The organism is Pseudonocardia sp. TMWB2A (genome assembly GCF_017312135.1).
This window is the reverse complement of the sequence record NZ_QKQY01000001.1, coordinates 516,531-977,903: the sequence shown is the minus strand read 5'-3', so window position 1 is coordinate 977,903 and position 461,373 is coordinate 516,531. Positions and strand designations below refer to the sequence as shown.

General features: G+C 58.4%; 423 protein-coding genes, 11 tRNA genes, 2 other RNA genes, 1 pseudogene and 1 riboswitch (2 of these 438 running past the window's edge). Of the genes and pseudogenes, 239 read left to right on the top strand and 198 right to left on the bottom strand.

The features are described from left to right. Positions 1-500, top strand: the final stretch of a protein-coding gene (locus tag DMP17_RS04515; RefSeq protein ID WP_337827868.1) for a sensor histidine kinase. 1,033 nt of this gene lie to the left of the window's left edge; 500 of the gene's 1,533 nt are visible here — the last part of the coding sequence; its start codon lies off the left edge, out of view; it ends in the stop codon at positions 498-500. A gap of 67 nt (positions 501-567) precedes the next feature. Here DMP17_RS04515 and DMP17_RS04510 read toward each other — a convergent pair whose 3' ends face one another. Then, a complete protein-coding gene (locus DMP17_RS04510) occupies positions 568-1,857 on the bottom strand; it encodes a citrate synthase (protein ID WP_337827867.1) in 1,290 nt (429 codons plus the stop codon). A 49-nt stretch (positions 1,858-1,906) separates the two neighbouring features. Continuing rightward, a complete protein-coding gene (gene gltX, locus DMP17_RS04505; protein WP_337827866.1) occupies positions 1,907-3,328 on the bottom strand; it encodes a glutamate--tRNA ligase in 1,422 nt (473 codons plus the stop codon). Positions 3,329-3,386: 58 nt separating this feature from the next. Here gltX and DMP17_RS04500 point away from each other — a divergent pair, with 58 nt between their 5' ends. Next, positions 3,387-5,552, top strand: a complete 2,166-nt coding sequence (locus tag DMP17_RS04500) for a ComEC/Rec2 family competence protein (protein WP_337827865.1) — start codon at positions 3,387-3,389, stop codon at positions 5,550-5,552. Here DMP17_RS04500 and pip read toward each other — a convergent pair whose 3' ends face one another. The 5 genes from pip to DMP17_RS04475 form a co-directional block, all read right to left on the bottom strand. Beyond that, entirely contained in the window at positions 5,553-6,527 is a 975-nt protein-coding gene (gene pip / locus DMP17_RS04495) for a prolyl aminopeptidase (RefSeq protein WP_337827864.1), read from the bottom strand. It lies immediately after the preceding gene. A 61-nt stretch (positions 6,528-6,588) separates the two neighbouring features. Continuing rightward, positions 6,589-10,029, bottom strand: a complete 3,441-nt coding sequence (locus DMP17_RS04490) for an AAA family ATPase (protein ID WP_337827863.1) — start codon at positions 10,027-10,029, stop codon at positions 6,589-6,591. A gap of 61 nt (positions 10,030-10,090) precedes the next feature. Beyond that, positions 10,091-10,861, bottom strand: a complete 771-nt coding sequence (locus DMP17_RS04485) for a thioredoxin domain-containing protein (protein ID WP_337827862.1) — start codon at positions 10,859-10,861, stop codon at positions 10,091-10,093. A 41-nt stretch (positions 10,862-10,902) separates the two neighbouring features. Further along, positions 10,903-11,808: a DsbA family protein gene (locus tag DMP17_RS04480; RefSeq protein WP_337827861.1), complete on the bottom strand. Its 906-nt coding sequence runs from the start codon at positions 11,806-11,808 to the stop codon at positions 10,903-10,905. Next, positions 11,726-12,331: a DUF721 domain-containing protein gene (locus tag DMP17_RS04475; RefSeq protein WP_337827860.1), complete on the bottom strand. Its 606-nt coding sequence runs from the start codon at positions 12,329-12,331 to the stop codon at positions 11,726-11,728. Before DMP17_RS04475 ends, DMP17_RS04480 begins: the two co-directional genes overlap by 83 nt. Before the next feature lie 26 nt (positions 12,332-12,357). Here DMP17_RS04475 and DMP17_RS04470 point away from each other — a divergent pair, with 26 nt between their 5' ends. The 3 genes from DMP17_RS04470 to nudC are packed head-to-tail and all read left to right on the top strand — an operon-like array spanning position 12,358 to position 15,838. Beyond that, positions 12,358-13,530, top strand: coding sequence for an A/G-specific adenine glycosylase (locus DMP17_RS04470; protein ID WP_337827859.1), 1,173 nt, complete (start codon positions 12,358-12,360; stop codon positions 13,528-13,530). After that, positions 13,527-14,924 (top strand): serine hydrolase domain-containing protein, encoded by a 1,398-nt coding sequence (locus DMP17_RS04465; protein WP_337827858.1) that lies wholly within the window; start codon positions 13,527-13,529, stop codon positions 14,922-14,924. The genes DMP17_RS04470 and DMP17_RS04465 overlap by 4 nt, the downstream gene beginning before the upstream one ends. 47 nt (positions 14,925-14,971) lie before the next feature. Beyond that, positions 14,972-15,838 (top strand): NAD(+) diphosphatase, encoded by an 867-nt coding sequence (gene nudC / locus DMP17_RS04460; protein ID WP_337827857.1) that lies wholly within the window; start codon positions 14,972-14,974, stop codon positions 15,836-15,838. Between the two features lie 260 nt (positions 15,839-16,098). Here nudC and DMP17_RS04455 read toward each other — a convergent pair whose 3' ends face one another. Continuing rightward, positions 16,099-16,485, bottom strand: coding sequence for a DUF1489 family protein (locus tag DMP17_RS04455; protein WP_337827856.1), 387 nt, complete (start codon positions 16,483-16,485; stop codon positions 16,099-16,101). Between the two features lie 129 nt (positions 16,486-16,614). Between DMP17_RS04455 and DMP17_RS04450 the strand changes: the two genes are divergently transcribed. Together DMP17_RS04450 and DMP17_RS04445 are read left to right on the top strand one after the other, a co-directional pair. Then, the gene (locus DMP17_RS04450; protein WP_337827855.1) at positions 16,615-17,151 is read left to right on the top strand and encodes an AAA family ATPase; all 537 of its coding nucleotides are present in this window, start codon (positions 16,615-16,617) and stop codon (positions 17,149-17,151) included. A gap of 117 nt (positions 17,152-17,268) precedes the next feature. Next, a complete protein-coding gene (locus DMP17_RS04445; RefSeq protein ID WP_337827854.1) occupies positions 17,269-18,381 on the top strand; it encodes an ABC transporter substrate-binding protein in 1,113 nt (370 codons plus the stop codon). 18 nt (positions 18,382-18,399) lie between these two features. Here DMP17_RS04445 and DMP17_RS04440 read toward each other — a convergent pair whose 3' ends face one another. Next, positions 18,400-19,539, bottom strand: a complete 1,140-nt coding sequence (locus DMP17_RS04440; protein ID WP_337827853.1) for an SPOR domain-containing protein — start codon at positions 19,537-19,539, stop codon at positions 18,400-18,402. A gap of 324 nt (positions 19,540-19,863) precedes the next feature. Here DMP17_RS04440 and DMP17_RS04435 point away from each other — a divergent pair, with 324 nt between their 5' ends. The 3 genes from DMP17_RS04435 to DMP17_RS04425 all read left to right on the top strand — a co-directional run bounded on the left by DMP17_RS04435 (position 19,864) and on the right by DMP17_RS04425 (position 22,970). After that, complete coding sequence (locus DMP17_RS04435; protein WP_337827852.1) at positions 19,864-20,589, top strand: ParA family protein; 726 nt, start codon at positions 19,864-19,866, stop codon at positions 20,587-20,589. Between the two features lie 21 nt (positions 20,590-20,610). Then, a complete protein-coding gene (locus DMP17_RS04430) occupies positions 20,611-21,513 on the top strand; it encodes a hypothetical protein (RefSeq protein WP_337827851.1) in 903 nt (300 codons plus the stop codon). Positions 21,514-21,593: 80 nt separating this feature from the next. Then, positions 21,594-22,970 (top strand): SPOR domain-containing protein, encoded by a 1,377-nt coding sequence (locus tag DMP17_RS04425; protein ID WP_337829755.1) that lies wholly within the window; start codon positions 21,594-21,596, stop codon positions 22,968-22,970. 173 nt (positions 22,971-23,143) lie between these two features. On the opposite strand, the gene lexA is transcribed toward DMP17_RS04425, so the two are convergent. From lexA to DMP17_RS04410, 3 genes are all read right to left on the bottom strand, one after another. Beyond that, the gene (gene lexA / locus DMP17_RS04420; protein ID WP_337827850.1) at positions 23,144-23,851 is read right to left on the bottom strand and encodes a transcriptional repressor LexA; all 708 of its coding nucleotides are present in this window, start codon (positions 23,849-23,851) and stop codon (positions 23,144-23,146) included. A gap of 76 nt (positions 23,852-23,927) precedes the next feature. Continuing rightward, positions 23,928-24,476, bottom strand: a complete 549-nt coding sequence (gene rsmD / locus DMP17_RS04415) for a 16S rRNA (guanine(966)-N(2))-methyltransferase RsmD (protein WP_337827849.1) — start codon at positions 24,474-24,476, stop codon at positions 23,928-23,930. Next, positions 24,476-25,645 (bottom strand): pseudouridine synthase, encoded by a 1,170-nt coding sequence (locus tag DMP17_RS04410; RefSeq protein ID WP_337827848.1) that lies wholly within the window; start codon positions 25,643-25,645, stop codon positions 24,476-24,478. Before DMP17_RS04410 ends, rsmD begins: the two co-directional genes overlap by 1 nt. A 102-nt stretch (positions 25,646-25,747) precedes the next feature. Here DMP17_RS04410 and DMP17_RS04405 point away from each other — a divergent pair, with 102 nt between their 5' ends. Both DMP17_RS04405 and DMP17_RS04400 read left to right on the top strand, forming a co-directional pair. Further along, entirely contained in the window at positions 25,748-26,233 is a 486-nt protein-coding gene (locus DMP17_RS04405; protein WP_337827847.1) for a response regulator, read from the top strand. 147 nt (positions 26,234-26,380) lie between these two features. Then, positions 26,381-28,126 (top strand): AmpG family muropeptide MFS transporter, encoded by a 1,746-nt coding sequence (locus DMP17_RS04400; RefSeq protein ID WP_337827846.1) that lies wholly within the window; start codon positions 26,381-26,383, stop codon positions 28,124-28,126. A gap of 6 nt (positions 28,127-28,132) precedes the next feature. Here DMP17_RS04400 and DMP17_RS04395 read toward each other — a convergent pair whose 3' ends face one another. The 10 genes from DMP17_RS04395 to radC form a co-directional block, all read right to left on the bottom strand. Further along, the gene (locus DMP17_RS04395; protein ID WP_337827845.1) at positions 28,133-29,452 is read right to left on the bottom strand and encodes a bifunctional folylpolyglutamate synthase/dihydrofolate synthase; all 1,320 of its coding nucleotides are present in this window, start codon (positions 29,450-29,452) and stop codon (positions 28,133-28,135) included. Between the two features lie 113 nt (positions 29,453-29,565). Then, positions 29,566-30,420, bottom strand: a complete 855-nt coding sequence (gene accD / locus DMP17_RS04390; protein WP_337827844.1) for an acetyl-CoA carboxylase, carboxyltransferase subunit beta — start codon at positions 30,418-30,420, stop codon at positions 29,566-29,568. After that, positions 30,417-31,226 carry a tryptophan synthase subunit alpha gene (trpA, locus tag DMP17_RS04385; RefSeq protein ID WP_337827843.1) on the bottom strand — a complete coding sequence of 270 codons (810 nt, stop codon included), beginning with the start codon at positions 31,224-31,226 and terminating at the stop codon, positions 30,417-30,419. Before trpA ends, accD begins: the two co-directional genes overlap by 4 nt. Continuing rightward, complete coding sequence (locus DMP17_RS04380; RefSeq protein WP_337827842.1) at positions 31,223-31,438, bottom strand: hypothetical protein; 216 nt, start codon at positions 31,436-31,438, stop codon at positions 31,223-31,225. Before DMP17_RS04380 ends, trpA begins: the two co-directional genes overlap by 4 nt. Continuing rightward, the gene (gene trpB / locus DMP17_RS04375) at positions 31,435-32,664 is read right to left on the bottom strand and encodes a tryptophan synthase subunit beta (protein ID WP_337827841.1); all 1,230 of its coding nucleotides are present in this window, start codon (positions 32,662-32,664) and stop codon (positions 31,435-31,437) included. Before trpB ends, DMP17_RS04380 begins: the two co-directional genes overlap by 4 nt. After that, the gene (locus tag DMP17_RS04370; RefSeq protein WP_337827840.1) at positions 32,661-33,302 is read right to left on the bottom strand and encodes a phosphoribosylanthranilate isomerase; all 642 of its coding nucleotides are present in this window, start codon (positions 33,300-33,302) and stop codon (positions 32,661-32,663) included. Before DMP17_RS04370 ends, trpB begins: the two co-directional genes overlap by 4 nt. A gap of 4 nt (positions 33,303-33,306) precedes the next feature. Further along, positions 33,307-33,981 (bottom strand): orotidine-5'-phosphate decarboxylase, encoded by a 675-nt coding sequence (pyrF, locus tag DMP17_RS04365; protein ID WP_337827839.1) that lies wholly within the window; start codon positions 33,979-33,981, stop codon positions 33,307-33,309. Between the two features lie 48 nt (positions 33,982-34,029). Then, a complete protein-coding gene (locus tag DMP17_RS04360; protein ID WP_337827838.1) occupies positions 34,030-34,395 on the bottom strand; it encodes a LapA family protein in 366 nt (121 codons plus the stop codon). Between the two features lie 128 nt (positions 34,396-34,523). After that, on the bottom strand, positions 34,524-35,837 hold the full coding sequence (gene purB, locus DMP17_RS04355) for an adenylosuccinate lyase (RefSeq protein ID WP_337827837.1): 1,314 nt from the start codon (positions 35,835-35,837) through the stop codon (positions 34,524-34,526). 365 nt (positions 35,838-36,202) lie between these two features. Next, entirely contained in the window at positions 36,203-36,970 is a 768-nt protein-coding gene (gene radC / locus DMP17_RS04350; RefSeq protein WP_337827836.1) for a RadC family protein, read from the bottom strand. Between the two features lie 234 nt (positions 36,971-37,204). Between radC and DMP17_RS04345 the strand changes: the two genes are divergently transcribed. From DMP17_RS04345 to uvrC, 6 genes are all read left to right on the top strand, one after another. Continuing rightward, the gene (locus tag DMP17_RS04345; RefSeq protein WP_337827835.1) at positions 37,205-37,519 is read left to right on the top strand and encodes an AtpZ/AtpI family protein; all 315 of its coding nucleotides are present in this window, start codon (positions 37,205-37,207) and stop codon (positions 37,517-37,519) included. A gap of 117 nt (positions 37,520-37,636) precedes the next feature. Beyond that, the gene (locus tag DMP17_RS04340; protein WP_337827834.1) at positions 37,637-38,389 is read left to right on the top strand and encodes a F0F1 ATP synthase subunit A; all 753 of its coding nucleotides are present in this window, start codon (positions 37,637-37,639) and stop codon (positions 38,387-38,389) included. A gap of 55 nt (positions 38,390-38,444) precedes the next feature. Next, positions 38,445-38,672, top strand: a complete 228-nt coding sequence (locus DMP17_RS04335) for a F0F1 ATP synthase subunit C (RefSeq protein ID WP_337827833.1) — start codon at positions 38,445-38,447, stop codon at positions 38,670-38,672. Positions 38,673-38,743: 71 nt separating this feature from the next. Continuing rightward, on the top strand, positions 38,744-39,235 hold the full coding sequence (locus tag DMP17_RS04330; protein ID WP_337827832.1) for a F0F1 ATP synthase subunit B family protein: 492 nt from the start codon (positions 38,744-38,746) through the stop codon (positions 39,233-39,235). A gap of 103 nt (positions 39,236-39,338) precedes the next feature. Beyond that, positions 39,339-39,839, top strand: coding sequence for a F0F1 ATP synthase subunit B family protein (locus DMP17_RS04325; protein WP_337827831.1), 501 nt, complete (start codon positions 39,339-39,341; stop codon positions 39,837-39,839). A 124-nt stretch (positions 39,840-39,963) separates the two neighbouring features. Continuing rightward, entirely contained in the window at positions 39,964-41,895 is a 1,932-nt protein-coding gene (gene uvrC, locus DMP17_RS04320) for an excinuclease ABC subunit UvrC (RefSeq protein ID WP_337827830.1), read from the top strand. A 198-nt stretch (positions 41,896-42,093) separates the two neighbouring features. Here the strand turns inward: uvrC and DMP17_RS04315 are convergent, their stop codons facing one another. After that, positions 42,094-43,626: a catalase gene (locus DMP17_RS04315; protein WP_337827829.1), complete on the bottom strand. Its 1,533-nt coding sequence runs from the start codon at positions 43,624-43,626 to the stop codon at positions 42,094-42,096. Positions 43,627-43,799: 173 nt separating this feature from the next. Here DMP17_RS04315 and recO point away from each other — a divergent pair, with 173 nt between their 5' ends. The 5 genes from recO to DMP17_RS04290 all read left to right on the top strand — a co-directional run bounded on the left by recO (position 43,800) and on the right by DMP17_RS04290 (position 48,228). Then, positions 43,800-44,531 (top strand): DNA repair protein RecO, encoded by a 732-nt coding sequence (recO, locus tag DMP17_RS04310; protein WP_337827828.1) that lies wholly within the window; start codon positions 43,800-43,802, stop codon positions 44,529-44,531. 182 nt (positions 44,532-44,713) lie between these two features. Further along, a complete protein-coding gene (gene leuB / locus DMP17_RS04305; protein ID WP_337827827.1) occupies positions 44,714-45,778 on the top strand; it encodes a 3-isopropylmalate dehydrogenase in 1,065 nt (354 codons plus the stop codon). Between the two features lie 24 nt (positions 45,779-45,802). Next, complete coding sequence (locus DMP17_RS04300) at positions 45,803-47,011, top strand: trans-sulfuration enzyme family protein (protein ID WP_337827826.1); 1,209 nt, start codon at positions 45,803-45,805, stop codon at positions 47,009-47,011. Between the two features lie 17 nt (positions 47,012-47,028). Then, a complete protein-coding gene (apaG, locus tag DMP17_RS04295) occupies positions 47,029-47,427 on the top strand; it encodes a Co2+/Mg2+ efflux protein ApaG (RefSeq protein ID WP_337827825.1) in 399 nt (132 codons plus the stop codon). A 9-nt stretch (positions 47,428-47,436) separates the two neighbouring features. Beyond that, complete coding sequence (locus tag DMP17_RS04290) at positions 47,437-48,228, top strand: LysR family transcriptional regulator (protein ID WP_337827824.1); 792 nt, start codon at positions 47,437-47,439, stop codon at positions 48,226-48,228. Between the two features lie 18 nt (positions 48,229-48,246). Here the strand turns inward: DMP17_RS04290 and DMP17_RS04285 are convergent, their stop codons facing one another. The 3 genes from DMP17_RS04285 to DMP17_RS04275 form a co-directional block, all read right to left on the bottom strand. Then, entirely contained in the window at positions 48,247-49,572 is a 1,326-nt protein-coding gene (locus DMP17_RS04285; protein WP_337827823.1) for a serine hydrolase, read from the bottom strand. Then, on the bottom strand, positions 49,569-51,548 hold the full coding sequence (parE, locus tag DMP17_RS04280; protein WP_337827822.1) for a DNA topoisomerase IV subunit B: 1,980 nt from the start codon (positions 51,546-51,548) through the stop codon (positions 49,569-49,571). Before parE ends, DMP17_RS04285 begins: the two co-directional genes overlap by 4 nt. 112 nt (positions 51,549-51,660) lie before the next feature. Next, positions 51,661-52,347, bottom strand: a complete 687-nt coding sequence (locus tag DMP17_RS04275) for a GcrA family cell cycle regulator (protein WP_337827821.1) — start codon at positions 52,345-52,347, stop codon at positions 51,661-51,663. Positions 52,348-52,517: 170 nt separating this feature from the next. Here DMP17_RS04275 and DMP17_RS04270 point away from each other — a divergent pair, with 170 nt between their 5' ends. After that, positions 52,518-53,366 (top strand): ABC transporter permease, encoded by an 849-nt coding sequence (locus tag DMP17_RS04270; protein ID WP_337827820.1) that lies wholly within the window; start codon positions 52,518-52,520, stop codon positions 53,364-53,366. A 21-nt stretch (positions 53,367-53,387) separates the two neighbouring features. Here DMP17_RS04270 and hspQ read toward each other — a convergent pair whose 3' ends face one another. Further along, positions 53,388-53,771 (bottom strand): heat shock protein HspQ, encoded by a 384-nt coding sequence (hspQ, locus tag DMP17_RS04265; protein ID WP_337827819.1) that lies wholly within the window; start codon positions 53,769-53,771, stop codon positions 53,388-53,390. A gap of 169 nt (positions 53,772-53,940) precedes the next feature. Here hspQ and DMP17_RS04260 point away from each other — a divergent pair. The 4 genes from DMP17_RS04260 (at position 53,941) to DMP17_RS04245 (ending at position 58,424) form a co-directional block, all read left to right on the top strand. Continuing rightward, positions 53,941-54,030 (top strand) — tRNA-Ser (locus DMP17_RS04260). 122 nt (positions 54,031-54,152) lie between these two features. Then, entirely contained in the window at positions 54,153-56,042 is a 1,890-nt protein-coding gene (locus DMP17_RS04255; protein ID WP_337827818.1) for a type I secretion system permease/ATPase, read from the top strand. Continuing rightward, positions 56,032-57,393 carry an HlyD family type I secretion periplasmic adaptor subunit gene (locus tag DMP17_RS04250; protein ID WP_337827817.1) on the top strand — a complete coding sequence of 454 codons (1,362 nt, stop codon included), beginning with the start codon at positions 56,032-56,034 and terminating at the stop codon, positions 57,391-57,393. Before DMP17_RS04255 ends, DMP17_RS04250 begins: the two co-directional genes overlap by 11 nt. A gap of 200 nt (positions 57,394-57,593) precedes the next feature. After that, positions 57,594-58,424 (top strand): sensor domain-containing diguanylate cyclase, encoded by an 831-nt coding sequence (locus DMP17_RS04245; protein ID WP_337827816.1) that lies wholly within the window; start codon positions 57,594-57,596, stop codon positions 58,422-58,424. 25 nt (positions 58,425-58,449) lie between these two features. Here the strand turns inward: DMP17_RS04245 and DMP17_RS04240 are convergent. Together DMP17_RS04240 and DMP17_RS04235 are read right to left on the bottom strand one after the other, a co-directional pair. Then, a tRNA-Pro gene (locus DMP17_RS04240) sits at positions 58,450-58,526 on the bottom strand. 105 nt (positions 58,527-58,631) lie between these two features. Next, the gene (locus DMP17_RS04235) at positions 58,632-59,108 is read right to left on the bottom strand and encodes a JAB domain-containing protein (RefSeq protein WP_337827815.1); all 477 of its coding nucleotides are present in this window, start codon (positions 59,106-59,108) and stop codon (positions 58,632-58,634) included. 53 nt (positions 59,109-59,161) lie between these two features. Here DMP17_RS04235 and thyA point away from each other — a divergent pair, with 53 nt between their 5' ends. The 5 genes from thyA (at position 59,162) to DMP17_RS04210 (ending at position 65,118) form a co-directional block, all read left to right on the top strand. Next, the gene (gene thyA, locus DMP17_RS04230) at positions 59,162-60,106 is read left to right on the top strand and encodes a thymidylate synthase (protein ID WP_443217819.1); all 945 of its coding nucleotides are present in this window, start codon (positions 59,162-59,164) and stop codon (positions 60,104-60,106) included. Positions 60,107-60,268: 162 nt separating this feature from the next. Then, complete coding sequence (locus DMP17_RS04225; RefSeq protein ID WP_337827814.1) at positions 60,269-61,552, top strand: 3-methyl-2-oxobutanoate dehydrogenase (2-methylpropanoyl-transferring) subunit alpha; 1,284 nt, start codon at positions 60,269-60,271, stop codon at positions 61,550-61,552. Continuing rightward, positions 61,537-62,601 carry an alpha-ketoacid dehydrogenase subunit beta gene (locus DMP17_RS04220; RefSeq protein WP_337827813.1) on the top strand — a complete coding sequence of 355 codons (1,065 nt, stop codon included), beginning with the start codon at positions 61,537-61,539 and terminating at the stop codon, positions 62,599-62,601. The genes DMP17_RS04225 and DMP17_RS04220 overlap by 16 nt, the downstream gene beginning before the upstream one ends. 4 nt (positions 62,602-62,605) lie before the next feature. Continuing rightward, complete coding sequence (locus tag DMP17_RS04215) at positions 62,606-63,943, top strand: dihydrolipoamide acetyltransferase family protein (RefSeq protein ID WP_337827812.1); 1,338 nt, start codon at positions 62,606-62,608, stop codon at positions 63,941-63,943. A gap of 209 nt (positions 63,944-64,152) precedes the next feature. Next, positions 64,153-65,118 (top strand): IS5 family transposase, encoded by a 966-nt coding sequence (locus DMP17_RS04210; protein ID WP_337827811.1) that lies wholly within the window; start codon positions 64,153-64,155, stop codon positions 65,116-65,118. Between the two features lie 214 nt (positions 65,119-65,332). Here DMP17_RS04210 and DMP17_RS04205 read toward each other — a convergent pair whose 3' ends face one another. The 4 genes from DMP17_RS04205 to DMP17_RS04190 form a co-directional block, all read right to left on the bottom strand. Further along, positions 65,333-70,441: a hypothetical protein gene (locus DMP17_RS04205; protein ID WP_337827810.1), complete on the bottom strand. Its 5,109-nt coding sequence runs from the start codon at positions 70,439-70,441 to the stop codon at positions 65,333-65,335. A 64-nt stretch (positions 70,442-70,505) separates the two neighbouring features. Beyond that, positions 70,506-71,570, bottom strand: coding sequence for a hypothetical protein (locus DMP17_RS04200; protein WP_337827809.1), 1,065 nt, complete (start codon positions 71,568-71,570; stop codon positions 70,506-70,508). Positions 71,571-71,649: 79 nt separating this feature from the next. Next, positions 71,650-72,114: a hypothetical protein gene (locus DMP17_RS04195; RefSeq protein WP_337827808.1), complete on the bottom strand. Its 465-nt coding sequence runs from the start codon at positions 72,112-72,114 to the stop codon at positions 71,650-71,652. 26 nt (positions 72,115-72,140) lie between these two features. Further along, positions 72,141-73,229 (bottom strand): hypothetical protein, encoded by a 1,089-nt coding sequence (locus DMP17_RS04190; RefSeq protein ID WP_337827807.1) that lies wholly within the window; start codon positions 73,227-73,229, stop codon positions 72,141-72,143. 56 nt (positions 73,230-73,285) lie between these two features. On the opposite strand from DMP17_RS04190, the gene DMP17_RS04185 reads away from it, so the two are divergent. After that, positions 73,286-74,521 carry an AI-2E family transporter gene (locus tag DMP17_RS04185; protein ID WP_337827806.1) on the top strand — a complete coding sequence of 412 codons (1,236 nt, stop codon included), beginning with the start codon at positions 73,286-73,288 and terminating at the stop codon, positions 74,519-74,521. Positions 74,522-74,600: 79 nt separating this feature from the next. After that, positions 74,601-74,677 (top strand) — tRNA-Asp (locus tag DMP17_RS04180). Positions 74,678-74,768: 91 nt separating this feature from the next. Here DMP17_RS04180 and DMP17_RS04175 read toward each other — a convergent pair. The 5 genes from DMP17_RS04175 to DMP17_RS04160 all read right to left on the bottom strand — a co-directional run bounded on the left by DMP17_RS04175 (position 74,769) and on the right by DMP17_RS04160 (position 76,418). Continuing rightward, positions 74,769-74,990: a DUF2842 domain-containing protein gene (locus DMP17_RS04175; protein WP_337827805.1), complete on the bottom strand. Its 222-nt coding sequence runs from the start codon at positions 74,988-74,990 to the stop codon at positions 74,769-74,771. Then, on the bottom strand, positions 74,987-75,586 hold the full coding sequence (locus tag DMP17_RS04170) for a 5-formyltetrahydrofolate cyclo-ligase (protein WP_337827804.1): 600 nt from the start codon (positions 75,584-75,586) through the stop codon (positions 74,987-74,989). The genes DMP17_RS04175 and DMP17_RS04170 overlap by 4 nt, the downstream gene beginning before the upstream one ends. A gap of 101 nt (positions 75,587-75,687) precedes the next feature. Beyond that, positions 75,688-75,844, bottom strand: a non-coding RNA gene (gene ssrS, locus DMP17_RS46360) — 6S RNA. A gap of 78 nt (positions 75,845-75,922) precedes the next feature. After that, positions 75,923-76,228: a cell division protein ZapA gene (locus DMP17_RS04165; RefSeq protein ID WP_337827803.1), complete on the bottom strand. Its 306-nt coding sequence runs from the start codon at positions 76,226-76,228 to the stop codon at positions 75,923-75,925. Continuing rightward, positions 76,221-76,418 (bottom strand): hypothetical protein, encoded by a 198-nt coding sequence (locus tag DMP17_RS04160; RefSeq protein ID WP_337827802.1) that lies wholly within the window; start codon positions 76,416-76,418, stop codon positions 76,221-76,223. Before DMP17_RS04160 ends, DMP17_RS04165 begins: the two co-directional genes overlap by 8 nt. A gap of 64 nt (positions 76,419-76,482) precedes the next feature. Here DMP17_RS04160 and tkt point away from each other — a divergent pair, with 64 nt between their 5' ends. The 27 genes from tkt (at position 76,483) to DMP17_RS04025 (ending at position 104,473) form a co-directional block, all read left to right on the top strand. Continuing rightward, positions 76,483-78,612: a transketolase gene (gene tkt / locus DMP17_RS04155; protein ID WP_337827801.1), complete on the top strand. Its 2,130-nt coding sequence runs from the start codon at positions 76,483-76,485 to the stop codon at positions 78,610-78,612. Between the two features lie 31 nt (positions 78,613-78,643). Further along, positions 78,644-79,657: a type I glyceraldehyde-3-phosphate dehydrogenase gene (gap, locus tag DMP17_RS04150; RefSeq protein ID WP_337827800.1), complete on the top strand. Its 1,014-nt coding sequence runs from the start codon at positions 78,644-78,646 to the stop codon at positions 79,655-79,657. A gap of 12 nt (positions 79,658-79,669) precedes the next feature. Further along, positions 79,670-80,875: a phosphoglycerate kinase gene (locus DMP17_RS04145; protein WP_337827799.1), complete on the top strand. Its 1,206-nt coding sequence runs from the start codon at positions 79,670-79,672 to the stop codon at positions 80,873-80,875. A gap of 77 nt (positions 80,876-80,952) precedes the next feature. Then, complete coding sequence (locus DMP17_RS04140) at positions 80,953-81,846, top strand: fructose bisphosphate aldolase (RefSeq protein WP_337827798.1); 894 nt, start codon at positions 80,953-80,955, stop codon at positions 81,844-81,846. A 37-nt stretch (positions 81,847-81,883) separates the two neighbouring features. Next, positions 81,884-82,576, top strand: a complete 693-nt coding sequence (gene thiE, locus DMP17_RS04135; protein WP_337827797.1) for a thiamine phosphate synthase — start codon at positions 81,884-81,886, stop codon at positions 82,574-82,576. Between the two features lie 88 nt (positions 82,577-82,664). After that, positions 82,665-83,837, top strand: a complete 1,173-nt coding sequence (locus DMP17_RS04130; protein WP_337827796.1) for a L,D-transpeptidase family protein — start codon at positions 82,665-82,667, stop codon at positions 83,835-83,837. 52 nt (positions 83,838-83,889) lie between these two features. Further along, on the top strand, positions 83,890-84,573 hold the full coding sequence (locus DMP17_RS04125) for a M23 family metallopeptidase (RefSeq protein ID WP_337827795.1): 684 nt from the start codon (positions 83,890-83,892) through the stop codon (positions 84,571-84,573). Between the two features lie 95 nt (positions 84,574-84,668). Continuing rightward, positions 84,669-85,232 (top strand): elongation factor P, encoded by a 564-nt coding sequence (gene efp / locus DMP17_RS04120; protein WP_337827794.1) that lies wholly within the window; start codon positions 84,669-84,671, stop codon positions 85,230-85,232. A gap of 24 nt (positions 85,233-85,256) precedes the next feature. Next, positions 85,257-86,072, top strand: coding sequence for an inositol monophosphatase family protein (locus DMP17_RS04115; RefSeq protein WP_337827793.1), 816 nt, complete (start codon positions 85,257-85,259; stop codon positions 86,070-86,072). A gap of 120 nt (positions 86,073-86,192) precedes the next feature. Further along, complete coding sequence (locus DMP17_RS04110) at positions 86,193-86,591, top strand: NADH-quinone oxidoreductase subunit A (RefSeq protein ID WP_337827792.1); 399 nt, start codon at positions 86,193-86,195, stop codon at positions 86,589-86,591. After that, a complete protein-coding gene (locus DMP17_RS04105; RefSeq protein WP_337827791.1) occupies positions 86,561-87,139 on the top strand; it encodes a NuoB/complex I 20 kDa subunit family protein in 579 nt (192 codons plus the stop codon). The genes DMP17_RS04110 and DMP17_RS04105 overlap by 31 nt, the downstream gene beginning before the upstream one ends. Then, positions 87,136-88,101 (top strand): NADH-quinone oxidoreductase subunit C, encoded by a 966-nt coding sequence (locus DMP17_RS04100; protein ID WP_337827790.1) that lies wholly within the window; start codon positions 87,136-87,138, stop codon positions 88,099-88,101. The genes DMP17_RS04105 and DMP17_RS04100 overlap by 4 nt, the downstream gene beginning before the upstream one ends. Next, on the top strand, positions 88,101-89,336 hold the full coding sequence (locus tag DMP17_RS04095) for an NADH-quinone oxidoreductase subunit D (RefSeq protein ID WP_337827789.1): 1,236 nt from the start codon (positions 88,101-88,103) through the stop codon (positions 89,334-89,336). The genes DMP17_RS04100 and DMP17_RS04095 overlap by 1 nt, the downstream gene beginning before the upstream one ends. Positions 89,337-89,372: 36 nt before the next feature. Continuing rightward, positions 89,373-90,038, top strand: coding sequence for a complex I 24 kDa subunit family protein (locus DMP17_RS04090; RefSeq protein ID WP_337827788.1), 666 nt, complete (start codon positions 89,373-89,375; stop codon positions 90,036-90,038). Positions 90,039-90,191: 153 nt separating this feature from the next. Continuing rightward, positions 90,192-91,490 (top strand): NADH-quinone oxidoreductase subunit NuoF, encoded by a 1,299-nt coding sequence (nuoF, locus tag DMP17_RS04085; RefSeq protein WP_337827787.1) that lies wholly within the window; start codon positions 90,192-90,194, stop codon positions 91,488-91,490. Positions 91,491-91,493: 3 nt separating this feature from the next. After that, positions 91,494-93,506 carry an NADH-quinone oxidoreductase subunit NuoG gene (gene nuoG / locus DMP17_RS04080; RefSeq protein WP_337827786.1) on the top strand — a complete coding sequence of 671 codons (2,013 nt, stop codon included), beginning with the start codon at positions 91,494-91,496 and terminating at the stop codon, positions 93,504-93,506. Further along, entirely contained in the window at positions 93,503-94,555 is a 1,053-nt protein-coding gene (nuoH, locus tag DMP17_RS04075) for an NADH-quinone oxidoreductase subunit NuoH (RefSeq protein ID WP_337827785.1), read from the top strand. Before nuoG ends, nuoH begins: the two co-directional genes overlap by 4 nt. Next, the gene (gene nuoI, locus DMP17_RS04070; RefSeq protein ID WP_337827784.1) at positions 94,552-95,037 is read left to right on the top strand and encodes an NADH-quinone oxidoreductase subunit NuoI; all 486 of its coding nucleotides are present in this window, start codon (positions 94,552-94,554) and stop codon (positions 95,035-95,037) included. Before nuoH ends, nuoI begins: the two co-directional genes overlap by 4 nt. Positions 95,038-95,104: 67 nt before the next feature. Further along, positions 95,105-95,716, top strand: a complete 612-nt coding sequence (locus DMP17_RS04065; protein WP_337827783.1) for an NADH-quinone oxidoreductase subunit J — start codon at positions 95,105-95,107, stop codon at positions 95,714-95,716. Beyond that, entirely contained in the window at positions 95,713-96,018 is a 306-nt protein-coding gene (gene nuoK, locus DMP17_RS04060; RefSeq protein ID WP_337827782.1) for an NADH-quinone oxidoreductase subunit NuoK, read from the top strand. The genes DMP17_RS04065 and nuoK overlap by 4 nt, the downstream gene beginning before the upstream one ends. An 11-nt stretch (positions 96,019-96,029) precedes the next feature. Further along, the gene (nuoL, locus tag DMP17_RS04055; protein ID WP_337827781.1) at positions 96,030-98,072 is read left to right on the top strand and encodes an NADH-quinone oxidoreductase subunit L; all 2,043 of its coding nucleotides are present in this window, start codon (positions 96,030-96,032) and stop codon (positions 98,070-98,072) included. Further along, a complete protein-coding gene (locus tag DMP17_RS04050; RefSeq protein ID WP_337827780.1) occupies positions 98,069-99,604 on the top strand; it encodes an NADH-quinone oxidoreductase subunit M in 1,536 nt (511 codons plus the stop codon). The genes nuoL and DMP17_RS04050 overlap by 4 nt, the downstream gene beginning before the upstream one ends. After that, on the top strand, positions 99,604-101,037 hold the full coding sequence (gene nuoN / locus DMP17_RS04045; protein ID WP_337827779.1) for an NADH-quinone oxidoreductase subunit NuoN: 1,434 nt from the start codon (positions 99,604-99,606) through the stop codon (positions 101,035-101,037). The genes DMP17_RS04050 and nuoN overlap by 1 nt, the downstream gene beginning before the upstream one ends. Then, positions 101,038-101,784: a biotin--[acetyl-CoA-carboxylase] ligase gene (locus tag DMP17_RS04040; protein WP_337827778.1), complete on the top strand. Its 747-nt coding sequence runs from the start codon at positions 101,038-101,040 to the stop codon at positions 101,782-101,784. Continuing rightward, positions 101,768-102,550, top strand: coding sequence for a type III pantothenate kinase (locus DMP17_RS04035; protein ID WP_337827777.1), 783 nt, complete (start codon positions 101,768-101,770; stop codon positions 102,548-102,550). The genes DMP17_RS04040 and DMP17_RS04035 overlap by 17 nt, the downstream gene beginning before the upstream one ends. Next, on the top strand, positions 102,547-104,187 hold the full coding sequence (locus tag DMP17_RS04030) for a ribonuclease J (RefSeq protein ID WP_337827776.1): 1,641 nt from the start codon (positions 102,547-102,549) through the stop codon (positions 104,185-104,187). Before DMP17_RS04035 ends, DMP17_RS04030 begins: the two co-directional genes overlap by 4 nt. 10 nt (positions 104,188-104,197) lie before the next feature. Then, positions 104,198-104,473 carry a DUF1467 family protein gene (locus DMP17_RS04025; protein ID WP_337827775.1) on the top strand — a complete coding sequence of 92 codons (276 nt, stop codon included), beginning with the start codon at positions 104,198-104,200 and terminating at the stop codon, positions 104,471-104,473. Positions 104,474-104,493: 20 nt separating this feature from the next. Here DMP17_RS04025 and DMP17_RS04020 read toward each other — a convergent pair whose 3' ends face one another. Further along, a complete protein-coding gene (locus DMP17_RS04020) occupies positions 104,494-106,956 on the bottom strand; it encodes a hypothetical protein (RefSeq protein ID WP_337827774.1) in 2,463 nt (820 codons plus the stop codon). Positions 106,957-107,052: 96 nt separating this feature from the next. Between DMP17_RS04020 and DMP17_RS04015 the strand changes: the two genes are divergently transcribed. Both DMP17_RS04015 and DMP17_RS04010 read left to right on the top strand, forming a co-directional pair. Next, complete coding sequence (locus DMP17_RS04015) at positions 107,053-107,397, top strand: Hpt domain-containing protein (protein ID WP_337827773.1); 345 nt, start codon at positions 107,053-107,055, stop codon at positions 107,395-107,397. A 201-nt stretch (positions 107,398-107,598) separates the two neighbouring features. Further along, complete coding sequence (locus tag DMP17_RS04010; protein WP_337827772.1) at positions 107,599-108,945, top strand: hypothetical protein; 1,347 nt, start codon at positions 107,599-107,601, stop codon at positions 108,943-108,945. A gap of 126 nt (positions 108,946-109,071) precedes the next feature. Here DMP17_RS04010 and DMP17_RS04005 read toward each other — a convergent pair whose 3' ends face one another. Beyond that, complete coding sequence (locus DMP17_RS04005) at positions 109,072-109,542, bottom strand: Lrp/AsnC family transcriptional regulator (protein WP_337827771.1); 471 nt, start codon at positions 109,540-109,542, stop codon at positions 109,072-109,074. A 169-nt stretch (positions 109,543-109,711) separates the two neighbouring features. Between DMP17_RS04005 and DMP17_RS04000 the strand changes: the two genes are divergently transcribed. The 4 genes from DMP17_RS04000 to DMP17_RS03985 all read left to right on the top strand — a co-directional run bounded on the left by DMP17_RS04000 (position 109,712) and on the right by DMP17_RS03985 (position 113,282). After that, positions 109,712-111,388 carry a sensor histidine kinase gene (locus DMP17_RS04000; RefSeq protein ID WP_337827770.1) on the top strand — a complete coding sequence of 559 codons (1,677 nt, stop codon included), beginning with the start codon at positions 109,712-109,714 and terminating at the stop codon, positions 111,386-111,388. A 92-nt stretch (positions 111,389-111,480) separates the two neighbouring features. Beyond that, positions 111,481-111,557, top strand: a tRNA-Ile gene (locus tag DMP17_RS03995). A 102-nt stretch (positions 111,558-111,659) separates the two neighbouring features. Continuing rightward, positions 111,660-113,147, top strand: a complete 1,488-nt coding sequence (locus DMP17_RS03990) for a hypothetical protein (protein ID WP_337827769.1) — start codon at positions 111,660-111,662, stop codon at positions 113,145-113,147. Positions 113,148-113,205: 58 nt separating this feature from the next. Beyond that, positions 113,206-113,282, top strand: a tRNA-Pro gene (locus tag DMP17_RS03985). A gap of 378 nt (positions 113,283-113,660) precedes the next feature. On the opposite strand, the gene DMP17_RS03980 is transcribed toward DMP17_RS03985, so the two are convergent. Further along, a complete protein-coding gene (locus tag DMP17_RS03980; protein WP_337827768.1) occupies positions 113,661-114,275 on the bottom strand; it encodes a hypothetical protein in 615 nt (204 codons plus the stop codon). A gap of 471 nt (positions 114,276-114,746) precedes the next feature. Between DMP17_RS03980 and DMP17_RS03975 the strand changes: the two genes are divergently transcribed. Genes DMP17_RS03975 through DMP17_RS03965 form a run of 3 tightly spaced genes read left to right on the top strand, consistent with a single transcriptional unit; the run spans position 114,747 to position 116,687 of the window. Then, positions 114,747-115,052: a hypothetical protein gene (locus DMP17_RS03975; protein WP_337827767.1), complete on the top strand. Its 306-nt coding sequence runs from the start codon at positions 114,747-114,749 to the stop codon at positions 115,050-115,052. Continuing rightward, positions 115,052-116,179: a helix-turn-helix domain-containing protein gene (locus DMP17_RS03970; protein ID WP_279654539.1), complete on the top strand. Its 1,128-nt coding sequence runs from the start codon at positions 115,052-115,054 to the stop codon at positions 116,177-116,179. Before DMP17_RS03975 ends, DMP17_RS03970 begins: the two co-directional genes overlap by 1 nt. 19 nt (positions 116,180-116,198) lie before the next feature. After that, a complete protein-coding gene (locus tag DMP17_RS03965; protein ID WP_037131299.1) occupies positions 116,199-116,687 on the top strand; it encodes a hypothetical protein in 489 nt (162 codons plus the stop codon). A gap of 38 nt (positions 116,688-116,725) precedes the next feature. Here the strand turns inward: DMP17_RS03965 and DMP17_RS03960 are convergent, their stop codons facing one another. Genes DMP17_RS03960 through DMP17_RS03950 form a run of 3 tightly spaced genes read right to left on the bottom strand, consistent with a single transcriptional unit; the run spans position 116,726 to position 121,813 of the window. Next, complete coding sequence (locus DMP17_RS03960; RefSeq protein WP_279654540.1) at positions 116,726-118,630, bottom strand: ATP-dependent helicase; 1,905 nt, start codon at positions 118,628-118,630, stop codon at positions 116,726-116,728. Positions 118,631-118,632: 2 nt separating this feature from the next. Further along, complete coding sequence (locus tag DMP17_RS03955) at positions 118,633-120,618, bottom strand: ATP-dependent nuclease (RefSeq protein WP_279654541.1); 1,986 nt, start codon at positions 120,616-120,618, stop codon at positions 118,633-118,635. A 13-nt stretch (positions 120,619-120,631) separates the two neighbouring features. Beyond that, positions 120,632-121,813: a Fic family protein gene (locus tag DMP17_RS03950; RefSeq protein WP_279654542.1), complete on the bottom strand. Its 1,182-nt coding sequence runs from the start codon at positions 121,811-121,813 to the stop codon at positions 120,632-120,634. 99 nt (positions 121,814-121,912) lie between these two features. Between DMP17_RS03950 and DMP17_RS03945 the strand changes: the two genes are divergently transcribed. Continuing rightward, positions 121,913-122,539 carry a hypothetical protein gene (locus DMP17_RS03945; RefSeq protein WP_337827766.1) on the top strand — a complete coding sequence of 209 codons (627 nt, stop codon included), beginning with the start codon at positions 121,913-121,915 and terminating at the stop codon, positions 122,537-122,539. Here the strand turns inward: DMP17_RS03945 and DMP17_RS03940 are convergent. Continuing rightward, on the bottom strand, positions 122,536-122,718 hold the full coding sequence (locus DMP17_RS03940) for a hypothetical protein (RefSeq protein WP_337827765.1): 183 nt from the start codon (positions 122,716-122,718) through the stop codon (positions 122,536-122,538). The two genes, DMP17_RS03945 and DMP17_RS03940, sit on opposite strands and share 4 nt — an antisense overlap. Before the next feature lie 139 nt (positions 122,719-122,857). Here DMP17_RS03940 and DMP17_RS03935 point away from each other — a divergent pair, with 139 nt between their 5' ends. Further along, entirely contained in the window at positions 122,858-124,900 is a 2,043-nt protein-coding gene (locus tag DMP17_RS03935; RefSeq protein ID WP_337827764.1) for a ParB/RepB/Spo0J family partition protein, read from the top strand. 135 nt (positions 124,901-125,035) lie between these two features. Continuing rightward, entirely contained in the window at positions 125,036-125,449 is a 414-nt protein-coding gene (locus tag DMP17_RS03930; RefSeq protein WP_337827763.1) for a hypothetical protein, read from the top strand. A 30-nt stretch (positions 125,450-125,479) separates the two neighbouring features. On the opposite strand, the gene DMP17_RS03925 is transcribed toward DMP17_RS03930, so the two are convergent. After that, the gene (locus DMP17_RS03925) at positions 125,480-125,869 is read right to left on the bottom strand and encodes a hypothetical protein (RefSeq protein ID WP_337827762.1); all 390 of its coding nucleotides are present in this window, start codon (positions 125,867-125,869) and stop codon (positions 125,480-125,482) included. A gap of 96 nt (positions 125,870-125,965) precedes the next feature. Here DMP17_RS03925 and DMP17_RS03920 point away from each other — a divergent pair, with 96 nt between their 5' ends. The 15 genes and pseudogenes from DMP17_RS03920 (at position 125,966) to DMP17_RS46350 (ending at position 136,959) form a co-directional block, all read left to right on the top strand. Continuing rightward, positions 125,966-126,277, top strand: coding sequence for a hypothetical protein (locus DMP17_RS03920; RefSeq protein WP_337827761.1), 312 nt, complete (start codon positions 125,966-125,968; stop codon positions 126,275-126,277). Positions 126,278-127,209: 932 nt separating this feature from the next. Further along, positions 127,210-127,524: a DUF736 domain-containing protein gene (locus DMP17_RS03915; RefSeq protein WP_092715106.1), complete on the top strand. Its 315-nt coding sequence runs from the start codon at positions 127,210-127,212 to the stop codon at positions 127,522-127,524. Positions 127,525-127,907: 383 nt separating this feature from the next. Further along, entirely contained in the window at positions 127,908-128,750 is an 843-nt protein-coding gene (locus DMP17_RS03910; RefSeq protein WP_279654554.1) for a DUF932 domain-containing protein, read from the top strand. Between the two features lie 296 nt (positions 128,751-129,046). Beyond that, entirely contained in the window at positions 129,047-129,301 is a 255-nt protein-coding gene (locus DMP17_RS03905) for a transcriptional regulator domain-containing protein (RefSeq protein WP_279654555.1), read from the top strand. A 49-nt stretch (positions 129,302-129,350) separates the two neighbouring features. Further along, positions 129,351-129,839, top strand: a complete 489-nt coding sequence (locus tag DMP17_RS03900; RefSeq protein ID WP_279654556.1) for a DUF2285 domain-containing protein — start codon at positions 129,351-129,353, stop codon at positions 129,837-129,839. A gap of 150 nt (positions 129,840-129,989) precedes the next feature. Further along, positions 129,990-130,259, top strand: a complete 270-nt coding sequence (locus DMP17_RS03895; protein ID WP_279654557.1) for a helix-turn-helix transcriptional regulator — start codon at positions 129,990-129,992, stop codon at positions 130,257-130,259. After that, positions 130,260-131,339, top strand: a complete 1,080-nt coding sequence (locus DMP17_RS03890) for a replication initiator protein A (protein WP_337827760.1) — start codon at positions 130,260-130,262, stop codon at positions 131,337-131,339. It abuts the gene before it with no gap. Beyond that, positions 131,336-131,989: a ParA family partition ATPase gene (parA, locus tag DMP17_RS03885; protein ID WP_279654559.1), complete on the top strand. Its 654-nt coding sequence runs from the start codon at positions 131,336-131,338 to the stop codon at positions 131,987-131,989. The genes DMP17_RS03890 and parA overlap by 4 nt, the downstream gene beginning before the upstream one ends. Continuing rightward, on the top strand, positions 131,986-132,240 hold the full coding sequence (locus DMP17_RS03880) for a hypothetical protein (protein WP_279654560.1): 255 nt from the start codon (positions 131,986-131,988) through the stop codon (positions 132,238-132,240). Before parA ends, DMP17_RS03880 begins: the two co-directional genes overlap by 4 nt. Continuing rightward, the gene (locus DMP17_RS03875) at positions 132,237-132,758 is read left to right on the top strand and encodes a DUF2840 domain-containing protein (protein WP_279654561.1); all 522 of its coding nucleotides are present in this window, start codon (positions 132,237-132,239) and stop codon (positions 132,756-132,758) included. The genes DMP17_RS03880 and DMP17_RS03875 overlap by 4 nt, the downstream gene beginning before the upstream one ends. Further along, on the top strand, positions 132,755-133,300 hold the full coding sequence (locus DMP17_RS03870; protein ID WP_279654562.1) for a S26 family signal peptidase: 546 nt from the start codon (positions 132,755-132,757) through the stop codon (positions 133,298-133,300). Before DMP17_RS03875 ends, DMP17_RS03870 begins: the two co-directional genes overlap by 4 nt. 45 nt (positions 133,301-133,345) lie before the next feature. Then, a complete protein-coding gene (locus DMP17_RS03865; protein ID WP_279654563.1) occupies positions 133,346-133,681 on the top strand; it encodes a DUF736 domain-containing protein in 336 nt (111 codons plus the stop codon). 238 nt (positions 133,682-133,919) lie between these two features. After that, a complete protein-coding gene (locus DMP17_RS03860; RefSeq protein ID WP_337827759.1) occupies positions 133,920-134,615 on the top strand; it encodes a lytic transglycosylase domain-containing protein in 696 nt (231 codons plus the stop codon). A gap of 133 nt (positions 134,616-134,748) precedes the next feature. After that, a pseudogene (locus DMP17_RS46355) lies at positions 134,749-135,552 on the top strand (relaxase/mobilization nuclease domain-containing protein); the annotation flags it as partial. 129 nt (positions 135,553-135,681) lie between these two features. Then, positions 135,682-136,959, top strand: a complete 1,278-nt coding sequence (locus tag DMP17_RS46350; protein ID WP_443217871.1) for a DUF3363 domain-containing protein — start codon at positions 135,682-135,684, stop codon at positions 136,957-136,959. A 2-nt stretch (positions 136,960-136,961) separates the two neighbouring features. Here the strand turns inward: DMP17_RS46350 and DMP17_RS03850 are convergent, their stop codons facing one another. Further along, positions 136,962-137,867, bottom strand: coding sequence for an AraC family transcriptional regulator (locus DMP17_RS03850; RefSeq protein WP_337827757.1), 906 nt, complete (start codon positions 137,865-137,867; stop codon positions 136,962-136,964). Between the two features lie 137 nt (positions 137,868-138,004). On the opposite strand from DMP17_RS03850, the gene DMP17_RS03845 reads away from it, so the two are divergent. Further along, positions 138,005-138,961, top strand: a complete 957-nt coding sequence (locus tag DMP17_RS03845) for an SDR family NAD(P)-dependent oxidoreductase (protein WP_337827756.1) — start codon at positions 138,005-138,007, stop codon at positions 138,959-138,961. Positions 138,962-138,967: 6 nt separating this feature from the next. Beyond that, the gene (locus DMP17_RS03840) at positions 138,968-139,927 is read left to right on the top strand and encodes a LysR substrate-binding domain-containing protein (RefSeq protein ID WP_279654568.1); all 960 of its coding nucleotides are present in this window, start codon (positions 138,968-138,970) and stop codon (positions 139,925-139,927) included. 121 nt (positions 139,928-140,048) lie between these two features. On the opposite strand, the gene DMP17_RS03835 is transcribed toward DMP17_RS03840, so the two are convergent. Next, positions 140,049-140,312: a helix-turn-helix domain-containing protein gene (locus DMP17_RS03835; RefSeq protein WP_337827755.1), complete on the bottom strand. Its 264-nt coding sequence runs from the start codon at positions 140,310-140,312 to the stop codon at positions 140,049-140,051. Positions 140,313-140,419: 107 nt separating this feature from the next. Between DMP17_RS03835 and DMP17_RS03830 the strand changes: the two genes are divergently transcribed. From DMP17_RS03830 to DMP17_RS03750, 17 genes are all read left to right on the top strand, one after another. Then, a complete protein-coding gene (locus tag DMP17_RS03830; RefSeq protein ID WP_443217816.1) occupies positions 140,420-140,719 on the top strand; it encodes a hypothetical protein in 300 nt (99 codons plus the stop codon). Positions 140,720-140,835: 116 nt separating this feature from the next. Then, positions 140,836-142,827, top strand: coding sequence for a conjugal transfer protein TraG (locus tag DMP17_RS03825; protein ID WP_337827754.1), 1,992 nt, complete (start codon positions 140,836-140,838; stop codon positions 142,825-142,827). An 11-nt stretch (positions 142,828-142,838) separates the two neighbouring features. Next, a complete protein-coding gene (locus DMP17_RS03820) occupies positions 142,839-143,276 on the top strand; it encodes a CopG family transcriptional regulator (protein ID WP_279654572.1) in 438 nt (145 codons plus the stop codon). A gap of 217 nt (positions 143,277-143,493) precedes the next feature. Beyond that, positions 143,494-144,468, top strand: coding sequence for a P-type conjugative transfer ATPase TrbB (trbB, locus tag DMP17_RS03815; RefSeq protein WP_337827753.1), 975 nt, complete (start codon positions 143,494-143,496; stop codon positions 144,466-144,468). Further along, complete coding sequence (locus tag DMP17_RS03810; RefSeq protein WP_337827752.1) at positions 144,465-144,827, top strand: TrbC/VirB2 family protein; 363 nt, start codon at positions 144,465-144,467, stop codon at positions 144,825-144,827. The genes trbB and DMP17_RS03810 overlap by 4 nt, the downstream gene beginning before the upstream one ends. Next, positions 144,827-145,108, top strand: coding sequence for a VirB3 family type IV secretion system protein (locus tag DMP17_RS03805; RefSeq protein WP_337827751.1), 282 nt, complete (start codon positions 144,827-144,829; stop codon positions 145,106-145,108). The genes DMP17_RS03810 and DMP17_RS03805 overlap by 1 nt, the downstream gene beginning before the upstream one ends. Positions 145,109-145,122: 14 nt before the next feature. After that, a complete protein-coding gene (gene trbE, locus DMP17_RS03800) occupies positions 145,123-147,561 on the top strand; it encodes a conjugal transfer protein TrbE (RefSeq protein WP_337827750.1) in 2,439 nt (812 codons plus the stop codon). Beyond that, entirely contained in the window at positions 147,558-148,322 is a 765-nt protein-coding gene (trbJ, locus tag DMP17_RS03795; protein WP_279654575.1) for a P-type conjugative transfer protein TrbJ, read from the top strand. The genes trbE and trbJ overlap by 4 nt, the downstream gene beginning before the upstream one ends. Positions 148,323-148,336: 14 nt before the next feature. Beyond that, positions 148,337-148,729, top strand: coding sequence for a putative entry exclusion protein TrbK-alt (gene trbK-alt / locus DMP17_RS03790; protein WP_337827749.1), 393 nt, complete (start codon positions 148,337-148,339; stop codon positions 148,727-148,729). Position 148,730: 1 nt separating this feature from the next. Beyond that, positions 148,731-150,098: a P-type conjugative transfer protein TrbL gene (gene trbL, locus DMP17_RS03785; protein WP_337827748.1), complete on the top strand. Its 1,368-nt coding sequence runs from the start codon at positions 148,731-148,733 to the stop codon at positions 150,096-150,098. Next, positions 150,098-150,781 carry a conjugal transfer protein TrbF gene (gene trbF / locus DMP17_RS03780; protein WP_279654578.1) on the top strand — a complete coding sequence of 228 codons (684 nt, stop codon included), beginning with the start codon at positions 150,098-150,100 and terminating at the stop codon, positions 150,779-150,781. Before trbL ends, trbF begins: the two co-directional genes overlap by 1 nt. Beyond that, positions 150,778-151,830: a P-type conjugative transfer protein TrbG gene (gene trbG, locus DMP17_RS03775; protein ID WP_279654579.1), complete on the top strand. Its 1,053-nt coding sequence runs from the start codon at positions 150,778-150,780 to the stop codon at positions 151,828-151,830. The genes trbF and trbG overlap by 4 nt, the downstream gene beginning before the upstream one ends. Then, complete coding sequence (locus DMP17_RS03770) at positions 151,827-153,083, top strand: TrbI/VirB10 family protein (RefSeq protein WP_337827747.1); 1,257 nt, start codon at positions 151,827-151,829, stop codon at positions 153,081-153,083. Before trbG ends, DMP17_RS03770 begins: the two co-directional genes overlap by 4 nt. Next, on the top strand, positions 153,080-153,322 hold the full coding sequence (locus DMP17_RS03765) for a DUF2274 domain-containing protein (RefSeq protein ID WP_279654580.1): 243 nt from the start codon (positions 153,080-153,082) through the stop codon (positions 153,320-153,322). The genes DMP17_RS03770 and DMP17_RS03765 overlap by 4 nt, the downstream gene beginning before the upstream one ends. 128 nt (positions 153,323-153,450) lie before the next feature. Continuing rightward, the gene (locus tag DMP17_RS03760) at positions 153,451-153,720 is read left to right on the top strand and encodes a hypothetical protein (protein ID WP_279654582.1); all 270 of its coding nucleotides are present in this window, start codon (positions 153,451-153,453) and stop codon (positions 153,718-153,720) included. A 131-nt stretch (positions 153,721-153,851) separates the two neighbouring features. Then, positions 153,852-154,253 carry an HVO_A0114 family putative DNA-binding protein gene (locus tag DMP17_RS03755; RefSeq protein WP_279654583.1) on the top strand — a complete coding sequence of 134 codons (402 nt, stop codon included), beginning with the start codon at positions 153,852-153,854 and terminating at the stop codon, positions 154,251-154,253. Next, entirely contained in the window at positions 154,246-155,895 is a 1,650-nt protein-coding gene (locus tag DMP17_RS03750) for a recombinase family protein (protein WP_337827746.1), read from the top strand. The genes DMP17_RS03755 and DMP17_RS03750 overlap by 8 nt, the downstream gene beginning before the upstream one ends. Here the strand turns inward: DMP17_RS03750 and DMP17_RS03745 are convergent. Next, positions 155,863-155,952, bottom strand: a tRNA-Ser gene (locus tag DMP17_RS03745). The two genes, DMP17_RS03750 and DMP17_RS03745, sit on opposite strands and share 33 nt — an antisense overlap. A 165-nt stretch (positions 155,953-156,117) precedes the next feature. On the opposite strand from DMP17_RS03745, the gene DMP17_RS03740 reads away from it, so the two are divergent. From DMP17_RS03740 to DMP17_RS03705, 8 genes are all read left to right on the top strand, one after another. Next, on the top strand, positions 156,118-157,164 hold the full coding sequence (locus tag DMP17_RS03740) for a lytic murein transglycosylase (RefSeq protein WP_337827745.1): 1,047 nt from the start codon (positions 156,118-156,120) through the stop codon (positions 157,162-157,164). An 80-nt stretch (positions 157,165-157,244) separates the two neighbouring features. Continuing rightward, entirely contained in the window at positions 157,245-158,540 is a 1,296-nt protein-coding gene (locus tag DMP17_RS03735; RefSeq protein WP_337827744.1) for a D-alanyl-D-alanine carboxypeptidase family protein, read from the top strand. Next, positions 158,537-159,172 carry a dTMP kinase gene (tmk, locus tag DMP17_RS03730; protein WP_337827743.1) on the top strand — a complete coding sequence of 212 codons (636 nt, stop codon included), beginning with the start codon at positions 158,537-158,539 and terminating at the stop codon, positions 159,170-159,172. Before DMP17_RS03735 ends, tmk begins: the two co-directional genes overlap by 4 nt. Further along, the gene (locus DMP17_RS03725; RefSeq protein ID WP_337827742.1) at positions 159,169-160,206 is read left to right on the top strand and encodes a hypothetical protein; all 1,038 of its coding nucleotides are present in this window, start codon (positions 159,169-159,171) and stop codon (positions 160,204-160,206) included. The genes tmk and DMP17_RS03725 overlap by 4 nt, the downstream gene beginning before the upstream one ends. Positions 160,207-160,223: 17 nt before the next feature. Beyond that, complete coding sequence (metG, locus tag DMP17_RS03720) at positions 160,224-161,771, top strand: methionine--tRNA ligase (RefSeq protein WP_337827741.1); 1,548 nt, start codon at positions 160,224-160,226, stop codon at positions 161,769-161,771. Between the two features lie 4 nt (positions 161,772-161,775). Further along, a complete protein-coding gene (locus DMP17_RS03715; protein WP_337827740.1) occupies positions 161,776-162,552 on the top strand; it encodes a TatD family hydrolase in 777 nt (258 codons plus the stop codon). Continuing rightward, complete coding sequence (locus DMP17_RS03710) at positions 162,549-163,322, top strand: MBL fold metallo-hydrolase (RefSeq protein ID WP_337827739.1); 774 nt, start codon at positions 162,549-162,551, stop codon at positions 163,320-163,322. Before DMP17_RS03715 ends, DMP17_RS03710 begins: the two co-directional genes overlap by 4 nt. 221 nt (positions 163,323-163,543) lie before the next feature. Beyond that, positions 163,544-165,241, top strand: a complete 1,698-nt coding sequence (locus DMP17_RS03705; protein ID WP_337827738.1) for a hypothetical protein — start codon at positions 163,544-163,546, stop codon at positions 165,239-165,241. 101 nt (positions 165,242-165,342) lie between these two features. On the opposite strand, the gene DMP17_RS03700 is transcribed toward DMP17_RS03705, so the two are convergent. After that, entirely contained in the window at positions 165,343-165,621 is a 279-nt protein-coding gene (locus DMP17_RS03700) for a hypothetical protein (RefSeq protein WP_337827737.1), read from the bottom strand. Further along, a complete protein-coding gene (locus tag DMP17_RS03695; protein WP_337827736.1) occupies positions 165,618-167,051 on the bottom strand; it encodes a M28 family peptidase in 1,434 nt (477 codons plus the stop codon). Before DMP17_RS03695 ends, DMP17_RS03700 begins: the two co-directional genes overlap by 4 nt. A gap of 149 nt (positions 167,052-167,200) precedes the next feature. Here DMP17_RS03695 and ettA point away from each other — a divergent pair, with 149 nt between their 5' ends. Continuing rightward, positions 167,201-168,880, top strand: a complete 1,680-nt coding sequence (gene ettA / locus DMP17_RS03690) for an energy-dependent translational throttle protein EttA (protein WP_337827735.1) — start codon at positions 167,201-167,203, stop codon at positions 168,878-168,880. A gap of 75 nt (positions 168,881-168,955) precedes the next feature. Here ettA and putP read toward each other — a convergent pair whose 3' ends face one another. Continuing rightward, entirely contained in the window at positions 168,956-170,395 is a 1,440-nt protein-coding gene (gene putP, locus DMP17_RS03685) for a sodium/proline symporter PutP (protein ID WP_337827734.1), read from the bottom strand. Positions 170,396-170,468: 73 nt separating this feature from the next. Further along, positions 170,469-171,110, bottom strand: a complete 642-nt coding sequence (locus DMP17_RS03680) for a carbonic anhydrase (protein WP_337827733.1) — start codon at positions 171,108-171,110, stop codon at positions 170,469-170,471. An 83-nt stretch (positions 171,111-171,193) separates the two neighbouring features. Between DMP17_RS03680 and lipA the strand changes: the two genes are divergently transcribed. Together lipA and DMP17_RS03670 are read left to right on the top strand one after the other, a co-directional pair. After that, positions 171,194-172,135: a lipoyl synthase gene (lipA, locus tag DMP17_RS03675; RefSeq protein ID WP_337827732.1), complete on the top strand. Its 942-nt coding sequence runs from the start codon at positions 171,194-171,196 to the stop codon at positions 172,133-172,135. 12 nt (positions 172,136-172,147) lie between these two features. After that, on the top strand, positions 172,148-172,579 hold the full coding sequence (locus DMP17_RS03670; RefSeq protein ID WP_337827731.1) for a type II toxin-antitoxin system RatA family toxin: 432 nt from the start codon (positions 172,148-172,150) through the stop codon (positions 172,577-172,579). Here DMP17_RS03670 and DMP17_RS03665 read toward each other — a convergent pair. Beyond that, positions 172,576-173,076 (bottom strand): CinA family protein, encoded by a 501-nt coding sequence (locus tag DMP17_RS03665; protein ID WP_337827730.1) that lies wholly within the window; start codon positions 173,074-173,076, stop codon positions 172,576-172,578. The genes DMP17_RS03670 and DMP17_RS03665 overlap by 4 nt on opposite strands. Positions 173,077-173,132: 56 nt before the next feature. Then, positions 173,133-174,308, bottom strand: a complete 1,176-nt coding sequence (locus DMP17_RS03660; protein WP_337827729.1) for a bifunctional 2-C-methyl-D-erythritol 4-phosphate cytidylyltransferase/2-C-methyl-D-erythritol 2,4-cyclodiphosphate synthase — start codon at positions 174,306-174,308, stop codon at positions 173,133-173,135. Between the two features lie 80 nt (positions 174,309-174,388). On the opposite strand from DMP17_RS03660, the gene dusB reads away from it, so the two are divergent. From dusB to hflX, 7 genes are all read left to right on the top strand, one after another. Beyond that, positions 174,389-175,390 (top strand): tRNA dihydrouridine synthase DusB, encoded by a 1,002-nt coding sequence (gene dusB, locus DMP17_RS03655; RefSeq protein WP_337827728.1) that lies wholly within the window; start codon positions 174,389-174,391, stop codon positions 175,388-175,390. Beyond that, a complete protein-coding gene (locus DMP17_RS03650) occupies positions 175,366-176,499 on the top strand; it encodes a two-component system sensor histidine kinase NtrB (RefSeq protein ID WP_337827727.1) in 1,134 nt (377 codons plus the stop codon). Before dusB ends, DMP17_RS03650 begins: the two co-directional genes overlap by 25 nt. Continuing rightward, positions 176,496-177,935 (top strand): nitrogen regulation protein NR(I), encoded by a 1,440-nt coding sequence (gene ntrC / locus DMP17_RS03645; RefSeq protein ID WP_337827726.1) that lies wholly within the window; start codon positions 176,496-176,498, stop codon positions 177,933-177,935. The genes DMP17_RS03650 and ntrC overlap by 4 nt, the downstream gene beginning before the upstream one ends. 77 nt (positions 177,936-178,012) lie before the next feature. Next, positions 178,013-180,304, top strand: a complete 2,292-nt coding sequence (locus DMP17_RS03640) for a sensor histidine kinase (protein WP_337827725.1) — start codon at positions 178,013-178,015, stop codon at positions 180,302-180,304. Between the two features lies 1 nt (position 180,305). Beyond that, a complete protein-coding gene (ntrX, locus tag DMP17_RS03635) occupies positions 180,306-181,700 on the top strand; it encodes a nitrogen assimilation response regulator NtrX (RefSeq protein WP_337827724.1) in 1,395 nt (464 codons plus the stop codon). 164 nt (positions 181,701-181,864) lie between these two features. After that, positions 181,865-182,386, top strand: coding sequence for an RNA chaperone Hfq (hfq, locus tag DMP17_RS03630; protein ID WP_337827723.1), 522 nt, complete (start codon positions 181,865-181,867; stop codon positions 182,384-182,386). 29 nt (positions 182,387-182,415) lie between these two features. Then, complete coding sequence (gene hflX, locus DMP17_RS03625) at positions 182,416-183,753, top strand: GTPase HflX (RefSeq protein ID WP_337827722.1); 1,338 nt, start codon at positions 182,416-182,418, stop codon at positions 183,751-183,753. A gap of 36 nt (positions 183,754-183,789) precedes the next feature. Here hflX and mazG read toward each other — a convergent pair whose 3' ends face one another. Then, positions 183,790-184,548, bottom strand: a complete 759-nt coding sequence (mazG, locus tag DMP17_RS03620; RefSeq protein WP_337827721.1) for a nucleoside triphosphate pyrophosphohydrolase — start codon at positions 184,546-184,548, stop codon at positions 183,790-183,792. Between the two features lie 331 nt (positions 184,549-184,879). Continuing rightward, positions 184,880-185,069: riboswitch (cobalamin riboswitch) on the top strand. Between the two features lie 79 nt (positions 185,070-185,148). Between mazG and DMP17_RS03615 the strand changes: the two genes are divergently transcribed. Genes DMP17_RS03615 through DMP17_RS03600 form a run of 4 tightly spaced genes read left to right on the top strand, consistent with a single transcriptional unit; the run spans position 185,149 to position 189,689 of the window. Beyond that, positions 185,149-187,077 (top strand): TonB-dependent receptor plug domain-containing protein, encoded by a 1,929-nt coding sequence (locus DMP17_RS03615; protein WP_337827720.1) that lies wholly within the window; start codon positions 185,149-185,151, stop codon positions 187,075-187,077. Positions 187,078-187,082: 5 nt separating this feature from the next. Next, complete coding sequence (locus DMP17_RS03610) at positions 187,083-187,931, top strand: ABC transporter substrate-binding protein (protein WP_337827719.1); 849 nt, start codon at positions 187,083-187,085, stop codon at positions 187,929-187,931. Next, complete coding sequence (locus DMP17_RS03605; protein WP_337827718.1) at positions 187,928-188,929, top strand: FecCD family ABC transporter permease; 1,002 nt, start codon at positions 187,928-187,930, stop codon at positions 188,927-188,929. Before DMP17_RS03610 ends, DMP17_RS03605 begins: the two co-directional genes overlap by 4 nt. Beyond that, the gene (locus DMP17_RS03600; protein WP_337827717.1) at positions 188,922-189,689 is read left to right on the top strand and encodes an ABC transporter ATP-binding protein; all 768 of its coding nucleotides are present in this window, start codon (positions 188,922-188,924) and stop codon (positions 189,687-189,689) included. The genes DMP17_RS03605 and DMP17_RS03600 overlap by 8 nt, the downstream gene beginning before the upstream one ends. A 37-nt stretch (positions 189,690-189,726) precedes the next feature. On the opposite strand, the gene lpdA is transcribed toward DMP17_RS03600, so the two are convergent. The 3 genes from lpdA to DMP17_RS03585 form a co-directional block, all read right to left on the bottom strand. Further along, on the bottom strand, positions 189,727-191,139 hold the full coding sequence (gene lpdA, locus DMP17_RS03595; RefSeq protein ID WP_337827716.1) for a dihydrolipoyl dehydrogenase: 1,413 nt from the start codon (positions 191,137-191,139) through the stop codon (positions 189,727-189,729). Continuing rightward, the gene (locus DMP17_RS03590; protein ID WP_337827715.1) at positions 191,123-191,461 is read right to left on the bottom strand and encodes a hypothetical protein; all 339 of its coding nucleotides are present in this window, start codon (positions 191,459-191,461) and stop codon (positions 191,123-191,125) included. Before DMP17_RS03590 ends, lpdA begins: the two co-directional genes overlap by 17 nt. Before the next feature lie 251 nt (positions 191,462-191,712). Next, on the bottom strand, positions 191,713-193,053 hold the full coding sequence (locus DMP17_RS03585) for a pyruvate dehydrogenase complex dihydrolipoamide acetyltransferase (protein WP_337827714.1): 1,341 nt from the start codon (positions 193,051-193,053) through the stop codon (positions 191,713-191,715). A 157-nt stretch (positions 193,054-193,210) separates the two neighbouring features. On the opposite strand from DMP17_RS03585, the gene DMP17_RS03580 reads away from it, so the two are divergent. Further along, positions 193,211-193,666, top strand: a complete 456-nt coding sequence (locus DMP17_RS03580; protein WP_337827713.1) for a universal stress protein — start codon at positions 193,211-193,213, stop codon at positions 193,664-193,666. A gap of 16 nt (positions 193,667-193,682) precedes the next feature. On the opposite strand, the gene DMP17_RS03575 is transcribed toward DMP17_RS03580, so the two are convergent. The 3 genes from DMP17_RS03575 to phaR form a co-directional block, all read right to left on the bottom strand. Then, the gene (locus tag DMP17_RS03575; RefSeq protein ID WP_337827712.1) at positions 193,683-196,088 is read right to left on the bottom strand and encodes a ribonuclease R family protein; all 2,406 of its coding nucleotides are present in this window, start codon (positions 196,086-196,088) and stop codon (positions 193,683-193,685) included. 125 nt (positions 196,089-196,213) lie between these two features. Beyond that, positions 196,214-197,746, bottom strand: a complete 1,533-nt coding sequence (gene proS, locus DMP17_RS03570) for a proline--tRNA ligase (protein ID WP_337827711.1) — start codon at positions 197,744-197,746, stop codon at positions 196,214-196,216. Between the two features lie 69 nt (positions 197,747-197,815). Then, complete coding sequence (gene phaR, locus DMP17_RS03565) at positions 197,816-198,436, bottom strand: polyhydroxyalkanoate synthesis repressor PhaR (RefSeq protein WP_337827710.1); 621 nt, start codon at positions 198,434-198,436, stop codon at positions 197,816-197,818. A 141-nt stretch (positions 198,437-198,577) separates the two neighbouring features. Between phaR and DMP17_RS03560 the strand changes: the two genes are divergently transcribed. Together DMP17_RS03560 and DMP17_RS03555 are read left to right on the top strand one after the other, a co-directional pair. Continuing rightward, positions 198,578-199,627 carry an alpha/beta fold hydrolase gene (locus DMP17_RS03560; protein WP_337827709.1) on the top strand — a complete coding sequence of 350 codons (1,050 nt, stop codon included), beginning with the start codon at positions 198,578-198,580 and terminating at the stop codon, positions 199,625-199,627. 63 nt (positions 199,628-199,690) lie between these two features. Continuing rightward, positions 199,691-200,863 carry an acetyl-CoA C-acetyltransferase gene (locus DMP17_RS03555; protein ID WP_337827708.1) on the top strand — a complete coding sequence of 391 codons (1,173 nt, stop codon included), beginning with the start codon at positions 199,691-199,693 and terminating at the stop codon, positions 200,861-200,863. A gap of 227 nt (positions 200,864-201,090) precedes the next feature. Here DMP17_RS03555 and DMP17_RS03550 read toward each other — a convergent pair whose 3' ends face one another. From DMP17_RS03550 to DMP17_RS03500, 11 genes are all read right to left on the bottom strand, one after another. Further along, complete coding sequence (locus DMP17_RS03550; protein WP_337827707.1) at positions 201,091-202,143, bottom strand: alanine racemase; 1,053 nt, start codon at positions 202,141-202,143, stop codon at positions 201,091-201,093. 9 nt (positions 202,144-202,152) lie between these two features. Beyond that, the gene (locus tag DMP17_RS03545; protein ID WP_337827706.1) at positions 202,153-203,787 is read right to left on the bottom strand and encodes an MFS transporter; all 1,635 of its coding nucleotides are present in this window, start codon (positions 203,785-203,787) and stop codon (positions 202,153-202,155) included. Between the two features lie 112 nt (positions 203,788-203,899). Then, on the bottom strand, positions 203,900-204,271 hold the full coding sequence (locus DMP17_RS03540; RefSeq protein WP_337827705.1) for a tRNA-binding protein: 372 nt from the start codon (positions 204,269-204,271) through the stop codon (positions 203,900-203,902). After that, positions 204,271-206,292 (bottom strand): acetyl/propionyl/methylcrotonyl-CoA carboxylase subunit alpha, encoded by a 2,022-nt coding sequence (locus DMP17_RS03535; protein ID WP_337827704.1) that lies wholly within the window; start codon positions 206,290-206,292, stop codon positions 204,271-204,273. The genes DMP17_RS03540 and DMP17_RS03535 overlap by 1 nt, the downstream gene beginning before the upstream one ends. Before the next feature lie 3 nt (positions 206,293-206,295). Continuing rightward, positions 206,296-206,676 carry a lysozyme inhibitor LprI family protein gene (locus tag DMP17_RS03530; protein ID WP_337827703.1) on the bottom strand — a complete coding sequence of 127 codons (381 nt, stop codon included), beginning with the start codon at positions 206,674-206,676 and terminating at the stop codon, positions 206,296-206,298. 11 nt (positions 206,677-206,687) lie between these two features. After that, positions 206,688-207,704 carry a biotin synthase BioB gene (gene bioB / locus DMP17_RS03525; RefSeq protein WP_337827702.1) on the bottom strand — a complete coding sequence of 339 codons (1,017 nt, stop codon included), beginning with the start codon at positions 207,702-207,704 and terminating at the stop codon, positions 206,688-206,690. Further along, complete coding sequence (locus DMP17_RS03520; RefSeq protein ID WP_337827701.1) at positions 207,704-208,978, bottom strand: O-acetylhomoserine aminocarboxypropyltransferase; 1,275 nt, start codon at positions 208,976-208,978, stop codon at positions 207,704-207,706. The genes bioB and DMP17_RS03520 overlap by 1 nt, the downstream gene beginning before the upstream one ends. 38 nt (positions 208,979-209,016) lie before the next feature. Then, positions 209,017-211,143, bottom strand: a complete 2,127-nt coding sequence (scpA, locus tag DMP17_RS03515; protein ID WP_337827700.1) for a methylmalonyl-CoA mutase — start codon at positions 211,141-211,143, stop codon at positions 209,017-209,019. A 205-nt stretch (positions 211,144-211,348) separates the two neighbouring features. Beyond that, the gene (mce, locus tag DMP17_RS03510) at positions 211,349-211,783 is read right to left on the bottom strand and encodes a methylmalonyl-CoA epimerase (protein ID WP_337827699.1); all 435 of its coding nucleotides are present in this window, start codon (positions 211,781-211,783) and stop codon (positions 211,349-211,351) included. Then, positions 211,780-212,067 (bottom strand): hypothetical protein, encoded by a 288-nt coding sequence (locus tag DMP17_RS03505; protein ID WP_337827698.1) that lies wholly within the window; start codon positions 212,065-212,067, stop codon positions 211,780-211,782. Before DMP17_RS03505 ends, mce begins: the two co-directional genes overlap by 4 nt. Further along, positions 212,048-213,580 (bottom strand): acyl-CoA carboxylase subunit beta, encoded by a 1,533-nt coding sequence (locus DMP17_RS03500; protein ID WP_337827697.1) that lies wholly within the window; start codon positions 213,578-213,580, stop codon positions 212,048-212,050. The genes DMP17_RS03505 and DMP17_RS03500 overlap by 20 nt, the downstream gene beginning before the upstream one ends. Positions 213,581-213,695: 115 nt before the next feature. Between DMP17_RS03500 and DMP17_RS03495 the strand changes: the two genes are divergently transcribed. Further along, positions 213,696-215,102, top strand: coding sequence for a helix-turn-helix domain-containing protein (locus DMP17_RS03495; RefSeq protein ID WP_337827696.1), 1,407 nt, complete (start codon positions 213,696-213,698; stop codon positions 215,100-215,102). A 6-nt stretch (positions 215,103-215,108) separates the two neighbouring features. On the opposite strand, the gene gor is transcribed toward DMP17_RS03495, so the two are convergent. Further along, positions 215,109-216,455, bottom strand: a complete 1,347-nt coding sequence (gor, locus tag DMP17_RS03490) for a glutathione-disulfide reductase (RefSeq protein WP_337827695.1) — start codon at positions 216,453-216,455, stop codon at positions 215,109-215,111. 94 nt (positions 216,456-216,549) lie between these two features. Continuing rightward, positions 216,550-218,046 (bottom strand): glucose-6-phosphate isomerase, encoded by a 1,497-nt coding sequence (gene pgi, locus DMP17_RS03485; RefSeq protein WP_337827694.1) that lies wholly within the window; start codon positions 218,044-218,046, stop codon positions 216,550-216,552. A gap of 142 nt (positions 218,047-218,188) precedes the next feature. Between pgi and lepB the strand changes: the two genes are divergently transcribed. From lepB to era, 3 genes are read left to right on the top strand one after another with little or no spacing between them, the layout of a single operon-like run. After that, positions 218,189-219,043 (top strand): signal peptidase I, encoded by an 855-nt coding sequence (lepB, locus tag DMP17_RS03480; RefSeq protein ID WP_337827693.1) that lies wholly within the window; start codon positions 218,189-218,191, stop codon positions 219,041-219,043. A 2-nt stretch (positions 219,044-219,045) separates the two neighbouring features. After that, positions 219,046-219,747, top strand: coding sequence for a ribonuclease III (rnc, locus tag DMP17_RS03475; protein ID WP_337827692.1), 702 nt, complete (start codon positions 219,046-219,048; stop codon positions 219,745-219,747). A gap of 17 nt (positions 219,748-219,764) precedes the next feature. After that, complete coding sequence (gene era / locus DMP17_RS03470; RefSeq protein ID WP_337827691.1) at positions 219,765-220,637, top strand: GTPase Era; 873 nt, start codon at positions 219,765-219,767, stop codon at positions 220,635-220,637. Between the two features lie 18 nt (positions 220,638-220,655). On the opposite strand, the gene DMP17_RS03465 is transcribed toward era, so the two are convergent. The 5 genes from DMP17_RS03465 to plsY all read right to left on the bottom strand — a co-directional run bounded on the left by DMP17_RS03465 (position 220,656) and on the right by plsY (position 226,614). After that, complete coding sequence (locus DMP17_RS03465; protein WP_337827690.1) at positions 220,656-221,471, bottom strand: hypothetical protein; 816 nt, start codon at positions 221,469-221,471, stop codon at positions 220,656-220,658. Between the two features lie 30 nt (positions 221,472-221,501). Beyond that, positions 221,502-224,096 (bottom strand): type I DNA topoisomerase, encoded by a 2,595-nt coding sequence (gene topA, locus DMP17_RS03460; RefSeq protein ID WP_337827689.1) that lies wholly within the window; start codon positions 224,094-224,096, stop codon positions 221,502-221,504. Positions 224,097-224,196: 100 nt separating this feature from the next. Beyond that, entirely contained in the window at positions 224,197-224,856 is a 660-nt protein-coding gene (locus tag DMP17_RS03455) for a hypothetical protein (protein WP_337827688.1), read from the bottom strand. Positions 224,857-224,860: 4 nt separating this feature from the next. Further along, the gene (gene dprA / locus DMP17_RS03450) at positions 224,861-225,994 is read right to left on the bottom strand and encodes a DNA-processing protein DprA (protein WP_337827687.1); all 1,134 of its coding nucleotides are present in this window, start codon (positions 225,992-225,994) and stop codon (positions 224,861-224,863) included. Next, on the bottom strand, positions 225,991-226,614 hold the full coding sequence (gene plsY / locus DMP17_RS03445; protein WP_337827686.1) for a glycerol-3-phosphate 1-O-acyltransferase PlsY: 624 nt from the start codon (positions 226,612-226,614) through the stop codon (positions 225,991-225,993). The genes dprA and plsY overlap by 4 nt, the downstream gene beginning before the upstream one ends. A 93-nt stretch (positions 226,615-226,707) precedes the next feature. Between plsY and murI the strand changes: the two genes are divergently transcribed. Continuing rightward, a complete protein-coding gene (murI, locus tag DMP17_RS03440; protein WP_337827685.1) occupies positions 226,708-227,502 on the top strand; it encodes a glutamate racemase in 795 nt (264 codons plus the stop codon). 98 nt (positions 227,503-227,600) lie between these two features. Next, on the top strand, positions 227,601-228,815 hold the full coding sequence (gene hemA, locus DMP17_RS03435; RefSeq protein WP_337827684.1) for a 5-aminolevulinate synthase: 1,215 nt from the start codon (positions 227,601-227,603) through the stop codon (positions 228,813-228,815). A gap of 225 nt (positions 228,816-229,040) precedes the next feature. Here hemA and DMP17_RS03430 read toward each other — a convergent pair whose 3' ends face one another. Beyond that, entirely contained in the window at positions 229,041-230,036 is a 996-nt protein-coding gene (locus DMP17_RS03430) for a threonine ammonia-lyase (RefSeq protein ID WP_337827683.1), read from the bottom strand. 57 nt (positions 230,037-230,093) lie between these two features. Here DMP17_RS03430 and DMP17_RS03425 point away from each other — a divergent pair, with 57 nt between their 5' ends. After that, positions 230,094-231,302, top strand: coding sequence for a saccharopine dehydrogenase family protein (locus DMP17_RS03425; protein ID WP_337827682.1), 1,209 nt, complete (start codon positions 230,094-230,096; stop codon positions 231,300-231,302). Positions 231,303-231,421: 119 nt separating this feature from the next. Beyond that, on the top strand, positions 231,422-232,594 hold the full coding sequence (locus DMP17_RS03420; RefSeq protein WP_337827681.1) for a carboxynorspermidine decarboxylase: 1,173 nt from the start codon (positions 231,422-231,424) through the stop codon (positions 232,592-232,594). On the opposite strand, the gene DMP17_RS03415 is transcribed toward DMP17_RS03420, so the two are convergent. Continuing rightward, positions 232,591-233,334, bottom strand: coding sequence for a hypothetical protein (locus tag DMP17_RS03415; RefSeq protein ID WP_337827680.1), 744 nt, complete (start codon positions 233,332-233,334; stop codon positions 232,591-232,593). The genes DMP17_RS03420 and DMP17_RS03415 overlap by 4 nt on opposite strands. Before the next feature lie 346 nt (positions 233,335-233,680). Between DMP17_RS03415 and DMP17_RS03410 the strand changes: the two genes are divergently transcribed. The 3 genes from DMP17_RS03410 (at position 233,681) to DMP17_RS03400 (ending at position 235,839) form a co-directional block, all read left to right on the top strand. Beyond that, positions 233,681-234,778 carry a type III PLP-dependent enzyme gene (locus DMP17_RS03410; protein ID WP_337827679.1) on the top strand — a complete coding sequence of 366 codons (1,098 nt, stop codon included), beginning with the start codon at positions 233,681-233,683 and terminating at the stop codon, positions 234,776-234,778. Positions 234,779-234,848: 70 nt separating this feature from the next. Then, complete coding sequence (locus DMP17_RS03405; protein WP_337827678.1) at positions 234,849-235,271, top strand: MAPEG family protein; 423 nt, start codon at positions 234,849-234,851, stop codon at positions 235,269-235,271. 31 nt (positions 235,272-235,302) lie between these two features. After that, the gene (locus DMP17_RS03400) at positions 235,303-235,839 is read left to right on the top strand and encodes a DUF1993 domain-containing protein (protein WP_337827677.1); all 537 of its coding nucleotides are present in this window, start codon (positions 235,303-235,305) and stop codon (positions 235,837-235,839) included. 5 nt (positions 235,840-235,844) lie between these two features. Here DMP17_RS03400 and DMP17_RS03395 read toward each other — a convergent pair whose 3' ends face one another. From DMP17_RS03395 to DMP17_RS03365, 7 genes are read right to left on the bottom strand one after another with little or no spacing between them, the layout of a single operon-like run. Next, positions 235,845-237,056 (bottom strand): class I SAM-dependent RNA methyltransferase, encoded by a 1,212-nt coding sequence (locus tag DMP17_RS03395; RefSeq protein WP_337827676.1) that lies wholly within the window; start codon positions 237,054-237,056, stop codon positions 235,845-235,847. Continuing rightward, positions 237,053-238,420 (bottom strand): NAD(P)H-hydrate dehydratase, encoded by a 1,368-nt coding sequence (locus DMP17_RS03390; RefSeq protein WP_337827675.1) that lies wholly within the window; start codon positions 238,418-238,420, stop codon positions 237,053-237,055. Before DMP17_RS03390 ends, DMP17_RS03395 begins: the two co-directional genes overlap by 4 nt. 53 nt (positions 238,421-238,473) lie before the next feature. After that, positions 238,474-238,800 (bottom strand): hypothetical protein, encoded by a 327-nt coding sequence (locus DMP17_RS03385; protein WP_337827674.1) that lies wholly within the window; start codon positions 238,798-238,800, stop codon positions 238,474-238,476. 19 nt (positions 238,801-238,819) lie between these two features. Continuing rightward, entirely contained in the window at positions 238,820-240,544 is a 1,725-nt protein-coding gene (ilvD, locus tag DMP17_RS03380) for a dihydroxy-acid dehydratase (protein WP_337827673.1), read from the bottom strand. Positions 240,545-240,590: 46 nt separating this feature from the next. Next, a complete protein-coding gene (locus DMP17_RS03375; RefSeq protein WP_337827672.1) occupies positions 240,591-241,328 on the bottom strand; it encodes an N-formylglutamate amidohydrolase in 738 nt (245 codons plus the stop codon). After that, positions 241,318-242,166 (bottom strand): 4-(cytidine 5'-diphospho)-2-C-methyl-D-erythritol kinase, encoded by an 849-nt coding sequence (locus tag DMP17_RS03370; protein ID WP_337827671.1) that lies wholly within the window; start codon positions 242,164-242,166, stop codon positions 241,318-241,320. Before DMP17_RS03370 ends, DMP17_RS03375 begins: the two co-directional genes overlap by 11 nt. 27 nt (positions 242,167-242,193) lie before the next feature. Continuing rightward, positions 242,194-243,837: an electron transfer flavoprotein-ubiquinone oxidoreductase gene (locus tag DMP17_RS03365; RefSeq protein ID WP_337827670.1), complete on the bottom strand. Its 1,644-nt coding sequence runs from the start codon at positions 243,835-243,837 to the stop codon at positions 242,194-242,196. Between the two features lie 211 nt (positions 243,838-244,048). Here DMP17_RS03365 and DMP17_RS03360 point away from each other — a divergent pair, with 211 nt between their 5' ends. The 4 genes from DMP17_RS03360 (at position 244,049) to DMP17_RS03345 (ending at position 248,347) form a co-directional block, all read left to right on the top strand. Continuing rightward, the gene (locus DMP17_RS03360) at positions 244,049-244,768 is read left to right on the top strand and encodes a uracil-DNA glycosylase (RefSeq protein WP_337827669.1); all 720 of its coding nucleotides are present in this window, start codon (positions 244,049-244,051) and stop codon (positions 244,766-244,768) included. Continuing rightward, complete coding sequence (locus DMP17_RS03355; RefSeq protein WP_337827668.1) at positions 244,761-246,557, top strand: lytic transglycosylase domain-containing protein; 1,797 nt, start codon at positions 244,761-244,763, stop codon at positions 246,555-246,557. The genes DMP17_RS03360 and DMP17_RS03355 overlap by 8 nt, the downstream gene beginning before the upstream one ends. 84 nt (positions 246,558-246,641) lie before the next feature. Continuing rightward, positions 246,642-247,073, top strand: a complete 432-nt coding sequence (locus tag DMP17_RS03350; protein ID WP_337827667.1) for a CBS domain-containing protein — start codon at positions 246,642-246,644, stop codon at positions 247,071-247,073. 182 nt (positions 247,074-247,255) lie between these two features. Next, positions 247,256-248,347, top strand: coding sequence for a PA0069 family radical SAM protein (locus DMP17_RS03345; protein ID WP_337827666.1), 1,092 nt, complete (start codon positions 247,256-247,258; stop codon positions 248,345-248,347). A 1-nt stretch (position 248,348) separates the two neighbouring features. Here the strand turns inward: DMP17_RS03345 and DMP17_RS03340 are convergent, their stop codons facing one another. From DMP17_RS03340 to tpiA, 8 genes are all read right to left on the bottom strand, one after another. Then, positions 248,349-249,965: a long-chain fatty acid--CoA ligase gene (locus tag DMP17_RS03340; RefSeq protein WP_337827665.1), complete on the bottom strand. Its 1,617-nt coding sequence runs from the start codon at positions 249,963-249,965 to the stop codon at positions 248,349-248,351. Positions 249,966-250,072: 107 nt separating this feature from the next. After that, complete coding sequence (gene dnaE / locus DMP17_RS03335; RefSeq protein WP_337827664.1) at positions 250,073-253,543, bottom strand: DNA polymerase III subunit alpha; 3,471 nt, start codon at positions 253,541-253,543, stop codon at positions 250,073-250,075. A gap of 271 nt (positions 253,544-253,814) precedes the next feature. Beyond that, on the bottom strand, positions 253,815-254,300 hold the full coding sequence (locus DMP17_RS03330) for a glutathione peroxidase (RefSeq protein WP_337827663.1): 486 nt from the start codon (positions 254,298-254,300) through the stop codon (positions 253,815-253,817). Positions 254,301-254,448: 148 nt separating this feature from the next. Continuing rightward, the gene (locus DMP17_RS03325) at positions 254,449-255,216 is read right to left on the bottom strand and encodes an ABC transporter ATP-binding protein (RefSeq protein WP_337827662.1); all 768 of its coding nucleotides are present in this window, start codon (positions 255,214-255,216) and stop codon (positions 254,449-254,451) included. 13 nt (positions 255,217-255,229) lie between these two features. Then, on the bottom strand, positions 255,230-256,576 hold the full coding sequence (locus DMP17_RS03320; RefSeq protein WP_337827661.1) for a lipoprotein-releasing ABC transporter permease subunit: 1,347 nt from the start codon (positions 256,574-256,576) through the stop codon (positions 255,230-255,232). 491 nt (positions 256,577-257,067) lie between these two features. Beyond that, positions 257,068-258,699, bottom strand: a complete 1,632-nt coding sequence (locus DMP17_RS03315) for a CTP synthase (RefSeq protein WP_337827660.1) — start codon at positions 258,697-258,699, stop codon at positions 257,068-257,070. A gap of 85 nt (positions 258,700-258,784) precedes the next feature. After that, positions 258,785-259,291: a preprotein translocase subunit SecG gene (secG, locus tag DMP17_RS03310; RefSeq protein WP_337827659.1), complete on the bottom strand. Its 507-nt coding sequence runs from the start codon at positions 259,289-259,291 to the stop codon at positions 258,785-258,787. Positions 259,292-259,405: 114 nt separating this feature from the next. Then, positions 259,406-260,155 (bottom strand): triose-phosphate isomerase, encoded by a 750-nt coding sequence (gene tpiA, locus DMP17_RS03305; protein ID WP_337827658.1) that lies wholly within the window; start codon positions 260,153-260,155, stop codon positions 259,406-259,408. A 210-nt stretch (positions 260,156-260,365) separates the two neighbouring features. On the opposite strand from tpiA, the gene DMP17_RS03300 reads away from it, so the two are divergent. From DMP17_RS03300 to DMP17_RS03260, 9 genes are all read left to right on the top strand, one after another. Then, the gene (locus DMP17_RS03300; RefSeq protein ID WP_337827657.1) at positions 260,366-262,306 is read left to right on the top strand and encodes a SurA N-terminal domain-containing protein; all 1,941 of its coding nucleotides are present in this window, start codon (positions 260,366-260,368) and stop codon (positions 262,304-262,306) included. A 19-nt stretch (positions 262,307-262,325) separates the two neighbouring features. Further along, positions 262,326-263,867 carry an anthranilate synthase component I gene (trpE, locus tag DMP17_RS03295; RefSeq protein WP_337827656.1) on the top strand — a complete coding sequence of 514 codons (1,542 nt, stop codon included), beginning with the start codon at positions 262,326-262,328 and terminating at the stop codon, positions 263,865-263,867. Positions 263,868-263,877: 10 nt separating this feature from the next. Continuing rightward, positions 263,878-264,468 (top strand): anthranilate synthase component II, encoded by a 591-nt coding sequence (locus DMP17_RS03290; RefSeq protein WP_337827655.1) that lies wholly within the window; start codon positions 263,878-263,880, stop codon positions 264,466-264,468. After that, positions 264,465-265,460 carry an anthranilate phosphoribosyltransferase gene (gene trpD / locus DMP17_RS03285; protein WP_337827654.1) on the top strand — a complete coding sequence of 332 codons (996 nt, stop codon included), beginning with the start codon at positions 264,465-264,467 and terminating at the stop codon, positions 265,458-265,460. Before DMP17_RS03290 ends, trpD begins: the two co-directional genes overlap by 4 nt. Then, a complete protein-coding gene (gene trpC / locus DMP17_RS03280) occupies positions 265,457-266,251 on the top strand; it encodes an indole-3-glycerol phosphate synthase TrpC (RefSeq protein ID WP_337827653.1) in 795 nt (264 codons plus the stop codon). Before trpD ends, trpC begins: the two co-directional genes overlap by 4 nt. A 720-nt stretch (positions 266,252-266,971) precedes the next feature. Further along, positions 266,972-269,257 carry an ATP-dependent helicase gene (locus tag DMP17_RS03275; protein ID WP_337827652.1) on the top strand — a complete coding sequence of 762 codons (2,286 nt, stop codon included), beginning with the start codon at positions 266,972-266,974 and terminating at the stop codon, positions 269,255-269,257. A gap of 77 nt (positions 269,258-269,334) precedes the next feature. After that, positions 269,335-270,612 (top strand): MFS transporter, encoded by a 1,278-nt coding sequence (locus tag DMP17_RS03270; RefSeq protein ID WP_337827651.1) that lies wholly within the window; start codon positions 269,335-269,337, stop codon positions 270,610-270,612. After that, positions 270,612-271,535 (top strand): cysteine synthase A, encoded by a 924-nt coding sequence (gene cysK, locus DMP17_RS03265; protein ID WP_337827650.1) that lies wholly within the window; start codon positions 270,612-270,614, stop codon positions 271,533-271,535. Before DMP17_RS03270 ends, cysK begins: the two co-directional genes overlap by 1 nt. 30 nt (positions 271,536-271,565) lie before the next feature. Continuing rightward, positions 271,566-272,897, top strand: a complete 1,332-nt coding sequence (locus DMP17_RS03260) for a cell wall hydrolase (protein ID WP_337827649.1) — start codon at positions 271,566-271,568, stop codon at positions 272,895-272,897. Positions 272,898-272,918: 21 nt separating this feature from the next. On the opposite strand, the gene DMP17_RS03255 is transcribed toward DMP17_RS03260, so the two are convergent. From DMP17_RS03255 to hisI, 4 genes are all read right to left on the bottom strand, one after another. Then, entirely contained in the window at positions 272,919-274,514 is a 1,596-nt protein-coding gene (locus tag DMP17_RS03255) for a phospholipase D-like domain-containing protein (RefSeq protein WP_337827648.1), read from the bottom strand. A gap of 147 nt (positions 274,515-274,661) precedes the next feature. Then, positions 274,662-276,464 carry an acyl-CoA dehydrogenase C-terminal domain-containing protein gene (locus tag DMP17_RS03250; protein ID WP_337827647.1) on the bottom strand — a complete coding sequence of 601 codons (1,803 nt, stop codon included), beginning with the start codon at positions 276,462-276,464 and terminating at the stop codon, positions 274,662-274,664. A gap of 50 nt (positions 276,465-276,514) precedes the next feature. Then, positions 276,515-276,955: a MerR family transcriptional regulator gene (locus tag DMP17_RS03245; RefSeq protein WP_337827646.1), complete on the bottom strand. Its 441-nt coding sequence runs from the start codon at positions 276,953-276,955 to the stop codon at positions 276,515-276,517. Positions 276,956-277,081: 126 nt separating this feature from the next. Then, positions 277,082-277,459: a phosphoribosyl-AMP cyclohydrolase gene (gene hisI / locus DMP17_RS03240; RefSeq protein WP_337827645.1), complete on the bottom strand. Its 378-nt coding sequence runs from the start codon at positions 277,457-277,459 to the stop codon at positions 277,082-277,084. A 124-nt stretch (positions 277,460-277,583) separates the two neighbouring features. On the opposite strand from hisI, the gene purF reads away from it, so the two are divergent. Together purF and DMP17_RS03230 are read left to right on the top strand one after the other, a co-directional pair. Beyond that, positions 277,584-279,098, top strand: coding sequence for an amidophosphoribosyltransferase (gene purF, locus DMP17_RS03235; RefSeq protein ID WP_337827644.1), 1,515 nt, complete (start codon positions 277,584-277,586; stop codon positions 279,096-279,098). A 17-nt stretch (positions 279,099-279,115) separates the two neighbouring features. After that, entirely contained in the window at positions 279,116-279,829 is a 714-nt protein-coding gene (locus DMP17_RS03230; protein WP_337827643.1) for an SDR family NAD(P)-dependent oxidoreductase, read from the top strand. 5 nt (positions 279,830-279,834) lie between these two features. Here DMP17_RS03230 and DMP17_RS03225 read toward each other — a convergent pair whose 3' ends face one another. Genes DMP17_RS03225 through DMP17_RS03210 form a run of 4 tightly spaced genes read right to left on the bottom strand, consistent with a single transcriptional unit; the run spans position 279,835 to position 285,285 of the window. Next, positions 279,835-281,043 (bottom strand): serine hydrolase domain-containing protein, encoded by a 1,209-nt coding sequence (locus DMP17_RS03225; RefSeq protein WP_337827642.1) that lies wholly within the window; start codon positions 281,041-281,043, stop codon positions 279,835-279,837. A gap of 19 nt (positions 281,044-281,062) precedes the next feature. Continuing rightward, positions 281,063-282,364 (bottom strand): cyclopropane-fatty-acyl-phospholipid synthase family protein, encoded by a 1,302-nt coding sequence (locus tag DMP17_RS03220; RefSeq protein WP_337827641.1) that lies wholly within the window; start codon positions 282,362-282,364, stop codon positions 281,063-281,065. A 3-nt stretch (positions 282,365-282,367) separates the two neighbouring features. After that, positions 282,368-283,399, bottom strand: a complete 1,032-nt coding sequence (locus DMP17_RS03215) for a 2-oxoacid:ferredoxin oxidoreductase subunit beta (RefSeq protein ID WP_337827640.1) — start codon at positions 283,397-283,399, stop codon at positions 282,368-282,370. Next, complete coding sequence (locus DMP17_RS03210) at positions 283,396-285,285, bottom strand: 2-oxoacid:acceptor oxidoreductase subunit alpha (RefSeq protein ID WP_337827639.1); 1,890 nt, start codon at positions 285,283-285,285, stop codon at positions 283,396-283,398. Before DMP17_RS03210 ends, DMP17_RS03215 begins: the two co-directional genes overlap by 4 nt. A gap of 199 nt (positions 285,286-285,484) precedes the next feature. On the opposite strand from DMP17_RS03210, the gene DMP17_RS03205 reads away from it, so the two are divergent. The 11 genes from DMP17_RS03205 to DMP17_RS03155 all read left to right on the top strand — a co-directional run bounded on the left by DMP17_RS03205 (position 285,485) and on the right by DMP17_RS03155 (position 296,405). Further along, positions 285,485-286,441, top strand: coding sequence for an alpha/beta hydrolase (locus DMP17_RS03205; protein ID WP_337827638.1), 957 nt, complete (start codon positions 285,485-285,487; stop codon positions 286,439-286,441). Next, a complete protein-coding gene (locus DMP17_RS03200; protein WP_337827637.1) occupies positions 286,438-286,914 on the top strand; it encodes an RNA pyrophosphohydrolase in 477 nt (158 codons plus the stop codon). Before DMP17_RS03205 ends, DMP17_RS03200 begins: the two co-directional genes overlap by 4 nt. A 20-nt stretch (positions 286,915-286,934) precedes the next feature. Beyond that, the gene (folK, locus tag DMP17_RS03195) at positions 286,935-287,432 is read left to right on the top strand and encodes a 2-amino-4-hydroxy-6-hydroxymethyldihydropteridine diphosphokinase (RefSeq protein ID WP_337827636.1); all 498 of its coding nucleotides are present in this window, start codon (positions 286,935-286,937) and stop codon (positions 287,430-287,432) included. 54 nt (positions 287,433-287,486) lie between these two features. Continuing rightward, positions 287,487-287,562 (top strand) — tRNA-Lys (locus DMP17_RS03190). A 134-nt stretch (positions 287,563-287,696) separates the two neighbouring features. Next, complete coding sequence (locus tag DMP17_RS03185; RefSeq protein WP_337827635.1) at positions 287,697-288,659, top strand: glycosyltransferase family 4 protein; 963 nt, start codon at positions 287,697-287,699, stop codon at positions 288,657-288,659. Further along, on the top strand, positions 288,656-289,924 hold the full coding sequence (gene murJ, locus DMP17_RS03180; RefSeq protein ID WP_337827634.1) for a murein biosynthesis integral membrane protein MurJ: 1,269 nt from the start codon (positions 288,656-288,658) through the stop codon (positions 289,922-289,924). The genes DMP17_RS03185 and murJ overlap by 4 nt, the downstream gene beginning before the upstream one ends. Before the next feature lie 8 nt (positions 289,925-289,932). Beyond that, positions 289,933-290,904 (top strand): class I SAM-dependent methyltransferase, encoded by a 972-nt coding sequence (locus DMP17_RS03175; protein ID WP_337827633.1) that lies wholly within the window; start codon positions 289,933-289,935, stop codon positions 290,902-290,904. After that, a complete protein-coding gene (locus DMP17_RS03170; protein ID WP_337827632.1) occupies positions 290,904-291,950 on the top strand; it encodes a glycosyltransferase family 4 protein in 1,047 nt (348 codons plus the stop codon). Before DMP17_RS03175 ends, DMP17_RS03170 begins: the two co-directional genes overlap by 1 nt. Continuing rightward, positions 291,947-293,890: an acyltransferase family protein gene (locus DMP17_RS03165; protein ID WP_337827631.1), complete on the top strand. Its 1,944-nt coding sequence runs from the start codon at positions 291,947-291,949 to the stop codon at positions 293,888-293,890. Before DMP17_RS03170 ends, DMP17_RS03165 begins: the two co-directional genes overlap by 4 nt. Positions 293,891-293,924: 34 nt before the next feature. Continuing rightward, on the top strand, positions 293,925-295,181 hold the full coding sequence (locus tag DMP17_RS03160) for a nucleotide sugar dehydrogenase (protein ID WP_337827630.1): 1,257 nt from the start codon (positions 293,925-293,927) through the stop codon (positions 295,179-295,181). Between the two features lie 36 nt (positions 295,182-295,217). Beyond that, positions 295,218-296,405 (top strand): glycosyltransferase, encoded by a 1,188-nt coding sequence (locus DMP17_RS03155; RefSeq protein WP_337827629.1) that lies wholly within the window; start codon positions 295,218-295,220, stop codon positions 296,403-296,405. 44 nt (positions 296,406-296,449) lie between these two features. On the opposite strand, the gene asnB is transcribed toward DMP17_RS03155, so the two are convergent. From asnB to DMP17_RS03120, 7 genes are all read right to left on the bottom strand, one after another. Then, positions 296,450-298,390, bottom strand: a complete 1,941-nt coding sequence (asnB, locus tag DMP17_RS03150) for an asparagine synthase (glutamine-hydrolyzing) (protein ID WP_337827628.1) — start codon at positions 298,388-298,390, stop codon at positions 296,450-296,452. A 35-nt stretch (positions 298,391-298,425) separates the two neighbouring features. Beyond that, a complete protein-coding gene (locus DMP17_RS03145; RefSeq protein WP_337827627.1) occupies positions 298,426-299,541 on the bottom strand; it encodes a glycosyltransferase in 1,116 nt (371 codons plus the stop codon). Then, positions 299,538-300,659 carry a hypothetical protein gene (locus DMP17_RS03140; protein WP_337827626.1) on the bottom strand — a complete coding sequence of 374 codons (1,122 nt, stop codon included), beginning with the start codon at positions 300,657-300,659 and terminating at the stop codon, positions 299,538-299,540. Before DMP17_RS03140 ends, DMP17_RS03145 begins: the two co-directional genes overlap by 4 nt. Before the next feature lie 52 nt (positions 300,660-300,711). After that, complete coding sequence (locus tag DMP17_RS03135) at positions 300,712-301,947, bottom strand: hypothetical protein (RefSeq protein WP_337827625.1); 1,236 nt, start codon at positions 301,945-301,947, stop codon at positions 300,712-300,714. Further along, positions 301,898-304,093: a GumC family protein gene (locus tag DMP17_RS03130; protein ID WP_337827624.1), complete on the bottom strand. Its 2,196-nt coding sequence runs from the start codon at positions 304,091-304,093 to the stop codon at positions 301,898-301,900. Before DMP17_RS03130 ends, DMP17_RS03135 begins: the two co-directional genes overlap by 50 nt. A 23-nt stretch (positions 304,094-304,116) precedes the next feature. Continuing rightward, the gene (locus DMP17_RS03125; protein WP_337827623.1) at positions 304,117-304,845 is read right to left on the bottom strand and encodes a polysaccharide biosynthesis/export family protein; all 729 of its coding nucleotides are present in this window, start codon (positions 304,843-304,845) and stop codon (positions 304,117-304,119) included. 63 nt (positions 304,846-304,908) lie between these two features. After that, positions 304,909-306,282, bottom strand: a complete 1,374-nt coding sequence (locus DMP17_RS03120; RefSeq protein ID WP_337827622.1) for an O-antigen ligase family protein — start codon at positions 306,280-306,282, stop codon at positions 304,909-304,911. Between the two features lie 406 nt (positions 306,283-306,688). On the opposite strand from DMP17_RS03120, the gene rfbC reads away from it, so the two are divergent. From rfbC to DMP17_RS03075, 9 genes are all read left to right on the top strand, one after another. Next, positions 306,689-307,246 carry a dTDP-4-dehydrorhamnose 3,5-epimerase gene (gene rfbC / locus DMP17_RS03115; protein ID WP_337827621.1) on the top strand — a complete coding sequence of 186 codons (558 nt, stop codon included), beginning with the start codon at positions 306,689-306,691 and terminating at the stop codon, positions 307,244-307,246. A gap of 38 nt (positions 307,247-307,284) precedes the next feature. Then, on the top strand, positions 307,285-308,355 hold the full coding sequence (gene rfbB, locus DMP17_RS03110) for a dTDP-glucose 4,6-dehydratase (RefSeq protein WP_337827620.1): 1,071 nt from the start codon (positions 307,285-307,287) through the stop codon (positions 308,353-308,355). Continuing rightward, positions 308,352-309,233, top strand: a complete 882-nt coding sequence (gene rfbD, locus DMP17_RS03105; RefSeq protein ID WP_337827619.1) for a dTDP-4-dehydrorhamnose reductase — start codon at positions 308,352-308,354, stop codon at positions 309,231-309,233. The genes rfbB and rfbD overlap by 4 nt, the downstream gene beginning before the upstream one ends. Before the next feature lie 4 nt (positions 309,234-309,237). Continuing rightward, entirely contained in the window at positions 309,238-310,110 is an 873-nt protein-coding gene (gene rfbA, locus DMP17_RS03100; protein WP_337827618.1) for a glucose-1-phosphate thymidylyltransferase RfbA, read from the top strand. 41 nt (positions 310,111-310,151) lie between these two features. After that, on the top strand, positions 310,152-311,726 hold the full coding sequence (locus DMP17_RS03095) for a right-handed parallel beta-helix repeat-containing protein (RefSeq protein ID WP_337827617.1): 1,575 nt from the start codon (positions 310,152-310,154) through the stop codon (positions 311,724-311,726). An 83-nt stretch (positions 311,727-311,809) separates the two neighbouring features. After that, positions 311,810-312,376: an ATP-dependent protease subunit HslV gene (gene hslV / locus DMP17_RS03090; protein ID WP_337827616.1), complete on the top strand. Its 567-nt coding sequence runs from the start codon at positions 311,810-311,812 to the stop codon at positions 312,374-312,376. Positions 312,377-312,446: 70 nt separating this feature from the next. After that, entirely contained in the window at positions 312,447-313,748 is a 1,302-nt protein-coding gene (hslU, locus tag DMP17_RS03085) for an ATP-dependent protease ATPase subunit HslU (RefSeq protein WP_337827615.1), read from the top strand. Positions 313,749-313,861: 113 nt separating this feature from the next. Continuing rightward, positions 313,862-314,269: a GFA family protein gene (locus tag DMP17_RS03080; protein ID WP_337827614.1), complete on the top strand. Its 408-nt coding sequence runs from the start codon at positions 313,862-313,864 to the stop codon at positions 314,267-314,269. 146 nt (positions 314,270-314,415) lie between these two features. Then, complete coding sequence (locus tag DMP17_RS03075) at positions 314,416-315,411, top strand: GDP-mannose 4,6-dehydratase (protein ID WP_337827613.1); 996 nt, start codon at positions 314,416-314,418, stop codon at positions 315,409-315,411. A 15-nt stretch (positions 315,412-315,426) separates the two neighbouring features. On the opposite strand, the gene DMP17_RS03070 is transcribed toward DMP17_RS03075, so the two are convergent. The 15 genes from DMP17_RS03070 to wecB all read right to left on the bottom strand — a co-directional run bounded on the left by DMP17_RS03070 (position 315,427) and on the right by wecB (position 329,277). Continuing rightward, on the bottom strand, positions 315,427-316,743 hold the full coding sequence (locus DMP17_RS03070; protein WP_337827612.1) for a replication-associated recombination protein A: 1,317 nt from the start codon (positions 316,741-316,743) through the stop codon (positions 315,427-315,429). A 9-nt stretch (positions 316,744-316,752) separates the two neighbouring features. Continuing rightward, entirely contained in the window at positions 316,753-317,907 is a 1,155-nt protein-coding gene (locus DMP17_RS03065) for a glycosyltransferase family 4 protein (protein ID WP_337827611.1), read from the bottom strand. A gap of 27 nt (positions 317,908-317,934) precedes the next feature. After that, entirely contained in the window at positions 317,935-318,894 is a 960-nt protein-coding gene (locus DMP17_RS03060) for a hemolysin family protein (protein ID WP_337827610.1), read from the bottom strand. A 6-nt stretch (positions 318,895-318,900) separates the two neighbouring features. Further along, complete coding sequence (ybeY, locus tag DMP17_RS03055; protein WP_337827609.1) at positions 318,901-319,473, bottom strand: rRNA maturation RNase YbeY; 573 nt, start codon at positions 319,471-319,473, stop codon at positions 318,901-318,903. Further along, entirely contained in the window at positions 319,470-320,750 is a 1,281-nt protein-coding gene (locus tag DMP17_RS03050; protein ID WP_337827608.1) for a hypothetical protein, read from the bottom strand. Before DMP17_RS03050 ends, ybeY begins: the two co-directional genes overlap by 4 nt. A 55-nt stretch (positions 320,751-320,805) precedes the next feature. Then, entirely contained in the window at positions 320,806-321,798 is a 993-nt protein-coding gene (locus tag DMP17_RS03045; protein ID WP_337827607.1) for a PhoH family protein, read from the bottom strand. Next, positions 321,799-323,133: a tRNA (N6-isopentenyl adenosine(37)-C2)-methylthiotransferase MiaB gene (gene miaB / locus DMP17_RS03040; protein WP_337827606.1), complete on the bottom strand. Its 1,335-nt coding sequence runs from the start codon at positions 323,131-323,133 to the stop codon at positions 321,799-321,801. An 8-nt stretch (positions 323,134-323,141) separates the two neighbouring features. Then, positions 323,142-323,843: a lysophospholipid acyltransferase family protein gene (locus DMP17_RS03035; protein WP_337829752.1), complete on the bottom strand. Its 702-nt coding sequence runs from the start codon at positions 323,841-323,843 to the stop codon at positions 323,142-323,144. Between the two features lie 94 nt (positions 323,844-323,937). Next, positions 323,938-324,360, bottom strand: a complete 423-nt coding sequence (locus tag DMP17_RS03030; RefSeq protein WP_337827605.1) for a Fur family transcriptional regulator — start codon at positions 324,358-324,360, stop codon at positions 323,938-323,940. A 212-nt stretch (positions 324,361-324,572) separates the two neighbouring features. Further along, positions 324,573-324,995 carry a MucR family transcriptional regulator gene (locus tag DMP17_RS03025; protein WP_337827604.1) on the bottom strand — a complete coding sequence of 141 codons (423 nt, stop codon included), beginning with the start codon at positions 324,993-324,995 and terminating at the stop codon, positions 324,573-324,575. 113 nt (positions 324,996-325,108) lie between these two features. Beyond that, complete coding sequence (locus tag DMP17_RS03020) at positions 325,109-325,585, bottom strand: GNAT family N-acetyltransferase (RefSeq protein WP_337827603.1); 477 nt, start codon at positions 325,583-325,585, stop codon at positions 325,109-325,111. Between the two features lie 11 nt (positions 325,586-325,596). Beyond that, positions 325,597-326,229 (bottom strand): tRNA (adenosine(37)-N6)-threonylcarbamoyltransferase complex dimerization subunit type 1 TsaB, encoded by a 633-nt coding sequence (gene tsaB, locus DMP17_RS03015; protein ID WP_337827602.1) that lies wholly within the window; start codon positions 326,227-326,229, stop codon positions 325,597-325,599. A gap of 14 nt (positions 326,230-326,243) precedes the next feature. After that, entirely contained in the window at positions 326,244-326,828 is a 585-nt protein-coding gene (locus tag DMP17_RS03010; protein ID WP_337827601.1) for a NifU family protein, read from the bottom strand. Between the two features lie 52 nt (positions 326,829-326,880). After that, complete coding sequence (wecC, locus tag DMP17_RS03005; RefSeq protein WP_337827600.1) at positions 326,881-328,143, bottom strand: UDP-N-acetyl-D-mannosamine dehydrogenase; 1,263 nt, start codon at positions 328,141-328,143, stop codon at positions 326,881-326,883. Positions 328,144-328,158: 15 nt separating this feature from the next. After that, a complete protein-coding gene (gene wecB / locus DMP17_RS03000) occupies positions 328,159-329,277 on the bottom strand; it encodes a non-hydrolyzing UDP-N-acetylglucosamine 2-epimerase (protein WP_337827599.1) in 1,119 nt (372 codons plus the stop codon). A 262-nt stretch (positions 329,278-329,539) separates the two neighbouring features. On the opposite strand from wecB, the gene DMP17_RS02995 reads away from it, so the two are divergent. Beyond that, a tRNA-Thr gene (locus DMP17_RS02995) sits at positions 329,540-329,615 on the top strand. Positions 329,616-329,964: 349 nt separating this feature from the next. On the opposite strand, the gene DMP17_RS02990 is transcribed toward DMP17_RS02995, so the two are convergent. The 7 genes from DMP17_RS02990 to DMP17_RS02960 form a co-directional block, all read right to left on the bottom strand. Further along, positions 329,965-331,719, bottom strand: coding sequence for an ATP-binding protein (locus DMP17_RS02990; protein WP_337827598.1), 1,755 nt, complete (start codon positions 331,717-331,719; stop codon positions 329,965-329,967). Positions 331,720-331,721: 2 nt separating this feature from the next. Then, positions 331,722-333,014: an SIR2 family protein gene (locus tag DMP17_RS02985; protein WP_337827597.1), complete on the bottom strand. Its 1,293-nt coding sequence runs from the start codon at positions 333,012-333,014 to the stop codon at positions 331,722-331,724. Continuing rightward, complete coding sequence (locus DMP17_RS02980) at positions 333,011-334,216, bottom strand: GIY-YIG nuclease family protein (RefSeq protein ID WP_337827596.1); 1,206 nt, start codon at positions 334,214-334,216, stop codon at positions 333,011-333,013. The genes DMP17_RS02985 and DMP17_RS02980 overlap by 4 nt, the downstream gene beginning before the upstream one ends. Further along, positions 334,209-336,269, bottom strand: coding sequence for a DEAD/DEAH box helicase (locus DMP17_RS02975; RefSeq protein ID WP_337827595.1), 2,061 nt, complete (start codon positions 336,267-336,269; stop codon positions 334,209-334,211). Before DMP17_RS02975 ends, DMP17_RS02980 begins: the two co-directional genes overlap by 8 nt. Then, positions 336,266-337,972, bottom strand: coding sequence for a GmrSD restriction endonuclease domain-containing protein (locus DMP17_RS02970; RefSeq protein ID WP_337827594.1), 1,707 nt, complete (start codon positions 337,970-337,972; stop codon positions 336,266-336,268). Before DMP17_RS02970 ends, DMP17_RS02975 begins: the two co-directional genes overlap by 4 nt. Positions 337,973-337,983: 11 nt before the next feature. Next, positions 337,984-340,752 (bottom strand): class I SAM-dependent DNA methyltransferase, encoded by a 2,769-nt coding sequence (locus DMP17_RS02965; RefSeq protein WP_337827593.1) that lies wholly within the window; start codon positions 340,750-340,752, stop codon positions 337,984-337,986. Between the two features lie 124 nt (positions 340,753-340,876). After that, a complete protein-coding gene (locus tag DMP17_RS02960) occupies positions 340,877-341,104 on the bottom strand; it encodes a DUF5818 domain-containing protein (RefSeq protein ID WP_337827592.1) in 228 nt (75 codons plus the stop codon). Between the two features lie 173 nt (positions 341,105-341,277). Between DMP17_RS02960 and DMP17_RS02955 the strand changes: the two genes are divergently transcribed. From DMP17_RS02955 to DMP17_RS02940, 4 genes are all read left to right on the top strand, one after another. Then, positions 341,278-341,481, top strand: coding sequence for a helix-turn-helix domain-containing protein (locus DMP17_RS02955; protein ID WP_337827591.1), 204 nt, complete (start codon positions 341,278-341,280; stop codon positions 341,479-341,481). 104 nt (positions 341,482-341,585) lie between these two features. After that, positions 341,586-342,206, top strand: a complete 621-nt coding sequence (locus tag DMP17_RS02950; protein WP_337827590.1) for a hypothetical protein — start codon at positions 341,586-341,588, stop codon at positions 342,204-342,206. A gap of 193 nt (positions 342,207-342,399) precedes the next feature. Beyond that, positions 342,400-342,627: a hypothetical protein gene (locus DMP17_RS02945; RefSeq protein WP_337827589.1), complete on the top strand. Its 228-nt coding sequence runs from the start codon at positions 342,400-342,402 to the stop codon at positions 342,625-342,627. Positions 342,628-342,697: 70 nt separating this feature from the next. Then, entirely contained in the window at positions 342,698-342,970 is a 273-nt protein-coding gene (locus tag DMP17_RS02940) for a hypothetical protein (RefSeq protein WP_337827588.1), read from the top strand. Between the two features lie 23 nt (positions 342,971-342,993). Here DMP17_RS02940 and DMP17_RS02935 read toward each other — a convergent pair whose 3' ends face one another. The 6 genes from DMP17_RS02935 to DMP17_RS02910 form a co-directional block, all read right to left on the bottom strand. Next, positions 342,994-344,715, bottom strand: a complete 1,722-nt coding sequence (locus tag DMP17_RS02935) for an AAA family ATPase (protein WP_337827587.1) — start codon at positions 344,713-344,715, stop codon at positions 342,994-342,996. After that, entirely contained in the window at positions 344,712-344,906 is a 195-nt protein-coding gene (locus DMP17_RS02930) for an AlpA family phage regulatory protein (RefSeq protein WP_337827586.1), read from the bottom strand. Before DMP17_RS02930 ends, DMP17_RS02935 begins: the two co-directional genes overlap by 4 nt. Before the next feature lie 73 nt (positions 344,907-344,979). Then, positions 344,980-345,576 carry a hypothetical protein gene (locus tag DMP17_RS02925; RefSeq protein WP_337827585.1) on the bottom strand — a complete coding sequence of 199 codons (597 nt, stop codon included), beginning with the start codon at positions 345,574-345,576 and terminating at the stop codon, positions 344,980-344,982. Positions 345,577-345,644: 68 nt separating this feature from the next. Continuing rightward, positions 345,645-346,139 (bottom strand): GNAT family N-acetyltransferase, encoded by a 495-nt coding sequence (locus DMP17_RS02920; protein WP_337827584.1) that lies wholly within the window; start codon positions 346,137-346,139, stop codon positions 345,645-345,647. Then, positions 346,136-346,432, bottom strand: a complete 297-nt coding sequence (locus tag DMP17_RS02915; protein ID WP_337827583.1) for a type II toxin-antitoxin system TacA family antitoxin — start codon at positions 346,430-346,432, stop codon at positions 346,136-346,138. Before DMP17_RS02915 ends, DMP17_RS02920 begins: the two co-directional genes overlap by 4 nt. 50 nt (positions 346,433-346,482) lie before the next feature. After that, positions 346,483-347,637 (bottom strand): tyrosine-type recombinase/integrase, encoded by a 1,155-nt coding sequence (locus tag DMP17_RS02910; RefSeq protein WP_337827582.1) that lies wholly within the window; start codon positions 347,635-347,637, stop codon positions 346,483-346,485. A 749-nt stretch (positions 347,638-348,386) separates the two neighbouring features. On the opposite strand from DMP17_RS02910, the gene DMP17_RS02905 reads away from it, so the two are divergent. Continuing rightward, complete coding sequence (locus tag DMP17_RS02905; protein ID WP_337827581.1) at positions 348,387-349,316, top strand: LysR family transcriptional regulator; 930 nt, start codon at positions 348,387-348,389, stop codon at positions 349,314-349,316. Between the two features lie 24 nt (positions 349,317-349,340). Here DMP17_RS02905 and DMP17_RS02900 read toward each other — a convergent pair whose 3' ends face one another. From DMP17_RS02900 to DMP17_RS02885, 4 genes are all read right to left on the bottom strand, one after another. After that, positions 349,341-350,960 carry an MFS transporter gene (locus DMP17_RS02900; RefSeq protein WP_337827580.1) on the bottom strand — a complete coding sequence of 540 codons (1,620 nt, stop codon included), beginning with the start codon at positions 350,958-350,960 and terminating at the stop codon, positions 349,341-349,343. Then, a complete protein-coding gene (locus DMP17_RS02895; protein ID WP_337827579.1) occupies positions 350,960-351,364 on the bottom strand; it encodes a DoxX family protein in 405 nt (134 codons plus the stop codon). The genes DMP17_RS02900 and DMP17_RS02895 overlap by 1 nt, the downstream gene beginning before the upstream one ends. 3 nt (positions 351,365-351,367) lie before the next feature. Next, positions 351,368-353,332: an amidohydrolase gene (locus DMP17_RS02890; protein WP_337827578.1), complete on the bottom strand. Its 1,965-nt coding sequence runs from the start codon at positions 353,330-353,332 to the stop codon at positions 351,368-351,370. A gap of 95 nt (positions 353,333-353,427) precedes the next feature. Then, positions 353,428-354,087, bottom strand: coding sequence for a hydrolase (locus DMP17_RS02885; RefSeq protein WP_337827577.1), 660 nt, complete (start codon positions 354,085-354,087; stop codon positions 353,428-353,430). A gap of 550 nt (positions 354,088-354,637) precedes the next feature. Between DMP17_RS02885 and DMP17_RS02880 the strand changes: the two genes are divergently transcribed. Continuing rightward, positions 354,638-355,555, top strand: a complete 918-nt coding sequence (locus DMP17_RS02880; RefSeq protein WP_337827576.1) for an OmpA family protein — start codon at positions 354,638-354,640, stop codon at positions 355,553-355,555. 661 nt (positions 355,556-356,216) lie between these two features. Here the strand turns inward: DMP17_RS02880 and DMP17_RS02875 are convergent. Both DMP17_RS02875 and mscL read right to left on the bottom strand, forming a co-directional pair. Continuing rightward, complete coding sequence (locus DMP17_RS02875) at positions 356,217-356,540, bottom strand: hypothetical protein (protein WP_337827575.1); 324 nt, start codon at positions 356,538-356,540, stop codon at positions 356,217-356,219. Positions 356,541-356,768: 228 nt separating this feature from the next. Beyond that, positions 356,769-357,179 (bottom strand): large conductance mechanosensitive channel protein MscL, encoded by a 411-nt coding sequence (gene mscL / locus DMP17_RS02870; protein WP_337827574.1) that lies wholly within the window; start codon positions 357,177-357,179, stop codon positions 356,769-356,771. 165 nt (positions 357,180-357,344) lie between these two features. On the opposite strand from mscL, the gene DMP17_RS02865 reads away from it, so the two are divergent. The 4 genes from DMP17_RS02865 to DMP17_RS02850 all read left to right on the top strand — a co-directional run bounded on the left by DMP17_RS02865 (position 357,345) and on the right by DMP17_RS02850 (position 360,133). Further along, on the top strand, positions 357,345-357,965 hold the full coding sequence (locus DMP17_RS02865; RefSeq protein WP_337827573.1) for a LemA family protein: 621 nt from the start codon (positions 357,345-357,347) through the stop codon (positions 357,963-357,965). Positions 357,966-358,079: 114 nt separating this feature from the next. Next, positions 358,080-358,928 (top strand): TPM domain-containing protein, encoded by an 849-nt coding sequence (locus tag DMP17_RS02860; protein ID WP_337827572.1) that lies wholly within the window; start codon positions 358,080-358,082, stop codon positions 358,926-358,928. A 9-nt stretch (positions 358,929-358,937) separates the two neighbouring features. After that, positions 358,938-359,621, top strand: a complete 684-nt coding sequence (locus DMP17_RS02855) for a TPM domain-containing protein (RefSeq protein ID WP_337827571.1) — start codon at positions 358,938-358,940, stop codon at positions 359,619-359,621. Then, positions 359,618-360,133, top strand: a complete 516-nt coding sequence (locus DMP17_RS02850; RefSeq protein WP_337827570.1) for an NUDIX hydrolase — start codon at positions 359,618-359,620, stop codon at positions 360,131-360,133. The genes DMP17_RS02855 and DMP17_RS02850 overlap by 4 nt, the downstream gene beginning before the upstream one ends. 259 nt (positions 360,134-360,392) lie before the next feature. Here DMP17_RS02850 and DMP17_RS02845 read toward each other — a convergent pair whose 3' ends face one another. From DMP17_RS02845 to DMP17_RS02835, 3 genes are read right to left on the bottom strand one after another with little or no spacing between them, the layout of a single operon-like run. Beyond that, a complete protein-coding gene (locus DMP17_RS02845; protein WP_337827569.1) occupies positions 360,393-360,671 on the bottom strand; it encodes an ETC complex I subunit in 279 nt (92 codons plus the stop codon). A 42-nt stretch (positions 360,672-360,713) separates the two neighbouring features. Next, the gene (gene hrpB, locus DMP17_RS02840) at positions 360,714-363,203 is read right to left on the bottom strand and encodes an ATP-dependent helicase HrpB (protein WP_337827568.1); all 2,490 of its coding nucleotides are present in this window, start codon (positions 363,201-363,203) and stop codon (positions 360,714-360,716) included. A gap of 12 nt (positions 363,204-363,215) precedes the next feature. After that, positions 363,216-364,229 (bottom strand): polyprenyl synthetase family protein, encoded by a 1,014-nt coding sequence (locus DMP17_RS02835; protein WP_337827567.1) that lies wholly within the window; start codon positions 364,227-364,229, stop codon positions 363,216-363,218. A gap of 101 nt (positions 364,230-364,330) precedes the next feature. On the opposite strand from DMP17_RS02835, the gene DMP17_RS02830 reads away from it, so the two are divergent. Then, positions 364,331-364,609, top strand: coding sequence for a chorismate mutase (locus tag DMP17_RS02830; protein WP_337827566.1), 279 nt, complete (start codon positions 364,331-364,333; stop codon positions 364,607-364,609). Positions 364,610-364,633: 24 nt separating this feature from the next. On the opposite strand, the gene DMP17_RS02825 is transcribed toward DMP17_RS02830, so the two are convergent. From DMP17_RS02825 to DMP17_RS02785, 9 genes are all read right to left on the bottom strand, one after another. Next, on the bottom strand, positions 364,634-366,091 hold the full coding sequence (locus DMP17_RS02825; protein ID WP_337827565.1) for a sensor histidine kinase: 1,458 nt from the start codon (positions 366,089-366,091) through the stop codon (positions 364,634-364,636). A 14-nt stretch (positions 366,092-366,105) separates the two neighbouring features. Further along, positions 366,106-366,768 carry a response regulator transcription factor gene (locus DMP17_RS02820; protein WP_337827564.1) on the bottom strand — a complete coding sequence of 221 codons (663 nt, stop codon included), beginning with the start codon at positions 366,766-366,768 and terminating at the stop codon, positions 366,106-366,108. Between the two features lie 142 nt (positions 366,769-366,910). Continuing rightward, positions 366,911-367,198, bottom strand: coding sequence for a PepSY domain-containing protein (locus tag DMP17_RS02815; protein WP_337827563.1), 288 nt, complete (start codon positions 367,196-367,198; stop codon positions 366,911-366,913). A gap of 140 nt (positions 367,199-367,338) precedes the next feature. Beyond that, entirely contained in the window at positions 367,339-368,175 is an 837-nt protein-coding gene (gene fghA / locus DMP17_RS02810) for an S-formylglutathione hydrolase (protein ID WP_337827562.1), read from the bottom strand. Between the two features lie 23 nt (positions 368,176-368,198). Further along, positions 368,199-369,053 carry a formyltetrahydrofolate deformylase gene (gene purU / locus DMP17_RS02805; protein WP_337827561.1) on the bottom strand — a complete coding sequence of 285 codons (855 nt, stop codon included), beginning with the start codon at positions 369,051-369,053 and terminating at the stop codon, positions 368,199-368,201. Positions 369,054-369,059: 6 nt separating this feature from the next. Beyond that, positions 369,060-369,455, bottom strand: a complete 396-nt coding sequence (locus tag DMP17_RS02800; RefSeq protein ID WP_337827560.1) for a VOC family protein — start codon at positions 369,453-369,455, stop codon at positions 369,060-369,062. A 36-nt stretch (positions 369,456-369,491) separates the two neighbouring features. Next, positions 369,492-370,601, bottom strand: coding sequence for an S-(hydroxymethyl)glutathione dehydrogenase/class III alcohol dehydrogenase (locus DMP17_RS02795; protein ID WP_337827559.1), 1,110 nt, complete (start codon positions 370,599-370,601; stop codon positions 369,492-369,494). Between the two features lie 239 nt (positions 370,602-370,840). Then, positions 370,841-370,915 (bottom strand) — tRNA-Val (locus tag DMP17_RS02790). Between the two features lie 110 nt (positions 370,916-371,025). Next, positions 371,026-371,607, bottom strand: coding sequence for an outer membrane protein (locus tag DMP17_RS02785; RefSeq protein ID WP_337827558.1), 582 nt, complete (start codon positions 371,605-371,607; stop codon positions 371,026-371,028). Positions 371,608-371,705: 98 nt separating this feature from the next. Between DMP17_RS02785 and DMP17_RS02780 the strand changes: the two genes are divergently transcribed. Further along, positions 371,706-371,864, top strand: coding sequence for a hypothetical protein (locus DMP17_RS02780; protein ID WP_337827557.1), 159 nt, complete (start codon positions 371,706-371,708; stop codon positions 371,862-371,864). A 5-nt stretch (positions 371,865-371,869) separates the two neighbouring features. On the opposite strand, the gene DMP17_RS02775 is transcribed toward DMP17_RS02780, so the two are convergent. The 10 genes from DMP17_RS02775 to DMP17_RS02730 all read right to left on the bottom strand — a co-directional run bounded on the left by DMP17_RS02775 (position 371,870) and on the right by DMP17_RS02730 (position 381,617). Next, positions 371,870-372,142, bottom strand: a complete 273-nt coding sequence (locus DMP17_RS02775) for an HU family DNA-binding protein (protein WP_337827556.1) — start codon at positions 372,140-372,142, stop codon at positions 371,870-371,872. A 297-nt stretch (positions 372,143-372,439) separates the two neighbouring features. After that, positions 372,440-374,833 carry an endopeptidase La gene (gene lon, locus DMP17_RS02770; RefSeq protein ID WP_337827555.1) on the bottom strand — a complete coding sequence of 798 codons (2,394 nt, stop codon included), beginning with the start codon at positions 374,831-374,833 and terminating at the stop codon, positions 372,440-372,442. A 104-nt stretch (positions 374,834-374,937) separates the two neighbouring features. Beyond that, entirely contained in the window at positions 374,938-375,273 is a 336-nt protein-coding gene (locus DMP17_RS02765) for a YbaB/EbfC family nucleoid-associated protein (RefSeq protein WP_337827554.1), read from the bottom strand. Next, positions 375,273-377,075 carry a DNA polymerase III subunit gamma/tau gene (locus DMP17_RS02760; protein WP_337827553.1) on the bottom strand — a complete coding sequence of 601 codons (1,803 nt, stop codon included), beginning with the start codon at positions 377,073-377,075 and terminating at the stop codon, positions 375,273-375,275. The genes DMP17_RS02765 and DMP17_RS02760 overlap by 1 nt, the downstream gene beginning before the upstream one ends. Before the next feature lie 56 nt (positions 377,076-377,131). After that, positions 377,132-377,226: signal recognition particle sRNA small type (gene ffs, locus DMP17_RS02755), an RNA gene on the bottom strand. A gap of 75 nt (positions 377,227-377,301) precedes the next feature. Beyond that, positions 377,302-378,252 (bottom strand): class A beta-lactamase, encoded by a 951-nt coding sequence (gene bla, locus DMP17_RS02750; protein WP_337827552.1) that lies wholly within the window; start codon positions 378,250-378,252, stop codon positions 377,302-377,304. A 107-nt stretch (positions 378,253-378,359) separates the two neighbouring features. Continuing rightward, positions 378,360-378,920, bottom strand: a complete 561-nt coding sequence (locus DMP17_RS02745) for an NADPH-dependent FMN reductase (RefSeq protein ID WP_337827551.1) — start codon at positions 378,918-378,920, stop codon at positions 378,360-378,362. 100 nt (positions 378,921-379,020) lie between these two features. Next, a complete protein-coding gene (locus DMP17_RS02740) occupies positions 379,021-379,359 on the bottom strand; it encodes a 2Fe-2S iron-sulfur cluster-binding protein (RefSeq protein ID WP_337827550.1) in 339 nt (112 codons plus the stop codon). Positions 379,360-379,377: 18 nt separating this feature from the next. Then, positions 379,378-380,523 carry a cysteine desulfurase family protein gene (locus DMP17_RS02735; protein ID WP_337827549.1) on the bottom strand — a complete coding sequence of 382 codons (1,146 nt, stop codon included), beginning with the start codon at positions 380,521-380,523 and terminating at the stop codon, positions 379,378-379,380. Further along, positions 380,520-381,617, bottom strand: a complete 1,098-nt coding sequence (locus DMP17_RS02730) for a cysteine desulfurase family protein (RefSeq protein ID WP_337827548.1) — start codon at positions 381,615-381,617, stop codon at positions 380,520-380,522. Before DMP17_RS02730 ends, DMP17_RS02735 begins: the two co-directional genes overlap by 4 nt. 158 nt (positions 381,618-381,775) lie before the next feature. Between DMP17_RS02730 and DMP17_RS02725 the strand changes: the two genes are divergently transcribed. Then, on the top strand, positions 381,776-382,432 hold the full coding sequence (locus tag DMP17_RS02725; protein ID WP_337827547.1) for an alpha/beta hydrolase: 657 nt from the start codon (positions 381,776-381,778) through the stop codon (positions 382,430-382,432). A gap of 213 nt (positions 382,433-382,645) precedes the next feature. Here the strand turns inward: DMP17_RS02725 and DMP17_RS02720 are convergent, their stop codons facing one another. Further along, a complete protein-coding gene (locus DMP17_RS02720) occupies positions 382,646-382,858 on the bottom strand; it encodes a hypothetical protein (protein WP_337827546.1) in 213 nt (70 codons plus the stop codon). A gap of 408 nt (positions 382,859-383,266) precedes the next feature. Between DMP17_RS02720 and rpiB the strand changes: the two genes are divergently transcribed. The 5 genes from rpiB to DMP17_RS02695 all read left to right on the top strand — a co-directional run bounded on the left by rpiB (position 383,267) and on the right by DMP17_RS02695 (position 387,096). Further along, positions 383,267-383,704, top strand: coding sequence for a ribose 5-phosphate isomerase B (gene rpiB, locus DMP17_RS02715; RefSeq protein ID WP_337827545.1), 438 nt, complete (start codon positions 383,267-383,269; stop codon positions 383,702-383,704). Between the two features lie 24 nt (positions 383,705-383,728). Further along, positions 383,729-385,051, top strand: a complete 1,323-nt coding sequence (glyA, locus tag DMP17_RS02710; protein WP_337827544.1) for a serine hydroxymethyltransferase — start codon at positions 383,729-383,731, stop codon at positions 385,049-385,051. 5 nt (positions 385,052-385,056) lie between these two features. Further along, positions 385,057-385,269, top strand: a complete 213-nt coding sequence (locus DMP17_RS02705) for a hypothetical protein (RefSeq protein ID WP_337827543.1) — start codon at positions 385,057-385,059, stop codon at positions 385,267-385,269. Between the two features lie 3 nt (positions 385,270-385,272). After that, entirely contained in the window at positions 385,273-385,734 is a 462-nt protein-coding gene (gene nrdR / locus DMP17_RS02700) for a transcriptional regulator NrdR (protein WP_337827542.1), read from the top strand. A gap of 81 nt (positions 385,735-385,815) precedes the next feature. Further along, positions 385,816-387,096: a TrmJ/YjtD family RNA methyltransferase gene (locus DMP17_RS02695; protein ID WP_337827541.1), complete on the top strand. Its 1,281-nt coding sequence runs from the start codon at positions 385,816-385,818 to the stop codon at positions 387,094-387,096. Positions 387,097-387,251: 155 nt separating this feature from the next. Here DMP17_RS02695 and DMP17_RS02690 read toward each other — a convergent pair whose 3' ends face one another. Beyond that, the gene (locus DMP17_RS02690) at positions 387,252-387,563 is read right to left on the bottom strand and encodes a chorismate mutase (protein ID WP_337827540.1); all 312 of its coding nucleotides are present in this window, start codon (positions 387,561-387,563) and stop codon (positions 387,252-387,254) included. A gap of 239 nt (positions 387,564-387,802) precedes the next feature. Between DMP17_RS02690 and rpsD the strand changes: the two genes are divergently transcribed. From rpsD to aguB, 5 genes are all read left to right on the top strand, one after another. Next, entirely contained in the window at positions 387,803-388,417 is a 615-nt protein-coding gene (gene rpsD, locus DMP17_RS02685; RefSeq protein ID WP_337827539.1) for a 30S ribosomal protein S4, read from the top strand. Between the two features lie 215 nt (positions 388,418-388,632). Next, a complete protein-coding gene (locus tag DMP17_RS02680) occupies positions 388,633-389,073 on the top strand; it encodes an outer membrane beta-barrel protein (RefSeq protein ID WP_337827538.1) in 441 nt (146 codons plus the stop codon). A gap of 155 nt (positions 389,074-389,228) precedes the next feature. Next, positions 389,229-390,950, top strand: coding sequence for a M28 family peptidase (locus DMP17_RS02675; RefSeq protein ID WP_337827537.1), 1,722 nt, complete (start codon positions 389,229-389,231; stop codon positions 390,948-390,950). Positions 390,951-390,964: 14 nt separating this feature from the next. Beyond that, positions 390,965-391,933, top strand: coding sequence for an agmatine deiminase family protein (locus DMP17_RS02670; RefSeq protein ID WP_337827536.1), 969 nt, complete (start codon positions 390,965-390,967; stop codon positions 391,931-391,933). After that, positions 391,933-392,799 carry an N-carbamoylputrescine amidase gene (aguB, locus tag DMP17_RS02665; protein WP_337827535.1) on the top strand — a complete coding sequence of 289 codons (867 nt, stop codon included), beginning with the start codon at positions 391,933-391,935 and terminating at the stop codon, positions 392,797-392,799. Before DMP17_RS02670 ends, aguB begins: the two co-directional genes overlap by 1 nt. Before the next feature lie 100 nt (positions 392,800-392,899). On the opposite strand, the gene DMP17_RS02660 is transcribed toward aguB, so the two are convergent. Next, positions 392,900-394,999: a malate synthase G gene (locus DMP17_RS02660; protein ID WP_337827534.1), complete on the bottom strand. Its 2,100-nt coding sequence runs from the start codon at positions 394,997-394,999 to the stop codon at positions 392,900-392,902. A 180-nt stretch (positions 395,000-395,179) separates the two neighbouring features. Between DMP17_RS02660 and DMP17_RS02655 the strand changes: the two genes are divergently transcribed. The 6 genes from DMP17_RS02655 to DMP17_RS02630 all read left to right on the top strand — a co-directional run bounded on the left by DMP17_RS02655 (position 395,180) and on the right by DMP17_RS02630 (position 401,762). Further along, complete coding sequence (locus DMP17_RS02655) at positions 395,180-396,394, top strand: hydrolase (RefSeq protein ID WP_337827533.1); 1,215 nt, start codon at positions 395,180-395,182, stop codon at positions 396,392-396,394. Next, positions 396,391-397,422, top strand: a complete 1,032-nt coding sequence (locus tag DMP17_RS02650; RefSeq protein WP_337827532.1) for an arginine N-succinyltransferase — start codon at positions 396,391-396,393, stop codon at positions 397,420-397,422. Before DMP17_RS02655 ends, DMP17_RS02650 begins: the two co-directional genes overlap by 4 nt. Positions 397,423-397,427: 5 nt before the next feature. Then, entirely contained in the window at positions 397,428-398,675 is a 1,248-nt protein-coding gene (locus DMP17_RS02645) for an N-succinylarginine dihydrolase (protein WP_337827531.1), read from the top strand. 90 nt (positions 398,676-398,765) lie between these two features. Next, entirely contained in the window at positions 398,766-399,014 is a 249-nt protein-coding gene (locus tag DMP17_RS02640; protein WP_337827530.1) for a hypothetical protein, read from the top strand. An 89-nt stretch (positions 399,015-399,103) separates the two neighbouring features. Beyond that, positions 399,104-400,816 carry an alpha/beta fold hydrolase gene (locus tag DMP17_RS02635; RefSeq protein ID WP_337827529.1) on the top strand — a complete coding sequence of 571 codons (1,713 nt, stop codon included), beginning with the start codon at positions 399,104-399,106 and terminating at the stop codon, positions 400,814-400,816. 76 nt (positions 400,817-400,892) lie between these two features. Beyond that, entirely contained in the window at positions 400,893-401,762 is an 870-nt protein-coding gene (locus DMP17_RS02630) for an alpha/beta fold hydrolase (protein WP_337827528.1), read from the top strand. Here the strand turns inward: DMP17_RS02630 and DMP17_RS02625 are convergent. From DMP17_RS02625 to DMP17_RS02595, 7 genes are all read right to left on the bottom strand, one after another. Continuing rightward, positions 401,759-402,262: a prolyl-tRNA synthetase associated domain-containing protein gene (locus tag DMP17_RS02625; RefSeq protein ID WP_337827527.1), complete on the bottom strand. Its 504-nt coding sequence runs from the start codon at positions 402,260-402,262 to the stop codon at positions 401,759-401,761. The genes DMP17_RS02630 and DMP17_RS02625 overlap by 4 nt on opposite strands. Before the next feature lie 10 nt (positions 402,263-402,272). Next, positions 402,273-403,658: an L-serine ammonia-lyase gene (locus tag DMP17_RS02620; protein WP_337827526.1), complete on the bottom strand. Its 1,386-nt coding sequence runs from the start codon at positions 403,656-403,658 to the stop codon at positions 402,273-402,275. 182 nt (positions 403,659-403,840) lie between these two features. Continuing rightward, positions 403,841-403,917 (bottom strand) — tRNA-Arg (locus tag DMP17_RS02615). A gap of 60 nt (positions 403,918-403,977) precedes the next feature. Continuing rightward, positions 403,978-406,659: a pyruvate, phosphate dikinase gene (gene ppdK, locus DMP17_RS02610; RefSeq protein ID WP_337827525.1), complete on the bottom strand. Its 2,682-nt coding sequence runs from the start codon at positions 406,657-406,659 to the stop codon at positions 403,978-403,980. Between the two features lie 49 nt (positions 406,660-406,708). Further along, complete coding sequence (locus DMP17_RS02605) at positions 406,709-407,125, bottom strand: hypothetical protein (RefSeq protein WP_337827524.1); 417 nt, start codon at positions 407,123-407,125, stop codon at positions 406,709-406,711. Between the two features lie 106 nt (positions 407,126-407,231). Continuing rightward, on the bottom strand, positions 407,232-409,781 hold the full coding sequence (locus tag DMP17_RS02600; protein ID WP_337827523.1) for a glycine--tRNA ligase subunit beta: 2,550 nt from the start codon (positions 409,779-409,781) through the stop codon (positions 407,232-407,234). Between the two features lie 196 nt (positions 409,782-409,977). Continuing rightward, positions 409,978-410,877, bottom strand: coding sequence for a glycine--tRNA ligase subunit alpha (locus DMP17_RS02595; RefSeq protein ID WP_337827522.1), 900 nt, complete (start codon positions 410,875-410,877; stop codon positions 409,978-409,980). Between the two features lie 248 nt (positions 410,878-411,125). Between DMP17_RS02595 and DMP17_RS02590 the strand changes: the two genes are divergently transcribed. The 8 genes from DMP17_RS02590 to ychF all read left to right on the top strand — a co-directional run bounded on the left by DMP17_RS02590 (position 411,126) and on the right by ychF (position 417,761). After that, the gene (locus tag DMP17_RS02590) at positions 411,126-411,338 is read left to right on the top strand and encodes a helix-turn-helix transcriptional regulator (protein ID WP_337827521.1); all 213 of its coding nucleotides are present in this window, start codon (positions 411,126-411,128) and stop codon (positions 411,336-411,338) included. Then, the gene (locus tag DMP17_RS02585; protein ID WP_337827520.1) at positions 411,307-412,008 is read left to right on the top strand and encodes a hypothetical protein; all 702 of its coding nucleotides are present in this window, start codon (positions 411,307-411,309) and stop codon (positions 412,006-412,008) included. Before DMP17_RS02590 ends, DMP17_RS02585 begins: the two co-directional genes overlap by 32 nt. Positions 412,009-412,094: 86 nt before the next feature. Then, positions 412,095-413,057: a TraB/GumN family protein gene (locus tag DMP17_RS02580; protein ID WP_337827519.1), complete on the top strand. Its 963-nt coding sequence runs from the start codon at positions 412,095-412,097 to the stop codon at positions 413,055-413,057. 39 nt (positions 413,058-413,096) lie between these two features. Beyond that, positions 413,097-414,044: a TraB/GumN family protein gene (locus tag DMP17_RS02575; protein WP_337827518.1), complete on the top strand. Its 948-nt coding sequence runs from the start codon at positions 413,097-413,099 to the stop codon at positions 414,042-414,044. Between the two features lie 32 nt (positions 414,045-414,076). Further along, the gene (locus tag DMP17_RS02570) at positions 414,077-415,072 is read left to right on the top strand and encodes a TraB/GumN family protein (RefSeq protein WP_337827517.1); all 996 of its coding nucleotides are present in this window, start codon (positions 414,077-414,079) and stop codon (positions 415,070-415,072) included. 142 nt (positions 415,073-415,214) lie between these two features. Then, positions 415,215-415,847 carry a 50S ribosomal protein L25/general stress protein Ctc gene (locus tag DMP17_RS02565; RefSeq protein WP_337827516.1) on the top strand — a complete coding sequence of 211 codons (633 nt, stop codon included), beginning with the start codon at positions 415,215-415,217 and terminating at the stop codon, positions 415,845-415,847. 92 nt (positions 415,848-415,939) lie between these two features. Further along, positions 415,940-416,524, top strand: a complete 585-nt coding sequence (pth, locus tag DMP17_RS02560; protein ID WP_337827515.1) for an aminoacyl-tRNA hydrolase — start codon at positions 415,940-415,942, stop codon at positions 416,522-416,524. A gap of 136 nt (positions 416,525-416,660) precedes the next feature. Continuing rightward, complete coding sequence (gene ychF / locus DMP17_RS02555; protein ID WP_337827514.1) at positions 416,661-417,761, top strand: redox-regulated ATPase YchF; 1,101 nt, start codon at positions 416,661-416,663, stop codon at positions 417,759-417,761. Between the two features lie 217 nt (positions 417,762-417,978). Here ychF and DMP17_RS02550 read toward each other — a convergent pair whose 3' ends face one another. Next, on the bottom strand, positions 417,979-418,389 hold the full coding sequence (locus DMP17_RS02550) for a MerR family transcriptional regulator (RefSeq protein ID WP_337827513.1): 411 nt from the start codon (positions 418,387-418,389) through the stop codon (positions 417,979-417,981). Positions 418,390-418,423: 34 nt separating this feature from the next. Here DMP17_RS02550 and DMP17_RS02545 point away from each other — a divergent pair, with 34 nt between their 5' ends. The 6 genes from DMP17_RS02545 (at position 418,424) to DMP17_RS02520 (ending at position 424,137) form a co-directional block, all read left to right on the top strand. Continuing rightward, the gene (locus tag DMP17_RS02545) at positions 418,424-419,212 is read left to right on the top strand and encodes a glutaredoxin family protein (RefSeq protein ID WP_337827512.1); all 789 of its coding nucleotides are present in this window, start codon (positions 418,424-418,426) and stop codon (positions 419,210-419,212) included. Next, complete coding sequence (locus DMP17_RS02540; protein ID WP_337827511.1) at positions 419,209-419,529, top strand: hypothetical protein; 321 nt, start codon at positions 419,209-419,211, stop codon at positions 419,527-419,529. Before DMP17_RS02545 ends, DMP17_RS02540 begins: the two co-directional genes overlap by 4 nt. Beyond that, the gene (locus tag DMP17_RS02535) at positions 419,486-420,925 is read left to right on the top strand and encodes a hypothetical protein (RefSeq protein WP_337827510.1); all 1,440 of its coding nucleotides are present in this window, start codon (positions 419,486-419,488) and stop codon (positions 420,923-420,925) included. The genes DMP17_RS02540 and DMP17_RS02535 overlap by 44 nt, the downstream gene beginning before the upstream one ends. Positions 420,926-421,086: 161 nt before the next feature. Further along, positions 421,087-422,265 (top strand): alkaline phosphatase family protein, encoded by a 1,179-nt coding sequence (locus DMP17_RS02530; RefSeq protein WP_337827509.1) that lies wholly within the window; start codon positions 421,087-421,089, stop codon positions 422,263-422,265. Next, entirely contained in the window at positions 422,262-422,726 is a 465-nt protein-coding gene (locus DMP17_RS02525) for a MaoC family dehydratase (protein WP_337827508.1), read from the top strand. Before DMP17_RS02530 ends, DMP17_RS02525 begins: the two co-directional genes overlap by 4 nt. A 145-nt stretch (positions 422,727-422,871) precedes the next feature. Next, positions 422,872-424,137: a DUF2853 family protein gene (locus tag DMP17_RS02520; RefSeq protein ID WP_337827507.1), complete on the top strand. Its 1,266-nt coding sequence runs from the start codon at positions 422,872-422,874 to the stop codon at positions 424,135-424,137. A gap of 95 nt (positions 424,138-424,232) precedes the next feature. Here the strand turns inward: DMP17_RS02520 and mutL are convergent, their stop codons facing one another. Continuing rightward, positions 424,233-426,056: a DNA mismatch repair endonuclease MutL gene (gene mutL / locus DMP17_RS02515; RefSeq protein ID WP_337827506.1), complete on the bottom strand. Its 1,824-nt coding sequence runs from the start codon at positions 426,054-426,056 to the stop codon at positions 424,233-424,235. Positions 426,057-426,259: 203 nt separating this feature from the next. Between mutL and DMP17_RS02510 the strand changes: the two genes are divergently transcribed. The 6 genes from DMP17_RS02510 (at position 426,260) to DMP17_RS02485 (ending at position 432,279) form a co-directional block, all read left to right on the top strand. After that, positions 426,260-427,312, top strand: coding sequence for a rod shape-determining protein (locus DMP17_RS02510; RefSeq protein ID WP_337827505.1), 1,053 nt, complete (start codon positions 426,260-426,262; stop codon positions 427,310-427,312). Between the two features lie 13 nt (positions 427,313-427,325). After that, positions 427,326-428,267 (top strand): rod shape-determining protein MreC, encoded by a 942-nt coding sequence (gene mreC / locus DMP17_RS02505; protein WP_337827504.1) that lies wholly within the window; start codon positions 427,326-427,328, stop codon positions 428,265-428,267. A gap of 2 nt (positions 428,268-428,269) precedes the next feature. Next, on the top strand, positions 428,270-428,788 hold the full coding sequence (mreD, locus tag DMP17_RS02500) for a rod shape-determining protein MreD (protein ID WP_337827503.1): 519 nt from the start codon (positions 428,270-428,272) through the stop codon (positions 428,786-428,788). A 16-nt stretch (positions 428,789-428,804) separates the two neighbouring features. Further along, entirely contained in the window at positions 428,805-430,970 is a 2,166-nt protein-coding gene (gene mrdA, locus DMP17_RS02495) for a penicillin-binding protein 2 (RefSeq protein WP_337827502.1), read from the top strand. Continuing rightward, positions 430,970-432,088 (top strand): rod shape-determining protein RodA, encoded by a 1,119-nt coding sequence (rodA, locus tag DMP17_RS02490; protein ID WP_337827501.1) that lies wholly within the window; start codon positions 430,970-430,972, stop codon positions 432,086-432,088. The genes mrdA and rodA overlap by 1 nt, the downstream gene beginning before the upstream one ends. Before the next feature lie 115 nt (positions 432,089-432,203). Then, positions 432,204-432,279 (top strand) — tRNA-Lys (locus DMP17_RS02485). 108 nt (positions 432,280-432,387) lie between these two features. Here the strand turns inward: DMP17_RS02485 and DMP17_RS02480 are convergent. From DMP17_RS02480 to DMP17_RS02465, 4 genes are all read right to left on the bottom strand, one after another. Continuing rightward, complete coding sequence (locus tag DMP17_RS02480; protein WP_337829751.1) at positions 432,388-434,232, bottom strand: ATP-dependent helicase; 1,845 nt, start codon at positions 434,230-434,232, stop codon at positions 432,388-432,390. Further along, on the bottom strand, positions 434,192-436,069 hold the full coding sequence (locus tag DMP17_RS02475) for an ATP-dependent nuclease (protein WP_337827500.1): 1,878 nt from the start codon (positions 436,067-436,069) through the stop codon (positions 434,192-434,194). Before DMP17_RS02475 ends, DMP17_RS02480 begins: the two co-directional genes overlap by 41 nt. A 14-nt stretch (positions 436,070-436,083) precedes the next feature. Continuing rightward, positions 436,084-437,415: a competence protein CoiA family protein gene (locus DMP17_RS02470; protein WP_337827499.1), complete on the bottom strand. Its 1,332-nt coding sequence runs from the start codon at positions 437,413-437,415 to the stop codon at positions 436,084-436,086. Positions 437,416-437,505: 90 nt separating this feature from the next. Further along, positions 437,506-437,733: a DUF5818 domain-containing protein gene (locus DMP17_RS02465; protein WP_337827498.1), complete on the bottom strand. Its 228-nt coding sequence runs from the start codon at positions 437,731-437,733 to the stop codon at positions 437,506-437,508. A 164-nt stretch (positions 437,734-437,897) separates the two neighbouring features. Here DMP17_RS02465 and DMP17_RS02460 point away from each other — a divergent pair, with 164 nt between their 5' ends. Both DMP17_RS02460 and DMP17_RS02455 read left to right on the top strand, forming a co-directional pair. Beyond that, entirely contained in the window at positions 437,898-438,101 is a 204-nt protein-coding gene (locus DMP17_RS02460) for a helix-turn-helix domain-containing protein (RefSeq protein ID WP_337827497.1), read from the top strand. Between the two features lie 105 nt (positions 438,102-438,206). Beyond that, positions 438,207-438,809: a hypothetical protein gene (locus DMP17_RS02455; protein WP_337827496.1), complete on the top strand. Its 603-nt coding sequence runs from the start codon at positions 438,207-438,209 to the stop codon at positions 438,807-438,809. A gap of 113 nt (positions 438,810-438,922) precedes the next feature. Here the strand turns inward: DMP17_RS02455 and DMP17_RS02450 are convergent, their stop codons facing one another. After that, on the bottom strand, positions 438,923-439,390 hold the full coding sequence (locus DMP17_RS02450) for a hypothetical protein (RefSeq protein ID WP_337827495.1): 468 nt from the start codon (positions 439,388-439,390) through the stop codon (positions 438,923-438,925). A gap of 44 nt (positions 439,391-439,434) precedes the next feature. Between DMP17_RS02450 and DMP17_RS02445 the strand changes: the two genes are divergently transcribed. After that, positions 439,435-439,662 (top strand): hypothetical protein, encoded by a 228-nt coding sequence (locus DMP17_RS02445; protein WP_337827494.1) that lies wholly within the window; start codon positions 439,435-439,437, stop codon positions 439,660-439,662. 72 nt (positions 439,663-439,734) lie between these two features. Continuing rightward, positions 439,735-440,043, top strand: coding sequence for a hypothetical protein (locus tag DMP17_RS02440; protein ID WP_337827493.1), 309 nt, complete (start codon positions 439,735-439,737; stop codon positions 440,041-440,043). Between the two features lie 131 nt (positions 440,044-440,174). Here DMP17_RS02440 and DMP17_RS02435 read toward each other — a convergent pair whose 3' ends face one another. The 7 genes from DMP17_RS02435 to DMP17_RS02405 form a co-directional block, all read right to left on the bottom strand. Further along, positions 440,175-441,887, bottom strand: a complete 1,713-nt coding sequence (locus DMP17_RS02435) for an AAA family ATPase (RefSeq protein ID WP_337827492.1) — start codon at positions 441,885-441,887, stop codon at positions 440,175-440,177. A 53-nt stretch (positions 441,888-441,940) separates the two neighbouring features. Then, a complete protein-coding gene (locus DMP17_RS02430; protein WP_337827491.1) occupies positions 441,941-442,207 on the bottom strand; it encodes a hypothetical protein in 267 nt (88 codons plus the stop codon). Continuing rightward, entirely contained in the window at positions 442,204-442,416 is a 213-nt protein-coding gene (locus tag DMP17_RS02425; RefSeq protein ID WP_337827490.1) for a helix-turn-helix transcriptional regulator, read from the bottom strand. Before DMP17_RS02425 ends, DMP17_RS02430 begins: the two co-directional genes overlap by 4 nt. A gap of 117 nt (positions 442,417-442,533) precedes the next feature. Then, positions 442,534-443,193, bottom strand: a complete 660-nt coding sequence (locus DMP17_RS02420) for a hypothetical protein (RefSeq protein ID WP_337827489.1) — start codon at positions 443,191-443,193, stop codon at positions 442,534-442,536. After that, a complete protein-coding gene (locus DMP17_RS02415; protein WP_337827488.1) occupies positions 443,190-444,467 on the bottom strand; it encodes a type II toxin-antitoxin system HipA family toxin in 1,278 nt (425 codons plus the stop codon). Before DMP17_RS02415 ends, DMP17_RS02420 begins: the two co-directional genes overlap by 4 nt. Further along, the gene (locus DMP17_RS02410) at positions 444,464-444,769 is read right to left on the bottom strand and encodes a helix-turn-helix transcriptional regulator (protein WP_337827487.1); all 306 of its coding nucleotides are present in this window, start codon (positions 444,767-444,769) and stop codon (positions 444,464-444,466) included. The genes DMP17_RS02415 and DMP17_RS02410 overlap by 4 nt, the downstream gene beginning before the upstream one ends. 26 nt (positions 444,770-444,795) lie before the next feature. Then, the gene (locus DMP17_RS02405; RefSeq protein WP_337827486.1) at positions 444,796-445,956 is read right to left on the bottom strand and encodes a tyrosine-type recombinase/integrase; all 1,161 of its coding nucleotides are present in this window, start codon (positions 445,954-445,956) and stop codon (positions 444,796-444,798) included. Between the two features lie 319 nt (positions 445,957-446,275). Here DMP17_RS02405 and DMP17_RS02400 point away from each other — a divergent pair, with 319 nt between their 5' ends. From DMP17_RS02400 to DMP17_RS02385, 4 genes are all read left to right on the top strand, one after another. Continuing rightward, on the top strand, positions 446,276-446,527 hold the full coding sequence (locus DMP17_RS02400; RefSeq protein WP_337827485.1) for a helix-turn-helix transcriptional regulator: 252 nt from the start codon (positions 446,276-446,278) through the stop codon (positions 446,525-446,527). A 1,189-nt stretch (positions 446,528-447,716) separates the two neighbouring features. Beyond that, entirely contained in the window at positions 447,717-449,315 is a 1,599-nt protein-coding gene (locus DMP17_RS02395) for a hypothetical protein (RefSeq protein WP_337827484.1), read from the top strand. Beyond that, positions 449,288-452,659: an error-prone DNA polymerase gene (locus tag DMP17_RS02390; protein WP_337827483.1), complete on the top strand. Its 3,372-nt coding sequence runs from the start codon at positions 449,288-449,290 to the stop codon at positions 452,657-452,659. The genes DMP17_RS02395 and DMP17_RS02390 overlap by 28 nt, the downstream gene beginning before the upstream one ends. A gap of 190 nt (positions 452,660-452,849) precedes the next feature. Continuing rightward, a complete protein-coding gene (locus tag DMP17_RS02385) occupies positions 452,850-453,725 on the top strand; it encodes a BadF/BadG/BcrA/BcrD ATPase family protein (RefSeq protein WP_337827482.1) in 876 nt (291 codons plus the stop codon). 9 nt (positions 453,726-453,734) lie between these two features. Here the strand turns inward: DMP17_RS02385 and nagA are convergent, their stop codons facing one another. Continuing rightward, positions 453,735-454,871, bottom strand: a complete 1,137-nt coding sequence (gene nagA, locus DMP17_RS02380) for an N-acetylglucosamine-6-phosphate deacetylase (RefSeq protein WP_337827481.1) — start codon at positions 454,869-454,871, stop codon at positions 453,735-453,737. Continuing rightward, the gene (locus DMP17_RS02375) at positions 454,868-455,911 is read right to left on the bottom strand and encodes an SIS domain-containing protein (protein WP_337827480.1); all 1,044 of its coding nucleotides are present in this window, start codon (positions 455,909-455,911) and stop codon (positions 454,868-454,870) included. Before DMP17_RS02375 ends, nagA begins: the two co-directional genes overlap by 4 nt. Before the next feature lie 65 nt (positions 455,912-455,976). Here DMP17_RS02375 and DMP17_RS02370 point away from each other — a divergent pair, with 65 nt between their 5' ends. Next, the gene (locus DMP17_RS02370) at positions 455,977-457,377 is read left to right on the top strand and encodes an FAD-binding oxidoreductase (RefSeq protein ID WP_337827479.1); all 1,401 of its coding nucleotides are present in this window, start codon (positions 455,977-455,979) and stop codon (positions 457,375-457,377) included. Positions 457,378-457,608: 231 nt separating this feature from the next. Here DMP17_RS02370 and DMP17_RS02365 read toward each other — a convergent pair whose 3' ends face one another. Continuing rightward, entirely contained in the window at positions 457,609-458,157 is a 549-nt protein-coding gene (locus tag DMP17_RS02365; RefSeq protein WP_337829750.1) for a cytochrome b, read from the bottom strand. Between the two features lie 111 nt (positions 458,158-458,268). Between DMP17_RS02365 and DMP17_RS02360 the strand changes: the two genes are divergently transcribed. Next, positions 458,269-458,907, top strand: coding sequence for a dioxygenase family protein (locus DMP17_RS02360; protein ID WP_337827478.1), 639 nt, complete (start codon positions 458,269-458,271; stop codon positions 458,905-458,907). A 277-nt stretch (positions 458,908-459,184) separates the two neighbouring features. Here the strand turns inward: DMP17_RS02360 and DMP17_RS02355 are convergent, their stop codons facing one another. The 3 genes in view from DMP17_RS02355 to DMP17_RS02345 are tightly spaced (at most 19 nt apart) and all read right to left on the bottom strand, a layout consistent with a single transcriptional unit that may run on beyond the window. After that, on the bottom strand, positions 459,185-460,117 hold the full coding sequence (locus tag DMP17_RS02355) for an acyltransferase family protein (RefSeq protein WP_337827477.1): 933 nt from the start codon (positions 460,115-460,117) through the stop codon (positions 459,185-459,187). Between the two features lie 19 nt (positions 460,118-460,136). Beyond that, on the bottom strand, positions 460,137-460,880 hold the full coding sequence (locus tag DMP17_RS02350) for a GntR family transcriptional regulator (RefSeq protein ID WP_337827476.1): 744 nt from the start codon (positions 460,878-460,880) through the stop codon (positions 460,137-460,139). Then, positions 460,880-461,373 carry the 3' portion of an N-acetylmuramic acid 6-phosphate etherase gene (locus DMP17_RS02345; RefSeq protein ID WP_337827475.1) on the bottom strand. The gene runs 421 nt beyond the window's last position, so only the last 494 of its 915 coding nucleotides appear in the window; its start codon lies off the right edge, out of view; it ends in the stop codon at positions 460,880-460,882. The genes DMP17_RS02350 and DMP17_RS02345 overlap by 1 nt, the downstream gene beginning before the upstream one ends.

Here is a 461,373-nt window from a genome sequence, read left to right as displayed (position 1 = left end):
ATCTTGCCGATTTGCAGGCAATCGAGCGGCCCGATTTCTGTCCCGCGCGCGAAGATGTGGACTTGGCCGATATGGGGCGACGCACCGCCGGCCTGCTCGCAATGAAAGCGCGGGAAAAGGACATCCGCATCGACGCGCCTGATATGGACGAAAGCGTGATGGCCACGGGCGAATTCCGCCGCGTGTTGCAAATCCTCATCAATCTCGTCGGCAATGCGATCCGCTATTCACCCGAAGGCTCGCAAATCTGGATCCGCGCCGAACATAAGGATGGCCGCGCGATGATTACCGTCGCCGATCAGGGGCGCGGTATTTCTGCCGACGAGCAAGGCAAGATTTTTGAAAAATTTGAACGGTTAGGGCGCGACGACCATGGCGGGTCGGGGCTTGGCCTTTATATCGCCCGCCGCCTTGCGCGCGCGATGGATGGCGACATCATGATCGACAGCGCACCGGGGCAGGGCGCGCGCTTCTCGCTCACCCTTCCCGGCAAAGAATAAGCGTGCTTTTCAAAAAAGAACCCCCGCAAAAGCAGGGGTTCCTTGTCTGTATCGCTATCGCCTACGCTTATTTGCGATCAGCCATCGGCACATAGTTGCGCTCGGTGGGACCGGTGTAAAGCTGGCGAGGACGGCCGATTTTCTGCTCGGGGTCCGAAATCATTTCATTCCATTGCGCGACCCAGCCGACGGTGCGCGCGAGCGCGAACAGCACGGTGAACATGGTGGTCGGGAAGCCGATGGCGGACAAAATCACGCCTGAATAGAAATCGACGTTGGGGAACAGCTTCTTTTCGATGAAGTAAGGATCGTTGAGCGCCATTTCTTCAAGCTGCAGCGCGACTTCGAACACCGGATCATTGACCTTAAGCGCATCAAATACTTCGCGCACGGTTTCCTGCATCACGGTCGCACGCGGGTCGTAATTTTTATAGACGCGGTGGCCAAAGCCCATCAGGCGGAACGGATCATTCTTGTCCTTGGCGCGCTCGATATAATGCGGGATCTGGTCAGGTGTGCCGATTTCGCGCAGCATATTGAGCGCCGCTTCATTCGCGCCGCCATGCGCGGGGCCCCACAGGCAGGCAATGCCCGCTGCGATACACGCAAACGGATTGGCGCCCGACGAGCCAGCCAAACGCACGGTGGAGGTAGAGGCATTTTGTTCATGGTCGGCATGGAGGATGAAAATGCGGTCCATCGCTTTTTCAATCGCGGGATGCACTTCATATTGTTCCGCCGGAACGCCGAAGGTCATTTTGAGGAAATTGCCCGTGTAGCTCAGATTATTATCCGGATACATGAAGGGCTGACCGACCGTATATTTATACGCCATAGCCGCAATGGTGGGCATTTTGGCGATCAGGCGGTGCGAGGCAATCTTGCGCTGTTCGGGATCGGTAATGTCGGTCGAATCATGATAGAATGCCGACAAAGCGCCAACCACGCCGCACATCACCGCCATCGGGTGCGCGTCGCGACGGAAGCCGCGATAGAAGGTGGCAAGCTGTTCGTGCAACATGGTGTGGCGCGAAATGGTGTAGGTGAAGTCGTCAAGCTCGGTCTTGGACGGCAATTCGCCGTTGAGGAGCAGATAGCTCACTTCCATGAAGCTTGATTTTTCGGCGAGCTGGCCGATGGGATAACCGCGGTGGAGCAAAACGCCTTCTTCACCGTCAATATAGGTCAGCGCGGATTCGCAGGCTGCCGTTGATGTAAAACCGGGGTCATAAGTGAACCGGCCGGTCTGGCCATAGAGCTTGCGGATGTCGATTACATCCGGACCGAGCGTGCCTTCCAGCACAGGGAAGTCGAAATTTTTATCCGCGACTTCCAGCTTCGCGCTCTTGTTGGACATGTAAGTCTCCTTGATTCTATCGTCGTATCGGGTGTCCGCAGCGGGCGTTTCAGCTTGCTGTCTGCAGACGTTTTATGGCTTCTTCTTTCCCGAGGAGGAAGAGAACGTCGAAAATTCCGGGCGATGTCGTCGTTCCCGTAAGCGCGGCGCGCAACGGTTGGGCGACCTTGCCAAGACCCAGTCCGGCATCCTCTGCAACCTGTCTGACCGCTGTATCGAGCGATTCCAATGTCCAGTCTGAAAGACCCGACAGAAGCGCTTCGACCTGGCCGATCAGGCCGCGTGCATTATCGTCTAGCAGAGCCGAAGCCTTTTCGTCCATCTCCAGCGGCGCTTTTTTGAACAAAAAGAGGGCGCCGTCCGCAATTTCTATAAGGGTTTTGGCGCGGGGCTTGAGGGATTCCATCGCGGTGCCAAGCGTTGCTTGTTGCGCCTCATCCAGCGGATGCCCTAGCGTCGCTTCGATGCGCGGGCGCACAAGTTCGGCAAGCCGTGCATTATCGGCTTCGCGGATATAATGGCCGTTCAGATTTTCGAGCTTTTTGAAATCGAAGCGCGAGGGCGAGCGGCCGACATTGTCGAGGTCGAACCATTCAACGGCTTGTTCGCGGCTGATAATTTCATCGTCACCATGCCCCCAGCCCAAGCGCAACAGATAATTGTTGATCGCTTCGGGGAGATAGCCAAGCTCGTCGCGATAGGCATCAACGCCCAGCGCGCCGTGGCGCTTGGACAGTTTCGCGCCGTCGCTGCCGTGGATCAGCGGGACATGGGCATAGACCGGCTCGTCCCAGCCCATCGCGCGGATGAGCGCCAACTGGCGGAACGCATTGTTCAAATGGTCATCGCCGCGAATGATGTGGGTCACGCCCATATCATGATCGTCAACCACGACCGAGAGCATATAGGTCGGCGTGCCGTCCGAGCGCAGCAGCACGAAATCGTCGATTTCGGCATTCTGGACGGTGACTTCGCCCTGCACCTTGTCCTGGATGGTGGTCGCGCCATCGCGCGGGGCTTTGAGACGGACAACGCCTTTTTGGCCTGCGGGCGCTTCGGACGGATCGCGGTCACGCCAGGGGCTTTCGACGCGGAACGGACGGCGCTCTTCCTGCGCTTTGGCGCGCATCGCGGCGAGTTCGTCCTGCGTCAGATAGCAATGATAGGCATGGCCATTGGCGATGAGGCTGTTGGCGACTTCGGCATGGCGGTCGGCGCGCGCGAATTGATAGACCGCCTCTCCATCCCAATCGAGGTCGAGCCATTGCATCCCGTCCAGAATCGCATCAATCGCGGCATCGGTCGAGCGTTCGCGGTCGGTATCTTCGATACGCAGCAGGAATTTGCCGCCATGATGGCGCGCGTAAAGCCAGTTGAACAGCGCGGTGCGCGCGCCGCCAATATGAAGAAAGCCCGTCGGCGACGGGGCAAAACGGGTAACGACATTCTTGTTACGGGCGGTTGCGTCCACGCACCAATTCTCCCAAAAAGCAAGGCCATGAAAAGTAAAGAGTCGGCACGCCCCTAGCATGGCCTCGCAGCCGCTTCAAACGGGCATTTCACCCGTTGCTGCATTGCGGCATTTTTCTTTGGCGGCTTGGGTGGAAAGCTGGCTGGAGGCAGAGCGCGACCAGACCGGATTATGGGCTCCGGTAATGTTGGGCGGAGGGATTGCCGCATGGTTCCTGCTCCCCAACCCTGCAATGTGGGCGGGCTTTATGCTGGTCGCGTGCGGCCTCGCGGCCCTTGGCGCGCTGGCAGGGCAGGGTTCGCGCTGGGGCAGGGCTTTGCTGGTCGGCGGCCTGTTGCTGGCGGGCGGATGCGGCCTCATCTGGTTCAAAAGCGCGTGGGTGGCAGCGCCGGTGCTGGAACGCCCCGTTGTGACAAGCTTTTCCGCCAAGGTCGAGCGGGTCGATATATTGGCCGCGCGCGAACGGGTGCGGGTGGTGGTGACGCCGCTCGCCCGTCCCGACTTACCGCCACGCTTCCGCGTCAATATCCGCGAGAACGATGCGCCCTCCGGCTTGGGCGCGGGGGCTGTCATAAGGATGAAAGCGCGGCTTATGCCGCCGCAGCATCCGGCGCTTCCCGGCGGTTATGATTTTGCAAGGCGCGCTTGGTTTGACGGCATCGGCGCGACCGGCACGGCGCTTGGGCCTGTGCTTGTCGCAAAGCCCAGCAAAGGCGAAGCTGCGCTCCGGCAACGCCTGTCCGCGCATATCCACAGCCGTCTTGACGGCGGCGCGGGCGCGATTGCGGCGGCGCTCGCCACCGGCGACCAAGGCGCGATCAGTGAGGCGGATGCCGAGGCAATGCGCCGCAGCGGGTTGGCGCATTTATTGTCGATCAGCGGCCTCCATGTCACCGCAGTTGTCGGCGCGGCGATGCTGCTGTTGCTCAAACTATTGGCCTTAAGCCCGCGCATCGCATTGCGCTGGAATGTGCCGTTAATGGCGGCAGGCGGCGGGGCGCTTGCCGGTATCGGCTATACGCTGTTGACGGGCGCGGAGGTGCCGACCGTGCGTTCCTGCATCGCGGCATTACTGGTGTTGGGCGGCTTTGCGCTAGGGCGCGAGGCGATGACTTTGCGGTTGGTCGCGACCGGCGCGTTGGTTGTGCTGTTGTTCTGGCCCGAAGCCTTGGTCGGCCCGAGCTTCCAGTTAAGCTTTGCCGCCGTCACCGCGATTGTCGCCTTGCACCAGAGCCGTTTTGCCGAACGCTGGTTCGCGGGGCGCGAGGAGGGGTGGGGGCGGCGGATGCTGCGCGGATTTATGGCGCTTTTACTCACCGGATTGGTGGTCGAACTTGCGCTCATCCCGATTTCGCTCGTCCATTTCCACAAAGCGGGGCTTTATGGTGCCTTTGCCAATATGGTCGCGATCCCGCTCACCACCTTCGTTGTAATGCCGCTGGAGGCGCTCGCCTTATTGTGCGATGTGGCGGGATTGGGCGCGCCCTTCTGGTGGTTGGCGGGCAAAGCGTTGGAACTGTTGCTCGCGCTCGCCCATCATGTCGCCGGGATGCCGGGCGCGGTGTCGATGCTCCCCAACGTCCCGCCGCTCGCCTTTGGCCTTATAGTGGCGGGCGGATTATGGCTGCTCCTCTGGCAAAGCAAAGCGCGGCGCTGGGGCGTGGTGCCGCTGCTCGCCGGAATAGTCGGCCTTTGGCTTGCGCCGGTGCCGGACCTGCTGGTCAGCGGCGACGGGCGGCATATTGCGGCGCGCGGGAGCGATGGCACGGTTGCGATGCTGCGCGAGCGGGCGGGCGATTATAGCCGCGCGATGCTCGCCGAAAGTGCAGGACTTGATGGCGACCTTGCCGCGTTCAAGGATATGGATGGTGCGCGCTGCACTGCGGATTTCTGCGTGTGGCGCATGGCGGGGAGAAAGACGAGCGCGGCCACAGGCTGGACAATATTGGCGAGCCGCAGCGACCATCATGTCGATGTGCCGCTGTTGAACAATGCGTGCCGTGCGGTCGATATTGTCATCAGCGACCGCCGCCTGCCGCGAGGATGCACGCCGCGCTGGCTCAAGCTGGACCGGCCCCAATTGAACGAAAGCGGCGGCGTTGCCATCAGCCTGTCCGATCCGCCCGCGCTGCGCAGCGTGCGTGATGGCATGAGCAGACACCCTTGGCTCAATCCCCGCACAGTCTCGCCGCCGCGCCAATGGCGCACACCGGAACGCAGATAGTTAAACTGCGACCTTCCCCGCATAACCATCCGTGGTGCGGATGAGCCGGTCCAAAATGCCCGGCTCGTTATAGGCATGGCCCGCGCCTTCGATGATGTGGAAATCCGCTTCCGGCCAAGCTTGATGCAGCCCCCACGCATATTTGAGCGGGCAGGGCATATCGTAGCGTCCATGGACGATAGTGCCGGGAATATGGCGGATTTTGCCGACATCGCGCAGCAATTGCCCCGGCTGAAGCCAACATTGGTTGACGAAATAATGGGTTTCGAGCCGCGCAAAGGCGAGCGCGAATTCCGCATCATCATGCTGTTCCTGATTGGCGGGGCTGGGGAGGAGGGTGATGGTTTCGCCTTCCCACAGGCTCCAGCGCCGCGCGGCTTCCAGTTGCAACGCGCGGTCATCGCCGGTCAGGCGGCGGTGATAGGCGTGGAGGAGGTTGCTGCGTTCGTCGTCGGGAATGATCTCGACCAGTCGCGCCCATTTTTCGGGGTGCATTTCGGACACGCCAAAGCGGTAATACCAATCCAGTTCGGGCGGCGTGCAGGTATAAATACCGCGCAGCACCAGTTCGCTCACCTTGTCGGGATGCGTTTCGGCATAAGCAAGCGCGAGCGTCGAGCCCCAGCTTCCGCCGAAAACCAGCCATTGTTCGGCTTGGTGGAGCGCCCGTAAGCGTTCAATATCCTCGACCAGATGCCAAGTCGTATTGGCGTTGAGATCGGCATGGGGCGTCGAGCGCCCGCAGCCGCGCTGGTCGAACAAGAGGACATCATAAAGCGCGGGATCGAACAGGCGGCGATGGTCGGGACCTATCCCGCCACCGGGGCCGCCATGGAGGAAAACCGCTGGTTTCGCGCCCTTCGTCCCGCATCGCTCGTAATAAAGCTGATGCCCGTCGCCGACATCCAACATGCCGGTTTCATAGGGTTCGAGCGGGGGATAGAAAGTGCGGAGCGGGGAGGGGGAGTCGGTCATGCGGGTGAGCATAGGACGGATGGTGCGGGAGGACCAGAGGTCAGTCTTTGTATCTCGAACCCTACTCCGCCGCCAATAACTCCTCGGCCCCGCCCAAGTCGACCGAGACCAAGCGGCTCACGCCTTGTTCCACCATGGTCACGCCGAACAGGCGGTGCATCCGGCTCATGGTGACGGCATTATGGGTGACGATGAGGTAGCGGGTGCGGGTGTGGCGGACCATTTCGTCGAGCAGGTCGCAAAAACGCTCGATATTCGCGTCATCCAGCGGCGCGTCGACTTCGTCCAGCACGCAAATCGGCGCGGGATTGGTGAGGAACAGGCCGAAAATGAGCGCAACCGCGGTCAGCGCCTGTTCCCCGCCCGACAGCAAGGTGAGCGCGGCGAGTTTCTTGCCCGGCGGTTGGGCGTAAATTTCAAGGCCCGCTTCCAGCGGATCATCGCTGTCGATCAGCTCCAGATGTGCTGCGCCGCCATTGAATAAAGTTGTGAACAGACGTTTGAAATGGTCGTTAACCGCCTCAAAAGCTTCAAGAAGCCGGATGCGGCCTTCGCGATTAAGATTGCCGATAGAGCCGCGTAGCCGATTGACGGCTTGCTGCAATTCTTCGGCCTCTATCCGCGATTTTTCTTGCTCGGTTTCGAGTTCGGAAAGCTCGGTTGCGGCAACCAGATTGACCGGGCCGATGCGCTCGCGGTCCTGGCTGAGCCGTTCATGGCTGTGGCTTTCGGCCTGCGGATCGCCAACCTCGGCATCGTCAAAGCCGACCTGCGCGGGAAGCAGCGGGGGCGGGCACTGGAAGCGTTCGCCCGACACGCGGCCCATTTCGATGCGCCGTGCTTCCTGATTGTCCGCACGCGCGACGGCTCCGGCGCGTTCTTCGCGCGCGGCGGACAGGGTTTCGACGGCAAGGCCTAGCGATTTTTCACGCTGCCTGACCGCGCTGTCGGCTTCTTCTTCGGCTGCACTCGCTGCCACTATTTGCTCAGAAAAATTATCGCGTTCATGAGATAAGCTATTGATATTATCTCGTAATGCCTCCGGTTTCCCGGCGAGCTTTTCGGCTTCCTCTGCAAGTTGGCGCGCGCGTTTGGCCATATCTTCGATGCGGCGTGCGGCTTCCCCCGCACGGGCGCGCCAGCCTTTGATTTCGGCCACCACCGTGGCCTGCCGCTCGCGCTGGGCGCCAAGGTTGCGGGTAAGATCCGCCTCTTGCTGCCGCACCGCCTGCAAGCCCGCGCGCGCGGTCTCGGTGCTGCTTTCCAAGGCCGCCACCGCTGCTTGTGCCGTATCAAGAGGCGGGAGGGCCGCAAGGGCAGTCTCGGCATTTGTCAGCGCCGCGCCCGCCTCGGCTTGCTCCTTGGCGGTCTGCGCGCGGCGGCTGTCCAACTGTTCGGCCTCGGCCTGATGGCGGGCAAGAGCCGCCTCGGCGCTGTCCAGCTCGCGCTGGGCGATGCGGCGCGCATTGTCGGCGGCGGTAAGCGCCTGACGCGCCGTATCAATCGCTGCACCCGCTTCGGCAAGCGCAGCGGCGCTTTTCTCGCGCGCGGCTTCGGCGTCGCTGACGGCGGCCCGCAAGCCGGGCAATTCTGCCTCCAGCGCGGCCAGACGGTTCTGGCGGATCAGCCGCTCTGCCGCCGTCGCGCCATCGCCGCTTGTGACAAAACCGTCCCAACGCCGCAGGCTTCCCTCGCGCGTGACCAGCCTTTGCCCGACCTTGAGCGGCTGGCCGTCATCGCGGTCCGCAACGCCAATCTGCGCCAAGCGGCGCGCCAGTTCGGGCGGGGCGGTCACATATGCGGCGAGTGACGTCATGCCGTCGGGCAGGGCAGGGTCATCGGACGCAACGCTAGCCCCGCGCCAGCCGCGCGTGCCGTCGCTGCCAATGCCCGCCTCCAACTCATCGCCGAGCGCGGCGGCGAGCGCGCGTTCATAACCCGACGCGGCACGGAGTTGATCGAGTGCGCGGTTGCTACCGTCGCGCCCGGCGAGCGCGCGCACCAACGCCGCGCTTTCGCTTTCGACCGTCACAAGGGCGGCGCGCGCCTCGGCAAGGTCCGCATCCGCTTGCTCGACCGCCGCTTGCGCACCCTCACGCGTTGTCACCGCCTCGTTCAGATTTTTTTCTGCTGTAATAATAGCTTGAGAAGCAATTTGAAGATTATGTCGAGTATCTTCAACCGCTTGCTCCAGCGGCGCGCGCGCACCCAATGCGGCGAGAGCCTCGGCCAAGGCCGCTACGTCCCGCTCCGCCCGCCGCGCGCGTTCCTGTGCGCTCGCAATCGCGGCTTCGGCAATGCGGCGGTCGGCGGCTTCACTTGCCTGTGTCGCCCTTGCCTGCGCCAAGCCAATCTCCGCATCACGCACTTCGCTCGCGAGCGTCACCCCGCGCTCCATCAAAGCGGGGCGCTCGGCATCCAGCCGCATTATCTCTGCCGCCAGCGCCTTGCTCTCGCTATCGAGCGTGGCAATGCTGTCGGCGGCATCCTTGCCCAGTTGGTCCTCTTGCGCGCGGTCGCCGTCAATCTGCGCGCGTTGCCGCTCAATGTCGGCCATCCGCGCAACCAAGGCGCTATGTTCGCCGGTAAGCGTTGCGAGTTTTTGCGCAACCGCGCCCGCCGCATCGCGCAATTTCTGCGTTTCCGCGCGTTTGGTTGCGAGCGCCTGCACCGCTTCGGCCTGATAGGCCGCCGCCGCTTGCTGGCTCTCCTGCGCTTTTCGCACCGCCTCCTCGGCAGTTTGAGCTTCGGCCTTGGCCTTGTCCGCTGCCGCCGCCGCATCGCGCCAGCGTGCGAAAATCATCCGCCCTTCGGCGATGCGAATTTGTTCGGTGAGCCGGGTATAGCGTTCCGCCGCGCGCGCCTGTCTGCGCAACGCCCCGGCGCGATTGTCCATATCCTGCAAAATATCGGCGAGCCGCGCGAGATTGGTTTCGGTTGCGCGCAATTTCTGTTCGGCATCCTTGCGCCGCACATGAAGTCCCGCAATCCCCGCCGCTTCTTCGAGCATTTGCCGCCGTTCCTGCGGCTTGGCGGCGATGACGGCGGCGATTTTCCCTTGGCTCACCAGCGCGGGGCTGTGCGCGCCGGTCGCGGCATCGGCAAAGATGAGCGCGACATCCTTGGCCCGCACATCCTTGCCATTGGCGCGATAGGCCGAGCCTGCGCCGCGCTCGATGCGGCGGATGACTTCCAGTTCATCCTTGGCCGCAGGATCCAGCACGCCCGATGGCGCATGGCCTTCCATATCGGCGATGATCGTGACTTCGGCAAAATCGCGCGCGGGCCTTGTCGACGTGCCTGCGAAAATCACATCTTCCATACCGCCGCCGCGCATGGATTTGGGCGAGCTTTCGCCCATTACCCAGCGGATCGCTTCCAAAAGATTGGATTTGCCGCAGCCATTGGGGCCGACAATGCCGGTAAGGCCACGTTCGATGCGCAACTCGGTCGGCTCGACAAAGCTTTTGAAGCCCGACAGGCGCAGTTTTTTCAGCTGCACGGAGGTTGCCCCCCGTGCAGTTTAACGGCGTGAAAAAAGGTCCACCCCGTTTGCCCCATTCTTATCCCAGCTTTTCATTCAGCACGGTTTGCAGCGATTCCCACAAAGTCTTGTCCGCGCCGAATTCGGTCTTTTTGCCGTCGATGATGAAGGTCGGCGTGCCGGTAATCTGGAACTTGTCACTGCCGTCCTTCGAAATTTTTTCGAGCGCGCTGATATTATTGGTGTCGGCAAGGCAGGTGTTAAACTCTGCCTCGGTCACGCCGCGCGCTTTGAAAAACTGGTCAAGCTTGACCACCTTGGCGATCGCGCCGATGCGCTTGTCGGCGGGTAGGGATTCCGCCTGTTTGGCCGCTGCCTGATCCGCCGATTGCGCGCCTTGGAACAATTCTTCCTGGCTTGCGAACACATTTTCGGTGAGCGGATAATAGCGTTCCGCGCCGACGCAATGGGTGATGGCGGCGGCAGACGCGTCGATAATATCGCGCGCGAAATTGCGCATTTCAAAGCTGACCTGACCGGTGGAGATATATTTCGCCTTCATCGGCTCGAACGCTTCTTTGGAGAATTCGGCGCAGTGGCTGCAGGTCAGCGAGGCATATTCGATCACTTTGACCTTGGCGTCGGGATTGCCGATGCGGAAACCGCCATCAGCGGTTTTTTCGACCATATCTTCCCATTTTTTGCCAGCGGGCGGAGCGACCTGCGCGATTTTTACATCGGTGGGGGCGGCCTTGTCGGTGCCCTTATTGCTATCGCCCGAACCGCTACAGGCGGCGAGCGCCAGAGCGAGCGCGGAAACGGCAAGAAATTTGGTGGTAGTGCGGGTCATGGATGTGGTTCTCCGTATGAGGGATGCGGGTTTATAAGGGGTCAGGATGCGGCGTCGAGCGCGGCTTTGACCGATGCCCAATCATGGACATTGTCAAGCTTGCGCCCGTCGAGGAGGAAGGAGGGGGTGGAATCGACCCCGTGTGAAGCGGCGGCTTCGGTCACCGAAAGAAGCTGGCTCTGGCGGACTTCATCGGCGAGACAGGCGCGCGCTTTGGCGGGCGTCACGCCGCGCTTTTGCATCATGGTGATGAGGCCGATATCCTGCGCAATCGCGGTCAGGCGCTGGGTGTACGTGCCTTGCATCCAGCCATTTTGCTGTGCGGGCGTCGCTTTTTCGGCGTTGGTCATCCAGACTTTCTGGTTGGCGAGCAGGTAATTATGGTTGCCGACAAATTGCGCGGGCGTGCCGCAATGGGCGAGGAGCGCGGCGGCAAAGTCGAACGGGTCGCGCACGAGGCTGCGATATTCGACGCGGACCTTGCCTTTGGCGATATAGTCGGCCTTCAAAGGCGCGGCGGATTCTTGCGCGAAATGGGCGCAATGGGGGCAGGTATAGCTGATATATTCGGCCAGCATATGTTTGGCGTTCGCCCTGCCAACCTGCACCGTGCCTTCTTGCGTCACCGTAATCGGCACAGCGGGGGCGGGGGCAGGGGCTTGTTTTTTTACCGGGGCGGCAGGCTTGCGGGCTTGGGCGGGCGCTGCGGGCAGCGCGGCTACCGCCAATGTTGCAACCGCGAGCGCGGCGGTCAGGGAAGCGCCCGACAGGCGTTCCGGAAACAGCCCGGAAATGGGGAGGTTCATAATGTGAAAAGACCCTTCTTTCTGCCCCGACCGGATCGCGCGACGGGGCGGTATAATATCAGCCGATTTTAGGCGGTCCGCCGCTATTGGCAAGACCTTGCGCAAGGCTTTCGAGAACCGCGCGCAATTCAGGGTCGCCAATGTCGCGCAAGCTATCGCCCAGTTCCACCGGAATGGGTTTGAGATTGGGCGGCGGCGCGGATTTTTGCGCTGTTTGCGCACGTTGCGGCGTGATTTGCCCTTGCACCATCTTGATCTTGGCAACGGCGGCATAGCCGAAAAAGCGGTTGACCCGTTCGATCAGTTCGGGCGCGACATGCTGGAGCATCGGCGCGTGGGCGCTTGATACCGTAATGTTGAGCGTGCCGTTTTTGCGTTCGCCATGCGAAGGGAAACGGATTGATTCGGGTTGGGTTACCGCAGCATAGCGTGGGCCCACTATATCGGCCCAGCGGGTGACGACCGAGCTTTGCACAAAGCCGAATTTCTTGAAGGCGGCGCGGCCAATATCGGGCATCAGATCGGCAATCGAGCGCGCTGCGCCGCCGCGCGGGCGGTCGAACAGCTTGGCGCTGTCGGGCTTGGCGCCTTTGCCATTAGCGTCTTTAGAGGCGGCTCCTTTGGCAACGCTTTTACGCGGTTTGGAAGTTGGCGGTTTCTCCATCGCCCACTCCATGCCATAGAAGGGGGATGCCCGTCGAGAGTAAGCGCATCGCATCCGGTAAAAAATCGCGTAAATTGGCGGCTGCGCAAAGTGGTGGAGCGCCGGTATGCGCCCTCCTTGATGGGCAGGAGGCCGCGGCTGCGGCGCAGGCTTTGCTCGGCTGGTATGACCGCCATGCGCGGGTTTTGCCTTGGCGCATCGGGCCGGGGGAAAAGGGGGTGCCGGACCCTTATCATATCTGGCTGTCGGAAGTGATGTTGCAACAAACAACCGTTGCTGCAGTAAAGACTTATTTCACAAAGTTCACAACTTACTGGAAGTCGGTGGAAGCGCTGGCGTCCGCGTCTTCGGATGACGTCATGGCCGCTTGGGCGGGGCTTGGCTATTATGCCCGCGCGCGCAATCTTCATACCTGCGCGCAAAAGATACGCGACGAGCATGGCGGGCAGTTTCCGGACACGGAAAGCGGGTTGCGCGCGCTGCCGGGGGTGGGCGAATATACGGCGGCAGCGATTGCGGCCATCGCCTTTGGCCGCCATGCGGTCGTGGTCGATGCCAATGTCGAGCGGGTCGCCGCGCGGTTTGGCGCGATCCGCGAACCGCTCCCCGCCGCCAAAACACAAATCCGCGCGCAGGTCGCGGCCATGACGCCATCGGGGGCGAGCGGGCGCGCAGGCGATTTTGCCCAAGCGATGATGGACCTTGGCGCGACCATTTGCACGGTCAAAACACCCAAATGCCTACTTTGCCCGCTGGCCCCTTGGTGTCAGGGGGCAGCGCAGGGCATTGCCGAAAACCTCCCCGTCAAAGCGCCCAAAAAGGCAAGGCCCGCGCGGCGCGGCTGGGCGTGGTGGATCGAGCGCGACGGGCAAGTCCTGCTGATGCGCCGTCCGGCCAAGGGCTTGCTTGGCGGGATGCTCGCGCTGCCGGGGAGCGATTGGGTGCGCGTGGAAACGCACGCTTCACCGGCCCTGCCGCCCCTTCCGGCCGATGCACCGCCGGGAGCCGTCGCGACCGGCCTTACCGTTCAGCATATCTTCACCCATTTTGCGCTTAGCCTCGACTTGGCCCGCAGCGATACGCCGCCGCCCGCACTCGATTTGGCCAAAGACGGCCTGTGGGTTGCTATTGATAAACTGGATAGAATAGGCCTTCCAAGTCTTTATAAAAAAGCTGTTTTCGAGATGAGAAAAGCATGAAATTCCTGCCTCCTATCATGAACCTTCCCGATGCGCGTGACACGTATGAAGCACGGGCGATGGAGGCGCTGGGGATGGATGCACGGGCGATGGAGCAAACCGATCCTGCCGCGCGCGCATTGAACCGTCGCGACCTTATGCGGCTGATGGCCTTGGGCGGGGCCGGGATGCTGCTCCCGGAAGCTGCGGAAGCGGCCAGCGCAATCCCGCCCGCTTTACCTATATTGCAAAGCTTTGTGCGCGGTTTTGTGACTCGCGGCAATTTGCCCGGCGTGCTGGTGTCGGTCGGGCGCGGCTTTGCCGACCCCGCTTATGTCGGCGCAGGCACATTGGCGTTCGGCAGCCGCGTGCCGGTCAATAAAGACACGTTGTGGCGCATCTATTCGATGACCAAGCCGGTGACCGGGATCGCGACGATGATGCTGGTCGATGACGGCAAGCTGTCACTCGACCAACCGCTCGCGGAAATCCTCCCCAAATATGCGCGCATGACGGTGCAGTTACAGCCCGATGGCCCGCTCGCCGCGCGGCCTGCCAAGACCCAAATTACCATCCGCCATTTGCTCACCCACACATCGGGGTTGGGCTATTCGATTATGCAATCGGGGCCGATCAAGACGGCCTATCTCAAAGCCGGACTTGTCCCCGGCCAGTTCAGTCGCATCCCCAACCCGTTCGAGCCGCAATATCCGGTTGCGCCCAATCTGGAGGTTTTTGCCGACCGGCTGGCGGCGCTGCCATTGGTTTACGAGCCCGGTACGCGCTGGAGCTATGGCATGGGGCTGGACCTGCTCGGCCGCGTGATCGAGGTGGTTTCGGGGCAACGCTTTGACCATTTCCTCAAACAACGCATTTTCGACCCGCTCGGCATGACCAGCACCGGCTTTGTCGTGCCGCAGGATCAGATTGCGCGGCTCACCACCAATTATGGCATAGTCGCCGGCCTTGCCGTGCCGATTGACCCGGGGCAGGCTTCGGTCTTTGCCAAGCCTGCAGGGCTGCTCGCGGGCGGGGCGGGGCTGGTCTCTTCGGCGCGCGATTATGACCGTTTCCTCATGATGCTGCTCGGCGAAGGACGGTTTAACGGCAAACAATTAATGTCGGCCCAAGCCGCGCGGCTTGCCATGTCGAACCTGTTGCCGCCGGGCGCGAATATCCGCGGCACATGGATAGAAGGCTATGGCTTTGGCGCAGGCGGGCGGGTGACGTTGCCCACTTCGAAGGAAGGCGTGGGCGTGTTCGGCTGGAATGGCGCGGCGGGGACGATCGGATGGGTTGATCGCGGGCGCAAGATGCGCGTAACCGGCATGGTCCAGCAAATGCCGCTCGATGCTTATCCGTTCCAATCGGCGCTGCCCGGCATCATCCAGCGGCAATTTGCGGCAAAAGCCTGATCCATCGGGCCTGATAGACAAAAATAAAATAAGAAAGCGGGGAATTCATGAAAATTGCATTTACCGGTGCGCAGATGGACCGGGCCGACTTACTGCGGCAAGATCCGGCGGCTTTGGCAGCGGCGATGGCATCGCCCTTTTCCCGGGTGCTGCGCCTGCACGGGCTGGACCCCGAAGTCACGCCCGAAGGCACGCTGGGCTGGGGCAATATGGCCGAGGTTGATCCGCAAGCCGATCTGATTTTCATCGGGCTTCACGAGGGCAAACATCATTTCGTCGCGATGCCGCCCAAAGGCGTGCCGGTCGATGCACGCTCGCGCACCGTGTGGCGGATGCTGCCGATGTTGCGCCCTGAAGAAGCAGCGCTTTATGGCGGCGCGCGCAGTCTGGTGGATTGGCACGCGCGCCACGGTTTTTGCGCGGTGTGCGGCGGACCTACGCATATGTTCAAGGGTGGGTGGGGGCGCCAGTGCGGCGCTTGCCATGCCGAACATTTCCCGCGCGTCGACCCGGTGGTCATCATGCTCGCGGTGCATGACGACAAAGTCTTGCTCGCGCGGCAACCGGCTTACCCGCCGGGCCGCTATTCCGCGCTCGCCGGTTTTGTCGAACCGGGAGAATCGCTGGAAGAAGCGGTCGCGCGCGAATTTATGGAGGAGGCGGGCGTCGAGGCCTATGACATAGACTATGTTGCAAGCCAGCCCTGGCCGTTCCCTTCGTCGCTGATGTTCGGCTGTATGGCCAAAGTCCGCGAACCTGCGCTGACGGTCGATTATACCGAGCTTGAGGACGCAATGTGGGTGGACCGCAAGGGCGTCGAAGCGGCGATGCGCGGCGACGAAGATGCCCCCTTCGTTGCGCCGCCGCCGTTCGCGATTGCCTATAATTTGCTGGAATATTGGTTGGGGGCTTGAGGGAGCGTTGTAGAGCGCGCTTGTTTTTGGACAGCATGGCTTAAGTTCCTCCCCGAGCTTGCTTGGGCCGGAGATGCAAAAGTTCCTCCCCGAGCTTGTCTCGGGGAGGGGGACCGTTCGCCGTAGGCGAATGGTGGAGGGGTAAAAGCGATTGCTTAAGCAATCGCGCGCGCCCAAAGGCGCGCATAACCCCTCCGTCACGCGCTACGCGCGCGCCACCTCCCCGAGACAAGCTCGGGGAGGAGCTTTTTGGGCCCTCCTCAAACCAACCCCAATTTCGCCAATTCCCTTGCGATATGCGCTGGGAGCGTGTCGCCATTGTCCCAATCGGCTAAATCCGCAGGCGCGTTTTTGCCTTCCAGATAGCGCCAGCCTTGGTGCGCGCGTTTGGGGTGGGGTGTTACCGGGCGCAAATGCGGGTCGAGCATGATGTAGGTGCGGCCATCGGGCGCGTCTTCAAATCCCAAAATCGGGCTGCGCGCGGCGAGCATATGGTTGACGATCCAATAGAGCGACCCGCCCGCCATCTCGTCGGCGCGCTTGGGGCGGTAGCGTGTGGTGAGCGCGAACGGCCCGCCGGCTTCGCGCGCGCGGAACCGCTGGCGCAAATCGTCAAGGCCATCGCAGCCGAACGCAATTTTGGTCATATGAAGGGGCATAAGGTTCCAGATGGCGGTTGAGTTCGACAAATCAAGGAGGCGCACGGGAGTCGCTGTGCTTTTTGGCTTCACCCGCTTATAACCACTCCGAAATCTAGCGGGCTAGGAACTGCACTCATGGACCATGCAGGCGAAATATTGATCCTTACTGGACCGCCAGGTTCGGGCAAGACGACCGCGGCGACGTTGCTGGCGTTAATGGCTGGCACGCCCAAGGTTCATTTACATGCCGATGATTTCTGGCATGTGATCCGCAACGGAGCGATAGCCCCCTATCTGGACGAAGCGCATGTTCAAAATGGCATTGTCATGGAGATAATAGCTAAGGCGGCCGCAGGCTATGCGTCCGGCCGATATTTCGTGGTGGTGGACGGCATTATCGGCCCTTGGTTTTTGAAGCCGTTCAAAGGGCTTGGTTGCGCCGTGCATTATGTCATTCTAAGGCCTCCACTTGAGCAAGCCATTGTGCGATGTCGCGACAGAGGCGGTGAAGAATTGTCGGACCCTGTAGTTATCACCAACCTTTACCACCAATTATTCTCGCCCTCCACGCACGATGCGCATATATTGGAGTGCGGGGACGAGGCACCAGATATCGTAGTGCAGCATATTATTGCTGCGTTGGAAAGCGGCGCATATCTTTTACGACGGTAAACGTCGGGTTCAGCCGCTAGGCGCTTATTGGGACGCTTATTTTACTTGGGTGCAGGCGGGCTAGGGATTATGCGAGTCGCGCCTCCCACCCTTGAGCCAAAGAAGGACAGCCTGCCCATGGAACAGCGCCGATTGCCGTTAAAGGCTCTCAAGGCACTGGGGAGCGGGACGGACAGGCGCTCTTTGCTGAAAAGCTTGGGCACCGCGGCGGTCGGGATCAGCTTTGCGCCGGTGTTGCAAGCGTGCGGCGCGGAAAAGGGCGAGGCTAACAAGCTTAATCTCTATAGCTGGGACACCTATCTGGGCGAAACCACGCTCGCCGATTTCAAAAAGGCCGAAGATATTGATGTCGATTTGAGCATCTTTGCGACCAATGACGAAATGTATGCAAAAATGCGCGGCAGTTCGACCGTTTATGATGTGGTGGTGCCTTCGAATGATTCGGTGACGCGGCTGATCCGGACCGGCTTGCTGCACGAAATCGACCATGCACAAATCCCCAATTATAAAAATATCGGGGAAGGCTATCGCGATGTGCCGTTCGATCCGGGGCGGCGCTATTCCATGCCTTATACCTGGATGGTGATGGGCATCGGCTATCGCAAGAGCAAGGTGAAACAGGTGCCCGATAGCTGGGAATATCTGCTCGCTTCGGACCTTTACAAAGACAAGATAGCGCTGGTGTCGGAACCTGCCGACCTTATGCGTATCGCGGCCAAATATCGCGGCTATTCGGTGAATGATATTACGCCGGAAAGGATAGCGGCGCTCAAGGCGATGCTGCTCAAACAGCGGCCTTTTATCAAGACTTTCCACGAAGATAATGGGCAGGATTTGCTGCTGTCGGGCGATATTGATGTGGTGATGGAATATAATGGCGATGTTGCGCAGATCATGCAGAATGATAGCGACATCGACTTTGTGGTGCCCAAGGAAGGCAGCCTCCTCATTTCGGACAGCCTGTGCATACCGGTGAACGCGCCGCATAAGGGCAATGCGCACCGCTTCATCAACTATCTGCTCGACGCCGAGGTGGGCAAGAAAGTATCGGAGAAAATCCTGTTCCCGACGCCCAATGACGCCGCACGCGCGTTGATGCCCGCAAGCTATAAGGAAAATCCGGTGATTTTCCCGCCCGCCGAGCTTATCCGCAAAAGCGAATATGCGGTGTATAATGCGACGCTCCAGCCTTTATTCGACCGCGCGGTGGATGATATTATCGCAGCGTGAGCGTGAAGGCGCGCGCGATCAGCGTTTGACCGCGAGACAGGCTTGGCCTGCACGGCTGGCCGCCTGACAGAAGCGCGCGGCTTGGTCGTGCGAGGCAAAGCCGCCGACTTGCAACCGCACCACTGTGCCCGCTCTGACATAGCGCGGACTATTCCCCGCAAAAGGCGCGCGGCCCGACAGACGCGACCATAGGCTTGCGGCATTGGATTGCGCGGAGAAAGCCCCCAATTGTGCGGTCCACGGGCCATTGGTGGATGCGGGTGCGGGGGCGAGCTTAGCTGACGGTTTGGGAGTAGGCTTGGGCTTGGCTTCCGCGACAGGGGCTGCTGCCGGTTTAGGCTTGTCCTTGACGACAGGCGCGGGCGACGCGGCAGGTTTGGGTGCTGTCTTAACTGGGGCGGCCTTAACCGGCGCAGTGCCGGCGATAGGGGGCGGGGTGTAGGTGGTGCCGCTGCTTTGGGCAGATGGTGCGGGCTTGGGCAAGGGCTTCACCACAGGCTTCGCTCCCGGCTTCACCGCCGGCGAGCTTGTCCCCATCGCTACCACCGTCGCGCCAGGCCCCGGCAGCGCGGGCAGTTGCGCGCGGCGTTCGTCGCGTTCCATCTCGGCGGACAGCGCAAGGCCCTTTTGCCGCTGGTCAATCGGGATAAGCTTGTCGAGTTCGGCAAGCCGCGCCGATGCCGCCGCTAGCCCCTTGGCCGATGCGCGGTTCATCAACGCATAAGCGCGCGGCCAGTCCTTGGTCACAAGGTCGCCGTTAAAGCTGGCCGTCCCCACTATATATTGCGCGCGCGCTTCACCGCGTTCGGCGGATTTGAGGATATAGGGAAGCGCCTCGCTGCGCTGGTTCATGTTGAACAATAAGAGGCCGTAATTGTCGAACGCTTCGATATGGCCTTGGTCGGCGGCGCGTTTGAACCAGGCGAGGGCCTGGCTCATATCCTGCGGCACTCCGCGCCCCAGCTTATAGGCCTGCCCCAGATTGAACTGCGCCATGGCGTCACCGGCAATCGCGGCAGGACGCCATTCGCTCACCGCCGTCGTATAATCGCCGCGCTCCCATGCCTCATAGCCTGCCTTCACATCGGCAAGTGCGGGGCTTGCCGCCATCAAGGCCGCGCACAGCGCCCCTCCTGCAATCAGCCAGCGATGAGCCATGACGAAACTCCTGATTACTAACGCAATTCCTGTGAAGCAAAACGCTTCCGAACTTTACGTATAATTTATCCCTAATGCGTCATTAGCAAAAGAGTATGAACAGCAAGTATATAGGCCATGCCCCTTGCGGCGCATGTAAAATATGCAGGCGCCTTACCTGACGGCCCCCTTAACGCGGGGGCATCAGGCGCGATCATGCGGTCGAGGACGCCATGCCATCTCCCCGTCCATAAAGGCAAACAAGTTTGCGCAGCCGTTAACCAGATTTTAGCGGAATCTGTGCGACCTCGCTCCCACGATATTTCGTGAGCAAAGGGGAATGGTGTGCGGGTTCTCGCATTGGCATCGCAAAAAGGTGGTTCGGGCAAGACAACTTTGTCCGGGCATTTGGCTGTTCAGGCGCAATTGGCAGGGGCTGGTCCGGTTGTGCTTATCGACATTGACCCGCAAGGGTCGCTTGCCGATTGGTGGAACGAGCGCGAAGCGGAATTGCCCGCTTTTGCGCAAACAACCGTGGCACGACTCGCGTCCGACCTTGAAATCCTGCGCCAGCAAGGCTTCAAGCTGGCGGTCATCGACACGCCGCCTGCCATCACCATGGCGATCCAGAGCGTTATCAGCGTGGCCGAACTGATTGTCGTGCCGACCCGCCCCAGTCCGCATGATTTGCGCGCCGTGGGTGCGACGGTGGACCTGTGCGAACGGGCAGGCAAGCCGCTTATCTTCGTGGTCAATGCCGCCACCCCCAAAGCCAAGATCACCTCGGAAGCCGCCGTTGCCTTGTCGCAGCACGGCACGGTTGCCCCGATCACGCTCCACCACCGCACCGATTTTGCCGCTTCGATGATTGACGGGCGCACCGTGATGGAGGTCGACCCCAACGGCAAATCCTCGCACGAGGTTCAGGCGTTGTGGAATTATGTGTCCGACCGGCTTGAAAAGAATTTCCGCCGCACCGTCTTTTCCGCGCCCGCCATGGGTGCGCAGATGAGTGCGCCCGGCATGGTTCGTCCGGTCGGTGGTTTTGGTCGCCGCGTCGTCGGCCAGTAAGCATAAAGGGAGGATAAGATTATGGCTGAAGCCAAGCCTCTCGCTTCTCTGTCCGGAAGCTTGCTCGCCCGTAAAGGGGCCGCCAAACCGGCTATGCGCCGTCAGGGAATGGCCGGTTTCGGCCAGATGCTGACGCCGCAGGATGATCTGGGCTGGAATGATATGGGCTATGACGTCAATCCGACCCCGTCGGAAGAACGTGCCGCCCACCAGCGCATCGACCTCACGCCGATGATGAGCCCGATCCAGGCCGTGCGCGACTTGGGTCCGGTGGATGATGCCGATATGGACGGCGATGCGGGTGAAGCGGATGGGACACATGACGTGCCGACCGCCGCGCCGCTCCCCGAAGTGGTGCGCCAGCGCCAGTTGCTCGCCGAAAAAATGACGCCGCGTGTGCCGCTCAATCTGGGCGGAAACCAGCCGGGCCTGCGTGCCGCACCGCTTTCCGGGGGGGAAGGCGTGGAAGACGCCGCGCCCGCAGCGCCGGATATGCCCGATGCCGTGCCGCCTGTGGCCGCAACGCCGGTTGCAGCACCCGCGGACGCACCTGCCGCTATGCCGGAAACGCCCGCGCCGGTCATGCCTACACCTGTCATGCCTACACCAGTCACGCCTGCGCCTTTTGCCGGCCTCACACCTTCGCGGACCATCGCGGCACCTGCGATTGTCGCGGGACAGATGGCCTCGGCGGACAGCGCGCCGCAACGTATCCTTGCCCGCACACCGCGCCGTGACGCGGTGCCGGGAAGCAAGGCGGCCTTCACCTTGCGGATTGATCCCGAACGCCATTTGCGCCTGCGTCTCGCCAGTGCGGTGACGCGCCGCTCGGCTCAGGTCATCCTGATCGAAGCGCTCGATACATATTTGAAATCCCTGCCCGACATTGATGCGCTCGCGCATCAGGCCGCGCAGAAGAAGTGACGGAAACAAGGGGGTATTTTTCCATGTCTCGCTCGGCAATGTCTCGCACGAACACGTCTCGCCTATCCCGCACGGGTTTGATGCCGATTGTCATTTCGACATTGGCCATCGGCCTTGCGACCAGCGGTTGCAGCTCGCTCGGCTTTGCCAAGAATGAAGCGCCGGGGGATGCGGGCAAGCTCGCCGCGGCTGCGGAAAAACACGCCCAAAAGGGGGATTATGCCAAGGCGCTCGGCGCGGCAGAGGCGGCGGTTGCGGCCTCGCCCGACGATGCGGCATTGCGGGTTACGCTTGCGCAACATTATATGCAGCTTGGCCGTTTCGCATCGGCCGAGGCCAGCTTTGCCGAAGCTTTGGCGATTGAAGATTCGCCGCGCACCGCGCTCAATCTTGCGCTTGCGAAAATCGCCAATGGCCGCATTGGCGACGGGTTGCAGTTGATCGAAAAATATCGCGGACAGCTTCCCGCCGCCGATTACGGGCTGGCGCTGGCGCTTGCCGGGGAATCGGAACGTGCGGTGCTGGTCTTGGGCGATGCGGTGCGCGAATCCGATGCGACGCCCCGCACCCGCCAAAATCTCGCCTTCGCGCTCGCGATGGAAGGCCGCTGGATGGAAGCCAAGGTGGTTGCGGGGCAGGATATGCCCTTTGCCAATGTCGGCAACCGCATGGGCCAGTGGGCGACCTTCATGCAGGCCGGTTCGCCACGCCAGTTGATTGCGGGGATTATGAATACGCCGCTCGTCAATGACGATCCGGGGATGCCCGTGCGGCTTGCGCGCAGCACCAATCCGGCGGAATTCGGCACGCAAATGGCGTCTGCTTCGGGCCAATATGACCCCGCGCCGCTCGCCCAATATGCGCCGCAGCCGGTGGCGATGGCAGAGGTGGCCGCTGACGCTCAAGTTCAGCCGGAAGTAGCGCCGGAAGCCACTCTTGCAGACGCGGCACCCGTTGAAGCCGCGCCTGCACCTGCGCCGCTCCCGATTGCCGAAGCGATTGCCGCGCCGCGCACGCCTTATAAAGTTTCGGTCGCTATTCCGGCGGTGAAGCCGTCTGCGGTCAAAACCGCCGCGATCGGTGCGCCGCGCAAAGTGACGAGCCAGGCCGAAGCCGACCAGCTGGTCGCCAAGGCCCGCCAATCGTCGGGCCTCGCTGTGCAGCTTGGCGCATTCAGCAGCATGAGCGCGGCCAAATCGGCCTGGACCCGTCTGTCGGCCAAGCACCGCACCTTGCGCGGTTATACGCCCAGCTATGCAGCGGTGACGGTCAAAGGCCGCAACTATGTCCGCCTCGCCGCCAACGGCATTGCCGACAAGCGCGTTGGCTGGGCCTTGTGCCAGCGCGTCACCGGCAGCGCCTCGGTCTGCGCCCAGCGCCAGATCAGCAACACCCAACTGCAAATGGCAGGCCGCGCTGCTTCCAAGGCGCACGGCAAACAGGTAGCGGCGCGGTAAAGCCGACGATTTCATTCAAAAGCCAAGGTTAAAAGCCGATAGATGCCGACCTTGGCTTTAGAAAATCTAATAGATAGCCCGCCTTTTTACCAAACAGGCGGTGGATAAAAAATCGTCAACAGACTGCCACGTGTATAGGGCAAGGCGCTATTGGTCAAAGAATAAGAGCCGTCTCAATGATAGCGCCGCAACAAGCCCGCCAGACGGCCTTGGATGCGCACATGGTCGGCCGGATAGCGTTGCGGTTCATAGGCAGCATTGGCCGGATCGAGCCGCACCATCGCGCCTTCGCGGCGGAAATATTTGAGCGTGGCGTCCTGATCTTCGACCAAGGCGACCACAATATCGCCCTCGCGCGCGGTTTCGGCGCGCTGGATCAGCGCATAATCGCCATCCAAAATCCCGGCATCAATCATCGAATCGCCGGAGACTTCGAGCGCATAATGTTCGCCCGACCCCAACAAGGCGGCGGGCACCGAGAGCATCGAGGCTCCTTCCATCGCTTCAATCGGTACACCGGCGGCAATACGGCCATGCAGCGGAATTTCGATCACATCGTTGGCCGCAATCGGCAGCGGTTTGGACAAAGCGGGCTTGGCGTCGGCGCGCGGCGCAAATTGCGCGACATTAGACGGTTCTTCACTGGACGGTTTTCCCGAAACCACCCCTTCGGGCAGTTTCAATATTTCAAGCGCGCGCGCACGGTTGGGCAGGCGGCGTAAAAAGCCGCGCTCTTCCAACGCGCTGATAAGCCGGTGAATCCCCGATTTGGATTTAAGCTCCAAAGCTTCCTTCATCTCTTCGAACGAAGGCGAAATGCCGGTTGCTTCGAGCCGGTCATTGATAAAGCATAAAAGCTCGTGCTGCTTTTTGGTCAACATGGTCGCCTGCATCCTTGTCCTGTGGCTTGCGCTGTGGAACGAATACGGAACAAGTTAAGCGATCAAAAAGAGAACGTCAAGCGGCTTTTCGTTGAAAAAGGTGGAGTCGTGCCTTGCCGATGTCGCGCACCGTATCGGCTGCGAATCCGACGACGTCGATGGTCTCGTCGCGCGCGGTTTCGATGCTCACCCATGTCGCAGGGCCGATCCAGCCGAGCCGCGCCAGCTTATCGAGCGCCACCGCGCCCGCACCGATATGGTAAGGCGGGTCCATGAGGATGACATCGCAGGGGCTGGTCGCGGGGCCGAGCGACAGCACCGATTGTGCTGCGATTTTGCTGCGCGGACCGGCGCCCAGCTTGGCGATATTGGCCTTGAGCGCTTCCAATGCGGCCTTATCCTGTTCGGCAAACAGGCAATGCGCTGCGCCGCGCGACAAGGCTTCAAGGCCGAGCGCGCCGGATCCGGCAAACAGGTCCGCCACCATCATGCCTTCAAAACTACCGATGCGGCTTGTGAGCATGGAAAATAGCGCTTCGCGGGTGCGGTCGGCGGTGGGGCGGGTGGTGTCGCCTTTGGGTGCGACAATCGGGCGGCCGCGCCATTCGCCAGCAATGATGCGCATTAATCGCCGCCCCCGCCGCCGAGGCTCTTGCGGAACGCCACCAGATCATGCGCGCGTATTTGATCGACCCCGCCCATTGGCAAATCCGCAAGTTCGAAAGGTCCGTAAGATGTGCGGATAAGTCGCGAAACTTCCAAGCCAAAATGTTCGAGGACGCGGCGCACTTCGCGATTCTTGCCTTCGGTCAAGGTGAGTTCAATCCACTGGTTGCGCCCCGTGCGGCGCTCCAGATTGGCGTCGATCTTGCCATAGCGGATGCCATCAATTTCAATGCCTTCGACCAAATCTTCAAGCTGGGTCTGGCTGATTTCACCAAAAGCGCGCGCGCGGTAGGTGCGCTCGATCGAAGAGGAGGGCAGTTCCATCTGCCGCTTCAACTCGCCATCGGTGGTGAGCAGGAGCAGCCCTTCGGTATTATAATCGAGCCGTCCGATTGGCATCAAACGCGGCAAATCGGCAGGGAGCCGGTCGTAAATGGTCGGGCGTCCTTTGGGATCACGCGCGGCGGTGAGCGTTCCGGCGGGCTTGTGGAAGCGGAATAATTTGGCAGGCGCGGGCTCCTTGACCGGATTGCCGTCAACCGTGATGCCGTGGAGCGAGGTGAGCAAGGTGGCGGGCGTATCGATTAGCACACCGTCGCGGGCAATCCGCCCGTCCGCGATCATCCGCTCAACATCGCGGCGCGAGGCAATGCCTGCACGGGCCAGCAGCTTGGCGATGCGTTGCGGCTCGCCGGGCTTTTTCGGGGTAGCGACAGCACGGGGGAGGTTCGCGCCGTGGGAGATTTTTCGCGGTGGGCGGACAGGGCGGCGCTCTTGTGCGGCATTGGCGGCCGTCTTGGCGTCGCGCCTTTTGTCGGTAGGAGGCCTGCGCTTGTCGCCCGACGGACCGGATGCGCCGGATGTGCCGGATGCGCGGGGCGGGCGCCGCTCGCCTGCTCTGGCAGGCGCGCGTTCCCGGCGGGTGTCCTCACGCGCCTCTCTACCGGATTTAGCGGAACGGCGCGGGCCTTCGCCTGCAGGCCTTGCCAGACGGCGCGGGCCTTTGCCGGAAGCGCCGCGTGTCCCTGACGGACGCGACGGGGGGCGGGAAGAGGGAGGTTTGGCCACGAAAAATAATCCACTTTCATCCGGCTGCGGCGCGCTTACTGGCAGCATGGCCGACAGCATCGCCGCAGAAAAATATCGCTTCGGCCCAAAGTGCGGGAACGAAGCGCCCAATTCCCCGTATTGGCGTCATGGCGCGCATCATAAGATGCCATATCCGGGGTAGTGACGCTCTGGCGCAAGACAAGAGGGGTTTCAATGATTTTCGGGCGGAAGCAGCGCCATATCAACCGGATCATGATTGTCGAAGATGAACCGCTCATCGCTTTCGACAATGAAATTTTCCTGCAAAGCAGCGGCTATGATGTGATAGCGACTGTGAATAGCGCAGAAGAAGCCATTGAAATATTAGATAATCGTGCTGATGAGGTCGAGGCAATTATCCTCGATTATAATCTGGCAGGCCCTGCCAGCGGGATCGCGGTGGCGGAAGCTGCGCGCGCCAAGGCGATTGCGGTCTTATTTGTGACCGGAGAATGTCCTGAAAATCTGGGGCGTTGTGCGATTGGCTGCCTTGCCAAACCCTTCCCGCAAAAACATCTGCTCGCCGCACTGGATGTGATGGAGCAGATCAGGGCGGGAAAAGCGGTCAAGCGCGTGCCGTCCACCATGACCTTATTCCACCCCCATGTGGGACCGGATGCGGTTTGACCATAAGGCCCTTGACCCTCGCCTCCTGTCGCTAAAGACTTGCTTGGTGCGGTGCCCGTCCCTAGGGTCCGTTTTTCGATAAATATGTCCGTTTTTTGATAAACAGACCAATGACAAATAGAGCAATGATAAAGGGATAGGGCGGGGATGGCTGCAACAGCGACGGACGATCAGGCCGCAACCGGACAGGCGGTGGAAAAGCCCACCGGTTTGAAATTGCTGATGGCGGCGTTCCGCAATCGCAAGCTGGGCGTGCAACTGGCGTTCGGTTTTTCGTCCGGCCTTCCTTATGCGTTGCTGTTGGGGACGCTTTATGCGTGGTTGGGGGAGGCCAAGGTCGACCTTGAAACTATGGGCGTTTTCTCGCTCATCGGCCTCGCTTATTCGTTCAAATTCCTTTGGTCGCCCGCGGTGGACCGGGTGCAACTGCCCTTGCTCGGCAAGCTCGGACGGCGGCGGGGCTGGATTGCGCTCGCCCAGATTATGATCGGGGCGTTCCTCATCATCATGTCGATGATGAATCCGTCGCCGACGACCTTGGGCTGGTTTTCGCTCATGGCAGGGCTGGGGGCATTCGCCTCCGCCACGCAGGATATTGTGATTGACGCCTGGCGCGTCGATGTGGCGGACGAGACGGCAACGCTCGAAATATTGTCGGCTATGTACCAGCTTGGCTATCGCATTGCGGCGCTGATGGGCGGGGCATTGGCGCTGATTTTGGCGCAGCGTCTGGGCTGGCCTGCTGTCTATGGCGGGATGGGCGTGCTGATGCTGTTGCTGCTCGGCGTGACCTTGATGGCCCCCGACACGCCGCGTCCCGCCGCCGACCTCAATGTCGCCCATTTGCGCGAGGCAGGCGCGTTGCAGCCCAAGATACGCAGCTATGCGCTTATCATTGTGGGCCTGCTTTGGACTTGGGCGTTGGTGACGGTGCTGCATTTCATGATCGTGTCATTGAGCGCAACGCCAGAAAATCGTCCGGATTCCAAAGCATTTATCCAGCTTTACGGTCCGCTGATTGTGATTGCCACGGTCATCATTCCGGGCATTATTGCAGCTTTCCTTGAACATTGGCGGCGCACGGGGCGCTATGTGCTGGCCAGCGATGTGCCTGCACAAAGCGGTGGCCAGCGGAGCCTCGATTATATCTATAATGCGCTGATTACCCCGCTCGCAGAATTGGTCGGGCGGCTTAGATGGGCGGCCATCCTCGTTCTGGCGATCATTTTGACATATCGCCTGACCGACGCAATCTGGGGGCCGTTCGCTTTGCCCTTCTATATTCAGGAATTGGGCTACACCAATGACGATGTGGCGGTCGCGTCGAAGATATTCGGCGTGGTCATGCTGATGATCGGGATCAGCCTTGGCGCGGTGAGCTTTGCCACTTTGGGCCGGATGCCGACGCTGATTTTCGGCGCGATTACAGCCGCGCTCACCAATCTTCTTTATGCCGATCTGGCGGCAGGCGGCTATTATCTCGACCTGTTCGGGCAAAATACCGGCTTTTATGCGCTAATCAGTGGGATTGGCGGCATTTTCGGCTTTGACCATTCGGAAAAGCTCGCGCGGTTGATGCTCGCTATCGCAGGTGAAAACCTCGCCAGCGGCTTGGCGGGCGCGGCCTATGTCGCCTATCTGTCGAGCATTGTGTCGAAAAAATATAGCGCGGTGCAATATGCGCTGATGTCCTCGCTCACCTTCCTTGTCGGCACTTTGGGGCGCGGGGCATTGGGACAGACCATCGAAGAGCGCGGCTATGTCTATATTTTCTGGTTCGCCACCGGCCTTGGCATGATCGCGGTGGTGCTGTGCATCATCGAATGGATCCGCCAGTCCCGCCAACCGCAAACCGTCGCGCCCGATGTGGTGCAGGAAGCCCATGGCGGGTAAGAGCGCTTAAACCGGCCACTCTCCGTTAAGGCGCAACACTTCGCCAGCCAGATAGAGCGAGCCAGCGATGAGGATGACCGGCGCTTGCTGGGCCAGCCTTGCGGCGTCCTCGACATTGGCGGCACTTTGGGCCGTAAAGCCGAAATCCTGCGCGCTTTTGGCGATGCGGTCGGGATTATGGCTCATATGGTCGGGGACGGGGATGGCGATGATGTGGAGGGGCAGCCCGCGCAATTCGGCGAGATAACCGTCCAATTCCTTGTTCGACAGCAAGCCGAAAATCAATGTGACCGGGCCTTTATCCTCCAGAAATCGGCGGATTTCGCGCGCGGCATGGGGGTTGTGGCCGCCATCCAGCCAGACTTCGCTGGCGGGCATATGGGCGGTCAATGACCCTGCGCCGAGCCGCTGTAAACGGGCAGGCCAACGTGCGGATTTAATCCCCGACGCCATCGCATCGACGCTGACCGGCAGCCTGTCCTGAAACCGCAGCATCGCGACCGCCAGCGCCGCATTGTCGGCCTGATGCGCGCCGGGCAGCATCGGCAGCGGCAGGCTCAATGTGCAAGCGGCATCGCGATATTGGAGCGCGCCATCCGATGTTTCGGCAAACCAGTCGCGGTCCCGCGCGACGACCGGCGCCCCCGCTTTGGCGGCAGCGTCTGCGATGGCCTGCTCCATCGGCGCGCTATAGCTTTGCGTGACGAGCGGCGTCCCGGCTTTGGCAATCCCCGCTTTTTCAAAAGCGATGCGCGCGAATGGGTCGGAAGGCGTGTCGGGGTCGGGGGCGAGCAGAAACTCCTTATGGTCGATGGCAAGCCCTGCTATGCCGCACACCAACGGGCGCGCGAGAATATTGGTCGCATCCAACCGCCCGCCCAAACCGACCTCGAAGATGCAAGCATCGGCAGGGGTGCGCGCAAAGGCGAGCATTGCGACTGCGGTGGTGACTTCAAAGAAACTGGGTTGGATGTCACCGCTCGCATCCAGCACTTCGGTCAAAAGCGCGGACAGCGCCTCATCCTCGATCAAACTCCCTGCGACGCGGATGCGCTCATTATAGCGCACCAGATGCGGGCTGGTGAACAGGTGGACGCGATAGCCTTGCGCCTCCAGTATCGCGCGCAGGAAGGTACAGGTAGAGCCCTTGCCATTGGTCCCCGCCACATGGAATTGCGGCGGCAATTGGCGCTCCGGATTACCGAGCGCATCGAGCAGGGCCGATATGCGCGACAGGCCCAGCACATCGCGCCCCGGCGACAGCATGGCGAGCCGGTCAAGCTGGGCTTGCACGCCCGCATGGGTGGATGTGGCGCCGTCCGCCATAAGTCCCTCTCCTCAAACCTGTTTATCGGGCTTCATCCACCCCCTTGCCACAAGCGCGGAGTGGCGCGAGGGGGCGGGAGACGGATTGCCGCTTTCGCGAGATGACAGGAAAATCAGGCGGCTTTCTTGCCCGGCGCAAGATAGTCGATAAGCTTGCCCAAGGTTTCGCGCATATCCTTGCGCTCCACCACCATGTCGAGCATCCCGTGGTCGAGCAGATATTCGGCGCGCTGGAAGCCTTCGGGCAGCTTTTCGCGGATAGTATTTTCGATCACGCGCTGCCCCGCAAAACCGATCAGTGCGTTGGGCTCGGCAATCTGCACATCGCCCAGCATCGCATAGCTGGCGGTCACGCCGCCGGTGGTCGGATCGGTCATCACGACAATATAGGGCAGGCCCGCTGCATGAAGGCGCGAAATAGCCACGGTCGATTTGGGCATTTGCATGAGCGACAATATGCCCTCCTGCATCCGCGCACCGCCCGCTGCGGTGAAGATGATATAGGGCGCTTTGGCGGATATGGCGGCTTCGACGCCCTGCACAAAGGCCGCGCCCACCGCGATACCCATCGACCCGCCCATGAACGCGAAATCCTGGACGCCGACAACCGCTTTATGGCCTTCAATCTTGCCCTCGGCATTGATGAGCGCATCTTGCTCGTCGGTCGCTGTGCGCGCGGCCTTGATGCGGTCGGTATAGCGTTTGGTATCTTTGAATTTCAGCGGGTCTTCCGCCACTTTGGGCGTTGCAAGAACCGCATAATGGCCATCATCGAAAATCTGGGCGAAGCGGGTTTTGGGGCCGATGCGGTCATGATGGTCGCATTTGGGGCAGACGTTGAGATTATCTTCCCATTCTTTCATGAACACCATCTGGTGACAGCTTTTGCATTTGTGCCACAAATTGTCCGGCGTTTCGCGCTTGGCGATGAACGGGATAGAGTTTCTGACCTTATCAAGCCAACTCATGCTTTTTCCTCCTGCCGGGCGAGCGCGTCAGCGAGGCTCCGGACATAATTTTGAACGCGGGGGGCGGCATCGGCGCCATGCTCTGCGATAATATCGACGATGGCCGAACCGACGACGACGCCATCCGCAACCTTGCCGATGGCGGCGGCCTGTTCAGGCGTTCTTATACCAAAGCCGACCGCGACGGGAAGGTCGGTGGCGGCTTTGAGGCGGGTGACGGCTTCGTCAATGCTGGTTTGGGCGGCCTGTTGCAGGCCGGTAATGCCAGCGACCGACACATAATAAAGAAAACCGCCCGCGCCATGCAGGACCGCCGGAAGCCGCGCCTCATCGGTCGTCGGCGTTGCAAGACGGATAAGGTCGATGCCCGCCGTGCGCAGGGCAGGGCCAAGTGCCGCATCTTCTTCGGGCGGAATATCGACGCAGATGACCCCGTCTATCCCCGACGCTTTTGCGTTGGTGGCAAACCAGTCAGGACCGCGCCGCACCATTGGGTTCGCATAGCCCATAAGGACCAGCGGAACTTGCGGATGCCGCGCGCGAAAATCGCTGGCGATGGACAATATGTCGGCGGTGGTGGTGCCTGCGCCTAGGCTGCGCAAATTGGCCGCCTGAATGGCAGGGCCATCGGCCATCGGATCGGTGAACGGCATACCAAGCTCGATCACATCCGCGCCGCCCGCGACAAGCGCGTCAAGGATTGCGCCGGTATCCTGCGGCGTCGGATCGCCGCCGGTCACGAAAATCACCAGCGCCGCGCGGCCTTCATCGCGCGCTTTTTTAAAAGCAGTGCCAAGTCGGCTCATCGCATTGTCCTCAAATCGCGTGTCACCTGAAAGGCGGTCAATATTCCGGCAAAGACCAGCAGCACCGCTATCCGGTCGATAAAGGCGTCAAGCGTGATCGGCTCGCCGCGCACCCAGCGGATTGCCGCAATTCCGGCGATGCCCGCGAACAGATAAAGGTCAAACCAGATCAGCCAGCGGACGATCATCCGGGTGCCGGGGGCTGCGCTCAAAGCGTCTCTCCCATCGCGGCGGCGACGGTGCCGACATCCTTGTCGCCGCGGCCCGACAGGTTGACGATCAATATCTCGTCCTTGCCCATCGCAGGCGCATGTTTTTCCGCAGCGGCGAGCGCGTGTGCGGATTCGAGTGCAGGGATGATGCCTTCAAGCGCGCAACAGCGGTGAAACGCGGCGAGCGCCTCATCATCGCTAATCGGCTCATAGCTGACGCGGCCTGCTTCATGGAGCCAAGCATGTTCGGGGCCGATGCCGGGATAGTCGAGCCCCGCCGAAATGCTGTGCGCTTCGTCGATCTGGCCGTCTTCGTCCTGCAACAAATAGGTTTTGTTGCCGTGGAGGATACCGGGCGAACCGCCGGTGAGGCTCGCGGCGTGCTTGCCTTGCAGTCCTTCGCCTGCCGCTTCGATACCGATAATTTTAACGTCCGCATCGTCGAGAAACGCATGGAACAGGCCGATGGCGTTGGACCCGCCACCCACCGGCGCAATGATGCGGTCGGGAAGGCGGCCTTCAAGGTCGAGGATTTGCTGGCGCGCTTCGGTGCCGATGACCGATTGGAAATCGCGCACCAGTTCGGGATAGGGGTGTGGGCCAGCGGCGGTGCCGATTATATAGAAAGTGTCATGCACATTGGCGACCCAATGCCGCATTGCCTCGTTCATCGCGTCCTTGAGCGTTTGCGCGCCGCTGGTGACGGGATGGACTTCGGCCCCCAGTAATTTCATGCGGAACACATTGGGCGCTTGGCGCTCGACATCCTTCGCACCCATGAAGATGGTGCAGGGCAGGCCGAAGCGGGCGGCGACGGTGGCGGTTGCAACGCCATGCTGGCCCGCACCGGTTTCGGCGATGATACGCCCCTTGCCCATGCGACGGGCGAGCAAAATCTGGCCGATGCAATTATTGATCTTGTGCGCGCCGGTATGGTTCAGATCTTCGCGCTTCAGATAGATTTTCGCGCCGCCCAAGGCTTCGGTCATCCGCTCTGCAAAATAGAGCGGGGAGGGACGGCCGACATAATGATTGAGCAACCCTGTCATTTCTTTATGAAATTCAGGGTCTTGTTTTGCCTTCCTATATTCTTCCTCAAGGTCGAGGATGAGCGGCATCAAGGTTTCGGCGACATAGCGCCCGCCAAAATCGCCGAAATGCCCTTCGGCATCAGGCTGGTTGCGGAAGCTATTGGACGCGGGAGAAGGAGCGAGTGTGTCAGTCATGATGTGCGGACCGCATTAAGGAATGAAGCCATCTTGTCCACATTCTTTTGCCCCGGCGCATCTTCAATCCCCGAAGAAATATCGAGCAAAGGCGCGCGGGTGATGCGCAAAGCTTCGGCGACATTGGCCGGATCAAGCCCGCCGGACAGGCCCCACGCAAAGCCAAGCTTGGCATCGCGCAATAATTCCCAGTCAAAACGCACCCCGTTGCCGCCGGGGATTTGGGCACCGGGCGGCGGCTTGGCGTCGAAGATGATGCGCTCCACTAATCCCCGATAGGCATTGGCTGCGGCAAGATCAGCGCGCGTGCGCACGGGGAGGGCTTTCCATAATTTGACGTCATGACGGCGCGCAATTTCGCCAAGAAATAGCGGTGTTTCATCGCCATGGAGTTGCAATATAGCGGGCTGCACGGTCGCAAGTGCCTGATCGACCAACGCCATATCAGGATTGACGAGCAGAACCACGCTCTCCGCCCGCCCGCGATGAGCGGCAAGCGCTGCGGCTTGTTCCAGTGATATATGGCGCGGGCTCTTGGGAAAATGGACAAAGCCGACATAATCGGCCCCCAGCTTTGTAGCCGCGCCTACGCTGTCGGGCGTCGACAGCCCGCAAATTTTGGTAAGTGGCGGGGACACAAGCCTAAAGCGTCGCTTCGATAGCGCGCGCGGCTTGGTCCGGGTCTTCGGCCTTGCTGATCGGGCGCCCGACGACGATGATCGACGCGCCGCGCGCCATGGCTTCGGCGGGGGTCACGGTGCGCTTCTGGTCGCCCGATATGCCATCTGACGGACGGACGCCCGGGACGACAAAAAAGCCGTCCTTCCAATGCTGCTTTGCAACTTTAACTTCTTCGCCGGAGCAGACAATGCCGTCCAGCCCCGCCTCGCGTGCAAGGTCGGCGAGCCGCAACACCTGCGTTTCGGGCGCGTCATTAACGCCGATAGCGCCAAGATCATTGCGGTCGAGGCTGGTCAGCACCGTGACCGCAACCACCTTCGTATTTGCGCCTGCCGCCGCTTTGGCGTCCTCCATCATCGCGCGTCCGCCAGCGGCATGGACGGTGAGGATAGCAGGCTCGACCGGGCGCAGCGATTGCACCGCCTTGGCGACCGTGTTCGGAATATCATGGAGCTTCAGATCAAGGAAAAGCGGCAGGCCGTGCGCGGCCATGTCGTGGATGCCTTGCGGCCCGTTCGCGCAGAAAAATTCAAGGCCCAATTTAATCCCGCCAATATGGTTCTGCACCTTGCCGACCAAGGCCTTTGCGGCCTCGATATCGGGGGTGTCAACGGCGAGATAAATCGGGCAACTCATATATTTCTCTTACAGTTAGGGCATGGACTTCAAAGAAAGTCCCGATAATCAAAGCGATGGCGTATTGGGCGTCACAGTGGCGGGTAGCGGGTCGCTTGCCAGCCCATCATTGGATGCAGGCGTGGATGCTGTTTGTGTGGCAAGACTGTTTTGCTGGCGCAGGTCGGCAAGCTGGCGCTCGGCATTTTCGATGCGGCGCGTCATATTCCAACGGCTTGCGCGATAGACCAGCCATACCGGGATAGCCCCAAGTGCATAGACACCAAGAATTAAAGCAGATTTGGGGGCAGCCAAGACAGTCGCAGGCTGGCTTCCGTAGTCGGGAAAAATCCTGACAGTCATTATTTCCGGATTTAATATGACAAAAACAACGATAATCACCGCAGTGATGACCCAAAAAATCGTGCGAAGCATTTGCATATGCCTGTTTCCCCTCTGCACAAAGATGCGCACAAATCCCGCTTTGTGGCGCGGGAATGTCTTTTGTCCGTCAAACGGCGTTGCAAACTTCTAGGCGCGAACGGGCGCGTTGCCAAGTATGGTTAGCCGCCAAACACCCTGTCAAAAATCGTATCAACCTGTTTGAGATGATAGCCAAGGTCGAATTTTTCTTCGATTTCAGCGGGTGATAGCGCGGCGGTGACCTCTTCATCGCCCTTGAGCAATTCGAGTAGCGAAAGCTGGCCGTCCGATTCCCATACTTTCATCGCATTGCGCTGGACAAGGCGATAGGCGTCTTCCCGGCTGACCCCTGCTTGCGTGAGTGCGAGCAGCACGCGCTGCGAATGGACGAGGCCGCCCATCTTGTCCAAATTTTTCTGCATCCGGTCAGGATAGACCAGCAATTTGTCGATCACGCCGGTGAGACGCGCAAGCGCGAAATCGAGCGTGATGGTCGCATCGGGGCCGATGAAGCGTTCGACCGAGGAATGGCTGATGTCGCGCTCATGCCACAAAGCAACATTTTCCAGTGCGGGGGTCACATAGCCGCGCACCATGCGGGCCAAGCCAGTGAGATTTTCGGTCAGCACCGGATTGCGCTTGTGCGGCATGGCCGACGAGCCTTTTTGGCCCGGCGAGAAATATTCTTCCGCTTCCAGCACTTCGGTGCGCTGCAAATGGCGCACTTCGACCGCAAGCCGCTCAATCGACGAGGCGATAACGCCAAGCGTTGCGAAATACATGGCGTGGCGGTCGCGCGGGATGACTTGGGTGGACACGGGTTCGACAGCCAAACCCAGCTTTTCGGCGACATGGGCTTCGACCTTGGGGTCGATATTGGCGAAAGTGCCGACCGCACCCGAAATTGCGCAGGTCGCAATATCGTCGCGCGCCGCAATCAGGCGCGCCTTGTTGCGGCTGAATTCGGCATAGGCTTCGGCCATTTTGAGGCCGAAAGTGACCGGTTCGGCATGGATGCCATGACTGCGGCCGATCGTCGGCGTCATCTTATGTTCAAACGCGCGGCGCTTGATAGCCTCCAGCAATTTGTCGAGATCATCGATCAATATATCGGTCGCGCGGGCGAGTTGCACCGCAAGGCAGGTATCGAGCACATCCGACGAGGTCATGCCCTGATGCATGAAGCGCGCTTCATCGCCGACATTTTCCGCAACCCAGGTGAGGAAGGCGATCACGTCATGTTTGGTGACGGCCTCAATCGCGTCAATCTTGTCGACTTCTATGGCCGGGTTGGTTGCCCACCAGTCCCACAGCGCCTTGGCCGCACTTTCCGGCACCACGCCAAGCTTGGCGAGCGCGTCGGTCGCATAGGCTTCAATCTCGAACCAGATTTTGAACCGCGATTCGGGCTCCCAGATAGCGACCATATCGGGGCGGGAATAACGCGGGACCATAGGATGAGACTCCGGATGCAAAAGGATTAGGATTGCCGCGCCCCTAGCAAAGCGGGAACGAACGGGGAAGGGCGGGCGCGGTTTTTATGTAGGAACAGGGTTTAAGGGGGTAAGGGGTTGGGGTGGAGAAAGCTTTATCAGGATAACGGCCTATGCGGGGGCAATCCTCTGCGACCGTTCGCCTCGAGCGTAGTCGAGAGGCGGCGAGGCTTTACCTAAAAGCTATTTGCGCGCGCGTCTCGACTTCGCTCGACACGAACGGAGTGGGGGGAACGGAGCGGAGAGTGGTGAGAACGGAGTGGGAAGGCCTTTGTGTGTGCCGGGTCACCCAACCTTTCCTTCCATACCCATCCTTTCCATACCCGTCACAATAATCCCATCGCGCGCATTGAACTATGTCCTTTGGCCCCGATAATCACATGGTCGTGGACCGCAATATTCAGCCTTTTGCCTGCCTCCACTATGTCGCGCGTCACCGCTATGTCGGCGCGGGAGGGCTGGGTGTCGCCGCTCGGATGATTATGGACGAGGATGAGGCTGGCCGACCCCAGCTCAAGCGCGCGGCGGATGACCTCGCGGATATAGATGGCCGACTGGTCAATCGAACCCTCGCTCACCAACTCGTCACGAATCAGCATATTCTTGCTGTTAAGATGAAGGACGCGCACGCGCTCGACGTTGATATGCGCCAGATCCGCGCGCAGATAATCAAGCAGGGCTTGCCAACTGGCGATGATCGGCCGTGCGGTGACTTCCGCTTTCAACAGGCGCAGCGCGGTGGCCTGGACAATCTTGAGCGCGGCTATTGTGGTTTCACCCATGCCGGGAACCCGCATCAATGATTCCGGATCGGCACTGATAAGCGCAGACAAGCCACCAAATTCCGCCAATAATTGTTTAGCCAGTGGTTTGGTATCGCGACGCGGAATGACGAGTGCGAGCAGATATTCTACCAGTTCATGCTCAAGAAGGGCTTCCGGCCCGCCCTCCAATAGCCGCTGGCGCAGTCGCGCGCGATGGCCGCTGCCATGATGGCGTGTCTCGCCAGCGTCTTCGGCGGTGCGGGACGGCAATTCTTCAAACAGCGGCGCCGGGGCTGCTTCCAGCTTCAAAGAAGAGGGTGTCGAGGACATGAATGGACCCTATATGTTCTCATTGGCCTTGTCTCGCAAAATCGTACATGGAGTATAGAGTCGGGCGCGCTTATGACGCGATGCAGCAAAACTCGCTGTATCGCGGTTGACTTATACATCGCGCCTACCTAAACGGACCGCGCCTTGGCGGCTGCGGCACGTGTGGCGACATTTTCCGGTTGGGCTTAAATCCTGCTATAGCGCAGTTTTAAGCCATTATCATGGAGATTGGCGATGACGGGTGACGGAGACGAGTTCAAACCATTGCGCGAAGATTCGCGCCTGACGCAGCTTGAAGAAAGGCTGCAACGGGCCGAAGACGTCGAAATGGAGCGGACAAAGCGCGCAAAAGCACCGGAATCTGATGCTGGCTATCAGATGGGTAACAAGGTGCTGGCGGGTCTTTTGGGTGGCATCGCGGGTGGTTTGCTTATTGGCTGGACAGTTGACTGGCTTTTCGAAACGACACCGTGGGGGCTTTTGGGATTTCTGTTCCTCGGAATAGGGGTCGCGTTCAGGAATATTATCAAGCTGTCCTCCCGGCGCTGACAAGCGGCAGCCGGGCCGGACGGGTAAAAATGGTTTATTGTCAAAGGCTCCCCGTCGGGAGCAGGCATTAAGAAGGGTGTGACAATAGTGGCTTCGGAATCTGGCAAAATTGACCCGATGCACCAATTCCAGGTGCAGGAAATTTTCCCCGGATTCGAGCTGTTCGGGCACCATATCAATTTCACCAACAGCGCGCTGTGGATGGTGATTACGGCTGCCATTGTGGCGCTGTTTACGCTTGGCGGCATGAAGCGGCAGCTTGTGCCCGGACGCTGGCAGATGGCGGTGGAAAGCGTCACCGGCTTTATCGACAATCTTCTGGTGTCGAATGTCGGCGAAGAAGGGCGTAAATATGTGCCCTATATTTTCTCGCTGTTCATGTTCATCCTGTTTGCCAACCTGTTGGGCATGTTGCCGATCGGCGTTGCCGGTGGACATGCTTTCACCGTAACCAGTCATCCCACCGTGACCGGCGTTCTGGCGGTGCTGACCTTCTCGATCGTTCTGGTTGTCGGCTTCTGGAAGCACGGTCTCCATTTCTTCTCGCTGTTCGTGCCGCACGGTACGCCGCTGGTGATGATCCCGCTCATTTTTGTGGTCGAGCTTTTCTCGTTCCTCGTACGTCCTTTCAGCCTTGCATTGCGTCTGTTTGTCGCGATGACGGCGGGCCATATCCTGCTCAAGATTTTGGGTAGCTTTGTGGTTGGCGGTATCGGCGCAGGCGCAGGATATGGGGCGTTGGTCGGGATTCCGAGCTTCCTTCTGATGCTCGGCATTACCGCGCTGGAGCTTTTGGTTGCGGCCATTCAGGCTTATGTTTTCGCTTTGCTGGCGTCGATTTATATCAATGACGCTGTCAATCTTCACTGATCTCGATTTTCAAACCGATTTCTAATATCGTTATTTCTTTAAGGGAGTTATTCAAATGGACGCAGAAGCTGCAAAATTTATCGGCGCTGGCCTCGCTGCAATCGGTGCCGGTCTTTCGGCTCTCGGTGTGGGCAACGTGTTTGCTGCATTCCTTGAAGGCGCGCTGCGCAATCCGGCTGCTGCCGATGCCCAGCAGGGCCGCCTGTTCATCGGCTTCGCCGGTGCCGAGCTTTTGGGCCTCCTGGCCTTCTTGACGGCCGTTATCCTGTTGTTCGTCGTCTAAGACCAATCATCCATGTGCGCCGGGCGAGCGGGTTTAGCTTGCCGCCCGGTGCCTGATTTTCGAGGGTAGAAATGCCTCAAATATCCCAGGTTCTCGAAATCTATGCTTCGCAGATTTTCTGGCTGCTGCTGACGTTCGGCTTTGTCTTCATTGTCGTCGGGTTAGGCATGGTGCCGAAGATTTCGGCGACCGTGGACAGCCGCGATGCAAAAATCGCGGGCGATCTCGCGGCAGCCCGTGCGGCGCAGGACGAGGCCGACAAGATTGAGGAAGACTATCGGACCCGTCAGAATGACGTTCGGGCCGAAGTCCAGAAAATTACGCAAACCGCCAAGGACAAAGGCGCGAAGGATGCCGAAGGCAAGATTGCCGAAGCGGACAGCGTCATTGCCGATAAAATGGCGGCGGCAGAAGCGTCGATCCGCAGTGCTACCAGCAAGGCTCTGACCGAAATCGAGGACGTGGCGAGCGAAGCTGCCAGCGATCTCGTGGCCAAGCTTTCCGGTGCCAAGGTGACTGCGGCGGAAGCGGGTAAAGCGGTAAAGGCGGTGCTTCATGTCTAATCCTGCGACACAGGCACCTGCTCAGCCCGCTGATCAGGCTCAGGCTCCCATTCAGGCCCCCGTCCAGACAGTTGCAACCACCCAAGCGCATGAAGGCGCGGCGGTGGAGCATCATGTCGAACCCAGTGCTTTGGGGATGGATGCTGCGGGTTGGGTCTCGCTCGCGATGATCGTGCTGTTGGCGATCATGGTGTGGAAGAAGGTTCCGGCACTGATTGCGGGCGGTCTCGACAAGAAAATCGCCGACATTCGTGCGCAACTCGATGAGGCCGCAAGCCTGCGCGCCGAAGCGGAAAAGCTGCGCGGCGAATATCAGGCTAAGGTGAAGGCCGCTGAAGGCGAAGCCGCGGCTATGCGCGCGCGCGCTGAAGAAGAGGCCGAAGCGATCCTTGCTAAAGCCAAATCGGACACGAGCGACCTTATCGCCCGTCGCCAGAAAATGGCCGAAGATCGTATCGGCGCGGCCGAACGGGCGGCGCTGGCCGAAGTGCGCGAAAAGGCGGCAACGGCGGCAACGGCTGCGGCGGCATCGCTCATTGCGGACAAGCATGACCGTGCGACCGACAAGGCGTTGATCGACAAGACCATCTCGACCTTGGGCTAAACCGGCCCTTCCATTCGAATTTTTAAAAGGCCGGATATTTGTCCGGCCTTTTTTTATTGGGCGCTTGCCTTCCCATGTCCAACGCAGGCTTTTGTTTTGAAGCGGGGATGCCTAGATAGAGCCCATGCCCTTGCCGCCTTCCCGACCTGATGCGCCCGACCGGTTCAATGAGGATAAGGCGACTTATGCACTCAAAGGATCGGACAAGCCCGACCTTGAAACCGGCGTTGCGGCAATCCGCAATGTGCTGAAAACTTTGCCCGCAAAGCCCGGCGTCTACCGAATGCACGATATGCGCGGCGATGTTCTTTATGTCGGCAAGGCGCGCTCACTCAAAAACCGGGTGAGCAATTATGTGCAGGTGATGCGGCTGCCAAAGCGGTTGCAACGCATGGTCGCGCAAACGCGGTCGATGACCATCGTTACCACCAATAATGAAGCCGAGGCGTTGTTGCTCGAAGCGCAACTTATCAAGCGGTATCGCCCGGCATATAATGTGCTGCTGCGTGACGATAAGAGCTTTCCTTATATTTTGCTGCGGTCGGACCATGTTTTCCCGCGTATCCAAAAACACCGCGGTGCGCGGCGGGCGAAGGGCAAATATTATGGGCCGTTCGCCAGCGCGGGGTCGGTCAACCAGACGCTCAATGCGCTGCAAAAGCTATTCCTGCTGAGGAGTTGCACCGACAGCTTTTTTGCCAACCGCTCGCGGCCTTGTTTGCTCTATCAAATCAAGCGTTGCTCCGCGCCTTGTGTCGGGCGGATTGATGCGGCGGGCTATGCCGAACTGGTACGCGATGCACAGGATTTCCTCGACGGCAAATCGACGCGCGTGCAGGCCAAATTGGGCGCACAAATGCAAGAGGCAGCACAATCGCTCGATTTTGAACGGGCGGCCTTGCTGCGCGACCGGTTAAAGGCGCTGACCTTCATTCAAGGGTCGCAGGCGATTAACGCCGAAGGCTTGGGCGATGCGGATATATTCGCGCTCGCGGCCAAGGGCGGGCATATCTGCATCCAAGCCTTTTTCATTCGCGGCGGGCAGAATTGGGGGCATCGCAGCTTTTTCCCCGCGCACACCGCCGATGTGCCGGATGATGAGGTGCTGCGCGATTTCCTCATGCAATTTTATGAAAGCGCCCCGCCGCCGCGCACCATATTGGTCGACCGCAACCCCGCGGAAGCAGAGGTGATTGCCGAGGCGTTACAGGTTTTGTCGGGGCATAAGGTTGCCATTTCGGTGCCGCAACGCGGGGAACGGGCCAAGCTTATCAAACAGGCGAGCCGCAATGCGGAAGAAGCGCTCGACCGGCATCAGGCGGAATCGACGACGCAGGCCAAATTGTTGCGCGAAGTGGCGGATTTGTTCGATCTGGCCGAACCGCCGCAGCGCATCGAAGTCTATGATAACAGCCATATCCAAGGCACGAACGCCTTGGGCGCGATGATTGTCGCGGGGCCGGAAGGCTTTATGAAGGGCCAATATCGCAAGTTCAACATCAAGCGCGCGGAAACGCAGCCGGGCGATGATTTTGCGATGATGCGCGAGGTTTTCGCCCGCCGGTTTGCGCGCGCGCAAGTTGAAGACCCTGCGCGCGACAAAGGCGATTGGCCTAATCTGGTGCTGGTCGATGGCGGCAAGGGGCAGCTATCGGCTGCGCTTGAATCGCTGGAAGAATTGGGGATTGAAGATCTCGCCATTGTCGGCGTGGCCAAGGGACCGCATCATGGGCGCGAGGGCAGGGAGGTGTTCCACTTACCCGATGGCCGTGATTTTATGTTGCCGACCAATAGCCCGGTGCTTTTCTATCTCCAGCGCTTGCGTGACGAGGCGCACCGTTTTGCGATTGGCGCACATCGGCAAAAGCGCGCCAAGGCGATGACGACCAGCCCATTGGACGAGGTGCCCGGCATTGGTCCGGCGCGCAAAAAGGCGCTCCTTATGCATTTCGGCACCGCGCGGGCGGTGCGCGATGCGAGCCTTCAGGATTTACAGCGCGCGCCAGGGGTTTCGGCAGCGGTGGCGCAGACGGTTTATGATTTTTATCACGGATAGAAAATGCTTTTAGGCCGTTGAAAATAGCGCGGAATATTTTGGTGGAGCGCCGGGTGCTCCTTCCCGAAAAATCTATCGCCATTGCGAGCCGCGGAGCGGCGCGGCAGTCCAGAGTCTCGCAGAGTTGCGCTGGATTGCCGCGCGCCTACGGCGCTCGCAATGACGATATTATATTATAAATATCAAATAGTTAGCATATCAAAGATGCTCGACATGCCTCTCCGGGCCATCGCTGGGTGGTTCGGTGGGGTCGACCTTCGGCCCCATGCCGAGTGCGTAAGCGACGCCTGCGCCATAATCGGGATGGGCGCGCGTGCAATTGTCGATGTGGCGTTGCTTGATGAAATCGAGTGCATCGCCCATCGCAGCTGCGGTGTTCGCAAATAAAGCTTCGCGCTGTGTCGCGTTCATTTGCAGGAACAGCTTGCGGGGCTGGGTGAAATAATCGTCATCATCTTCGCGGAAGTTCCAGAAATCCGCGTCGCCATTAATCTTGAGCGGCGGCTCGCGAAATTCGGGTTGCTCCTGCCACTGGCCAAAGCTGTTCGGCTCATAATGCGGCAGGCCCGCATAATTGCCATCGACCCGGCCCTGACCGTCGCGATGGTTGGTAAAGACAGGGCAGCGCGCCGCATTGACCGGAATCTGGTGATGGTTGACGCCAAGACGGTAACGCTGGGCATCGGCATAAGCGAACAGCCGCGCTTGCAGCATCTTGTCGGGCGATACCGAAATACCGGGCACGAGGTTCGACGGCGCGAACGCGCTTTGCTCGACATCGGCGAAGAAATTTTCGGGGTTCCGGTTGAGTTCGAATTCACCGACTTCGATCAACGGATAATCTTCGGCATACCAGACTTTGGTGAGGTCGAACGGGTGGAATTTATATTGTTCCGCCTCGGCTTCCGGCATGATCTGCACCGACATTTTCCATTTGGGGAAATCGCCGCGTTCAATCGCGTCGAACAGGTCGCGCTGGTTGCTTTCGCGGTCCTTGGCGACCACGGCAGCGGCTTCGTCATCGGTCAGATTTTCTATGCCTTGCTGGGTATGGAAATGGAATTTGACCCAGAAACGCTCGCCCGCCTCATTATAGAAGCTATAGGTATGCGAGCCGAAACCGTGCATATTGCGGAAGCTTTTGGGGATGCCGCGCTCCGACATGACAATCGTCACCTGCATCAAAGCTTCGGGGAGTAGCGTCCAGAAATCCCAATTATTGGTCGCCGAACGCAAATTGGTCTTGGGGTCGCGCTTGACCGCTTTGTTGAGGTCAGGGAATTTGCGCGGGTCACGCAGGAAAAAGACCGGCGTATTATTGCCGACCAAATCCCAATTGCCTTCTTCGGTATAGAATTTGAGCGCAAAGCCGCGAATGTCGCGCTCGGCATCCGCCGCGCCGCGTTCGCCCGCAACCGTGGTGAAGCGTGCAAACATTTCGGTCTTCTTGCCGACTTCGGAGAAGATTTTCGCGCGCGTATATTTGCTGATGTCATTGGTGACGGTGAAGGTGCCGAACGCGCCCGACCCTTTGGCGTGCATACGCCGTTCGGGGATGATTTCGCGGTTGAGGTTGGCAAGCTTTTCGAGCAGCCACACATCCTGCATCAGCACCGGCCCGCGCGGGCCAGCGGTCATGCTGTTCTGGTTGTCGGGAACGGGCGCTCCGAACGCCGTAGTAAGATGCGTCACCGGGCATTTGCCCGCCGTCGGATGCGTGTTGTCAGCCATGCCTTTTCCTCCATTTTATTGCCATAGATTAAGCGAGAATGGAGCGGTTGTAACTGTTTTCCATTGCGTCAAAAAATTGATTAATATGCGCTGAGTGATTGCTAAATTCGATTGCGCGATGCGAGCATAAATCATGGCTGACGCAAGCGCGTATGTTCCGCTAAAGACAGGCTATGACCAGCCTCGTCACCCGCGCTATCATCTGTTCTGTTCGCGCGCATGGCGAGCATGGCGCGATTGTGCGCGCACTGACGCAAGAGGCCGGACTGGTCGCGGGCTATGTGCGCGGCGGCCGCTCGCGCACGCTGCGCCCGGTCCTCATCCCGTCCAACATTGTCCAGGCCGAATTTCGTGCGCGCACCGCAGAACAGCTTGCCGGATTGACCGTGGAACTGGTGCATAGCCGCGCGCCGATTTTAGGGGAGCCTCTGGCGGCGGACGCGATTGCGTGGATATGCGCGCTGACCGCGGCAAGCTTGCCGGAAGAACAGCCCTATCCCGACCTTTATTATGCGCTCGGCGGCTTGCTCGATGCAATCGAGGCGGCGCCGTCCGCGCGCAATTGGGGGGCGGCGCTGGTGCGTTATGAATATCTGTTGCTCGCGCGGTTAGGCTTTGCACCCGACATCAGCCAGTGCGTCGTGTCGGGGAGCGATGAGGACCTCGCTTTTGTCAGCCCCAAAAGCCATCAAGCGGTGTCGCGCGGCGCGGCGCACGGCTATGAAGCGAGGCTGCTCCCGCTGCCCGCTTTTCTGCTCGCAACCGTGCCTGCGCGGGTCGCCGATATTATCGACGGATTGCGGCTGACCGGCCATTTTCTGGAGACGAGCCTGTTCAACGACAGCAGGCGACATGAAATTTTTGATGCGCGTGAACGGTTGGTGGAGCGGTTCCGGCGGTTGTGAGGGGGTGGGGAAACGTCCCGCTATTGCAGATGGTTGCAGTTTTTTGACAGGCCCTCCCCCGACCCCTCCCGCAAGCGGGAGGGGAGAAGGCTATTGTGCGGTGCAAAATTTGGGGGTTGGGCTTTGGGCTTTGACGCGCTAACGCGCAGCCAAGTTTAACAGAAAATCAGGGATAGCGAGACATGAAGATTGCGCTGCTTGCGGGTGATGGCATTGGTCCGGAAATCATGGAGCAGGCGTTGCGCGTTCTGGATGCGCTGGCGCTTCCCGGTGTCACGACCGAAGCCGCGCCGGTGGGCGGGGCTGCATATAAAGCGCATGGCCATCCGCTTCCGCCTGAAACGCTGGCGCTCGCCAAGGCCAGCGATGCCATCTTGTTCGGCGCGGTCGGCGACCCTGATTGCGATGCGCTGGAGCGGGCGTTGCGCCCCGAACAGGCGATCCTTGGCTTGCGCAAGGAATTGGGACTGTTCGCCAATTTGCGTCCCGCCAAACTTTATCCTGATCTTGCCGATGCGTCGGCGCTGCGGCCCGAAATTGCGCGCGAGATTGACATGGTGATTGTGCGCGAGCTGAACGGCGATGTGTATTTCGGCGAAAAAGGGATGCGCAGCACCGCCAATGGCCGCCGCGAAGGCTATGACATTATGTCCTATAATGAGGATGAAGTCGCGGCCATCGCCAAGGTCGGTTATGAAACCGCCATTGCGCGCGCAGGCACCGACCGCCAGCCCAAGCTTTGCTCGGTCGACAAGGCGAATGTCCTCGAAACCTCGCAGCTTTGGCGCGATGTGGTGATCGAAACGGGCAAAGCCTATCCCGATGTGGCACTCAGCCATATGTATGTCGATAATGCCGCGATGCAGCTTGTGCGCAATCCGGGGCAGTTTGATACGATTGTGACCGGCAATTTGTTCGGTGATATTCTGTCCGATCAGGCGAGTATGTGTGCAGGCTCTATCGGCCTTTTGCCGAGTGCGTCGCTCAACGGTTCGGGGCAGGGGCTGTACGAGCCGATCCACGGCTCTGCGCCCGACATTGCCGGGCAGGGCAAGGCCAACCCGCTGGGGATGATCTTGTCGCTCGCCATGTTGCTGCGCTATTCGGGCAAAAATGCGCAGGCCGCAGACCGCGTTGAAGCGGCGGTCGGCCATGCGCTCGGTGCGGGCGCGCGCACCGGTGATCTTGGCGGCACACTCTCCACCGCCGCTATGGGCGATGCGGTCCTTGCCGGCCTCGCTTTATGATTGGGAAAATTTGAAGGACGTTTGATGAAACGCAAATCAGGGCAAGACCCCGCAATCACCCGGAACTGGAAACCGGCAACCCTCGCCATTCGCGGCGGGACCGCGCGCAGCGATTTTGGCGAAACGTCCGAAGCCATATTCATGACCTCGGGCTATAGCTATGAAAATGCGGAGGAAGCCGCCGCGCGCTTCCGGGGCGATACGCCGGGCATGACCTATTCGCGTCTGCAAAACCCTACGGTCGAAATGCTGGAAAAGCGCATTGCGCTGATGGAAGGGGCAGAAAGCTGCCGCGCGACTGCTTCGGGGATGGCGGCGATGTCGGTCGCCTTGCTTTCGATGCTCTCGGCGGGCGACCATATGGTGGCGGGCAAGATCATGTTCGGGTCGAACCGCTGGCTCACCGACACCTTATTCCCGCGCTATGGCATCGAGGTCACGCTGGTCGATTCGCACGAAACCGCACAATGGGAAGCGGCGGTGCGGCCCAATACCAAAGTGTTTTTCTTTGAAACCCCCGCCAATCCTTCGATGCAAATATCCGACATAAAAGGCATTTGCGACATAGCGCGCGCGCATGGCATTATTTCGATTGTCGATAATGCCTTTGCGACGAGCGCGCTCCAGCGGCCGATGGAAATGGGCGCGGATGTGGTCTGTTATAGCGCGACCAAGCTGATGGACGGGCAGGGGCGCGTGTTAGCGGGCGCTATCTGTTCGAGCGAGCAGATGATCACCGAAACCATCCTGCCGTTCCACCGCAATGTCGGCGCGACCTTGAGCCCGTTCAATGCGTGGGTCGTGTTGAAGGGGCTGGAAACGCTGGACCTGCGCGCCCATCGGCAGAGCGAAAATGCGATGAAGGTTGCACAATTTCTGGAAGGGCGGGTCAAATCGGTGCTGTATCCGGGGCTGGAAAGCCATCCGCATCATAAGCTTGCGATGCAGCAAATGGTCGCGGCAGGGCCGATTTTCTCGATCCTTTTGGGCGGCGGGCGCAAGGAAGCGCATGGCTTGCTCGACGGCCTTAACCTTATCGACATTTCCAATAATATCGGGGATTCCCGGAGCCTTATGACGCATCCCAGTTCGACCACCCATTTCGGGATGAGCGAAGAAGCGCGGCTTGCGGTCGGAATTACCGAAGATATGATCCGCGTCAATATCGGGCTGGAAGATGCCGATGATCTGATTGCCGATCTCGATCAGGCATTGACCGGGATCGGGCTTTAGGGTCATCATAGCGGGCAATGAAGGCGCTCTTTCCTTTCGTAGCCGAAACTGACGGCGTCACCGTGCGCGTGTCGGTCAGCTATTTGCCGGACCAGTCCGAACCCGACCGCGCGCGCTGGTTCTGGGCCTATCATATCCGTATCGAAAATGAGCGCGACGAGGTGGTGCAACTGCTCACCCGTAGCTGGCGGATAACGGACGGGCGCGGCGCGCTCCATCTGGTCGAAGGCGAAGGGGTGATCGGTGAACAGCCGGTCATCATGCCGGGCAAAAGCTATGATTATGTATCGGGCTGCCCGCTCGCGACGCCGACTGGCTCGATGGCCGGATTTTACGTGATGGCGGGCGAGGACGGGGAGCGGTTTGAGGCTATCATTCCGCAATTCCCGCTCGTTGCTCCTCTGGTTGCCCAATAGGTCAGACATATGAAGCGAACTATGCTCCCGCTCAATGCGTTGCGCGTGCTTGATGCCGCCGCGCGCCATTTGAGTTTCACCCGCGCCGCCGACGAACTGGCGGTAACGCCCGCCGCTGTCGGCCAGCAAATCCGCGCTTTGGAAGATATGTTGGGCGTTGTGTTGTTCCGGCGCACGACCAAGGGGCTGGAACTAACCCCCGAAGCCGATGCCGGGCTTGATGCGCTCCGGGCCGGGTTCCTGATGTTCGAAGAATCGGTGAGCGCGATGCAGGCGGGGCAATCCTCCCACTCGCTCACCATCGCTGCACCGCGCGATTTTACCGCCAAATGGCTGGCGCGGCGTTTGGGCGGCTTTGGCGCGGCGAACCCCGAAACCCGTTTCACGCTGGTGACCGCGGACGAGGAAATCGACTTTACCGAAGCCAATCTCGACCTTGCAATCCGCTTGGCAGACGGGCCGGGCGAGCATGAAGGGGTGCGCTTGGCCGAAGGGGCGTTTGTGACGGTTGCCGCGCCTGATGGCGGGGCGACCACACCGATTAGCTGGCCGCATTGTCCGGTTGCCGATGGCACGCCTGCGCTGCGCTTGGGTGATGCGGGGCTGGCGCTCGATGCCGCCGCGCTCGGCCTTGGCTATGCCAATGTGCCGCATCTCTTGGCGCAGGATGATATTGCCGAGGGCCGCGTCAAAATGATCGACAATGCGCGCGAAACCAAGCTTGCCTATTGGCTCGTCGCCCCGCTCCCGCAATGGCGGCAGAAAAAGGTCAAGGCGCTGGTTGAAGCGTTAACCGCCTAAGCCGGTAAAACGGCGCTTTTATTTAGGCGCGGCGAGTGTAATCATCCGGTTGACGAGCGCGAAAAAGCGGTCATTATCGACCGCCTTGCTGCGATCATTCCACGCCGCACTGACAATATAGCGCCGCCCGTCCTTGTCGATCAGCAGATAATTGGCCGCAATCACGCCGGTTTCGGACCCGCCCTTATAGCCGATATAAGACCAGCCGCGCCGCGCCGGATCGGGTAGGCCCGGATTGACCGCCAAAATAGCGCGCGCTTCGGGGCTGGCTTTATCCGCAAACCAGACGAGCGCATTGGCCATCTGGCGCGGGGTGGCAAACCATTCGACTGTGTCGATGGCTTGCGGGGTGCCGGTGAGCATCACGGCTTTGGCGTCCGCGACCGTCCAGCCCCGCGCTTCGCTGCGCAGCAAGGCGAGGCGTTCAGGGGGGCGCGCCTTGGCCCAACGCTCGCGCATCGCCTTATGTCCCGGCTCTTTCAGCACAAAGGCTTCGAGGGTGGACAGGACCGGCATCCCTTTGCTGTCGAGCATATCCTGTTTGAGCGCAAAATCGCTGACCCGTTCGCGGCCAAGCAGGTGGAGCAATGTGTCGGTCGCGCTATTGTCGCTGATCGAAATCATAAGCGTTGCAAGGCTTTGCAAGGTCATCGGCGCACGGTCGGGCCAATTTTGGATTTGTCCCGATGGCAGCGATTTATGGCTGAGCGGGACGACATCGCTCCACTTGAGCCGCCCGGCGCGAATATCCGCGTCGAGGGCGGCGAGCAGCACCAATTTGAAACTGGAACCGGTCGCGAGCGGTGCGCGCGTGCCGCCTTCTAGCAAGGGCCGCAACTCGGTTCCTTTGAGACTGTAAATGCCGAACGCGCTGTCGCCGTCCAAGGCTGCAAATCCGGACTGGATTGCTGCCAGACTATCGCCTTTTGGCGCAACTTGGGTAATCCAGAAGCCGGTCACTTTATGCCCGTCCTCCGGCCCTGCCAGCACGAGCGAGACCTGCGCGACGCCGCGTTCATAATCGAGTTCAAACGTCGCTTGCCGATCGTCAGCCGCGTTGATTTTCATCACCCTCAACGGCGCGCCATATTGGTCGCTTAACTGTTTGGCGATAGCGCGCAATTTTTCTTCGGAAATTTCCGCCAAGAAGGTCGGATGAAAGGTCGCGGCGACATCACCCTGAGCGCGCATAATCGCCAATATGTCGGAAGCACGCGCGCCGATGGCGGGCGGAATCGCACCGGCAACCGCAGCAGGCGGAGGCGGGGAGGGGCTTTGCGCAAAAGCGGGCGCGGCGAGCGAAAGGAGCGTAGCGAGCGCAACTGTCGTCCGTCCAAGCCTCATGCGTCAATCGCCTCTTCGTCCAAAGTCGCGGCATTGGCTTGGATGAACTGGAAGCGATGCTCCGGATTTTTACCCATCAGCCGGTCGACCAGATCCTTGACGCCCGCGCGTTCTTCATATTCCTGCGGCAAGGTGATCTTGATGAGCGAGCGCGTTTCGGGGTTCATCGTGGTTTCTTTAAGCTGTTGCGGCATCATTTCGCCCAGCCCCTTGAAACGGCCCACATCGACCTTCTTGCCTTTGAAGATTGTCTCTTCCAGCTCGGCGCGATGTTCGTCATCACGCGCATAAACGCTCTTGTTACCCGCAGTCAGGCGGTACAGCGGCGGCTGCGCGAGATAGAGATGCCCGCGCCGCACCAGTTCCGGCATTTCCTGAAAGAAAAAGGTCATGAGTAAGGTCGCGATATGCGCGCCATCGACGTCCGCGTCGGTCATGATGATGATGCGTTCATAGCGTAGATGGTCTGGATTGCAGTCCTTACGCGTCCCGCAACCGAGCGCCTGCGTCAAATCGGCAATTTCGCTATTGGCGCGGATTTTATCCGCTGTGGCCGATGCGACATTGAGGATTTTACCGCGAATGGGGAGAATGGCTTGCGTCTTGCGGTCGCGCGCCTGTTTGGCGCTGCCGCCCGCGCTATCGCCTTCGACGATGAAGATCTCGGTGCCTTCGGGATCGTCCGCCGAACAATCGGTAAGCTTGCCGGGGAGGCGTAGTTTGCGGCCCGATGTCGCGGTCTTGCGCTTGACCTCGCGCTCCTGTTTGCGTCGCAGGCGGTCATCCATGCGCTCCAGCACATAGCCGAGCAGCGCCTTGCCGCGCTCCATATTGTCCGACAGAAAATGGTCGAAATGGTCGCGGATCGCATTTTCGACCAAGCGCGCAGCTTCGGGCGATGTGAGGCGGTCCTTGGTCTGGCTCTGGAATTGCGGATCGCGGATGAATACGGACAGCATCAATTCGCTCCCTGTCATCACATCTTCGGTTGTAATATCCTTGGCTTTTTTCTGGCCGACCAATTCGCCAAAAGCGCGGATGCCTTTGGTGAGCGCGCCGCGCAGGCCTTGTTCATGGGTGCCGCCATCGGGCGTCGGGATGGTGTTGCAATACCAGCTATAGCTGCCGTCCGACCAGAGCGGCCAAGCAACCGCCCATTCGACGCGGCCCGCGCCATCGGGAAATTCCTGCGTTCCCGAAAAAGCGTCGGCGGTGACGCACTCGCGCCCCTTTAGCTGTTCGGCCAGATGGTCGGCCAAGCCGCCAGGGAATTGGAACACAGCCTCGCTCGGCGTATCATCGCCAATCAGTTCGGGCGCGCATTTCCAGCGGATTTCGACGCCGGCAAACAGATAGGCTTTGGAGCGGGCGAGGCGGTAAAGGCGCTGCGGTTTGAACCGCGCGGTTTCGCCGAAAATTTCGGGATCAGGCGTGAAGGCAACGCTGGTGCCACGCCGGTTGGGAGCGGCTCCCACTTTTTCGAGCGGGCCTTGCGCGGCACCCCGCGAAAAAATCTGGCGGAATAATTCCTTGTTGCGCGCCACTTCGATGACGGTTTCGGTCGATAGCGCATTGACCACGCTGATGCCGACGCCGTGCAGACCACCCGAAGTCGCATAGGCCTTGCCTTCAAACTTACCGCCCGAATGGAGCGTTGTCATAATGACTTCAAGTGCCGATTTGCCGGCAAATTTGGGGTGTGGATCGACCGGAATCCCGCGGCCATTATCGACCACAGTGAGCTTGTTACCGGCCTCCAGCGTGATTTCGATGCGGCTTGCATGGCCTGCCACCGCTTCGTCCATACTATTATCGATAACTTCGGCAGCAAGATGGTGGAGCGCGCGTTCGTCTATGCCGCCAATATACATGCCCGGACGCCGCCGGACCGGCTCAAGTCCTTCCAATACCTCGATAGCCGAAGCATCATAATCGGAACTTGTGGCGGGGGCGGCGGCAAACAGATCGTCGGACATGGGCTATGCTATAAGCCCGTGCTTGCCGCCCATGCAAGCGGCAAGAACGAAAGTGAAACCAAGCAGCCGCAAAGAACGGATTTCCGTGCTTTATGCGTTAGCGCATTTCCGCTTAACGGACGCGCGGCCCGCCAAAGGGCATGGGCGGCGGGGGACGGCGTGTGCCGCGCGGAAGCTGTGCCTGATAGGCGCGGCCGCAATGTTCGACGCAATAGGGAAAGCCCGGATTGACCGCTTCGCCACAGAAATGGAAGTCCGGCTCGCCCGGATGCCCCATCGGCCATTTGCAGATGCGGTCGGTCAGATCGAGCAGGCTCGTCTTGTCGGCGATTTCGGGCGAGGGCTTGGCGGGGACCAAGCGGCGCGGCGGCGCGGGCGGGATCGGCGCTTGCTGTTCGCCGGGGCCTTGGCGCAAAAAGCCGCCGGGGCCGACCGACACGATGCGCGGCATATCGCTGCGCCCCGTCGGGAAAGGCTGGACATTGTCGCCGGCAGGCGCGGTAGGAGCTGCGGCTTGCGGGGCAGGGCGCTCGACACGCTCGCGCGGTTCGGGGGCAGGGCGAGGCGCTGCGGGCTTGGCCGCCTTTGCAGGCGCGGGAGCCTTTGGCGCAGGCGCGGCTTTCTTCTTCGCTTCGGCGGCCTTGACCGGCGACGGGCGCGATTTGAGGCCAAGGCGGTGTGCCTTGCCGATCACCGCATTACGGCTCACGCCGCCAAGTTCTTCGGCAATCTGGCTGGCGGTCAGGCCTTTTTCCCACATCGTTTTCAACTGGTTGATGCGCTCGTCGGTCCAGGACATCGGCTATATGACTTTCATCTTTTGAAGTGAGGCGCACAGGCGTCCGTGAACGGATGCCGCAATGCACCATGAAATTTGATAGGGGCGATATAGGGACTAATGTTCGGGATTTCCACTATAGACTGTATAGTGGCTTGCGGTTCCTTATTCCAGCCGATAGGCACCCGTGCATGGACATGAAAATCACCCCGCCACCTGCCGAAAATATTTCAAGAATTCGCAGCGAACCCGGTGTACCGGTGATCCGTTCGGTCAACTGGGCGGGGATGATTGCGCTATATCGCAAAGAAGTGCGGCGCTTTTTCAAGGTGCAACTCCAGACAATCTGGGCGCCTGCGGTCACGACATTGCTTTATCTGGTGATTTTCACGGTGGCGATGGGGCATCGCGGCGGCGAGATATTGGGCGCGTCCTTTGCCGATTTTATCGCGCCGGGGCTGATCGTCATGGGCATGATGCAGAACAGCTTTGCCAATTCCAGCTTCGCGCTGCTTGTCGGCAAGATGCAGGGGACGATTGTTGACTATCTGATGCCGCCCATTTCGGTGATCGAATTGCTGGCGGCGCTGGTGGGAGCCGCAGTGACGCGCGCCATATTGGTCGGCTTTGCGGTGTGGATCGTGATGGCCGTGTGGCCCGGCGTGCATGTAACCCCCAAACATCTTTGGGCGGTTATCGTGTTCGGCCTGCTGGGGTCTGCGATGCTCGGTTTTCTGGGCGTGATGACCTCCATCTGGGCGGAAAAGTTCGACCATGCGGCGGCGGTCACCAATTTTGTGGTGGCCCCTTTGTCGCTTCTGTCCGGCACTTTCTATTCGGTCGACCGCCTTGCGCCGACCTTTGCCGCAATCAGCCATGCCAATCCCTTTTTCTATGTGATTTCAGGCTTTCGCTACGGTTTTATCGGTCAAGCGGATTCGCCCGTTCTGCTCGGCGCGGGCATATTGCTCGCGGTCAATATCGTGCTGGCACTGGCTTGCTATATGCTGCTCAAATCGGGCTGGAAGCTGAAAGCCTGACGCTTTCGCTCCTCACTGGCCCTAATGCTTATGGATGGATTTGAGCGGATAGCGTCCGTTGCGATAGGCGTCGAACAAATCCTTGAGTTCGGGATGATAGACCGGCCCTGATTCTGCGTCCGCGACCAGATTGCCCTGGCTGACATAGGCCGTATAGCTGCCCTCGTCGCCTTCCGCGAGCAGATGGTAATAAGGTTGGTTCTTGTCCGGCCTGATCTGTTCGGGGATGGATTGATACCATTCCTCGTCATTGGAAAAAATCGGGTCGACATCGAAAATCACGCCGCGAAAATCGAACATTTTATGGCGCACAATATCGCCGATCGCAAAGCGGGCGCTGGTCATCATCGGCACGGCTTCATGGCCAAGCCCTGTCATGTGCAAGTCTTTGTAACTGGAACTCATGCTCTCAATGTAAGCGGAAAGCGCGGTGCTGCAAGGGGTGTAATAGGAGGGGCCGCAGGAAATGGTGGTTATCGCACATCTAGGGCTTGGCAACATCAAAATCATGCGCTAATGGCCCCGCTTCCGACCCACGGGGGAGCGAAAAATATCGTTCTTGCCGGACCTCTGCGGAGAGGTGGCTGAGTGGTCGAAAGCACCGCACTCGAAATGCGGCGTGCCCGTGAGGGTACCCAGGGTTCGAATCCCTGCCTCTCCGCCACTTCGGTATAAAACCGGATTATATTTTACAGCGAAGATGAAGCAAACCGACGATAGAGTTGGTTGACCCCCGCAACTTACGCGCTATCCATTCGCTACGAAATTTCCGGGGCGGATGGATTCATGTATAAAAATAATGTCGGTTCGACCCTGACGCACCTCTACCGGACGCACCGGACAGTATTCCTGTCCATCTTTCTGTTTAGCGCCGTTCTCAACATATTGGCGTTGGCAGGATCCTTTTTCATGCTGCTCGTTTATGACGAGGTGTTGCCGGGACGAAGCGGGGCGACATTGTTCGGCCTCATTCTTTTGGTGTCGATAGCCTATTTGTTCCAAGGGTTTCTTGAGCTTTTTCGCTCCCGCGTGATGATCCAGGTGGGCGCGTTGCTCGACCGGAACCTATCGAATCATGTGTTCGACATTGTATCGCAAAGCCCATTACGCGGACTGGATGGGGCCGAAGGGATGCAACCCGTTCGGGATATAGATCAGGTGCGCAGCTATTTTTCCGGGATAGGTCCGCTGGCGCTGTTCGACCTGCCTTGGGTTATTCTTTATCTGGCGATATTGTTCGCCTTCCATTACCAGCTTGGCCTGCTGACAATGCTTGGCGCGATCATTTTGATTATGCTGACCCTTTTCGCAGACCGTGTTACGTCGGCGCGCAGTCGATCGCTGACACAAATGTCCCAATCCCGTTATGCTGTCGCCGAGGCGGGGCGGCGTAATGCCGAAGTACTGCGTGCGATGGGGATGGCGGACAGGGTCAAGGCCCAATGGCGACATGCAAGCGACAATTTCCTCGATGCGAACACCCAATTGTCGGATATGTCCGGTGGCCTTCAGATAATTTCACGGATATTCCGTCTTTTCCTGCAATCCATGGTGCTCGCGGTCGGTGCTTGGCTGGTGATTAACGATCAGGCATCTGGCGGGATCATTATCGCCAGTTCCATCATTAGTTCCCGTGCGCTTGCGCCGATCGAACAGACAATCGCACAGTGGCGTCCACTCGTCGCCGCGCGCCAGAGCCTTGCGCGTTTGGATGATCTCCAAACCGTTTTTCCCGAACCGATTGCACGCACCCGATTACCGGCACCCAGCCAATCCCTGACGCTGCAAAATGTAACCTCCGGGCCGCCGTCGGCGCGCAAGGTGACAGTCCAAGATATAAGTTTTTCGTTGAAAGCGGGACAGGTTCTGGGCGTAGTCGGGCCTAGCGCCTCCGGGAAAAGTTCGCTGATCCGCACCATTGTCGGCATTTGGCCACTGTTGCGCGGGGAAGTGCGGATTGACGGGGCGACTATAGACCAATGGACGCCGGAAATGTTGGGACCGCATATCGGTTTTCTGCCGCAAGATGTCGAGCTGTTCGACGGCACAGTTGCGCAGAATATAGCGCGGTTTTTACCCGATGCTACATCGGAAGAAATAATCGCAGCCGCTAAAAAGGCTGGGGTTCATGAACTTATTCTGAAATTGCCCGACGGCTATGACACGCCGCTTGGGGCGAATGGTAGTAATTTATCCGCCGGGCAGCGGCAACGCATGGCTTTGGCCCGCGCCCTGTTTCGAGCGCCATTTCTTGTCGTGTTGGACGAGCCTAATTCGAACCTTGATACGGAAGGCGAAGCGGCGCTCACCCGTGCGATTGCCACATTAAAAAGCGAAGGGGCCATTATAGTGGTGGTCGCGCACCGGCCCAGTGCGCTGGCCGAAGCAGATGTGCTGCTTTTGATGCAGGATGGCCGCGCGCTTGCTTATGGGCCGAAGAATGAAATTTTACCTAAATTGTTGCCGGGTGGAGGAAAGCGCACGCCAGCCGCACCGACGCAGGCGGGCGCACAGGCGCACGCACAAAGACAGGCTGAAGCACAAGCAGGCATGCCTCCCTCGGCCCCGGCTTCGTCCAGAACGGCCGATGGCCTCGTACGGGCCAAAATAGTCGGCACATCGAAGACGACAGCCGTTACGCCCAAGCCCTCGCGAAAGGAGGCGGATGATGAATGATATTATGAACATTCCGCCTAGCAACCATAATTTCCCGGCCTTGCAGCCCCACGACAGTCACAGCGGGGAAATCGCGATGCAACGCAATATGCGTTTGGGCCTTGTCGTCTTGGCAATTCTGGTCTTTGTTTTGGGTGCGCTCGCTATTTTTGTGCCGATGCAGGGCGCTGTTATCGCGCAAGGACAGTTTACGGTCGAAACCCGCGTCAAACATATCGGCCATCCGACAGGCGGCGTCATTGCCGACATCTTGGTGCGCGAGGGCGATCATGTGAAAGCAGGGCAGGAATTATTGCGCCTGGATGATACGGTCTCTGAAGCGACAGCGAACCTGACGGGTGAAAACTATGATCAGTTACTCGCGCGGGCGGCACGGTTGAAGGCAGAGCGGGAAGGACGAACGCGCATCATTTTTCCCCCCGAACTTTCTGCACGCGCCAATAATCCATCCGTGCGTCACCTCATGGCGGAAGAACAACGTTTGTTGGCTTTGCGCACCGGAACAACGGGTAGCCAGAAACAACAATTGGTCGAAAGGGTCCGGCAAGCAGAAGCGCAAATTTCCGGTTTGCAACAACAATTGGCGGCCAATCGCGAGCAAACCGCCCTTATAGATAAGGAATTGCGCGCCACGCGCGAGCTTTGGTCCAAAGGTTATACAACATTGGCGCGGCTCAATCAGGTGGAACGGACGGCAGTTGACCTCAAGTCGCAAGCCGGAGCGATGAACGCCAATATTGCATCAACCCGCGCGCAGATTGCCGAAATAAAGGGGCAAATCCTGACGGTTGAAAGCAATTTACGCAGCGGCTCGGGCACCGAATTGGCGGAAGTGGAAACCCAGCTAGCGGAAATGCAGCGCAATAAAATTGCAGCGCAGGACACCGTCAACAGGGTCAGTATTCGCGCGCCGCAATCGGGCACAGTAGATAAACTCGCCTTTGCAACAGTAGGGGGCGTGATTCCGCCGGGTGAAACCATATTGGATATTGTTCCCGATAGCGACGCTCTGGTTGTCGAGGCGCAAATTTCTCCGCGTGATGTTGACCAAGTCCATAAGAATCAAAATGTCCGCTTGCAAATGTCTGCTTTTAATACGCGGACAACGCCGGAGGTTGAAGCTGTTGTGGAAACCGTGTCGGCCAACCGCACAACCGATCCGCGCAACGGGGCATCTTATTATATTGTTCGCATCCGTCCCAATCCGGAAAGTTTGGCAAAAGCAGGGAAACTTGAATTACGCGCGGGAATGCCTGTCGAGGCCTTTATTCAGACCGGAGAGCGCAGTCTTTTGGCCTATATTACCAAGCCTTTGACCGACCAATTACGCCGCGCTTTCCGCGAGAACTGATTGTCCGGAAACGGAAAACCCTCCTCCGCTTCGGTTGGTCGAAATTGAGCCGTTTATAAGGGAAATCTTCACTCTCTCCGCATAAACAGGATTAACATCGTGTAAAATCTACCGCGCCCGGAGCGGTTCCTGACGCAGACAGGGCCGATATCATCGGTCATTGGGGAGAGGAAGTGATAAGCAATCATGACACTTTATTCATGGTGGTCGGTGTGTCTGCGGGGACATTGGCAACGATGATGGCGATTGCTTGGCTGTCGAACAGCGGGGCGAAAGCGCTGCTGGTGTGGGCGTTCAGCATGGCCTGCGCTTGTGGCGGCCTCTTGCTCTATGTATTTACGCCTTTCCACAATGATCCGGCGATGGCGCTGGCCTTCGGACTGGAGATGATGGCGCTCACAGGTTTGTTGCTGGTGACATTGGATCGCGCCCCGCTTCGGCAGAAATTAGCCATTGGCGCGGCGTCGCTCCTGTGTGCGTTGCTGTTTGTAATGGGGCCGATTGTGGCGGGCTATAATGGCGTTGGCCTCATCATCTATAATATCTTTGCCGCCGCGATTTTATTTATTGCCGCATGGCGGTTCCAAAAAGGCCCGGAAGAAACGCCCGTTTTGAACCGGCTTGCCGTGATTGTAGGCGCGATGGTGGCGCTGTCTTTCCTTGTCTGTGCGGTGATGCTTGTCGTGCAAGGCGAGCTAAAACTGACCAAGCGGCCTGATAGCTGGGCGGAGACCGTCAACGGTCTGTTGATTCTCCTCGGCCTTGGCGCGTTGACCGGCCATTGGCTGGCGCTCCACCAGAGGCGGCTTGTGCGCGAGCATGAGTTGAACGCGCGCACCGACGCACTTACCGGTCTTCTCAACCGGCGCGGGCTTGCCGATTATTTCGACAAAGCGGGGTTACAGTCGGATTGCGCGGTTATCCTGTTCGATCTCGACCATTTCAAAACGGCCAAGGATAGCCGGCGTAACCGCGTCATGCTGCAACCGACCGCGCTGGCTATATCAGCCAACGCCGCGCAGACCGCTTAATATTAAGGGCATAATGGAAAGAATTTGGTCGGGGAGAGAGGATTCGAACCTCCGGCCCCTGCCTCCCGAAGACAGTGCTCTACCAGGCTGAGCTACTCCCCGACCGATGGTTGGTTGCGAGGCAACCTACCGAGGCAAGGCGCGTCCTATAGAAGCGCCTTCCGGACCTTTCAAGCCCGAAATCCGAAAATTATGGTTCCGCCGCTTTTATCCGGAGTGCTGGCAGAAAACATGGTGATTTTCCGTGCTGCCGACGATGATATGTTCGACCAGCTTCACGCCTGTTTCATTGCATAAGTCCGCCAAATGCCGCGTCGTGCGCATATCGGCGCGGCTCGGATGCGGATTGCCGGACGGGTGATTATGCGCAATCGCCAGATAATGGCAGTCGGGATCGGCCAGCACCGCGCCGAGATAGTCTATATCGAACAGGATTTTGTCGGACGCGCCATCAAGCATGAACCAATGTTTCAACGTGCCGCTGGCGTTAAAGCCTGCAACAATCATCTGTTCCTTATCCTGTGCGCGCAAGGCTTCGGTCGCGAATATGTCGACGATGCCGATCATATGCCGTTCAGCGGGATCGGCGATAGTCGGGGGAAGGGGCGCAATGGCGGACATGGACACCACTAAAAGCCTTGGTTGCCGCAAATGCAAGCCAAGGCTGTGCGGCTTGTCGCGCAAGGCATTGATCTATAGCGTTGCACGCTGACCTCCAAGCCCCAAGGATTCGCCCGTTGCCGGACAATACGCCCCTGCCGCATTATGAAGATCAATATCTGGACCTGATGCGCCGCATCTGGACGCAAGGGGATGAACGGGTCGACCGCACAGGCGTCGGCACGCGTTCTGTTTTCGGCGCGACAATGCGCTTTTCTTTGGCCGATGACGCCATCCCTTTGCTCACCACCAAGCGGGTTTACTGGAAGGTCGCGGCGCGCGAGATGCTGTGGTTTTTGACCGGCAACACCAATATCAAGCCTTTGGTCGAACAAGGCGTCCATATCTGGACCGACTGGCCGCTCGACCGGTATCGGCGCGAAACCGGCGAAGAGATTAGCCGCGATGCGTTTGAAGCCAGAATATTGGCGGAGGAGGATTTTGCCAAAGCCTGGGGTGATTTGGGGCCGGTCTATGGCGCGCAATGGGTTAATTGGCCGCGCTATGTCGCGCTTGGCGATGAAGGCCATTATGTGCGCACCGAACATGGCATCAACCAGATTGCCGAGCTTGTGAAAAGCCTCACCACCAATCCGGGATCGCGGCGGCATATTTTTACCGGCTGGAATGTGGCCGAACTGGACGGGATGGCCTTGCCGCCATGCCATATGACTTATCAATTCCATGTCGCGGGCAATAAATTGTCGGGGCTTTTGTTCCAGCGCAGTTGTGACCTCGGCCTTGGGTTTGCGTTCAATATTTTCGGGCTCAGCCTCCTCACGCGGATGCTCGCGCAGCAATGCAATCTGGAAGCGCATGAGGTGGTTTGGAACGGGGGCGACGTTCATCTGTATCTTAATCATGAAAGCCTTGTCGAAGAGCAGTTGGCGCGCACGCCGCAAGGCGCGCCCAAGTTCAGGATAAAGCGCAAGCCGGACTCGATTTTCGACTATAAAATCGAGGATTTCGAAGTCGAGGATTACCAGCCGCAAGCGCCTATCAGTGCGCCGGTAGCGGTCTGAATTTGTTGCGGTTTATGGTGGTGGAGCGCCGGGTATCACCCGGCTTGTGTTTTGAAGTAGTTTGAAATAAAATAACATAATGTTGTAATAATCGAATGTGTGCGGTTCGAGCCGGAAAGGGCCTGGAACCGGTAAAAAGCCATTCGTTCGAGAGGATTGCCGATGCCTGATTCGCATACGCGCCCGCGGAGCAATTTGCCGCCTTTGTCGCTGCACGTTCCCGAACCCCGCTTCCGTCCCGGCGACGAGGCGGATTTCAGTGACATCGTCATCCCGCCCGCCGGATCGGTGCCGCGCCCGGCGGAAAATGTGAAGCCGAGCGACGTGCATGAGCTTGCCTATAGCCTCATCCGCGTGCTGGATGAGGGCGGCAAGCCGGTCGGCCCGTGGGATCCGCGTCTGTCAGCCGACGAAAAGCTTGCGATGCTGCGCTATATGGCGCTGGTCCGCGCGTTCGATGATCGTATGTATCGCGCGCAGCGTCAGGGCAAAACCAGCTTCTATATGAAATGCACCGGCGAAGAGGCGATTGCGGTAGCCGCGACGATGGCGATGGACCGCGACGATATGTTCTTTCCGAGCTATCGCCAGCAAGGCATTTTAATCGCGCGCGATTATCCGATTGTCGACATGATCAACCAGATTTATTCGAACAAGGGCGACGCGCTCAAAGGCCGCCAATTGCCGATCATGTATTCGGCCAAGGATTATGGCTTTTTCTCCATCTCCGGCAATCTTGCGACCCAATATCCGCAAGCGGTCGGCTATGCGATGGCGAGCGCGGCCAAGGGCGACAGCAAGATTGCATCGGTCTGGTGCGGCGAAGGGTCGACCGCAGAAGGCGATTTCCACAGCGCGCTTACCTTTGCGACCGTCTATAATGCGCCGGTCATCTTCAATGTCGTCAATAATCAATGGGCGATTTCCTCCTTCTCCGGATTTGCCGGGGCAGAGCGCACCACCTTTGCCGCGCGCGGCATCGGCTATGGCATTGTCGGCCTGCGCATCGACGGCAATGACGCGCTCGCGGTGTATGCCGCGACGCAATGGGCAGCAGAGCGCGCGCGCACCAATCAGGGCCCGACGCTTATCGAGCATTTCAGCTATCGCGCCGAAGGCCATTCGACCTCGGATGACCCCAGCGCCTATCGCAGCGCCGATGAAAGCAGCGCCTGGCCGCTCGGCGACCCGATTGCGCGGTTGAAGGCGCACTTGATCGGTGAAGGCTTGTGGGACGAAGAACGCCACGCCGCGATGGATTTAGAGCTTGCAGAACTTGTGAAGTCTGCAGGCAAAGAGGCTGAAAAGAACGGCATTTTGGGGCATGGTATGCACCAGCCGTTTGAAACCATGTTTGAAGATGTGTTCGAGGATATGCCTTGGCATCTCCAAGAACAATGCGCGCAAGCCATCAGCGAAAGGGATCGCAAATGGCAAAAGAAATGAGTGATCTGATGGTCGAAGAAACCGAAAGCGGCGCCATCAAGCGCATGAACATGATCGAGGCGATCAACAGCGCGATGGATGTCATGCTGGAGCGCGACCCCGATACGGTCGTATTGGGCGAAGATGTCGGCTATTTTGGCGGCGTGTTCCGTGCAACCGCAGGCTTGCAGAAAAAATATGGCAAGACCCGTGTGTTCGATACGCCGATTACCGAATGTGGTATTATCGGCGTCGGTGTCGGCATGTGCGCTTACGGCTTGCGGCCGATCCCCGAAATCCAGTTTGCCGACTATATCTATCCCGCGCTCGACCAATTGGTGAGCGAAGCGGCGCGCCTGCGCTACCGCTCGGCGGGCGATTTTATCTGCCCGATGACGGTGCGTTCGCCCTTTGGTGGCGGCATTTTCGGCGGACAGACGCACAGCCAGTCGCCCGAAGGAATTTTCACCCATGTCAGCGGGTTAAAGACCGTTATTCCCTCGACACCTTATGATGCCAAGGGGCTTTTGATTGCGTCGATCGAGGATAATGATCCGGTGATCTTCTTTGAACCCAAGCGCATCTATAACGGGCCCTTCTCCGGCTATTATGACCGTCCGGTCGAAGCCTGGGCCAAATTTGACGATGCCGATGTGCCGCAAGGCTATTATCGCATCGAGCTTGGCAAAGCGAATATTGTGCGCCCGGGCGATGGCCTCACCATCCTTTGCTATGGCACGATGGTCCATGTCGTCAAAACCGTGGTCGCGGAAATGGAAGTGGACGCGGAAATTATCGACCTGCGCACGCTGATGCCGCTCGACATCGACACAATCGAAGCCTCGGTCGAAAAGACCGGACGCTGCCTTGTCGTCCATGAAGCGACGCGCACCAGCGGCTTTGGCGCGGAACTCGCCGCGCTCGTGCAGGAACGCTGCTTCTATCATCTCGAAGCGCCGGTCGAGCGCGTCACCGGTTTTGACACCCCTTATCCCCATAGCCTTGAATGGGCATATTTCCCCGGGCCGATCCGCATCGGTCAGGCGATTGAAAAGATTATGAAGGATTGATCTGATGGCCCGTTTTACATTCAATCTGCCCGACATTGGCGAAGGTATTGCCGAAGCCGAAATCGTCGCTTGGCACGTCAAGGTTGGCGACCGTGTCGAAGAAGACCAGCAGATCGCCGATATGATGACCGACAAGGCCACCGTCGAAATGGAAGCGCCGGTATCCGGCACTGTGCTGGAAGTTGCGGGCGCGGAAGGCGATGTAATCGCGATTGGCTCGATGCTGGTTGTCATCGAAACCGATGCCGCCGAAGCCGAAGAACAAATGGAAACAACGCCCGCGCACGCCGATGAAGGCACGCCGGGGCCGATGGATGAAGCGACGCTGGAAGCTGAAAATCCCGGTGTCGAACTGATCGAGGAAGATAAGACCGCGCCCGACCAGACGGCGGCGCAAGTGGCGGCGGTTGCCCCGGCTCTGACAGAGACTCCTGCGGCTGAGGCTCCCAAGGCAGCGGCTCCGGCAGCAGCAGCAGCCCATGCGGCCAAGGTGCTGGCATCGCCTGCGGTGCGCCAACGTGCCAAGGAATTGCAGATTGATCTGGGTGCGGTCAAACCGGCCGCCGATGGTCGTGTGCGTCACAGCGATCTCGACGCGTTTCTCGCTTATGGCAGCGGGCAGGGCTATCGTCCGGCGTCCAAGCCGCGCGCGGACGAGCCGATCAAGGTTATCGGGATGCGCCGCCGCATTGCCGACAATATGGCCGCGTCCAAGCGCGCCATTCCGCACTTCACCTATGTCGATGAAGTCGATGTGACGGCATTGGAGGCGATGCGCGCTGATTTGAATGATAATCGCGGCGACCGTCCGAAGCTCACCATGCTGCCGTTGATGATTGTTGCAATCTGCAAAACCATCCCCGAATTTCCGATGATTAATGCGCGCTATGATGATGAAGCGGGGATTGTAACCCGTTATGGCGCGGTGCATCTGGGCATGGCGACGCAAACCGATGCGGGGCTGATGGTTCCGGTCATCCGCGATGCGCAGGCGAAAAATGTGTGGCAATTGGCGGCAGAAATCAGCCGCCTTGCCGAAGCCGCACGCACCGGCAAGGCCAAGAGCGAGGAGCTTTCGGGGTCGACGCTCACCATTACATCGCTTGGGCCGCTTGGCGGGATTGCGACCACGCCGGTCATCAACCGTCCCGAAGTTGCGATTATCGGCCCCAACAAGATTGTCGAACGACCGATCTTCCAGGGCGATGATATTGTCCGCGCCAAGCTTATGAACATCTCGATTAGCTGCGACCACCGCGTCGTCGATGGCTGGGATGCGGCGAGCTATATCCAGGCGTTGAAGAAGGTGCTGGAAACCCCGGTGCTGCTGTTCGCGGATTGAGGATAGGGTAGAAGATAAAGCATCACATCCGTCACCCTCCCTTTCAGGGAGGGTCGAATTTTACGAAGAAAAATTCGGGGTGGGTGTTGCGGCTTAAAGCCATGTACCCACCCCAAAAGGCGTGCCGCCTTTTGACCCTCCCTAGAAGGGATCGTTGCATAATTCCCCGAAGTTTGATTCACTCGTCCTGTTGGCAAGGGAGTGGATTGATGGGTGATCAGTTGGGGTTTGCGGATGGTTGGGCGTCGCCCAAGCTGGGGCGCAATGCGGGGTTGGAGCGGCTGTCGGAGGCGGTGGATTGGCAGGCGTTGGAGCGGCTTTTGGCGAAGCTGCGCCATGATGGTCCGGGGCGTCCGGCCTTTCCTGCGCTGATGATGCTGAAGGCTGTGCTGTTGCAACAATGGTATGGCCTGTCGGATGCCGAGGCCGAGGAGGCGATTAATGACCGTGTGTCGTTCCGCCGTTTTCTGGGCCTGTCGCTAGAGGCCGCTTCGCCCGATCATACGACCTTGTGCCGTTTTCGCGGGCGTTTGGCCGAAACGGGCCTTGGTGCCGTCTTATTTGCCGCGTTCGAGCGCCAGTTGGAGGCGCGCGGGCTGATTGTGAAGCAGGGCACGATGGTCGATGCGACGCTGATCGCCGCGCCCTTCCGCCCCGGCTCGCCCGGAGGCACGCGCCAGCCGGTCGATCCCGACGCTGCGGTAACGACCCGCAAAGGCACGGGCAGCGGCATCAACAAGCGCCGCCTCCATTATGGCTATAAGCTTCACATCGGCACAGACCAAGGCAGCCGGCTGATCCGCCGCCTTGTGCTGACCCCGGCAAACGTCAATGATACCGTCCCGGCCGACCGGCTTGTGTGCGGTGATGAAGCGGCGCTTTATGGTGACAAGGCTTATGCCAAGCGCGCGCGCCGACAGGCTTTGAGAGCAGCGGGCATCAAGCCGCGCATCATGCACAAAAGCTGGGGCGGCGGCCCGGCGCTTACCGCCTGGCAACAACGCCACAACCGCCTCATCGCGCCCATCCGCGCTGAAGTGGAGGGCGTGTTCGCAACGCTCAAACGATGGATGAACCTCACCCGGATGCGCTACCGTGGCCTTACCAAAAACAGCAACCACGCCTTCCTCGTCGCACTCGCCTATAATATGAAACGGGCGATGAAACTGGCGTAAGCCCGGCTTTGAAACAGGGCGCCCACGGGCATCCCCGCCCTCCATCATCCTCCCATTTGCTTCGCGATATAAGCGCAAATAACGCGCGCTCACCCGCCAACGGAGTGGATGGACGAATTATGCAACGATCCCTAGAAGGGAGGGTGACGGTAAAAAAAAAGCCCCGGTCGCCTATGTGCGCCGGGGCTTTTCTTTTGCCTGTGCTTCGCCTTGCTTATTGCAAGCCCAAACCCGCAAAGCTTTCCTGATCGAATTTCAGGCGGAAGGTCAGATACGGACCGCTGCGGGTGTAGCGCGCTGCTTCGAAATCGCGGTCGCGATATCCGGTGAAATTATAGCCAAGCGACAACCAGCCATTTTTGAACGGCGTCAATCCGATAGCGGGGCCGCCGGAAAAGGCGATCTGCTTGCCCCAGCCGGTCAGGCGCACCGTGCCTGCTGCGCCGATTTCCAGCATATCATTAATGTCGAACCCGAAATCGCCGCCGAAAATGTTGGAAAAGCCCTTAATATCGTCCGCGCCATAACGGTCGGACACATAGCGGCTGCCCCAGAAGAAGCCATATTCGCCGCGCTCGACAAATTCCTGTGCGCTGCTGCTGTCCATCGCGCTGCGTCCGTCAACCGGCGTCAGGTTAAGGCTGAAGCTGTTGATGATGCGGCGCGAATGATGGTCGCCATCAAGCGTCAGGTCGGGGCCGCCAATCGGGCCGGGCTGACCAGCGACCGCGTTGACAATCTTGTCGTCGCGCAGTTCCAGCTTGTCGAGCCATGACCAGCGGCTATCTGCCGGACGGTTGGCCCAGGACAGTTGCAAATTGGTCGCGCGGGTCGCCGGGCCGCCATTCTTGTCCTCGGCCTTGGCAAAGGTGAACAGCGCGCCGACATTGCGGCCTTCGCTGATGCGGCGAATAGCTCCGAAGGTCGCGCCATAACGATTCACTTCCTCGCCATTGCGATACTCGGCGCGGCCCGTCATCGTCCAAAGGTCGCTGCGATAGGTCGCGCCGAGCGTGGTCGCGATAAAATCTTCGGCGATAAGGCCGTGCGATCCCAAATGTCCGCCGGAGGCCACCGGATGATCGGGGTTCAACACCGCCTCCTTGTCGAAACCACTCAGCGTCTTGTTGGAATCGACGGTGAAATCGACCGTCCAGTTTTTCGATAGCGGCAAGGATTGCGCAAGGCCGAACGCGGCATAGGTGCGCGGGCCATATTCCTGAATGTCCTGCTGGTTGCCGCTCGCGGTGATGCGGGCGCCCGCCCAAGGCTGGATGTCGAAACCGGCACGGAAAGTGCGCGCCTTGACCGCATCGCCTTCGGCAATTTCATAGCTTGCGACAAGATTGATGTCTTTGGTCGCGGCAAAGCGTGCGCCGACGCGGTGACGGGCGGGGAAGTCCACGCTGTCATCCTTGCCGCCCAGCGCGAATTCGGATTGCGCGTCCAACTCAAGCCGGTTGTTCATCAGGCGATGCGTGCCGCCAATCTGCACCAGCGTCGATTCCTTCGCGGTGCCATCCATCATGCGGTCATTGGCGTAAAGAAGCCCTGCGCGCAGCGTGGTCGCGTTGGTGCGATATTCGAGCAAGGCGCGGCCTGCGCGGCGTTGCATATCGGTATCGAGAAAATCTTCCTGCCAAGCACTGGCGGTCAGCGACAGGTCGTTGGTGAGGCGCACACGGCCATCGAAGCCGAATTTGCGCGTCGCATCTTCCGAACGGTTGAGAAAGCCCGTGCCGAAACCGCCATCGCGCTGGCGCACATAGCCCAGCATATCGAATTTGCTGCTATGATGTTCGGCTTCGAGGAGCCATGCGCTCGCCTTATTGTCCTTGGCTGCATCGCCGGTTGTGCTTTTGGCATCGCTATGCGCGAATTCGGCGCGGATTTCGGTCGAAACATTGGGACGATAACGCACATCGACGCCGCCCAGATTGGTCTTGCTGAGGTCGGTTTCGTCATGGATGGCACTGGCACCTACGCGCAATTTTTCGTCATTGCTGGTCCAGCTCGCGCGGCCACCGGCGTTGAGGACACGCTTGCCGACGCCATCGACTTCATAGGACACCACAATGAATTGCGGGTTCATCTGGCTGTCGCGGCTCAAGACGGGCTCGCGGAAGCGCAGCGTGCCGTTGCGGTAATCGACGTCATAATCGACATGACGCATCAGCGTCACTTGCGACAGGATCCGTTCGCTGTGCAACCGGTCGCGCACTTCGATCATCACCTTTTCGGTGTTGGCCAAAATGTCGCGGCGACCAAGCTGGTAGGGACCGGTGAGGCCCGACCCTTGCAATTCTTCGCGGAACGAACGGTAGGGCGTATCGGCGGCAAAGGCACTCGCGGCGACATTTTTGCTGCGATATTCGGCCTTCACGCCGTTCAGCGTGCGTTGGTAATTGGCCAATTGGGTTTCGCCCATATTGGTGTCGTAATCGCCGAACAGCGCATAAAATTGCGGGCGTTCCAGCTTCAGATAAAGCTTGCGCACCGATGCCGCATCATAGCGCGTCTGCGATTTGTCGGCATAGATGGTGTAATAAGCGGTCGGATCAATCGTGCCGTGAAGGCGCGTATTATCCTTATCCTTATCGCTGTCATAAGCGAGCGTCATCAGCCATTTGCCCTGCACACGGCCCTTGGCATAAAGCGCAAGGCGGGCATCGGTGTTGACGTCATCGACCTTGTCCGACAACGGCTCCATGCGGTCATCAAGCGTATTATAGCCGACGGTCCCGGCGGCAAAGCCCACCACGGTCCACGGACGCTTGCCCGGATCAAGCCAGGTATCGACCGTTTGCTGACGCGAAATGTCACCATCACGGAAACTGAAAGATACGGGCAGCGAGCCGGATGCCGTGGTCGGCTCCAGTTCGATATAGGCCACGCCATTATCTCCCACGACACGCCACACAGCGGGTGCGCGCTCAAGACCGGAAAGCTGGCGGCTCTGCTGCGTATCGGCTTCGATCGCAGCGGCATAAGGCGAGGGGACCGAAAAGTCACCGACAAGGCCATGCTTAACCGGACGGCCTTCACGGTCGGTGAGGCGCACCGCAATCACCGGACGGGTAACGCCATCGGCGACGAGCAGCGACTTGTCGCGCAACAACTCGGCGCGCATCGGCGCAATCGCATAATGGACCTTGCGCGAAAGCTCTTGCACGACCGCGCCATTGGCGTCGATCACGCGCGCGGTGAGTTCGGTATTGGCATCGCCAATTTCAACGCCGCGCCACAGGCTCACTGAAAAACTATTGTCCGGCGATTTACGCGCGCCGTCAAAGGTCAGCGGTTCGACCGGCTTGCCATTGGCGAACAGCTCAACCTTTTGCGTGGGCAAATGTTTGATGGCGACCCGCACGGCTTTGGTGCGCGGATTATGGTCCGGTTCGGGGAACAGCCATTCTATGCCTGCGCTCTGGCCCGCCATCCAGTCGCGCGTCGCGCCAGCCGCTTCCGGGTCATCAAGAGCGATTTCGCGTGTCGGCGCCTTGGCTGCCTGCGATTGGCGCGGCGCAACGGCACGGGCGCGGAAGTCTGCGCGTTTCAAAGCGCCGCCCTGACCTTCGACAAAGCGCGAAATCGCATTGCCCGCCGAGCGTGTGTTCTGCGCGCAATCCACCGCTTCACGGTCGAGCGGGAGGGTGGACGGGTCAATCTGGACGACATGCAATCCGGTGCGCACGCCTTCAAAATGATAGCGGCCTTCATCGTCGGTGACGCTGTAGCTGCCGTCCTGCAACATCACGCGCACACCAGCAATGCCCTTGGACTTGGCCGGATCGACCAAGCAGCCGCCTTCGGTGATGCGGCCGATAATGGTCAGCTTGTCGCTGATTTCGTCGCGGTTGATACGGATGACCGCATCGCTCTTGTTCGATGTGCTGCCGCGCGAATCGCTGGCGGTCGCCATGTTAATGGCATCGCCGGGCTGCGCATCCTGCCGTACTTCGGCAAGATAGGTGAGGAGGCCCGACTGGCCGCCTGCCAACGCCGGAACCGTCACCGAAAAGCCGGTGCCGTCCGCTTTGGTGACAGCAGAAATTTTGACGCCATTATAACGCACCGTTTCGGGGCGTAGGCGCAGCGAGGTCGGCAGATCGTCGAAAATCGTAATCTGGCCGGTCGAGCGCACCGCATCGCTATTGGTGACGCTGATACGATATTGGACCGCATCGCCCGGCACTGCGGTGGTGGTCGAGGCGATCTTGCGCACCAGCAAAGGCGTTCCCGGACGGTCGAGCGGCACGTCGATCCGCACCGGTTCGGGCGATGAAAGCGTGAAGCTTTTGCTATAGGACGCATCCGTAATATGGAACGCATCGCCATCGGGGCGGCGCAGCGGCGCGAGATCCGCAGGGGTTGCCGACGACGGGGCCGAATAAGGCGAAGGCGGCGTGATAACCAGATGATATTTGCCCGGCGCAACGAACGGGAAACGATAATCGCCATTGCCGAACGCATAGGATGCGCCCGACGAATCGGTCACGGTCGTGCCGGTGATAACCGTGCTGGGAAAGCGCGATACGCCGTCATCACCATAAACGGTCGCGGGCTGGCCGGTTGCTTCGTCGATGATGGTAACGCTGGTTCCGGCGACCGGAGTGCCATCACCGCTGTCAAAGGTGATGCCATAAGGGTCCACCAGGAAAGAGATGAGCGCATCGGCGGTGATTGAACTATCCGCCACGCTGGTGACAATGACCGGAACCGTGCTGCCGGGTTCGACCGACAGGGTGCAATCGCCTTGCTTGAGGGCAGGGGGGATGCGGCTTGAATTGAGCATACCGAGGAAATGGCCGCTATCGGCGGATTTTTCGGTGAGGGTGATGGCCTCGCGGTCGCCATTGGCGGTGGTGACGATAACGTCGAGCGTTTCGCGCACATTGGCGTCGCGATTGGCTTTAAGCGCGGTCATGCCGATCACGACCGGCGTACCTGCGATGAAACTATGTTCGGCGACCAGCGCCGCCGGATCGGTGGCAAGGCCTGCAAAGACGCCTTTGGGTGTAATAAATTGGTCGCCGCCAGAAGCTGCGCATTTGGTCGGCGCGACCGGCGCAGAGATGCTGCCTGATCCGTTGCCGAAGCGATAGATAACGATTTCCGGCGGACTGGCCGGAAGCGCGGTGGTGAGAACCGTAACTTCGTTGGACGAAACCGTTTCAGGCTTGCCATCGACGGTCCAGCTTGCCGACGCAATATTGCGCACGATCCGCTGGGCGTGCGCAGGCGCTGCAGCAAACGCAGCGATATGCGTTGCCAACACCATAAGAGATGCCGCCGAAACAGTTTTTTTGGTTAATATATTCATGGGAAAAGGCGGGGCCGGTCAGGGCAGAATAATACTGCCCGGACGGCCCCTAATTCCTTATCTTTTACTTGATGGTCGCCCGGAAAACAAACGTGCTCGTCGTTCCCGCTGCCACTGTGGTAAGCGTACCGGATGCATCGGTGGCCGTAACCGTGCCGCCAGCCGGACCGTCATAAGCGCAAGTCGTGGCTGTACCGGCCCCGCCAAGCTTGCCGGAAGAGGGGACACCCGCAACGGTTGTCGGCAAGGGGTCAGCGATAGCCACATTGGTTGCGGTTGCACCACCGCTGTTGGTGACGGCGATACAATATTCAATCACCGCACCCGGAATCGCTTTCGGGTTGGTGGTGTTATTGAACGGATCGCTGATGATGCGGTTATATTTTGCAACGGCTAATGTCGCAGTAACGACCGTATAATCGTCGCGCGCGCTATGCTTACCGTCGCGTGCTGTATCGACGGCCCCTGCGGTGTCGGCAAATACCGTATCGACCCCGGCCGTATTGGCCCCTGTCGTTTCGGTAAGAGCCGCGCCCGCTGTGCCGCCTGTACCACCCAAAGCGGCGGTTGCGGTCAGCGTGATGCCCGAAACAGCGCCATTGGCAAGATTGTTCGGAATGTCCGCCACAATGAATACAGTTTTGGACGCATCGGCGGCCAGTTCATCAATATAATTATTGGTCGGCGTCATTTCCGCCGCATCCAGCGCACCATTATTGTTGGTATCGACATAGACACGCATATTGGTGGCATCGAATGTATCCGTGCCGCCATGCGCCGCCACGCCATGACCCGACGCCAACAGGAAATCGAGCGTGTCGTTCGATGTGTTGGTGACGGTAAAGCTGGTCACGTTGGTGGAGGCATTACCGGTCGAACCCGGTGTCACATTGGTCGTGACATTGCCAAGTTCGGCAACGGTCAGATTGACCTTGCGGTCAACCTTGAACGTGTTGGTGCCGGGGGTGACGGTCGCCGTCTGGGTAACGCCGCCCACTTCATAAGAAATGGTTGCGGTGTTGGTAATGTCGGTGCCAGCAGTCGTTCCTGCCGCGAATGCCGGGGTTGCCCCTGCCGCCGCGATTGCAACTAGACTGCAAGCACCAAGTTTCTTCAGCATACTGGTCATTGCTGTATTCCTTGGTTTATGTATAAATTGGACCACCGAAATAACGCCGCCGGTAGTCCTGTTGCGGCCCGCTTAAAAATTACCGGACGATGCCGCGGAACATCAGTTTACCGGCGGAACCGGCCGGAATGGGTTTGGCAAAAGCCCAACGGACATGGGTTACATCCGTAGGGTTTGCGGGGCGCAGCGCCCCTGAACGGTCACGCACCTTGAGCGCCGCAAGCGGCCCCCAGTTGCGGCCACCGTCGACCGAAACAAGCGCCGCACTATCGACCGATCCTTGAAAGACGACCGCGGCAGGCAGGGGGTTGGTGACGATGAAATTGGTGGCGGGACCCTGGCTCTTATTCTGGTAGTTCAGAACGAACACCAGCTTATCGCCCGGCACCACGGCTTTGGGTTGTTCGAGGACAAGCTTGGTCCGCCCGGTGGCGTCCTTGACCAGCTTTTCCACAAACACATCGCTGTCGAGCGCGACCTGGCTATGCGCCACAGCCACGCCCGGACAGGCCAGTGCGACTATCAATGCAAGTTTCTTGATCACGGAAAATCAGCCCCCCGTTGCCCCGGTTAATTCGCGTTGATCTTGACGTCGAAAGTGACGCTGCGCGATTGGCCCCCTGCCAATGCGCCGATATTCACACTCACAATATTGCTGGTGATGCTGCCCGCATCGCCGTCGACACCATCGGTCTGCGCAGTCCCGCCGAGGCGGATGGTGCCCGGCTGATAGGTTGTCCCGACCGGAACCGGATCGGTGATGACAAGCCCTGCGACCGCGCCGCTACCGGCTGCCGTTGCGACAATGGTGTAGGTGATGGTTGCGCCCGGAACCGGTTGGCTGCCGCCAAACTGGTCGCGCACAACCTGCGTTTTGACGAGCGTGACGGTGGCGGCGCTGACTTTGAAAAAGCCATTATCTTCGCCATCCGCGCCGGTTGCACCGACCACGGCATTGCTGCCGCCGGTGCCAAGGCCCGCCATCGAGAAGCCCGGCGTATTATTATTGCCATTATCGCGCACCGTTTTCGATTCGGCGGTCAGCACCACTTCGGCGCGGTTGCCATCGACAACGGTTCCCGGTGTGTCCACAAGCACAAAGACGGTGATCGACTGGTCAGGCTGGATCACCGGATCGCTGGTGCCGGGCGTATAGAGTGTGTCCTTGGTCGGATCGAGCTTACCGTCGCCATCGCTATCAATATAGATTTTGACGTTGGTGGGATCATAATTGTCGCCGCCATTGGTCGCGATGGTGCCCAGCACAAACGCTTCGTCGCCATTGCCGTTATTGGTGACAGTGAAGGTCAGATAATCTTTCTGCACGGCGCCCGGCGTCGTGGCGACATCACCGGGGTCGGTGCCAGCGACCGTCACATCGAGCAATTCGTCGACTTTAATGTCCACGGGGTTTGACGTGATCGTCGTCGTACCGCCGCCATTATCATAGCTCGCCGACGCAGTGTTCGAGATGGTTGAACCGGCAAGTGTGCCAGCAGCGTGCGACGCTGTCGGCAAAGCCATGACGGCAAATGCGATGCTGGCCGCGCCAGCGCGTAAAGTTATGCGGTTCTTTTGCTTAACAAAAGCCGTAATGGCGACCGTCATGTAAAATGCTCCAAGCGGAAATAGTGAATATTTGTCGCCGCTTAATTGCATAAAAAAGGAAAATAATTAGTTAAAATTTTGCACTGCACCACGTAAAATGTGTCGCGTTGCAGAATGACAAAAGCGCCACTAATGCTATGCTTAAGTCCTTCCGCCGGTCGTTAACGAAATGGCGGGTACAAGAGTTTACAAATGTCATGACGTCATCAGGACCGCCGGAGCAGAGTGAAAATGGCGCGCCGCGTGAAAATGGTGGGCGGGGACGCGACCGTTTGCTTGCCTCGATTGCGCTCACCTCGGCGGTTCTTGTTTTTCTGGCTTTGCCCTTTGCTTTGCGGGCGGGGGCGGAGTTTTTCCTGCCGCTGACGGCCGCGCTGGTTATAGCGATTGCGCTGGTGCCTGCGCTCGAATGGCTGGAGCGGCGCGGCTTTCCCTCGATGATTGCATCGGCGATTTGCGTTATCCTGTTTCTGATTCTGGTGAACGGGGCGCTTGCGGTCATCATCGTGCCGGCGACCGACTGGTTTATCGAGCTTCCCGACCGGCTGCCCAAAATTCAGGCAACCCTGTCGCCACTGATTGATTTTTATGCGAATCTACAGCGATTCGTTGACCGCATCCTGCAATCGGTCGCGAGCGGCACCAGTGCGCAGGCGCGTGCGGTCGCGATTGAAGCGCCGCGTTCGCTGCTGGATTTTATTGCAGGGAGCGCGCCTGCCGCCGCCATCCAGATATTTTTCGCAATTCTGGCGGTGTTTTTCTTCCTTGCGGGCTGGACGAGGCTGCGCAAGCGCACGATCAATAACCGCGAAAATTTCGACACCGCTCTCGAAACCGCGCGGGTGATCCAGAATGTCGTGAATTCGACCTCTTCCTATCTCACCACCATCACCATCATTAATGCGCTGTTGGGCGCGGCGGTCGCGCTCATCCTGTGGATGCTCGGTATGCCGTCGCCTTTAATGTGGGGCGGGATTGTCGCTTTGTTCAATTTCGTTCCCTATCTTGGCCCCATTCTTGGCATCATGCTGCTGGCCCTGGGCGGATTGATGAGTTTCGACCGTATCGAACTCGCCATCCTGCCTGCGCTCGTCTATTTCGCGCTGCATACGATCGAGGCGAATATTGTGACGCCGATGATCCTTGGACGACGCCTCACCATCAATCCTTTATTGATTCTGGTGTCGCTCAGTTTTTGGGGATGGGTGTGGGGAACGCCTGGCGCGCTGCTCGCGGTTCCGATTCTGATCATTCTCCAGACCGTGCTGAAAGCCACCGGAACGCCCGATTTGGCGGGCTTCCTGTTTGAATCGGGCACGCTTACCCATGATGACGAGGCGTAAAGGCGGAAATTTTTGCTAAATTGTGACTAGGCTGTTGACAGGGGAGCAATGCTTCCATATTTGCGCGGCTCCACACCACGCGGGTGTAGCTCAGTTGGTTAGAGTGTCGGCCTGTCACGCCGAAGGTCGCGGGTTCGAGCCCCGTCACTCGCGCCATTTCCTTCATGGAAATGGAAATGTAGAAAAAGGCACTATCGCATTAGCGACGGTGCCTTTTTTCTTATCCGTTATGCGTTATGCGCGACGCCTAACACCAGCGGCCTGTTTCCATCCAGCGCAACAACGGCTTCATCGGGGCAATCCAGATGATGCCCGCCACCGCATAAATGATAAGTTGCAGCGCAATATGAAGCTGGCCGATCTCGGCATTGAACGAGGCAATGATAAACGCCCACACACCGATTATCGCGAGCATTAACGCCATCCCTGCAGGTTTGCGCCAGCTTGGCTGATATTGTTCATTACTCATGCGGCACTTATCCATTCATTTTGCGTCAATATGGCGTTTAGCGGAACATCTGTAGCCTCTGTCGGCACAAGGTCAATTTCCTGCACATCCCAAGCGATACCGACGCGCACCGCTTGGGGGTGCGCGGCGCAATAGCGGTCATAATGGCCGCCGCCTTGACCGATGCGATTGAGCGCGCGGTCAAAACCGAGCAACGGCATCATGAGGAGATCGGGCGTGACAGGGGCGGCATCGGCGCGCGGTTGCGGCACTTTATAGGGCCCGGTTTCGAGCGCATCACCGGGCGACCATGAGCGGAACAGCATCGGCGTATCGCGCGCGGTGAAACAGGGGAGGGCGAGGCACTGCCCTGCGCCCAGTGACGCGGCGAGCATGGTAAGAATATCGGCTTCCGCTCCGACAGCGGCATAAGCCCCGATGATGCGATGCTCCGCGAGCAAGGCGCGCAAAGGGGAGGGGGCAACACCGAACATCAAGGCGCGGTGGCGCGGATTAATATGCGCGACAAATTGGTCACGCCGGTGCCGTAAACGCGCGCGTAATTCACGCTTGGCGGTATCAATCGGGGACGGTGTATCCGGCGGGAGGTCGGGCAAGGCGGGACGCTTTCGGCTCGTTCGGCTTTAAAGGGCGTGTGCGTTGTAGGCGTTCAAGGCCTTTATCATCGGCGCACTTGTCAGGGTGCTTATTATAAGGTGACGGGACCGCCATGGCCGTTTGCTGGAATATCCTCTGACGCCAAAACGTCAGGTGGGGACCATTTATTCCGGACCAGGATCCGGACAGGGACAGCCCCCTTGGATGTTATATCGCCTCAGGGATGTTCGCAAAAAGCGCGCACCGGGCAGTACCCGTCGCCCGATATATATGGGAGCCATAACCAAGGCACAAGAGCGCAGCGGCGTTTCGGGTATGTGCGGGATTTGAGCGGCTTAGTTTTTGGTCGCGATGCTGTCCGCCAGCTGATTAATGCGCGCGGCCATTTCCAAGAGACCCGGCGTAAGGTCGGGGCGCTCTTCGCTTTTTTCGACATTGGCGCGCGCATTTTGCAATTCGTCCGCCATGAAGATGGCCGCGAACAATAATATCCGCGTTTCATTGACATCGCCGACGACCAGTCGCGCTTGCTGTGCCTTTTCATCGACCAGCGCGGCGAGTTTCTGGAGGTGCGGCTCGTCGCCGTCGGCGCACGCTACATCATAAGGGCGGCCCGCGACCGTCAAACGCACATCACCCATGTTGCGCCTCCAATATTTTATCAAGGTCGCGCAAGGTTTGCGTCACTTCGGCGCGCAAGGCAGCGTGCTTGCGCGCGACTTTCAGCTCGTTGGCCGGCTGCTGTGCCGCTTGGTCCGTGATTGTTTTTTCAAGGCGCGATATGGCCTCGGCCAATAGCTGGAGCGCCTGTCCCTCATCCGCTTTAGTCATAGAAACCGGTTTACCAAAAATCTCCCCCTTGGCAATGCCCCGCCGTTGCGGGGACGGTTTGCCCGTGCCGAACTTCGGATTGACCGGAGATAAGGCGTGTCAAAAGTCAGTTATTACCTTAGCGGCGGTTGACCTTCTCGGCCTGCCGACGCAAAGGGTTGGCGACAGCGACTCGACCCTGACGACGCTGTGCCTTGCTGATGTCAACAGAAGAGATGCTTTAATCATGGCCATGCCTGAAATTTCGCTCGCCAACGCCATCCGGGCTTTGTCGATGGACTCCGTTCAGGCTGCCAATAGCGGTCACCCCGGTATGCCGATGGGCATGGCCGATGTGGCGACGGTGCTATTCTCCGATTTCCTCAAATATGATCCCGCCGCGCCGAAATGGCAGGATCGCGACCGTTTTGTCCTGTCGGCAGGACATGGCTCGATGCTGATTTATGCGCTGCTGCATTTGACCGGCTATGAGCGCCCGACCATCGAGGACATCCGCAATTTCCGCCAGCTTAAAAGTCCGTGCGCGGGCCACCCTGAAAATTTCATGCTCGAAGGCGTGGAATGTACTACTGGACCGCTGGGGCAGGGGCTGGCCATGGCAGTCGGCATGGCGATTGCCGAGCGGCATTTGAATGCGGTCTATGGCGATGATCTGGTCGACCATAAGACTTGGGTGATTGCGGGTGACGGCTGCCTGATGGAAGGCATCAACCATGAAGCCATTGGTCTGGCTGGCCATTTGCAACTGGGTCGCCTCAATGTGCTGTGGGACGATAACAGCATCACGATTGACGGCTCGACCGCGCTTTCGACCAATGAAGATATTCCGGCGCGCTATGCCGCAACCGGTTGGCACGTGGTGCGCTGTGACGGGCATGATTATGCAGACATCCGCCGCGCATTGAGCGAGGCTGCTGCCGATCCGCGCCCGTCGCTGATCGCGTGCAAGACCGTCATCGGCAAGGGCGCGCCCAATAAGGAAGGCACGTCCGCAACCCACGGCGCACCGCTTGGGGCCGAAGAAATTGCCGCTGCGCGCAAAAATCTGGGCTGGGATTATCCGCCCTTTGAAATTCCTGCGGACATTCGCGATGCCTGGCTTGCTATCGGTGCCAAAGGCAAAGATGCGCATAAAGCGTGGGAAGATCGCGTTGCATCCCATTCTAAAGCAAATGAATTTTTGAACCAGATGGCGGGCGAGCTGCCTGCGGCGGATTGGCTCAAGCCCTATGTCGATGGCCTCATTGCCGCGCCGCAAAAGGTTGCAACGCGCAAAGCTTCGGAAATGGCTTTGGAGGCGATGACGGCGGTTATTCCGGCGATGATTGGTGGTTCTGCGGACCTTACCGGCTCCAATAACACCAAGACCAAATCGACCCTGCCTTTGACCGCCGACGATTATGCGGGCCGCTATATCTATTATGGCATCCGCGAATTCGGCATGGCCGCTGCGATGAACGGCATGGCCCTGCATGGCGGTATTATTCCTTATGGCGGCACTTTCCTTGTGTTTGCCGATTATTGCCGCGGTGCAATCCGCTTGTCGGCGCTCCAGCGGCAGCGGGTTATCTATGTGCTGACCCATGACAGCATCGGGCTTGGCGAAGACGGCCCGACGCACCAGCCGATCGAGCATTTGCAAAGCCTGCGCGCTATGCCGAACCTGCTCGTCATGCGCCCCGCCGATGTGGTCGAAACCGCAGAATGTTGGGACTTGGCGATCAAGTCGGAAACGGCGCCCACCGTGCTGGCGCTCACCCGCCAGAATTTGCCGCAGCTTCGCACCGAAGCCTCGGCGGAAAACCGCTGCGCCAAGGGGGCCTATCGCCTCAAGGCCGCTAATGGCCCGCGCAAAGTCGTGCTGGTCGCGACCGGTTCCGAAGTGGAAATCGCGGTGGCGGTGGCGAGCCTCCTTGAAGAACAAGGGCATGGCGCCGACGTGGTTTCGATGCCTTGCACCGAATTATTCGATGCACAGGATGTCGCCTACCGCACCGATCTGTTGCCCCAAGACACGCTGATCGTGTCCATCGAAGCGGGCACTACCTTTGGATGGGAACACTATACCGGCCGCGATGGCCTGCGCTTTGGCATGGACAGTTTTGGTGCATCGGCCCCGATTGACGATCTCTACCGGCATTTTGGTCTTACCGCCGACCAGATTGCCCCCAAGATAATTTCCGCCCTTTCCTGATTATTTTTTGCCTCTTAGGAGTTTCACCACCATGGCTATTAAGGTTGCTATCAACGGTTTCGGTCGCATCGGGCGCAATGTCGCGCGCGCCATTTTGGAGCGTCCGGATTGCGGTCTGGAACTGGTATCGATCAACGATCTCGCTGACGCCAAGGCCAATGCGCTGCTGTTCAAGCGCGATTCCGTCCATGGCGCGTTCAATGGCACGGTCGAAGTCGATGGCAATGACCTCGTCATCAACGGCAAGCGCATCCAGGTGACCGCCGAGCGCGATCCCGCCAATCTGCCCCACGCGGCCAATGGCGTTGATATTGCGCTGGAATGTACCGGTTTCTTCACCAACCGCGAAGGCGGGCAGAAGCATCTTGATGCCGGTGCCAAGCGCGTGCTGATTTCGGCCCCCGCCAAGGAAGTCGACCTCACCGTCGTTTATGGCGTCAACCATGACAAGCTGACCGCCGAACATACCATCGTATCGAACGCATCCTGCACCACCAACTGCCTCGCGCCATTCGCCAAGGTGCTGAATGAAAGCATCGGTATCGAACGCGGCCTGATGACGACCATTCACGCTTACACGAACGATCAGAAGATCCTCGACCAAATCCATTCCGATCCGCGCCGTGCGCGGGCGGCGGCGATGTCGATGATCCCGACCTCGACGGGTGCGGCTGCGGCTGTCGGCCTTGTTTTGCCTGAACTCAAAGGCAAGCTTGATGGCTCGTCGATCCGCGTGCCGACCCCCAATGTGTCAGTGGTGGACCTGACCTTCACGCCGTCGCGCGAAACCACGGCGGAAGAAGTCAATGCGCTCCTTAAGGCTGCCGCCGAAGGCCCGCTTAAGGGTGTGCTTGCCTATACCGACGAGCCGCTGGTTTCGATCGACTTCAACCATGATCCGGCCAGCTCGACCATCGACAGCCTTGAAACCGCGGTTATCGACGGCAAGCTGGTGCGCGTGTTGAGCTGGTATGACAATGAATGGGGTTTTTCGAACCGCATGGTCGATACCGCCGGTGTCATCGGCAAGCTGCTTCAGGCATAAGGGCTGAAAATCATGGGTGCGAAGGCTTTCAAAACGCTCGATGATATGGGCGATGTATCGGGTAAGCGCGTGCTTGTGCGCGTGGACCTGAATGTCCCCATGAACGAAGGTTCGGTTGCGGATGATACCCGCATCCGCGCCTCCGCACACACCATATTGGAACTGGCGGATCGCGGCGCGATTGTGCTGTTACTGTCGCACTTCGGACGCCCGAAGGGGCAGAAAAACCCCAATCTTTCGCTCTCGCTGGTTGTCGGCGGGATTGAAGATGTGCTGGGCCGCCGCATCATGTTCATCCCCGATTGTGCAGGGCAGGCCGCACTTGATGGCGTGGCGGTGCTGCGCCCCGGCGATATTGCGGTCCTCGAAAATACGCGCTTCCATGCGGGCGAGGAAGAAAATAACCCTGCGCTCGTCGCGGACATGGCGGTGGTTGGCGACTATTATGTCAATGACGCCTTTTCCGCTGCGCACCGCGCCCATGCCTCGACCGAAGGCTTGGCGCACAAGCTGCCCGCTTTTGCAGGCCGCGCGATGGAGGCCGAACTGGTGGCGCTGGAACAGGCGCTCGGCAATCCGGAGCATCCGGTGGCGGCCGTCGTTGGGGGTGCCAAGGTTTCGACGAAGCTGGATGTCCTCCAAAACCTTGTCAAAAAGGTCGATCATTTGATTATCGGCGGCGGCATGGCCAATACTTTCCTTGCCGCACGCGGGGTCAATGTGGGCAAATCGCTGTGCGAACATGACCTCACCGACACCGCCAATGCGATTATGGACGCCGCCGACAAGGCAGGCTGCACCGTGCATCTTCCTTATGATGTGGTGGTCGCCAAGCAATTTGCGGCCAATGCACCGAACAGCATCGTCAATGTGCATGAAGTTGCGCCCGACGATATGATCCTCGACATCGGTCCGGCGGCGGTCGAGGCGCTTGGCGATGTGCTTAAAACATGCAAGACTTTGGTGTGGAACGGCCCTTTGGGCGCGTTTGAAACCGTGCCGTTCGACAAGGCAACGGTCGCGCTTGCCAAGACGGCGGCGGCGCTCACCAAGGAAGGCTCGCTTGTATCGGTCGCGGGTGGCGGCGATACGGTTGCGGCGCTCAATCATGCAGGCGTTGCCGCAGATTTCACTTTCGTTTCAACCGCTGGCGGGGCATTCCTCGAATGGATGGAAGGTAAGCCGCTCCCCGGCGTGGACGCTTTGAAAGGGGCCTGACCCCGTAACCCCCGTCGCATCGCCATTCTTTATTGCGGCGCGCGACATAGACTCGTTTGAACAAGGATCATCTTCCCATGCAAGACGCTAAATTGCTCGACAAGGTTACCAACGGTTCCGGATTTATTGCCGCGCTTGACCAGAGCGGCGGTTCGACCCCCAAGGCTTTGAAAGGCTATGGCATCGAAGAGGATGCTTGGGGCAGCGAAGAAGAAATGTTCGGCCTCATCCACCAGATGCGCAGCCGCGTGATTACCTCGCCCGCTTTTTCGGGTGACAAGGTGCTGGGCGCGATCCTGTTCGAACGCACGATGGACGGCGAAGTCGATGGCAAACCGACCCCCGAAGCCTTGCTTGAGCGCGGCGTTGCGCCGTTTATCAAGATTGACAAGGGGCTGGAGGATGAAGCCAATGGCGTCCAGCTTATGAAGCCGATGCCCGATCTTGATGCGCTGCTCACCCGTGCCAAAGGCCTTGGCGTTATCGGCACCAAGGAGCGTTCGGTTATCAACCTTGCCAACCGCGAAGGCATTGCCGCCGTCGTCAAGCAGCAGTTTGAGGTGGCACAGCAAGTGACCGCGCACGGCCTCGTTCCGATCATCGAGCCCGAAGTCAACATCAAGAGCGCAGAGCGTGCAGAAGCGGACGAAATCCTGCTCGACGAACTGACCAAGGCGTTGGATGCGCTTCCGGGCGATGACAAGGTCATGCTCAAATTGTCGATTCCGGCCAAGGCAGGGCTTTATGACAGCCTTGTCGACCATCCGCGTGTTGCGCGCGTGGTTGCGTTGTCGGGTGGTTTCAGCCGCAGCGAAGCCTGCACCGAACTCGCCAAAAACCGTGGCATGATCGCAAGCTTCAGCCGCGCTTTGCTCAATGATTTGCGTCACCAGATGGATAATGCGGAATTTAACGGCGCGCTTGGCCTCGCCATTGACGAAATTCACGCAGCATCGGTGGCACAGCCCTGATTGGCATTCGGGGTCGGTATCGTTAAGGCGCATATCCATGACCGATCATGACGATTTCGACCCCGATATATTGGACAGCGGTTTTGCCGACCGCTTTGGCCGCGACCCCCGCCGCCCCGCGTGCCAGCTTTACCTGATAAGCCCCGAAAATCTGGGCGAAGATTTTGCTGAGCAACTCGACGCTGCTTTGGCTGCAGGGCCGGTGGCCGCGTTCCAGCTCCGGCTTAAAAATGTGCCGGATGCGGATATTATTGCCGCTTGTGATGCGCTGATACCGGTTTGCGCGCGCCATGATGTGGCGTTCATATTGAATGACCGCATGGATTTGGCCGCGCAGGTCGAAGCGGACGGCGTGCATCTGGGGCAGGGCGATGGCGATGTAAAAGCCGCGCGCGCGGCGCTGGGGCCTGCGGTGCAGATTGGCGTCACCTGTCATGACAGCCGCCATCTTGCGATGGAAGCGGGCGAAAAAGGCGCGGATTATGTCGCGTTCGGCGCCTTCTACCCGACCGATACCAAAACAACCACGCATCGCCCCGATCCGGGCATCCTTGGCTGGTGGACCACCTTGTTTGAAATTCCTTGCGTTGCGATTGGCGGGATTACCCCCGACAATGCGCAGCCTTTGATTGATGCAGGCGCGGATTTCCTCGCCGTATCGGGGGCTGTGTGGAAGCATCCGCAAGGGGCTGCCGCAGGGGTTGCAGCCTTCGCCCCGCTACTCGGTTAAACGCCGCTCGCCATTGCCTCAAGGAACGCTTGCGCCATTTTGCGCGTTGCCCTGTCATTAAATTTATAATGATCAGGAGGTTTTGCCCGTGGCATTGAAGCAGGTGAACGCTAAATTTTCTTTTCCCCTAATTGCAGCCATTTTCCTTTTATCAGGCTGTAATTTCGCGGCCGAAGCCGATGAAAAAGCGCCGGAACCTGCCGCCAAGGCTAAAGCCGCACCCCCTGCTGCCGACCCCTTTGCCTCGCATGACGCGGAGGCGCCGGGCGGCGCTGATGATAGCGGTCACAGCATCATGCAGGCGCAAGTCTTGCTTGACCGTCTGGGCTTTGCCCCCGGCGTGATTGACGACAAGATGGGGATGTCCACCGCCAATGCGATCAAGGGCTTCCAGACCGCCCATGATCTGCCCGTGACCGGCGAACTGGATGAAGCAACGCGCACGGCCTTGCTCCAGCAAAAATCGCTACCCGCAACGCGCATGGTCACGATTCCGGCGGACTTTGCCAATCAGGATTTCGTGACCATTCCGGCTGCTGCCGAAGCCAAAGCCAAGCTCGCCGCTTTGGGCTATGAAAATCTGATGGAGGCTTTGGCCGAGCGGTTCCACACGACGCCCGATACATTGCGCGCGCTCAATAGCGGGGCGGCGCCTGTTCCAGCCAAAGAAGCAGGCAAAACGGAAGCCAACGCCACCAACGCTACCAATGATGCCGCTATCTTTGCTGCGGGCAAGGAAATCCGCGTTCCCAATGTGGGCGGTGATGGCGCGGCGGGCGCGGAGGCCGCTGGCGATGCGGCGTGGAAAACCACACTCAAAAATCTCGGCATATCGGCGCAGCAACCTCAGGCCGCCAAAATTGTCGTCGATGAATCGGACGGCGTGCTGCGCGCGTTCGATGCGGGTGGCAAATTACTGGTGCAATTTACCGCTACGATGGGGTCAAAGCATGATCCGCTGCCGATCGGAAGCTGGAAGGTCAATGGCGTCGCTTACAATCCGCCTTTCACTTATAATCCCAAGCTATTCTGGGATGTATCGGACAAAAAGCCCAAACAGCAATTCAAACCCGGTCCCAATAGCCCGGTCGGCGTTGTGTGGATTGACTTGTCCAAGGAACATTATGGCATCCACGGCACGCCTTCTCCCGAAACTATTGGCCGCGCGGAAAGTCATGGTTGTGTGCGGCTCACCAATTGGGATGCGGCGCGGCTTGCGATGATGGTGAAGCCCGGCGTGCCGGTGATTTTCCAGAAATGACGGCGCGGAAATTGACCGCCAAAATGAATAGGGCCAATCGGGGAGGGGCGCGATGAGCGAAAGGCGCGGGGCTGCGATGCTCGATAAAATCCGTGTGGGGCTGGCGAGTGCGGCCATCAGCGCGGCGGTCACATCGGCTTATTGGGTCATTGCCTATGACCTCACCGGCACACAACGCGAGGCGGCGCAACTATCGCCCGCACCCGCCGCCGCGCAGCCGCCCGCAACGGCCAATTCCACACTTCAGCCGCCGCCCAAAATACAGCGCACGCGCATGGAACCGATTACGCCGGTGCAGATCGGCGCGCTCGCTATTCCGGTGGTAGGGGTAAAGCCCACCCAGCTCGTCGATACGTTCAACGATGCGCGCGAAAGCGGGGTGCGTATCCATGACGCCATCGACATCATGGCCCCGCGCGGAACGCCGGTCATTGCTGCCGCTCCCGGCACCGTCGAGAAAATCTGGCAGAGCGAAAAGGGCGGGCTGACCGTCTATGTGCGTTCCCCCGACAAGCGCAGCATCTATTATTACGCCCATCTCGACAGCTATGCCGACAGTCTGGCGGAAGGGAAGGCGGTCAAGGCGGGCGATCCTGTCGGCACGGTCGGGTCCACGGGCAATGCCAGCCCCGACGGTCCGCACCTCCATTTCGCGGTGATGATGGCGGGCCCGGACGATAGCTGGTCGGGCGGGACCGCAATTAACCCTTATCCCCTGCTCACCGCGTCAAGATAGGCACGAGGCTTGCGCTTGGGGCGAGAGAAGGATAAAGGCGCGCTCCAACGGGCGATCATCGCTCTGGCTCTTTTCCATAATAGTGAGATACTCCCATGAAAATCAGCGGCGTCGATATCCGTCCCGGCAACATTTTGGAATATGAAGGCGGCATCTGGAAAGTTGCCAAAATCCAGCATACCCAACCCGGCAAGGGCGGCGCGTTCATGCAGGTGGAAATGAAAAACCTCATCGATGGCCGCAAGACCAATGTGCGCTTCCGCAGCGCCGATACGGTCGAAAAAGTGCGCCTCGACACCAAGGATTTCCAGTATCTCTACGCCGAAGGCGACAGCCTCGTGTTCATGGACAAGGATAGCTATGAACAAATTAACATCGACCGCGATGTCATCGGCGATGCGGCGGATTTCCTTCAGGACGGCATGGATGTGATGCTCGAATTGTGGGAAGAGCGCCCGATTTCGGTCGAACTGCCCGATCAGGTCGAGGCCACCATCGTCGAAGCCGACGCGGTGGTAAAGGGGCAGACCGCCTCTTCGTCCTACAAGCCCGCCATTTTGGACAATGGCGTGCGCGTCATGGTTCCGCCGCATATCCAGTCGGGCACGCGCATCATCGTTGATGTGTATGAACGCGAATATGTGAAGCGCGCGGACTAAGCAGTTTAGAAACGGACCGACGACATGGCAGCCCTTTCCGGCCTTTTGACAGTGATGGAACGCGCCGCGCGTAAGGCGGGGTCGCGTTTGCGTCGTGACTTTGGCGAAATCGAACATTTGCAGGTATCGCCCAAAGGACCGGCTGATTTCGTGTCCAAGGCCGACCAGCGCGCCGAACGCACGCTCTATGACGAATTGCTCAAGGCGCGCCCCGACTGGGGTTTCCTCATGGAAGAAGCGGGCGAGATTGAAGGCGCACCGGGCAAGCCGCGCTGGGTGATTGATCCGCTCGACGGCACGTCGAACTTCCTCCATTCGATCCCGCATTTCGCGATTTCGATTGCCGCACAGGAAGCCAAGCCCGGCGGCGGGTGGGGCGATGTGACGACCGCGCTCGTCTATCAACCGCTCACCGACGAAAGCTTCTGGGCGGAAAAAGGCCGGGGCGCTTGGCTCCACGACCGCCGCTTGCGCGTTTCGTCGCGGCGTAATCTCAACGAAGCGCTGATCGCGACCGGCATCCCTTATATGGGGCATGGCGATTTTGCGCAGTGGAGCAAGATTTTCGGGAGCATTGCGCCCGAAGTTGCGGGCATCCGCCGTTTTGGCGCGGCCTCGCTTGACTTGGCCTGGCTTGCCGCCGGTCGCTATGACGGCTTTTGGGAAGCCGACCTCAAGCCTTGGGATGTGGCCGCAGGGCTGCTCATTCTCAAAGAGGCCGGGGGCTTTGTCACCGATTTTCGGGGCGGGGACAAATATATGGCGCGCAGCGAATTTCTCGCCACCAATGATGCGCTCCATTCCAAACTGCACAAGCTGGTCGCGAGCGCGCTGCGCTAGTTAAGAATCGCTCGCAATTTGGCGATTTTTCCGGCGCTTGAGGGTTGCCCCCAAGGGCTAGCCGTCCTAGAGGCGAGGCACTGAGTCTGTTACGGATTTGGTGCAAGTTGAACGATAAGCATGAACGAGCCGAAGGGGCATATTTTGACTGACTTGTCGCAATATCTGCCAATCCTTATCTTTCTGGGGATTGCGCTTGCTTTATCGGCCTTATTCGCCTTTTTGCCGATGGCGGTGGGCCGCCTCACCGGCACGCATCAGCCCGATCCGGAAAAACTCACCGAATATGAGTGCGGCTTTCCCGCATTCGAAGATTCGCGCGCGCAATTTGACGTGCGCTTCTATCTCATCGCAATTTTGTTCATCATTTTCGACCTTGAAGCCGCCTTCCTGTTTCCGTGGGCGGTCAGCCTTGAACATATTGGCTGGGCCGGTTGGGCGACGATGATGGTGTTTCTGGCCGAGCTTGGTCTTGGTCTTGTTTATGCGTGGAAAAAGGGAGCACTCGATTGGGAGTAGAGCTTTCAGCCGACGAACTGGCGCGTATGCCGGTTGCTCCGGGCACCATGCCCGATCAGGCATTCTTCAATGATCTTCAGGGCGAAGTGAGCGACAAGGGCTTCCTTGTCACTTCGACCGAAGAATTGTTCCAATGGGCGCGCACCGGTTCGCTGTGGTGGATGACGTTCGGCCTTGCGTGCTGTGCGGTCGAGATGATCCACGTCAACATGCCGCGCTATGATATGGAGCGGTTCGGCGCCGCACCGCGCGCATCGCCGCGCCAATCGGACGTGATGATCGTGGCTGGTACTTTGTGCAACAAAATGGCCCCTGCGCTGCGCCGCGTCTATGACCAGATGTCGGAACCCAAATATGTGATTTCGATGGGAAGCTGCGCCAATGGCGGCGGCTATTACCATTATAGCTATTCGGTTGTGCGCGGATGTGACCGCATCGTGCCGGTGGATATTTATGTGCCGGGCTGCCCTCCGACCGCAGAGGCGTTGCTTTACGGCGTGATGCAGTTGCAGCGCAAAATCCGCCGCGAAGGGACGATGGACCGATGAGTGCTGTTCTTCATCCCGCGCCCAAATTTGCGAGCAATGACGGCGTTATCGCCGAAGCGACCCGCATTTTGGGCAAGGATTTGCTTGAGGCGGTCGATCTGGTCGGCGAAGTATCGCTGACGGTCGATAAGGCCGAGCTGGTGGGCTGCATGGTCGCGCTGCGCGACCAGATGCACTACCAACAATTGGTCGAGATTGCGGGCGTTGACTATCCGGACCGTCCCGAACGGTTCGAGGTGGTCTATCACCTTCTCAGCGTGACCAAAAACCATCGTCTGCGCGTCAAGGTGCAGACGGATGAAGCAACCGCAGTGCCTTCGGTGACAGGCGTGTGGCCGGTCGCCGGTTGGCTGGAGCGCGAAGTGTTCGATATGTATGGCGTATTGTTCGCCGGGCATCCGGACTTGCGCCGCATCCTGACCGATTATGGCTTTAAGGGTCACCCGTTCCGCAAGGATTTCCCGCTCACCGGCTATGTCGAAATGCGCTATTCGGAAACCGAAAAGCGTGTTGTCTATGAACCGGTCAAGCTGACCCAGGATTTCCGCTCGTTCGACTTTATGAGCCCGTGGGAAGGGGCGGAATATATCCTCCCCGGCGACGAAAAAGCGCATGGCGAAGCGCCCGGTGCGCCGACGCCGGTGCCTGCCGGTGGCGCGGCGCCCAAGCCTGCGGCACCCCAGCCTGCTACTGCGCCCGCTGCAGCCGCTACCCCCAAAACCACCGAAAAGCCTTCGGATACGGGGGCAGGGGCCAAGACCGACAAGGAGGCGGCCAAGGCCGTCGCCAAAGCCAAGGGCGCGCCTAAAGTAACGGAAAAAGCCGAGCCGCAACCCGCAAAGGCCAAGCCGGCTGCGAAAAAGGCCCCTGTCAAAAAGGTGCCTCCTAAAGCCGCTACCAAGCCTGCGACTAAAACCACGCCCAATGCCAAGCCGGGCAAGCCCAACGGAGATAAGGCATAATGGCTGATTTCCTGACAGAGCTTGAAGGGCGCACGACCCCGGTTGATCCGACCCCCGGTGACCTTGAAATCACCAACTATACGATCAACTTCGGGCCGCAGCACCCCGCCGCGCACGGCGTTTTGCGCATGGTCATGGAGATGGACGGCGAAATCGTCGAGCGCATCGACCCCCATGTCGGCCTGCTCCATCGCGGCACCGAAAAGCTGATCGAATATAAAACCTATTTACAGGCTCTGCCCTATTTCGACCGGCTCGATTATTGTTCGCCGCTCGGCATGGAGCATAGCTATGTGCTGGCGATCGAAAAGCTGCTCAATCTGGAAGTGCCGCTGCGCGCGCAATATTTGCGCGTTTTATTCGCGGAACTGACGCGCATTTGTAACCATATGCTCAATCTGGGCAGCCATGTCATGGATGTCGGCGCGATGACGCCCAACCTGTGGATGTTCGAACTGCGCGAAGATTGCCTCAACTTTTTTGAACGCGCATCGGGCGCGCGGATGCACTCGGCCTATTTCCGGCCCGGCGGCGTGCATCAGGATGTGCCGCTCAAATTGCTCACCGATATTGGCGAATGGTGCGAAACCCGTCTGCCCAAATTATTCGGCGATGCGATGAGCCTTGTCATCGACAACCGCATCTTCAAACAGCGCAACGTCGATATTGCGGTCGTGAGCAAGGAAGATGCGTTGGCATGGGGCTTTTCCGGCCCGATGATCCGCGGCGCTGGCATTGCGTGGGATTTGCGTAAGTCGCAGCCTTATGACGTGTATGACCGCATGGATTTTGAAATTCCGGTCGGCACGCGCGGCGATTGCTATGACCGCTTCATGGTGCGGGTGCAGGAAGTCTATCAATCCGCGCGCATCATCCGCCAGTGCATCAACGAAATGCCCGAAGGTCCGATTGGCAGCCTCGACCGCAAGGTGGTCCCGCCCAAGCGCGGCGAGATGAAACGCTCGATGGAAGCGCTCATCCACCATTTCAAACTTTATACCGAAGGCTTCCATGTGCCAGCGGGCGAAGTCTATGTCGCAACCGAAAGCCCCAAGGGCGAATTCGGCGTTTATCTGGTGAGCGACGGGTCGAACAAACCCTATCGCTGCAAGATCCGCCCGACCGCTTTTTCGCATTTGCAGGCGATGGATTTCATGACCAAGGGCCATATGCTCGCCGACGCCACCGCCATTTTGGGCGCGATGGACATTGTGTTCGGGGAGTGTGACCGGTGATTTTTATACAGCGCACAAAGAATGGAGCGTTGCCAAATGGCTGACGCAGCAATAATCCCTGATGAACAGGAAACCCGCGCCCGTTGGGGGAATTTCGCGTGGACGAAAGACCATGCCGCGCGCGCGCAGGAATTAATCTCGCACTATCCCGAAGGACGGCAGGCATCTGCTGTCATGGGGTTGCTCGACTTGGCCCAGCGTCAGGTCGGCGCGGAGACGAATACGCAGGGCTGGCTTCCGGTGCCGGTCATGGAGTTTGTCGCGCGCGAACTCGATATGCCCTATATGCGTGTCTATGAAGTCGCGACCTTCTACACCATGTATAATCTTGCGCCGGTGGGGAAATTCCATGTGCAGGTTTGCGGCACCACGCCCTGTATGCTGCGCGGCTCCGACGATGTGCTGCAAGCGTGCAAGAATAAGGGCCTTGTCAAAGGCAAGACCACACCGGACGGCATTTTTACGCTGACCGAAGTGGAGTGCCTTGGCACCTGCACCAACGCGCCGATGGTCCAGATTAACGACGATAATTACGAAGATCTGACCTATGACAGCATGGCCGCGATCCTCGATGATCTCGCCAATGGCAAGCAGCCCAAAATCGGGCCGCAAATCGACCGTCAGACAAGTGCCCCCGAAGGCGGGCCGACCACGCTCAAAGAGATGGTCAAGGCCAATCACGATTATCGGAAGGATTGGTAATGGCGCAAAATTTGGCCATGGCTGCGCATAAATTCCATCCCGTCATTCCCGCGAAAGCGGGAATCCATCTCCTGACCGTCCGGTTTGCGGGGATGTCGGGAGATGGATCCCTGATCAAGTCGGGGATGACGATTGACGGGGAGGTTGGCTCTTATGCTCGCCGATAAGGATCGTATCTTCACCAATCTTTACGGGTTCCAGAGCTGGGACTTGAAAGCCGCCGAAAAGCGCGGGGATTGGGATAATACCAAGGCTTTGCTCGCGCGCGGGCAGGATGGCATCATCGACGAAATCAAAGCGTCGGGCCTGCGCGGCCGTGGCGGCGCGGGCTTCCCCACGGGGATGAAGTGGAGCTTCATGCCCAAGGAATCGAAGGATGGCCGTCCGTCCTTCCTCGTCATCAACGCCGATGAATCCGAACCCGGTTCGTGCAAGGATCGCGAAATCATCCGCCATGACCCGCACAAGCTGCTCGAAGGTGCGCTGGTGGCGGGCTATGCGATGCGCGCGCGGGCGGCCTATATCTATATTCGCGGCGAATATATTTACGAAGCCAAGATCCTCGAAGCGGCGATCAAGGAAGCCTATGCGGCCGGATTGCTCGGCAAAAATGCGGCGAAATCGGGTTATGATTTCGACGTATTCATGCACCGCGGGGCAGGGGCTTATATTTGCGGCGAAGAAACCGCGATGATCGAAAGCCTTGAAGGCAAGAAAGGCCAACCGCGCCTGAAGCCGCCTTTCCCGGCAGGCGCTGGCCTTTATGGCTGCCCCACCACCGTCAATAATGTCGAATCCATTGCGGTCACGCCGACCATATTGCGGCGCGGCGCGGCTTGGTTTGCAAGCTTTGGCGCGGAAAATAACAAGGGCACCAAGCTCTTCCAGATTAGCGGCCATGTCGAAAAACCGTGCGTGGTCGAAGAAGCCATGTCGATCCCGTTCCGCGAACTGATCGAAAAACATTGCGGGGGTATCCGTGGCGGGTGGGATAATTTGCTCGCGGTCATTCCGGGCGGCTCTTCGGTGCCGCTCGTACCGGCCGCGCAGATCATGGATTGCCCGATGGACTTTGACGGGCTGAAAGCGGTCGGCTCCGGCCTTGGCACCGCGGCTGTCATCGTCATGGACAAGTCCACCGATATTGTCCGCGCGATCAGCCGCATCAGCTATTTCTACAAGCATGAAAGCTGTGGCCAATGCACCCCCTGCCGCGAAGGCACGGGCTGGATGTGGCGCGTGATGGAACGCCTGCGCGAAGGCGAGGCGGACATTAGCGAAATCGACATGTTGTTCGACGTGACCAAGCAGGTCGAAGGCCACACGATTTGCGCGCTCGGCGACGCGGCGGCTTGGCCGATCCAAGGGCTCATCCGCCATTTCCGCCCCGAACTGGAACGGCGCATCAACGAAGCTAAGGGCACGGCCCCTGTCATGGAAGCAGCGGAGTAAATCATGCCTAAGCTAACAGTAGACGGCATCGAAGTAGAGGTGCCCGCGGGGGCGACCATCCTTCAGGCGTGCGAAGAGGCGGGCAAGGAAATCCCGCGCTTTTGCTATCATGAGCGGCTGTCCATCGCGGGCAATTGCCGCATGTGTCTGGTCGAGGTGAAGCCCGGGCCGCCCAAGCCGCAAGCATCTTGTGCACTTCCCGCAGCCGACGGTCAGGAAATCCGCACCGACAGCGCGATGGTTAAGAAAGCGCGCGAAGGGGTGATGGAATTTCTCCTCATCAACCACCCGCTCGACTGCCCGATTTGCGATCAGGGCGGCGAATGTGACCTTCAGGACCAATCGGTCGCTTATGGTCGCGGCAAGTCGCGCTATGATGAAAATAAGCGCGCAGTGACCGAAAAATATATGGGTCCGGTTGTCAAAACCGTGATGACCCGCTGCATCCAATGCACGCGCTGTGTCCGCTTTGCGCAGGAAATCGCCGGTGTCGAAGAAATCGGTGCGATTTATCGCGGCGAAAATATGCAGATCACCAGCTATCTGGAACGCGCGGTCACGAGCGAATTGTCGGGCAATATTGTCGATCTGTGTCCGGTCGGCGCGCTCACCTCCAAACCCTATGCGTTTGAAGCGCGTCCGTGGGAATTGAAGAAAACGCTCGCCATCGACGTGATGGACGCGGTCGGCAGCAATATTCGCATTGACAGCCGTGGCCGTCAGGCGCTGCGCATCCTGCCGCGCGTCAATGATGATGTGAACGAGGAATGGATTTCCGACAAAAGCCGCCACAATGTCGACGGCTTAGTCCGCCGCCGCCTCGACCGTCCGTTCGTGCGCAAGGATGGCAAGCTCGTTGAGGCAAGCTGGAACGAGGCGTTTCAGGCGATTGCAACGGCCACCAAGGGCGCAGGCGACAAGGTCGCTGTGGTAGCCGGCGATATGGTCGATTGCGAAACCATGTTCGCCGCGAAGCAATTGGCCGGAACGCTTGGCTCGACCTTGCTCGAAGGGCGCCAGACCGGGCTCGATTATGATGTGAGCAATCTCGCCGCGGTCAATTTCAACTCGACCATAGCCGGGATCGAGGAAGCGGACGCGATCCTCATTGTGGTGAGCAATCTGCGCTGGGAAGCGCCGCTCATCAACACACGCATCCGCAAGGCGGTGAAGCGCGGGGCAAAGGTGTTCGCCATCGGTCCCGAAGTCGATTTGACCTATAAGGTCGAATGGCTCGGCAATGATATGGGCGTACTGGCAAAGCCGCCCAAGCCAGTCACCGATGCGTTTGCCAAGGCGCAAAAGCCTGCGCTGATCCTTGGTGGCGGCGCGCTCAAAATTCCGGGCGTTTTCGGTGCGAGCCTTGCGCTGACAGGGCCGCTTGGCCTTATCAAGGATGGCTGGAACGGCTTCAATGTCGTCCATATGGCGGCAGCGCGCATGGGCGGGCTGATGCTGGGCTATGCGCAGCAGGGCGGCATCGCCGATATTTTGAAGGCAGAGCCGAAACTCTCCTTCTTTCTTGGCGCGGACGAGGTGGATTATTCCGCCTTTGCCAACAGCTTCAACGTCTATGTCGGCCATCATGGCGATGCGGGCGCGCACGCGGCGGATGTTATCCTGCCGGGCGCAAGCTATGCCGAAAAACATGGCACCTATGTCAACACCGAGGGCCGCGTCCAGCGCAGCGAGCAGGCCGTGTTCGCTCCCGGCGACGCGCGCGAAGACTGGACGATTTTCCGGGCGCTTGCAGACGTCATCGGCGTGAATATCGGCTTTGACGATTTTGCGGGCCTGCGCGCGGCGATGTTTGCGGCGGTTCCGGCGCTTGGGGCCGAAGGCCTGGCCGCTTATGACTGGGCACCGCCCAAGCTTGACGCCAAGCCCAAAGGCGAGGGGGCTTATCCGATCAAGGATTTCTACCTCACCAATAGCATTTGCCGCGCGTCGCCGACGATGCAACGCTGCTCGGCCGAATTGCTGCACGGAGATGATATGCTGGAGGCCGCAGAATGACCGCCTGGTTTCAAAGCTGGGGCCTGACATATGAATGGTCGTGGTTCATCGCCACGATTGTGGGCATCCTTGCTATCGTCCTGCCGCTGTTGCTGGCGGTGGCGATGATCATTTATGTGGACCGCAAAATCTGGGCGGCAATGGCGCTGCGCCGTGGTCCGAACGTGGTCGGTCCCTTCGGTTTACTGCAATCTTTTGCCGATGGTCTGAAGGTATTCCTTCAGGAAACCATCATTCCGAGTGCGGCCAACAAAGGCCTGTTCATCCTCGCGCCGATCATCACCTTCACGGTGGCGCTGATGGCGTGGGCGGTTATTCCGTTCAGCCAGCAGGCGATCTTGGCCAACATCAATGTGGGGCTGCTCTATATTCTCGCGGTGAGTTCGCTCGGCGTTTACGGGGTTATCATTGCGGGTTGGGCGTCCAACTCCAAATATCCCTTCTTTTCCGCAATTCGTGCCGCCGCACAAATGGTGAGCTACGAAGTCTCGATCGGCTTCATCCTGATTTCGGTCGTACTGTTTTCGAATAGCTTCAACCTGCAAACCATTATCGAAAGCCAGCGCGGCTTCGGCCTTGGCATTATCAATGCCTATGGCGTGAGCCCACTTCTTTTCCCGATGGCGATCATGTTCCTGATTTCGGCACTGGCCGAAACCGCGCGCGCGCCGTTCGACTTGACCGAAGCGGAAAGCGAGCTGGTCGCGGGCTATCAGACCGAATATTCGTCCATGTCGTTCGCGCTCTACTGGCTTGGCGAATATGCCAACGTCATCCTGATGTGTGCGCTCAACGCAATCCTGTTCTGGGGCGGCTATCTGCCTCCGCTCGATATTCCGATCCTCTATGCGGTGCCGGGCATTATCTGGCTGTTTGCGAAGATTTTCTTCTTCTTCTTCGTGTTTAGCTGGGTCAAGGCCACCGTCCCGCGTTTCCGTTATGACCAGTTGATGCGCTTGGGCTGGAAAATCTTCCTGCCAATCTCGCTCTTCTGGGTGTTCCTGGTATCGGGCTATCTCATGCTGACACGTTATGGAGGTGGGGCATGAGCCTCGGCTATCTCATCAAATCCTTCACCCTTTGGGAATTTGTGAAGGCGCACTGGTTGACCTTGAAATATTTTTTCAAGCCCAAGGCGACGATCAACTATCCGTTCGAAAAGAACCCGCTCTCCCCGCGTTTCCGTGGTGAACACGCGCTGCGCCGCTATCCCAATGGCGAAGAACGCTGCATCGCGTGCAAGCTGTGCGAAGCAGTATGTCCGGCGCAGGCGATCACAATCGAAGCGGAACCGCGCGACGATGGCTCGCGCCGCACGACGCGCTATGACATCGACATGACCAAGTGCATCTATTGCGGCTTCTGTCAGGAAGCCTGTCCGGTCGATGCCATAGTGGAAGGTCCGAACTTCGAATATGCGACCGAAACGCGCGAAGAGCTGATTTACGACAAGGCAAAATTGCTGAGCAATGGTGACAAATGGGAACGGGCTATCGCGGCAAACCTTGCCGCCGATGCGCCCTATCGCTAAGCGCCAAATATCAACATATTCCGGCACTTCGCCGGAATGAAGGAATGAATAAGGGGTTCACGGGAACGTGATACAAACACTGGCCTTTTACCTGTTTGCAGCGATGGTGGTCGCGAGCGGTGCGCTCGTGATTTTCGCGCGCAACCCGGTCCATAGCGTGCTGTGGCTCATCCTTGCCTTCTTCAATGCGGCAGGCTTGATGCTCTTATGCGGCGCGGAATTTATCGCGATGCTGCTCATCATAGTCTATGTCGGCGCGGTCGCGGTATTATTCCTGTTCGTCGTGATGATGCTCGACATTGATTTTGCCGAATTGCGCGCGGGCTTTGTGCGCTATCTGCCCTTTGGCGTGTTGCTCGCGCTGGTGCTGGTGGCGGAGATTATCTTCGCGATCGGTGCGTGGGCGGCAGGCGGCGTCAAATTTGCGCAGCGTATCGCGGTCGCCGATCCCACCGTCTCCAATATCGAAGCGGTCGGGAGGTTGCTCTATACCCGCTATATCTTCCTGTTCGAAGCTGCAGGCCTCATCTTGCTGGTCGCAATGGTCGGCGCGATTGTACTCACCCACCGCCAACGTGCAGGCGTATTGGGCCAGAAGGTCGCGCGCCAGAATAAGCGCCGTCCGCATGAAGCGGTGCGCCTCGTCAAGCCCACCATCGGCGAAGGGGTTGAGCTATGATTGGCCTCCACCATTATCTAGTCGTGAGTGCGATCCTGTTCGTAACGGGCGTGCTGGGCATTTTCATCAATCGCAAAAATGTCATCACCATCCTGATGGCGATCGAGTTGATCCTGCTTGCGGTCAATATCAATCTGGTCGCGTTCAGCGCCTATCTGGGTGACATGGTCGGGCAGGTTTTCTCCATGTTCGTGTTGACCGTGGCCGCCGGTGAAGCCGCTATCGGTCTTGCGATTATCGTTATTTATTTCCGCCGCCGCGCGACCATCGCGGTCGATGATGCAAACCGGATGAAGGGGTGAGCTAGAAGGTTATGGCTACTATCAAGCTCATCGTTTTCCTGCCGCTTTTGGCAGCAATCATTGCGGGGCTGGGCAATCGGGTGATCGGCAATATGCCGGCCAAGATATTGACCACAGGCGCGCTGTTTATCTCCTGTCTGCTGAGCTGGCCGATTTTCATCAGCTTCCTCAATGGAACGACTGAAGCGAGCGTCGTTCCTGTGCTGGACTTTATCCGCTCCGGCACCTTGTCGGTCGATTGGGCGCTCAGGGTCGACACGCTGACAGCCGTGATGCTGGTCGTGGTGACGACCGTGTCCGCGCTCGTCCATCTTTATAGCTGGGGCTATATGGATGAAGATCCGGACCAGCCGCGTTTCTTCGCCTATCTGTCGCTGTTCACCTTCGCGATGCTCATGCTCGTGACGGCGGACAATCTGGTGCAGATGTTCTTTGGGTGGGAAGGCGTCGGCTTGGCGTCCTACCTCCTTATCGGTTTCTGGTTCAAAAAGCCGAGCGCCAATGCCGCTGCGATCAAGGCGTTCGTGGTCAACCGCGTCGGCGACCTTGGCTTCATGCTCGGTATGTTCGGCACCTTCCTTGTGTTCGGCACCGTGTCGATCCCGGCTATCCTTGAAGCCGCGCCCGGCATGGCAGGCTCGACCATCGGCTTTTTGGGGATGCGCCTCGATACGATGACGGTCCTGTGCCTGCTGTTGTTCATCGGCGCGATGGGCAAGTCGGCGCAGCTTGGCCTCCACACCTGGCTTCCCGACGCGATGGAAGGCCCGACCCCGGTGTCGGCGCTCATCCACGCCGCGACGATGGTGACCGCGGGCGTGTTCATGGTGTGCCGCTTGTCGCCGATGTTCGAAGCATCGCCGACCGCGCTTGGCGTTGTGACCTTTATCGGCGCGGCAACCTGTCTGTTCGCGGCGACCGTCGGCACCACGCAAAATGACATCAAGCGCGTCATCGCTTATTCAACCTGTTCGCAGCTTGGCTATATGTTCTTTGCAGCAGGCGTCGGCGCTTATGGCGCAGCGATGTTCCACTTGTTCACGCACGCTTTCTTCAAGGCCTTATTGTTCTTGGGCGCAGGCTCGGTCATCCATGCGATGCACCATGAACAGGATATGCGCTATTATGGCGCGCTCAGGAAAGAAATCCCGCTTACCTATTGGGCGATGATGGCGGGCACCTTGGCGATTACCGGCGTCGGGATTTTGGGCGTGTTCGGCTTTGCCGGCTTTTATTCGAAGGATGCAATCCTTGAAGCGGCCTTCGCCTCCGGTCCGCATGGCCAGATGGCGTTTGCCGTCGGTATTTTTGCAGCCCTCTTGACCAGCTTCTATTCGTGGCGGCTTATCTTCCTGACCTTCTTCGGCAAGGCGCGTTGGGCAGGGTCGGAGCATATCCAACATGCGGTGCATGGCGACCATCATGATGATGGCCATGCCCATGACGACGATACGCATCATGCCCATGATGTTCATGCGGCTGAAGGCACGGCGGGTTATCATCCGCATGAAAGCCCGATCTCGATGCTCATTCCGCTGGGTGTGCTGACCTTGGGCGCGATTTTCGCAGGCTTCCTGTTCCACCACCAGTTCCTCAGCGCAGGCGACGGGGCTTTCTGGAAGGGCAGCCTCGAATTTAGCGAAGAGCTGATCCACCATATGCATGACGTGCCTTTGTGGGTGAAGCTTGCGCCGACCGCGGTCATGCTGACGGGCCTGTTCCTCGCGTGGAACAGCTATATCCGCAATCCCGAATTGCCGGGCCGTTTTGTGGCGCAATTCCGCATCCTTTATGACTTCCTCTATAATAAATGGTATTTTGACGAGATATATAATGCTCTCTTCGTCAAGCCCGCTTTCGCGTTCGGCCGTTTGTTCTGGAAGGGCGACAAAAAGGTGATTGACGGCCTCGGGCCGGACGGGGTCGCCTCGGCGGTCGGCGTCTATAGTGGCTGGGCACGCAAGTTCCAGTCGGGTTATGTTTACAATTATGCACTCGTGATGCTGCTGGGTCTTGCAGGCCTTGCCTCTTGGGTATTGGTGCGCTTCCTATGAACCAGCTTGGCTTTCCTATTCTGAGCCTGATGCTCGCGCTGCCGCTTGTTGCGGCGGCAATCTGTCTGTTCCTCGACGCCAAGAGCGCGCGGTGGCTGGCGTTGATCGCAACGCTCGCCAACCTTGTGCTGGGCATTGTCCTGTGGGCCAATTTCGACATAGGCGGCGCGCAGTGGCAATTTGTCGAAAAAGCGAACCTGTTCGGCACCTTCCAATATGCGTTGGGTATTGATGGCATCGCGTTGATGCTGATCATGCTGTCGGTATTCCTGATGCCCATTTGTATCTTGGCAAGCTGGGACAGCATCACCGACCGTGTGGGCCTTTATATGGCCAGTTTCCTGCTCATGGAAACGCTGATGGTCGGCGTGTTTGCCGCGCAGGATTTGATCCTATTCTACATATTGTTCGAAGCAGGCCTTATCCCGATGTATCTCATCATCGGGATCTGGGGCGGCAAGGACCGCATTTATGCCAGCGTCAAATTCTTCCTCTACACGCTGCTCGGCTCGGTGCTGATGCTGATCGCGATGCTGTGGATGATCAATGCCGCAGGCACGAGCGATATTCCGACCCTGATGAATTATGACTTCCCCGGCGGCGCGCAAAAATGGTTGTGGTTTGCCTTCTTCGCCAGCTTTGCGGTGAAGATGCCGATGTGGCCGGTCCATACCTGGCTGCCCGACGCGCACGTTCAGGCGCCGACGGCAGGTTCGGTCATTCTGGCGGGCGTTTTGTTGAAGATGGGTGGCTATGGCTTCCTGCGTTTCTCGATCCCGATGTTCCCGGAAGCGAGCGCCGATTTTGCCTGGTTGATTTTCCTCCTGTCGTGCATTGCGGTGGTCGTGACCTCGCTCATCGCGCTGGTGCAGAATGACATGAAAAAGCTGATCGCTTATTCGTCGGTCGCGCATATGGCGATTGTGACGGGCGGCCTGTTTGCATTGAACCAGCAAGGCATTGAAGGCGCGATTGTTGTCATGTTGAGCCACGGTCTTGTGTCGGGCGCGTTGTTCCTGTGCGTCGGCGTCATCTATGACCGCCTCCATACGCGCGAGATTGACCGTTATGGCGGCCTTGCGATCAATATGCCGCAATATGCGATCTTCTTCCTGCTGTTCACCATGGCCTCGATCGGTCTTCCGGGCACCAGCGGGTTCGTGGGTGAGTTTCTCTCGCTCATGGGCATTTATGAAGCGTCGAGCTGGACCGCGTTGATTGCCACCACCGGCATCATCTTGGGCGCGGGCTATATGCTCTACCTCTATCGCCGCGTGGCTTATGGCGACCAGAAAAATGCCGATGCTGCGGCCATGCCGGACCTTAATATCCGCGAATGGGCGATGCTTGCGCCGATTGCGGCGGTGGTGTTGTGGATGGGCGTTTATCCCGAAAGCTTCATGGCGCCCATTCGCAAGGATGTGACCTCGATTGTCGCGCGGGCTGCGAAAGACAAGCATCCGGGTGATGCGCGCCTCACCGCTGGAAAACCCGCGCCCGCCAAAACTGAATCGCTTGAAGGGGCGCATTAATGGCTAAGGACTTCTCTCTGATCGCACCGGAACTGGTGTTGACGGTCGGTGCGCTGCTGGTCTTGATGCTTGCAGCCTTTGCGGGCGATAAAGCCTCGCGCGTCGGCAATTGGCTGGCGGTCGCAACGCTTGTTGCCGCTAGTGTTGCCATTTGCGCCTTTGTGGGCGAGGGCGGCACTGCTTTTTCCGGCACCTATCAGGCCGATGCGTTTTCGAATTTCAGCAAATATCTGATTTACGGGGCAAGCGCGGTGTCCGTGCTGGCCGCGCCGCGCTTCTTTGAACGCAGCGGCCCGATGCGCGCGGAATATGCGGCGCTTGTCCTGCTCGCAACCGTCGGCATGAGCATCATGGTGAGCGCGACCGATCTGGTATCGCTCTATATCGGGCTCGAATTAAACTCGCTCGCCGCTTATGTGCTGGCAAGCTTCATGCGCAGCGATGACCGTTCGACCGAAGCGGGCCTCAAATATTTCGTGTTGGGCGCGCTGGCGAGCGGCATTTTGCTTTATGGCATGTCGCTGCTTTACGGCTTTGCCGGAACCACCGATTTTGTCGGCATTGCGACCGCCTTTGAAGGCGAGACCAATGCCGGTTTGCTGTTCGGCCTTGTGTTCGTGATTGCCGGGCTGTGCTTCAAGGTGAGCGCGGTGCCGTTCCATATGTGGACGCCCGACGTTTATGAAGGCGCGCCGACACCCGTGACGGCTTTCTTTGCAAGCGCGCCCAAAGTAGCGGGCATGGCATTGTTGACGCGCGTCGTTATCGAAGCCCTCGGCCCCGGCAAATTTGACTGGCAGCAAATCCTGATCTTCATCGCTTTGGCCTCGACCATATTGGGTGCGGTCGCGGCGGTGCGCCAGACCAATATCAAGCGCCTGCTTGCTTATTCCTCGATCAACAATGTCGGCTTCGCGCTGATCGGTTTGGCCGCAGGCAATGAAGCAGGGGTGGCCGCAGTCCTCACCTATATGGTCGTCTATGTGATTACCACGCTCGGTAGTTTCCTGTGCGTGCTGCAAATGCGCGACAAGGACGGCAATTATGTCGAGGACATCAAATCGCTGGCGGGGCTTTCCAAGACCCGTCCGGCGCTGGCCGCGGCCTTCGGTATTTTCATGTTTAGCCTTGCCGGTATTCCGCCCTTATTCGGTTTCTGGCCCAAGCTGCTTGTGTTCAATGCCGCCGTTTCGGCAGGGCTGATGCCGCTTGCAGTCATCGGTGTGCTAAGCTCGGTCATTGGCGCTTTCTATTATATCAATATCGTCAAGATCATCTATTTCGACGCGCCCGAAAGCGAATTTGCCAAGCATGATAACTGGATCGAAAAAGGCCTGATCGCGGTGAGCGCGGCTGCGATGACGTTCGTCGGCTATCTTGCCATCCCGGCTTTGGCGGCCAGTTCCGGTGCCGCCGCGCAGGCGTTGTTCTGATTGATTGAACAGGTCGCGGTTACCGGCTCTACCAATGCCGACATACTCGAGCGCGCTCGCGAGGGCGCGCCCGAGGGGCTGTGGATACGTGCCGACAGGCAAGACGGGGGAAGGGGCCGTTTGGGCCGGTCATGGGACAGCCCGACCGGTAATTTTTACGGCTCGACCCTCGTAAAGCTGCGCGCAGGCGATCCGCCCGCGCATACTTTGTCCTTGGTCGCAGCCATCGCAACAGCCGATGCGCTGCGCCATTTCGCGCCCAAGGCGGACCTCCTCATCAAATGGCCCAATGATCTGTTGCTGGGCGAGGATAAGCTGGCGGGCATTTTGCTCGAACGGCAGGGTGATAATATTGTCGTCGGCATCGGCGTAAATCTTGCTTATGCGCCCCAGCTTTCCGACCGTGTGGCCGCAGCGTTGAGTGCGGCAGGCCCCGCGCCTACGCCGCAAATATTTTGCGAGGTGCTGGCGCGCCAGTTCGAAGCGGCGCTCGCGCGCTGGCGGGGTGCGGGCACGCATTACCAGTCGGGCCTTGCTGCCACTATTGCGCTCTGGCTCAAACAGGCGCATCCCGTAGGGGCCGCAATTGCGACAAGCGGGCCGGACGGCACCAAAATTTCCGGCACATTTGCGGGCTTGACGCCGGACGCGATGCTCAACCTGCGCTTGCCCGATGGCGAAACGGTGGTAATCCATTCCGGCGACATCGAATTACAAAGGGGTCAAAGCGATGCTGCTGGCGATTGATGCAGGCAATACCAATGTCAAATTCGCGCTCGTCGAAGCGTCGGGCGACATTGTCCAGCGCTGGCGCATCGCAACCGACGCGCGGCGCACGGCGGATGAATATGCGGTATGGCTCGACCAGCTTTTGAAGATGGAAGGCTATGCGCGCAGGGATGTGGAAACGGTGGTTATCTCCACCGTTGTCCCGCGTGCGCTCCACAATTTGCAATTGCTGGCGAGTAAATATTTCGGCGTAGATGCGGTGGTTGCGGGCAAGCCGCCGCTAAGCTGGGGCATCGCGCTCAAGGTGGACGAGCCGCAACAGGTCGGCTCGGACCGCATCGTCAATGCCATTGCCGCGCAAGCAATTGAACCCGATAGCGATAAAATCGTTATCAGTTTCGGCACCGCCACAACGGTTGACCATGTGGATAGCGAGGGCGCTTATTGCGGCGGCATCATCGCGCCGGGTATCAACCTCTCGCTCGATGCTCTGGTTGCCGCTGCCGCCAAGCTTCCGCGCATCGGGATAGAAGCGCCCGCATCGACCAGCGTCATCGGCCGCACGACCGAAAGCCAGATGCTGATCGGTATTTATTGGGGTTATGTGGCGATGATGGAGGGCCTCCTCCAGCGCATGAAAGCGCAAATCGGAAAGCCGGTGACGGTCATTGCGACCGGCGGCCTTGCCATCCTGTTCCAGCAGCATGGCCATTTGTTTGACAAGATAGACCCCGACCTCACGCTAAGGGGCATCGCGACTTTATACAGGAATAATATCAAGTGACGACACCCGGCCAAGAATTGCTGTTCCTTTCGCTCGGCGGGTCCGATGAAATCGGAATGAATTTGAACCTTTATGGCTGTAACGGCAAATGGGTGATGGTCGATCTGGGCGTGACGTTCGGCAATGCCGACTATCCGGGCATCGACATCATCCTGCCCGACGTTGAATTTATCGAAGAGCGTAAGGAAGATTTGCTCGGCATCGTCCTCACCCATGCGCATGAGGACCATATCGGCGCGGTGCCTTATCTGGCCGCAGACCTTGGTGTGCCGCTTTATGCCAATGCGTTTACCGCCGCGATGATCCGCGGCAAGCTTGCCGAAGAAGGGCTGACCGACAAGGTCAAGCTGCACGTCATCGACCTTGATGGCCGATTTGAAATGGGGCCGTTCGGCTTCCGCTTCGTCCAGCTCGCCCACTCGATTCCGGATATGTGCGCCTGTGTGATTGATACGCCTTATGGCACGATTTTCCACACCGGCGACTGGAAGCTTGATGAGGATATGCGCATCGGCCAGCAGGCGACGACTGCCGAGTTGAAGCAGATTGGCGATGAAGGCGTCCTCGCGCTGGTGTGTGACAGCACCAATGTGTTCAACGCCGAGTCCGCAGGGAGCGAAGGCGGGGTCAAACAAGGCCTGCTTGAAACCGTGCGGAAAGCGCCCGCGCGGGTGCTGGTGACGACCTTTGCGTCCAACGCCGCACGGCTCAAGACATTGGGCGAAGTGGCGCGCGAAACCGGACGGCAGCTTTGCGTTGCGGGCCGTTCGCTCGACCGCATCATCGCGGTGAGCCAGGCCAATGGCTATCTGAAAGATCTGCCGCCCGTCATTGACTTCGACACCGCTATGGGCTTGCCGCGCAACAAGGTGCTGATTGTCGCAACCGGCGGGCAGGGCGAGCCGCGCGCGGCGCTTGCTCGAATTGCGGGCGATATGCATCAGATCAAACTCGACGAGGGCGATTGGGCGCTATTTTCCTCGCGCCAGATACCCGGCAATGAAATGGCGATTGGCCGCATCCAGAACCAGTTGGCGCTAAAGGGCGTCGTCATGGTGACAGAAAGGCAGGCGCATATCCATGTGTCGGGCCATCCCGGGCGGCCGGAGCTTGCGGCGATGTATCATGCGCTGCGCCCCGAAATTTTGGTACCGGTGCATGGCGAGGTGCGGCATATGATGGAGCAGTGCCGTTTCGGCCTGTCCCAGGGCATCCCCCAGGCCCTGTTCCAAAGAAATGGGCAAGTAGTGCGCCTCGCTCCCGGCAATCCCAAAATTATCGACCATGTGCGCAGCGGACGCCTGGTGCTGGACGGCGATGTTATCCTTCCCGCCGATGGCGAAACCTTGAACCAGCGGCGCAAGCTTGCGCTTAACGGCCATATTTCGGTCGCGGTCGCGCGCGACGGGGCAGGGGTCGTGCGCGGCACCCCGCGGGTGCGCTATCAAGGCGTGCCGGTCGAACATGAACGCGACGATTTTATCGAAGATATGATCCACGCCGCCGCTATGGCAGCGGGCGAACCGGCGCGCGACTTTGATAAATTGCGCGAAAATATCCGGCTTGCGGTGCGCCGCGTCGCGACCGAATGGACCGGCAAAAAGCCTATCGTTGATGTATTGATTTTGGACGTCTAAGACCCGTCCCATGAAATGGACATCGGCGCTCGCAATTTACTGTCTCTTCTGGGTGATGAGTGCATTTCTCGTCCTGCCCTTCGGTGTCCGCACGGCGGACGAGATGGGCGTTGAAAAAGTGCCGGGACAAGCCGAAAGCGCGCCCGCCAATTTCAACCCCAAAAAGGTCATGATCAAAACCACGATTTTGGCGGCGATCCTGTTCGGCCTTTATTATCTCAACTATACGCAAGGCTGGATCGGGGTGGACGATCTGGATTTCTTCACGCCGCCCTCTGCTGAATAAAAGCCTGCCGGTTAAGCCCGTCAGGTGCGCAGGCGTTCAATCGCCTGCGCGAGCATCACATAAAGCTTACCCATATCTGATGACAGCAAGGCAACGCTGAGCGATGAACCGTCGCGTGTGCCGAGCAGGTTGCGCAATATCGCTTCAAAATCGTGGATATAGCGGTTCACATGGCCGCGAAATTCGCTGTCCTCTTCATAATGGCGCAGTATTTCGCGCGCTTCGCTATTGTCGATAAGCCGCACCGCGCGACGCGCAAATACGCTGCGGTCGCCTTTCAGATAGGCTTCCCAAGCGGTGTCTGTGACTTCGTTCGACAGGATTTTGGTCACATCAATCGCGGTCGAATTGAGCGATTCGGTGAGGAGCGCGACGCGGCGCGTGAGATTGTCGCGGTCGGCTTCTTCCATCGCTTTTTTGGTATCGACAATCCGCTGTTCCAGCGCGGAACCCGCCGCCGACAGGCTCGTCACCTGAAGCAGCAGATGCTGTGCGGCGGTGTCTGCCACGGCAGCCGCGCGTTCGGAGGCGCTATTAATGTCGGCGATGCGGTCATCCACCTTGGTGCCAATCGCTTTGCTGAGCGCCGCCGCGCTCGCTTCGCCAAGCTTTTCGGCGGATTCAGGAATAACGCCGGTGAGCGCCTGACGCGCTTTTTCCGATGCCTGCATCGCGGTTTCGCGCACCCGCACCAAGGCTTCGACCAAGCGCGGCCCGGCCTGTTCGCTCAAGCGGTCCGATTCGACATTGATGCTGCCCATCAATTCCTGCAACTCGGTCAATGTCGCGCGCTGCGCGTCGGCGGCGCTCTTGCCGACTTCGCTGGTTTCGCGCAGCAGGCGGTGCTGGTTGGTGACCAACTGGTCGGTTTCGCGCAGGCGGCCAAGCGTTGCTTCGGCAACGGCTTCGGCCTTTTCCAGTTCGGGGGCTACCAAATCGAGCGATTGCTTGCTCGCGGACAGCCGTTCGTCGAGGCGGCCAAAGGCGCTGGGCAGGCTTTCCTCCAACTCGCGCGTCACACTGTCGAGCGCGAGCAGCAAATCTTCCGACCGGCCAATAAGCTGTGATGCGCCATCCGCGCCAAGCTGGACCTTGCTGGTCATCGCTTCGGTCTGGAGTTTCAACGCTTCCATCGCGCGCGCAAGGCCATCGAGCCGCTCGCGGCCCTTATTGTCGAACGTCGCAAATTCGCTGTCCAGTTCGTTGAGCGCATTGATAAGCTGGCCGGTAAGGCTTTGCGCCTGCGCTTCCTGCCGCTCGACCCTCTGGGTGAGCAAGGCGACCGATTGTTCGGCATCGGCAAGATTGGCGAGCAAGCCTTGCATCAACACTTGGCCGCGCTCGTTCAACTGGCCGTGCGCGTCATCAAGTTGCGCCAGATAGGCGGTCGTATGTTCGTCCGCTGCGGTGCGCGCGGCCTGATAAGCGGTTTGCGCCGCCTCGCTGCTTTCCGAAAAGCGCAAGGTGGCGGTATCGACCGAGTTTTCCAACTCACCGCGCGCGATTGCCAGATGCTCGGCAATTTCGGCAAGCTGGGTTTTAAGCTCGCCTTGCTGGCGACGCATCACTTCCGACACGCGCTCGCTCTGGTCATTAAGCGCGGCAATTTGGGCTTCGAGCGCGGAGCCATGCTGGTGCGCGCTGCGTCCCGCTTCACGCAGATTTTCGGTGAGACGCGCGGCGACATCGTCAATGCGCGGCAATCCGGCGAGCAGGCCTTCGACCTGCACCATCGCGCGGCTGCTATTGTCGGTAAGCTGGTTGCTGGCGGCCAGACCATCGTTGAGCGCCTCGCGAATCCGTAAGGCGGCTTCCTGCAAACGCTCGGCGGCCTGGAGGCCGAACACCGCGATTTCTTCCGACTGGCGGCCTAATTCTTCGCGACTGGTTTTGAGGTGGCGGTTATAAGTGGCAAGATTATTTTCCATGCGGCGCGACTGTTCGGCCATATGCCCCGCCATCCGGCCATAGCGATTGGCTTCGGTCTGGCTGCTGCGCTGCGCCATAATATAGAGCGCCACGATAAGGATAAGCGGGATTGCGCCTTGGGCGATGATGGCGGGCCAAGCACCCAACGTCAGACTGGCGGTATCGGATGCAAATAATGTCCAGCCATAAAAGCCGATCCACGCTACCGCCGCAAACGCCAGAAGGGGAGCGGCAACGCGCACCCATAAGGGGTCGGCCAGTGAAGAGTCTGAAAGGGCAGGGGCATCCATTGCGTAATCGGCACCGTAACCGGCGGTATAGGCTTCGGAAGAATCACCATCAGGATATGCAGGCGCCGCATATGCCTTATCCACTATCATCTCGTCCCCCATATGTGCATGTTGGCCAGCAAGTGCGCGCGCATCTTCGCTGTCAGCGGGCGCTGCGCTTCTATCTACATCCGCGTCCGGATGGCCGTAATTCATGTCGATGTCCACATCCGTATCGGCGGGGTGGTTGCGCCATAATCCGATAATTTTCTTTCCCCCACTCATCGTTGACCTCGATCTCGTTATTTTTGTTTCTTGCGCTTGTGATTGTGCCGTAGGTGCAGCGCGCCCGCCACTATACACAGTTTATTAACGGCGTTCATGGCAAATTACATCCCGATGTCATTCCATAGCAGTCAACTCGGCGCAACTGTTGCAGCAGCTATCGGACAAGGGGCTATTTTGACAGCCGATCCTGCCGACGGGGATGTTGCGCTTGCCGAAGATTTGCGCCGCGCCTTTCTCGAAAGCGCCGCCCGCCATGCCGACTTTATGCGCCGCGCGCGGTGCGATGCGAACTGGCAGATTTCCGCGTGGCGTTTGAAGGGCTTGAGCGCGACATTCGGTATCACCGGCCTGGTGCGGTTGGCCGAAGAGGCCGCCAGCGGCGTCCCCGGCGATCCGGCCATATTACGCCGCATCCAAAACGAAATTGCCGCGCTCTGATTGCGTAGTTTCTACTGTAAATTGTAAAATTTTTGCAGCATAGCCATGTAATTGGCTATTCAACCGCCATTCATTGCGCGCATCATATTGCGCCTTCAAGCGTTGATGGCTTGAGCTTTTGGCGGTTGGCGGATATTCCCCGCGCCAAAGCTGTTCAGCATAAACACGTCGCCCTACCGGCGATGAATATGGAGGATGAAGATGCGTTCTGTTTCCCGTTTGGCAATTTCCCGCTTGGCATTGGCTGTTGCCGGTTTTGCATTGGCAGGCACCGCCGCCATGACCGCGACGCCTGCTTTGGCGCAAAAGAAGAAGGCGGAAAAAACCGCTTCCGGCGAATATAGCAAAGAATTCCGCGCCGCTGCCGGCCCCGCACAAGAAGCAATGCAAAAGGCGCAGGCGTTGAACGACGAAGCCAAAAAATTGCAGGCGGCGGGTAATGCCGCAGCGGCTAATGCCAAGAAAGAAGAAGCTAAAGCGGCTTATCTTGCAGCAAAACCGGGTGTTGAAGCCTTGGCTCCGCTTGCCAAAAGCGCTGACGAACAGGTCCTGGTCGGCGAATATCAGCTCCAGATCGCTGCTTTTTCTGATGACCAGAAAGGTCAGCAGGCAGCGCTTGAACGCATTTTGGCGTCCGGTAAGGCCAATCCGGCAAGCCTTGGCGCTTATAATTATTTCGCAGGGGCCTTTGCCTATCAGGATAAAAATTATCCCAAGGCCATCGAATATCTGGCGGCTGCGAAGCAACATGGCAACAAAGATGCCGATGCGATGCTGGTTGACGCCTATCTTCAGGGCGGCCAGGTTGATCAGGGCCTGAAAATGGCGCGCGAAGCGATTGCGGCCCGTCAGGCCAGCGGTCAGGCCATGACTGACGATCTGTTCACCCGTCCGGCGCTCGCATTGCAAAAAGCCAATCGCAAGCCGGAAATGATGGAATTTGTCCTTGGCCGCGTTCAATATTTCCCGACAGCGGAATATTGGGGCAACGCCATCGACATGGTAGTGCAGCAGTCGCCGACTGTGGACGCAAAGCTTGACCTTCTGCGTTTGAAATCGACCGCTGGCCTCATGCGCGACGAATATGATTTCACCACTTATTCGTATCTGGCAGCCGAAGAAGGCCTGCCTGCGGAATCGCTTGCCGCGATTAACGAAGCCCGTACCAAGGCGAAGCTTGGCGCTGGGGCGGTGACCGAATTGCGCGACCGTGAAGCAAAGCAAAAAGCCCGTCTTGCGACCGACACCAAGGCCTCGCTCGGCGGCAGTGAAACGGCGGCGCGTTCAGCCGCTAATGGCCGGATTGCAAAATCGACGGGCGATGCTTGGCTCAATCATAATGAATTTGCCAAGGCGGCGGCGATGTATCAGCTTTCGCTCGAAAAGGGCGGGGTGGATGCCAATCTCCTCAACACCCGTATCGGCATTGCGCTCGCCAAACAGGGCGACAAGGCCGGAGCCAAGGCGGCTTTCGCCAAAGTCACCGGCCCGCGCGCCAATATCGCTAAGCTGTGGACGATCTATCTCGACAGCGGCGTCAAAGGTTAATTGCCAAAGCTTAACGCCCGTAAGGGTTAATGCCCGTAAGGGTTAATGCCACAACGAAAAAGGGAGGCCATCACAGCCTCCCTTTTTTATGTTCTGTAAAATCTGCGCGCCTGTAACGCCCGCCCGTCAGGTCAGCGGAATACCGGCCATCTGTTTGGATGTGCGGATCGTGAGCGATGTTTTCACACTATTCACATTGGGCGCAGAGGTCAGTTTGGAGGTCAGGAAATGCTGGAAGCTTTGCAGGTCGCGCGCGACCACCTTCAGGATGAAGTCGATTTCGCCGTTCAGCATATAACATTCGCGCACTTCGGGGAGCGTTGCAATATGCTGTTCGAACGCGCGCAAATCGGCTTCGGCCTGGCTTTTGAGGCTGACCATCGCAAACACGGTGATGCTATATCCCAGCGCAATCGGATCAAGGTCGGCATGGTAAGCGCGAATGATGCCCGCTTCTTCAAGGCTGCGGACCCGGCGCAGACAGGGCGGGGCGGTCAATCCGACTCGATCTGCCAGTTCAACGTTGGTCATTCGTCCGTTTTCCTGCAGCTCCCGCAGGATCTGAATGTCGATTTCGTCAAACTTTGATAGGGTCATGCCGTAATTTCCGTTCTGATTCTTTCTCTATCTCATAATAAAATTTCAGTGCATTGCAATTGTCCCATAGTGTTACGATGCGTTTTCCACTCTTTCGGAAAAGCTTTATTCACGATATTTGCTAGCAGCTTGGTAAGGTTTGGCGCGGTCAGTGCGTCATTGGGGAGACGTGGTTTTCGTGCGCTACGATGATATGATTGATACGGTGTTGCGCGCTGGAACCGCAAATCCGAACCAGCGGGCGATCGTCTGGTCGCAGCTCAGCGACCTGCTCGCGCAAAAAGGAAGCGAGATTTCGCAATCCTATGTGACAGCCGCGCTGACCCGGCTTTCCGAACTTAAACCGCTTGTGCCGGTCGCGCACCGCACGGGGGCCGCGCGCGCGATTGCGCGGCGTTGTCATTTTGTGCCGTTGGTCGCTTTTTATGGCGGCGATACAGCACCGGTGGCGCAGGCGCTTTTGTCCGATGTGCAATTAACCGATGAAGAATGGCTGACCTTCATTCCGCTGACCACACCGCTCGCCCGCATGATTTTGCGCGAGCGACGCGATCTGGGTGCAAATGTGACGCGCGCGCTCCATGCGTTCGGCGCGATTGATTTCCGGCTTGCCGATCAGGGCGCCGCGCAAGGTACTAACCAGAGTGCCAACCAGAGCGTGTATCAAGGCACAAGCGAAGAGCGCGCCGCGCCAGTGAAGGCGCAGGATGCGGTGCTGCAAGGCACCCAGATTAGCGAACTGGTCCGCCGCATCGAAGAATATCGCGCCGACCGCTTGCCCCAGACGGTAGGTGCCGAGCCATTGGACACACCCTTCCGTTTTGAAACCGGCGCGGACGGCATCATCAACTGGACCAACAGCCCGTTTCGCGGCGCGGTCATCGGGCTGAGCATCGCCGAGCCGGCCTTTGACGGCGAATCCGGCACCGATGCCTATTCGGCAGGCGCGTTCCGCCAGCGCGCGACGATCGAGCGCGCGCGGCTCTATCTGGAAGATAGCAGTCGGTTGGGCGGCGACTGGCGCTTTGACGCGACCCCCTATTTCGACCAGACGACCGGCCAGTTTCTGGGCTATAAGGCCAATGCGCGCAGGCCCCGCCCCGGCGAAACCGCAAAGCCTCTTAGCTCGGACAAGATTTTGGGATCGGTCACGTTCGGCGAATCGATGCGCCAACTCGTGCATGAACTGCGCACGCCCCTTAATGCGATCTCCGGCTTTGCCCAGATGATTGACGGGCAGATGTTCGGACCCGTGCCGCAACGCTACCGCTCGATGGCCGATGAAATCATCGTCGATAGTGATCGGCTGATGGGCATTTTTGCCGATCTCGACCTTGCCGCGCGGCTTGATAGCGACAGTTTCAAACAGGATAGCGGACAGGTCGCGGTTGACCGGCTGATTGATGATCTGGCCGACGAGCTTGACCATGTATCCGATCAGCGCGATGTGCGGTTGCGCGTCCATCTCCCCGAACATTTGCCGCCCGCCGATGTCGATCCGCATCAGGCGCGCCGCCTTGTCGCCCGCTTTTTGAGCGCGTTGGTCGAAGTCGGTGAACCGGGCGAAACCATCAACGGCACGATCATGGCAACGGGCGCGGATATAAGATTTGCGGTCGACCGTCCGGCCTCGCTCATCGGGGTGGACACGCCGACCTTGCTTGATCCGGGCTATTCGCCCGAAGGCGATGCACCGGATGCGGCTATGCTCAGCCTCGGCTTTTCGCTGCGTCTTGTTATCAATTTTGCCAAAGCGGTTGGCGGGCGGCTCGATATAAGCGACAAAATGCTGACCTTGACGCTCCCTGCTGTCAGTCAGGCACGCCGCGACACGCGCACGCCATAAGGCGTAGCCAAGCGCAATAATGCAAATCTTGCGCGGGCAAGGCCTTGCCCCCGACAACGCGCTTCGCTATCGCGCAGAACGACCAATCGGTGGGGCCTGTAGCTCAGTTGGTTAGAGCTGGCCGCTCATAACGGCTAGGTCGGGGGTTCGAGTCCCTCCGGGCCCACCATTTTATGATATTGGTCATCTTATGATATTGGTCATCTTATGATATTGGTCATCTTATGATATTGGTCGTCTTACGATATTGATCGGGGGCGGCGGAGGGGCGATGCGCGGCAGCAATCCTGTAACATCCATCTACTTGGCAGATCATAAGCTTGTTCGCTGGCTGGGTTTGATGGCTGCGGCCTTTATTGCACTGACCGGCTTGATGGCATGCGTCGTGCTGCTCGCGCAGATTGTTAAAAATTTCAATATATCAAGTCTGGCTCTTGTCTTTATGTGGATGGCGCTCCTGTCATTTGCAATTTTCAGGGTGAATAAAGGGCCGCAACCCGGTTGGCTGTTTTTTGCGCTTCTGCTGCTTTTTTCAGCCGCGCTGCGCTGGTCTTCTGTCGAATTGACATCCGCTGTCGCCTTGGGCGCCGATCCGATGAATTATGCCAACCTCGCCCGTGCCATTACCGAAGGGCGCGGGCTGATAACCGACGATTGGCAATATGGTGAAGGGCTACGCGCCTATTTTCCGCCGCTTTATCCCGTCTTGCTGGCCGGTGTCTGGGCTCTGTGCGGTGAATCTTTCTATTCGACATTATTGTTCAACACCGGCGTGGACGTCGCCTCGGCGCTCATTTTATTCCAAATCGGCAGCGGGGCAGGAGGGCGAAAAACGGGCTTGCTGTCGGCATTTGCCTATCTGGCATGGCCAAGCCTTTGTCTAATGGGCGCAACCCCGCAAAAAGAATCGCTTGCGCTGCTTTTGATATTATTGCTGCTGTCCGGAACATTGCGCTGGATGGCTACGGGGCATGCAGGTCATCCGAACCAGAAGCCCGAACGATTTTTGCAGTTCGGGGCTTGGCTTGGAATCTGTTGGGGCCTGCTTGCATTGACGCAGCCCGCTTTATCCTTGATTCCCGCCGCCATTGCGCCGCTCCTGATCTGGCAAAAGGGCTTTATGCCAATGGTAAGGCTGGCGCTTGCGTCCATCCCTTTCCTGCTGCTCGTCATGATGCCTTGGTGGGTCCGCAATTGGATGCTGTTTGACAGTTTTGTACCGTTCACAACAGCGTCAGGCATGATGCTCAACTCCGCGCTGGCGGAAATGCGTGTTCCGTTTCCGCCGGACTTGTTTGACAATCCCGAAACGGTGCGCGGGGCGATTATGGGCGATCTGGCCTTTGCCCGCTTGGTAGAAGACCCGTTAGCCGCCATTATGCGCGGCGCGCGCGCCATTGCTTATGGGTTGGCTTATGAAGAAGCCTCACTGGCGCAGTTGCGTCATACAAATCCGCCGATCAGCGCGGAAAATCACGCATTATTAGCGCCTCTTTTACAAGCCTCCTATGTCGCAATCCTGCTGTCTGCACTCGCTGGGGCCTGGCAACAGATCAAAGCCCGCACTGTCAGTCCGATCCTGATATTTTATCTTGTTATTCTGGTGCTTATCATCGGTGTGAATAGCTGGTTCGAATTTGGCGAGCGCCACCGCCTTGTCCTCACCCCTTTCCTGCTGCTCATTGGTGCGTCCTATTGGGCGAAAGTGAAAGAGGCTTTTGATGCGCGCTCCCTGAAGGAAACAGCAGGTCTCAAGTGATAAACATGATCGGCTGGCTTGCCTATGCCCGCGCCAGTCGTTAGGGAGCCTCACCAGTCGGGGAGTAGCGCAGCCTGGTAGCGCATCTGCTTTGGGAGCAGAGGGTCGCAGGTTCGAATCCTGTCTCCCCGACCATTATACCGCCCGCTGCACCGCCCGTGCCCGCGCCCGCACTTATCCCGCTTTCCTACATAGTCCCGCTCTGCCACGCTCACTCGTCCACACAGGTTTCAACCGAAGGACGAAAGGCGGTGATAAGGGGAAAGATAAATGTTCGATGGTGTGACTCTATGCGACTTTAAGCCTTTCGCCTTGAGGCAAAAGCGCACAATTCCATAGATTTTTTGAGGGCGGGACGAAGCCGTAGAAACGGAGAACTACGTTTACGCAATCGCTCTCCAAAATTGAAGCGAGGTCAAATGACTATAACGTGTGATTGCGGAATAGCGGCTTGCAGAGGGCAAACGGTCGACGCATTCCTTCCGGAGAAAGGTAGCCATTTCCTGAAAGCGCCTAGATGAATAGATGTGGCCCAACTACCTCGAATGAGATTGCGAGGCCATTCACGAGGTTCTGTGGCTCGCCCACGTCGCCGTGCATAATGCCGATAAGCCCGGTTTCTCCTTGTAAGGCGCTTCCCGAGTAGCCGGGTGCGCTCGGAACTGTAAGTTTCACGCTCATGCCTACAATGTCGGCGACATGCCCAGCTAGTGTCATCGGTCTAATCAGGGTTTGCCCCATACCGGGGAAGCCAGTTGCGGTCACCGACTCACCGCAAATTGGGGTGACAACCGTCGACAGGTCGTAAGCTCCGTATGAGAAAAGGGCAGCGACCTCGGTTGTTGTCAGTCTGATCGCCATGACATCGGCGAGGAAACCTTCAGATTGATTGGTCACCACCGAAAAGCGCTGATTATTCCCCTCAAAGAGATACAGGACCGTAGGAGTGTCTACGACCTCGATGCGCGCTCCGGAGAACAGTTCGAATGACGGCGGGGTTTCCTTGAGAGCAGTGATAATGTGCACGCAAGTCACCAACCACACCTTCGTTCCGTCTCTGACGAGGAAGCCCGTTCCGGCTTGAGTATTGGAACCTTTAAAACCATGAAGGGGAATTGGCAGCGGCATTTATTTAGGACCTTAGAGTATGGAAGATGCCAATGTCGAATGGCGTAGAGAGTCCGTCTACTTTTAGCAAGAAATCACGGTCGCTTCACGTCAAAACGGAGGTCGATTGCTGCCGACGTTGGCGGTCAAGATATGGCGCAGTAGCGTAGAAACGGTGGCTCTCGGAATTGCTTGGTGGTGATGCGGCGATCGGCGGCAAAAGCGCGCAATTCCATAGATTTTTGAGAGAGATGGCGGGCAGCGCCCGACGAAGATGAGCACTATGAGACCATCATAGTCATCTGAAATTATTGAAGAATTTTCAAAGGATTCGGTCATCGGCGGTCATCGGCGGTGATCGGCGCCTTCTGGAGGTCTTTTGGCGGCGCTATCGGGCATTCGGCGGCCGTAGGAGCAGCATCGAATACGCAACTTAACGCCTTGCGTTAAGTTGCGTTGACGGCTTGGCGCGACTCGGTTATGGTTCGCCCAATGGAGATCGAGTTCGCAGACCAACAGTTGGCCTTAATTGAAACGGAGCGTGCAGCAGACACAAAGCTGCCGGTTGCCGTCATTCAATCTGCTCGGCAGCGGTTGAGCATAATCCGAGCCGCCCCTGATGTTCGCACCATGCAGAACTGGAGGAGCCTTGGCCTAAGAGCGCGAGCGGCGGGTTCTCCGGAGCATTTGGTGGTTTTAGCCCCTCAGTGGGCGATGGTCTTGCGGATTGAGGAAAAGAATAGTGCTATGACAGTGATCGTTAGGGCGATGGAAGAGCAAGCAAGGGGTGCCGCATAATGGCCGGCACCAACACCGTCGCAATCGATCCCCCCGGCGTCTTTATCAAGCTTGAGCTGGAGGTTCGTGGCTGGTCGCAACGCGATCTCGCTTTCATTCTCGGGCAGACCGAACAACAGTTGAATCCGCTTCTGTCAGGAAAGCGGGCTATCACTCCTGACATGGCGCGGCTGCTTGGCGACGCCTTCGATGCATCCCCTCAGTTCTTTCTGAACCTCCAAGGTCAATTTGATTTACAGAATGCGAAGGAACCTGATCCGGCCGTAAAAACCAGGGCGGAACTTCAAACCCTCTATCCTGTACGCGACATGATCCGCCGAGGTTGGATCCAGGATGGTGAATCCTCATTGCTTCAGCTTCAGATGGACCGATTTTTCGAAGTCGCCAATGATCAGGGGCCGAACGCGATCGCGTTTGCTGCCAAGAGGACGCATTACGACGAAACTCCGCCTCATCAGTTGGCTTGGGTGTTTCGGGTTCGGCAGCTCGCGAGCAATATTCCCGTGCGCGCGTTTTCGCCCGAAAAACTTCGCGACGCGCTTCCGAAGTTGCGGGCTTTAATGGTTGATCCTGAAGCCGTCGAAACTGTGCCGACTTTACTTGCGGAATGCGGTGTAAGATTTGTTGTTGTAGAGGCTCTGCCCAACGCGAAGATCGACGGTGTATGTACTTGGCTTGACGACCAATCTCCAGTGATCGGAATGTCAACTTTGTATGATCGCCTTGATAATTTTTGGTTTGTTCTACGGCACGAGATCGAACATGTCCTTGAGGGACACGGAAAACGCTCAATTGGTATGGTCGACCATCTCTCGGGAGATAATTCGTCTGATGAGAAGAATGACAGTGATGAAGAGCGCGTCGCAAATATGGCCGCTGCTGATTTCTGCGTTCCGAATCAGAAGATGGATTCCTTCTATGCTCGCAAGCACCCTTATTTCTCGGAACGGGACGTGATCGGATTTGCGTCGCTGATGGGCGTCCACCCAGGGATTGTGGTCGGACAGCTCCAGAAGCGAATGAAGAGGTATGATTACCTCCGTAAATATCAGGTGCCGGTCAGGCGTTATGTGGTGAATTCGGCTGTTACCGATGGCTGGGGCCACGTTGCCGAAGCGCATCTTTAGATTTCAATGATGGTGATGAATGGCAAAGTTTTCTGAGCAAATGCAGGCGATTTTTGATCGCTATACCGAAGAGGTAGATTCCTCTCCGGTATCGCTTGACAACGTCGCTGCTTGGGCAATCGAACAGGGACTTTACCGCCCGCAACCGCGCGACGTGGTGAAGCTTTGCCGTGAGGCGCTGGCCGAAAGCCTTCGGCAGGAGAAGCGGATCGACGCCCAAGGCAGGAAGTACAGAGCTAAACACTCTGTCCGAACCAATATCGGTGGCGTTCAATTGAGCCTATGGGCAGACATCGACAACGCACCGCGCTCGTTCATGGAAAAGTCTTTTAGTCAGCGTCGTAAGGCCATCGCGGACGACTGCTTCCAGGTTAAGCAGGATGTCGATCACTTCAATGATGAGAACCCCACTGAATTGCCCATTCAGATAGTGCTCGATTTCACTGACGACGTTGCCGAAATGGAAGCTGCCGCACGTCACGATAGAGATGATGACGAAGCCGCTTGATCGCCTGCTCTCCATGGATGGAGAGTTGGCGATTCAACTTAAGTCATCGAGAATGTTCGGACGCCTGCCTTTTCCAGCAAACGGTATAGCGTCGCAATTTTGCTTCGTGTGCCTCTGCGAGCGCAGTAGGTAAAGACAACCCGTTGCTTCGCGCGCGTGAAAGCGACGAAAAACCCTGCCGTGGCTTCGATCTGATCGTTGGCAAAACTCCACCATGCGCCATCGTCCAGGCCGACGAAGATGACGCTGTGGTATTCAAGCCCTTTGCTCTTATGGATTGTCATTAGAGGTATTGCGTGGACGCCTTCATAGGCGTCGAGCGCCGTTGACCAGTCGCCGCCGCTGGCTGACGACGCGGATAAATGCACGGCAGCGGCGTCCAACACTTTTTCCAGCCAGCCTCCCTGACCATAAGCGGGGTGAACTGCAATCAGCCGATCTCGACCCACGAATGATACAATGTCATCAATGATCGCTCGTGCCGCCGCCTTCAATTTCGGCGGGGTAGGATGCGTTTTGGATAGATTGATCGCATAGGCATCCAACTCGCGGGCAAGTCTGGACTGCGCGGCTTCGTCATCCGGCGTGATGCCTTGCAAGGCCGCAAGCGCCTCTTGGCATTCCGTCCAATACCGACCAGCGCGGTTGGTCATAGCGAGGCGCAAAATGGTAATTGCGAGCTCAGGCGCTTCTTCCGCCAGCAACTCTTGTAGCATGACCGCCCCAACTGTTCCGGCCTCGTTGCGCAGGGGAATTCCGGCTGCATTGAAGGCCGGCTCAAGCACGGCTGCATAGTCGGGCGCCTTTTGCCGAACCAGCAAAACGAAATCACGCGGGCCGAGGTTGTGTGTCTTCATCTCAGCGGCAACGAACGCAGCCAAGCGAGCCGCCTCGACCTCCGGTGTGGAGAAATCCCAGATCGCGCAACTGTCTCCGGCGATCGTGCCCGCAGTCTGCGAGATTGGTGCTACGGCGCGAGCGTCCAGAGCCTGTGCAAGGACATGCTGGATGCGCACGAGTTCTGGCGAAGAGCGATAGTTGTTATAGAGCGGTGTTCGCTTGCCGGCGAAATCGGCATCAAAAGCGGCGAACGGATCGTCCATCGCCATTGCCCAGCGCATGATCTGCTGCTTATTGTCGCCGACGGCAGTTATGGTCGTATCGGTACCCAAGAAGATCGTGCGAACCAGATCATACTGAATCTGTGTCGTATCCTGAAACTCATCCATAAACAGATGCGAATAAGTCAGGCGAAGCGCGTCGCGCGCCATCGGATTGACGCGCAACAGGAGTTCAGCGAGCCGGCCGATCATGGGGAATGACAGGACGCTTTTCTTCCCCTCATGGAGTGACGTTTGCCAAAGTCGATCCGCCGCCCACTGGCCGACTGTCGGATTTGACCAGGCATCCAACGGTAGCGGTGATCCGACCAGATGACGCCGCTCAAAGGTTTTCACTGCGATGCCTTGGAGGTCAGCGTAGGTGCCCACTGATGCGGGAGGTGTGCCGACCTGCTGATACAGGAAATCGCGGTAATCCCGATCGTTGGGAAAAATGATCTCGTAGTCGGGGCGTGGACGCCAGCGATCAGGAAGCGCCTGTCCAAGGCGGTCGATCAATCCCTTGGCAAAGGCGTCGAACGTCATGGAGTCAAAGCGCCCGGCGTGATTTCGATGGCAGCGCTGACGGACGCGCGCAGCGAGGTTCGTTGCGGCGTCACGCTTAAAGCTGATCGCGAGAATGCGCCTTGGCGGCGGCGCTTCGCCGGTCTGGAGGAGATAGGCAGCGCGTTGCGCCAGCAGTTCGGTTTTGCCCGCACCGGGGCCGGCGATAACGGATCGGTTGTCCGTCGAACGCACGACCTTGAGCGCATTCGCTTCGAGTGCGTCTACCCCCACGGGCTTCCAATCATCCGGCCGAACCCGTCGCGAGAGCACCGCCATGGCTAATCCCGCCGCAACGACTTGGAGATATGCTGGAGAACCTCAGCCAGAACCGGAGGCATGTTCTCAGCCAAGTCCTTTTTCTTAATGTGCGTCAGCGCAGCAAGGTGTGTCGCCGGCTTGCTGTTGGTGAGGAAATGATAGCGATAGGCGGGGAGCAGCGCCGGATAGTCCTTGAACGGACCGGTGTAGATGGTGGTTCCTGGCCCCGCCGTCCCGAGCACGACTTCCGCCGCCTTATCGGCGGTCATTTTCGGCCCTCCACCCTTGGGAATGATCGCCTTGTATGCATCGGGGAACGCTTTAAGCATGGCGAGATCGAGATCGAGCGGTGCCGAGAAGAAGACCCCATGCGGCTTCAGATTGCCATTTATCCAAGCGAGAAGATTGCCGTGTTCGCCTGAACTCTCCCAAGTGTGCATTCCGGCAAGATCGGCATCGGGTAAGATGCCTTTATCGATCTTCAGAAGTGCAGCTTTGGACGCGCCAAATTCGATCAGCTTTTCGATTGCCGTCTTGACCCGCCCAAAACCGCCGCCTTCGCGACCAAGATCGAGATCCAGGAGGGTAGCGTGCGGAATACCCAGATGTTTCAGCAACCGCCAAAAATGTTGCACATGCCGTCCGCCTAAGGGGACGATCGCAACAAAGGCCGGATCGATCAGGAGATCGAGCGCCTCGGCCAGACGAGGCAAAACGATCCGCTCGGAATCACCTTCGACCAGCAGGACGAATCGCGCGAAGTAAAGTTCGGGATAGGCCAGCATCGCGCCACGGACGAATTTGGCGGTCTCATCGACGCCTGCCGGCATCTTGATCTTTTTGACCGTCGAGACACGTGTCTTCGGGTCACAGCGGCAGTAGCGAACCTCACGCGGATCGACACGGCTCAGAACCGCCGGCGAATGACTTGTGACTATGGCCTGTGCGCCACCTGCGTCGGTCAAGGAGCGAACTTGGCGAATGATCCGGGCGAGGAAGTACGGCGAGAGGTGATTTTCCGGCTCTTCCAGCGCAAAGAGCGTCAGCGCAGGAATGCGTAGCGTGTCGTCGCGGAAGCCCTCGACCGTTCCGGCGACCACTTTGCGCTCCAAATCGAAAACGGCTGCGGCCAGCGCAAAATAGAAGAGCGATTGCTGTCCGTCGCTGAGGGCATCTAGGCCGCGTTCCTGGCCATCCGGTCCCTGCTCGAAGATCACGGCGATCTTGTTGACCACCTCCTCAAAGCGGCGGCTGACCAGGCTGAGCCGCGGTTTCGTATCGACAACATCATCATGGAGGCCCGACCAACGCGTTTGCAGGGCTTTCCCGATCGCGGCGATGGCCGATTCCTCCTCGAACGCAGTCGCCAGATTCTCGGAAGCCTCCTCCACCGCCTCCTCGGTTTCGGATGACCATTCAATAGCCCGGAGCAGACGAGCAGCGAGCGCGCCTGTCGTAGCCTTAATTTGGGCAGTCGCGTCCCTGCTGGCGGGCGTATAATAAAGCTGGATCAGGCCCCGATCCGCTGCCGAGACCGGGTGGCATTTGTCTTCGGCCGGATCGTCGTCGAGGGTATCGACCCAAAACAAATCTTGGGAAACTTCGCCCTCGATGGTCCCGTCATCCTCCCATCGCGCTTCGAGACGCAGCCGACAAACCGGATCATCACCGGCTCTCGCAATCTGCATGTGCCGGAACGACGGCGCGATAGTCTCCGGCGTCGCAGTACCATCGGCCAGTTCAGGCAAGCCGATCAGCACGTCGATGAACATGTCCTTTGGTTCACGGTCCTCGGGATCGTCATCTGCGCCAAGATGAAAATCGGATCGCAGAACGGTACGCTGCGCACGGGACACGCCGAACAGCTTCGACATGGCATGCAGCAGCGCCGTCTTGCCCGCTGCGTTCGGACCAACGACAGCCGTAATCTCGGATGCGATCGGCACGGTTATAGGGTCGGGACCAAAACAGCGGAAGCCGGACAGGGTTACGGATTCGATACGCACAGGCTTCCTTCCATCAGGCCGTTATGGGGAGCGGGTCGGTTCCCTCGCTCAAGATGGCGAGATATCGCCGGTAACTGAACACGCGCCCCCGTTTGCGCCCGGTGATTTCCTCAACGATGCCGAACCGTTCCAGATCGGCGAGTGCCGCATTAACTGTCGGTGCGGAAAGCCCTGTTTGTTGGACGAGCTGGTTGGCCGTCAGGAACGGGTTCTGCTGAAACAGATCATGGATACGCAGCGCGGAGCCTGCCCGGTCGCTCTCTGTCGTAATCCGCTCGCGGTCTTCCTTGAACAGATCAACAATACGGGTAGCGGCCTCGAACGCCTGATTGGCCGTATCCGCAACGCCGGTGAGGAAGAAATCAAGCCAGGCTTCCCATGCCCCGTGCTCGCGCACCTCCTGAAGAAGTCGGTAATAATCGGCGCGATGAGTTTTCAGGTACAAGCTCAAATAGAGGAGCGGCTTGCACAGCACACCGTTGACGCAGAGATACAACGTCACCAGCAAGCGGCCGATCCTGCCGTTGCCATCAAGGAACGGGTGGATGGTCTCGAATTGGACATGCAGCAGCCCGGCCTTTATGAGGGCGGGTAGACGGGAACCGTCCTCGTGCATGAAGCGCTCAAGCGCATCGAGACAACCGTCCATCTCGGTCGGCGGCGGCGGCACGAACAGCGCGTTGGCTGGACGTGAGCCGCCGATCCAGTTCTGAGACCGCCGAAACTCGCCGGGATTCTTCGTCCCGCCGCGTCCGCTTTGCAGCAAGCGTTCGTGCATCTCGCGGATCAAACGCAGTGACAGCGGTAGCTCTTCCAGCCGTTCCAGCCCATACATCATCGCATCGACGTAGTTTGAGACTTCGCGGATGTCGTCGATCGGCTGTCCCGCCTGCGCCTCGGTCTCGAAGCGGAGCAGGTCCGAAAGGGTTGATTGCGTTCCTTCTATCTGGGACGAAAGGACGGCCTCCTTCCGCACGTACATGTAGAGGAACAGTTCTTGGCGCGGCAGCAGCATAGTAATGCCGTCCAGGCGCCCCAAGGCACGTTCCGCCAGACTTAGCCGCTCTAGAAGGGCCAGCACGTCGATCGGCGGTTCCGGCGGCAGTGGAGGCGGCACGAAGGCACGCACGATTTCGCCCGCAACAGGGGTCTCGACAAAGCGGCCTAGCCGGAGGTTGGAAGCTGATTCGGGCATGCCCCATTATGCGGGCGCAGCGTTATTTAAGCAATTGGCACTTGGCTTAAATAGTAGTTGAGCTAAGGTAAGCGCTCTTAAATAACAGGCAGCACCATCATGGGCGGATACACGCAACGGGTTCGTGACAGTATTCTTCCGCTTTCAGTGGCGGGAAACCTGCCCGCTGCGTTCGACGAGTGGTCCTTCACCGACAACACAGTCGATCACGAGCAACCCGTCGAAACCTGTGAACTCTGCGGCCAGCAAGACCTTCGCTACCACTTCGAGATCGCCAATCACTATACCGATGCGACGCTTTGGGTCGGCTCCCACTGCATACTTCAATTCGACGTGGCGGTCATGGAGAAAGGGCGGCGCCTGTCGCCAGCCGAAGCGAAGCGCCACCTCACCAAGCTGACCCAGCAGATGCAGTTGGAATCCTGCATCCGCACACTTGAACAGCTTGCTACAAAAGAAAACAATCCGATCCTGTCGGGCGCTCTGGATTACTATCGCAGGAATAAGAAGCTCACCCCTAAATACGCCGCCGTCGTGTTCTGGAAGCTTCAGGCCTTCAACATCGATCATCACCCGTCGTTCTTCCAGATCGAGCTTCGTCGCGCCCAACATATCAACGATCTGAAACAAATGCCGACCGCGCGCGTCCATCGGTTCTGGACCGCGTTGACGACCGCCCAGCGTCGCAAGGCTGTTGAACTGGGTCATACCTCACCACAAGCTTAGCTGCGGCAATCAGGATGCGCGGTTTTCAGGTTCAGCGGCTTTTTCACATCCTGATCCAGTTTCTTGCCCGGCGCCCGCTGGCGCTCATGCCAGGCGGTGTGCTTGGGGGCGCTGCCCCCTGGCGCGGCGCAAGGGATCGCTGACGCTCGGCCGGGACGGTATCCCCAGCCTTCCTCCACGTCGTTCCTCCGTTCCGTCCAGGCCGGGTGATCCCCCTCCGTCCCGGCCGCCCTTGCTCCTTGCACCCCCCGGTCTCGGCGACGGCCAGGGTTGCAGCGCAGCGCTGCGCTCCAACCCAAGCCAATGAGGATCACGACTATGACCAACACCATCGAAACGACCGCCACGCTTGCCGAAGCCCCTGCCGCCGAAAACAGCGCGGCGCTGTTCGTGCCGCTGAACAAGTTGAAGAAGTCGCCCCGCAACGCCCGCAAGACCCCGCATAGCGGAGCCCATATCGAAGCGCTGTCGGCCAGCATCGCAGCCAAGGGGATGCTGCAAAATCTGGTGGTGGAGCCGGAGACGAACGCAGAGGGCGAGCCGACCGGCAGCTATTTCGTGACCATCGGCGAAGGCCGCAGGCTGGCGCAATTGCTGCGCTTGAAGCGCAAGCAGATCAAGAAAACGGAACCAATCCGCTGCGTTCTGGACACCGAGAACGACGCAGCGGAAATCAGCCTTGACGAGAACGTCACCCGCGAAGCCATGCACCCCGCCGACCAGTTCGAACGGTTCCGGGAGTTGGCGGATAATCGCGGATGGGGCGCGGAAGAGATCGCCGCCCGGTTCGGGGTTTCTGCCCATGTCGTGAAGCAGCGGCTTCGCCTTGGCGCTGTTAGCCCGAAGCTGATGCAGGTCTATCGGGATGGCGGCTTGTCGCTGGATCAGTTGATGGCCTTCGCCATCACCGAGGATCATGACCGTCAGGAGCAGGTTTTCGATAACCTGTCGTGGAACCGCGAACCCGCGACGATCCGGCGTGATCTGACCAAGGCGCATGTGGAGGCGACCGAACGGCGCGCGCGTTTCGTCGGGGCGGACGCCTATGCGGAGGCAGGCGGCACGATCATCCGCGACCTCTTCACCGAGGATCGGGGCGGCTATTTCGAGGATGCCATGTTGCTCGACCGGCTTGTCATCGGAAAGCTGGAAAACATCGCCGCCGAGGTGCAGGCCGCAGAAGGATGGAAGTGGACCGCCGCTCACATCGACTATCCCCATGCCCACGGCTTGCGCCGCAGCTATCCGCATCCGGTGGATTTGTCGGAGGAAGATGCCGCCTTCTATGACGCCGCGCAGGAGGAACTGGAGCGCCTGTCGGCAGAATGGCAGGATGCGGACGTCGACCTTCCCGACGAGGTGGATCAGCGGCTTGGGCAGCTTGAAGCCGAGATCGAGCGGATCGACGCCAAGCGCCACGCCTATGATGCCGACGAGATCGCGCGCGGCGGTGTATTTGTCATCCTCAACCATGACGGTACGGCCCGGATCGAGCGTGGTTTCATCCGCGCCGAGGACGAAGCGCCGGAACCAGAGGCAGCGGAAAGCGCCATCTATGAAGTGGATGGCGTGACCGTCAACGCGGATGGGGAGATTGTCGGGGACGAGGGAAACGAGGACGAGCGGGCAGGTTCCGGGCTCGAGGCCGAGGACGAGGATGCCGGGGATGCGGGAAAGCCGCTGTCGGACCTTCTCATCCGCGATCTGACCGCCCATCGCACCCTTGGCCTTCGCCTCGCCCTTGGCGAGCAGCCGGATACGGCGCTTGTCGCCGTGGTTCATGCGCTGGCGGCGCAGACCTTCTATCGCGGCGGGGAAGCCTCCTGCCTCGAAATCCGGTTGACCAGTGCCTACCTCGCTTCCCACGCGGACGGCATTGAGGACACGCCCGCCGCAAAGGCATTGGCGGATCGTCATGCCGAATGGGCATCGGATATGCCCCGCGACGTAGCGGACCTGTGGGCCTTCGTCGCCGGTCTGGACCATGCGAGCCTCATGGCCTTGCTCGCGCATTGCGCATCGCTGACCGTCAATGCGGTCAGGGTTCAGTGGGAGCAGAAGCCGAACGCGCGCGCAACCACCGAGAAGCTGGCGACGGCGACGGTGCTGGACATGACGGCGCATTGGACCCCGACCGGGCAGACCTATCTTGGTCGCGTCACCAAGGCGCATATCCTCGCCGCAGTGCGAGAAGCCGTCAGCGATGAGGCCGCCGAGCGGATCGCGGGCTTGAAGAAGCCGGAGATGGCGCAGGCCGCCGAACAGATTCTGGCCGGAACCGGCTGGCTGCCGACCGTGCTGCGCACCGCGCAGCCTGCCGCCGAGCCGGAAGCCGACGCTTATCTGCAAGCCGCCGAGTGAGGGCCGGGCCGGGATTGCGCAAGTGGTCCCGGCCTTCCTGTTTTCCACCCTCGAAAAAATTTTGGTCGCGCGGGGATCGACCCCGCGCGACCGATCCGATGACCGTGGCCGTCATCGGTTCAGGAGGAACTTGCGATGATTGTGCTCATGTTGATGACCGTCGCGCTGGTCGCCGGTCTATGCGTCCTGGCCTATACGCTCGCCGTCTATGCGCTGCCCTTCATGCTCGGCGTGGAGGTGGCGCGTTGGGCCTATGCCTCCGGCTCCGGCCTGATCGGCGCGGGACTGGTCGGACTGGTAACAGGCGCTGTCGCCTATGGTCTGCTGATCGTCCTGTTCATGGCAGTGCGCCCGCCGATCCTGCGTCTCGCCGTCGCGCTTGCTTTCGCCGTACCTGCCGCTGTTGCGGGTTATGCGATGGTTCACGGCATCACACGCGAGGCCGTGCCGTCCGAGGTTTGGCGCACGATCTTCTGCCTGATCGGTGGCGGCGTCACGGGCCTGTCTGCATTGATGCGGTTTGTTGGCGACGTAAATCAAGACAAATGACCCGCCTTGTGCCGGGTGTTTATTATAAGATTAGTGTTTCCAGGCTTGATTGGCGTATATGTCGGAGTACTCAGGAACAGTGACGACCTCCATGCCTAGCCCTTCGAGAAAAACCCGCCGCTGTTTTTCATCCGCTGTACCTCTATCAACGAACCACGTCTTAGCAGCCCAATCGGGCCTCAGCTTGTGTAGGCGTGCCCGTTCCAGAAAAAGCCAGCGAAGGAAATTTTCGTCCTTTCCGAACCCAAAGCCGACGAGAATTAATGGGCAGAAGAAGAACACCTCCAGCCATGTATCGGAGCCAAGCCATAAGTTTTCATTGGTTTTTGCGTTAGCGCGGAGCCCATTACGATTGTACACCCAAGGACGCGCCCGCTGAACGGACCCCATATAGTGCGTGAGTCCAAGACGGATACTCATTTTGTATCGCATCATCCCGTGGGCGTGCCAGATCGCGAAGCTCGAACGGGGATTTCCAACTTCACGATCTGAGAAGTAACAATTCCAAGGATAGTAGTGGGTGAAATGCTCGCCACGTCGGTAGAATTGCGCGCCTACGGACTTGGAGAGGTTTTCATCGAAATTGACGGTGATAAGCGGCCTTTGATGCCGTCGTGCCCAGCCGACGATCTCCGCGTGGTGATCGCCAGGCATCCATTTGCCCATCAGTTTGCAGAATTCTTCCTGCAAATTGCTTCGATCCTCCTTTGGTCGAGCGAGATCAAGAATGTCGAAAAACTCAGTATTCGACATTTCCGCGGCATCGTGCTCCGTGAGGGCGAGACCCTGTTTTCGAGCCAGTTCGGCAAGAAGTTCGTTCCAAGATGAACTTGAGTTTCCATTATGCCGATTTATGCCGTTACCGATCAAAAGTGCCGGCGTTTCTCGATCTAATATCCTCGCTAGTTTATTCGGCATTTAAATTCTCCGGATGACATCATCGTAGATGATGAGCGTATGTGCACATGTACGCCAACAATAAATCTGAGTTTGGTTTCGGAGCCACGCTCATGAAGTGATTACATTGGATGAAAGGAAACATGGAGAGTTATGGCGTTTCCCTTCGGGCCGCGCTCTCGGCTGCGCCGGAACCACGCCGAGGAACGTGTTTCCGCCATTCGGCTTCGATCACTAACGCAAGAAGCGGCAGCGGATCTCTTGAAGCCCCGCAACAACGGGGAACGGTGTCTTGCCGCGGTCTCCAGCACGGCGGACTCAGGATTTGTAAACCTCGCCCTTTCCATCGCCCGCAATAGCGGATCACGCTTGGAGCGACGGTCCATCCCGCATTGCCGTGTGATAGTGAGACCGGACGGGAACGCCCAATTCAGTAGCTCCAAACTCGTTGGCGTCCGCAATCCTTGAGGCATGACCGCAACCGTCGCCAGCGCCGACAGGAGAAGCCAGCCTCGTTCAGGAACAGCGCAGGCCATCCCAGGGATGCCATCCGCAGCTTCATCGCGTGACGGGGGCCGAGATCGCATCGTCGTTTCTCTGCCGTCCTGCAGGGGCGCACCTACGGCGTCCTCGAAAGGCATGGGTCTGACCGAAGACCGGCTTCGCCTCGATCATCCTCCCGCAACGTCCGTTACCGGCTTTTTTCCGCCGCGCGCGAACGCGCTTTGCATCGCGAAGCAAAAAAGCCGTCGTCGGTCGTCCTCCACTTCGTTCCAGCCCTTCAGGTGCGGGCTGATCGTCTCCGGTCTCACGACTGCCATCGAGGTCGCGATAGGCGTGGCCCGAGGAACGGAGACACGACAATGGCAACCATCGGCACCTTCACCAAGACTGCGAACGGCGACATCACCGGCACGGTCAAGACCCTGGCCCTCAACGTCAAGGCCAAGTTCGTCCCGGCCGAAGGCGAAAGCGAGCGCGGCCCCGACTATCGGATCTTCGCCGGCGCCACCGAGTTCGGCGCGGCCTGGAAGAAGACCGCCCGCGAAACCGGCCGCGAATATCTCTCGGTCAAGCTGGACGATCCGAGCTTCCCGGCCCCGATCTACGCCAGCCTAGTCGAGGACGAAGGCGGCGAGGCCCACAACCTCATCTGGTCCCGCCGCAGCGCAGACTGAGCCCGGAAACCTCCGAAGCCCCGCCTGAGTAGCGGGGCTTCTTCATGCTTGTCCGCGCCTTCAAGAGAATACGGCAATCAGGATATGCGGCTTTCAGGTTGTGAGGCTTTGCACATCCTGATCCGGTTTCTTGCCCGGCGCCCGCTGGCGCTCATGCCGGGCGGATTGCTTGGGGGTCTCCCCCTGGCGCGGCGCAAGGGATCGCTGACGCTCGGCCGGGACGGTATCCCCAGCCTTCCTCCACGTCGTTCCTCCGTTCCGTCCAGGCCGGGCGATCCCCCTCCGTCCCGCCCGCCCTTGCTCCTTGCACCCCCCGGTCTCGGCGACGGCCAGGGTTGCAGCGCAGCGCTGCGCTTCAACCCAAGCCAATGAGGATCAAGACCATGACCTATCGTCTCGCTACCCGGTTCGGCCGCAACTCTCACCAGATCAGTGGGCGTGAAGCCCTCGACAACGAAACCCTTTACCGCCACGTCCCGTCCATCTTCGCCCGCGAAGCGCATGACAGCCGTTCGCACAGATATGTTTATGTCCCCACCATCGAGATCGTCGAGGGGCTGCGCCGGGAAGGATGGTTTCCGTTCTTCGCCGTGCAGGCGGTGCCGCGTGACGGCGAGCGCATGGGCCATGCCAAGCACATGCTGCGCCTGCGCCGGGACGACGGCATCGGCAAGCCGGAGGCGGCGGAAGTCATCATCGTCAATTCACATGACGGGACGAGCGCCTATCAGATGTTTGCGGGCATGCTGCGTTTCGTCTGCACCAACAGCATGATTGCGGGCGAACGGTTCGAGGAAGTCCGCGTCCCCCACAAGGGCGGGATACAGGATCAGATCATCGAGGGCGTCTATACCGTGGCAGAGGATTTCCCCCGCCTGATCGACGCTACGGAAGGCATGAAAGACACGCGGCTTTCGTCCGACGAGCAGCGCGTGTTAGCCGAGGCGAGCCTTGTCGCCCGCTATGGCGAGGACGAAAGCCCGGTTCGCCCGGACCAAATCATTGCCCCGCGCCGCCGCGAGGATGTTGGGCAAAGCCTGTGGCAGACCTTCAACGTCATTCAGGAAAACCTCATCCGGGGCGGGATCAGCGGACGCCGCCAGACCGCCGATGGTCGCATCCGCCGCAGCCAGACACGCGCCATCAATGGCATCGACCAGAATGTCGGATTGAACCGCGCGCTCTGGACGCTTGCCGAGGGAATGCAGCGCCTGAAAACCGCCTGATCGCAAAGACGTAGAGCCGCCAATCCGGCTCTACGTCTTCCTGCCATTCCACAACATCGGTTTCCCGATTTTGCGCCGATCCGCTTTGGCGGATCGGCGGGCTTGCTGTGCAAAATGCGGCTCGCCGGGCTGGCCCGGCTCGCCAAGCCACATCCATTATGGTAGTAAAAAATTTACCATTTTCGATGTGTTTTCAAGATCATGGTATCTTGAAACAGTATCTGCAAAATATATCGAAGGTTGTTCATTCTTCACCTCTCTTGCGCTTGAGATGAGCGTAGATATGAGGTGACGCCATGCCGAGTTCAGACTGGCGCGCACCGGCAGCCTATGCACATGCAGATCATATTTCTGCTGCCGGTTTTGCCTGGGAATATCTTCGACGCGACGAAGCCTATCGTCGCGATTTTCGCCGGATGAAGGCGATCAGATCAGAAAACCCAAATGCTCGGATCGCGTTTTCCGAGCGCTGGGGGTTGCGATTTCGCGACCGATCCCGATCAACCTGCCGACCGCGCGCGACTGTGCTGGCTGCCGTCACTGCTGCCTGACGCTTTCGAGCTTCGCTCGTCGGTCGTCGGTGAGGCCGATCCTGCCGCCATGCCGGTCGATCTGGCAGAGTTGCCCGGTCTCGATCTCCGCAGCGCCGTGGACGGTGCATCGCATGGGCTCTGGCGTTCGTGCGATCTGACACATCAGTTCTGGCTCGCAGACCCGTTGCCGCGTAGTCATGGCGCGTTCTGCGTGGTGCTTCCGCTCGACATACTGCTGGAGCTACGCATTGCAGCGCTGCTGCGCTTTTGGCGTGCGCTCCAGCACCGCCCGCCCGGCGACTGGCGCCACGACCTTCCGCCGCAAACCCGTAGTCGGCATGTCCTCACTTTGCGGGCTTTGGACGGAAAGCTCGATGGCGCCAGCTATCGGCAGATTGCTGAATCGCTTCTCGGCTTTCACGGACGCAAGGCCGATTGGGAAACCGACCCGCGCAAGAATCAAATTCGGCGTCTGGTCGCGGATGGTCTCCATTACATGCGCGGCGGCTATCGTGACCTGCTGCACTATCCCGTTCGCCTTCCTCCGCATCGTTGATTCTTGCTCCGCTCGGATCGGAGCGACCGGGGTGCCGGAATCGCACCCCCTTGATTCCGGCACGCTGCAAGCCGCCGGTTCTCCGCCACGGTTCGCCATAGCCCGCTGCCGCCCTCGGCAGCCCGCTCGAACCCGACCGGAGATCCGATCATGATAGACCCGAAGACGGGGCTGCCGCCCCGATACCTGCGCGCGCCCGATGCGGCCCGCTTCCTCGGCATTTCCATCCGCACGTTGGAAAAGCACCGCACCTACGGCACCGGCCCGACCTATCGCAAGATCGGCGGACGGATCGTCTATTCCGTCGATGACCTTCAGGCGTGGACCAAAGACGGCATCCGCAAGTCCGCGTCCGAGAAGACCGCCACGCGCGTCTTCCCGGCTCGTCCACTGACCCCTGCCGAAAAGGCGTCCCGCTGAATGCCGGGCGCCGACCATCACGCCCGGCAGCACCTGGGAGAGCGCAGCGAACGCGAACGGCTCGATCCGTTCGTGGTGGCCACCGGCGATGCCAGCCCCCGCGATCAGCGCGATCTCATGGAGCGGCCCTTCTTCTCGCTTGCCAAGGCCAAGCGCATCGCCCCGATCCTTTATGAATCCGGCGGGCAGCGCGTCGAAGTCTTTGGGATGCCCGAACACGGCATGGCGACGATCTGGGACGCCGACGTGCTCATCTGGGCGGCCAGCCAGATCGTCGAGGCCGAGAACCACGGCCTGCGCACGTCGCGCTTCCTGCGCTTCACGCCCTATCAGCTCTTGCAGGCGGTTGGCCGCGCCACCGGCGCGCGCGAATATCGCCTGCTGAAGGGCGCGCTCGCCCGTCTGCAATCGACGGTGATCCGCACCACCATCCGCCACGGCGAGCATTGGCGGCGGCATCAATTCTCCTGGATCAACGAATGGGAAGAACTGACCACCCGTGACGGCCGCGTCGAGGGCATGGAGTTCGTCCTGCCCGACTGGTTCTATCGCGGCGTCATCGACCGTTCGCTGGTCCTGACCATCGACCCCGACTATTTCCGGCTGACTGGCGGGATCGAACGCTGGCTCTACCGTGTCGCCCGCAAGCACGCCGGCCACCAGCAACATGGCTGGTTGTTCGAGATTGCCCACCTCCACGAGAAGTCGGGCAGCCTCGCGCGCATCTCCGATTTCGCGCTCGACCTGCGCCGCATCGCCGCCCGCCAGCCGCTGCCCGGCTACCGCCTCGACATCTGGCGCGAAGGGCGACGGGAAATGATGCAAATCCGCCCTTCCGGTCTGTTCACAGTGCCTGTGGATAACGGTGTGGAAGCGCTCGTGACTTCGGGCGCAAGCGGTATCGGGATTTCGGGCGCAGGACTATCGGGATTTCGGGCGCATGAACCGCAGTTAAGTCTCTGGCCTGAAACGCGGAATCCGACTGCTAACTTAGAGTCTAACAAAGAATCTAACTCTTCTTCTTTGACGCGCACGCACGCGAGGCACGGTGCCGGTGCCACTCGGCGAGGTGCGCCATGATCGTCGCGCTCCTCAATCAGAAGGGCGGCGTCGGCAAAACGACGCTGGCGCTGAACCTAGCCGGAGAATGGGCGCGGCAGGGCAAGCGCGTCACGCTGATCGACGCGGACCCACAAGGCTCTGCGCTGGACTGGTCGCAGCAACGCGCCCGAGAGAGGCTGGCCCGCACATTCGGCGTCGTCGGTCTGGCCCGCGATATATTGCACCGGGAAGCACCGGCGCTGGCGGGCAACGCCGATCATGTCGTCATCGACGGGCCGCCGCGCATCGCCGCCTTGATGCGCTCGGCGCTGCTCGCGGCCGACCTGGTGCTGATCCCCGTGCAGCCATCGCCGCTTGACGGCTGGGCCTCGGCGGAAATGCTGGCGCTTATCACCGAGGCCCGCATCTACCGCCCCGAACTGGTCGCGCGCTTCGTGCTCAACCGATGCGGTGCGCGCACCGTGCTCGCCCGCGAGACGGCCGAGACGCTGGCCGATCACGATCCGCCAGTGCTTGCCGCCACCATCGGACAGCGCATCGCCTTCGCCGTCGCCGCACAGTCGGGGCGGCTGGTGTCCGAACTGGACAACGATACGCCCGCCGCACGCGAGATCACGGTGCTGGCAGCGTCGATCGACGCCCTCGGCATCAAGAGGGTAGCGCCGTGAGCGAGCGTCCGCCCCGTCGCGGCTTCGCCGCCCGTCCTGCCGATCCCGAACACTGGATCAAGGCGGCGAACGCTCCGCCGCGTGATGCCGATCCGGCCAGTTTCACGGCGCGGCTCACCATCGACGTGACGCCCGAGCTGCGCGGCCGGATCAAGATCGCCGCGTTCCGGCGCGGCATCACCGTCGCCGACATGCTGCGCGATCTGCTCGCGCGCGAATTTCCCCTAAACCCCGAAAGAGATCCATCATGACCAGCGCCGCGGTGCCCCGCGCGCGCGGCGGCCTCATGCCGTCCGCGTTGCCATCCGACAGCCTTACCCATGTCGAACTGACGCATATCGAGAAGCGGATCGAGAACTGGATCAGGTTCGGCCGAGAGGTCCACGAACAGGTGCTGGACCGCAGGCGGCGCGTCTTCTCTTATCGCCCCGGCAGCATCTTCGCCTTCGTCCGCTGGGCCGCCAACGACTTCGGCACCATCATCTCGCGCATCGACATCGTGCGCGTCGTTGAGCCGGGAGAAGCATACCAGACGCTGCCTTTCGTGCGCCCTGGCGGCGACATTCTGCTCAAGATCGAAGGCTGGCCCAAGGTCGAACAGGTGATCCGCCATATCGACGCGGTGGAGGCTGCCGGCATCGACGCTTGCGAGGTCGCGCCCGACCACTGGCGGCATGTCGGCAACCGTATAGGCGCCGGTCATACGCCGCGCCCCTACACGGCGGATCGTCATCAGGCGTGGCTCAAGCGGCGGGAGATTGAGCAATGACCCGCTTCGGCTACGTCATGGTGACGTATTTCGCGACGATGGGCGTCGCCATCGCCGCATTCATTCCGACGCCTTTGCGCCTCGTCTGGAACGCCTCGGCCAGCGTGCCGATCGGTCTTTACGACCTCGAACGCCCAAGCGACGTGGCTGTCGGCGATCTGGTCGCCGTCATGCCGGACAAGCCGCTCACCGATTTCATGGTCGAGCGTGGCTATATCGGTCGCGACGTGCCGCTGATGAAGCGCGTCATGGGGCTGCCCGGTCAACGGGTTTGCCGCACCGGCAGCGCCGTGACCATCGATGCCGTGCCGCTGGGCGATGCACTCGACCGCGACCGGCACGGTCGCGAACTGCCGGTCTGGCAGGGCTGCCGCCGCATCGCGGATGGCGACATCTTCCTAATGAATCCCGACGTGCGCGACAGCCTGGACGGTCGCTATTTCGGTCCGATCCCGGCGCGCACCGTCATCGGCAAGGCGACGCCGCTCTACACCGACGAAAACGGCGACGGCCGGTTCGTCTGGCGTGCGGCGACACGCTGACCACCGCTCTCATTCCCTCACCAACGCAATCACAAGGAGGTTTCCATGCCGCAAATCGGCACATTCACGCGCGAGCAATCCGGCTTCACCGGCCGCATCCACACCTTCACCATCTACCGCGAAATCACCGTCGTTCCGGCCGAGCCGTCCGACGCCGAGAACGCGCCTGACTACCGCATCCACCACGGCAATGACGAAGGCCCGGAGATTGGCGCGGGCTGGAAGCGCACCGGCGAGCGTGCCGGCGAATATATCGCGTTGCTGATCGACGATCCCGCTTTGCCGCAGCCGATCCGCGCCAACCTGTTCCGCGACGACGACGCCGGCAGCGCATGGTCGCTGCACTGGAGCCGCCCGCAAAAGCGCGATGGGAAGGACTGACGCCATGCGAACCGTCAGCCAGCGCGCCTGTGCGATCCTCTTCAGATCGGTCATCCCTCTGTTCGTGGGAAAGCCGTCTCATCCCTCCGTCCCGCTCGAACGCAGGTCGGTCGGCGCGCACAGCGCAGGTCAAGGGCGGCCATTGGCCGGCGCTTTGCGCGTACCCTTGACCGCAGCGAGCACGCTGATAGGCTGGCTTCGTAGCGGAGAAGGTGCGCCTGTCCGATGCGCGCTCCTGATGCTGGCGGGATTGCTCGCTTCCGCCATACCCGTTGCCGTCGTGGCGCAGCCTCAATCGGCGGAGCGTGCGGCAACCTCCGATCCCTATGCTGCCCATATCACGGAAGCCTCGCAGCGCTTCGGCGTTCCGATGGCATGGATCAGGGCGGTGCTGCGCGCCGAAAGCGCGGGCGATCCACGCGCCATCTCTTCGGTCGGTGCGATGGGGCTGATGCAGATTATGCCCGCCACATGGACGGAACTGCGCGTCCGGCATCGGCTCGGCGGCGACGCTTACGATCCGCGCGACAACATTCTTGCTGGCACGGCCTATCTGCGCGAGTTGCATGATCGCTACGGCAGTGTCAGCGCCATGCTCGCCGCCTACAATGCCGGCCCGAGTCGCTATGAGGCGTCGCTTTCCGGTCGGCCATTGCCCGCTGAAACCCGCGCCTATGTCGCAGCCATTGCGCCGATCATAGACGGCGGCGCGATCGTTACGCCTGTCGCGGTCGCGGCGGCTGATCCGCTCGCATGGACGCGCGCGCCCTTGTTCATCGCGCAGCCGGATCGCCATTCCGCAGCCGATCCCGTGCAGGTCGAGCGCACCTCGAACGACAGGCCCGCGACCGTCACCGTGCGCGATGTTTCCGCCATCGTGCCGCAGTCCGGTGGCCTCTTCGTCGCGCGGGCGAGCACCGGGCCGCAGCCATGAGCACCATCGTCGGCGGCATCGTGTGGCTGGTTTCAGTGTGCAGGGGATGGGGCTGGCGACAGTCTCATCCCTGGGCAGGAGAGGCAGGACGGAAAGGCAGGCGGGAGGGCAAGATTAAAGCGGACGGCACCCTATGGGTCCGATCCGGGGGGCAAGCCCTTGTCTGCACACTGTTTGGGGCGGCACCGTCGCCGGGCCTTCATGGTGCCGCGAAGCGCGGCAAACCCAGTATCTCCGGCGTTTCTCGCGGCACTCTTGCCCGAAATCGGCGGTTTCGGATGGCTCAGCCATGAGCACCGACGACGACAACCGCTTCCGGCCGAGGCCCGGCCGTGTGCGCTCTGACGCGCCGAAGGCCGGTCGTCAGGCCAAGAGCTTCCTCAGCAAGGTTCGCAAGATTGCCCGCCAGCAGCAGGCCGCGTCAGGTCGAAGCCGGTCGGCGAAAGGCGGCGGCGCCAATCGTGCCGCAAAGGGCAAGAACATGATCGCCTCCGGCCGGGGCGTCCAACGCGGGCGCGGCGCGGCCTTCGTGCGCGCCCGCAATCTGTCGGGCGGTTGGAACCATCGCCAGCCCGGCAGTCGCCGCGTTATCGTCAAATCGCGGTCTGTTCGCGGCGCGGGCAAGAGCGGCAAGGCCGCCGCGCATCTGCGTTACATCCAGCGCGACGGCACGTCCCGTGACGGGGAACGTGGGCAGCTTTATTCGGCGGCAGATGACCGCGCCGATGGCGATGCCTTTCTCGATCGCGGCAAGGACGATCGCCACCAGTTCCGCTTCATCGTCTCCCCCGAGGATGCCGCCGATCTTGCTGACCTCAAGGACTATACCCGCGAACTGATGGCGCAGGTCGAAGCCGATCTGGGCACCAAGCTCGATTGGGTCGGCGTCAATCACCACAACACCGGCCATCCCCATGTCCACGTCATCGTCAATGGCCGCGATGCCTCGGGCGAGGATCTCGTCATCAACGGTGACTATCTCGCGGGCGGAATCCGCGAGCGGGCGAGCGAACTGGCGACGCTGGAACTCGGCCCCGTCACCGAGATCGAGCAGCGCCGAAAGCTCATGACGGAGATCGATCAGGACTGGCTCACTCGCATCGACCGGGCGATGATCGCGGAAGCCGATGCGCGTTTGATCGACCTGCGCCATGAACCCGACGATCTGCGCGGCCAGTCAGACCGGACCATGCGGCTGCGCCGTCTCGGCAAGCTCGGCGACATGGGACTCGCGACCGAACACGCGCCGGGCGTCTGGGAATTGAGCGAGCGGCTGGAGCCGACCCTGCGCGAGATGGGCGAGCGCGGCGACATCGTCCGCACCATGCAAAAGGCGCTCCGGGCCGAGGGCGCGGAACGCGATCCGATGAGCTTCGAGATTCACGATGCCGCGCCAGCGGCGCCGATCGTCGGCCGCGTCATCGACAAACATCTGTCGGACGAGCTGGGCGAGAATCTGACGCTGGTGGTCGATGGGATCGACGGGCGCACGCACCACATCTCCGGCGTCGACCCGGCCCGCGTCGAGGACGCCCACGTCGGCAGCGTCATCGCGATCGGGCCGCCCGACAGTGCAGGCCGTCCGTCCGATCGCGCTATCGCCGGCATGGCCGAAGACGGCATCTATCGGCCGAGCCGGCATCTGGAGCAGGCCCGGTTCGACGGCCGTGTGCCGGGTGGGGACTATGAGGGTTTCGTCGATGCACATGTCCGTCGCCTGGAGGCGTTGCGGCGGGCCGGGATCGCGGAGCGGATCGACGCCGATCAATGGCGCATCCCGGAGGATTTCGAAGCGCGCGCCGCCGCTCATGACGCGGGCCGGAATGCCCGTGCCAATATCCGCGTCCTATCGACCTTCGACCTCGAGCGCCAGATTGGATCGGATGGCGCGACCTGGCTCGACCGACGGCTGGTCGGTGCGAGCACGTCGGAGCTGTCGTCGTCGGGGTTCGGCGAGCAGGTGCGCGAGGCGATGGAACGTCGGCGCGATAACCTGATCGACAGGGGCGACGCCATCCGTCAGACGGACGGCCGCATTGCTTATCGGCGCAATCTGATCGCGACGCTTCAGGAGCGGGAAGTGGCCCGTGCCGGAGCTGAGATGGCTGCGAAAAAGGGGACACCGTTTCGCACCGCCATTGATGGCGAGACCGTTACCGGCACTCTCACCGGGACCGTGCAGCTATCGAGCGGCAAGTTCGCCATCGTCGAAAAGTCCCACGAGTTCACCCTTGTCCCGTGGCGGCCGGTCATTGACCGTCAGCTTGGACGTGAGGTGTCGGGCGTCGTGCAGGGCGGATCGGTATCATGGCAGTTGGGGCGGCAGCGGGGATTGGGTTTGTGAGATTATAGGGACACCGTACGTCGATACTGCATCGGGGTGCGGCCCGTTACACGGCGGAATGCAGTGCTGAACGCGGCCTCCGATTCATAACCGACAGAAAAGCCGATGGCGGCAACACTGTCGGCGCTGCGATGCAATCGATCGGCGGCCAGCCGCATCCGCCAACTCGCCAGATAGTCGAGCGGCGTCTGTCCGACAACATCGCGAAACCGTTCGGCGAAAGTCGTGCGGGACATACCGGCGAGGCCGGCAAGCTCGACCAGCGTCCAGCGGCGTTGCGGTTCAGCGTGCATCGCACCAAGCGCACGGGTCAGTCTGTGATCGGCCAGCGCGCCCAGCCAGCCGGATTGCTTGCCGGAAGCGAGCCAGAGTCGCAGTACCTGAAGCAACATGATCTGCGCAAGATGATCGGCCATCAGTGCCCCGCCGGGCGATCCCTGCTTCAATTCCAGTGCCAGTTGCTCCAGTGCCCAACGCAACACCGCCGCTTGGTTAGTGGCATCGCGAATATGGACGATGGCGGGGAGCGCACCAAATAGCAGCCCGGCGTGATCCCCCTCGAACGCGAAGCGCCCGCCGATCAGGAAGAAATCGCCGCCTCCGTTGCAGGTCGCGATGCCATCCACCGCGTAATCGTAGATCGTGGCGGAGTCGATGGGCGGTGGTGGATTGTCGGTCGCGAACAGGAACGGCAAGCCACGAGTCAGCAGAAAGCAGTCTCCGGCCTCGATCCGCAACCGTTCGGCTTCGCCAGCCACGCTTACCCAGCAGGAGCCCCGCATCACGGTGTTGAATTTAATGCCTTCATGGGCGGGGAACTGGATAGCCCATTCGCCGCCCGCATCGAGACCGGCGCTGATCGCCGTTCTGGGCCTCAGCAGGGAAAGAACTTCGGATAGGGGGTCCAAATCAGATATGCCGTACTATGACGAAAGATATTCGAACTATAGGACATTGATCGTTCGATGGCCACCTCTAATCTCCCCTGAAGCGAAAGGACAGGTCCGGTGTCACACGGGACCGCTCTCAACTTCGGAGAAGCTATATGACCGATCATCAGAAACCTCTGGGCTCCGGCTTTGGTGCCCGCACAACAGCCTCAGACGTGCTGGCAGGTATCGACCTGACCGGTAGATGCGCGATTGTCACCGGTGGGCATTCCGGCCTCGGACTGGAAACCACGAGGGCGCTAGCGGCAGCCGGCGCGCATGTGATCGTCGGCGCGCGCAACCCTGAGGCGGCGCGGGCGGCCATGCATGATGTTCCCAATGTGATAGTGGACGCGCTTGATCTCGAAGACCTCACCAGCATTCATCTGTTCGCCAAGCGACTTCTCGCGGCCGAGAGCCATCTCGACATGCTCATCAACAACGCTGGGATCATGGCGTGTCCGGAGATGCGGGTCGGGCCGGGATGGGAGGCGCAGTTCGCCACCAATCATCTCGGCCATTTCGCACTAACGAATTTGATCTCGCCGTTGCTCGAAGGAGGCGCGCGCGTCGTCTCGGTTTCCTCCGCCGGGCATCACGCTTCGCCGATCCGCTGGGAAGACGTACAGTTCACGAGCGGCTACGATAAATGGCGGGCCTATGGGCAGTCGAAAACGGCGAATGCCTTGTTCGCGGTCCATCTCGACCGAATTGGCAGGGATCGCGGCATCCGCGCCTTCTCACTCCATCCCGGCAAGATATTCACGCCGCTCCAGCGTCATCTCACGCAAACCGAGATGACAGCCGAAGGCTGGCTCGATGCAAACGGCAATCCAGCCGATCCCACCTTTAAGACACCAGCCCAGGGAGCCGCGACGCAGGTCTGGGCGGCAACCTCGCCGCAACTCGACGGGCTTGGTGGTCTCTATTGCGAAGATTGTGACATCGCCGTCCGGGCGGAAACAGCAAGCGAGCCGTTCGTCGGCGTCAAAGAATATGCGACCAGCGTAACCGAAGCCGAGCGTCTGTGGGAACTGTCAACCAAGCTTACGCAGATCGCAGTGACGGGATAGGCATCAATGCGTTGGGGGCGGAAGCTTGGGAAGGATCAGCCGGAAGGTGGTTTCGATCATCTTCGCGGTATTCCGTTGGTGTCCTTACGCCATGCCATCGTCGTCGCTGAAGTGTTGAACTTCCATCACGCAGCGAATGTGCTTGGTACCACGCAATCCAGCGTCAGCACTCGGATCAAGGGGTTGGAAGATGCTCTGGGCATCCTGTTGTTCGAGCGGCGGCATCGCGGGGTTCGGTTGACCGATGCCGGGCAACATTTCATCGCCGGGGTATCGGCTGGCATCGCCCAACTGGATCACGCAGTGCGCACGGCAGGCGCAAGGATCGATGGGACGGAGGGGCATCTTGCGATCGGCCTACATAGTTCCATCGCCGCGGGTTTCCTCGTCGATCTTCGCCGCCGGTATCGCGCCAGTTATCCAATGGTCGAGCAATCTGTGCTGGAGGGGCGTTCGTCTGAAACCATCGCAATGGTCCGTGAGGGCAGGCTTGATGTCGCCTTCGTAATCGATGGCGTCCACTCACCCGATTGCCATTCCCGAGCGCTGTGGTGCGAACCGATCATGGTGGCTCTTCCGAAAGATCACCCCTTAGCGCAACGGGAGAGCATCGCATGGTTCGACCTCGGCGATGAGATTTTTCTTGCCCGACATGGCGGCACCGGGCCGCAAGTGTTTGAGCATGTCGTACGTCGGCTCAGCGAGCGCCAGCGCTCACCTTGTATCCGCCGCTGCGACGTGGCGCGCGACACGCTTATGGGTATGGTCGCGGCTGGCGACGGCATCACACTGACCAGCGAGGCGACGACGTACGTGTCATTTCCCGGCGTGGTGTTTCGATCAATCGCCGATGAGACCGAACCGGCGCGGTTCAGCGCGGTATGGTCGCCTCATAACCGCAATCCAGCATTGCTGAACATGCTTGATCTAGCCGCGCAAATGAGCCGGTCAGCGCGCTCGCTCTGACGATTGGAGCCGTTCGCTCGGTTCGATCCCGAGCGAATCCGCAATCTGCCCCAACACCGTAACGCTCGCCGACACGGCCGCGCACTCAGGGTGGCGTTGTCGACGTGTAGACTTGTGGTATTTAATCACCCACCTGACGCGGTTGGGCGATGGCAGGCTCTATCCTGGCGAGGAGATCGGCGGCGGAGACGCCAAGGGCCGCAGTAATATCCACGAATTCAACGACATCGATCCGCCGTTCGCCATTCTCATACTTGGCAACGAAAGATTGCGGCTTGTTCAACGTTTCAGCCAACTCAGCCTGCGTCAATCCTTTGGCCTTGCGCGCTTCGACAAGCAGAGATTGCAGAAGTATTTGTCGGGGCGTGCGCAAGGACTTCTGCATTCGAGAGGGCTCTCCATTGAAAGAGGGGAGCCTTTGCGCTAATCCTGATTCAGGATTATCCCATTTCGGGATTCCATGCGGCGCTACATCTTAGGGAGGGCCGTGCAATGCGAGTGCGCCCTGAGCTTGACCCCGAGGTCGATGACCTGGCTCCGACCGAGCCAGCGATCACGATTTATGACGAGGCGCACTTCGTCACCTACATGCGGCTGCTCGACGCCGAAGCCGATAGGGCAGACTGGACGGAAGTCGCGCGGATCGTCCTGCATCGTGACCCGGTGACGGACGCCGAACGCACACGCCGATGCTGGGAAAGTCATCTCGCTCGGGCGCGTTGGATGACGAAGGTGGGCTACCGTAAGATATTGGAACAAGCAGCGGCGGAAGCGCGCTCGACACGCCACTGACCGTCCTTTTTCTTCGCCATAGTATCCGATACCCCGACGCATCGGATTTTCTGTTGCTTCTGGCCGGAACGGCTATTCTCTGATCGGCTCCGTCTCTTTTGCCGATCGGAGCCTGTATGCGCGGAGGTCAGATTCTTTGGGGGCAGATCGCCCTCGTTTCCATCACCATTTTGTTGACGACATGGGCGGCGACGCAGTGGACAGCGTGGCAACTCGGCTTTCAGGCGCAGCTCGGCGAGCCATGGTTCATGGTGGCGAGCTGGCCGATCTACTATCCGCCAGCGTTCTTCTGGTGGTGGTATTTCTACGATGCCTATGCACCGAAGGTGTTCGTCGAAGGGGCGATCATCGCGGCTTCGGGCGGCTTCATCGCCATCGCCGTCGCGATCGGCATGTCTGTCCTTCGTGCGCGACAGGCGAAGAATGTCGCCACCTATGGATCGGCGCGTTGGGCTGAACCGGAAGAGATCAAGGCCGCCGGTCTGCTCGACCCCGATGGGGTCCTGCTCGGCCGGATCGAGCGCGACTATCTCCGTCATGACGGCCCCGAGCATGTGCTGTGCTTCGCCCCGACCAGATCGGGCAAGGGCGTCGGTCTCGTCGTGCCGACGCTGCTGACTTGGCCGGGCAGCACAATCATTCACGACATCAAGGGCGAGAACTGGGGGCTGACCGCCGGTTTCCGGTCGAAGCATGGTCGGGTGCTGCTGTTCGATCCGACCGATCCCACGTCATCCGCCTATAATCCGCTGCTGGAGGTGCGGCGCGGCGACAAGGAAGTCCGCGACGTGCAGAATATCGCCGACATCCTCGTCGATCCCGAAGGCGCGCTCGACAAGCGCAACCATTGGGAAAAGACCAGCCATTCGCTTCTGGTCGGGGCGATCCTGCATGTTCTCTATGCTGAAGCGGACAAGACGCTCGCCGGCGTTGCCAATTTCCTCTCCGATCCTAAGCGCCCCGTAGAGGCGACACTGCGCGCCATGATGAACACGCCGCATCTCGGCGAAGCGGGCGTTCATCCGGTCATCGCGTCATCGGCGCGCGAACTGCTGAACAAGAGTGACAACGAGCGGTCGGGCGTGCTCTCGACCGCCATGTCGTTCCTCGGTCTCTATCGCGATCCCGTGGTGGCGAAGGTGACGGCGCGGTGCGACTGGCGCATTGCTGATCTGGTGACGGCGGAACGGCCGGTCAGCCTCTATCTCGTTGTCCCGCCCTCCGACATCAACCGCACCAAGCCGCTGATCCGGTTGCTGCTCAATCAGGTCGGGCGGCGGCTGACAGAAGACCTGAAGACCTCCGCCAACCGGCATCGTCTCCTGCTGATGCTGGATGAGTTCCCGGCGCTCGGCCGGCTCGACTTCTTCGAGAGCGCGCTGGCCTTCATGGCGGGCTACGGCATCAAGAGTTTCCTGATCGCGCAGAGCCTCAACCAGATCGAGAAGGCATATGGCGCAAACAACAGCGTGCTCGACAATTGCCATGTGCGTGTCGCCTTCGCCACCAATGACGAGCGCACCGCCAAACGGGTATCGGATGCGCTCGGCACCGCGACTGAGATGCGCGATTCCACCAACTATGCCGGGCACCGGCTGTCGCCCTGGCTCGGCCACCTCATGGTGTCGCGGCAGGAGACGGCCCGGCCGCTGCTCACCCCCGGCGAGGTAATGCAGCTTCCGCCCGCCGACGAATTGCTGCTGGTCGCGGGCGTGCCGCCAATCCGGGCGAAGAAGGCGCGCTACTACGAAGATGCGCGGTTCCGGGAGCGCCTGTTGCCGCCACCGAAGCCGGGAACGTCGAAAGCGCCGGCAACGCCACCCGCCGACGACTGGTCGGCGCTGGCGATCCCGGCTGCGTCGGCTGGGGTTGCACCGGGAAATGCTGGCAGCACCAACATCGATCCGGCTAACGCAGGCATCCGCCGCGAGCCGGAATTGCCGGAGCATGAGGAGATCGCGCCGCCGGATCACGCGCCAGTCGGCGAGTTCGACATACTCGACGATGAGCCGGACGTGGATGCCGCCAAGGCGCGCAGTTTCCGCCAGCAGGTCACATCGGTTGCCCGGCAGGCGTCGATGGACCCTGCCGATGGCATAGAATTGTGAAGGGGACGGCCATGCAGACGAAGACCCGCATGAACGTCTATTTCGACCCCGACCTCCTGAAGAAGGTCGAGGCTCTGGCGCTCCGCCGCAATATCTCCAAGTCCGCCGTGATCGAAGCCGCCGTCGCGTCGTTCCTGTCGGCCGACGCCTCGGAGCGGCTGGAAGCCGTGTTCGCCCGCCGCATGGACCGGATAGGCCGCCAGATCGAGGGCATGGACGAAGACCTCGCCATTCTCGGAGAAACGCTCTCGCTGTTCATCCGCTTCTGGCTGACCGTCATGCCGCCGTTGCCCGACAGCGCACAGGCATCGGCGCGAGCCAAAGGCACGGAACGGTTCGATGGCTTTCTTCAAACGCTCGGTCGGAAGCTGGCAACCGGCGATCGGTTCCTGAAAGACCTGTCGCGTGACATCGACTCGCGACGCAATAGAGCAGACGATACAGAATAGCGGACGCCTCTGGTGTGCGGCGTCCAATAATCAATCCCGCCGATTGCCGCCGTTTCTTCGCTATGGCCGCCGGGTGTTAGATACTTGTTGAATCCGCCTAATTTCCGGCTCTTTTAATCATCCCCGTCCGGGGACCGTCTGATGTCTCCCCGGCGAACACGGGGATCAGATGGCCGTTTCACATCACTATTCGGAAAGTTTGGCACGCGGCGCGCGGATGCTGCGCACCGCGCTCGGCTCGGCCATCGCACGGTTTCTCGAAGACGCCGCGATCGTCGAGGTGATGCTGAACCCGGATGGCCGCATCTGGATCGACCGGCTTTCCGAAGGGCTGTCCGATACCGGCGAGCGACTGTCGCCCGCCGATGGCGAACGCATCGTGCGCCTCGTCGCGCATCACGTCGGCGCCGAAGTCCACGCGGGCAGCCCGCGCGTCTCGGCCGAGCTGCCCGAGACAGGGGAGCGGTTCGAGGGCCTGCTGCCACCCGTCGTCGCCGCGCCTGCCTTTGCCATCCGCAAACCCGCCGTCGCCGTGTTCACGCTCGACGATTACGTCCGGGCCGGGATCATGACGGCTACCCAGGCCGAGGCGTTGCGCAAGGGCGTCGTGTCCCGCGCCAACATTCTCGTGGCGGGCGGCACCTCCACCGGCAAGACCACACTGACCAACGCGCTCCTGGCCGAGGTGGCGAAGACTTCCGATCGCGTCGTCATCATCGAGGACACGCGCGAACTGCAATGCGCCGCGCCCAACCTCGTCGCCATGCGGACCAAGGATGGCGTGGCGTCCCTGTCGGATCTCGTTCGCTCATCCTTACGCCTGCGCCCCGACCGCATCCCGGTCGGCGAGGTGCGCGGCGCGGAAGCGCTCGATCTCCTGAAGGCATGGGGCACCGGCCATCCCGGCGGCGTCGGCACCATCCACGCCGGCAGCGCCATCGGCGCGCTGCGCCGGATGGAACAGCTCATCCAGGAAGCTGTCGTCACCGTTCCGCGCGCGCTGATCGCCGAGACCATCGACCTCGTTGCCGTCCTCTCCGGACGCGGCTCCGCACGCCGGCTCACCGAACTCGCCCGTGTCGAGGGCCTTGGCCCGGACGGCGATTACCGCGTCGCGCCCGCCGTCATCGAGGGCGACGGCGCTGCGACTTCCTCAGCCCAAGCCCTCAGCCCCGAAGGAGACCATCCATGATCCAACGTCTGCGCGCCATACATCTCGCTGATCGGCGCCCATATCAATTGCTCCATCACCTCACCATGACGGCTTCAGTCGCCGTCGTGAGCCTGATGATGGCCGCGCCCGCCCATGCCTCCGGCTCGTCCATGCCCTGGGAAGCGCCGCTGCAATCCATCCTCCAGTCGATCGAAGGCCCGGTCGCCAAGATCATCGCCGTGATCGTCATCATCACCACGGGCCTCGCACTGGCCTTCGGCGATACGTCGGGCGGCTTCCGCCGTCTGATCCAGATCGTCTTCGGCCTCTCGATCGCGTTCGCCGCGTCGAGCTTCTTCCTGTCGTTCTTCTCGTTCGGCGGCGGAGCGCTGGTCTGATGGCGGGCGTCGTCGAACAGGGGAGCGAGGTTCCGGGCTTCACCGTGCCGGCCCACCGGGCGCTGACCGAGCCGATCCTGCTCGGCGGCGCTCCGCGCGCCATCGCCATCATGAACGGCACGCTGGCAGGCGCGGTCGGCCTGGGCCTGCGCCTCTGGCTGGTGGGTCTCGCCATCTGGGCGATCGGGCATTTCGCGGCGGTGTGGGCGGCGAAGCGCGACCCGCTCTTCGTTGATGTCGGCCGCCGCCATCTGCGCATCCCCGCACATCTCACGGTCTGAGGGGGAGCGCACCGATGATGAACCTCGCCGAATATCGCAATCGCAACAGCCGCCTTGCCGACTTCCTGCCCTGGGCAGCCCTTGTCGGCCCCGGCATCGTGCTCAACAAGGATGGCAGCTTCCAGCGCACGGCACGGTTTCGCGGCCCCGATCTCGATTCGGCTGTGCCCGCCGAACTGGTCGCCGTCGCCGGTCGTCTCAACAACGCCTTCCGCCGCCTTGGCTCCGGTTGGGCGATCTTCGTGGAAGCGCAGCGCCATCCGGCCGCGATCTATCCCGTCAGCACGTTTCCCGATGCGGCGTCCGCATTGGTCGATGCCGAGCGCAAGGCAGATTTCGAGGAAGCGGGCGCGCATTTCGAGTCCAGCTACTTCCTGACCTTCACCTATCTGCCGCCTGCCGAGGACGCCGCGCGCGCGGAAACCTGGCTCTACGAGGGACGCGAGAAGGCTGGCATCGATCCGAACGAGCTGTGCAACGCCTTCGCCGACCGGACCGACCGGCTGCTCCGTCTGATCGAAGCCTTCATGCCGGAATGCCGCTGGCTCGATGATAGCGAGATGCTGACCTATCTGCATGGCTGCGTGTCAACGCACCGGCACCGTGTCCGCGTCCCCGAAACCCCGATCTATCTCGATGCGCTGCTCGCCGATCAGCCGCTGACCGGCGGGCTGGAGCCGCGCCTGGGCGATCAGCATCTACGCGTGCTGACCATCACCGGATTTCCGACCGCGACAACGCCGGGTCTGCTCGACGAGCTGAACCGGCTGGCCTTTCCCTATCGCTGGTCCACCCGCGCCATCCTGCTCGACAAAACCGACGCGACCAAGCTGCTGACGAAGATCAGGCGGCAATGGTTCGCCAAGCGCAAATCCGTCGCCGCGATCCTCAAGGAGGTGATGACCAACGAGCAATCCGCGCTGGTGGACACGGATGCGTCGAACAAGGCAGCGGATGCCGATCTCGCGCTTCAGGAACTCGGCGCGGACTATGCCGGCATCGCCTATGTCACCGCCACCGTGACGGTGTGGGACGCCGATCCGCGCATCGCCGACGAAAAACTACGCCTCGTGGAGAAGGTCATCCAGGGCCGCGACTTCACGGCGATGGCAGAGACCATCAACGCCGTGGATGCCTGGCTCGGATCATTGCCAGGGCATGTCTATGCCAATGTCCGGCAGCCGCCGATCTCCACGCTCAATCTCGCCCACATGATTCCGCTTTCGGCGGTGTGGGCGGGGCCGGAACGGGACGAGCATTTTGCAGCGCCCCCACTGCTCTTCGGCAAGACCGAAGGCTCGACCCCGTTCCGGTTTTCCCTTCACGTCGGCGATGTCGGCCATACGCTCGTCGTCGGCCCGACCGGCGCGGGCAAGTCGGTGCTGCTGGCGCTCATGGCGCTTCAGTTCCGCCGCTACAGAGGCGCCCAGGTCTTCGCCTTCGACTTCGGCGGCTCGATCCGCGCCGCAGCGCTCGCCATGCGGGGCGACTGGCACGATCTCGGCGGCGGGCTGACGGACGGCTCGGACACGTCCGTCAGCCTCCAGCCGCTCGCCCGCATCGAGGAGACGAGCGAACGCGCGTGGGCCGGGGACTGGATCGTCGCCATTCTCCTGCGCGAAGGCGTCACCATCACGCCCGAGGTGAAGGAGCACATCTGGACGGCGCTGACTTCGCTGGCCTCCGCGCCAGTGGGCGAGCGCACCATCACCGGCCTGTGCGTCCTGCTCCAGTCCAATGACCTGAAGCAGGCGCTCCGGCCTTATTGCATCGGCGGCGCCTGGGGCCGGCTGCTCGACGCCGAGAGCGAACATCTCGGCACGGCCACCGTTCAGGCGTTCGAGACAGAAGGGCTGATCGGCACGGACGCCGCACCCGCCGTGCTGGCCTATCTGTTCCACCGGATCGAAGACCGGCTCGACGGATCGCCGACGCTCATCATCGTCGATGAGGGCTGGCTCGCGCTCGACGACGAGGGGTTCTCCGGCCAACTTCGCGAATGGCTGAAGACGCTGCGTAAGAAGAACGCCAGCGTTATCTTCGCCACGCAAAGCCTCTCGGACATTGACGGCAGCGTGATTGCGGCTGCCATCATCGAAAGCTGCCACACCCGGCTCCTCCTGCCGAACGAGCGCGCGATCGAGCCGCAGATCACCACCATCTACCGCCGCTTCGGCCTCAACGATCGTCAGATCGAGATCCTCGCGCGGGCGATGCCCAAGCGCGACTATTACTGCCAGTCCCGGCGCGGCAATCGCCTGTTCGACCTCGGCCTCAGCGACGTGGCGCTGTCGCTCTGCGCCGCGTCCGGCAAATCCGATCAGACCATCATCGCCCAGCTCCTCGCCGAACACGGCCCGGATCGCTTTCTCAACGCCTGGCTACGCCATCGCGGCGTCGATTGGGCCGCCGACCTCATCCCCGACCTCACCAATCTGGAGAAACTGCCATGAAACTGCGCCGTTCCCGCGTGGCGCGGCTTGCTGCCGCGCTGCTCATCGCCCCCGTCGCGTTTGCCCCGATGCTGCCCGCGCCCGCACAGGCGCAATGGATCGTCTATGACCCGACGAACTATGTGCAGAATGTGCTGACGGCCGCCCGGAGCCTTCAGCAGATCACCAACCAGATCACCTCGCTTCAGAACGAAGCGCAGATGCTCATCAATCAGGCTCGCAATCTGGCGAACCTGCCGATCTCGTCGCTCCAGCAGATTCAGCAGTCGGTCCAGCGCACCCAGCAATTGCTCAATCAGGCACAGAACATCGCCTACGACGTTCAGCAGATCGATCAGATATTTCAGCAGAAATATGGGAATGTCTCGCTTTCCGCGTCGGATCAGCAGCTTGTCTCAGATGCCCGCTCCCGCTGGCAAAACACGGTCGGTAGCCTTCAGGATGCGATGAAGGTGCAGGCCACCGTCGTCGGCAATATCGACACCAACCGCACGGAGATGTCGCGGTTGGTGGGGGCGAGCCAGGGCGCGACCGGCGCACTTCAGGCGACACAGGCCGGCAACCAGCTCCTCGCGCTTCAGGCTCAGCAACTTGCCGATCTCACCGCCGTCGTCGCCGCCAACGGCCGGGCGCAAGCACTTACCGACGCCGAACGGGCAGCCGCCGCGGAACAGGGGCGCGAGCAGCGCCGCCGCTTCCTGACGCCGGGCACGGGCTACCAGCCGGGCAATGCCCGGATGTTCCCGAGCAGCGGTAATTGAGGGAGGCGACGCCCATGGACGGCAAGATGCTTGCCCGGCTCGGCGCCGTCGTCTTCGTCGGCGTCGCCATCACCGCCGCCGTGATCGAGTTCACGCGCCAGCCCGAACCTGCCGAGGTCGGCCCCCAGGCACGCCAACGCGGCGACACTGGCGACCTGCGCCAACGCCTTCGCCGTTGCCGGGACATGGGCGAGGCCGCCACCCGCGATCCCGCTTGCCTCGGCATATGGGCCGAGAACCGCGACCGCTTCCTGAAGCAGGGTGCGCAGACGCCGGATGCACCGGACGCTCCGACGACATTGTGGCCATCGGCTCCGGCTGAAGATCCGATCGTCAAGGAGATGCAGCCGGTCACACCGCCCGAGCCTGCAAGGCCGCCCGTTTCTCCTGATGAGGGAGCGCGCTGACATGGGCGGCACCGGCGTCATCGACCATTTCCTCGAAGTCTTCACGCGCTATATCGACGGCGGCTTCGGCCTGCTGTCGGGCGAGGTCACGTTCATCGCGACGACGCTGATCGTCATCGACGTGGTGCTGGCCGCGCTGTTCTGGTCGTGGGGCGCCGATGACGACGTCATCGCCCGTCTGGTCAAGAAGACGCTGTTCGTCGGCGTCTTCGCCTACCTCATCGGCAACTGGAACAATCTCGCCCGCATCGTCTTCGAGAGCTTCGCCGGCCTCGGCCTGAAGGCGTCCGGGACCAGCTTTTCCGTCGCCGACCTGCTGCGCCCCGGCAAGGTGGCGCAGACCGGGCTCGACGCCGGTCGCCCATTGCTCGAATCCATCTCCGACCTGATGGGCTGGGTCTCGTTTTTCGAGAACTTCATCCAGATCGCGTGCCTGCTTTTTGCCTGGGCGCTGATCCTGCTCGCCTTCTTCATTCTCGCCGTGCAGCTCTTCGTCACCCTGATCGAGTTCAAGCTGACGACGCTCGCCGGTTTCGTGCTGATCCCGTTCGGCCTGTTCGGCAAATCTGCCTTCATGGCCGAACGGGTGCTCGGCAACGTCATTTCGTCGGGCATCAAGGTTCTGGTGCTCGCCGTCATCATCGGCATCGGCTCGACGCTGTTTTCCGAGTTCACCGCTGGTTTCGGCGGTGCGACACCGACGATCGACGACGCCATGGCGATCGTGCTCGCCGCGCTGTCGCTGCTCGGCCTGGGCATCTTCGGTCCCGGCATCGCCAACGGTCTTGTCTCCGGCGGCCCGCAGCTCGGCGCCGGCGCAGCTATCGGAACGGGCCTTGCCGCCGGTGGCATGGTCATGGCCGGCGGCGCTGCCCTTGGCGCTGCCGCTGGCGGGGCCGGTGCACTTGCCGGAGGCGCGGCCGCCGCCGCCCGTGGCGGCGCGGCTCTCGCTGGTGGGGCCTCGACCGCCTACAGCCTCGGCGCTGCTGGACAGTCGGGCGCATCCGCCGTCGCCTCCGGTCTCGGCAATGTCGCCTCGACCGGCGCGCAAGCGGCCGCGTCTCCCCTGAAGCGCGCGGTATCGAAAGCCGCCGACAGCATGAAGCAAAGCTATCAGGCTGGCGCTCGCGGTGCGTTCGAGGTCACGGGCGGCTCTTCAACTGCCGGGACCATCTGGGGAGAGGCCGGCGAAGCCGGGTCCACCTCCACGTCGTCAGCATCCGCCGCCGACGGCCCGCCCGCATGGGCCAAACGCATGAAGCGCTCGCAGCAATTCACCCACGGCGTTCAGGCCGCCGCCCATTCCGTGCGCAGCGGCGACAGCCACGGCGGCGGCTCTTCCATCAATCTCTCTGAAAGTGACCGCTGATGTTCAAAAGACCCGCCACCCATTATGGCAAATCCCCTCAGCCCGAGACGCCCTACCAACGAGCGGCGCAGGTCTGGGACGACCGCATCGGTTCCGCCCGCGTGCAGGCCCGGAACTGGCGCTTCATGGCCTTCGGCTCGCTCGCCCTGTCGGCGGGGCTGTCCGCCGCGCTGGTCTGGCAGTCCACCAGCGGATCAATCGTGCCGTGGGTGGTGCAGGTCGACAAGCTCGGCCAGGCACAGGCCGTCGCCCCCGCCGTCGCTGACTACCGGCCGACCGATCCACAGATCGCTTTCCATCTGGCCCGGTTCATCGAACAGGTCCGCGCGATCCCGGCGGACGCCATCATCGTGCGGCAGAACTGGCTTCGCGCCTATGAGTTCACGACGCAGGCCGGGGCTCTGGCGCTCAACGACTATGCCCGCGCCAATGACCCGTTCACCAAAGTCGGCAAGCAGCAAATCGCGATTGAGGTTTCCTCGGTCATCCGCGCATCACCCGACAGCTTCCGTGTCGCCTGGATAGAGCGCCGCTATCAGGACGGCTCGCTCGCCTCGACCGAGCGCTGGTCCGCCATCCTCACCGTCGTCGTGCAGACCCCGCGCGACCCCGAGAAACTCCGGGCCAATCCGCTCGGTATCTACGTCAACGCCATCAACTGGTCGAAGGAGCTTGGACAATGATCCGGCCGTCTTATCCGACCGCCGGACATCCGGCGGCACGCAATCCCGTCATTCCGGCTTTCCGTAAATCCGCTTTGCCGGTTCTCCTCGTCTGCACCACGGCGCTCGCCGGCTGCGCCACGACGACCCCGCCACCCGAGATCGCCTATGACGATGCCGCGCCTGCCGTGCAGACAGTCGACCCGCCTGCGCCGGTCACAGTGGTCGAGCTGCCGCGCCCGTTGCCGTTGCCCGGCCAGATGAAACCTGTCGAGACCACGCGCCGCACGCCGGAACCGGTCGACCCCACGGCCAGGGTCAATCAGGCGAACGCGCAGGCCCGCGTGCAGCCCGTGCGCGACGGCTTCATCAATTCGATGCAGGTCTATCCCTTCACGCAAGGCGCGCTCTATCAGGTCTATACCGCTGTTGGGCAGATCACCGACATCGCGCTTCAGCCGGGCGAAACGCTGGTCGGCTCCGGCCCGGTCGCCGCTGGCGACACGGTGCGCTGGATCATCGGCGATACCGAAAGCGGCACGGGCGCTACCCGGCAGGTCCATATCCTCGTCAAGCCGACACGCACCGATCTGATGACCAATCTCGTCATCAACACCAATCTGCGCACCTACCATATGGAACTGCGTTCGACCGAGCGCACCTATATGGCGTCGGTCTCTTGGCAGTATCCGCAGGACCAGCTCATCGCGCTCCGCCGCCAGAACGCCGACGCGCAGGCTGTCCAGCCCGTTGCCAGCGGCGTCGATCTCGCCAACGTCAACTTCCGCTACGAGATTTCCGGCGACCGTGCGCCGTGGCGGCCGCTGCGCGCCTTCGACGACGGAAGGCAGGTGTTCATCGAGTTTCCGCGCGGCATCGGCCAAGGCGAGATGCCGCCGCTCTTCGTCGTCGGGCCGGAGGGCAATACCTCGGAACTGGTGAACTATCGCGTTCGCGGAAAGTACATGGTCGTGGACCGGCTGTTCGCCGCTGCCGAGCTGCGTTTCGGCACCGACCGCAACCAGAAGCGGGTCCGCATCTCGCGCACGGACGGGAGGCCCGCATCGTGAGCGAGGTCGATCCCGAACAGGAAGAAGGGCGCAAGCCCGAGGCGCCGGAACCTTCCGATGATGCCCGCCCGCTGACCGGCGAGCCGGTCGCGCCCATGCGCCTGCGCCCCGAGCCGCCGCGCGTCACCCGCCTGTCGCGCAAGGTGCTCGCCGGTCTTGGTCTTGTCGCCAGCCTCGGTGTCGGCGGCGCGTTGATCTACGCGCTTCAGACCTCCCAGGGTGGCCGCCAGAACGAGGAACTGCTTTCGACCGACAACCGGGCGACGCCGGACGGCCTCAACAGCCTGCCGCGCGACTATACCGGCCCGGTGCTCGGCCCGCCGCTTCCCGGCGATCTCGGCCGACCGATACTCGACGCGCAGAATCGCGGACAGCCCGTCATGCCGCCGCTCGCCGGTACGCCCGCCAATCCAGCGGTGCAGCCTGGCCTCAGCGCGGAGGAGCAGCGTCGCTTGCAGGAACTGGAGGCGGCGAGGACCGCTCGCCTGTTCGCCTCGACGGAGACGCGCACCGCTGCGCCAGCCACGACGGCGACGGCCGACACCACGGCTGCTGCGCCGAACCTTGCAAGTCTTGGCCTTGCGCCACAGCCTGCCACGCCCTCGGCGCAGGACCGCCAACTCGCCTTCCTCAACCAGATACCCGACAGACGCACCGTCGCGTCCGATCGCGTTGCCGTACCCGCCTCGCCGAACGTGCTTCAGGCCGGCGCGGTGATTTCCGCCGCGCTCATCACTGGTATCCGTTCCGATCTTCCCGGCCAGATCACCGCGCAGGTGACGGAGAACATCTATGACAGCCCGACCGGGCGCATCCTCCTGATCCCGCAGGGCACCCGTGTCATCGGCCAGTATGACAACGGCGTCGGCTTCGGCCAACGCCGCATCCTGCTCGTCTGGAACCGCCTGATTTTCCCGAACGGCCGCTCGATCGTGCTGGAGCGTCAGCCGGGCGCGGATACGCAAGGCTATGCCGGGCTTGAGGATGGCGTCGACTACCACTGGTGGGATCTCGCCAAGGCCGCAGCACTTTCGACGCTGCTCGGTATCGGCACCGAACTCGCCACCGACGACAATGACCGGCTGGTGCGTGCGATCCGCGACGGCGCTCAGGATACCGTCAATCAGGCCGGACAACAGATCGTCCAGCGCCAGTTGCAGATCGCACCGACGCTGACCATCCGGCCGGGTTTCCCCGTCCGCGTCATCGTCACCCGCGACCTCGTGCTTGAACCCTATGGAGCAACGCCATGACCAAGTTGAAGCTCGGTCCGATCGCTGACGACAAGCCCATCAAAGTCACGCTGGAGCTGCCCGCCAGCCTGCACCGCGACCTAACCGCCTATGCCGAAATCCTCGGCCGTGAGGCAGGGCACGCCGCATCCGATCCCGTCCGACTGATCGTCCCCATGCTGGAACGCTTCATTGCCACCGATCGCGGCTTCGCCAAGGCGCGGCGTGGGACGCCATCGTCCGGCATTCCGATCGCATGAGGCGATCAAGGTATCGCACAATCTCGACTTCACGCGGTCGCCAAACCCCGCAGGATGATGGAGCGGCGCAGTGCCGCGTATTCCGATCGGGGAACCCACGACTGCATATCCAACCGGACGGTGAGTTCATGTCTCGACGCCAAGCCACCAAGACCCGGCGTCGGACTCGTGCCGTCTCCGGCAGCCTGCCCGACGATCTCTACGACTATATCGATGAAGATATGCCGACATCCCCCGAAACGCCGGTCGCGAAAGGACGTGGCACGGAGCTATCGTTCGATCACTGGACCGTCTCCGACGATTGGCCCGAGCGCGTGCCCGTAACCGAAGCCGAGATCGACCTGTTCGAGGCGTGGTTCGGCGACATTATTGACGAACTGTTCGGTAAGCCCGGCTGATCCAGCTCGATCGAGTAGAGCGAATTTCCTTGTAATAGTTATATTACTATGATAACCATAATGGCGAATATCAGCTTCGCCGCCTGATGTCCTTTGTCGGTCGGCGAGTGCCCCTGCGGAGGCTGCGCGCCATGACCACGCTGAAGATCGGCATTGCCGATACAGAGGAAATGAAGGCCCGGACGCTACGCATCGCGCGCGGCGAGGAACAGCCGTCGCCCGACGATCCCAAAGTCTGGTTCATCTCGACGGAATCCTTCTCAAAGGTCTTGTCGGCACCCAACCGCGAAATGCTGCGTCTGATCGCGGAGCAGCAGCCGGATTCGCTCGATGCCCTGGCCGAGCTGACCGGCCGCGCGAAATCCAACCTCTCACGCACGCTCAAAGCGATGGTCGGCTACGGCCTCATCCGCATGGAGCGCAGCGGCAAGAAACTCGCCCCCAAACTCGTCCATGATCGCGTCGTGCTGGAACTGGCGCTTGCCAGCCCACGGCGCAAAGCCTCACGCCCGAAGGAGACCGCCGATGAATAAAGAATCTCCGCTGGTCGCCACCCGTGCCGCCCTTTACCTGCGCGTTTCCACCGCGCGGCAGGCCGAGCATGATGTGTCGATCCCTGACCAGCGTCGGCAGGGCGAAGCCTGGTGCGAGGCGCGCGGGTATCAGCTTGTCGAAACCTTCGTGGAGCCGGGCAATACCGCCACCAACGATCGTCGGCCCGAGTTCCAGCGCATGATCGAAGCGGGCACGTCCAAGCCCGCACCGTTCGACGTGGTGCTGGTTCACAGCTTCTCGCGCTTCTTCCGCGATGCCTTCGACATGGAATATTACTACCGGAAGCTCGCCAAGAATGGCGTCCGGCTCGTGTCTATCACACAGGAACTGGGCGACGATCCGATCCACGACATGATGCGGCGGATCATGGCGCTCTTCGACGAATATCAGTCGAAGGAGAACGCCAAGCATGTCATGCGCGCCCTGAAGGAGAATGCCCGACAGGGCTTTTGGAACGGCGCTCTTCCGCCGATCGGCTATCGCATCGTCGCAGCCGAGCAACGCGGCTCCAAGACCAAGAAAAAGCTGGAGATCGACCCGTTGCACGCCGACACGGTGCGGCTGATCTATCGGCTCGCTCTCCAGGGCGAAGGCGGCTCAGGCCCGATGGGTGTCAAGGCCATCGTGAATCACCTCAACCGCAACCGCATCTTCACCCGCGACGGTGGGCGTTGGGGCATCGGTCAGCTTCACCGCGTCCTGACCCGACGCACCTATATCGGCGAGCATGAGTTCAACAAGCGCTCCAAGTCCAAGGTGCTGAAGCCGGTCAGCGAGATCGTCGTCGTCCCGGTGCCGCGCCTGATCGATCAGGAGACATTCGATGCCGTGCAGGAGCATTTGCGGGTTCGCAACTCCAAGGTCACGCCGCCGCGTGTCGTCAGCGGGCCGACCCTGCTGACAGGCATCTGCTTCTGCGAGAAGTGCGGGGGAGCCATGACACTCCGCACCGGCAAGGGCGGGCGCTATCGCTACTATACGTGCTCGATCAAGGCCCGGCAGGGCGAGACAGGCTGCTCCGGCCGCTCGATCCCGATGCCGCAGCTCGACGCCATCGTCTGCGACCATATTGAGAACCGGCTGCTCCAGCCCGAGCGGCTGGAGGAGATCCTGGCCTCGATCCTCGATCGACGCGAGGAGCGGGCGGATCGGCGCAGGGAGCATATCGCTGAGTTGAACCGGCGCGCGGCCGAGACCGAGCTTCGCCTGAAACGCCTCTACGAGGCCATCGAAGCGGGGGTGGCCGACCTGAACGATCCGGCCTTGAAGGAGCGCGTCGTCGCCCTCCGGGCGCTCCGCGACCAAGCGCAAGTCGATTCCGAGCGAGCACAGGCCATGCTCGAAAGCTCCGGCAGCATGGCGGTGACGCCGGCCGTTTTGCGAAAGTTCGCCACGACCGCGAGGCGTCGGCTCAGGCAAGAGGGCGGCGGCTACCGGCGGGATCATCTGCGCGCTTTTGCCCAGCGCGTCGAAGTCGGAGAAGGCCATGTTCGCATCATGGGATCGAAGGGCGAATTGCTGCGCGCCCTTACTTCGGTCTCTAGCGGGAAATCGGCGGGAAGCGGCGTGCCCACTTTGGGACTGAAATGGCGGACAGGGTGGGATTCGAACCCACGGTAAGCTCTCACCTACGGCGGTTTTCAAGACCGCTGCCTTAAACCACTCGGCCACCTGTCCTTGGAAGTAGCGCCCTTAAAGTGCAAAACACGGAAGGGGAAGGGGGTTTATCGCGCCATGTTGACGCGCCTATGCGGTTGGTTCCGTTGCAAGAGGGTTTCAACCGCTGCGATACTGTGCCACCTTGGGCCATTATCGGATTGGAAAAAGCGAGACTTGTTTGTGATGTTGAAGCGCCTGCGCACTATGGCCCTGTCTGTCCTGTCTGCCAGCGCGCTGCTGGCCTTAAGCGGCCCGGCCTCACCAGTGCTTGCGCAATCCGAGGACGGGTTTCAGGCTTATTTGCAATCGCTCTGGCCCAAGGCGCAAGCGATGGGTGTCAGCCGCCGCACGTTCGACAGCGTGGTGACTGGCCTCACTTATAATCCGCGCGTGGTGCAGCTCGACAATAGCCAGCCGGGGGGCAGCACCAACAGCCCGATTCCGGCCTTTGCGCCCTATCGCAACACCCATGTTGATGCGTCGCGCATCAACCGTGGCCGCGCCAAATATCGTGCGCTGCGGCCCTTTCTCGCCAAAGTGGAAGCCGAAACCGGCGTGCCGGAATCGATCATGGTTGCGATTTACGGGCATGAAACCAATTATGGCGCGGTGCTGGGCGATTTCGACCTGCCGCGCTCGCTCGCGACCTTGGCCTATGAAGGCCGCCGCCGCAGCCTGTTCGAGCCGGAATTTCTTGCCACTTTGAAGATGATCGAAAATGGCTATCCGCGCAGCCAGCTTGTCGGAAGCTGGGCGGGCGCGTTCGGTTATCCGCAATTTCTGCCGACCGTTTACCTCCGGCTCGCCAAGGACGGCGACGGCGACGGGCGTGCCAATATCCGCACCAGCGAAGCCGACGCACTCGCTTCCATCGCCAATTATTTCCGCCAGTCGGGCTGGCGGCGCGGCGAAGATTGGGGCTTTGCGGTCACGGTGCCGCAATCGCTCAATCGCAGCGCAATTGCGACCAAGCTTAAATCCCCGCGCTGCCCGCGCGTCCATGAACGCCACAGCCAGTGGAAAAGCATCGACGAATGGAAACAGCTTGGCATTATGTCGCGGTCGGGGAGTTGGCCTGCGGGCAATACGCTCGCCACGCTGATCGAGCCCGATGGCCCCAATGCCACCGCCTATCTGCTGACCGGCAATTATAAGGTCATCCTCGATTATAATTGCTCCAATTTTTACGGCCTGACCGTTGGCCTGCTGGCAGACGAGGTATCGCGGTAAGCCAGAGCGGACGGCGTTACACCTCCTTACGCTTGGCCATTCTTTGCGCGGCCTGTGGGGCCAAGAAAGGGGTGGCTCCGATGCCACCAACCCGCTATCCGGAAGGCCATATTGTCCGCAAGGGCCAGAGTCTTTCTTGGTCTTTGCCAAAAGGGAAAGCCGCTCGGCCAACCCAAATTTTGTCGTTGTTGAAAGTGCCCATGACTTATTCTTCCAAAATTGCTTCCGTTGCCCTTTTGTCGCTGGTGATGGCCGTGCCGGTATCGGCTCAGGCTCCGACCTTTCAGGGCGTGGCCCCGATTGCTTATCTTAAGGATATGTCGTCGGGCGCGGTGCTGTATCAACGCGACCCCGAACGCCAGATTCCGCCCGCTTCGATGGCCAAGATGATGACCGCTTATGTCGCGTTTGACCTCTTGAAACAGGGCAAGATCAAGCTTGACCAGCAAATTATATTCAAGCCAGAAAGCTGGGAAAAATGGCATGGTCCTGCGGCAGGCTCGACCATGTTCCTGTCGCCCGGCGAATCGGTGAGTGTTGAAAATCTGCTCCACGGTATTGTCACCCTGTCGGGCAATGATGCCTGTGTCGCGCTGGCCGAGGGGATTGCCGGAACCGAGGACGGTTTCGCCGCGCTGATGAACAAGCAGGCCGCCAAGTTGGGCATGAAGGACAGCCATTTCGGCACGTCGAACGGTTGGCCCGACGAAGGCCGCACCGTGACGACCGCCAAGGATTTGACCATCCTTGCCGAACGCACGCTTGCCGATTTCCCCGAATATTATAAGCAATTCTATCAGCAAAAGGACTTCACCTGGGGCAAGACGATGGGCGGCAATGCGATTTCGCAGCCCAATCGCAACCCCATCCTTGGCAAGATTGCGGGCGCGGACGGCCTCAAGACCGGCCACACCGAAGAAGCCGGGTTCGGCTTTGCAGGCTCGGCCGTCCAGAATGGCCGCCGCCTTATCATGGTGGTCGCAGGGCTCGATTCCTATAATGGCCGCGCCGACGAATCGGTCAAGCTGATGGACTGGGGCTTCAAGGCTTGGGCGACCAAGGCCTTGTTCAAGAAAAATGCGGTTGTCGGCTCGGTCAAAGTCCAGCAAGGCAGCGCGCGGACGATTAACGTGATCGCGCCGCAGGATATTGCCGTGACCTTTCCGGCAGGCGACACGCCAAGCTATAAAATGAAGATCATTTATGACGGCCCCGTAAAAGCCCCGTTCAAGGCAGGCACACCGGTTGCGCAGCTCGTCATCGACAATCCCGCCACAGGGCCGCAAATCCAGCCATTGGTCGCGGCCGAAGATGTGAGCGAAGCGGGCTTTTTCCGCCGCATCTGGAACGCGCTCCTGTCCTTTTTCGGAGCGTGAATTTGACACGCGGGCGCTTCATCAGCCTTGAAGGCGGGGAGGGCGTTGGCAAATCCACGCAGCTCAAAGCCCTCGCCGCCGCGCTGGAGCGCCACGGGCTTGGCGTGGTGGTAACGCGCGAGCCTGGCGGCAGTGCGGGCGCCGAGGCCATCCGCACGCTCTTGCTCGAAGGTGAGCCCGGCTTTTGGGGACCGCGCGCCGAAGCCTTGCTATTTGCCGCCGCCCGTTCGGACCATGTCGACAAGGTCATCAAACCGGCGTTGGAGCGCGGGGAATGGGTATTGTGTGACCGCTTCCACGATAGCAGCCGCGCCTATCAAGGCGGCGGCAGCGGGCTTAGCGATGCCGACATTTTGACGCTCCACCGCATCGGCAGCGAAGGCTTTGTGCCCGATCTCACCATCGTCCTCACCCTTGATGAAGCCGAAGCGCGGGCGCGGGCCAAGAGCCGCGACGGCGGGGCAGGTGACCGGTTCGAGCAGCGCGACGATGGCTTCCATGCCAAGGTTGCCGCCGCTTTCCGCAGCTTCGCCGCTGCCGAACCCGACCGCATCAAGCTGGTCGATGCAAGCGGCGCACCGCAAGCCGTGACCGAGCGGCTGCTCGCCTTACTCGCGCCGCTATTGCCATGAGCAAGACATTTATCGGTCAGGACGAACAGGAGCGTATTTTCCTTGAAAGCTTCGCGAGCGGGCGGCTTCACCATGCGTGGCTGCTGTCCGGTCCCAAAGGGGTTGGAAAAGCGGGTTTTGCCAAGCGCGCAGGCTTGTTCCTGCTTGATCAGGTGGAAGGCGCCGGACCGGAAGAGGAGCAGGATGGCGGCGGCCTGTTCGGTGATGCGTTGCCCGCCATCACCCCCGCACCCAAAGGCTTTGCCAGCGCGCTTGGCAGTCAGGCGCAACATCTGGTCGAGGCAGGAACCCATCCGGAATATCATCTGCTTGAGCCGCTGGTCAAAGAAAAGACCGGCGAATTGGCGCGCAATATAGCAATCCATCAGGTGCGCGATCTCATTCAGAGCCTCACCGGCACACCGACCATCGCGCATTATCGCGTGTGCATTGTCGATGCGATTGACGATCTGGAACGCTCCGCCGCCAACGCACTCTTGAAAACATTGGAAGAGCCGCCGCGCGACACGATTTTCTTTCTGGTCAGCCATGCGCCGGGACGGTTGCTGCCGACTATCCGCTCGCGGTGCCGTTCGCTGCGTTTTGCGCCGCTGTCTGACGTCATGATGGCGGACTGGATTGGCGAAGAAGCACCGCATTTGGACGATAATGACCGCGCGGCGCTAATCCGCATGGCTAAAGGCTCACCGGGACGCGCGCTGGAAACTTTGGGGCTGGAACTGGGCGAACTGGTCCAGCAGATGCAGCGTATCATTGACGAGGGCGACCCCGATAACAGCAAACGCCATGCGCTCGCCAAGGCGCTTGCGTTAAAGGCCGCGCGGCCGCGTTATGAAGCGATGCTCGAACTGGCGCCTGAACTTGCGGCACGCTGGTGCAAGGGGCAACAGGGCCCGGCGCTCGCGCATGGGCTCTCAACATGGGAAAAGCTGCGCGATCTCACCCAATTTGCGCTTTCCGGCAGCTATGATGTGTCGATGACCGCTTATGAGGCCGGAACTTTGCTCGCAGGGCTTGCCCATCGCCCGCGCTAAGGTTTAGGAGAGCGCCCATGTCCTCGAACCCATATTATATCACCACCGCGATCAGCTATCCCAATGGCCGCCCGCATATCGGCCATGCTTATGAAGCCATAGCCACTGACGCGATTGCGCGCTTCCGCAAAGCGCAGGGACGCGATGTGCGCTTCCAGACCGGCACCGACGAACATGGCCTCAAAATGGCGCAGACCGCGCGCGACCGGAATATGGAACCGGCGGCACTCGCCGAAGAAATGTCCGGTTATTTCCAGCAGATGGATGATGCTCTTAATATTGATTATGATCGCTTCATCCGCACCAGTGAGACGGACCATTATCGCGCCAGCCAAGCCATCTGGCAAGCGATGGAGGCCAATGGCGACCTTTATTTAGGCCGCTATGAAGGCTGGTATTCGGTGCGCGACGAAGCCTTTTATGATGAAAAGGAAATCACCACGGGCGAGGATGGCTGCAAATTATCCCCGCAAGGCACGCCCGTTGAATGGACAGTCGAGGAAAGCTGGTTTTTCCGCCTGTCGAAATACCAGCAGCCTTTGCTCGATTTTTACGCGGCGAACCCCGAATTTATCCAGCCTGACAGCCGCCGCAACGAAGTGATCCGCTTTGTCGAAGGCGGCCTCACCGACTTGTCCGTGTCGCGCACCAGCTTTGACTGGGGCGTGCCCGTGCCGGGGTCTGACGGCCATGTCATGTATGTATGGGTCGATGCCCTCACCAATTATCTGACTGGCCTCGGCTATCCGGAATCGACCGAAATGCTGGCGCATTATTGGCCGCAGGGCGGCGATGTCGTGCATATTATCGGCAAGGATATTGTGCGTTTTCATGCCCTTTATTGGCCGGCTTTCCTGATGAGTGCGAACTTGCCATTGCCGAGACAGGTGTTCGGGCACGGCTTCCTGCTCAACCGCGGCGAGAAAATGTCGAAATCGCTCGGCAATGTCAGCGACCCGCTTGAATTGGCCGAACGCTATGGCGTTGACCAACTGCGCTATTTCCTGTTGCGCGAGGTCAGTTTCGGGCAGGATGGCAGCTATTCGGATGAGGCGATTGTCACGCGCTGCAATGCCGACCTTGCCAATAATCTTGGTAATCTGGCGCAGCGCAGCCTGTCGATGATCGCCAAAAATTGCGACGGCAAAATCCCGCAGGCAGGCGCCGTGGGGCCAAGCGAAACACAGCTTTTGGCTGACCTTAAGACGGCTCATGACGAAGCGGTTGCCGCGATGGATAATCTGGCGCTACATCAGGCGCTCGAAGCCATTTGGCGCGGGGCATCGGTGGCGAACCAATATTTTGCCGACCAAGCGCCCTGGACCTTGCGTAAGGAAGATCCGGCGCGCGCGGACAGCGTGCTTTATCATACGGCAGAAGCGGTGCGGCAGCTTGCCATTCTGGCGCGCTTTGTCGTGCCAACGGGCGCCGATAAATTGCTCGATTTGCTCGCCCAAGCGCCCGATGCGCGCGATTTTGCGGCTCTGGCGGCGCCGATCAAGGCGGGCATTGCGCTTCCTGCCCCGTCAGGCGTGTTCCCGCGTCTGGAATTGCCGAAGGGATAAGCCAGTGCTGGTCGATTCCCATTGTCACCTCAATTATAAGGGGTTGGTCGAAGAACAGCAGGCCGCGTTGGCGCGCGCGCGGGCGGCGGGCGTTACCGCCATGCTCAATATCGCAACGCGCGAGGCGGAATGGGATGATGTGCTGGCCGTAGCCACGCGCGAACCTGATGTGTGGGCGAGCGTTGGAATCCATCCGCATGATGCTGACCATCATCCTGATATTGATGTGGAAAAGCTGATAACGCGCGCGGCGCATCCGCGTGTTATCGGTATCGGCGAGACCGGCCTTGACTATTATTATGACAAATCGGACCGCGCACGCCAGCGCGACAGTTTTCGCACCCATATCATTGCGGCGCGTGAAACGGGCTTGCCGATCATCGTCCATACCCGCGATGCGGAGCCGGATACTTATGAAATGCTATCCGAAGAGATGGCCAAGGGTGCGTATAAGGGCGTCATCCATTGCTTCACAGCATCTCAAGATTTCGCCGACAAGGCGCTGGAATTAGGACTATATATCTCCATTTCCGGCATTGTGACCTTCAAAAATGCCGCTAATTTGCAAGCGAGTGCCACGACCATCCCGGCGGATCGCTTGCTAGTGGAAACAGACGCGCCTTTCCTCGCCCCTGTCCCGCATCGCGGCAAGCCGGGGGAACCGGCCTTTGTTGCCGATACCGCGCGCTTTCTGGCCGACCTGCGCGGTGAGGATGAATCAGAATTACGTGTCCGAACCACTGAAAATTTCTACACATTATTTTCCAAGGCACGCCCGTGAAGGCGATTATTTTAGGATGCGGTCCTTCGGCAGGGGTGCCGCGCGTTGGCGATGATTGGGGCACGCTCAATCCCGCCAACCCCAAAAACCGCAGGAGCCGCGCCTCGATCATTATCGAAGCGGGTGGTCGGCGGATCTTGGTTGATACCGGCCCCGACCTTCGCACCCAGCTTTTGGACAATAATATAAGCCGCGTGGATGCTGTTATCTGGACGCATGACCATGCCGACCATTGCCACGGCATTGACGATGTGCGTGCGCTTGCGATTATGTCGGGCGGGCCGATTGAAGGCTATGCGCGCACCTATACGATGCACGAATTGCAGCGCCGCTTCACCTACGCCTTTCAGGGCAAGGAAAATTATCCGGCACTTTATGAACCCAAATTGCTCGCCGATGCGCAAGATATTGCGGGCATGAAAGTGTCGGCGGTCGATATGCCGCATGGTGCGATCAGTAGCGCAGGGCTCCGCTTTGAATATGGCGGTATTTCTGTGGGTTATGCCACGGACTTCAATCCGGTTACCGACGAGATGACCCGCTTGTTTGAAGGGTTGGACCTGTTTGTCGTCGATGCTATGCGGCGCAAGCCACATCCGCTGCACCCGACGCTCGACATGATCCTTGAATGGGTCAGCGTCATCAAACCCAAGCGCACGGTTATCACCCATATGGATAGCACAATGGATTATGATCAGTTGCAGGCCGAACTGCCCATGCAGGTCGTTCCCGCCTATGACGGGATGCACATCGACTGTGTGCGGGTTTGATTTTTGTTAAAAATTATTCGCCTTATTTCAATAAACTAATAGAAATTTTCTTATTGAAGTGTTCTTTATATGTTCTTTTTTGTTGCAAAATAGGAAATTTCCTCTATATTAATGTTCTCCCTGGATGGCTCGAGGAATTTATGTGTGGAACAGGGATCGTCAACGAGCGCACGCATAATATCCTCGGCGAGGGATAGTGCAGTAGATAAGGAGAACAAATTATGGCTACGGAAATTGGCACTGCAGTCACCATCAGCGCGATGACGTTCGGAATCGAAATTGACCTGATTCAGACAACCGGATTTGCAGCCCATGGCGATGGCGGCGGGACAACATATGAGCGCAGCACCGCGTCGCTTCCGGCTGAAGGTGAATCTATCTGGTGGTTTACCGCAGGTGACGGCTCGAAATGGCAGATTGCGGGAGGAGCAGAACATGATGCAGCGCAATTCGGGGCGCTTGGTGGCAACAGCATTGATGCCTGTCCGATCCTGAATGCAGCGTTGTCCTGCCCGCAGGTAGTCCGGCTGAATTTGGGTGCACGCCGTCATTATATCAACGGGGCGCTCAGTCTGGCAACTATCAATATACCGTCAGGAAAAGCTTTGGTTGGGACGAACCGGAAAGATAGCTGGATCATTTTGAATCCGGTTACGCTTGGCAGTCAGGCTACGGCAGTCCAGACGGTAGAGTTTCTGGACAATGACAATGGTTTAGCGGCTGATTTTTCAATCGACTGTCAACGTTCCGGTTTGGGTGGGACGCTGAATGACCGTGTGTCTGGCCTGACTATCCGCTCAAAAAATGCAAACGGCCATGGAACACGGGTTATCCGTGTGGATGTTTATAACGCTACCGGTTATGCCCATTATGAAAGCGCAGATCCGGGTCGCGAACTTCGCAATATTGCCCGTTACGACTGCCGTGCATTTAATTCGCAGGTTTGCTTTGAAAGTACGGGCAATAGCGAGGTTTTGACTGTCGACTGCCATGCAGATGTACACACTACCACATGGGATGGTGGCGCGCTGATACCGTGCGAAGCGATGTATCATGAATATGGAGCGATTGAGCGGGTCGAACGCGTACGTTGTCGCGGTATCGGACAGGCGGGCGCAGGGATGTTCCCGATTACGACTGACGCCAATATCAAGACCCTGATTTATACCGATTGTGACATTGAAATCACGAATGCGGTCCCGGCGATTGCAGCTATAGGGCAGAACGGCTTCATCATCGAAGATCTCAATATTTATGGTGGGCGGTATCAGTCCGCCAACGGCGGGGCTGCTCGATTTGCCAGCACTACTGCCAAAGCCGTTGGGGTGAAGTTTGTCGGTGGCGCGCTTGCAAGTAACGGAAACGGAAACGGATCCGGCGTTGATGTATCGATAGGAGGTGTCGTAGATTTACATGACTGCAATATCGTTGGTAATGCAAACCCGTCGGGCGCGGCCACGGCTTATGGCGTATTGGTCCAAGGCTCCGGGATCGCACGAATATTTTCGGGGAAGCTGACTGCGGTTGGCCCGGCGAATATGATGAAACCTTATGGCGGCGCAGTTCAGATTATTGCACCTGCTTCGCTTACACCAGGGGTTGCGGCCGTGACCACGGCATTAATGTATCGGCAAATGAAATACGGGCAAATTGCGCGTTCGGAATTTTATCAATATCAGCCCGTGACCGGAAACAAGAAATTCTGGGCGAATATAGACTTGATACAGGCGGCGACAGCTCGGGCCAAAGTTACCGTTCAGCTATCTTTACGTGGCCCTGACGGTGATCTGTCTTTCATCGTAGACCCTGTTACAATCACTTGGAATTGGCAAAGCAATAGCAGGATTCAGATCCAAATCGGAACCCCCCACGATTTAACAGGATTTTCGCTTGTCTATCAGATTATTGAACATCCGTGATTTGCTAAGTCCAAGCAGATTCAATAAAAAAGCGCCGCAATTTCATTTGCGGCGCTTTGATTTGGAAGCCGGATAAAGGATTGGAAAATCAATCCGTTTTTTCACCGGTTCCTATTTTCGATATTTTTTGCGCCGGAGACGGCAGAATTGTCCAACATTTCTGTCCGCAGCTGCATTTTCGTCCGTGTTGTTGCTGCTTCAATCGCATCGATTTTTACCTTTACGGCTGCGTTGGCTTTGGTCTCGATTTCCTTTGCACCCACTTCTCTTGGGTCCGTTGCTGTTTTTTCGTCGACGGGTACTTGCGCTGTCGGCTGGCCGCATGCTGCAAGCACGGCTGTAAAGATTGTAAGCGCAAACAGAAGTTGGTGCCGCTTCATGGCACTTTTTTGGGCGCGGGCGCAATTGCTTCGGGCGCATTGGCCAATATGTTGATCGCTGCTGTCCAAGCCGCAACATTTTGCCGCAGCTTTGCCGGATCCACCTTATCGAGCGTGTCATCGGGCGTGTGGTGGAGGTTGAAATAATCCGAACCATCCTGAGACAGATTGATGGCCGCCGTTTTACCGAGCGCGACAATGCCGCTAACATCCGCGCCATCGGCGTCGGCATTGGTATCGCCGCGCGCGACGCCCAAGGGTTGCAACGCACGTTCCAGTCGCGCCACAATCGGCTTTCCGGCCTCGCCATAATTGGTCTGGAAGCGCCACACACGGTCGGCGCCAAAGTCGGATTCGCCCGCGACCACATGATTGTCCGATCCGTGGGCGGCGGCATAAGCGCGCGCGCCGAACAGGCCGACTTCCTCGGCTCCTGCCCATAACACACGGATTGTGCGGCGCGGCTTGGCGTTAATATGGGTGGCGTGGAGCGCCGCTGCGGTCACAATACCGCATCCTGACGCATCATCAATCGCGCCGATCGCCAAGTCCCAACTATCAAGGTGGCACGCGACCAGCACAATGCCCGCCGCCGGGTCGGTTCCGGGAATTTCGGCAATGACATTACCCGATTCCTGCTCGCCGACAAAGCGCGGGGTGAGCGTCAAATTCATCATCACCGGCTTGCCGCGTTTGAAGATGCGCTCCAGATTTTCGGCATCGGGGAGCGACAAAGCCGCCGCCGGAATTGGCGTCATGCCGTCGGGCCAGCTTGTTACGCCGGTATGTGGATTGCGGTGATAGTCGGTGCCGATCGAGCGGATGACCACACCGACAGCGCCCATTTTCGCTGCCAAAGCCGGTGCGACCCGCCGCACACGGCCATGATAGCCGTAAGAAGAGCCGTCCTGTGTCGGCTGCATATTATGACTGACAAACACAATCTTGCCTTTAACGCTGGCAGGATTTGCGGTTTCAAGACTGGCGAGATCCTTGAAATAGATGACCTCGGCGGCCAAGCCATTGACAGGCGTTGCCCCGCTATTGCCGAGCGCGGTTAAGGTGAGGCGCTGGGGGAAGGGGGAGACAATCTCCGCTTTTTCCTCGCCGCGCACCCAGACGGGCATTTTATAAGGTTCGGCGCGGACATTTTTAAAGCCCAGCGCTTTTAATTTCCTAACCGCCCACACCCGCGCGCGCGCCTCCGCTTCGGTGCCGGCGAGACGCGGGCCGACTTCGGTGGTGAGCCCTTCGACAATATCCCAAGCGATAGTGTCGGTGTTCAGCACCTTGTCAATCATCGGCTGCGCTTTGAGTGCGGCAGCGTCGGCCGTGGCCGAAGCGTTATTTTGCGCGAGCGCGGGCGTGGACACCATAAAGAGGGAGAGAAGGGCGAGGGGGGCCGAAGCCGCAAGGAGGCGAGTCTGCATGAACCCGACGGTAACGCGGACGGCACGGCTTGCCAATTCCCGTTTGCCTAAAAGCAAGCCGTCCGCTAACGCGCGGCCAAACCTTATGTTTCGCGAAGGGCGGCATCCTGCTGTTCATCCGCATTCCACCAGCTACGGAGTCTCGCATCATGGCTGCGCAATATGCCTATGTGATGAAAAACCTCACAAAAACTTTCCCCGGTGCGCAAAAGCCGGTGCTGAACAATATCAACCTGCAATTTTACCAAGGTGCGAAGATCGGCATTGTCGGTCCCAACGGCGCGGGTAAATCCACCTTGATGAAGGTGATGGGCGGCATCGACACCGATTTTACCGGGGAAGCCTGGGCGGGCGAAAATATCACCGTCGGCTATTTGCCGCAGGAGCCGGAGCTTGATCCCACCAAATCCGTCCTCGAAAATGTCAAAGATGGCGCGCGCGAAATTGCCGATATGGTGGACCGTTTCAATGCGATCTCCGCCGAAATGGGCGACCCGCAGGAAGATACGGATTTCGACGCCCTCATGGAAGAAATGGGCACGCTTCAGGAACAGATTGATGCGGTCGATGGCTGGACGCTCGACAACCAGCTTGAAATTGCGATGGAGGCCTTGCGTTGCCCGCCGGGTGATGCCGATGTTGCCAATCTGTCAGGCGGGGAAAAGCGCCGCGTCGCGCTCACCCGTTTGTTGATCCAGAAGCCTTCCATCCTGCTGCTCGACGAGCCGACCAACCATTTGGACGCGGAAAGCGTCGAATGGCTTGAAAATCACCTGAAGGAATATGCGGGTGCGGTGCTGATGATCACCCACGATCGCTACTTCCTCGACAATGTGGTCGAATGGATTCTCGAACTCGATCGCGGAAAATATTTCCCCTATGAAGGCAATTATTCGACCTATCTCGAAAAGAAAGCCAAGCGGCTCGAACAGGAAGAGCGCGAGGAATCGGGCCGCCAGAAAGCGATCAAGGACGAGCTGGAATGGATCCGGCAAGGCCCCAAAGGTCGCCAGACCAAGTCAAAGGCGCGTATCGCCAAGTTCGACCAGCTTGTCGAAGCACAGGCCGACCGCAAACCCGGCAAGGCGCAGATTGTCATCCAAGTGCCCGAACGCCTCGGCGGCAAGGTTATCGAAGTCAATAATATCTCCAAAGCCTATGGCGATAAATTATTGTTCGAAGACCTGTCCTTCACTTTGCCGCCGGGCGGTATTGTCGGTGTGATCGGCCCCAACGGCGCGGGTAAATCGACCCTGTTCAAGATTATCACCGGCAAGGAAGAGCCCGATACGGGCAGCATCGAAGTCGGCGAAACCGTGCATCTGGGCTATGTCGACCAGAGCCGCGACCATCTGGACGCGTCCAAAAATGTGTGGGAAGAAATCTCCGACAGCCTCGATTATATGAAGGTCAACGGCCATGATATGTCGACGCGCGCTTATGTCGGCGCGTTCAACTTCAAGGGACAGGACCAGCAGAAAAATGTTGGCAAGCTGTCGGGCGGTGAACGCAACCGCGTCCACATGGCTAAGATGCTCAAACAGGGCGGCAATGTGCTGCTGCTTGACGAGCCGACCAACGATCTTGATGTCGAAACCTTGGGTGCGCTTGAAGAAGCGATTGAAAATTTCGCCGGTTGCGCCGTGGTTATCAGCCACGACCGCTTCTTCCTTGACCGTCTCGCAACCCACATTCTTGCCTTTGAAGGCAATAGCCATGTCGAATGGTTCGAAGGCAATTTCGAAGCCTATGAAGAAGATAAGCGCCGCCGTTTGGGCGATGCGGCGGACAGGCCGACGCGTTTGGCTTACAAGAAGCTGACGCGCTAAGCGAAACCCATAAAAAAAGGGGGAGGCTATAAACCTCCCCCTTTTTTTGTAGAAACTCAAGCCAAAGGGCGGCTATCAGGCCTCTGCGTCGGTCGCTTCATGCGGCTTCCCCATAAGACTGACCGCAACAACCGCAATCCATGCAGCGATAAAGCCCGGAACGATTTCATAGAGCCATGAACTCCAACCGAGTGCCGTCCAGGCGATGACGGTTGCCGCGCCTACAATCATCCCCGCCAAAGCTCCGTTGCGGGTCATTTTGCGCCATGTCAGCGACAGGATAATCACCGGACCAAAGGCCGCACCGAAGCCTGCCCATGCGTTGGATACCAGGCCCAAAACGCTCGAATCCGGGTTCCATGCGAGCATGATCGCGACCGCTGCAACTAGCAGGACAAAAAGACGCCCGACATTGACGCTTTGCGTGTCGGTGAGCGTGCGATTGAAGAAAAGCCGGTAAACATCTTCGGTGAGGCTCGAGGCAGTCACCAATAATTGCGCGGAAATCGTGCTCATCACCGCCGCCAAAATCGCCGCAAGGACAAAACCGTAGAGCAAAGGTGACAACAGGCTCTTGGCCATTTCGACGAAGATGGTTTCAGGGTCGGCAAGCGCAATGCCGTTGGCGCTCGTCCATGCGCGCCCGACCAGCCCGATAGCGAGCGCGCCCAGCATACATAGGCCCATCCACGCCATGCCGATATTGCGGGCGGTCGGAATATCGTCCACCGACCGTATGCCCATGAAGCGCACAATGATGTGCGGCTGCCCGAAATAGCCAAGCCCCCATGCCGCGGCTGAAATCACCCCCAGCACGGTCGTGCCTTGGGTCAGTGACAGGAGGTTGGGGTCGATAGTGTTCAATATGCCCGTGAGGCTCTGTTCATTGCCGAGCGAAAAATAGGCGATGGCGGGAACGGCAATCAAGGCAATCACCATGATGGTGCCTTGAACAAAATCGGTAAGACTGACCGCCAGAAAGCCGCCCATCACCACATAAGCGACGACCACCGCAGCGGTTATCCAGATACCGGTGACATAATCGGCCCCGAACGCGCTCTGGAATAATTTTCCGCCCGCGACGAGGCCGGAGGAGGAATAAAGGGTGAAGAAAATGATGATGACAATGCTGGACACGAGGCGCAGCAAATTGCTTTTATCCTTGAATTTCTTGCCGAGGAATTCGGGGATAGTGAGCGCGTCCCCGACGCTGACCGTCTGTTCACGCAGGCGCGGGGCAACGATAATCCAGTTGGCGAACGCCCCGATAAACAGTCCGATCGCAATCCAGCTTTCGGCAAGCCCGGTCACATAAAGCGCACCCGGCAAGCCCATCATCAGCCAGCCCGACATATCCGCAGCGCCAGCCGCCAAGGCCGTCACCGCAGGGCCGACCTGACGCCCGCCCAAAATATAATCATCAGCGTCGGCAGTCGATTTGCGCCACGCATAAAAGCCGATGGCAATCATCAGCGCAAAATAAAGGCCCAAGGTTATGATGGTGCCCGTTTGCATATGTGCCTCCCTATATTTTACCGGCTGCCTATTAGCCTAGCCAGTGTACCTGCATTGCGGCGGCAAAAGCCACTCAGTGCACGGGCGAAAATTCGTCTGTTGCCTCATCGAGCAAATGCAATATGCCATCATGGATAGCGAAAAATGCGCCGTGCAGGGTCAGATTGCCTTTGGCCTCCTTGGTCTTGATGCACGGGAACGTGCGCAGATTTTCAAGGCTGACCTTGACCGCTTCAAATTCCATGTCGCGTTGTGCGGCTTTACCCTCCAGATCGGCGTGGCGGCCGGCTACCCGTTCGCGCGCATCATCGAGCATCTGGATCCAGTTGGCGATAAAACCGCCTTCCCCGGGAGGCGCATCCTTGAACCCTTGCGACAAAGCCGCCTGACAGCCGCCGCAACTGCCGTGTCCCAGCACGACAATCTGGGAGACACCCAGCACCTGCACCGCAAATTCCAGTGCCGCCGATACGCCATGAAGGCCGGGCGTGGTCTCAAACGGGGGGACGAGGGCGGCGACATTGCGCACGACAAATATCTCGCCGGGGTGGGTATCGAAAATATTGGTTGGCTCGACCCGGCTGTCAGAACAGGCAATGACCATGACCTTGGGCTTTTGCCCGTGCGCCAAGGCTTCCCACCGCTCATGGTAGCTTTGCCAAGCGCCGCTACGGAAGCGGCGATATCCATTAATCATATCTTCGAATCGAACCATGAACCAAGGGGGTAGGCGCATGAAGTGCGGCTGGCAACTGCGGGGGTGGAAGTGTCGCAATTTTGCAGCTATTGGCATCGCCTATGAACGATATGAGTCCCATCACCCCGTCCGAAACCCCGCGCGAGCCGCGCGCCCGCAAACCCGATTGGATCCGCGTCAAAGCGCCGACCAGTGTCGGTTTTGCCGAAACCCGCAAACTTATGCGCGACAAAAATCTCGCGACGGTGTGCGAAGAGGCGGCTTGTCCCAATATCGGCGAATGTTGGTCGAAAAAGCACGCCACGGTGATGATCCTTGGCGATACCTGCACGCGCGCCTGTGCGTTTTGCAACGTCAAAACGGGGATGCCGCGCATGGTGGACCCGCTGGAGCCGCAACATGTCGCTGATGTCGCCGCGACCATGGGACTGTCCCATATTGTTGTGACCTCGGTTGACCGCGATGACCTTCCCGACGGCGGCGCAAGCCAGTTTGTGAAGGTGATCGAAGCGGTGCGCCGCGCTACGCCTGACACGACTATCGAAATTTTGACTCCCGATTTCCGCAACAAACATGAAGCGGCGGTCGAAGCAATTATCGCTGCGCGGCCGGACGTGTATAATCATAACCTCGAAACCGTACCGCGGCTGTATCCGACCATTCGGCCCGGCGCGCGTTACTATGCGTCGCTGCGTTTGCTCGAAAGTGTGAAGCGCCATGACCCCACCATTTTTACCAAATCGGGCGTAATGCTCGGCCTTGGTGAAGAGCGGATGGAGGTGCATCAGGTGATGGACGATATGCGTTCGGCCGACATCGACTTTCTGACGATGGGCCAGTATCTCCAGCCGACCCCGCGCCATGCCAAGGTTATAGACTTTGTGACGCCGCAAGCCTTTGATGCCTATGCGCAAATTGCGCGCGCCAAGGGTTTCCTCCTAGTTGCCTCCTCGCCGCTGACGCGCTCCAGCTATCATGCGGGCGATGATTTTGCGAAGATGAAGGCCGCGCGCGAGGCGCAACTTGCGGCCAAAGCGGGTTAAGCATTTTCACCCATGCCCCGGCATCAGGAAACGCGGATCATGCCCTATTCGGCGGACCAGATGTATGATCTGGTCGCCGACGTAAAAAGCTATGCAGAATTTCTGCCCTGGGTTATCGCCATTCGCGTGCGATCGGATAGCGAGACGGAAATGATGGCGGACATGATCGTCGGTTTTTCGGGGCTACGTGAAAGTTTCACCTCGCGCGTGCTGAAACAGCGCCCGGGGGCAATCACCATTGATTATATCGAAGGGCCGCTCAAACATCTGCACAATGAATGGCGCTTCACCGACCGGCCTGAAGGCGGGTGCAAAGTCGATTTCATGGTCGATTTCGCCTTCCGCAACAGCCTGTTCGACAAGCTGGCAGGCCAGATGTTCGATAGTGCGTTACGGCAGATGATCGGCGCTTTCGAACGCCGCGCAGCCAAGCTTTACGCTTAAACCTCTTCCTCCTCATCGCGCGAGGGCGAGAGAAGTTCGAGAGCATGGAGCGCGGCCAAGCGCCTGATTTCATCGCGGTTGGTCGGCTCGAAATGGATGAGGTCGGTGTGGATATGGTCCGGATTCTGGCCCTTGCGCGCGCGCCCGAACACCACTGTGCCGACCGGCTTTTTCTCCGAGCCGCCATCCGGCCCTGCAATGCCCGTCACAGAAACGGCGACATCTGCGCCGCTTTTTTCGATAGCCGCAACCGCCATCGCCCACGCGGCCGCAACCGATACCGACCCGAAGGTTTCGATAATATCTGATCCGACGCCCAAAGTCTGGACTTTAGCTTCGTCAGAATAGACGACATAGCCGCGGTCGAACACATCGGATGCGCCGGGCACCGAGGTGAGGGCGGCCATCACCATGCCGCCGGTGCAGCTTTCCACGACTGCAACAGTGCGCCCTGCATCACGATTCTCTTGCAAAATGGTCGCAGCAAGCTCGCTCATGCGAACCCAATATTCAGCGGCTGTAGGCATGGATAAAATTCTTCTTTTTCGGGATGTTAGGTCAAGGGAAGGGCAATGCTGACAACAGCTTGTGCCGCAATGCCTTCGCGGCGTCCGGCGAAACCCAATCCTTCGGTTGTTGTTGCCTTCACACTAATGCGGTCGGGCGATAATTGCAAAATTTCAGCAATCCGTAACTGCATCGCGGTGCGGTGCGGGCCGATTTTGGGCGCTTCACAAATGATGGTGAGGTCAACAGAGTGAATATCCCCGCCGCGCTGGCGCACGAGCGCCCCTGCAAAATCGAGAAAGCGGTCGGATGACGCGCCTTTCCATTGCGGGTCTGACGGCGGGAAATGCTGGCCGATATCGCCTTCGGCCAGTGCGCCCAAAATTGCATCTGTGAGCGCATGAAGCGCCGCATCCGCATCGCTATGCCCCGAAAGCCCGTGGCTATGCGCAATCTCTATACCGCCGAGCCAGAGCGGCTTGTCCGGCACAAGGCGGTGGACATCATAGCCCATCCCGATCGCGATACGGGTAGGTGGGGGAGGGGGGCGATGTCCGGCCATGGCAAATTCCTCCGCATAGGTGAATTTGTTGAGATCGTTCGCCCCCTCGACCAGCGCGACGGTGCCGCCATGAAGGCGCAATAGTTGTGCGTCATCGCTCGCAAAATCATCGGGGGCTGTTTGATGCGCAGCTAAAATGGCCGCCAGATGGAAAGCCTGTGGGGTTTGAATACGGCGCAAAGTGTCGCGCGGGACTATATCGCCGAGTTGCTTCTCCTCGCTCGCGGCCATCGTGTCGGCGACCGCCAGCACCGGCACCGCGCCCGCATTGTCCGCTAAAGCGGCCAGCAAGCGGTCAAGCACCGCTTCCGGCACAAAGGGCCGCGCGGCATCGTGGATCAGCACCAGATCGGGATGGTTCGCCTGAGCCTCCAATGCTGCCAATCCGTTGCGCACCGACATTTGCCGCGTCGCGTCGCCGATAACGAAGGTGATGCCGTCCAAACTCTTAAGCGCCCCACGCGCCGCATCCTCTTGCCCTTCGCCGATGACGATAATCACCGCATCACAGCGTGAATCCGCTGCAAATGTTTCGACGCTCCAACGTAGCATCGGTTTACCCGCGACCTCGACAAACTGCTTGGGCATGGCCTGACCACTGCGCGCGCCAGTTCCGGCGGCGACGATAATGGCGGCATAACGGGCATGTTCCTGGCTCACGCTGCCGCCCATAGCCGCACGCCTCTTGCCCGCCAATGGCAAAATCTGTATGCGCTGCCTAAATTTTAGGCACTAGCGCAATGAACCCACGACTTACCCCTATCAAGATCGGCCCCGTCGAGATTGAAAATCCCGTCATTCTGGCGCCGATGACGGGCGTCACCGATATGCCGTTCCGCACGCTTGTGCGCCGCTATGGATCGGGCCTTAATGTGACGGAAATGATCGCGAGTCCCGCGATGATCCGCGAAACGCGGCAATCCTTGCAAAAAGCGGCTTGGCATCCGGTCGAAGAACCGGTGTCGATGCAGCTTGCCGGTTGTAACCCGCAAGAAATGGCGGAAGCGGCCAAGCTTAACGAAGATCGTGGGGCTGCGATTATCGACATTAATATGGGCTGCCCCGTTAAAAAGGTAGTGAATGGCGATGCCGGGTCGGCGCTGATGCGCGACCTGCCGCTTGCGGCCAAGCTTATCGAGGCGACCGTCAAGGCGGTCAAAGTGCCGGTCACGGTCAAGATGCGTATGGGCTGGGACCATGCGAGCCTTAATGCGCCGGAACTTGCGCATATTGCCGAGGATCTGGGCGCGCAGCTTATTACTGTGCATGGCCGCACCCGCTGCCAGATGTATCGCGACAGTGCCGACTGGCGCTTTGTCGCCAAGGTCAAGCAAGCAGTCAAACTGCCGGTCATCGTCAACGGCGATATTTGTTCGATCGAGGATGCGGAAATCGCGCTCGACCATAGCGGCGCAGACGGCGTGATGATCGGGCGCGGGGCCTATGGCAAGCCTTGGCTTTTGGGGCAGGTCATACATTGGTTCGCAACCGGGGAGCGCCGCGCGGACCCTGATCTTGACGAACAATATGCGTTGATCGTCGCGCATTATAAGATGATGCTCGACCATTATGGCGAGGCCACCGGCGTCAATATGGCGCGTAAGCATATCGGCTGGTACACCAAGGGACTGCACGGCTCCGCCGAATTCCGCAATGCGGTCAACCAGATACCCGACAGCGCCACAGTGCTGGATATGCTTGAGCGTTTCTACGCGCCATGGCTGACGCGAAAAGCCGCGTGAGTAGCGCATCGGCGAGCCTTATCTATTCGGCCAGAGACGCCGTTCTCGCGCATCCTGTCGCAACGCTGATTATTGATGCAGACCATTATATTGTCGAGGCGAACGCCGCGGCCGAAAATTTGTTTAATCTGGCCCGCAGCGGTATGATCGGCGCAGCGCTGGGCGACCTTATCGTGTCGCCCGATGTTCCGCTTGACCGGATATTGGAAGGAGAGGGCAAGAGTTTTTCTGCTTTCGACATTGCGGTGCGGTTAGGGCGGGGCGGCGACCATATGATTGATTTGCTCATCAGCCCCGCGCATTTCGGCGAAGGCTACCGGTTGGTCGCGCTCCCCAATGGCGGCGATGCGGCCAAGGGAAGTGCGTTGCGGCCCGGTAGTGCCGCGCGCACCGCGATGGGGGCCGCCGCGATGCTCGCGCATGAAATCAAAAATCCGCTATCGGGCATCCGGGGGGCTGCGCAACTTCTGGAGAGCGCGCAAGGCGATGACATATCGCGTTTTTCCAATCTGATATGTGCGGAAGTGGACCGGATCGCCGCGCTGATCGACGCGATGCAGAATTTCAGTCTGGAACAAGCGCCCGCGCTCGCTCTCGAAAATATCTACCCCGCCATCAATCAAGCGCGCGAGGTCGCCAAGGCCGGATTTGCCCAACATATTCCGGTTGTCGAACGCTATGATCCGTCGCTTCCCGAAGCCGTCATTTCGCACGACGGCTTGGTGCAGATATTGATAAACCTTCTTAAAAATGCGTCAGAAGCACTTGTTAACAAAGCTAATCCGTGCATCACCATCAGCACCGCTTATCGTCATGGCCTCTCTTATGACAGCGGCGACGGACGCGGACGCATTGCCTTGCCGGTCGAAATTTGTGTGAGTGATAATGGCCCTGGCGTGCCGCCAGAACTGGTCGACGATATGTTCAGTCCGTTTGTGTCGGGGCGCAGTCTCGGCGTTGGGGCATCCGGCCAAGCAGGGGGGCAGGGACTTGGTCTTGCGATGGTCGACAAGCTGGTCCGAGAAATGGGTGGTCTGGTGCGTTATCAAAGGGATAGCGCACAAAGTTTAACCCATTTCCGTCTGCATCTTCCTGTGAGCCAAGCATGAGCCTCAACCGCGCCCCAAATAATCCCGACCCGATTTTGCTGGTCGAAGATGATGATGCGATTGCGCTTGTCGTCGAAACCGCAATGGCGCGCGAAGGCTATGCGCTCCACCGCGCCGCCAATCTTGCCGAACGCAACCGTGCGCTTGGCGAGACGCGTTACCGGTTGATGATTACCGATGTGATCCTGCCCGATGGCAATGGTTTGAACGAACTGGCTGCGCTCCGCAGCCATCATGACATCGCATCGGTCATCGTGTTGTCCGCGCAAAATACGTTGAATACTGCCATTCGCGCCGCAGAACAGGGCGCGTTTGAATATCTCCCCAAACCTTTTGATCTCAACGAATTGGTTCGCGTGGTCGCCAGCGCACTCACCCGTCCGGCGCCCGAAAGTGCCGCTTTACCGGAGCCGGTCGAGCCTGACGCCATGCCGCTTATCGGGCGCGCGACCGCGATGCAGGCGGTCTACCGCACCATAGCTAAACTGGCCTCGAACGACCTGTCGGTGCTGGTTCTAGGCGAATCCGGCACGGGCAAGGAACTGGTTGCGCAGGCCATCCATGAAACCGGACGCCGCGCTGGTGGGCCTTTTGTTGCGGTCAATATGGCGGCCATTCCGCGTGACCTCATAGAGGCAGAGCTGTTCGGCCATGAAAAAGGCGCGTTTACCGGCGCCCATGCGCGCGCGACCGGTCGGTTTGAGCAGGCCAAGGGCGGCACTTTATTCCTTGATGAAATTGGCGATATGCCGATGGAAGCGCAAACCCGTCTACTGCGTGTGTTGCAATCGGGCGAATTTGTACCGGTGGGCGGCGCGCGGTCGATCAAGGCCGACATAAGGATTGTCGCGGCCACCAATCAGGATTTGCCCGATCTGGTGCGGCAAAACCGCTTCCGCGAGGATCTTTATTACCGGCTCAACGTCATTCCGATTGCGCTCCCGCCGCTGCGGGATAGGCGCGAAGATATTCCGGCGCTAGTGGACCATTTCATCCGGCTGTCGGCGGAAGAAGGACTTGCCGCAAAAGCCTTTGAAACCGGCGCGCTCGATGCGCTTGTCCGCCATGATTGGCCCGGCAATGTGCGCGAGCTTAAAAATATCGTGCAAAGGCTGCTCGTCCTGGCTCGCGACCCGCGCATAACGGCGCGCGATGTGAGCGCGCTGTTGCTGGATAGCGATGCCGCCAATGCGCGCGATCAGACCAATGCAATACCAATTCGTTTCTCCGATGCCGTGCGGGCGCGGGGCGAAGCGAGCCTGCTTGACCCGGCTTATTATGGCAAGCTTTACGACCATCTGCTCGAAGAGGTCGAACGCCCATTGATCACGCTGCTGCTCGACCATCATCATGGCAATCAACTGCGCGTAGCCGAACATTTGGGCATCAACCGCAACACACTTCGCAAGAAGATGCAGCAGCTTGGCTTAAAATAGGAATTTCGTCGCAGAAAAAGGCGGTTCGTCGATTTACTGTGTTTCTTTTGCAACGTGAATGTCGTATCCAAGACACAATGGATGCGAACAGGTCGATTGACGCCATGAAGGCGCCGGAGATTGGCGGGCCGGAAATCGGCGGTGAAGACCCGCGCGCATCGTCGGGCTTTACAGCTTTGCTCGAACTTTTGGTGTTCGCAACTTTTGTCGCGGTATCCATCGGCACCTATTTCATTCTCACATCAGGCTGGCAGAAGGAAAATCTGCTGACACCGGCGACGACTGCCGCGCTGCTCATTGCCAATCTTGTGCCGTCCATGGGGCTGCTCGTCCTGTTCGGTCGCCGCATCGCCAAGGCCCGCGCCGAGCGCACCGCGATTGGCGGCAATGGCCGGCTCCATGTGCGACTGGTTGCTATTTTCTCGATGATTGCGGCGGTTCCGACCTTGCTGGTGGCGATCTTTGCTTCGATGCTGTTCCAATATGGCGTCGATTTCTGGTTTTCCGATAAATCACGCGGTATGTTTGAAAATGCGGCGTCCTTTGCGGTCGGTTATAATGAGGAAAATGTCGCGGATGTGACGCGCAACGCCGTTGCGATGGCATCGGACCTGCGCGCGCAATTTCCGGCCATGCCGATTACGAGTAAGCCCTTTCAACAATATCTGATCTGGCAATCGGTGACGCGGCGCTTGAATCAGGCCGCGATTATCGAAGTGGGCGAGGACGGTATTGCGCGCACGCCCGTGATGCTCAGCCCCGACCGCAAACCCGCGACTGACAGGATTACCCCTGCTATTGCGCGCGCGCTATCTTCGGGGGATGAGGTCGTGTCGATTGACGGGCCGGACCGCTATGCGGCGGCGACTTTGTTGCTCCCTGATAGTCAGGTTTATTTGTACGTTTCGCGTGATTCCGAAATGCTGGGGTCGGGCCAGTTGCAACGCGCGCAGACGGTTTTGACCGACTATAATGTCCTGTTCGCGCGGTCGAAACAGTTGCAGTTACAATTTAATATTGCGCTATTTTTGCTGTCGCTCGCGCTTGTCGGGCTGGCGGTGTGGATTGCGCTTGCGGTTGCTGACAGGCTCGTCAATCCGGTGCTGGAACTGGTCACCGCCTCCCGCCGTGTGGCCGAGGGGGATTTTTCGGTGCGCGTCCCCGAAACCAACAGCAAGGATGAAATCGGCACATTGTCGAGCGCGTTCAATCGCATGACATTGCAACTGAACGGCCAGACCAGCGCCTTGCTGCAAGCCAACAGCCAGTTGGAAGCGCGGCGTTCCTTTATTGAAACCGTGCTTTCGGGCGTGTCATCGGGCGTGATGTCGCTCGATCAGGAACGGATTATTCGTCTGCTCAACCGGTCGGGCGAGCATTTGCTGGGGTCGGATAGGCACGCCTTAATCGGGCATAGGCTTGCCGATATTGCCCCTGAACTGGACGAATTTGTCACGCGCAAAGATGGCGAGGCGATTGTGCAGGTCGCGGTCAAGGGCGACCCACGCACCTTGGCGGCCAAAACCGTGCATGACGAGCAAGGCTATGTCGTGACCTTCGAGGACATCACCCAGCAATTGCTCGACCAGCGCCGCGCGGCCTGGTCTGATGTGGCCCGCCGTATTGCGCATGAGATTAAGAACCCGCTGACGCCTATCCAGTTGGCGGCCGAACGTTTACAGCGCCGCTATGGCGAAACGGTCGAAGGCGACCGCTCGACATTCCGCAAACTGACCGAAACCATCGTCCGGCAGGTCGGCGACTTACGCCGTATGGTGGATGAATTTTCGAGCTTTGCGCGGATGCCTAAGCCCGTCTTCCGCGAAGAAAATATCACCGAACTCGCAAAACAGGCGATGTTCCTGCATGAAGTCGCGCATCCCGCAATCCGTTTTGAAGTGGATATGGGCGAGCAGATCAGCCCGATGGTATGCGACCGCCGCCAGATGGCGCAACTTTTCACCAATATTATCAAAAATGCGGTGGAAGCCATTCACCATAAACCGAAATCTGTCGAAGCGACAGGCGAGGATGTGATTTTACTCGACATCCATCAGCCCGAGCACGACCGGTTGGTGATTACGCTCAGCGACACCGGCGTCGGCTTGCCCAAGGAGCGGTCGGCGATTGTCGAGCCTTATATGACCACGCGGGAAGGGGGAACGGGACTGGGCCTCGCCATCGTCAAAAAGATTGTCGAAGAACATTTCGGCGAAATCAGTTTTGAAGACCGGCCCGGCGGCGGCACGGTGGTCACCCTAATATTCGACCCGCAAACGCTTGGCCCGCTGGCTGTGGTTGCGGACCATGAAGGACGCGAAGGCGAGGGGATCCCCGCATCGCTCACCCGTATAATCCAAGGTAGTTGATATGGCACTTGATATTCTGATCGTCGATGATGAGCGCGACATTCGCGAACTGGTCGCCGGGGTGCTCGAAGATGAAGGCTATGAATGTCGCAGCGCTGCAAACAGCGATGATGCACTCGCCGCCATTGCCGAACGTCGCCCCTCGCTCGCGCTGATCGACGTGTGGTTGCAGGGCTCCAAACTGGATGGCCTCGAATTATTGGAAGAAGTGAAGGCGCGCGATCCGTCTATTCCGGTGCTGGTCATTTCCGGTCACGGCAATATCGACACGGCGGTCGCCGCGATCCGTAAAGGCGCGGTAGATTTTATCGAAAAGCCGTTCGAGGCGGAAAAATTGCTGCTCATGGTCGAACGCGCGACCGAAACCGACCGTTTGCGCCGCGAAAATGAAGCCCTCCGCGCGCGCGTCGGTCATGTGCAGGAACTGACCGGCACAAGCGCCGCGATGAACAATGTGCGTGCGACCTTGAAGCGGGTAGCGGGGACCGGATCGCGCGTGCTGATTTCGGGGCCTTCGGGCGTCGGCAAGGAAGTCGCCGCGCGCCTCCTCCATAGCTGGAGCAACCGCGCCGATGGCCCGTTCCAGGTCGTCACCGCTGCGCGCATGGAACCGGAAACGGTCGAAGAAGAGCTGTTCGGTGTCGAGGCCGACGGTAATACGGTCAAGCCCGGCTATCTTGAACAAGCGCATGGCGGCACGCTTTTCCTTGATGAAGTGGCGGATATGCCGCTCACCACCCAGGGGAAAATCCTGCGCGTTCTTACCGACCAGAGCTTTACCCGGGTCGGCGGCACGCGGCAGGTCAAGGTCGATGTGCGGATTGTCTCCGGCACCGCGCGCAACCTGCTTGAGGAAATTTCCGAGCGGCGTTTCCGCGAGGATCTTTATTATCGGCTCAATGTCGTGCCCGTGCATCTGCCCGCTTTGCGCGAACGGCGCGAGGATATTGGCGTTCTCGCCAGTCATTTCCTCGCTCGCTATGCCAATGAGCGCCGCATTGCCGCGCCGCCGCTCTCCGCCGACGCGCTTGCAACGCTGGAAGCTTATGATTGGCCGGGCAATGTGCGCCAGTTGCGCAATGTCATCGAGCGCGTGATGATCCTCGCGCCAAGCGACCGGCTTGGCCAGATTGACGTCGATATGCTCCCCAATGAAGTGGCGGGCGGCCAATATGGCAGCAGCAATCCGGCCACTTCACTAATGGGTGCCCCCTTGCGCGAAGCGCGCGAAAATTTCGAACGCGAATATCTGCGCGTCCAGATCCGGCGCTTTTCCGGCAATGTTTCGCGCACCGCGACCTTTATCGGCATGGAACGCTCCGCGCTCCACCGCAAATTGAAATTGCTCGGTATTGCAGACGGTAAGGCTGGTGGGGAAGGGGAGGACGAGGGGTGATTAACGTCCTCTGCTCTGGGCGGACACGAACATTATAATCTATGTCAAAACATTGTTATATTTTTACGCTAACTCACTGGACTTCTCGGGGATGCCCCATATATTCAAAGCTGACGGCGGAACCAATTCCGCTGCCCAATTGTCTCAATGACGCCTGCGGGTAAGTGCCCGCCAAGAACCGGAGGGCTTATTCGATGTCCGAAAAGGTCAATAATCTTCAAGACGTATTCCTTAACGGGTTGCGTAAATCCAAAACGCCGGTGACCATGTTTCTGGTCAAGGGTGTAAAGCTTCAGGGCATTATCACCTGGTTTGATAATTTTTCGGTCCTGCTGCGCCGCGATGGGCAATCGCAACTGGTGTATAAGCACGCCATTTCTACCATCATGCCGTCGCAGACGATGGATTTGGCCCCGATCCGTGAAAGTTTTGAAGCGCATCAGAGCAAATCGCGCCTGCTGCAAGAAGTCTTCTTAAGCGCTGTCCATAAAGCCAAGGATTCGGTCACTATGTTCCTTGTGAACGGAGTGATGCTTCAAGGCGAGGTCGCCGCTTATGATCTTTTCTGTATGTTGCTCGAACGCGACCGCATGGTGCAGCTTGTCTATAAGCACGCGATTTCGACGGTGCAGCCGTCGGGGCCGATCAACCTTGCGGGCGAAAGTGAAACGGCCGAGGGCGATTGAGTATATTTTCAAGACAAGCGGACAATGAGGTGACGCGGGGTACCCGCGCTGCGGTCATTGTTGCGGATATTGTCCGTCGCGACGGGGAAAACTCCACGCGCGATGTGGACGCACAGCTTGAAGAGGCCAAGGGTCTCGCGCTCGCCATCGGCGTCGATATTGTCCACGCCCAGATTTTGCGCGTGCGTTCGGTCAAGCCTGCGACCCTGTTCGGGTCGGGGCAAATTGCCGAACTTGGCGAAAAACTTGAAGAATTGGGCGTCGAACTGGTGGTGGTCGATGCATCGCTCACCCCGGTGCAGCAGCAAAATCTGGAAAAAGCCTTGAACGCCAAGGTGATTGACCGCACCGGGCTTATTTTGGAAATTTTTGGCGAGCGCGCGGCGACGGCGGAAGGGCGGTTGCAGGTCGAGCTTGCGCATCTTGATTACCAGCAAGGCCGGCTTGTGCGTAGTTGGACCCACTTGGAGCGCCAGCGCGGCGGCTTCGGCTTTCTCGGCGGTCCCGGCGAAACGCAGATCGAGGCCGACCGCCGCATGATCCGCGACCGTATGGCAAAATTGCGCCGTGAGCTTGATCAGGTGAAACGCACCCGCTCGCTCCATCGCGAACGGCGGCAACGCGCGCCCTGGCCGGTAGTGGCGCTGGTCGGCTATACTAACGCAGGAAAATCTACGCTTTTCAATCGTTTGACAGGTAGTGCCGTCATGGCGGAAGATTTGCTATTCGCGACATTGGACCCGACCATGCGGCAAGTGTCGTTGCCCGGCATCGATAAGGTAATCCTGTCCGACACGGTGGGTTTTGTGTCGAACCTGCCGACGCAGTTGATTGCGGCGTTCCGCGCGACGCTTGAAGAAGTTTTGTCTGCCGATCTCATCGTCCATGTACGTGATATTTCGCATGGCGATAGCGTCGCCCAGAAGCGTGATGTCGAACTGGTTCTCGCCGAATTGGGGGTGCGCGGTGAGGGTCGGGATGCTGACGGGCAGGGGGATGACGACCTAGCGGCAACGGCCATTCCGGTTATCGAAATATGGAATAAAATCGACGCTTTGGACGGCGAAGCACGCAAGGATATTGAAGAAGAAGCCGCGCGCCGCGACGATGTTGCGCTGGTGTCGGCGTTAACCGGTGAGGGCGTTCCCGAAGCGCGCGCGTTCATCGCGGAATTTCTCACCATAGGCAATCGTGTGCGGCATCTGACGCTTGATGCTGCCGACGGTATGGCGCTCGCTTGGCTGCATGAACATGGGCAAGTGTTGCGGGAAGAAACTGATGGCGAGAATGCGCACCTAATCACAGTTGACGCGCGCTTGTCCGATAAGGATTATGCGCGATTCATCCGGCGGTGGTCACAGGACTAGGCGCAAAGTTAACAGAATTATTGAAGGTGAGGGGTTTTATTGCCCCTTCACCTGCTGCCACAAATCTTCCTGTTCATCGAGGCTCAGCCCGGCAAATTGTTCCGCGCCGACAAGAGTTTCCATGCCGCGGAACCGCGCTTCGAATTTGGCATTGGCGGCCCGTAACGCAACTTCAGGGTCAATCTTCAATTTGCGACCTAAATTCACCATCGCGAATAATAAATCGCCATATTCTTCCTGACGGCTTTGTGCATCAGGCGCGGCATCAAGCTCGGCCATTTCCTCGATAATCTTGTCGCGCGGACCTTGGGCATCGGGCCAGTCAAACCCGACCCGCGCTGCGCGTTTCTGCAGCTTTTCGGCGACCATCAGAGCGGGCAGGCTCTTGGCCACACCGGCAAGCGCGCTCGGATCTTCACTCTTGTCGCGACGTTCAGCGGCCTTGATAGCTTCCCAGTCTATGCTATTGCTACCTTCACCAAAAACATGTGGGTGACGGCGAACCATTTTATCACTTATTCCGCGCGCCACCGCGTCAAAATCGAATAGTCCGGCCTCGCGCGCCATTTGCGCGTGGAACACCACCTGCAACAGCAAATCGCCAAGCTCATCCTTAAGGTCGGCCATATCGTCGCGTTCGATAGCATCAGCCACTTCATAAGCCTCCTCGATTGTATAAGGCGCTATCGTTGCAAAATTTTGCTGCACATCCCAAGGGCAACCCGTGTCCGGATCGCGCAGGCGCTGCATGATGGCAAGAAGCCGGTTCAACGGTTCGGCAGGTAAATCGGTCATGGATGGCTCTTAGAGCGACGCGGCTGTAATTCAAAGCGATGACATTCAGCTTGGTGCGCTGGTGCGTATAAATCTATGCAAATATAAGTGTCTTTGGGAAATCATCGCTGTGCGCATACAAAGATCATTTGATATTCACGATTTGCTACCGGAAAGGGTGGACAACAATCCACAGACATATCCGTCATATAGCCCTTCTTGCCCATTCGCATAAGTGCGATAATATATATTATGTTAAATATAATGATTATCAGGCACGCATGACACCCGAATGACACAGCGGCAATTTTCCCCCTTCTCGCCCTTGCAATCCGTTTTTCTGCGGTCTAGAGGCTCGCCGCAGATATGGCGGTTCCTTGAAAAAGGACATTGAGGGAATCAGGTTGAAATCCTGCGCTGCCCCCGCAACTGTGACCGGCGAGCACTGCCGCAGCAAAACCACTAAGGCATTAGCTTTGGGAAGGTAGCGACAGCGCATTGACCCGGCGAGTCAGGAAACCTGCCCCGTATCGCCGTTTGGATCTGGAGGACGGGGTGTGCCTTCGGATCGGGATTGTTCCTGAATAACGGCATATATAATGTTGTTATGAAAGGGATTTTGTGAAACGCTACCTTCTTCTTGCCAGCGCGGCTGCGCTGTCGTCTACGCCGTCCTTTGCGCAAGATGTGCGCGATGATAGCGATGATGAGGCCATTATCGTTACTGCGCTGGGCATCGAACAGCCGCAAAGCGACGCCAATGTCGCGATTGGCGTCCTCACCGAAGACCAGATCGAGCGCCAAGGCACCGCGACCGTCATCGACCAGATCGCGCGCCTTCCGGGTGTTTCCATCTCGCGCAACGGGCCGGTTGGCGGTTTTGCGGGCGTGCGTATCCGCGGCGCAGAAGCCGAACAAACCCGCGTCCTCATCGACGGCATCGCGGTCAATGATCCTTCCTCGCCCGGCGGCGGCTTTGACTTTGGGACGTTGTTGTCGACCAATATCCAGCAGCTCGAAGTGCTGCGCGGTGCGAACAGCACGACCTGGGGCAATCAGGCGCTTGGCGGCGTGGTTTCGATTCAGACGCTCGCGCCCGACGATCATGGCCTCAATGTCCAGGCTTTGGCCGAATATGGCAGCCATGACAGCAAGCGTGCGAGCATCGGTGTTGCCGACCAACGCGGCCCCGTCGCTTTCGCTTTTGGCGGTGGCTATTATGACACGGACGGTATCAGCGCGGCGGCAAATGGCACCGAAGCCGACGGGATGCGCCAATATCTTGCGCATGGCCGCATGGACATCAGCTTTGCCGCGCCAGTAACGGTCGAATTGCGCGGTTTTTACGCGCATAACCGTGTTGATCTCGACGGTTATGATTTCACCGTTAACGGCATTGCCGATCTCCCGGCCTATTCGACGTCGCAGCAAGCCAATGGCTATGGCGGCCTTAAAATTTCGCTGCTCAACGACGAATTTGTCAGCCGCATAGGATATAGCATTGCCGATTATAACCGCGACAATTTCGATAATGAACAGACGCGCGATGCAAGCTTCAAGGCGCGCGGACAGACCGAGACCATCGCTTATAAAGGCGATTGGACGGTTGCGAGCGGGCACCGCTTATTGTTCGGACTGGAGCGCGAAACCAACCGGCTCAAAACCGCAGATGCGTGGAGCAGCCTGACCGCTAGCAACCATGACGACAGCGCCTATGCGCAATGGCTGTTCCAGCCTGATGACCGCGTCAATTTGGTCACGGGTGTGCGTTACGACCATCATAGCGACTTTGGTGGCCACACTAACTTTTCCGCGAGCGGCTCTTATAAAATAAGCCCCGCGCTGCGTATCAAAACCAGCTTCAGCGAAGGCTATAAAGCCCCTACCCTGTTCCAGCTTGACGACAGCGCCGGCGGCTATGGCAATCCGGAACTCGCCCCCGAAACCGCGCGCGCTTTCGATGGCGGCATCGAAGCGCGTCTGCTTGACGGCACGCTGATTTTGGGTGCGACAGCCTTTACGCGCACGTCCAAAAACCAGATCGCTTTTGGCGATTGCACAATGGTCGCGGATAAACCGCAAGTCTGTCTTGACGGCAATCGTCAGTGGGGCACCTATTTCAACCTCACCAAAACCCGTGCGAACGGGATCGAACTGGAAGCCACCGCGCAGCCCATTCCCAATCTGGTCGTGACGGCCAATTACAGCCTGCTCAACGCCAAGGATATTTCGGCGAACAGCGTCACGAACGGTAACCGTCTTGCACGGCGGCCAGAACATAGCCTCAACAGCGCGATCAGCTACGAGCATCCGTCAGGCTGGATGATTGCGGCCGATATGAGGATTGTGTCGGACAGTTTTGACGACGCTTATAATGGTGTTCGTCTGGACGGATACCAATTGTTCGGCCTGCGCGCCAACGTGCCGGTGGGCCAATATCTGAGCCTGTTCGGGCGGGTCGAAAACCTTACCGATGTGCGATACCAGACGGCCTTTGGCTATAACAGCATGGGCCGGACCGCGAGCGTAGGTGTACGGGCGCGCTATTGATGCGGATGCTGGCCATCATCGGCTGCATCATATTGCTGAACGGGTGCGGGCGCGCGGAAGTGGAAGCTTCGCGCGCCGCCCTGTCAGGCAATGCTCCGTCCGGTATCGTCAGCATTGATTATTGTGCCGACCAGATGTTGTTGAAACTTGTCGACCGCAGCCGCATTGTTGGCGTTTCGCGCGAGGTAGAACTGGACCGTGAATTTTCGGTGCCGCGTGCAATGGGCTTACCACGCGTGCGGCCCGATATCGAGAGCATCCTCAAGGTCAATCCCTCCATTGTGGTCAAAAGCTATGGCGGCGGGCCGATGCTCGACGCGCAACTGCAAAAGGCTGGAATCAAGGTGGTGCAGCTTGGTTATGCGGCGACTTTGGCCGATATTGGTCCGCAGGCAATGACCACCGCGCGCGCCTTGGAGGCCGAAGCGGCAGGGCGCGATATGACCGCGCGATTGGACAGCCAGCTTGAGGTACCGGCACAACAGGGCAAGCCCCCTTCCCTCCTTTATGTCACCCCCGGCGGCGTGACGAGCGGGCCAGGCTCGATGATCGATGATATGATCCGCGCGAGCGGGTTCCGCAATTATGAAACACGCGCCGGTTGGCATAATCTGCCGCTTGAAGCCTTGACGCGCGATAAACCGGATGCGGTGCTGATGGCCTTTTTCGACAATCCCGCGCATGATCAGGATGCCTGGTCTTCGGCGCGGCATCCGCTGGTGCGGCAGATTCTGCGCGATGTGCCGCGTCTTGAAGTATCGGGCGCATCGGTGAGTTGCAGCAACTGGATGGCAGGCGATGTGGTGGAAAAACTCGGCGCACTGCGGAGAGATTTAGGGCGGAGAAGTTTATGAAACGCCCGACAAGCCGCATCATGACCTTCTTGCTGGGTGCCGCCCTAGTGGCGCTTGTGCTGGCTTCGCTTGCCATCGGCCAATTACCGTTTGGGCTAAGCGAGATTTTGCGCGGCGTTTCAGGCCAAGCCGACACCAGCACCACCCTCATCCTGTTCGACATCCGCCTGCCGCGTAGCATGGCCGCGCTGTCAATCGGCATTGTCCTCGGCGCATCGGGAGCGGCCTTGCAAGGGCTGCTGCGCAATCCGCTCGCCGAACCCGGCATATTGGGGATTTCTGCAAGTGCCGCTTTTGGCGCGACTACTGCACTCTATTTCGGCTATGGTGCGCTGTCGCCGGTGATTGTGCCACTGGCGGCGATCAGCACCGCGCTTTTAGCGACCGGCCTGATGAGCATTGCGGCCATTCGCGCGCGGGGCGTTGCGAGTTTGATCCTTGTCGGTGTCGGCCTGTCGAGCCTTGCCGGGGCGTTGATGTCGTTGCTGCTCAACTTTGCGCCCAACCCGTTTTCGCTCGCCGATATGGTGCGCTGGATGCTCGGATCGGTGGCGAACCGGAGCATCAATGATCTCCTCTACACCCTGCCTTTGATGTTGATCGGATTGATTTTTCTGTTGGTGGAGCGCCGGTCATTATCGGCGCTGAGTTTAGGCGAGGAAAGCGCGCACGGGCTTGGGGTTAACCTCAAGCGCACGCGCTTATTCATCATTTTGGGTGCCGGTATTGCGAGCGGAGCGAGTGTGGCTTTGGGCGGCGCCATCGGCTTTGTCGGGATGGTCGCACCACATCTGGTGCGCCCGCTTACTGGCTATGATCCGGGGCGGGCGGTCATTCCGTCGGCCTTGCTTGGCGGGATGATGGTGCTGGCCGCCGATATGATCGTGCGCGTATTGCCGACACCGGTAGAGCTGCAACTCGGTGTAATCATTGCCATAATCGGCGCGCCCTTGTTTATCTGGATTGCGGTCAAGCAGGGGAATATCCGTCATGGCTAGGCTTGCCGCGATTAACCTGACGGTGCGGGCGGGCACAGTCGATCTGGTATGCGATGCGTCGCTGAGCGTTGCGCCGGGCGAATTGGTCGCGCTAATCGGCCCCAATGGTGCGGGGAAATCCACGCTTTTGAAGGCGCTGATGGGGTTGGAAACAGCCGTATCGGGCGGTGTGATGCTGGATGCGCAGGATTTTGCCGCGATTACGCCGTTGGAACGCGCGCGCACGATTGCCTATCTGCCGCAAAGCCGCCCGCTCGCTTGGCCGTTGCTGGTGCGCGATATTGTCGCGCTTGGCCGCTTTGCCTATGGGGCCGCGCCGCACACGCTATCGGACGAAGATGAGGCCGCCGTGATCCATGCCTTGGAGGCCGTTGATGCCCTCCCCCTCGCAGGCCGCCGGTCGGATAGCCTGTCCGGCGGCGAGATGGCGCGCGTCCATCTGGCGCGCTGTTTTGCCGCGCAAACCCCGCTCATTCTTGCCGACGAGCCGCTCGCCGCGCTCGACCCGTTGCATCAATGGCAAGTGATGGACTTGCTCAAAGCCTATGTCGCGCGCGGGAATGGCGCGCTGGTCGTCATCCACGACCTCGCCCTAGCCTACCGCTTTGCCGACCGATTGGTCTGGATGCAGTACGGGCGCATCGTCGCAGAAGGCCCGCCGCGCGACAGCATGACGCCAGCGCGGCTTGCGCAAATCTATGGCATAGACGCCAAGATTACCCAAGACGGGATTAGCGTTTCAGGATTGCACAAGGGCTAGTGCGCGCCTCACGTCAAGCAGAGGCGCAAACACTCCATCAGATATGCAACGCCCTGCCCTCGGCGGCCAGCACCGCTTCGTGCATCATTTCGGACAAAGTCGGGTGCGGGAAAACGGTCTGGATGAAGTCGGTTTCAACCAGTTCGGCTTGCTTGCCGACCGTATAGCCCTGGATCAGTTCGGTGACTTCCGCGCCGATCATATGCGCGCCCAGTAACTCTCCGGTTTCCGCGTCGAAGACGGTTTTGATAAAGCCTTCCGCTTCGCCCAAGGCAATCGCTTTGCCATTGCCGATGAAGGGGAATTTGCCGACCTTGATTTTGCGTCCGGCCTCCTTGGCCTTGGCCTCGGTCATGCCGACGCTCGAAATTTGCGGATGGCAATAGGTGCAGCCCGGAATATTAGCCTTGTCCATAGCATGGGGGTGCACGTCCTTATTACCAAGGCTTTGGGCAATCGCTTCGGCGGCAATCACGCCTTCATGGCTCGCTTTATGCGCAAGCCAGGGCGGCGCGGTCACATCGCCGATGGCATAAACGCCCGCTACATTGGTGCGGCATAGCCCGTCCGTGTCGATATGGCCCTTGGTGGTTTTGATGCCCAAAGCCTCCAGCCCGATATTTTCGGTATTGGGCGCAATGCCGACCGCGACGATGACATGGCTGAAATCGGTTGGCGACACTTTGCCATCTTTGCCCTTGATGGCGGCGGTGATGCCATTGGCTTTGACGTCAATTTTTTCAACGCCCGCGCCGGTGAGGATAGTCATGCCTTGCTTGGTCAACGCCTTTTGGAGGAAGTCGGAAATTTCCGCATCTTCGACCGGCACGATACGGTCCATCATTTCGACGACCGTGACCTCGGCCCCCATATCATTATAGAAGCTCGCAAATTCGATCCCGATCGCGCCCGATCCGATGACCAGCAATTTGCTTGGCATTTCGGGCGGCGTCATGGCGGCGCGATAGGTCCAAACCCGCTTGCCGTCGGCCTTGGCAAAGGGGAGTTCGCGCGCGCGCGCGCCAGTCGCGATGATGATATTCTTGGCCTTGAGCGCGGTCGCTTTACCGTCCTTGGTGACGGTGATGCTATCTTTAGCAGTCAGAACGCCGTCGCCCATATGGACGTCGATTTTGTTCTTTTTCATGAGATGCGTGACGCCCTGATTAAGCTGCTTCGCCACCCCGCGCGAGCGCTTGACCACTGCGTCCAGATCCGCGCTGATTTTCTCGGCAGCGAGGCCATAATCTTTCGCATGGCTCATATAATGGAAAATTTCCGCCGACCGCAGCAGCGCTTTGGTTGGAATACAGCCCCAATTCAGACAAATCCCCCCCAGATTTTCGCGCTCGACAATCGCGGTTTTAAGACCAAGTTGCGCCGCGCGGATCGCCGCAACATAGCCACCCGGACCGGAGCCGAGAACGATAAGGTCATAGGTTTGAGCCATTAGTATTTTTCCTAATCATACGACCAAAAAGGTCCGAAAACTGTTTCCAAATATTGGTATCTTGAATCAAAATAGTGTCACGAGTGACACGGCGAGGGTCGGAACCTACGGCCTCACACAGAGCCGAACATAAATCTTGCCAACCATGTTGTGTATTGAGCGAAGGATGCGCCCGAATGACGCTGTCATAAACATCCCCTACTGTAATCCAGTGTTGTGCATCCTCATAATTTAACGCTATTCCCAATCGTTCTTCCGCGTCCTGCAGGGCCTCAACCTCGTCGCCATCACCAGCCAATCCGATCGTATGAAGCGCGCGCATAACTCCTCCGATGCACCTTGTTTATTCAGCGTGTCACGAACTGGCCGCACAACATCTTTCAAAATAACCAGCGCCATCACCACATAGGCGGCCGCCCAAATGAGCTGTGTCTGCGCTGGCCAAATCCAATTGGCAGCGGCTGCAATGAGTGCAGTTGCTACCAACCCGATCAGTATATGCGGCAGATACTTGATGAGGCCCATAACTTTACTCCTCTCCCCTCTGGGCAGAGGCCTGCTCCGTTATCGAGATCAAGCCACCAATCCCAGCGGGCTTTCGATGAGTTCCTTCAAGGCCTTCATTAATTGCGCGCCGTCTGCGCCGTCAATCGCGCGGTGGTCGAAGCTGCCGGTGGCGGACATGACGGTTGCAATGGCGAGCGCGTCATCGACGATATAGGGGCGCTTTTCGCCCGCGCCGACCGCGAGGATCATGCCTTGGGGCGGGTTGATGACCGCGTCAAACTGCTTGATGCCGAACATCCCCATGTTGGAGAGCGAAGCGGTGCCGCCCTGATATTCATGCGGTTGCAGCTTGCCTTCCTTGGCGCGGCCCGCCAGTTCGCCCATTTCGGTCGAAATGGCGGAAATCGCCTTGCCGTCCGCGCCGGTTATGATCGGCGTGATAAGGCCGTTGGGGACGCTAACCGCCACCGAAATATCCGCGCGGTCATAGCTGACCAACTGGTCACCGAAGATCGACACATTACATTTGGGCACTTGCTTGAGCGCGGTCGCGAGCGCCTTGATCAGCATATCATTGACCGACAGCTTGATGCCGCGCGGTTCGAGGCTCGCATTTAACTCACCACGCAATTTGAGTAGCGCGTCGAGGCGGATATCGACCGTCAAATAAATATGCGGAATGGTCTGCTTGGCTTCGGTCAGGCGGCGCGCGATGGTCTTGCGCATATTCGATAATTTTTCGCTCGTGTGCGGAATGTCGGCAAAAGGTGCGGGAACTTCGCCCGATGCAGCCGGAGCGGGGGCGCTTGTAGCGGGGGCGGCTGCATTGGCGGCAGGGGTTGTAGCGGCCTCTGCTCCGGGCTGCGCGCCTTCGACATCGACCTTGATGATGCGGCCATTGGGGCCGGAACCGGTGAGATCTGCAAGGTCCACACCCTTTTGATCGGCAATACGGCGCGCGAGCGGGGAGGCTTTGATGCGTTCGCCCTTCCCGCTTTCCGGCTTGGCGGGCTCTGCTTTCTTATTCTCCGCTAGTCCTGAGCTTGTCGAAGGACGTGTTTCGGTTTCACCCCGTGCTTCGACAGGCTCAGCACTAGCGGGCTGGGAGCCAGCCGGTTTGGGCGCTTCTGCCGCTGGGGCCGCTTTTGCGCTCACGGCATCTTCACCTTCTTCAGCGATCATCGCGATGACGGTGCCGACTTTCACATTGTCGGTACCCGCAGGCACCAGAATTTGCGCAATCACCCCTTCATCGACCGCTTCAAATTCCATCGTCGCCTTGTCGGTCTCGATTTCGGCGATAAGATCACCCGATTGGACCGTATCGCCCTCCTTGACCAACCACTTGGCCAGCGTCCCTTCTTCCATCGTCGGCGACAAAGCGGGCATTTTAAGCTCAATCGGCATAATCAGGATATTCCTCGAATTTTATGTGTATGTCGTAGCGTTCCTTCCCTTCCACCGCATTTTAGGGGTAAAGGTCAAGGGGCAATACGCGGCTTGTGCTTGCGTTTCTTGCAATTGTGAAGCAGGCTCCGCCACGCATAGGTCATAGGGGGCAAAGATGCGCACCTATCTTGTAGTGATTGATGAAAGTCCCGAATCCGCGCTAGCCATGCGGTTTGCCGCGCGGCGTGCGGCGAAAACGGGCGGCGCTGTTCATGTGCTGACCGTCACCGAGCCACAGGAATTTGTGCCGTGGGGCGATGTGCAGGCAACCATTGAAGCCGAAGCGCAGGAGCGCGCAGAAAATCTGGTGCGGCAGGCGGCGGGCGCTTTGGTCGAGGAAAGCGGTATCCGCCCGTCCATCACCGTGGTGCAAGGGAAAGGCCATGAAGCGGTGCGCGAATTGCTCGCCAATCATCCGGAGATTGCGGCGCTCGTGCTGGGGGCCGCCGCCAGCGGCGCGCCGGGCCCGCTTGTCCAGCATTTTTCCGGAAATGATGCGGGCACCCTTCCCTGTCCGGTGATGATTATCCCCGGCTCTTTGTCCGCCGAAGATGTGGATAGGCTGAGCTAAGGGCAGAGCCTACGCTTTAGCGTTTGCGCCCTTGATGGCGGATATTGCCGGGGCGGCCACGCGGACCAGCTTTATATTTGCCCGCCATTTTGGGTTTCGGCCCCTTGCCGTCGCGGCGCACCGGCCCTCTCCCCCGCATCGGCAGATGGTTAGCGCCTTCGGGCAGTTCAAAGCGCAGGCTGCCAGTCAAAGGATTGGCCTCGGCCAACCGCAGCTCCAGCCTTTGTCCGCTATGATAGGTGTCGCCGCTTTCCTCGCCGATCAAGGATTGCGAGGCTTCATCATAATGGAAGCGTTCGATGCCGAGTGTGGACACCGGCACCAAGCCATCACCGCCCAACCCTTCCACAGTTGCGAAAAAGCCGAAAGGCTGGACGCCGGTGATGCGGGTCGGCAATATCTGCCCGACTTTTTCCGCAAGAAAGGCGGCGACATAGCGGTCGATGGTTTCGCGTTCCGCCTCCATCGCGCGGCGCTCATATTGGCTGATAAGCTCGCCAATCACTGCAAGCCGCGTATAGTCATCCCCCGAAAGCGTTGTGGTGCGCGGAACTTGCTTATCGGCAGGTGTCGGCATTTCCAGATGATAAGCGCCAACCAGCGAGCGGTGCACGAGCAAATCCGCATAGCGCCGGATCGGCGAGGTGAAATGCGCATAACTCCCCAACGCCAGCCCGAAATGCCCTGCATTTTGAGGGGCATAATAGGCCTGTGTCTGGCTGCGCAAAATCTGTTCCATGATTTGCGGCTTGGCATCGCTCGTCATGATTTGCGTGATGATGCGGTTGAAGGTCGCGGGCCGCACCACCTGACCCAGCGCAAAATTAATGCCGTGGGTGGCGAGATAATCTTTCAGCGCGGCCAGTTTTTCCCGGCTTGGCGGTTCATGGACGCGGTACATGACCGGCGCTTTTTGGGCCTCCAAAGCCTTGGCTGCCGCAACATTGGCGGCAATCATATAATCTTCGATGAGCCGGTGCGCGTCGAGCCGCTCGCGCACCGCGACCGACACAATGCTACCCTGATCGTCCAGCACGACGCGGCGTTCAGGAAGGTCCAACTCCAACGGCTCGCGCTTGTCCCGCGCCTTTGCGAGCAGGTGCCAGCAATCCCATAAGGGCCGCAATGCCTGTTCGACCAGATCGACGCCATCGGGCGCGAGCCGGTCGAGGTGCTGACCCTTGCCGCGGAACAGGTCGAGCGCCTCGCGATGTTCGGGTGCGACATCGTCCGGCGTCATCGCGGCCTGCGCGACTTCATAAGGGATATTAGCCCGGATGCGGATGAGCGCGCGGGTGAAGCGCCAGCTTTTCAATTGGCCATTTTTGTCGATGACCATATGGCACGCCATCGCCGCGCGGTCTTCACCTGCTTTCAACGAACATTTGTCCGACGATAAAGCATGGGGCAGCATCGGCACCACGCGGTCGGGGAAATAGACGCTATTGCCGCGTTTGCGCGCTTGCCTATCGAGCGCGCTGCCGGGGCGGACATAAAAGCTCACATCGGCAATCGCGACGATCGCCTGGTAGCCGCCCGCATTGGCTGAATCCTCGTCGGGCGCGGCCCACACCGCATCGTCAAAATCGCGCGCGTCCACCGGATCAATCGCGATAATCGGAAGCCCGCGCAAATCCTCGCGATGATCGGCGGCAAGATCGAGTTTCGACACGCGCTCGGCATCGTCCAGCACCTCTTCGGGGAAGTGGTTGGGGATGCCATATTTGTTGATCGCGATGAGACTGAAACTTTTGGGCGCAAGCGGGTCGCCCAGAATCTGAGTGACGCGCACCATCTGGCGCGGCGGACGGCCTGAAGGCTCGCCCAATACCAGATCGCCGGGTTTCGCCTCGCCAATATCGCTGACCAGATAGTCATGACGCTGGCGCTTGTCGATCGAGCGCACCCAATAACGCGGCCCCCGGCTGCTTTCCTCCTGCTCGATCACCCCCATGACGAGATCAGCGGAAGCTTGTAGTTTTTTCATCACATGGGCGACATAGCCCGATCCACGCTCTTCGGTGCGCGCAAGGATGCGGTCGCCAACGCCCAGCGCAGATTTGCGCCCTTTTTCCAGGATACGGACATGCGGCGGCGGCTTGCCTTCGGCTTCCCACCGGTCGGGCACCGCAACAGGCTGGTCGCCGTCAATATTGACGATACGCAGCACCGTAACCTTGGGTACGCCGCCCATTTTGTGAAACGCCCGCCCCGGCGCGCTGTCGATAAGCCCCTCATCACTCATATCCTTGAGCAAGGCTTTTAATGCGATTTTTTCATTGCCCTTAAGGCCGAATTCGCGCGCAATTTCGCGCTTGCCCGCAGGTTGGTCGCTTTCGGTGATGAACGCGATAATCTGCTCGCGGGTCGGAAGGCCCGGCTTGGTGGATGATTTCGGCTTGGATATTTTCGCTTTTGCCATGCTCTATCCTGTAAGGCGTTAGCGGGAAAAGGCCAATGTCCAATTGGTAACCCGACATAAACAACGGGCGTCCCGCGATGCCGCAGAACGCCCGCTACTTTGATCAGAGCTTCAAGACCTTGGCCTCAATAGGCTTTGGCAATCAATATGCGTTCGACCGCAGGTTCGCCGGTGAAGAAGCAAATGCCTTCGACATCCTCCGAGCCCAAGGGCACGTTGCGCATGGTGAGTTTGAGCGCCTTGAGCTGTTCGACAATCTTGTCGAGTTTTTCGCCCGACGGGCGGCACCAGCTCACTTCAACCCAGCCCGGATATTTTTCGCCTTCATAATAGGCTTTGAGCGCGTCCATATCGTGGATGTCGCGGCGGATGCGGCGTTCAAGCGCGGCGCGCGCGCGGCTATGCAGGCCGGTCTGGATAGCTTCGAGCAAGGAAACTGCGCTGTCTGCGAAGTTTTGTTTGGGCTGGATGGCCGAAGCAAGTTTGCCGTCATCCTTGTAAAGCGCGTCACGGCGGATGACCGACACATTGCCGCCCGCAACATCGCGGCCACCAATTTCGATAATGACCGGCGCGCCTTTTTTGACCCAGCCCCACCGCTTGGTCGCGGCTTTTTCGGCGCGGAGGTCAAGATACACGCGCACCGCTTCCCCGAACACGTCAAGCGCCTTCAACTGTTTGGCAAAATCACGCGCATAGGCAATAATCGCTTCATCGCCTTCATCGTCGCGCAGCATCGGCACGATAACAATCTGGTGCGGCGCAACGCGCGGCGGCACTTGCAGACCGTCATCATCGCCATGCGTCATGATGAGGCCGCCAATCATGCGCGTCGACATGCCCCAACTGGTCGTATGGGCGAGCGCAAGGCCGCCTTCCTTGTCCTGATAGCGGATATTTTGCGCTTGGGCGAAATTGGTGCCGAGATAGTGCGAGGTGCCGGCTTGCAACGCCTTGCCGTCCTGCATCATCGCTTCGATCGAATAGGTCGCAACCGCGCCGGGGAAGCGTTCATGCTCCGGCTTTTCGCCCGCGACGACCGGCATCGCAACCACATCTTCGGCAAAGCTGCGATAGACTTCGAGGCCTTCCAGGGTCGATTCCATCGCATCGGCGGCGGTCGCATGGGCGGTGTGCGCCTCCTGCCACAAAAATTCGCTGGTACGCAGGAACATGCGGGTGCGCATTTCCCAGCGCACGACATTGGCCCATTGGTTGATAAGCACCGGCAAGTCGCGCCAGCTTTGCACCCAGCGCGAAAAAGCTGCGCCAATGACCATTTCTGAGGTCGGGCGCACCACCAGCGGCTCTTCCAGTTCCGCCGCCGGATCGGGCACCAAAGTGCCATCCTTGGTAATCAGCCGGTGATGGGTGACGACCGCCATTTCCTTGGCGAAACCGTCAACATGTTCGGCTTCCTTGGCGAAATAATTTAACGGAATGAACAGCGGGAAATAGCAATTATCATAGCCGACATCCTTGATGCGGCGGTCAAGCTGCTGCTGGATGCGCTCCCAAATGCCATAGCCCCACGGACGAATGACCATACAGCCGCGCACGCCCGATTCTTCGGCCATATCGGCTTCCTTGACGACCTCCTGATACCAGGCGGCGAAATCCTTTTCGCGGGTGACCGAGAGCGCGTGCTTGATAGCCATGATGTTCCGTTATGTTTTTAGTTGATCGTCAAGGGTAAGGAAAAAGCCGCGCAAGCGATGCGCGCCCTTTCACTTTTTCGCTTTAAGCGCGTCGAGTTCGGCCTTCAACCGTTCTATTTCAAGGTCGCGCGCGTCTGTCTTATTCGGGGCGCTATCCGGCGCGGCGCTGCCCGGCTTACCACTATCTGCCTTACCACCGTCTGCCTTTCCATCACCCTGCGGGCGGAAAGCGTTGGTGGCGGCTTCGAACATCTGCATGTTGCGCTTGGCGATTTCGGCCAGCGGTCCGCCCGACAAGGCACCTTGCAGCGCGCTATGGAATTGGCGCTGGTTCTGGCGGAAACTGTCCATTGACGCTTCCAGATATTGCGGCACCATCGCCTGCATGGAATCGCCATACATGGAGATAAGCTGGCGCAGGAAGCTTACCGGCAACATGGTTTGCCCGCGCGCTTCTTCTTCCATGATGATCTGGGTCAAGACGCTGCGCGTAATATCTTCGCCGCTCTTGGCATCAACCACGGTAAATTCGGTCCCGCCGCGCGTCATCGCGGCCAGGTCATCGAGCGTGATATAACAGCTTTTATCCGTATTATAGAGGCGGCGGTTGGCATATTTTTTGATAATGATGGGGGCGGTGTTACCGTCAACGTCTGTGTCTTTGTGCGACTTGTTGCTGCTACGTGCCATATTGGCTTAACTCTCACCGAAAGGGGGATGCAAAATGCGTATATGTTGCGTAGCACAAGATGTTGATGCACCGCAACATCAGGACGAACCGGTCCGTAGTTGCGGCAAATACCGGCACGGCAGAATAGGAGCAAGACAGGCATGACCCCCGACCAGCAAAAGCCGCGCCCGCTGCCCTTATTCCTCGATCTGGTGCGCGAAATTGCGGTGGAGGATCCGGCTTTATCGGCCAAGGCGCTGAAAGGTCTGGCGCTTTACCAGCAGGCCGAGCGCCACCCTTCGGCCCGCGCCACCATTATTGCAGCGCAAAAAGGGCGGGTGCGGTTGCTCGATTATGGCGGCGGAGGCCCGGCCGTTATTTTCGTGCCGTCGATTATCAACCCGCATTTCATTCTGGACCTCGCGCCGGGCAATAGTCTGGCCGAATTTGTGCGCGCGCAAGGCTTTCGCGTGCTGCTGGTCGATTGGGGCTATCCAACGCCTGCCGACCGTGCCGAAGATATTGGCGCGCATGTCACCGATTATCTGGTGCCGCTGATAAATGAGATCGGGGGCGCGTCGGAACCGCCGCATCTGGTCGGCTATTGCCTTGGCGGCGTCATGGCCTTGGTTGCCGCGCATCTCGCGAAGGTTGCCAGCCTGTCGATGATCGCCTCCCCTTGGCATTTCGATCATTATGGCGAGGACCGCGCAATGTTGGCGGGCTTATGGACCGACAATCAGGAAGCCTGCGCTGCTTTAGGACTGGTGCCGATGGAAGTGTTGCAAGCCGCTTTCTGGCGCATGGACCCTGACCGCACCGTGCGCAAATATGCAAGATTGCCGGAAGTAGCGCCCGACAAGCTCGCGCAATTTGTCGCGCTTGAAGATTGGGCCAATGATGGCGCGCCGCTCACCTATGCGGCGGGCGAACAATTATTTGCCGCCTTCTTCACCGGCAATCTCACCGGCAAAGGCGAATGGCGCGTCGGCGGGCAAAGGATAAGCCCCGAAACCCTCCCCTGCCCCGCGCGGCAATTTGTGTCGACCACCGACCGTATTGTGCCGGTCGATAGTTGTCCGGACTCTATCGAGGCCATCCCCTCGCCTGCGGGCCATGTCGGCATGGTCGTAGGCTCCACCGCGCGCCCGACTTTATGGTCGCCTCTTGCAAAGTGGCTTTCGCAGGTGCAGCATAAACGCCAATCGTGAAAAGAGTCGCCTTATCAGCGTCCGTCTCACCTTGATCCGTTTATTCCTGTCCGGAGATTTTGCATGACCGAAGTCGTTATCACCGCCGCCCGCCGCACCCCTGTGGGGAGCTTTTTAGGCGCTTTCGCAACTGTGCCCGCGCATGAGCTGGGCAAGGTTGCAATTGAAGCCGCATTGGCCGATGCAGGCGTCAAACCCGAAGAGGTTTCCGAAGTCATTATGGGTCAGGTGCTGACCGCTGGCGAAGGGCAAAATCCTGCGCGTCAGGCGTCGATGGCGGCGGGCGTTCCCAAGGAAGTCCCGGCATGGGGGCTTAATCAGGTGTGCGGGTCGGGCCTGCGTGCGGTTGCTCTTGCAACCCAAGCCATCCAGACTGGCGATTCCACCATTGTCGTCGCCGGTGGTCAGGAAAGCATGTCCAAATCCGTCCATGCGCAAAACTTGCGCGGCGGCACCAAAATGGGCGGCGTCGAATTTGTCGATACGATGATCAAGGACGGTCTCACCGACGTGTTCAACAATTATCATATGGGCATCACCGCGGAAAATCTCGCCGAACAATATCAGATCAGCCGCGACGCGCAGGATGAACTGGCGGTTGCATCGCAAAATAAAGCCGAAGCCGCGCGCAGCGAAGGCCGCTTCTCCAAGGAAATTGCGCCCGTCACCGTCACAAGCCGCAAGGGCGATATTGTCGTCGATCAGGATGAATATATTCGCGCTGGCGCAACCAAGGAAGCCATGTCGGGTTTACGCCCTGCTTTCAAAAAGGATGGCAGCGTCACGGCGGGCAATGCGAGCGGCATTAATGACGGCGCGGCGGCGCTCGTTCTCATGAGCCGCGAAGAAGCCGAAAAGCGTGGCGCGCCCATCCTTGCGCGCGTCGCAAGCTGGGCGACCGCAGGCGTTGACCCGTCGATCATGGGCATCGGTCCCGTGCCCGCAACCAAAAAGGCGCTCGAAAAAGCAGGGTGGAGCGTCGATGATCTTGACCTTATCGAAGCCAATGAAGCCTTTGCCGCTCAAGCCTTGTCGGTGTGCAAGGAACTCGGTCTTCCGGCGGACAAGGTCAATGTCAATGGCGGCGCGATTGCCATCGGCCACCCGATCGGCGCATCGGGCGCGCGCGTATTGACGACCTTGCTCCACGAAATGGAACGCCGCGACGCCAAGAAAGGCCTTGCAACGCTGTGCATCGGCGGCGGCATGGGCATCGCCTTGTGCGTTGAACGGTAAGTCTTGCGCTAAATAGCCCCTCCTCCTTCAGGGGAGGGGCCTACGCAGCCTTATGCCCCGGAGCGAAGCGAAGGGGAGTTAGGCGAAGTGGGGTGGGGTCTGTCCGTCTGGCACTGTGCCAACCGCAAAACCCCAACCCATTACGACTAAGAATTTTCGCTAACGCGTAAAATTCCTAAGTCTCCGTTGCCCCTCCTCTGAAGAGGAGGGGCTAGATTTTCATAAATTCAGCCCCAAATCCGGTCGTAGCGCGCGCCAAGCCCTGTGAGCAGCTCATATTGTGACAGGCCGGATGCAGCGGCGGTTGCGGGGAGGTCATAGTCTATTGCGACCCAATCGCCTGCGGTGACCGCGCAGTCTTCGAGGATAGCGAGCGCGACCAGATCCATCGACACGCGACCGACCAGTTTCAACGCCTGTCCTTCAAAATGCGCGCCGCCCTTCCCGCCGGAAAAGCAACGCAAATAGCCATCGGCATAGCCCAGATTGATGATTGCGATACGCTGGTCCTGTCGCGGGGTGTAGGTCGCATTATAGCCGACCGGCGCGCCCGCTTTGACCGTGCGGGTCTGGAGCACTTGCACCTCGGGAAATACCACTTGGCGGATATGACCAAGACAGGCATCGCGCGCAATCCCGCCGTAAAGCGCCAAGCCGGGGCGGGTCAGATCGAACGCATAGTCCGCGCCCAGACAAATCCCGGCGCTGTTGGAAAGGCTGTAGCGGTCGGCGGTGATGCCCGCTTTCAAAGCCTGAAACCGCGCAAGCTGCTCGGCATTTTGCGGCACATCTTCATCGGCGCTTGCCAGATGGCTCAAAAGCGTGCGGACCGGAAGACCATCAAGCGCGCCGGACAGGGCTTCGTCCATCGTCAGGCCAAGCCGGCTCATGCCGGTATCGACCATCACGTCGCAGGGACGCCCTTCCCCCGCTTGCCGCCAGCGCGCAATCTGCTCGATACTGTTGAGCACGGGCCGCGCGCGTGACGCAGCCGCCATCGCCATATCATCGTCGCGCACGCCATGCAGCACCGACAGGCCGGCGTCGTCCGCAAGCAGGGGCAATATATCCGCCGCTTCGGCCCAGCTTGCGACAAAAAAGTCCCGACATCCGGCGTTTTGCAAATGCTCCACCGCGCCGCGTGCGCCCAAGCCATAGGCATTGGCCTTGACCGCCGCACCGCACGCCGCACCGCCGCTTTGCGCCGCCAGCCAGCGCCAGTTGGACTGGAGCGCATCTATTGAAAGGGAAAGGCGAAGCGGGGCAATATGTTCGGTCACGCGGCTCCCCTAGCCGCTCGTGACGCCTGCGTCCACGCCCTGTTTATGCGTATCTTTAAGTCCGAACCAAGTGACCAGCAACGCCATCGCCACTACTGCAAATGTGTACCAGAGGCCATTATAGGGATCGCCGGTTTTGGCATTGATATATTGGCTCACAAGCGGGAGAAAACCGCCAAAATAACCCGTGCCAAGGTGATAAGGAATGGAGAGCGAGCTATAGCGGATCGCAGGCGGAAACATTTCCGACAGTAAGGCGGCGACGGGTCCATATGTCAGGCCGGACAAAGAGAAAATGAAGATGATAACAAGCAAGATGACCGCAATCTGCCCTGCATCCAGCCTGATCTGGTCAAGATTAATGCCATTGGCGCGCAGTTGCGCCTCGACCGCGGCGGCAGTCGGTTCGGCCACTTTCACACCGCCAATTGTGACCGACAAGGTGGAGGCCTTTTGCGTGTCATAAGGGATGCCCGCCTTGGTCAAGCCGCCGAGCAATTGGCCACATTCGGTCTTTTGCGCTTTGACGAAAGGGTTAAAACTGCAATCGCTGCCCGCCACAATGATAGGTTGGGTGTCCGACAGCGCATTAACTTCCGGATTGGCGATGCGCCCGACCAGATGGAAAGCCGGGAACATCAGCAGCAACGTCAGCACATAGCCTAAAATGATCGGCTTTTTGCGTCCGATCTTGTCCGACCACCAACCCGAAAAGATGAAGGCGAGCGTGCCGATGATCGAGCCTGCGCCGATCACCATTTCCGCCTGTGTCGGCTCGACCCGCAACGGCCCTGTCAACAGGAACAAGATGCTGAACATCGCGGTATAGCTGATCACCGTCAGCCCCGCCGCGATGCCGAACAAGGCGACCATGATGCGCTTGATATTGCCGGGATAGGTAAAGCTTTCCTTGACCGGATTTCTGGCAATTTGGCCTTGTTCCTTGATGGCCTTGAACACCGGGCTTTCATTGAGTTTGAGCCGCATCCACAAGGATATGGCAAGCAGCACGAGCGAAAACGCAAAGGGGAAACGCCACCAGCCTGCATCAAAAGCGTCCGCGCCGACGACGAATTTGGTGCCGAGAACGACCGCGAGGCTGAGGATGAAGCCGCCAATCACCGAGGCCTGAATGAAGCTGGTATAAAAGCCACGCTTTTCCTTGGGTGCATGTTCGGCGACATAGACCGCCGCCCCACCATATTCGCCGCCCAGCGCCAAGCCTTGCAGGATGCGCAGGAACAGGATGATGACCGGCGCGGCCATGCCTATTTCCTGATGCGCGGGCACGAAAGCGATGGCGGCAGTCGCAAGGCCCATGACCGTAATCGTCACCAAAAATGTATATTTGCGTCCTAATTTATCGCCCAGATAGCCGAACAATATCGCGCCAAGCGGGCGGAAGCCGAAGCCGACCGCAAAGCCGAGTAGCGACAGCAATAGTTCCATCGTCGGATCGCCGGACGGAAAGAAGGTCCGCCCGATAATCGCAGCCAAAGTGCCGTAAATGAAGAAATCATACCATTCGAAAATGGTGCCGAGCGACGAGGCGGTGATGACGAGCCGCGTTTCCTTGGGCGTCAATTCATGGTGGACACCGTCGCCGACATTGACCAGCTCCGCGCCCGCTTTGGCTTCAACCATCTTCCAGCCCCCGTCCCTATTTTAAGGCGGAATCATCTTAGCGGATTCCGTCCGGGCTTGTTTTACTCCTGATGGAGATGGGCGCAATAAGGGATTGCAGGCGGCTTTTTTTTCAGAACAGGCGCGCGCCGTCCGGCACTGTATGGTCGGGCGCGAACAGCACAACTTCGCCCGTTTCATCGCCGAAACCGAGCGTCAGCACCTCGGACATATATTTGCCGATCTGGCGCGGCGGGAAATTGACCACCGCTGCGACCTGCCGCCCGATAAGCTCTTTCAAAGCATAATGCGCGGTAATCTGCGCGCTCGATTTTTTGACACCAAGCGTCGGGCCGAAATCGATTTTCAGTTTGAAAGCGGCTTTCCGCGCTTCGGGAAAAGGTTCGGCCTCGATGATTGTGCCGACCCGGATATCGACTTTCAGAAAATCGTCAAAATGGATCGGGTCGGCAGCAGGATTTGCAGGGTCGTGCGGGAGGTGCATTACTCCATTTCCAATATGATCTGGTCGACCGCAAGGCTGTCACCGACCGCCGCTTCGACCGATTTGACCGTGCCCGCTTTTTCGGCGCGCAGGATATTCTCCATCTTCATCGCCTCGACTACGGCGAGCGGCTGGCCTGCTTCGACCTTATCCCCTGCTCCGACATCCAGACGCACGAGGAGCCCCGGCATCGGACAAAGCAGATATTTGGACAGATCGGGCGGAATCTTGTCGATCATATGGGTCGCGAGCGGCGCGACATTGCCCGGCAACACACGCAATTTATGGCTCGCACCGCGCGTAGTGAGAGTCCAACCCGCACGGTCCTTGGCGATTTTAACGAACAAGGGCACGCCATCAACCTCGGCAACCACCATGCGGTCGCCGGGCGTATAGGCCATAGCGAGATCGACCGGTTCGGCATCGACCATCACTTCATCTTCATTCAGTTGCACGACATGGAGCGCATCGCCGAGTTTGACCTGCCAGTTTGCAGGCGGGCGCAAGCGTCCGCCAAGCTGGCCGTCAATCCGGCGCGCGCGGTCGGCTTCGGCGGCGGCGATAAAGCCCGCGATAGCCGCAAGCGTGCGGACCAATGCCGCATCGGCGGGCGCGCCATGAAAGCCTTCGGGATATTCTTCGGCTATGAAACCGGTGGTGAGATTGCCTTCCTGAAAGCGCGGATGCTGCATCAGCGCAGAGAGGAAGTCGATATTATGACCAAGGCCTTGCAGTTCAAACGCATCGAGCGCCTCGATCTGCTTGGCAATCGCCTCGTCGCGCGTCTTGCCCCAAGTGATGAGTTTGGCGATCATCGGGTCATAGAACATCGATACTTCGCCGCCTTCGAACACGCCATCATCGACGCGCACGCCATCAACTCCGCGCCGGCCATTGGCTTCGCCGTCATTCGTCCAGCCTTCAACCGGCGGGCCATAGCGCACAACGCGGCCTGTGGACGGCAAAAAGCCGCGATACGGGTCTTCTGCATAGACACGATTTTCAATCGACCAGCCATCAATACCGATATCGGCTTGGGTGAAGGGCAGTTTTTCGCCCGCGGCAACGCGGATCATCTGCTCGACAAGGTCGATGCCGGTGATCGCTTCGGTCACCGGATGTTCGACCTGAAGCCGGGTATTCATTTCAAGGAAATAGAAGCTTTCGCCGATCGGATCCTTGCCCGATACGATAAGTTCGACTGTTCCCGCACTGTGATAATCCACCGCTTTGGCGAGGGCGACGCATTGTTCACCCATCGCTTTGCGCATTTCAGGGGTAACGAAGGGCGACGGCGCTTCTTCGACGACCTTTTGGTGGCGGCGCTGGATCGAACATTCGCGTTCGTTCAAATAAAGCACATTGCCATGTTTATCGCCGAGGATCTGGATTTCGATATGGCGCGGGTCTTCGATGAATTTTTCGATAAACACACGGTCATCGCCAAAGCTGTTCAACCCTTCACGCTTCACGCTGTCAAAGCCTTCGCGCACATCGGTTTCGGAATAGGCAAGGCGCATCCCCTTGCCGCCGCCGCCAGCCGATGCTTTCATCATCACCGGATAGCCGATGTCGTTCGAAATTTCGACCGCATGATCGGTATCGCGGATTTCACCGACAAAGCCGGGGACGACGTTGACACCCGCCGCCTTGGCGAGTTTTTTGGATTCAATCTTGTCGCCCATCGCCGCAATCGCACCCACCGGCGGCCCGACAAAGGCGATGCCTTCTTTGGCCAAGGCTTCGGCAAAGCTGGTACGTTCCGACAGGAAGCCATAGCCCGGATGCACCGCTTCTGCGCCGGTTTGCTTGCACGCTTCGATAATCTTGTCCGCGATAAGATAGGATTCCGACGCAGGCGACGGGCCGATATGCACCGCTTCATCCGCCATCGCGACAAAGGGCGCACGCGCATCGGCATCGGAATAGACGGCCACCGTCGCGATGCCCATCTTGCGCGCCGTCTGGATAACCCGGCACGCAATTTCGCCACGGTTGGCAATCAGGATTTTTTTGAACATGGCTTAATATTCCTGCATAAGATCTTTTAATTGTTCGGTGCGGGCGCGGGTAAGTTTAGCCTTGCACTGGCTCGCCACCATGGGCTCTGCCGATCCGCCGCGCATCGTATAGCCTTCGCTGCGGCAATGCTGGTCGCGATAGGTGAGCCAAGCCCGCTGCCCCGCCAAAAGCGTATCGAAATAGCCGGGGCGGGTATCGCGTTTGCGATCCAGACTTTTATCGTCCCTTTTCATCGCCGCCGATGTGAGCGCCCATTGCGCGTTCATTTCCGCGTCGGCGGCTTTAAAATCCTGCCCCGCACACAAGGTCATATCAATCTGCGCCGTCGCATTTTCGCAATCGAGCGTAGGGCTTTCCACCACCGCCGCATTGGCCATGAGCATCGCAATTATCATCATTCCGCTGCCTCCATTCGCACGGATTTACACGCGCGCATCGGCTCTTCAGCCACCATCGCCCGCAGCCCAAGTTTCGCCAGCATCGCTGCATCCTTGTCATCGCCTGCATTGGCGGCGGTGAGCAATTTGTCGCCGGTGAAGATGCTGTTCGCGCCTGCCATGAAGCACAGCGCTTGCGTTGCTTCCGACATGCTCTCGCGCCCTGCGCTCAAGCGCACCATGCTCATCGGCATGGTGATGCGTGCGACCGCGATGGTGCGGACGAATTCGATATCGTCAATTTTCGCGAGCGGCGTGTCGGCGAGCATATCGCCCAGCACCGTGCCTTTGACCGGCACCAGCGCATTGACCGGCACGCTTTCGGGATGTTGCGGCAAAGTCGCGAGCGTGTGGATGAAACCGACACGGTCGGCGCGGGTTTCACCCATGCCGACAATCCCGCCCGAACAGACATTAATGCCCGCCTTGCGCACATGGTCTAGCGTTTCAAGCCGCTCGTCCATCGTGCGCGTCGTGATGACCTCGGCATAGCGTTCGGGCGAGGTGTCGATATTATGGTTATAATAATCAAGCCCTGCGTCGGCGAGCATATCCGCTTGTTTGGGGGTGAGCATCCCCAAGGTCATGCAGGTTTCCATGCCCATCGCGCTGACGCCCTTCACAATCTCGACAATGGCGGGCATGTCGCGGTCTTTGAGGTTGCGCCAGGCAGCGCCCATGCAAAAACGCTGTGATCCCGCATCCTTGGCGCGCGCGGCGGATTGCAGCACTTCGCGCACATCCATGAGCTTGGTCGCCTTGACCCCGCTATCGGCCTTGACGCTTTGCGAACAATAGCCGCAATCTTCGGGGCAACCGCCGGTCTTGATGCTGAGAAGCGTGCAAAGCTGCACCTCGCCCACCGCATGATGCGCGCGATGCACGGTCATGGCCTGGAACATCAATTCATCGAACGGCAGGTCGAACAACGCGGCAATCTGGTCGCGGGTCCAGTCGGTGCGGATTTCGGCCATCAGAGGACATCCAACGCTTGCGCAAGATCGGCAATAATATCGTCAATATGTTCGATACCGACCGACACGCGGATCACATCGGGACCAGCACCTGCTGCGACCAGTTCCTCGCCTTCCAACTGGCTGTGCGTGGTCGATGCCGGGTGGATGATGAGCGAGCGGGTATCGCCGAGATTGGCCAGATGGCTGAACAATTTGACCGAGGAGACCAGCTTGGTCCCCGCATCATATCCGCCCTTCAAACCAAAGGTGAACACCGCCCCGCCTTTGCCGCCAAGGTAACGCTGGGCCAGCGCATGATAGGGGTCGTCGGGTAGCCCTGCATAGGAAACCCAACCCACTTTGGGATGGTCTTTCAACCATTGCGCCAAAGCGAGCGCATTATTGCAATGCCGCTCCATACGAAGCGCAAGCGTTTCCATGCCGGTCAGCGCAAGGAACGCATTCATCGGCGCCATCGCCGGGCCAAGGTCGCGCAAGCCCAAGGTGCGGGTCGCCAATATGAAAGCGAGGTTGCCGAACGCTTCGGTAAAAGTGAGGCCATGATAAGAGGCATTGGGTTCGCTCAAGGCCGGATATTTGCCGCCCTTCGCCCAATCAAAACTGCCCGCATCGACAATCACCCCGCCAATCGCATTGCCGTGACCGTTCAAAAATTTGGTGGTCGAATGGACGACAATATCCGCGCCATAGTCAATCGGGCGGCACAGGATCGGCGTTGCCATCGTATTATCGACGATGAGCGGCACGCCCGCATCATGCGCGACCTTGGCAATCGCCTCGATATCCTGCACCACACCGCCCGGATTGGCGAGGCTTTCGATGAACACTGCGCGCGTTTTATCGGTGATGGCGGCGGCCACATTGTCGGCCTTGTCGGCATCGACGAAATGGGTGAGCCACGCCATTTTGCGGAAGCTTTGCCCCAATTGGTTGAGCGACCCGCCATAAAGTTTTTTGGCCGCAACAATCTCGCAGCCCGGCTCCATCAATGTGTGGAAGGTCAGGAATTGCGCGGCATGGCCGGATGCCACCGCCAGAGCCGCCTGCCCGCCTTCGAGCGCGGCAATCTTGCCCTCCAGCGCGCCATTGGTCGGGTTCATAATCCGGGTATAGATATTCCCGAACTCCTGAAGATTGAACAGCCGCGAGGCATGGTCAACATCGTCGAACACATAGGATGCGGTCTGGTAAATCGGCGTGATCCGCGCCTTGGTTGTCGGATCCGGCGCGGTCCCGGCATGGATGGCAAGGGTATCGGGCTTATGGGTCACTGCTATTTCCTGTATATATTTAGGTCTGACAGACGGGTTTACGCAGCTTCATCGAGCGGCGGCATATTGTGGCCGAGAAGGCGCAGCACATCGGCGGCACATTCGACCACATTGGAGCCGGGGCCGTAAATCCCTTGCACACCCGCTTCGCGCAGGAAATCATAATCCTGCGGCGGGATAACACCACCCGCGATGACCTTGATGTCATTGCGGCCTTCGGCTTTCAATTTCTGAATCAGTTCCGGGATCAGCGTTTTATGGCCCGCAGCCAAGCTTGATGCGCCGACCACATCGACGCCGGTATCGAGCGCCAGCACCACCGTTTCCTGCGGCGTCTGGAACAAGGGGCCGGACACCACATCAAAGCCCATATCGCTGAACGCCGACGCAATCACATTGGCACCGCGATCATGGCCGTCCTGCCCCATTTTGGCGACAAGCAATTTGGGCTTGCGGCCCATGCGGCGTTCGACCGCTGCAACGCCATCCAGCACCTGTTTCCAACGGGTATCATCCTTATAAGGCGCGCCATAGACGCCCTTTACCGGCGTCGGGGTGGTGCCATAACGGTCAAAGCTTTGCTCCATCGCGAGCGAAATTTCGCCCAAGGTTGCGCGCTCGCGCGCTGCATCGACGGCAAGCGCCAGAAGATTGCCCTTGCTCGCCGCGCCTTCAGCCAATGCCTTGAGCGCCGCCTGACAACGGGCCTCATCGCGCGCGGCCTTGACCGCATTGATGCGCGCAATCTGGGCTTCGCGCACGACTGTATTATCGACTTCCAGCGTTTCGAGCAGGTCTTCATTGGCCAGACGATATTTGTTGACGCCGACAATCACATCTTCACCGCGATCGACCCGCGCCTGACGCGCGGCCGCCGCTTCCTCGATCATCGCCTTGGGCCAACCGGCAGCAACCGCTTTGGCCATGCCACCTTCATTGTCCACACGTTCGATAATTTCCCAAGCCTTATTGACCAGTTCCTGCGTCAAGGCTTCGACATAATAGCTGCCGCCCAGCGGATCGACCACATTGGTCATGCCGGTTTCTTCCTGGATGACGATCTGTGTATTGCGGGCAATCCGCGCCGAAAAATCCGTGGGAAGTGCAATCGCTTCATCAAGCGCATTGGTGTGGAGCGACTGTGTCCCGCCCAGCATCGCCGCCATAGCTTCGATAGTTGTGCGGATGACATTGTTGTAAGGGTCTTGTTCGGTCAGCGACACGCCCGATGTCTGGCAATGGGTGCGCAGCATTTTGGAGCGTTCATCCTTGGCCTCCAGCTTGGTCATCACCCGATACCATAGCACACGCGCCGCGCGCAGCTTGGCGACTTCCATGAAGAAATTCATGCCGATTGCAAAAAAGAAGCTCAATCGCCCGGCAAACCGGTCAATATCGAGGCCGGACGCCACGCCATATTTCACATATTCCATGCCGTCTGCGATGGTGAAGGCGAGTTCCTGCACCTGCGTCGCGCCCGCTTCCTGCATATGATAGCCGGAAATCGAGATGCTATTGAATTTCGGCATATGGTCGGCGGTGTAGGCGAAAATATCCGAAATGATCCGCATCGAAGGTTCGGGCGGATAGATATAGGTGTTGCGCACCATAAATTCTTTGAGGATGTCGTTCTGGATCGTGCCTTCCAGCTTTTCGGGCGGAACCCCCTGCTCTTCGCCTGCGACTATGAAGAAAGCGAGGATCGGGATGACCGCGCCGTTCATCGTCATCGACACCGACATTTGATCGAGCGGGATGCCGTCGAACAGGATTTTCATATCCTCGACACTGTCAATCGCAACGCCGGCCTTGCCGACATCGCCGACGACGCGCGGATGGTCGCTGTCATAGCCGCGATGGGTCGCGAGATCGAACGCGACCGACAGGCCCTTTTGCCCTGCCGCGAGATTGCGGCGGTAAAAGGCGTTGGATTCCTCGGCTGTCGAAAAACCCGCATATTGGCGGATTGTCCAAGGACGCCCAGCATACATCGAAGCCCGCACCCCGCGCGTATAAGGCGCAAAACCCGGCAGGCCCGGATCTGTCACCACATCGTCGGCGGTATAGAGCGGCTTTACCGTAATGCCTTCGGGGGTGTCCCAATCAAGGTCGCGGCCCTTCACCTCTTTGTCGGCGAGGTTTTTCCAGTCATTATAGTCAGTCATTTTTTCCTCTATCCCCCTCTCCCCTTGTGGGAGAGGGTTGTGGAGACTTGCGAGCTTGCTCGCTAGTCGTAGCTGGGTGAGGGGTAAGCGATTGCTTTTGCAATCGCGCGAGGCAAAGCCTCGCATACCCCTCATCCAAGTCCGCCTAATCGCTACGCGATAAGGCTCCCTATCCTTCTCCCACAAGGGGAGAAGGTTTAATTGCTCAATGCCCCTTGGGCGTTTCCATAATCTCGGTCAGTATGCCGCCCATGTCTTTGGGATGGACAAAGATGATCATCGTGCCGTGCGCGCCGATGCGCGGTTCCCCCAGCACGCGCTTGCCCATCGCTTCAAATTCGGCCTTTGCGGCGGCAATGTCCGGCACTTCATAGCAAATATGATGCTGCCCGCCTTGCGGATTTTTTTCCAGAAAATTGGCAATCGAGGTGTTGCCGGGCAGCGGCTCGATCAGCTCTATCTGCGTGCCGTTGGTGCCATTTTCGCCCGGCGTATCGACAAAACAGACTTTCACCCCCTGCGATTCCAGATCGAACGGCGCATGGATTTTGGTGGCGCCCATCACATCGCGGTAAAAGGTGATGCTATCCGCAATTGAAGGCGTGGCGATGCCGACATGGTTGAGACGACCGAGTTTCATTTTTCACTCCAGATTTCGCTTGGTTCCATTAGTCTGGCGCGCCAAGCAGAAAGTTCGTTTTCACATTTATCCAAAACCATGCGCAGACTTGTAAGTTCGAATTCCATATGCCTTCCATCATCATCAAACAAAACGCTAGTCTCGCCTTGCTGGTTCATAGAAATGTCGATCAGCGTATCGCCTTTCAACATAACTTCGACGCCGATCAAATCGGGATCGTTAGATGATACAAACTGATAAGTCAGTTTGTCTGTATCAATGAGATCACAACGGAATATTGTCATGCTTCTTCCACGGATTTTCTAACGCCTTGTTGCGCAATTTACGCAGCCCCAAGGCTATCCGGCGGCGGGTGGAGTGGGGCATGATGACTTCATCGACAAAGCCTTTGGATGCCGCAACGAACGGGTTGGCAAAGCGTTGTTCATATTCGCGCGTGCGCTCGGCGATTTTTTCGGGGTCGCCAATGTCCTGACGGAAGATGATTTCCACCGCGCCTTTAGCGCCCATCACCGCGATTTCTGCGGTCGGCCACGCATAATTCAAATCGCCGCGCAAATGTTTTGACGCCATAACGTCATACGCGCCGCCATACGCTTTGCGGGTGATGACGGTGATTTTGGGGACGGTCGCTTCGGCATAAGCGAACAGCAATTTCGCGCCATGTTTGATGATGCCATTATGCTCTTGGCTGACCCCCGGCAGGAAGCCCGGCACATCGACAAAGGTGATGATCGGAATATCGAACGCATCGCAAAAGCGCACGAAACGCCCGGCTTTTTTGGACGCATTAATGTCGAGACAGCCCGCCAGCACCATCGGCTGATTGGCAACAATGCCGACCGTGCGGCCTTCGATGCGGCCAAAGCCGATGAGGATATTGCCGGCATGGGTGGGCTGGACTTCAAAAAAATCGCCCTCGTCCACGACCTTGCGGATAAGCTCGTGCATATCATAAGGCTGGTTGGCGTTGGGCGGGATCAGCGTATCAAGGCTTTCCTCGATCCGGTCCCATGCGTCCGCCGTCGGGCGTTCCGGCACCGGCTCCTTGTTCGAAGCGGGCAGAAAGTCGATAAAATCGCGCGCGGCAAGCAGCGCCTCTATGTCATTTTCAAACGCCACATCGGCAACTCCCGATTTGGTCGTGTGGGTGACAGCGCCGCCTAATTCCTCTTGCGTCACTACCTCGTTGGTGACGGTTTTGACCACATCGGGGCCGGTGACGAACATATAGCTTGAATCCTTCACCATGAAGATGAAGTCGGTCATGGCAGGCGAATAGACCGCCCCGCCCGCACAGGGGCCCATTATGAGCGAAAGTTGCGGCACGACGCCCGACGCCAGCACATTGCGCTGGAACACTTCGGCATAGCCGCCGAGCGAGGCAACGCCTTCCTGGATACGCGCGCCGCCGCTGTCATTGAGACCGATGACCGGCGCGCCGACCTTCATCGCCATATCCATGACCTTGCAAATTTTTTCTGCATGGCGCTCCGACAACGAGCCGCCGAAGACCGTAAAATCCTGACTGAATACAAATACCAAACGGCCATTGATGGTGCCGGAGCCCGTCACTACACCGTCGCCCGGAATATGGTTCTGGTCCATGCCGAAATCGGTGCAATTATGCTCGACATACATGTCCAGCTCTTCAAACGAGCCTTCGTCAAGAAGCACTTCCAGCCGTTCGCGCGCGGTCAGGCGGCCCTTGGCGTGCTGCGCGTCGATGCGCTTTTGGCCGCCTCCCATGCGCGCCGCCTCGCGACGCTTTTCCAGTTCGGCGATATTGGCGGACATGGTCTTGGCTCCCGATACTTAAATTTATGAAGTCTCGCATGGGCGGGTCACAGCGTAATTGCAAATGTGAATTTGCAAAGTTGCAAATATCCACTTTGCAAAATATGCTAAGAAGATGATGAAGCGGCGGCTCTTTGCGGGAGAAAAATTGCGAGCCATCCGCTTGGCGCGCAATCTTAAACAAGCCGATATGGCCGGACGGCTTGGCATCTCGGTTTCTTATCTCAGCCAGTTGGAGCATGATGACCGCCCGCTAACGCCTGCGCTGATGGAGCGGCTCGCGCGCGACTTCCCGCTCGATTGGGAGGAGTTGGAGGCGGATAACGCCACGCGGCGCTTTGCCGCGTTGCGCGAAGCGGCAGCCGATCCGCTGTTTGCCAGCCCCTTGACCGCCGACCAGATTGCGCGGCTCGCCCAGCAACAACCTGCGGTGGCCGACCAATTCGTCATGCTCCACGGCGCCTATCGCCGGGCGGGACAACGCTTGCAAATTGTCGATGAGGCGCTCGCCAATGAGCAGGATGGCGGCGGGCGCTTGCCGTGGGAGCAGGTGCGCGACTGGTTCCATAATGCGGGCAATTATGTCGATGCGCTTGACCGTGCGGCGGAAAAACTGGCCGCGCGTATGAGCGGCAAGGCGCCCTCCCCCGCGACCGCCGCGTTGGAACGGCATTTGCGCGATACACTCGAAATCTCGCTAAGCTATGCGCCCGCAAAAGGCTTGCGCGATTTTGATGCGACGATGGGTCATCTGATCATCGACCAGAGCCAGCCCGAAGAAACCCGCCGCTTCCAATTGGCGCACCAGATTTGCGCGCTCGCGCTGCGCCATGACATCAGCCATATTATCGGGGAAGCCGCGCTTTCCAGCGCCGCCGCGCGGCAATTATTGTTCATCGGCTTAAGCAATTATGCGGCCGGTGCGCTGCTCATGCCCTATCAACGCTTCCGTACTGCCGCGATGGAGGTGCGCCATGATATTGACCGGCTGCGCCCCTTATTCGGCGTGAGTTTCGAGCAAGCTTGCCACCGCCTATCGACGCTGCAACGCCCCGGATTACGCGGCATCCCTTTCTTCTTTTGCCGCGTCGATATGGCGGGCAATATCACCAAGCGCCACTCGGCGACCCGCCTCCAATTTGCGCGCTTTGGCGGGGCCTGCCCGTTATGGATTGTGCATGAAGCGGTCGCGATCCCCGACCGCATATTGGTGCAGCTCGCCGAAACGCCCGACGGGGTGCGTTATGTATCGATGGCCAAAGGGCTGGTTAAACCGTCGGGCCGTTATGACCGGCCCCCGCGCCGCTATGCCGTCGCTTTGGGGTGCGAGGCGACCCATGCGCATGATTTCATCTATGCTGACGGCATGGCGGTGGAGGATCCGCGGTCGGTCACGCCCATCGGCGTGTCATGCCGCTTGTGCCCGCGGGTCGACTGCGACCAGCGCGCCTTCCCGCCGTCGGATCGTGACCTTATCATCGACCCTGACCGGCGGGATATTGTGCCTTATTCGGTGGGGTAACTGCGCCTACTTCATCAGCACCAATTCTTCGGCCATGCTGGGATGCAGCGCGACGGTCGCGTCAAAATCGGCCTTGGTGAGCCCGGCCTTCACCGCAATTGCAGCGGCCTGCAAGATTTCCGGCGCATCGGGGCCGATCATATGGAGGCCCACCACCCTGTCGCTCGTCGCATCGACGATCATCTTGTAAAGGCTGCGCTCGTTGCGGCCCGCCAGCACATTCTTCATCGGACGGAAATCCGACGAATAGACTTTGATCGAGCCCAGCTTATTGCGCGCTTGCGCTTCGGTGAGCCCGACGCCTGCCAAGGGCGGTTGCGAAAAGACGGCGGACGGGATGGTGTCATAATCGACCGTGCGCGGATTATCACCGAACAATGTGTCGGCAAAAGCATGGCCCTCGCGGATCGCCACCGGTGTTAACTGAACCCGGTCGGTGACATCGCCCACCGCATAGATGGAATCAACATTGGTCTTGTTATGCGCGTCCACCGGAATAGCGCCGTGCGGCGTGATGGTGATGCCGACTTGGTCCAACCCCAGCCCTTCGACATTGGGACGCCGCCCGATGGCGAATAACACCAGGTCTGCCTCGACCGGATCATGGTCGCAGAAGGACGCAAGCAAGCTCCCATCCTCTTTCTTTTCAATGCTTTCAAAGTGGCAGTTAAACCGATATTGGATACCTTTGGTCATCGAAATCTGGAGCAGGCGGTCCCGTATCTGTTCGTCATAACCGCGCAGGATCGTATCCGAGCGGTTGACCAAGGTGACGCTGCTACCAAGGCTGTGGAATATCCCCGCAAATTCATTGGCAATATAGCCGCCGCCCGCAATCACGACGCGCTTGGGCAGGCTATCGAGGTGGAAAACCTCGTTCGAGGTCACGCCATGTTCCGCGCCCGGAAAGTCCGGTATCACCGGCCAACCACCGGTTGCGATCAATATCACTTTGGCAGTCACCGTCTTGCCGCTGGCCAGCTTGACCTCATGCGGCCCGGCTATGGTTGCGCGTTCCAAGAAGGTCGTGACCTTATTATTGTCGAGCGTTTCGGTATAAGCCTTGTTGAGCCGGTCCACATCCGCCAGCACATTGTCGCGCAAGGTCGCCCAGTTGAAGGTCGGCGTTTCGACCTCCCAGCCAAAGCGTTTGGCATCGTGCAAATCTTCGGCAAAATGCGCGCCATAGACGAGCAGTTTTTTAGGCACACAGCCACGGATAACACAGGTGCCGCCAACGCGATATTCCTCCGCAATCGCGACCTTCGCTCCATAGCCGGCGGAAACGCGCGCGGCACGCACACCGCCCGAACCGGCACCGATCACAAAAAGGTCAAAATCATAATCTGCCATGTCGAGGCTCTCCGAAGGATAGGGGCGGGCATATCCCGTATAACGCAAATTAGGGAGGGCCGGTTGCCGCTCCTAATGATAAAGGGTGATGAGACTAATCGAAAGCAGCGACAATCAACGCCTGTGTCGACGGGTCGAAACTGTCCGTGCCCTCGCTTTCGATCGAGCGCGCTATCTCTTTACCCAATTCAACGCCGAACTGGTCAAACGGGTTGATGCCGAGCAGCACCGCGTTGACGAAGGTGCGATGCTCGTAAAAGGCAATGAGCGCGCCGACGGAGCGCGGATCGACATCGTCCAGCAAGATGGTGGTCGATGGCCGGTCGCCGGGATAGGCGCGTGCAGGGTCGCCGGGATTGGCTTTTCCTGTCATCAACGCCGCGCCTTGGGCAAAACAATTGATAAGTAAGGTGCGATGATGCACCGGATCAAGGTCCGACCCCGGTGTTTTGCTCGCGAGAAATTCGACCGGCACCAAATGGGTGCCTTGATGCAAAAGCTGGAATACAGCGTGTTGGGCATCCGTCCCGATCCCGCCCCATGTAATCGCTGCGGACGGATAGTTAAGCGGATTGCCGTCTGCCGTCACCGACTTGCCATTGCTCTCCATTTCGAGTTGCTGGAGATAGGATGGCAGCAAGCGCAACCGCTCGTCATAAGCGAACACCGCGCGCGTTTCGCATCGACGCTTTTGGGTATAATAAAGGTCCACAGCAGCGCCCAGAAAACAGACATTTTCGCGCCAATCGGTCAGCCGGAAATGGCGGTCCATTTGCGCCGCGCCTTCCAGCAAAGCATCAAACGCCTCCCATCCAAGTGCCAACGCCGCCGGAAAACCGATGGACGACCAGAGTGAATAGCGCCCGCCGACGCTTTCGGCGAAGGGCAGGATGCGGGTTTCATCAATCCCCCATTCCACTGCTTTTTCCGGATTGGCGGTGAGCGCGACAAAGCGGCCGAGCGGGTCTTCCACCGCGGCTTGCTCCAGCCAGTCGAGAGTCGAATGGGCGTTAATAAGCGTTTCGGTGGTGGTGAAGCTTTTGGAGGCGACACTCACCAGCGTATAATGCGGGTCGAAACGGGAAAACACGTCGGCGAGCGCGCTGCCGTCGACATTGGACACAATCGCAACCTCGTAACGGCCCGCATCGCGGCCAAGCGCATCAACCAGCAAGTCGGGACCGAGCGCCGAGCCGCCAATGCCGATATGGAGGATATGGCGGATTTCGCCCAATGCGCCCATCTCGATGGCGTCAATCAGCGCGCGCATCCGGTCATGCAGCATCCGCGAAACATGGACAGTTTCCGCATCGCCCTCGCCCCGTTCGGCGCTATGCGTTGCCGCGCGGCCTTCGGTCGGATTGACAATCTCGCCCGCAAACAGCCGCTTACGCGCCGCATCAAGACCTGCCGTATCGGCGAGCGCAGCCAGCGCGGCCAATGCCTCCCCGGTCAAATGGGTTTTGGAAAAATCGAACTGGAGGCCGGGCAAAACCGCACCGAAATGCCCTACCCGTTCCGCGTCGTTCGCGAACAGGTCGACTAGCGATGTGTCCGGCAAAGCTTCAAGGGCGGCCCAACGGTCAGACATAAAAGGATTCCTGCCTCAAATGGAAAGGGATGATTGCCGCATCTACTAAAGCTGCATCCAATGCGCCAGCGCAACCTTGCCCGTCCCGCATAGTTACCGCATATTCCCTTGACCTTTACCGCAATCCGCTTAAGCCGCCTTCATGCTTGCGAACGATATGCCATCGCCGGACATAATTGCGACCGAAGAGACAGACGAAAGCGATCAGAAGGGAAGCTTCTGGCGCTTTTTGCTGACGGTCGCGCTTGTCATGCTGGCGCTGCGGACGTTCATTGTCTCGCCCTTCAATATTCCGTCGGAATCAATGCAACCCAGCCTGCTCATCGGTGATTATCTTATCGTTGATAAGATGGCTTATGGCTATTCGCGCCATTCCTTCCCTTTGTCGCCAAAGCTGTTTTCGGGGCGCATATTGGGCGCGTTGCCCGAACGCGGTGATGTGGTGGTGTTCAAAGCGCCGCCCGGTAACAGGGATGATTATATCAAGCGCGTGATCGGGCTTCCGGGCGACCGCATCCAGATGCGCGACGGCACGCTGATCCTCAACGGCACGCCGGTCAAAAAACAACAGATTGCCGATTTCATCATCCCCGTGACCGACAATATGACCGCCGCCAGCGCCGCGCCCTGCTTCCTTCCCGTTTTCAAGGTGAAGGGCAATTTGGGCGGCGATTTGTGCCGCTATCCGCAATATCGCGAGACGCTGCCCAATGGTGTGTCTTACAATATTCTCGACCTTATCAGCGGGGAAATGGACACGACCGGCATCTATATCGTGCCGCCGGACCATCTGTTCCTGATGGGTGATAATCGCGACCGCAGCGCCGACAGCCGCTTTCCGGCGATCGAAGGCGGCGGCATCGGCATCGTGCCGATGGAAAATATTGTCGGCAAGGCGCGCTTCCTCTATTTTTCCACCGATGGCAGCGCAAGCTGGTTCAATCCGCTGAGTTGGGCGTCGGCCAGTCGCCCCGACCGTATTGGAGGCGGGCTTTGACAATGGCACGGGATACTATTTTAAGCGATAAGGAACGCGGAACGCTGGAGCTTTTGCTCGGCTGGCCGCTCGGCACGGACGATATTTATATCGAGGCGCTGACGCATGGCAGTTATGGCAGCAAAAGCTATGAGCGGCTCGAATTTCTGGGCGACCGTGTATTGGGGCTGGTGATTGCCGACGCGCTCTTTTCGCGCTTTTCCGAAGAGCCGGAAGGCAAATTGTCAAGCCGTTTGAACGCGCTGGTATCAGGCGAATTATGCGCCGAAATCGCGCGCGAAAATGGCGTGGCCACGCTAATGCGGCTTGGCAAGCAGGCGCGCGATGATGGCGGGCATGATAGCGACAATATCCTTGGCGATGTGATGGAGGCGCTGATCGGCGCGGTTTATCGCGAGCGCGGGCTTGAAGAAGCGCGCGCGTTCATCCTGCGCTTATGGGGCGAGCGTTTGGAAAAACAGCTTTCCGCGCCCAAACATCCCAAATCCGCGCTTCAGGAATGGGCCGCAGCCCACCAGCGCCGCTCGCCCAATTATCAGGTGGTGAGCCGCGACGGCCCGCACCATGCGCCGCGCTTTACCGTATCAGTTGCGATCCACAAACTTGCCGAAGCGAGCGCGAGCGGCAGTTCCAAACAGGAGGCCGAAACCGAAGCGGCCCGCGCATTGCTTGCGCAACTCATTGAAATGGACCTTAAAAAATGACAGAAAAATGCGGGCTTGTGGCGATTGTCGGCGCGCCCAATGCGGGGAAATCGACCTTGGTCAATGCGCTGGTCGGGCAAAAGGTCGCGATTGTCAGCCCCAAGGCACAAACAACGCGGGTTCGCTTGATGGGCATAGCGATTGAAGGCGAAACCCAGATCATGCTGGTCGATACGCCCGGCATTTTCGAACCCGGCCGCAGGCTAGACCGCGCGATGGTCGCCGCTGCCTGGGGCGGGACACAGGATGCCGATGTGATTGCGCTCATCGTCGACGGCAAAGGCGGCCTTGGCCCCAAGGTTGAAAAGATCGTCGAAGGGCTGAAAGACCGGCCCGAACGCAAATTCCTCATCCTCAACAAGGTCGATATTGCGGACAAGGCCAAGCTGCTTGTCCATGCCGAAAAGCTGCACGCGCTCGCGCCTTTTGACGAAACCTTCTTTGTAAGCGCGGCGACGGGCGATGGCATCCCCGAACTCAAGGCCGAGCTTGCGAAAGCCATGCCCGAGGGTGTGTGGCATTTCCCGGAAGATCAGGTGTCGGACGCGACCGACCGCACGACCGCGGCCGAAATCACGCGCGAACAGCTTTATCTGCAACTGCATGATGAACTGCCCTACGCCGCCACGGTCGAGACGGAAAAATATCAGGAGCGCGAGGACGGATCGGTTGAAATCCACCAGCAAATCTTGGTGGAGCGCCCATCCCAGCGCGCGATCATTTTGGGGAAAGGCGGCCAGCGCATCCGCGAAATCGGTAGCCGCGCGCGGGCGGAACTCGGCCAATTGCTCGGCGAACCGGTGCATCTTTACCTTCACGTCAAGGTAAAGCCGGGTTGGGACGAGGACCGGTCGGTTTACCGCGACATGGGGCTGGATTGGGTGGATTAACAGTTCGGAGACGGCCAGCTATTGGCGCATTGGCCCATATGCGCTGCAATCAGGAACTTTCAAGCTATATATTGTGCGCCGAGCGTTGACTTGTAACTGGCGAGTGAAAGTGCAGCGCCTATCGGCGCGTGGTTTGAAGTCCGCAGCTTTCATCGTGCGCAGTCGTGCTGCGTCGCTATTGTCTTGATCACGTGAGGCAAAGCCGGGGGTTGTGGTCTCTTTCGATATGTAGAGAAATGCAGGCAGATCATTGACGAGCGTAGGCTTCAGTCTGAGCGTCACATTAAGATCATATTCGTCATGGCAGATGTTGCGGCGTAGCTGCTGGTCTTCCTCAGAAAAACAGGCGCGGATCATAGAGGATGCACCAAAGGATATAGGATCTCCAATCGAGCTCACCGAAAGTATATTCGCATCTTTCGGCTCAGCTTTGAAAAATTGCAATTTTCTTTCGCTAGCACCGCCTCCGGAATAGCTTTCTGAACGGTTCATAACGATGCCAAAGAGCAACCCTCGTTGACCGTTTGGTGTCGAATAACTTACGGGATCACCCCATAATTCCGCTCCATCTGATGATGACAATTCAAAATTTTCAATTGATGCGGACGACGACGGCCCAATAGGGCGTTTTACGTCCACAAAATAGGCAAGTTTGTCAGGGTCCGTTTCAAAAGCCATGGTCACGCACCATTCTCGATCCTCGGTACACGAAACAATCCGCCCGCCCGATTCAACTGATGTTGGCCCTGTAAGCCGCTCTTGGCGAACTTCCGCAGCCACTGGAGTTGTAATCAGCGCCAACACCAAGCCGAATACTTTCATCATATGATTCACAGCTTTTCGTTATGGTTTCTATTAAGGACTTTATTTGGGCGAAGCTTTCTTGACCGCTACCTTCTTGGTGGAAGCTTTCTTAGCTGTCGCTTTCTTCGCCGGAGCCTTCTTAACAGCTGCCTTTTTAGCGGGCGTTTTACGCTTACTCTTGGCTGGTCCTTTGGCCGCGCGGTCGTCGATCAGCTGCGCGGCTTCCTCCAGCGTCAACTGGTCCTTGTCGATGCTCTTGGGCAGGGTCGCATTGGTGATGCCGTCGGTGACATAAGCGCCATAACGGCCATCCATCAGCTTGATGTCGGCTTCGGTGTGCGGATGTTTGCCCAATATTTTGAGTGGCTCGCGCGACGCCGATTGGCGGCCGCGCCCCGGATTATTGGCCGCGTCCGCAAGCCGCGCCACCGCCGCATTCATGCCTGTGTCAAACACTTCGGCGGTATTGGAAAGTCGCGCATATTTACCATCATGTGCGAGATATGGACCATAACGCCCTATACTTGCAGTAATTTCCTTGCCCGTTTCGGGATGCTCGCCAATCGCGCGCGGCAAGGAGAGCAGCTTTAACGCCATGTCGAGATCAATCGGTTCCGGCACATCTTTGGGGATGGAGGCCATTTTGGCCTTCTTGCCTTCCTCCTTATTGCTCTCGCCAAGCTGGACATAGGGACCAAAGCGGCCATTTTTGCGGGTGACCACCTCACCTGTCACCGGATCGGTGCCAAGCTCGCCTTCTTCGCCACTATCTTGCGTGCCGCCGGGCTGGGCAAATTTACGCGTATATTTGCACTCCGGATAGTTGGAGCAGGCGATGAATGCGCCAAAACGGCCGCCGCGCAGCGCAAGCCGCCCTTCCCCGCATTTGGGACACAAGCGCGGGTCGGAGCCGTCTTCTTTTTCGGGGAACAGCAAAGGCTCCAGAAATTTGTCGATTTCGGCGGTAATATCCGACGGCTTTTGCTCCATCACCTCGGCGGTCTTGGGCTTGAAGTCGCGCCAAAATGCTTCCAGCACCGCCTGCCATTGCGCGCGGCCACCGCTAATATCGTCCAATTCATCTTCAAGCCCGGCGGTGAAGTCATAGCTCACATAGCGTTCAAAAAACCGTTCCAGAAATGCTGTTAAAAGCCGTCCGCTTTCCTCTGCAAAGAAACGGTTTTTTTCCACTCGCACATATGCGCGGTCCTTCAATACCTGAAGGATGGACGCATAAGTGGACGGACGGCCGATCCCCAATTCTTCGAGCTTTTTGACAAGGCTGGCTTCCGAATAACGCGGCGGGGGCTGGGTGAAATGCTGTTCGGCATGGACCGCACGTTTCACCGGCGCATCGCCTTCGCGCAGGATAGGGAGCAACGCGCCATCTTCATCCTCGCCCTTATCGTCGCGGCCTTCTTCGTAAAGTGCCATGAAGCCAGGGAACTTCACCACCTGCCCCGTTGCGCGCAGCACATGCTGGCCGGTGCCGTTCGCCATTTCGACGACGGTGCGCTCCAGTTGCGCCGAAGCCATCTGGCTCGCGAGCGCGCGCTTGTAGATGAGATCATAAAGCCGCGCATGGTCGCCCGACCCGGCTTTGTCGCGGTTGAAATCGGTGGGACGGATGGCCTCATGCGCTTCCTGCGCATTTTTGGCCTTGGTCTGATATTGGCGCGGTTTGTCGGGGACAAAGCTGCCATCATAGCGGTCCGCAATCGCCTTGCGCGCGGCGGAAATGGCGCTGCCGTCCATCTGCACACCATCGGTACGCATATAGGTAATCGCGCCATCTTCGTAGAGATTTTGCGCAATCCGCATCGTGTGGCTCGCAGCAAAACCGAGCTTGCGCGCCGCTTCCTGTTGCAAGGTCGATGTGGTGAAGGGCGCGGGCGGATTGCGCATCGCGGGCTTGGTTTCGACCGATTGCACGACAAAATGGCCCGCTTCAATGTCGGCCTTTGCAGCCATGGCGTCACCTTCTTGCCCGATGGTGAGGCGGTCAATCTTATTGCCGCGCCATTTGACGAGACGCGCCACAAAGCCCTGTCCGCCCTGCTCCATATCGGCGGCAACCGACCAATATTCCTGCGGCTTGAACAATTCGATTTCACGTTCGCGGTCAACGACGAGGCGCAGCGCGACCGACTGGACGCGGCCTGCCGATTTCGCACCCGGCAATTTGCGCCATAAGACTGGCGACAGGGTGAAACCGACCAGATAGTCGAGCGCGCGGCGGGCGCGGTAGGCGTCGATCAAATCTTCGTCTAGCGCGCGCGGTTTGGCCATCGCTTCGGTCACCGCATTTTTTGTGATCGCGTTGAAAGTAACGCGGTCAACCTGATGAGGGAGCGCCTTTTTCTGTCGCAGCACTTCCTGAACGTGCCAGCTAATCGCTTCGCCTTCGCGGTCAGGGTCGGTTGCGAGGATCAGACGGTCCGCCTTTTTGGCTTCGTCGGCAATCGCCTTTAACTGCTTGGCCTTGTCGCCATAATTTTCCCACTTCATCGCAAAGTCGGCGTCGGGATCAACCGAGCCATCCTTGGGCGGCAAATCGCGGATATGGCCGTAAGAAGCCAGCACGCGAAAATCGCGCCCCAGATATTTTTCGATGGTTTTTGCCTTGGCAGGCGATTCGACGATTACAAGCTGCATTGCGATGTTTTTCTACTTTCTCACACGTACGCGCGAGGGTGGTGACTGGATTTAAGAACGTCAACTCCCTTCGTCCGGTTCGTTTCCATCCAAATTTTCCTCAAGCGAATATTTCGCTGGCCTGCTCTGCGCCGCCTTTGATGACATAATAGCTTGACGCTGCACCCAACCAGCCCGCAACGGTTGTGGTTGCTATCCCGACATTGAGAGTCAGCGATTGAAGTGGCGAAAGCATATTATCGGGATCGGTAAGCGCAAACAGGAAGATGGCTGCAACAAGCAAGGGGAGCGAAATCACGACTACTAACCCGAATATCACAAAAGCGTGCGGGGCAGTTATGTGCCAACTGCTACTCATGGATGCCGTCACAGCAGCTTGCTCGGCGAATAAGACAGGGACAGACAAAAACCAGCGGGTCGCAAGTATTAGTCCGGGAATGATGAGCAATATCATCCCGGCCATAATGCCGAAGCCTGTAAGGATCGAAACGCCAAAAATAGACATATAGCGTCCGTCCGCTAAAGAGGCACTTGTCGCTACTCCTTTGCGTTCAAAATAGCGCCGTATCAGCAAGGATTGTCCGACAAGATTTACAATAGCGCCGCCGACCGAGCCCGCAAAAATTGATTGTGGCATCAACATGTCGTTCGCAATCCAAATGCCGGCCAGAAGAGCAATGAAGGCGAGGAAATAACCTACGTCGGATCGTATGGCTTCAATCATGGCGCCCCATAAATCACCAAAACTTATATTTTCCATTTGCCTATCCCTTCCATGAAACGCGGTTACCGGCATGGCGGTCGAGCCGTCCGGCCAGTTCGAGTTCGAGCAGCACAAGCTGAACAAGCGCGACATCGACGCGGGACTGGCGCACCAGTTCATCGACACTGACGGCGCCATTGCCAAGGAGGCTGGTGACCCGCGCGCGGTCGCTATCATCGGCATCGTGATGCGGCGGGCTATCGGCTGTCAAGGACAGCGGGCGGGCTTCACGCACGGCGCGTGCGTCGAGCGGGCGGATGGTTTCCAGCACATCACCGGCATCGCGGATGAGGATTGCGCCGTCCCGGATAAGGCCGTTGCAGCCTTGCGCGCGCGGTTCCAGCGGCGATCCCGGCACAGCCATGACGTCACGTCCATATTCCCCCGCCAGTCGCGCGGTGATCAGCGATCCGGAACGCGGCGCGGCTTCAACGACTATCGTGCCCGCACTTAGCCCCGCAATGATGCGGTTGCGGTAGGGAAAATGACGGGCCAGTGGTTCGGTGCCGGGCGGTTGTTCGGCCAATAATAATTGCTCACGCGCAATTTTTTCTTGTAGTTCACCATTTTCTGGCGGGAAGCTTATATCAATTCCACTTGCGATGACCGCGACCGTGCCATTTTGGATCGCGCCGATATGGGCGGCGGTATCAATCCCGCGCGCCAATCCGCTCACCACCGTTACGCCTTCACCGGCAAGGTCGAACGCCAATTGCCGTGCAAAGCGACAGGCCGCAGCCGACGCATTGCGCGCCCCGACAATGGACACCATCGGGCGTTGCAACAGCGAAAGATTTCCGCGCCATGTCAGCACCGGCGGTGCATTGGCAAGCTGTGCCAAGGCGGGCGGATATGTGGATTCTCCCAGGAACAGATAGGCTGCCCCCAGGCGCTCCACCGCCGCTATTTCCGCGTTAATTATGGCTGTTTCCGCGATTTTCGGCAATCTCCCGCCGCCACGCCGCGCAAGGTCGGGCAAGGCTTCGAGCGCCGTACCGGCGCTGCCGAACCGCATCAGCAACTGCGCATAGCTGACCGGCCCGATATTGGCCGACCGGATCAGCCGCAGCCGGTTAAATCTTTCGGTGTCTTCCATGCCAGCGGCGCGATAGGCGCCTTGACCGGCGAGCGTCATAGAGGCTCATCCGCCGCCGGAGCAGTCTTGGACCCGCCAACTTTGGGCTCTTCACCGCGCAGCAACCGCCCGATATTTTCGCGATGCTTCCAAAGCACGAGGAGCGCGAGGCCCAATGCCATCGGCACCATGCTGAGCCGACCGAAAAAGAAGCTTGCGACCGGTGCGGACAAGGCCGCAGCCATTCCCGCCAGCGAGCTGATGCGGGTAAGCGCAAGCATCAAGAGCCAGACAAGCGCGTAAATAAGCCCCACTTGCCAACTCAATGCGGCGACAATCCCCATGAGGGTCGCAACCCCCTTCCCGCCTTTGAACTTGAGCCACACAGGCCAGCAATGGCCGACAAAGGCCCCGACGCCTGCAAGCAATTTCAAATCATCGCCGAACAAATAGCCTACCAGACATACCGCCGCCGCGCCCTTCAGCATATCGAGGAGCAAGGTCGCCGCCGCCAAGCCCTTGCGGCCTGTCCGCAACACATTGGTCGCGCCGATATTGCCGGAGCCAATCTGCCGCAAATCGCCTGCGCCCGCGATACGGGTGAGGATGACCCCGAACGGGATACTGCCCAGAAAATAGCCGATGAGGAGCGCCAGCACCGGTTGTTGCCACAAGATCATGCCCCGAATTCCCTATGCTGCGCCCCGTTTGGCCGGGGCTGTGCTTGGCGCGACACTAGCCAATCGCCCGCGCCAACGCTAGAGGCTCATCGCATGGCAGATGAACGCCCCATATTGGTTTTCGATTCCGGCGTCGGCGGGCTTTCGGTGCTGGCAGAAATCCGCAAAATATTGCCGCGAGCGAGCTTCGCCTATGCAGCGGATAATGCGGGCTATCCTTATGGCACCAAGAGCGAGGCCGAACTCACCGCGCGTATTCCGGCGATCCTTGGCCGCTTGGTCGAGCGGGTCAAGCCGCGCATTGTGGTGATTGCGTGCAATACCGCTTCGACCATCGCGCTCGCCCATGTGCGTTCGGCGCTTGATGTACCGGTGGTCGGCACCGTGCCTGCGGTAAAGCCTGCCGCTCTCCTGTCCAAAAGCCGGGTTATCGGCGTGCTTGGCACCGATGCGACCGTACGCCAGCCCTATGTTGACCAGTTGGTGGAGGATCATGGCGCGGATTGCACCGTGCTAAGGCTGGGGTCTGCGGCTCTCGTCGATATGGCCGAAGCGAAGCTGCGCGGTACGGCGCCTGATCCCGCTGCGGTCAAAGCCGAAATGGACAAGCTTTTCAGCCAACCCCAAGGCGATCAGGTTGACGCAGTTATCCTCTCCTGCACCCATTTCCCGCTGCTTGCCGACGAGATTGCGGCGGCGAGTGCGGACGGGGTGATGCTGGTCGATTCCGGCCAAGGCATTGCGCGGCGCACCGCTTATTTGACGCAAGACCAGCTATGGCCCGAAACGCCATCGGGGCGCGCCATTTTCACGCGCGCTGATCCCGACCTGGACCGCCTCCGCCCCGCATTGGCGCGGCTTGGCCTTGATGTAATCGAGATTTTGTAAGGACAAGTTGCGAATCGTTATCACTGGCAAATGCGCAAAGATGGAGCTAATGGCACACCAAAATGTCCGTAAGAAGAATTGAGCGGGACCGAAAAACAGTGGACTACGGCAAGATTTTTACCGATGCGATCGACCGGCTGCACAGTGAAGGCCGCTATCGCGTATTCATCGACATTTTGCGCAACAAGGGCGCGTTCCCCAATGCGCGCTGTTTTGCGGGGCATAATGGCCCGAAACCGATCACCGTCTGGTGTTCGAACGATTATCTCGCCATGGGCCAGCATCCCGATGTGATTGCGGCGATGGAAGAGGCGCTGCACGATGTCGGCGCAGGGTCGGGCGGCACGCGCAATATTGGCGGCAACACCCATTATCATATCGATCTGGAAGCCGAACTTGCCGATTTGCATGGCAAGGAAGGCGCGCTGCTGTTCACCTCCGGCTATATTTCGAACGAAGCGACGCTTGCGACGCTTGCCAAGATTTTGCCGGGCTGCATCATTTTTTCCGACGAGTTGAACCATGCTTCGATGATTGCGGGCATCCGCAATTCGGGCTGCGAAAAGCGCATCTGGCGGCACAATGATCTCGCGCATCTCGAACAGATGTTGAGCGAAGCGGACCCCGCAGCGCCCAAGCTTATCGCATTTGAAAGCGTCTATTCGATGGACGGCGACATCGCGCCCATTGCGGAAATTTGCGATCTGGCCGACAAATATAATGCGCTCACCTATTGTGACGAGGTTCATGCGGTCGGCATGTATGGCGCGCGCGGCGGCGGCATTACCGAACGCGACGAGGTTGCGGACCGTGTGACCATCATCGAAGGCACGCTTGGCAAGGCTTTTGGCGTGATGGGCGGCTATATTGCGGCCGATACCGTCATCATCGACGTGATCCGCTCCTATGCGCCGGGCTTCATTTTCACGACCTCGCTGTCGCCGGTGCTGGTCGCCGGGGTTTTGGCGAGTGTGCGCCACCTCAAAGCCTCCAGCGTCGAACGCGACGCGCAACAGGCCGCAGCCGCGCGCCTCAAGCAGATGTTCGCCGATGCGGGCTTGCCGGTGATGAATACCGTTACCCATATCGTCCCGCTCATGGTCGGCGATCCGGTCAAGGCCAAGAAAATCAGCGACATTTTGCTCGCCGAATATGGCGTCTATGTCCAGCCGATCAACTTCCCGACCGTGCCGCGCGGCACCGAACGCCTGCGTTTCACCCCCGGCCCTGCGCATAGCGAAGAGATGATGCAGGAACTGACCGATGCCTTGAGCGAAATCTGGGGCCGGTTGGAATTGCGTAAGGCGGCGTGAGACATCGGGTTCACGCCTGAGGTTGATTTTAGTCCTAAAATAAAGCCGTTAGTGCTGAGCTTGTCGAAGCACGGGATTAGCGGATGAACGCCTTTGACGGCCCTTAGAATAACGCCGTGTCGTCATTGCGAGCGTAGCGAAGCAATCCAGTGCAGTTTCGCGCGACTCTGGATTGCTTCGCTACGCTCGCAATGACGGAGGGGAGATGGTGTTGCGATGATAGCGTTATTCCCGGCCCACCATCGCCTTGAACATATCCCAATCCACATTGCCGCCCGATAAAGTCACCAGTGTATAATCCCCCAGCGCGGCCTTTCCCGACAGCGCCGCCGCTAGGGCCACCGCGCCGCCGGGTTCCATCACCACGCGCAGGCGCTCGAACGCAACGCGCATGGCCGCCCCGACCTCGGCATCGCTTACCGTCAGGCTATCGGCTTTACGCTCGCGCAACACGGCGAATGTCCGCGCGCAAATCTCTAATGTCTGGATGGCATCGCAAGCGGTGGGCGGCGGATTGGGTCCGACGCGCTCTATCTTCCCGCTCGCCAGCGAACGCCCCGCATCGTCCCAGCCTTCGGGCTCGACAATGGTGATCGCCGCATCGGGCAATGCGAGTGCAATCCCTGACGCCAAGCCGCCGCCGCCACAGCATATAAGCGCACGGTCGAACATAGCGCCGTCCGTCATTGCCGCAAGTTGTGCAGCGGCTTCGATACCAGCACTGCCCTGCCCTTCAATTACCCAAGGATCATCATAGCTTGGCACCACCACCGCGCCCTGTTCCGTCGCAATCCGCGCGGCGATTTGGGCGCGATCCTCGTTCATGCGGTCATAGGTCACGACCTTTGCGCCAAGCGCCCGCGTCCCTTCCATTTTCTTGGCGGGTGCATCGGCAGGCATAACGATGGTCGCCGATACCCCCAACCGCTTGGCCGCCCAAGCCACGCCTTGCGCATGGTTGCCGCTTGAAAAAGCGACCACACCGCGCGCGCGTTCCTCTGCGCTCAAATCGGTGAGCCGGTGCCATCCGCCGCGTATCTTGAACGCGCCAATCGGCTGTAAAGATTCGGCTTTGCACCATAAAGTGCGCCCATCCACCTCCAGCGGCAATAAAGGCGTCGGCGGCAGGATGGCGCGAATTTTCTCTGCCGCGCGCACCACACCTGCGCGCGTCGGCGCACGATCTTTGGAAAAATCCGGTGCATCTGTTTGCGCTGTCATGCCTCACCCCTTATATCGCGCCTCAACATGGATATTCTCTCACACAGGAGACAGCAGGTGAGCAAGGTTTTGGTGATTGGCGCAGGCGGCGTGGGTTCGGTTGCGGTTCATAAAATGGCTATGAATAGTGATATTTTCAGCCATATTACACTGGCGAGCCGCCGCAAGTTTAAATGCGATGCGGTTGCCGAATCGGTAAAGGCGCGCACCGGCGTCACCATCGACACCGCGCAGGTGGATGCGGACAATGTTCCCGAACTGGTCGCGCTCATCAAGCAGGTGCAGCCCGCGCTGGTGGTCAACCTCGCGCTTCCCTATCAAGACCTCACCATCATGGACGCCTGCCTTGAAACCGGCGTCGATTATATGGACACCGCCAATTACGAACCGCGCGATGAAGCCAAGTTCGAATATCATTGGCAATGGGCCTATCAGGACCGCTACAAGGATGCTGGCATCATGGCGCTGCTCGGCTCCGGTTTTGACCCCGGCGTCACCAGCGTGTTCACCACTTGGCTCAAAAAGCATCATTTCGACCGCATCGACACGCTCGACATTCTCGACTGCAATGGCGGCGATCATGGGCAAGCTTTTGCGACCAACTTCAATCCGGAAATCAATATCCGCGAAGTGACGGCGGTTGCGCGTCACTGGGAAAACGGCGCGTGGGTCGAAACTCCCGCTATGTCGGTGAAACAGCCGTTCAATTTCGAGGAAGTCGGCGAAAAAAATATGTACCTCATGTATCATGAGGAAATTGAAAGCCTCAAAACCCACTTGCCCGAAATCAAGCGTATCCGCTTCTGGATGACCTTTGGCGACCAATATATCACCCATCTGACCGTGCTCCAGAATATCGGCATGACGCGGATTGATCCGGTGGTTTATGAAGGCAAGGAAATCATTCCGCTGCAATTCCTGAAAGCTGTGCTGCCCGAACCGTCAAGCCTTGGCGAAACCACCAAGGGCAAGACCAATATCGGTGTCATCGCGACCGGCCTTGGCAAGGATGGCAAGGAAAAGACGCTCTATCTTTACAATATCTGCGACCATGAAGAAGCCTATGCCGAAACCGGCAATCAGGCGGTGAGCTATACCACCGGTGTTCCCGCCATGATCGGTGCGGCAATGATCGTCACCGGCCAGTGGAAGGGAGACGGCGTGTTCAACATGGAGCAATTCGATCCCGACCCGTTCATGGATATGCTCAATAAGCATGGCTTGCCCTGGCAGGTGAAGGAACTGGACGGGCCGTTGGCGTTTTAAAATCTCTTCAATATATTCGTCATCCCCGGCTTGACCGGGGATCCATCTGATAAGTGTCCGGTTTGAACAATGGTCCGGAGATGGATTCCCGCTTTCGCGGGAATGACGGGAGAAATATCATGGAAACCAAAGCCGGGGATCCGGGGGCGTTTGCCCGTTTTGACTTGAGCCGCGTGCCTTCGCCTGCCTTTGTGGTGGACGAGGTCGCGGTGCGGCGCAATCTGGCCATTTTGGCCGATGTGCGCGACCGTGCGGGGATAAAATTGCTGGCAGCACTCAAGGCTTTTTCGATGTGGCGCTTGGGGCCTGTGGTCGGCGAATATCTTGACGGTGTTTGCACTTCCGGCCTGTTTGAAGCCAAGCTGGCGGGCGAAGAATATCAAGGCGAGATTGCGACCTATTGTGCAGGCTATAAGGCCGAAGATATGGCAGAAATCTGCGCCCTGTCCGATCATGTGATTTTCAACTCTCCCGCCCAGCATCGCCGCTTCCGCCCTTTCATTGACGAAGCGCGCGCGGGCGGACGGCAAATCCATGTGGGCTTGCGTATCAATCCGCAAAATCCCGAAGGTGAGGTTGAAAAATATGATCCGAGCCAGCCGCATAGCCGCTTGGGCCACCCCGTCAGCAAACTCACCGCCACCGACCTTGAAGGCATTGACGGCATCCATTTCCACAATTTGTGCGAACAGGATCTGGAGCCGCTGAAGCGCACATGGGCGAAGATAGAACCGCTACTCAACCCCTATTTCAACCAATTGAAATGGCTGAATTTTGGTGGTGGCCACCATATCACCCGTGCCGATTACCAGCGCGACGAGTTGGTGACGTTCCTGCGCGACGTCAAGGCCGCAACGGGGTGCGAACTTTATCTTGAGCCCGGTGAGGCGGTGGCACTTGATGCGGGGATTTTGGTCGGCGAATTACTGGATGTGTTCGACAATGGCATGGCCATCGGCATCACCGACATTAGCGCGACCTGCCATATGCCGGACGTAATCGAAGCACCCTACCGCCCCGCCATGCTGGGCGAGCGCGCGCAAGGCGAGGTCATACGACTGGGCGGGCCGTCCTGCCTGTCCGGTGACATTATCGGCGATTACCGCCTCCCCGTTGCGGCCGAGCCCGGACAGCGTTTCGCTTTCCTCGACCAGGCCCATTATTCGATGGTCAAGACCAACACTTTCAACGGTGTGCCGCTCCCTTCCATCTGGCTGTGGAATAGCGAAAGCGACACGCTCACCTGCGTGCGCGCCTTCGGTTATGAGGATTTCAAAACCCGCCTCAGTTAGAAATGGGATCCGTCAAAGATGAGAGCAACGGCGCGCCCGCGCGGGTCGGTCGCCGCAAGCGCGTTCCATTCATCATAACATTCATAACCACATGCTATCGCGCGATGCTCATAGCGCGCCGTAACGCGGTAAATGCCCGCAGCAGCCCGACGACAGCCATTCGCCTTACGGGCATTGGAAAAGGCTGTGTTCTTCGTTCGATCATTCCCTTTGAGCGGTATTGCGCGCACCGTAAGCCGCGCAGCAGTCAATGATGGACATAGATAGACCGGATCGCTGCCCTGCTCGGTACGGACTTCAATCCGGCCACGAGGAGCCCATTCGCTGAGCCAACGTTCATAATCAGTGCGCGGATGCACGTTATTCGCGCCTTCATTGACAATGCCGACCACCGCCACGCCCTTCGCATTAACCCCGCGATAGAGCATGTAGGTTTCATTCTCCCGCGCCAATTTGACCGTTTTGCGGGCCAGCACCGAACGGATCGTAATCGCAACATTGCTGTGCGGGCTATCCTGACGGCAGCCCGTCACGCGCAAGCCTTCAAAAAAGGCATCGCTACTGGTGTTATAATTATTAGGTGCGGGCTTGACCTTGTAAAACTCGTCCAGCATCCGCCGGGCCGCAGCTTCGTTCGGACAGAGGACCGTGGAAAGATCGCTTGGAACATCTATTTTCTGCGGCATCGGGAGCGTTGCGCCCTGCATCGCAAAAGCGACGAGAAATGTTGATAAAGCCATAGCATGTCCCCTCAAAGCCGGTCGAAATCCGTCGGTTCGGGTAAAAACTAGCCGAACTTGGGCGATGCAGCAAATCCCGTAGAAACCACGTTCCAACGGCGAATGTATAATTTTTGCAACGAATCTCTTTACACACCCCGAAAGCCTGCATATATCGCGCCTTCGCTGCCCCAAGGGGACTTCCAATAACCGCAAGGCAGCTTGTCGTTTTCTAACTTTGTTTTTTTGGGGGTCCCTTGAGTTGCACAGCTACCATAGCGCACTGGGTCTAGTTTCGGACCAAAAGCCCGTTGAACCGGTAACCCTTGTCCGCCCCCATGCGGCAAGGCGCGCAGCCCGTTTCTTCGTGGAAAATTTCCCCGGCAAATCGCTTTATGCGGTCAAGGCGAACCCGTCGCCCGATCTGCTGCGCGTGTTGTGGGATAGCGGTATCACGCATTACGACGTCGCCTCGATTGCCGAGGTGCGGCTCGTGGCCAAAACGCTGCCCGAAGCCACGCTTTGCTTCATGCATCCGGTCAAGGCCGAAGAAGCCATCCGTCAGGCGTATTTCGATTATGGCGTGCGCACCTTCTCGCTCGACACGATGGAAGAGCTGGAAAAAATCCGCGAAGCCACCAACAGCGCCGAAGATCTGAACCTGTGCGTGCGTTTGCGCGTATCGTCCGACCATGCGCAACTTTCGCTCGCATCGAAATTCGGCGTTGAAGCAGAAGATTCCAAGGAATTGCTGATCGCCACCCGCCAGCTTGCGGACGGGCTTGGCATTTGCTTCCATGTCGGCAGTCAGGCGATGAGCCCGCAAGCTTATGTCCATGCAATCGAACGCGTCCGTGCGGCGATTGTCGCGGCGGCGGTAACGGTCGACATCATTGATGTCGGCGGCGGTTTCCCGTCGGTCTATCCGGACATGGAGCCGCCTGCGCTCAAGCAATATTTCGAAACCATCGACCGCGCTTATGAACGCCTGCCGATCAGCTATTCGTCAGAATTGTGGTGCGAGCCGGGCCGCGCTTTGTCGGCGGAATATTCCTCGCTTATCGTGCGCGTCGAAAAGCGTCGGGGGACCGAACTTTACATCAATGACGGCGCATATGGCGCGCTGTTTGATGCCGCCCATGTCGGCTGGCGCTTTCCGGTCAAGCATTTGCGCCGCGATGCGAGCGAAGAGGCGCTGACCGGTTTCAGCTTCTATGGCCCGACCTGCGACGATATGGACCATATGGCCGGCCCCTTCTATTTGCCGGGCGATATTATGGCGGGCGATTATATCGAAATCGGGATGCTCGGCGCTTATGGCTGCGCGATGCGGACCAAGTTTAACGGCTTTGGTTCGGATGAAACCGTAGTCGTTTCCGACGAGCCGATGGCCTCGCTCTACCGCGAGGACCGTAGCGCACCGATGGCCGAAGATAATGTGCGGGTGTTGCGCCCCAACGGCTGACAAGTTTCGTTTGACAGCATAATTTAAAGACTCCACCCTCGCGAAAAATCGCAGGGGTGGAGTTTTTTTTATGCAGATGATTGTGCAGCCGGTAATCGTTTTGGCTGCTTGGACCATGCTGGTCTGGCTGTGGCTTTATATCAAACGGGTTCCGGCGCTCCGCCGTTCGCCGATCGACATTGGTACATGGGTTGGTGGGACGGGGCGTAACCTGGACGATGTTCTGCCCGAACGCGCGCAATGGCCTGCGCATAATTATAATCATCTGATGGAGCAGCCGACCGTCTTTTATGCGGTGGCGCTGGTACTGGCGGTGATTGGCGAGGGCGGCGGGCATAGCGTCCACCTCGCATGGGTCTATGTGGTCTTGCGTATCGCGCACAGCCTTGTGCAGATTTTCTGGAACCGCATCGTGGTGCGCTTCACCCTGTTTCTTCTGTCCAGCCTGTGTCTTGGCGCGCTGATCGTGCGCGCGGCCATTGCTGTTTTTTAAGCATGAATTTTTTCAAGAGGACGCTCCCGTCATGACGTCAGCCATTACCCGCCTTATCGCGCTTTTCGACAGCCGTCTTGTCACGCTCGATGCGTTGCTCGCCACCGCCGTCCAGCAACAGGGGGAGGAAAAAGCGACCGCTTTGCTGGGCGCGCGGCTAACGCCCGATATGTTTCCGCTGGGGCGACAAATTTCGATTGCCGGTAATCTCGCGCGGCAATTCACCCAATGGTGTGCTGGCGAAGAGATTAGCACGACCGACAGCGATATTGCGACGCTCGCCGAAGCCCATGCGCATATTGCGCAGGTGCGCCAGCTTTTGGCGGCGGTGAAGGCGGATGACAGCCAGCTCGACAAGGTCAAGGAAATGAAGCTGCCGGGCGATATGCGCTTCAACTTTTCGGGCCGCGATTATGCCGATGAATGGTTGCTCCCCAATTTCTATTTCCACCTTGTGACCGCTTACAATATCTTGCGCGCTAATGGCGTCGAGATTGGGAAACGGGATTATATGGCGCATCTGATGCCGACGATCATGCAGCAAATGGCCGCCGCGCAAGGCGCTTGAACGGGTTATCTGCGCGAGAAACGGCTGGCGAGTTCGACATGGGTGGACCAGCGGAATTGTCCGACCGGCTGCACCCAATCGAGCCTATAGCCCGAGGCCATCAGCTTTTTCGCATCACGCGCGAACGTGGCGGGGTTGCAGCTCACATATGCGATAACCGGCGCGGTCGAGGCGGCGAGTTCGCGCACCTGCTCTTCGGCGCCGGCGCGCGGCGGATCAAGGATGATCGCTTCAAAACGCGAAGCATCGGCGGCCATGAGCGGACGGCGGAACAGGTCGCGATGATCGGTCAGCACTGCCTTCCCGCCAAGCCCCGCCGCTGATTTGAGCGCAAATAAAGGCTCGCGCGCGGCTTCTGCGGCATAGACTTTGCGCCCGTCGGCCACCGCCAGCGCAAAAGTGCCAAGGCCGCAGAACAGGTCGGCGACCATTTTGGCGTCACCAATGGCGGATTTGACCGCATCGACCAGCGCCGCCTCCCCCTCTTCAGTCGCCTGCAAGAAGCTGTAAGGCGTAATCGCGACAGGCAGCCCGCCGAGCGTGATGGTTAGCGGTTCCGGCTCCCAGCGCGTTTCGGGGCCATAGCCATTGTCGAGGCTGAGGCGCGCCAATTTATGGCTTTGCGCAAAATCGCTCAATGCTTCGGCGGCGGCAAGGTCGGTCGCTTCCAGCCCTTCGATTAACACATCAACGCCTTGGTCGACGCAGCTCATCTTGACCTGCGCCGAACGGCGGTCGGGGAGCCGCGCGGCCAGCATCGCGCGTAGCGGTGCGACCAGCGCAAACAGGTCGGGATGCAAAATCTCGCATTGCTGCATATCGACAACGCGGTGGCTCCCCTGCCCGTTAAAGCCGAGCTGGAAATGCCGCCCGAAACGGGTGCCGCGCAGGGCAGCGCGCCTGCGGGTGCGCGGAGGCGAAATGATAGCGGGGCGCACATCATCGCACATAACATCCTGCCCCGCCAAGGCGCCAACCACCCGATCCCGCACATAAGCGGCATAGGCGCTATCGGTGAGATGCTGGAGCTGACAGCCACCGCAAATCGGGAAATGTTGGCATAAAGGGTCGCTATGATTGGGGCCAAGGTCAAGCCCGCCATCCTCGCGCAGCCGGTCCCCCGGCGCGGACAAAGGCACATGGTGGCCATCGGCGGTCACGCCATCCCCGCGCGCGGCGATGCGGATAATTTCATTGCTCATGATTTCAACACTCATGGCAATGCGCGTTGCACGGCTGCGGGCAAATGGTCAATGAGATCATCGGCAATGAGCGCCGGTCCAGCAAGCCGCGCCGCTTCGCCATGCAGCCAAACCGCAAGCGAGGCAGCACCAAACGGGTCGTCGGGCTTATGGGCGAGCGCGCTGCCGCATAGCCCCGCCAATACGTCACCGGTCCCCGCGCTCGCCAGCCAAGGCGAGGCTGCTGGGGCAATGCGCACCTGCCCGTCTGGCGCAGCGATTACCGTATCGGCGCCTTTATAGACGATCACCGCATTGATGGCGCGCGCGGCTTGGCGGGCGCGGTCGATTTTGGTGCCGGAGCGGCTGCCGAACAAGGCCGAAAATTCGCCTTCATGCGGGGTCAGGATGGCGGGGCTGGTGAAGGGCTTATCCGCATCGAGTAGATGGAGTGCATCGCCGTCTATAACCAAAGATTTGCCGGAAATCCGCGCCGTTTCGAGGTGGTGGAGCGCCGGTGCATCCCGTCCTGCACCGGGGCCGATGACTAGGGCGTTGAGCCGCTTGTCGGCCAATATCGCGGGCAAATCCTGCGGGGGCCGCCGAACCACCGCATCGGGCAGATGCGGCGAGGCACAATCTCCTATAAATAGGATATAGCCCGCCCCGCCGCGTGCCGCTGCACGGGCGGCAAGGGCGGCGGCACCCGGCATTTGTCCGGCTATAATCGCGACCATGCCGCGTCTATATTTATGGTCGTCCGGCCCCGGCGCGCGGAACATCGGGCGCTCCAGTATCCGCACATCGCTGTCGACCGGAATATCCAGTGTATCGAGCAGGAGTGTCCCGCATTGCGGCGCTGAGGGCTGCAACACATGCGCCGGTTTCAAGGCTCCAAGCGCCAAGGTGCAGTGCGCGGCATAAGGGGCGGTTACGTCAGGGTCATCGCTGTTCAACGCGCTGGGCAGATCGACCGCCAACACATAGCGCGCCGCGCGGAACAGGCGGAGCGCGTCTGCCGCCCATGCCGGATCCAGCCCGCCGCGCGCACCAGTGCCGAAAATCGCGTCGATGAGGATAGGCGTAGGGGCCGTCTCATCCGCCAAAGGCTCGACCGCGCCTTGCCATGTTCCGCGCGCCCATAAAGCGCCTTCGCTTTTGGGCGGCAGCACGGCAATGACCCGCACCTCCGCCCCCGCCTCGCGCAAATAGCGCGCCGCGACATAGCCGTCGCCGCCATTATTGCCGGGGCCTGCCAATATGATTATCGCGCGCCCTGCCGCTATGCGCAGCGCAAGGCGGGTGACCGCCCTCCCCGCTTTGTCCATATAGTGAAGCGCGGGTTTTTCTGCCGTAAAGCAGGCCGCTTCCGCCGCCCGCATGGCGCCCGCGTCCAACACCGGCGCGCCTAATATCGGCGCGCCCAACACCGGACCGCGCGGCGGCCCTATGCTCATTGCCCTTGCTTGATCGTTGCAGGCAGGCGGTAACGGTCGCGCCCGATGCCGACTTCAACCTGATTGTCGCCGCTAATCGTGACTTTGGCCAAGTCCGCGCCATCGGCCGCGACAATCCCGCGCCCGTCGGTCGGCACGACAAAGCGGCGATAGCCTTTATCCTGACGCCCGATGGTGAGGACAAGCCCGTCCTCGCCGCCGCTGCGCTCGACCGTGCAGTCGGGGGCAAAGTCGCTCGCTCCGTCAAGCGCACAGGCGATGCGCTCGGCGGCGGGATCGACATCATTGCCGCCACCGCTCCCGCATCCTGCCAGCACCAGCAAAGCGGCGAAAGATGCGCGCCTAAATATCGGCAAAGACATGGGTTTCCTTCTGCGCGCCGGGATGCGTCACCGCCCCCGCCCAGGCAGGCCCGACATTTTGGGCATAGCGCCACAAAGCGCCCGCCTGATAGTCATTCTGGCGCGGTTGCCATTTCGCTTTGCGCGCGGCGAGCGTCTCGACGTCAACCTCAAGATCGATGGTGCCGGCTTCGGCGTCGATGCTGATAATGTCGCCATCTTTGACTAGCGCAATCGGCCCGCCTTCGGCGGCTTCCGGCCCGACATGGCCGATGCAGAAGCCGCGCGTTCCGCCCGAGAAACGGCCATCAGTGATGAGCGCAACTTTTTCGCCCATGCCCTGCCCGTAAAGCGCCGCAGTGGTCGAGAGCATTTCGCGCATACCGGGACCGCCTTTGGGGCCTTCATAGCGGATGATGATGACCGATCCTTCAGCGATTTCGCGGTTTTCGACCGCGGCAAACGCCTCTTCCTCGCAATCGAAACAGCGCGCCGGGCCGCTGAACTGCAAGCGGTGCATCCCCGCAACCTTCACAATCGCGCCATTGGGAGCAAGGCTGCCCTTAAGGCCGACAACCCCGCCGGTCGGTGTAATCGGCGTCTTGGCGTCATAAATGACCTTCTGGTCAGGGTTCCACACCACCTCGTCAATATTTTCGCCCAGTGTCTTGCCGGTGACGGTCAGGCAATTTCCGTCAAGAAACCCTTCTGTCAGCAAAGTTTTCATCAACATATAAACGCCGCCTGCATCGTGCATATCCTTGGCGACATAACGGCCACCGGGTTTCAGATCGGCAATATAGGGCGTAGATTTGAAGATTTCGGCGACGTCGAACAGGTCAAATTCAATCCCCGCCTCGTGCGCCATCGCGGGCAAGTGGAGCGCGCCATTGGTCGAGCCGCCGGTCGCCGCCACCACACGCGCGGCATTTTCCAGTGAGGCGCGCGTCACAATATCGCGCGGGCGGATATTGCGCGCGAGCAATTCCATCACCTGCTCGCCAGCGGCCAAAGCCACTTCTTCACGGCTTTTATAAGGAGCGGGGGCCATATTACTGTTCGGTAAGGATAATCCAATGGCTTCGGCTACACAGGCCATCGTGTTGGCGGTGAATTGCCCGCCACACGCGCCATGCCCCGGACAGGCGACTTTTTCGAGCGCGATCAGTTCCTGAAGCGGGCAATTTCCCGCAGCGTGCTGGCCGACCGCTTCGAACACATCGACTACGGTCACGTCATTATCATGGAAACGGCCCGGCAATATCGACCCGCCATAAACAAAGATGGACGGGATATTGAGGCGGATCATCGCCATCATCATGCCGGGGAGTGATTTGTCGCATCCGGCAAAACCGACCAGCGCATCATAACAATGGCCGCGCACCGACAATTCGATGCTGTCGGCAATGACTTCGCGGCTGACGAGCGAGCTTTTCATGCCCTGATGACCCATCGCTATGCCGTCGGTCACGGTGATGGTGTTGAACCGGCGCGGCATACCACCGCCTTTTTCGACGCCCACGCGGCAAATATCGGCCTGCGCATCAAGCGCGGTATTGCACGGCGCGCTGTCATTGCCCGCCGACACCACGCCTACGAACGGACGCGCAATCTCCTCTTCGGTAAGACCCATCGCATAATAATAGCTGCGGTGCGGCGCGCGCTCCGGGCCGACGGAAACATAACGGGAGGGGAGTTTGGACTTGTCAAAACGGTTGGCGGTCACGGGAATTCCTTTCTGTCGCGAAATTCCCTAATCGCCTTTCACGCTCTCACGCAAGCTTATTGCTGCACTGCAACGCAATTTGTGCAATTATATCCGCATATCGCTGCTGTCCGGCCGCCTCTTTGATCTGGTCCTGCCGCACTTCTATGCCGAGATAGGGGAATTTCCCTTCGGCATGGCGGTCCATCGTATAGTTGAGCAGCTTGCCCGAATAAGGCTGTTGGTCGCCTGTCACCAGCCCCGCCGCTTCTAATAGCGGAATCGCGATGCGTGCGGCGCGGTCATCTTCATTATAAAGACAGGCAATCTGCCAGGGCCGCTCGGTCTCCGGATGTTCGTGAAGGTCCGGCGTGAAGCTGTGGAGCGAGACAATTAGCGCAGGGGGCGCTTCGGCAAGCAATTGCTCCAACCGCGCATGATAGGGGGTGAAGAAACGGGCGAGCCGCGCGTCGCGATGCGCTTCGGTCGGGTAATTGCCGGGGATGCTATGCCCGTCGCTGATATGCGGCAAAAGGCCGGGCGCGGAGGGATCGCGGTTGCAATCAATGACGAGCCGCGAAATGCCGCATTGATAGGCGGCAAAACCGGGATTTTGTTCGACCATCAAGCGCCCGACTTCGGCGACGCCTATGTCGATGGCGATATGATTGTCGAGCAACGCCGGAGCAATGCCCAAATCAATATCGTCCGGCACATGGTTTGACGCATGATCGGAGATGATAAGGATGCCGCCTGTGCGCGGCGTTCCGATGAGGGTCCAGGCTTCGTGGGTGTCAGGCGACATGGGTGGGGAATATCCAATATCCGGGGAATTTTCGGGCGGTATGCTGCGCAGCTTGGTCGCGTTTATACAGGCTGTCCAATATGGCGAAACAGGTAGCGCCCGACCCTGACATACGCGCGAGCCCCTCGCCCGCTTGCGTCTCCAAAGCGGCGAGCAAGTCGGCGATTTCGGGAAGCAATGCTACGGCCACAGGCTGCAAATCATTGCGGCCTTGCAGCAATATATCGCGGTCGGAGCCTTGCGGCATCTGCCCCCTGTCTGTGCCATCCCAGCGGGCAAATATTTCGGCGGTCGAGACGGGTTTTAGCGGATTGACCAGCAATAAGGGCGCGCCGCTTAGTTCGGTCTGGTCGAGAAGGTGCAACGCATCGCCGCGCCCTCTTCCGATGCAGCTTTTACCGACAAGGCAGGCAGGCACATCAGCGCCCAGTTCTTCTGCAATCGGGAGCAGGCGCGCGACGTCCCAATCCAGTCTCCAGAAACGGTTGAGCATCCGCAAAGCCGCCGCTGCATCAGCAGACCCGCCACCAATCCCCGACGCTATGGGGAGATTTTTGGTAAGCCGCATCTGTGCGCCCGCCCGCACACCGCTTGCATCAGCGAGCCTGTGCGCGGCGCGTAGCACCAGATTATCCGCGTCCGTCGCCAAGCTTTGCGCAAACGGGCCGGTCAGCGACAGGCTGATATCGGGCGCAGCCTCGACATTCAGTTCATCGCCATCCTTGGCAAAGGCGAATAAGGTTTCCAGTTCATGATACCCGTCCGCGCGCCGCTTGCGCACGTGCAGCGCGAGGTTGATCTTGGCAGGCGCGGTTTCGCTATCAAACGCCTCCGCCATGCACGGACTGGACGACATTTCCGCCAATTACATATTCGGATAATTGGGGCCGCCGCCGCCTTCGGGCGTGACCCAGTTGATATTCTGGAGCGGGTCTTTGATGTCGCAGGTTTTGCAATGGACGCAATTTTGCGCGTTGATGACAAAGCGCGGATTGGTGTCCTTGTCGACCACTTCATAGACCGCCGCCGGACAATAACGCTGCGCCGGCTCGTCATACATGGGCAGGTTATAATCGATCGGAATTGACGGGTCTTTAAGCTGCAAATGACAGGGCTGGTCTTCTTCATGATTAGTGTTCGACAGGAACACCGAGGACAGCCGGTCAAAGGTCAACACGCCATCGGGCTTGGGATAAGCAATGGGTTTGAACACGCTTTTCTGGATCAGGCTTTCATTGTCGCGATGATGTTTCATCGTGATCGGCAACCCGATTTTGAGCGTGTTCATCCACATATCAATGCCCGCCAAAATCGTGCCGAAATCCTCGCCATATTTGGCGACCGCAGGCTGGACATTGCGGACCATTTTCAGTTCCTTGGCAATCCAGCTATCATTGAGATTGGCCTGATAATCGACGACTTCATCATTGGCGCGGCCTGCTGCCATGGCGGCTGCAAGGCTTTCCGCCGCGAGCATCCCCGATTTCATCGCGGTGTGGGTGCCCTTAATGCGCGGCACGTTCACAAATCCGGCCGAACAGCCGATCAGCGCGCCGCCGGGGAAGGCAAGCTTCGGCACCGATTGCCACCCGCCTTCGTTAATCGCGCGCGCGCCATAGGAAACGCGCTTGCCGCCTTCCAAAATCTTGGCGATTTCGGGGTGGGTCTTCCAGCGTTGAAACTCTTCAAACGGGAACAGATAGGGGTTTTTATAGTCGAGCGCGACGACAAAGCCCAACGCTACCTGACCGTTGGCCTGATGATAAAGGAACCCCCCGCCCCAGCTTTCGCTTTCCGACAAGGGCCAGCCTTGGGTATGGATGACACGGCCTGGCACGTAATTTTCAGGCTTGATGTCCCACAATTCTTTCATGCCGAGGCCGTAAACTTGCGGCTGGCAATCGGCTTCAAGGTCGAAGCGCGCCTTCAATTGTTTGGCGAGGCTGCCGCGTGCGCCTTCTGCGAATAATGTATATTTGGCGTGGAGTTCCATGCCGGGCTGGTAATCGGCGCGGTGGGTGCCATCGCGCGCAACGCCCATATCGCCGGTCGCAACGCCCTTGACCGAACCATCATCATTATAAAGCACTTCCGCTGCCGGAAAGCCGGGGAAGATTTCGACCCCCATATTCTCCGCCTGCCCTGCAAGCCAGCGGCACAAATTGCCAAGGCTGCCGGTATAGGTGCCCTTATTGTGCATCCAGGGCGGGGTGAGGATGTGCGGGATCGACATATGGCCGCTTTGCGACATCACCCAATGATGGTTTTCGGTGACCGGCACTTCGGCCATCGGACAGCCTTGTTCGCGCCAATCAGGGATAAGCTCGTTGAGCGCCTTGGGATCGACCACCGCGCCCGACAAAATATGCGCGCCGATTTCGGAGCCTTTTTCCAAAATGCATACCGAAATGTCGGGATTAATCTGTTTGAGGCGAATGGCCGCCGATAGTCCCGCCGGTCCGCCACCGACAATGACCACATCATAGGGCATGGATTCCCGTTCGCTCATCTTTCTTCACCTCATCTGTCGCATTGCGGTCACTATCCGGACCGCAAGGGCATATTATCGTGGCCAACCCACGCTTTGTCACAAAATGCGATGCCTGCTAATTGACCCGATAGTCAACCGCCTGTTTAGAGAAGATATGCAGGGGCGACTACAAGACGCAGCGGAAAGCTATGTGAATTGGTGGGCATTATCGGGTGTCGATATGACATTTGTGCCCGAACCGATCGCCTATGCGACCGAAAATGTCGCCACCCTGGCGCGTCAGGGCGATAAAATATCAGCCCCTGATTCGGTTACAGAACAAACTATCTCGCGCGCGGTTCCAGCCAACCCCGCATCAGCGCCTGTCCCCGAAGCTCCGCCCTTGGCGCTCCCCGACAGTCTGCCGGAGATGCTGCGCTATCTGGCCGAACAAGAGCTTTTCACCGGGCCGCTCGCCGCCCCGCACAAAATCTTGCCTGCCGGAGAGGCTGGCGCGCTGGTCATGGTCATCACCGATATGCCCGATGCCGACGATATGGCTGCAGGGCATTTGCTGGCCGGAGCAAGCGGGCGCTTGTTCGACGCGATGCTCAAGGCCATCGGGCTTTCGCGCAGCCAATGCTTCTTTTCCTCGCTCGCCTTCACCCGTATTCCGGGCGGCAGGGTTGATGCGCGCGACGCCAAGCGTATGGCAGCAATCCAGCGCAAACTTATATCCTTGGTCGCGCCCGCCCATCTTTTACTGCTCGGCGACAAGACGAGCCGTGCCTTGACCGGGATGGACCTCCATGAAGCGCGCGGATGGTTACGCGACGTTAACCATCCCGATGGCACTATTGCCGCTGTAACAACATTCCATCCGCGTTTCCTCTTGCAGCGCCCGCAATTAAAGCGCGCCGCGTGGGAGGATCTGAAGCGATTGAAAAAAGGGATTGATGATCGTGCGTAAGCTGCTCTTGGCCTGTTCGGCGACATTGGTAGGTGGCGTCTTTGCGGCCAGCGGGGCGATGGCGCAAAGCGTAGCGCCCGCATTGGCGCGCGGTGTCACCCCTACCCCTTTGCCGTCCGTTTTGAATAGCGGCCAACAGCGCCATTACCGCCAGCTTTTTGCAGCGATTGACGAAGGCCGCTGGGTCGATGTGCAAACGCTTCTCGATGCAGGCCCGGAAAAATATCTCAACGATTATGCGCGCGCCGAATATTATCTTGCGGCCAATAGCCCCAAGGTTGAACTGGATGCGCTGATGAGCCTGCTCACCCGCCAGCCCAATTTGCCGCAAGCCGCGCAACTGGCGAAACTTGCGCAAAAGCGCGGGGCGACCACCCTGCCCTCGCTGCCAAGCGAACAGCGTTTTGCCTATCTTGGCGAAGCGCCGCGCCGCGTGTTCAATCTCCAGACAACGCCCGATCCGGTCGCGGCGTCAGTTTCCAACCAGATTTTATCGCTCATTAAAAATGACGATCCGGCGGGTGCGGAAACCATATTGAACGGCGTGATCGGCGGTATGTCGCCCGCCGCACAGACCGAATGGCAATATCGTATCGCTTGGTCCTATTATATCGAAAATGACGATGGTAATGCGCGCCGCCTCGCCGAAACTGCCTCGCGCGGCACCGGCAACTGGGTTGCGCAAGCCAATTGGGCGGGCGGTCTTGCGGCATGGCGTCAGGGCGATTATGCCAGCGCCACCGCCAAATTCTCGCTGCTCCCGACCTTGACCTCCGATCAGGAATTGCAAGCCGCCGGCCATTATTGGGCCGCGCGCGCACTGGTCGCGTCGGGTCAGCCGCAACAGGCCGGTGCGCGGTTGAAATCCGCGATGCGCTTGGGCGAAACATTCTATGGTCTGCTCGCGACCGAAGCTTTGGGCGTGTCTCCTGCCACGCAGATGGACCGGCATAGTGCGGACCGCAACAGTCTGCGCCGCCTTCAGGACCAGACCAATGTGCGCACCGCCATTGCCTTGAAGGAAATCGACCAGACCGCGCGCGCCGATGCAACCTTGCGCTATCAGGCGCGCATCGGTCAGGCGGGCGATTATCCCGCGCTGATCGCCTTGGCCCGCGCGATGAGCCTGCCATCAACGCAAATGTATCTCGCCCATTATGGCCCGTCGGGTGCGCCGACCGATAAATTTGCGCGTTACCCCGCGCCCGATTGGCAGCCCGAAGGCGGCTGGCGTGTCGACCGTTCGCTGGTTTACGCCCATGCGTTGCAGGAATCGCAGTTCCGCACCGCCGTCGTCAGTCCCGCAGGCGCAACCGGTCTTATGCAGGTTCGCCCCGGTACCGCGCAGGATATTGCCCGCACGCGCGGCATTACCTTGCGCAATGGCGACCTCACCAAGCCGTCCATCAATATGGAATATGGGCAAAGCTATATGGAATATCTGCGCGACAATGGCGCAACCGGCGGCCTGCTCCCCAAAGTGATCGCCGCTTATAATGCAGGGCCCAATCCGGTCGCCCGCTGGAATTCCGAAGTGCGCGACAATAATGACCCGCTCTTGTTCATAGAATCCATCCCTTATTGGGAAACGCGCGGCTATGTCGGCATCGTGCTGCGCAATTACTGGATGTATCAACAGCAAGCGGGGCAAAGCTCGCGCAGCATGGTCGAAATGGCGCAAGGCAAATGGCCCAAATTCCCGACCATGCAGACCCGCACCGCCAGCAATGCCAGCAATACAGATGTTTACACTGATTATGGCGAAAGCGCGCACGGTTCATCGAACTGATCCGTCAGTTTAAGGAACCGAACGCCCCTCCCCCTCGTTGGCAAGGCATATCAACCTTTACCAGCGAAGAGGATTATCCGAAAAATGGGCAAAGTTTCCGAAGTGATGAGCACCGATATTTGTTCGGCCCAATGTAGCGACAATATTGCCAGCGTTGCACAGCTTATGGCGAGCAAGGATATGGGCTTTCTCCCGATTGTCGACGGACAGAAGCTGGTCGGGGCTGTCACCGACCGTGATATTGTCGTGCGCGGCGTCGCCAAGGGCTGCAATCCCGAAGATGCGATCCAGAGCATAATGAGCGATGGCGTCAAGAGCGTCAGTCAGGACGATGATTTCGCATCTGCCGTCAAGATGATGGGCGATGCACAGTTGCGCCGCTTGCCGGTGGTCGATGCCGACAGCAATCTGGTCGGCGTGGTCGCGCTTGCCGATGCCGCGCGGGAGAAAGATCCTGCGGTAGCTGGCGCGGCGCTCGGTGAAGTGACGCAGCCGGGCGGCAGCCACGCGAATTGATGGCCGTCTGATGGCGGTGGATTAGGTACATTAAGCGCCGTTTTTCTCCGCCCTATGGCCCATTGAAGGGCGCTTATTGTAAAAGGCACCGGCTTTCAAAAACCGATGCCTTTTCTTTTGCTTGCTTGGCTCTAGCTCCATTATGTTCTTGTATTGTTCTCATGTTGGTTTATGGTCGGACGATGGAAAATCCGCCGCCCAACAAATATACCGGAACAAGGGGACGCGGCGCGCAGAGTGACTGGACGCCCACCCGCTTCGCCTTGCCGGAGCGCGTGGATGATGGCGACTGGCTCGACTATGCGGCGATGTCCGAGGAGGAGAGACGGCTTAAAACCGTGGTCAGCATCGAGCATCCCAAGACTATCCTTAGCCGCAACCGCTCGCCCGATGTGCCGTTCGACCGATCGATCAACCCTTATCGCGGATGCGAGCATGGCTGCATCTATTGTTTTGCGCGGCCAACCCCAGCCTATCATGACCTGTCGCCGGGGCTTGATTTTGAAACCAAATTATTTGCCAAGCCCGATGCAGCGGCATTGCTCCGGGCAGAGCTGGCTAAAAAATCCTATCGCGTCGCGCCTATCGCGTTCGGCACCAATACCGACCCTTATCAGCCGATTGAGGCGCGGTGGAAGATAATGCGCAGCCTTATCGAAATGCTGCATGAGGTCGGGCATCCGCTCACCATCACGACAAAATCGGACAGGGTTACGCGTGACATCGACCTGTTGGCGGAGATGGCGCGTCGGCAATTGGTATTTGTCGGCGTGTCGGTGACAACGCTTGACCCGGACACGCATCGCCGCCTTGAGCCAAGAGCCCCGCGCCCCGCAAAACGCCTCGATGCGATCCGCCAGTTGCGCGCAGCGGGCATCCCCACCCATGTCAATATCGCGCCCGTCATCCCCGCCATCACCGACCATGAACTGGAAGCAATTCTTGAGGCCGCCGTCGACGCTGGCGCGCAATCGGCGAGTTTCATCCCTGTACGCCTGCCCCATGAAGTCGCGCCCTTGTTTCGCGAATGGCTAGGCGTCCATTATCCCGACCGTGCGGGCAAGGTGATGGCGATCATCCAATCCCTGCGCGGCGGGCGCGACAACGACCCGCGCTTTGGCGAGCGGATGCGCGGACAGGGCGTGTGGGCTGACCTGTTGCGCACCCGTTTCCGTCGTGCCTGCAAGGCTTACGGCATCGGGCGCGCATCGGTAAGCTTGCGCACAGACCTGTTCCGCCCGCCCAATCTGGACGGGCAGATGGACCTGTTTTAACTCAGGCACCTGAAGGTTCGGTGCCGGGGAAACGATAGTCGCGATAATCGTCGCGGATTGCCCGTTTCAATAGCTTTCCGGTTGCAGTGTGTGGCAATTGTTCGACAAATTTCACCTCGTCCGGCATCCACCATTTGGCGATTTTGCCATTGAGATGGTCCAGCACCTCCTGCGCGCCAATGCCGCTATCGGGCTTTCGCACGACGAGCAGCAAGGGCCGTTCGTCCCATTTGGGATGATAAATGCCGACCGCCGCCGCCTCGGCGACTCCCGCACAGCCCATCGCGGCATTTTCTAGTTCAATCGAGCTAATCCACTCGCCGCCCGATTTGATCACATCCTTGGAACGGTCGGTAATCTGCATCGTGCCATCGGGGTGGAGAATAGACACATCGCCGGTGTCGAACCAATTGTCCGCGTCGGTCGCAGGGCCTTGGCCATCCTGGAAATAGCGCGCGATAATCCACGGTCCGCGCACCTGCAAGCGGCCCGAAACCTCGCCATTGCGCGGCAGCACATTGCCGTCATCATCGACGATCCGCATTTCGACCAGATAGGGAACGCGGCCCTGACGGCTCACCACCTCGACCTGTTCTTCGATGGAAAGCGTTTCCCAACCCGGCGGCAACGCGCCCATTGTCCCGATGGGCGATGTTTCGGTCATGCCCCACGCATGGCCGACCAGCACGCCCGCCCGCAAGAAGCGCTCGATCATCGCGCGCGGCGCTGCCGAGCCACCGATGACGATGCGTTCAAGGCCCGCATAATCGCCGCCATGCGCGTCCATATGGGCAAAGAGCGACAGCCACACGGTCGGCACCCCTGCGCTATGCGTCACATGCTCGCCGCGAATAAGCTCCCACAAAACCGCAGGGTCGTTAACGGTCGAAAACACCATCTTCGCGCCCGCCGCCGCGCCCGCATAAGGCAGCCCCCACGCATTGGCATGGAACATCGGCACAATCGGCAGCGCGACCGTGCGGCTCGACAGCGAAAATACGTCCGGCTGCATTTCGGCAATCGCGTGGAGGACGTTGGAGCGGTGGGTATAAAGGACACCCTTGGGGTCGCCCGTTGTGCCGCTCGTATAGCAGAGGCCGCACGGGTCATGCTCGTCGCCGTCAACCCAGTCAAACACGCCATCTTCCGCGCCGATAAGGCTAAGATAATCCGGCACATCACCCGCGCCATCATAGCAGAAATAATGTTCGATCGTTTTGAGTTGCGGCTTCAGCTTGTCGATGATCGGCTGGAAGGCCGCATCATAAAATAGCACCCGGTCTTCGGCATGGTTGAAAATGTAGACAAGCTGTTCTTCAAACAGGCGCGGATTGACCGTGTGCAGGATGCCGCCCATGCCTGCAACGCCATACCAGGAGGCAAGGTGCCGCCCGTGGTTCATCGCCAGCGTTGCAATACGGTCGCCTTTTTTCATGCCAAGCCGGAGGAGGGCCTGCGCCATTTTGCGGGCTTCAAGTCCGACATTCGCCCAGTTGCTGCGTTCCAGCGAACCATCGGCCCAGCGCGTCACAATTTCGCGGCTGCCATGCTCGCGCACCGCATGGTCTATCAACGTCGTCACGCGCAGCGAAAAATCCTGCATTCCTCCAAACATCATGCTCTCCTGTTATCTGCCCCTACTATTGCGGGGCGGATGCGCAGGTGCAACGGCTTTTGCGGAAAGAATTTAACGAAGGAAAATGACGTTACGATTTGGGGCGTTGGTCAGTGTCGACCGGTGCCGATCGGGCGCAGGCTGACGGTTTCCACCCCCTCAATCCGCTCCAGCCTTTCGGCCAAGGTCGAATCAACCAGAAAGCGCGTGCCGATGCTGATAGCGACCGGCGCGCGACCTGCTTCCTTGGCGAGCAACACCACTTCGCCGCGCCCGCCGCTCCTGTCGCCCAAAAGTTGCGCAATGTCGGCAATCGCGGCGACCTCGGTCACCGGAATTTCCATGCGCAGTGGCGCGGTCGCGCCCAGTTTGTCGAACGGTGTTGCGGTCCGCACGACCACGCGCGGCACTTCTTCGCCATCGGGCAGGTCCAGTTCGACATGGAGCAAAGCGCACTCGCCTGCCTTGCCCATTTCCTCAAGCTGGGTTGCGGCATTTTCATCGAAGCAATTCGCCTGGAACTGGCCGGAGCGGTCGGACAGGTTGAGCATCGCATAGCGGTTGCCGCGCTGCGACGTGCGCCAGCGCACCCCTTCGACGAGCGCCGCCATAATCGCCGGGCGACGCTGCCCCGGCGTCATGTTCGACGCCGCAATTTCCGCGAAAGACCGCGCGCCATTGGCGTCGGTCAAATGGCGGTAATGGTCGACCGGATGCGCGGAAAAATAGAAACCAAACGCATCTTTTTCGCGCGCCATTTTCTCGGTTAGCGTCCAAGGCTGGACATTCGGGATTTGCACCGAAGGGGTGGTCGAAATATCGCCGCCGAACAGGCCGCCCTGCCCGCTTTCGCGCTGGTGGGTAGCGTTGGAAGCGACCGCCAAGATGGTTTCGACGGCGGCAAATACCGCCGCGCGGTCCGCATGAAGCCCGTCAAACGCGCCGCCCGCCGCAAGCGATTCCAACTGGCGGCGGTTGAGAAGGCGCGGGTCCACCCGGTCGGCAAAATCGTCAATCGCGGCAAAGCGCCCGCGCTCGACCCGTTCGCGAACCAGATCGGCCATTGCCTTTTCGCCAACGCCTTTAAGGCCGCCCAGCGCATAGCGCACTGCATGAACGCCATCGTCCTGAACCTCGACCGAAAAATCGGCCTCGCTCGCATTGATGCACACCGGCAGCACAGGCACTGACAGCCGCCGCGCATCATCCATGAACACGGCCAGCTTGTCGGTCTGGTGGATGTCATAGGCCATGGAGGCTGCAAAAAATTCCGCCGGATGATGCGCTTTCAACCATGCGGTCTGATAGGCGAGCAGCGCATAGGCCGCCGCGTGGCTCTTGTTGAAACCATAACCGGCAAATTTGTCGATCAAGTCGAACAATTCATTGGCCTGCTGCGCGCTAATATCCTTGTCGGCGCAGCCCACCACAAATCGTTCGCGCTGCGCATCCATTTCGGCCTGGATTTTCTTACCCATTGCGCGGCGCAGCAAATCTGCATCGCCCAGCGAATAGCCCGCCAATATTTGCGCGGCCTGCATCACTTGTTCCTGATAAACGAAAATCCCGTAGGTTTCCTTAAGGATAGGCTCCAATAATGCGTGCGGATAGGCAATATCTTCGCGACCGTTTTTGCGCGCACCGAACAGTGGAATATTATCCATCGGCCCCGGACGATAGAGCGACACGAGCGCGATAATATCCCCGAAATTGGTAGGCTTCACCGCAGACAGCGTGCGCCGCATCCCTTCGGATTCAAGCTGGAACACGCCGACCGTCTCGCCGCGCTGGAGCAGTTCATAAACCGCCGCATCGTCCCAGCTTAATGTATCAAGATCGACCTTAATGCCCTGTTCGGCCAAAAGCCGCACCGCCATTTTGAGGACCGACAGGGTTTTAAGGCCCAGAAAGTCGAATTTCACCAGCCCCGCGCCTTCGACATATTTCATGTCGAATTGGGTGACGGGCATATCCGAACGCGGGTCGCGATAGAGCGGGACCAGTTCGGCCAAAGGCCGGTCGCCAATCACCACGCCCGCCGCGTGGGTCGAGCTATGGCGCGGCATCCCTTCCAATTGCTTGGCAAGGTCGAACAATTTGCGCACACCACTGTCGCGCTTATATTCGGTCGCAAGCTCCGACACGCCGTTGAGCGCGCGTTCCAAGGTCCACGGGTCGGCGGGCTGGTTCGGCACCAGCTTGGCGAGCCGGTCGACCTGCCCATAGCTCATCTGCAAGACGCGACCGGTATCTTTCAACACCGCGCGGGCTTTGAGCTTACCGAAAGTGATAATCTGCGCGACCGTATCGCGGCCATATTTTTCCTGCACATAGCGGATAACCTCGCCGCGCCGGGTTTCGCAAAAGTCGATGTCGAAGTCGGGCATTGACACACGCTCGGGATTGAGGAAGCGTTCAAACAGCAAGCCCAGCTTGAGCGGGTCAAGGTCGGTAATGGTGAGCGCCCAGGCGACGACCGAACCCGCACCCGATCCGCGCCCCGGACCCACCGGAATATCATGGTCCTTGGCCCATTTGATAAAGTCGGCAACGATCAGGAAATAGCCCGGAAAGCCCATGCCGATGATGATATCGACCTCGAAGGTCAGCCGCGCATAATAGGCTTCGCGTTCTTCGTCGGTGAGGCCTTCAACCTTTTCAAGCCGCGCGTCCAATCCTGCACGCGCATCGCGCCGCAACTGCTCCGCTTCCGCCTCCCGGTCGCCCGCCATGCTGGGGAGGATCGGCTTGCGCTTGGGCGCCATCACCGCACAGCGTTGCGCCACCACCAGCGTATTGGCGAGGGCTTCGGGAATATCCTCGAACAATTCCTCCATATCGCGCGCCGATTTGAGCCAGGCTTCGGGCGAGCTTTTCTTGCGCTCGTCGCTTTCGATATAGGCGCTCGCCGAAATGCATAGCATTGCATCATGGGCGGGGTGGAAATCGGGTTTAACGTAACAAGCCGGATTGGTCGCGACCAGCGGCAGGTTGCGGGTCATGGCGAGATCAATCAGCACCGGCTCGGCGGCTTCCTCGATCCGGTCATGACGGCGGATGAGTTCGATATAGAGCCGGTCGGGAAACAGCGATTGAAGCCCGTCCAGATAGCGTTCGGCCTCGACCCGTTGCCCGTCCGCCGCGAGCCGCGCCAACGCCCCTTCCCCGCCTGCGGTCAGGCAGATGAGGCCATCGGTGAGGCCATGCAGGTCCGACAACAGAACATGCGGGTCTTCATGCGGCGGTCGGTCAAGATGCGCCATCGACACCAGCTTGCACAAATTTTCATAGCCCGCCTCATCCTGCGCATAGAGCGCGAGCCAATCGGTGCCGGAACCGCTGCCGTCGCTGCGCTGCGGGCGCTGGATGCCGAGCATGGTGCCGACCACCGGCTGAACCCCTGCGCCCGAACAGGCATCCGAAAAGGCCATCGAGGCATAAAGCCCGTTGCGGTCGGTGAGCGCCACCGCCGGAAATTTCATCTCCGCCGCAGCTTTCGCAATCCCTTTAGGCTCAATCGCCCCGTCGAGCATGGTGTAGCAGGAAAAAACCCGCAAAGGGACGAAATTGGCGTGCGGCATGGCGGGGACGTTAGGGGCTGGCGCGTGATTCGGGAAGGGGCCTGCCGCCCGACCCTATTTTCTTAAAGTCGCATTGAGTCACACTAATGACACCAATTACATTTTAGCGCGCCGATGACGGGGAAACCGCTTAAAGTCGCATTGAGTCACACCATCGGCGATAGTGCATCCCGCTCCATTGCCGTTAAAATCCTCCTTTCCATATTGCGCCGGACAAGAGGCCATGCGCCCGTGGACAGTTGTAGGAAAGCGGGTTTGCGGGCGCGCCTCCTTAGCGGGCGAGCAGTGCCTTTATTTCTTCTTCCAACTGGTAAGGCTTGGTGGTGGGCGCATGGCGGGCGACGATGTTGCCCTCCCTATCGACAAGGAATTTGGTGAAATTCCATTTGATGCCGGAAAAGCCGAGCAAGCCGGTTTGTTGTTTTTTGAGATAGGTCCAGATTGGGTCTTCCTGCTTCCCGTTGACATCGACTTTGGCGAGGACGGGGAAGGTCACATCATAGGTGAGCGAGCAGAAATTGGCGATTTCTTCTGCGTTACCCGGCTCCTGCTCGCCAAATTGGTTACACGGAAAGGCCAATATTTCAAAGCCTTGTTCGTGATATTTACGATAAAGCTCTTCCAACCCCTCATATTGCGGGGTGAAGCCGCATTTGGATGCGGTGTTGACGATGAGCAGCACTTTGCCGCGATAATCGGAAAGCGGGAGCGGATTGCCGTCTGCGGCTTTGGCGGTGAAATTATAAAGGCTGGTCATAGCTTTTCTCCTGCTCCCAATTTATCCCGTTCGCCAAAGGGCCGTATCGACGGGTCTTTTTGTCCAAATGTCCTTCGATACGCCTTTATTGCCAAGGCAATAAAGCCACTCAGGACGAACGGGTCTTCAATGGAAAGAGGCGGACTGCCTACTCCAACACACCCTCGTGCAAGCGCACCACCCTGTCCATGCGCCGCGCCAAGGCTTCATTATGCGTCGCGACTAGGGCCGAACTGCGGTGATGGCGGACCAGTCCGACAAATTGTTCGAACACCACATCCGATGTTTTTTCGTCGAGATTGCCGGTGGGTTCGTCCGCCAAAATCAGCTTGGGGCGGTTGGCCATTGCGCGCGCGACCGCGACGCGTTGCTGTTCGCCGCCCGACAGCTTGCTCGGCTTATGGGTGAGGCGATGACCTAATCCCAAATCGGTGAGCAGCCGTTCGGCGCGCACCTGTGCTTCGGCGGGGCCGGTGCCATAGACAAGCTGCGGCATCATCACATTTTCGGTCGCGTTAAAATCGGGCAGCAAATGGTGGAACTGGTAGATAAAGCCCAGTTTTTCGCGGCGCACGGCGGTGCGTTCTTCATTGTCGAGCTTTGCGACTTCCTGCCCGTCTATGGCAATCGAGCCTTCAAATCCGCCTTCAAGCAGGCCGACCGCTTGCAACAAGGTCGATTTGCCCGATCCCGAAGGGCCGAGCAGCGCAACAATTTCGCCGCTGCGGATGGCAAGGTCGACGCCGCGCAGCACATTGATAATCTCGCCGCCCTGTTCGAAACTACGCTTCAGCGCGCGGGTTTGCAGCATGATGCTGCCATCACCGCTATAGGCCCCCGCCCCGCCCGCATAAGCCGAAGCCTGCGGGGCATTTGCGGGTGCGCCTTCAAAACGGGCGGCGGCGCGTTCGATCATATGCTCGTTACGGTCATTCATAGCGCAGCACCTGCACGGGGTCGGTATTGGCGGCCTTGAACGCAGGATAAAGCGTTGCAAGGAAGCTGAACAAGATGGCCATCACCGCGATAATGGTGATTTCCACCGGATCGGCCTTGGACGGAAGTTCGGTCAGGAAGCGGATGGACGGATCCCATAGATTTTGCCCCGTCACAAACTGGACAAAATTCACTACATTCTGCCGGAAGAAGAGGAAGATAAAGCCGCCTATCAGCCCCAATATTGTCCCCAATATCCCGATCATCACGCCCACGCTCACAAAGATTTTGAGCATGGATTTGCGGGTCGCGCCCATTGTGCGCAAGATTGCAATATCGCGCGTTTTCGCCCGCACCAGCATGATGAGCGAAGAGAGGATATTGAACACCGCGACAAGGATGATGATCGACAGGACCACGAACATCGCGACGCGCTCGACCGCCAGCGCCTCGAACAGCGAACTGTTGAGCGTGCGCCAGTCGGTAATCACGCCTTGCGCGGCCACTTTGGAGCGCAAGGGGGCGACAATATTGGCGACATTGTCGGCATCATTGGTCTGTAATTCGATCATCCCGACAGAATCGCCGAGCAATAACAGGGTCTGTGCATCCTGCATCGGCATGATGACATAGGCCTTGTCGAATTCATAAACCCCGATTTCGAAGATTGCGCCAATCTCGTAGCCAACCTCGCGCGGCACGGTGCCGAACGGGGTTGCGCGGCCTGCCGGATTGATGATGCTGATTTGCGAGCCGACCTGCACCCCCAGATTTTGCGCAAGCCCCGATCCGATCGCGATTTTACCGCTTTCGGGCGCAATCGAATCGAGCGAGCCCGCGACCACCTTCATGCTCTTGTTCGAGCGGATGTCCTCGATCGCCTGCCCGCGCACCAGCGCCGCTTCTACGCGGCCATTATAATTGGCGAGCAGGGGCTGTTCAATCAGCGGCTTGGCGCTGGTGATGCCGGGCGTTGCCTTGGCATCGCGCAGCACTTGCTGCCAATTATCGAGCCGGCCATCATAGCCCTGGATGATCGCATGGCCGTTCAGCCCGACAATTTTGTCGAATAATTCGGCGCGAAAGCCGTTCATCACGCTCATCACAATGACCAGCGCCATGACGCCCAGCATCACCGCGACAAGGCTGATACTCGCCACGAGGAAGATAAAGCCCTCCCCCTTGGCCGGAAGAATATAACGCTTGACGATCAAACGTTCGGAAGCACTGAGCAGCATGAAAGTGAAAGCGCCCTTCCCTGTCGGACGGCCCCTTCGGGCGGCCCTGTTGGAGGATGGTGGAAAACGCCTTGCCATAAGGCGATTGACGCCGGTCTGCAACAGGCAAGCCTAGGGGTGCGGGCGCGATAATGACCTGCCCGTCGGCCGCAAGCCGACTCGCGGCCCGACTCGCTTATCTGTCCGGAAACAGGTGTTGCCAAATAAACACATATGTTAGTTAATCTTGCACCAGAAACGATTCAACGCATGACTTTCGCCCCTCGAACGCATACCAATGGCGTCACTGGATGCGCCAACAGGCCAACTTCCAGGGAGGGTTAAGAACCGGGACGTGCCGAAGGGAACACGGCACAGTCTAACCGGTCTGCCATCGGGGGATGGCGAACTTATTCGTCACGCGAAAGCCCGGGTCATTGCGACCCGGGCTTTTGTTTTTGGGGTAAAGCGGGAAATATCCGCCGTCATTATCCACATCGTCATCCCCGGCTTGACCGGGGATCCATCTCCTGACCCTCAAATTTAAGAGGCATCAGATGGATACCCGCTTTCGCGGGTATGACGAATTTTAGGAATGAAGGTTAGCCTAAGCCCTAAACCAACCGGCTCTGCTTCACCGCTGCCGCAATGAAGCTCGCAAAGAGCGGGTGCGGGTCGAACGGTTTGGATTTCAATTCGGGGTGGAATTGCACGCCGATGAACCAGGGATGGTCGGGCCGTTCGACAATTTCGGGGAGCGTGCCATCCGGCGACATGCCGGAAAAAATCAGCCCGCCCTTTTCGAGCGCATCTTTATACGCCCCGTTCACCTCATAGCGGTGGCGGTGGCGTTCGCTAACGTCATTGCTGCCATAAACGCTCGCAACATGGCTGTTCTGGCCGAGTTTCGCAGGATAGGCACCAAGCCGCATGGTGCCGCCCAGATCATCGCCAATGCCGCGCTTTTGCAAGCCGTCCTTGGTCATCCATTCGGTGATAAGGCCGACCACCGGCTCATCGGTCGGGCCGAATTCGGTGGTGGACGCATCCTTGATGCCCGCCGTGTTGCGTGCGCCTTCGATGCAAGCCATCTGCATCCCCAGACAAATGCCGAAGAACGGCACTTTCTGTTCGCGCGCAAACTGGACGCTGGCAATCTTGCCCTCGCTGCCGCGCTCGCCAAAGCCGCCGGGCACGAGGATACCGTGCATCGGTTCAAGCTGTGCGGCGAGATCGCCGTTCATCTCGAACATTTCAGCGTCGAGCCATTTGATATTGACCTTGACCCGATTGGCCATGCCGCCATGCACCAAGGCTTCGTGGAGCGATTTATAGGCGTCTTGCAGGCCGACATATTTGCCGACCACACCAATCGTCACTTCACCTTCGGGATTTTGGAAACGGTCGAGAATATCGACCCAGCGCGCCATAGCGGGCGGCGGCGCATCGGTGATGCCGAATGCGCGCAGCACCTCATCATCAAGGCCTTCCTTGTGATATTGCGCCGGGACCGCATAGATGGACGAGGCATCAAGCGCAGGGATAACCGCCTCTTTGCACACGTTGCAGAATTGCGCGATTTTCGCGCGCTCGCTGTCGGGCAGCGGCTTTTCGCAGCGGCACAGCAAAATGTCGGGCTGGACCCCGAGGCTCGCCAATTCGCGCACGCTATGCTGGGTCGGCTTGGTCTTAAGCTCGCCCGCTGCGGCGATGTAAGGCACCAAGGTCACATGGACCGAAATCGCATTTTCGCGGCCGACTTCGTTGCGGAGCTGACGGATCGCTTCGATGAACGGCAGGGATTCGATGTCGCCCACCGTGCCGCCAATTTCGCACAGCACGAAATCAAGGTCGTCCGTGTCGGCGGTTGCAAATTCCTTGATCGCATCGGTGACGTGCGGGATGACCTGAACGGTCGCGCCCAGATAATCGCCGCGCCGTTCGCGCTGGATGATCGTCTGGTAAATGCGGCCGGAGGTCACATTGTCCGACTGGCGCGCAGACACGCCCGTAAAGCGTTCATAATGGCCCAAATCCAAGTCGGTTTCCGCACCGTCATCCGTCACATAGACTTCGCCATGCTGATAGGGTGACATGGTGCCGGGGTCGACATTGAGATAGGGATCGAATTTCCGGATACGGACCTTGTAGCCACGCGCTTGGAGAAGGGCAGCAAGGCTTGCTGCCATAAGACCTTTTCCGAGCGAGGAGACCACGCCGCCGGTGATGAATATATACCGCGCCATGGGAGATAATGCCTAGTCGAGTTTAAGGGTAAAGCGCAAGCGGTCGAATCCGCTTGCACCTTAAAAAAGTGCGTCAAGTCGCAAATTATTGCTGAAGCGGGATATTGCCCTGCTGTTTGGAGGCCGGAGCCGCGCCTTTATCGGCGGCCTTATCGTCCGCTTTGGGTGCTGCGTCCTGACCGGCTGCGCCTGCGGCCGGTGCGGTCGCTGCGCCGCCTTCCATCGGAATAGCGCCGCCCAGCGGGCCGCCAACCGGTGCTTCGGGGGCCGATTGCTGTTGCGGAGTGCGCGCCAGCGAGGTGTCAATGTCGCCGCTGGTGCGGTTGGTAGAGGCAAGCCCTGCCAATATGATCGACAGGATGACGAACAAGGAGGCCAGCACCGTGGTCGCGCGCGTCAGGAAATCGGCAGCCCCGCGCGCCGACATAAGGCCGGACGGGCTTCCTCCGCCAATCCCCAGGCCGCCACCTTCCGAACGCTGCATAAGGATGACAACAATCAGCGTCAGCGTAACGAGGGCCTGAACGACTAGCAGGAAATTGAACATGAAGAAGGTGCCTGATCTACGAAAATGAAATTGTTCGCGCCGCACATAGAGAGAGTAGCGCCGAACTTCAACTGTTGTTCGCGGACGGGGTGATTATCGCCCCGCCCTGCTTGTTTGCATAATGCTAGCTGACCGCGCTTGTTGGCCGCGCCTTCTCCTTTAAAGCGCCGCAGCCGCTTCGATGATCGGCACAAATTTGGCCGCGGTGAGCGACGCGCCGCCGACCAGCGCGCCATCGACATTGTCGACGCCGAGCAATTCCGTCGCATTATCGCCCGTCACCGACCCGCCATAAAGGATGCGGGTTGCCGCTCCCAGTTCGGGGCCATAGCGGTCGATAAGCTTGCCGCGAATGGCCGCGTGCATCACGCGCACATCGTCTGCGGTCGGGGTAAGGCCGGTGCCGATCGCCCAGATCGGCTCATAAGCAACCGCAAGCGTGCGGCCCGCCGCAACATCAGGGAGCGAACCGTCAAGCTGGTTCAGCACATAGGCTTCGGCCTCCGCATCCTCGCGCACATTTTTAGGTTCGCCAACGCACAGGATCACATCCAGCCCCGTCGTCATTGCAGCAAGCGCCTTGGCCTGCACCGCTGCATCGCTTTCGCCAAAGCCTTCGCGCCGCTCGCTATGGCCGACGATAGTGAGGGTTGCACCTGCATCCTGCAAAAGCCCCGCCGACATGCTGCCGGTAAACGCGCCCTTGGGTTCGGCATGGCAATCCTGCCCGCCGACCGCAAAGCCTTTGACGGCCTCGGCCATCGGCGCGATGAGCGTCGCGGGCGGACATAAAGCCGCGTCAACTCCGGCATGGGCCGCCGCCGCTTGCGCAATCGCCTTGGCCTCTGCAAGCGCCGCATGGTCGCCATTCATCTTCCAGTTGCCGACAATATATTTGCGATTAGCCATGATGATGCCCTTATGGTTGGAAAGTTAAAGCCTTAATCATTGGCCGCGTACCTAGCCGCGCTGTCGCGATATGGAAAGCCTCCATAAAGCGGCGATAGAGGAAAGACTTGAAGCCAGCGCAACTGCACCCTAAAGCATCGGGCGCCCCCGTTTTTGCGGCCGGGCAAAACTTGTCATCCGTTCCACCAACAAGGCGGCGTTGCTAATTCCATGATCCATTTCTTCCGTAGCCTGTTCCAATCCAAAATCGGCACTTTTATCAGCCTTGCTGTGCTGGGGGTGATCGCGCTGGCCTTTGTCCTGTCGGATATTGGTGGCGGTGTTGGCGGTGTGACCAGCGGCGGGACAGCGGCCAAAATCGGCAGCAATGAATTGAGCGTCGCCGAACTGCGCTCGTCAATGCTGCGCGCTTATAATGCCGCCAAACAACAACAGCCGGGCCTTGACCAAGCGACCTTTTTCAAAAGCGGCGCTTATGACGATGTGCTGAATGACATTATCGACAGCTATACGCTGGAAGAATATGCGCGCAAAATCGGGCTGGGCGTATCGAAACGCCTTGTCGATGCCCGCATTGCGGAGAATCCCGCTTTTGCAGGCCTTGACGGCAAATTCAGCCCGCTGATGTTCCAACAGGCCTTGCAGCAAAATGCAATTAACGAAGGCGAATTGCGTAAGGGTCTGGAGCGCGAATTGCTGATCGAGCAATTGCTCAACCCCGTGGTCAATCCCGTCAAGGTGCCGCAAGGCTTTGCGCGTCCTTATGGCGATTTGCTGCTCGAAGAGCGTAGCGGCCTCGCAACCTTCATTCCGGCCCAATATTATGAGCCGACCACCGCGCCCACAACCGCACAGCTTACCGATTATGTGACCAAGAATCGCGCGCGCTACCTTGTCCCCGAACAGCGCGTGGTGCGCTATGCGGTGTTTGACAAGGCCCATGCCGCCTCGACCGCAAGCGTCACCGACGCCGAAATCGCCAAGGCATATGAGGATAATAAAGCGCAGTTCGCGGCCTCCGAAACCCGCTTGTTCAAACAGGTGATCGTGCCGACCGAAGCGCAGGCCAAAACGCTGGCCGCCGATGCCGCCTCCAAGCCGCTCGATGCGGCTGCGACCGCCATCGGTCTGTCGGCCAGCACGATTAACGCCAAGGCGCAAAAGGATCTGGCGCTTGCGAGCAATGATGCGGTTGCGAAAGCAGGCTTTGCCGCGTCCGAAGGCGGTGTCGTCGGCCCGATCAAGGTGCCGCTTGGTTGGTCGGTTGTGAAGCTGGAGAAAATCGAACGCAGCGCCGCCAAAACGCTCGCCGAAGCGCGTAGCGATATTGAAAAGGAGCTGCTCACCCGCAAGCAACAGGAAGCGGTGAGCGATGTGTTCAACAAGATGCAGGATGCCGCCGACAATGGCGCATCGGTCGAAGAAATCGCCAAGCAGAACGGCCTCACCATTGTGACGACCCCTGCGATTTTCGCCAATGGCAGCGCGCCTGCCGACCCCGCTTTCAAGCCCGATGCGCTGGTCAGCGCGGTGGCTTCGGGGGCATTCCAGGCAAGCCAGAGCGGTGAAACCCAGATTATCACAATCAAGGAAAATGAAGAATTTGCGCTGGTGGATGCCGCCAAAATCATCCCTGCCGCCGTGCCGCAACTGGCAACCATCCAGACCCGCGTGACAGCAGACTGGAAGCGCGCGGAAGGCGCGAAAAAGACGCGCGAACTGGCGCGCAAGATTAACGACCGTGTCGCCAAGGGCGCGACGCTGGACGCCGCTATCAAGGCGGGGGGCGCGAAAACCGAACCGGTCCAGCGCATCGGCGGCAAGCGGATGCAGGTGACATCGGCGCAAGGGCGCATCCCGCCCGAAATCGCGCTGCTTTTCTCGATGGCCCCGCGCACATCGAAAACGCTCGAAATGCCCAATAATATGGGCTGGATGGTGATTTTCCTCGAGCAATCCAAGCGCGGCGATGCGACCAAGGAAGAAGGCGCAATCCCCGCTGTCCAGCAACAGCTTGGCGGGATTTTGGGCAAGGAATATGTCGACCAGCTTCTGCTCGTTGCACGCAAAGCCGTGGGCATTAAGCGCAATGCGGATGCTATCGAGCAAGTCAAGGCGAGCCTCATAGGGGCCGACCAGGCGGCGCAATAATGTCCGGCACTCCGGTCACATGACCGGCGCATCGGGAACGGGGCATATGATTGAAGGAAAAGACGCCGCCAAGGCCGCATTGCAGGCCGGACGCCCCGCTTTATTGTGGCAGCGGCAGGTGGCCGATACCGACACGCCAATGTCGGCGGCCTTGAAGCTGGTCGAGCCGGGACGCGGCGACTGGCTGCTCGAATCAGTCGAAGGCGGCGAAGTGCGCGGGCGCTACAGCCTTATCGGCCTTGCCCCTGACCTCATGTTCCGCGCACGCGGCGATCAGGCGGAAATCAATGCCTGTTGGGCAGAAGATAAGGAAGCCTTCAGCCCCTGCCCCGTGCCGACGCTCGATGCGTTGCGCGCATTGGTCGCGCAATGCCGCATTGATGTGCCGTCCGAACTTCCGCGCGCCTTGGCCTGTCTTGTCGGCTATTTTTCTTACGAGACGATTGGCCTTATCGAGCGCCTCCCGCGCCCTGCAGAAAATGACCTCGGCGTGCCGGACATGCTGTTCGTGCGCCCGACCGTCATTCTGATTTTTGACCGGCTGGCGGATGAACTGTTCATCATAGCGCCTGTTTGGCCGCGTGAAGGCGCTGACGAAGATGCGCTCATCGCGGCGGCATCGGAACGTATAGACATGGCCGCCGCACGGCTCGCCGGAGCTTTGCCCGCCGCCGCACGGCTCGACAGTGAGATGGTGCCGGATGAGATGGCGCTTGCTCCCCAACTTGCGCCGGGCCGCTATGGCGAAATGGTCGCCACCGCCAAAGACTATATTGTTGCAGGCGACATATTTCAGGTGGTGCTGGCGCAGCGTTTTACCTGCCCCTTCCCGCTCCCGCCGCTCAATCTCTACCGCAGCCTGCGCCGCGTAAATCCTTCACCTTTCCTTTATTATCTCGACCTGCCGGGCTTTGCGCTGATCGGCTCCAGCCCTGAAATATTGGTGCGCGCGCGCGAAGGCGAGGTCACAATCCGCCCGATTGCCGGCACCCGCCCGCGTGGCAAAACGGCGGAGGAGGATGCGGCCAATCAGGTCAGCCTGCTCGCCGACCCCAAGGAACGCGCCGAGCATTTGATGTTACTCGACCTTGGCCGCAACGATGTGGGCCGCGTCGCAAGCGCGGGAAGCGTGACCGTCACCGACAGTTTCATGGTCGAACGCTATAGCCATGTCATGCATATCGTCTCCAATGTGACCGGCAAGCTTGCGCCCGAAAAGGATGCGATTGACGCGCTATTCGCCGGTTTCCCCGCAGGCACCGTATCGGGCGCGCCCAAGGTCCGCGCCTGTGAAATCATCGCCGAACTGGAGCAGGAAACGCGCGGCGCTTATGCGGGCGGCGTCGGCTATTTTTCGCCCGACGGCAATATGGATAGCTGCATCGTATTACGCACCGCAGTCGTCAAGGACGGCATGATGCACGTCCAATCCGGCGCAGGCATCGTCGCCGACAGCGACTCCGCCTATGAGCAGCGCGAATGTGAAGCCAAAGCAGGTGCCTTGCTCGCCGCTGCGCGCGAGGCGGTACGCCAAGCGCAGACAAGCGGCTACGGGCAGTGAAGGACGCGCCATGATACTCGTTATCGACAATTATGATAGCTTCACATGGAATCTTGTCCATTATCTCATGGAGTTAGGGGCAGAAGTTCAGGTTGTCCGTAATGATGCCATGACTGCGAGCGAGGCGCTGGTGTCGGGGGCGAGCGCGTTTCTGCTCTCGCCCGGCCCCTGCACCCCCAATGAGGCGGGCATCAGCCTTGATCTGGTTGCAGCCTGTGCGGAGGCGCGCCTGCCTTTGCTCGGCGTATGCCTCGGCCATCAATCCATCGGCCAGCATTTTGGCGGCAAAGTGGTGCGCGGCGGTTTGATGCACGGCAAAACTTCGCCGGTCAGCCATGACAGTAGCGGCTTGTTCAAGAGCCTGCCCTCGCCCTTCACCGCGACGCGCTACCATTCGCTGATCGTCGAAGATATTCCCGAAAGCCTGATCGTCAACGCGACCGCCGATGATGGATCGGTCATGGGCTTTCGTCACAAAGAGCTTCCGATCCACAGCGTCCAATTCCATCCCGAAAGCATCGCTACCGAATATGGCCATGAAATGCTCGCCAATTTCCTTGAAATCGCCGGAATTCCGGTGCGCGCGCGGGTGACGTCATGACGCGCCTTCCCGATACCGCCGCGCCGCTCTCCGCCGATGAAGCCTTGGCCGCCTTCGCCGATTTGCTCGATGGCAATGTGCGCGATGACGAGGATGTTGCGCGCTTCCTCATCGGCCTTACCGAACGGGGCGAAACTGCCGAAGAAATCGCAGCCGCCGCCCAAGCGATGCGCGAGCGCGTCATTCCGGTGAACGCGCCCGCCAATGCCATCGACGTATGTGGCACGGGCGGCGACGGGCATCATACGCTCAACGTCTCGACCGCCGTTTCGCTGGTGGTTGCGGCTTGCGATGTGCCGGTCGCCAAACATGGTAACCGCGCGGCATCGTCGAAAGCGGGGGCAGCGGACACGCTCGAAGCCCTCGGCCTCGACCTTACCAAAGCCGCCGCCAATGCCGAAGCGACCTTAAGCGATATCGGCATCTGCTTCCTTTTTGCCGCAAACCATCATCCGGCGATGAAATGGCTGCAACCGATCCGCCAGAAAATCGGGCGGCGCACCATTTTCAACCTGATGGGGCCGCTCGCTAACCCCGCCCAAGTGACGCGCCAGCTTCTCGGCATTGCGCGCCCTGCCTATATTCCGATCTATGCCGACGCGCTCTATAAGCTTGGCACCGACAAAAGCTTTGTCGTGTCGGGCGATGAAGGTTTGGACGAATTATCGCTGGCGGGCGGCAATGAAGTTGCGGTCATCACCCGCGATGGCGTGCGGATGCAGCGCGCGAGCGCGGCAGAAGCCGGACTTCAAACCTATCCGGTCGAGGCCATTCGCGGCGGAAGTCCTGCGGAAAATGCCGCGGCGCTAAAACGCCTGCTCGAAGGCGAGCGCGGGGCCTATCGCGATGCGGTGCTGTTCAACGCTGCCGCCGCGCTGATGATTGCCGACGAGGTCGATAGTTTCGAGGACGGCGTCGAAGAAGCCGCCGAAGCCATCGACAAGGGGCTGGCCAACGCCCTTTTGAATTGCTGGATTGCGAGTAGCCAATGACCAACAAGCTTGACGAAATTTGCGCGACCAAGCGCGACGAAGTGGCGGCGCGCAAGGCCGCTGTCACGCTCGCAGAGCTTGCCGACAAGGCCGCTGCGCAAACCCCGCCGCGCGGATTTGAAGCGGCGCTGCGCCGCACCATCGACGATGGCCGTTTTGCGCTGATTGCCGAAATCAAGAAAGCCTCGCCGTCCAAGGGCCTCATCCGTGCGGATTTTGACCCGCCCGCCCATGCGGTCGCTTATGAAAAGGGCGGCGCGACCTGTTTGTCTGTGCTGACCGACGCGCCTTTTTTCCAAGGATCGGAAGATTATCTCGTCGCCGCGCGCGCTGCCTGTGCGCTGCCCGTGCTGCGCAAGGACTTCATGGTCGATCCCTGGCAAGTGCTGGAAGCCCGCTCCATCGGCGCCGATGCGATCCTCATCATTGTTGCAGCGCTCGAAGATGGTCTTATGCGCGAAATTGAAGATACAGCGCGCAATCTTGGCATGAGCATATTGGTCGAAGTCCATGACGAAGCCGAACTGGACCGCGCCTTGACCCATCTTCAATCGCAATTAATCGGCGTCAATAACCGCAACCTCAAGACGTTTGAAACCGACCTTGCGACCACCGAAAGGCTGGCCGCGCTGGTGCCGGAGACGCATATATTGGTCGGGGAAAGCGGGATTAATACCCATGCGGACTGTGTGCGTCTCGCCCAGCATGGCGTCAAAAGCTTCCTTGTCGGGGAAAGCCTGATGCGTCAACAGGATGTCGAATCCGCCACCCGCGCCTTGCTCGGCGGCTAAGTCCGCCTCGCACAATGGTATAAAGCCATAGAGATAAGCCGCGCCTCTCCTGCGCGCTTATCGCCCACCCGCCACGTTACATCGTGCTACGCGCGCCTTGTTCATCTGGGAGCAAGGAAACGGGCGCTTTTGTGCGTGAGGCGGGGGGCAAATGTCAGGAGAGACACATGAAATATTCCTTGAAATGGGCGATTCCGATGGCACTGGCGAGCGCCGGACTGGCCGGAACAGCCATTGCCCAAGATGCGCCGCCTCCGCCCCCTCCGGCTGAGGTAGAAGCGCCGCCGCCCGCAGCACCGCCGGCGCCGCCGCCGCCCGATGCCCCCATGCCGCCCGCGCCGCCTCCGCCGCCGGGAGAACCCATGCCGGAGCCCCCGGCACCGCCACCGGCTGCCGATCCGACGGTTCCGCCGCCACCCGAGGCCGCACCGCCAGCCCCCCCTGCCGCGCCTCCGGTGCAGACAATGGCCCCGCCTGCGGCCTTGCCCGCCCCGCCGCCGCCGCCGGCCGAATATCCGGTGTGCAGCAAGACGGTGACCGATAATTGCATCAATCCGTCGGAGCGTCCGCGCACCAAAAAGGCGGCCAAGAAACCGCGCCGTTAATAATAACCATAACTTCCTTGGTTAACCTCATGCCCGGCTGGCCCCTCCAAACAGCCGGGCATCTTTTTGCGGGATATGCTTGCGGTTTATACGTATGTTCCCTAACTGTTCACCGGTGACTCACCCGATTAGCAGCGAACCCGAACCGGCCTATCTTGCCGGACTGAACCCGCCCCAGCGCGACGCCGTATTGACGACCGAAGGTCCGGTGCTGGTGTTGGCCGGTGCAGGCACGGGCAAGACCGCAGCCCTCACCGCACGGCTTGCCCATCTGATTGCGACCCGCCGCGCCTGGCCGAGTGAAATATTGGCGGTGACCTTCACCAACAAAGCCGCGCGCGAGATGCGCGAACGGGTCGGGCGGATCATCGGCGATGCGGTGGAAGGGATGCCTTGGCTCGGCACATTCCACTCTATTGCCGCCAAAATGCTGCGCCGTCATGCCGAACTGGTGGGGTTGCAGAGCAATTACACCATCCTTGACACCGACGACCAGATCCGCTTGTTGAAACAGCTTATCAATGCTGCGGAACTCGATGAAAAACGCTGGCCCGCGCGCCAGCTTGCCGGATTGATAGACGGGTGGAAAAATCGCGGGCTATTGCCGGGCGAACTTAATGCAGGCGATGCCGAAAGCTATGGTAATGGCATGGGCCAGAAGCTTTATCAGGCCTATCAGGACCGGCTGAAGGCGCTCAATGCCTGTGATTTTGGCGATCTTTTGCTGCACACGCTGACCATCCTCAAAACCCATCGCGATGTGCTGGAAAGCTATCAACAGCGGTTAAAATATATCATGGTGGACGAATATCAGGACACCAATTCCAGCCAATATCTATGGCTGCGCCTGCTCGCCCAGCAGCGCAAGAATATCTGTTGCGTCGGCGATGATGACCAGTCGATCTACTCTTGGCGCGGCGCGGAGGTCGCCAATATATTGCGCTTCGAGCGCGATTTTCCGGGGGCCAAGGTCATCCGGCTTGAGCAGAATTACCGCTCGACCCCGCATATATTGGGTGCGGCGAGCGGCGTCATCCACCATAATAGCGACCGGCTGGGCAAGACATTATGGACCGAGGTGGATAGCGGCGACAAGGTCAAGGTCATCGGTGTGTGGGACGGCCCCGAAGAAGCGCGGCGCGTGGGCGAAACCATCGACACGCTGCAACGGCAGGGCGCGAGCCTTGACGATATTGCCATTCTCGTGCGCGCGCAGTTCCAGACGCGCGAGTTTGAGGACCGTTTCATCGCGACCGGCCTGTCCTACCGCATTGTCGGGGGTTTCCGCTTCTATGAACGCGCGGAAATCCGCGATGCGCTCGCCTATTTGCGGGTCATCCACCAGCCCGCCGATGATCTGGCCTTGGAGCGTATCATCAATGTCCCCAAGCGCGGATTGGGCGACAAAGCGGTGGCGCGGGTGCAAAGCTTTGCCCGCGCGCAACGTATCCCGCTATTACAGGCCGCGGCCGATATTCTCGGCACCGATGAATTAACCCCGCAAGCGCGGCGCTCCTTAGGCAATTTTGTCGCCAATGTCCGGCGCTGGCGCGACATGACCAACAGCCTTCCCCATGCCGAACTGGCGCGGCTGGTGCTGGACGAGTCCGGTTATACCGCAGCCTTGCAGGCCGAACGCAGCACCGAAGCCGCCGGACGGCTGGAAAACCTCACCGAACTGGTGCGCGCGATGGAGGAATATGAAAGCCTCGATGCGTTCCTCGAACATGTCAGCCTTGTCATGGAAAATGATGCGCAGTCGGACGAACCCAAGGTTACAATCATGACCATCCACGCCGCCAAGGGTTTGGAATTTGGCCATGTGTTTCTGGCAGGCTGGGAAGATGGCGTGTTCCCCTCGCAACGTGCGCTCGACGAAGGCGGGGCGGCGAGCCTCGAAGAAGAACGCCGCTTGGCCTATGTCGCAATCACGCGTGCGCGGCATAGCTGCACCATCTTCCATGCGGCCAACCGGCGCATTTACGGGCAATGGACCAGCTCGATCCCGTCACGCTTTATCGGCGAATTGCCCGACGACCATGTCCTCCACGAAACCAGCATGGCGGGTGGGGAATCGCTGTGGCGCGCCAATTGGACGAGCCATGCCGACCCGTTCGCCCATGTCGCGCGCGGGACGGGGCGCGGCCCGGGCTGGCAGCGCGGGCAGCAACGCTCGACCAGCGGCAATTATGACCCTGCGCCCACGCGCGTCATCGAAAGCCGCGCCAGCGCCGTATCGCTCGGCAATAAGGGGCGCGGCGATGTCAGCGTCGGCCAGCGCATTTTCCACGAAAAATTCGGCTATGGCGTGATCGAGGAAATTGAAGGCAACAAGCTGGAAATTACATTCGAGCAAGCAGGCCGCAAACGGGTATTGGATTCTTTTGTCAAACCGGCTTAAAGGCGCATACCCGCCATTTTTGAAGGGATAGAAAAGCTGTCTTGGACACAGCCAGTTTACGCGCTTAAAGGGGCGGCGTGATAACGACCGACTCTTCTTCCGCAAAGCCCGTCCACCCCCTTTCCATCGGCGATTATCGCCTGTTTCTGGTCGCGCGCTTTTCGGCGGTTTTCGCGACTATGGCGATGATTGTTATCATCGGGTGGCAAGTTTATGATGTCGCCCGCTCCGATTATGGGATGACGCCCAAAGAAGCCTCGTTCCAGCTTGGTTTGATTGGCGCAGCACAGTTTATCCCCTTATTCTTGCTCGCCCCCGTTGCGGGCTGGGTCGCCGACCGGTTCGAACGCCGCACCGTCGCGCGTTTTGCCAATAGTATCGATATGCTGATCGCGCTTGCCTTGGGGTGGATGACCTATAGCGGCACGCTCACCCTGCCCGCCTTATTCGCCGTCGCGGTCGCGCATGGCGTGGCGCGCAGCTTTGTGGGGCCGTCCATGTCGGCGCTCGCCCCCAATCTGGTGCCGCCCGCCTCCTTGCCGCAAGCGATTGCGCTCAGCAGCATCGCTTGGCAGTCGGCCTCGGTCATCGGCCCTGCGGTTGCGGGCTTCCTCTATGCCGCCCACCCCGCATCGCCTTACTGGATGAGCGCAGGCCTGCTTGGCCTCGGCAGTCTGGCGCTGTCCTTTATCAAGCCGGTGCGCGCGCCGTCCATCAAGGGCACCGCCCACCCTTTACAACAGATGGTCGACGGGCTGCGCTATGTGCGCCGTCGCCGCTTCCTTTTGGGTGCGATCACGCTCGACCTGTTTGCGGTGTTGCTTGCCGGGGCGACCGCGATGCTGCCTGTCTATGCGCGCGACATTTTGCATGTCGGGCCGGAAGGTTTGGGGCAGATGCGCGCGGCCCCTGCCATCGGGGCGGCTTTGGTGGCGCTATTCTTTGTCTGGCGTCCGCTCAAAACCGAAGTCGGCCTCAAAATGCTGCTCGCGGTCGGCGCGTTCGGCGCGATTACCGCAGCGTTCGGCTTTTCCAAAAGCCTGACGCTATCGCTCGCATTACTTGTCGCAATGGGCGCGGCCGATATGTTTTCAGTTTATGTCCGCTCCAGCCTCATCCAGCTTCACACCCCCGATGAAATGCGCGGGCGCGTCAGTTCGGTCGGGCAAATCGCCATTTCCGCCTCCAATGAATTGGGCGAAACCCGCGCCGGATTTATGGCCGCTTTACTGGGGCCTGTCGGTGCCGTCGTATGGGGCGGCGCGGCAGCGGTTGTCGTGACGGGCCTATGGGCCTATATTTTCCCTGAGTTACGTCAGGCCAAGAATTTCGATCCACCAAAGGAGATCAACTGATGAAATTTGCCAATGTTCTGGAAACCATCGGTAACACCCCGCATATCCGCATGAACCGCCTGTTCGGGGATGCCGAAGTGTGGATCAAGTCCGAACGCGCCAATCCGGGCGGATCTATCAAGGACCGTATCGGCCTTGCGATGATCGAAGCGGCGGAAAAAAGCGGTGCCTTGAAACCCGGCGGCACGATTGTCGAGCCGACCAGCGGCAATACCGGTGTCGGCCTTGCAATGGCTGCGGCGGTCAAGGGTTACAAGCTCATCCTCGTCATGCCCGAATCCATGTCGATCGAGCGCCGCCGCCTGATGCTGGCCTATGGCGCAAGCTTTGACCTGACGCCCAAGGAAAAGGGCATGAAGGGCGCGATCGAGCGCGCGATTGAAATTGTCGAACAGACCCCCGGCGCATGGATGCCGCAGCAATTTGAAAATCCGGCCAATATCGACGTGCATGAACGCACCACCGCGCAGGAAATCCTGAACGATTTCGCCGATACGCCGCTCGATGCGATTATCACCGGCGTTGGCACTGGCGGCCATATTAGCGGCGTTGCGCGCGTTCTCAAAAAAGCTTGGCCGAACCTTCAGATATTTGCGGTCGAGCCGGTTCTGTCGCCGGTTATTTCAGGCGGACAGCCGGGGCCGCACCCGATCCAGGGCATTGGCGCAGGCTTCATTCCGGCCAATCTTGAAACCCAATTGCTCGATGGCTCAATCCAGGTCGAAGCCGAAGCCGCCAAGGATATGGCGCGCCGTTCGGCGAGCGAAGAAGGTTTGCTCGTCGGCATATCGTCGGGGGCAACGCTTGCCGCCATCGCGCAAAAGCTCAAGGAATTGCCCGCAGGCAGCCGCGTGCTCGGTTTCAACTATGATACCGGCGAACGCTATCTGAGCGTTCCTGACTTCCTTCCGGAAGCGGGATAAGCTAAAGACGCGGGCTGGATGGATTTTTCATTGCCCGACACCGGCGCACCGACGCCGCAATCACAACGCCTGTCCGGTATAGAGCCGGACGGGTTGCGGCGCTCTGACTTCTCGCCTCAGCGCCCGGGCGGATGGACGCGGTTCAAGCGCGACCATATCATCGTGCTGATGGCTGCCTTGCTCGCGCTCGCGGTGATTATCATCGGCGCGGTGTCGATGCGCGGCGGCTTGGGTGGGGCTGCGACCAATACCTCGCCAAGCGTCGGCGCGCGGCAAGCGGATGAATTTGGCGCCCTCCCCGCCGAAGCCTTACCCGAAGTACAGCCCAACGAAATATTGGTGGTCGCGCCCAATGATGCCAAGGCGATTAACGCCCGCGTAGCTTTTTCGACCGCGCCTAATCCCGCCGCGCGGCCGTTTATTTTTGCAGGGGGCATTGAAGATCGCGCGCGCGCGTCTGACTGCCTTGCAGCAGCGGTTCTCTACGAAGCGGGCGATGATGCGGTTGGGCAGCAGGCGGTGGCTCAGGTTGTCCTCAATCGCGCGCGCCACCCTGCTTATCCAAGCACCGTATGCGGCGTGGTGTTCCAAGGGTCGGAGCGGCGCACCGGTTGCCAGTTCACCTTCACCTGCGATGGCGCATTGAACCGCCAATATTCGGCGGCGGCATGGGACCGCGCGCGCGGGGTCGCGGGGATGGCGCTGGCCGGTTATGTCTATGCGCCGGTAGGCCTTGCGACCCATTATCATACCGACTGGGTGGTCCCTTATTGGAGCGACAGCCTTGAGAAAATCACGGCGGTCGGCACGCATCTTTTCTTTCGTTGGCCGGGTGGATGGGGCAAGCCTGCCGCGTTCCGCCAGCGTAGCAATGGTGTCGAACCCGGCATCGGCAAAATGGCCAAGCTCTCCCCTGCCCATGCGCTTGCGCTTGGCGGTGCGGGGGTTGAACTGGCGGACGCAGGCGATGCGGCGTCGGCTCTTGATGCCGAGGTGGCGGCAGTAACCATTCCGGCGACCGCGACCTTGCGCACCGACGCAGGCGGGCGCGTCACCGGCACGATTACGCCCAGCACCACCGCAACGACCGGCGAGGCGATTGTCATCACGCTCAATAGAGCGAGCGATCCCGATAGTTTCGAAGCCTTGGCGCGCAGCAAATGCGGCGACAAAAGCTATTGCAAAGTATTGGGTTGGACCAATGCGGCCAAGGTCGCGACCTCGGGTGATGTGAGCGAGGACCAACGTGCGGCGATGTCGTTCAGCTTCCTCCGCAACAATAATGCGGGCTTTGAAAAGGCGCTATGGAATTGCAAGGAATTCCCGCGCCCCAACAAGAAAGAATGTATGCGCGGCGTTTGACCGCGTGAAGGTAGCGCGCCCTTATTGCGTCAAGCGTTCTGCCTCTGCGGCGCTCGCGCTATCGTCGCCCCCTTCTTCATCATCGCGTTTATAGCAAAAGCGGTTGCGGTCTGTTTCCCAATAATTGGCACGGCCCTTGCGGCGGCCACGCGCTTCGGCGATGCGGCGGCGGAAGCCTTTGAACAGGCCGCGCTGCGACATGGGTTCAAAAAAGCCGTCGGCGCTTTTGGGGTCGAGCAATTCATTGTCGGCGATAAATTTGTCGAGGCCGTCCGGTTCTTCAATCTCCAACGTGCGCAGCGAACGGCCTTCGGGTTTCTGGAAGGCATGTATGGTCGCCAGCAGGCTACCGGTTTCGGCAAATTTATCCGCGATTTCGGAAGGGTCAACGTCGAGATGCTCGGCCATCAACTGCGTTCTGAACGCGCCGATTTCCAATATATTATCATCGCCCTCCTGTGCTTCCAGCATCACATCACATTCACTGTCCAGCCCCAACGAGCGATTATTCAAGTTGGACGAACCGATGCGCAGCATCCGGTCATCGACAATCATCAGCTTGGCATGGACATAAATGGCGTTGCCACCCTTCGTCACCGGATAGAAAATGCGGAAGCGGTTTTGCGTGTCGATATTACCGATCGCCTGACAGAGCCGCACTCGCGCGCCATCCATCGCAGTCTGTTCAATCCAGCCATCAGCCTGTACGGGCATGATGATGACGATTTCGGGCGGGTTATCCTCTTGCATCCGGCGCGCAATCGCGGCGGCGATTTCGGGCGCGGTAAAATATTGATTTTCGATATAGATGAATTTTTTGGCAGCGGCGATCATATCGACATAAAGCTGCTCGATCTCGCGGATTTCAGGCAGATTTTCATATTCCGCCCGCGTGCGCGCAATCGCAAGCTGCACATCGGTAAAGTCCGGCTCCACCCCCTCCGGCCATAATTCGTCGGCATCATCTTCCTCGACCGCATCGAGCGGATGTTTGGTCGCAAGTTCCCACCGCTCGCGCCCCAATTCGGCAAGCGCAGTCGCGACATCGCCGTCGATCAGCGTCGTTATATCATGCCACGGCGTATAAAGCTTGCCATTAGGCAAGGTCCGCCGCGGGTCATCGTCCAGATGTTCGGACGTATCCCAGCGCGCGCCGGTCATGTCGATCCCGCCGCAAATCGCGATACTATCGTCAATCACCACGATTTTCTGGTGGTGGCTGCATCCTTTGGGATGCGCGCTGTCGAATTTGAAGGTGATGCGCTTGGTCCGCCACCAGCGATAGAGCATGAGCAAATGGCTGCCCCGGAACAGCGATTTGAGCGCACCGAAATCCCATTTCAAAATGTCGATGCGCAAACCCGGCCGCGATTTGGCAAGGTCGAGGATGAAATTGCCGAGCGATTCTTCGCCCGCACCATCCTCGCTGCGCTCCAGATAGATGCGCGTGTCGAAATCCCAGCCAATCAGCAAAATGCGCGCCTTGGCCTTGAGCATCACCTCATGGACAATATGATAATAGTCCGCCGCATCGACAATCACCTTGACCCTGCCGGCATGTTCGATGCGCCAGCAATTACGTCGCGGTTTTGCGATCCCCGCGCTCCCCTCACCCATGTCGGCTTTTGTCCCTTTCTTTTTCGTCCCTTGGCTAACGCAGGGGCGCGCAGTTTGTTGCGCGGTGAGGAAATACAAAAGAGGTGGCGACAAAAAAGAGGCGGCCCCGAAAGACCGCCTCCTGCTGTTTCGAATGTGCGGTGCCTATCAGGCGCGCGCGAACATGTCCGGGCTTAAGGCCATCACGCTGTCCGAACCGCTTTCGATCTTGCGGCGAAGCGCGCCCGCGTCGGGCATGATGCGTTCGCCATAATAGCGCGCGGTCACAAGCTTGGATTCAAGGAAATCCTTGTCGCCTTCACCCGCTGCCAGCAATTCATTGGCCGCCTTGGCCATACGCAGCCACATCAAGCCGACCACGACAATGCCCATAATGTGCATATAGCTGTGCGCGCCCGCACCGACATTATTGGGGTTGGCCATGCCATTTTGCATGAACCACATGGTCGCGGCCTTCAATTCGCCATTGGCTTTTTCCAGACGACCGGCAAAATCGGCCAGTGCTTCATCATTCTTCGCTTCGGCGACTTCATCATCGACCACCTTGAAGAAAAGCTGGATTGCGCGGCCACCATTTTGGGCAAGCTTGCGACCGACAAGGTCCATCGCCTGAATACCGTTAGTGCCTTCATAGATCATCGCAATACGCGCATCGCGCACATATTGGGACATGCCCCACTCTTCGATATAGCCATGTCCGCCATAGACTTGCTGCGCATTGGTCGCGATGTCATAGCCCTTGTCGGTGCCATAGCCTTTGATAACCGGCGTCAAGAGCGAGATGAGATCGTCAGCGTGCTGGCGCTCTTCTTCGGTCTGCGCAAGATGGGCCAAGTCCACCTGAAGCGCACCCCACAGGCACAAAGCGCGCAAGCCTTCGGTCAGCGCCTTTCCGTCCATCAACATGCGGCGCACATCGGGGTGGACGAACAAAGTGTCCGCCTTTTCGTCCAGATCCTGCGGGCCGGTGAGCGCGCGGCCCTGACGGCGGTCCTGCGCATATTGGACGGCATTCTGGTAGGAAATTTCGCCCTGCGCCAAGCCCTGGATACCTACGCCCAGACGTGCCGCGTTCATCATGATGAACATCGCGGCCAAGCCCTTATTTTCCTCGCCGACCATCCAGCCGGTCGCTCCGTCATAATTCATGACGCAGGTCGAGTTGGCGTGGATCCCCATCTTATGTTCGATAGAGCCGCACGACACCGCGTTGCGCTCGCCCGGCGTGCCATCTTCATTGAGGGTGAATTTGGGAACGATGAACAGCGAAATGCCCTTCACATTGTCCGGCGCGTCCGGCGTTTTGGCGAGAACCAGATGGATGATGTTGCTGGTAAGGTCATGTTCGCCCGACGAAATGAAGATTTTCGTCCCCGAAACCTTGTAGCTGCCATCGCCATTGGGCGCCGCGCGCGTGCGGATGAGGCCAAGGTCCGTCCCGCAATGCGGTTCGGTGAGATTCATGGTGCCGCCCCATTCGCCGGTGATCATCTTGGGAACATAGGTTTCCTTTTGTTCCTGGCTGCCCTTGGCAAGAATGGCTTCGACCGCGCCGTTGGTAAGGCCGGGATACATGGCAAAGGCCATATTGGCCGCCGACATATATTCCGCAAAGGCCGAGCCCAAAATATGCGGCAATGCTTGACCGCCAAATTCTTCCGGTGCCGACAAGGTGCCCCACGCGCCTTCCTTATATTTGGCGAACGCTTCCTTAAAGCCCTTGGGCGTGGTCACGCTGCCATCGTCATGGCGGGTGCAGCCTTCCTGATCCCCCGAATAGTTGAGCGGGAAGGTCACCTGCTCGACAAATTTTGCGCCTTCGGAAAGGATCGCATCGACCATATCGGGGGTCGCATTTTCAAAACCGGGCAGATTGCCGTAATTTTCAAGGCCGACCACATGGTCCAGCACGAATTTCGTGTCTTTTACCGGCGCGTTATAAACGGGCATGAATTAACTCCTATCGCGTAAGATCGTTAGCAAGGGGTAAGGGGCACGCCTCAGCCGAAATCCTGTGTGCGTTGGCCAAGGGTGAGATCACGGATGGAACGGACAAATTGTTCCAGTTCATCAATCGCGCTGTCGATATCGTCTTTCTGGCGCGTCAACAGGTCGATGCGCGCCTGACAGCGTTCGATGGTGACGCGGCGCTGTTCCTCGCGGCCGTCGCCCACGTCATAAAGGTCGATCATCTCGCGAATTTCGGAAAGGCTGAACCCCACCCGCTTACCGCGCAAAATCCACGCAAGTCGCGCGCGGTCGCGTTTGGAATAAATGCGCGCGAGGCCTTTACGGGCGGGCGCAATCAATCCTTCGTCCTCGTAAAAACGGAGCGCGCGGGCGGTAACCCCGAACTCGTTGGACAAATCGGTGATGCTGTAACTCTCCCGATCCAAAGCATCGGGCGTGTCGATATGCGAGCGGCCAAGATCTTCAGTCATGCGACTCTCTATAATTGACGTTCACGTTAACGTCAAGGGAAAGCGCGCGCCTACGCAAATATTTTACGCTGCGTCACGCAATAAAAATGCGTGAAGTCGTGTCTGGATACAGGATTTAATGCAAAATCAGTCGGCGCGCACCAGCGCTCCACCGGGCAAGATCCGGCGGTAAAAGCAGCTTTTCGCGCCTGTGTGGCAGGTAGGCCCCATCGGTTCGGCGATGACCCACACCGCATCCTGATCACAATCGATCCGCATATCGACCAAGCGCAAGATATGGCCGGACGTTTCGCCCTTTTTCCACAATTTTCCACGGCTGCGCGACCAGAAATGGACTTCGCCCGCGTCGAGCGTCAAGCTGAGCGCCTCTTCATTCATATGCGCGACAACCAGCGGCATCCCGCTCTCCTTGTCGGTGACAACCGCCGTAATCAGCCCGTTGGCATCATATTTGGGGGTTAGCCGGTCGGTGGTTTCCGGGTTGCTTTCTTGTGCATCACTCATGGCCGCTCTGATGGCGTAACCGGACGCGGGCTGCAAGCGTCAGCCCCGGAAAAAAACGGGGGGATGCGCCCTCCTGTCGCATTACCGACATAAAGGGGGCGACAAACGGGGCTATGCTACCTATATGCGCGTCAGAATCATGACAAAGCGGGGCTGCAATGCCTTCCCACGGACATGGACCATGCTGACGACTCACCCATTTGACGACGACAAGCTGCGCGAAGAGTGCGGCATTTTTGGTATTACCGGCGCGGATACCGCCTCCGCTATGGTCGCGCTTGGCCTCCATGCGCTGCAGCATCGCGGGCAGGAAGCGGCTGGCATTACCAGTTTTGACGGCCATGATTTCCACAGCCATCGCGCGATGGGCCATGTGGCGGGCAATTTTGACCGCGACGATGTGATCAAGGCCCTGCCCGGTGAAATGGCTATCGGTCATGTGCGCTATTCGACGGCAGGCGGCGCGGGCTTGCGCAATGTGCAGCCGCTGTTCGCCGAATTGTCGAGCGGCGGCTTTGCGATTGCCCATAACGGCAATATTTCCAATGCAGGCAAGTTGCGCCGCGAACTGGTGCGACGCGGCTCGATTTTCCAATCGACCAGCGACACCGAAACTATCATTCATCTCGTCGCGACCTCCAGCTATCGCACGCTCATCGACCGCTTCATCGACGCGCTGAAACAGGTGGAAGGCGCTTATTCGCTGATCTGCATGACCGCAGAAGGCATGATCGCGTGCCGTGACCCGCTCGGCATCCGTCCGCTCGTCATGGGCAAATTAGGCGATGCGGTGATATTCGCGTCGGAATCCGTGGCGCTTGATGTGGTGGGCGCGGAATTTATCCGTCAGGTCGATGCGGGCGAGATTGTCATTGTGCAAAATGGCGAAATGCGCTCGGTGCGCCCCTTCCCCGACCAGCGCGCGCGGCCTTGCATCTTCGAGCATGTCTATTTTTCGCGCCCCGATTCCATCGTTGATGGCGCATCGGTCTATTCGGTGCGCAAAGCGATCGGCGCACAGCTTGCGATCGAAAGTCCGGTCGAAGCCGACCTCGTCATCCCTGTCCCCGACAGCGGCACACCGGCGGCCATCGGTTATGCGCAGGAATCGGGTATTCCGTTTGAACTGGGCATTATCCGCTCGCACTATGTCGGGCGCACCTTCATCCAGCCTTCGGACAAGGTCCGGCATTTGGGCGTCAAGCTTAAGCATAATGCCAATCGCGCACTGATTACCGGCAAGCGGGTCATTCTGGTTGACGACAGCATTGTGCGTGGCACCACCAGCCTTAAAATCGTGCAAATGATGCGCGATGCGGGCGCGGCAGAAGTGCATATGCGCATCGCCTCCCCGCCGACGCGGCATAGCTGCTTTTATGGCGTCGATACACCTGAACGCGAAAAGCTGCTCGCCGCCAAAATGGACCTTAAGGAAATGACGGACTATATTCAGGCCGACAGCCTTGCTTTCCTCTCCATCGACGGGCTGCACAAAGCCTTGGGCGAAGATGTGCGCGACAATATTGCGCCGCGCCATTGCGATGCCTGCTTCACCGGCGATTATCCGACCGCCCTTACCGACCATGACGAAGTTGCGGTCGAAGACCAATTTTCCCTGCTCGCCGAGCGTATCGTCTGATTAGAAAAATTTAGTTTATGACCGACAAGCCTTTGGACGGGCAGCTTGCCCTTGTGACCGGCGCATCGCGCGGAATAGGTGCGGCCACCGCTGAAGCATTGGCAGCTCTCGGCGCCCATGTCGTGCTGACCGCACGCACCGCCGAAGCGTTGGAAGAGGTGGAGGAGCGTATCCACCAAGCGGGCGGATCGGCGACGATTGCGCCGCTCGACCTTGCCGACGGGGATAGTGTGGCGCGGCTCGCGACCGCGCTTGCGGGACGTTGGAAGGCGCTCGATATATTGGTGTTGAACGCGGCCATTCTTGGCACGTTGACGCCAGTGACGAGCATCGACACCAAGGAATTTAACCGCGTCCTCACGTTGAACCTGCTCGCACAGCAGGCGCTTATCACCGGTTTCGACCCGATGCTGCGCCGTTCCGATGCCGGCAAGGTGATCGCGATTACCTCCAGCGTCGGCCGCGCACCGCGCGCTTATTGGGGCGCTTATGGGGCATCGAAAGCAGCGCTTGAAACTTTGGTCACCGCTTATGGCGATGAAATGGCCAATATTTCAACCGTGCGCACCGCCATCGTCGACCCCGGAGCAACGCGCACGCAAATGCGCGCCAAAGCCTATCCCGGCGAAGATCCGGCCAGCCTCAAAGAGCCTGTGGTGGTCGCCGATGCCATCGCCGCGCTCGTCACGCGCGGCTTTGACAGCACCGAATATCTGGCGCTAGGCCGCTAAAATCCTCATTTTGCGGCGGGTGCTGGTGCCGACGCGGCGGTAGAGGCTGTTTCCGCATCCACCAGCTTCTGCACCGCATTATAAAATTCTTCGCGCGCTGGTCCCAGATCGTCATGATGGGTCGCTTTGGGCCAATTGCCATTGGAGGCAATGATAAGCTTGCGCTTGGGGTCGATGAAAATCCCCTGCCCGAAAATGCCCTGCGCGGCAAAGCTTCCATCATCATTGGTCCACCATTGATAACCATAGCCGCGCCCCGGCGCGCCGGTCGGAGCCTGTTTTGTGGTGGCGGCGGCGAGCCAGTCGTCGGGCAGAACCTTATTCCCGCCCGCAACGCCGCCATTGAGGATGAACTGGCCAAAGCGCGCATAATCGCGCAGCGAGGCCGAAATGCAGCACCCGCTAATCTCGCTCCCCGTTTCGCCGAGCATCCAGATTGCATCCTGCTCCATGCCGAACGGCTTCCATATTTTTTCGCTCAAATAATCGCTCACCGTCTTGCCGGTCGCGCTGGATACCAGAACGCCGATGAGATTGGTCTCGCCGGTTTTATAATCCCATTTGGTGCCGGGAGGGGCTTCGCGCGGTAATTTGCGCATATAGGACACGGTAATATCGACGCCCTTTTCGACCGGCTGTTTGGCGAACAAAGCCACGTCCGATTTGGGGTCGGAATAATCCTCGTTCCACTTGACGCCTGACGTCATGGTGAGCAGTTGCTTGATCGAGACATCATCATAAGCAGAGCCTTTAAGGTCCGGAATATAAAGCGAAACCTTATCATCAAGACTCTTGATGTAGCCATCCTTTACCGCCGCGCCGACCAGCGTCGAGGCAAAGGATTTGGCAACCGAAAAGCTGGTCCAGCGCCCTTCTTTGCTATAACCCATCGCATAGCGTTCAAAACGGATCTTGCCGTCCTGCACGATAATCAGCCCCGCATTGCGTTGCTTGGCCATATATTGGTCAATGTCGAACGGGAAGGTCATCGGCTTGCCTTCGGGCAGCGGATAGACCGGACCACCGGCCTTGATGGTGTGCGAACTGCTCAGCTTTTCAAGCTGGCGAAACGCTGCATCGCGCTGGTCCTGCGTCCAGAACAGAACATTTTTATCCTTGGGGAGATTGGACAGCAATTGCACCGTATCATTATTGCACCCCGCCAGCGCCAGAAATGCCGTCGCCGTTGCGAGCAAAATCCTGCCCTTACCCATAAAGCTCTCCCTTATTTTCTTACGATTTGACCAAAGTCACCTGCGCGACATGGATGCCGCCCCCGCGAAAACCGCCTTCGCAATACATCAGATAATAGCGCCAAAGACGAATGAATTTTTCATCAAAACCGGCAGGTAAGGCGCCCGCTTCCACCACTGCATCAAAACGCGCGCGCCAGCGTTGCAGCGTTTCGGCATAATCACCGCCAAAGTTCACCTGATTAGTCCACTTCAACCCGTAACCCTCTGCGATAGCGCGAAAACGACTTTCGGACAGCAGCATCCCGCCGGGGAAAATATAGGTCTGGATGAAATCGACGCCATCGGCATAAGCGGGAAAAAGCGCATCATGAATCGCGATATATTGGAGCGCCGCGCGGCCACCGGCCTTGAGGCGGGCGGCGATGCTTTCCAGATAAGCGGGCCAATATTGCTCGCCGACGGCCTCGACCATCTCGACGCTCGCAATCGCGTCAAATTGTCCCTGCACATCACGATAATCGACCAGTTCGATGCGCGCGTCCTTATCCAGCCCGTCGCGTTGCAACCAGTCAAGTGCCCAAGCCGCTTGTTCTCCGGACAGGGTCAGGCCGGTATAGCGCACATCATGACGGGCACGGGCGCGGTGCGCGAGGCCGCCCCAGCCACAGCCGATTTCGAGCAAACTCTTGCCGGGGGCGAGATTGAGCCGGTCGAGCAGATGGTCGATCTTGCGTAGCTGCGCGGCTTCCAACGGCTCGGACGGGCTATAAGGTTTGGCAAATAAGGCGCTGGAATAAACCATATTATGGTCCAGCCAGCCTTGGTAAAAATCATTGCCCAGATCATAATGGAACGCGATGTTACGCCGTGCTTGCGCCCGCGAATTAGCCCGCAGCCGGTGGAGCAGGCGCTTGGCATATTTCCATACGCCGCGCGAGCGTGCGACATTGCCCAAGGTGCGGCCATTGCGCATGAACAGGTCGAAGATGATAACAGGATCGGGGCTGGACCATTCGCCCGCTTCCCACGCTTTATAAAAACCGACCGAGCCGGAGCGCGCAAGCCGCACAAAGGTCGCCCAGCTATGGATGGTGATACTGCCAGAAGGCCCTGCCCCGCGACCGCCAACCACCCGCACGCTGCCATCGGGCAAATGCCCTTCCAGCGAGCCATGCTCCATGCCGGCGTCGATCCGGTCTATGAGCTTATGGAACAGCGCCGCGCCGCCGCGTTCCAACAAGCGCGAAAAGCGCGCACGCGATGCCACTCCTTTGTCTGCGGCGACAAGATGCTGCCCCCTTGGAGTGGATTGGACATTCATAAGCGCCTTGATGCGCAAGACTTATTCTTCGCGCAACTGCTTTTCCACCTGCCAGGTCTGGCCCTTGCTGACGAGCTTTTGCAGGTCGGGCATTTTGCCTTCGGCCAGCTTGCGATTCTGTTCGACAACCGCCGATTCAAAGGTCGGCATAGGATCATCATAAATTACGCCAAGCGCCATCGGGAACGGTCCGAACGGCATTTCGACCAGCATATGCGCAACCGAACGGTTGGTCTGGTCGTGAACAATCACGCCCGCGCCTTGCCAATCGCCATCGGTCACATCGACGACTTTCAACGTCAGCTTTTCGGCATCAAGTGCAATGCCCTTGCTGCCCTTGGCAAACAGCATGGGTTCGCCATGCTTGACCCAAAGCTGATGGTCGTCCTGATTTTTCTTTTCGGTAAAATCGGCAAAGACATCAGCATTATAGACGATGCAGTTCTGGAAAATTTCAATAAAAGCCGCGCCTTTGTGGTGATAGGCCGCTTTCAGAACATCGGGCAATTGTTTGGACACATCATATGCGCGCGCAATGAAGCGGCCCCCTGCCCCCAGCGCAAAGGCACAAGGGTTGGCGGGATGGTCGACCGAGCCGAACGGCGTTGAAGGCGATTTAGTGCCTTCGCGGCTCGTCGGCGAATATTGGCCCTTGGTGAGGCCATAAATTTCATTGTTGAACAGCATGATCTGCGTGTTCAAATTACGGCGGATGACGTGCATCGTATGGTTGCCGCCAATCGACAGACCATCGCCATCGCCGGTGATAAGCCACACATCAAGATCGGGATTAGCCAGCTTGATGCCGGTCGCAAAAGCGGGCGCGCGGCCGTGAATCGTGTGGAAACCATAGCTTTCCATATAATAAGGGAAGCGCGACGAGCAGCCGATACCGCTTACAAACACGGTGTTTTCGGGACTTGCGCCCAATTCCGGCATGGTGCGCTGCACCGCCTTCAAAATCGCATAGTCGCCGCAGCCCGGACACCAGCGCACTTCCTGATCGGTTTCCCAATCCTTGATCGTGGTTTTGATGGGGGTCATATCGTTCATTGGAGGTGCTCCTCGATAGCGGCCTCGATTTCGGCAATTTTGAAAGGCTGGCCCGACACTTTGTTGAGCGGCTTGGCATCGACCAAGAATTGGTCGCGCAGCACGGTTTTCAACTGTCCGGTATTCATTTCGGGCACAATCACGCGATCAAAGCTTTTGAGCAGTTCGCCCAGATTAGCGGGCATCGGCCAGATATGGCGGATATGGATATGGCTGACATCCTGCCCCTTACGGCGCGCGCGGCGGACCGCTTGACGGATCGGGCCATAGGTCGAACCCCAGCCCACAATCGCAAGCTTGCCGCCCGCTTCGCCATTATCAACCTCTTGGTCAGGGATGCTGGCGGCGACCCCGTTCACCTTGTCGCGGCGAATGTCGGTCATTGCCTGGTGGTTGAAGGGCGAATAGTCGAGATGGCCGGTGCCTTGCGCCTTTTCGATCCCGCCAATGCGGTGGAGCAGGCCGGGCGTGCCGGGCTTCACCCAAGGCCGAGCCAGCTTTTCATCGCGGCCATAAGGCAGAAACCCGCTTTCGGGCGCTTCTTCGAGGAATTCGACCGGGAACGGGGTATAACCGTCCATGTCCGGCACCTTCCACGGCTCGGCGGCGTTGGCGATATAGCCATCGGTCAATAGCATCACCGGCGTCATATATTGGACCGCGATACGGCACGCTTCGATGGCGCACTCAAACGCATCTTCGGGCGAGCGCGCAGCGATGACCGGCATCGGCGCATCGCCATTGCGGCCATAAACGGCTTGATACAGGTCCGATTGCTCGGTCTTGGTAGGAAGGCCGGTGGAGGGGCCGCCGCGCTGCGAATTGACAATCACCAGCGGCAATTCGGTCATGATCGCCAAGCCCATTGCCTCGCCTTTCAGCGCAATACCGGGGCCGGACGAGCTGGTCACACCCAGCTGCCCCGCATAGCTTGCGCCGATTGCCGAACAGATGGCGGCGATTTCATCTTCCGCCTGGAAGGTCGTCACGCCAAATTCCTTGAGCCGCGACAGATGGTGAAGGATCGCCGAGGCTGGCGTAATCGGATAGCCGCCGAAAAACATCGGGAGACCAGCAAGCTTGGCACCGGCCACCAGCCCCAGCGAAATCGCTTCGGCGCCGGTGATGGTCCGATAAAGGCCCGGCTCTACGGGAGCGGGTGCAATATGATGCTGGAGCCGCGCATGGCTAATGCCATCGCCCGACAATTCCGCGGTTTCGCCATAGGCATGGCCTGCATTCAATGCCGCGATATTGGCTTCGGCCAGCACCGGATTGCTCGCAAATTTGCTGTTGAGCCAGTCGATAATCGGCTGGCGTTCGCGGTCGAACATCCACAGCGCAAGGCCGAGCGTCCACATATTCTTGCAACGCAACGCCTCTTTATTGCCCAGCCCGAACGGCTTGACGCTTTCCAAGGTCAATTGCGAAATATTGAAAGACAGCAACCGCCATTTGGCAAGGCTGTCATCGGTGAGCGGGTTGGCCGCATATTTGGCCTTGGCAAGGTTGCGCTCGTTAAATTCGCCCTCGTCGGCGATGATGAGACCGCCTTCCTTGAGCGCATCAAGATTGACCTTCAACCCGGCCGGATTCATCGCAATCAAAATGTCGGGCGCATCGCCTGCGGTCGAAATGTCGGAAGAACCGAAATTGATCTGGAAGGCCGAAACCCCGAACAACGTGCCTTGCGGCGCACGAATCTCGGCCGGAAAGTCGGGAAATGTCGCAAGATCATTGCCCGCCAGCGCAGTCGACAAAGTAAATTGCCCGCCGGTAAGCTGCATCCCGTCACCGGAATCCCCGGCAAAGCGGACGACCATAGATTCGAGCGGCGCGTGATCGACCTCTGTATCTTCATCGACCGTGAAGGTTGCGCTTACCATGTAATATTCCCGTGCTTGATGCGTAAACCGCAATGATTGACATGAACCCCCTACGCCCGCCAGCCTTATCTCGCAAAGTAGAAAAATGGCGCGCGCCTGAAACAATAATTTTCTTATAGTCCCCTTCTTGCCGGATGACCGGCTTACTGGCATCAATGTCAGCACTGTTTGTGAAGCGCTGTCAAGCGAGAGGATATTTATGACCGATATAGCTGCACCCCGTCCCGATGTCGCCGCCTTTTTGGGATTTCTCAACGGCCTTGAAGGCCCGAAAATGCATGAGGTCACGCCGGACGTTGCACGCCAAATGATGGTCGCCATGGGGCCGATTGCGGAATTGCCCGCGGGCGAAGTGGCGGTTGTGCGCGATATAGTGATTCCCGGTCCGGCAGGCGATATTCCCGCCCGACTCTATGATATAAAGGAACAGCGCGGGAGCGGTCCGGTGCTGCTGTTTTTCCACGGCGGCGGCTTTGTCATCGGCGATCTGGAAGTCTATCATCCCTATTGCGCGGAACTTGCGCGGCAGATGGATATTCCGGTCCTTTCGGTCGATTACCGCCTCGCCCCCGAACATCCCTTCCCCGCCGCCAGCGATGATTGCGAAGCCGCAGCGCGTTGGGTGGCGGAAAGTCCGGCGGAGCTTGGCTATGATGTGACCGGCCTTGTGCTTTCGGGCGATAGCGCGGGGGGCAATCTCACCATTGTAACCGCAATGGCCTTGCGCGACCGCCCTGCCAAGGTGCCGGTTATCCTCCAGCACCCCATCTATCCCGCTGTCAGCAGCAGCAATGACTGGCAAAGTATGCGCGATTTTGCCGAAGGCCATCTTCTCACAGCCGAGGGTATGGCGTGGTTTTATGCCCATTATAATCCGGACAATGCCGATTATCGCGGATCGCCGCTCGACCATGACCAAAGCGGGATGCCGCCGTCGCTGGTCGTGACCGCAGGGCTGGACCCGTTGCGCGACCAAGGCGCGGCTTATGCGCAAAAGCTGAAAGAGGCAGGCGTGCCGGTCGATTATCGGAACAGCGAGGGCACGATTCACGGCTATATCAATTTGCGCAAAGCGATTCCGTCTGCGCAAGAAGATGTTACCGCCAATCTTACGGCCTTGCGCGCGATGCTCGATACTCTATTGGTCAGGGCATGACCGATATAAACAGCCTCCCCTACCGCCCCTGCGCCGCCATCATGCTGGTCAACCGTTCCGGCAAAGTCTTTGTCGGGCAAAGGCTCGATACGCGCACCGAAGCCTGGCAGATGCCGCAAGGCGGGATTGACGAGGGCGAGGATGCCGAAATCGCGGCTTTGCGCGAATTGGAGGAAGAAACCGGCATTGCGCGCGAATATGTCACCATATTGGCGCGCTCGTCGGACGAACATTTCTATGACTTGCCCGAAGAGCTGATCGGCAAATTATGGCATGGCAAATGGCGTGGCCAGCGCCAGACTTGGTTCCTGATGCGCTTCACCGGCGAGGATAGCGATGTGAATATCGAAACCGACCATCAGGAATTCCGCGCTTGGCAATGGATTGATCCGCAAGAGCTGCCTGCGCTCATCGTGCCGTTCAAGGAAAAGCTTTATCGCAATGTGGTTGCCGAATTTGCGGAATTAATCTGAGGAAGATCCCTGCCCCCGTTATGGCGCAGCGCCACCATTATCTGATCGCCCTTGGCTCCAACCGGCGGCATCACCGCTTCGGCCCCCCGCGCACCGTGCTGGGGGCGGCCTTAAAGGCGCTTGAACAGACAGACATCATGCTGGTGGCCGCTGCGCCCATTTATACTACCCTTCCGATCGGGCCATCGACGCGCAGCTATGCCAATAGTGCGGCGCTGGTCTCGACGCCCTACCCGCCAAAAAAGCTGCTGCGCAAACTCAAGACAATCGAAGCCCACTTCGGCCGCCGCCGCGGGCAAAGATGGAGTAGCCGCACGCTCGATCTCGACATTATATTATGGGATGGCGGCGCGTTTCACAGCAAAAACCTGACCATCCCGCATATCCTTTTCCGCGAACGCGATTTCGTCCTGCGCCCTGCAAACGACATTGCGGCGGACTGGCGAGATCCGGTCACTAAGCTCATGGTGCGACATTTATTTGCCCGTTTGCGCAAGAAGGCGTTGAAAGATGGTTGACCGCAAGCCCATCGCTTACTAGGGGGAGCGCCTCACAAACGTCATGGACGCTTGGGGCCCTTAGCTCAGTCGGTAGAGCAACTGACTTTTAATCAGTAGGTCGCTGGTTCGAACCCAGCAGGGCTCACCACGCATTCGCAATGGTGTTGGATGTTTATGGATAGGTGCCAGAGAAGTTTCAGGCTTTCTCCGTCAAGTAGTGGATGCCTTTCATTGCTGCATTTTTCCTGTAGCTCCGGCTGATATAAGCGCAAAGGTGACATTGTGAGCTTGGAAAATATTTTGGCACTGATGGCTCTCGTCGCGAGCTTTATTACCTGTCATTATGCACGCCCCCTTTGCTCGTCACTATCATTGATGGACCTGCCGAATGCGCGTAAATTACATGCTGTTCCCACACCATTAGCAGGCGGCATTGTGTTGGCGCTGGCGGGTATTCCTGCGTCTTTGGCCTTTATATTCCTGTCTTCCGACATAGACACTTGGACCATTACGCAAATACGCTACCTCACAGCGTTACTGGCTATGGCGTTACTTGGTATTATAGATGATCGCCATGCCTTAAGCCCGCGTTCCCGCCTGCTTTTTTCGTTTCTTATCTTCATCTTGTTGGCGACCATTGATCCGACATTCCGCTTACGGACCCTGGATTTCTATTATCTGGATTTCCAACTTGGCCTCGTAAACGTCCCCATTGCGGTCATTTTTACAGCCTTTTGCTGTGTTGCCCTCATCAATGCTGTCAATATGGCAGACGGGAAGAACGGTCTGGTAATCGGCATGTCGATCGGGTGGCTGTGCCTTTTATTGCTGCGCACCGATCCCGCCATTTCCCCACTCATCAAAATCATCATCGCGATTTTGATTCCCCTCCTCATTTTCAACCTGCGCGGAAAATTATTTCTGGGGGATGGAGGCGCTTATGGTCTGGCTACTTCGATCGCGCTTCTCACGATCATCACATATAATATGCCCGGTCCGTTCATGCGCCACAAAATAGCCGCCGAAGAAATCATGGCTTTATTTTTCGTGCCGACCTTTGATGCCGCACGGCTTATCATAACACGCATGGCGCAGCGAAAATCCCCTATGGCAGCAGACCGCAACCATCTCCATCATATATTGCTGGACCGGTTCGGATGGCCGGGCGGCCTTTTCATCTATTGGATACTCGCAATTGTTCCGGCAGCGCTCCTTATCCTGTATAATTCGCATAACGGCTCGTGAAGCGTATCCTTCAACTCGGAGCAATCAGCATTGCCAATCTTGCAAGCATGATCCTGTTCCAATGGCTCCTGATAACAAAATTGGGGGCAAGCGTTGAATCCGACGCATTATTTGCCGCCATGACAATACCACAGCTTTTCGCGTCGGTGATTGCGGCTTCGCTTACCAGTATCGTGGCCCCCTTGTTGACCGGCGAAAACAGCGCAGAGCAGCGGGTCGATGCGTGGAGCCTGATTGCCATTACGTCCGCTATTTTTACGGGCATGACCATTTTGCTTATCCTTCTGGCGCCTTGGTGGACCGGATGGATTGCGCCCGGCTTTTCCGTATCAGCTAAGGCTTTGCTGCTTCATTACTCCCGTATCAATATTCTGGTCATCATCTTTGCAGGGTTCAATGCAATCCAGATTGGCTTGGCCTATGCGCGTAACCAGTTCCAATGGGTCGAATTTTCCGCTTTCATCGCCAATCTTATTGCCATTCTTCTGGCTTTGTTCTTTGTCAGGGACGGCGACGGCATTTTGGCATCCTGGATATTGGTCGCAAGGGCTGTTCTGACATCTATCCTGTTGCTGAAAGTTACAGATGCACCCGCACGCCCCGATTTTTCACGCCCTTTCATAAAACAAGCCTGGTCAAAGTTGAGACCGGTATTGATTGGAGGGTCATATTATAAAATGGATCCTGTTGTTGACCGTATTCTCCTGTCTTCCTTGCCGGCAGGCTCGCTTTCGTTATTCTACATCGCGCAACAAATTTTGAGCGCAGGGTCGCAAGTATTCGCCAAAGTCATTGCAACCCCTACTATCACCAAACTCGCCTATGCGTTCAAATCGGGGGATGAGACGGAATATTCGCGTATCTACCGACATAATATGGTGCTCATTCTAGGGCTGTCTATGTGCGGGTTGATCGCTGGAATCGGGTTTATCTACCTTTTGCTTCCCTATTTTGAATCTGTCGGAAATTTCAGCGTGGCAGATGCCCAATATATCGTCATGATATTGACACTGGCAGGGGGCATGATGGTTGCGGGTGCCGGGGGATCGTTAGTTGCCGGAGCCTATTACGCCCGTGGAGACACCAAAACACCTACCATCATCGGAAGCATTTCCTTCACTATCGGAATTGGGCTAAAGATTGTAACCTTCCGCCTGTTCGGGCTGGAAGGTCTTGCTATAGGGGTTTCGATTTACTACACGACCTCGCTCATTTTACAGGGTTTATACCTGCGCCGACGCAATGGTGTTTCCCCGGCCTCTTGATTGAAACAATGGATATATCCTCCTCCTCTCTTCCGTCTACGGTTCAACTGGAAATAACCCCTTGCCCCTTGGGGTGCGCTCCCGGTGACAAGAAGATACTGTCCGGCACCGACCTGCTCCACGACATTCCCGGCGAATTTACCGTGGTCGAATGCCAATCATGCAACCTTATGCGAACCGATCCGCGCCCTGATGCGCAAAGTATTGGCGTATATTACCCTTCCGATTATGGCCCTTATGTCGGCACAGTCGTTTACGCTGACAAACAAGCCGATGGATTTGTCCGTAAGCTTATCCGCGCCGCCAAGCGTATATTCGATACCAAGGCCAACAGTATTCCATCGCTTGCGCCTGGGAAAATGCTCGAATTCGGCAGTGCGTCTGGAAACTATCTGCACGCAATGGCCTCGCAAGGATGGCAGGTCGAAGGTATAGAATATTCCGAAGATGCCGCCAGCAATGCGCGCGCATTGGGGCATATAGTCCATGTTGGTGCGATAGAAACCATTACCCTTCCCGAACAGCAATTTGATCTGATTGCAGGCTGGATGGTTGTCGAACATCTGCATGACCCGGTGGCAAGTTTGCAGAAACTGGCGCGCTGGGCAAAGCCGGACGCGACGCTTGCTATATCTGTTCCCAATGCAAAATCAGCCGAATTCCGCTTATTCGGCAAGCGCTGGTATGCCCTGCAACTTCCCACCCATTTATATCATTATACTCCTGAAACCTTGGAAAAATTGCTTGACCGGACCGGATGGACAGTGACCAAAATCCACCATCACCGCACTGTTTCCAATCTGGTTGCCAGCCTAGGATATGTACTGATTGACCGCGGCTGGTCCAAAGCGGGCACGATGCTGGTCAATTTCCCCGAACGTGGTGGTCGGCTTGGCGCGCTTGTCCTCTTCCCGCTGTCTTTCATCATGGCCGCACTGGGGCAAACCGGGCGCATGACTGTTTGGGCCAAGCGGAAATAATGTTAAAAGTAGCGGCGTTCACCGGTGGCCAAACTGTGCCCAGCGCCCGTTTCCGGGTGCGCGAGTATAAATCGCGTTTATCAAAACTGGGTGTCGAACTTCACGAGTTTTCGCACCGGACAGAGGCATACCCTCCGCCCGGCAAGCTTGAGCGCCCGTTATGGGCATTGCACCGGCTCGCCGAATTATATGCCAGCGCACGTCAATCCCGGACATATGACCTGTCTCTTATCCAGCGCGAGTTTATCTCCTCCTATGCTACGCTTGAAGGGCTGACGAAAGCCCCCCGTATCCTTGATGTCGATGACTCGATCCATTTGCTTCGGGGCGGGAAAGCCGCCCGTAAAATAGCGCAGATGAGTGATCGCGTCATTGCAGGAAACAGCTATCTCGCCGACATTTACAGCCAATGGAGCCAGGACGTCGTTATCCTTCCGACGGGCGTGGACAGCGACAAATATAAGCCCGCGCGCAGCCCTATGGATAATGATGAACCGGCTTCCGGGCATGATGGGATCATCACGATAGGCTGGATCGGGACAGCCGCCAATTTCCAGTATCTGGAAGGGTTGGAACCGGTTTTCCGCACTATTTTGAACCGCTACCCCGCCGTACGGCTCAAAATTATTAGCAACCGCTCCCCGCTATTCGCCTCCCTTCCGCAGGCCCAATGGGCTTTTGCTCCTTGGTCGGAAACAGGCGAAGTTGCGGATATCCAATCCCTATCCATCGGGATCATGCCCCTTTTGGACAGCGAGTGGGCTCGTGGAAAATGCAGCTTCAAGATGTTGCAATATATGGCGTGCGGGCTTCCTGTTGTGGCCAGCCCGGTTGGGATGAACACTGAAGTACTTGCGCAGGCCGAAATCGGCTTTGGCCCTACTTCGCATGATGAATGGGTTGATGCGCTCGACACGCTTGTCACGTCGGAAAGCATGCGGGCGGCTATGGGGCGGAACGGGCGCGACTTGCTTGAATCCCGCTATTCTTTAAACAAACTTGCGCCGGTTCTTGCTGGCTATCTGGAATCAGGAACAAGATTGTGAATCAGAGCCACTCGATGCGCGCTGACATTCAAGCGTTGCGCGGCCTCGCTGTATTGCTTGTCCTTGTCTATCATGCACGGCTCGGCTTGTTTCATGCCGGTTATCTGGGCGTGGACATTTTCTTTGTCATTTCCGGTTTTCTCATAACTTCAATGGTCAAAAGCCAGATTGAACACAACAAATTCAGTTTCAAAGAATTTTATTTCCGCCGGGCAAAGCGGCTTTTACCCGCCGCCTATACGACTATTTTTTTCACAACCATACTCGCCTTTTTCCTTTTGACGGGAACAGAATTAAAGCAATACGCACAACAGGCAGCAGGCGCAATCAGCTTCACGGCCAACTATGTGTTAATGCGACAAGGCTCCTATTTTGGCGGTGATGCAGAACTGAAACCCTTATTGCATACATGGTCATTGTCGATTGAAGAGCAATATTATCTTATTCTTCCTGCCCTGATGTTTTTCATCAACCGTAGATTCTGGTTCGCGTTGGTAATCGTTGCAATGATTGCGAGTTTTATCGGTTGCGTTGCGATAGCGGCGTGGAAGCCCCAAGTCGCTTTTTACGCCTTTCCGACACGGGCATGGGAGTTGGGTGTGGGCTCGCTCGGCGCTTTCATTGTTGCGCGCCAAGACGTCCGAAATTGGGCAAAATGGCTGTTTTGGCCATCCCTTGTCGCATTGCTTGTCTTGCCTGTTTACCCGGTTGGCGGAAGCCATCCCGGCATTGATGCGCTTATTGCCTGTTTTGCAACTCTTATCGTAATTTTGCGCTCGCATCCGGCCTTGAACGGAGCCGCCGTTAAGCCTTTAGCGTGGGTGGGTGATATTTCCTATTCTCTTTACCTCGTACATTGGCCACTCTTTGCTTTGGCTGCAAATGTGTGGGTAGGCGAAGCGCCTTATCATATTCGCCTGATCATCGCCGTCATTTCTATGGGATTGGCTTGGGCGCAATATCATTTCATTGAAAACCCGATCCGCTCCGCCCCGCTGCAGTTCACTTGGAGACGGGCAGCTATGACGGCAACTTTATCTCTGGCGCTAGCTGCGCTGCCTTTTGCGCTCTATTATGGAAATCCGAAAAATGCGGAATATTCCTTCGAACGAAGGGGCAATACCGGCCTTGGAGACAGTTGTGTTTCGGATAGAAATTATGCGCCGCCCGCTCAATGTATGACCACATCACATCCCGATCTGATGGTGTGGGGTGACAGCTATGCTATGCATCTGATCCCAGGCATCAGAAAGGAATGGCAGGGAACCGGGGTCATACAGGCTACCAAATATGTCTGCGGTCCTTTGATCGGGCTTTCTCCTTTCGCAAATGGTGTGGAAATGGCCCAGACCCGTTCCTGGGCCGATGGTTGCCTCGATTATAATGATGAGGTATTGGAATATTTGAAAAATTCCCCTGTCAAAACCGTCGTGCTTGCCAGCGTTTTCAAACAATATCTGACACCTGAGCAATTTGATGTCGTAGAGCGCGCAGGTCCCGGACAGCCTGAAACCGAAAAAAAGGCGACACCGGATGCGGCATTGCAGGCGGCTGGGCGAACCATTACGGCTTTACGGGCGATGGGCAAGAAAGTCGTCGTCATCGCTCCGCCCCCTGCTCTTGATTGGGATGCAGGCATGTGTAGCGAACGTATTTTGCGGGGGATGCCGACTTACGGCGACTATGCCGACTGCTCCATCCCCGATGCGGAATATAAGGCCAAGCGCAAGGCGGTTCTCACATTCATGCAAGAATTACAAAAGCGGTTTGATGTCGACGTTATTATGTTCGACGATGCACTGCGCAGCGGCAACGGATATCGTACCCGCGAGGATGGCAAGATAATCTATATATCAAACGGACATTTATCTTACACTGGCTCTGAATTCCTCGCCAAGCAAATGCACATGGGGCAGTTAATCGCCGACAAGGCGCGCTAATCGCACCCCTCTTTAATCTATCGGGAGAAAAACATTGGATATCGTAGTCATCGGCCTTGGTTATGTTGGCCTTCCGCTGGCGGTCGCGTTGGCTGAAAAATTTCCCACGACCGGCTTTGACATTGACAGCGGGCGCATTGAGGAATTGCGCGCGGGCAATGATCGCACACGGGAAATTGACGAGACACGACTGGCTGCTACCAAACTCCAATTGACCGACAAGGCCGAGCAATGCCCCGCAGCAGATGTTTATATTATTACCGTGCCCACTCCGGTGGATGATAAAAATGTGCCGGATCTTCGCCCGGTCCTGTCCGCTACGAAAACAGTGTCTGCAATGATCGATCCTGCGCGCAAGCCCGTTATTGTTTATGAAAGCACTGTTTACCCGGGTGTTACCGAAGATATTTGCGGTCCGGAAATTGAACGCCTCACCGGCCTCAAATGCGGTGAAGATTTTACACTCGGTTATTCACCCGAACGGATTAACCCCGGCGACCGGGAACATACCGTGGATCGCATCACCAAGGTTATCGCCGGGCAAAGCCCCGAAATTACGGAAAAGCTGGCTACCATTTATGGTGCAATCACAACGGGTGGTGTCTTCAAGGCCGCATCCATCAAAGTCGCAGAAGCGGCAAAGGTTATCGAAAACACCCAACGTGACGTCAATATCGCGTTGATGAACGAAATCGCTCAGATTTTTGCGAAAATGGATATTTCCGTCTGGGATGTGTTGGCGGCTGCAAAAACCAAATGGAATTTTCTTCCGTTCCAACCCGGACTTGTAGGCGGACACTGCATTGGTGTTGATCCTTATTATCTGAGCTATCGCGCCGAGCAACTCGGCTATAACCCTGCACTCATACTTGCAGGCCGCAACACTAACGACGGCATGGCGCGCTATGTCGCAAATGAACTTCACACCCGACGGGGGGAGAAAGCAGGTTCGGTTCTGGTTCTCGGGCTGACTTTCAAGGAAAATGTTCCCGATCTACGCAATTCGAAGGTTGTCGATCTTGTGCGGTCGCTTGAAGATCTTGGCCATAATGTAACGGTTCATGACCCGTTGGCCGAAGCTGGTGAAGCCCGGCATGAATATGATCTTGAACTTGATGCAAACGCACTGGACCACACCTATGACATCGTTGTCCTTGCCGTTCCCCACGACGCTTATGTAAAGGATATGGGAGAAGGAAAAATCCGGTCTTTGGTTAACGGCGACGGTCTCTTTGCAGATTTGAAAGACGCATTCGGTATTCGCGCCGAAGCCGAACATTGGGTTTTATAATCCCCGTTCTGCCCCTTATTTTTTTCGAGGTGCCCAATGGCAAAAGTTCTTCGCATCTTTAACCGGTTTGTCATCGGTGGTCCGGTGCTGAACGCCATGCTGCTGACAAAAAATCTGGCCCCCGAATTTGAAACAAAGCTGATCACCGGCATTGAAGATGTTGGTGAACATCGTGCAAATTTTCTCATTGATGAATATGGGGTTGAGCCCTTCTTCATCAATGAGATGCGCCGCTCGGTAAATCCTTTCCAGGATGCGATAGCCTATCGGGCGATCAGCAAAATTATAAAGGAATTCAAACCGGATATCGTCCACACCCATGCGGCAAAGGCGGGCGCTGTGGGGCGTGCAGCGGCCATTGCGGCTAATGTTCCGGTAATATTACATACATTTCATGGACATTCTTTTCATTCCTATTTCAATAAATTAGCCAATCAGACCTTTATCAACATCGAACGGCAACTGGCTAAACGCTCCACCAAGATTATCGCGATCAGCGAGTTGCAGAAAAAAGAATTGGTCGAAACCTTCCGTATCTGCGACGATGAAAAAATGGTGATCGTCCCCAACGGGATTGATTTAACCAAATTTACGGAAAACCAAGCCGAAAAGCGCGAACAGTGGCGCGCCCGTTTCAACATTCCGCAAAATGCGTTGCTGGTAGGGATTGTAGGACGATTGGCCCCCATAAAAAACCATCGGTTTTTCGTCGATATTATCGACCATATTGTGAAAAATAACGACCGACCCGACCTTCATTTTGTTATTGTGGGGGACGGAGAAATGCGTGACGAGATTCAGGCTGCCTTGACCGCCAAGTTTTTGTCGTACAATTATTTTCCGGACGACGAACATCTTCAGAAAACCCTTTTTACCTCATGGGAAAAGGAGATGGATTATGTCTACGCCGGACTGGATATTGTCTGCCTCACCTCTCTCAATGAAGGCACGCCGATTTCTGTTATCGAAGCACAAGCCGCATCGCGTCCTGTAGTCAGCACAAATGTCGGAGCCGTCGCCGATACGATGCAGGATGGTGAGTCCGGCTTTCTTGTTCACAATTTCGATGTCGCTGATTTTGCGGCCCGGCTTACCGATTTACTGGACAGCCCCGAACTTCGCGCGCGTATGGGCAACGCAGGCAAGGACTTTGCCTTCAAAAAATACAGCCATATCCGTCTGATCGAAGATATGCGCCAACTCTATCGCAATCTGCTACGGTGAGCATGCACTTATAAAATCCGTGTAGGCGATAGCGCCCCTGTACCTCAGAGATTATTGTGACGGAGCCAGGCCTGCAGCATTAAAATAGTCCATAGCTGCGGTGACCAATTACGCTCTCCGCTCAAATGCTCTTGCCATAGGGCATGTACCGCATCCACGCCCAAAAGATCGTCCCGCTCCAACTGTTCGCGTGCCAGCAAGTCATTCGCCCACTCCCGCAAAGGGCCGCGCAACCATTCCCCGACCGGTATGCCAAAACCCATCTTAGGGCGATCGACAATTTCCCGAGGAACATGGCGGTATAATATCTGGCGCAACGGCCATTTGGACTGGCCTTGATGAACTTTATAGTCTTGCGGCAAAGTCCATGCGAAAGAGACAAGGTCCTTATCAAGGATCGGCACCCGTGTTTCCAGAGAAACAGCCATCGCTGCGCGATCGACTTTCACTAAAATATCATCAGGCAGATATTGGACACTATCCTGCGCCATCATGCGCTCCACAATCTGCATGGCACCCAAATCATATTCTTTGACGAAGGGGTGCTGTTGCTGCTTCATAATATTGTCCATGCGCGGCAAAGTTATGAATTTTTCATAAAGTGCATCCACATCTTGCAGCGGCAATAATGCTGCACCTTTGTGAATTTTGTCCCCGAACATAGCCCAGCGGTCGCGAGCGAAGTTTCCGCCCAACCGATTCCATGTGTGCGGAGATGGCAGCGTTAAAGCCTGTGCCGCAATTTTCCGCATGAAAACCGGAAGCCGGGTCAACATTCCCCACAAGCGTTGGGTCATCAAATAGCGGTTATACCCGCCAAAAACCTCATCACCGGCATCTCCGGACAGGGCAACTGTTACATGCTGGCGGGTCATTTCCGATACAAGAAAAGTAGGAACCTGCGAAGAATCAGCAAATGGCTCGCTATATATTGCCGGTAATTTTGGGATGACTGCGAGTGTGTCGGCTGGCGACACATAAAGTTCATGATGTTCGGTTTGCAGATGTTTTGCTACCGCTGCCGCATGGACGGCCTCGTTATAGCCCTCTTGTTCGAAACCGATAGTGAATGTCTTGACCGGTCGCGCGCTTTGATTTTGCATTAATGCGACGATTGTAGAACTGTCTATTCCGCCAGAAAGAAACGCCCCCAGAGGTACGTCTGCGACCATTTGCCGCGCCACAGACTGCTTCAAAAGGCGCTCTGTTTCATCTACCGCTTCATCAACACTGCCTTGAAACCGTGAGGCGATGCCCGCATTGGCAACCGCAATCATATCCCAGAAAGTGATCGTGCGGGGTGTTTCTTCGCCATCGTGGAATATAGCGATAGTGCCTGGCGCGAGCTTTTCTATCCCTTCATATATAGACAGGGGGGCGGGAATATAATTGAAGCGCAAATATTCTCCGACGGCCTGCCGGTTGATACGCTTTTCAAATGCCGGATGCGAGGCAAAGGCCGCCGGCTCGGAAGCGAAAAGCAAAGCCCGGTCTTCGCCTTGACCTTGCCAGCCATAATAAAGTGGTTTTTCGCCAAAACGATCGCGCGCAAGCATGAAAACTTTCTCTTCATGGTCCCACAACGCAATAGCGAACATCCCGACCGCCCGCTGCAATGCTATTTCCAAGCCCCATTGCTCGATCGCGGCCAATAATATTTCCGTGTCCGAATGACCCCGCCAATGTCTTGGCCCTGAAAGAGCTTCGAGTTCGTTTTTCAAATCGGTATAATTATAAATTTCGCCATTATAAGCGATGACATAACGCCCGCTCGCCGATTGCATCGGCTGTGCGCCTGCCGGAGAAAGATCAATGATGGAGAGGCGGCGATGTGCCAATGTGACGCGTGCACTATCGTCCGTCCAGCAGCCCTCTGCATCCGGACCGCGGTGCGCAATCACTTGGGCCATGTCCAAGCCCAACGCCGTATCAGCGGCTCGATTGCCCGAACGCCCGCCACGATAAAAACCTGCTATTCCACACATATGCCACTCAAGCTTTCATCCCGTAACGGGAATGTTCAGCGTGCAGGAGTTCCTGCTAATTTGCTGTATAATTCAAAATATTGTGCTGCGATTGCACTGATGGAATATGTTGCACGAACATATTCGGCTCCTTTAATGCCGCGCTCGTAACGTTGTGCGGGATCCAATTCAACCAAATCGCGTAAGGCATGGAAAAGCTGTTTACTATCTCCAGGCGCTACCACCGGCGCAAAGCCCGCGACAATCTCGCGGGCATCCCCCGCATCGGTTGTTACCACCGGCACGCCATGCGCCATCGCTTCGCACAAGACGTTGGGGAAGCCTTCACTCAAGGAAGACAGGCAGAAAATGTCCAAACTATTATAAAAGGCAGACATATCGGACAGTTCACCAAGCAACTCTACCCTGCCCTTTAAACCGGCCGCTTCGATCATTGCGCGCAGTTCATCATTATCATCATCGCAGCCACGCCCGGCAATCACCAGTCGTACCGGTTTCCTAGATTCCGATAATAATTTCACGGCATCAAGCAGGATATCATATCCTTTGACCGGATCATATCTACCCGCCGCACCTATTCGCAGTTCATTTTGCGTTGCGTCTTGTGCATTGCGGTACGAGCGTCCGGGCAAATGATCGAAATCATAGCCGTTGCCAACGACTCGCATTTTGTCAGCCGCATATCCAAGACCCGTATGATATGCACGCGCCCTCTCTCCGCAGGCAATGATAGCATCGGGAGAGGTTTTTGAAATTGCAGCGCAAAGTTGTCGTTCGGCCCGGTTATGCAAAGGAAGCTGCATATCGGAACAACGCAAATTCCAGACGAGTTTTGCCTCTGTTCCTGCGCTGGCAAATGAACCAAGCAGGTCATAACGATATAGCCATGTCTGGATAATATTGGGTTGGAATTCACGAATGGCTTTCCTAGCCCATAGTGCCTGCGCTGGTATCAACCAAGGGGCAATTTGCGATGTCCGGACGTCTATACCGTCCTTGCGTAACATCTGGACGATCTCGCCCTCCCACTTGCCAAGGGAGACCACTTGCTGTTCCACGCCATAATCCGATGTCAGGCGGGGGGCCAATCGCGCAAGAAACCGTTCGGCTCCGCCCACGCGCAGTTCGGGAAGCAAATGCAATATTTTCATGCAACAGGCGCCAGATTATTTTTACGCAAAGCCGTCTTTTCTTTTTGTAAAACGCTAAAGCGTGCCACCATCAGCAATTGTACACCTGTAATCGGAACGTGATGCCGCATGGCCGTTCCCCAGTTGACCGTTCCCAACGCCCATATAGTTTCATGGAACAGATAAATTATAACCAAACCACCCTGAAGATAGCATTCCCTGCCTTTGCTTTTTTGCCAAATTCTGACACCTATAAAAAGGCACAGTAACCGAAGCATATTTTCCATAAATAGGTAAAGATCGGAAGCTGTGCCAATACGCCAAGGCATCGGCTCGACAAGATATTGGATAAGGCTGACTGGCACCAACACTGTGTTTGCCACTACACCACCGGCAGCATCTGTCTGTTTATAATTAGATCGCGCTTCTTCCGATAAACCGCCTGCCTGATATTGTGCCGCCGCATCAAGTGCACCATCTTCGACATTATAGCCAACAAGTTTAAGCCCGCTAAATGCAAACGGCATCAAAATGATGACCATTACCAACACCAAAAATTGTCTCGGGCCTGTAAGCTTTTGATTACGTATCATCGGTACGAGGGTGAACGTGCCGACAACCAGCGCCAACCCTACAATCGCCAGCACACCATGAAGAAGTGCGGCGACAACGGAACCCGCGAGCAAAAATAGCCACCCCAGTGGATTGGATCGCACGACCACCTGCATTGCACCCCACACTGCGATATTAACGCCCATAAGCTGCATGGATTCACGCAGGGGAATAGAGGTGAAGTAAAAACAACCGGGCAATAAAGCATATAACAGGACAATAGCCATCCGGTCGCGCGTAGACGGCTTTAATAACTCAAGGGATTTAAGAAAAAATATTGCACCGGCCAACCAATAAAATGCAGGCAGAAAACAAGCCCAAAAAATATCATCTCCGACAAAATCGAGAAATTTCGCGGTGGAATTTACGTGAAAGTCGACACCATAACTATATTCGATCGGACGGCCGGATCGAACTGCGTCACGCATCATATAATACATGCCTTGGGCGTCTAGCTCGATATCACCTTCGGCACCACGAATGCTGATGATAAAGCCGTTGAGTACCCTTAGAATGAACCCCAGCATGATAATGAAAATGGGTCGCATTTCTCGCCTCAAATATCCTGAAATCTACCCATTATAATTTCTTAAGTTCAATGCTGTTCAAATATGTCCTGCTCGTGGTTCCTTCCGCAACGCCGCGAACCATAATGTCCGCAATAAGGGCGTTGCAATCCGGGGGAACCAGCACATCGCCCTCGTTTCGGGCAGGCCCCTGTTTAGTGACAGCCATCTGCATAAGGGGGAATTGGGCATGGCCGCAGCGCAATGCGATATCGAGTGGCACCATGGGATAGGCATCATCTTTACCGGCTTGGATGGTCAAGCTGTAACGGCCAGGTTTCAAGAAGACCAGCTTTCTGGCAACGGGTCCGTTGGCTCCGTTCCCAGCAGTCACTGACAACATGGTTTTGCCCGTTCTCGACAATTCCCATTCCGTCTGAACTTTCTCATTCTGCTTCAATTCCCACGCTATAGGCGCATAAGAACCGGAAATGGTCGAGGGCGTAAATCCGATACTCGTCAATGCGCCCTGATCTCCTTTTACCTGGGTCCGGTAAAGTTGACGTGCGACATCATATTGCTTTTGCGTCACCAAGCCGGTGAAGAGATTTTGGCTCAAACCGCCCGCATCTTGCTGGCCAGCGAGCCCTCCGGCTATAACCACTGCACGCGCAACATTCGGTTGCGTGTCGGGCAATGCGATAGCAGTCTCAACTAAAGCGGGTAGCCACACAGGCTTTTTGCGGAATACATCCTTGGTTTGCCCGAATATTTTATCCTCGCGCAACGCCATGGCCAATACCGGCAACAAAGCCTTCTGCCCTTCAACGGAAACACGCATGGCCACATCGAATTTGCCAATCGCATCGACAACCCTGTCTTTTTTCAACAGATATTCGATGAGCCAGACTTCGGCAACGACATTGCGGCGAGATTGGAGGTCCGATTGCGCAAACAGCGAATAAGCACGCTCAATCTCCCCGCGGTCTGCAGCAGCAAGTGCCAGAACATTCAGGGCAGGCGGCGTGATAGCCTCTTTGCGCAAAGCCGCCAGCGCAAGCGGCTCAACACCCTTATCCGGATTTTTGGCCATGACGCCAAGCTTCATCCTGAGTTCCGCATATTCTCCCAGTGCCGGACCGGTTTTCCAACCCAATTGGTACGCCAAAGGCGGGTTTTTCTTCGCAAAGACATTGGATATCGCATTGGTCGCAGCCGTAAAGCCAAGACCAATGGCGATTATTGCACAGGCGATGGCTTTAAGCTTTTTCGGCTGTTTCACCATATCCATATCCATATCCATATCCATATCCATATCCGTAAGCCGCGTTGCGATCATCGAGCTTGGTCAGGACAATTCCGAAGATTTTGGCGCGGACGCTGCGTAGCCTTTGCAGCGAAGCTTTCAATCCGCGAAGAGGAATGCCTTCCGCTTCGGCAACGAATACAACGCCTTCCACTGCCTTCGACACGAGTGTCGCATCCGCAAGTCCTAGCAGCGGCGGTGAATCGACCACCACATGATCATAATGTTCTAAGAGATTATCAATGACCAATTGCAGCCGGTCTCCGCTGAGCAGTTCGGCCGCGTTGGGCGGCTGTGGGCCCGCAGGCATAACAGACAGACCATCCACGTTGGTCGCTTGGATCGCAGCTTGCAGGTCCGTATCCCCGGCAAGCAAATTGCTGAAGCCATGCTTGTTGGGCAAGTTGAACATCGTGTTGACTGAAGGCGAGCGCATGTCCGCGTCTATCAACAGGATATTTTTGCCGGTGCGTGCCATAAGATTGGCAAGCGCATACGCACTGGTACTTTTGCCTTCCGCAGCCCGCGTACTGGTGAGCATCAATGAACGCGGCACTCCGTGGTCGGTGGAAAAGGCAAGATTGGACCGGATACTCAAATAGGCTTCGGACAAGACCGACTTCGGATCGTTCAATATCTCAAGCGTATCGCCATCATAATCCGGCACAACGCCTAGCAACGGCACACCCAATTCCGCTTCAACGCGTGTCGGATCCCTCAGCCCTTCATCAATCTGGTCAAGCGCCAGAGTGGCAATCGCAGAGAGGACAATGCCTGCAAGCAAAGCAACCGCAAGATTCAGCATCGGATTGGGAGAAACCGGTCCGGCCGGCGGCTCCGCGCGATCCACAATCGCAATGTTATTGGCGCCCACACCAGCGACGCCAATCTGCTTATATCGTTGCAAAAGCGCGTCATAAAGCTGGCGGTTCGTATCCGCTTCACGCTGGTAAATTTTCAACTGGATACCGTTGCGCTGCTGGGCATCAAGCTTGGACAATAATGTACCCACCTGCTGCCGTAAGGAATTCTCTTTTGCGACGGCTTGCTGATATGCGGCGGTCGCCTCATTTGCCTTACCCGAACTTTGGAGATTTTGTTCTTTGGCAATTGCTGAATCAAGCGCACGGATTTGTTCGGATACAGCTTTCGCAGCCGGATAGGCCGGGTCAAAATGCACCATCAACTTGGCATATTCCGCAGCCGCTTCGGCACGCTTTTGGCGCAAGCTCGCTAGGGTTGTGTTGGCGCTACTGTCAGCACTTGCAGCCCCCCTAGGCAGGTTACGCATCTTGCTTTCCGCCTCGATCCGATCAGCCGTTGCCTGCACCAAAGCTCGGTTCAACTGGTCGAGATCACTGGTAACCAGTGTCCGATCCGATTTGGTATTGCCTGAAGCATCCGTTGTTTGGTCGAGCGGGACAATTCCGGCCTGTGCGGAATAATTGACCAATTCACGTTCCGAGGCATCAAGCTTGAGACGTAACTCTTCCAGACGGCGCTCAAGAAACTGGCGCGCATCTGCCGTCGAGGCATATTTGCGGTCCATTGCCGCAGCAATAAATTCTTCGCTCCACGCATTGGAAATATTGGCCGACAAGGTCGGGTTGGCGCTTGTGTAAATAACGTCCACAAGGCTGGATCCGCGCACGGGCGCGACCGAAATATTCGAGAGCAAAAGCTTTGCTGCCAATTCTTCACGGGCAGCGCGGGCGGAGGCCGTAATCGGCGCGTTCAGATCGCCCGTGCCTAGCCCTTCCGGATCGACATCATGGGCAGCAAAGAAAGAGGCGTTCGTCGCCAGCTTCATTTTGCGCGCGACCCGTTCGGCCAGGGATTTGGCTTGCATTAAGGCATATTGGGTTTGATAAAATTCGGCCTCACGCCGCATTTCGGCAGAATCTACGCCCTCTATATTGGTGACATTCTTCTGCTCGCGACTGATTTCCAAGCGCGATTTGGCCGAATATTGCGGCGTCATCAAAATGGTGACAATCAAACCTACGGCCAAAGAAGCCAGTATGATTCCAATAATCACCCATTTCCACCGCTGGACTGTATGCCAGTAGCGCAAAAGTACAGGGATTTCGCCGCCGGAAGTTCTTTCTTCGGGAACCGAAAAATCAATTGCTGATGATTGAGTATTCAATGGGAGATTCCTTGAAACAACTTCTAGTTCAACAATGCCACGAGCACATAAGTCAAAGTCGGAACGATTTGCAGCGCATCACGGAAAATGCGGCGCGCCGGAGAATCGCCGACAACAATAACGTCATTTGCGAAAAGTTCCGGATCTTCGTAGTAGCCTTTGCGAATGGATTTCAGATTGTAAAGCGCGGCCATCTTTTTTCCGCCCACGGTACGGAACACGACAACGTCATCAAGCTTGGCATCTTCCGAAACCCCTCTTGCGGTCGCAATCGCTTTGATCAACGACATTCTGCCCGTAACCGGATAGACACCCGGCTGCTGCACTTCGCCGTCGACGGTCACAAATTTGCTGGCGACCTCTTTGATGTTCACGGTAACTTCCGGATTACGGACATGCGCGCGGCGCAACCCTTGCTCGATAGTCGCGGATAGCTCAGACGGTGTTTTGCCGGTAGCATCCACGGTGCCGACCAAGGGAAAGGCAATTTTACCAGCGGCGTCCGCCTGAAGTTCGCGCGTAAATTCCGGCAAACCGAAGACATCCACCATTAATTTGTCAAAAGGCCCGATATGGTAAAGACGCTCACCCGCCGTAAAATCGGAAAGTTGCGGCTCGGGCAACGACATACCTTGCGAAATTGTCACCGCGCGCTCGCCCGGCGGCGGAGCCTTGCCCGACGAGCCACCGCTCAAAGCGGCGCACCCCGACAGTAGAAAGGCGATCCAGATTATCAGAAGATTTCGCAACATCAATAGCAACTCCGCTCGCCGAACCCGTTCCCAAAACAGGCCGCGTATAAATTCGGTTTATGTCTATGGCACCGGATTGTTAAAGTCCTGCGCCGATTTATCCTCCACAAACTCCTTGTCGAGCCACAACATCATCAAAATGAGGAGGCAAGCCATAGACGGAGCTCGCACGGGATAATCTCCGATGCTGTAAATCGCAAATAATATCACTATTATTGACGCCGCTCTCGCATAAGCGAGGTCAATATTCCACCTCTTTGTGAACCAGACCGGGACAAGACGCCGCACCGTCCAGGCCAACGCAGCCAACGCAATAACCACGCCTGCAACCCCTGTGGTCAGCCATATTTCCAACCAGTCATTATGCGCATGGTTGAGATAGGTTGTCGTCAAAAGCTCCGTTGGCTCGCCAAGCTTATAAACCTCGACAAACGAACCGATACCGGAGCCGAACGGGAAATAGCTTTTCGCCATTTCCCATATAGCAGCCCAAACGGTCAGACGGGATTGATCCTGAATCCCGTCGTTAAGCAAGCGCGTGAGAGCCGATGCGCGCGAGACAGCAATGGCAATACCGACCACAATCACGGCCAAGAGTGAAAAGAGGATAATCCTATTACGCCGCAATTTATTAGCAGCAATAATCTGGGCTTCTTTATCTGTATGTTCTTTATATCTCACACGACGGGACTGGGTTGTCTCCGGCGCTTTGTAGATAAAATAACAGGCAATGGCCGCGACAGTACCGCCAAGCAGTCCTGCGCGCGATCCTGCCACAAGGATCATGGGAAAAAGAAATAACGCAAAAATGGCCGCCATCCAAGGCTTTGCATCATTGAAACTGTTTCTTGCCGCCGCTTGCGATGCAAACACAACCAGCAACGGAATGAGCATCGAAAGGAACATCGCATTGTGATTACGGTTGGCAAAAAGCCCAACAGGGAAGCCACCATTGGTAATGCGGTAAAGATAGAAAGGGTTTGATTGCGAACCGACCAACTGCAAAACGCCGAGACACGCACTCACCAAACCCAAAATAAGAATGACCGGCAGTAGCCCCTGCAACTGTTTTTTTGATGCGCTGGCGCCAAGCAGAAAAAGGGTGAGCGGCGTCAAAAAGGCGAACAGTGCGTTCCAGCTTTGCGAAGGCGCCAATGAGAGCGCCCGCCAATTTTGCCCCAAACCCGCAATTTTATCCGTTTGGGCAACAATTGCATGTCCTGGAAGGTTTGACCAAAGATTATAGGGCAATGGAACGAGATGAAGGCCGATCAAAACGACACAAGCGAGAAGGATGGCTGCCAAGCCGCGATGTCTTACGATATCCGCAATAGTTATACGCCAAAGTGCAAAGCCAAAGGCAAAGCCGGTAAGAAGGCGCAATGGAATAGTAGATAGAGCGTCACTACGCGCGCTTCCGCCTAGCAGAAATGTCATGCAGATCAATGCTATCAACAAAAATGGCAAATCCCCTGCCCTGTCGCCTACCCATTGGCTCAAAACAGCAGGAAGGCGCCGCTGATGAGTACGAAAGCTTGCTGATGGGCGGGGTCGAACCATGAAGTTTTGAATCCGGTGATAAGGTGACAGCAAACAGGCAGCTAAAGCGAGGTTGCAAGTAGTTCCATTACAGGGAGAGTCAACTGCACAACGTCAGAAAGCGACACGTCGGCGGTACGGAAGATTGTCACTTTGCCTCCCACCAGAGCAATTGTGGTTGACCATTCAAGGGCAAGCATACAAAAGCCGCTACCCGGAAGGACAAAGGACGCAGAGCTTTTCTCTCTCTCATAATCCGTCGTTCCGATGCCCGTCCGTTCCTTAATGTAAAGAGCTGACCCAAATGACCGTATTGCATATTGTGCCAAAACGATTCACCGATGAACGCGGATGGTTTTCCGAAACATGGAGTCATCGCTCGCAAGCCCTGCCTCAGGTCAATTTTGTACAGGATAACCAATCCCTTTCTGTCAAAACAGGAACCCTTCGCGGCCTACATTATCAAAAGGAGCCAAGCGCCCAATGCAAGCTTGTGCGCTGTGTGCGCGGCGCGATTTTCGACGTTGCTGTCGATGTCCGGCCCCAGTCCCCTACGTTCGGGCAATGGGTCGGAGCAACACTGACGGCGGAGCGGGGTAATCAGCTTTTTATCCCCCGCGGATATGCTCACGGATTTATGACTTTGGAAGAAGATTGCGAAGTCTTTTATAAAGTGGACGGATTTTATGACCCGCAATGCGATGCGGGCATTATATGGAACGATTCCCAAATCGGCATTGCTTGGCCGAAAATCGACATTGACCCTATTTTGTCCGAAAAGGATTATATGCTTCCGCTGCTCGCGGACGCGGAACTTAATTTCGATTATGATGGCAATCCATTGCGCCCGCTCGAAAACTGAACATCCCATACGTCCGAACAGACCGGAAAGAATTTCAAATGTCTCAAGCAAAAAAAATCATGGTGACGGGTGGGGCCGGTTTTATCGGTTCAGCACTGGTGCGGAATTTGATCGCAAATTCCGGCTATGAAATAATGACTGTCGATGCGCTGACCTATGCAGGCAATCTTGCCTCGCTGGAACCTGTGGCATCTTCCCCGCGCCATCAATTTGTGCAGGCCGATATTTGCGATAAAGACATAATCGCAGAATTAATCAAAAATTTTCAACCCGATATTATCACCCATTTGGCCGCAGAGTCCCATGTTGACCGTTCGATTGACGGTCCTGCGGCCTTCATCCAAACCAACTTGGTCGGCACATACTCCATGTTGGATGCCGCCAAAACTTACTGGGAAAAATTGCCGTCCGACCGCCGTGATCAATTTCGATTTCACCATATATCAACCGATGAAGTATTCGGTGCCCTTGGGGATGAGGGTTTTTTCACCGAACAAACCGCCTATGATCCGCGCTCACCTTATTCCGCCTCAAAGGCTGGTTCGGATCATCTGGTTCGAGCGTGGTATCACACTTATGGCATGCCGGTATTGATCACCAATTGTTCGAATAATTACGGACCATATCATTTCCCCGAAAAGCTTATTCCGTTGATGATTTTGAAATGCCTCGCGGGTGAACCTCTTCCGATTTACGGCAAAGGCGACAATGTGCGCGATTGGCTTTATGTCGATGATCATGTCCGCGCACTGCAAAATGTGTTTGAAAACGGAATTCCGGGCGAAAGCTATATGATTGGCGGCAATTCCGAACGTACCAACTTGTCTATTGTGGAAACGATATGCGATGCACTCGATACCTTGCGCCCGCGTGTAGATAACCAGTCATACCGGACCCAAATAAGTTTTGTACCCGACCGGCCGGGGCATGATTTTAGATATGCTATTGACGCAACCAAGCTGAAAAATAATCTGGGATGGGAGCCGCGTGAAAGCTTCGAGACCGGAATTGCCAAGACGATCCAGTGGTATCTCGACAATGAAGCTTGGTGGGGGCCCATAGTTGACGGAAGCTATGCTGGTGAACGGCTCGGAACCAATAAGGTATGAAGAGTGACGAACAGCCGATTTTGATCACCGGTGTTAATGGCCAAGTCGGTGGAGCATGCGCCCAACTCGCGGCAGCACGCTTTTTGCCAACGCTGGCCCCTGACCGGAGTCTGCTTGATCTTTCGCAATCGCAATCAATCATGGATTATTTCGCCACGCACAAATTTTCAGCGGTTATAAATTGCGCGGCCTATACGGCTGTAGACCGTGCAGAAAGTGATATTGCGGTCGCCCAAGCGGTTAATGCCGATGCCCCTGCCCTTATTGGCAAGCTTGCCCGTGACCGGGGCATTCCGGTTCTTCATATTTCCACCGATTATGTTTTCGACGGCAAAAGCCAGGAGCCCTATAGCGAAGACGCGCCCGTCAATCCGTTATCCGTTTATGGTCGTGCAAAGGCCGCGGGTGAAGAGGGGCTCGCCCGCTCGGGCGCGCAATATGCTATTATGCGCACCTCTTGGGTACAAAGCGTTGCCGGGGCAAATTTCCTCAACACTATGTTACGTTTGGGAGAAACGCGTGACCAGCTGAGCATTGTTGACGACCAATGGGGAAGTCCGACGGGAGCGGATGATATCGCTGCTGCATTACTGGCCATGCTGCATGGGCTCGAAAGCAGGAGCGGTATCTGGCATTTTACCAATACAGGCGTCACTAGCTGGTATGGATTGGCCGATTATATATTCACTTGTGCGCAGGAAACGGGCGTAAAAATTCCGCAATTGACGGCGATTAGCACTGATGAATATCCGACCGCTGCGGTTCGCCCGCCTTATTCCGTTTTGAACTGCCAAAAATATATTGATGATTTCGGCCAGATACCGAAACCTTGGCAAACGGCAATAGATGAAATTTTGAATGAGCGATTGAAAAGGTGATATAATGCGTGGATTAATTCTTGCAGGCGGCTCCGGAACAAGACTTCACCCCGCGACATTGGCGATTAACAAGCAGCTTCTTCCTATATATGATAAGCCAATGATCTATTATCCCTTGTCAACATTAATGTTGGCTGGAATTAGAGAAATTCTTATAATTTCTTCTCCTGAATATCTTGATAATTATAAACGGCTATTCGGAGATGGAAACGAATTAGGCCTTTCTATCTCTTATGCTGTTCAACCAAAACCGGAAGGATTGGCGCAGGCCTTTCTCATCGGCGCTGATTTCATTGATGGTGAATCCTCCGCTTTGGTTTTGGGGGATAATATTTTCTATGGCGCAGGCTTTGGACAATTACTTGCAAATGCCCGCAAACGGGAATCGGGTGCGACCATTTTTGCTTATCAGGTCGAGGATCCTACCGCGTATGGCGTAGTAGAGCTTGATGCACATGGTCGAGCTTTAAGTATCGAGGAAAAGCCCAAGCATCCGAAATCCAATTTTGCCGTCACAGGCTTATATTTTTATGACCATCGCGCCGTTGAATTTGCCGAACAAGTCCGCCCTTCAGCGCGTGGCGAACTTGAAATAAGTACGCTGAACCAGATGTATATTGATGCTGGCGATATTTTTGTCGAACAAATGGGCCGTGGTTTTGCGTGGCTCGACACAGGAACACATGACAGCTTGGTCGAGGCCAGCGAATTTGTGCGTGTTATTCAAAAGCGTACCGGTATGCAGATCGCCTGCCTTGAAGAGATCGCTTTCCATCAAGGGTTTATCGACCGCGACCAGTTGATGAAACGGGGCGAGCTATTTTCCAAAACGGCTTATGGTCAATCCATCATACAGCTTGCTACTTCTATGCGTTAAGCTTTACGACAGCGGACAAAGTGCTTGGCACCGCCTCCGCGATGAAGCGAAAGACGAGCAGCATGGCGGATGATTTCCTGTTCTGGAACCGGCGGCATTTTCTGGGCGCCATGCCCATCCTGACAATGTGGTCGAGCACTGCAGGTGCAGCACTTGCACCCGCAGATGTTCAGCGCTTCACTCCCGAGCAATTCGGTGCAAAAGGCGATGGCAGGAAGAATGACACCGCTGCATTTGCCGCCCTGTCCAAAGCAATCGAGCGTGCCGGGGGCGGGTTCGTCCAACTGCGTAACAAAGCTGTTTACATAGTTGGTGAGCAACGCCCCGGCGGCGGATATTTCCGCTCTGGAGCCGATATCCTGTCCGTTAAGAATATACATAACTTCATCGTCGATATGAACCAGGCCGTCATGCGCATGGCCCCCGGATTATTATTCGGCGGTTTCGAACAAATCAGCGGGCGCGCTGCAAAAAAAATCGGTCTTGATCAAGCGATGTCTGCGCATCAAGGCATATTGATCCGCGCTCAAAATGTTTCTTACGTCCACATTTTCAATGGCGAACTCGATGGCAATGGCAGCCGCGCACTGGTCGGCGGGCCGTGGGGTGATACCGGACGGCAATGTATTTCATATGGTATCCATATTTATGGCTGCTCGAATGTTACCTTGGAAGATTTGAATATTCATAATTTTCCCCTTGATGCGGTTGCTATCGGATATACCGGATTGCGCGACAGGGCTCCTCTTCGCCCGGTTTCGATGAAAAGGTGCCACTTGCACCAGTGCGGAAGAAATTGCCTATCCCTGACAGGCAGTAACGCTTTTCATGCGGAAAATTCTATTTTCGAAGACAGCGGAAACTGTCCTAATCCCAATGTTCCAGATGGCCGAATCCGTTCCGCCCCTGCCGCCTGTGTCGATATTGAAGCCGAAAATGCTGTTAACCGGAATAGCCGGTTTACCGGCTGCAAATTTATTGCGGGACGCCATAGTATGACGGCTTTTGTCGCAGACAGCGGCGACACCGCAGGCATCTATCTTAAAAATTGCCTGATCGACGGAAAATTCTGGTCCAGAAAAGCTGGCACCATATTGGATGGCTGTGAAGTTAAAGGCACCCTATCGGTTCTAAGCGGATCTCATCCGCGTCAGCAAGACAATAGCCGCATCCTTAATTGTAAAGGCACCGATATATCCACATATCAATCATCCGGCGGAAAAGGCAGTTATTTTATTGACTGCATGGGTTCCGGAAAAGACATAGTAATTGACGGGTGTGATTTCACACTGAACCGAACCCGTATAAATTTACGATACGCCATTGTTTCAAACAGTATATTCCGTTTTGCGATGGACAGTCGATATCTTGAGAATCGACAATTTATTGCATTATTGGATGCCGCTCGAATGAATAATGTTACTTTCTATGATTATCTTCCGGCAACCGGGCCCTATCGCCTACCAAAAGATGAAGGCTATTTCATCACGACATCAGGCATGAACGGTACGAATGTCAGGATAATGGGTCATGATCGTTTCACCTTAAAATGGAATGATTGGCAGGCTCCCGGCTGGCCTAACGCCAAACGGCAGGACGGAAGCTTTTCGCGTTAAGGCCGAAATCAGCGACAATGTACGAGGGGGTAGACCCTCAATCTCCACTTGTGCCGGCGCCTCGCCTTCCCCATATCCCCGCCATGAGCGGAAATGACCATAGCTCCATGCCGCAATGGCATGGCACCACCATCCTGTCGGTCCGGAAAAATGGCAAAGTCGTTGTGATTGGCGACGGTCAGGTGTCCATGGGCCAGACCATCATGAAACCCAATGCGAAAAAAGTGCGGCGCCTGCATGACGGCAGCGTGATTGGCGGTTTTGCGGGGGCGACAGCCGATGCCTTCACTCTGTTCGAGAGGCTCGAAAAGAAGCTGGAAGCGCATCGCGGCCAGCTTATGCGCGCGGCCGTTGAACTCGCTAAAGACTGGCGCACCGACAAATATCTGCGCAATCTGGAAGCGTTGATGATTGTCGCGGACAAGGATGTGACGCTTGTCCTCACCGGCAATGGCGATGTGCTGGAACCGCTCGAAGGCGTGACCGCCATCGGGTCGGGCGGCAATTATGCGCTATCGGCAGCGCGCGCGCTCATGGATTATGAAGAAGACGCAGAAACGCTCGCCAAAAAAGCGATGAAAATCGCGGCGGACATCTGCGTTTATACCAATGACAACACGACCACCGAAGTGATGGATAGCGCGACCTGATCCGCTGCCCCCTTTAAAACGCCCTTCCCTTTTTTATCGCATGGCTCTTGCGGGCCGCAACGGATAGATAATGAACGACACCCTTACCCCCAAAGCCATCGTCAAGGCGCTTGACGAACATATTATCGGACAGACCGACGCCAAAAAGGCAGTTGCGGTAGCGTTGCGCAACCGCTGGCGCCGTCAACGCCTGTCCGCCGATCTGCGCGACGAGGTGACGCCCAAAAATATCCTGATGATCGGCCCCACCGGTTGCGGCAAAACCGAAATTTCACGCCGCTTGGCCAAGCTTGCCGATGCGCCTTTCGTCAAGGTCGAGGCGACCAAATTTACCGAGGTCGGTTATGTCGGCCGCGATGTCGAACAGATTGCGCGTGATCTGGTCGAAGAAGCGGTGCGGCTGGAAAAGGACCGTCGTCGTGAAGCCGTGCGCACCGCCGCATCGGAAGCTGCGATGGAGCGGCTGCTCGATGCGCTCACGGGCAAAGAATCGTCCGAAGCAACGCGCCTTGCTTTCCGCCAGCGGGTCGAACAAAACCAGATGAACGATACGGAAGTTGAAATCGAGGTCAGCGAAGCGCCCAATATGCCGATGGAAATTCCCGGCATGGGCGGCAATGTCGGCCTGATTAACCTGTCCGACATTATGGGCAAAGCGTTCGGCCAGCAGCCCAAAAAACGCCGCAAGCTGCGCGTCGCCGATGCGTGGGACAAGCTGGTCGAAGAAGAGCAGGAAAAACGGCTCGATCAGGATGATGTGGCGCGCGTGGCCTTGGCCGACGCGGAGGCCAATGGCATCGTGTTCCTCGACGAAATCGACAAGATTGCGGTGAGTGATGTGCGCGGCGGATCTGTGAGCCGCGAAGGCGTCCAGCGCGACCTCCTCCCCCTCATCGAAGGCACTACAGTGGCGACCAAATATGGCCCGATCAAGACCGACCATATCCTGTTTATCGCAAGCGGCGCTTTCCATGTTGCGAAGCCGAGCGACCTGCTCCCCGAATTGCAGGGCCGCTTACCGATTCGCGTCGAATTGCAGGGCTTAACGGAGGAAGATTTCGTCCGCATCCTGTCCGAAACCAAAGCCTCCTTGCCTCAGCAATATGTCGCATTGCTTGGCACCGAAGATGTCAAAATCGACATTACCGAGGATGCGATCAAGGCGCTCGCGCGGATTGCGGCAGAGGTTAATGGCCAGGTCGAAAATATAGGCGCGCGCCGTCTCCAGACGGTAATGGAAAAGCTGTTGGAAGAGATCAGCTTTGAAGCCGAGGACCGCAAGGGTGAAACTTTGGTCGTCGATGCAGCTTATGTCGATGGCCAGCTTTCCAGCATCGCGCGCGACACCGACCTTAGCAAATATATTTTGTAAGCCCTTATTTTTGGCGGAATAGTACGGCGCGGACGTTTTTGCCCGCGCCGCAATGTTCTTGACATGTTCCGGCGTGGCCTTATGCTCCTACAAGTAGCATAAGGAGTTGGATTATGGGCGAAACCGGTGGATGCCATTGCGGCGCGATACGCTATACAATTACCGACGGCGCGGAGCCGGTCTATCATGCGATGTGCCATTGCAGCGATTGCCGCCGCGCAACCGGCGCGCCTGCCGTGACATGGGCATTGTTTGACCAAGGCGCGGTGGCCATTGACGGCCAGCCTTCCCGCTACGCCTCGTCTGAGCTAGGCGAGCGGCAGTTTTGCGGGCAGTGCGGAACCAGCCTCTTCTATCTCAATGCTCAGATTTTCCTCGGTAAAATCGACATACAATCTGCTACCCTCGACAATCCCGAAGCCTACCCTTTGGGCGCGCAGGTCCAGACCGCTGAACGTTTGGGCTATATGGAGCATTTATCCGACATAGCGGGTTTTGAACGCTATCCGGGCATGGAATGAGTGTTCCGATAGCGCCCGCGAGAAAGAAGAATTTGCCTATTTTTCACCTTTCGCCGGTTGTCCGGTCCGTAAATTCGTGTAGAGGCTAGCTCCAATTTCCAGCCTCCTGTTACCGGAGGCAATCACTGAAAAAAGGATGTGTGCGGATGCGCTATCTCGTAACCGGAGCGGCTGGCTTTATCGGATTTAGCGTTGCGTCGCGGCTCATGGCGCGTGGAGATTCGGTTGTCGGTATCGACAGTATCAATGACTATTATGATCCGGAATTAAAACAGGCCCGCCTTCGTCATCTTAGCGAACAATATGGTGAACGCTGGTCCTTCATCAAGGCCGATTTTTCCGATTTTGCCGCATTGAGTAATGCACTTGCTTCCGAAAAGTTCGATGGCATCATCCATTTGGGGGCGCAGGCCGGGGTGCGTTATTCCATCGAAAATCCCCATGTCTACATGCAGTCCAATATTGTCGGACATCTCAATATGCTTGAGGTTGCCCGTCATCGTGCCATCCCAATGGTCTATGCGTCCAGTTCTTCGGTCTATGGCGGGAACGGAACTTATCCCTCCCGCGTAGAAGACCGGGTCGATCGCCCTATCTCACTTTATGCCGCCACCAAGCGTTCCGATGAGTTGATGAGCGAAACTTACGCCCATCTCTATCGCGTTCCGCTAACCGGCTTGCGCTTTTTTACCGTTTATGGCCCGTGGGGGCGTCCGGATATGGCGATGTGGTTGTTTACCGATGCCATTCTTGCGGGGCGTCCGATCAAGCTTTTCAATCATGGCGACATGTATCGCGATTTCACCTTCGTGGATGATATTGTCACCGGAATCGTTGCTTGCGCCGACAATCCGCCGCCTGATGACGGCACGGAAAAGGCAGGAGGCAGCACAACGCCTCACCGGCTTTACAATATCGGCAATAACCGTCCGGAGCGCCTGATGGACATGATCGGGCTGATCGAAGAAGGCTTATCGCGAAAAGCCACGTTTGAAATGTATGATATGCAACCCGGCGATGTTCCAAAATCTTTCGCCGATATTGATGCTATTCAGCGTGATCTAGGATATAATCCGACGACGACAATTTCGGTAGGTGTTCCCAAATTTATAGACTGGTATCGCGCTTATCATGGGCTTTGAGCGCCGGTGAAATCATTATCGGCGTTGCCGGCGCAGCTCGTCCCAAAATGCCAACCGTTCCGCCACGCGCTTTTCAAAGCCGCGCTCGACCGGTTCATAGAAGGTTTCGGGCGCCATTTCGTCCGGCCAATAATTGTCGCCGGAAAAAGCATCGGGCGCATCATGGTCATAATGGTAATTTGCGCCATAGCCGATGTCCTTCATCAGCTTGGTCGGCGCGTTCAATATGTTGGAAGGCGGCATGAGCGAGCCGGTTTGCTTGGCCGACTTCCACGCTGCTTTCTGCGCCTTATAGGCCGCGTTCGATTTGGGCGCGGTCGCGCAATAGAGCGTTGCCTGCACGAGCGCGAGTTCGCCTTCGGGCGAGCCTAAAAATTCGAATGTATCCTTGGCCGTCATGCACTGGACCAATGCTTGCGGGTCAGCGAGACCAATATCCTCCATCGCCATGCGCGCTAAACGGCGGAGCAAATAGAGCGGCTCTTCGCCTGCTACCAACATCCGCGCGAGCCAATATAAAGCCGCCTGCGGATCGGAGCCGCGCACCGCCTTATGGAGCGCGGAAATCAGATTATAATGACCGTCGCGATCCTTGTCATAAACCGCCATGCGCCGGTGCAAAAAGGCCGAAAGCGCAGCCGGATCGAGCGGCGCATCAAATTGCACCGAAAACAGCGTTTCGACCTGATTGAGCAGGAACCGCCCGTCCCCGTCCGCCGAAATTATGAGCGCGGTGCGCGCCTCGTCGGTCAAGGGCAACGGGCGCTCCATCAAAGCTTCGGCGCGCGTGAGCAATTCGCCAAGCGCCGCTTCATCGAGCCGTTTGAGGATCAGAACCTGCGCCCGGCTAAGCAGCGCCGCATTGAGCGCAAAGCTCGGATTTTCGGTTGTTGCGCCGACCAGCACCACCGTGCCATCTTCGACAAAGGGCAGGAACCCGTCCTGCTGCGCGCGGTTGAAACGATGGATTTCATCAACAAAGAGCAAGGTCTGCTGCCCTGCCCGCGCCGCTTCTTTGGCCTCGGCAAAGGCTTTTTTAAGATCCGCAACGCCGGAAAAAACCGCCGAAATTGCAACGAAGCGCAATCCCACCGCTGCCGCCAAAAGCCGCGCTATCGTGGTCTTGCCTGTCCCCGGTGGTCCCCACAGGATGAGCGAGGATAATTTGCCCGCCGCGACCATCAGGCCAATTGCGCCCTCAGCGCCGACCAGATGGTCCTGCCCTACCACTTCTTCCAATATGGTCGGGCGTAAACGGTCCGCAAGCGGCGCATTTTCCGACGGTGGAGACGGGCTGGATGCCGCAGGATCAGGGCCGAAAAGGTCAACCACAAGCCAAACTCACTTGCGCTGCGGGTGGGTCATCACCGCGTCTAGATAGCCGTCAATCATCACCTGATTGACCGCGTCCCAGCTATAAGCGCGGCTTTTTTCAAGCCCCGCCGCTCCCGCTTTGCGGCGCAAATCATCATCTTCGCAATATGCGCGCACCGCCGCTGCAAAGGCTTTGGCATTGCCGGGCTCGATCAAACGGCCATCAATACCGTCCGAAATAATATCGCGCGATCCGGTTGCATTGGCGGCGACGACAGGAAGCCCGCACGCCATCGCTTCCAAGGTCACATTGCCGAAGGTTTCGGTGATCGAGGGAAACAGAAAAAGGTCCATCGAGGCGACCGCGCGGCCCAATTCTTCGCGCATCAAATGGCCGGTAAAGACGGCATTGGGATGTTTGCTCGCGACCATCTGCCGCGCGGGGCCTTCGCCGACAATCAGCAATTGGTGCGGAACGCCCTGTTTTTCGAGCAAGGCAATTGTGTCGGACACAATATCCAACCCTTTTTCCAGCACCAGACGGCCAAAAAAGCCGATGACCGGCACATTGTCGACCAGCCCGATACTGCGCCGCCACGCCATATCGCGATGTGTTGGGTTGAAGATGCTCTGGTCGATGCCGCGCGTCCAGATGCGGATATCATGGCCCATTTTCTGCTCGCGCAAAAATTCGGCCATTGATTCAGACGGCGCATAAACCGCATCACAGCGATTATAAAAACGCCGCTGCACACCAAGCAACGCGCCTTCCAGAAAGCCCAGCCCATAATAGCGCAGATAGGTTTCGAACCGCGTGTGGAACGAGGCGACGACCGGAATATTATGCGCTTCGGCATAGCGGATCGCCTTGTGGCCCAGTACATCGGGGCTCGATACATGGATGATATTGGGCGCATAGGCTTCAAGGTCGAGCAGCGCATCGCCCGAAAGGCCGGTCGCGAACCGGTATTCCGCGCGCCCCGGGATCGAGATGCTCGGCACACTCACCAGATCGCCGGTGGGCGGAAAGGCGGGCGTGTCGGTGGTCGGCGAATAGACTCGCAAGGATGCGCCTTGACGCAGGATATAGCCCGCCAAACGGTTTAGCGCCTGGTTCGCTCCGTCTCTTACATAATTATAGTTGCCGCTAAAAAGCGCGACGCGGAGCCCCGAAACTTCCATAATTGTCCGTTAATAGTTCAACCGCGTCTAATCAAGATTTGCTTGCACAGGCACGCTTGGCGGATGAAGCCGCAAGCGCGTGACACGGCGTTCATCGCCTTCGGTCACTTCAAGCCGCCACCCGCTCGGATGCAGCAGAATCTCGCCGGTTTCCGGCACATGGCCTGCAAGGACAAATGCAAGTCCGCCCAGCGTATCGACATCTTCCTCGACTTCGGCGAGCGCAGGCGCAATGGCTTCGGCGACTTCATCCAGTTCCGCGCGCGCGTCAGCGTCCCACAGGCCATCATCCAACGGCACAAGCAAAGCTTCGGGAGCCTCATCATGCTCGTCTTCAATGTCCCCGACAATTTCCTCGACCAGATCCTCGATCGTCACCAATCCTTCGGTGCCCGAATATTCGTCGAGGACAATGGCGAGATGCGTGCGTGTGCTGCGCATTTCGGCGAGCAAATCCAGCACCCCCATCGACACCGGCACATAGCGTGGCTGGCGGATCAGGGATCCGATAGTCTTGGGCGGCTCGCCCTCTGCGGCAAGGGTGGCGAAAGCGTCGCGAATGTGAATCATGCCGATCACTTCGTCGAGATTGTCGCGATACACCGGCAGGCGGCTATGCCCCGCCTTGACGAACAGGCTGACCAATTCGTCGAACGAGGCATTTTCGGGAATCCCGATAATATCCGCGCGAGGGACCGATACATCATCGGCGGTCATTTCACCGAAGTGGAGAAGATTGCGCAGCATCTGCCGTTCGAGCGGCGATAAATCGGCGACTTTGCTTTTGGATGAGCGATGGAGCGCCGCGCCATTGTCGCGGCCTTCCTCTTCCTCATGTTCGTCTATCGCGTCTTCAATCTGCTCGCGCAGCGACGGTTCTTCGCCATCACCGAAAATCAGCGCGCGCAAACTGCGCCAGATAGAGTTGCCTTCTTCGCTGTCAGCGCCGCGACGCCCGCCATTTGTTCCACCATTATCGTCCGCCATGGGCGTTCAGTCTCTATCTCCATAGGGATCGGCCAAGCCCAATCCCGCCAAAATATCAATTTCAAGCGCCTCCATATGGACCGCTTCCTCTTCTTCTATGTGGTCATAGCCCAAAAGATGCAATGTCCCGTGAACGATAAGATGCGTTACATGGTCGGCGAGCGAAATAGCCTTGTCGCCTGCTTCGGTGATACATGTTTCATAGGCAAGAATCATGTCGCCCAAAATGGCCTCGCTATCATCACCCGCCGCGCCGCCGGACACGCTGCTGGCGATGGCGACGAGCAGATCGGGCGGGGTTTGCGGGAAAGATAATATATTGGTCGGCTTGTCCTTGCCGCGATAATCGCGGTTCAGCGTCTGGACTTCGGCATTACCGGATAATTTTATCACGACTTCGATACACAAATTGCTTTCGGCGAGCGCCGCGAACGGGGTTGCAGAGAGCGCGGCCAAGACCGCTTTGGTCGCCAGAGCATCCCAATCCTTGGGTAGACCATCACTGTTTTGCGCAGGAGCGTTGCCGACCCTCACGTTTACGGGCCAGGGATTTTCCGCAAGGATGGCGACGTCGATCATCGGGGAACGCCCGCGCGGTTGAGCTGTCCGTCAATCATCGCAATGCTCGCGCGATATTTATTTGAATCAAGGTCTGAAAAATCCTCTGTAAATTGCTGATTAGCGAGGCCTTCCTTATTGGATAGAGCCGCCTGAGGAACCAATGCACTTTCGGTAATATGCTGCATTTTCTGTGTTATAGCAGCGGCGGTTTGCGGTCTTGTGCCTGCCTGACCATAACGGAAACCCGAACGGTTGGCCGTCATATCGACAAAGGAAAAGCCGGTGCCATCAGCCAAGCTGTCGGACAATTCCTTCCATTCGCCCAGCGCCCCTGTCATTTCGGTGCCCATCGTCGCGGACATCGCGCCGCTGATCGCCCAATGTTTAGGAAGGTCGGCGCGCCCCGCCAATTTTATCTGGTCTTCGGGCGGGAGTGGACAGGCTGCGTCGCGGATTTTCGGGGTATAGAAAAGCCGGTGCGCGCGCTCACCCCCGACAAAGATCGCAAGCGCGACCATAGACGCACGGTTGCGCGCTTCGGACGTGGGCGCGGCGGCATCGGTGGCCGCAGTCTTACCCGGCAAAGGCGTGGCAAAAGCGCGGCGCACCTGTTCGTCAAAAGCGGTGGACGGATGGCGCTTCTGTTCGGCCGCCAAATGGCACAAGGCCCCGCGCACCAGACCATCATCGGCACGCAAGCCCGCCACATCGGACGCTTTGGCATAAATTTCGCGCACGCGCGGCACGCTCAATGTGACCGCAACTTCTCCGGCGGAAAAATGCATGGATTTAAGGACATGGGATGGCGCGGGCAAATCGGGATATTTGTAACGTGCCGCGCGCACCGCCCATTTGACAAGCCTGCCGCTCAGCCATTGCGGCAAACGCACCATGCCGATTTTAAGCTGGACCGGCGGTATCGCGTCGGGGCTGTTGACAAAATCTTTGGCGGGCAGGCTCGCCTCGACATTAAGCCAGCGACCTAGCGGCAAAGGCCGGCTGAATCCCGCCTCCCATTGCGTGTCCGTGAGCCGCGAGGACACAATTGTCGGTGCCAAAGCCCGGCCAGCGAGCGATGATCCCGCCGCCAACTCCTTGTTCGACAGGCGCAAAGTCACCGGTTCTGCAACATTGTCGCGACCCTTAAAGTCGCTCAACGCTTGCTTCACCACCGCCATATTGTCGGGACGCGGCGCGGGCGCGCTGAAAAGCGGCCCCGACGAGGTGAACAATAAACCGCCGCCCACCAGCAGCAGGACAAGGACAATCAGGACATTGCGTAAAAAACGCATCACATTCAAACCTGTTTCAGCAAAGACGCGCGGCTTTTAACCAAGCCGAAGCCGCCTTTTAACTGTCCGGCCCTTCATAAGCCTGAACGATCCGCCCGACGATCGGATGGCGGACAACATCGGCGGCGTTGAACCGAACGACCGATATACCCTCGACCCCCTCAAGCCGTTCCACCGCATCGGCAAGGCCCGACGCGCCCGGCATCGGCAAATCCACTTGCCGGGGATCGCCGCAAATCACCATGCGGCTGTTCATGCCAAAACGGGTGAGGAACATTTTCATCTGCGGAATGGTGGTATTTTGCGCTTCGTCGAGAATGATAAACGCATCGGCCAATGTGCGCCCGCGCATGAAGGCGAGCGGTGCGATTTCAATCTCGCCGCTCGCAATCCGCCGCTCGACCTGCTCGGCAGGCAGCGTATCATAAAGCGCATCATAAAGCGGGCGGAGATAAGGGTCGACCTTTTCCTTCATGTCGCCGGGCAAGAAACCGAGACGCTCGCCCGCTTCGACGGCAGGGCGCGACAGGATGAGCCGCTGCACCGATCCGGTGATAAGCTGGCTCACCGCTTGTGCGACCGCCAGATAGGTTTTGCCGGTGCCCGCCGGACCAAGCGCGAAAATCACATCATCGCGCGCCAGCGCCTCCATATAGCCATATTGGGTGGGCGAGCGCGGCACGATGGTCTTTTTGCGCGTGCGGATCATGATGCTGGGCGGCTCGACGTCGCGGCGGATAATGCCTTCCAAGGTCGGTTCGGCGGACATCGAAATCACGCCATCGACCACGCCTTTATCGACCTCCTGCCCGTGGACGAGCCGGTTATAAAGGCCCGTCAGCACATCGCGGGCGCGGGCGCAGGCTTCGGCCTCGCCTTCAATCTGGACCTTGTTACCGCGCGCGGCGATATACACGCCCAAGCGGTTTTCTATGGTCACCAGATTTTGGTCATATTCGCCGAACAGGGCATGAAGCAAATGGGGCTTGTCAAAACTTACCTCGATACGGGCACGATCTCCGGCTACCGCGGGTTGAGGCTTTTTCGACATTCAGGCCGCCTTTCTGATGAGGTTGGCAATCAAACTATTGGGTCCGGCTGACGCAATTTCGACATGGACAAGGTCGCCAATCGCCGCTGCACTGTCATTGACGATGACCGATTGCAGCCAGGGCGATTTGCCGATGAGTTGGCCGGGAAGCTTGCCGGTGCGCTCCAGCAGCACCGCGCACTGGCGTCCGACAGTCGCAGCATTGAAGCGGGCTTGCTGTTCATTGAGCAGGTTTTGCAGCCGTTGCAGCCGTTCGTCCATCACATTTGCGCTGATCTGGCCGTCCATATCGGCAGCCGGTGTGCCGGGACGCGGCGAATATTTGAAACTATAGGCCATCGCATAATCAACGTCGCGGACAAGACCGAGTGTTTCTTCAAATTCGGCATCGCTTTCGCCGGGAAAGCCGACAATGAAATCACCCGAAATAGCAATGTCGGGACGCACGGCGCGTACCCGTTCGATGAGCTTTAAATAGCTTTCGACCGTATGGCTGCGGTTCATTGCTTTCAGTACGCGGTCGCTCCCTGCCTGCACCGGCAGATGGAGGAAGGGCATAAGCTTGTCGACCTCGCCATGCGCCGCAATCAGTCCGTCGCTCATGTCATTGGGGTGGCTGGTAGTATAGCGGATACGTTCCAACCCGTCGATTTTGGCGAGCGCGCGAATGAGGCCGTCCAGCCCCTGCCCGCGCCCTGCTTCATCGTCGCCCGTCCATGCGTTCACATTCTGGCCGAGCAGTGTGATTTCGCGCGTGCCGCCTTCGACCAGCGCATGGGCTTCGCGAACAATATCGCCCCAAGGCCGCGAAATTTCCGCGCCGCGCGTATAGGGGACGACGCAATAGGTGCAGAATTTATCGCAACCTTCCTGCACAGTCAGGAAAGCGCCCGGACGAGCCTGTTTGGCGCGCGCGGGCAGATGGTCGAATTTGGAGATGGCGGGCATATCCGTATCGAGCGCGCGTTTGCCGCCTTTCGCCTGTTCAACCAGTTCGGGGAGGCGGTGGTAAGCTTGCGGGCCGACGACAATATCGACCGTGGGCGCACGTCGGGCAATCTCGCCGCCTTCGGCTTGCGCAACGCAACCGGCGACCGCAATCATCGGGCGCGATCCGTCCTCGCGCTTGAGGCGGCCAATATCGGAATAGACTTTTTCCGCCGCTTTTTCACGGATATGGCAGGTATTGAGGATGACCAGATCGGCATCATCGGCACTGTCCGCCGCACTCAAGCCTTGCGCCGCCATCATTTCAGCCATGCGCTCACCATCATAGACGTTCATCTGGCAACCGAAGCTTTTTACATGATATTTTTTGGGAGACGAGTGATTCATGCGCTGCTCTATAAGCGATAGCGCACGCGACCGGAAGCACTGTTACCGGCTTTGGCGAGTGCATAGACAATCGCATCGCGCGCAACCGATGCGATAAGCTTACGCTCATGGGTGACTTCGTCGCTGAGGGGGGTAAGGAAATAAAGGTCGACCTTCATCCGCCCGCGCCGCGCGAGGACGCGCTTCAAATTGGGCGCAAGATCGGCTTCGGTCCAGGCAATATCTTCGGCAATATCGCCATAATCTATCACGACAGGCTGGACGCGCGCGCCTTTGGGCGGGTCAACCATAGAGGCGAGCAGCGACGCGCGGAACGGCTTTATCGTAACCCCGTCATTGGTTGTGCCTTCGGGGAAAAGCGCAACGGGACTGCCTTTGGCGACCGCGCCGCGCACATCATCGGCTTGCCCTATGACCGCACGCCGGTCTTCGCGTTTCACATAGACGGTGCCGACCTGATCGGCGAGCCAGCCTATGACCGGCCATTGTTCGACTTCGGCTTTTGAGACAAAGGCGCAGCCGGTTTCGCCGCCCAGCGCCAATATATCCATCCAGCTCACATGATTGGCGACATAGAGGACATGGTCGCGCACGCGGGTGCCGTGGACACGCACATCTATGCCCGCAATCCAGCCTACATATTTAAGATAGAGGCGCGGGATTGGCGAACGCTGCCTTAAACCCCGGAACAGCAAATGCGGGACCAGCACGACCAGCAAACCGGTGACAATCGCCAGACTGCGCAAAAGCGCGCGCGGGTGCCATCCCGCTTCCTCGACCGAGGATGTTGTCGCGTTAATCCGGTCAGCCCTTCTTGTCGATCACGACCCCGTATAATTCCATACGATGGTCGACCAGACGATAGCCAAGCTTTTCGGCAATCTGCTTTTGCAGGGCTTCGAGTTCGGGATCGACAAATTCGATGACTTTGCCGGTTTCGACATCAATCAGATGGTCATGATGGGCTTCGGGCGCGGCTTCATAACGCGCACGGCCATCGCCGAAATCATGGCGGTCGAGGATGCCAGCCTCTTCGAACAGACGCACTGTGCGATAGACGGTCGCAATCGAAATGCCGCTGTCGAGCGCGGAGGCGCGCTCGTAAAGTTTTTCGACATCGGGATGGTCATCCGCTTCGGAAATGACCCGCGCGATGATGCGGCGTTGTTCGGTAATTCTCAGGCCTTTTTCGGCGCACAAGGCTTCAATGTCGATTTTATTTGGCATGAGGCTTGTTATGGCTTGGCCGCTGCAAAACAGCAAGACCGTAAAAGGCAAAATGGGTGGACCTAGCGCGGAGAAAGGCACAAGCCTAAACAGAAAATGGCGGAAGCCTTGCCCCCGCCATTCCGATTGCGCTTATCATGCACAAGCGCGTTTATTTTTTACCGGCACATTTTTCATCGGCACGCTTTTTACTGGCACATAAGGTGCGGCAATTATTTCTTGCCCTTACCCTTGCGCGAGGTGCCGAGGCCGATCTTGTGCGCCAGTTCGCGGCGCTGTTCGGCATAGTTGGGCGCAACCATCGGATAATCGGCGGGCAGGTTCCACTTGGCGCGATAATCTTCCGGCGTCATGCCATAATGCGTCATCAGGTGGCGCTTGAGCATCTTCAGCTTCTTGCCGTCTTCAAGGCAGACAATATAGTCGGGCTTGATCGATGCGCGGATAGACACAGCCGGTTCCTGCTTTTCCGCCGGTGCCGCAGCAGGCTCCGAAAGCCCCGCCAGCGCGCCGTGAACATTTTGAATCAACAGGGGTAAATCCGACACAGCAACGCTGTTATTGCTGACATGGGCGGCAACAATATCGGCGGTCAGCGTGACGAGCATTTCCTGCATTTCGGCTTGGTCTTCCATCAAGGGTTCCTCTTATTCATGAACAATGGTTTCAATATTAGCTTATGCTTTATCAGCATCCGACCCTATATTGATTCTATAATGCCATCATTAAATAAGGAGAACAAGAGGGTTCAACCGCTAAAATCAGTAATAATTTTATTCATTGTCAATGCTGCAAGATTGTTACCATCCGGGGTTTTATAATATCCCGCACGCCGCCCGACGATATCAAACCCCAAATCCTGATAGAATTTAAGTGCAGGATTATTCGCGCGGACTTCCAGAAACAATTGCTGTCCGCCTGCGGACGCATGTATCTCTTGCCACAATTTGACAAGTTTTGTTCCAATTCCGTTCCCGCGACACAAAGGATCTACCGCGAGTAGTAGCAGCTCGCTATTTTCAAACAGGGTTTGGACAAGCGCAAAGCCCGCATCTTTCCCATCAACCTGCGCGACATAGAGCGCACTTCCGGGAAGCAGCAGGCTGCCGATACATTGGTCGAGCCGCCAGGCTTCGCCAAAAGCGGGATCAAACGCAGAGGTCATGACCGGCATGATACGCGCCGCTTCCTCGCGCGGCAGGCGGCTGATGCTAACGTCCAACATAGTTACCTGCCCTAGCCTGCCATCTTTTTGGCATCGGCTCCGCGACCATATACGGGCGCGACTTGGGCGCTGAGGTCATCAGCGTAGAGGCTGGTCGCCCAACGCGCATCGGGCAAAAGCGGCAGCGCAACGCCGCCGCCACGCAAAGCGACAAGATCTTGCGCACGCGATCCTGCGACCGGAAGCGCGCCTATGTGTGCAACGGCGGCGTCGGGGGTTAGCGAGACAATATCACCCCACCCGCTCTTGTCCATGACGCGCACGAACCATTCGCCATGTCCGCCTTCCATCACGATCGCGCGCGGCGCATCGCGCCACCCGTCAATTTCCAGCGACGCGCCTGCATCGACAAGCGCCATCACCGGATAGCCGCGCACCGGCACGCCCCAAGCAAGGCCCAAACCTTTGGCAGCAGCCACGCCGATCCGCACTCCGGTAAAGCTACCGGGGCCGCAATCCACAAGGATTTCAGAAGCTTTTCCGCCATCAGGAAGGCTGGCGATGACCGGCATGAGCCGTTCGGCATGGCCGCGCCCCAGCACATCATGGAAATGGCCGATCAGCTTATCGCCTTCAAACAAGGCAACCGAACAGGCGGTTGTGGCGGTATCAATCACCAAGCGCCGCGCAGGGGTTGGCTCCATAAGCCCCTCCCCTGTCAAACGGCGTGGACTTCGACGACTTCGGGAACATAATGTTTGAGCAGCGATTCAATGCCATGCTTCAAGGTCGCGGTGGACGAAGGACAGCCCGAGCAAGCGCCTTGCATCTTTAAATAGACATGGCCCTTGTCGAACCCGCGATAGACAATATCGCCGCCATCATTGGCGACCGCCGGACGAACACGGGTTTCGATAAGATCTTTGATCTGCGCAACAATATCGGCGTCCGCAGGATCATCGGCAAAGCCTTCCTCTTCGGTAGGCACATGGATGTCGAACGCCGACCCCGCTTTGAACAGCGGCATTTGCGCGCTGAAATGGTCGAGCAAAATCGACAACACATCGGGCTTCAAGGTCAGCCAGTCGCTACCGGGCGCGGCCGTCACTGAAATAAAGTCACGTCCGAAAAACACGCCTTCGACATCACCCAAGGAAAACAAGGCTTCAGCCAGCGGCGACACGCTGGCATCTTCGGGCGAGGCAAAATCGCGCGTGCCGCTCTCCATCACAATGGTTCCGGGGAGGAACTTGATGGTGGCGGGATTGGGCGTCAATTCGGTTTCGATAAGCATGGCGCTCATGTGGGAAATCACGCCCGCCGATGCAAGCCCAATTTCAGCAATTCTGCGCCTTTTAACGGGTCCAAGCCCCGCGCGTATCAATAATCACGCCTTCAGGTCGCGTCTCTTCGGCAAAAAGGCGGTGATCGACGAGCAGGACATGGATGTCCGCCGCCTTGGCCGCATCGGCAAAAGCGACCAGCTCGGCCCCTTGTAGCCCTTGTGGCAAGGTGGCGATATGCGGCTCGACTACCATAATCTCGCCAGCCTGTTTAGCGAGCAATTCCTTGACGATTTCAATCGCCGGACTTTCGCGCACATCGTCGATATTCGCCTTGAACGCCAAGCCGTAACAGGCGATTTTCGTGGCAGCGCCCTTGCCGCCTGATGCCACCGCTTGCAAAATTTTATCGACCACCCAGTCGGGCTTGCTGTCATTAATCTCGCGCGCCATGCGGATGATGCGCGCTTTTTCAGGGTCATTGGCAACGATGAACCAAGGATCAACCGCGATACAATGGCCCCCGACGCCGGGTCCGGGTTGCAAAATATCGACGCGCGGGTGGCGGTTGGTGAGCGAAATCAGCTCCCACACATTAATATCCAGCCCGTCGCATAGCACCGACAATTCATTGGCGAAAGCGATATTTACATCGCGAAAGCTATTTTCGGTAAGCTTTGCCATTTCGGCGGTGCGCGCATTGGTAATGACGCAATTGCCTAGCACGAACGTCTTGTATAATTGCACCGCTGCATCGGCACAGCGCGGTGTCATCCCGCCGATGATGCGGTCATTATAGATAAGCTCCTGCATCACCCGGCCCGGCAAAACCCGCTCCGGACAATAAGCCATTCGGATGTCGGCCTGCTCGCCCGCACTTGGCGGGAAGCTGAGGTCGGGCCGCGCTTCGGCCAACCACGCGGCAACCTTGTCGGTCGTCCCCACCGGCGAGGTCGATTCCAGCACAACAAGGTCGCCCTTTTTAAGCACCGGCGCAATCGCCGCCGCCGCCGCTTCAATGAAACGCAGATCCGGCTCTTTATTATCGCCCTTGAACGGGGTCGGCACCGCAATCAGAAAAGCATCGGCAGGCGCGGCCTCGGTTGCCGCCTTCAGATAGCCTTCGCTCACCGCCGCGCGCACGACAATATCAAGGTCCGGCTCGACAATATGGATTTCGCCGCGGTTGATCGTATCGACCGCCGACTGGTTCACATCAACGCCATGCACCGGCATTTTGCGCGAGGCAAACATCGCCGCCGTCGGCAGGCCGATATAGCCAAGCCCGATCACCGATACTTTCTTATAGGTTGAACGCTGTTTCGCGGAACGCACTCGCTTCGTCTCCATTCACTGTGACCCGGCCAATATGTCGGCAATGCGGGCGGCGGACTTGCCATCACCATAAGGATTATGCGCGCGCGACATGGTTTGATAGGCCGCTTCATCGTCCAAAAGCCGCGTGGTTTCGGCAAACAATAGTTCCGCATCGGTGCCGACAAGGCGCACCGTGCCCGCCTCCACCGCTTCGGGCCGCTCGGTGGTTTCACGCATGACCAGCACCGGCTTGCCAAGGCTGGGCGCTTCCTCCTGTATTCCGCCACTGTCGGTCAGCACGATATGGCTGCGGTTCAACAGCCCCATGAACGGCAGATAGGATTGCGGTTCGATGAGGAAAATATTGGGGATATGCTTGATGATCGGCGTCACCACATCCAGCACACGCGGGTTGAGGTGGACCGGATAGACGATCTGCACATCACCGCGCGCCGCTATCTTGGCAAGCGCCTCGCAAATGCGCGCCAAGCCACCATCTTGGTTTTCGCGGCGGTGGCCTGTCACCAAAATCATGCGCTTGGCGTCATCCAGAAAGGCAAAGCGCGCGCGTTGCTCCACCTCTAACGCGGGATCATTGTCCAGCTTGGCAATCGCCATATGGAGCGCATCAATCACCGTGTTGCCGGTGACATGGATGCTGGCCTCGGCGACATTTTCTTTAAGCAGGTTCGCGCGTGCCAGCGCAGTCGGCGCAAAATGGAGGCTCGCCAAACGGCCGGTCAACTGGCGGTTGGCTTCCTCGGGCCAAGGCGCAAGCATATTGTGCGACCGCAAGCCCGCTTCAACATGCCCGATGGGCACGCCTGCATAAAAAGCCGCCAAAGAGGCCGCCAAACAGGTCGTCGTATCGCCATGCACCAGCAGATAATCAGGCTTGTCCGCCGCCAATATCGGCTCCAGCCCTTGAATGACGGCGGCGGTGATATGGCTTAATCCCTGCCCTGCCTTCATGATCTTTAGGTCATAATCAGGCGTAATGCCGAAAAATTCCAGCGCATTATCCAGCATTTCGGCATGTTGGCCGGTCACGCAAATCTTGGCATCAAAACGCGGGTCCGCCGCCAGACATTGCACCACCGGCGCCATTTTAATCGCTTCCGGCCGCGTTCCAAAAACACTGAGTATCTTCATAACTATATAATGGTTTCCCGCTCGTTAGCGCTGTTATGGACACAATCTGCTTAATATGGCGTTACCGGTTAACGCGGTAATAGGCAAAGCCTTGCCTGTGCAAAAAAGCCGCCGCTGTAAGTGGATGTAAGAATAGGGGCTCGTTTTTCGCAAAAGAAATGCACAAAAGAAATGTAAGTCCACGAATTTCGGTTGCACCCAAGCCTCCACCCGATTAGGCACCGCGCAACACGGTCCGGGCATTTCACCCGCAACCACACAGGCCGGCTTAGCTCAGTTGGTAGAGCACCTGATTTGTAATCAGGGGGTCACGAGTTCGAATCTTGTAGCCGGCACCATATTTTCAATGACTTGGTGGATTTGGGGGATACTCGCCTTGGGGCGGGGTACCATATGGGTCACAGAACGCTAGCACCTTCGCGCATGCCATCTCGGGCTTGGCTATCACATCAAGCAACGAGAGATGAAGCAGGGGGCTACTGACGATCCAAGGTGCGGCGATATCTCCGTTGCCCCATTGGGGTCTGTCCACATGAAGCAGTCTGCGAAGGAATTGGCACGGAAGATAAGCCGAGAGGTCAGCCGTCAGGCGGAATGGGCAACACGGGAGAACGAAGGAATTTGGGGCGAACAGATCGGGCAGCCCGTTGACCGCCCGGCGCGCCGGGCCACATTCGCGGCATTATCTCAGGGAACGGCGTCAGGTGGGGCGGCGGGGCCACCCCCGAGAACCCGCTCGATCCGGCGCTCCTGCCGATCTGCCCAATAAGCTTGGAACGGTGGTCCTTTTGAATCTGGTGGAGATTTCGGCCTGAGCATTCGCAACGGCAGTGGAGTTGGCAAATCGGGGCCGATGATGATCGCCTCGCCGGGAGCCAGCATTGGAATGAACTGTGTGGCCGCACGGTCGAGGTCGCCACAGGCATGCTCTACGGTGCCGCGATCCTGCTCGTTGGTGAGCCGATGAACAATCAAGGTGCCGAGTTGGCTCAATACGTCTTGGGGCACGTCTCGAGGACGCTGCGTGGCAAGCACGCAGGTCAGCCCGTATTTGCGGCCCTCCTTGGCGATGAGGCCAAAGGAATCCAGTCGAACGCTGCCATATTCATCGCCGACCGTTCGCCCGAGAAATTGGTGCGCTTCATCCAGGAACACGACAATCGGGGCATCGCGGAACCGCCCCTCCCGTGCGATATTGAGGAGGAATCGACCGATTATATTGAGCAGCAATTCGCGCGTGTTATGCTCGAAGCGCACTTCTTTGAAAGAAATCAGGGTTATGTCCCGCTCATCGTCATTCAGGAAGTTCGACAATTCATCGACTAGCGAGTCCCCTTGCGTTCGGAAAATGCACTCCAGTTCGCGTGAATTGGTCAGCGTCTTGATGCGTGAGGCCAAGGATTCGCAGTAGCTGGCGGCGTTGTTGTCTGGGCCGCCGAACAGCGTGGCGTTGCCACTAGCGGTTCCCCACACGCATTCATTCTTAATCTGCTCTGAAAGGTGAGCAATGTCGAAATTGCATTTGGCGGAATGGACAGCCTGCGCGTTGTTTCTGATGGCATCGAAAAAGACCGTCCGCGACTTACCGGCCTTCTCCAATGCGCCGTTTGCTACGGAAAGCCCTTGCGGAATGGCGTTACCCACCGCCCTGACGAGTTTCAGGCTCTTTATGGCGTCACGGAGTTTCGGACCTTGGCTTTGCCCCGATGGACGGAAGAGCGAAAACAAGTCGTCTTCCGTGATCTCCGTGTAAGGAAAATGGACGTGCCGCGCATTCGGCACGCCAGCCTCGAACGCGAAAATCGTATCTATGCCGTCGATACCGCAGAACTCTCCGGTAGGGTCAAACACGATGGCCTTGCCGTTCATCGCCTTGATTTTCTCGACCAAGCTGGCAATCGTCCAGCTCTTACCGCCGCCCGTTGCGCCGAAAACCCCGCAGTGGCGGCCAAACAGCTTTTCGGGCGAAAGTTCGACCTGAACGCTGCGACCGCCTGCCTCAATAGCACCAACGGGTACGTTCTTTTCCCCCTGACGGGTGGTGCTTCGGCCAATCATCTGGGCGAGAATTTCAGCCCCAGCCAAGAAAACGCCATCCCCGATCTTGGGGTAGTGATCCACACCGCGCGAGAGTTTGCTATCGCCGTCGATCACGGTGGCTAATAGCTGAATCCGGCCAATGGGATTCGGCGTGCTAACTGACCCGAGATGAGGTTCAATCGATAGCCTTTCGCCGTCCGGGATTTTCACTTCCGTGATCCGTCCCAAAAGCTTCGTGCGCTCGCAATCCACAAAAACGAAATCGCCAACCGCTCCCTTGGACAAAGCGCGCCTTTCCGGGTTCGCGCTGGCAAGCGGAAGGTTCGCCTGCACCTGCGAGGCGCTCACGACTGTGACGGTGCCGATATATTGGTCAGGATCGACAGGGCTGATGTTTGCCATCGTCAGTCCGCCTGATCCCGTAGAACCTTCACACGCTCGATATGCCGTTCTCTATCGGTTTCACCGATGAGATCGGGCAATCCTTCAGCTAAATCTTCGAAGCGGCCATTGATGAGATGAACGCGCTGGTCGCCCGCTGCGGCAAGCGTCTTAATCTTGTCGAGAAAACCGTTCCGATGCACGCCGTCATCAGCAATGGCATGGGCAGCGGGAGCTAGCGCAACCCCGCGCAGATCATTCTCTGACGGTATGAAACTTGGGTCGCAGATAATGAGACGCAGCGATAGGTTTGTTTCGAGCGCCGAAATGATCGGACGGCTGACATGATCGTCATTGAATCCGAAACCAGCAATGACCAGCGACGTATCCGGCTCACGCAATGCTGCCTGAAATGCACCCATCATATCTAGGTAAGGCGGGTCGAACGCTTCCTGATATTTGCTCGATCTCGGATAGATAAGGACTGGCTTACCCATGTCATTATCGCGTGACCGGAAAACGTCAGCGCCAATACGCCGCCAGTCCATGGAGCCATGAAGTTTGTAAAGGTGGAAAACATTCGGAATGTAATCAGGTGCATCCTTGTTGACATCTCGCCTAACAATGTCGAAATCGAAATGCTGGGGATCGTAAACCTGATCGAGCGAATGGGAGAAACCGTCTATGATCGTGAAGCGTAGCCGCCGCGCGGCTTCTTCCAGCGTCAGGTCATAGTTCGTCGTAAATATCTTGGCGCGCGCCTTTCGAAAGCCACGTCGCCCGATTTTTCTGACGTAGGCTTCATGTGCGGGCAAAGCCGTGGTCTGCGATACGAAATCCACCTTGGACAAGATACAAGCTTCAGCCTGCGTGACAAAGTTTCTGACCGCATTGACGTCGGCATCATCGGCTTGGGCAGCTTCGTTTAACTCCAAATAGACCTTGCATAGACTCAGAAGCTTCTCGATGTTGTCATCGATTTTTGCCTTGGGGAACTTCGCGCAAATCGCCGCGAAGGCGACAGGCCCGACCGCCGCGCTCACAGCATCCCACAAATCGACCATCGAGGGCGCATGAGGTTCTCCAGCACCATTACGAGCGCAAAGTGATGCACCCGCGCCGGTCAGTGTCAGGAAATTTGATGCAGACAATGCGTTGATCAGTGCGCTGTCGATCTGCTCCTTGCTGCCACGTTCGACAACCTTGCCTTCATCATCGACGCGATCGGCAAAAACCGTCCAACCTTTTCCCGAAATCAGAAGGCGGAGGTTTGCCTTGTCGGCGGGAGTAGCGTTCCAGTAATCCCAGATACTCATACCAAATCCCCCGTCCTTACCAACCGCGCCGCTGCCGGGTCGTATGTATATTCGGTGATCGTGCCATCCTTAATCCGTTCCACGGCGTCATCGACAATGAAGCGGGGCACAAGGAACCATTCGCGCGGCACTATAGGATTGCCGAAGCGGTCGTTTATTTCGATGTTCAGTTGCGCGGGCGCGAAGATGCGGTGGATCAGATTTTCGAGCTTCACGCGGTTGATGTTGTAGAGCGTGTAGGTCGCTACGATGTCCACATCCGCCATGAGAAAGGTCGGGTCCAGCTTCGCATTGGCAATACGTCGCGCTACATCACCGCCGGTCACGCCGATCTTGTGCAGCACATCGCGATTGGCAGCGACAAGCGGATGGTCGGCCTTGCTGCGAAGGACATAGATGGTTCCGCTCGCAATATCCTCATCGTCGTTTTCGTCGGCAAACAGCGGGCCAGCAGTTGGCTCCGTGATGCGCCGCCCAGCCTCGTCCTTATAGAGTGCCCGTTGCAGCGAGCGGAGTAGCAGGTTGCTCTCCGCCCCGTTGGAGTAGATGACGCGCAAGCGGGCGTCACTTTCACCGTTAGGCGCGCGGAATGTTTCACCAACTTCCGCAACATAGGCGACTTGACCGCCAAGGATGAAAAACTGGCCCTCGGTGATGTCCGCTTTCAGGAATCCGGCGTCCTTCACAAACTGTCGGGTAATGCGAACGCCGGAATCAAGGTCGATCCGCACCTGTTCGAACAGCGGCTTGAAGCGATCAAAGTCGGGGCAAGCTTCCCGGTTCGCGATTTCTTCGGCAGCGCGTTTTTCGGCGGTTGAGCGGACATGGCGGAGGTCGGTGATTTCGGAATCCCCCGCCGCCCCCGCAAGCTCGGCCATGAGCGCGTCGGTGTCCATGTCATCGGCGGTCGTAAATTCTTCGTCTGCAGAACCTGAGAGCAATCCTTGGTGATCGATAGGCTCAAGCAAAACCCGACAATCCTCAAGCGCCCTCAATCGGTCGAGACGCACTGCATAGAGCCGCTCGAAAATATCGCGGTCTTCGCCATGCTGCGGCGCGTGTCCGTGTTCTTCTACGAAGCGCTGGATTTCCTCGAAACCCGCGATCACTCGCTCCTCTCGCGGTGAGCGCCCGACCTTCTTTTCCGGCTGGGCGAAGTCGCTTAGTTCCGCGCGCAGGTCATCGAGGTCGAGGTCACTCATAACGGCCCTCATCCTTGAAGCGCACGAACGCGGCAGCACCTTCCGCCATTCGCTTTTCCCACGCATCGGTGGAGCTGAGCGAGGGCAACCGACCGCGTTCTTTTTTGAATTGAACCGCGCGGACGGCATATTGCTTGGCTTCATCGGGCGTCATGCTGGTACGCTTGGCGGCGATGGCGGTGGCGACCTGCTTGAGGCTCTCTTCACTCATCGTTTTGGCGAGGATCGCATAAGCCTCACTAAACGGGTTGATGCGATCGATGAGGTCGATGTCGAGTTCACGCACATCCATCGCGAATTTGCGCACACCGTCGATCAGCGCGGTGTTGGCGGTCGGCTCGCCACCATCATCGCCAAGGGCGGTTTGCTTGGCTTGCTGGGTGAGGTTCAACGCGGCGATCGCATGCTGGCGCACCGCTTCCTGATCCTCTTCGTCAAGCTCGGGATATTTGTCCTTGATGATTTTCCCCATGCGAAGTTGGGTCAACTCCTCGGGCACCAGCTCTGAATCGAACAGCCCGCGCTCGATCGCCGTCTTGTCCTGAACAAAGCTCGCAATCACCTCGTTGAGGTCCTGCTGGCAAATGCGGTTGGCCTCCGCGCTCTTTGGTTCGACCAGCCCCTTGATCTCGATCTGGAAAACGCCGCGTTCTTCGTGGAAGCCGACATTGCACTCGTCGGGATCATAGCCGCCCGGACCATAGTCGAAATCCGGCGTCGCCCCGACATTCGGGTTTTTGGGCCGGAACTCGAAGCGTGGAGCCAACACCTGCTCCATGAGCAGGCTCGCCGCGATAGCCTTCAGCGTGTCGTTCACAGCCTCGGTCACGGCGGACTCCGACGCGTCCGGCTCGGCGATCAGGTTGGTGAATCGCGCGCTGCTCTTGCCCGGTGCGTCACGGGTCGCGCGGCCGATAATCTGGACGATCTCGGTCAAGCTCGATCGATAGCCGACAGTCAGAGCATGCTCGCACCAAATCCAGTCAAAGCCTTCCTTCGCCATGCCAAGCGCGATGATGATGTCCACATGGTTGCGATTGTTCTTCTGCGCCGGATCTTTGAGCGCGGCGGAAACCCGATCGCGCTTCACCGGGTCATCATCGACCAGATCGGCGATCCGCAAGGTGCGGCCTTCGGGCGTCTTGACCAATTGGAAGCCCGTGGCGGGGTCCGAGCCCTGCCACTCGCCCAGCTCCTCGATAATGTGCTCCACCTCCCTGATCTTGTCTTTCGTGCTTTCGCGCGAATTTACGTTGGGGATGTGGAGGATCGTTTTCTCGGCCGGATCGAGCACCTTCAAAATGTCGTCGGCGTAGGAACCGGAATAGAAGAAATAGCCGATATTGAGCAGCTTCAGATGCTCATAGCCGTTGAGCTGCTCATAATAGGTGTAGGTGACGCTATCGAATTTGGACTCGTCGCCCGGAGCCAGCACAGCCTCAGCATCGCCGCGAAAATAGGAGCCGGTCATCGCGACGATATGCACCTTGTCGCGCGCGATGAACTCGCCAAGGTGGCGGCCCAGCTTGTTGTCCTCGCCCACCGAGACGTGATGGAACTCGTCCACCGCGATCAGCCGGTCGTCGAACGCCTCAACCCCGAACCTGTCCACGGCAAAGCGGAAAGTGGCGTGAGTGCAGACCAGCACCCTGCCGTCGCTCTCAAGGAAAGCGCCCACAGAGTTGACTTTGCCGCCATCCTCGCCCGGCGCGTTGCAGAGGTTCCATCGCGGTGCGACGGTCCAATCCTCCGAGAAGCCATATTGGCTCAGCGGCTCATCATTGAAGCTCGCGCCGATCGACTTTTCGGGGACAACGATGATCGCCTGTTTAAGCCCTTGGTTGGCGAGCTTGTCGAGCGCGATGAACATGAGCGCGCGACTCTTGCCCGATGCGGGCGGCGACTTGATGAGCAGATATTGCTCGCCGCGCTTTTCATAAGCGCGTTCCTGCATCGGGCGCATCCCGAGCGCATTCGACTTTGTCGAAGCACCCGTGTGGGCGGTTTGCAGTGAGATAGCGGGGATCGATTTAGCGGCGGGCATAGTGTTCATGCTGGCACGCCTCCTTGGCAAAGTTGGATCATGTCGGCGTGTATCCGATCGGCACGCGCTATGAGGAAGGCGTCATAATCATCGGCGATCAGCGCATCATAAGGAATGAGATGGCTTTCCAGTCGCTGCCGCACAGCCTCCTCACCCAAAGACGCCGCCACCGCGCGCTTGCTGATGTAGCCGGAGGGCGTCTGCGCGCCGACCTTGCGGTTGGTCGTCCAAGTGATGAGCGCACAATTCAGCGCCCGGTTTACTTTCTCGTCGGCGCGGTCACCGCTTAGTATGCCGACCGGATAGAGATGATGATATTCTCGGCTGTGGAAATTGTCGGGCGTGATGGAAGCACCGTCCGCAAAGTCGAGTCCACCCCGGCGAATCCACGTTGCCAGCATGGCGCGCGGCAAACGATCCTTGCGCCCCGGCCAACCGGCCAGCAGCATTTCTTCCTTCGCGGGAAGCGGGAAATAGGTTTCGTCGAACAATTCGCAGGGGCCGCTTTCCTTGCCTGCGATCATGTCCCTCAACACGCGATAATCGGCATAGGCGCGAGTGGCCGAGGTTTTGCCATAACGATTGGTGTAACAGCCGCGCCAAAGCGCCTTGCGGATCAACGCGCGGGCATTGCCGCCATCGTCAAAGGCATGTTCGGGAACATCGGCCCATAGGGCGCAAGTGAGGTAGACGGCGACTTCGCTGGGCAAGCATTGCTCGTTCAAAATCGATTCCGAGCGAAGGAACGCGATGCCGTGCTTGAAACCATGTTTTAGCCGCGTCCAGATCGACGCGAAATCATTACCATAGGCGGTATCGAGATAGGTCTTTTTGAGTGGAGGGCGGTCCATGAGCAACGCCGCCACCGAAAGGATCATGTCTTCGATCCGACCATAGTCGCGTGCCGCCGGGACGGATTCAACCAGTTCGCCCACCATATCGTGCAGCGAATCCCCGGTCGCGCTTTCAAGTTGGGCGACCACAATATCGAAATCCTTCAGCGGCGTGGCCGAGGTGTTCATCTTGATGAAGACATCGAGTGCCGTATCGCGGCCCGTCTTGGAACTGAGCGACAGGAACGGAACGTCATATTTGGCGACCCGCTGGCGCAAGGCCTCCGTCCGCTTGGTCAACTGTTTAGTGAGCAAGCCGCTTTCCTCAATGGCGTCTTCCCAAGCGGTCAGAGCCTCCTCGCCGATCGAACCGGGGCACAGGATTGTCGCCGGAAGATAACCCTCCTTAAACATAGACACAGGATCGTTCGCCCATACGGGCTGCATCACACCTTTGCGGTCCCACCGCTTGATCGCCTCAACCTTGGGGGCATCAAACATCTCCGCATTGTCGCCTTCGCCATCATCCTCTTTGGCATTGAGCGAAATGAAAACTTCAATCCCGTCATTCCGGTAATCACCAGTCAAACTGCGCCAAAGAGCCGTCATGCGCTGTTGCCCGTCGAGCAGGTGCATCGATGGTTTCGATTGCGGCTTGGGCGCACCGACGATCGGGCGGGAATGAAAAAGCTCCTGATCGCCGACCTCAAGCGTCAGCAGCGCGCCGATCGGCAGCGGCGGATCGCGAAGGATGTTCTCCAGCAATCCGACGACCTGCGCATGACGCCAAGCCTCGTGCCGCTGGAAGCGGGGCAGCACAACCTGCCCCTGCTTGACCATCGCAAACCAGTCTTCGATCTTTTTGTTGCGCGCTTCCACGATACCCCCGTTCAATGTGCCTTTGATTTGGTTCCGGTCATTTTGGTGTAAAGTTCAAACAGCTTTTCCAGTCGCTCGGTGTCATTCTTGAAGCGCCGTCCAATATAAATGCGCTCCAGCACCTCGTCATTGCGCTCATGCGCCTCGCGCAGATCGGCGGGCATTTTGCTTTCGCCATCTTTGGCGTCGTAAAGCTCAGCTATCGTCGCCGGAAAATGCGCCTCTCGAGCAAGCAATAAGTCCTCAGCGCAATGGATCAGATCAACCTTGTTCTTATCGGTTAAGGCCGGAATTGGGAAGGTGTTCCAGCCCAGAGTGTTGGCGTATCGATAATCATTCTTCATTCGACCACAAATTGCGGAGATCCAAGAAAGGTGAAGCTTGCTAACAATTATTGAGAATACCAACCTTTGTTCTTGTTCGGTGAAAAAAGCGTTGTCGTTAGCGATAGTTCCTTTCGGTAGAAGCTCAGTTGCGAGATACTCTCGATTTTCCGACGTAGTGCGCGAAACAGCAACGGAAGACGCTGCTCCGGTCGAGCTTATCAACTCAAAACGGTGAGGGTATTCCGAAAGGAAATCGCGGGTGTTGTCTTTCGTACTCGCTAAGCGCGTAGTTTTGACGTTCAAAATGCGCTGATTGACCGCAGGAATGGCTTCCGCTTGAACGCGATCGGCATCTGGAATGAGGAGCGCGTAACGCACAATGCCTTTTGAGATTTCTTGCGCACCGACATAGCGTTTAAGCAAGGCCCCAGCCTCCGGCGATGCGCTCAGTAACTCCCCTCGCTCCTGAGCTGACAAAACCAGATTTCCTCCACAATTAGGTATGCTTCCCCTTATCAGTGGCGGTAGCTTGTGCAGTGGAGCCGCGCTCTCTTCGACCACCTCAATTTGAGCGCTAGTCAGATAAGGATTTATGTAGTCGCACTCAATTTTTTTATCGGAAGAATATATAGTCCGCTTCCCGCTTGCCTCACGATCAAGCCCGACAATTACAACAATTACCCCTGCATTACTTTTGGCAAGATTCTTCCAGATAAAAGATACGTGCGCAAACCGAATTGCAACACCGCGTTTTAACAAGTGCCTCCAGAATTTCGGTACCGCCTGACCTTGGCAAATCGAATTGGTGCTGACGAAAGCAAATCGCGCTGGCTGCATTTGCGTGTAAAGCTCTGCTTTATGGTACCAACCCAACACGTAATCGACGGAGGAGGCACCGTACTCAGTCCCAGAAAAAACATGACCTAAATCAGCCTTCTGGGCTTTAGTTTGTTTCGTGAGTCCTGCAAACGGCGGGTTTCCGCAAACGTAAGTTTCACCTCCCTCATTCTCGAAATCGATTTGAGCCTGATCGAGAGGCGTCTCAAATAGGTCGTCTCCAACCAATTTCACGCCAGTTCCGGTAGGCGGGCAGATGCTCAGCCAGTCGAGCCGCAGCGCATTGCCACAGGTGATCCAATTCTGGCTGTCGAGCGGCAGGAACTCGGCAAGCGCCTCCTGCTGCCCGCGATAAAGTACATCGCATTGATATTCCGCGATGATAAGCGCGAGGCGGGCGATCTCCGCCGGAAAGTCGCGAAGCTCGATGCCCCGAAAATTGGTTAGCGGAATATCCGTGCGCCGGTCACGCTCGCCGCGTCGTCGATTGATCTCCGCCTCGATCTCCCGCATTTCCTTGTAAGCGATGACAAGGAAGTTGCCGCTGCCGCAGGCCGGATCGAAGACGCGAATTTTGGCGACGCGGTTGCGAAGGTTGAGCAGCTTACGCCCATTGTCCCCCGCCTCCTCAAGCTTTTCACGCAAATCATCGAGAAACAGCGGGTTCAGCACCTTCAGGATGTTAGGAACACTGGTGTAATGCATCCCCAGCGCGCCGCGCTCCTCGTCATCCGCGGCCGCCTGAATCATCGACCCGAAGATGTCCGGGTTGATCTTCTTCCAATCGAGGCTGCCGATATGGAGCAAATAGGATCGCGCAATCTTGCTGAAGCGCGGCACATCCGTGCTGCCTGAGAACAGCTCACCATTCACATAAGGGAATGGGTCCGCCCAGCGGGCTATCCCGGCGCTCTGCCGATCGGCGATCTTGGTGTTCATCGCGCGGAACAGTTCGGCCATCACCTCATGCGTGTTCGATGAGTCCCGCTCGCTCATTTTCGCCACCGTGTCGGTGAAGCGATAGCTGGAATGGAAAATGTCAGTGTCTTCCGCGAAGAAGCAGAAGATCAGCCGCGCCATGAAATGGTTCATGTCCGGGCGGCGATCGGCAGCCGCCCAATCGGGATTGTCCTTTAAGAGTTCGACATAGAGCCGGTTGAGGCGGCTGGTCGCCCGAATGTCGAACGAGCTTTCGCGGATTTGCTTTACCGTGGTGATCCCGGCCAAGGGCAGGAAGAAACCGAAATGATCGGGAAATTCTGCATAGGCGCAGGCGACGGTTTCGCCCGACGCCAAATCCTCTGCCTCCAGCGTGTCGCCATCGGTCGCCAGAACGAACTTCGCCTTGGTACGTGTGGTTGCCGGGCTTGCCTTCAGCGCGGCGAGTGTCTGCGAGACCTCGCCCGTCTGTGCAACAGCGAGATGGATGTTGTTCGTTTGGAGGACGCCGCCTCGAGGGCCAGCTAAGTCAGACTTGTTCGACGCGCCATCGCGCAGCCGCTTGATCGTGGTCGCCTTGTTTCCGAACGCTGCGAGAAACTGATACGGAAACTCGGCAGGGTCGAAGGGGGCGCTCGCCAGCTCCGAAACCGCTTCCTCAATCTCAACTGCATTCATTCAACGCCTACTATCCGCCTCGACGGATGGAGAGCTATTGATTACGTCCTCTATCCGATTCTTTGTGCAAGGAACCTAGCAGGAACAGAATTAGCCGTCACGGCTTTTATGGAGGGCTCGGAGCTTATTGCTGTCGCCACCTCTCAAACCACTTTGTCCAACTTTGCTCTGGTGGCCAATCTTCGCCATCGCGTTTGATACGGACGACCTCGACGCGGTCATAGCCGGTGCGGACACCTTCAAGGGTGACGGATTGGTCGATATGGCGGGTGACAAGGCGGGAGGGTTCGAGTTCCCATGTGCCGCCACCGTGGACATTGATGATGATGCGTCGTGGCTCTTGTCGGATCACGCCCTCGATTGTGTGCAGCGTTCCTAACGGCATATCGCAATTCGCTTTTGCATATCCACCTCGTGATGTAGCCTATCCGTGACATTGATAAGAAAATCGTGGCGGTCTTACAAAGGCAAATGTTACTGATTGTCTGTAGACCGATTGACTACATATCGGTGCATTGATGACCCATGGATATCCGTCAGCGCCTTGCCCGTAATCTGCGCCTGCTCCGTCAGGAGAAAGGGTGGTCGCAGGAATATTTTGCCGAAGAGGCGGGGCTGCATCGGACCTATGTCAGTGACCTTGAACGCGGCGCGCGTAATCCGACGATTACTGTGGTGGATAAGCTGGCCGTGGCTTTAGGTGTAACGCCGGGGCGGTTACTCGATTAGCTGTATAGCTGGACTGCACAGCCGGGGTTTCGCCTGATCTTGGCCAGACAATTTCGTATAATGTCCAGCACAAGCGACATACACACCCAGAATGAGAGGCCAACATGGGCGGCATCAATTCCGGACGGCGGCGCACGGTTACACGTGGAGCCGTTGAGCAATTCCCTTGCATCGATCTACGCATATTAAAGCGCGCGGGGCTGATCAATGCCGGTGAATGCACATATGACATATTGCATTGGCGAAATCAGGCTCCAGAGACGGTGAGCGCGCAAATATTTATCGACATCAGCGATATTGATGATGCGTCGATACGCTTTGTGATGTCCGGGGCCGATGGCCGCCGTGATGTGCAGCGGGCGGCGTTGAAGTGTGTCCCCTGCCCTTATGGTGGCTATCGTGTCTACTTTCTCTGCCCTATCATTGGTGTGCGGTGCGAGCAGCTATTCCTTGTCGATGGGATATTTGCATCGCGCAAGGCCCACAGGCTTACCTATGCCAGCCAGAGTGAAGATGATCTTTCGCGGGCACGGCGTAAGGCGCGCAAATTCAATCGGCAGATTGATGGCGATTATCGCTTCGCTCGTCCACGCGGCGCTAAACGCTGGCGGTTGATACAGAAAAGGCGTGACGCCGTGTTTGAAGCTAAGTCGCTCTACCTTGATCGACTGCGTAACCTTGCCGATAGGTCTGGTACCCGACGGATGCCCAGCGCCGATCTGTAAAGCTTCTGAGAGTCCGATTGCCGTGGTTTGAGAAGGCAAGACAACCTGATTCATTATCAGCGGGTCCTGTGCGGATTGTGCAATTTCACGCACCGACACCCATGCAGAAATCAGCCGATCATGCGCGGGATTTTTCCTGACATCGCCGCATCCGTGACTTTATTGGGAGGATGGTTAACGGAAGGAAGCCATCATGTCCAACAACGAACCGCGCGACCGATTGCACCTGTTATCCCGTGCACAGGCGTTGTTTCCCGGTGCGGCGATCAAGGTGATCCACGCGCCGCGCGAGATCATCCATATTGATGTGGACGGGCACCGTTATACGTTCGCGATTGGCAGCGACGACGATGAATATGTCTTTACCGATGGAAAAGCGTCATTCTCGATCCCGTTGATGGAAATCGACGAGGATTTCTAGGATTTCTCCTGACACGCCTTTCCAACCCATCTTAATGGAAATGTCGTTCACAATGAAAGGAACGAACGACATGACCGCGATTGAAACCGCAAAGCCGAACCCCGCACCGAACGCCGCCATCCAAGCCGAGGGCGGCAAGCCGGAGCTTATCACCCTCGATCAATTGGCAAACGAAATGAAACTGCCGCCCCGCGACGCCCGCATGTTGCTACGCCTTGCGGCTAAACAGACGCGGCAATATCCCAACCTTGGTAAAGAGCATGTCGCCCGCCAGCCTTGGCAATGGACTGCAGGGTCAAAGGCGCTGGAAGAAGCTCGAAAGGCACTGTCCGTCGACCGATAATGCCAAAACTGGCCAATACTCCCCTATAGGATAATATTGGCCAGTTTCCAGCTTTGACCGGTCTTGACTACGCCCAATTGCTTCGCCGCGCGGCGCACCGTGCGGGCCGAATGGGAGCGTTTTTCTCCATCGGCAATGACATCCTTGATCCGGCGTTCGCCCTTGGCCAGCGCCGTTTCGAGGAACTCGACAGCGGCTTTTACCTCGGTATCGGGACGGCCGACCTTCTCGCTGGATTTGAGAAAGTCTTCGGGTCCCAACTCACATTCGCCCTGCCATGCGACACGCGGGATGATGCGCTTGTCGCGGTCTCCATCGACCAGCGCATAAAGCTGTGACGGGCCGCGTTCGGACAGATTATGCTTGATGTGGACCATCACCCGCAGCTCGTCATTTTCCGGATGCTGGCCGATCAACACCGCCGACCGCGCCGCCGCTGTGATATCCACCGACCCAAGCCCACGAAAGATCGCCTTGTCCTTCTCGCCCTTGGTCAGATGCCTGAGCGCGATCACAGTGACGTTGGTGGCCTTTGCCAATTCAGCCAACCGCGCCATGAAGGGGCGGGTTTCGTTCGCCTTGTTCATGTCGATGCCGCCTTGCATGTATGCGAGCAGCGGGTCGAGAATGAGTAACGCCGCCTGCTTCTCCACGATATGTCGCTCGATCCAACCCAGCGCTTCCTCCTCCAATCGAAAGAATTTTTTGGAAAAGGTGATCCGCGATAGATCGGCATCCATCCGCATCAGCCGTTTGACCAAGGTTGTTTCCGGGTCATCCTCGGCGCTCATAAACAACACATTGCCCGGTTTCGATTTTGTCTGTCCCGGCAACGCACGGCCGCTCGAAATTGCTGCTGCTAATTCACACAGCAAATAGGTCTTGCCGACATTGGGGTCGCCTTCGAGCAAGTTGATCGCTCCGCGCACGAAATAGGGTTCGACCAGAAAATCGACATCGCGCGGTGTGACATTGGCCATGCTGTCGAACAACTCATCGTCCGCCGGATCATAGCGCATGACGCTCGACGCGATGCGCTCAATGTCCTTGTCGGGCAATGGCGGCTTGCAATGTTCGTCATTCACCGCGTGAAGTGCGGTCGTGATAACGGCATCGTCAAAACCCTGACGCCGGAATGATCCGGCAAGACTGGTCAGACGATTGTCGCGCGACCCTTCACGCAAGCTGCCGTTATCGGGCTTGGCTGCCTTCTTGGGCTTTCTGTACGCCAATATCGCTTTGGCGACCTTTCCCGGCAATTTGGCAATCGGTGCGTCAACGTCGTCCGATTTGTACCGCCCACCTTCTGGATGGGACGATTCCGGCAGCACGACATAGCCCGACGCGATGATATCGAGTTTGGGTTCTAACCCGATCTTGCTGCCCTTTATCTTCCCGTCATGACGGAAATAGAGGTGCCGCCCATCGCGGGTTTGGGTTTCGCGTGTGTCGGGCAGCGAACCGAAGCCTTTCAATGCCGCCTCGCCCGCTGGACCATCGACATCGATCACCAATATGGGCGACCCTTTCATTACCGCGCCAAGATTGATCGACGGGTCTTCGCGTAACCACGCTCTGACCGTCTTGCGATCATCCGTCGCACTATCGGCACCGTTTGGACAAAATCGCGTATCGGGCACTTTTGATCGCGGTTGCAGCGCCAGTACGCGCATATATGCATCAAGGGCGGCGAAAGCCGCCCCCAATTTCCGTTTCGCCAGAGGTGTGAGTTTAGTCTTCGTCATCGCTCACCTCGCGATGTCAGCGTGGCGATATGTTGATCGATAGCTTCCGCATCCCATACCACGGTTCGGGTGGAGAGATATTTGCGTTTTGGAAACACGCCCAAAGCCTCCATACGCAATAACGATGAGTTTGAAAGTTTGATGCCACGACGCCGCAAATCAAGGCGATCATAGAGAATTGGGTTTTGCATAAGATACTCCATTTGTGGTGGAGCAGATCAATTATGCGGAAATCACCCCCGCGAAAAAGGGCATTTGTCGGTCCTAAACGTCCCTTGACAGGTTACGGCCTTCAAGGTGCCGGATGATGTCATCAACCACCGGCCCCAACTCTTTCTCGCCGGGTTCAAAGTTCAACTCTCTGTCGCACCGCAATTGAATTCGGATCAAAAGCGGTTGCCGCTCACGTGGGTGCTGCATGTCCAGCGCCTCCTTCCACGCTATCGCGGACACCTGTTGCCAACGAAAACTGTTGGTCCTGGGTTTGGCCTTGGTGATGCTGTTCAGATGTGTCGTAAGCGACGTGCGGTCAATAAACATCGCCGCCCAATCATCGGGCGCATATTTGAAGGCTGACCGCTTAACATCGATATCAAAATAGGGCTTGGATGCGGACGTGCGATCAATTGGCACCCACGCCCCTTCATCATCTGTTGTCCATGCTGAAACCTCGGCGCCAGTGAGCCACATGGTGAGTCGCTGAACGGCATCGGCATATCGCTGTATCGCGCCTTCATTCGACGCGTCAGGATCATTTTTGCGCCAGCCGTTAACACAAGCAGCGCCCACCAAAACAACCGCATCGGCAAGTGTCAGATAGTTGCCGAATGAGCGGTAAGGTTGCGGCGCTATACTGGTCATCAAATCGAGTCTCTCTCACCCTTCAGCCCAATAGTAATGCGCGAAGCTGGCACGGGACACCGCATGTCTCACAAGGCGGCTTCCAGATCGCCAAGCGGGATCATCAACGTCATGTCATTGGTGGGCGACGGCAGCATGCCCATATTGAGATAGAAGGCCTTGGCATCCTCGGAAATGGCTTGGACAACAAGGCCCCTAATACCAATCTCCCCGGCGGCCGCAAGGACACGCATGGCGGCGTCGCGCATCAGGCTCCGTCCGATCTTCCGGCCTTGATAAGCTTCATCGACGGCCAATCGCGCGAGCACGACGACCGGAATCGGATCGGGCATGTTACGCCGCATACGCCCTGTGGCATCGCCGCACGCGATGGCGCTCGACGCCAACGCATAATATCCAACAACCCTCTCGCCATCACAGGTGACGAAGACGCGACTTGCGCCAGCGATTTGATTAGGGCGAGCGCGCCGGAGCAACCAGTCGTCAAGCGTCGAAACGCCTGACCTAAATTCATCCAGAATATGATGATCGGCGAGTAGCGCCGGTACAGTCAGCCCGGTCACTGATCCCAAGGCGCTTTTGTCCGCATGAGTTTACGCAGCTTTTCGTTCACTTCGGGCGGGCGCTCCAAGACCGCCAGAAAGTGATCATAGCTTTCCCGACTGACCATGATGACCCGCTGATCAAGAATGGCTTCTTCAGCGGCACGGCGCGCTGCCTCAATCATGAAGTCAGTCCGCGAGCGTCCTTGGATGCTGGCTGCCTTGTCGATTAGCGCACGTGTTTCCTCACGGACGCGCAAATTCACAGCTTTCAGCTCGTGCGCTCGGTTCGCCCGATCCGGGGACATATCCATAGCAATTTCCTTTCGGAGCGATCATACCACATATGATACACACTGTGTATCTATTTTTGACCTGCTAAGCCGGACAGTTTTTCGCCCCATTTCTCCAGTGCATCAGCCTTTTCGGCGTCATAGCCATAACGATTATAGATGGCCGCAACGCCCGAAATCGTGCCACTGACGTGATTCAACACCTTTTCGATGACATGCGGTGCAACTGTTGCTCGTGCCATGCCCGACGCTGCGGTACGCCGAAGATCATGCAATCGCCAACCTGACGTGTTCGACCGTTCCGACAAGCGTTTGCGCATCTTGGTAAAGCCGCTCAGCGGCGTGTCGCGGGTCGTGGTGAACACCAGATCACAATCAGCATAGCGGGGCATAGTGCTCAGAATGCCAAGCGTGAAATCGCTGAGCGGCACTGCATTGGGATTGCCGTTCTTGGCGCGTGATGCCGGGATCACCCACCGCTTTTCTTCAAAGTCGATTTCGCTCCACCGCATTTGCGTTAACTCGCCTCGGCGCTGTGCAGTCGCCAATAACAGCGGGATGAAATAGCGGAACGGATACATTTCATTCTCACACGCCCTCAGCAATCGGGCAACCTCATCATCACTTAATACGCGGTCGCGCGACTGTTCCTTGGTCGGGGCTTTCAGGCCGATAATCGGGCTGACATCAACAATCCCGCGCTCGACGCACCAATTGAAGAATTTGCGGACATGCGAGAGGATGCGGTTGGCCTGATAGGATGATCCGCGCTCAATCGCTGCGTCCATCACTTCCAACACATCAAACCGTTTGATGTCGCGGATATCGCGTTGGCCGTATGGCGTGATAAACTCGCGTTCCAATATCCGTTCCGCCTCACGCCAGCTACGATTGCGCGCCTGTGCATGGAGGGTGATGAACTGACGGCACACCGCATCAACGCGCATATTGGCAACGCGGCGGCGCTTTGTTGGGTCAACGCCTTCATCGACCTGCCGCAACAGGTCGTTGGCCTTCTCCCGCGCTGTTGCCAATGACAGACGGGGATAAACACCCAACTTCATCCGCTTTTGCTCAACCCCATAACGAAACCGTGCATAGAAGGTTTTGCGACCGGATTTTTCCACGCGCAGCGACATGCCGGGACAGCGTAGGTCATGGACCTCATACCGCTTATCCAATGGCTTGAAGGCTTCAATCGTCTTGTCAGTAAGGGCTTTTTGCATGTGTCATTCCTTTCGAATGACACCTCAATAATCATAGGTTTTCGGCAATCTCAAAGGAAATCCTGACCGAGACTTAACCTGCGTCAGAAAGGTGCAGCCTGCATCATACGCACCCACGACCGGGGGGTGGTTTAGACCGAATATCTATGACGGCGAGCGCACCTGATAGCGTGATACTATTCTGCAGTTTTAAGTCTCAATGAAATGCGTGAGCGTCAAGCATCAAGCCAAAGCGAACGCATCTTCAATAAATGGCAACCTATCGATCATCCATCTTTACGGAAGCGGCAACCTTATAGGGTTTAAGGATTTTCCTGACACATCATGACGTATCACTTATGCAGGATTTTGCCCGCACACTCGCAACACTGTCCGGCCAAACCTCCCACATCCTGATACCCGGAAAATCACCGATCTTTCATATGGGTCCCACAGGGGTATTGGATGCCCTTGTTTGTCTGCTTAGACCTGAAGTTTCCTGAAACGACCTGCTCCACCCCAAGATATTGGCACTTGCAATCTATAGAACAATATGCGACATCTTGCGTTAATATATTGATATAAAAGAGAAATTTTGTAATCAGGGGGCCAGGGGTTCGAATCCTCTAGCCGGCACCATATTTCTTGTGAAATTACGGGCCTTGCCAATGCTGCGCACAGCCGCACTGTCCATCATGAACCTACCGGCCATTAGGATTTTTACTTAAAATCTGTATAGGTCAGGCCTCCTCTTTTAAAGAAATGCGCCCATGACCACGCCCGGCACGCCTACGCTTGACCAGTTGCAGATATTCCTTGCCATTGTGGACACGGGCAGTTTTGCAGGCGCGGGGCGCAAGTTGAACCGGGCGGTGTCGGTTATCAGCTATGGTATCGGCAATCTGGAAGCGCAATTGGGCGTGATGCTGTTTGATCGCGAGGGGACCAGAAAACCGCAATTGACCGAGGCGGGGCGCGCGGTGCTGGCCGAAATCCGTTCGATCAATAATGAAGTCGATGTACTGCGCGCCAAGGTGAAGGGGCTGCTGGAGGGACTGGAACCCGAATTGGATCTGGTGGTCGATGTCATGATGCCAAGTGCAAGGCTTGGCCGTGTGCTGCGCGAATTTGCGGCAGAATTTCCGAGCGTGCAGCTTTGCTTGCATGTCGAGGCGCTGGGCGCGGTGACGTCTATGGTGCTCAATCGCACCGCCAGCATCGGCATTTCGGGGCCGCTCTATGTCGGCAAGCCCGGTATCGACAGTCGCGCAGTCGGTGTGGTCGCGCTGGTGCCGGTCGCCGCCCCCTGTCACCCTCTAGGGATGATGGGCGCGATTAAGAGCGGCACAGGGCGCAACTATATGCAGATTGTGCTGACGGACCGGTCAGAGGCAACGGCAGGCGTCAATTATGCAGTGGTGAGCGACAAGACTTGGCGGTTGTCAGACCTCGGCACCAAATATGCACTGCTGCTGGAGGGCGTCGGTTGGGGCAATATGCCGCTGCCGATGGTCGAGGATGACCTGAAAAATGGTCGTTTGGTGCGGCTCAATATGCCGGACGATCCGGGCGGCACTTATCGTTTTGCAGGGATCTGGCGCACCGATAATCCGCCGGGGCCAGCGGCAGCATGGCTGCTCGACCGTTTTGCAGAACTTGGCAAAGATGATCGCGGATTGCCCGGCGCGGGAGACCTTTAACCCCCCGCGCCGCTCTTCACACTTTTAACTATCCGGCGTTATGAGATGGCGTACACGCGGCGGCTCGCTGCCACGGTGGAAGGCGTGGACGACATCCTGATCGAGCTTGTCGGTATGCGTCACGCGGTCATGCTGGCGCAGATGTTCGAGCCAACTTTCGACGGTGAAAAATTCCACCACCAAAGTCGGGTCGGCCGCGTCCTGATAAATGCCCCATTGGATAGCGCCATCGCGCACGCGAATCCGGCGCATATTTGCCATCGCCGCGCTAAAATCATCAAGCGCATCCGTGTCGATTTTATATTCGATAGTGACCATGACGGGGCCGCGGTCGTGGGCGACGTCGCTGTCTATATCGGGCGCGGGCCAGTGCATTGAGGGGGTGAGGTTGACCGAACCCGCCTCGCCAATAGGGAAGCGCCAGACGCTGAACAGTGTGGCGATGACGAGCAAGATAGCGGCGATTTCAAGCGTTGGGGCGATGCCGATACGCGATGCAGTGGCACCCCAGATGGTCGAGCCTGCGGTCATCGCGCCCTGAAACACCAAGAGATAAATAGCGAGCGCGCGCGCTTTGACCCATGCGGGCGAACTGGCCTGCGCGCCGCCGTTTAACGCCGCCATCATCGCGATCCACGCAAAGCCGCCAAAGGTCAGTATAGCCGCTGCGGGCGCAAAGCTTTTGACAAAGCTGAGCGCGAATATCACCACCGCCAGCACCAAGGAGGCGATCAAGGTCATGCGGTTGGTGCTGAGTTTCGCGCGGATTTTGGGGAGCAGCAACGCCCCAGCAATCGCGCCGCCGCCCATGAAGGTGAGCAGCGCGCCATAGCCCGCTGGCCCCAGCCCCATATCGCGCCGCGCGATCAGCGGTAGCAAGGCCCACATGCTGCTGGCAAACAGGAAGAACGCCATCGACCGCGCCAAAATCACCTTCAGTTCGGGCGCACGCAGCGCATAGCGCACCCCGGCGCGCATCCCGCCGATAAAATGTTCGGCCGGCAGGCGGCGCGGCGCGACCTGCCGTTGCCAGCGGAACAACACAAACAGGATGCCGATGACCGACACGGCATTTAATGCAAACACCGCCCACGGCCCCGACAGCGCGATAATCGCGCCGCCGACCGCCGGGCCGATTGCGCGGGCGATATTGATGCCGAGCGAATTGAGCGCCACCGCCTGTTGCAGCGATTTATGCGGCACTAACTCGGGCACAATCGCCTGAAATGCCGGAGCGGACAGCGCGCCGCCCACCGAAATCGCGGCGGTAAAGACGAGAAGCATCCAGCCCGTGGTGATGTCGAAATAGGTCATCACCGCCAGCACCGCCATCGCAACCAACGCAAAGGCCTGCGCGGCAATCAGCAATTTGCGCCGGTCGACAATATCGGCCAACGCGCCTGCAGGCAGCGACAGGAGAAAAATCGGAAACGTCGTTGCCGCCTGCACCAGCGCCACCATCAGCGGGCTGGGCGAAAGCGAGGTCATCAGCCAACTCGCCCCCACATCGTGCATCCATGTGCCGATGTTGGAAACCACCGTGGCAATCCACAGCGCGCGGAACACCGGATTGGCCAGCGGCTTTTCGCTGGTCGGCGGCGCATCAGGCGTAGGGGTTGTGGCCGAAGGGGCGGCGTCGGACATTAAAAATACTCCATGACAGCAACCGCCAGCATCAACCCGCCGATCAACGCGGCATGTTCGAATACCACCGTGCGTTGCTGGATGCGCAGCGCGCTTTTATGTTCTTTCCAATAAGGGTGCGCAATCGCCGTCGCCGCGACGGTAAATCCGCCGAGCATCCCTGCCCCCAACCACGGCGCAAAACCGGTGATGAGGAGCAGGCTGCCCAAGGCCTGCACCGCTATCGTCAACACGGCGAACAGCGGCGCTGGCGACAGGCGTGCGGCGCGCATTTCGGCAACGCCGGACTGCCAATGGATGGTTTTGAAGATGGCGCTGCTCCAATAAGGCAAGGTCAACAGCGCCACCGCCAACAGGGCAAACCAACGCGCGCTGACCAGCGCCGCGATAAAATCCGGGGTCATGGTTCAGACCGCCCAGCAACCACAACCAAGCGCGCCCCAGAAGCTTTGCACATCACGCGCGGGCACGCTGCTCCCTAAAGCCGCGGCATGGTTATGGCCGTGGACCGAGCAAGCATGGGCGCAGCCACAGGCCGAAGCCATCGCTTGGGCGTGTTGCTGGCCACCGGCTTCTCCGCCGCGATAATAGCCACCGAACAGCGCGACCGGCGACCAGTCGGGCATCGGTGCGGGCAGCGCCGGGGCTTTGGGCCCATAAGCCCCTTCCCCATGCACAATTTTGCCACCAACGATGGTCAGCACGGCGCGCAGATGCGGAATATCGCTTTCGGGCACGCTGAAATAATCGCTGGACAGGAGCGCAAGATCGGCGAGCTGGCCCGCTTTAATCTGCCCCTTTTTGCCCATTTCATTGGAGAACCAGGTGTTCTGTTCGGTCCACAGCCGCAAAGCCGTTTCGCGATCAAAACGGTTGCGCGTCGGGTAAAGCGACGTGCCGCCCACGGTCTTGCCCGTCACCAGCCAATTGAGCGATACCCAAGGGTTATAGCTGGCCACGCGCGTCGCGTCGGTCCCTGCGCCCACCGGCACGCCTGCTTCGATCATGCGTTTGATCGGCGGCGTCGCCTCGGCTGCCTTGGCACCATAGCGTTCGATGAAATATTCGCCCTGATAGGCCATGCGGTGCTGCACCGCGATGCCGCCGCCTAGTGCGGCGATACGGTCGATATTGCGGTGGCTGATGGTTTCGGCATGGTCAAAGAACCAGTGCAGCCCGTCAAAAGGCACATCGCGATTGACCTTTTCAAACACATCAAGCGCGCGGCTGATGGTTTCGTCATAGGTCGCGTGCAACCGCCACGGCCAGCGTTGTTCGGCCAGCAAGCGGATGACGGGCTCGAGGTCACCCTCCATATTGGGCGGCATATCGGGGCGCGCGACGCGGAAATCTTCAAAATCGGCCGCCGAATAGACCAGCATTTCGCCCGCACCATTGTGGCGATAGCTGTCATCGCCTTGACCGAAACGCACGGTGTTGCTCCAATTGGTAAAGTCCTGCAATTCCTCTTTCGGCTTTTGCGTGAAGAGGTTGTAGGAAATGCGGACCGTCAACTCGCCATCCTTGTGGAGCTTGTCGATGATTTCATAATCATCGGGATAATTTTGAAAGCCGCCACCCGCGTCGATCACGCTGGTGATGCCGAGGCTGTTCAGTTCGCGCATAAAATGCTTGGTGGAATTCAACTGATATTCGGGCGGCAGTTTCGGCCCCTTGGCCAGCGTCGAATAAAGGATCGTCGCATTGGGCTGTGCCAGCAAAAGCCCGGTGGGATTGCCCGCGCTATCACGCATAATCTCGCCACCCGGCGGGTTCGGCGTATTCTTGGTATAGCCCACAACGCGCAGTGCAGCGGCGTTCAATAGCGCGCGGTCATAAAGATGCAGGATGAACACCGGCGTATCGGGCGCAACCGCATTGATTTCTTCAAGTGTCGGCAGGCGCTTTTCGGCAAATTGATGCGCGGTAAATCCGCCGACGACGCGCACCCATTGCGGCGCTGGGGTGCGCGCGACTTGCTGGCGCAGCATTTCCATTGCGTCGGCCAAGGTCGGCACGCCGTCCCAGCGCAATTCCATATTATAGTTAAGGCCACCACGGATCAAATGGGTGTGGCTGTCCATCAATCCGGGGATTAACCGCCGTCCTTCACCGTCAATCACCGTCGCATCCGGACCAGCGGCAGCGCGCACTTCCTGTTCCGAACCCACCGCCAGAAAGAGGCCATCGCGCATCGCCACCGCTTCGGCCACCGGATTTTGCCGGTCGAGCGTGGTGATTTTGGCATTGGTGATGATAAGCGTTTCAGAAATCACTTTTCCGGTCGTCGTCATGGCTAAACTCTCCTTGGCACTGAGCAATGCCAGCGCACTCGCGCCAATCATGGTTTCGCGGCGGGTAAAACGGGGCATTGTCTCTCTCCTGTAATTGGTGACGGATGGGGGTTACGAAGCGGATTGAAGCAAAGGGGCATAGGGTCATCGCCTACGCCCCCACATGGTTCCCTTTAGTGACCGCCTTCGGATGCGTTGAACATCTGTTTGGCGTAAGCGATGCCGAGACCGTAAGCTCCGCCCAATCGTGCGGCGATGCCGGTGGTCAGCTCATAAGTGTCTCCGCGCGCCCAATCGCGTTGCAGTTCGAGCAGATATTGCAGCGCGGTAATCGGCTTTGCGCCAGCCTGCACCATGCGGGTGATCGCCCGTTCATGCGCTTCCTCGGAAATATCGCCGCTGGCGTCGGTCACGACATAGACTTCAAAACCCTGTTCCAGCGCCGACAGTACCGGGCCGACGATGCAAACCGACGTCCACAAACCGGCGATGACCAGACGGTCCTTGCCGATGCGGTTGACTTCGTCGATGACCGCGGCATCTTCCCATGTGTTCATGGTGGTGCGGTCGATCATCACCTGATCGCCATAGGGCTCTACCACTTCGCTGAACATCGGGCCGGAAAAGCTGTCCTTGGCAACCGTGGTCAGGATGGTCGGCACCTGGAACCCGGCGGCCGAGCTTGCCAGCAAACCGGCATTGTTGCGCAGCACTTCAGGGGCAATCGACTTGGTGGCAAAGGCCATTTGCGATTGGTAATCAATCAGGATGAGCGCATGATCATCGGGGGTCAGCAGGCTCTGTGCAGCACGGGGTTCAGCAATAATCGACATTATATTTTCCTCTTGGACCTAGCCGCGCAGGGCGGCGTGTGAATGTGTATGAGAGGCTTTTAGGCTTTTGCCGACGTTCTAAACACTGTTATAAGTTGGCACATAATGTTCTAGTTTATAGAAAAGCTGATAGGAGCAGTTTCAGCTAGAGCGCGCGATATACAATCGATTATGCGGCGAATGGGCCCATCGTCCCGTCGGCGGACAAGGCCCCGAACAGCCATCCTTGCTGACGCACTCGGGTGCGAGCCGCAGCATAGCGCAAGATTGTGTCAGAAAGACTATTGGCCGCGCGCGGCGCGAAGTCCCCGCGCCCGTTGCGCCGCATCGCGCACCCGCACCGGCTCGACTCATCGCAAAGTAAACTCTTGTCACCCCCGCTCTCCCGCGCACGGGGCGCATTGTTCATCTGTCAGCAAGTTTAGGCTGAACAGGGAAGAGGCCCCCTGCCGTTCCGGCAGGTCCAAAACGCCGTTTGAGGGAAAAAACGACGGTACGAGATTTCATGGAAATACGCGGCAAAAGCTGCCTGCGTTTGAAGGAGAGAATAATGCGTATCACTTCACCCCGGTCTGCGGGCCTGATGTTGGGAGCTATTTGTGCGGTATCGGTGCCCGGCATGGTGTTGGCGCAGCAACAGGATGCGCCGCCGCCCGTCGAGGCCGCACCGCCCGCATCAGCGCCCACCGGCCAAGCCATTGTGGTCAATGCCCCGCCCCCGCCCGCTGACCTTACCGGCCTTGAAAAAGGGCCGGATGTCGAAGGCATCATCACCGCGCGGCGCGGCGACCGTATCCAGATTACCGGAGCCGATCAGGCCAATACGGTCATCGCCATCAGTCAGGCGACCGAAGTGCGCGGGCGCGGGGGCTTTTTGGGCCTCAACCGCACCGCCCTCACCGCTAATTCGCTGCTCAACGGTCTGCCCGTGACGGTTGAAACCGTGAATTGGAACGGCACATTGGTCGGCAAAAGCATCCGCTTGCGCAATGACGATCTTAAAACCGCGAACATGATCCGCAACGGCACCGCGCAAGGCTTTGCCGAACAGACTGCGGCGACCGCCGCGCTGCGCAGCCGTGTCGGCAATATCGACCAATATAATGTGCGCCGCACCACCAATGTCTATTTCGACACCGGCAAGTGGAATTTGTCGCCGCAAGCCGAAGCCGAGCTGTGCTCGACTGCAACCGAAGCTAATTCGACCGAAAATGCACTTTTGCTTGTGGTCGGCTATACCGACGCCGTTGGCAGCGAGGAAGTCAACCAGACGCTGAGCGAACGCCGCGCGGGCCGTGTGGTCAATTATCTGCAACAAAAATGCCGTTGGGCACCCTATCGGATGCTGACACCGAGCGGCATGGCCGAAGCGGACCCTGCCGCCGATAACTCCACCGCTGAAGGCCGCCGTCAGAACCGCCGCGTGTCGGTGAGCATCCTTGTCAGCAAGGCGGTCGAAGGGCTTTAATCGCTTCACGTTGCCATAGTTGCGAACGGGGCAGGCTTTCATGTCTGCCCCGTTTTTTATGCGCGCACAAAATCCGGTCGCGCTGAATATATGGCGATCCGCACTTATCCGGCCTGTAAGCGAACAATTGTAAAGGGAAATAGGGAGCTTCTGTTGCCCGGTGCTCCCCAAACCGCTGGTGTCCGTTTCTGTTGCCCGGTACGGCCCGTACCGCGTTCTATTAGGATAATGTCAGCCCGTGAGGGCCTCAATTATGCTGCAAGAGCAAGTGCTTCGTTATCGTTGGCACTTATCGTGTTTGAGCCTTTAACGGGTTACTCAGCCCGGATGAAAATACCGCTTTTCAACACACGTCGATCCTAGTTCGGCCCCGTCATCAAGCCCGATAGCCGGGTCTGGTGGTGGAGCCGCCGGGTACCGCCCCCGGGTCCGCTGTGCCTAGTACACGCCACAGTTTATCATCATAGCCGGATTGCTCCGGCCCGACTGATATAAGGACCAAGCTCCGGTTTGAAAAGAGGGGCTTGCGAAAAGGCGTGGAACGCCCTCTCCGATTCGGCGCCCCGAACGCGCGCCAAACCCGTGCAAATAAAAAACGGGCCGCATCCGAAGATACGACCCGTCCTTTATGCCATCAAAGGCATGAAGTGTCCGAAAAAAATTACTTCTTTTCGGTGGTAGCCGTTGCCGGAACCGGCGCGTCAGGTGCGGCCTTGCCCGCAGCTTCGTCAGCCGCTTCCTGCTTTTCAGCCTTCACTTCGCCTTCAGCGCGAACCACGTCGGCTTTTTCTTCCAGCGAGTCAGCCTTGGCTTCATTGACCTGGCTGTTTACGCCGGGATCAGCTTCACGCACGGCGTCAGCTTGGTTTTCAAGAGCGTCAGCCTTGGCTTCGGTCTGCTCGTCAACCTTCTGTTCCGCAGCGGTGTCACACGCCGCAAGCGACAATGCCGACGCAGCGGCAGCAATAATAGCAAACTTTTTCATTTCATAACTCCCATTTTGCGCTGTCAGACAACGCTGGTTGCAGTAACCTGTAAAAGCGTTTTTGGTTCCTTTGCGGGAACAATAATCCCCAAAAAACAACCTAATCCAGATTACAAACAAAGCCGTCCGGAAGCGTCACTCCTCCCGAACGGCCTTGAATCTATGCTTGATATTTCAAATATCAAGTGTTTTTGTAGAGAATGTGAATTTTTCTGTTTTTTCCTGCGCTTACTTCTTTAAAGAATCGCGGATTTCGGTGAGCAATTCCACTTCGGTCGGGCCTGCCACCTCTTCCTTGCGCGGCATTGCACGGTTGGCGAGTTTCACAATCTGGAAAATCACAAAGGCCATGATGAGAAAATTGATAATCGCGGTGATAAACGAGCCATAGCCGAGCATCGCAGCGCCCGCTTCCTTTAGCTTGGCATAGTCGGTCGGGTCCACACCGGCAGGCGGCGCGCCGAGCAGGATGAACTTGTTTGAAAAATCGACGCCGCCGGTAATCCAGCCAATGAACGGCATCAAAATATCGTCGGTGAGCGAGGAAACGATCTTGCCGAACGCCGCGCCGATAATCACACCGACCGCCAAATCAAGCACGCTTCCTTTGTTGATAAATTCCTTGAATTCGGTCCACATTGTCCGATCCCCTTATCCCGTAAGCTTGTGATGTCATTGCATATTAATATGGTTAACATGCATCAAGGCACCAATCCTAATTCGCTTCGGATTGCAAGATATATTGCGCTTTGGCTCATGCGAACTTACATCAAAACGGGACCAACCCCTTGGTGGAGGATATTTATGAACAGCAAACGTCTGGCTCTGGCCATGCTCACCCCGGTTGCGGCGGTTTCGCTCGCAGGCTGCGGGATCAACAGCGTGCCGACCGCGGAAGAAAATGCAAAAGCGAAATGGGCCAATGTTCAGGCCGATTACCAGCGCCGCGCCGATCTCATTCCCAATCTGGTCGAAACCGTGAAAGGCTATGCCAAGCAGGAATCGACCGTTTTGACACAGGTGGTCGAAGCGCGCGCCAAGGCGACATCGGTTCAGGTGAGCGCGTCGGATCTCGAAGACCCGGCCAAGGTTGCGCAATTCCAACAAGCCCAAGGCGCATTGAGCCAATCCCTCGGCCGCTTGCTCGCAACCGTCGAAGCCTATCCGGATCTTAAATCGAACCAGAATTTCCTTGCGCTCCAGTCCCAGCTTGAAGGCACGGAAAACCGCATCAATGTGTCGATCAAGGATTATAATGAAGCGGTGCAGGCCTATAACACCACGATCCGCACCTTCCCCGACGCGATTGGCGCGAAGGTTTTTTACGGGGCCAAGCCGATGGTAACCTATCAGGCGACCGCTCCCAATGCCGACCGCGCGCCGACGGTCAATTTTGACACCGGCCCCGCTGCGGCCACCAAATGATCCCCAAGCGGGCCAAATAAGAGCGATGCGGGGGAGCGGTGATACGCGCCCTTCCCCGCCACCTCTATCCCGCGCTTTAACCCGTCCGACCAGCGGAGGCATAAAAGCCAGATCGTGACCCGATTGATGACATTTACCGAGGCCAAGCGCCTGATGTTCACCCGGATAGTGGCTGTAACACTCGGCCTTATCGCCATGATGCTTTCCGGCGTTCCGGCCCTGGCCCAAAATTTCCCCGCGCCGACCGGCCAATGGGTGATTGATGATGCGGACATATTGCCGCCAGCGGATGAAACCGCGCTCAACAGCAAGCTTGAACAATTTGAAAAAACCAACGGCCACCAGTTGATCGTGCTGACGGTCAAGTCGCTGGAGGGCCGCGATGTTGCCGATTATGGCTATCAGGCCGGACGCCATTACAAGGTGGGCGATGTCGCCAAGGATGATGGTGCCGTCCTGCTCATCGCACCCAACGAGCGCAAGCTCCATATTGCGGTCGGCTATGGTCTTGAACCCATATTGACCGACGCTTATTCCAGCCTCATCATCAATCAGGCGATAACTCCGCAATTCAAAGCAGGCAATTTCCCCGCAGGCATTGATGCAGGCGTCGATGAAATCATCAAGCAGATCAGCCTGCCGCCCGAACAGGCGCGGGCGCTCGCAGAACAGGCGCAACAGCGCAGCAATGATAGCGGCGACGCTGGAGCCGCTGTTTTCTGGCTGTTTGTTTTCCTGTTCGTCATTTTGCCGATCATCATCCGCATGATGCGCGGCAAGCGCGGGCGGCGCTTTGGCAGCAGCGGCCCCGTCGTTATCTGGGGCCCGGGCTTTGGCAGCGGCTATGGCGGCGGCGGTTTCGGTGGCGGCTTTGGTGGCGGCGGCGGTTTTGGCGGCGGAGGCGGCGGCTTTTCCGGCGGCGGCGGCAGCTTTGGCGGCGGCGGTGCATCGGGAAGCTGGTAAGGGGCATTTATGAGCAATAATAAAAGCATGACCAATGCCGAACATGACCGCGTAACCGAAGCGGTGCGCGCGGCTGAAGCGGGCACGGCGGGCGAAATTGTCACGATTATCGCCGATTCATCCGACCATTATCTCGACACCGCACTCTGGTATGCCGCTGGTGCCGCGCTGTTGACGCTCGCCTTCCTCACCGCTTTTCCCGGCATCGCAACCTGTGTCATCGAAACCGTGACCGGTGGCTGGGTGACAGACGTTGGCGCGATGGAATATTTCGAACTGGCACTCGCGGTCTTTGTGCTGAGCTTTGCGATAGTGCGGCTCATCCTCCAAATCCCCAAGCTGCGCACCGCCCTCACCTTCCCGCGCGTCAAATCGAAGCGCGTGCGCAACCGCGCCATCGACTTTTTCAAAGTGGGCGCGGAAAGCCGCACGGCGGGCCGCACCGGCATCCTCATATACTTGTCGCTTGCCGAACATCGCGCCGAAATCGTCGCCGATGAAGCGATCCACAAACAGGTCGCCAATGAAGTGTGGGGCGAAGCGATGGTCGATTTGCTGCGCGACGTGCGCGAAGGCCGCGTGACCGACGGCATGGTCGCCGCAGTCCGCGATGTCGGCAAAATCCTCGCCGAATATTTCCCGCGTCAGGACGTTGATGTGAATGAATTGCCCGACCGGCTCATCGAATTATGAGCGATGACAGTGAAGCCGTCCGCTGGGAAGGCCAATATCTGACCGTCAAACAGCGCGGGACATGGGAATATGTGAGCCGCGCGCGCGGTATCAAGGCGGCCGTAATCCTTGCGGTCGATGACGGCCATGTACTGCTCGTCGAACAATATCGGGTGCCGCTCGGCAAAAATTGTCTCGAATTACCCGCAGGCCTTGTCGGCGACGAGGTTGCAGACGAACCGGCTGAAATCGCGGCGGGCCGCGAGTTGGAAGAAGAGACGGGATACCGCGCGGGGCTCATCGAAAATCTCGGCGAATTTTACAGCTCGCCCGGGATGGTGTCCGAAAGCTTCACCCTGATGAAAGCGAGCGACCTCACCCGCGTCGGCGATGGCGGCGGGGTCGAGGGCGAAAATATCACCGTCCACCGTGTCGCGCTTGAGAATGTGCGTGACTTTATCGCAACCAAACGCGCCGAAGGATGCGGCATGGATGTCAAATTGCTGCTCTTGCTCGGCAGCGAGTGGGTTTGAGCGGTTCAACCAACGCCAGCCTGACCGTGATGGCTTGAACAACCCAATCCAACCTCACCCAACGCCCGTCATTGCGAGCGCCGCAAGGCGCGCGGCAATCCAGAACCGCCCAAGACCAAGGCCGCGCCCCTTTTTCTGCGTCATTGCGAGCCGCGAAGCGGCGCGGCAATCCAGAGCCGCCCAACACTAGGGTTGCGCCATTTTACTCTGGATTGCCGCGCGCCTACGGCGCTCGCAATCGCGGAGCCTAAGACCAACCTTACTGGAAATTATCCGCGTAGGATTGCAGCTTCAGCTTCTTCGGCGGGGTCGGAACCATATGGTAGGTGATGCCATTTGCATCGGCATAGGCCGTGGCTTCCTCGACGCTCGCGAAGGTGAGGCGCAGTTGCTGCTTGGTGTCGCCGCTTCCGGCCCAGCCCGTCATCGGATCGGGCAACTGCTTTTCGGTGCGGTCATATTCCAGCACCCATTGCTGCGTGAGCGCGCGGCCCGACTGCATGGCGTTTTTCGGTCGTTGATAGATACGCGCGGTCATGGAACACCTGTTGTTAAAGCGTGATTCTTGATGCTCATGCTCTTAGTCGCTGTTGCGCCGCGCGTCAGCCTTTTTTGTGCGCACCGTCGCGGTCGCCGCTGCCGGATCATCGGGCCAGGGATGTTTGGGGTAACGCCCGCGCATTTCTTTGGCCACATCGCGCCAGCTTCCCGCCCAGAAAGTCGGCAGATCGCGCGTGGTCTGGATCGGGCGACCAGCGGGTGAGGTCAGGCTCAAAATCAGCGGCACCGGCGGTTGGCCAATGGCCGGATGCTGCGCTAGGCCGAAAAAGGCCTGCACCCGCGCTTCGACAGTCGGCCCCGCTTCGGCATCATAGTCAATCGCATGGGCGGTGCCTGCGGGCGTGGTAAAATGCGATGGCGCTAGCCGTTCTATCCGCTGCATTTCATCCCAACCCAACAGATTTTGCAGGCTTTGGGTGAGCGCGCCCGCGTCCACCGACTCCAAACGGCGTTTGCCGTTAAGGAGCGGCATCAACCAGTCATCGAGCGTGTCGAGCAGCGCAGTGTCGGAAAGGCTTTCGTTCCCCGCATAAGCCGCGCGATGGCGTAGCGCGAGCGCAGCCTTACTCCACGGGAGGAGCGACAGGCCATGTTTCGCCACCGCATCGCGCAACGCACCGGCAATGGCGTCGGCATCGGGCGCGTCATCGGGGCCGGATTTGAGCGTGATCGCGCCAAGCCTTGTCTGGCGCTCCGCTGAAACGCGCGCGGTGGCGGGATCATAGCTCACCTGCCGCCGGGTTTCGATGCGCGCGGCGAAATATTTGAGGACTTGCGCTTCATCCATCGCGGCGGCGGACAGGATGCGTGCGCCCCCTGCTGCGCCTTGCACATCGGCAATGGCGAGCCATTCGCTGCGCGCGAGCGGCGAGAGCGGGTCCAGCCTGAACCCCCTGCCCCCTGCGCTAATCCAGTCCGCGCCATCGGCGGAGCGACGCTTGGCAAGCCGGTCGGGATAAGCGGTGGCGACGAGTGCGGAGAGATCGAGCGGCGCGGTATCGGCACGCGGGGCGCTATCGCCCATGCTCAGTTTGGCGCAATGCTTTGCCCCCAGCCCTGCCCAACGCTTAGCCAGCGCACGGGCGGCTTCGGCCTTGCGGCCGTTGTCATGCCGCCAGCGGGACAGCCGTGTTTCAAGATCGCTATCATTGCCGCCAAGCCCGCGCTCGCTCAGCAAAACCGCCAATTCTGCCGCCAATTCGCCCTTGCCTACTTCGCTCCCGCGGATCAGCATATGCGCGAGCGCCGGAGGGAGCGGCAGCGCCGCCATCGCGCGGCCATGCGAGGTTACGCGGCCATCCTCGTCCAGCGCCTCCAGCGTGACAAGCCGCGCTTTCCCTTCGGCAATCGCGGACGGCGGCGGCGGGTCGAGCCAGCGCAGCGTTTGCGGTTCCGCCCCCCACAGCGCGCAATCCAGCACGAGCGCGGTCAAATCACTTTCCAATATTTCGGGCGGGTCGAACGGGATGAGCCCGGCGGTCGCGGCTTGCTCCCACAAACGATAGACCACCCCCGGCCCTTGCCGCGCGGCGCGGCCTGCGCGCTGGGTTGCCGCCGCTTGGCTCACCCGCTCGGTCACAAGCCGCGTAATCCCCGCCGCCTTGTCATAACGTGGCCGCCGCGCAAGCCCGCTATCGACCACGACGCGCACCCCATCAATGGTGAGGCTGGTTTCGGCGATGCTGGTGGCCAAAATGACCTTACGGCTTCCTTGGGAATCGCGCCGGATCGCGCGCCGCTGGTCGGCCGGATCCACTTGACCGTGGAGGATATGCACCGGCGCTCCACCACCTTTTTCTGCAAGGATTTCAGCCGTCTGCTCGATTTCCCGCACCCCCGGCAGGAAGGCCAATATATCGCCCTCCTCATCCCGCAAAGCCTGTCGGATGACCGCCGCGACACTCTCCTCTACCCGCTTGGTCGCATCGCGCCCCGCATATTCGGCGCGCAACGGAAAGCTGCGTCCGGCACTCTCGATGACCGGCGCGCCTTCCATCAGCGCGGCAAAGCGTTCGCCATCAAGCGTCGCCGACATCGCCACAAGCCGCAAATCGGGGCGAAAGGCCTCCTGCACATCCAGCGTTAGCGCGAGCGCGAAATCGCTGTCGATATTGCGCTCATGCACTTCATCGAACAGCACAGCGCTCACTCCGCCCAGTTCCGGGTCGGCCAATATGCGATTGCGGAAGATGCCCTCGGTCAGCACCAATATTCGGGTGGCTGCGCTATGCTTGCTGTCCAATCTTGTTGCATAGCCGATGGTCTTGCCGACCGGTTCGCCCGCCAGTTCGGCCATACGTTCCGCCGCAGCGCGCGCTGCCAAACGGCGCGGCGACAGCAGCAAAATCTGCCCGTCACACCAAGGCTCTCCCAGCAATGCCGGTGCCACCATCGTCGTCTTGCCTGCCCCCGGCGGCGCAATGAGGACGGCCTTATTGCCTGCACGCAAGCTTGCGCGAAGGTCCTGCAAAACGGCTTCGACAGGAAGGGCTGAAGGGGTTTCAGCCATTAACAAAAACCTTTAATATGCGCGCCGGATCGCAAATTCGACCGCTTCGACCAGTGCATCCTTGGCCGCCCCGTCAGGAAATGGTGCCAGCGCATCAATCGCCAGCTTGCCATAATGGCGCGCGCGTTCCAGCGTGTCGGCAATCGCGCCATGCTGTTCCAATAGCGCCTTGGCGTGGAGCAAATCCATCTCGCCATTTTTATGGCCCATGATTGCATCCTGCCAGAAACGGCGTTCCTCGTCATTGCCGCGTGCCATGGCGAGGATGACCGGCAGCGTCACTTTGCCATCGCGGAAATCATCGCCGACGCCCTTGCCCATGGTTTCGCTGTCCGACACATAATCAATCGCATCATCGACAAGCTGGAACGCGATGCCAAGGTTGAGGCCATAGGCATCAAGCGCCAATTCTTCGGCTTCGGGGCGTTCGGCGACTACCGCCGAAATACGGCAGGCAGCGGCGAACAACACTGCCGTTTTGGCGGTGATAATCTCCATATATTTTTGTTCGCCGGTAGAAAGCTGCCGCTGCGCGCTCAACTGCGCGACTTCGCCTGCCGCGATAATCGAGGATGCGCCGGACAGGATTTTCAGCACTTGCAACGAGCCATCTTCGACCATCAACTCGAACGAGCGGGTGAAGAGGAAATCCCCGACCAAGACGCTCGCATTATTGCCCCAGATCATATTGGCCGTATGCTTGCCCCGGCGCAGGTCCGACCCGTCCACCACATCATCATGAAGCAGGGTTGCGGTGTGGATAAATTCAACTGCGGCCGCCAGAAGATGATGGCGCGTGCCTTGGTATCCCAGCAACTCCGCGCTTGCGAGCGTCAGCATCGGGCGCATCCGCTTGCCCCCGCCGGCAATAAGATGGCCGGCCAGTTCGGGGATGAGCGGAATTTCGGACTGCATCCGTTCAATAATCACGGAATTCACCGCGTTCATGCCGGACTCGACAAGCCGCATCATCGGTTCGAGCGAGGGAAGATGTTCGTCTTGTTTATGTTGGATTATCGCACTCATGTTAGGCTCCCCTTGGCCCGAACAAGGGGGATTTGCAACTGATTTGGGTTGCGCCTTGCCATCAATATGCCCAAAGGAGCCGGGCTAAGGAGAAATGATTTATGGACAATCGGCTGGAACAATATCGTCAAAGCATCGACAATATCGACGCTGCGCTTGTTTTCATGCTGGCCGAGCGGTTCAAAATCACGCAGGCCGTGGGCCGTTTGAAGGCCGAAATCGACCTGCCGCCCGCCGATCCGCAGCGCGAGGAGCGCCAGATCGAACGGCTGCGCCAACTCGCCAAGGACGCGCATCTCGACCCCGAATTTTCCGAAAAATTCTTGCGCTTCGTGATTGACGAGGTGATACGCCATCATCAGCAGATACGGCAGGATTGAGTGCGGGCTTAAATTGCGACGGGCTTAAATCGCTACCGGCAGACGCAGATGGACAAGTAATCCGCCCAAATCCTCGCTTTCATCAAGCGACACGGAGCCTTCATAAATTTCCGCCACATCGCGTACAATTGCAAGGCCAAGGCCGGTGCCGGGTTTGCCGGTATCGAGCCGCGCACCGCGATCGAACAGCCTTTCGCGCTCCTCCGGCGGGATGCCCATACCGTCATCTTCGATAAGAAAATCGACCATCGTGCCGACCCGCTCAATCGTGATGAACACGCTGCCGCCTCCATATTTGGCGGCATTTTCGATGAGATTGCCGAGCATCTCGTCCAAATCCTGACGCTCGACGCGCACCGCCGCCAGCTTGTCGCCCGCAATATCGATGCGCACATGGGGGTAGAGTCGCGCGACCGCGCGCTCGACCGATTGGAGGCTCGCCCAAGCGATCGCACGGGTATGCGCGTGACCGCGACGGCCGACCGCGCGCGCGCGGGCCAGATGGTGATCGACCTGCCGCCGCATCGTCGCCGCTTCGCGCACAACGGTTTCGGCCAAGTCCGGCGACTTGGCGGTCGCCGCATTCATGATGACGGTGAGCGGTGTTTTGAGCGCATGGGCGAGGTTGCCCGCATGGCGCCGCGCCTCTTCGGCCTGCCGCTCATTATGCGCGATCAGTTCGTTCAGCTCATTGACCATCGGCATGACTTCATTGGGCAAAGGCTCGCTCACCCGCCCTTTTTCACCGCGCCGCATCGCGCTGATTTCTGTCCGGATACGGCGCAGCGGCCATAAGCCATATAGCGTTTGCAAGGCCGCCAGAATGATGAGGCCGATGGCAAGGCCTGCAAAACTGCGCACTAGGGTCTTGCGCAAAATCTTGATTTGCTCGTCCAGTTCGACCCGCGACTGGGCGATCTGGAAACGCCAGAAAGTTTGCGATCCGGGAAGTTGCACCTCGCGTTCCAGCACACGTAATTCCTCGCCGGAAAATTGCTTGCTGTCATAGGTGTGGATTTGACCGTCGCCGACGATCGGGCGGCGCTCCAGCGTGCGGTCCCATAAGGAACGCGACGGGAAAGGTTCATGCCCTTTGCCGCTAATCTGCCAGTAAAGCCCGCTATAAGGCTCCAGAAACCGCTGATCGCCGAGCGGCTGGTTTAGCCGGACTTCGCCATAAGGGTCAATTTCCGACGAGCGCACCATCGCTTTCAACACATATTCAAGATTGGAATCGAAATTGCGCGTAATGATGCCGGTCAGCACATTGTCGAGCGCAAAGCCGCCACCCACGAGCAGGAATAAAATCCACGCCGCCGCAATACCGATCATGCGGCGGCTTAAAGAGCCTGTAGTCTTGCCGGTAGGCGTGTCGGTTGTGGACGCGGACGCCTCCGTCCCTTCCGTGCCGACATCTTTTCCGACAGGTGTCTTGCTGTCCTTAGCGTCTATAACCGGTATTGATGGCGCATTATCAGCCATTTTCCTGCCAGAAATCAGGACGGTTCGTCGAGGCTATACCCCAGACCACGAATGGTGGTAATGACATCCTGCCCCAATTTTTTGCGGATGCGCGTCACAAAAACTTCGATTGTATTGGAATCGCGGTCGAAATCCTGATCGTAAATATGTTCGATCAATTCGGTGCGGCTGACCACCTTGCCTTTATGGTGGAGAAGGTAAGAGAGCAGCTTATATTCCTGCGCGGTGAGTTTCACCGGCTCGCCATTCAGCGTGACCTTACCAGAACGCGTATCGAGCCGCACATCGCCTGCGGTCAATTCGCTCGATGCATTGCCCGATGCACGGCGGATGAGCGCGCGCAGACGGGCAATCAATTCTTCGGTCTGGAACGGCTTGGCGAGATAATCATCGGCACCGGCATCCAGCCCCGCCACCTTGTCCGACCAGCTATCGCGCGCGGTGAGTACGAGGACGGGAAAGGCTTTGCCTTCCTTGCGCCAGCGGTCGAGAACCGTAAGCCCGTCAATTTCGGGGAGGCCCAAGTCCAGAATCGCCGCATCATAATTTTCGGTCGAGCCCAGAAAATGGCCGTCTTCGCCATCGGTCGCCAGATCGACCGCATAGCCTGTACCCTCCAGCGTCGATTTAAGCTGGCGGCCCAAGGTCGGTTCGTCCTCAACGATCAATATGCGCATCTTCGTCCCTTCATTATATCTGTGTTGCCGGGGCTTCTTCTATCGGCGGTGGCTTCTATCGGCGGTGGGCTTGTCTAGCGGTATAGCCGCTGTTCCGGCCCTGTGCCAATGCCATAACGAACAATCTGTTTTAACGACATCATCAGCGCGAACGCCCGATAATGCGCCCCGATACGGCATCGACATAGACAAAGACCACCTTGCTGCCGTCCATGAATTTCAGCCGGTACACATAGCGCGTCGCGTCAAATTCGGGGCCGCCTAGATAATCCATTTCATCATAAGGCGGTTGCGCGCGAACGCTGGCGACGACCGCACGGAGCGGGCGCACTTGTTTGGTGACAGAACGGATTGCGGCCTGGTCGGCGCGGGTCTGCTGCGCTGCTACCGGCACCGCCTGCCCCGCCATCGTGACCGCCGCAAACAACATCGCGAGGACGCGACCGACTCTGGCGGCGCGCGCGGCGCTAAGTCTTTGGCGGTGCTGAAATTCCCTCATGCTGCTGCCAATAACTTCCCCGCTTTTAATATCTGCTGAATATATTGGTCAAATTAGGTAAAGCAACATCGTCAAACAAGACGCGCTTCATGCCAGCGCAGATGTTTTTCCATGAAGGTCGAAATGAAATAATAGCTATGGTCATAGCCCTCGTCGATCGCAAGATCGAGCGCGATTCCGGCCTTTGCGCAAGCGTGGGCAAGAAGTTCGGGACGCAATTCGGTTTCGACAAAATCGTCGGCGCTGCCTTGGTCGACCAAAAGCTCCGGAACGCGTGCGCCATCTTCGATGAGGGCTACCGCGTCATAAGTCCGCCACGCGGCTTTATCGCCCCCCAAATAGCCACCCAACGCCTTTTGCCCCCACGGCACCTGCGAGGGCGCGACGATCGGGGAAAAGGCCGAAACCGCCCGATAGATGTCCGGATTGCGCAACCCGATGGTGAGCGCGCCATGCCCGCCCATACTATGCCCCATAATCCCTTGCCGCGTCATATCCGCCGGAAATTCGCGCGCGATCAGTTCCGGCAATTCGCGTTCGATATAATCGCGCATCCGGTAATGCTGCGCAAAAGGCGCTTGGGTCGCGTTCACATAAAAGCCCGCGCCCAAGCCGAAATCATAGGCGGCTTGCGGGTCATCGGCGACACCCTCGCCGCGCGGACTGGTATCGGGCGCGACAAAAATCAGGCCAAGTTCGGCGCATACACGGCGATATTCGCCCTTCTCCATCACATTGGCATGGGTGCAGGTGAGACCCGACAAATACCAGATAACCGGCAATTTTTGCCCCGCCTCGTGCGGCGGCACATAGACCGCGAAGGTCATATCGGTGCCGGTGCTGGTCGAGGCATGTTTATAGACGCCTTGCACGCCGCCATAGCTTTTATTGGTGGATAAGCTTTCCATGATGGGCTCCTTTCCTGCCAGTCTTAGCCGAATACGACCGTGCGGTTGCCGTTCAGGAACAAGCGCCGCTCGCCCCATAAGCGCACCGCGCGCGCCAGCACTTTGGATTCAATATCACGCCCGATACGGATCATATCGTCAATTGTCGCGCGATGGTCCACGCGCTCGACCGCTTGTTCGATAATCGGCCCTTCATCAAGGTCGCCCGTCACAAAATGGGCGGTCGCGCCGATAAGCTTCACGCCGCGATCATGCGCGCGGTGATAGGGCTGGCTGCCTTTGAAACTGGGCAAAAAACTGTGGTGGATATTTATGGCGCGGCCCTCCAGTCCGTCGGTCATTTCGCCCGACAATATCTGCATATAGCGCGCCAGCACCAGCAATTCGCTCCCGCTTTCTTCCATCACCCCCATTATCGCCGCTTCCTGCTCGGCGCGATTATCGCCCGATACGGGAAGGTAATGATACGGCACGCCATGCCATTCGGCGAGGCGGCGGCAATGTTCATGATTGGAGACAATCGCGGCGACTTCGACTGGCAAAGTGCCGGACGACCAGCGGTGAAGCAGATCGGTGAGGCAATGGCTGCCTTTGGACACCGCAATCACGATCCGGCGGCGCTCGTCCGCTGGCTTCAGATCGAATTGAAGCGAAAAACGTGCCGCAATCGCTTCAAAATCATTGGAAAGCTGTGCCTCGTCATCGACGAATTTCGGCCCTGCGCCCTGAAACAGCACGCGCATGAAAAAATGCCCGCTTTCAAGGTCGGCAAATTGCTGGCTATCCAGAATGAAACCGTCACGCTCGGCCAGAAAGCCTGCAACCGCCGATACAATCCCTACGCGATCAACGCAGGTGAACGTCAAAATCCATTGCATGGAGGGTCAGGCCGGAACCCGGTAAATCGCGCATAATTTATGGCCGTCCGGATCGCGCACATAAGCAAGGTGCATCGGCCCCAGTCCTGCTTGCCGCAAGCCGGGCGGGTCTTCGATCGAGGTGCCGCCATTGGCCACCGCAACATCATGGAATATTTTAACCTGTTCCGGCGAATTGCATTTGAAGCCGATAGTTGCGCCATTGGCAATCGTCGCGGCCTCCCCGTCAATCGGTTCACTCACACAGAATAGGCCTTCCGGGTGGAAGTAAAATAGCCGCGTCGCGCCGCCTGCGGTCACATTGGTGACGGGTTCCCCGACCCCCAATGTTGCCAGTAGCGCATTATAAAATTCTTTGGACCGCGCAATATCGTTCGACCCGACCATCACATGATTGAACATTTTTATCTCTTTTTTCTGTGTCTTGCTTGAGGATGCTCAGAATACCACTACGCTGCGGATGCTTTCGCCTGCGTGCATTAGGTCGAAGCCTTTATTGATGTCCTCAAGGCTAAGCACATGGGTAATCATCGGGTCAATTTCGATTTTGCCGTTCATATACCAATCGACGATTTTCGGCACATCGGTGCGCCCGCGCGCGCCGCCAAAGGCCGACCCTTTCCACACGCGGCCCGTCACAAGCTGGAACGGGCGGGTGGAGATTTCCTTGCCCGCTTCGGCCACCCCGATGACCGTCGAAACGCCCCACCCGCGATGGCAGGCTTCAAGCGCCTGCCGCATCACGGTCGTATTGCCGGTGCAGTCAAAACTATAGTCCGCGCCGCCATTGGTAAGTTCCACCAGATGCTGGACAATATCCCCTTCCACTTTGGAAGGATTGACAAAATGGGTCATACCAAAGCGGCGGCCCCATTCGGCCTTGCTGTCATTAATATCGACGCCAACAATCATGTCCGCGCCAACCATCTTCGCGCCTTGGATGACATTGAGGCCGATGCCGCCAAGACCGAACACGATGACATTGGAGCCGGGTTCGACTTTGGCAGTATTGGTGACGGCCCCGACGCCGGTGGTCACGCCGCAGCCGATATAACAAGCCTTGTCAAACGGCGCATCCTCACGGATTTTTGCGACCGCAATTTCCGGCAGCACCGTAAAGTTGGAGAAGGTCGAGCAGCCCATATAATGATAGATGGGCTGGCCTTTATAGGAAAAGCGTGTGGTGCCGTCGGGCATCAGCCCCTTGCCCTGGGTCGCGCGGATCGCGGTACACAGGTTTGTCTTTCCCGAAAGGCAGCTTTTGCACTGGCGACATTCGGGCGTGTAGAGCGGAATGACATGGTCGCCCGGTTTCACCGATGTCACGCCGGGACCGACTTCACGCACAATACCTGCGCCTTCATGGCCCAAAACGCTGGGGAAAATGCCTTCGCTGTCCAGCCCGTCGAGCGTATAAGCGTCGGTATGGCAAATTCCCGTCGCCATAATCTCGACCAAAACCTCACCCGCTTTCGGACCTTCCAGATCAAGCTCGACAATTTCGAGCGGCTTTTTGGCTTCAAAGGCGACGGCGGCACGGGTTTTCATGACAAATCCTTGCAAAATTACATATCCTCCCTGTCTCGACAGGACGGGCGGGTTTGTCAATCTTGGCGGCATAAGAAATGGCTGGCCAGAAATGGTGGAACAATTGTGCAGATAGCGGAGGTATGATGCAAAATGCCTGTTCAATGCAAACCATTGGCGAACCATTGCCCTGAAAGGCGATGCCCACAAGCTGGTATCATTTTCATATAGAAACAGGGATTTTTTTGCGGCTCAAGCGATGGTGGGCGCGGCAAGGATTGAACTTGCGACCCCACCCGTGTGAAGGGTGTGCTCTACCACTGAGCTACGCGCCCGAACCGGCGACCGGTAAGGAACGCCGCCTTTACGCAGCAGCTTTCCGAAATGCAATAAAAAAGGGCGCGAAAAAACACGCGCCCTTTCCATCTTTATTGTCGGAACGCTATCAGAAGCGGAAGCCGAGGCCTGCAACGAGTTGGCGGCGCTGGACGTTGACCCCTTCCAGATCGAACAATTCGCCATTGTCGCTGTAAACGCCTTCGACTTTCCAGTACATCGACTTGCCGACATTGCCTTCATAGCCCAAAGCCGCCTGAATACCGCCATGACCGGCAGTTTCACTGAAATTGCCATCAGTGACGCGGATCTTCATGTCGGCATAACCGATTTTGCCATAGATCACGCCGCGTTCGGACACAGCATAACCAATGCGCGCGCCCGCTGCCCATGTGCCTTTGACTTTGCCGCATACGCCGCTGTCGCAATTTTTGACCGACGACAATTCATAATTGACATAAGGGCCAACGCGCAGCTTTTCGCCCGCCTTGATGTCATATCCAAGTTCTGCGCCATAAGAGACGGCGCTGCCCAGCTTATAGACGTCATCATCGTCCCAGCTATCGTCATAAGACACGGTCGGCGTTTCATAGCCGATGCGCGCTTCGATACGGGCGCCATCTGTGTCCTGAGCCAAAGCGGCAGCAGGCATCATCGCCGCAACAGCGGCGAGCAACATATATTTCTTCATATAATCCCCCAAAATGATGAACCGGACACCTGATCGTCCGGCCCCACTCCATAATGTCGCCCATCCCCCTCATAGGTCCGAACAACGCAGCGGTCTTTATGGGAGAAATTTCCAGAATCAATAAACAAATTGAGCCAAGTTATATTTTGGCAATAATAACTTCAAAAACAGGCACAAAAAAAAAGCGGAGACGCAAAGCGCTCCGCTTTTCTTTTATTCCGGAAGGTCAAATTTCCGGAGCAATGGATAAAAAATGACCGTCTTAGTTGACGGCATCCTTCAGGCCCTTGCCAGCTTTGAACTTGGGCTGGGTCGAAGCCTTGATGGTCATAGCTTCACCGGTGCGCGGGTTGCGGCCGGTCGAGGCCTTGCGCTTGGTCACCGAGAAGGTGCCGAAACCGACGAGACGCACTTCGCCGCCCGACTTGAGGGTCGAGGTGATGCCGTCGAAAACAGCTTCAACCGCCTTGCCTGCGTCGGCTTTGGAAATGCCGGCCTGGTCAGCGACGGCTGCGATAAGATCTTGCTTGTTCATGCCTTGGGAACCCCCTTATTCTCTCTCTTGGTTTGTTACATTTAGGAATCAATCGGCTAAGCCGATGCGTAATAAGGCGCGACGTGCTTGTTTTGTCAAAGCAAAAGCAACGAAAAACCCCCGATTTTGCCGAAAATCAGCCGAGATGCGTAAAATCGCGCCCAATTTCGCGACGAACCGTTAGCGCAAGGTGCGTTTTCTCACAAAAAAGGGCGGAAAAGCGATGCTCTTCCGCCCGTTTAGCGCTGACGAATCTGTAACATTCGCACCGGTGATTCTAAGGGGAACATCGGCCCCTTAGTGGCGCAGCCCCGCTTCCTGTTCGGAACCTCCGACCGGCGGCTGGGTCGCCAGTTCATCCGCTTCGGTCCAAGTGATCGGCGTAATTTCTCCGGCCAACGCGATTTTCAGCACCTCGTCAACATGGCCGACCGGGATGATTTTCAGCCCTTGCTTCACATTGTCGGGGATTTCGGCGAGGTCTTTTTCATTCTCTTCGGGAATGATGACCGTTTTGATACCGCCGCGTAGCGCCGCCAACAGTTTTTCCTTAAGGCCGCCAATCGGAAGCACCCGCCCGCGCAGCGTAACCTCGCCGGTCATTGCCACATCCTTGCGCACGGCAATGCCGGACAAGGTCGAGACCATACAGGTCACCATGCCGATGCCTGCCGACGGGCCATCTTTGGGAACCGCGCCTTCGGGCAAGTGGATATGGATGTCCTTGCGGGCGAACAGGCTGGGCTTGATGCCATAAGCCGGTGCGCGCGCCTTCACAAAGCTCATCGCGGCCTGAACAGACTCGTTCATCACCTCGCCAAGCTTGCCGGTGGTTTTGACCATGCCTTTGCCGGGGACTGTCACCGCCTCGATGGTCAGCAATTCGCCGCCCACTTCGGTCCAGGCAAGGCCCGTCACCGCGCCAATCTGGTCCTCTTCATCACCGACTCCGTGGCGATATTTTCGCACACCCGCATAGTCCGCAAGATTGTCGGGCGTGATGGTCACACTCACTTCCTTGCCTTCAAGGATTTTGCGCAACGCCTTACGCGCAAGCCGCGCAATTTCACGCTCCAATGTGCGCACACCAGCTTCGCGCGTATAATAGCGGATAAGGTCGCGCAGGCCCTCTTGGGTCAGGGTAAATTCCCCCTCCTTCAAGCCATGCGCTTCAATCTGCTTGGCGATGAGATGGCGTTCGGCAATCTCGACCTTCTCATCTTCGGTATAGCCTTCAAGCCGGATAATCTCCATGCGGTCGAGCAAGGGTTGCGGCAGGTTGAGGCTATTCGCGGTGGTGACGAACATGATGTCCGACAGGTCAATGTCGATTTCGAGATAATGGTCGTTAAACTTGCTATTCTGTTCGGGGTCCAAAACCTCAAGCAAAGCCGATGCCGGATCACCGCGGAAATCCTGACCCAATTTGTCAATCTCGTCGAGCAGGAACAAGGGATTGCTTGTGCCCGCCTTTTTGAGGTTCGACACAATCTTGCCCGGCAGGGATCCGATATAGGTGCGCCGGTGGCCGCGAATTTCAGCTTCGTCACGCACGCCGCCCAAGGATTGGCGCACAAATTCGCGCCCTGTCGCCTTGGCAATCGAGCGGCCGAGCGAGGTTTTGCCGACGCCCGGCGGACCGACGAGGCAGAGGATCGGGCCTTTAAGCTTGTTGGTGCGCGCCTGTACCGCGAGATATTCGACGATGCGGTCCTTGACCTTGTCGAGCGCATAATGGTCGGCGTCGAGAATATCCTGCGCCTTGGCAATATCCTTTTTGAGCTTCGACTTTTTGCCCCAAGGCAGGCCGAGCAGCACATCAAGATAGTTGCGCACAACCGTTGCTTCGGCGGACATGGGGGCCATGCCGCGCAGTTTTTTCAATTCGGCTTCGGCCTTGGCCTTGGCTTCCTTTGACAATTTGAGCGAGTCAATCTTGGCCTGCAATTCGGCCAGTTCATCGCCATCTTCGCCCGTCTCGTTACCGAGTTCGCGCTGGATCGCTTTCAACTGCTCGTTCAAATAATATTCGCGCTGGGTCTTTTCCATCTGGCGCTTGACGCGGCCACGGATTTTCTTTTCAACCTGCAATACGCCAAGTTCGCCTTCCATGAAGGCAAATACCATTTCGAGCCGCTTGACCGGATCTTCTTCGACCAGCATCGCCTGCTTATCGGCGACCTTGACATTGATATTGCCCGCCACCGCATCGGCAAGCCGCGAGGCATCGTCAATTTCGCCAAGCTGCACGCTGGTTTCCGCCGGAAGCTTTTTGTTGAGCTTGGTGTAATTTTCAAACTGCTCCACCACCGAACGCATCAGCGCGGTAGCTTCAGGCGTGTCAGCGGTGCGATCTTCGAGCATCTGCACCGACGCGATGGTGTAACCGTCCGATGCTTCGAGCGCATCAAGCCGCGCACGCTGCTTGCCTTCGACCAGAACGCGCACAGTGCCATCGGGCAGTTTCAGCAATTGCAGCACGGTCGCGATCACGCCGAGGTCATAAAGATCATCGCGTTCCGGATCATCTTCGGCCGGATCAAGCTGGGCGACGAGGAAGATTTCCTTGTCGGCTTCCATCGCGCGTTCCAGCGCCACGACCGATTTGTCGCGACCGACGAACAGCGGCACGATCATCTGGGGAAAAATTACAATGTCGCGCAGCGGCAACAGGGGAAAGGATTCGATCAAGTGAGTCTCCGGGCGGCACTGAAATTGAAAGTGCCTTCTATATGCTTGGCCCTTAATATGGCGTGAGCGCGGCGCGCTTCAATGGGGCCGGTCGATAAGCGCCTTTAAAAAGGCAGCTTGAAGCCAGGGGGGAGCGGTAGGCCTTGCGACATTTTCGACATTTCCTCGTTCGATACCGCATCGGCCTTGGCGCGCGCATCGTTGAACGCGGCGGCGACAAGGTCTTCAAGGATTTGCTTGTCGGCGGGGACAAGCAGGCTGTCGTCAATCGCAACGCCAAGGATACGGCCCTTGGCGGTCGCGCGGATTTTCACCAAGCCGCCGCCCGATTGGCCTTCGACCTCGATCGTGTCGAGCTTGGCCTGCGCCTCGCCCATTTGCGCCTGCACATTGGCGGCCGCTTCCTGCGCCGCCTTTAACAATTCTTCCATCGATTTCATCAGTTGGCCTTTCGTTTATCCATATCGGGCGGCACCAGCTTTGCATCGGGGAACGCAGCAAATGCGGCCTTTACTATCGGCAAGTCCATGATTGCCGCGGTTTCGGCGGCTTGCGCTGCCTGTTCCTGCTCAAACAAAGTCGGCGCGCCCTCGCCGTCTGCAAAGGCGACGGTCCAGCGCGTGCCGGTAATGGCGGTCAGCGTTTCCGCCAGTTCACGGGTGAAATTGTCGCCAAGACCCGTGCCGCGCGCAATGTCGATCTGCGGCGGCGCGATGCGGACGGGGCGCACCTTGTCCTGCAAGGCCTGGCCCATACTCGCGCGGTTATGCTGCCAGCAAAGTTCGACTAAAGCCTTGACGGATGAGGGTAAATTTGCCGGTGGAGCGCCGGTATGCACCATTTCGGATGCCGGGCTTGACGCGGGTTGTGACACCGGTGTCGTTGCGGAGGAGGATGGCGCGGGGGCGTTATTATCTGTAGCGTTAAGGGGCGTCGGATTAGCCGCTGCACTATAGGTCGCCGCACCGATGCCTGCGGCATTGTTCCCCACACCATTGGCTGCCGCACTGTTGCCCGCTACATTATTCCCTGCCCCTTCATTCGCCGCGCTTCCGCCCTGTTGTAGCAGCGCGAGCAATTCGCCGGGGTCGGGCATATTGGCGGCGTGGAGAACGCGCAGCAGCGCCATTTCCGCCGCTTCAATCGGGGTCGCCGCGCGCACGACCTCGTCATGGCCTTTGAGTAGTAATTGCCACAAGCGGTGGAGGCTTGGAAAACCGAGGCTTTGCGCCCAGTCGGCGATGGCGCTGCGTTCATCCGCGCCAAACACCGGATTGTCCGCACGCCCGACTTTGACGACCGTGACCGCATGGACAAGGTCAAGCAGGCCGCGCATCAGCGAAACCGGCTCAACGCCCAGCGCATATTGTTCGCGCACCGCTTCCAATAGCCCCGCATTATTGCCGTCGAGCAATAACCCGAACAGGCGGCGGATCGCGCTCCGGTCGGACAGTCCCAGCATTTCGCGCACCTGCGCACCGGTGATGCTGTGATGCCCGTCAAGATCGGCATGGGCGATGGCCTGATCGAGGATCGAAAGCCCGTCGCGCGCCGACCCTTCGGCGGCATTGGCGATAAGCCACACCGCTTCCTCTTCGGCCTCGACGCCCTCTTTTCCCAAAATTTCGTTGAAATGTTTGGCCAGCATATCGGCGGTAATGCGGCGCAAGTCGAACCGCTGGCAGCGCGACAGGACCGTAATCGGCACCTTGTTGACCTCGGTGGTCGCGAACAGGAATTTGACGTGTGGCGGCGGCTCTTCCAGCGTTTTCAACAAAGCGTTGAACGCATTTTTGGAAAGCATATGCACTTCGTCGATAATGTAGATTTTATAGCGCGCGGAAACGGCGGCATAGCGCACCGCCTCGATAATTTCGCGCACATCGTCAACGCCGGTATGGCTCGCCGCATCCATTTCGATAACGTCGATATGCCGCCCTTCGGCAATCGCAACACAAGGTTCGCACACGCCGCATGGCGCAATGGTCGGGCCACCCTGCCCGTCAGGGCCGATGCAATTGAGCGCCTTAGCGATAAGCCGCGCGGTCGAAGTCTTGCCGACCCCGCGCACACCGGTCATGAGGAAGGCATGGGCCAGCCGGTCGCGCTTGATGGCATTGGCAAGCGTTTGCACCATCGCATCCTGCCCGATCAGCTCGGCAAAGGTTTGCGGACGATATTTGCGCGCCAACACACGGTAAGGCTGTTGGTTTTCGGCAAGGGGCTGGGCGGAATCAGGCATAGCTGGCTATGCTGTAGCGGGGCCAGCGACAGGATGCGAGAATAAAGCGGTGTTGAAAAGTAGGAGCCGGACGACCCGCAGCAAATTCGTTGTGGCTGCTTCCGTCAGGACCTGACCAGATTGGCGAAGGCTACGCCCATCCGACTCCCGGACGCGCATATGGTGAAAACGCAGTGAAAAAGCAAGAGGGCACGCCCTATAGGGTCAGGCGCCTTGGACTGGCCACTCAGCTTTTGGGCTTTACCGGCACATTATTTTGCGCGCTGGTCGGCCCGTTGCCGCTCACCAATGCGGCCACTTCGGCGATAATCTTATTCGCATCAGCGCCCGTTTTGGTCGGCCGGTCGAGGAAAATCGCCATCACCACGGGGCGCTTTTGCGAATCCCACGCAATCGCTACATCATTATAGGCATTGGCGCAGGTGCCGGTCTTGCTTCCCGCTTTCCAGTCAGCAGGCAAGCCTGCGCGGATCCGTTCTGCGCCCGTCGGCGATTCCACCATCCAATTGGTAAGTTTCTGCCGCGACCCATATTTGAGCGCGCGCTTGCCAACAAGCAAACGGTGGGTGAGCCACACCATTGCGGCGGGCGAGCTACTATCACGCGGATCGCTCAGACCATTTTCATTGACCAGCGGTTCATTGCGGTCGAGCCGCGTCACATAATCGCCCTGGCTGCGCGCAAAATCGGTGACGCTTTTGGGGCCGCCAATCTGGGTGAGCAACAGGTTGGCCGCAGCATTATCGCCATAAACGACCGTCGCTTTGGCCAATTCTTCGATTGTCATCACGCCCTTGCCGGTGGCGGCATCAAAATGGCCCTGCACGACCGGACCGCCTTCGATCAGATCGGTCTGTCCATAGCTGATGCGGCGGCGCAGCGGCAATTTGCCAAGCTCGGCACGCTTCAGCACATCGGCGGCGAGGATGGTCTTGAAGGTCGAACACATGGCGAACCGTTCTTGCGAGCGGTAGCTTGCCAGCGTTTCCCCTGCCGAATCCATCATCGCAAAGCCGAGCCGCCCGCCCGAGCGCAATTCCAGCGCGGTCAGCCTGTCTTCGAGCTTATCGCTATTCTGGAGCTGCTCGATATAATGGTCCTCGCGGCTTTGAAGGCCGGTCGTGTCCTTGATGGTGGCACAGCCCGACAGCAGCAGCGCGGTCACTGCCAGCGCCACTGCGGGCCGCCCGGAGGCTTTGGAAATCGGTAGATCGCGTATCATCTTGCCCCACTTGCAAACAAGTCCGGGCAGTATAACCGCCTTTTTCCAGCAATAGAAAGCCCTTATTGCCCCGATGATTCAACCCATCCGACAAATTTGTCCATCCATCCCTTAAGAAAGGCATGGCTGCCCTCGCCAATTTCGCCATCATCGGTGAATAATCCGTCGCGCATCTGCAAAAAGGCTTCGGGCAGGCAGAAAAGATAGACATCCACCGCCGCAAGAATGTTGCGCAGATGTTGCTGCGACATGGCGGTGCCGGTCGCGCCCGGCGAAATGCCGATGACCGCGCCGCGCTTGCCTCCCCAACTGCTCTTGCCAAAGGGACGCGAGGCGTGATCAATCGCATTTTTAAGCACGCCCGGCACCGAGCGGTTATATTCGGGCGTCACGAACAACAGCGCGTCGGCCTCTTCTATCTGCTTTTTGATGCGCTTGACCGGGGCGGCTTGGTTCTTGTCGTCATCCTGACTGTAAAGCGGCAGGTCGCTAATATCGACATGGTCAAATCTGATATGGTCGGGCGCGAGTTTTTCGAGGGCGCCCGCCAGCCTTTTGTTGAGGCTTTCTTTCCTTAGGCTGCCGACAATGAGGGCGATGGTGAGCGGTTTGGCGTCGGGCATGGTCGGCATTTCCTTATGTTGACAGACTTACCCCCTCAACCGCCGGTCGCCTATCCGGTTCCGGAGGACTTCAACGGGCAGATCCCAACTATGGGACGGATTATAACCCCTGCATATTGCGGCTTTCGCCGGGGATGCGGACCGATAGCCCGTCCATGTCGGGGGTGAGGATGATCTGGCATGACAGGCGGCTGGTCCGCGTGACGGCGGCGGCCATGTCGAGCATATCTTCTTCTTCCTCGCTGGCGGGCGGGAGTTTTTTGAAATCTTCCGCCGACACGATGACGTGACAGGTCGAGCAGGCCATCTGCCCTTCGCAGGTGCCTTCCAACGGCATCCCTACATTTTGGCCGACGCTCAGCAAGCTTTCGCCCGCGCGCGCTTCGACACGGGTTTCGCGCTCGCCATCGGCATGGATGAAGGTGATATTGATGCTCATCGGACTCCGCTCTTATGGTTAGGCTGCTTGCTGTGCGGCGGCGGCATTGATGCCGTCAAGCGCCATCGCCAGATCATCGGCGTCCGTATAACGCCCCCAGCCCAACCGGATCGAGGATTTCGCTTCCGCCGATGATAGCCCCAACGCGGCCAGCACATGGCTGGGGCGGCCCGATCCGCTCGCGCAGGCGCTCCCTAACGAGAAAGCCACATCGCGCATATCGGCCATCAGCCGAGCGGCGTCTATCCCGTCACGGCGCAGGTTGAGATTGCCATGATAGCGGTGGTCGGTGCTGCCATTGATGGTCCAACCGGCCATGCGCTCGCGGGCAATGGCCCATAATCTGTTAATATGCGCGCGGTCCTCGGCCGCCCGTTCGCGGGCGACCGAGGCGGCTGCACCAAAGCCTGCGCATAAAGCGGGCGACAAGGTGCCGGAGCGCAAGCCCTCCTCCTGCCCCCCGCCGTGGAGCATAGGCCGCAACGCCACACCATCGCGCACCCATAAGGCACCAATGCCTTTGGGACCGTGGATTTTGTGGGCGCTAATGGCGATCATATCGGCGGTTTGGGGGAGCGGGACACGGCCATAGCCTTGCACCGCATCGCACAGGAATAAAGCCCCTGCATCGCGCGCCATTGCGGCAATGTCGGCGACCGGCTGGATCACGCCGATTTCATTATTGACCAGCATGACCGCGACCAATGCGACGGTGTTGTCTATCGCGGCGCGGGCGCTGTCCATATCCACTAGGCCGTCGCGCCCCACTGGCAAAAGGATGAGATCATAGCCGAGCGATTGCGCATAACGCGCGGTATCGAGCACCGCACTATGTTCGGTCGCGACCGTTACGATGCGGCGGCGCGCGTCGGTGGCGGGGGGGAGGCTCCCCAATAGGGCAAGGTTGAGCGCCTCGGTCGCGCCGCTGGTGAAGAGCAAGCGCCCGCCTTCGGGCATGAGCGCGGCCACCACATCGCGCGCGACTTCCACAGTCGCTTTGGCTTCGCGGCCCAATTTATGCGCGCTGTGCGGGTTGGCGAATTTGTCGCGCAGCCAGGGCTCCATCGCCGCCCAGGCTTCGGGTGCAAGCGGGGTGGTCGCCTGATAATCGAGATAGACAGGGCCTGTGTTCCGCGCTTCCCCTCCCCCCTTGGCTCCGGTCATGCGCCCGCGGCCCCGACGGTTGGCGCATTGCTATGCGCGCGCTCGGAAATCGCTTTCCAGCAATCGACAAAGCGGTGGATGTCCTTGCGCGTTATCGTCGGCCCGAACGATACGCGCACCACCCCGCCCGATCGCGCGACCGGCCAGCCCATCGCTTCCAGCACATGGCTCATCTTCAACGTGCCGGACGAACAGGCGCTTCCTGCCGATACCGAAATGCCCGCAAGGTCGAACTGGATAAGCTGGGCCTGCTGCGCCACATTGGGCATCGCATAGCTGGTGATGGTGGGGATGCGCTGCGCTTCCTTGGCGACCACCGCCCCGCCTGCCAGTTCAATCGCGCGGTCAAGCTCGCGGCGCAGGTCGGCGGCCCGCTGGAGCCACATGCGCGGCGCTTCCAATGCGGCGGCAAAGCCCAAAGCGGCGGGCATATTTTCCGTGCCGGGGCGATAGCCTTTTTCCTGACCGCCGCTCGCATCGAGCATGGTCAAATCCTTGACCAACAGCGCGCCAATCCCCGGCGGGCCGCCCAGCTTATGCGCGGAAATGGCGATAAGGTCAGCATCGGGCAGCTTCATCTTGCCCGCACTTTGCGAGGCATCGACGAATAATAACCCTTTGGCTTCACGCACCAGAGGCGCGAGCAGGTCGAAATCCTGCACCACGCCGGTTTCATTATTGACGCTCTGGATCGTGACCAGCGCCCGGCCTTCGCCGCGCAGCGCATTGTCGAGGCTTGCTCCGAACACCCGCCCGCGCGGGCCGACCGTCAGCCGCTGTGCATCCTTCATCGCGCGCAGCACCGCATCATGTTCGACCGGCGAGATGATATGGCGGTCCACCTTGGCGCGCGTGGCGGCAATCGCAATCGCCTCGCTCGCGCCGGAGGTGAACAGCACCTCCCCGTCCCAATCGAGCGCCGCCGCAATCCGCCGCCGCGCATCTTCGAGCGCCGCACGCGCCGCGCGCCCTTCGGCATGGGGCGATGATGGATTGGCCCAATGGACCAACCCCTCTTCCATCGCGGCTAAGGCTTCGGGCAGGAGCGGCGTTGTGGCCGCATGATCGAGATAAAGGCGGGACTCATGTGTCATTGATAGCGGGGGTCAACTCTATTGGTTGCGAAATCAACCCTTGTTTCTATATAGGCGACACACTCTTTTCCATTGCCCCCGCCTCCGTCCGGCTCGTTCAGCGACCGGATCAAGGCAGGAAATCGGCATAATCGCCATTATAGAAAGCATAAGGCCCCATGCCTGACGTTATTTTCCCCGGTCCCGAAGGTCGTCTTGAAGGCCGGTTCAGCCCTGCGCCGCGTCCGCGCGCGCCGGTCGCGATGATTTTGCACCCGCACCCGCAAGGCGGCGGCACGATGAATGACCGCATCACACAGGCGCTTTATAAAAGCTTTGTGAAGCGCGGCTTTGCAACGCTCCGCTTCAACTTTCGCGGGGTTGGCCGCAGTCAGGGCACGTTCGACAATGGCATTGGCGAATTGTCCGATGCGGCCGCCGCGCTCGATTGGGTGCAAAGCTTCCACCCCGAAGCGCAAACCACCTGGATTGCAGGGTTCAGCTTTGGCGCGTGGATCGGGATGCAGCTTTTGATGCGCCGCCCCGAAATCCGCGGCTTCATCTCGATTGCGCCGCCCGCCAACATGTATGATTTCAGCTTCCTCGCCCCCTGCCCCGCCTCCGGCATTATCGTGCAGGGAACCGGCGATGAAGTGGTGACACCCGGCGCTGTCCAAAAGCTGGTCGATAAGCTGCGCACGCAAAAGCATATCACCATCCACCATGACGAAATCCCCAAGGCCAACCATTTCTTCGAACATGAACTCGAACAGATGATGAAGTCGGTGGATAATTATCTGGATATGCGCTTGGCGCCGGATAGCCCGATTAAGTAAAAGCGTCAAAAAGCGTGACTTTTCAGAGCATATAGTTTCACCCTCCCTTTAAGGGAGGGTCGAATTTCACGTCAGGGAAATTCGGGGTGGGTACGTTTCATCCTGAACTTTTTCTCCCGATGACAACGTGATCCACCAAGAGGTTACCCACCCCAAAAGGCTATCGCCTTTTGACCCTCCCTTGAAGGGAGGGTGGATGGGTTTGTCCAATATTTAGCGGGTCGCCTCTTTCCCCGCCTTTTCCTGCAACGATCCTTGTTGCGCGGGGATGAGCCAGATCGCGACATTGGCGAACATCACCAAGGCCGCGACCAGCATCAGCAGCGTCTTTTTACGGTCCTGCCCTTTGCGGTGGAGATAGAAAGCGCCGATCAACAGCGCGACACCGGCCAGCATCAAAACGGATAAAATGAAATCGCTAGTCATATACAGTGCATAGCGCAGACTGTGACCAAGGTCATCAGCGCGTGAGCAATATTATATAATAGTGTAAACCCAGTGCCTTATACCGCAAAGTGCATAAGGCCTGTGAAGAGCAGCACCACCGCCCCGCGCGCCAGCATCTCCCACCGGACGGGCCTATTTTGCACAAGCGAAAGGGTCATCATGGCCATGGCTCATCATCGGCCCTTGGCAGTTAAGAATCTGTTAACGCGCACTCTTTTGGAGGCGCGCATATTTTTCCCCGTCACCCTGCCCTGTTTCGCCCCCTATTGGTGCCAACGCGCCCTTCCATAATGTGACATCTGCGTTTAAGGGGGCGGCAGTTGATTCCCTCGTGCCGCGCGTAAATCCATAATTATATGCGGCCAAACCGGTGAAGGATGGCTTTTCATGAAGATCGCCCTGGCTTCCGACCATGCAGCCGTTGACCTCAAAGCCGCGCTTGTCAATTATCTCAAAGATGCGGGCCATGATGTCATCGACCTAGGCCCCCAGACCACCGAAAGCGTCGATTATCCCGACTATGGCTTTAAGCTGGCCAAAGCAGTAGCCGACGGCGAAGCGGAACGCGGCGTTGCGCTGTGCGGGTCCGGTATCGGCATTTCGATTGCGGTCAACCGCAACCCTGCCTGCCGCTGTGCATTGGTGTCCGAACCTTTGTCGGCAAAGCTTGCGCGCGAACATAATGACGCCAATGTCTTGGCGATGGGCGCGCGGCTTACCGGCGTCGATATGGCCAAAGCCTGTGTCGATGCGTTTCTTAAAACCGATTTCGGCGGCGACCGTCATGCGCGCCGCGTCGGCAAATTATCCAACCCGTCCTGCTAACGCCTTCAAAAAGGAGATTCCCCGATGACCACCGACACTCTTGACAAGAAGGCTATCGGCGAAGGTATTCGCGCGGCTGATTTCTTCACCGCCAATGTTGCTACCCGCGATCCCGCTGTGGCCGCTGCCATTGCCAGCGAACTCGACCGCGAGCAGAACCAGATCGAACTGATTGCGTCGGAAAATATCGTCTCGCAGGCGGTGCTGGAAGCGCAAGGATCGGTGTTCACCAACAAATATGCCGAAGGCTATCCCGGCAAGCGCTATTATCAAGGCTGTGCACCGTCCGATGCAGTCGAACAGCTTGCGATTGACCGCGCCAAACAATTGTTCAACTGCGCCTATGTCAATGTGCAGCCCCATTCGGGCGCGCAGGCCAATGGTGCGGTGATGCTCGCCTTGCTGAAACCCGGCGCAACCATTTTAGGCATGAGCCTTGATGCCGGTGGCCACCTCACCCACGGTGCAGCCCCTGCCATGTCGGGCAAATGGTTCAACGCGGTGCAATATGGCGTGCGCGAAGACGACCATACCATCGACTATGATCAGGTCGAAGCCTTGGCCAAGGAACATAAGCCCGCGCTCATCATCGCAGGCGGTTCGGCCATTCCCGGCATTATCGACTTTGCGCGTTTCCGCAAAATTGCCGATGATGTCGGCGCGTTGCTGATGGTCGATATGGCGCATTTTGCAGGATTGGTTGCGGGCGGCGTTCACCCCTCGCCCTTCGGCCATGCCCATGTGGTGACGACCACCACGCACAAAACCTTGCGCGGCCCGCGTGGCGGCATGATTATGACCGACGATGAAAGCATCGCCAAGCGCATCAACTCCGCCGTTTTCCCCGGCCTTCAAGGTGGCCCCTTGATGCACGTCATCGCCGCCAAGGCGGTCGCGTTCGGCGAAGCGTTGCAGCCAGAATTCAAAGCCTATTCCGCCGCAGTGGTCGCCAACGCCAAAGCGCTCGCGGGCAAACTCAAAGCGCGCGGCGCGGCGATTGTGTCGGGCGGCACCGATACGCATTTGGCCCTTGTCGATCTGCGTCCGTTCGGCATTACCGGCCGTGATGCGGACGAGGCGCTGGAGCGCGCAGGCATCACCTGCAACAAAAACGGCATCCCCAATGATCCGCTCCCGCCGGTCAAAACCAGCGGTATCCGCGTCGGCTCGCCCGCTGGCACCACGCGCGGTTTTGGCGTTGCCGAATTTGAAGAAATTGGCGACATGATTGCCGATGTCCTCGAAGGCCTCAAAGCCAACGGACATGAGGGGAACCAGGCGGTCGAAGCGGACGTTAACCAGCGTGTCCGCGCCCTTTGTGCGCGCTTTCCCATCTACCAAGGATAAGCATCATGGCCCACGACCCGAATAACAGCATAATCGACAATATTGGCGACGAAGTGAAAGGCATGGCCAAGGACGGGTTGAACCATCCTTCGACCAAGCCGGTGCTGACGGGCGCGGCGGTTGGCGCGGCAGCAGGCTTCCTGTTGCCGGTGCTGACCATTCCGGTCGGCCTTCTGGGCGGCGCGGCCTTCATGCTTTACCAGCGGGCGAAACGGTAAACCATGCGCTGTCCCTTTTGCGGTCACGAAGATAGCCAGGTCAAAGACAGCCGCCAGACCGAAGATGGCACGGCGATCCGTCGCCGTCGCCAGTGCGAAGGCTGTGCGGCGCGTTTTACCACGTTCGAACGCATTTCTCTGCGTGACATTGCGGTCGTCAAAAGCGAAGGGCGGCGCGAACCGTTCGAGCGCGACAAGCTCTACCGTTCGGTGTCGATTGCCTGCTCCAAACGCCCGATTGACCCGACCCGTATCGAAAAACTGGTATCGGGCATCCAGCGCCAGCTTGAAACATCGGGCGAAAGCGAAGTGGAAGCCAACCGCATCGGCGAGATGGTAATGGAGGCATTGAAAGGCCTCGACAGCGTCGCCTATATCCGCTTCGCCAGCGTCTATCGCGATTTCCGCGAACCCGGCGACTTTGAAGACTTCGCCTCCAATGTGAAGCAAATGGGCGAGGAATGAGCGGCCGTCCCGCGACCGTTTTCCCCCGTCCGTTCGTCCTGAGTAGCCGCGCCAGCGGCGTATCGAAGGACCGGTTTTAGCATGAGCTTTTGGGCCTATATGCTGCACTGTGCGGACGGCAGCTATTATGTCGGCCACACGGACAATCTTGAAGCGCGTGTCGGCCAACATCAAGGCGGCACGATTGCGGGATGTTATACGCATGACAAGCGCCCGGTCGCCCTTATCTGGTCACAGGAATTTCCAAGCCGGATTGAAGCATTGGCATGTGAACGGCAGGTCAAAGGCTGGTCACGCAACAAAAAGGCCGCCTTGGCCCAAGGGGATTGGGATGCGGTGGCGCTTCATGCCAAAAAGGATTTTTCGAAGCGGAAGGCCAAATCCCGCCAATCAGACCTTTGCGAACAGGATGCGGTTGCGCAAACCGGCACCCTTCGATACGCCGCTGGCGCGGCTACTCAGGGCGAACGGCGGGAGGATGTTCCATCCTTTTCAGCCATTAAATCAGTTTCGCCGTCGCCCTCTGTCCATTCCTCCCATTCCGGTAAAGTTGACGCCATGACCACCCCGCCTCCGTTCGCCCTTGGTAGGGATGCAACCCATTCCATGTCGAAGGATGATTTAACCCGCCCCACTCCTGCATCCCCGCCCCAACCCGCGATAGTCCTCGTCAATCCGCAGCTTGGCGAGAATATCGGGAAGGCGGCGCGGGCGATGTTAAATTTCGGACTGACCGATTTGCGGCTGGTATCCCCGCGCGACGGTTGGCCGAACCCTGATGCAGGACCGGCGGCGGCGGGGGCGGATATTATTCTTGAACGTGCGCGCGTTTTCAATAGCTTGTCTGAAGCTGTTGAGGATTGCTCTCACATCTTTGCCACGACCGTGCGCAAGCGCGGCGTGACCAAGCCGGTCTTCACCCCCGACCAGGCCGCTCAGCAAATCTGGCAGCACCCCGAACAAGCGGCGATTATTTTCGGGCCTGAACGGTCGGGGCTTGAAACCGATGACGTCGCGTTGGCCCGCGCGATTATCACCGTGCCGATCAATCCCGAATTCGGTTCGCTCAATCTGGCGCAGGCGGTGATTTTATGTGCTTATGAATGGTCAAAGGGCGCTACTCTGGCCAGCCCGCCCGCGACCGAACTTGATCCCCCTGCCCCGCAAGCCGAGCTGGACGGCTTTATCGCCGAGCTGGACGGGATGTTGGCGGAGAAAAATTATTTCTTCCCCGAAGACCGCGCGCCTGCAACACGGCGGACCTTGCGCAATTTGCTGACCAAGCCCGCATGGAACAGTCTTGAGGTGCGCACCCTGCGCGGCGTGCTGAGCGCGCTCAAAAAGCCGCCCCGCGCGCGGTAAAATACCCACCACCCGTCATTGCGAGCGCCGCAGGCGCGCGGCAATCCAGAGTGGTCTCACGCAAGCTTTGCGTTATGTGACTCTGGATTGCCGCGCCGCTTCGCGGCTCGCAATGACGATAGGTTTTTTTTGCGCGAAACCGTTAAAAATTACGGCTATTTGCGCCGCGCGTCCCATTCGGCCAGTTCATAGGCAATCGAGCTTTCGACCAACCGGTCCCAGATCGCGCGCAATTCGGCGGCAGGCAGCCCCAATTTCGCGGCGCCTGCCTCGACATTATCAAGCACCTCGGTCTTGCGCGCTTCGTCGCGCACGACATTGCGGTCATTCTTGATCCGTGCGGCCGCGTCCATATAGCCATAGCGTTTGGCGATGAGACGCAACAAGGCTTGGTCGAGCGCGTCGACGCCTGCGCGCACTTCGGTCATGGTCTGGCACGCTTCGGGGGGCAAAATCTGGATAGTCATGGCCGCCCCCTTACGCCTTTTGGCTCCAAAGTCGAGAGGCTAGTCGGGGCTCATCGTGCAAAAGCGCCGAAACACTTGACTTTCATGGCCCGCCCCGTCATAGGCGCGCCTTCGCAATTGATCCTGCACCCCGGTGAAGCAGTGATCGCGCAGCTTTTGGCCCCAGGGTTTAAGGTCTGCGGTGCGGTTCCGGGCTTGGTGCAGCCTTGCACCTTAACAACAGCAAATTGGAGTACTCTATGTCGAAGCGTCATAGCGCAAAGTATAAAATCGACCGTCGTATGGGCGAAAATATTTGGGGCCGTCCCAAATCGCCCGTCAACAAGCGCGAATATGGTCCGGGCCAGCACGGCCAGCGCCGCAAGGGCAAAATGTCGGACTTCGGCATCCAGTTGCGCGCCAAGCAAAAGCTTAAGGGCTATTATGGCGACGTGACCGAAAAGCAGTTCAAGAAAAATTATGTCGAAGCGGCCCGCATGAAGGGCGATACCTCGCAGAACCTCATCGGTCTGCTTGAGCAGCGCCTCGACATGGTTGTCTATCGCGCCAAGTTCGCGGCCACCATTTTCGCTGCACGCCAGCTTGTGTCGCACGGCCATGTTTATGTGAACGGCGTCAAGTGCAACATCGCATCGCGCAAAATCCGCCCCGGCGACGAAATCAGCCTCGGCAAGAAGGCGCAGGAAATGGCAGTTGTCATGGAAGCGCAGAGCCTCGCTGAACGCGATATGCCCGACTATGTTGCCCCCGACGGCACCGCCAAGGTGACCTTCACGCGCGTGCCCACGCTCGACGAAGTTCCCTATCCGGTAAAGATGGAACCGAATCTGGTCGTCGAATTCTACTCGCGTTAATCGCGACATAAACAACACATCAAAAGGCGGTCTTCGGGCCGCCTTTTTTGTTTGCGCCACAGGCAATGTGGCCAGAAAGTCACAGTCTGACTTATTTCTGTAACATATATTGATATGCGCCGGGGCACCGCCTAAATGCTGCAGTGCAACAAGCGGTTAACTCGCCCTTTTTGCATATGTTAAAACAATAAAATAATATCTGGAGTTTCTCCCAAATGAAGAAGATTTTTGCGATCGCAGCAGTTGCTGCGGCTCTGGTTGCTGCCCCCGCTTCGGCGAACGAAGGCCGCGTTGAAGCCCGCGCAGGCCTCGGCTGGGCCGGTGGCAACGAAGATTTCGTTGCTGGCCTTGCTGCCGGTTACGACATCGATCTTGGCACCTCGGCATTTATCGGCCCCGAAGTGTCGTATGACACCAATTTTGACGGCTTCGACATGCTCAATATCGGCGCGCGCGCTGGTGCCAAGGTTGGCAATGGCGGCAAGCTTTATGTTGGCGTCGGCTATGACCTTGCCGACATCGAAGAAGTCAATGCGAGCGTTGGCTATCAGCACAGCTTCGGCGAAAAAACCTATGGCAAGATCGAATATCGTCGTTACTTCCTGAACGGCACCGATCTTAACGCTGCGGCTGTCGGCTTCGGCGTCAAATTCTGATCGTCGTCAAGACCTATTCAAGAAAAGGCGGCCTTCGGGTCGCCTTTTTTTATGCCGCTTTTTCAGCTTTATCGCGCGTCGCCCACGCACAAAAGTTGCGTCCCGCGCGCGCCGGTGGCATGAGCAGCGCCTGACAAAATACAGGAGAGTATCCCATGGCTTCGCTTCGTTCCGTATCGCTGATTGCAATCGCCGCCGCATCGCTCGCGCTGGCCGGTTGTGGCACGGGGACCAAAAGTGACGCATCGGCGGCGATGAATATCCCTGCCGTTGCCCCCGCTAAAATCGACATGGCCGCCTATCAGGAAGATGTGAAACAACTTGCATCCGACGAATTTGACGGCCGCGCGCCCGGCACCAAGGGCGAAGAATTGACGGTCGCCTATCTCGCCAAGCAATTTGAAGCCGCAGGTCTTAAGCCCGGTGGCACAAACGGAAGCTGGTTCCAGGATGTGCCGCTCGTCCAGATCGAAGCCAAAAATGTGTCGCCGATGACCTTTACCGGCGCGGAAGCCGACACGGCGCTCAAATTCAAGGATGATTTCGTCATCGGCTCCTACCGCGTGTCGCCCAAGACCGCCATCAAGGACAGCGATGTCGTGTTTGTCGGCTATGGCATCAACGCGCCCGAACGCGGCTGGAATGATTATGAAGGCAAGGATGTGAAGGGCAAAACCGTTCTCATCCTCGTCAATGACCCCGACTATCAGACGCCGGGCCTTGAAGGTGAATTTGGCGGCCGTGCGATGACCTATTATGGCCGCTGGACCTATAAATATGAAGAAGCCGCGCGTCAGGGCGCTGCCGCTGCCATCATCATCCATGACACCGAACCCGCCGCTTATGGCTTTAATGTGGTCCAGTCGAGCTGGACCGGCCCGCAATATATGGCCGATGCCGCCGACAATCATATGAATGAAACACAGGCGAATGGCTGGATCAGCAATGACAAGGCGCAAAAGCTGATTGCCGGTGCCGGTCAGGATCTCGCAAAACTCAGCGAAGCGGCCAAGAAAAAAGGCTTCAAGCCGGTCGATCTTCCGATCAAAATGTCGGTATCGTTCGATAATGACATCAAGAAAACCATGTCGAAAAATGTCATCGGTATCCTCCCCGGCACCAAACGTGCGGACGAATATGTGCTTTATACCGGCCATTGGGACCATCTGGGCCATTGTGGCGAGGGCGTCGCGCCTGCCAACAAGCCGGGCGATGTGATCTGCAACGGCGCGGTCGATAATGCGACCGGCACGGCGGGGCTGATCGCACTCGCGCGCGCAAATAGTGCAACAGGTGCCGCTGATCGCAGCCAAGTTTTCCTTGCGGTAACGGCTGAAGAATCGGGCCTGCTCGGCTCCGAATATTATGCCGCCAACCCCGTTTACCCGCTCGCCAAGACGGTCGGCGGCGTCAATATGGATGCGCTTAGCATCGCCGGACCTGCCAAAAATATCGTGGTCGTGGGCAAGGGTAAATCGGACCTCGACGCTTATCTGACCGCCGCGGTCAAGGAACAGGGTCGCACCATCACCGCAGAGCCGACGCCGGAAAAGGGCTTTTACTACCGTTCCGACCATTTCAGCTTTGCCAAGTTGGGCGTGCCGATGATCTATTTCGAAGGCGGCGATGATCTGGTGACCGGCGGCAAGGAAGCGGGCGCAGCTTTCGCCAAAAAATTCGAAGAAGGCCATTATCATGCGCCTTCGGACGAATATAGCCTCATCACCAACTGGGACGGCATCGCGCAGGATTTGGGCCTTTATTATATTGTCGGCCGTATGATTGCGATGAGCGATAGCTGGCCCAACTGGGTCAAGGGCGACGAATTCCGCGCCGTCCGCGACAAGAGCCGGGAAGGCGCTGACGCAACCAAATGACCAACATATTGACGATGCCCGCCGAATGGGCACCGCATGAACGGGTATTTATCGGCTTCCCCCACGTCTTTGACGAATGGGGGGAGCCTTTATCGCCCGCGCAAAAGGAAATCGCGCGCTTTGCCAGCGTCATCGCCGATGGCGGCGCGGGCGAGCGCGTGCATCTTGTGTGCAATGACGAAGCCAGCGCAGAGCTTGCCCGTAGCCTTGCCGAGCCTGCGGTCGATGTGATCGTCGAACCGATCGGCGATGCCTGGCTGCGCGATACTGCCGCAATCATTGTCGGCAGCGGCGACGCGCGTATGGGCCGCGATTTCGGCTTTAACTGGTGGGGCGGCAAATATAGCATCGCGGGCGATGAAGATGTCGGCGCAAGGCTCGCCCGCCGCTTTGCCCTCCCCGTCACACCCTGCGACTGGATATTGGAGGGCGGGTCAATTGATGTGGATGGCGAAGGCCTGTGCGTCACAACCGAACAATGTTTGCTCGCCGACAATCGCAATGCGGGCATCACCAAGGCCGACGCGGAAAGCTGGCTGGCGCGCGATTTGGGGATAAAACGCGTGCTATGGCTCGGTGATGGCTTGCTCAACGATCATACCGATGGCCATGTCGATAATCTGGCGCGTTTTGTCGCCCCCGGCGTGCTGGCACTCCCTGTCGCGGAAGGTGAAGATGACCCCAATGCGGCCATCTATGCCGATGCCAAGGCGCGCGCCGATGCGTTCGGCGTGACGGTGGCCCCCATCCCCTCACCCGGTTTGACCGTGCGCGATGGCGAAATTGTGCCCGCAAGCTATATGAATTTCTATATCGGCAATAGCGTGGTCGCGGTGCCGACTTATGGTATGCCCAATGAAGCGCGCGCGGTGGACGCGATTGCCGCACTGTTCCCCACACGCAAAACCATTGGCGTGCGCGCCGATGCGATTCTTACCGGAGGCGGCAGCCTTCATTGTATCAGCCAGCAGGTGCCTTTTTGATGCGTAACATTACCGTCGCCGCTTTACAGCTTCCGCTTGAGGGCAGCATTGACGCCAATATCGAGGCGGTGAGCGGCCTTGTGCGCGAAGCCGCGGCCAAAGGCGCGACCATCATCTTGCCGCCCGAATTGTTTGAAGGCCCTTATTTCTGCACGGTCGAAGAAGAAGCTCTCTTCGCCCTCGCCCACCCGACCGAAACGCATCCGAGCGTGGTCGCGATGCAGGCGCTCGCCAAGGAGCTGGGCGTCACCATACCGACCAGCTATTTCGAGCGCGACGGGCATCATTATTATAACACGCTCGCGATGATCGGGCCGGACGGGGCCATCCAAGGCACCTACCGCAAATCGCATATCCCCGACGGTCCGGGTTATGAAGAAAAATATTATTTCCGCCCCGGCAATAGCGGCTTCAAAATCTGGGATGTGGGCGGCGTCAAGGTCGGCGTCGGCGTATGCTGGGATCAATGGTATCCCGAAACCGCGCGCGTCATGGCGCTGATGGGCGCGGAATTACTCTTCTACCCGACCGCCATCGGCACCGAGCCTTATGACCAAGACTTAGACACAAGCCGCATGTGGCGACGCGCGATGCAGGGCCATTCGGTGTCCAACTGTATGCCCGTCATCGCCGCCAACCGCATCGGCACCGAGCAAGTCGAAGGCGCGGACCACCCGCAAAGCTATTATGGCCATAGCTTTATCACTGACCAATGGGGCGATATCGTCACCGAATTTGGTGCAGAGGAAACGGGCGTTTTGGTGGCGACGCTAGACCTTGACGAAGCAGCAAAACACCGCGCAGGCATGGGCTTTTTCCGCGACCGCCGGCCACAGCTTTACGGGCGGATTGTCGAGGATATTTGAGGGTAATTCAGCCCTCCCTAAAACTCGTCATTCCCGCGAAAGCGGGAATCCATCTCCTAAGCCATAACTTAAAACTCCCGGTCAGGAGATGGATCCCCGGTCAAGCCGGGGATGACGCCGCCTTTTTCTCCCGCCGAAACTTATGCAGCAACGGCTCGGTGTAGCCTGAAGGTTGCGTCAGCCCTTCAAACACCAACGCGCGCGCGGCTTTATACGCAATGCTCGCATCAGGGTTCGGGGCCATCGGTTCGTAGAGCGGGTCGCCCGCATTTTGCGCATCGACCTTGGCCGCCATACGCAGCAAGGCAGCATCGACCTCATCCGCTGAACACACCCCATGATGCAGCCAGTTGGCCAAGGCTTGGCTCGAAATCCGCAACGTAGCGCGGTCTTCCATCAAGCCGACATCATTAATGTCCGGCACCTTGGAGCAACCAACGCCCTGATCAATCCAGCGCACGACATAGCCCAAAATACCTTGCGCATTATTGTCGAGTTCGCGGGTGATTTCTTCCGCCGTCCAGTTGCGCCCCAGCGCGAGCGGCACGGCGAGCAAGCGGTCGAGGTCCGGCACAGCTTCATCGGCAATCTCTTTCTGCCGCGCGAACACATCAACCTTGTGGTAGTGCATCGCGTGGAGCGTGGCCGCGGTGGGCGACGGCACCCATGCGGTGTTTGCGCCGGATTTCGGGTGCGCGATTTTCTGTTCCATCATGTCGGCCATCATATCGGGAGCGGCCCACATGCCCTTGCCGATCTGCGCCTTACCGGACAGGCCGCAGGCAAGCCCGATGCGGACATTGCGGTCCTCATAGGCCGCAATCCAGTCGCTCGCCTTCATCTCGCCCTTGGGGATCATCGCGCCCGCTTGCATCGAGGTGTGGAGTTCATCGCCGGTGCGGTCGAGGAAACCGGTGTTGATGAACACGATACGGTCCTTAACTGCTTCGATGCAGGCGGCAAGATTGGCGGAGGTGCGCCGTTCTTCGTCCATCACCCCGACCTTGATCGTGTGGCGGGCTAGCCCAAGCAGATCTTCGACCGCATCGAACAAACGGTTCGTAAAGGCCGCTTCTTCCGGCCCGTGCATTTTGGGCTTCACAATATAGATGCTGCCCGTGCGGCTATTTTGATATTGGCCAAGGCCCTTAATATCATGGAGGCCGATGAGCGAGGTGAAGATGGCGTCCAGCACCCCTTCCGGCGCTTCGCTGCCATCGGCGAGCAAGACCGCGGGATTGGTCATCAAATGGCCGACATTGCGCACGAACATCAGGCTGCGACCGGGGAGTGTTACATCGCCCCATGTCCGATCGGCCTCCAGCGCGCGGGTCATCGTCTTGCCGCCCTTGTCAAAGCGCGCTTCCAGATCGCCGCGCATCAGACCGAGCCAATTGGCGTAGGCGGCGACCTTATCCTCGGCATCCACTGCAGCGACCGAATCCTCCATATCGATGATGGTGGTCAGCGCGGCTTCGAGCAGCACATCTGAGATATGCGCAGGGTCGGTTTTGCCAATGGGATGGTTAGCATCAATGCGAACATCGATATGCAAACCATTATTTTCTATAAGAATAGAAGCGTCCGTTTGCGCCACCAGACGCGCCGGACCTGCCAGCGCAACCGCGCCGCCCGCCCAGTCGGCCCAGCTTCCATCGGCCAGCGGAGCCGCCTCGTCGAGAAACGCCTTGGCCGCGGCAATCACCTGTGCGCCGCGCGCGGCATCATAGCCACCTGCCGCCGCTTTGCCCGGCAGCGCATCGGTGCCGTAAAACGCATCATAAAGGCTGCCCCAGCGCGCATTGGCGGCGTTGAGTACGAACCGGTCATTAAGGCTCGGCACCACCAGTTGCGGCCCCGCCATCGTGGCAATTTCCGCATCGACATTTTGCGTGCCGATGGTGAAGGGCGCAGGTTCCGGCACCAGATAGCCGATCTCGGTCAGGAAAGCGCGATAGGCTTCACCGTCAATCGCCTGCCCTGCCCGTTCCTTGTGCCAGGCGTCGATCTTGTTTTGCAAATCCTCGCGCTTGGCGAGCAAAGCCTGATTGTCCGGCGCAAAGCGCGTCAAAATATCCGAAACGCCTTGCCAGAAAGCTCCGCTTTCGACGCCCGTTCCGGCAAGCGCGCGCGATTCCACAAAATCATGCAGCCGTGCATCAACCTTCACGCCGCCCGGAATCGTCACATATTCAGTCATGGGGATACTCCATCCTCGTCACAGTAAAGGCGCAATGCTGCGCATATTCATCATTGGCAATCCGGGGAGGAGTGCGCCTGATATGGCAAAGGCTTGGCCTTGCGTAAAGCCTCTTTTGTGCGCCGCAACAGCAATAATCGGGGGTAGAGCGCGTAATAAAATTGCGCTAGGGTAGAGGCAATGGAGATGGATAGACTAAGCCCCGCCGAACAGGCGCTGATCGCCCGCCCCGACAATGTAGCGATGCTGCATCAGGTTGAACAATGGGCCGCGATCAATAGCGGGACGCGCAATCTGGAAGGATTGGGCATGATGGCGGGCTTGCTCGCCGATGCTTTTGCGTCGCTTCCCGGCGCCGTCTCGCTGGTCGACCCCGCGCCCGTTGAAGCGGTGCGCCCCGATGGCAGCGTCGATGCCCTCCCCCACGGCCAGCATCTGGTTGTGCGCGTCCGCCCCGAAGCGCCGGTGCGGATGCTGTTTACCGGCCATATGGATACGGTGTTCGGGGTCGATCACCCGTTCCAGACGCTGACGTGGCGCGACGAGGGCGTGCTGAACGGCCCCGGTGTCGCCGATATGAAGGGCGGGATAGCGGTGATGCTCGCCGCGCTTCAGGCCGTAGAAGCAAGCGGATTGCAAGGCTTTGGTTATGACGTCCTCATCAATAGCGACGAGGAAGTCGGTTCGGCATCCTCTGCGGCGCTCATTGCCGAGCTTGCGCACGGCAAGCTTGCGGCCTTCACCTATGAACCCTCCGCATTGCCCGATGGCACCTTGGCTGGTGCGCGTGCGGGGAGCGGCAATTTTTCGATCATCATCACCGGCAAGTCCGCCCATGCCGGACGCAATCCCGACGAAGGCCGCAACGCGCTGGTTGCCGCCGCCGATATAGCGGTGCGCTTGAAAGCACTCCACCGTCAGGGCCTTTCGGTCAATCCTGCCAAAATAGACGGCGGCGGGCCGAATAATGTGGTGCCCGACCATGCGGTGCTGCGCGTCAATTTCCGCCCGCAAACTCCTGCGGATGTGGAGTATGCACAAAGCAAACTCGCCGAAATCATTGCCGAAGTCGCGTCCTTCCATGATGTCGCCATCCACAGTCATGGCGGCTTTAACCGTCCGCCAAAGCCGATGGATGCGCCCGCGCAAAAGCTGTTCGATCATGTCAAAGCTTGCGGCGCGGATCTTGGCCTTGCGATAGGCTGGAAAGATACGGGCGGGGTGTGCGACGGCAATAATATTGCCGCGTGCGGGGTGCCGGTGGTCGATACGCTAGGCGTGCGCGGCGGCTCGATCCATAGCAGCGACGAATTTATGATTGCCGACAGTCTGGCCGAACGCGCCCGGCTTTCGGCCCTTGCCATCCATCGGCTGGTGTCCAGAGGAGGTTTATGAGCTTTATCATCCGTGCCGCGCGCGAAAGCGATCTGTCGCATATGTATGAAATGGCCAAGCGCACCGGCGGCGGCTTTACCAATTTGCCGCCGGACAAAAAGGCGCTGACCGCAAAGCTGGAACGCGGCGCGGCCGGTTTTGCGCGCGCGGGCGATGATTTGAGCGATGATCTTTATGTGTTCATGCTCGAAAATACCGAAACCGGACAGGTCACCGGCACCTGCCAGATTTTCGGGCAAGTCGGGCAGAAATGGCCGTTTTACAGCTATCGCATCAGCACCCACAGCCAGCATAGTCAGGAGCTGGACCGCACTTTCCGCGCGGAAATCCTCAACCTCACCACCGATCTTGAAGGGTCGAGCGAGGTGGGCGGCCTGTTTTTAAGCCCGTCCGAACGCTCCGGCGGACATGGTATGTTGCTTGCGCGCAGCCGCTATCTGTTCATCCGCAACCATCGCAGCCGCTTTGCCGACAAGACCTTGGCCGAATTGCGCGGAGTGATTGACGAAAGCGGCGGATCGCCCTTCTGGGACGGGGTAGCGGGGCGTTTCTTTGGCATGAACTTTCAGGAAGCCGACCAGTTTAACGCAATCCACGGCAATCAATTTATCGCCGACCTCATGCCCAATCATCCGGTCTATATCGCGATGCTGCCCGAAAGCGCGCGCCATGTGATCGGCATCCCCCACCCGACCGGCCGCGCCGCGATGCGGATGCTGGAGGAAGAAGGGTTTCGCTGGGAAAAATATATCGACATTTTCGACGGCGGCCCGACCATGACCGCGCATACCGATGATATTCGCGGGGTGCGCGAGGCCAAGGATGGCGAGATTGTCGCGATTGATGACGGGCTTGGCGAACATAAGAAAGGCGTCAAAATGCTGGTCGCGCGCGGGGAATTGGCCGATTTTGTCTGCACCTATGGCTGGATCGACATGCGCGATGGCGGTCTTGCGCTCGACCCTGATGCGGCCAAGCTGCTCGGCGTCGATAGCGGCGACAGCATCACTTATGTAGCACGGTGGTAGCTCCCATGATCCGCGAGATAAATTTTGACGGCATTATCGGCCCCAGCCATAATTATGCAGGGCTTTCTCCCGGCAATATTGCGAGCGCCACCAATAAGGGCGCGGTGTCGGAGCCGCGCGCGGCGGCCTTGCAAGGCATTGCAAAGATGCGCGCCAATATGGATTTGGGCTTGGTGCAGGGCTTTTTCCTGCCCTTGGACCGGCCCAATCAGGCATGGCTACAATCACTCGGCACCGACCTTGCCCACGCCGAACCGCATATCCGTGCCGCCGCTTTTTCGGCTTCGTCGATGTGGGCGGCCAATGCGGCCACCGTTAGCCCGGCAGCGGATACCAAGGATGGCACCTGTCACTTGAGCGTTGCTAATCTTGTCACCATGCCGCACCGCAGCCATGAATGGCGCGGCACATTGGCGCAATTGCAGCTTGCCTTTGCCGATCCGGCCTTCACAGTTCATGCGCCGGTCCCGCCGCCGTTCGGCGATGAAGGCGCGGCCAACCATATGCGGCTCACCAGCGCGCATGGCGAGGCCGGGGTCGAAATATTCGTTTATGGGGTAAGCGGCGGAGCCTTCCCTGCGCGCCAGCATATCGAAGCATCGAAAGCGGTTGCGCGCCTGCATGGCTTGACGCCCGGCAAGACCCTGTTCATCCAGCAATCAAGCCGCGCGATTGCGGCGGGCGCTTTCCATAATGATGTGGTGGCGGTTGCGAACGAGAATGTCCTCTTCACCCATGAAGCCGCGTTCGAGGACCGCGAGGGCAGCTATGCCGCGATCCGCGCCGCTTTCCCTGGGGTCGAAATTGTCGAAGTACCAGAAAGCGCGGTCAGCCTGGAAGATGCCATCAAAAGCTATTTGTTCAATGCGCAGCTTGTGACCTTACCGGACGGCAGCATGGCGCTGATCGTTCCCACAGAAGCGCGCGATACCGCATCGGTATGGGCATGGCTTGAAGCGCATCAGGCGGGCAATGGTCCGATCCGCACCGTCATCCCGGTCGATGTGCGGCAATCCATGGCCAATGGCGGCGGCCCCGCCTGTCTGCGGCTACGCGTCGTATGCGACCCCGCCCATGTCGATCCGCGCTTTATCGCAACACCCGAAAGGCTTTCGCGCATCGAGCAAGTCATCGCCCAACATTGGCCCGAAACCATTGCGCCCGACGCCTTGGCAGACCCCGCTTTTGTGCAAAAAGTGCAGCAAGCCCGGCTGGTACTCCTCGAAGCGACCGATCTTGTCAGCCTCGCATAGTTACCAAAGTGTAAATTTTATTTACACTTAGCGCGGGCCAGCGCGGCGCGACTCGTGGAACCCGCTGATTGGCACGGCGTTTGCTTATCCATGCGCATGGTGAAAAAAATCGGTCGGCTGTTCATTATCAAAACCCGGTGGGAAGCGTGCTTCATCATTTATGCGCTGGCGCTTGGCTGCCTCGAACGGGGGAGCCATTATCTCACCCGCTTTCCAGGCTATGGCGGCTGGCTGTTGATGGCGGCCTGCACCGGCTCGGTTTTTCTGGCGGGCGCGAAGATTTTCGATTGCCTGCGTTACGAGCAGGAAAAGGCCTCTGCCCTTACGGAACCCGACTGAATCCGGGGGTGCATTGACAAGTCCCCCTGCCCCCCGCACAATTTGCCCTTGCGAGATTAGAAACTAATCCGCCGTGAGGAGAGAAGTTTATGGCAAAATCGGGCAAGGGCACCGGGGGTAAAATCAACACATCCAAATTGAAGCTGGAGGGGGAACCCGAAGGCGGTGGCCTTAATCCGATGATTGGTCTGGCGCGCGAAGATCTGGTCGGCGCGGTGTCCATGCTGTTAAAGCAGACAGCAGGAAAGCCGGATAAATTATTGAAACATTGGCAATCTATGGGCGACGATGTCATCAAGATTGTCTCGAACAAAAGCGATCTTGCCCCTGACCCGCGCGACCGGCGCTTCGGCGATCCGGCCTGGCAAGCCAATCCTTTTTATAAAGCGGGCGTCCAATATTATCTCGCGGCGCAGAAAAATATGGTCGCTTGGCTCGACGATCTTGAGCTAGACGAGCTGGAACGCGCGCGCGCCAATTTCATCACCGGCATGATTGTCGATGCGGTGAGTCCCACCAATACGCTCGCGGGCAACCCCTCCGCGCTTAAAAAAGCGATGGATACCGGCGGGGTGTCGCTGCTCAAGGGCCTCAAAAACGCCTATAATGATATGGTCCATAATGACGGGTTGGTCAGTCAAGTCGACAGCCGCCCGTTCAAGGTCGGCGAAAATCTGGCGACCTCCGAAGGCGCGGTGGTGTTCCGCAACGAGATGATGGAGCTTATCCAATATCAGCCGCTCACCGACCAAGTATGCGAAATCCCGTTGCTCACCGTGCCGCCCCAGATCAACAAGGCCTATATTAACGACCTGTCGCCGGACAAGTCGATGTTGCGCTACCAGTTGATGAACGGCATCGAGCCCTTCGTTATCAGTTGGCGCAACCCGAGTGTCGAGCATCGCGACTGGGGCATGGCCGAATATATTGACAGCATCCTGGAAGCGATTGACGCGGTGTGCGCGATCACCGGCTCCAAGACGGTCAATATTGCGGGCGCCTGTTCGGGCGGGATTACGCTTGCAACCTTATTGTCCAAAATGGCCGCGTCCGGCGATAAGCGCGCAGGCGCTGTCACCTTCATGGTGTGCGTCCTCTACCCCGACAAAACCGACAGCGATGTGGGAGCCTTGGTGTCCGACCACGGCATTGCGCTTGCCCGCAAACGTTCACGCGAAAAAGGGATATTGGAGGGCGCCTCCTTGTCGCGCGCCTTTGCTTGGCTCCGCCCCAATGATCTGGTGTGGAATTATGTGGTCAATAATTATCTCCACGGCGAAGACCCGCCCGCTTTCGATATTCTCTATTGGAATAATGACGCGACCAACCTCACTGCCCAACTGCACAGCGATTATCTGTCGGTCTATGAAACCCAGCCTTTCGCCAATCCCGGCACGACCGAGCTAGCGGGCCATAGCGTCGATCTGCGCAAAGTGGATAATGACCTGTTCATCCTCGCGGGCGTGACCGACCATATTACACCGTGGAAGGCTTGCTATCGTTCGACGCAATTATTCGGGTCGGACAATATCGAATTCATCCTGTCACAATCGGGCCATATTCAGGCGATCCTCAACCCGCCGGGTAATCCCAAGGCGAAATATTACCGGTCGGGGCGCAAGCCTCCGGAAACGACCGACCAATGGCTGGGTGAGGCAACGGAATATCCGGGCAGTTGGTGGCCTTATTGGATGGAATGGCTCAAGAAACGGTCGGGCGCGGAGAAAAAAGCGCCTAAAACCGTAGGGGCCAAAGCCTATCCGCCGCTTGATGCCGCACCCGGAACCTATGTTTTCGATTGAGGAGAGGCGCGCAAAAACCGCTTGAACCTGCAGCTTTGCGGGCGCATGGCGGCCACTTATTAACGGGGAGCAATCCATGACGACCGACATATTTCACCGGATCGAAGGTGCCGAAATTTCAATGGAGACCATTGACGGGCGTACCATAAGGGTCGCCCGCTGGAAAGCGCGCCGTCCGGTCAAAGACCATATCCCCTTGCTGTTTTTCAACGGCATCGGGGCGAATATCGAACTGGTTGCGCCCTTTGCCAAACATCTCGACACGCGCGATTTTGTGATGTTCGATATGCCCGGAACCGGCGGTTCGCCCGATCCGGTGGTGCCCTATAACAGCTTCACCATGACCAAGCTCGCGCGCGGATTGTTGAAGAAATTCGACTATCATCATGTTGATGTGATGGGCGTAAGCTGGGGCGGCGCGATGGCGCAGCATTTTGCGATGCAATATCCCAAATGCACGCGGCGGCTTGTGCTGGCCGCCACTTCGCCCGGCATGGTGATGGTGCCGGGCAAGCTTTCCGCGCTCAGCAAAATGGCCAATCCGCGTCGCTATATCGACCCCGATTTCATGGCCAAGAATTTCTCGACCCTCTATGGCGGCAGCACCAAAGGCGCGGCAGGTCATATGGGACGGATCAAACCGCCCTCGCCGATCGGCTATTTCTACCAGTTGCTTGCGCTGGCCGGATGGACCAGCGCGCCGTTCGCGCCCTTCCTGCTCAAAGCCAAAACGCTGATCCTGATGGGCGAGAAGGATAATATTGTGCCGGTTGCCAACGGCAAATTGCTGCGCGCGCTGATTCCCCATAGCGAGCTGGCGGTCATCAAAAATGGCGGCCATCTCTTTCTTGTCAGTCAGGCCGAAGAGACGTTGAAGCTGGTCAATGCCTTCCTCGACGCACCGGACACCAAGCCTGCGGCTGCGAAAGTGGTTAAAGCGGCCTAAACCGCCGGTATTTCAACGATCAAGGGTGGGTGCTGCCATATGGTGAGCGCCCGCACAAGGTCTGCGCCGGTCAGGCTCGCAGTCGCGCTGTTGCGCAGCGGATGCACCTGCACCAGCGCAGCCTCCGCAAGCGATTGGTCGAGAACCACGCGCACAACACCGTCCGCATCGTTAAACGCGGCCAGCGGCGTCACCGACCCCGGCGTGATACCGAGCAAGCGCTCCATATCCTCGCCCTTGCCGAAGCTCACCCGTTTCGACCCGATGACTCCAGGCAATGCCTTCAAATCGACGCGCTTGTCATGCGGCACCGTCACCAGCCAATATTGCCCGACCGCATCCTTCAAAAACAGATTTTTGGTGTGCGCGCCGGGAATTTGGCGATGGATTTCCGCGCTTTCCGCAACGGTGAATACCGGACGATGTTCGACAACATCATAAGCGATGCCGAGCGTTTCTAGGGCTGCGTATAAACTGGCTTCTTGGCGGTGTTTGCTCATACGCGCGCGTTTAACATTCGACCACGCTCACCGCCAGACCGCCCTTTGAAGTTTCCTTATATTTGCTGCGCATATCGCGGCCGGTTTGCAGCATGGTGGCGATGACTTTGTCGAGGCTCACCATATGTTCGCCATCGCCCATCATCGCGATGCGGCTTGCGTCAATGGCCTTGATCGCGCCCATCGCGTTGCGCTCGATGCAAGGGATCTGGACCAGCCCGCCAATCGGGTCACAGGTTAGCCCCAGATTATGCTCCATGCCGATTTCGGCGGCATTTTCGATCTGCGCATTGGTGCCGCCGAGCACGGCGGTCAGCCCTGCGGCGGCCATCGAGCAGGCCACGCCCACTTCGCCCTGACAGCCGACCTCTGCGCCCGAAATCGACCCGTTGCGCTTGTAGAGCGCACCGATCGCGCCTGCGGTCAAAAGAAAGGTGCGGATGCCCGCTTTGTCGCCGCGATAGCAGCGTTGATAGTAGCGGATGACCGCCGGAATAATCCCCGCAGCGCCATTGGTCGGCGCGGTCACGACGCGGCCGCCAGCGGCATTTTCCTCATTCACCGCCATCGCCCACAGGTTGATCCAGTCCATCGCAGCGAGCGGTTCGGCAAGTGCCTCATCCTGTTTCGCACGAATGTCCGCAGCAATTTGCGGCGCGCGACGTTTGACGTTGAGCCCGCCGGGAAGGACGGTGCCATCGCCATGCGTGCAGCCGGCATCAATGCTCCCCGCCATCGCATCGGCGATAAGGTCAAGCTTTTGCTCCACCTCTTCCAGAGAGCGATGCGTCAATTCATTGGCGAGCATGAGTTCGGCAAAACTCATCTGCGCATCCGCCCCCATTGCGAGCAATTCCGCGCCGGAGGTGAAAGCATAAGGCAGGCTGTCATCCGGATCATCGTCGCGCGCATTGCGGCCGGTTTCCTCTTCATCGAGGACAAAACCGCCGCCGATGGAATAATAAAAGCGGCGGCCAAGCGAGGCCCCGCTTTCGTCAAACGCATCAAAGGCCATCGCATTGCTGTGATAAGGTTGCCGTTCGCGCTGGTGGAAACGGATATCCTCTTCGGGCTGGAACGTAACAAACTGCTTGTCTATCAGCGCCAGGCGGCCCGTATCATTGGTCTGCCGCCAATGCGACATGATGCGCGCGGCATTGGTCTGGTCGGGTATCTCGCCCGCAAGTCCTGCAACAATCGCGGTATCGGAAGCATGGCCCTTGCCAGTCAGCGCCAACGAACCGTAAAGATCGACCGTCACATGCACGGTCTTGTCGAGCTGCCCTTGCGTTTCCAGCCATTCGCCATAGCGCCGCGCGGCGACCATCGGCCCCACCGTATGCGAACTGGACGGGCCGACGCCGATTTTGAACAATTCGAATACGCTGATTGTCATGGCCTTGTGCCTGCTCCCTATAGCCCGTCTTATCTGGGGTCATCTTATTTGGTTTCAATAGCAACCACCAAGCCGCGCGCCAAGGGGGCGCAGCCGTAAAGCACAAGATTCCGTAACGATTTTTGTGAGGTTAGACCAAGACTGCCCGCAGGCAATTTTCTTTATAATCGGTCTGGAAAAAATGGCGCGCCCGGAACGATTCGAACGTCCGACCCTCAGATTCGTAGTCTGATGCTCTATCCAGCTGAGCTACGGGCGCGCATTGGAGGTGGCCGAATAGGCGCGGGCGCAGATTCTGGCAACCCCCAATTTTGCTTTTTTATGACTTTCGCGATTTTAAGGCCGCTTGGGCCGCAGCAAGCCGCGCAATCGGCACACGATAGGGCGATGCGCTGACATAATCGAGGTCGGTCGCTTCACAAAAAGCAATCGACGCCGGATCGCCGCCATGCTCGCCGCAAATGCCGAGTTTGATCGCGGGGCGGGTCGCCCTGCCCCGCTCGGCGGCGATTTCGATAAGCTGGCCGACGCCCTCAACGTCGATGCTGACAAAGGGATCGGTCGCGAAAATGCCTTTGTCGACATATTGGACGAGGAAACGCCCCGCATCGTCGCGCGACACGCCCAGCGTGGTCTGGGTAAGGTCGTTGGTGCCAAAGCTGAAAAACTCGGCCGATTTGGCGATATCGCCCGCCATCAGTGCGGCGCGCGGCAATTCGATCATCGTGCCGACCAGATAGCCAATACGCTCGCCACGTTCGGCAAAGACGGCCTCTGCGGTCTTGTCGACCACGGCCTTCATCAGATCAAATTCACGCGCAGTGGCGACCAGCGGAATCATCACTTCAGGGATCGGTGCTTCACCGGAGGCTTTTTGAACGTCCAAGGCCGCTTCAAAAATCGCGCGCGCCTGCATTTCGTAGATTTCGGGGTAAGTCACCCCCAAACGGCAGCCGCGATGGCCAAGCATCGGGTTGAACTCGTGCAATTCATTGGCGCGGCGCTTCAACTGGTCGACCGAGACACCGGTAGCTGCCGCCACATCGGCAAATTCATGCTCCTGATGCGGCAGGAATTCATGCAACGGCGGATCGAGCAGGCGGATGGTCACGGGCAAACCGGCCATCACTTCGAATATCTGGGTAAAATCCTTGCGCTGTTCGGGAAGGAGTTTCGCGAGCGCCGCGCGGCGGCCCGCTTCATCCTCGGCCAAAATCATCTGGCGCACCGCGGTAATGCGCGCGGCGTCAAAGAACATATGTTCGGTGCGGCAAAGGCCGATGCCTTCTGCGCCAAATTCGCGCGCGGTGCGGCAATCGGCGGGGGTTTCGGCATTGGTGCGCACCTTCAAGCGGCGCACCTTGTCGGCCCAGGCCATGAGCGTGCCGAAATCGCCAGCCAGTTCCGGCTGCACGGTCGGGACTTCGCCCGCCATCACTTCGCCCGACGCGCCATCAATGGTGATGATCGTGCCTTCGGGAAGCTCGCGATTGCCGATGCGCATCATCTTGGCCGCATTGTCGATCGAGATGCTGCCCGCGCCCGATACGCACGGACGACCCATACCGCGCGCGACCACCGCTGCGTGGCTGGTCATGCCGCCGCGTGCGGTCAAAATGCCCTTGGCCGCGTGCATCCCGTGAATATCTTCAGGGCTTGTTTCGATACGCACAAGGATTACATCATCGCCCGCATTGGCGCGCTTTTCGGCGGTATCGGCGTCAAATACGATAATCCCCGAAGCCGCACCGGGCGAAGCCGGAAGCCCTTTGGTCAACACATCACGCGCCGCATCCGGATCGAGCGTCGGGTGGAGCAACTGGTCGAGCGCACTCGCTTCAACACGCGCCACGGCTTCTTCTTCGGTGATGAGGCCTTCTTGGGCCATATCGACCGCCATTTTCAGCGCTGCCTTTGCAGTGCGCTTGCCCGAACGGGTTTGCAGCATCCATAATTTGCCGCGCTCCACGGTAAATTCAATGTCCTGCATATCGCGATAATGGGTTTCGAGAAGGTCGAAGACGCGTGCAAGCTCCCCGTAAGTTTCGGGCATCGCTTCTTCCATAGAGAGCGGCTTGGCGTTCGCTTCTTCGCGCGCGGCCTTGGTCAGATATTGGGGCGTGCGGATGCCCGCCACCACATCTTCGCCCTGCGCATTGATTAGATATTCGCCATAATAAGCGCGCGTGCCATCGGCAGGGTTGCGGGTGAAGGCAACGCCGGTCGCAGACGTATCGCCCATATTGCCGAACACCATCGCCTGCACATTCACTGCCGTGCCCCATTCGCCGGGAATCGCGTTCAAGCGGCGGTAAACCTTGGCGCGTTCCGACTGCCACGATCCGAACACCGCGCTAATCGCGCCCCAAAGCTGTTCATGCACATCCTGCGGGAACGGCTTGCCCCATTCTTCTTCGACAAGGCGTTTATATTCGCCCACCAGCGCGCGCCATTGGTCCGCGCCCAATTCGGTGTCGAGATAATAGCCATTATCTTCCTTGATGATTTCCAGCGCATCTTCAAAGCGGCTATGGTCAAGGCCCAGCACAACGTCCGAGTACATCTGGATGAAGCGGCGATAGCTGTCCCACGCAAAGCGTTCATCGCCCGACACGCGCGCGAGGGCTTCGACCGTGTCATCGTTCAAGCCAAGGTTGAGGACCGTGTCCATCATCCCCGGCATCGACACCCGCGCGCCGGAGCGCACCGATACGAGCAGCGGATTATCGGTCGAACCAAACCCGTTGCCGGTCACGCCTTCAATATGCGCAATCCCGTTGGCGACTTCATCGCGCAGGCTGTCGGGATAGGTTTCGCCATCGGCATAATAGCGCGTGCACATTTCGGTCGTGATGGTGAAGCCCGGCGGCACCGGCAGGCCGATCGCGGCCATCCCATCAAGGTTCGCACCCTTGCCCCCAAGCAGCGTCTTGTCCCCCGTGACGCCATTCTTGCCGCCATCGTCAACGCCGCCACCGAAACGATACACATATTGAGTCATGAAACTTCCCTGTCCTTGGATATACTGCCTTGGAAATTATGTTCTTGGCTTATTCTGGTTGAAACGGGCGGTTGGTATAGTTGCACCACGCTTCATGGATGCGGCGGCCCATCTTGCCCGGTATCGTAACCGGAGGCAGGTCGCCGGTAAATTCTACATTGGTCAGCCGCGAGAAAAAGACTTTTTCCGTGCCGATTGCTTTGATGCTGTTCCAAGCGAAATAGAGCGTCGGATGGAACAGGCGGGCCAGCCATACCGGCCTAAGAAAAAGGCCGGAACGGTCAATGTAGAAATTCATGCAGCCTTTATAGCTGGCATTTTTGAACATTCCCGACCCCATGAAAATCGTCTGGAAACGATAGGCTTTGGCATCATCGGGGATACGCACATCGGATGTCTGGCGTTCGGCAAAGCGCCGCCAGCCCAGCCGCGAGATACCGAAGCTGATGGCAATGCCGAGCAGCACAAAGGCAGGAAAGACGACCAATAGGGGCCATATCTGTCCTGACGGGTTGGCCATTATCCTGCCCTGCTTTGTGTCATGATGTGCCGTTCCCTTGCGCTTTTGCCGCTTAGCTTTCGATGCGCGAAAAATCCGCGACCTTATGCACCGCATCCCGCACCCGGGCGAGCAGGCCCAGACGGAAAGCGCGCTTGTCGGGGTCCGGATCGTTGACCATCACCGCTTCAAAAAACGCATCAATCGGCGCGCGCAGGGTTGCGAGGGCTGCCATCGCACCTTCAAAATCTTCGGCTTCTACAGCGGCGGAAGCTTTGGGTTCAGCGGCATCGAGCGCGGTGAGGAGGGCCGTTTCAGCATCACTAAGCCCCTCCCCTTCAGGGGAGGGGTTGGGGTGGGGTCTGTCAACAACGCCCGCGCTAGCCGGAGAAACCCCACCCCGCTCGCCTAATTCGCTACGCTCATAAGGCTCCGCTGCCCCTCCCCTAAAGGGGAGGGGTGAATCCCCCGCCTGCTTCAACAAATTCGCCGCGCGCTTATAGCCTGCGAGCAGGTTCGCGCCGTCATCAGTGCTGATGAACGATTGAAGCGCATGAACGCGGGCGAGCAAGCGGACAAGGTCATCCTCACCCCCAAGCGCAAACACTGCGTCGATGAGGTCGTGGCGGACGCCCGCTTCCTTTTGCTGGACCTTGAGACGGTCGGCGAAGAAGATCGGGAGATCAAATAACCCAAATGTGAATGCAGATTTCCAATAGCCGCCAGCGCCCGCTCCAACTGACTGCGGGTCAGGGCGCACTCCTGTAAAGCTATCCGACCACTTAAAGTTTTCAAAACTACGTCGCCAAGCTTCATGTACGTCCGCTGGCGTTCCATGATCATGCTCAGACCAATGAATTTCTGCACTTTTCGAAATGAGCCCTCCAAGCCCCACCCTACAATTGGTCACGATTGTCGCTATAATGCCTAGTGTGCTGCGACGAAGTGCAAATGGGTCTTTTGAACCTGTTGGACTTTCGCCAGCAGTAAAGAATCCAACCAAAGTATCCAACTTATCAGCCAAACTCACCGCCACGGTGACCGGCGCGGCGGGAACGTCATCGCCCTGCCCGGCCGGTTTATAATGGTCGCGGATGGCGTTGGAGACTTCGATAGGTAGGCCTTCCTTGGCCGCATAATAACCGCCCATCACGCCTTGCAATTCGGGAAACTCCCCGACCATTTCGGTGACGAGGTCAGCCTTGGCAAGGCGGGCGGCCTGTTCAGCGAGGTCGGCCAAGCTAAGCCCCTCCCCTTTAGGGGAGGGGTTGGGGTGGGGTCTGTCAACAGGCGCGGCGCCAGCAGGAGAAACCCCACCCCGCTCGCCTAATTCGCTACGCTCATAAGGCTCCGCTGCCCCTCTCCCGAAGGGGAGGGGTGAATCGGTTACAATCCCCTCCTCCACCAACCAACGCGCGAGTTTCGCCACGCGGTCAACCTTATCAGCAACCGTGCCCAGTTTCTCGTGGAAGGTGATGCGTTTCAGTCCTTCGGCATGGTCTGCCAAGGTCTTTTTCTGGTCCTGTTCCCAGAAGAAACGCGCATCGCTCAAGCGCGCCGCCAAGACTTTGCGGTTACCCGCGACAATCGCCGCGCCGCCATCCCTGGCGTCGATATTGGCGGTGCAGATGAAGGCGGGGGCTAATCCTCCCCGGGACGGGGAGGTGGCAGTCGCGTCAGCGACTGACGGAGGGGGGGTATCGTCTGGCGCTGTGCCCGACGGCAATCCCCCTCCACCATGCTGCGCATGGTCCCCCTCCCCGTTTCGGGGAGGATAGCCGCACACAAAATATTTCTGGTTGGTCGCGAGCGTCAACTGGATGACCTCGCGCGGGACTTCGAGGAACGCCGGGTCGAAATCGCCGATGAGCGGCACCGGCCATTCGGTGAGCCCTGCATTTTCGGCGACCAAGGCTTCATCTTCGATCCACACCAGCCCTTTGTCCGCCGCCAGTTTCTTGGCGGTATCGCGGATAATCGCGCAGCGTTCGGAAAAATGGAGGATGACGTGGGCCGCGCGTAGCTTGGCTTCATAATCGCCCGCATTGGTGATGCTTACCGGTCCCGAATGGTGGAAGCGATGCCCCATCGTGTCGCGGCCGCTATTGAGGCCATCAATCGCGCACGGCACGACATCATCGCCCAATAGCGCGACAATGCCTTGGAGCGGACGCACCCAACGCAACGATTCCGTGCTGGCCGACGCTTTGCCCCAGCGCATCGACTTGGGCCAAGGAAACGCGCGGATGATGGCGGGAATGGCTTCGGCCAATACGTCGGCGGTCTTGCGCCCAGGTTTATTGACCACCGCAAAATAAACGCCATCGCGTTCGACCAGAGCATCTTGGGTAAGGCCGGTTTTGCGTAAAAAGCCTTCCAAGGCTTGCGGCGGCGCGCCGACTTTCGGACCTTTGGTTTCTTCAGAAACGGCGGCAGTTTCAAGCGGCAAGCCTTTGGCAATCAAAGCCAAACGGCGCGGCGTTGCGAAAGTTTCAACGCTGTCCGCCTGCAACCCCGCCTTGGCGAGCGCATCGGTGAACAGGCGGGCCAAATCATCCTTGGCCTTCCCCTGCATCCGCGCGGGGATTTCTTCGGACAAAAGTTCGAGGAGGAAGTCGGTCATGTGATAATATCCGTAGTCCTGAGCTTGTCGAAGGACGGCGTGTGATGCGAAAATGTCGGTAGTGCTGAGCCTGTCGAAGGACGGGCGTGATACGGAATTATCCGTAGTCCTGAGCTTGTCGAATGACGGGTGTGACGCGGACAGGCGTGCTTCGACAAGCTCAGCACTAACGGGTTTAGGGTAAGCCCAGTTGCCATCACGCCGCCCATCCATTCTTGTGCATCCACGCCTCGCACGCGCCTTTGGCAAGGTCGCGGACGCGGCCGATATAGGCTTGGCGTTCCTGCACCGAAATCACGCCGCGCGCCTGGAGCAGGTTGAAGATGTGGCTCGCTTTGATTGCTTGCTCATAAGCGGGGAGCGGGAGGTTGGCTTCGATGCACGCCGCCGCCTCTTTCTGGCAATCTTCAAACCAGCGGAATAATTTGTCAGTGTCGGCGACTTCAAAGTTCCACGCCGACATTTCCTTTTCATTTTCAAGGAATACATCGCCATAGCTCACAGCCGGTATATCGTCGACCGGATCATTGAAACGCAGGTCATAGACGCTGTCGACGCCTTGGATATACATAGCGAGCCGTTCAAGGCCGTAGGTGATTTCACCCGTCACCGGCTTGCAATCAAAACCGCCCATCTGCTGGAAGTAAGTGAATTGCGTGACTTCCATGCCATCGCACCACACTTCCCAGCCAAGGCCCCACGCGCCCAAGGTCGGGCTTTCCCAATCATCTTCGACAAAGCGGATGTCATGTTTCAGCGGGTCGATGCCGATCGCCGCGAGGCTGCCGAGATATAGATCCTGCAAATTGGGCGGGCTGGGCTTCATCACCACTTGATATTGGTAATAATGCTGCAAGCGATTGGGATTTTCGCCATAGCGGCCATCGGTCGGGCGGCGCGACGGCTGGACATAGGCCGCATTCCACGCATCCGGTCCCAGACTGCGCAAGGTGGTCGCGGGATGGAATGTCCCTGCCCCGACCTCCAGATCGAGCGGCTGGAGAATCACACAGCCTTGCTTCGCCCAATAATCATGGAGCGTGAGGATCAGTTGCTGGAAGCTTTTGGCTTCCGGATTGGGAGCGGGATTGGCCACCTGTTCGCCTTCGCACTTGCACAAATATGGCCCAAGCCTTTGGCGGATGGGCATGGGGAGGTCAAGAGGCGCAAGCCGGACTTCGCGCGCAGGCCGCCTCCCCGCGCATTTTCATGCCCCTATGTCAGCCTCGCCTTGCCATTTGTAAGGTGTTGTTGACATTGTCAGCGAATCACGACAATATGTAAGGGAAGGCTGACACGTGGGGACACCACTGGGTGGCCCCAAAATATAATTTGCATCCGGTTATGAAGAATAAACTCAAAATATTGCGCGCGATGCATAATTGGTCGCAGGCCGATCTGGCCTTGCGGCTTGATGTCTCGCGGCAGGCGGTCAACGCGGTCGAAACGGGAAAATATGACCCCTCGCTCCCGCTCGCCTTCAAAATTGCGCGTTTATTCGATTTACCGATCGAGGAGATTTTCGATGATGAATGGAGCGCCAGCAATGACGGATAAGCTTCCAGACGATATGCCGGACAACATGTCCGACGATCCAGACAATGGCGGCCATTTCAAACCCGTTGCCTTTTTTGCGCTGACAGGCGTCGGCGCTACTTTCACGGCCGCGGTCCTCATTGGATTTTTCACCAAGCATATAGAGCTAGGTGGCGGCGCATTGCGTCCGCTTGAATGGGCCATCGTCCTTGGCGTTGCGGCTATGCTTTTGCTGTGCGGGGCGCTGTTTTTAAAGCAAGTCCCCGCCTTTTTCGGAACGTCTGCGGTAAGCAACCGGCGCGAAAAGCTTAATCGCCGGATTATGACAGGTGCGCTTCTGCTCGGGGTTATCATCGGCATGGTCATGACCATATCGGGCCAAGGTGCAGGCGACGCATCGCCGTTTAGCAGCGGGCCTCTGCCGCCCCTCACCGCGCTCATCCTTGCTGGCGTGACCGCAATCTTCATGCCGCTCATATCCTATTATTGGCACAAAAATGCTACCGATGAGCTGGAAGAAGCCGCTTATCGCGATGGCGCGATGTGGGCCTGCTATTTCTACTGGACGGTAAGTTCGACCTGGTGGCTGTTATGGCGCGGCGGCATGGCCCAGCCGGTCAATGGCGTGCTCATCTTTTTCGGCACGATTTTCGTCAGCCTCACCGTGTGGATGTGGAAGAAATATCGTTAAGCCAACCCGCAAAGCGGGCGCTTGCCGACCTTGCACGCCCCCCTCGCAACACCCATTTCCCTTTTTCACTCAGGAGACAAAGCCTCATGACCCTTGCCCATCCTTTTTCCAACAAATGGAAAAAATTGCTGAATACCGCGATTGGCGGCGCGTTATTGCTCACCGGTTGCACCGCAGCCGATAGCAAACCGAACAGCGCCTCGACCAAAGCGGCGGCCACGACCAACGACAATAGCGATCCTGCGCTATGGGTGGTCAAGGACCATGACACGACCATCTATATGTTCGGCACCGTCCATCTGTTGAAGCCCGGCCTCAGTTGGTTTGACGAGGCAGTCAAGGAAGCGTTCGACAAATCGGATACGCTGGTCATGGAGATTGCCGATGTGACCGACCCCGAAGCGATGAAAGCGATGGAACCGCTCGTCAAAAAATATGCGGCCGATGCCAATGGCAAGAAATTGCGCGACAAGCTGACGGTCGAACAACGCAGCATTTTCGACGCGGAAATGACCAAGCTCGGTATGCCCGCCACGACATTTGATGCTTATGATCCGTGGTTCGTGTCGACAGTGCTATCGATGGCCCATTATGGCAAGGCCGGGATGAGCCCTGAAAGCGGCGCGGAAAAGGTGCTGGCGGCGGCGGCCAAGGCTTCGGGCAAGAAGATGGAATCGCTTGAAACCGCCGAACAGCAATTTGGCTGGTTCGACGCGACCCCCGAAAGCGAGCAGGTGACGGGACTGATTGAAGTCATCACCAAGGGCGATGAAATTGCCTCTTACATTGATCGCATGTCGACCGCGTGGAACAAGGGCGATGCGGATGGTCTCGCTGCGGTCCTCAACGAAAATATCGACCATACCCCCGAAACCCGCCGCTTGCTGTTGACCGACCGCAATGCGCGTTGGGCGGAATGGGTGGAAAAGCGGCTGGAACAGCCCGGCACCGTGTTCATGGCGGTGGGCGCAGGCCATCTGGCGGGCAAGGACAGCGTTCAGGACTTCCTCGCCAAGCGCAATGTGAAGGTCAAGCGCATCCAATATTGAGGCGTGACGCCAAAGGGGGCAGCGGCTATCCTTGAACGGATGTCCCTGCCCCCTTTTCTTGTGCGCGCTCTAATGGCGGGCGGTTTCGCCTTACTGGCCGCCTGCGACCCGCAGCCCGCCGCCAAGCCGCCCGAACCGCACCAACCTACAGTGCAAAGCGCGCCTGCGCCTGTTGCCTATCATAGCCCCGCATTATGGGTCGTGCGCGATGCGGATACGACCATCTATCTGTTCGGCACCTTCCATATGCTGAAACCCGGCGCATCATGGTTTGATGGCGCAATCCGTAACGCCTTTGGAGCATCGGACACGCTGGTGACCGAAATCAAACAGCCCGATAATCCGATGGCGTTGGGTCCGGCGACCATTGCGCTGGCAACCGATCCCGACGGTCCGCCGCTCAGCCGCAAGCTGCCCCAAGCGGCGCGCGCGCCCTATCGCGCCTTTGCCGAAGCCCAAGGGCTGCGTGCCCAATCGCTGGAACGTTATGAAGCCTGGTATGTGGCGAGTGTGCTGGCGACCGCGCGGTATCGCAAGCTTGGACTGGACCCCAAGGCGGGGGCCGAACGCATATTGGTCGCAAATCTTCGCCCCGCCCAGCGCCACGAAGCGTTGGAAACGCCCGAAGCCCAGCTTGCCATGCTCGATAGCGTGCCGGAAGCCGAACAAATTGACGCGCTCGCGCAACTGGTGACGAGCAAGGCCGACCCGATAGTGTCGACCGATAAAATGCTTAGCCTTTGGTTGAAAGGCGATGCCGATACGCTTGCGGCTTCCAAAAATGGCGCGCTTTACAAGCTGCCGGACATGGCGCGGATCATGTTGTTCGAACGTAACCGGCGCTGGGCCGCTTGGATAAAACAGCGCATGGCGCACCCCGGCACGGTGTTTATCGCGGTCGGCGCGGGCCATCTGGCGGGGCAAAATAGCGTGCAACATTATCTCGTAACCGACCAGGGGCTTAACCCGCAACGCATCAAGGATTGATGCCGCGCGCAAAGCCCGATAGCAAGCCTATCATGCAGCATCCCCGCCCCCGCTCCCGCCTCCGCACCTTCCCCCTGTCCGCGCTCGGCGCATTGGCGCTTGTCGGCTTGGCGCTGACCGGCTGTAACCGCAAAAGCGATGCGCCCACCGAACCGGCGCAAACAAACGGACAGGCGCAATCCACGGCCAAACAGGTTGAACAGGAAGTGCAACTCCCCCTCGGTGCCTCACGCCCTGCTTTGTGGAAGCTGTCGGATGATGACACCACCATCTTCCTGTTCGGCGGCGTGCATATGCTGCCGACCGGCCTCGATTGGCAGTCGGGCATGGTCAATGAGGTGATTAACAGCGCGGATATGCTCGTCCTCGAACTGTCGCCCGAAGAACAGGCCAAGGCCCCCGATGTGCTTGCCAGCATTGCCGCCGACAGCCCGCAAGACCCGATAGAGGAGCGCATCCCGCCGCAATTTGTGGGCGAATTTGAAAAGCTCGCGAGCCGCACCCGCATCAGCCGCGCGCAACTGGACGGAATGGAAAGCTGGGCAGCGGCGCTGATGCTCGGCAATGCGGTATCGCGCAATGCCGCGCTCTCGCTCGACAATGGCACCGAAAAGCAACTGACCAAAAGGTTCGAAGCGCAGGGCAAGCCCGTGTCCGGCCTTGAAACCGCCGAATATCAGCTTGGCCTGTTCGATAGCCTGTCCCAGCAGACTCAGGATATTTTGCTCGCGCGCACCATTGGCGACGCCGATACTGCCAGCGCCAAATTCGACCGGCTGATCGCGGCTTGGGCCAAAGGCGACACCGACAGCGTCGCTTATTATGCCGATAGCGAATTGCGCGCGGTGCCGGGGCTTGCGCTCCCGCTCCTCACGCGGCGCAACCAGCAATGGGCCGCGTGGATCCGCGACCGGATGGAAGCCCCCGGCACCATCCTCATCGCGGTCGGCACCGGCCATCTGGTAGGCGATGATAGCGTCCAGTCGATGCTCGAAGCCCAAGGCTATAAGGTCGAGCGGGTGCAATAAAGCGAACCCGCCCTACCCCGCTTGCAATTCGCGCGCTTCCCGCCTATAGGCGCCGCTTCCTTTGCCATGGTCATCCCTGGAGGCGTGGCGGGAATGGGGCGCGTAGGATGCGCGTTTCACACTTTATATCTTGGAGTTATCTATGAGCGATCAGCTGACCTTGTCGGCCGAAGCGCGCGAACGGGCTGGCAAGGGAGCCTCCCGTGCATTGCGTCGTGAAGGCCGCGTACCCGCCGTCATTTATGGTGGCAAGGAAGAACCGCAAACCATTCACGTTGAAGAAAAGGCGCTCGTCAAAGCTTTGATGACCGGTTTCTTTATGAACTCGATCATCATGGTCGAAGTCGGTGGCAAGAAAATCCGCACCCTTCCCAAGGATGTTGCGTTCCACCCCGTCACCGAACGCCCCGAACATGTCGACTTCTTCCGTCTCGCGAAGGACGCCACCGTAACGGTTGCTGTTCCGGTCCGCTTTGAAAATGAAGAAGCATCGCCGGGTCTCAAGAAGGGCGGCGTGTTGAACGTGGTCCGTCACGAACTCGAACTGGTGTGTGACGCGGACGCGATCCCTGACGAAATCGTCATCGACGTGACCGGCACCGAAGTCGGCGATTCGATCCATATTTCGGCTGTCACCCTGCCCAAGGGTTCGTCGAGCGCGATCACCGACCGCGATTTCACCATCGCGACGATCGTTGCACCTTCGGCGCTGAAGTCCGAAGAAGGCGACACCACCAAGGAAGGTGAAGGCGAAGAAGGCGAAGCGGAAGCTTAATTTTTCCGCGCCCTTTTGGCTTGAATATAAACCGGCGGTCGGCAAAAGCTTACCGCCGGTTTTTTTTGTTTTAGGAAAAGTTGCAAATATCCATGAGCAGCGCGCTCCAGCTTTGGGTCGGCCTCGGTAATCCGGGTCCGCAATATGCGATGCACCGCCACAATGTCGGCTTCATGGCGCTTGACGTCATGGCCGAAATTTACGGTTTTTCGCCTGCCAAAAAAGCGTTTAACGGCTGGGTGCAGGAAGGACGCATCGGAACGCAGAAATTGCTGTTCTTGAAGCCTGCCACCTTCATGAATGAAAGTGGCCGCTCGATCCGCGCGGCGATGAATTTTTACAAGCTTGCGCCCGAAGATGTGACCGTATTCCACGACGAACTCGACCTCGCGCCGTTCAAGGTCAAGGTCAAGATGGGCGGCGGCAGCGCGGGGCATAATGGTTTGAAATCCACCACCCAGCATCTTGGTCCCGATTATCGCCGCGTGCGCATCGGCATCGGCCACCCGGGCCATAAGGACCGCGTCACCGGCTATGTGCTCGGCAATTATGCCAAGAGCGAAATGGATGATTTGACCGACATGCTGGGCGCGATCAGCGCCGAAGCCGAATGGCTCGCCAAGCATGACGACCCGCGCTTTATGAGCGATGTTGCCGGACGGTTGCAGGACGACTGATCGGCATTGGCGCCATGCTTGCGGGTTAGCCCCAAGCCGATGCCAACCGCTCCCGCTTGTCTAAGCGCCATTCTATCCTTAGAGACGCCGCGTGAACGGCTTTTCGCCTTAAAAAATTCGAAACAAGGTTTATTTCATGGGTTTCAAATGCGGTATCGTCGGACTGCCTAATGTCGGCAAGTCCACTTTGTTCAATGCGCTGACCGAAACGCAGGCGGCGCAGGCGGCGAACTATCCTTTCTGCACGATCGAGCCCAATGTCGGCAATGTCGCGGTGCCGGACCCGCGCCTCGACAAGCTTGCCGCGATTGCGGGCAGCCAGAAGATTATCGAAACCCAATTGGCGTTCGTCGATATTGCTGGGCTAGTGCGCGGCGCGTCGAAGGGTGAAGGGCTGGGCAACCAGTTTCTCGGCAATATCCGCGAAGTGGACGCGATTGTCCATGTGCTGCGCTGCTTTGAAAATGACGACATCCAGCATGTCGAAAACAAGGTGGACCCGATTGCGGATGCGGAAACGGTCGAAACCGAATTGATGCTGTCCGATCTGGAAAGTCTTGAAAAGCGCGTCCCCAACCTTGCCAAGAAAGCCGCGCAGGGCGACAAGGAATCGAAGATTGCGGTGTCCGTGTTGACGCAGGCCCTCGAATTGCTGCGCAATGGCAAGCCTGCCCGCCTCACCGAACCCAAGGATGCTGAAGAGGCACGCGTGTTTGCGCAGGCCCAGCTTATCACCGCCAAGCCCGTCCTTTATGTGTGCAACGTCAATGAAGAGGAAGCGTCGACCGGCAACGCCTATTCCGCGCGCGTGATGGAAAAGGCCGCAGCCGAAGGCGCGCAGGCCGTGTTGGTATCGGCGAAAATCGAAGAAGAGCTGGTCGGCATGGACGCCGAAGAAAGGCTCGCTTTTCTGGAAGAAATGGGCCTTCACGAAACCGGCCTCGCGCGGGTTATCCGGGCGGGCTATGAACTGCTCCACCTCCTCACCTTCTTCACTGTCGGCCCCAAAGAAGCGCGCGCCTGGACCGTGCATAAGGGCGCAACCGCCCCTGAAGCGGCGGGCGAAATCCACAGCGATTTCCAGAAAGGCTTCATCCGCGCCGAAACCATCGCTTTCGACGATTATGTAGCTCTCGGCGGCGAAAGCAAAGCACGCGAGGCGGGCAAGCTGCGCGCCGAAGGCAAAGCCTATGTCGTCCATGACGGCGACGTGATGCACTTTTTGCACAGTAGTTGAGGCGGCACCCTCCTCAATATATCGTCATTGCGAGCGTAGCGAAGCGCCGCTGCCCTTAACCCACACCATCGTCATTGCGAGCCGCGAAGCGGCGCGGCCCTTAACCCCACTCCATCGTCATTGCGAGCGTAGCGAAGCAATCCAGCGCAGCCTTGCGCGGCTCTGGATTGCCGCGCCGCTTCGCGGCTCGCAATGACGTATGAAGGGGAATTGGAGCCTAACCCGCATCCCCGTCAAAAGCCTGCAAGATCGGGCAATGGCCTCCCCCGCCCGCCGCACATTCGCTGGCGAGTTTGGAAAGGGCGGTGCGCGCCTCCGACAATGTGGCGATTTTCTCGTCAATCGCGGCGATGCGTTTGACGGTAAGCGCACGGACTTTGGCGCGATCCTTGGCTTCATCGAGCGCGAGCAACTCGCCAATTTCTTCAAGCGTAAAGCCTGCGCTTTGGGCCGCGCGGATGAATTTGAGGCGGCGTAGGTCGGTTTCGTCATAACGTCGCACCCCTGCGCCCCATCCGTCGCCGCCGGGGCGCACCGGCACGCCCATCAGCCCGCGCCGCTGGTAATAGCGGATAGTTTCCACCCCCACCCCGCCCGCTTCGGCCAATTTCCCGATGGTGCGCTGCATAAGCCTTGACTCCGTACTGTGGTACAGACCCTATATGGGCGGTATGTCCCAGGATACAACCAGCCCTTCTCCCCCTTCTCCCGCCCCCGCGCCCAAGCAAGCGACCCTCTATCGCATGGTCATGCCAAGCCACACTTGCCCTTATGGACTACAGGCGCTCCACCTCCTGAAAAGTCATGGTTTTCAAGTCGATGACAGGCACCTGACGACCCGCGCCGAAACTGATGCGTTCAAGGAAAAGCATGGCGTCAAAACCACGCCCCAGACCTTTATCAACGGCGATCGGGTTGGCGGATATGATGATCTGCGCCGCTATTTCGGGCTCAAGGTCGCCGATCCCGCCGCGACCAGCTATACCCCCGTCATCGCCCTGTTTGCGATGACCGCGCTGATGGCGCTGGCGGCTAGCTATGCAGCCTTCGGTTCGCCCTTCACCATCCGCGCGGGCGAATGGTTTGTGTCGTTCAGCATGTGTATCCTCGCGCTCTTGAAACTTCAGGATGTCCGCAAATTTGCGACGATGTTCCTGAACTATGACCTGCTCGCCAAACGCTGGGTGCCTTATGCTACTATCTATCCGTTCGCCGAAGGTTTGGCTGGCGTGTTGATGACCGCGCACTGGTTACCACTTGCTTCGATTCCGGTCGCGCTGTTTATCGGCGGCATCGGCGCGGTGTCGGTGTTCAAGGCGGTCTATATCGACAAGCGCGAGCTGAAATGCGCGTGTGTGGGCGGGAGCAGCAATGTGCCGCTGGGCTTTGTCTCGCTCACCGAAAACCTGTTCATGATCGCAATGGCGGTGTGGATGATCGCCCGCCTGTGATGCGTCTGTTTGCCTTTGCAATATTGCTGCTGCTGGCCATGCCCGCGGCGGTGATGGCGGCCTGTCATAGCGCGCCGTCCAAGACCGATAATGCCGCTTGCCACCAGCAAGGCGATAGCAGTCCGCACCAGCCATCCGCGCCTGCTTCCGCTATAGTATCGCCCGACTGTATCGGCTGCGCCATCCCGCAAGATAGCGCGCGCCCGCTGGCGGCCCTCTCCCCCAGCGAACCGACTCCTTATCGCACCATGCTGGCCGCCTTTCGTCAACAGCATGAAAGCGGCCTCGACCCGCCCCCGCCGCGAAGCTTTGGCTGAACCCGATTGTTCACCATTTTTGCTTCAAGGATTTTTTATGTTGATGAAATTAACCGCCGGGGCCGCGCTCGCGCCCCTCGGCCTGCTTGTTGCCGCGCCTGCGCTTGCACAAGATCATAGTGCGCAAGACCATAGCGCGCACCAAAGCCACCCGCAAAGCTCCGACACTGCGCCGCCGCAACCGCATAAAGCGATGGATCATAAGGCTATGGACCATAGCGCCCACGCCCCTGACAAGGCCGAACATAGCGCACATGGGAATGCCAGCGCCTTCACCAATGGTTCCGGCACCGCGCGCCTCCCCGGCAATGAAGGCGGGATGCACGGGCTGATGACCAATGCCGGTGATTGGCACCTTATGGCGCATGGCTTTGTGCAAACGGCTTATACCGATCATGGCGGCAAGCGCGGGGATGATAAATTCTACGTCACCAATATGGCGATGTTTTCCGCCGCGCGGGAATTTGAAGGCGGGCGCTTTGAAGCGCGCACTATGCTGAGCTTAGAACCCGCGATGAGCCCGCGCGGCTATCCCAATCTGTTTGCCACCGGCGAAACCGCTTATGGCGACCCGTTGGTTGATCGCCAGCATCCCCATGACCTGTTCATGGAACTGGCCGCGCGGGTGGATGTTGATGTCGCCGATAATGCCAGCCTGTTCCTTTATGGCGGCCCCGTCGGGGAACCGGCCATCGGGCCGAGCGCCTTCATGCACCGCGCTTCTGCCAAATATAATCCCGAACCGCCTATCACCCATCATTGGTTCGATTCGACCCATATTACCTATGGCGTGCTGACCGGCGGCTTTTCCGCGCAGAAATTCCAGCTTGAAGCGTCAGCCTTCCGTGGCCGCGAGCCGGACGAGGATCGCTGGGATATTGAAAAACCCAAGCTCGATAGTTGGGCAGTGCGCGCAAGCTTTACGCCTTCCCCTGCCTGGACCGGGCAAATATCCACAGCGCATCTCAAATCCCCCGAAGTTTCCCATGCGGGCGATGAACAGCGCACCACCGCAAGCATCCATTATGCCAGCGATAACGGCCTGTCAGCGATGGCAGCTTTTTCGGCCAAGGATCTGAAACCCGGTCCCACGCTCACCGCTTGGCTTGCCGAGGTCAATTATGACCTTAGCGACCGGCACAGCCTGTTTGCCCGTTATGAAAATGTGAAAAATAGCGAGCTATTTCCCGATCATGACCATCCGCTTCATGACCAGCCCTTTCGCGTTGCGAAAATGCAGGCGGGCTATGCCTACCGCTTGCCCGTAACCGATGCGGTCGAACTGGCCCTTGGCGGGTCGCTGGCGGCCTATGCCAAGCCCGATATGCTCGATCCTTTTTACGGAAAAAACCCGATAGGCTATACTTTGTTTGCGAAGCTGTCCTTGGGGCATTAAGCAACAGGGTCATGACCAGCATGACCCGATTCAAATTGGTCGCAGGGGCAGTCGTCGCGCTGTCCCTGTCGGCCTGTGAAACCGCCCCGACCCCCACCGGCAGCGTTGGCGTGCCCGCCCCGCCAAGCAGCCCTGCCGCGCCCGCCGAAGTGCGCGCGCCGTTGACATTGCTGGTGTCGATAGACGGGTTCCACCCCAGCTATCTCCAGCGCGGGGTCACGCCGCATCTTAACCAGCTTATCAAGACCGGTGTTTATGGTCCGATGCGTCCCAGCTTTCCGAGCAAGACTTTCCCCAACCATTACACCATCGTCACCGGCAAACGCCCCAATAATCACGGCATTGTCGACAATAATATGCGCGACCCTGCGCGTCCCGGTCCCGGTGAAAATTTCAGCCTTGGCAATACCCGTCAGGCGCTCGACCCTTTCTGGTGGAGTCAGGCCGAGCCGGTTTGGGTGACCGCGGAAAAGCAGGGCATCCGCACGGCGACGATGTTCTGGCCCGGCTCCGAAGTTGCGATCCATGGCGGCCGCCCGCAAGATTGGGAGCGGTTCGACCAGAATGTTAGCAATACCCAGCGCGCCAATGCGGTGATCGACTGGGTGCGCCGCCCCGCCAATCTGCGTCCCAAGCTTATCACCGTCTATTTTGATACGGTCGATACGGCAGGCCATAAATTCGGCCCTGCTGCGGCAGAAACCACCAAAGCGGTTGCCGATGTCGACACGCAAATCGGCTATATCGTCGATAGCATCAAGGCGTTGCACCAGCCGGTCAATATCATCGTCACATCCGATCATGGCATGGCCGCGACCAGCAATGACCGCTTGATCGACCTCGACAAATTATTGACGCGCGACAATTACCAGTTGGTCGGTTCCGGCCCGTTTGCAACGCTCAACCCGTTACCCGGCAAGGATGCGATTGTCGAAGCCGCGCTCGTCAAACCCGCAACGCCGCACGCCAATATGACGTGCTGGAACAAGAAAGATATTCCGGCCCAATATCAATATGGCAGCAACCCGCGCATCCCGGCGATTTTCTGCCTCGCCAATATGGGCTGGAAGGTTGTCATGGGGAAACCCGAATATGACGCCAATGGCGGCGATCATGGCTATGATAATTTCTCGCCCGAAATGCAGGCAATTTTCATCGCCAATGGTCCGGAAATATTGAAGGGCAAGACATTGCCGGTGTTCGACAATGTCGATGTTTATCCGCTCATCGCCTATCTTATCGGGATGCAGCCGCTTCCCTATGACGGTGTGCCGCATCTTCCCGCCGATATTCGCAATGGGCCCGCCATTGTGCCTGCAACCACGGGGACCAAGCCATGAGCGATATTGCCTATTATGAGGATCTGGAAGTCGGCAGTAAAAGCGCGTTCGGACATTATGAAGTGACGCGCGAAGAGGTTGTCGATTTTGCGGGCAAATATGACCCGCAACCCTTTCACCTCGATGATGCCGCCGCGGCCAAAACCCATTTCGGCAAGCTATCCGCCAGCGGTTGGCACACTTGCGCGATGACGATGGCGATGCTGGTCAAGGAATGGTCGCAGCATCGCGTGGCCTCGCTCGGCTCGCCCGGCATTGACGAGTTGCGCTGGTTGCGCCCTGTCTATCCCGGCGACACGTTGCGTGCGGAAAATGAGTTGATCGAAAAACGTCGCTCGGCCAGCCGTCCGGAAATGGGCCTGACCAAGGCGCGCACTACCGTGTTCAACCAGAATGACGAGCCGGTCCTGTCGATGATTTCCAACGGTCTGGTGGCGGTGCGAAACCCCGACCAAGCCTAGATTTCGCCACCTCTACCCCGCCGCCCTAAACCTGATTTTACAATGGCTTTGGGGAATTTCGTGGCAATCGGTCTAAATTGCTCTATCGTCCGCGCCGTGTGTTCCCCACGCACATTCTTTCTGTCTAGGAGAAGGAGGGAAGCTTATGGCTCAGGATTGGGCAGCTGACGTAAAAAAATTCGTGGCAAATGCCGACGATGAAGTCATCAATGCAATCGTCAAATATTGCGGTATCGCTCTGCATAATCAGGATTCCTCGTTGGTATCCTTTACCGATTCGACCGAAACGGACCGGGTCCGCGAAAATTTCCTCAAAAAGAAATTAGGCCTGACCCAATCGGATGCCGATCTTGACGCGGGCATCGCGGCAGTCGGCGAGCGGATGAAGGGCACCAACTTCAAAAACCGCGTAACGGTCTATTATCTGTTGCTCGAACAATTCGGCATGATGGACTTCTTCCGCAAGGGCGCAAGCGCTGTTGGCGGAGCGGTAGGCGCAGCCGCTGGCGCAGGAGCCGCCGCTGCGGCAGGTCTTGCCGCTTCGGCCAAGGGCAAAGCCGATGATGCGGATGCCGCACCCGTTGCACCCGCTGCCAAAGTTGAAGCAGCCCCCGTAACGCCCGCCCCTGCTCCCGAACCGGTGGCCAGCACCAGCACGGCGGCCCCTGCCGCTGCACTTGGCGCGACCGCTGCGACAGCTGCAGGCGCAACGGCTGCGGCGGCTTCGAGCGGCAATGCGGACACGCGCCCGCTGGCAGCAGCGTCAAATTATGACAGCCCGCCGGTGCATCATGAACCGGCCTATGTCGAGGAAGAAAGCAAATCCGGCCTTGGTTGGCTGTGGTGGCTGCTTGGTGCGCTCCTCCTGCTTGCCTTGTTGTGGTGGCTATTCTTCCGGCAACCTGCGGCGGCTCCGGTGGATGCAACCGTTGGCGATACGGCGGCGACAGCTTCGACGACGCCCGATGGCACGGCGGCGACCGGCGACGGTGTCCCGGCTTCCGACGCCCCGGTCACCGATCTCACCAAAGCGCCTGCAGAAGGCACGGCGACCATCCCAGCAGGCGCTGGCGTGACGTCGGAACTGCGCGACAGCAAGCCGGTGGTGAAGGTCTATTTCGACACCGCTAAAACCGATGTGGCTCCGGCCTTCGCAGCAAGTGCAACCGCGCTCAAAACCTATCTGGATAGCCATGCGGGTAGCAAGCTTGCGGTGTCGGGCTTTAACGACCCGCGCGGCGATGCGGCCAAAAATGCCGAATTGTCGAAAAACCGTGCGCAGGCGGTGCAGGCGGAACTGGTCAAGGCCGGTATTGCCGAAACCTCTATCGAACTGGTGAAGCCCGAAGCGGCGACCGATACCACGACCGACAATGCCAATGCGCGCCGTGTCGAAGTGGTGGTTCGTTAAGAAACGGATACACGCCTGCGCAAAGCAGGATATTCATTCAGAAAAGGCCGGGGCATCATGCTCCGGCCTTTTCTTTTGCCCCGCTTACGCCGGGCTTATTTCCGCCCGAACAATTTCTCGATATCGCCATGCGCGAGTTTGACCCAAGTCGGGCGGCCATGATTGCATTGACCGGAATGGGGCGTCACTTCCATTTCACGCAGCAAAGCGTTCATTTCGGCCACCGACAGCACCCGCCCTGCCCGCACCGATCCGTGGCACGCCATTGTCGCTGCGACATGGTCGATACGTTCCTTGAGGCTCAATGCTTCGTCAAACGCGCCCAATTCGTCGGCCAAATCCTGTAACAAGCCCGACACATCGCCGCTCCCTAACAGCGCAGGGGTTGCGCGCACCAGCATCGCGGCGGGCCCGAAGCGTTCCATCTCCAGCCCGAACGCTTCCAATTCATCCGCGCGCGCTTCAAGCCGGTCGCAAGCGGCTTCATCAAGCTCGATGACTTCAGGGAGCAGCAAACCCTGACGCGCCACGCCCTGCCCTTCGACGCCCTTGCGCATCCGTTCGAGTACCAACCGCTCATGCGCGGCATGTTGGTCGACAATCACCAAGCCGTCTTCGGCTTCGGCAACAATATAGGTTTTCGCAACCTGTCCGCGCGCCACCCCCAAGGGAAAGCTTTGCGCATCGGGAACCGCCTCCGTGGCAGGCTCTGCCCGCGCGGTAATCAGATAATCATCGGGCATCGCTGCAAAATGACCGGGCTGCTCCTGCACGCTATGGCCGAAACTTGCCGTATCCACCGGCGCATAACTGGGCGCGGTATAGGCGCGGTCGGCGCGCTCGAACAGGCCGGGCGCGGGAATGGTGAAGCCGGGCCGCGCACCTTCGACCTGCCAATTGCCTAGCGCCGAGGGGCTAGGCCTTTGCACGCTGCGAAAGCCCGCCGCATCCAAGGCCGCGCGCAATCCGCCGACGATAAGCCCGCGCACCATGCCGGGTTCACGAAAGCGCACTTCGGTTTTCGCCGGATGGACATTGACATCGACCATCTCGCCGGGAACGTCGAGAAACAATGCGACCACCGGATGCCGGTCGCGCGCCAGCATATCGGCATAGGCCCCGCGCAAAGCCCCCACTAGCAAGCGATCCTTGACCGGCCTTCCGTTGACGAACAGATATTGGTGATCGGCAACCCCGCGATTATAGGTCGGAAGCCCTGCAACCCCGCCCAAGCGGATGCCGTCGCGCTCCAGCTCCACCACCACACTATTGTCGGCCAATTGCCGGTCAGTGAGCGCGGCCACGCGCTGCGGCCGGTTCTGGTCGCCCTGCACCTGCAATGCGACGCGGCCATCATGTTCGAGCATGAACGCAATGTCGGGCCGCGCCATCGCCAGCCGGCGGACAATATCGAGCGCCGCCGCATATTCGGAGCGCGCAGATCGCATAAATTTACGCCGCGCAGGGATTTTCTCGAACAAGGCTTCGACCCGCACCCGTGTTCCGGGTGGAAGCGCCGCAGGGCCTTCGCTGACAAGCTCGCCATTATCGACGATACGGCACCACCCGTCCGCACCAGCCACGCGGCTTTCCAGCGTCAGCCTTGCAACGCTTGCAATCGAAGGCAAAGCCTCGCCGCGAAAGCCCAAAGTCGTCACATTCTCAATCGCTTCATCGGGCAATTTGGAGGTAGCGTGCCGCTCCAGCGCAAGCGCCATATCGGCGGGTGTCATGCCGCATCCATTGTCGCTCACCTCGATGAGATCAATGCCACCATTAGCAAGACGAACGGAGATGCGGTCCGCGCCTGCATCAATCGCATTTTCGACCAATTCCTTTAACGCACTGGCGGGTCTTTCAACCACTTCGCCCGCTGCGATACGATTCACCAAGGTTTCCGGAAGCCTGCGTATTGACATAAGGTTAATCCTAGCGCAGTCCGACGTGAACTGCGACCCCGTGGCCAAGCCAAAATTGAAAAAAGCCTGAATTCGGCGAAATATCGCGCGAATCGGGAGGTGATTGATGTGCTTGCGCGGGGTTGATAGCAATAATATTCCCAAGGGGTGCGGCTTTGTCGGTCCTATCCCCTTGGCCCAAAGACGAGCAGGGTAGAATCCGAATGTGGCCTTTTGACAGTTTCAACAAGCTCTTCAAATTTTCCTCGCATGATATGGCGATTGATCTGGGTACGGCCAATACGGTCGTTTATGTACGCGGCAAAGGCATTGTCCTTAACGAACCTTCGGTGGTCGCGGTTGAAACATTGAACGGCATCAAGAAGGTCAAAGCCGTTGGCGATGACGCCAAGTTGATGATGGGCAAAACGCCTGATTCCATCGAAGCCATCCGCCCGTTGCGCGACGGCGTGATTGCCGACATTGATGTCGCCGAACAGATGATCAAGCACTTCATCCTGAAAGTGCATGGCCAGCGCAAAATTCCGAGCTTCCCCGAAATTGTGATCTGCGTCCCGTCGGGATCGACATCTGTCGAGCGCCGCGCGATCCGCGATGCTGCATCGAATGCAGGTGCAAGCCAGGTATGGCTTATCGAAGAACCGATGGCGGCCGCTATCGGCGCCGATATGCCGGTCACCGAACCCATCGGTTCGATGGTGGTCGATATTGGCGGCGGCACAACCGAAGTGGCGGTCCTATCGCTGCGCGGCCTTGCCTATACCACCTCGGTGCGTGTCGGCGGCGACAAGATGGACGAAGCGATTGTCTCCTATGTCCGTCGCCACCATAACCTCCTGATCGGCGAAGCCACCGCCGAGCGCATCAAGAAAGATTTCGGCATTGCGCGCTCACCCGCCGACGGCATTGGCGAAACCATCCACATCAAAGGCCGCGACCTTGTGAACGGCGTGCCCAAGGAAATTTCGATCAATCAGGGCCAGATTGCCGAAGCCTTGTCCGAACCCATCGGCACCATCATCGAAGGTGTGCGCATTGCGCTTGAAAATACCGCGCCCGAACTGGCGGCGGATATTGTCGACCAAGGCATTGTCCTCACCGGCGGCGGCGCATTGATCGAAGGGTTGGACGAATTGCTGCGCGATGAAACCGGCCTTCCGGTGACCGTGGCTGATGACCCGCTGACCTGTGTCGCCATCGGCACCGGTCGCGCGCTGGAAGACCCGCTGTTCCGCGGTGTGCTTCAATCGGCCTAAGGATCGATAGCTAATGGCGGCGCCATCCCCCCGGCGCCCGGGATATTCCCGAAAGGCGCAATATGGGCTCTTTGCAGCCTATGTGATCGCTGTGGCTGGTGCCGTGGCGGGCCTTTTGCTCGTGCTGATTTCCGCGTTTGACCCGACGGGTTTTGCAGCCTTGCGTGGTCTTGCCAGAGAGATTACCGCGCCGGTTTCGCGCACCAGCTCGTCGGTGGTCGGCTCTATCGGGTCTGCGGATGAAAATATCAGCGCCTATTTCCGCGCAGGCTCGCAGAATAAGGAATTGCGCCGCCAGTTGGACACCGCGCATAATAAAATCATCGAAGCCAAGGCGCTGGTCGATGAAAATGCGCGGCTGAGAGCCTTGTTGAAACTGCGCGACGAAAGCAGCGATGCAGTGACAGTCGGCCGCCTCATCACCTCGACCGCATCAAGCAGCCGCCGCTTTGCAACGCTGGATGGCGGCGCTTTGCATGGTGTGCGGTCCGGCCAACCGGTGCGCGCGCCCGAAGGCTTGGTCGGGCGTGTGCTTGAAGTCGGCCCCTCCACCGCGCGTGTGTTGTTGCTGACCGATGCCGAAAGCGTCATCCCCGTGCGCCGCGCGAGCGATGGCCTCCCCGCCACCATCACCGGCCTTGGCGATGGCACGGTGCAAATCCAGTTGCTCCAGACCTCGCTCAGCAACATCAAGGCGGGCGACCTGTTCGTAACATCGGGAAGCGGCGGCATGTATCGTCCCAACATCCCCGTTGCGCTGGCGCTGCGCAAAGGCACCGACAATGCGATCGGCCGCCCGATTGCCGACCCGGCCAAGGTCGATGTGATCATGGTGCAGCAAGCCTATCAGGCCGACATTAAACCGCCGCCCACTGCCGAGGAAATGGCCGCCGAAGCCGAAAAGCGGATCGCAGCCGAAAAAGCGCGCGCCAGAGCTGCTGAAAAAGGCCAATGAAGGTGCGCACCCCGCCCTCCACCAAAATCGGCTACCGGCAATCGCCGTTGCGCGTCAAAGGCGTGCCGATCCTGTCGGTATTGTTCTTTTCGGCGCTTCCCGCGATGCTTCCGGTCATCGCCAAATCACCGACCATGCCGCCTTTCGGGCTGATGATCTTCATTAGCTGGCGCTTGCTCCAGCCCAATTTATGGCCGGTATGGATCGGCATCCCCTTGGGCTTTTTTGACGATCTGGTGAGCGGGCAACCGCTGGGCAGCAGCATTTTCCTGTGGACCGTCATCATGCTCGTGTTCGAAGCGATTGAAAAACGCTTCATCTGGCGCGATTATTGGATGGAATGGTTTTTGGGCTCTGTCGCGCTTGTTTTCTGCATCATCATGGGGCTTTTATTCGCCAATCTCCACGGCGGCAGCACCCATATCCAGGTGATTTTGCCCCAGCTTCTCTTTTCTATATTATTCTATCCGGTCGCGGCGCGCATTTGTTCGTGGCTGGACCGTATTAGATTAGGCCGCTGAGCGGGCGCATACAGGCATGAAATTTGGACCTCTCGAATTCGGCAAATCACGGCGGCGCACCGCCAAACCGATCCTGACCGAAGCCAACCAGCAATATGTGTTTACGCGCCGCTCCATCTTTGTCGGCGGCGCGCAAGCCTTGTTCGGCGGCGTGCTGGTTGCGCGTATGGCCTATATTTCGGTCGTCGAAAATGAACGCTACCATCTTTTGTCGGAAAATAACCGCGTCAATATGACGCTGATCCCGCCGCGTCGTGGCTGGATTGTCGACCGGCATGGCAAGGAGATTGCGACCAACCGCATTGACCTGCGCGTCGACATCATCCCCGACCGCGTGCGTGACAAAGAAACCACCGTCACCCGCTTGCAAGAATTATTGCGGCTCGGCACCGAAGATGTTGCGCGTATCCGCAGCGAGCTGGACCACGCGCCGGGTTTCCAGCCGATCCAGGTGTCGCAATCCTTATCGCAAGAACAATATGACGCGATCAATGTGCGGCTCCCCGAACTCCCCGGCGTTGCGCCTGCGCGCGGCTTTACGCGCTATTATCCGACCGGCGCGGCGGTCGCGCATCTGGTCGGCTATGTCGGCGCGGCGAGCGCCGAACAATATAAAGAGAGCAAGGATCCGCTGCTCATCACCCCCGGCTTCAAGGTCGGCAAGGACGGCATCGAAAAAGTCCTCGACGTGCAAATGCGCGGTAAGCCCGGCGCGAAACGCAGCGAAGTCACCGCGCGCGGCAAGATTGTGCGCGACCTTAGCACCAAGCCTGATATTATGGGGTCGTCGGTCCACCTCACCATTGATGGCGGCTTACAGGAATATACCGCGCGCCGCATGGGGCTGGAATCCGGAAGCTGCACGGTCATTGACCTGCTCACCGGCGACATACTCGCCATGGTGTCGATGCCCGCTTATGACCCCAACAGCTTTTCCGACGGCATTGGCCGGATGGAATGGAAAATGTTGCGTGAGGATGACCATAATCCCTTGCTCAACAAAACGCTGCAAGGCCTTTATCCGCCGGGCTCCACGGTAAAACCGGCCGCCGCTATGGCCGCGCTTGGGGCAGGACTTGACCCCGACCAGACCATCTATTGCGGCGGTGGCTATCGTTTGGGCAACCGCACCTTCCGCTGTCTCGGGGTCCATGGCGCAATCAATATGCGCCGCGCGCTGGCGAAAAGCTGCAACACTTATTTTTACACCATCGGCGCGCGCTATGGCTATGACCTCATCGCCCGCTATGCGAGCGCGCTGGGGCTAGGGCAGGAATTCGACCTCCCCGTTCCGTCGCAATATTATGGCACCGTGCCGAATAGCGAATGGAAGATGCGCAAATATAAGCAGGCATGGACTGTCGCGGACAGTTTGAACGCCGCCATCGGCCAAGGCTATCTGTCGGTAAGCCCGCTGCAACTCGCGGTCATGGCCGCGCGCGTGGCGTCAGGCAAAATCATCATGCCGCGTTTGCTCAATGGCGATGCGCCGACCATCCAACGCCTGCCATTTCCCGAAGAACATTTCGCCGTAGTGCGCCAAGGCATGGACATGGTCGTCAATGGCGATGGCACGGCGGTGCGCTCGCGCCTCCCCTTCCCCGACATCAAGATGGGCGGCAAGACCGGAACCGCACAGGTCCGTCACGGCAGCCGCGGCCAAGGCGGCGCTGGTACGGCCTATAAATATCGCGACCACGGCCTGTTTGTCTGTTTCGCGCCGGTCGATAATCCGCGCTATGCCGCCTCGGTTGTGATCGAGCATGGCATGGGCGGCTCGCGCGCGGCGGCGCCGGTGGCCCAAGATGTGTTGACCTATTTGTTCGATCAGGAAAAAGCCTGGGCCAAATTGGCGGGGCTTGAAGCGGGCTGGGGCGGCGATTTGCAAACCCGCATGGCGCGCAAAGCCGCCGCTTATGAAGCGATGAGCCGCAGCGAACCCAAATCTCCTGCCGCCGCCGCCGACGAAGCCACAAAAACGCGCGTCGAGGCCGAGAAAAAAGCGTCGGACAATAATGACGGACGCGCCGAAGCCGAAGCCAAAAGGCGCGCGGAACGGCAAGGCAATCAACCGGCTCCCAAGGCGGCTCCGGCAACAACGCCCTCTCCCACAGCAACACCGACCACGCCCGCGCCTGCCACACAAGCCGCAGCACCGCCGCCCGCTAAAGGAGCGCCCTGATGAACGCCTCGCTCATCCCTGCCCCCTTACGCCAACTCCCGTGGAAGCTGCTGTTTGTTGTCGTCGGCATCGCCTTGTTTGGCCTTGTTGTCCTCTATTCGGCCGCCGCCGGAAGCCTCACCCCTTGGGCGCAATCCCAAGGGATAAAGTTCATCGTCTTTCTGGTGATGGCCTTGGCGCTGGCGCGCATAGACATTAATTTCTGGCGCCGGGTCGCCTTTCCTTTTTATGGTTTCTTCCTCATCCTCCTCATTCTCGTAGAGCTATTGGGCGCGGTTGGCGGGGGGAGCCAACGCTGGCTTGACCTTGGCCCTATCCGTATCCAGCCGTCCGAAATGATGAAGCTTGCCATCGTGCTGGCGACCGCCCGCTTTTATGACCTGCTTCCGTCCGGGCAAATCCGCACATGGACTGCCATCTGGCCCGCCGCCTTGATGATTGCGTTCCCCGCAGCGCTTGTGATGCTCCAGCCCGATCTCGGCACCGCGCTGATGATTACTGCGGGCGGGCTTAGCATCATGTTCATGGCGGGGCTGCCAATGTGGCTGTTTGTGACCGGCATCGGCGCGGTGGCGGTTATCGCGCCGCTCTCCTATTTCTTCCTGCTCCACGATTATCAACGCAAGCGCGTCATCACCTTCCTCGACCCCGAAAGCGATCCGCTCGGCGCGGGCTACCATATCAGCCAGTCCAAAATCGCCATCGGTTCGGGCGGTTTGTCGGGCAAAGGCTTCCTTAACGGGTCACAAAGCCATCTCGATTATTTGCCCGAAGGCCATACCGATTTCGTCTTTGCGACCATGGCCGAAGAATGGGGCCTTATCGGCGGCGTATTGCTCATCGCCGCGTTCATTTATGTGACGCGCTGGGGCTTGGCCGTGGGGCAACGCGCCGAACGCAAATTCGACCGCCTCACTGCGTCCGGCCTGTCGATGACCATCTTCTTCTATGTCGCCATCAACATCGCGATGGTGATGGGCCTCGCCCCCGTCGTCGGCATCCCGCTCCCGCTCTTCTCGTTCGGGGGATCGGCGATGATGACCGTGATGATCTGCCTTGGCATCATCATGTCGATCGACCGCAAAAACCGCTTCAGCCGCACCAGCTCGTTCCGCTGAACGGGCGGGTTTTTCGACAAATATGCACTTTTTGTGAAAAACCCGTTGCATCCCCCCACAACCCGTGATAGCCGCGCCACTCGCTGTTAGGGACAATCCTCCCGGACAGCCATGTGGACGCATAGCTCAGTTGGTAGAGCAGCTGACTCTTAATCAGCGGGTCCTAGGTTCGAGCCCTAGTGCGTCCACCATTTTTCAATGACTTAGAGGCAAGAGCGCAGCGCGATCTTTGCGCGGGGTCCCACTGGGGCATCAGATATGCAAGCACGATTTGATACAATCGGCCATACGAACGAGCGTTAGTTCTCTGGCACTAGTAACACGCAAGGATCACCCTTGGGCGTAAGGATTGTGATACGCTGACGGCCTCGGGTCACACTCACGCGAAAATTCTGGCGCGAGCCGTCATTCACCTCTGCCCTGTCGTTGTTCCGAACGATACGATCTAAGTTTGCAACGATCTGCTTTTTCTGGATACGTGGCCATCCTTCGAAAATGATGACCTCGTCGAACTGTTTGCCCTTAGCCTTATGCATGTTCATAATCACGACACCGCTTTCGGGCTTGGCGCTGGCGGCGAAGTGTTGTTGGACGAAGGCCTGCTGAACAATCAGGAGTGCGTGGACATATGCACCGTTATCGCGCCAATCCTGAGCAAGGTCCTGACGAAGTTGGGTGCCACGCTCCAAAAGACGGACGTTTCGGACTTCGGTTCCGACTTCTTTGAGGCGATTACACCTTCCATTTTCCAGCACGTGTCTGACTGCTCTCCAGTCTTTGTCTGGATCACCAGTCAACACCATCGCGCAAGCGGCATCATGGACTTCAAAAGTCGGACGCAGGACACTGTTAGCTGGAGGGTTTTTACCAGCTTCAATTGCTGTTGACCACTTATCATAGGCTTTGCGTAGGCGATCAGCTTCTGCCAACGCGCTCTTGGAGGGTTTATCTCCACCCTTCCCTCTATAGTAGTTGCACAGAAGATCGAGAAAGACATCTACGCGCGTAGCCGCATCGGGCTGCAATAGATGTGCGATAATTTCTGAGCCAAGGATGGCCGCCTCTAGCTCAACCACAGCGCTATGCGTTATAGCCTGCATACCTGCAGGTGGTTCTCTAAACGTGTCAGACACGAGACGCGACATCTTTTTGGTGGGGACGAGTATAGCCAACGACCACTCGGACTTACCACAGTCCACGAGCCGCTTGCGTGCTGCGTAGGTGCAGGTGACCAGTGAAGTCATCGCTTGGTCGGCATATGGTTCAAACAACTTGAGGCTAATGCCTTCGTAGTTCTCTTGATCAAATTTGCTTGAAAGGATGGCGTTACCGAACTTAGCAATGTCCGTGCCTGCGCTGCGGTGGTTGGCATCACTGAAATCAATCTCCGTAGAGTTGAAGGCCTCACGGAAATGATTGAGGCGCTCCGGGTCCGCACCAATGAAGTCAAATATGCGCTGGTCGGGATCAGCGAGAGCAATTAGACGCGCAGATTGACCAATTGCTCGGACAACACTCCATTGCTCGGCGTTAGTGTCTTGAAACTCGTCAAGGATGATCACGGGATTCATGACCGCCAAAAGCCGTCTCAGTCGCTCGCTTCCGTGCAGAAGGTCGCCAACAAACTGTGCGAAAAGATCAAAGCAAATTAGCCCTTCATCCACGGCGAGCCTAAGTCTCTCCGCCTTTTCGGCGTCTGCCTTCTTCTCTTTGTCCTGCGCCGAAAGTTTGCTGTCAGCATCAAAACCACTTCTTATCGCCGAAAGCGCAATCGCTTCGGCGGGAGGCGTAAGAATATTCAGTCTGCGTGGCAAACCTATGAGGTAGCCGTGCGCCTTGATTATACGCCAGAAAAACGAGTGGTAAGTCTCAACCTCGATGCGCCGTTTGGCGTCAAGAGGGATATTTTGTTCTTCCCCGATCGCTTCAACGACACGAGCGACACTGGCTCGAGCAAAGCTTAGAAACAGAACCTTTTGCTGCGGTCGAAGAACGCGCTCCGCAATCTGAGCCGCTTTCAGGATCGAAATTGTCGTCTTGCCAGAACCGGGACCGCCAATGACGAGCAGATGCCCTTCACTAGCCATGACCTCAAGCTGCTTTTCAGTTAGCTCCATCAATAGCAGTCTCTGGTTGGGCGTCATCACCTGTGGGAGCTACTTTTTCCTCAGCTGGAGCAGGGTCGCAGGCTTGCATCAATTTCTTGCAAGCTTGGCGCAACCATTCAGGAATCTCGACCTCAGAGCATTGCGCGAGGAAATCAGCGAGTCCCCAATTGCCCTTTGCCCAACCGAAATACTCGGCCAGAGCATCGCAAGCTTGTGCGACTGGGTCAGGATATTTTTGGATGATGTGCTGCGGCCATTCCAACGTGCCTGCAAATCTTTGCAGCGCCGCCTCGGTGGTGCCACTAAGGACGAGCTTCTCGATGGCCTTTTCGTCGTGCATGAGAAGAATCTCAACTTCAGCCTCGATAAGGGCCTGGCCCGCAGCATCCTGATTGTCGCACAATGCGAAAGTACGCTTGCCCAGATCGCGAAAAAGTTTGGCCATGCCCGCGATCTTCGTATCGCTACCGGCATTGAGCGTGCATATACCAAGGGCTTCGAGTGACTTATATTCGGTGGGATTCAATTCGGCCAATCGACGGCATACCACCGGGAAGGTAGTGGTTTCCGTTTCCCCCTCAGCAATCAGAACGCGACGGGATAGCAGTCCCTCACAAAACCGGGTTCGAAAATCCTGCCGATAGACCTTCAGCTTTAAATTGTCGGGGAGTGCGATGAGCCTCCGGCTTAATTCGCCAATACCGTTTCGGCCAAGCACAACCGTCTCATCAAGAGCGAATTCTTCTAGGACGTAGGGCGAGTGTGACGTAAAAATGGCCTGTGAGGCGAGCGACCGAATCTCGTGCACGATACGCTTCTGAGCGTAGGGAGGAATCGCGGTCTCTGGTTCCTCCATGGCAAAGATTACGTTCTGCTTATCGGCCGCAATCTGCGAAAGCATTGCAAGCACCAGCATGTTGATCGTGCCCGTGCCTTGGCGATAAAATGGTGCAGCGTGCTTACCTTCACCCGTGGCAATGAATGCCGTAATGACCTTTCGCAGATGCTCGCGCGTGAGATTAGAAACCTTGAGATGGGGTTCAATCCCCCATTCCTTAGGCACGTATTTCTTGAGCGCCGTGTTAATGCTTTCCAGCACGCCGGAGATACCCAGCTCAGGATCGGCAGCTACCGTGAAGTCCGCAAGTTTGTCAATCGTATCCTCCCACATTTGGGGACGGACTTCCTTCAAGCGAAGGATAATATCCAAGAGGCTGCCTCGTTCGAGGCTCAGGGCGCGACTACCGGTGCGTAGGGATCGGAGGTATAGGAAGCCGCATACCTGCTTGTCCTTCTTACGGAACTCAACGGGGCTGCCACCTTCGTTCAAACTGCGTGTAAAGTAAGTCCTCCCCTGAAAATCGTCTTCATCAGGGTCATACCAACCATGAAATGTCACTCGAAGGGCTTCTGTGATATGGTCGGGATCAACTCCCTCTGGTTTTGCTTCATCGTAGAACTGGTCGGCGACAGAATCCCAAAACTCTACATAGTCCCCGAAGCGAGCCTTCTGGTCTTCGGAGAGGTCGGCGATTGCGACCTCAATTTCGATGCGTCGGGGCACCTCGGGATCGGCTGCATCGGCAGATTCAGCAGCACCTTGTTCTGCGTGATCCGCGTCGCCGTTTTGGCCATCACCTCCTTGGTTCTCCGCAATCTGCGGCTTGGCCAAGTACTGTCCCTGAAAAAAGTCGTGCTCGTCGACCGGTGGAAATCGGTTGAGGCGATCGGGCCCGAGAGCGAGGTCCAGCGCCTCAAGGATGGTCGTCTTTCCCGTGTTATTGTCGCCGATGAGAACAGCATGCTTAGGCAACAAAACTGTCGCGGCCTTAATGCCGCGGAAATGACTGATACTGATACGACAAGCTCTCATTCGCCCCCCTCCATTCACCGAGTACCAGTATCAGAGTTTCGACGATAGAAGTTAGTGCATGAGTTCTCCAACCTTGCCCAATTAGGAAGAGCATCCAAATACAACAGCTCTTCCCGAAGCACTGGATTTAATGCTTCCGGCAATAACTGCCGTAGCAAACACCATTCACTTGATTGCTCATCCGCTTGATTGTCAGCTTTATGGCGCAACATGTGCTCCCATACAGATTCCTTCATCCAATCGCCGATGGCGGCGTTCTCGATCAACCGTGTCAGCAAATCAGTGTAGCGACTGAAGTCGCCATTATGCAGGTAGGTGTTAAGCATCGCTGAGATACTATTCTGCTCGCTCGCGTAGTTTATGACTTTACCGTTCGCCGCCGTCGCGACAATCGAGAATGCGGCTGCAACCAGAAGGCTCTGGGGGCGGTCGAGATTGCGCAGTGGCCTAAAGCGGTCTTTCCACAACTTCAGTGCCGCGAACCATGGACGACGAAGTTCGTCGACCTGGTCTATGCGAGGCTTCACGATCCGATCTTCATGATAAGGCAGCTTCGAGTGCGGAACAGTCAACGCGTCAAACCGAACGAGCACAGGCGGATCGAATCCGCCGCTGGCGTTGCTCAAATAACAAGACAGCACGAGCGTCTTCTGCTCGCGTGACGCTGCAACTGCTGCTGGATCGAGAACGAAGGCGTTACCGCGATGGCGGCGAATTACGTCTACGAAGCTCTGCGGTATATCTACTGCCGTTTCGACGCCGAACAGAATCCAAAGCAGTGGGATACCTTCGCGTTCATAATGTTTACATCTCGCCGATATTTCCGTCTGAAATGTGCCAGACATCTGAAATTCGACTGCGAACGGCCCGTAGCCCTCCCATTCGACAAAGATGTCAGGATAGCGCCCATGCTCATTCTCCGTGGGAGGCAGATACTCGGCAACCGCATGCTTGATATAGCGATGATCGAGGGCAACGAGTTCTCCGACCTGTTCGCACATAAGTCGATGAAAAGGCGACTCCTGCCGCCCCCCATATTGTGCAGCCCGTGCATCATCGGGCTTGACATTCCGCCCCTGATACCAAGGGCACATCGGATTGCCACCGGAATAGTGCTGGAACAATGGTCGTGCAATGCCACGTAACTTGGACGTGCGGATATAGACATCACACTCACAGGCCATGCACTTAGCAACGAGGCCATCGGCACCGTTCCGTCGATCAGTTATCTGATCTCGCAAAAATCCCCAGCTATCAATTGGCATGGCAAGTAGCTGGTGAGCCGTCACTGGCCCTATTCGCTCAATGAGCGCTGCCTCGACGATTCTTTGCGGTCCCCTTGCCATGTAAGCAGATTATCAATGTCGAGGAACACATCAAGAACTTATGGTACGCTAATATAAATTGATATTCTCTGTTGCCGAGCATCAATTTTTTTACTGCCTTCTCCACCTTTCAAACCACTTCGTCCAACTCTGCTCAGGCGGCCAATCTTCGCCATCACGCTTGATGCGAACCACCTCAAGCCGGTCAAAGCCGGTGCGGACACCTTCGAGGGTGACGGATTGACCGATATGCCGGGTGACGAGGCTCGAAGGCTCCAACTCCCATGTGCCGCCGCCGTTGACCTCAATCACGATGCGTTTTGGTTCACGGCGTATCACGCCTTCTATCGTATGCAGCGTTCCTAACGGCATAATGTATTCCCCCTTGCTTTGACATGTAGACTATCCGTGACATTGATAAGAAAATGGCGACGGTCTAGCAAAGGCAAATGTTACTGATTGTCTGTAGACTGATTGACTGCATGTCGGTGCATGGATGACCTATGGATATTCGCCAGCGCCTTGCCCGTAATCTGCGCCTGCTTCGGCAGGAAAAAGGTTGGTCGCAAGAGGTCTTTGCCGAAGAGGCAGGGCTGCACCGGACCTATATCAGCGACCTTGAACGCGGAGCGCGTAATCCGACGATTACCGTGGTGGATAAGCTGGCGGTGGCTTTGGGTGTCACACCGGGGCGGTTGCTCGATTAGCTGTATAGCTCGGCTGCACAGCCGGGGTTTGACCTGATCTTGGCCAGACTATTTCGTATAATGGCCAGCATCAGCGACATATACACTCCATCATGAGAGGCCATTATGGGCGGCAACAACTCCGGACGGCGGCGCACGGTGACGCGTGGGGCCGTTGAGCAATTTCCGTGCATCGATCTGCGTGTTTTGAAACGCGCAGGGCTCGTTCGTGCCGGTGAATGCACATATGACACAGTGCATTGGCAAAATCAGGCTCCAGAGACGCTCAGCGCGAAAATATTCGTCGATTTGAGTGACGCCGACGATGCTTCGATGCGTGTCATCATGTCCGGAGAGCGCCATCGCATTGCTATCGACTGTGTGCCCTGCCCCTATGGTGGCATGCGCGCCTATTTCCTGTGCCCCATCAATGGCACACGGTGCGAGCAGCTGCTCTTTGTTGATGGCATATTTGCATCACGCAAAGCGCATGGGCTGACCTATGCCAGCCAGAGTGAGGACGAATTATCGCGGACACGGCGCAAGGTTCGCAAGCTCCACAGACAGATTGATGGTGACTATCGGTTCGCACGGTCACGTGGTGGCAAACGCTGGCACCTGATCCAACGACTACGAGATGCTGAGTTTGAAGCCAAAACCTTATATTATGACCGTCTCCGCAATCTGACTGACAGGTCTGGTGCCCATCGGATGCCCGGCGACCGATAAAGACAGGTCCGAGATTCCGATTGCTGCGATCCGAACAGTTAACCTAGCCTCATATTATATCAGGAGGTCCTGACCGGATTGCGTGATGCCGCACACCGGAACGCCAATGGAAATCAGCGGGCCCTTCCGCCAAAGCGTTTCTGGCGACGTGCAGCGGCACCATATATCCGCACCAAGGCCGCCCCCTCTTTGGCCAACGCTTGGGCGCATAGATCTATATCGCTCATTGGTATCGACCCCTCGGCCATGGCGTGCATCAGGTCGTTCCGCGCGTCTTTCCACGCATTCAGTCGCGTATATTCAAAATTGGCCGCCAACGCCGGATCGGATGCGGCTCGGCTTTTCAGCTCGGCGATCTTTGGCCCCATCATTCTGAGATTTCTGCCGCCACCGGTTGATGAAAGTAACGAAATCAACCGATCTTCTAGAACTGCATATGCATACCATGATGCCTCAAAAAAGTGTCCACCTGCGACTGCATCATCCAGCCTTGAGATCATCTGCCGGTATAGCGCGAACTTTCTCATGCAACCCCTTTCAATAATTCCCACCGCACAAAGGAATGTTCCTGACTTTACCACGGCTATGATCTTATTGGGAAGATGGTCAACGGAAGGAGGCCATCATGTCCGACCACGAACCACTCGACCGGTCACACCTATTGTTCCATGCACAGGCGCTATTCCCCTGCGCGATGATCGACGTGATCCACACGCCCGATGAGATAATTCACATCGACGTGGACGGGCATCGCTACACGTTCGAGATCGGCAGCGACGACGACGAATACTTCTTCACCGACGGAAAAGGGTCGTTCTCGATCCCGCTCATGGAAATCGACTGGGATTTCTAGGATTTCTCCTGACACGCCTTCCGAACCCATCTTAATGGAAATGTCGGTCCCACATCAAAGGAGATGACCGACATGACAACGACCGAACCCGCAAAGCCGATCACCGTGCTGAACAAGGCCGATACCGCCGCCAAGCCCGTATCAGGAGCCAAGACACCAGCCGCCCCCAAAGTCGAAATGGTCACGCTCGACCAGCTTGCCCGCGAAATGAAGGTGTCGCCGCGAGACGCCCGGATGCTGCTGCGGCTCGCCGCGAAGCAAACCAAGCTTTACCCGACCTTGGGCAAGGACCATGTCGCCCGCCAGCCGTGGCAGTGGACGACTGGATCGAAGGCGCTGGAGGAAGCCCGCAAGGCCCTATCATCCACCCCCGCAGTGTGACGCCCACTTTCCAAGTTTCCATGTTTTCACCGCCGCCAATGACGCAAAAAACAATGCCGGGGCCGCACGTAATCGCGTGAAATCGATTTGCGCGCACCCCGGCATGAAAACTTGGAAACTTGGAAAGTAGATCAATCATGAGACGGTAGAGACCAGTACCATCGACGATCCTCACCCTTTGTCTTGAGGACCCCGAGAGCGTCGGCCGCGCGATTCAATGTTGAAGAACCGATCCCTCGCGCCTCTGCGTCAGTTTTCAGCCCCTTCACCGGCTTGGGTCCGTCTGCGAGGCGTTCGGACAAATAGCCCTTTGCGTCTTCCTGCTCGTTCTGGATCGGCCCACGTTTGGCCGCTGGTTCCGAAAAGAAGGTGTCGGCATCGATGTCCTCGAAACGGTCAAAGGCAATCTTCGGCTGTTCGCCTTTGCGTCCATCGGCATCGCCCATGGTGAAGAGCATGGCCTGCCCTTTTTCCGAGTTCGCCTTGAAGTGGAATACGACAAAGCCGCGCACATTGTCCCTACGTCGCGCCAGCCCCCATTGGCTGCGCGCAATGCCCACAAAGTCAGTGGCGCCGATGCCTTTTTTCATCGCACGATCTTGTGGGCCTTTGCCGAAGTGACGCACCGTGATGATTGCACAGCGTTGCCGTTCAGCGATCTCCACCAGCCGCTCCATAAAGCCGCGCACCTCGACGTTGTTGCTGGCATCCACGCCGGACATAAAGGCTTGTATTGGGTCCAGTATGACCAAACGCGGTTGATGCTGTGCAATTTGCGCTTCCAGCCAATCAACCATTTCCTGCGTCAGTTGGAAACGCCGTGATTGAATAAACACCCGTGATAGATCAGCGCCGTTCGCTTCCAGCCGCTTTCTGATGACTGCGCCGGGCAAGTCTTCGAAATTGAACAGGAAGCAATTGGCAGGCGGAAGCGGATCGCCATTCGGCAATAAATCGCCTTGGCTGAGGCGTGCGCAAAGCCAAACGCAAAGCTGACTCTTGCCTTCACCCGGATCGCCATCAAGCAGCCCCACGGTGCCAGCGCAGACATAAGGATACCATAGCCACTCCAACTCCTCTTCCGGGATGTCCGAGAAAGGAACCACAGTTGGCCATTCTTTGCCGGGTTTGCTGGCGATGCTACGTGCGATTGATCGCAGCTCGCTATCCGGCAACGGGTTGTCAGAAAGCGCATCATTCGCCGCACGCAACGTCGCCAATATCGCTTTGCGGGGCGCCCCTAGACGGCGCAGATACCCTGCCCAGCCTGTCAATATGATGTTTCGTTGGCCTTTGGGGATCAGCGTGTTGTCGTTTGCAGTGTGCTCTTCTGAGGGCTCAGCAGCAATATCGGCAATGTTATCGGGCAGTTCAGCAATAGGGGTATCTTCCCACGTCGCATAGATCGCGCCAGATGCGTGTTGGGAGCCCGGTCCAACAACATAACTGTTCGCCTTGCTCTTGATGTCCAGCTTCGCCCGAATACCAATTCGCGGTGACATTTCTCCTCGGAAATAGAAATGGAACCCACGCGCGGTTTTCACCGTGAATGTCGAAGGCGGGTGAAAGTCGGAACGGAATGCCTGCAAGGCTTCCTTGCTGTCGCAATCGATCACCGTCAGCCCAGCGGTCGCTACCGCATAGTTCATATCCGGGCACTTACGATGCCACCGACTGATAGTTTTCCGGTCGGTTGTGGCATCCTTAACACCATGGGGAACCAACGAACTTATAGGATGCTTGCCGGGGCTTGAGCATTTGGCATCGCCGCAAGCGCAAACACCGTCAACAACGCCGTGGATTGGCAGGACAGGAATATTCTGCCCCGCAAACCATTTCATCATCCCAAGGACACTGGCACTCCTGTCAAATCGGACCGCAATGTTCTGGCTAGGGGTCATCTCGTCACCCCCTGCCATGCGGCGAAGTTATCACGGGCCTCCACACACATATCACCTAGATCGGTCCATGTTTCATCAGCTTCCAGCCACGCACGGGCTGCCGCAAAATCATGTCCAAAGTCGAAAGTAAATGTGTTGGAATGCTTATCGCAAACCGTGGTTGTGCGAGTGTGGACCTCCCTAATGATCACCCGAAATTCGACTTCGACCTCGGTTGTGGGATTTGCAGCTTCGGATTTGCGATTGCGTAATTTCTTACTCATCGTCCAGCCTCCCGCGCCGCCGCGAGCGCCTCGATATAGGCGTGGATTTCCGATGCCACCCATGCAACCGAATGTTCACCAAGGCGCACGCGCTTAGGAAATTTGCCCGCTGCTTCGAGCCGCAATAATGTGGATGGAGAGATATGAATGCCTAATCGTGGCAAGTCGCCACGCGTCAGCAAAAGTTTGTTGGGTAGTGGTACCGTCATGTGAAAATCCTTTCATTGTCGTGATTGACGGCAACGAAATATTCCCAGACGGCGAAGAGTTTCTACAGAGGCGCTGGCACACAAAAACCGAAGTTTGGTTGCGATGTGCAAAATTGGCTAAAGTTTGAAGCGGATTTCCTGCCCGATCAGCCGATCCAAATTCTCCTCAACCCCCGTTATCTGCTTGAAGATAAAGCGGACAGCATCGACATATCCGCCCCGGCGTTGTCGGAATTCTGCATCATAAACACCTCGGCTTGCTGGCACGCCTATGGGGTGTTTGCGCTGTGCCTCTACGATGGATATGAATATCTCTGCCCGCAATTCCTGACTGTGGCCCGCGTCATCGGCTTGCTGTGATCGGAGCACATCTCGCAACCGAGTCGCCTCGCCAAGCAGGTTTTGCAATTCTGACAACAGCGCAGAATTGTCTCGAAACTTGGGCGGCGTCAGCGGATAAGGCCATGTGGAAAACATTGGCCGTTTGTCCTCAACCAACGCCGCTGCGAGTTTCTCCGCTGGATTGATGACATTTGTCTCCAGCCAGTCACCGCGTTTGGTGAGTGACATATTCAATGGAGCACCGGGAAGGTCACAAGGCAGTGTCGCAATGATTTCCTGATAATGGGCACAGATGGTCACAAGATCACACTGCAATGCTTCCAAGACTTGCGGATCAAGCAAGCGCAGCATCGCTGCGAGTTTGACCATGACGGCATCGTCAAACGCTATCTGCGCAGCGCCATGAAAATCATTCATCGCGCTATCGTCGCTCACGCAGTCCGCCCGCCAGCTTTCAATGCGAAACGTTCCGCCCGATCCGCTATCGTTGAATGCACCATCGTGAGTGCATCTGGTTCATTTAGTCCGGGAACGTCTATGCCCCGATCAATCGTATTGGATACAACCGCTGCCAATTGCCCTGCCCTCCGCTTTACAAAAGGCGCAGCCAACCCGGCATCGGCGGCGAAGCGCTCGAAATGCTTGCTATCGATTTGTTCCAGCGTTGCGGCCCCGCCAAATGTCATTGCAAAGCGCGGCGACAGCTCCTTCCACATGACCGTTGAAACCAGATCATACAGAGGTGCCAGAACAATGTCGTTCCCCTCACCGTCTTGCCGCAACAAACTAAAATTCTTGGCATGGGCATCCGCGTTGCCAATGATGACATTAAAGATAGCGGCATCGAGCAGCTTCAAGACTTCTCGTGCAGGGCGCACCGACACCGCGCGAAGCAAGGCAAAACAATCCTTGAACACCGGCCCGCCTTCAGCTGCGTATTTCCGATTGGACGGAATGCCCAGCGCCTGTGCAAAGTCTTCCTGATGCAACCGCTGCACCTCGCCGCCCTTGTTTGCCCGGTCATATCGGGTCACCAAGAGAAAGGGGCGTCGGTCGACTTCTTGCCATTTAGCCTCTGCGACATCGAGACCCACGGAACCCGCCAGCGCGAGACAAAAGGCTTCGTTTGCCGCGAGTCCGTTAAAGCGGTCCGGTTCAGGCTTGATCAAATGTGTGGAAGGCTGGCCGGGTAATGGAACGGCAATGCGCCCTTCGGCAAGCACCACCGGTAGTTTCGATTGTGCGCCAGCGAGACTGAGCCGCGCGCCGCCCTCGCCTGCGAGCATCGGAACAAGCGGAAGACGATCAAGCAAGGCTCGTAACGCTCCATCATCCAGTGGCGCAGGTTTCCCCTCGTCAGCCAGTGGTGGATGCTCACCAGTGGGCAAAAACGCGAGCGCGCCCGCAACATCACCACCTAAGGCTGCCAATAGGCGAAAAGGATTATCAGGCGAGACGCCTAACGCACGCGCAATTGCGGTGCGTTGCCCCTCTTCGGGCAGTAAACCGCCGAACACCGCCTTGCACATGGCGTCGCCATACGCCTCTTCTCGCTTGGGCATCGCCCACGACAAAGGTGGTGCATTTTGTTCGGTCAGCCATTCCGGCGCATAGGTGAAATGCATCGCGCAGCTGCGATCGATTGAAAGCTCGCCCGCTATTTTCTGTCCCCACCAAACGATGAGACGATCAAGGATAGGCCCGTTCATTTCGGCGGTCGAATATCTATGGAACAACCCAATGCAGCCAATACAGCCAGAGTTTTGCCAAGTTGCACGGTTGGTTTGCCGCGCTCAAGGTCGACCAGAAAGCGCACGCCAACACCACTTGCGGCGGCAAGCTCCGCTTGACGAAGCCCCAACGCCCTACGCTCTTTGCGAATGATCGCGCCAATAGCTGCACTGTCTAACATCATAATTTCCCGATCGGGACAATAATGATATTTTGTTGCCAGCGCAAGGTGATTATTCCCGATCGGGAAAATTCTATCGATACAACGAACATATATCATGAATTTTACCGTTCGGGAATAATAGGTCAACTATGACCTGTTCCCGCAAGCCTCTCCAAATGTTGCCCCCACCCTTCCAACGCATCGCGTTTCTCAGCATCATAGGCGTAACGGTTATAGACAGCCGCCACGCCTGAAATCGTTCCGGAAATGTGGTTGAGCACTTTTTCCACGACATGCGGGGCTACAGAAGCACGCTCCATTCCCGACGCGGCAGTCCGGCGCAGCTCATGCAAGCGCCATTCCCCTGTGTCGGAACCTTCGGACAGGCGTCTTAACATTTTTGAAAAACCACTGACCGGCGACTTGCGCGTCGTCGTGAACACATAATCGCAATCGACGAACCGAGGCACATCATTCAGCATCGTCAGCGCATAAGCACTCAGCGGAACCACATGCGGCTTGCCATTTTTCGAACGCTCAGCAGGAATGACCCATTGTTTGGCTTCAAGATCAACTTCACTCCAAAGCATTTCCGCCCACTCACCACGACGCTGCGCTGTCGCCAGCAGGATTGGCACGAATTGCCGGAAAGGGTATACGTCATTGCGACAAGCGCGCAAAAGTCTGATGATCTCAGTATCATCCAAAACACGGTCGCGGGACTGCTCCTTGGTCGGTGCCTTCAGCCCCACGATTGGGCTTACATCAACAATCCCGCGCTCCACGCACCAGTTGAAGAATCTGCGGACGTGCGAAAGAATACGATTGGCTTGATAGGTTGATCCACGCGCTATCGCCGCATCCATAATTTCGAGTACGTCAAACCGTTTTATATCGCGAATATCGCGCTGCCCAAAAGCTCCGACAAACTCGCGTTCCAGAGTGCGCTCCGCCTCGCGCCAGCTTTTGTTGCGCGCCTGCGCATGCAACTTGATGAACTCGCCGCACACTGCCTCCACACGCATGTTAGTCGTCCGACGACGACTAGTGGGATTATTGCCCTTCTCCACCTCCTGCAAAATATCGATCGCCTTTTCGCGCGCCGTGGCCAACGAAATACGCGGATAGATTCCAAGCTTCATACGCTTTTGGGCGATGCCGTACCGAAACTTGACCGAGAATGTTTTGAGACCTTGCGGAGATACACGCAGGCTCATTCCTGGGCAGTGAAGGTCATGCACTTCATACCGCTTTTCCTGCGGCTTCAATGCTTCGATTGCCTTTGCGGTCAGTACCTTTTGCATGTGTCATTCCTTTCGAATGACGCATCAATAATCATGATTTTCTTCTAATCTCAAAGAAATTTCTGCTTATGGACGCCCTGCAGCGGGAAAGTGCAACCTGGTGGATTGTGAACAGATGCCATGATGACCGGGGGGTGATTTGGATACCATTCCCAAGTCTGCACACGCACCAGATCGCATATTACAGTTTCTGGGTTTTATGGTCTCATGACATTGCATGATGCGGACATATGCCAGTCATGGAATTTCGAAAGTATACGCTTAATCGTATATTGATTGTGTATACGAATTAGCGCATATTTCCATACAGAGGGCCCATATGAATGAAATCATACGAATGCCGACACAACTCGGACACGCATTGCGTTTGTATCGTAAAAGGGCTGGTCTGACGCAAACACAACTTGCGACTAAGTCCAGACTACGGCAAGCGACTGTTTCCCAAATTGAAAACGGACACGGCGCAACCAAATTTGATACGATTGTGACGATCCTCATGGTACTTGATCTTGAATTAACAATCCGTCCCCGAACTCAATCCTCGCCGCAGGATATTGAAGACATTTTTTAAGATCACATCAGCACATCACCATTTCTAGTCGGTATAAGTTCAGATTTTCCTGACAAGCTGACCGTCAATTGATATCACATCGTCAGTCGCTCGCCCATGATTTGGCCCTGCCGTTTCTCCACGCTCTGATACCCAGACTTTTGATGATCTTCCGCATGGGTATCACAGGGGTCCCGGGCGCCTGAACTTGCTTGATTAGACGTGAAATAATACGCCTCAGAATCAGCAGGTCAAAGATACCGTTTTGTGGTACCCCGGATGCAAAATGACGAGAAACAATTAGATATAACAATAGCTTAAGCCATACTCTTAATCAGCGGTTCTAGGTTCGAGCCCTAGTGCGTCCACCATTTTTCCTATCGAAAAACTTTTAGAGTTACGCATTCTCGGACCTCCGGATATGGGCGATTGTGTCAAGGGTCGCCTTTGCTTCATCTCGTGCTGGATTGTTTAGAGTCAGGCGCGGCGGGGGCATTGTTAAATTTTTAAATCCTGCTTTGCCATGCCTTGACGAACGCAGTTAAATTAGAACATAAAGAGAACATGGTCGAGTCATGTTCTCCTTTCCCTGCAATGGCGAAGCGCGCTTCCGTCGCTGGCGGAAGGAGGGAGGCATACCCCATTTTTTCGGGTGACGGAGCCGCAACAGGGCGGTTGCATGAGATATTTGCTGCCCGTGCCGGGGATGAGGCGAGTGCGGCAGGCTATGCCCTTATCATGGCTTTGTCCGTGTTGACGCCTAATAGCCCTTTACTATGGTTGCGGATCGACAAAGAGGAACGCGCTTCGGGTCTTTATGGCCTTGGCCTTGCCGCATTGGGACTGGACCCGGCCCAAGTAATATTGGGGCGATTGCCCGATACACTCGCAATATTGAGAGCGGGCGTCGATGCCTTGCGCTGTAGCGGCCTTGGCGCGGTCATCATGGAAGTGCCGGGACAAGCGCGCGAACTGGACCTTACGGCAACACGGCGGATGACGCTTGCCGCAGAGGCATCGGGAGTGACCCCCATTTTATTGCGTAGCCGGGCCAAGCCTATGCCCAGCGCTGCCTATAGTCGTTGGTCAGTGGAAAGCGCCCCTGCGCGCTCCTTCCCTGCCAATGCGCCGGGATATCCGGCTTTTGCCACAACATTGACCCGTCGCCGCGACGGGATAGCGGGCGTTTCATGGGATATGGAGTGGGATCGTGACACAACCTCCCTCCGCCCGCTCACCCCAAGTGCGCAAGATAGCATCGCGCCGGTTTCTGGCGCTGCATTTCCCTTGGCTGTCGGCAGATCGCTGGCAGCGGGCGCAAACGGGGTCGGGCGGGTGCGTCGCGCCTGAAATAGCGGTCAATATCCCGCTCGCTTTTATCGAAAAGCAACGGGGTGCCTTTCGCCTTGTTGCGGTGAACCGGTATGCGCATGAGCTTGATCTGCTCCCCGGTATGCCGCTCGCCGATGCGCAGGCGCGCGTGCCGGATTTGCACGCTATTCCCCACAATGAGGCGGCCAATGTCGCGTTGCTCGCTTATATGGCCGATCTCTATGATCGCTTGTCGCCGATGGTTGCGCTGCATCCGCCACAGGGGATACTCCTCGACATTAGCGGTTGCGCGCATCTGTTCGGCGGAGAAGCGGGGATAGTTGCGGCGGCCATACGGATAGCACAGCGCCAACATCTTCATGTCACCCCTGCCCTCGCCAGCACGCCCGAAGCCGCAGCCGTTCTTGCCCGTTATGTCGGGCACCCCGTTGATGATGAGGCGGCATCCATCCGTGCGCTTCCCATCGCTGCGCTGGAATTGTCACCCGACACGGAACGCGCGCTCGGCCATGCTGGATTGAAAACCATCGCCATGCTGGCAACCCGGCCAACCGCGCCGATTGCCGCGCGGTTCGGAATGGCGGCGGTTGACCGGCTCGAGCGAATATTGGGCCGCACGGATAGTCGCATCACGCCGCGCCGCGCTGCGCCTGCTCTGGTGCTCGACCGCATCTTTGCAGAACCGGTAGCGCGCACCACGGATATGCTGGAAGCCTTGCGTATTTTGTTGGACAGGCTGTGCGAACAACTTTTGGAACGGCATCAAGGCGGGCGATCCTTTCGCGCCAGCCTCTACCGCACCGATGGTGTGCGGCGCGATCTTACCGTTGAAACCGGACAGCCGGTGCGCGACAACAGCGTCGTCATGCGTCTGTTCACAGACCGGATTGACACATTGTCGGACCCGCTTGATCCGGGCTTTGGCTTTGACCAGATTCGCCTCGCAATCCTTCATGTCGAGCCATTGGGGCTTGCCCAGACCGCACTTGATGGCAGCGACGACGCTCGCGCGCAGGAAGATGTCGCCTGCCTGATGGACCGGCTTTCCATACGCTATGGCGAACATTGTTTTTATCGCTTGGCGCCCCATGAAAGCCACCTTCCCGAACGGACGCAGCGCCGCATAGCCGCAAACGCTGCTATGTCCCAATGGCCAACCGCGCCCGATGGCGAGCCGCCGCTGCGCCCGCTCTTCCTGTTACGCCCACCGCAATTGGTCGAAGTGCTGGCCGCCGTTCCTGACGGACCGCCGCGCCGCTTCTTGTGGCAAGGCCACGCGCATGAAGTGGTGCGTCATGAAGGCCCCGAACGTATTGCACCCGAATGGTGGAGGCAGCCGGAAGGAAAGCCGGGCCGGACCCGCGATTATTACCGTGTCGAGGATGCGGATGGCCGCCGCTTCTGGCTGTTCCGCCACGGACTTTTCGGAAAGGAAGCCGAACATCCGCAATGGTATATGCACGGGCTATTTGCATGAAAAAAACATTAAATATCCCCCGCTTTGCCGAATTGTGCGCCGCGACCAATTATAGCTTTCTGTACGGGGCATCCCATCCTTCAGCCATGGTGCTACGCGCTTATGCGCTGGGCTTGCGCGGGATCGGCATTGCCGACCGCAACACGGTCGCAGGGGTCGTGCGTGCGCACATCACCCTGCGTCGCCTAAAGAAAGATGCTCAAGAAAAAAATATTGCCTTCCCCGATTTTCGTTTGGCTGTCGGCGCACGACTGGTGTTCAGCGACGGGACACCGGATATTATCGCTTATCCTGCCACACGCTTTGGTTGGGGGCGTTTGACGCGGTTGCTGACAGTCGGAAATATGCGTGCGGTAAAAGGAGATTGTATTTTACACCTTTCCGACTTGCTGGCCCATAGTGACGATTTGTTGCTAATTATCCTCCCCGAAAGCAGCGCGACCGGACAACAGGCGCATAAAGCCCCACTTGTTCCCGAATCGCCCCGCCCAGAGCCAATATTGGCCGCGCTAACATTGGTGCCGCCCGAAGGCGCAACGCCGATACTTCGCCATACAATCGACCAGCTTAACCGGGTGGCAACGGGTAATATATGGCTTGCTGTCCGGATGAACCATGAAGGCAATGACGCGCGGAGGCTCCACGCGATGCAGGTCTTGGCGGCGGAAAAAGATATTTCCTTGCTTGCTACCAGCGATGCGCTTTACGCCGATGCCGCGGACCGCCCCTTGCAGGATATACTCACCGCCATCCGTCATGGTGTCACCATCTCCGAAGCGGGGTTCCGTCTTGCCGCCAATGCCGAACGCCATATCAAACCCCCGGCTGAAATGACGCGTCTCTTCGCCCAAGCGCCTCATGCGATTGACGCCAGCATCACCTTTTTAAACCGCATCCATTTCACACTCGATGATCTCAAATATGAATATCCGCATGAACCGGTGCCGCAAGGGTGGGAGCCGCAAAGCTGGCTGGAACATCTAGTCGAAAAAGAAGCGGAGCGCCGTTTTCCGAATGGAGTGCCAGACGCCTATCGCCAAACAATGGATGAAGAATTCGCCCTCATTCGCTCAAAAAAATATGCCTGCTATTTTCTGACCGTCCATGACATCGTCCAATATGCGCGCAGTCTGACGCCGCCAATTTTATGCCAAGGGCGGGGAAGCGCGGCCAATTCGCTCGTCTGCTATTTCCTTGGAATTACGCCGATTGATCCGGTCGATCAAAAATTGCTGTTCACGCGTTTTCTCTCCGAAGATCGTGATGAGCCGCCCGATATTGATGTTGATTTTGAACATGAACGACGCGAGGAGGTGATGCAATATGTCTATCGCCGTTTTGGCCGCCATCGCGCCGGCATCGCTGCAACGGTTATCCATTATCGTCAGCGCAGTGTCATCCGGGAGGTCGGCAAAGCTCTCGGCTTTTCCGAAGATGTGACGGCGCGCATGGCCGGCACGATCTGGGGGAGCTGGGGCGCAAAAGAGCTTCCCGATGACCGGATCGAACAGGCTGGCTTTGATACCGGCAATCCCGCGATGCTGCGCTTCAAATCCTTGGTCGATCAACTTCTCAATTTTCCGCGTCATTTGTCCCAGCATGTTGGCGGTTTTGTGCTGACCGAAGGGCGACTTGATGAAACCGTCCCCATCCACCATGCGGTGATGGAGGATCGCAGTTTTATCGAATGGGATAAGGATGATATCGACGCCCTAGGGCTGATGAAGGTCGATGTACTGGCCTTGGGGATGCTCACCTGCATCCGAAAAAGCTTTGACCTGATGCGCCGTCATGGTTTGGGAGATCTCGTTCTCGACACGGTCCCAAAAGAAGATGAAGCCACCTATAAGATGCTGCAAAAAGGCGACAGCATCGGCACGTTTCAGGTCGAAAGCCGCGCGCAAATCAGCATGTTGCCGCGTTTGCGCCCTGAAACATTATATGATCTTGTCATTCAAGTCGCGATTGTCCGCCCCGGCCCCATTCAGGGCGGCATGGTCCACCCTTATCTGCGCCGCCGTAATAAAGAGGAAAAAGCCGATCTCCCCGGATCGCGCGACGACCCTGATGAATTGAAAGATGTGCTGGGTAAAACATTGGGCGTTCCCTTGTTTCAGGAACAAGCAATGAAGCTTGCTATCATCGCCGCGCATTTTACTCCGGCAGAAGCCAACGCATTACGCCGCTCGATGGCCACTTTCCGCAGCCGCGGCACTATGGGCGATCATCAACATCGCTTGATTGAGGGTATGGTGCGCCGCGGATATGCACAGGATTTTGCCGAACGCTGTGCCAAGCAGATTGAAGGCTTTGGCGATTATGGCTTTCCCGAAAGTCATGCGCAGGCCTTTGCCTGGCTCGCTTATGTGTCGTCATGGCTAAAATGCCATCATCCGGCGGTATTTACCTGTGCGCTCCTCAACGCCCAGCCGATGGGTTTTTACGCGCCCGCACAGTTGGTGCGCGATGCGCGTGAACATGGGGTGGAGGTGCGCCCGCCCGATATAAATTATAGCGAATGGGACAATATCCTCGAACCGCGCCCCGATGGCGCGCTGGCGCTGCGATTGGGCTTCCGGCAAATAGGCGGCTTCCGTGAAGATTGGGCGCACCAGTTGGTCGGCGAGCGCATAATGAACGGCGCGTTCCGCAATGTGGATGACTGCGCACGGCGTACCGATATTGACCGTCGCGCCCTCCATTTGTCCGCCGATGGCGATGCGATGGGATCGATGGCGCTTTCCCGGCGCAATGCATTATGGGCTACCCGGCGCAGTGCAAGGGGCACATTACCCTTGTTTGAAGCGGCGGGGATTAGTGATCAGGGAACCGAGCCGGATATGGCTCTACCGCTCATGCCTGCGGGTGAAGAGGTGGCCGTCGATTACCAGACCTTGCGCCTGTCACTCAAAGGTCATCCGCTGGAGTTTTTACGGGGCGCATTGGCACAGGAAGGCGTGATGACCACCACCGCCGTTAATACCGCACGCAATGATGCATGGGTAAAAACCGCAGGGTTGGTACTCGTGCGCCAGCGTCCGGGCAATGGCAAGGCTATCTTCCTGACGCTGGAGGATGAAACCGGAATCGCCAATGCCTTGCTATGGGAACGACTATTCGCCCGTTATCGTCGCCCGGTCATGGCGGCGCGGTTGATGCTGGTTACAGGACAAGTGCAACGCAGCAAAGAAAATGTTGTCCATCTTATCGCCCGCCGGATCGAAGATAAGAGCATCCTGCTTGATCAACTATTCGAAAATGATCCCGCCTCCGCCACACCGCTTCCGCGTGCGCATCATCCCAGAAATGTCCGCCTAATCCCCAAGTCGCGTGATTTCCATTAGATCGACGGCGTTTTTCAAGCCCATGCATTTACGCCATTTTATAGTGTTTGCCTTTAAATTCCGCGCACACGAAAATTCGCTTGGGTTTGACTTTCATATCGCGGCATATGCTCAAAAGGCTTCAATTCTGACACTAAAAGCATTATTACCAATTTAATACCAATTTCGAGATTCCGGGGGATAAGCGGTTATGGTCTATTATTTGGGCGTGGATGCAGGCGGGACGTCGAGCAAGTCGCGCTTGATTGATGGGACCGGCGCTATCCTTGGCGAAGGCAAAGCGGGGTCGGCCAATGCGCGGATTGGCACCGAAGAATTGCATGAAACCTTGCTTGATGTGTGTAGGCAGGCGACCGATCAGGCGGGCTTGGGCGCGGAGGATATTGCGACCATCCGCTGTGGCATGGGGATAGCAGGCATCAACCGCATGGGGATGAAGCAAAAGCTGCAAACGCTGACCTTTCCGTTCGCCCATGTGATCTTTTCATCCGATTCGGTGATTGCCAATCTGGGCGCGCATCGCGGCGGAGACGGAGCCATTCTCATTCTCGGCACGGGAAGCGTCGGGCTAATCAAGCGCGGCGAGGATAGTTCGAGCGTCGGCGGCTATGGCTTTCCAATTTCCGATGAAGGCAGCGGCGCGGCGCTGGGGCTAAGCGCCATCCGCCACGCCTTGCGCGCGCTGGACGGGCGCACCCGCCCTACCCCGCTCAGCAAGGCGATCACCAAGCAATTCGACCATGCGATCCCGCGCGTCATCGACTGGATGGATGATGCGGCACCGGGCGATTATGCCGCTTTTGCACCGCTGGTCATGGATTATGCCGAAAATGGCGACGAGATTGCGGTGTCGATTGTGACCGATGCCGCGCTTCATGTGGAGCGGTTTATCGAAACGATTTTGGCGCGCGGGGCAACGCGCTGTGTATTGATGGGCGGGCTTGCCGAGCGGATGAAGCCTTGGCTTAAACAGCGTATCGTTGCGCGGCTGGAAGCGCCGATGGGCGATGCGCTGGACGGCGCGCTCATCCTTGCAGGCTATCCCATGCCGCCGCAGGAGGGTTAAGCCCAAAAGCTAAGCGGCTCCCCCCGCAATCCAGACTTTTTGTGCCTCAAGCGCATCATCAAGATGCACAAGATCGGCGGCATAACCCGCCGCTATCGTCCCACGCTGTGTTTCCATACCGAGCAGGCGCGCGGGCGTCCGGCTCGCCATGATGCTGGCCTCGGCCAAACCAACGCCCATCATGCCGACAGCGTTGCGCACAGCGCCCGCCATATCGAGCGCCGATCCTGCCAGTGTGCCATCACCCCCGCGCAATGTCCCATCACGCGCAAAAATCTCCGTCTCGCCGAGCAGGAAATGCTCCTGATCCCATCCGGTGGTTGGCATAGCGTCGGTGACGAGCATCAGCCGCTCCGGTCCCAAAGCCTTATAGGCGACGCGCAAGGCAGCGGGATGGACATGATGGCCATCGACAATGATGCCTGAGGTCAAACCATGATCGAGCGCCGCCCCGACCACCCCCGGCGCGCGGCTTTCAAGGCCGGTCATCGCATTATAAAGATGCGTGACCGCACTTAGCCCTTCGTCAACCGCGCGCTCCATAGCCTCATAGCTCGCAAGACTATGGCCCGCCGCCACGATGACGCCGCCTTCAACCAGCGCGCGGATTGCGCCGGGCGGCGCATTTTCGGGCGCGAGCGTGACCAAAGTGCGGCCATGCTTGAGCGATCCCAAAAGGGCGAGTGCCTCTTCGTCCAGAACCCGGAATTTGGCGGCATTATGGATGCCTTTCTTTCCCGTATTGAGGAACGGCCCTTCGATATGGATACCCGCAATGCCGGGGACGCCCGCCTCAATCGCCGCATCAACCGCTGCGATGGCCGCCGCGACCACCTGCAGATCATCGCTAATGAGCGTTGGGAGGAATGCGGTCGTGCCGAAGCGACGATGCGCCTCTGCAATCGTCGCAAGGCCGTCCACCGTCGGGCTGTCGTTGAACAGCACGCCGCCACCGCCATTGACCTGTGTGTCGATAAAGCCCGGCACGAGCGTGCCGCCGTCGAGCGGCTCGATTACCAAATCAGCGTCCAGCTTTTCGACCGGAATGACGGCCTCGATACGGCCCTCAGCCATGACCAGCGCATGGTCATGAAGCAACGCACCGCCGGTCAGAATGGCCGCGCCGGTAAGAGCGATACGGGTCATTGCGTGCGGGTCACTTTGCTGAGCATTGGCGGCTGGTCAGGATTAAGCCCGCGCGCAAGGGCGATGCGGTTCATCAGGCGGTAGAAGCTTTGCACCATTGCGAGCGGCGCGGTGACGGGGTCAAGGCCTTCCTCTATCGGTAAAGCTTGAATGTCCGGCAGATGTGCGCCCGCTACCGCAAGGCGCGCACCCCCGTCGGCGAATTTTGCGACGGTGTCGGCAAGCCCTGCTGACGCACCATCTTGCGGGACGAAGACCAGCACGGGGAAATCCTGTTTGACGAGCGCCATCGGGCCATGCAGCACTTCGGCAAGGCTGAAGGCTTCGGCGTGGATTCCGGCAGTTTCCTTGAATTTGAGCGCCGCTTCGGCGGCCGCTCCCAAGGTCAGCCCCCGCCCCAGCACGAATAGGCTTTGCGCGTCGGCGAAACTATCGGCAGCGGTCCAGTCCTGATTCCAGGCAGTGCGCAACGCTTGCGGGAGGGTGTCGAGGGCTTGGTGGAGTGCAGGGTCGCCGCTCCATTCGGCGGCGAGGTGTATCAATGCGGCGAGACTGGCGAGGTAACTTTTTGTCGCCGCGACGCTTTTTTCAGGACCGGCATGGAGCGGAATCACATGGTCGGCCAATTTTGCGAGCGGTGAATCTACGTCATTGACGAGCGCAATAATTACCGCGCCTGCCTGCCGCGCGGCTTCAGCCGAGAGTAGCAGGTCGGGGCTTTGTCCGGATTGCGAAATTGCCAGAAAAGGCTGGTTTTTCATAGCCGGTAGCACATCGCGATAGATGGACGATATGGACGGTGCCTGGCTCATTGTGGCGAGATCGAGCCGCGTTTCAAACAGATATTTGGCAAAGGTCGCGGCATGGTCTGAGCTTCCGCGTGCGCAGGTAAAGACCATGCGCGGAGCGAGATCGCGCAACCGCGCACCCAGCTTTTTCATGTCCGTACAATTTGTCGCAATCTGCCGCGCGACCACATCCGGTGCCTCCGCCGCTTCGGTGAACATCAGGGTTTCAGTCTCGGCCGGGAGCATCGTCATAGGGCATATATAATACCTATATAATACCAATTTACCAGCCCTCGTTAGGCTGCTAAAATTGCCTTATGAATGAACAGCCCGCGCCCCATATGTCCGTCCTAATCGCAGCCCTCGCTGCAACCCTCGCCCCGATCTTCGGCGCGCGTCTGCTCACTGCCGCTGCCGCGCGCGCGCCTTATGCGCAAAGCGAAGGCCATCACCATTATGACCCGCCCGGCCTTGTCGTTCAGCCCGAAACCATCGAGGAAGTCCAAGCCGCTGTCCGCGCGGCTGCAACACATGGTGTGTCCATTGTCGGCTATGGCGCAGGCACCTCGCTTGAAGGCAATGCCGCGGCCAATGCCGACAGCCTGCTCATCGACTTCAGCCGCATGAACCGCCTGCTTGAAGTCAGCGAAGCCGATCTCCTCTGCGTCGTCCAGCCCGGCCTCACCCGCGAGGAACTTAATCAGGAATTGCGTGCAACCGGCCTGTTTTTCCCTGTCGATCCCGGCGCAAACGCCTCACTTGGCGGCATGATTTCCACCCGTGCATCGGGCACGACCACCGTGCGCTATGGCAATATGCGCGACAATATATTGGCGTTGAAAGTCGTGACCGCCGACGGTACGCTTCTCCATACCGGCACCCGCGCGCGCAAATCGGCGTCGGGCTATGACCTCACCCATTTATTCACCGGCTCCGAAGGCACGCTCGGCCTGATTGTCGAAGCAACCTTGCGCCTCCACGGCCAGCCGGAAAAAATCCTTGCCGCGACATGGGATTTTGGCAGCGTCCAAGGCGCGGTCGATACGGTGATCGCGACCATCCAGTCGGGCGTGCCGATTGCGCGCATGGAATTGCTAGACGAAGAAGCGATCCGCGCCTGCAACGCGCAAAGCGGCCTTAGCCTCGCCGAACGCCCGACATTATTCCTTGAATTTCACGGTTCCGACGCGGGGGTGCAAGACCAACTCGCCACCGTCAAACTGATCGGCGAAAGCTATGGCGGCGGCACACTCCATTTTGCGAGCGCGACCGAAGAGCGCAACCAGCTATGGACCGCGCGCCACCGCGCCTTATGGTCGGCCAAAGCGATGATCCCCGGCGCGACCGCCTGGACCACCGATATTTGCGTGCCGATCGGCAAGCTTGAAGAGGCGATCATGCGCGCCAAAAGCGCCATCGCCGCTTCCGGCCTGTTTGCGCCCGTCCTTGGCCATGTGGGTGACGGCAATTTCCATGTGATGTTCATCCTGCCCCCTGACGACCCAACAAGCTGGGACAAAGCCCGCGCGATCAACGCCGCGATGGTCGATCATGCCCTATCGGTCGGTGGCACCTGCACGGGCGAACATGGCATTGGTTTAGGCAAACGACAGGCGATGCTCGCCGAACATGGCGAAGAAGCGGTCGCGCTGATGCGGCGGGTGAAGGACGCCCTCGACCCTGACGGGCGGCTTAATCCGGGGAAGATATTTTTGTGAGCCGAGACGGTTAACAGTTCGCGCGGAGGCGCGGAGCCGCGGAGATTTTTGGCGGGGCTCACGCCGAGGCGCAGAGGAATGGGAGACGCAGAGATGTTCGGGACGTGAAAGAAACCCATGATTTCCCTTCTCCCGTTCTCCCAGAGTAGCGCCCGCATTATTCAACAGCGCATCGCCTGCAGGCTTGGACTTCACTCAAAATCAAAGGGCGGACAGGTTTAGCGCCCTCCTTCACAACATCCGGCGCAGCACGCCGTCCCGCTTGACCAGCAAATGCCAAGCGGCTGCGCTTATATGCAGCGCGATCAAGCCCATCAGCAGCCAACTGCCATATATATGCGCATACCAGGCATAAGCGCGCAGGCTTTCATCTTCATATTGCGGGGTGAACAGGGTCGGCACGGTGAAGGCCGACAGCACACGCATATCTGCCTGCATATGGACATAAACAATATATCCCGCGACCGGCATCAACAAAAGCAGGGCGTAAAGCAGCAGATGGGTCAGGTTTTTGAGCCGCACCTGCCAGCCCGGCATCGCAGCATTATCGTGCGGCGCGGCGTTTCCTATCCGCCACAATAAGCGCAACAGCATCAGCGCAGTCAGAAAAATGCCGATCTGGAAATGGATATGGATTAGCGCATAGCTTTGGTCGCGGTCCTTGGTCGCCTCGGCCTCCCAACCGAACCAGATCATCGCCACGACCAACAGCGCCACTGTCCAATGCAGGACGCGCGCGATGAGGCCCCACTTATCCTTACTATTGCGCCAAAATGCCATTTTCACCCCTCCCCCTTCGCGTTACAAATTGACGCGCTTTTGCGTCTACAATATAACATAGGTCAATAAAAAGACGGTCCAATTGTGGTCCAATCGGGTGGATGACGCTGCATGATGAATCGCCGTATATTTACCTCCGGCCTGCTGTTCGGCTCGGTCGGATTTTCAACCTTGTCGTGCAGCGCGCCGTCCAATGCGGTGCGCCCACGCCGCGACCTTTATAATTGCGAAGGCTGCGATGTAGTGTTCGAGCGCGCCAAGGCCAAGCTCGGCGCGACGTTGCGGCTTGCCGAGGCCAGCGAACCGGGCGAACGTATGTGGCTTTCCGGCACGATCTTCCAAAACGATGGCGTAACACCTGCGCGCGATGTCATTCTGTACGCGCACCACACCAATAATGACGGGCTTTACGCCCACGGCACCAACGAAAATGAGTGGAGCCGCCGACATGGGCGCTTGCGCGGATGGGTACGGACCGGCGCGGACGGGCGCTATGCCTTTGATACGGTCAAACCCGCGCCCTACCCCGACCGCACCATGCCCGCCCATGTCCATCTTTATATCGGAGAGCCGGGGCGGCGGTCTTATTATGTCGATGATGCGGTATTTGCCGGAGAGTTTCGCGTCGATGCCGACTATATCGCACGGCAGGAATTACGCGGCGGGAGCGGTATCGTGCCTGCCGTCAAGGACGCGCAAGGCGTGTGGCAGGTGCGGCGCGATATTATTCTGGAGCCGCATCCGGTTTAGGGGTTCGGGCGTGCGTTGCCGTCCCGCACGATAGGGTTTGCGCGGGGTTACGGAGTTTTTCTTGTTTGACGCCGAGGCGCAGAGATGTTGGGAGCGTTGCAGAAGGCATGGTTTCCCTCCGCCCGTTCCCTCTGGGTGCCGCCCGCAAGGACGCTCTATCGAAGGGTTTAGCCTAACAAATGTGCTTCGGTACGGGCTTGTTCAAAACCACCCCAGCACAAGCGGCGTGTAAATATAAAATTTTGCGGTAACATTAAACGCCAGTGCATTCATTCGCTTAAAGTTTCAGCACCCAGCCCTTGCGTTTCAGAAATGGCATCGCGGCGCAGCATAGGCCGCTGGTCACGAGCGAGAAGAGGAGGGCTGCGAGTGGCGGGGCTAATCCGGTGGCGGCGAGCTGGTTGTAGAGCAGCGCCCAGACGAGAAGGCCCATGCCTGCGGTCACAAGCGCGAAACTGGCGGTCCACAGAGACTTGTTGAGCGGGAGGATGGGCATGAGGGCGACGCCTATCGCGACGAGGATGACGCCAAGGACCGCGAGCGTGCCCGTCTGTTTTTGCAACCCACGCGCGCGCATGAACTGCATCACCGCAACGCCGATCAACCCGCTCGCTATCGACGGGAGGGTCGAGAGCAATCCTTCGGGATCCCATGTCCCGCGATGTGCGCGGCCGGGGAGGATATGCTGGTCGAGCCAACCGGCAAGCCCCTCCCCCGCTGCAAGGCTGGGCGCACCGCCATCGGGGGTGCCGACCTTAAGCAGCAGCAGGCTGTGCGCGAGCAGGATAAGCGCGGCGAGCGCGGCGCTGAACCCTGCCCCTTTGCGCACCATCACAATCGCGGCGCATAGGCCATAGACAATGGCGATGCGTTGCAGCACGCCGGTCCAGCGTATGTCGCCCATCTCCAAGGTCGGGCGAATGAGCCAGCCGAGCAGCACACCGATCGCAAAAAGCAACAAAGTGCGCCGCATAATCGCGGGCCATAACGCGGCCCCGCTGGTGCGCGCTTTATCGAGCGCGAGCGGAAGCGACAGGCCAACCATCAGCAAAAACCACGGAAATACCAGATCGGCGAGTGTCAGCCCGTTCCATTCAGCATGTTTTAGGAGGCCAAAGGCGGTCCCCGCCCCTTGCAGATTGACCAGCACCATGAGCAGCACATCGACCCCGCGAAACGCATCGAGCGACAGGTCGCGCGGCGCTTTCATAGCAACCGCCGTTTGAATGTCACGCAAGCGTCACCGCGCCCGATAATTCGCTCACAAATTCAAACCGGTCGCCGCGATAAATGGAGCGGGTGAGTTCGACCGGTTGGCCGTCCGCTCTACGGGTGACGCGCTCTATGCGCAGCACTTCGGCTCCTTCGCTGATCGACAACAGCAACGCATCGGCAGCGGACGCGCGCGCGGCGCGGATTTTCTGGGTGCCGGACACCGGGCGGTTTCCTTCGGCCTCCAGGGCCTGATAGAGCGACGGCCCCAATGTCTTGATCGGTGGCAGCATATGGGCGGGGATGATCGCATGTTCGACCGCAAGCGGCTCGTCATTGGACAGGCGCACGCGGCTCAGATGCGCGATTTTCGACCCCGGCTCGATGGCGAGCAGTGCGGCTTCATTATCATCGGCATCGCCATAATCGCGGCGGATCCAGATTGTATCGACATTATCGCCGCGCGCGCGCGCATCTTCGGTAAAGCTCGACAGATGCGATCCCGCAGCCTGGATGCGTTGGGTCACAAAGGTGCCGGAGCCTTGTTTGCGCTGCAATAATCCTTCGTCGATAAGCTGTTCGATGGCTTTGCGCACGGTGACGCGCGAGGCCCCCACAAGGTCGCATAATTCGCGTTCGGGCGGGAGCGCCTCGCCGGTGACAATATCGCCTTCGATGATGCGGTCGCGCAGATCATTGGCGATCTGGACATAAAGCGGCGAATATTGGTCGCCGTAAATTTCCACCCGCCGCCGCGCCATCAGGTCATGTCCTTTGCCGCGTGTCTGGCCGCCGCCAGCGCATCGACCGCGCCGCGCAGACGGCCCTTATGGTCGGCAAGCAGCGCCTTTGCGCGCGCCTTGTCCGCACCCATTGCGATAAGCGTCGCGACCTTGATATTGCGGTCCGCCGCATCGAGCGCGGCATAAGCGGCCTCCAAGCTACACCCCGCCAGTTGCGCGACAATCCGCGCGGCGCGGTGGCCAAGCTTTTCGTTGGAAATGACCATATCGACCATCAGCCCGCGATAGACTCGCCCCAGCCGGAGCATGATCGCGGTGGACAGGATATTGAGGACCGCTTTTTGCGCGGTGCCTGCTTTCATGCGGGTGGACCCAGCCAATATCTCGCTCCCCGTTTGCGCAAGGATGGCATGATCGGCGGCGCCAAGCAATGGTGCGTCCGGGTTATTGGCAATCGCGATGGTGAGCGCGCCTGCCTTTCTGGCGGCCTCGACCGCAGCGATAGTATAAG

Coding starts and splice junctions, on each gene's coding strand:
- DMP17_RS04220 (WP_337827813.1), top strand. CDS start 61,537: ATGGCAAAAGAAATGAGTGATCTGATGGTCGAAGAAACCGAAAGCGGC.
- DMP17_RS03580 (WP_337827713.1), top strand. CDS start 193,211: ATGCGCACCTATCTTGTAGTGATTGATGAAAGTCCCGAATCCGCGCTA.
- DMP17_RS03230 (WP_337827643.1), top strand. CDS start 279,116: ATGACCGACAAGCCTTTGGACGGGCAGCTTGCCCTTGTGACCGGCGCA.
- DMP17_RS03405 (WP_337827678.1), top strand. CDS start 234,849: ATGCAGATGATTGTGCAGCCGGTAATCGTTTTGGCTGCTTGGACCATG.
- DMP17_RS02965 (WP_337827593.1), bottom strand. CDS start 340,752: ATGAATGCAGTTGAGATTGAGGAAGCGGTTTCGGAGCTGGCGAGCGCC.
- DMP17_RS04430 (WP_337827851.1), top strand. CDS start 20,611: ATGGCTGAAGCCAAGCCTCTCGCTTCTCTGTCCGGAAGCTTGCTCGCC.
- rsmD (WP_337827849.1), bottom strand. CDS start 24,476: ATGCGCATCATTGCTGGCGAATGGCGCGGCCGCCCGATTGTCGCACCC.
- DMP17_RS02800 (WP_337827560.1), bottom strand. CDS start 369,455: ATGTTCAATCATGTGATGGTCGGGTCGAACGATATTGCGCGGTCCAAA.
- DMP17_RS03175 (WP_337827633.1), top strand. CDS start 289,933: ATGGATATATCCTCCTCCTCTCTTCCGTCTACGGTTCAACTGGAAATA.
- DMP17_RS04015 (WP_337827773.1), top strand. CDS start 107,053: ATGGCAAATTACATCCCGATGTCATTCCATAGCAGTCAACTCGGCGCA.
- ybeY (WP_337827609.1), bottom strand. CDS start 319,473: ATGATCGACGTCGCCATCCTTGCGGAAAATCCCTGGCCCGTAAACGTG.
- trbL (WP_337827748.1), top strand. CDS start 148,731: ATGGGCGGCACCGGCGTCATCGACCATTTCCTCGAAGTCTTCACGCGC.
- rfbD (WP_337827619.1), top strand. CDS start 308,352: ATGAAGAGTGACGAACAGCCGATTTTGATCACCGGTGTTAATGGCCAA.
- DMP17_RS02630 (WP_337827528.1), top strand. CDS start 400,893: ATGACGACCGACATATTTCACCGGATCGAAGGTGCCGAAATTTCAATG.
- mazG (WP_337827721.1), bottom strand. CDS start 184,548: ATGACCGATTTACCTGCCGAACCGTTGAACCGGCTTCTTGCCATCATG.
- rpiB (WP_337827545.1), top strand. CDS start 383,267: ATGAAGATCGCCCTGGCTTCCGACCATGCAGCCGTTGACCTCAAAGCC.
- DMP17_RS03650 (WP_337827727.1), top strand. CDS start 175,366: ATGGCTGACGCGAAAAGCCGCGTGAGTAGCGCATCGGCGAGCCTTATC.
- recO (WP_337827828.1), top strand. CDS start 43,800: ATGACCAGCCTCGTCACCCGCGCTATCATCTGTTCTGTTCGCGCGCAT.
- DMP17_RS04440 (WP_337827853.1), bottom strand. CDS start 19,539: ATGGCTCATCGCTGGCTGATTGCAGGAGGGGCGCTGTGCGCGGCCTTG.
- lipA (WP_337827732.1), top strand. CDS start 171,194: ATGAACGATATGAGTCCCATCACCCCGTCCGAAACCCCGCGCGAGCCG.
- DMP17_RS03890 (WP_337827760.1), top strand. CDS start 130,260: ATGCCGGGCGCCGACCATCACGCCCGGCAGCACCTGGGAGAGCGCAGC.
- DMP17_RS02470 (WP_337827499.1), bottom strand. CDS start 437,415: ATGGCAAGGGGACCGCAAAGAATCGTCGAGGCAGCGCTCATTGAGCGA.
- DMP17_RS02425 (WP_337827490.1), bottom strand. CDS start 442,416: ATGACGGTACCACTACCCAACAAACTTTTGCTGACGCGTGGCGACTTG.
- nuoI (WP_337827784.1), top strand. CDS start 94,552: ATGAGCCTCGGCTATCTCATCAAATCCTTCACCCTTTGGGAATTTGTG.
- DMP17_RS02780 (WP_337827557.1), top strand. CDS start 371,706: ATGGGAGAAATTTCCAGAATCAATAAACAAATTGAGCCAAGTTATATT.
- DMP17_RS03065 (WP_337827611.1), bottom strand. CDS start 317,907: ATGGAAGTTTCGGGGCTCCGCGTCGCGCTTTTTAGCGGCAACTATAAT.
- DMP17_RS03695 (WP_337827736.1), bottom strand. CDS start 167,051: ATGCAGACTCGCCTCCTTGCGGCTTCGGCCCCCCTCGCCCTTCTCTCC.
- DMP17_RS04245 (WP_337827816.1), top strand. CDS start 57,594: ATGGTGGTCGGTGTGTCTGCGGGGACATTGGCAACGATGATGGCGATT.
- DMP17_RS04510 (WP_337827867.1), bottom strand. CDS start 1,857: ATGTCCAACAAGAGCGCGAAGCTGGAAGTCGCGGATAAAAATTTCGAC.
- DMP17_RS03980 (WP_337827768.1), bottom strand. CDS start 114,275: ATGCCGCTGCCAATTCCCCTTCATGGTTTTAAAGGTTCCAATACTCAA.
- DMP17_RS04445 (WP_337827854.1), top strand. CDS start 17,269: ATGGAACAGCGCCGATTGCCGTTAAAGGCTCTCAAGGCACTGGGGAGC.
- topA (WP_337827689.1), bottom strand. CDS start 224,096: ATGCAGCTTGTAATCGTCGAATCGCCTGCCAAGGCAAAAACCATCGAA.
- DMP17_RS02600 (WP_337827523.1), bottom strand. CDS start 409,781: ATGACCGACTTCCTCCTCGAACTTTTGTCCGAAGAAATCCCCGCGCGG.
- DMP17_RS03325 (WP_337827662.1), bottom strand. CDS start 255,216: ATGATCGAACGCGCCGCCGCCCGTTTTGAAGGCGCACCCGCAAATGCC.
- DMP17_RS04225 (WP_337827814.1), top strand. CDS start 60,269: ATGCCTGATTCGCATACGCGCCCGCGGAGCAATTTGCCGCCTTTGTCG.
- DMP17_RS03590 (WP_337827715.1), bottom strand. CDS start 191,461: ATGCGCGCGCTTCATACGATCGGATTGGCTGGTGATGGCGACGAGGTT.
- DMP17_RS03120 (WP_337827622.1), bottom strand. CDS start 306,282: ATGACATTTCTGCTAGGCGGAAGCGCGCGTAGTGACGCTCTATCTACT.
- DMP17_RS03840 (WP_279654568.1), top strand. CDS start 138,968: ATGCGTTGGGGGCGGAAGCTTGGGAAGGATCAGCCGGAAGGTGGTTTC.
- DMP17_RS03560 (WP_337827709.1), top strand. CDS start 198,578: ATGACCCCCGACCAGCAAAAGCCGCGCCCGCTGCCCTTATTCCTCGAT.
- DMP17_RS02830 (WP_337827566.1), top strand. CDS start 364,331: ATGGACAATCGGCTGGAACAATATCGTCAAAGCATCGACAATATCGAC.
- DMP17_RS02445 (WP_337827494.1), top strand. CDS start 439,435: ATGTCCGACCACGAACCACTCGACCGGTCACACCTATTGTTCCATGCA.
- ntrX (WP_337827724.1), top strand. CDS start 180,306: ATGGCACTTGATATTCTGATCGTCGATGATGAGCGCGACATTCGCGAA.
- parA (WP_279654559.1), top strand. CDS start 131,336: ATGATCGTCGCGCTCCTCAATCAGAAGGGCGGCGTCGGCAAAACGACG.
- DMP17_RS04485 (WP_337827862.1), bottom strand. CDS start 10,861: ATGACCCGCACTACCACCAAATTTCTTGCCGTTTCCGCGCTCGCTCTG.
- DMP17_RS03155 (WP_337827629.1), top strand. CDS start 295,218: ATGGCAAAAGTTCTTCGCATCTTTAACCGGTTTGTCATCGGTGGTCCG.
- aguB (WP_337827535.1), top strand. CDS start 391,933: ATGCGTAACATTACCGTCGCCGCTTTACAGCTTCCGCTTGAGGGCAGC.
- DMP17_RS02625 (WP_337827527.1), bottom strand. CDS start 402,262: ATGAGCAAACACCGCCAAGAAGCCAGTTTATACGCAGCCCTAGAAACG.
- DMP17_RS02645 (WP_337827531.1), top strand. CDS start 397,428: ATGATCCGCGAGATAAATTTTGACGGCATTATCGGCCCCAGCCATAAT.
- DMP17_RS04410 (WP_337827848.1), bottom strand. CDS start 25,645: ATGCTGTCGGCCATGCTGCCAGTAAGCGCGCCGCAGCCGGATGAAAGT.
- DMP17_RS02740 (WP_337827550.1), bottom strand. CDS start 379,359: ATGAGCATCAATATCACCTTCATCCATGCCGATGGCGAGCGCGAAACC.
- DMP17_RS02390 (WP_337827483.1), top strand. CDS start 449,288: ATGGTATATGCACGGGCTATTTGCATGAAAAAAACATTAAATATCCCC.
- DMP17_RS04050 (WP_337827780.1), top strand. CDS start 98,069: ATGAACCAGCTTGGCTTTCCTATTCTGAGCCTGATGCTCGCGCTGCCG.
- DMP17_RS03680 (WP_337827733.1), bottom strand. CDS start 171,110: ATGGTTCGATTCGAAGATATGATTAATGGATATCGCCGCTTCCGTAGC.
- trbK-alt (WP_337827749.1), top strand. CDS start 148,337: ATGGACGGCAAGATGCTTGCCCGGCTCGGCGCCGTCGTCTTCGTCGGC.
- DMP17_RS02895 (WP_337827579.1), bottom strand. CDS start 351,364: ATGACCCCGGATTTTATCGCGGCGCTGGTCAGCGCGCGTTGGTTTGCC.
- rnc (WP_337827692.1), top strand. CDS start 219,046: ATGGCACGGGATACTATTTTAAGCGATAAGGAACGCGGAACGCTGGAG.
- DMP17_RS02990 (WP_337827598.1), bottom strand. CDS start 331,719: ATGGCAAACATCAGCCCTGTCGATCCTGACCAATATATCGGCACCGTC.
- gor (WP_337827695.1), bottom strand. CDS start 216,455: ATGGCAGATTATGATTTTGACCTTTTTGTGATCGGTGCCGGTTCGGGC.
- lpdA (WP_337827716.1), bottom strand. CDS start 191,139: ATGGCTCAAACCTATGACCTTATCGTTCTCGGCTCCGGTCCGGGTGGC.
- ntrC (WP_337827726.1), top strand. CDS start 176,496: ATGAGCCTCAACCGCGCCCCAAATAATCCCGACCCGATTTTGCTGGTC.
- DMP17_RS03455 (WP_337827688.1), bottom strand. CDS start 224,856: ATGGAAAATATAAGTTTTGGTGATTTATGGGGCGCCATGATTGAAGCC.
- murI (WP_337827685.1), top strand. CDS start 226,708: ATGGCAGATGAACGCCCCATATTGGTTTTCGATTCCGGCGTCGGCGGG.
- DMP17_RS04475 (WP_337827860.1), bottom strand. CDS start 12,331: ATGGAGAAACCGCCAACTTCCAAACCGCGTAAAAGCGTTGCCAAAGGA.
- DMP17_RS04290 (WP_337827824.1), top strand. CDS start 47,437: ATGAAGCGAACTATGCTCCCGCTCAATGCGTTGCGCGTGCTTGATGCC.
- DMP17_RS03370 (WP_337827671.1), bottom strand. CDS start 242,166: ATGGCGGAGGCGTTTGATAGCGAAACCGCGCCTGCCAAGATCAACCTC.
- nuoN (WP_337827779.1), top strand. CDS start 99,604: ATGGCTAAGGACTTCTCTCTGATCGCACCGGAACTGGTGTTGACGGTC.
- DMP17_RS04270 (WP_337827820.1), top strand. CDS start 52,518: ATGGACATGAAAATCACCCCGCCACCTGCCGAAAATATTTCAAGAATT.
- DMP17_RS04160 (WP_337827802.1), bottom strand. CDS start 76,418: ATGACTAAAGCGGATGAGGGACAGGCGCTCCAGCTATTGGCCGAGGCC.
- DMP17_RS03350 (WP_337827667.1), top strand. CDS start 246,642: ATGGGCAAAGTTTCCGAAGTGATGAGCACCGATATTTGTTCGGCCCAA.
- DMP17_RS04095 (WP_337827789.1), top strand. CDS start 88,101: ATGGCTGATTTCCTGACAGAGCTTGAAGGGCGCACGACCCCGGTTGAT.
- DMP17_RS03725 (WP_337827742.1), top strand. CDS start 159,169: ATGAGCAAGACATTTATCGGTCAGGACGAACAGGAGCGTATTTTCCTT.
- rpsD (WP_337827539.1), top strand. CDS start 387,803: ATGTCGAAGCGTCATAGCGCAAAGTATAAAATCGACCGTCGTATGGGC.
- DMP17_RS04005 (WP_337827771.1), bottom strand. CDS start 109,542: ATGACCCTATCAAAGTTTGACGAAATCGACATTCAGATCCTGCGGGAG.
- DMP17_RS04335 (WP_337827833.1), top strand. CDS start 38,445: ATGGACGCAGAAGCTGCAAAATTTATCGGCGCTGGCCTCGCTGCAATC.
- DMP17_RS02820 (WP_337827564.1), bottom strand. CDS start 366,768: ATGCGCATATTGATCGTTGAGGACGAACCGACCTTGGGCCGCCAGCTT.
- DMP17_RS02475 (WP_337827500.1), bottom strand. CDS start 436,069: ATGAGAGCTTGTCGTATCAGTATCAGTCATTTCCGCGGCATTAAGGCC.
- DMP17_RS03300 (WP_337827657.1), top strand. CDS start 260,366: ATGATCCATTTCTTCCGTAGCCTGTTCCAATCCAAAATCGGCACTTTT.
- asnB (WP_337827628.1), bottom strand. CDS start 298,390: ATGTGTGGAATAGCAGGTTTTTATCGTGGCGGGCGTTCGGGCAATCGA.
- nuoF (WP_337827787.1), top strand. CDS start 90,192: ATGCTCGCCGATAAGGATCGTATCTTCACCAATCTTTACGGGTTCCAG.
- DMP17_RS04010 (WP_337827772.1), top strand. CDS start 107,599: ATGCGTTCTGTTTCCCGTTTGGCAATTTCCCGCTTGGCATTGGCTGTT.
- DMP17_RS03610 (WP_337827719.1), top strand. CDS start 187,083: ATGCTGGCCATCATCGGCTGCATCATATTGCTGAACGGGTGCGGGCGC.
- DMP17_RS02720 (WP_337827546.1), bottom strand. CDS start 382,858: ATGACTAGCGATTTCATTTTATCCGTTTTGATGCTGGCCGGTGTCGCG.
- pyrF (WP_337827839.1), bottom strand. CDS start 33,981: ATGAGTTGCCCGATTTATCTCGCCGTTGACACCCCCGATATCGAGGCC.
- DMP17_RS02935 (WP_337827587.1), bottom strand. CDS start 344,715: ATGACGAAGACTAAACTCACACCTCTGGCGAAACGGAAATTGGGGGCG.
- DMP17_RS02405 (WP_337827486.1), bottom strand. CDS start 445,956: ATGCAAAAGGTACTGACCGCAAAGGCAATCGAAGCATTGAAGCCGCAG.
- rfbC (WP_337827621.1), top strand. CDS start 306,689: ATGACCGTATTGCATATTGTGCCAAAACGATTCACCGATGAACGCGGA.
- DMP17_RS02580 (WP_337827519.1), top strand. CDS start 412,095: ATGACCCTTGCCCATCCTTTTTCCAACAAATGGAAAAAATTGCTGAAT.
- DMP17_RS02825 (WP_337827565.1), bottom strand. CDS start 366,091: ATGGCTGATAATGCGCCATCAATACCGGTTATAGACGCTAAGGACAGC.
- DMP17_RS03810 (WP_337827752.1), top strand. CDS start 144,465: ATGATCCAACGTCTGCGCGCCATACATCTCGCTGATCGGCGCCCATAT.
- DMP17_RS02955 (WP_337827591.1), top strand. CDS start 341,278: ATGGATATCCGTCAGCGCCTTGCCCGTAATCTGCGCCTGCTCCGTCAG.
- efp (WP_337827794.1), top strand. CDS start 84,669: ATGAAAATCAGCGGCGTCGATATCCGTCCCGGCAACATTTTGGAATAT.
- rfbB (WP_337827620.1), top strand. CDS start 307,285: ATGTCTCAAGCAAAAAAAATCATGGTGACGGGTGGGGCCGGTTTTATC.
- DMP17_RS04090 (WP_337827788.1), top strand. CDS start 89,373: ATGGCTGACGCAGCAATAATCCCTGATGAACAGGAAACCCGCGCCCGT.
- DMP17_RS04255 (WP_337827818.1), top strand. CDS start 54,153: ATGTATAAAAATAATGTCGGTTCGACCCTGACGCACCTCTACCGGACG.
- gap (WP_337827800.1), top strand. CDS start 78,644: ATGGCTATTAAGGTTGCTATCAACGGTTTCGGTCGCATCGGGCGCAAT.
- DMP17_RS03875 (WP_279654561.1), top strand. CDS start 132,237: ATGACCAGCGCCGCGGTGCCCCGCGCGCGCGGCGGCCTCATGCCGTCC.
- DMP17_RS03835 (WP_337827755.1), bottom strand. CDS start 140,312: ATGCAGAAGTCCTTGCGCACGCCCCGACAAATACTTCTGCAATCTCTG.
- DMP17_RS03315 (WP_337827660.1), bottom strand. CDS start 258,699: ATGGCGCGGTATATATTCATCACCGGCGGCGTGGTCTCCTCGCTCGGA.
- DMP17_RS03145 (WP_337827627.1), bottom strand. CDS start 299,541: ATGAAAATATTGCATTTGCTTCCCGAACTGCGCGTGGGCGGAGCCGAA.
- leuB (WP_337827827.1), top strand. CDS start 44,714: ATGAAGATTGCGCTGCTTGCGGGTGATGGCATTGGTCCGGAAATCATG.
- DMP17_RS02980 (WP_337827596.1), bottom strand. CDS start 334,216: ATGAGTGACCTCGACCTCGATGACCTGCGCGCGGAACTAAGCGACTTC.
- DMP17_RS02745 (WP_337827551.1), bottom strand. CDS start 378,920: ATGCCCGACGCCAAACCGCTCACCATCGCCCTCATTGTCGGCAGCCTA.
- mreC (WP_337827504.1), top strand. CDS start 427,326: ATGGCGGCGCCATCCCCCCGGCGCCCGGGATATTCCCGAAAGGCGCAA.
- DMP17_RS03925 (WP_337827762.1), bottom strand. CDS start 125,869: ATGAGTATCCGTCTTGGACTCACGCACTATATGGGGTCCGTTCAGCGG.
- DMP17_RS02850 (WP_337827570.1), top strand. CDS start 359,618: ATGAGCGATGACAGTGAAGCCGTCCGCTGGGAAGGCCAATATCTGACC.
- DMP17_RS02930 (WP_337827586.1), bottom strand. CDS start 344,906: ATGCAAAACCCAATTCTCTATGATCGCCTTGATTTGCGGCGTCGTGGC.
- DMP17_RS04165 (WP_337827803.1), bottom strand. CDS start 76,228: ATGGGTGATGTGCGTTTGACGGTCGCGGGCCGCCCTTATGATGTAGCG.
- DMP17_RS02550 (WP_337827513.1), bottom strand. CDS start 418,389: ATGCAGCGCACCATCGGGAAATTGGCCGAAGCGGGCGGGGTGGGGGTG.
- DMP17_RS02640 (WP_337827530.1), top strand. CDS start 398,766: ATGCGCATGGTGAAAAAAATCGGTCGGCTGTTCATTATCAAAACCCGG.
- DMP17_RS03415 (WP_337827680.1), bottom strand. CDS start 233,334: ATGGCTTTATCAACATTTCTCGTCGCTTTTGCGATGCAGGGCGCAACG.
- metG (WP_337827741.1), top strand. CDS start 160,224: ATGTCCTCGAACCCATATTATATCACCACCGCGATCAGCTATCCCAAT.
- DMP17_RS03805 (WP_337827751.1), top strand. CDS start 144,827: ATGGCGGGCGTCGTCGAACAGGGGAGCGAGGTTCCGGGCTTCACCGTG.
- DMP17_RS02570 (WP_337827517.1), top strand. CDS start 414,077: ATGCAGCATCCCCGCCCCCGCTCCCGCCTCCGCACCTTCCCCCTGTCC.
- DMP17_RS04360 (WP_337827838.1), bottom strand. CDS start 34,395: ATGCTTCGCACGATTTTTTGGGTCATCACTGCGGTGATTATCGTTGTT.
- tsaB (WP_337827602.1), bottom strand. CDS start 326,229: ATGGAGCCAACCCCTGCGCGGCGCTTGGTGATTGATACCGCCACAACC.
- DMP17_RS02690 (WP_337827540.1), bottom strand. CDS start 387,563: ATGACTATCCAGATTTTGCCCCCCGAAGCGTGCCAGACCATGACCGAA.
- hslV (WP_337827616.1), top strand. CDS start 311,810: ATGAGCGGAAATGACCATAGCTCCATGCCGCAATGGCATGGCACCACC.
- DMP17_RS02705 (WP_337827543.1), top strand. CDS start 385,057: ATGGCCCACGACCCGAATAACAGCATAATCGACAATATTGGCGACGAA.
- DMP17_RS03860 (WP_337827759.1), top strand. CDS start 133,920: ATGCTGGCGGGATTGCTCGCTTCCGCCATACCCGTTGCCGTCGTGGCG.
- dnaE (WP_337827664.1), bottom strand. CDS start 253,543: ATGCCGCACGCCAATTTCGTCCCTTTGCGGGTTTTTTCCTGCTACACC.
- DMP17_RS02680 (WP_337827538.1), top strand. CDS start 388,633: ATGAAGAAGATTTTTGCGATCGCAGCAGTTGCTGCGGCTCTGGTTGCT.
- DMP17_RS03420 (WP_337827681.1), top strand. CDS start 231,422: ATGGAAACCAAAGCCGGGGATCCGGGGGCGTTTGCCCGTTTTGACTTG.
- nagA (WP_337827481.1), bottom strand. CDS start 454,871: ATGACCCGTATCGCTCTTACCGGCGCGGCCATTCTGACCGGCGGTGCG.
- DMP17_RS03255 (WP_337827648.1), bottom strand. CDS start 274,514: ATGGGTGAGGGGAGCGCGGGGATCGCAAAACCGCGACGTAATTGCTGG.
- trpC (WP_337827653.1), top strand. CDS start 265,457: ATGACCAACAAGCTTGACGAAATTTGCGCGACCAAGCGCGACGAAGTG.
- DMP17_RS04145 (WP_337827799.1), top strand. CDS start 79,670: ATGGGTGCGAAGGCTTTCAAAACGCTCGATGATATGGGCGATGTATCG.
- DMP17_RS02545 (WP_337827512.1), top strand. CDS start 418,424: ATGGGCGGTATGTCCCAGGATACAACCAGCCCTTCTCCCCCTTCTCCC.
- DMP17_RS03700 (WP_337827737.1), bottom strand. CDS start 165,621: ATGAAGCGGCACCAACTTCTGTTTGCGCTTACAATCTTTACAGCCGTG.
- DMP17_RS03905 (WP_279654555.1), top strand. CDS start 129,047: ATGCCGAGTTCAGACTGGCGCGCACCGGCAGCCTATGCACATGCAGAT.
- DMP17_RS04395 (WP_337827845.1), bottom strand. CDS start 29,452: ATGGCGGACGGCGCCACATCCACCCATGCGGGCGTGCAAGCCCAGCTT.
- DMP17_RS02875 (WP_337827575.1), bottom strand. CDS start 356,540: ATGAAAAAGTTTGCTATTATTGCTGCCGCTGCGTCGGCATTGTCGCTT.
- hrpB (WP_337827568.1), bottom strand. CDS start 363,203: ATGGCTGAAACCCCTTCAGCCCTTCCTGTCGAAGCCGTTTTGCAGGAC.
- DMP17_RS02585 (WP_337827520.1), top strand. CDS start 411,307: ATGATGAATGGAGCGCCAGCAATGACGGATAAGCTTCCAGACGATATG.
- DMP17_RS02845 (WP_337827569.1), bottom strand. CDS start 360,671: ATGACCGCGCGTATCTATCAACGACCGAAAAACGCCATGCAGTCGGGC.
- DMP17_RS03250 (WP_337827647.1), bottom strand. CDS start 276,464: ATGCCCGTTTATAACGCGCCGGTAAAAGACACGAAATTCGTGCTGGAC.
- DMP17_RS02355 (WP_337827477.1), bottom strand. CDS start 460,117: ATGAAAGCGCCGCGCGACCTGTCGCTCGATGCGTTTCGCGGGGTCGAT.
- DMP17_RS02905 (WP_337827581.1), top strand. CDS start 348,387: ATGACCACGCCCGGCACGCCTACGCTTGACCAGTTGCAGATATTCCTT.
- DMP17_RS03750 (WP_337827746.1), top strand. CDS start 154,246: ATGAATAAAGAATCTCCGCTGGTCGCCACCCGTGCCGCCCTTTACCTG.
- DMP17_RS04020 (WP_337827774.1), bottom strand. CDS start 106,956: ATGAGTGGGGGAAAGAAAATTATCGGATTATGGCGCAACCACCCCGCC.
- DMP17_RS03575 (WP_337827712.1), bottom strand. CDS start 196,088: ATGGCAAAAGCGAAAATATCCAAGCCGAAATCATCCACCAAGCCGGGC.
- DMP17_RS02670 (WP_337827536.1), top strand. CDS start 390,965: ATGCCCGCCGAATGGGCACCGCATGAACGGGTATTTATCGGCTTCCCC.
- DMP17_RS03545 (WP_337827706.1), bottom strand. CDS start 203,787: ATGGTTGAAGCCAAAGCGGGCGCGGAGCTGGTCAATGTCGGCGACGGT.
- DMP17_RS03025 (WP_337827604.1), bottom strand. CDS start 324,995: ATGGAAGACCAAGCCGAAATGCAGGAAATGCTCGTCACGCTGACCGCC.
- DMP17_RS03530 (WP_337827703.1), bottom strand. CDS start 206,676: ATGCTCATGGCCAATGCGGCGGTGGTGGAAAGCCCTACGCTCGATTGC.
- DMP17_RS02620 (WP_337827526.1), bottom strand. CDS start 403,658: ATGACAATCAGCGTATTCGAATTGTTCAAAATCGGCGTCGGCCCGTCC.
- DMP17_RS03500 (WP_337827697.1), bottom strand. CDS start 213,580: ATGTCCGCCAATATCGCCGAACTGGAAAAGCGTCGCGAGGCGGCGCGC.
- phaR (WP_337827710.1), bottom strand. CDS start 198,436: ATGGCACGTAGCAGCAACAAGTCGCACAAAGACACAGACGTTGACGGT.
- DMP17_RS03345 (WP_337827666.1), top strand. CDS start 247,256: ATGGAAAATCCGCCGCCCAACAAATATACCGGAACAAGGGGACGCGGC.
- DMP17_RS02565 (WP_337827516.1), top strand. CDS start 415,215: ATGAGCGATCAGCTGACCTTGTCGGCCGAAGCGCGCGAACGGGCTGGC.
- DMP17_RS03970 (WP_279654539.1), top strand. CDS start 115,052: ATGGCCGGCACCAACACCGTCGCAATCGATCCCCCCGGCGTCTTTATC.
- DMP17_RS03200 (WP_337827637.1), top strand. CDS start 286,438: ATGACCGATATAAACAGCCTCCCCTACCGCCCCTGCGCCGCCATCATG.
- DMP17_RS03430 (WP_337827683.1), bottom strand. CDS start 230,036: ATGACAGCGCAAACAGATGCACCGGATTTTTCCAAAGATCGTGCGCCG.
- DMP17_RS02590 (WP_337827521.1), top strand. CDS start 411,126: ATGAAGAATAAACTCAAAATATTGCGCGCGATGCATAATTGGTCGCAG.
- DMP17_RS03845 (WP_337827756.1), top strand. CDS start 138,005: ATGACCGATCATCAGAAACCTCTGGGCTCCGGCTTTGGTGCCCGCACA.
- putP (WP_337827734.1), bottom strand. CDS start 170,395: ATGCAAACGGGCACCATCATAACCTTGGGCCTTTATTTTGCGCTGATG.
- DMP17_RS02455 (WP_337827496.1), top strand. CDS start 438,207: ATGGGCGGCAACAACTCCGGACGGCGGCGCACGGTGACGCGTGGGGCC.
- DMP17_RS03205 (WP_337827638.1), top strand. CDS start 285,485: ATGACCGATATAGCTGCACCCCGTCCCGATGTCGCCGCCTTTTTGGGA.
- DMP17_RS03555 (WP_337827708.1), top strand. CDS start 199,691: ATGACCGAAGTCGTTATCACCGCCGCCCGCCGCACCCCTGTGGGGAGC.
- DMP17_RS02695 (WP_337827541.1), top strand. CDS start 385,816: ATGAGCTTTTGGGCCTATATGCTGCACTGTGCGGACGGCAGCTATTAT.
- DMP17_RS03010 (WP_337827601.1), bottom strand. CDS start 326,828: ATGAGCGCCATGCTTATCGAAACCGAATTGACGCCCAATCCCGCCACC.
- DMP17_RS04400 (WP_337827846.1), top strand. CDS start 26,381: ATGGCTGCAACAGCGACGGACGATCAGGCCGCAACCGGACAGGCGGTG.
- DMP17_RS03210 (WP_337827639.1), bottom strand. CDS start 285,285: ATGGTAAGCGCAACCTTCACGGTCGATGAAGATACAGAGGTCGATCAC.
- purF (WP_337827644.1), top strand. CDS start 277,584: ATGCGCGTCAGAATCATGACAAAGCGGGGCTGCAATGCCTTCCCACGG.
- DMP17_RS03585 (WP_337827714.1), bottom strand. CDS start 193,053: ATGCCGATTGAGCTTAAAATGCCCGCTTTGTCGCCGACGATGGAAGAA.
- DMP17_RS04190 (WP_337827807.1), bottom strand. CDS start 73,229: ATGCAATTAAGCGGCGACAAATATTCACTATTTCCGCTTGGAGCATTT.
- folK (WP_337827636.1), top strand. CDS start 286,935: ATGGCGCAGCGCCACCATTATCTGATCGCCCTTGGCTCCAACCGGCGG.
- DMP17_RS03020 (WP_337827603.1), bottom strand. CDS start 325,585: ATGTTGGACGTTAGCATCAGCCGCCTGCCGCGCGAGGAAGCGGCGCGT.
- DMP17_RS03765 (WP_279654580.1), top strand. CDS start 153,080: ATGACCAAGTTGAAGCTCGGTCCGATCGCTGACGACAAGCCCATCAAA.
- DMP17_RS03045 (WP_337827607.1), bottom strand. CDS start 321,798: ATGTCGAAAAAGCCTCAACCCGCGGTAGCCGGAGATCGTGCCCGTATC.
- DMP17_RS03910 (WP_279654554.1), top strand. CDS start 127,908: ATGACCTATCGTCTCGCTACCCGGTTCGGCCGCAACTCTCACCAGATC.
- proS (WP_337827711.1), bottom strand. CDS start 197,746: ATGGCTATCAAGCACGCGCTCTCGGTCACCCGCGAAAAGGATTTCGCC.
- DMP17_RS02865 (WP_337827573.1), top strand. CDS start 357,345: ATGAACAGCAAACGTCTGGCTCTGGCCATGCTCACCCCGGTTGCGGCG.
- DMP17_RS03915 (WP_092715106.1), top strand. CDS start 127,210: ATGGCAACCATCGGCACCTTCACCAAGACTGCGAACGGCGACATCACC.
- DMP17_RS04455 (WP_337827856.1), bottom strand. CDS start 16,485: ATGACCAAAATTGCGTTCGGCTGCGATGGCCTTGACGATTTGCGCCAG.
- DMP17_RS02410 (WP_337827487.1), bottom strand. CDS start 444,769: ATGATATATGTTCGTTGTATCGATAGAATTTTCCCGATCGGGAATAAT.
- DMP17_RS03820 (WP_279654572.1), top strand. CDS start 142,839: ATGCAGACGAAGACCCGCATGAACGTCTATTTCGACCCCGACCTCCTG.
- DMP17_RS03095 (WP_337827617.1), top strand. CDS start 310,152: ATGAAGCGAAAGACGAGCAGCATGGCGGATGATTTCCTGTTCTGGAAC.
- DMP17_RS03935 (WP_337827764.1), top strand. CDS start 122,858: ATGACCAACACCATCGAAACGACCGCCACGCTTGCCGAAGCCCCTGCC.
- DMP17_RS03540 (WP_337827705.1), bottom strand. CDS start 204,271: ATGCACCTCCCGCACGACCCTGCAAATCCTGCTGCCGACCCGATCCAT.
- hisI (WP_337827645.1), bottom strand. CDS start 277,459: ATGAGTGATGCACAAGAAAGCAACCCGGAAACCACCGACCGGCTAACC.
- rodA (WP_337827501.1), top strand. CDS start 430,970: ATGAACGCCTCGCTCATCCCTGCCCCCTTACGCCAACTCCCGTGGAAG.
- radC (WP_337827836.1), bottom strand. CDS start 36,970: ATGTCCTCGACACCCTCTTCTTTGAAGCTGGAAGCAGCCCCGGCGCCG.
- wecB (WP_337827599.1), bottom strand. CDS start 329,277: ATGAAGATACTCAGTGTTTTTGGAACGCGGCCGGAAGCGATTAAAATG.
- nuoH (WP_337827785.1), top strand. CDS start 93,503: ATGACCGCCTGGTTTCAAAGCTGGGGCCTGACATATGAATGGTCGTGG.
- rfbA (WP_337827618.1), top strand. CDS start 309,238: ATGCGTGGATTAATTCTTGCAGGCGGCTCCGGAACAAGACTTCACCCC.
- DMP17_RS02635 (WP_337827529.1), top strand. CDS start 399,104: ATGGCAAAATCGGGCAAGGGCACCGGGGGTAAAATCAACACATCCAAA.
- DMP17_RS02725 (WP_337827547.1), top strand. CDS start 381,776: ATGCCTGACGTTATTTTCCCCGGTCCCGAAGGTCGTCTTGAAGGCCGG.
- hslU (WP_337827615.1), top strand. CDS start 312,447: ATGAACGACACCCTTACCCCCAAAGCCATCGTCAAGGCGCTTGACGAA.
- DMP17_RS03960 (WP_279654540.1), bottom strand. CDS start 118,630: ATGGCGGTGCTCTCGCGACGGGTTCGGCCGGATGATTGGAAGCCCGTG.
- DMP17_RS03705 (WP_337827738.1), top strand. CDS start 163,544: ATGGCTACGGAAATTGGCACTGCAGTCACCATCAGCGCGATGACGTTC.
- DMP17_RS03830 (WP_443217816.1), top strand. CDS start 140,420: ATGCGAGTGCGCCCTGAGCTTGACCCCGAGGTCGATGACCTGGCTCCG.
- DMP17_RS03600 (WP_337827717.1), top strand. CDS start 188,922: ATGGCTAGGCTTGCCGCGATTAACCTGACGGTGCGGGCGGGCACAGTC.
- DMP17_RS02440 (WP_337827493.1), top strand. CDS start 439,735: ATGACAACGACCGAACCCGCAAAGCCGATCACCGTGCTGAACAAGGCC.
- trbG (WP_279654579.1), top strand. CDS start 150,778: ATGATCCGGCCGTCTTATCCGACCGCCGGACATCCGGCGGCACGCAAT.
- DMP17_RS02915 (WP_337827583.1), bottom strand. CDS start 346,432: ATGGATATGTCCCCGGATCGGGCGAACCGAGCGCACGAGCTGAAAGCT.
- mce (WP_337827699.1), bottom strand. CDS start 211,783: ATGAAACTCGGTCGTCTCAACCATGTCGGCATCGCCACGCCTTCAATT.
- DMP17_RS04465 (WP_337827858.1), top strand. CDS start 13,527: ATGAAATTCCTGCCTCCTATCATGAACCTTCCCGATGCGCGTGACACG.
- DMP17_RS03900 (WP_279654556.1), top strand. CDS start 129,351: ATGCCGGTCGATCTGGCAGAGTTGCCCGGTCTCGATCTCCGCAGCGCC.
- mutL (WP_337827506.1), bottom strand. CDS start 426,056: ATGTCAATACGCAGGCTTCCGGAAACCTTGGTGAATCGTATCGCAGCG.
- DMP17_RS02675 (WP_337827537.1), top strand. CDS start 389,229: ATGGCTTCGCTTCGTTCCGTATCGCTGATTGCAATCGCCGCCGCATCG.
- DMP17_RS04275 (WP_337827821.1), bottom strand. CDS start 52,347: ATGTCCTGGACCGACGAGCGCATCAACCAGTTGAAAACGATGTGGGAA.
- DMP17_RS03290 (WP_337827655.1), top strand. CDS start 263,878: ATGATACTCGTTATCGACAATTATGATAGCTTCACATGGAATCTTGTC.
- DMP17_RS03225 (WP_337827642.1), bottom strand. CDS start 281,043: ATGGGTAAGGGCAGGATTTTGCTCGCAACGGCGACGGCATTTCTGGCG.
- DMP17_RS02785 (WP_337827558.1), bottom strand. CDS start 371,607: ATGAAGAAATATATGTTGCTCGCCGCTGTTGCGGCGATGATGCCTGCT.
- DMP17_RS03605 (WP_337827718.1), top strand. CDS start 187,928: ATGAAACGCCCGACAAGCCGCATCATGACCTTCTTGCTGGGTGCCGCC.
- DMP17_RS03740 (WP_337827745.1), top strand. CDS start 156,118: ATGTTGAAGCGCCTGCGCACTATGGCCCTGTCTGTCCTGTCTGCCAGC.
- DMP17_RS02430 (WP_337827491.1), bottom strand. CDS start 442,207: ATGAGTAAGAAATTACGCAATCGCAAATCCGAAGCTGCAAATCCCACA.
- DMP17_RS03245 (WP_337827646.1), bottom strand. CDS start 276,955: ATGACTGAAGATCTTGGCCGCTCGCATATCGACACGCCCGATGCTTTG.
- miaB (WP_337827606.1), bottom strand. CDS start 323,133: ATGAATCACTCGTCTCCCAAAAAATATCATGTAAAAAGCTTCGGTTGC.
- DMP17_RS03375 (WP_337827672.1), bottom strand. CDS start 241,328: ATGTCGCCTGACACCCACGAAGCCTGGACCCTCATCGGAACGCCGCGC.
- thiE (WP_337827797.1), top strand. CDS start 81,884: ATGACCGATCATGACGATTTCGACCCCGATATATTGGACAGCGGTTTT.
- DMP17_RS04205 (WP_337827810.1), bottom strand. CDS start 70,441: ATGAATATATTAACCAAAAAAACTGTTTCGGCGGCATCTCTTATGGTG.
- DMP17_RS03670 (WP_337827731.1), top strand. CDS start 172,148: ATGCCCCGGCATCAGGAAACGCGGATCATGCCCTATTCGGCGGACCAG.
- ppdK (WP_337827525.1), bottom strand. CDS start 406,659: ATGACTCAATATGTGTATCGTTTCGGTGGCGGCGTTGACGATGGCGGC.
- DMP17_RS04425 (WP_337829755.1), top strand. CDS start 21,594: ATGCCGATTGTCATTTCGACATTGGCCATCGGCCTTGCGACCAGCGGT.
- purU (WP_337827561.1), bottom strand. CDS start 369,053: ATGCAATGGATTTTGACGTTCACCTGCGTTGATCGCGTAGGGATTGTA.
- DMP17_RS02655 (WP_337827533.1), top strand. CDS start 395,180: ATGGAGATGGATAGACTAAGCCCCGCCGAACAGGCGCTGATCGCCCGC.
- DMP17_RS04330 (WP_337827832.1), top strand. CDS start 38,744: ATGCCTCAAATATCCCAGGTTCTCGAAATCTATGCTTCGCAGATTTTC.
- DMP17_RS02435 (WP_337827492.1), bottom strand. CDS start 441,887: ATGATGAAATGGTTTGCGGGGCAGAATATTCCTGTCCTGCCAATCCAC.
- DMP17_RS02365 (WP_337829750.1), bottom strand. CDS start 458,157: ATGGCATTTTGGCGCAATAGTAAGGATAAGTGGGGCCTCATCGCGCGC.
- DMP17_RS03505 (WP_337827698.1), bottom strand. CDS start 212,067: ATGACAATATTCCGTTGTGATCTCATTGATACAGACAAACTGACTTAT.
- hspQ (WP_337827819.1), bottom strand. CDS start 53,771: ATGAGTTCCAGTTACAAAGACTTGCACATGACAGGGCTTGGCCATGAA.
- DMP17_RS03030 (WP_337827605.1), bottom strand. CDS start 324,360: ATGCCAAATAAAATCGACATTGAAGCCTTGTGCGCCGAAAAAGGCCTG.
- DMP17_RS04200 (WP_337827809.1), bottom strand. CDS start 71,570: ATGACCAGTATGCTGAAGAAACTTGGTGCTTGCAGTCTAGTTGCAATC.
- fghA (WP_337827562.1), bottom strand. CDS start 368,175: ATGGAAAGCTTATCCACCAATAAAAGCTATGGCGGCGTGCAAGGCGTC.
- DMP17_RS03400 (WP_337827677.1), top strand. CDS start 235,303: ATGACGTCAGCCATTACCCGCCTTATCGCGCTTTTCGACAGCCGTCTT.
- DMP17_RS02525 (WP_337827508.1), top strand. CDS start 422,262: ATGAGCGATATTGCCTATTATGAGGATCTGGAAGTCGGCAGTAAAAGC.
- DMP17_RS02910 (WP_337827582.1), bottom strand. CDS start 347,637: ATGCAAAAAGCCCTTACTGACAAGACGATTGAAGCCTTCAAGCCATTG.
- DMP17_RS04100 (WP_337827790.1), top strand. CDS start 87,136: ATGAGTGCTGTTCTTCATCCCGCGCCCAAATTTGCGAGCAATGACGGC.
- DMP17_RS03755 (WP_279654583.1), top strand. CDS start 153,852: ATGACCACGCTGAAGATCGGCATTGCCGATACAGAGGAAATGAAGGCC.
- DMP17_RS02880 (WP_337827576.1), top strand. CDS start 354,638: ATGCGTATCACTTCACCCCGGTCTGCGGGCCTGATGTTGGGAGCTATT.
- DMP17_RS04210 (WP_337827811.1), top strand. CDS start 64,153: ATGGGTGATCAGTTGGGGTTTGCGGATGGTTGGGCGTCGCCCAAGCTG.
- ychF (WP_337827514.1), top strand. CDS start 416,661: ATGGGTTTCAAATGCGGTATCGTCGGACTGCCTAATGTCGGCAAGTCC.
- DMP17_RS03640 (WP_337827725.1), top strand. CDS start 178,013: ATGGATGCGAACAGGTCGATTGACGCCATGAAGGCGCCGGAGATTGGC.
- tpiA (WP_337827658.1), bottom strand. CDS start 260,155: ATGGCTAATCGCAAATATATTGTCGGCAACTGGAAGATGAATGGCGAC.
- DMP17_RS02480 (WP_337829751.1), bottom strand. CDS start 434,232: ATGACGCCCAACCAGAGACTGCTATTGATGGAGCTAACTGAAAAGCAG.
- DMP17_RS02835 (WP_337827567.1), bottom strand. CDS start 364,229: ATGAGTGCGATAATCCAACATAAACAAGACGAACATCTTCCCTCGCTC.
- pth (WP_337827515.1), top strand. CDS start 415,940: ATGAGCAGCGCGCTCCAGCTTTGGGTCGGCCTCGGTAATCCGGGTCCG.
- DMP17_RS02765 (WP_337827554.1), bottom strand. CDS start 375,273: ATGAAATCGATGGAAGAATTGTTAAAGGCGGCGCAGGAAGCGGCCGCC.
- DMP17_RS02760 (WP_337827553.1), bottom strand. CDS start 377,075: ATGCCTGATTCCGCCCAGCCCCTTGCCGAAAACCAACAGCCTTACCGT.
- DMP17_RS03125 (WP_337827623.1), bottom strand. CDS start 304,845: ATGTTGCGAAATCTTCTGATAATCTGGATCGCCTTTCTACTGTCGGGG.
- DMP17_RS03735 (WP_337827744.1), top strand. CDS start 157,245: ATGCCACCAACCCGCTATCCGGAAGGCCATATTGTCCGCAAGGGCCAG.
- trbJ (WP_279654575.1), top strand. CDS start 147,558: ATGAAACTGCGCCGTTCCCGCGTGGCGCGGCTTGCTGCCGCGCTGCTC.
- DMP17_RS04115 (WP_337827793.1), top strand. CDS start 85,257: ATGGCAGCCCTTTCCGGCCTTTTGACAGTGATGGAACGCGCCGCGCGT.
- DMP17_RS04125 (WP_337827795.1), top strand. CDS start 83,890: ATGAGCGAAAGGCGCGGGGCTGCGATGCTCGATAAAATCCGTGTGGGG.
- accD (WP_337827844.1), bottom strand. CDS start 30,420: ATGAGTTGGCTTGATAAGGTCAGAAACTCTATCCCGTTCATCGCCAAG.
- DMP17_RS03930 (WP_337827763.1), top strand. CDS start 125,036: ATGATTGTGCTCATGTTGATGACCGTCGCGCTGGTCGCCGGTCTATGC.
- DMP17_RS03495 (WP_337827696.1), top strand. CDS start 213,696: ATGATGAAGCGGCGGCTCTTTGCGGGAGAAAAATTGCGAGCCATCCGC.
- DMP17_RS02575 (WP_337827518.1), top strand. CDS start 413,097: ATGTCCCTGCCCCCTTTTCTTGTGCGCGCTCTAATGGCGGGCGGTTTC.
- ettA (WP_337827735.1), top strand. CDS start 167,201: ATGGCTGCGCAATATGCCTATGTGATGAAAAACCTCACAAAAACTTTC.
- DMP17_RS04450 (WP_337827855.1), top strand. CDS start 16,615: ATGGACCATGCAGGCGAAATATTGATCCTTACTGGACCGCCAGGTTCG.
- DMP17_RS02400 (WP_337827485.1), top strand. CDS start 446,276: ATGAATGAAATCATACGAATGCCGACACAACTCGGACACGCATTGCGT.
- DMP17_RS02735 (WP_337827549.1), bottom strand. CDS start 380,523: ATGACCGGAGCCAAGGGGGGAGGGGAAGCGCGGAACACAGGCCCTGTC.
- DMP17_RS04140 (WP_337827798.1), top strand. CDS start 80,953: ATGCAAGACGCTAAATTGCTCGACAAGGTTACCAACGGTTCCGGATTT.
- DMP17_RS02855 (WP_337827571.1), top strand. CDS start 358,938: ATGAGCAATAATAAAAGCATGACCAATGCCGAACATGACCGCGTAACC.
- pip (WP_337827864.1), bottom strand. CDS start 6,527: ATGACCGACTCCCCCTCCCCGCTCCGCACTTTCTATCCCCCGCTCGAA.
- DMP17_RS02890 (WP_337827578.1), bottom strand. CDS start 353,332: ATGCCCCGTTTTACCCGCCGCGAAACCATGATTGGCGCGAGTGCGCTG.
- DMP17_RS03135 (WP_337827625.1), bottom strand. CDS start 301,947: ATGGATATGGATATGGATATGGATATGGTGAAACAGCCGAAAAAGCTT.
- DMP17_RS03965 (WP_037131299.1), top strand. CDS start 116,199: ATGGCAAAGTTTTCTGAGCAAATGCAGGCGATTTTTGATCGCTATACC.
- DMP17_RS02520 (WP_337827507.1), top strand. CDS start 422,872: ATGGCTCAGGATTGGGCAGCTGACGTAAAAAAATTCGTGGCAAATGCC.
- lepB (WP_337827693.1), top strand. CDS start 218,189: ATGCTTGCGAACGATATGCCATCGCCGGACATAATTGCGACCGAAGAG.
- trpB (WP_337827841.1), bottom strand. CDS start 32,664: ATGACTGACACACTCGCTCCTTCTCCCGCGTCCAATAGCTTCCGCAAC.
- mscL (WP_337827574.1), bottom strand. CDS start 357,179: ATGTGGACCGAATTCAAGGAATTTATCAACAAAGGAAGCGTGCTTGAT.
- mrdA (WP_337827502.1), top strand. CDS start 428,805: ATGAAATTTGGACCTCTCGAATTCGGCAAATCACGGCGGCGCACCGCC.
- DMP17_RS02360 (WP_337827478.1), top strand. CDS start 458,269: ATGATGAATCGCCGTATATTTACCTCCGGCCTGCTGTTCGGCTCGGTC.
- DMP17_RS02795 (WP_337827559.1), bottom strand. CDS start 370,601: ATGAAAACCCGTGCCGCCGTCGCCTTTGAAGCCAAAAAGCCGCTCGAA.
- DMP17_RS02945 (WP_337827589.1), top strand. CDS start 342,400: ATGTCCAACAACGAACCGCGCGACCGATTGCACCTGTTATCCCGTGCA.
- DMP17_RS03945 (WP_337827766.1), top strand. CDS start 121,913: ATGGGCGGATACACGCAACGGGTTCGTGACAGTATTCTTCCGCTTTCA.
- DMP17_RS02940 (WP_337827588.1), top strand. CDS start 342,698: ATGACCGCGATTGAAACCGCAAAGCCGAACCCCGCACCGAACGCCGCC.
- DMP17_RS02370 (WP_337827479.1), top strand. CDS start 455,977: ATGAATGAACAGCCCGCGCCCCATATGTCCGTCCTAATCGCAGCCCTC.
- nuoK (WP_337827782.1), top strand. CDS start 95,713: ATGATTGGCCTCCACCATTATCTAGTCGTGAGTGCGATCCTGTTCGTA.
- purB (WP_337827837.1), bottom strand. CDS start 35,837: ATGGTCCCGCGTTATTCCCGCCCCGATATGGTCGCTATCTGGGAGCCC.
- DMP17_RS03060 (WP_337827610.1), bottom strand. CDS start 318,894: ATGGCGGACGATAATGGTGGAACAAATGGCGGGCGTCGCGGCGCTGAC.
- trpE (WP_337827656.1), top strand. CDS start 262,326: ATGACCGGCGCATCGGGAACGGGGCATATGATTGAAGGAAAAGACGCC.
- DMP17_RS03535 (WP_337827704.1), bottom strand. CDS start 206,292: ATGTTCAAAAAAATCCTGATTGCCAACCGTGGCGAAATTGCGTGCCGG.
- nudC (WP_337827857.1), top strand. CDS start 14,972: ATGAAAATTGCATTTACCGGTGCGCAGATGGACCGGGCCGACTTACTG.
- DMP17_RS03950 (WP_279654542.1), bottom strand. CDS start 121,813: ATGCCCGAATCAGCTTCCAACCTCCGGCTAGGCCGCTTTGTCGAGACC.
- dusB (WP_337827728.1), top strand. CDS start 174,389: ATGAACCCACGACTTACCCCTATCAAGATCGGCCCCGTCGAGATTGAA.
- DMP17_RS02730 (WP_337827548.1), bottom strand. CDS start 381,617: ATGACACATGAGTCCCGCCTTTATCTCGATCATGCGGCCACAACGCCG.
- DMP17_RS03080 (WP_337827614.1), top strand. CDS start 313,862: ATGGGCGAAACCGGTGGATGCCATTGCGGCGCGATACGCTATACAATT.
- bioB (WP_337827702.1), bottom strand. CDS start 207,704: ATGGCCGAAATCCGCACCGACTGGACCCGCGACCAGATTGCCGCGTTG.
- uvrC (WP_337827830.1), top strand. CDS start 39,964: ATGCCCTTGCCGCCTTCCCGACCTGATGCGCCCGACCGGTTCAATGAG.
- trpD (WP_337827654.1), top strand. CDS start 264,465: ATGACGCGCCTTCCCGATACCGCCGCGCCGCTCTCCGCCGATGAAGCC.
- DMP17_RS04215 (WP_337827812.1), top strand. CDS start 62,606: ATGGCCCGTTTTACATTCAATCTGCCCGACATTGGCGAAGGTATTGCC.
- DMP17_RS02975 (WP_337827595.1), bottom strand. CDS start 336,269: ATGAACACTATGCCCGCCGCTAAATCGATCCCCGCTATCTCACTGCAA.
- DMP17_RS03825 (WP_337827754.1), top strand. CDS start 140,836: ATGCGCGGAGGTCAGATTCTTTGGGGGCAGATCGCCCTCGTTTCCATC.
- DMP17_RS02535 (WP_337827510.1), top strand. CDS start 419,486: ATGAAAGCGGCCTCGACCCGCCCCCGCCGCGAAGCTTTGGCTGAACCC.
- DMP17_RS02985 (WP_337827597.1), bottom strand. CDS start 333,014: ATGAGTATCTGGGATTACTGGAACGCTACTCCCGCCGACAAGGCAAAC.
- DMP17_RS03990 (WP_337827769.1), top strand. CDS start 111,660: ATGCGCGGCAGCAATCCTGTAACATCCATCTACTTGGCAGATCATAAG.
- DMP17_RS02660 (WP_337827534.1), bottom strand. CDS start 394,999: ATGACTGAATATGTGACGATTCCGGGCGGCGTGAAGGTTGATGCACGG.
- DMP17_RS04110 (WP_337827792.1), top strand. CDS start 86,193: ATGAACGAGCCGAAGGGGCATATTTTGACTGACTTGTCGCAATATCTG.
- DMP17_RS03170 (WP_337827632.1), top strand. CDS start 290,904: ATGTTAAAAGTAGCGGCGTTCACCGGTGGCCAAACTGTGCCCAGCGCC.
- DMP17_RS02925 (WP_337827585.1), bottom strand. CDS start 345,576: ATGACCAGTATAGCGCCGCAACCTTACCGCTCATTCGGCAACTATCTG.
- DMP17_RS04250 (WP_337827817.1), top strand. CDS start 56,032: ATGATGAATGATATTATGAACATTCCGCCTAGCAACCATAATTTCCCG.
- DMP17_RS02900 (WP_337827580.1), bottom strand. CDS start 350,960: ATGTCCGACGCCGCCCCTTCGGCCACAACCCCTACGCCTGATGCGCCG.
- DMP17_RS04300 (WP_337827826.1), top strand. CDS start 45,803: ATGAAACGCAAATCAGGGCAAGACCCCGCAATCACCCGGAACTGGAAA.
- DMP17_RS02375 (WP_337827480.1), bottom strand. CDS start 455,911: ATGACGATGCTCCCGGCCGAGACTGAAACCCTGATGTTCACCGAAGCG.
- DMP17_RS03140 (WP_337827626.1), bottom strand. CDS start 300,659: ATGCTGGGGTTCATTCTAAGGGTACTCAACGGCTTTATCATCAGCATT.
- DMP17_RS03215 (WP_337827640.1), bottom strand. CDS start 283,399: ATGAACGATATGACCCCCATCAAAACCACGATCAAGGATTGGGAAACC.
- nuoG (WP_337827786.1), top strand. CDS start 91,494: ATGCCTAAGCTAACAGTAGACGGCATCGAAGTAGAGGTGCCCGCGGGG.
- DMP17_RS02415 (WP_337827488.1), bottom strand. CDS start 444,467: ATGAACGGGCCTATCCTTGATCGTCTCATCGTTTGGTGGGGACAGAAA.
- trbE (WP_337827750.1), top strand. CDS start 145,123: ATGATGAACCTCGCCGAATATCGCAATCGCAACAGCCGCCTTGCCGAC.
- DMP17_RS04345 (WP_337827835.1), top strand. CDS start 37,205: ATGACGGGTGACGGAGACGAGTTCAAACCATTGCGCGAAGATTCGCGC.
- trpA (WP_337827843.1), bottom strand. CDS start 31,226: ATGAGCCGACTTGGCACTGCTTTTAAAAAAGCGCGCGATGAAGGCCGC.
- glyA (WP_337827544.1), top strand. CDS start 383,729: ATGACCACCGACACTCTTGACAAGAAGGCTATCGGCGAAGGTATTCGC.
- DMP17_RS02510 (WP_337827505.1), top strand. CDS start 426,260: ATGTGGCCTTTTGACAGTTTCAACAAGCTCTTCAAATTTTCCTCGCAT.
- DMP17_RS02385 (WP_337827482.1), top strand. CDS start 452,850: ATGGTCTATTATTTGGGCGTGGATGCAGGCGGGACGTCGAGCAAGTCG.
- nrdR (WP_337827542.1), top strand. CDS start 385,273: ATGCGCTGTCCCTTTTGCGGTCACGAAGATAGCCAGGTCAAAGACAGC.
- lexA (WP_337827850.1), bottom strand. CDS start 23,851: ATGTTGACCAAAAAGCAGCACGAGCTTTTATGCTTTATCAATGACCGG.
- DMP17_RS03975 (WP_337827767.1), top strand. CDS start 114,747: ATGGAGATCGAGTTCGCAGACCAACAGTTGGCCTTAATTGAAACGGAG.
- DMP17_RS02950 (WP_337827590.1), top strand. CDS start 341,586: ATGGGCGGCATCAATTCCGGACGGCGGCGCACGGTTACACGTGGAGCC.
- DMP17_RS46350 (WP_443217871.1), top strand. CDS start 135,682: ATGACGGAGATCGATCAGGACTGGCTCACTCGCATCGACCGGGCGATG.
- DMP17_RS02350 (WP_337827476.1), bottom strand. CDS start 460,880: ATGGCGCGGCGGCGGGTGGAAATTTACGGCGACCAATATTCGCCGCTT.
- DMP17_RS03330 (WP_337827663.1), bottom strand. CDS start 254,300: ATGACCAGCCTTTATAATTTCACCGCCAAAGCCGCAGACGGCAATCCG.
- DMP17_RS03665 (WP_337827730.1), bottom strand. CDS start 173,076: ATGAGCGAGCTTGCTGCGACCATTTTGCAAGAGAATCGTGATGCAGGG.
- DMP17_RS03075 (WP_337827613.1), top strand. CDS start 314,416: ATGCGCTATCTCGTAACCGGAGCGGCTGGCTTTATCGGATTTAGCGTT.
- DMP17_RS04035 (WP_337827777.1), top strand. CDS start 101,768: ATGCTGCTGGCGATTGATGCAGGCAATACCAATGTCAAATTCGCGCTC.
- apaG (WP_337827825.1), top strand. CDS start 47,029: ATGAAGGCGCTCTTTCCTTTCGTAGCCGAAACTGACGGCGTCACCGTG.
- DMP17_RS02885 (WP_337827577.1), bottom strand. CDS start 354,087: ATGTCGATTATTGCTGAACCCCGTGCTGCACAGAGCCTGCTGACCCCC.
- DMP17_RS02650 (WP_337827532.1), top strand. CDS start 396,391: ATGAGCTTTATCATCCGTGCCGCGCGCGAAAGCGATCTGTCGCATATG.
- DMP17_RS03865 (WP_279654563.1), top strand. CDS start 133,346: ATGCCGCAAATCGGCACATTCACGCGCGAGCAATCCGGCTTCACCGGC.
- DMP17_RS03395 (WP_337827676.1), bottom strand. CDS start 237,056: ATGAGTGTTGAAATCATGAGCAATGAAATTATCCGCATCGCCGCGCGC.
- DMP17_RS04500 (WP_337827865.1), top strand. CDS start 3,387: ATGGCCTCGCAGCCGCTTCAAACGGGCATTTCACCCGTTGCTGCATTG.
- plsY (WP_337827686.1), bottom strand. CDS start 226,614: ATGATCTTGTGGCAACAACCGGTGCTGGCGCTCCTCATCGGCTATTTT.
- DMP17_RS02815 (WP_337827563.1), bottom strand. CDS start 367,198: ATGTTGTTTGCGGCGGTCACGATGGCGGGGCAGGCGGTGCCGGTAGCA.
- scpA (WP_337827700.1), bottom strand. CDS start 211,143: ATGACTGACTATAATGACTGGAAAAACCTCGCCGACAAAGAGGTGAAG.
- DMP17_RS04315 (WP_337827829.1), bottom strand. CDS start 43,626: ATGGCTGACAACACGCATCCGACGGCGGGCAAATGCCCGGTGACGCAT.
- DMP17_RS02460 (WP_337827497.1), top strand. CDS start 437,898: ATGGATATTCGCCAGCGCCTTGCCCGTAATCTGCGCCTGCTTCGGCAG.
- trbB (WP_337827753.1), top strand. CDS start 143,494: ATGCTGCGCACCGCGCTCGGCTCGGCCATCGCACGGTTTCTCGAAGAC.
- DMP17_RS03340 (WP_337827665.1), bottom strand. CDS start 249,965: ATGATGTTTGGAGGAATGCAGGATTTTTCGCTGCGCGTGACGACGTTG.
- trbF (WP_279654578.1), top strand. CDS start 150,098: ATGTTCAAAAGACCCGCCACCCATTATGGCAAATCCCCTCAGCCCGAG.
- DMP17_RS04175 (WP_337827805.1), bottom strand. CDS start 74,990: ATGAGTAATGAACAATATCAGCCAAGCTGGCGCAAACCTGCAGGGATG.
- cysK (WP_337827650.1), top strand. CDS start 270,612: ATGAAATTTGCCAATGTTCTGGAAACCATCGGTAACACCCCGCATATC.
- DMP17_RS04025 (WP_337827775.1), top strand. CDS start 104,198: ATGAAATGGACATCGGCGCTCGCAATTTACTGTCTCTTCTGGGTGATG.
- nuoL (WP_337827781.1), top strand. CDS start 96,030: ATGGCTACTATCAAGCTCATCGTTTTCCTGCCGCTTTTGGCAGCAATC.
- DMP17_RS04285 (WP_337827823.1), bottom strand. CDS start 49,572: ATGAGGCTTGGACGGACGACAGTTGCGCTCGCTACGCTCCTTTCGCTC.
- DMP17_RS03870 (WP_279654562.1), top strand. CDS start 132,755: ATGACCCGCTTCGGCTACGTCATGGTGACGTATTTCGCGACGATGGGC.
- parE (WP_337827822.1), bottom strand. CDS start 51,548: ATGTCCGACGATCTGTTTGCCGCCGCCCCCGCCACAAGTTCCGATTAT.
- DMP17_RS04340 (WP_337827834.1), top strand. CDS start 37,637: ATGCACCAATTCCAGGTGCAGGAAATTTTCCCCGGATTCGAGCTGTTC.
- DMP17_RS04470 (WP_337827859.1), top strand. CDS start 12,358: ATGCCCGTCGAGAGTAAGCGCATCGCATCCGGTAAAAAATCGCGTAAA.
- DMP17_RS03760 (WP_279654582.1), top strand. CDS start 153,451: ATGTCTCGACGCCAAGCCACCAAGACCCGGCGTCGGACTCGTGCCGTC.
- DMP17_RS03365 (WP_337827670.1), bottom strand. CDS start 243,837: ATGAGCGAACGGGAATCCATGCCCTATGATGTGGTCATTGTCGGTGGC.
- DMP17_RS02775 (WP_337827556.1), bottom strand. CDS start 372,142: ATGAACAAGCAAGATCTTATCGCAGCCGTCGCTGACCAGGCCGGCATT.
- pgi (WP_337827694.1), bottom strand. CDS start 218,046: ATGTCTGACCGTTGGGCCGCCCTTGAAGCTTTGCCGGACACATCGCTA.
- dprA (WP_337827687.1), bottom strand. CDS start 225,994: ATGACGCTCGCCGGTCAAGGCGCCTATCGCGCCGCTGGCATGGAAGAC.
- DMP17_RS03895 (WP_279654557.1), top strand. CDS start 129,990: ATGATAGACCCGAAGACGGGGCTGCCGCCCCGATACCTGCGCGCGCCC.